We start from the raw sequence: 448,151 nt of genomic DNA on the forward strand, positions 1-448,151 counted from the left end.
CGCCCGGGAAGATCGCGGTGATCGTCCTGGCCGTCCTGCGACACGACCAGCGCCTGGCCGATATGGCCGGCGGAAACAACGTGTCCGAGTCCACCGTCCCTCACTGCGGGACTAGTTGATCGGACTGCTTGCCGTGCAGGCACCGCGCCTGGACCGTGCTCTGAAGAAGATCGCCAGGCAGGGCGGAGAGGTCGTCCTGATCGACAGCACCCTGATCCCCACCCAGCGCCGCATCGGAAAGGCCGACCGGTGCAACTACTCGGGTAAACACCGCACCCACGGGCTGCACATCCTCGCCCTGACCGACGAGAGAGGCCGCCTGGTCTGGATATCCGCCGCCCGGCCCGGCCGCACCCACGACAACACCGCCGCCCGCCACGGCCACGTCCTTGCCCACCTGCGCGCCGCCGGTCTCGGCGCTCTCGCGGACCTCGGTTTCCGCGGCCTGGACAACGACGTACGCGACCCCGTGATCGTCACGGGCTTCCATGCCAGCCGCACCCACAAGCTCGCCGCCGGTCAGAAGGACGCCAACCGAGTCCTCGCCGGCGGACGTGCGCCAGTCGGGCACGGCTTCGCCCACCTGAAGAACTGGCGAATCCTCGCCAAGCTCCGCATCGACCCCGCCCGCGCCACCCAGCTCCTGCGCGCCCTGCTCGTGCTGACGAACCTCGAAGTCAACCGCTGACGGAGATCGCACACAAAGTGCTGCCGTGCGTCGGGGTGATGGTCCTTCTGATCAGCGGGCTGCCGCTCTACCTTCGCTACTGTGATCAGGATCCCCGAGGTGGCGAAGCGGCTCGTGGTCGGCCGTGCCCTGCGCAGCAGTGAGCTGGGGCAGACACTGCTTCCCAAGCGTGTAGCCCTGCCGATCTTCGCCTCGGACCCCTTGTCGTCGGTTGCGTACGCGACGCAGGAGGTCCTGTTGGTGCTCACGCTGGGTGGGATGGCGTATGTGCATTTCACGCCGTGGATCGCGGCGGCGGTCGTCGCGCTGATGACGGTGGTGGTGCTGTCGTACCAGCAGGTCGTACGCGCCTACCCGAGCGGTGGGGGCTCGTACGAGGTCGTGTCCGCGAACCTCGGCGAGAACGCCGGTCTGGTGGTGGGGGCGGCCCTGCTGGTCGACTACGTCATGACGGTGGCGGTGTCGGTCGCGTCCGGCGTGGACAACATCATCTCTGCCGTCCCCCATCTTCACGCCCAGCGAGTGCCGATGGCCCTGGGCTTCGTGGCATTGCTCGCGGTGGTGAACCTGCGGGGAGTACGCGAGTCAGGACGGGCCTTCGCCACGCCGACGTACCTGTTCGTCAGCGGCGTCCTCATCATGATCGCCACCGGCCTCTTCCGGTACCTGGTCGCAGACGCGCCCGTCGCTGAGAGCGCCTCGTACGGCATCCGGCCGCAAGAGGGCGACGCGCAGCTGGCCGGTGTGGCGCTGGTACTGCTGGTCCTGCGGGCGTTCTCCAACGGCTGCACGGCGTTGACGGGCGTGGAGGCGATCTCCAACGGGGTTCCCGCCTTCCGGAAGCCGAAGTCGCACAACGCGGCGATCACCCTGGCCGCGATGGGCCTCATCGCCGTCACCATGTTCGTCGGTGTCACCACGCTCGCGATCGTGGCCAAGGTCCACATCGCCGATGACGCCTGCCGGCTGACCGGACTGGGCCAGGACTGTTCCGCCTACCAGCAGCGCACCGTCATTGCCCAGATCGCGGCCGCGGTCTTCGGCGGGGAGAGCAGCTTCGGCTTCTACTACATTCAGGCCGCCACCGCGCTGGTCCTGATCCTCGCCGCGAACACCGCGTTCAATGGTTTCCCACTGCTTTCGTCGATCCTCGCGCAGCGCCGCTACCTGCCCCGCCAGCTGCACAGCCGCGGCGACAGGCTCGCCTTCTCCAACGGCATCGTGGCGCTGGCCGTCACCGCCGGCCTGCTGCTGTGGGGGTTCGAGGCCAGCGTCACGGCCCTGATCCACCTCTACATCCTGGGTGTGTTCACCTCCTTCACGCTCTCCCAGACCGGCATGGTCCGGCACTGGAACCAGGCCCTGTCCACAGAGAGCGATCCCGCGCTGCGGCGACGCCACCGCGTCGCCAGAGCCATCAACGCGGTCGGCGCGGTGTTCACCGGCCTGGTCCTGGTGGTCGTCCTGTTCACGAAGTTCCTCGACGGCGCCTGGCTGGCCGTACTCGCCGCCGGCGTGCTGTGGCTGCTGATGCGCGCCATTCGCATGCGTTACGACCGCACCGCCGCCGAGCTGACCAGCACCGACCCTCACACCGACCTCACCCCGCCTTCCCGTGTCCTGGCGATCGTGCTGGTCTCCAACGTCCACAAGCCGACGCTCCGGGCCCTGGCCTACGCCCGGGCTTCCAAGCCCGACCGGCTGGAGGCGCTCACCGTCGCCGTCGATCACGACGAGACTCGCGCGCTGGAAGAACAGTGGCAGCGACTGGGCATCGATGTCCCCCTCAAGGTTCTGGACTCTCCCTACCGTGAGGTCACCCGGCCCGTCGTCGACTACGTACGCTCCCTCGGCCGCGAGAGCACGCGCGACATGGTCGGTGTCTACATTCCCGAGTACGTCGTCGGCCGCTGGTGGGAGAACCTGCTGCACAACCAGTCCGCGCTCCGGATCAAGGCGCGCCTGCGCTTTACTGCCGGAGTCATGGTGATCAGCGTGCCCTGGCAGCTCCTCTCCTCCGCGCGGGCCGACCACCACGGTGCACGTGCTCCGGGTTCCGTCCGCCGCGGCGAACCGCCGAGCTGACCGGGAGCCATCCCGAGGCCCGGAGGCCCATGCAACTCGCGGACTCCGCGGACCGTCGTTTCACTGATGCCAAAAGGGAGCGCGACCGGTGGACAGACCAGTGACGGTGGGCGTGGACAGCTCCCATGGCACTGGCACAGAGCGCGGGGGGACGCAGATCGGGGTCTATCAGGAATTAGGTGTGGTTCGTCTGTTTGGCCTACAGGTTCTCTTTTAGACTGTTCGGCCTATACCTGATTGGCGGTAAGGCGCCCGTCGAATAGAACGTCGAACTCGTTGAGGGCTGCTTTCCAGCGGTTGTTCCAGCGCTGTCGTCCGCGTCCCGTGGGATCGAGGGCAAGTGTGGCGAGGTAGAGCCGCTTGAGGGCCGCGGTCTCGTTCGGGAAATGTCCACAGGCTTGTGCCGCCCGCCGATAGCGCGCGTTCAGGCTCTCGATTGCGTTCGTCGTGTAGACGACCTGCCGAATCGCGGGCGGCAGCGAGAGGAATGGTACGAACTCGTTCCAGGACCGTTCCCAGATCCCGCTGATCGAGGGATAGCGGCTGTCCCACTTTTCTCCGAACTCGATCAGCCGACGCCGTGCCTGAGCCTCGTCGACCGCGGTGTAGACCGGTTTGAGATCGCGGGTGATCTCGGCCGTATCCCGCCTCGACGCGTATCGCATGCTGTTGCGGATGAGATGAACGACGCATGTCTGTACGACGGTTTGGGGCCAGATCGCACCCACGGCCTCGGGCAGTGCGGTCAGACCGTCACAGACGAGCATGAGGACGTCTTTCACACCGCGGTTGCGGATCTCTGTCAGCACGGTCTGCCAGTACTTGGCCCCTTCGCCGCCCTGCCCGGTCCACAGGCCGAGGATCTCCCGGTACCCGTCCGCGGTGACCGCGATCGCTACATATACCGGCCTGTTGGCGACCTGACCGTCCCGGATTCGCACATGGATCGCGTCGATGAACACCACCGGATAAACCGAATCGAGCGGACGAGTACGCCATTCCGCCATCGATTCCAGAGCCTTGTCCGTAATTGTGGAGACTGTTTCCTTCGACGTGGTCATCCCGTAGACCTCGGCGAGATGGGCCACGATCTCACCGGACGTCAGTCCTTTCCCGGTGAGCGAAAGGACCATCTCATCCAGAGCGCCGGTCCGCCTGGCGTATTTCGGCAGCAGCCCGGGACGGAAGGTCCCGAGCCTGTCACGCGGCACGTTCACCACCACCGGACCGACCTCGGTCATCACCTTCTTCGCCCGGTAACCATTGCGCATGTTGCCGCCCGAACGCGATCCTCGGCCGCCGGCCCGCGCCGATTCATCGGCCAGGTGCAAGTCCATCTCCGCCTCGAGCGCGGCCTGCATCAGATGCTGGGCGAGCTCCGGAAGAATCCCGCCCTCGCCCATCAGCCGCAGGCCGCCGGCAGCCGTCTTCTCCGCCGCAAGCGCGGCCAACTCCTCCAGCAGTTCGACCGACAGACCGTTCTCCGACACCGGCATCGACTTCACACCAGAACCCTCAGCAGCCTCATCAGCCCTGGCAAGCGACACACCGTCGACCAGCCCGATCGTGTGACCCGTCGTCGTACCCATCAGATGACTCCTTCGTGGAAGGAACCCACCTAATTCATGACACTCCCGCAGATCGCCTCGGGCGTGCCGTGCGAGGTGGGCGAGGGCGGACGCGCGTGCGGAGGTTGTCGTGATCTGCCCGCCGTCGTTCGGGCATTGCCAACATACGAGAGCAAGCCCGTCGGTCTGCGGGCGCAGTTCCACGGTCCAGGCGCGTGGTGTTGTCGGACTTGCTGGGCGCAGCCTCATAGGCGCGTGTTCCTCCTTGTCGCTTCCGCGCCGGTGCCGTTCTGTGGGTGGGGGCGGCCGTCTACCGTAGTGCAGACCTCTGCCCTCTGGCGGGTGTCGCCACCTGGGAAAAGGGCAGCGGTATGCACTGGCGGTGAAGGGGTCTGCACCGTCAGATGGATGGGTGACGATCTTGCCGCCCGATCCGGACCTCATTGCACTGCGGTTCGAACTCGCGCGCCTACGGGCCGCGCGCGGGTGGAGCTACGACGAGCTCGCTTCCCGCAGCGGCCTGGCCAGACGCACCGTCATCGAGATCGAGCAGGCCGCACCATCGGCACGCTGAGAACGTGGCACGCTCTCGACACCCCGCTCGACGAACTCTTCAGCACCCTGTGCCGCGGGCACGACCTGCCCGGTCCGGCACGGAATTGACTTCCAGCCTGGGCGTCTGTCGCAGATCACCCAAACGGCGAGGTCCCCTCGAACGCGCGATCAAGCGTTCGCACTCCAGTCGCACCGTATGAGGCTGACCGGGCGATCCGGCGGCACTGCTGCTATGGATCCGGCGTGTTGACTGGCAGGTTCACCCGCATGCACTCCACACCTCCTCCTCCGGCCCGGCGCCGGGAGGCCAATTCCCTAATCCATCGCGTGCGCCCTCGCCTGCGCGTGTCTTCCCGTGGTGTCAGTCAGCTATCGCGCCGAGGCCAGGGCGACCGATGCCGCAAGTGCGGCAACCGGATCGAGTGGTACCGCCTCAGCGCTCAGCAGCCTCTCCGACTTCATCCGCACGAACGCCCGGCCGCCAGGGGGCCCGCCGCGCGCCGCCGGCATGTCAGTTCCGGTGTCGCCTACCCGGGCGGAGGCGGAAGCAGTTGGTACCACCTGGCGCACATCATCGCCTGCCCCGCCCGAGACATGGCTCCGCTGGCGGAGCTGACTGGGCTGCGCCGGGCGCTCACCGTGAGCACTCTCCGTCCGGTCGACGCTGGCCACCGATCGGGTGCTTACCTCGGTGCCCGCAACGGACAGAGCTTGTGTCCGTTGCGGCGGAGGGGGTGATGGCGAGTTTGCGCAGGCCGGCCATGACTCGGACCAAGGTCAGCGTCCTGGCGCTCCGGGACAATCGGCGGCTTTCACCGGGCTGTTCGGTGGCTGGAGCATGGCATCAGTCTCCCCTGATGAAGAGGTACAGACTTTCGCGCCAGGCGTATCGAGCTGCGTCGAGGATGTCGATGACAACCGCTGGAAGTTCCCCTTCGAGTGCTTCGAGCTCCTCGATCAACCTCACGAGCTGATTCCTGTTGAACATGGTGTCTCCGTATTTCATGACACCACAGCGCACACTCTCTGGCGGGGCGGACTCGCAGATTCTCAAGAAGCTGTTGTTCACGTCATCACTGAAGTATCTCGTCTGCCGCCCCGATCGATCCAATACGTACATTCCAAGACTCATGAGGCCTCGCTCCGGTACACGTATATCCAGACTCGCCGGGCTCACTTGGGGTACATGGTTATCACTTGCCCGGTATGCACGTCTGCTACGACAGCAACGTCGGCCGTATCGGTTCCTCCATTGTTCGCGGATTTCACGCCTACATATTCAGAGAGGCCGCCGTTGGGATAATAGGTAGAATTTTTTTCATAGTACCCCGAACTGGCCGGCTGCCACTCGACACTGTCACCCTCAAGCGCCTTCAAAAGTATTCTTTGTAGACGACTCGGAGTGGTCCCGGCATAGAATGCCGACTTGTCGAGTGCAGGTTCCATCCCCGCCGGAACATCTACGTAGTGAATATTGTATATATCGGCCAGGGCTTTTTCGCTCAGCCGTGGAATCTCACGCATGGCAGTGGGCAAATGCACGCAGTTGGTGGTCACTGCTTCGGTGCAACGTACTGGCTCCGGTCCACTGAACAGGGCTGCCGTGCCGGCCTTGGTGCTTGCCGTGCACGTAAGGATTTGCCCCGCGACCTCACAGTTGAATTCGGTGGAGCCCACTCAAAGCCGCTGCCCTGGGGGGGGAGGGATGCGTACTCCATGGGTCCTCCCCGCCGACGCGGGGGTGTTCCGTCGCTGACAAGACGCTCGGCGCGATGACCGCGTCCTCCCCGCCGACGCGGGGGTGTTCCCGCCCCCCTCCACCCCGGCGAACCACTGCACTTTGTCCGGCCGGGCCCGTCGTCATCCGCGCACTCAACCCCGTGCCGGATCCATTCAGGTGAGCGGGGTGCAGAACCCTGTCACGGCACCCGTGCCGTCCACTCCGGGTCGCTGAACTTGGTCGCGGCCAGGTGCTCGGCGCGAGCCATCTCCTCGGGGGTGACCTGTCCGGTGGTCAGGCCATGTCGGGCGCGGAAGGAGGCGAGCATGCGGTCGATGACCGTCTCGCGGGGCAGGCCCGTCTGGCGGCGCAGCGGGTCCACCCGCTTCTTCGCACTGGCCGTGCCCTTGTCCGACATCTTCTCCTTCCCGATGCGCAGCACCTCCAGCATCTTGTCCGCGTCGATGTCATAGCTCATCGTCACGTGATGCAGCACCGCACCCGGCCCGCCGTCCGTGGCCACCATGCGCTTCTGCGCCGCCCCGCCGATCTTGCCGACCTCCGTCGCGATGTCGTTCAGCGGCTGGTACCACGCCTTGATCCCCATGTCACCCAGCGCCGCCAGCACCCACTCGTCCAGATACGCGTAGGACTCCGCGAACGACAAGCCCGACACCAGCGGGGCCGGGACCGAGAGGGAGTAGGTGACGGTGTTGCCCGGTTCGACGAACATGGCGCCACCGCCGGAGATGCGCCGGACGACCGTCACGCCGTGGTGTGCCGCGCCCTCGGGATCGACCTCGTTGCGCAGGGACTGGAAGCTGCCGATGATGACCGACGGCGCGGCCCACTCCCATACCCGCAGTGTGGGTGGGCGGTGTCCGGCGGCGACCTCGGCGGTGAGGACCTCGTCCAGGGCCATGTGCAGGGCGGGCGACTGGGGCTCCTCGCGGATGAGCTGCCACTCGTAGTCGGACCAGTCCGTGGCCCGCGCCAGGGCCCGGCGGACGGCGACCGCCACGCCCTCCGCCGTGAGGCCGTACATCACCGTGCCCTCGGGGAGTCCGCCCTTCACCCGGGCGGCGAGCCCGGCCGCGTCGGTTTCGGCGGGGGCACCCTCCAGTGCCGCGTCGATGGCGGGCAGGGCCTCGTCGGGTTCGAGAAAGAAGTCGCCCGCCACGCGTACGTTGCGCAGTACGCCGTCGATCACGTCCAGGTCGACGACCACCAGCTTTCCGCCGGGGATCTTGTACTCGCCGTGCATCGCGCCCGCCTCCGTGACTGTTGACTCCGAGAAGCACCAACGCCCACAGGGGCGTTTCGCTTCCCACCGGAGCGAACGGTGAGCGGACAGGGACGGGGATTCGTCCTTCTCGAGCCGATGCCGGCTCACGAGGCTCAGGAGGCTCACGAGGCGAGGGCCGCGGCGAGTTCGCGCGGCCGGGCCGCGAACGGGCTGTGGCTGCCCGGCAGGGTGTGCACGGTGAACGGGTTGCCGGGAAAGGCCCGGTCGGTTTCCGCGATCATCAGGTCCTGCGCGGCCGGTGCCAGCGCCCGGTCCTCGGCACAGCGCAGGAAAGTGCGTGGGATGCGGCCCCACCGCGCCTCGGTCAAAGCGACCGGAGTCGTCGGGATCGTCAGGGGCAGGTCGGGGCTCAGTGCGGACCGCCACCGGTCGAAGCGGTCCACAGGGGTGTCGTGGTAGTGGGTTTCCCGCAGTTCCTCGAGGTAGGCGGGATCCGGTGAGAGTGGATTGATCCGTACGGCGCCCAGGGACTCGGGGACGCCGAGGGGCAGGTTCCGGCCCAGCGCGGTGGCGTTCTCGGGTGAGCCCAGATAGTCGAAGAACCGCGGCCGCCCGCCCGGTACGAAGGCGGACAGGTAGACGATCCGGTCCACCAGCTCGGGCGCCCGCTCCGCGGCCAGAGACGCCGGACCGCCGCCCGCGCTGTGCGCGACGAGCACGACGGTGCGATGGTGACGCACCTGGCGCAGGACGCCCAGTACCGCCTCGGCGCAGTCCTCCATCGTCACGAGGACGAGCCGCGACCTCTCGGTCAGCAGGTCCGGCTGGCCGGGCAGCAGGTATCCGGTGGGCAGGGGGGCGTCGAAGCCGTGGCCCGGCAGGTCGACGGCCACGCTCGCGGCGCCCAGTCCGGCCAGCGCGCGCTGCGTCGCCGCCCACTGTCCGGAGCTGTGCCAGGCGCCGTGCACGAGAACGAAGACGGTGCCGGTCGGAGAGGTGTTCTTCATGGCTTCATTGCAGACGGAAGCACCGGCGTCATCCATTCTCAGATCTGGTAAGCGGCTTGGCGATATCTTTGAGGTATCGCCATGGTCGAGGGGCGGGAGGGGCGGCTCATGGAAGCGCGGCACCTGCGGTACGCGGTCGCTCTCGCCGAGCACGGGCACTTCGGCCGGGCTGCCGGCGAACTGGGCATCGCGCAGCCACCGTTGTCCAAACAGATCGCCGATCTGGAGCGTGAGGTCGGGGCCCGGCTGTTCGAACGCACACGTCAGGGGGTGTTCCCGACCGCCGCCGGCGAGGCGTTCCTCGCGCGGGCGCGCCGGGCGCTCGAGGAGATCGCGGCGGCCGAGGTCGACGCGGGCCGGGCGGCGCGCGGCGAGACGGGACGGCTGCGCCTCGGCTTCGTCGCCTCGGCACTGCTCGACCCGCTGCCTGGCGTCCTGAGCCGGTTCGGCCGGGAACGGCCCGACGTGCGACTGGAACTGCACGAGATGGCGACCAGCCGCAGCAGCCCCGCTCTCATCGCCGGGGAGCTGGACGTGGCCATCACCCTCGGCCCGCCACGGGGCGCCGGAGCCGAGCATCTCGTGTCCGTCCCGATCGGACGCGACCACGTGATCGCGGTGATGAGCACGGCACATCCGTACGCGGGTCAACCCTCGGTGAGCGTCGACCAGTTGCGGCGACAGCCGCTGATCGTGTCGGCCGGCGAGGACGAGCCCGCCGTGGTCGCCGGACTTCGTGCCCTGCTGGGCAGGGACTCCTCGGCTCTCGGCGGCGCGAGTGTCGCGAGGGACGTGCACACGATCATCGGCCTCGCCGCCTCCGGCGTGGGCGTCGGCCTGGGGCCGTCCCGCATGAGGGCGGTCCCGCGTCCCGGGGTGCGGTTCTGCGAAGTGACCCCGGGCACGCCCCTGCCCGATCTCGTGCTGTCCTTCGCGGCCCGCGACCACTCCCCGGTGCTGCGCGCCTTCCTCGACACCATCCGCGGGAACTGCCCCGAAGTCGGTACCGCACTCGACGACCGGCTCCGGTCCCGCACGTGATACAGGTGTGACCGGGCCCGGTCAGCCCGCGGGCGGGCCGGACGCGGTCCGCAGCACCTGCTCCAGCGGCGCCGCGGGGTGCCCGGTGAGGTCGGGGATCGCGGTGGTCACGGTGGCGAGGGAGCCGTCGGCGATCGCCGTGTAGGTGGACACCCAAGCGTCCAGTTGCCAGTCGGCCGCACCGAACGCCGCGCGCGAGGCGTACGCCTCCTCGATCGTCTCCGGGACGTAGGAGACGGGCCGGCCTCCGACGGCGGTGAGGATCCGGGCCACGTCGGTGAGGGTCAGCGCCTCCGGTCCGGTCAGTTCGTAGGTGCGGCCGGCCCACGGATGGCACCGTCCGCACCGACGAGAGCGGGCATGAAGTCGGCGTAGAGGTTGTCACGCAGAAACGTGAACGGGATGCCGGAGGCACGGATGTGCTGCTCGGTGTGCCAGTGGTCCCGGGCCAGGGTGAAGGTGGCCTCGGGCGCGGCGGCGTAGAAGGAGATGTACACCAGATGCGCCACACCCGCCTCGGCCGCCGCGTCGACGAACGTGCGGTGCGCGTGGAGGCGGTCGGGGGACTCGGCGGCGGAGACCATCAGGACGCGGTCGGTCTCGCGCAGGGCGCGTACGAGGGCCTCGTGGTCGTCGTAGGCGCCGGGTGCCGGCGTGGCACCGGCGAGTCGGGGAGCGCGGGCGGGGGTGCGGGCCAGGAGGGTCTGTTCGATGCCCGCGTCGGCCAGGCGGCGGGCGATGCGGCCGCCGAGGCGGCCGGTGGCCCCGGTGATCGCGTAGGTGGCATGGGCGGGGGCCATCGTCAGTCCTCCGTGGTGGGGTGCCGCTCCCCCGCCGTGCGAGGGCGGGGACGCGGAACGGTACGGGTCCAGTGTGACGGGCGATGACGATCCGTGCTTCTCGTCGCATGCGGCGCATTCAGCCGTGATGACGAGCAGGGCGCCTTCGATGCCGGCCGTGAGGACGGACAGCGCGCCGCCGATGTGATTCGTTCGGACAGTCAGCGCGCCTTCGATATCGGTTGTTCGGACGGGCAGCGCCTCCTCGGTCTGCCGGCAGCGCATCGACTGCCGGTCGGTGAGCCGCTGGTCGATGCCCGCGAGATCCATGACGGGCCTGCGGCCGGGTGTCACCTCACGCGGCCGGCGACGGGTGCTCGCGGAAGGTGCCCGGTGTCACGCCCGTGCGCAGTCGGAAGAACTTGGTGAAGTCGCCGGCGTCGGTGAACCCGAGCCGGTCGGCGACCTCCTTCGCGGTGAGGCCGCTGTGCCACAGCAGCCGCTTCGCCTCGAGAAGCACCCGGTCGTCGACGTACTGCTCGGCGGTGCGGCCCGTCGCTGCGAGCCTCGCGCGGGTCAGGGTGCGCGGGCTGTAACCCGAGTGCCGCCGCGTGGTCCTCCACGCGCCGGGTCACGGCATGGTCCCGCTCGACGGCCGCGTGGAAACGGGCGAACGTCCGCGATGCGGGCGCCGACCGGGTCACCGGTCCGCGTGCCTGCGCGAGCCTCACCACTGTTACGGACAGCAGCGCGCGCAGCACGTCGGCGTGGACCGACAGGGGCAGGGCGGCCATCACCCGGTACTCGTGGGCGAGATGGGCCAGCGCCGTGCGCGGACGCCGTGTGCTGATGCTCCTGTCGATCGTCAAGCAGCTGTGTGCACCGGATCGCCCTTCCCGCGCTGCTGCTTGCTTGACGCTGTTCTGTCGCCCGCCGCAGGTCGTGAGCGACAATGCCCGCACGAACGGTGAGGGAGGCAGCGTGGATCGGGATGCCACTGGCATGTGGTGGGAAGGGCTTGCTCGCCGGGTGGCTGTCGCCGTGCTGGCATCGGCCGTGCTCTCGCTCCTCGTCTCGGCTCTTCTCTTCGGTCTTCCCCACGGCTGGAAGACGGCCATGTCCTTGGCCGACATCACACTGCGCACGTCATGGATCGCCGGTTTCCTCGTCCCGGCCACCGTCGTCACGCACCTGGCAGTCCACGTCAGTCGCCGCAGGCTTCTGCACCCCCACGGTCGCTACCAGCCCCGGCCCTTCAAGAGGGGCGGTCAGCACCGCTGACCGGGGCCACCTCCAGCTTGCTGAACTCGTCAGCGATTCCCAGCGCTGAGGTCGGCGGCCATGCCCCAGAGCAGTCGGGCCGCGGCGAGCCAGTCCCGGTAGGCGCTGGCGAGCTCGTCGTCGCGGCGGAGCCCGCGTTCGAGGTCGGAGACGGCGGTCGGCCACAGTGAAGCGGTCGCTCGTGAGGCGGCTTCCCTGCCTGCCTGCCGTCCGGTCGGGAAGATCGTCGCCGCGCAGCAGGTGCTGTGGGACCTGATGGCTGAGTCCTGCACGCTCCCGTTGCGGGCCGCCGCCCACCTCGTCAGCGACGGCTGCTCCGACGACGGCTTCGACTACTTCCGTGGTTGGCCGATCGCACAGGGGCGTGAGGTCTTCGAGACCATGGTCGCCGATCCTGATGCGCTCGCAGGGCTGCCCCTCGTGCATGCCCCGGCCGCCGACGGCCTGGACCTGGAGGGCGGGGACGTACTCGGTGTCGCCTGGACCGCACACCTCATGGCGACCGGTGAGCAGTTCCCCGCCGGCGAGTTCACGTTCGATACCCGCAACTGGACCCTTCCTGGGACTTCGACTTCGACGACCGGGGAGAGGTGACTCGCCGCCTGCCCCGCCTGGCCGCTCTCCACCTGAGGCAGGTCGCCTGGTCGCTCACCGGCCGCCTGTGTCCGCAGCTCTCCCCCACCCGACTACTTGACGACGAGGCAGCGGGAGGTGTGTCAGCCGAAGTAGCCGTCGAAGGTCTTCTGGAACTGCCAGCTGGAGAACCGGTCCCAGTTGATCGACCATGTCATCAGGCCCCGCAGCGCCGGCCAGGTGCCGTGGGTGGTGTACGAGCCGCAGTCGGTCTTCTTGGTCAGGCAGTCCAGGGTCTTCGTGACCTCGGCCGGGGAGACGTAGCCGTTGCCCGCGTTCGTGGAGGCCGGCATGCCGATCGCGACCTGGTCGGGGCGCAGCGGCGGGAAGACGTTGTCCGGGTCGCCGGCCACCGGGAAGCCGGTGAGCAGCATGTCGGTCATGGCGATGTGGAAGTCGGCTCCGCCCATGGAGTGGTACTGGTTGTCCAGGCCCATGATCGGGCCCGAGTTGTAGTCCTGGACGTGCAGCAGGGTCAGGTCCTCGCGCAGGGCGTGGATGACCGGGAGGTAGGCGCCGCAGCGTGGATCCTGGCCGCCCCACTTGCCGGTGCCGTAGAACTGGTAGCCGTTCTGCACGAAGAACGTCTCCGGGGCCATCGTGAGGACGAACTTCGTCCCGTACTTCGCCTTCAGGGTCTTCAGGGCCGAGATGAGGTTCACGACCACGGGCGTGGTGGGGTGCTTGAAGTCGGTGTCGTCGGCGTTCAGCGACAGGGAGTGGCCCTCGAAGTCGACGTCCAGGCCGTCCAGGCCCCAGGTGTCGATGATCTTCGAGACGGAAGAGACGAAGGCGTCCCGGGCGGCCGTCGTGGTCAGCTGGACCTGGCCGTTCTGGCCGCCGATCGAGATCAGCACCTTCTTGCCGGCGGCCTGCTTGGCCTTGATCGCGGCCTTGAAGTCGGCGTCGCTCTCCGCGCCGGGGCACTCTCCCCCGCTCGAGCAGCGGTTGAAGCGGATGTCTCCGGAGGTGGCCGAGGTGGGCTCGCCGAAGGCCAGGTCGATGACGTCCCAGCTGTCGGGGACGTCGGCGAGCCGGGTGTAGCCGGCACCGTTGGCGAAGCCGGCGTGCAGATAGCCGACGAGGGCGTGGGCGGGCAGGTCGGACGGGCCGCCGCCGGTCCCGGCGCCGGTGGTGGCGGTGACGGCCGTGGACCTCGGTGACTCGCCGGCGGCGTTGGCCGCGGTCACCTGGAAGCTGTACGCGGTCGAGGCCGCGAGGCCGGACACGGTCGCCGAGGTGCCGGTCACGTTCTGGACCCGGGTCCCGTCGCGGTAGAGCGCGTAGCTCGTCGCGCCGGTCACCGCCGACCAGGACAGGCCGACGGAGGACGAGGTGACGGAAGTGGTCCTGAGGCCGGCCGGGGCGGCGGGCGGTTGCCCGGTGCCGCTGCCGCCGGGGCCGACGAGGGTGAGGTCGTCGGCCTGGTAGGCGCCGGTGCCGTACCAGCCGTGGGTGTAGAGGGTGACCTTGGTGGTGGTGGGGCCGGTGCGGAAGGTGGTGCTCAGTTTCTGCCAGTCGGGGGCGGACTGGGTCCAGGTGGAGACGTCGCTGGTGCCGGCGCCGTTCGCGCCGAGGTAGACGTAGGAACCGCGGACGTACCCGGACAGGGTGTACTGCGCGTCGGGCTGGACGGTCACCGTCTGGGCGCACTGGGCGTTGTCGTTGCCGGCCGGGGTGGCCCGCAGCGCGGAACGTCCGCCGTGCACCGGTGAGTCGACGGTCGTGCCGGCCGTGCAGGTCCATCCGGTCAGGCCGGACTCGAAGCCGCCGTTGACCGCGAGGTCCGCGTCGGCCGCGCCGGCGGGCGAGGAGAGCGCGGTGAGGGCGGGCACGGCGAGCAGGGTGGCCGTGAGCGCGGCGAGGACGGATCTGGGGCGTCGGGCGCGGTCCACAAGGGCCTCCGGCGGGTGGGGAGTTGGAGGGGCGCAGCGCTCACAACTTGGTCCAGACCAATGCCGTTGTCAAGATGTCCGGGAGCGGTCCGTGGCCGCTTTCGCGGTCCGCCCTCGGGGGTGGGCCGGTCACCGGGCCGGGGAGGCCCCCGGTCCGGTGGGCGGGGGACGGTGCGAGGTCGTGTGCAGGAGCCGGTCGAGGTGGCCCGGGCCCGAAGGGGGCACGACCCGGGGGGCGTCGCGGTAGCGGTGGGTCTCGGTCTGCCAGGCGTGGTAGCCGCTCATCCAGGCCGCCATGACGCGGACGTAGGCGGCGACCTCGGCCCGTTCCCCTTCGGTGAGGGCGAGTTGCGTGCCGACGGTGGGGACCTGTGCCGCGAGGCGGTCGAAGCGCCGCACGCGCCGGTCCACTTCGCCGCGTGCCGCGGTGAGGGCTTCCTCGCGGGTGAGGTGGCGGGCCCGTTCCAGGACGAGGACGAGGTTGTCCATGTCGCCGCGGGCCTCCTCCTTCTCCAGGGAATAGACGTCGTTGCACATCAGGGTGACGTCGATGGCGTCCCGGCGCATGAGGCGCAGCTCGGGACTGTGGAAGGCGGACGCGGGGACGGTGAGGCCGGCCGCGCGTTCCCCGAGGGAGAGGGGCAGGTCGGTGGCGGCGATGCCGCGCCGGACCTCGAGGTAGGTGTCGAGGTCCGCCGGGGTGCCGCGCAGGCGGCCCCGCGCCTCGTGGGCCTGCGCGGCGAAGTAGTACTCCCATTCGTGGGCGGTGCGGGCGGTCCAGGCCGGGTGGGCGCCCTCGGTGCCGCGGGCCCGGACGTCGGCGAACGCAGTGGTGCAGGCGTCGGCACCGGGCGGCGGCGGGGCGCCGTGCGCGATGTCGATCAGCACCTGGCAGACGTGGGCGGTCTCGGCGGGGTCGCGGCCGAGGGGGCCGTCGAACTGGTCGTCGAAGACGAAGAAGAAGCCCATCGCGTCCGCCAGCAGGTCCAGGGCCGGGCCCCGGGCGTGTGGGAAGCCGAGCGCGGCCAGGCGCGGCATGTCCCAGGATTCGTACCAGGCCAGTGACCGTTCACCGGCGGCCAGACCGGTGCGGCGAACCCAGTCCAGGTGGTGCCGGCGAGCCCCGTCGAGGTCGGGGCTGATCCGCGCGGCGGGGAGGTCGAAGGTCATGTCCTGGGGCACGGAACCCTGCCTGAGCCGCGGCGGGCGGTATGAGGTGGGCGGGAGCAGGTCGCGCGCGGGCGGGTGGGCGTCATGTGCGGGTGGGCGCGGGTGAGCGTCGTGCGCAGGCGGGCGCGCGTCATGCGCGGGCGGGTGGGCGTCATGCGCGGGCGGCCGGGGTCGTGAGGTCGAGGACGGGTGTCCCGGCCGCTCCGGCGCCCAGCCGGGCGAGGGAGAATCCCATGGACTCGCTGACGCTCGCCGGTGTGCGGAACGTCCCGGTGTCGCTGATCCGCGCGAAGCCGTCGCGAACCGCCTCCGGTGTGGGGTCGTGCGTCCACAGGACGCCTTCGGTGGCGCCCAGGAAGATCCGTGCGGTGCGGCGGCCGGCCGCGTGCAGGAGGTGGCCGGTGCAGGGGGCGCCGTCGTGGGCCAGCAGGGCCACCACCGGGGCGACGTGCCGAGCGGGGAACAGGTCGGTCAGCAGCGCGGTCGTCCGTGGGTCGTCCCGGACCGCCTCCAGGGACATGCGGGTCGCGGCGACGGGTACGACCGCGTTGACCTTGATGCCGTGGGCGGCGCCTTCCGCTGCCGCCGCGGTGGTCAGGCCGAGCACGGCGCCCTTGCCCGCGGCGTACGCGCTGAGCCCGGTGTCGCCGAACAGGGCGTCGGAGCAGGTGTTGACGATGCGCCCGTACCCGGCCGCGGTCATGTGCGGCCACACGGCCCGCAGCATGTGCAGTGTCCCGCCCGCGTGCGTGTCCAGCACCCGCCGGCACTCGTCGTCGGTGAGTTCGGTCAGTGGGCGCAGGATCGAGATGCCCGCGTTGTTGACCAGGGCGTCCAGCCGCCCGAACCGCTCCAGCGCGGCCGCGGTGAGGGCGTGCGCGCCGGCCGCGGTGGCCACGTCGTGCCCGTCCGCCAGCGCCTGCCCGCCCGCCACCCTGATCTCCTGCGCCACGGCCCGCGCGGGCGCGGGTGAGGTGCCGTGCCCGTCGGTCGCGCTCCCCACGTCATTGACCACGACCTGCGCGCCGCGCGCCGCGAGGAGCAGCGCGTACTCCCGGCCCAGTCCCCTGCCCGCGCCGGTCACCACGACCACGCGGCCGTCGAAACGGACCTCGTCAGCCCTCTCCTCCCGCCGTTCGTCCACCGGAACCACCAGCCCCACCCAGCCCTTCCGCGACGGCGCGCCGGGACGGCTTCCCCCGGACGACCGCCCACCCTGCCCCTGCCGCTCGCGCCCGGGCAGGGGGCGAACGGACCGGGTGGACGCACATGTGCGCACCCCGGGTGCTGTCGCGCGCCGCGGGCACCCTCGCGCGATCCGGCACGCGTCGCCCGTGGAAGCGGCCGCCGGGGGCGTTGCCACGTCCTCGCGCACGGCGCTGCCGACGCCGCGTCAGGACAGCGCATGTCCCGGCACCACACTCCGCGCCCCACGTGACGGGCGGCGGCGGTGAACGCCCGTCCTCCACCCGGTGGTCGGCGGTGCCGGGGTAGCGTTGCCCGCATGACCCTCCACACCACCGTTGAGCGCGCTCAACGCCTCAAGCAGCTGCACGCCCAGCACCAGCCGCTCGTGCTGCCGACCGTCTGGGACGTCTGGTCCGCGCGCACGGCAGTGGCCGCCGGATTCCCCGCGCTGACCATCGGCAGCCACCCGCTCGCCGACTCCCGCGGCGCGGAGGACCACGAGGGGCAGACCTTCGAGGAGGTCCTCGCCGCCGTCGCACCCATCATCGCGGCGGTCGACGTCCCGGTGTCGGTCGACCTGGAGGCCGGGTACGGGCAGAAGCCCGCCGACCTCGTCACCGGGCTCCTCGAGGTCGGCGGGGTGGGCCTCAACGTCGAGGACACCGTGCACTCCGAGGGCGGCCGGGTGCGCGGTACCCAGGAGCACGCCGCCTACATCGCCGGCCTGCGCGCGGCGGCCGACGACGCGGGGGTCCCGCTCTGGGTGAACGGGCGCACCGACCTGTTCCTGCACGCCCAGGACGCCTCCGGTGTCCTCGACGAGGCGATCGAGCGGCTCCGGAGCCTGGAACAGGCCGGCGCCGACAGCGTCTACCCGGTGGGCATCCAGGACGACGACGAGCTGCTCACCGCCGTGACCGGCGCGGTCGGCGTCCCCGTGAACTCCACGGCCCACCCCGTCAAGCACGACCTCGACCGCTTCCGCCGCCTCGGCGTCGGCCGGATCACCTACGGCCCGCTGCTGCAACTCGCCCTGACGGACAGCATGAAGGACATGCTCAGGTCCTGGACGTCCTGAGGGTTCGTAAGGCTCATCCACCGGCCGTGACGGTCGTCGCCCTCGAGACCGCCCGCATGCGCGTCCTTGGGCTGTCCCGTCACGGCCGGTGGGCGGTCGTCACGGCGGCGCCGTCCCACTGGGCGGCCAACTCGCCCAGCCGGAACGGCAGATGAGAGTACGATCATCGAAAAAGTGCGGTAGAGGATCATCCCGCGGACGACGGAGCCTGCCATGACGAGTGCCACCCCCCAGCCTCCCCGGATCGACACCAGCAAGGCTCATCCCGCACGGGTCTACGACTGGCTCCTCGGCGGCAAGGACAACTACCCCGTCGACGAGGCCGTGGGCAGCACGCTGCCGCCCGAGGCGCGGGACGGGGCGCGGCAGAACCGTGAGTTCATGCACCGCGCTGCCGCCTATCTCGCCGGGCAGGGCGTCGACCAGTTCCTCGACATCGGCACCGGCATCCCCACCGCGCCCAACCTGCACCAGATCGTGCAGCGGACGGTGCCCTCCGCCCGCATCGTCTACGCGGACAACGACCCGATCGTGCTGCGGCACGCCGAGGCCCTGCTCATCAGTGACCCCGCGGGTGCCACCGACTACATCCAGGCCGATGTGCGCGAACCGGAGCAGATAGTGCGGCACGCGCGCGGCGTCCTCGACTTCGACCGGCCGATCGCGCTCTCGGTGATCGCCCTGATGCACTTCATCAGCGACGAGCAGGACGCCCACGGCATCGTCCGCAGGCTGGTGGACGTGCTGCCCCCGGGCAGCTACCTGGTCCTCTCGCACGCCGGGATCGACGTGTATCCGGAGCTGGCCCAGCAGGTGGTCGACCAGTACGCGAAGGGGGGCATCCGCCTCGCCTTCCGTACCCGCGACGAGGTGGCCCGCTTCTTCGACGGACTCGAGATGGTCCCGCCGGGCCTGGTCACCGCCACCGAGTGGACCGGCTCCGCCACGCCTCCCGCGGACCCGGAGGGCAGCGGCATCTACGCGGGCGTGGCCCGCATCAGCTGACGGCACGGCGATCGGCGGGGGCACGCCGCTCCGGATGCGGGTCCGAGAGCCGCGTCGCGCGCCCGGCAGGCCCGCTCGCTCCCGTCCTGCGCAATGGTTCGGCCAGATTGATGGCCGATTGTCCTCTTGCCCCACGGTTCGCCCCTCTCCCCCGGGTAGCCCTACGACGTCCGCTCGGGCGAGCGCGGGTGGGGGGAGCCGGCCGTGGAGGCACAGAGGGGGCAGTGGGAGGGGACGGGCGGCCCGTGGCGCGCCCGCCGGCGGCGCGCGGTCGACACCCTGCGGGCGCAGGGCCGCTACGGCCCCGAACTCCGTGACGTGCTGCCCGCGTTCGCGACGCTGGTGGTCCTCGCCTGCGCGCTGGCGGGCGGGTTGGCGGTGCTGTACCGGGCGAACGGTGCCGCCGCGCCGGTGGCGATCGCGCTCGTGCTCGTCCTGGTACTTCTCATGCTGTTCCTCCACCGGCGCCCGCTCGCCCGCCGTCGGCGCGGTTACTACACCCCCGAGGAGCTCGCCGAGCTGGACATGGCCGGGCTCGTCAAGGCGGTGGCCCGGATGCTGCGCCGGGAGGGCTGGCGGGTACGGCGCCCCACCGAGCCGGACCTGCCCCGGCTGGTGGCGCGGGACGCCGGGGGCAGACTGCTCGAAGTGGCGTTCCGGCCCGTCGCCGAACCGCTGCCGGGTGAGGACCCCTTGTGCGCGGGGGCCGGCTCGCGCGCCCGGCAGCCGCTGCTGATGGTGGTGCACCGCGGCACCTTCAGCAGCCGGGACGCGCTGTGGGCGCGTCGGCGGGGCGGAGTGCGTCTCGTCGACGGGCCCGGGTTGAAGCGCTGGGCGGCGGGCACACCGCTGCGGGAACTGGACGGACCGGACGGGACGCCCTGAGTTCAGGGTTCCCGGCGGTGCCGGCCGCTCCACGTCGGCTCCACCTCACCCGCCACGGATGGCGGCATCCAACAGGCCGTCCCCCGCTCACCTCCTGTAACTGTTTGTGCATGATTGGTCATCAGAACTCTGACGCGGTCCTCCGGCACGAGCCCCGCCGTCGCGGACTCCGTACGGCGCTCACCCTCCTGACCACCGCCGCAGCCCTGTTCACCGCCCCCGCGGCGCTCGCGGCGAGCGCACCCGCCGGGCCGCGCGGTCCCGACTGGGACGCCATCGCCGCCTGCGAGTCCAGCGGCAACTGGCAGGCCAACACCGGCAACGGACACTACGGCGGGCTGCAGTTCAAGCAGTCGAGCTGGGTCGCGGCCGGCGGCCTCCAGTACGCCGCCCGCGCCGATCTGGCCACCCGCGCCGAACAGATCGCCGTGGCCGAGAAACTGGCGGCGCTGCAGGGCCTGTCGGCCTGGGCCTGTTCCTGAGCCACGCGCCGGGCACGCACCCTGGGCGCGTCGCGCACAGCGCGCGGGCCGGCACAGCATGCGGGCGGGCCGGCACAGCATGCGGGCGGGCCGACTCAGTGTGCGGGCGGGCCGACTCAGTGTGCGGGCGGGCCGTCCGCCACGGCGCCGGGATGCCCGATACCCGGCCGGTATCGTGGCTCGTCATGGACGTCCGTACGCTGCGTTACTTCGTGGCCGTGGCCGAGGAGCTGCACTTCGGCCGGGCCGCCGCGCGGCTGCGTATGACCCAGCCGCCGCTGAGCCGGGCGATCCGGCAGCTCGAGGGCGACCTCGGCTGTGCTCTGCTGCTCCGCTCCCCCGCCGGGGTGAGCCTGACACCGGCCGGGGCCGTGCTGTACGAGGAGGCGTGCGCGCTGCTCGCGAGGGCCGAGGGCATCCGGGCCCGAGTCGCGGCGGCCGCGGGCACCCCCGCGCTGACGGTGGGCATCCTGGCGGACAGCGTCGAGCAGATGGGCCCCCGGCTGGCCGAGGAGTACCGGAGGCGCCGTCCCGAGGTGCGCGTCCGCATCCGCGAGGCGGACCTGGCCGACCCGACGGCGGGCCTGCGTGCGGGCCGGGTCGACGTGGCGCTGACCCGGACGCCGTTCGACGACACCGGCGTGACCACCCATGTGCTGCGCTCCGACCCGGTCGGCGTCGTCCTGCGCACGGACGACCCCCTCGCCGGCCGTGACCGTCTGAGCCAGGCCGAGCTGGCCGGGCGCCGCTGGTTCCGGTTCCCCGACGGGACGGACCCGGTGTGGCGGGCCTACTGGACGGGCCCCGCGGGCGCCGGACTGTCCCCGGACGCCGGGCTCTCGGCCGTCACCGGGCGCCCGAACGGCGCCGAGGAAGGCCCGGTCGTCCGCACCGTCCACGAGTGCGTGCAGTCCGTGCTGTGGGACGGGGCCGTGGGGCTGGCGCCGCTCGGCCATTCCCTGCCCGAGGGGCTCGTCGCCGTTCCGCTGGACGGCATGGAGCCCAGCCGGCTGGTCCTCGCCTGGAACACCGGCCACGACACCCCGCTGATCCGCGCCTTCGTCCGCCTGACGACGGCCCTTTACCGGGAGGTGCCCGGCCGGGCCGCGGGTTCGCGTACGGAGTGAGGCCGCACGGCGGTCCGGGAGCGTCGCACACGGGCGGCCGCGCGAATCCTCGTGCTCAGCGGCCCCGGCTGCCGCCCGTCATCGACATCAGCAGCGCATGGGTCTCCTCGTCGGCGGCGACCATGAGCCCGCGGCCCCCCCTCGTCGAGCGGGGCGCCCTCGACGCCGGTGACGACGCAGCCGGCCGCCCGGCACAGGGCGATGCCGGCCGCGAAGTACACACTGCCGGACAGGTTCTCGCCGTCGGTGACGTACGCGGCGCCTCGCCGACCGCCCTCCTCGCCGAGCACCGCGTCCTCGGGGCGCACAAAACGGATGACGTCGAGGATCGCCCTCTCGGCCGCCACGTCGGCGTCGGTGGCGAAGCCCCCGCCGCCCTTGCCGATGCGCCGGAGCCTGCGGCCGTACCTCGCGGGGACCACGTCCGCGCCGGCCCGCGCACCGGCTGCCGCGACCGCGGCGTCGCCCTCACTCGTGTGGGGGTCGAACATGCGGTGCAGGCTCTCCACGCACCCACGCACCCACGCACCCGGACCCGGACCCGGACCCGCGAGATGGGATGCCGTGCCCGCGGCGGCCGTCCACCTGCTTGAATGCCACGGTGATCGAATTGGGGTTCTTCGCGGTGCTCGCGGCTCTCGCCGGGTGGTTGATGCGGCGCAGGGCGCGGCAGCGGTCGGAGGCCATGGCCGACGGGGAGCCCGCCGAGGTGCCGTGCATGCTCAAGTGGGCCGCCCTGGGCTCCCGTTGGAAGGTGGGCCGGCTGCTCCTCACAGGCACCGATCCGCTCCTGCGGACGTCCTTCCCGGGCAGGCGCGAGGTCGCGCTGCCGCGCGGCCTGCGGCGGACGGGGGTGCGGGCGCCCTCGGTGAGGGAGGGTCTCACCATCAACCCGAGGTCCCGGATCGTGGAGTGCGAATCCGCCGAGGGCGAGGTTCTCATCGCGGTCATGCCGGAGGATCTGGAGCATGTGACGGAGGCCGTGCGGGTGACATCCTCCTGATCCCGGTCCGTGGGAGGCGCCGCGGCGGAGCCCGGCTGCCGGGACGCCACCGTGAGGGTCCCGCCGTTCGCCGACATCGCCCCCACCACCCGCGGGCGCCTCAGCCGGGCGTGGTGTCCGGGCGGGCCGTGTGGGCGGGGTGGCCGTCGGTGCGGCGGGACTCCTTCATCTCCGCCTCGTAGAGGTGGTCCCTGCCCTCGGCGAGTTCCTCGCGGGCCGCTGCCTCCAGGGCCTTGAAGGGCTCGTAGTAGGTGGCGTTGTAGGCCTCGACGATCTGGAAGGTCCAGTGGCCTGGGATGACGTTGCGGCCGAGGATCTCCCGCCGCACCCGCTCGGCCCACTCCTCGTGCCCCGCCTCGCGCAACAGCTCGACCGCGCGGTCGAGTTCGAGGTCGGCGGTGCCGGTGAGCTGGTGCAGTGAGTACAGGTGGCCGCGGGCCCGTTCGGTGGTCTCCAGGGCCTTGGACAGGGCGCCCAGGGCCTCCACGGTGGTGTCGGTGACCCCGTCGGGGCGCCGGTGGGCCCGGTCTGGGCCGTCCTCGTGCGTGTGCGTGGCTGCCATGGTTCGCATAGTGCCCCCGGGGCGGCGGACACACGCGTCCGAGCCCGGCGGCGGGGCCGTTCGGGTGTCCCCGTGCGTGCCCGCGGGGCGCGGGGCATGCTCGCGCCCCGGGAGTTGAGCAAGTCTTTGCCGTTGGCCGATTCCCTGCGGGGGCGCCGCGCGGGGTGCGCCGCCGGGGGCCCTCCCCGGTGTCCCCGCAGGCTCTTCCGTATGCAAAGCGGGGCCGAAAGTGCGGGGTGCTCCGGGCCCCGAGCGGGGCGGTCGCGTTGACCGCGGCCGACACGTGTCACACGCTCGAAACACACCACATAGGTGCTTCATACAACTGGTTCGGCCAGTGGAGGTAACACATGTGCGGCATCACCGGCTGGGTCTCCTTCGACCGCGAGCTGCGCGCCGAGGACGCGTCGCTGCGCGCGATGACGGAGACGATGGCCTGCCGCGGCCCCGACGACCGGGGCGTCTGGGCCGAGGGGCCCGCGGCCCTCGGGCACCGCAGGCTCGCCATCATCGATCTGCCCGGCGGCCGGCAGCCCATGACCGCGGCGACCCCGGAGGGGACGGTGGCGCTGGTCTACTCCGGGGAGACGTACAACTTCACCGAGCTGCGTCGCGAACTCACCGGCCGGGGGCACCGGTTCACCACCGACTCCGACACCGAGGTCGTCCTGCGCGGATATCTCGAATGGGGCGACGCGCTCGCCGAGCGGCTGAACGGCATGTACGCCTTCGCCCTCTGGGACGGCCGCCGGCAGCGGCTCGTCATGGTCCGCGACCGCATGGGCATCAAGCCGTTCTACTACTCCCCCACCGCCGACGGCGTCCTGTTCGGCTCGGAGCCCAAAGCGATCCTCGCGAACCCCCTGGCCCCCCGCCGGGTCCGCCTCGACGGCCTGCGCGAGCTGTTCACCTTCGTCAAGACCCCCGGGCACGCCGTGTGGGACGGCCTCCGCGAGGTCGAGCCCGGCACGGTGGTCACCGTCGACCGCCAGGGAATCCGCACCCGCGTCTACTGGGAGCTGGAGACCCGGCCGCACACCGACGACCGGGACACCACGGTCGCCACCGTCCGCACGCTGCTCGACGACATCGTGCGCCGCCAGCTCGTCGCCGACGTGCCGCGCTGCACCCTGCTCTCAGGAGGGCTGGACTCCTCCGCGTTGACCGCCCTGGCCGCCCTGCAGCTCGGTGAACGGGGCGAGCGGGTGCGCAGCTTCGCCGTCGACTTCGCCGGTCAGGCCGACAACTTCGTCGCCGACGAACTGCGCGGTACTCCCGACGCTCCGTTCGTGCACGACGTGGCGCGCCTCGCGCGGACCGACCACCAGGACATCGTCCTGGACGCGCAGGCGCTCGCCGATCCGGAGGTGCGGGCGACGGTCGTGCGTGCCCGGGACCTGCCGATGGGCTTCGGCGACATGGACGCCTCGCTGTATCTGCTGTTCAAGGCGGTCCGCGGGCACTCCACGGTCGCGCTGTCCGGGGAGTCGGCGGACGAGGTGTTCGGCGGCTATCTGCAGTTCTTCGACGAGGAGGCGCGAAACGCGGAGGCCTTCCCCTGGCTCGTCCGGTTCGGCCGCCACTTCGGCGACGACACGGCCGTGCTGCGCCCGGAGCTGACCCGTTCCCTCGACCTGGAGGGGTACGTGGCCGACAGCTACCGCACCGCCGTCGCCGGGGTCCGCCGGCTCGACGGGGAGAGCGACGTCGAGTGGCGGATGCGGAGGATGAGCCATCTGCACCTGACCCGGTTCGTGCGGGCGCTGCTCGACCGGAAGGACCGGATGAGCATGGCGGTCGGGCTCGAAGTGCGGGTGCCGTTCTGCGACCACCGGCTGGTCGAGTACGTCTACAACGCGCCCTGGGCGCTGAAGTCCTTCGACGGCCGGGAGAAGACCCTGCTGCGGGAGGCGACCGCGGACGTCCTGCCGAAGTCGGTGTACGACAGGGTCAAGAGCCCGTACCCGTCCACCCAGGACCCCAAGTACGGTCTCGCCCTGCAGGACCACGCCAAGGAGCTGCTCTCCCGTCCTTCGCACCCGGTCTTCGACCTGGTGGACCGGGAGCGGCTGCGCCGGCTGGCCCACCGCGACACCCCGTCCGGCACACAGGCGGCCCGGCGCGGGCTGGAGAAGACGCTGGACCTGGCGGTGTGGATGGACATGTACTCCCCGGAGCTGGTGCTGGACGAGTGACCGATGAGTTCCGGGCGCGCGGCCGGTCTCCTTACCGAACGCCCGCGGTGGCACCGTGGCGTTCACCCCGCGCGGACCGGCCGCGCGGGCCCGGGAGCGAAGCCCGGTGACCGAGGGATGGGGAGGCGGGCTCATGGGCGCGCTGGAGGATCTGCTGTCGGAGTACATCGGCAAGGGCTGGGCGCCGGGGGCGGTGGCGCTGGTGGCCCGCGGCGAGGAGACGGAGGCCGCGACCGTCGGCACACGGGCGCTCGGGGGCTCCGATCCGATGACCCGGGACACGTTGTTCCGGATCGCCTCCCTCACGAAGCCCCTCACGGCCGCGGCGCTGATGGTCCTGGTCGACGACGGCAGGCTCTCCCTGGACGACCCGGTCGCGACCTGGCTGCCGGAGCTCGCGAAGCCGCGCGTCGTGAGGACTCCGCACAGCGAACCGGACGACACGGTCCCGGCCGCCCGGCCCATCACCGTGTTCCACCTGCTGGCCTCGCGGGCGGGATACGGCATGGCCGCCGACTTCTCGCTGCCGCAGGTGCGGGGGCTGTTCGGGCTGCAGGGCGGGAGCTGGGAGCCGGCGGGCTTCCCCTCCGCCGACACCTGGATGGCCCGGCTCGGGGAGTACCCGCTGCTGCACCATCCGGGTGACGCCTGGCTCTACAACACGTGCTCCGACATCCAAGGAGTGCTCGTCGCCCGGGTGGCCGGGCAGTCGCTGCCGGAGTTCCTGGCCGAACGCGTCCTCGCGCCGCTCGGCATGGCGGACACGGGGTTCTCCGTTCCGTCCGGCAGCCTCGGCAGGTTCGCCACCGCCTACGAGCCCGGTCCGGACGGCGGCCTCACCCAGACGGACGGGCCCGAGGGCGACTGGAGCCGGGAGCCGGGGTTCGCCTCCGGTGCGGGCGGCCTCGTCTCGACCGTGGACGACTGGCTGGCGTTCGCCCGGATGCTGCTGGCCGACGGTGCGGCGCCCGACGGGCGGCCGGTGCTCACGGCGTCCTCGGCGCGGCTGATGCGCACCGATCACACCACCGCCGAGCAGCGCGCCGCGAGCGAGCTGTTCCTTCAGGGGCAGGGCTGGGGCTTCGGCGGCTCGGTGGACCTCACGGAGCGCGACCCGTGGAACTCCCCCGGCCGTTACGGCTGGGTCGGCGGCACGGGCACCGCGGCCCATCTGGACCCCGCCACCGGCACGATCGCCGTCCTGATGACCCAGCGGGCCATGAGCGGCCCGGTCCCGGAGGGGATCATGCCGGACTTCTGGCGGTACGCCGCCCGGGCGTGAGGGACGGCGTGCGGTGCCCGTCCGCAGGGGACGGGGACGCGTCCGTGGGCCCGCCGGCCGGCCGGTCCCGCTCAGTCCCGGTGGTCGGCGGCGGCCACGACGCCGTAGGTGACGAGCCCGTAGACGACGTGCGGAACGATGTCCGAGAGCCAGTCCTTCGCCGACCACGTGCGGGGATCGCTGACCCCCGTGCGGGCGATCGGCAGGTCGCTCGCGGCCATGGCGAGGGCGCCGGTGACCGGGCCGCCGAGCCACAGGGGGACGCGGACGCCCGCGCGGTGGACGAGCGCGACGGCGGCACCCGCCGCGACGCCCACCGCGATACCCGACAGGGCGCCGAGGCCGGTGAGCCGGTTCTCGCGGAGGTCCCCGGTGCCGGGGACCGGGTGGCCGGTGTCCGCGGTGATCCTGTCCACCACGTCCTCGGGGACGCTGCTGGTCGGCCTGCCCCGCAGCGCCATGTCGGCGTAGGTGACGGCGTTGAGCGCGGTGGTACCGGCAGCTCCGGCTGCGCAGCCCCGCGCGAGGGTCTGGAACATGCCGCCCCGGGTTCCCCTCCCCCTCCGTCGAAACCGGCGGGCGGGCCCGGTGGCGCGGGCGGGGCGGAGCCGGCGGTCAGTACAGCACGTCGAGGGCGCCCGGCAGGACCCGGGCGGTGACGGGCAGGGTGGCCTCGACCTCGCCGTCCGCCCCGTAGGGGACGGGACGGTCGGCCTCGATGCGGATCTCCCGCCCGCGCAGGACGCGTACCTGGAGGCGGTTGACGTGGGCGCCGGTCCGCAGCTCCCGCATGAGGGCGAAGAAGAGCCGTCGCGGGGCGTGACTGATCATCACCACCTCCAGCAGCCCGTCGTCGACGCGGGCGTCGGGTGCGATGAGGCGGCCGGAGCCGTAGTACGGGGAGTTGGCGGCGACGACGGTGTAACCGTGGTGGGCGTGTTCCTCGCCGTCGACGGTGACGCGGTACCGGGCCGGCCGCCAGGTGGCGACGGCGCGCAGGCCCCCGGCGTAGTAGGAGGCGGCGCCGCGCAGCAGTGCCGTGTGGTTGGCGTGGCGGTTGGCCAGGGCGTCGACGCCGGCGTAGACGCTGCCCAGGACGACGGTGCGGTGGTGGACGGCGGACTCGATCTCGACGGTGTCGACGGGGCGGGGCGCGTGGTGGAGGAGGACCCGGGCGAGGGCGGCCGGGTCGGTGGGCAGGCCGAGGGCGCGGGCGAAGTCGTTGCCGCGTCCGGCGGGTATCAGCCCGAGGACGGTGCCGGTGCCGCTGAGGGCACCGCCGATGCCGCCCGCGATGCCGTCGCCGCCGACGGCGAGGACCACCCGGCCGCGTTCCCCGGCGCGCCTGGCGAGTTCCTGGGCGTGGGTCAGGCTGTCGCTGTACTCGGTCTCCAGTTCGGCGCCGGCCTCGCGCAGGGGGCGGGCCACCTTCAGCAGTGCCGCGGCCGCGGTGGAGCCGCCCGCCGTGGGGTTGACGACGGCCGTGAACCGTCGCGTCGGGTGTGACATCGGGGTGTCTCCTCAGTCGGCGGACGGGGTGCCGGGCCGGGCGGGGGCCGAGGCGGCGGGCCGGGCGGCCGAGGGGGCCCGAGGGGCCGAGGGGTCCGGCCGCGGGTCCTCGGGGAGCAGGACGCCGGGGTTGAGTATGCCCTCCGGGTCCAGGCGTCGTTTGACCGCGCGCAGCGCCTCGATCCCGAGCGGGCCCGCCTCGCGGAGGTATCCCTCCCGGTGGTCGGTACCGATGCCGTGGTGGTGGCTGATGGTGCCGCCCGCGGCCCAGATCGCCTCGCCGGCGGCCCGCTTGGCCGGCGCCCAGTGCGCCACCGGGTCCGTTCCCTGGGCCGAGACGACCGTGAAGTAGAGCGAGGCGCCGTTCTCGTACACGTGGGAGATGTGGCACATGACCAGGGGCGGGGTCCCGGCCTCGGTGAGCGTGGTGGTGAGCGCCTCGCGGACGGCGGCGTACAGACCGGGCAGCCGGGACCAGAACGCGGCGGTCTCCAGCGTCTCGGCGAACGCGCCCGCGTCGAGCAGGGAGTCGCGCAGGTAGGGGGCCGAGTAGCGGCCCTCGGCCCAGTGCGTGCCGGGTTCCTCGCCCAGGTACATGCCGCCGCAGTCGCGCAGGACGGCGGCGGCGCGCTCGCGGCGGTGGGCGGTGTCCTCCTCGGTGCCCTCGTATCCGGTGACGGCGAGGCAGCCCTCGCCCCGGAGGGCGTCCGGGGAGTCGAGCCGGCCGGGCCGGGCGAGGCCGACGAGGGTCTCCGTCTCGTCGGAGAGCCGCAGCACGGTGGGCCGGGGTCCGTCCTGCGCGAGTCGGCGCAGGGCGGTGGCGCCCCCCTCGAACGAATCGAACCGCCAGCCCTCGTACACGCGGCTGCGGGGGGCGGGGCGCACACGGACCGTCACGGAGGTGATCACGCCGAGGGCGCCCTCGGAGCCGAGGACGAGCTGGCGCAGGTCGGGGCCGGCGGCGGAGCGGGGGGCGCGGCCGGCTTCGAGCGTGCCCTCGGGGGTGGCGAGGGTGAGGCCCAGCACCATCTCGTCGAAGCGGCCGTACCCGGCGGAGGCCTGGCCGCTGGAGCGGGCCGCGGCGAAGCCGCCGAGGGTGGCCCACTCGTAGGACTGCGGGAAGTGGCCGAGGGTGAAGCCGTGCGCGGCGAGGAGTGCCTCCGCGTCCGGGGCGCGCAGACCGCTCTGCAGGGTGGCGGTGCGGGAGACGGGGTCGAGGGCGAGCAGCCGGTCCATGCGGCGCAGGTCCAGGGCGAGGAAGGGGCGGGCGCCCTCGGGGGCGAGGCCGCCGACGACGGAGGTGCCGCCGCCGAAGGGGACGCAGGCGAGGCCGTGGGCGGCGCAGGCCCGCAGGACGGCCAGCACCTCCTCGTGGCCGGCCGGGAGGACGACGGCGGCCGGGGCCCGGTCGGTCTCGCCGCGCCGGATGCGCAGCAGGTCGGGCGTGGACTTGCCGCGGGTGTGCCGGACGCGGGTCTCGGTGTCGGTGCGGACGTGGGCGGGCTCTCCGCCGACGGCGGCGACCAGGGCCGCGCGGGCGGCCGGTGTGAGCGGGGAGGCGGGGACGGCGAGGTCCTCGAGGGCGAGCGGCGGGTCGGTGCGCGGGGTGACGCCGAGCAGTTCGCGCAGCAGGTCGGTGACGGCTCGGGGCAGCGCCGCCGCCCGGGCCGGATCGCCCCAGCCGCTCCACAGCATGTCCATCGTGGGTGTCCTCACCGCTCGCTCGTCCTGTTGTGCTCTGCGTTCCGTGCGTGCTTTTCGTTCCGTCCGGGTGCGGTCCGTGAGGGCTTGTGCGCGGCCCGTACCGGGGAGTTACACTGTGACACATGACGCCTATTCGTCACAACAGTTCGGACGGCGACCCGATGCTGGATCCGGTGCTCGACGCGGTGCGCGACCGGGTGCTGGCCGTGGGGGTCCGGCGCACCACCCTCACCGATGTGGCCCGTCGTGCGGGGGTGTCGCGGATGACGCTGTACCGGCGCTGGCCCGATGTGCGGACCCTGGTCGGCGATCTGATGACCCGGGAATGGATCGCGGCGGCCACCGCGGCGATGCCGGCCCCCTCGGACGACCTCCCGGGGCGCGCCCGGATCGTCGAGTCGCTGGTGAACGGGGTCGGCGCCTTCCGGGCGCACCCCCTCTTCCGCAAGATCGTGGACGTGGATCCGGAACTGCTGCTGCCCTATGTGCTGGACCGGCGCGGAGCGAGTCAGGACGCCCTGCTCGACCTGCTCGCCACGGCCGTGCGGGCGGGGCACGCGGACGGCTCCGTGCGGCCCGGGCACGCCGAGCGGCAGGCGCGGACGCTGCTGCTGGTCGTGCAGTCGTTCACGCTGTCCCTGCGCACGATGACGGACGAGGACGACCCCGGGCTGAGCACCGCGGCCTTCACCGACGAGTTGCGCACCCTGCTGGAGAGGACCCTCGCGCCGTGACCGCCACCCCCTCCCCGACCGCCGCCACCTCCCTGTCCGCCGCCCGCCGCATCCGTGAACTGACCGCGACCGTGGGCGGCGGGGCCGTCGACGTCCTGGTCGTGGGCCTCGGCGCGACCGGCGCGGGCGTCGCCCTGGACGCCTCCTCCCGTGGGCTCTCGGTGGCCGCGATCGACGCCCACGACCTCGCCTTCGGCACCTCGCGCTGGAGCTCCAAGCTGATCCACGGCGGGCTGCGCTATCTCGCCGCCGGGCAGTTCGACGTGGCCCACGAGAGCGCGGTCGAGCGCGGGGTGCTGATGGAGCGGACCGCGCCCCACCTGGTGCGTGCCCAGCCGTTCGTGCTGCCGCTGACGCCGCTGGTCTCACGCGGTGGGGCCGCGCTGGCGTGGGCGGGCTTCCGCGCCGGTGACGCGCTGCGGATCGCGGCGCGCACCGCCCGCGCCACCCTGCCGGCCCCGCGCCGGCTGACCCCCGTCGAGACCCGCCGTCTGGCGCCCGCGCTGCGGGCCGCCGGACTGCGCGGCGGGCTGCTGTCCTGGGACGGCCGGCTCGTCGACGACGCCCGGCTGGTGACCGCCCTCGCCCGCACCGCGGCGGGCCGCGGGGCCCGGATACTCACCCGGGTGCGGGCGTTGGAGCTCGACGGCTCCGGCGCCCGGGTGCGGGACGAACTGACCGGTGAGGAGGGTGTGATCAGGGCCCGGGCGGTGGTCAACGCGGCGGGGGTGTGGGCCGGTGGTCTCGTCGAGGGCGTGCGCATCCGGCCCTCGCGCGGCACCCATCTCGTCCTGCGCGGGGACCTCCTCGGTCCGCTGCCGGCCGGTCTGCACATCCCGGTGCCCGGGGAGGGCAACCGGTTCGTGCTCGTGCTGCCGCAGGAGGACGGGCGGGTGTACGTGGGTCTCACCGACGAGCCCCTGGAGGGCACGGTCGTGCCGGACGTCCCCGAGGTGCCGGAGACCGACATCGGGTTCCTGCTGGACGTGGTGGGTACCGCGCTGGGGGTGCCGGTGCGGCGGGCGGACGTGGCGGGCGCCTTCGCCGGGCTGCGGCCGCTCCTCGACGGCGGGGCGGGCCCCGGGGGCGGCACGGCCGACCTCTCGCGGCGGCACGCGGTGCTCACCTCCTCGGAAGGGGTGGTCACGGTGGTCGGCGGCAAGCTGACGACGTACCGGCGGATGGCCCAGGACGCGGTCGACGCGGCGGTGGCCGGGGGGCGGGTCACGGCCGGCCCCTCGCGGACGACGGCGCTCCCGCTGGTGGGGGCGGGGCCGGCTCCGGCGGGTGTGCCGCGGCGGCTGATACGGCGCTACGGGACGGAGGCCGCGGCGGTGCACGCCCTGGGAGCGGCGGACCCGGGCCTGCGGGAGCCGGTCGTGGCGGGCTATCCCGTGACCAGGGCCGAGCTGTGGTGGGGGGTACGGCACGAGGGGGCGCTGGACGAGGCGGACCTGCTGGACCGGCGCTGCCGGCTCGGCCTCGTCGCCGGGGAGCGCGAGGCCGCGGTGGGGGCGGCACGGGAGGCGCTGGGCGGGGTGGGGTGAGCCCGCACACCGGGGCGCGGGGCCGTACCCGCGCACACGACCCCACCGCTCCCCGGCGGCGCACCTCCCGTCGCCCCGCCCCCGTTCGCCTCGGCGCGCGCGCCGTCCCCCCGCTGCTTACGATCCGAACGTGGCACACACTCTCGACGAACTGGTGGCGATGCAACGCGCCGCCGACCAGGCACGCAACCGTGTCGAGGAGCTGCGCGACTCCTTCGGCCCGCCCGCGCACCACACATGGACGGACGTGCAGACGGACACCTACGAGACCGCCTGGCGGGCCTGGCGGGACCTCGCCCGGGACGTGCAGGCCGCGGTGACCCGGTACGCCAAGGACGAGGAGAAGCCGCGCAACGCCGTCGAGGAGGAGGTCAGGCGCACCGCCCGGCATCCGCCTCCGGCTCCGTAGCCCCGCACGGCGGAGCCGTTCAGTAGAGCTTCTTCACCGCCGTCGCGGTCGTGGCCTCGAAGGCCGTCACCGGGGCATCGTCGAACGTGCCCATCTGCCCCCACTGCACGACCGTGACGGTGCTGCCGTCGCGGCCGACGGAGAAGAGGTTGACGTCGGAGGCGCCCCAGGAGGTCTCCGTGTGGACGCCGAACACGTCGGCGCCCCCTTCCACGTTCAGCCGCCCGTAGTACATGCTCCGCGCGGTGACGTCGGGGTTCTCCGCCTCGGCCTTGCGCGCGCAGCCGGCGAGGTCCTTGCGCAGCAGCGCGGCGAAGTCCTGCGCCCGCTGGACGCTGCGCTCCACGACGGTGGCCTGCAGGGCGCCGGTGTCGTACTCGGTCCAGAACCGGCGGTGGGAGGTGGTCGACGGCAGGGCCTCGCCCACGCAGAACGGCAGCGGGTCCGGCTGTCCGGCGGTCACCTCACCGGCGTACCAGTCCGAGGACGGGTGTGCGGGCAGCTCGCCCGGCTCCAGGAAGCGCGGAGTGCCGGTGCCGGAGTCGGAGCCGGCGGCGGCGCTCGCCGGGACGGCGCCCAGGGCGAGGGCGAGGACGGCCACGGGTGCGGCCAGGGCCGTGTGGAGGCGGCGGGCCCGCCCGGCCCGGCGGATGCGAGTGCTCATGAGTGTTTCCCCCTGGTGGTCGTGGTGCTGGTCGTGCGAGGCGTGCACCGCCTTCTGACGGTGCACGCCTGCTACGACCAGCGGGACGCCCGGTTCGTTGCCCTGTCTCGTCGAAAAACGGGCGGCCCGCCGCTCACCACGGCACCGGTGTGCCGTCCCAGGAGAAGAAACCGCCGGTCGGGCCGTCGTCCGCGAGCAGGGCGAGCCGCACCGCGCCCTCCGCGGCCTCCGCCGGGTCCCCGGCACTCGCCAGGGCCGCCCGGGGGTGCAGATCCGTCGCCCGCAGTCCGGGGGCCAGCGCGTTGACCTTGAAGCCCTCTTCCGCGAGGGCCTGCCCGTAGTACAGGGTCAGCGCGTTGAGCGCCGCCTTGCCGGAACGATAGGCCGCGCCCTGGCCCCGGAAGGCGGCGAACTCACGCTCCGGGTCCGCACCCCACGTCAACGAGCCGGTGCCGCTGGAGATGTTGACGATGCGGGGCGCCGGAGAGCGGCGCAGCGCGGGCAGGAAGGCGTTGGTGACGGCGAGTACGCCGAACAGGTTGGTCTCATAGGTGCGGCGCAGGCCGTCCACGGTGAGTTCGGTGGGCCTGCTGTCGTCGACGACGACACCGGCGTTGTTCACGAGGACGTCCAGTGTGCCGATCCGCGCCGCCGCGGCCGCGATGCCCTCGGCGTCGGTGACGTCCAGGACGAGGAGGCGGGCGCCGCCGCCGATCTCCTCGACCGCCTTCTCGCCCCGGCCGGCGTCCCGCGAGCCCACGTACACGGTGAAGCCCTCGGCGACCAGGAGGCGGGCGATCTCCTTGCCGATTCCCTTGTTGGCACCGGTGACCAGTGCTGTGCGATCGTTCATGGCATCGACGATTCCCCGACCGCGGGCGGCCCGCCAGGGACAACCTGTACCAGGCGGCCGGCCGCCGCAGGAGAGAGCATGCCGAGGCAGGAACTGGCCCGCTTTCTGCGGGACCGCCGCGAACGACTGCGTCCCGAGGACCTCGGGCTGGCCTCCGGGGGCGAGCCCCGCCGCACCCCCGGGCTGCGCCGGGAGGAGGTGGCCGAGCTGGCCCACATGTCCGTCGACTACTACGTCCGGCTCGAACAGGCCCGCGGGCCGCGCCCCTCGCCCCGGATCCTGGACGGACTGGCGGGGGCGCTGCGGCTGGCCCCGGCCGAGCGCAGTCACCTGTTCCGGCTCGCGGGGACGAGCCCGCCGCCGGGGACCCGCGCGAGGCGGCGGGTGCGTCCGTACGTGGCGGGGATGCTGCGCCGGCTGCCGGAGACGGCGGCGGTGGTCACCGACGCCTCCTACGACGTCGTCGCCTGCAACCCGCTGGCCCGCGTGCTGATCGGCGAGGATCTCGACGGGGAGAGCAATCTGGCCCGGCGCCGTTTCCTCGGCCGGGGCCGAAACCACTTCAGCACCGGCGCCGAGGAGTTCGGGCGGATCGCGGTGGCACGGCTGCGCCGGTCGGCGGACCGCTACCCCCGGGACGCGGCGCTGGCGGAGCTGCTGGCCGAACTGCACGCCGGGAGCGAGGAGTTCCGGCGGTTGTGGGAGGAGCGGCCGGTCCACGCGCCCGGGCACCGAACGAAGACCCTCGACCATCCGGAGGCGGGGCGGCTGCGCCTGAACTGCGACGTCCTGCTGGTGCCGGAGGAGGACCAGGAGGTGGTGCTGATCACGGCGGACGCCGGCTCGTCCACCGCGCGCTCCTTCCACCGGCTGGCTGCCCGCGTCGCGAGAACCACCGAGGACACCGATTCCGCGGGGCCGGTGGCCCGGCGCGGGACGTCCGGCGCGCCCGGCCTCCTCGGCGCCGGCTGACCCGGGCCGGGACGGGCCGGGACCGCCGGACCGGCGTTCAGGGGAGGTCGCCGTGCCAGTCGTAGCGGCGCGGATCCTCGGCGCGCGGGACGTACTGGGCGCGGCCGCCCGCGCCGAAGCGCCCTATCTCCGTGCGCAGCGCGACGCCGCCGCCCGGTGGGGAGGCGGGAGCGTCGGTGACGTCCAGGAGCAGGCCGTCCAGCGGGCCGCCCACCAGTTGTGCGTAGACGCGCCCGGGTCGCGGCCCTCCGTCCTCGGGGTCGGCGCCGTAGACCCTGCCGCGCATGAACTCCAGCTCATCCATACCGGGCAGCTTCGCATCCGCCACTGACAGTCACCCTCGGCCGCCCGCCGCCGCATGCACGGCCGACGGGCGGGAACCCGTGCGGGAAGGGCGCCGTACGCGGCGCCCGCCGAACGTCCCGCCACGAAAGGGGTTGCCCGTGACGTCCCGGGGGTCTTCGAGGTCATCGGCGCATTCGCGTCCCAGGTCGCAGGGCCGTGGCACGCCGCTCGGCACGCTCGAGCCCGGCACCCGGCAGGAGACGCAGTTGCGCCACCGTCTCGCCGACATCGCCTGGACGGCACTGTTCACCCTGCTCGTGCTGTGGTCCGTCTGGAGCGCGGTCGGCGCGGTGCGCGGCACGACGGCGTGGTCCTACTGCGCCGTGGCCTGCGCGCTGCTGGCGGTGACCGCCGTCCTGCGGGGGGCGGCACAGCGGCGCCGCAGCCGCTGACGGCCCCTCGACCACCGGGTGAGAGCCCTACCGGCCCACGGGCTCCAGCAGGTGCGGTCCGTTGTTGCGGACGTTGTTGACGGCGGTGGAGACCTCGCGGGCGTCGAGGTGGCCCCCGGCGGGCTGGGAGAGCAGCGCCCGCAGGGCCTCGGGGTCCTGGTGGGCGGGGTCGAGCCAGGCGTCGTAGTGCTCGGGGGTCAGGGCGAGCGGCATCCGGGGGTGGACGCGGCCGGCCGCGTCGGTCGCCTCGGTGGTGAGGATCGTGCAGGTCGTCAGCCAGGCGTCGGGGTCGTCCTCGTGGGCGACGGCGGGGTCGCGCCAGTACTCGTAGAGCCCGGCGAGCGCCATCACCCGGTCGTCCTCGGGATGGATGAAGTACGGCTGCTTGCGGGGCTTGCCGCCGCCCTCGGGAGTGATCTGCTGCCACTCGTAGAAGCCGTCGGCGGGCAGCAGGCAGCGGTGCCGCACGAAGGCGCGGCGGAAGGCCGGTTTCTCGTGGACGGTCTCCACGCGTGCGTTGATCATCCGTGCACCGATCTTGACGTCCTTCGCCCAGGAGGGCACGAGTCCCCAGCGCAGGGGGCGCAGTTGGCGTCGTACGGGCCCGGGGTCCTCCTCGCCCCCGGGACGCGGGGCGCGTTCCAGGACGGCCCAGACCCGGTCCGTCGGGGCGACGTTCCAGCTGGGGGCGAGCGTTTCCTCGGGGCGCACGTCGGTGACCTCGAAGAGTCGGGTCAGGTCCTCGGGACTCCTGGTGGAGGCGTAGCGGCCGCACATACCGCCACTCTGCCACGGCTGCCGCGGGTGGTGGGGCGGGTCGGCACGGGTCCGCCGGTTCCCGCTTCCGCGGGGCCGGGACGCACGTGGGCCCGGCCCCGCGGAAGCGGGAACCGGGCCGTGGGTGGCCGCCGGGGTGGTGCCCCGGCGGCTGGCCGGCTCAGCCGGTGGTGCGGCCTGCGCGGCCGTAGCGGCGCTCGAAGCGCTCGACGCGGCCGGCGGTGTCCACCACGCGCTGGGCGCCGGTGTAGAACGGGTGGCTCGCCGAGGAGATCTCGACGTCGACCAGCGGGTAGGTGTTCCCGTCCGTCCACTCGATCGTCTTCGACGTCCGGGCGGTGGAGGTGGTCAGGAACGCGGTGTCGGCGGCACGGTCGCGGAAGACGACCGGGCGGCTCTCGGGATGGATACCGGACCTCATGGTGTGTGCCTCCTCATGGCCGTACGGCGGGGCGGACGGCCGGTGGTGCGGTGCGGGACGCGGTGTTCGCCGGGCGCTCGGCCCTGGAGCGGCCCGCGTGCTCGCGAGTGCTAGCGCTCCTCGCGGAACAGGACGTGCTCCCCGGCCACGGCGTCGTACTTGCGCAGGACGAGCCGGTCGGGGTCGTTGCGGCGGTTCTTGCGGGTCACGTAGGTGACGCCCGTTCCCGCCGTGGACCTGAGCTTGACGACGGGGCGCAGGGTGCTGCGTGCCATGAGGGGCCTCCTTCCACCGACACCGCCCGGGATTGTCTCGGGCATGTCAGTCACATGGGGTCCAACACGGCACCCCCGCCGGGCATTCCCGCCGTACCCTGGCCCCGTGCATCTCTGTTTCGTCTGTACCGGGAACATCTGCCGCTCGCCCTCCGCCGCCCTCGTCCTCGCCGAACATCTGCGCCGGGCCGGGCTGGACGGGGCGGTCGAGGTCAGCAGTGCGGGGATCGAGCCCTGGCACGCCGGTGAGCCCATCGACGAGCGGTCCGGCGAGGTGCTGGCCCGGCACGGCTACCCGGTGGAGCACGTCGCCGCGCAGCTCGGTGCCGAGCACCTGGACGCCGACCTCTTCCTGGCGATGGACCGGGGCCACGAGAAGGCGCTGCGCCGCCTCGTCGCGGACCCCTCCCGCGTGCGGATGCTGCGCTCCTTCGCCCCGGACGCGAGCGGCGGCCTCGACGTGCCGGACCCGTACTACGGCGGGCCCGAGGGGTTCGAGGAGGTGCTGTCCCTGATCGAGGCGACGGTGCCGGGACTGCTCGCGCACGTGCGCGAGCGTCTCGACGCGGAGGCCGGGGCCGCCGACGGAACCGACACGGGTACGGGCCGCGGCCCGGGCGCCCGTCCCGGCGGCGCGTGACCGGCCGCCCCATGGCCGCACATGCCGCTCCCCCGTCCCCCGGCGGCCCCGACGAGACCCCCGAGGCGGTCGCCGCGCGGGTGACCGGGCGGTCCGTGACCGGCCGGCGGCGGCTGTCCGCGGGGGTCACGGAGGTCACGCTCGCCGCGGGCGGGTCGGTGATCGTCAAGCACGGTGAGGAGGCCCGCGCGGTGCGGGCCGAGGCGGCCGGGCTGCGCTGGCTGGCCGAGGCGGGCGCGGTCCCGGTGCCGGCCGTGCGCGGCGAGGAGGCGTACTGGCTGGTCACCGACCGGGTGTCCCCGGGCGAGCCCACAGCGGAGGCGGCCGAGCGCTTCGGCCGGGACCTGGCCGCCCTGCACGCGTCCGGGGCCGCCGCCTTCGGCGCGCCGCCGCCGGGCGGCCCGCGGGAGGCGTACATCGGGCGCGCCCCGATGCGCGACGTGCCCGGCGCGGAGTGGCCGCGCTGGTACGCCGAGCACCGGGTGCTGCCGTATCTGCGCCGCGCGGTCGACGAGGGCACCGTGGGGCCGGCCGAGGCGAGGCCTGTCGAGGAGGTGTGCGGGCGGCTGCCCGAGCTGGCCGGTCCCCCGGAGCCGCCCGCCCGGCTGCACGGCGACCTGTGGAACGGCAACGTGCTGTGGGGCGCCGACGGACGGGCCTGGCTGATCGACCCGGCCGCGCACGGCGGCCACCGGGAGACCGACCTGGCCATGCTCCGGTTGTTCGGCTGCCCCGGACTGGACCGGATCCTCGGCGCCTACCGGCAGGCGGCCCCGCTCGCCGAGGGGTGGCGCGACCGGATCGGCCTGCACCAGTTGTTCCCGCTCCTGGTGCACACGGTGCTGTTCGGGCGCGGCTACGCCGGGCAGGCCGTGGCGGCGGCCCGCTCGGCGCTGCGCGCCTGACCCGGGGTGGCCCGGACACCCCCGTGCCTCGGGGCTCCCCGGGCGCGGGTCACCGCGCCGCCATGCGCAGGGCGCCGTCCATCCGGATCGTCTCGCCGTTGAGGTAGTCGTGCTCGGCGACCATCGTGACCAGGCGGGCGTACTCCTCCGGGCGCGCGAGGCGCTGCGGGAAGGGGACGCTTCGGCCGAGCCCGGCGCGGACCTCCTCGCTGAAGCCCGCCATCATCGGGGTGTCCACGATGCCGGGCGCGATCGTGACGACGCGGATGCCGTACTGGGCGAGGTCCCGCGCCGCGGTGACCGTCATGCCCGCGACACCTGCCTTGGAGGCGGCGTAGGCGATCTGGCCGATCTGCCCCTCGTAGGCGGCGATCGAGGCCGTGTTGACGACGAGCCCCCGCTGCCCGTCCTCGTCGGGCTCCTGGGCGGCGAGGGCGGCCGCGGCCAGCCGCAGCACGTTGAAGGTGCCCACCAGGTTGACGTCGACGACCGTGCGGAAGAGGTCCAGGTCGTGCGGTCCCCTGCGGCCGACGAGCCGGGCGGAGGGCGCGATGCCGGCGCAGTTCACGGCGAGGCGCAGCATCGCCCCGTCGGCCTCGATCCGGTCGAGGGCGGCGCGCACCGGCGCCTCCTGGGTGACGTCGGCGGCGAGCAGGGTGACACCCTCGGGGAGGGCCCCGGCCTCCGCCACGGCCTTGTCGAGGTCGAGGCCGTAGACGGTGGCACCGCGGGCCGCGAGCGCGGCGGCGGTGGCGGCGCCGAGACCGGAGGCGGCACCGGTGACGAGGGCCGCGGTTCCTGCGAGCTTCATGAGGTCTTCCCACTCCTGAGGTGTGCGGACGCCCGGGGGCAGGCGGGCGTCCGGGGCGTAGGGGCGTCGGAGGTGTACGGGTGCCGGGGCGGCTGTCGCGGGATGGTCAGGCGGCCAGGCCGCGGCTGATGACCAGCCGCTGGATCTGGTTGGTGCCCTCGAAGATCTGCGTGATCTTGGCCTCCCGCATGTACCGCTCGACGGGGAAGTCGCGCGTGTAGCCGTATCCGCCGAGCACCTGGACGGCGTCGGTGGTGACCTTCATGGCGGCGTCGGTGGCGACCAGCTTGGCGACGCTCGCCTGTCGGCTGAAGGCGTGCCCCCGGTCCCGGCGGCGGGCCGCGTCGAGGTAGGTGGCGCGGGCCGAGTCGACGGCGGCGGTCATGTCGGCGAGCAGGAAGCCGAGGCCCTGGTGGTCGACGAGGCGACGGCCGAAGGTGGTGCGCTCGTTGGCGTAGTCGACGGCGACGGCGAGCGCGGCCTGGGCGAGGCCGGTGGCGCAGGCGGCGATGCCGAGCCGGCCGCAGTCCAGGGCGCTGAAGGCGATGGCCAGCCCCTGCCCCTCCGCGCCGATCAGCCGGTCCTTCTCGAGCAGGGCGCCGTCCCAGTGGGCGGCGGCGGTGGGCACGGCGTGCAGGCCCATCTTCCGCTCGGGCAGACCGAAGCTCAGTCCCTCGACGGCGCCGGGGGCGAGGAAGCAGGAGACGCCGTGCGGGCCGGGGGCGGTGCGGGCGAAGAGGGCGTAGAAGTCGGCCTTGCCGCCGTGGGTGATCCACGCCTTGGTGCCGGTGATCCGATAGCCCTCGGGGGTGGGCTCGGCCTTGCAGGTCAGGGCGGCCGCGTCGGAGCCGGCGCCGGGTTCGGAGAGGCTGTAGCCGCCGATCCGCTCGCCCGCCAGCATGGCGGGCAGCCAGCGCTCCTTCTGTTCCTCGGTGCCGTAGGCGTGCAGGGGGTGGCAGGCGAGGGTGTGGACGCTGGTGGCCACCGCGACGGACGCCCAGCGGGCGGCGAGTTCCTCCAGGACCTGGAGGTACACCTCGTAGGGCTGGCCTCCGCCGCCGTACTCCTCCGGGTAGACCAGGCCCAGCAGCCCGGCCTGGCCGAGGGTGGCGAACAGGCCCTCGGGATAGCTCTCGGCCCGCTCGTGCTCCTCGACGCGCGGGGCGAGTTCCTTGTCGGCGATCTCCCTGGTGAGGGCGATGAGGTCCGCGGCTTCGGGGGTGGGAAGCAGTCGGTCGACGTCCATGGCGACTCCTAGCGGTACTCCTGGTGGTACCAGAGTACCGCTTCACGTGTCGCCCGCCACTTCTCTTGGAATACTGGCCGGGTGATCGACACCTCGGCTGTGGACGGCCCCAGACCGACCGGGCGGGGCGCCGCGCGCCGCTCCGAGCTCTTCGACGAGCTGGTGGATCTCCTGGTGGCCGAGGGGTTCGCCCACTTCACGCTGGACGACCTGGCCGCCCGCCTGCACTGCTCCAAGCGCACCCTGTACGGCCTCGCCGGGAGCAAGGAGCAGCTCGTACGGACCGCCGTGGTGCACTTCTTCCGGCGGGCGACCGCCCACGTGGAGGGCGCGCTCGCGGCCGAGAGCGATCCCGCGCGCCGGCTCGCCGCCTATCTGGGCGCGGTCTCGGCGGAGCTGGCCCCGGCCTCGCCGCGCTTCTTCGACGACGTGGCCGCGTTCGAACCGGCTGCGGAGGTCTACGACCGCAATACGCGGGCCGCCGCGCAGCGCATACAGCAGCTCATCGACGAGGGCATGGCCTCGGGAGCCTTCCGCGAGGTCCACGTGGCGTTCGCCGCCGACGTGATCAGCTCGGTGATGGTGCGCATCCAGCGCCGCCAGGTGGCCGCCACCACCGGGCTGACCGACGCCCAGGCCTATGCCCACCTGGCGGAACTGCTGCTGCACGGCCTGGCCCGCTGAGCCGGACGGGGCGCTGCTCGCCCCCCGAGGGGAGGGAAGCCGGCGCCCGGTCTCCGGGGCCGGCAGCGCGGCGACCGCCGTCCCCGCCGGCCGGTGCCAGGTCGGGGCCCGGCGCGGTCGGGGGCCGGGGGTCAGGCCAGGGTGCCGCGCGACGCCGAGCGGATGGCGAGTTCGGCGGCCTCCAGGGTGACGACCGGGGAGGCGCCCTCGACCCCCGGCACGCAGACCACCGTGCCCTTCTCCAGGTCGCGCAGGGAGGCGTCGATCACCTCGCCCACGGGCATGCCGCCCTCCTCGTGCACCGCCTGTTCGCGCCCGGGCACCGGAGCCTCACCCCGCGAGAGGTGGAACTCGGTGGCCGTCAGGCCGGGGCACAGCACCTGGACGCGCAGCGGGGTGCCGCCGAGTTCCGCCGCGAGGGTGCGCGTGAAGGTGACCACGTATCCCTTGGAGCCGCCGTAGACCGCGCGTTCGGGCAGCGGACGCGGCGGCAGGGCGCCGGCGAAGGCGAGCTGGGAGGCGACGTTCACCACCGTGCCGCGGCCGTGCTCCAGCATGACCGGGACCGCCGCGCGGGTCAGCGCGGTCACGGCGAGGACGTTGACGTGCAGGACCTTGGCCATCAGGGCCGGTTCCAGCTCGGCGAAGGGGCCGTATCCGTTGATGCCCGCGTTGTTCAGCAGGAAGCCGACGTCCCCGCGCGCGACGCGTGCGGTCACCCGGGCCAGGCCGTCCGGCGAGGCGAGGTCGGCGACCAGGGGCTCGGCCTCGGTGCCGGTCTCCGCGCGAAGCCGGGCCGCCAGGTCCTCCAGGCGGTCGGCGCGCCGGGCCACCAGGACGGTGTCCCACCCGTCGGCGGCGAGGCGTTCGGCGTAGGCCGCGCCGATGCCGGAGGAGGCGCCCGTCACCAGTGCCGTACCGCGCCCCTCTTGCCCGCTCGTCCGTCCGTTCCCGCGTCCGTCCATCGGCTCGCCCTTCGCTGTGCCCGCTGACCGTGTGCTCGTGTGCTCGTCCCGGGTGTCCCCCTCGCCGCCGTGCCCCGCCCCGTGGCCCCGGGTCCCCTTCGTATCCCGGGTTCCTCCTCCGCCTCGGCCGACACTCCGGCCCCGGGACACCCGGCGCACGCACGGTCTCCGTGGCCCGCCGGGCGGTGCGGGTCAGCGGGCGGTGCGGGTCAGCGGGCGGTCCGGCCGAGGGCGTGCAGGTGTTCGAGTGCGTCGAGGACGACGGTGCGGCGGTGCCAGGACAGCCAGCGGCCCGCGGCGTCGCCGGTCTCCTGCAGCGCCCGGAGCTGGGCGTGGGTGAATCCGGCGAGCGGGCGGCTGTGGTGGGAGGAGGCGATGCCGAGGACCGAGCCGGCCCGGTTGACCAGGGGCACGCTGTGGCAGGCGCGGCTGCCGGCCTGGAGGATCGTCGCGCGGGACTCCTCGTCGAAGACGTCCGCGACGGCCACGTCCGGCACGGTCACCTGGCGGCGCTCCTCCGCGGCCTCGGAGCAGGAGGTGGTGTGCCCCTCGACGAAGGCGAAGAAGTCGGTGAACCGGCGGTTCAGCCCGGTGTGCTTCTCCATGCGCAGCACACCGCCCTCCACCAGTTGGACGTTGCCCATCCCGGCCTGTGTGACGTCCAGTACCCGGCGCAGCACCCCGGACAGGACGGCGCCGTGGCTGGAGCGGTCGGCGGGGGCCACTCGGACGCCCGGCAGCGGGGGCGGGCTGTAGCGGGCGCGGCCGGGGAACCAGGCGGTGGCGTCGTGGTCGGGGGCCGGGGTGCGCACGAGCGCGTCGGCGAGCGTGTGCAGCTTGATGTTGCTGCGCTGCGAGGCCTCCCGCAGCAGGGTGAACGCCGTGGCGGGGTCGGGCAGCCGGTAGCGCTCCATCAGGATGCCCTGGGCCAGGGTGATGCCGGGGTGGGCGTGCAGCCGGTTGCGCAGTTCGGTCGTGCGGCGCAGCAGTTCGGCGTTCTCCCGCCGGAGGGCCTCCAGGCCGGTCTCGCGTGCGGGGAGGGAATCCTCGGGAACAGCGGTGGTCTCGGCGTTCCGGCCGCCCATGTCGCGCAACGGTGGATACTCCGGTTCCTGGCTCATACGGGGGTGCTCCTGGGGTGAAACTCGGCAGGCGAGGACATGACCACGGGGCACCGCGCCCGGTGCGACCGGTCGCCCGGACACTCCGGGCATGCCTGCTTCCCAAGCACCTGCGGCGCACCTACCCCGGCTCGCGCTCCGCACTCCGCACGCTGCGCGCCCCTGCCCGCGGCACCGGGCGGCCACGAACGGCGGCGCCGCTCACCGCGGCGCACCGTCGGACTCCGCTCCGGTCGGCTCGTCGAGGTAGGAGATCAGGGCGGTGACCCGCTTGCCGACGGCCTCGCGGCGAATGCGGAGGTCCTCCGCCAGCGCGTGCACGATCTCCAGACCGTGCTGGCCCACCCGTCCGGGGTCCGCCGCCCTGGCCGTGGGCAGCGCCGGGTCGCTGTCCCAGACGGCCACCTCGACCATGTCGCCGACGATCCCCAGGCTCAGCACCACCGGTCCGGGCGCGTACTTCCTGGCGTTGGTGACCAGTTCGCTGACGACGAGCTGGGTGATGTCCAGCGCCCGTTGGGCGATCGGCAGCGCGTAGTCGGTGCGCGCCGAGGTGAGGAAGTCGGCGGCGAGCCGCCGGGCGTCCGCGATGGAGGCCGACGCACCGTCCAGAGCGGCGGAGGTCCGTGGGAGACCACCGCCCGACGCCGTGCCGTCCTCGTCGCCGGGTACCGCTTCCATACAGGCCGCCTTCGTTGCCCCCATCACGCGCTCGCACATACCCCCGAAACCCGGTGGACACGCCTGTGACACATCACACTGCCCCGCCGCCCGTGGCATAGCGGGTGACCATGGCGACGAGTTCGTTCTCCAGCCGGCCGGCCTCGACGGGGTCAGGGGCGGCGGTGAGCTGGTGGACGAGGAGTTCGACCGTGGCGACGATGAGCCGGGCCGCGACATGGGTGTCCCGCACGCGGGCGTCGGGGTGCCGGGTGAGGAGTTCCTCGACGTAGGCGACGCGCTCCCTCTCGTAGCGGGAGACCCGCTCCAGCACCTCCGAGGCCCGGGGTGCCTGCTCGGCCATCACCTGCAGCAGGTGCGGATCGTCCCGGTGGTTGTCGATCACGATGCGCACGTGGGCGCGGAAGATGCCCTCCAGGGTGCCGGGGAGGGTCTCCTCCCGCAGGCGTTCCAGCGCCTGGCGCCCCTCGTCGAGGTGGCGGGTCACGAGCTCCAGCAGGATCGCGTCCTTGTTCGGGTAGTACTGGTAGAGCGAGCCGATGGAGACGCGGGCCCGCTCGGCGATCCGGTTGGTGGTCCCGGCGGCGTAGCCCATCTCGCCGAAAACGTGAGCAGCGGCGTCGAGGATGCGCTGCCGGGTGAGCTCGGCCCGGGCCTGGCGGGGCTGTTTACGTGGGTGGATCCGGCGTCGGTCCGAGGTCACGGTACCTCCTGGGCGGGGCGTGGAACGCGAGTGGCGGACGACCTGAACAATTGCTCACAATAGTGCCATGACCTGCGGCGCAGCGGTCCTCCACGAGGATCCGCGCCGCCGTCGGCGGGTGGGCGGGGCGGTACGGCTCCGCCCACCCGCCGACGCCCGCTGTGGAAGGAGCCTCATGGCGCACACCCGCACCCGCCCCCGGCCGCTCTCGCCCGAGCAGGTCCTCGCCCTGGTCGGCGAGCCCGAGCCGATGGTCAAGAACAAGATCATCGACCACATCGACGAGCAGTACCACCGCTTCATCGCGCACTCGCCCTTCCTGACGATGGCGACGTCCGACGCGGCCGGCAACGCCGACTGCTCCCCGCGCGGCGACTACCCGGGCTTCGTGAAGGTCCTGGACGCGCACACGCTCGCCATCCCCGACCGGCCCGGCAACAGGATCGCCGACAGCTTCCGGAACCTCGCCGAGAACGACGGCATAGGGCTGCTGTTCCTCATCCCCGGCATGCGGGAGACCCTGCGGGTCAACGGCCGCGCCTATCCCACCGACGAGCCCGAGGTGCTCGCCCGGCTGCAGGCCGAGGGCCGCACGCCCCGGCTGGCGATCGTCGTGCGGGTGGAGCAGGCGTACGCGCACTGCGGGCGCGCGCTCGTCCGCTCCCGGCTGTGGGATCCGGCGAGCCGGGCCCTGGCGGAGGAGATGCCGACGCCCGGGGAGATGCTCACCGCCCAGCTCTCGCTCGACATCGACCCCCGGGTGATCGACGAGGGCCTCGAAGAGGCCTACCGGAAGCTGTACTGAGATGCCGCCGACCACGCCACCGACCGTGCCCCCGCTCCCTTCCCCGACCGACGGACAAGGCGGAACACCGATGCAGCGAACCCTCCTGGAGCGGGTGGAGCCGCTCGCCCGGGACGTCGTCTCCCTCGTCCTGCGCGGGGCCGAGGGCCCGCTCGCGCCCTGGGAGCCGGGGGCCCACGTCGACCTGCGGCTGCCGAACTGGCTGACCCGGCAGTACTCGCTGTGCGGGGACCCGGCGGACCGGGACACCTACCGCGTCGCGGTGCGGCACGAGCGGCTCAGCCGGGGCGGTTCGGAGTACGTCCACCGGTTCCTGCGCGCGGGCCGGCCCCTTGAGGTGTCGCTGCCCCGCAACAACTTCCCGCTGCTGCCCGCGCCGGAGTACCTGTTCCTGGCCGGGGGCATCGGCATCACCCCGCTGCTGCCGATGCTGCGGGCCGCCGTCGGGGCGGGGACGCCGTGCTCCCTGGTGTACGCGGGCGGGTCGGCCGCCTCCATGCCCTTCCTGGAGGAGGTGCGCTCCCTGGCCGGCGACCGGGTGGACATCCTCGCCACCGGGGAGCGTGGCCGGCCCGACCTGGCCCGCCACGCCGCCGCGCTCGGCCCGGACACCCTCGTCTACTGCTGCGGTCCCGCGCCGATGCTGCGCGCGGCCGAGGCAGTGTTCCCCGCCGGGCGGCTGCACGTGGAGCGCTTCCGCCCCGAGGCCCGCGGGTTCGCTCCCGACGCCCCGTTCGAGGTGGAGTGCGCCCGCTCAGGCGGCACGCTGCGGGTACCGGCGGACGAGTCGCTGCTCGACGTGCTCCGGCACGCGGGGCACGCGGTGCCCTCCAGCTGCCGCGAGGGTGTCTGCGGAAGCTGCGAGATCACCGTGCTCGACGGCGAACCCGAGCACCGCGACGAACTCGGCGCCCCCGCCGGGCGCATGTATCCATGTGTGTCCCGCGCGCTGTCCCCGCGGCTCGTCGTGGACCTGTGACCCACCGCCGCGGCTCGGCGGTCCCGCTCACCCGGCGGGCCCGGAGGCCGACCGGTCCAGCGAGGCCCGCAGTTGGTGGAGCCGGACCGCCAGGTGCAGGCGCAGCGCGGAGTCCGGGGAGCGCCAGTCCTCGCCGAGCAGCACACCGATCCGGTGCAGCCGCTTCAGCAGCGTGTTCATGTGCACGTGCAGCGCGTCGGCCGTCCGGCGCAGATTGCCGGACTGGGCGAAGTAGGCGGCGGTCGTGGCCACCAGGTCGGTGGCGCGCCGCCGGTCGTAGTCGAGGAGCACGCCGAGCTCGTCGGTGAGGAACCGGTCGAGGTCGTGGGCGCGTTGGGGGTCGAAGACGAGGGCGTACATCGCGTACTGGCGGGTCGTCGCCCCGCGGTCCTCCTCCCCCAGCGCGCGCATCACCTCCACGCACCGCTGGGCCAGCGAGAAGGAGCGGGAGCGTTCCTCCCCCGTGACCCGGTCGGCGACCAGCAGCAGGGGCGCCCCGAGGGCGCGGCGCAGCCCCTGGTGGAGGGCGCGGGCCGCCTCCTCGACGTCCTCGGCGCGCAGCAGCATCGTCGCCCGGCCGAGGTACTCCCCCGCGAGCCCCGACCACTCGGGCGAGACGGCGTTGAGGCGGCGCACCACGTCGCTCGCGGGTCTGCCGGGGCAGTCGGCGACGAGGAGGACGTCGAGGTGGTCCACGTCGACACCGCGGGCCAGTGCCCGCTCGCGGTGGGCCGGGTGCAGGGGGGCGCGGGCGAGCAGCTCGGTGAGCAGTTCGCCGCGCACGCGTTCCTCCGCCTCGACGCGGGCGTCGCGCATGAGGACCAGCAGGCCCATGATCTGGGCCGCGCGTTCCAGCATGCGGATGTCCGCCGGGTCCGGTGCGGCGCTCCGGGCCAGGGACAGCGAGCCGAGGTGGCTGCCGCCCGCGTGGACGGCAGCCACGCTGCGCACCACCCCGTCAGCGCCTCGCGCGGAGGCGCAGCGTCCGGTGCTGCGGGCCTCCTCCAGGAGTTCCCGGACGGGTTCCCGGTCCGGGTCGGCCGGCTGTCCCTCGGCGCACCGCACGGCGACGATCCGGTCGTCCCGGTCCAGGACGGTGACCGTGCCCCGCAGATGCTCGACGAGAAGTCGCGCGATGTCACCGGGTCCGCCGCCGGTCAGCACGACGTGGGTCAGTGCCTCGTGCACGGCGGCGGCCCGTTCCACGGAGGTGACCTGTTCCTCGATGGTGCGGTACGCCTCCCGCAGCCGGCGCAGGGAGACCCGGCTCTCCTCGTAGAGCCGGGCGTTGTCGAGGGCGATGGCGGCGTGGTCGGCGAAGGCGCTGAGGAGCGCCACCTCGTCCTTCTCGAAGGGGCGCTCGGTGCGGTCGGCGGCGAAGAGGACGCCGACGACCCTCTCGCCCACCAGGAGCGGCACGCCGAGCAGCGCGACGAGCCCCTCGTCGGGCACCAGGGAGTCGAACACGGGGCGGTGGCTGAGGACTTGGGCCTCGCGGTAGTTGCTCACCCAGAACGGGGCCCGTGACTCGATGACGCGGGCGCCGAGTCCGCCGCCCGGTGGCATCCACGCCGTGGAGAACTCGTGCGAGATGGTGCCGGCCGAGGCGCTCAGCTTGAGGTTGCCCTCCGCGTCCAGCAGGGAGAGGTAGGCGATGTCGCTGCCGATCAGCTCGTGGGCGTGCCGGACGATCGTGGCGAGCACCTCGCCCACCTCGCCGAGCGCTGCCAGTGAGCGGGCCGTGGCGTACAGGCTGCTCAGTTCGCGCTCGCGGCGCAGCCGGTAGGAGACGAGTTCACCGTGGTCCCGGGCGCCGTCCGCGCCCGCTTCGCTCTGCGCCATCTGTGTCCCTGTCGGTGTGCACGCGAGGAAGCGTGGTGGGCGGACCGGCCCGGGGTGGAGGAGGCTCACACCACGAGTCGGCGACAAGTGTACGTACGTTCCATCCTGCGGAGCCCTCGCCCGGCCCTACTCTCAGCCCACGCGGACGGTTGTGATGCGGGTCGCAGCCGCCCGTCGACAGCAGCGGCGCCCGGCGGCCGGCGGGCGAACGTCCCTCGCTCATCCCTTCCTCACCCCAGGGGGCACCCACCCATGACTTCCTCCGCTCACGCACACCTCCCCGACAGCGACAGCGACAACGACAGCGGCCCCGACCTCGACCGCGAAGGCGGCGCCGGCGCCGTCCCCGGCGCCGCGCCCCCATCCGTCGACGAGCGACGCGCCCACCGCAAACTGCTCGCCGCGGGCCTGCTGGGCAGTTCGATCGAGTGGTACGACTTCTTCCTCTACGGCACGGCGGCGGCGCTCGTCTTCCCGGACGTCTTCTTTCCGCACTCCTCCGCACTCACCGGCACCCTGCTGTCCTTCAGCACCTTCTGGGCCGGGTTCGTGGCCCGTCCGCTCGGCGGGCTCCTCGCCGGTCACTTCGGAGACAAGTACGGCCGCAAGCCCACCGTCGTGGTCTGTCTCGTCGGCATGGCGCTCGCCACGTTCCTGATCGGCTGCCTGCCGAGCGCCGGAGCCGTCGGTGTCCTCGCCCCGGTCCTGCTGGTCCTGCTGCGTTTCGCGCAGGGCATCGCGGCGGGCGGCCAGTGGGGCGGGATCGCGCTGCTCCTGACGGAGTCGGCGGGCCCCAAACGGCGCGGGTTCGCGGGCACGTTCGGCCAGACCAGCGTGCCGGTGGCGGTCATCATCTCCACCCTGATCTTCACCTCGGTCAGCGCCTCCATGTCGGAGCACGCCCTGATCGACTGGGGCTGGCGCATCCCGTTCCTGCTCAGCGCGGTGATGTTCCCGGTGGTGCTGTACATCCAGCGCAGGGTGGAGGACACCCCGGACTTCCGCAGGCTGCGGGAGAAGGCGGCGCGGAAGCAGGGGGAGGCCGTGGTGCGGGCGCCGCTGGCGGAGGCCGTGCGCCGCAACTGGCGCACCATCCTGCTCGCCTGCGGCACGCTGTCCGCCACCAACAGCCTGTTCTACGTCAGCATCACCGGCCTGCTCAGCTACGGCACCAAGACGCTGGACATGAACCGCAACTCCCTGCTGACGGCCACCCTGCTGAGCGCGGTCGTGATGACGGCGTTCCTGCCGTACACGGGGAAGCTGTCGGACCGCTACGGCCGGCGCACGCTGATCCTGATCGGCGGACTGGGCGTGGTGGCCTGGGCGTTCCCCTACTTCGCACTGGTGGGAACGGCCTCGGCACCGATGATCTTCATCGCGGTCGCGGTCGGCTTCGTCTTCCAGGGGCTGACCTACGGCCCGATGGCGGCCTACTTCGGTGAGCTGTTCGCGCCGAACGTCCGCTACTCCGGGGCCTCCCTGTCCTATCAGCTCTCCGCCATCGTCGTCAGCGGCAGCACCCCGGTCCTGATGACCTGGCTGATCGCGAAGACGGACAGCACGGTGCTGGTCGCGGCGTTCATCGCGCTGATGGGCGCGATCACCTTCGTCTGCGCCTGGTTCCTGCCGGAGACCAACACCGCGGAGGTGCGCCGGGATCCCGAGGCGCTCCCCGGGGCGCATCTGTACCGCTGACACACGGCCGGGCACCGGCGTCCTCGGTGTCCGGCCGGTTCCGAACGACTCCGAAAGACAGGAGACGGCACATATGTTCACCCCTGAACCCGGATTCCCGCTCGGTGACATCCCCGGGGAGTACGCGGCGGAGCGCCCGGAGGCGGTCGCGGTGCGGGCGGAGGACGAGGAGCTGACCTGGGACGGGCTGTACCGGGCGAGCAACGCGGTGGCGCGCGGCCTGAAGCGCTCCGGCGTCGGCCCCGGGCGGATCGTCCCGCTGATGCTCCCCAACGGCGTGGACGTCATCGTGGCGGCCTTCGCCTGCCTGAAGATCGGGGCCGTTCCGCAGCCGCTCTCGACCCGGCTCGCGCCGCCCGAGGAGCAGGCCGTCCTGGAACTGTCCGATCCGGTGGTGGTCCTCGGCCGGGAGGAGGGCACGCCGGTGGGCGACAGCCGGTCCCGGACCACCACCGTGGCCGCGTTGCGCCGGCTCGGCGGCTCGGAGGACGGGCTGCCGACGGTGGTCGGCCCCTCGTGGAAGGCGCCGACGTCCGGGGGCTCCACCGGGCGGCCGAAGATCATCCTCTCGGGTTCCTCGGGCACCTTCCACGCCTTCGACAGCGAGGCATGGGGCATCGGCGCCCGGCAGCGGGCGCTCATCACCGCGCCGGTCCACCACAACGCGCCGTTCTCCACGGCCATGACGGTCCTGTTCAACGGCGGCACGGTCACCCTGCTCGGAAGATTCGACGCGGAACGGGTGCTGGCGGAGGTGGAACGCCACGCGATCACCTGGATGTACCTGGTGCCGACGATGATGCGGCGCATCCTGGCCCTGCCCGGGGCGACACGTCGTCACTACGACCTGTCCTCGCTGGTGTCGGTGTGGCACTGCGCCGAACCCTGCCCGCCGGCGATCAAGCAGGCGTGGATCGACTGGCTCGGCGCGGAGCGGATCTTCGAGCTCTACGCCGGGACCGAGGCGCAGGCCGGGTGCACGATCTCCGGCCCCGAGTGGCTGGAGCACCGCGGCTCGGTGGGCCGCCCGACCTGGGGCGAGATCAAGATCGTGGCGCTGGACGGGACCCCGGTCACCGAGTCCGGCCGCAGCGGTGAGGTCTTCATGCGGGTCCCGCCGGGCAATCCGCCCGCCTTCCGCTACCTGGGCGCACAGGTGAAGGAGGTCGAGGGGTGGTCGACGCTCGGTGACATCGGCGAGTTCGACGCCGAGGGCTACCTGTATCTGCACGACCGGCGTTCGGACATGCTGCTGGTGGGCGGGGTGAACGTCTACCCCGCCGAGATCGAGGGCGCCCTCGCCGAGCACCCCGAGGTGCTCTCCAGCGCGGTGATCGGACTGCCGGACGCGGACCGCGGCAACCGGATCCACGCCATCGTCCAGGTGGAGGAGGGGTCCACGGCGACGGCCGAGGAGATCGGCTCGTTCCTGAGCGGCCGGCTCTCCCCGCACAAGCGGCCCCGGTCGATCGAGCTCGTCGACACTCCGCTGCGCAGCCCGGCGGGCAAGATCAGGCGCTCCGCCCTGCGCGCCGAACGGCTGGCGGGGGCCGAGGCGGCCTCCTGACGGAACCGTGCGGAGGGGCGGCGGCCGCCCTGCCGTCCCCCTCGCACGTTCCGGACGCTCGCCCCCGCCCGCGTCCCGGGGCCCTCTACGATGTCCGGGGCACGGACCGCGAGCGGGACCGCCCGGCCGTCCCCGCCGGGTCCGTCCGGACGAGGAGGCGAGGGTGCGGGCGAAGGGCACATGGCTGTTCGTGGGCGCCGTCGTCGCGGTGTGGATCGCGGTGGCGGGCCCCGGGTTCCCGCACGGTGACGCCTCCGCCGGGCCGAAGCCGGGGGCGACCGGCCGCGAGGCCGTGCCGAACCGGGTCATGACGTGGAATTTGTGCAACCCGTGCAAGAGCGGGGACGCCGACCTGGCGGCGGAGATCGCCGCCTCGGCACCCCAGGTCGTCGGTCTCCAGGAGTCGTGCACGGGCCAGGTGGAGCGGATCCGCACTCTTCTGAGGAACCGTCACGGCCTCGACTACCACGTCGAGTACGGGACCGTCCTGCACCGGTGGGGCCGCTGCGGAGGGGCGCCGTGGAAGCCGGGCGGCTACGGCGAGGCCATCCTCTCGGCGGCGCCGATGACCGACGCCGTCGCCGTGGAGTATCCCGACGGCGGGTCCGAGGACCGCGGATACATGGCGGTCACGACCACGGTGGGCGGGCGGGAGCTCAGGGTGTTCAACACGCATCTCGCCGAGCGTCGCCAGGAGTCGGTGCGGGCGAAGCAGGTGGACGTCCTCGCGAAGGTGGTCGCCCGCTACGACCGGGCGGTCGTCATGGGCGACTTCAACGCGGTGCCGTACGCCGCCGAACTCGACGCGATGTGGCCGCTGGTGAAGGATGCCGACCCGCGGTGCGGTCCCTCGGCCGGCGGCGCCTGCGAGCCCACCACCGACTGGCACAGCAGGTTCGACTACGTCTTCCTGCGCGGCGTCGGGGCGAGCGGCCACCGGGTCCGGGCAAGTACCCACTCCGACCACCACATGCTGTACGCCGACCTGACTCCCGCCGGGGGCGCCCAGCGGCGCCGATGAGCTCCCCCCGGCCGAACTCCCCCGCTGCCGGGGTGGGTTCGGCGGCGGGACGGAGCGGGGCTCACGTCACCAGCAGGCCGCCGTCCATGTGCAGGTCGTGCGCGTTGATGCCGCCGTTGTGCAGCAGGAACTCCGTGGCGTCGGCGATCTCGGCCATCGTGACGAGGCGCCCGATCGGCGTCCGGTCCGAGTGCGGCGGGTTCGGCACGTCCTTCCAGCGGGGGCTGTCGCCGATGAGGCCGGGGTGCAGGGCGTTGACGCGGTGCGGGGCGATCTCGACGGCGAGGGTCCTGACCAGGCCGGTGATGCCCGCGTTGAAGGTGGAGACGACCGTGGAGCCGGGGTAGGGCCGTTCCTTGGCCAGGCCCCCGAACAGGACGACCGAGGCGCCCGGGGTGAACCGTTCGCGCAGTACCCGGACGGTTTCGGCGTAGCCGACCAGCTTCATCGTCACCGCGGCCACGGCGTTGGTGACGTCGAAGCGCCGCAGGGTGTTGGCGGCCTGTCCGACGGCGGTGACGACGAGGTGGTCCACCTCCTGGACGCCGGCCAGTGCGGCCTCGATGGTCTCGGGCCGGGCGAGGTCGAGTGCGAGCCCACGGGCGCCGGGCCCGAGGTCGGCGGCGACGCTCTCGGCGCGGGCGCGGTCCGTGCTGGTGACGACGACGTCGTCACCCCGGTCGGCGAAGCGGCGGGCGAGCACACCGCCCAGGCCGCCGCTTCCGCCGACGACGACTGTGGTGGTCATGGCAGGGGTGTCCCTTCGGTCGTGCGCCTTGCGGGGCAGTTAATATCCAACTGGATATTAAGCGTACAGTGTGCGGTGGGCGCACCGCCCGAGGGACCGGCGGGCAGGCGGCGGAAGGAGCACTAGTGACCTGAGTCGGAGATTCGTCGGCAGTATGCGGCGACTTTGTCGAGGATCTCGTCGGCGGTCTTCGTCCAGACGAACGGTCTTGGGTGCTCGTTCCAGTCGGCGAGCCAGCCTCGGATGTCGCGTTCAAGGGCCTGAACCGAGCGGTGGACGCCGCGCTTGAGCTTCTTCTGCGTGAGTTCGGCGAACCACCGCTCGACCAGGTTCAGCCAGGACGCGCTGGTCGGCGTGAAGTGCAGGTGGAACCGCGGATGGGTCAGCAGCCACCGCTTGATGTCGGGTGTCTTGTGGGTCGCGTAGTTGTCGAGAATCAAGTGGACCTGGAGACCGGCAGGGACTTCCTTGTCGAGCTTGGTCAGGAATTTCTTGAACTCCGATGCCCGGTGGCGGCGGTGCAGGGAGCCGATGACCTTGCCGGTGGCGACCTCAAGTGCGGCGAAGAGGGTGGTGGTGCCCGCGCGGACGTAGTCGTGGCTGCGGCGTTCGGGAACGCCTGGCACCATCGGCAGAACCGGCTGGGACCGGTCCAGGGCCTGGATCTGCGACTTCTCGTCCACGCAGAGCACCAGGGCCTTCTCCGGCGGGTCGAGGTAGAGGCCGACGACGTCGCGGACCTTGTCGATGAACAACGGATCAGTGGAGAGCTTGAACGTCTGCGACCGGTGCGGCGCGAGAGCGAAAGCCCGCCAGATCCGCGAGATGGTCGACTGCGACATGCCCGTAGCCGCGGCCATCGATCTCGTCGACCAGTGAGTCGCGTTCTTCGGCGTCTCCTCGAGTGTCTTGACGATGACCCGTTCGACGTCCGCGTCCGTGATCTTCCTCGGGACGCCGGGCCTCGGGTCGTCGCACAAGCCGTCCAGGCCCCGTTCGAGGAAACGCCGCCGCCAGGTGCGGACCGTGTCCGGAGTGATCCGCAGCCGGCGCGACACCTCCATGATCGAGTGCCCCTCGGCGCACTCCAGCACGATCCGCGACCGCTGAGCCAGAGCCTGGGCCGTCGAACGACGACGCAGCCAGCCCTCCAGCACAGCCCGCTGGGCATCAGTGACGGACAACGGTGGAATCTTCGGACCCGGACGACTCATACTCAACCAACGACGAATCTCCGACTCAGGTCACTAGGGCCTGTCTGACAATTCCCGTCGTCCGGCCGAAGGGCGGGCCGCGCGTGGTCCGGTGCGTGCGATCGCAAGGCGCCGGAGCGCCCACGTGGCGGAGTCACGTGGGCGCTCCGGCAACGCCGCGAGCGTGCGTGCCAGACCACGCGCGGCAGGCGCGAATTGTCAGACAGACCCTAGGGTGAACGCATGCGGGAGTCGGTGTGAGTGAACGCGAGGGAGCCGCGGAGGCCACGGACGCCCCGCGCAGGCGGCGCAGGGATCCTGAGGGGCATCGGGCGGACATCCTGCGGGCGGCCCGGGAGACCTTCGCCGAACGCGGGTACGCCCGCACCACCTTGCGGGAGATCGCCCGCCGGGCCGGCGTCACCCATGGGCTGATCACCCGCCACTTCGCCTCCAAGGAGCGGTTGTTCCTCGCGGCGGTGCCGGGCAACCGCGACCTCGAACAGGTCACTCCGGGGCCTCCGGACACACTGCCGGACCGGATCGCCCGCGCCTTCGTGCAGCGGATGGAGACCGACGCGGTCAACGACCCCCTCGTCGCCCTGGTGCGCAGTGCCGCCTCGGACCAGGGAACCGCCGCCGAGCTGCTCTCGGCGATGCAGGAACGCAGCGTCGACGCCTACCGCGCGGTGCTGACGGCGGACGCCTCCCCGGGGCCCGGCGAGGCGCGGGACGACCTCGACGAACGGGTGGCGCTGGTGGGCGCGCAGCTGATCGGGATCACCGTCGGCCGGTACATCGCGCGCACCGAACCCCTCGCCTCCATGCCGCCCGAGCGGCTCGTCGCCCACCTCACCCGGGCCCTGCGGCACATCCTGTTCGACTGAGCGCGGCAGCACCGGGGGTCACGCCGGCGTCGGCCGCCCTTCGCCCCCGCGCGGGCCGGGGGCCGAGACCCCCACGGCCGCCGCCGCCCGTGCCACGGGCTCGAGGTGGGGGCCGAGCCACTCGCAGAGCAGGACGGTGGCGTCGTCCTGGAGGTGGCCCTCGTGGTGGTCGAGGACGGCGTTGACGAGCCGGCGCAGGGTCTCGGGGACGGGCAGGCCGTCGGCGTGGTGGCGCAGGAGGAAGTCGACGAAGCGCTCGAGGCCGAACTCGGGTCCGCCGCGGCGGCGGGCTTCGGTGATGCCGTCGGTGTGCAGGACGAGCCGGTCGCCGGGCTGCAACTGCTCGCGGCACACGGTGCTCGGCAGGCCCAGGTCGGTGCCCATGGGATGGGCGGGAGCGCAGGGCAGCGGGGTGACCCAGCGGTTCTCGCGGATCACGATCGGCGGGTGGTGGCCGCGGTTGACCCACTCCAGGACGCCGGTGCGGGTGTCGAGGACGGCCAGGATCCCGGTGACGTAGCGCTGCCGGTCGTACTGCTCGACGAGCGCCGCCTCGACGGCCTCCCCCGTCGCGACGAGGCCGGCCCCCTGGCGGCGGGCGTTGCGGCAGGCGCCCAGGGCGAGGGTGGCGCACAGTCCGGCGGCGGTGTCGTGGCCCATCGCGTCGAGGACCGTGAGGTGGACCAGCGGCCCGTCGACGGCGTACTCGAAGGCGTCGCCGCTGATGTCGTAGGCGGGCTCCATGGCGGCGGAGACGGCCACCCGGCCGTCGGCGTAGGTGCGCGGGGCCATCAGGGTCCACTGCATCTCCGCGGCCACGCTCATCGGCCCGGTACGCACCAGTCCGGCCAGGGTGTCGCTGGTGTCCCGTTTGCTGACGACGACGAGCGAGACGAGCCCGGCCAGGGCCTCCATGTCGGCCCGGGCCTCCGTGTCCTCGCGCGCGGAGGCGAGGTGCAGCACGCCGATGCGTTCGGTGCCGTCGAGCAGCGGGACCCACCACGCCGGCGTGCCCTCGGCGGCCGGTGCTGCGGGCAGGAGGTCGAGGTACTGGAAGGCCCGCCCGGCGACGGTCCCCCCGACCGGCAGCGTGTCCGGCACCCCCGGGGGCGGGGGCCCTTCGCCCGGGAGGAGGCGCAGGACGTTGTGCTGCAGGTCGGCGAGGTAGATCAGGATCTCGTCGAAACCGGCGGCCGCCGCGCACTCTGCGGTCTTGGCGGGCAGCAGTTCGACGGGCATCAGGTGGCTGGCGGCGAGGAGTTCCGTCAGCATCCTGTGTCCGTCCCGGCCGCGTTCCTCCATCAGCGTGCACCTCCGCGGTCCTCGCCGTCCCCTTTCGGGGCCGGGCGCTGCACCGGCGGTTCGGGCGCGCTCCGCCGCCTCGCACCGGCCCCTCCCGTCTACCCCGCATCGGCCGCTCGGTGCCTGCCGGGTGCGGATGCGGGGCCACCCGTACGGACGCATCCTGGACCGGTGAACCGTACCTACGCCTTCCGGGGTACCGGTGCCCCCACGACCCGCCGGACCGATCGTCGGACCCTCGCGCTGGCGGCGATGCTGTTCGCCGTCGCGATGACGTTCATCGACCAGACCATCGTCGCCGTCGCGGCCCCCGAGATCGACCGGGAGCTGGGCCTGTCCGCCTCCGGGATGCAGTGGGTGGTGAACGCCTACCTGCTGGCGCTCGCCGCGTTCTTCGCGATCGGCGGCCGGCTCGCGGACCTGCTCGGGGCGCGGCGCGTGCTCGTCGTCGGCACCCTGCTGTTCGTGGTGTCGTCGGTGCTGTGCGGGTGCGTTCCCACGGGGGGCGTCGCGCAGAGCTGGCTGATCGCCTTCCGGGTGACCCAGGGGGTGGGCGCGGCCCTGCTGTTCCCGGCGGCGCTGGCGGTGGTGGTCGCGGTGTTCCCGGTGGACCGCCGGGGCCGGGCGCTGGCGCTGTTCTTCGGGCTGTCCGGGGCGCTGACCGTGCTCGGGCCGGTGCTGGGCGGCTGGCTCACCTCGTGGACCTGGCGTGCCATCTTCTGGGTCAACGTGCCGGTGGCGGTCGTGGCGCTGGTGCTGACGTTCCTGGCCCGGCTGGAGGACCGTCCCCGTGCCGAGTCCCTCGACGTGCGCGGGGCCCTGCTGATCGTGGCCGGGATGGGTCTGAGCGTGCTCGGCTTCCAGCAGGCCGCGACCTGGGGCTGGGGCAGCGCGGCGACCTGGGGGTGCATCGCGGGCGGCGCGGCGCTGCTGGTGCTGTTCTGGCGGTACGAGCGCGGGGTGCGCCATCCGCTGATCAGGCTGCGGGTGTTCCGGGACCCGGCGTTCCGGGCGGACGCGCTGGTGCTGTTCTTCGCGATGCTCGCGTTCGTCCCGCTCTTCTTCTTCGCCTCGGTGTACGCGCAGGTGTGCCTGAGCGCCTCCCCCACCCAGGCGGCGCTGTTCCTGCTGTACTTCTTCGCGGGCTTCGCGCTCGCCTCCCAGTGGGGCGGGCACATCCTGGACAAGCGGGGTGCCCGGCCGGCGCTCAGACTCGGGACGGCGCTGGGTGCCGTGGGCTTCGCGCTGTGGGCCAACCGGCTGACGGACCTGTCGATGCACGACCAGTGGCCGTACGCCGCGATGGCGGGCGCCGGGATCGGGCTCCTGCTCGCCCCGGCCTCGACGGACGCCGTGAACCGGGCGATCGGTGCCTCGTACGGCGAGGTCACCGGTGTCACCCAGACCGTGCGCAACTACGCGGCCAGCGTGGGGCTGGCCGTGTTCGGCGCACTCCTCACCCGGGTCACGGCCGAGAACGTGGCCGGCACGCTGCGCTCGCGCGGGGTGCCGGCGGGCAGGGCGGACGGGGTGGCCCGGCAGGTCGCCGAGGCCGTCACGGGCAACGGGGACGAGCGGGTCCCGCAGGGCAGCGGGCAGGCGGCCTCGGCCGCGCGGGACGCGATGGCCGCCGTGCGGATGGACTTCGCCCAGGCCAACCAGTGGGTGTTCTACGGCATGGCCATCTGCCTCGGCCTGGCTCATCTGTGCGCCCTGCGCCATCCGGGCGACCGCGTGACGGCGCCGGCGGCGCAGTCCGCCCGGCCGAAGGCACCGGTGTCCTGAGCGGTCGCCGGCAGGGCGTGTCCGCCCCGTGGGCCAACGACGGCGCGCGGTCGTGGCGCGGGCGCGCGAGGATCGGTGGATGGGTGTGGGACTGGGACTCGTGCTGTCGGTGGTCTTCGCGCTGTGCGCGGCGTTCAGCAACGCGCTGGCCACCGTGCTGCAGCGGCGGGCCGCGCTGAGCGTGCCGCAGTCGCGGGGGTTCCGCCTCGGGCTGGTCGTCGACCTGCTGCACCGGCCGGTGTGGGTCGCCGGGATGCTCGCGGTGGTGGTGGCGGGGGTGGGGCAGGCGGCGGCGCTGGCCACCGGGCCGCTCTCCCTCGTCCAGCCGCTGTTCGTGCTGGAACTGCCGCTGGCCCTGCTGCTCGCCTCGCTCGCGGCGCGCACCCGGCTGCCGGGTGCCCTGTGGCTGGCCGTGGCGGCGGTGGTCGCCGGGCTGGGGGTGGCCCTCGCCGCCGCCGCGCCCTCGGGGCAGCGGGAGCACGTGTCCCCCGACCGGTGGATCCCGGCCCTGGTGGCCTGCGCGGGGCTCGCGCTGCTGCTGGTCGCGGTCGGGTTCAGGCGGCCGAACGGCAAGGCGAGGGCCGGCTGCCTGGGCGCGGCCACCGCGGTCTGCTACGCGCTGACCGCCGGTCTGATGAAGTCCGCGGTGGCGGTCCTGGCCTCCGACGGGCTCCTCGCCTTCCTCACCGAGTGGCAGACGTACGCGTTCGCGGCCACCGGGGTGTGCGCGGTGCTGCTGCTGGAGCACGCGATGCAGGGCGGCCCCCTGGTCGCCTCCCAGCCGGCGCTCACCCTCGGCGACGCGACGGTGAGCCTGCTGCTGGGGGTGGTGCTGTACCAGGAGCACGTCCGCACGGGCTGGTGGCTGCTGCCGCAGCTCCTGGGTGTGGGGCTGATCGTCGGGGGTGTCCTGGTGCTCGCCCGCCGGGGAACGGATCTGCGTCACGAGGCGCCGAAGGCACCGGAACGCGAGGCCCCGGCCGCCTGAGGAGCGGCGGGGGCGGGTGACCCGCCGCCCGCCCTCCCCGCCGCCCTTCCCGGTTCGCTCGGTCGCGTTCCGTCAGCGCGTCTGGCCGCGTTCGAAGTACGCGATCAGTTCCGGGTCCAGGTCCGGGACCTCGCGGGGTGTGCCGCCGTCCCGCAGGGACTCGGTGGCCCGCACCCCGGCGGCGACGGCCATCCGGGCGGCCACCGGCGAGGTGTCGGTGGCGCCGCCCTCGCGCACGAACCTGAGGAACTCCTCGATCAGCAGCGGGTCGGCGCCGCCGTGTTCCTCCTCGGTCCCGTCGGCGCCCTCCTCGGCGAGCGGCACGGCGTACTCGGCGTCCGCCTCGGCCCGGTAGGTGGAGCGGCGGGAGTTCCACACCCTGACCACCGCGCCCTCCTCGTCGCCGAAGTTCTCCAGCCGGCCCGCGTCGCCGATGACGGTGTAGTTGCGCCAGTAGTCGGGGGTGAAGTGGCACTGCTGGTAGGCGGCCAGTACCCCGTTGTCCAGACGCATGTTGAGCAGCGACACGTCCTCCACGTCGATGACCGGGTTGAGCCCGCGCTGGGTGTGCGGCGGCCAGTGCCCGTCGACGGTGTGCCAGTCGGCGTGCTTGGGCTCGCCGGGGGCCCTGCGGTGCGGGTTGTCCCCGTAGACCATCAGGTCGCCGAGGGCCTGGACGCGTCGCGCGTAGCCGCCCGCGAGCCAGTGCAGCACGTCGATGTCGTGGGCGGCCTTCTGCAGCAGCAGCCCGGTGGTGTGGCGCCGTTCCGCGTGCCAGTCCTTGAAGTACCAGTCGCCGCCGTACCCCACGAAGTGCCGCACCCATATGGTCTTGACCTCGCCGATCTCGCCGCGCGCGATGACGTCGCGCATCAGCCGGATCACCGGCATGTGCCGCATGTTGTGGCCGACGTACAGGCGGGTGCCGGTCTCGTAGGCCGTGCGCAGCAGGGCGTCGCAGCGCTCGACGGTGATGTCGAGGGGCTTCTCCACGAAGACCGGCTTGCCCGCCCTGAGCGCCTCGCCGGCGAGGTCGGCGTGGGTGTGGTCGGGGGTGAGGACGAGGACGGCGTCGACGTCGGGGGCGTGCAGCACGTCCCGGTGGTCCTCGGTCAGGCGCGCCCCGGGGAACGCGGTCGCCGCCTCCTCGCGGACGGTGCCGTCGGGGTCGGCGAGCGCGACGACCTCCGAGCCGTTGCCCGGCCGGTGCGCGAGGCGGGCGAGCGAGCCTCGAAGTCCGAATCCGAGGACACCGAGGCGGAGTTCGCGGGGGGCGTCGGTCATGACAATTGCGCCTTTCTGGTGGGTGGTGCGAGGTACGTGAGGGTCCTCGTGGTCGGGTGCGGGTGACCGGTCAGCTCACGGTGATCCGGTCGATGTCGGGCGCCCAGCCGTCGGGGCCGGCGAGGGTGACGGTGTTGTCCTCACCCGCGCGCAGATCCAGTCGCACCGCGAGGGTCGCGGTGGTGTCCCAGTCGGCGGTCGGGGCGAAGGTGAGGGTACGGGGTGTGCCCCCGCCCACCCGGACGGTGGCGGTACGGGACTCGCGGGTGGCGTAGTGCACGGTGACGGTACGGGTGCCGCCGCTGCCGCCGTCGACGTGGCGGAAGGTGAGGGTGGCGCCCTTGCCGACGTATCCCACCTTGGCCCCGCCGGAGCAGCCGCCGCAGCCGGTCACGACGGCCCCGCCGGTCAGGGTGTTGCCGGGGGCCTCGGCCTCGTGACTCGCCGGACCGGCGCTCCCGCCGGGGCCGACCGTCATCGCCCCGAGGTCGAGCCAGCCGTCGCCGTTCTGCCCGGCGTTGGCGAAGCGCAGCTTCTTGGCGCGGGGGCTCACCTTCTCCAGGGGGTTGTCCGCCTTCATCACGAGCCGGTAGCCGCCCCGGGCGACGCCGCCGAGGTCGACGGAGGTGTCGAAGTACCGCGGGCTGCCGAAGTCGAGGTAGGTGGGGTCGGAGCCCACTTTCCAGTCGGGGTAGGCCCTGATCCGGGTGGGCATGACCGTGCGCAGGTCCCAGGAGGTGTCCCAGTCCTCGACGAGGTCGCCGGAGGCGTTCTTCAGGCCGAGGCGGACCTTCCACGGGTAGTAGAAGGGTGCGACACCGGTGTTGGCGATCCGCACGCCGACCTTGGTGGTGCCCTGCGCGGTGTCGTGGAAGTAGGCCTGGGTGACGCCGAGGTCGTAGCCCATCAGCCGGACCGCGGCCGCCGCGCCGGGGTCGGTGGCCGGGTAGTCGGCGCTGTCCTCGTTCATCTTCCAGGTGGTGTGCTCCAGTTCGACGCACGCCTTCATGTCGTCCACGTCGCCGGAACCGCCGGGCCAGTGCGCGAAGGCGGTGGGCTGGATCTCGGGACGTACCTCACCGCCCATCGACGCGGTGGTCCAGCGGTTCTCCACCCCGTGCTCGACGGCTTTCTGCAACTGCGCCCACGGGGCGCCGCCCATCGACTCGGGCAGGGTGACGCCCTGTGCGGGTGAGCCCTCCCGGTAGCAGAAGGAGTCGTCGTGGTAGCCGACGGAGGGCCGGTCGTCGGCGGCGCCGCCCGCGGAGTCGGGATAGCGCAGCTCGATCTTCGTACGGGTGAAGGCCCTGTCGTAGGCGTCGACGATCTCGGCGGCGTGGGCGTCGGTGGGCATGTAGTCGGGATACGTGTCGCCGGAGGTGTCGGTGTCGTAGGGCCAGGTGTGCCATTCGCCCCACAGTCCGATCAGCCCCATGTGCACGAAGCCCAGGCGCGGATCGCCGTCGTAGCGGGCGCCGAAGGCGGCGATGAAGTCCTTGAGCGCGTCCCGCAGGTAGGGGCTGTCGTAGTCGGGGCTGGTGGTGTGCCAGTAGGCGTTGTCGCGGTTGTCCACGTGCCCGGCGAAGCAGGCGGGGATCGCGTTGGACGGATGGGCTCCGGCGTCCCCCGGATACTCGAGGTAGAACCGGACCGCGGCCTGGTTGCCGGCCGCCGCGATGGCGTCCAGTGACGCGTCCAGGGCGCTCCAGTCGAGGCGGCCGCAGTCGGAGGCGTCCTTCATCACCTCGGACAGGCCGAAGTAGGACCAGGTCAGCGAGTGCGGGAAGCCCGTGTTCTGGTCGCTCCCCGGCTGGTAGAAGCGGGCGAACCCCTTGAGCGGGTTGTCCAGCGGCGCGTCGGCGGCGGCCAGCGCGTGGACCGGGAGCGTGGGGTCGGGGTCCGGGCCCGGAGCCGGGCGGTCGGGGACTCCGCCCGTGGAGGCGGCGGCGCCGGGGGTGGCGTGGGCGCCGGCGCCGGGGGCCGCGTGGGCGCGGGGGCCGGGCAGCGCGGTGAGGGCCAGGGCGAGGGCGAGGGCGAGGGCGAGGGCCGCGGCGCAGAGAGCGGCCCACGGCTCTCCGCGGCGTCCGGGCCTGAACGTACGCATGGTCGACCTCCGGGGGTTCGGTCGCGAGGTGGGGGGTGGCCGGTGTGCCCCGGCCGTCGGTCCGGGTACGGGGCGGAGTCCGGTACGGGGCCGGCGCGGGGTCCGGCGGGTGTGACTGATTTTCGCTCAGTTATGCGCCACCATTGACAAAGTTTCGCTGTTGCTCATCAATATGTGGGCACAGCGCTCCACTGGCAAGAGGTGCGGCGCAGATCTTCTTCGGAGGCCTGACCATGGGCGCCAGCACGGCCATCGCGTCGCCCCGGCAGCGCGGCGGCAGCCGCACGGGCAAGGGCGCGAGCCCGGGGCGGCCCCGCAGGGCCCGGGACGACAGGAGGGCGGCCTGGCTGTTCCTCGCTCCGGCACTGGCGGGATTCGCGCTGTTCTACGCGTACCCGACCGCACGGGGCGTGTACTACTCGCTCACCGACTACAGCCTGCTCAACGACCCGCACTTCACCGGCACCGAGAACTACCGGCAGCTGATCGGCGACGACCAGTTCTGGAACGCGCTCAAGGTCACCGGGTACTACGTCGTGCTGAACATCGGCTCGCAGATGATCCTCGCCCTGGGGCTCGCGACCCTGATGCACCGGCTGACCCGCTCGGTGGCGCTGCGCGCGATGCTGCTCGTGCCCTGGCTGGTGCCCAACGTCACCGTGGGCCTGCTGTGGATGTGGATGCTCGACGCCAACCTCGGCCTCGTCAACCACCTCCTGGGCGCCTTCGGCGTGGGCCCCACCGGCTTCCTCACCTCACCGACCTGGGCGATGCCCACCGTCGCCGGCATCAACGCCTGGGCGTACACCGGCTACACGGCGCTGCTGCTCTACGCGGGCATGCTCCAGATCCCCCGACATCTCTACGAGAGCGCCTCCCTGGACGGCGCGGGCGAGTGGCGCATGTTCACCCGCATCACCCTGCCGCTGCTGCGCCCGGTCCTGGCACTGGTCCTGGTGGTCTCCCTGATCGGCTCGTTCCAGATCTTCGACACGATCGCCGTGACCACCAAGGGCGGCCCGGTCGGCGCCACCCGGGTCATCTACTTCTACATCTACGAACAGGCCTTCACGTACTTCCACATGGGGTACGCCTCCGCCGTCGCCGTGATCCTCGCGCTGCTCCTCGGTGTGCTGACCGCCGTGCAGATGCGGCTGCTGCGCGCGTCCCGCTCGGACCTGGCCTGAGGAGCGACCATGACTTCCACGCGCACGCGCACCGGCACCGGCACCGGCACCCGCACCCGCACCCGGCCGACGCCGGGCCGGATCCTGGCCTGGGCGCTGATGACCGTCGCGCTCGTGGCGACGCTCTTCCCGTTCTACTGGATGGTCCGCACCGCACTGACCCCCGCGGCCGATCTCTACTCCGACTCCACCGGCCCGCTCCCCCAGCACCCCACGATGATCAACTTCTGGCGGGTGCTCGGGCTGACCAGCCAGGAGGAGGCCAGGGCGGCCGGCGGGTCCGGGGCACAGGTCGACTTCCTGCGCTACCTGCTGAACTCGGTCGTCTACAGCGGTCTGATCGCCTTCCTCCAGACGCTGTTCTGCGCGATGGCCGGGTACGCCTTCGCCCGGCTGCGCTTCCCCGGCAGGGACGCGGTCTTCGGTGTGCTGATCGCCGCGCTGATGGTGCCGCCGATCTTCACCGTGCTGCCCAACTTCGTGCTCGTGAAGAACCTCGGCTGGCTGAACACCTTCGCCGGGATGGTCGCCCCGAGTGTGCTCATGACGCCGTTCGCGGTGTTCTTCCTGCGCCAGTTCTTCCTGTCCATCCCGCGCGAGGTGGAGGAGGCCGCCGTCCTCGACGGGGTCGGGGCCTGGGGCGTGTTCTGGCGGGTGGTGATGCCGATGAGCCGGGGTCCCCTGCTCACCATCGGGCTGACGACCGCGGTGTGGGCCTGGAAGGACTACCTGTGGCCGCTGCTGACCGGCCGTGAGGAGGAGACCCGCGTGCTGACCGTCGCGCTCGGCATCTTCCAGCAGCAGTCGCCCAACACCCAGCCGGACTGGACCGGTCTGATGGCCGGCTCCACCCTCTCCGTGCTCCCCGTCCTCGTGATCCTGATCCTTCTCGGCCGCCGTCTGGTCGAGTCCCTGAACTTCACCGGCATCAAGTGAGCCGTTCCTCCCGCCCCTTCGTCACCGCACGCCCGTTCGTCACCGCACGCTCCTTCGTCACCGCACGCTCCTGAGAGAGGCACCCCGACATGAGAATCCTTCACCGGCGCGCCGCCGCGGCACTGCTGTGCCTGGCCGCCACCTCGACCTTCGTCTCCTGCGGCAGCTCCGACGAGGGCTCCGGCGGCACCACGCTCGACTACTGGCTCTGGGACGACAAGCAGCTCCCCGCCTACCAGGAGTGCGCGGACGCGTTCCACAAGGCCAACCCGGACATCACCGTCAAGATCACCCAGACGGCGTGGGCCCAGTACTGGCAGAACCTCACCACCCAGCTCACCTCCGGCGACGCCCCGGACGTGTGGACCAACCAGAGCTCGTACTATCCGCAGTTCGCCACCAGCAACCAACTGCTGGACCTCCAGCCGCTGATCGAGCGGGACAAGGTGGACCTGTCCGCCTACCAGGACGGCCTCGCCGACGTGTGGGCGAAGGACGGCAAGCGCTACGGGCTGCCCAAGGACTGGGACACCATGGCGCTCGTCTACAACACCACGATGCTCGAGAAGCAGGGCCTGAAGAAGGCCGAACTGGACAAGCTGACGTGGAACCCCTCGGACGGCGGCACGCTGGAGCGGGCGATAGCCAGGTCCACCCTCGACACCAAGGGCCGCAACGGACTCGACCCGGACTTCGACAGGAAGCACATCAAGGTCTACGGGTTCCTGCCCGAGTGGGCCGACGGCTCGCAGGGGCAGAACGGCTGGGGCGACCTGGCCGCCGCCAACGGGTTCCGCTACCTCGACAAGAACCCCTGGGGCACCCACTACAAGTACGACGACCCGAAGCTCGCCGAGACCATCGCCTGGTTCAAGCACCTCATCGACAAGGGGTACGCGCCCCGCTTCGACAAGCAGTCCACGGTCGCCAACTCCGAGCTGCTCTCCGCGGGCAAGGGCGCGATCATGGTCACCGGCTCGTGGACCATCTCCACCTTCACCGACCCCAAGGTCAAGGAGAAGCTGGCCTTCGCGCCGCTGCCGGTCGGGCCCGCGGGACGCAAGAGCGCCATCAACGGGCTGGCCGACTCCGTCTGGGCCGGCACCAAGCACCAGGAGCAGTCCTGGAAATGGGTCAAGTACCTGGGCTCCGCCGACTGCCAGAACCGGGTGGCCGCGCACGCCGTGGTCTTCCCCGCGCTGAAGAGCGCGACCCGGAAGGCACTGGCCGCGCACGAGGCCAAGGGGCATGACGTCGGCGTGTTCACCGACGTCACGGCCGCCAAGGAGACCTTCCCGCTGCCCGTCACCGAGCACGGCACCGAGATCAACCCGCTGGTGCAGGACGCCGTCCAGTCCGTCGTCCTCGGACAGGCCACGCCGCAGAAGGCGCTCAAGGACGCCAACGACAAGGTCAACGCCCTCTTCAAGTAGCCGTCCGGTCCACCCGGCACCGCACTTCCCCACCGGTTCACGCAAGGAGATCCATGGCCCAGCTCCTCACCCTCGGCGCGCGCACCTTCGCCGTCGAACTGGAGGACGACGCCCCGCCGCAGGCCGTAGACGGCGGCCTGCTGCTGCCTCCCGGACGCGCCGCCGTCCTGCACGGGCTCGGCGACGCCCTCTTCTACCGGCACGGACACAATTCCTGGAGCCCCTGCGGCTGGCGCCGGCTCTCCGAGGCACCGCTGCGCATCGAGAGCGCCCAGCGGCGGCTGACGGCCGACGACACCACGTGGGACGACCCCTCCCGGCACCACTCCTCCGCCGTCGCGGCCCTCCAGGGCGCCGACGGGCAGGTGCTGCTGCTGGGCGCCCTCGGCCTGGACGTGCCCCGGCTCACCGCCGACCGCGACACCCTCGCGGGCTGGTACGAGGACGCCGCGGCACCCTGGTTCCTGGCCTACGGCACCGAGGAGGAGGTCTTCGCCGCCTACGCCCGCCACCTCGGCGACCGTCTGGGGCGCGGCACCCGGCGCGCGGGCAACGTGTGGTGCAGCTGGTACGCCTACTACGAGAACATCACCGAGGAACAGCTCACCAAGGACATCGACGCCCTGCGCGGCCTCCCCTTCGACGTCGTCCAGGTCGACGACGGCTGGGAGACGAGGGTGGGCGACTGGGAGGCCAACGACAAGTTCCCCTCCGGGATGCGTGACCTCGCGGAACGCATCCGGGGCGCGGGACTGCGTCCCGGGCTGTGGATCGCGCCCTTCATCGTGCTCCCCGACTCCCGCACCGCCCGCGAACACCCCGAACTGCTGCTGCGCGAGGAGGACGGCCGGCCCGCGGTGGCCGGCCACAACTGGGGCAGCCCCTACTGGGTCCTCGACCTGACCCTGCCCGCGGCCCAGGAGCACCTGCGGGGCCTCGTCCGCCGGCTCGTCGGGGAGTGGGGGTACACCTACCTCAAGCTGGACTTCCTCCAGGCCGGCACCACGCCCGGCCGGCACGCGCACCCCGCGGGCCGCGAGGAGGTCTACCGCACCGGGCTGCGGATCATCCGGGAGGAGGCGGGCCCCGACACGTACCTCCTGGCCAGCGGGGCGCCGCTGCTGCCCTCGCTCGGGCTGGCCGACGGGCTGCGCAGCGGTCCCGACGTGGCGCCGCTGTGGGAGCACTACGCCACCCGGGACCCCTCGGACGCGCTGGCGCGCAACGCCGTCGTCAACACCGTGCACCGGCTGTGGCAGTCCCCGCTGCTGGAGGTCGACCCGGACGTCGTGTACTTCCGCAGCCGGCTGAACCTCCTCACCGAGCGGCAGCAGGGACTGCTGCGCGACCTCGCGGACATCTGCGGGTTCCGGGCCGTGTCCGATCCCCCGTGCTGGCTGCGTCCCGAGGAACTGCAGGCCATGACACGGTACTTGCGGGCCCGCCCCGAGGTCCGCAGGACGGGCCGCTACCACTTCCTGCTCGACGGGCGGGAGGTGGACTTCACCCCGGTGGTGCACCCGGACGAGGAGCAGCGGTATCCCGTCGCCTGACATCGGCCGGAGGTCTCCTCCGGCCGTCCGGCGGAGTTAGTAAACTGCCTAGCATTATCCAGCGGTGAGTACCGCGGCCCACTGCAGGGAGCAGCACATGGCGACGACCGGCACCGATCCGGCCCGGATGCGCGAGATGAACCAGTTGACCATCGTGTGGGCGCTGCGCGGCAACCCGCCCTCGACGGTCACCGAACTCGCCGGCCGGACGGGGCTGTCCCGGCCCGCCGTGGACGTGCTGGTGCAGCAGTTGGTGGCGGAGGGCTGGGCCGAGGTCGAGGAGCCGGGGGCCAGCAGTACCGTCGGGCGGCCCGCCCGGCGGTACCGCTTCCGGGCCGGCGCCGGGCACGTGCTCGGCATCGACGTCGGGGTGCACAAGATCCTGGTCATGCTCAGCGACCTGGAGGGCAACCTCGTCCAGAGCCTGCGCCGGCCGGCCGATCCGGAGGCCGGTCCCGACGACCGCCTGGCCACGGTCGACCGGTGCGTCGACGAGGTGCTGCGCGAGGCGGGGATGACGGCGGCCGACATCTGGGCGGTCACCGTCGGCGTGACCGGGCCCGTCGACGCGAGCGGCCGCACGTCCCTGTTCACCCCTCTGCCGGGCTGGAACGCGGTCGATCCGGTGGCCCATCTCACCGAACGCTTCGGCTGCCCCGTCCAGGTCGAGAACGACTGCAAGCTGGCCGCGGTCGCCGAGCGCTGGAAGGGTGTGGCACAGGACGCGGACGACATCGTGTACGTCCTGGCCGGCATCCGCACCGGCGCCGGGCTGATCATCGACGGGACGCTGCGCCGTGGGCACGGCGGGGCCGCGGGCGAGATCGGCGCGCTGAAGGCCGTGCGCTGGCTGGACGCGCCGGGCCACCTCGCCGGCTGCCCCGGGGTGCCCGCGACGGCCGCGCAGGGCGAGGCCGCCGCCTGGGTGTTCCGCGCGGCCCGCGAGGGCGACCGGGCCGCGCGGACTGCCGTGCGGCGCTACGCGCGCGACCTCGCCGTCGGCGTGGCCGCGCTCACCCTCACCCTCGATCCGCAGGTCGTCGTCTACGGCGGGGGCTTCTCCCGGTCGGCGGACGTCGTGCTGCCGATGCTGCGGCAGGAACTGACCAAGCACTGCCTGCGCCTGCCGGAGCTGCGCGCCTCGACGCTGGGCGACGAGAGCGTGGCACTGGGCGCCCTGCGGCTCGCCCTCGACGAGATCGACGACCGGCTGCTCGGCGGCCGGCTCGCGGCCCCGGCCGCCCCGCGCGTGTAACGGGGCGGCGTCCCACTCCCCCGGCTCAGGCCAGGTCGAGCAGGAGCGACAGGGTCCGGTGGAGCAGGTCCCCGGGCTCCTCGTGGTCCGCGGGCAGGGACGGGGAGCGCCAGGCCACGAAGCCGTCGGGGCGGACCAGGACGGCGCCCTGGGGAGTGACTCCGTGGGCCTCGGCCCAGTCGTCCTCGGGCTCCAGGTCGGCTCCGGGTGCGGTGCCCAGGCGGTAGGCGCGCAGCGGGATCGACAGGACGGCGGCGACCTTCCGCGCGGCCTCGTGCCAGACGGGCGTGGTGGCGTCGCACAGCAGCACCGGTGTGCGCTCGTACAGGTCGAGCGTGGACAGCCGCTCGGCCCCGCGGCGCAGCCACAGGTGCGGGGCGCGGCTGCCCGGTTCGCCGTTCAGCCGCAGTCCCTCGGGGACGGCGGGACCGTCGGGCGCCGCTCCGAGGACGGCGCCGCGCGGGTAGCGGTGGCCGAGGACGACGTTGAGGATGCCGCCGGGGCGGCCGCCGCCGGCCGCCGGGGGCGGCGCGTCGTAGCCGGGGTGGCTGTGCTCGCCGGAGCGGTCGGCGGCGCGGGCGGCGGTGGCCTCGGCGACGGGGCGGCGTTCGGCGTCGTAGCTGTCCAGCAGCCCGGGACCGGCCCAGCCGTTGAGGACGGCGGCGAGTTTCCAGGCCAGGTTGTGCGCGTCCTGGATGCCGGTGTTGGAGCCGAAGGCGCCGGTGGGCGACATCTCGTGGGCGGAGTCCCCGGCCAGGAAGACCCGGCCGGAGGCGTAGGCGCGGGCGACCCGCTGGGCGGCGTGCCAGGGAGCACGGCCGGTGACCTGCACATCGAGGTCCGGGTCGCCGATGGCGCGGCGGATGTGCGCGGCGCAGCGCTCGTCGGTGAAGGACTCCAGGGTCTCGCCGCGCTCGGGGTGCCAGGGCGCGTGGAAGACCCACTGGGTGCGGTTGTCGACGGGCAGCAGCGCCCCGTCGGCCTCGGGGGAGGTCAGGTAGCAGACGATGAAGCGGCGGTCGCCGACGATCTCGGCGAGCTTCTGGGAGCGGAAGGTGACGCTCACGTTGTGGAAGAGGTCGCCCGGGCCCGACTGGGTGATGCCGAGGGAGTCCCGGATCGGGCTGCGGGGGCCGTCGGCGGCGATCAGGTACTCGGCGCGGACGGTGGTGTGCTCGCCGGTGTCCCGGCTCTTGACCAGCGCGGTCACCCCGTCCGCGTCCTGCTCGTAGGACATCAGCTCGGTGGCGAACCTGAGGTCGGCGCCGGGCAGCGCGCGGGCGTGCTCCAGCAGGACCGGCTCCAGGTCGTTCTGGCTGCACAGGCACCAGCCGCTGGGGCTGAACCGGGCCAGGCCGCCGCCGGGGTCGATCTCCCGGAACAGCCATTCGCCGGCCTCGCCGACGAGCGTGGGCGCCTGGAGGATGCCGTGGTTGCCCGCGAGGACGGAGGCCGCCTCGCGGATCGCCGGCTCCACACGGGCGGTCCGGAACAGTTCCATCGTGCGGACGTTGTTGCCGCGGCCCTTGGGGTGGGTGGAGGTGTGCTTGTGCTTCTCGACGAGGAGGTGCGGCACCCCCAGCCGGCCCAGGAAGACCGAGGCCGACAACCCGACCAGGGAGCCACCGACCACAAGGACCGGCACTTCGGTGTCAGCGCCTTTGCGCATGTCTGCCTTTCCTGTCGGGCGGCCGCGCGGGTGCGCGGCCGCCGTACGTGACGACACGACCCGCGGGGATCCCCGCGCCCGGCTCGGCCGCGACGATCCCCGCGCCCGGCTCTGCATCCATGCCCCGGCGGGGCGCTGCTCGTGGGGGATTCACTCGGTTGATCGTCCGGAATCGCGCGCGGGCGGCAGGCGGAACACGATCGGCACACAGCCCTCACAACCGCCCCTGCCGTGCGGCCGCCGACCGGTCGGGCACGGCCGCGGGGCGTGGCACCACCGCTGCCCCCGAAGAAAGGGTGTTCCTCCGATGACAGCCTCCCCCGCCGTCTCCACGGCTCCGAACCGGGTCAGCACGTCGGCCTTCGACGGCTCCCGGCTGCGGGTCGTGCTGATGCTCGACATCCACGACGGCGCCCAGCAGGAGTTCCTCGACGCCTACGAGCGCATGTGCGACGCGGTCGCGTCGGTCGAGGGGCACCTCAGCGACCAGCTCTGCCAGTCCATCGAGAACCCCTCCCAGTGGCTGATCACCAGCGAGTGGGAGAGCGCCCCGCCGTTCCTGGCCTGGGTCAACAGCGAGGAACACATCGAGACGGTGAAGCCGCTGCACAGCTGCGTGCGGGACACCCGCTCGATGCGCTACAGCGTGCTGCGCGAGACCACGCACGACGGCTCCGGCATCCGCGTGGAGACGCTGCAGGCCGCCCCGCGGGTCGGCGACGGCGTGGTGCGGCACGCGCTCACCTTCACAGTGAAGCCGGGCAGCGAGCCGGAGGTGGCCCGGCACCTGTCGGAGTACGCCTCCCCGAGCCCGCAGGTGGACGAGAAGACCCGGCTGCGCCGCACCTCCCTGTTCATGCACGGCAACCGGATCGTGCGGGCGGTGGAGGTCGAGGGCGACCTGATGGCGGCCCTGCGCCACGTGTCGCGCCAGCCGGAGGTGCGGGCGGTGGAGGAGGCCATCAATCCGTATCTGGAGCAGGAACGCGACATGAGCGATCCCCAGTCGGCACGGATCTTCTTCACCCGTGCCGCGCTGCCGGCCGTCCACCACGTCGCCGCCGGCCCCGAGGCCGACTCGGCGCACCGCGAGGGCCTGTTCCTGCCGGCCCGGCCGGGCTGCGGCATGCGGCTCGCCGAGGTGCTGGCGGAGCAGGACCAGCGGGCCGCCGAGGACCCGCGCAGCCCGGTGCTCGGCGTCGCCCTCTACCAGCGCGACGACATCGTCGTCCGCGTCGTGGACGTGGCCGGCGACCCGGACGCCGAGCCGGCTGCCGTGCTCGGGCTGGCCGAGCCCTCGGTCCGTGCGGAGGTGCTGCGGCTGCTGGACACCGCCGCGCTCGACGCGCCGCGGGACCTCGGCGACGACCGCGCCCTGGCCGGGCTGCTCGCCCGCGCCCGGATGCGGCCCCTGACCGACCGCACCTCCGAGCCCCGCTGACCAGGGCGTACGGACCCGCACCGATCCCTTTCGCGAGACCACGGAGCACCACATGAGCCAACAGCACGTCCGTATCGTCGACCTGAGCGAGACCCCGCACAACACCCGTCGGGGAGGTGACCTGCGTGCCATGCTCACCCCCACCGCGGTAGGCGCGACCAGCGGTTTCATGGGGCTGGCCACCGTCGCGCCGGGCGACAGGATCGGCGAGCACTACCACCCGTACTCCGAGGAGTTCGTGTACGTCGTCGCCGGGGAGCTGGAGGTGGACCTGGACGGCGAGCCGCACCCGCTGCGCCCGGACCAGGGCCTGATGATCCCGGCGTACATGCGCCACCGGTTCCGCAACGTGGGCCGGTCCGAGGCACGTCTGGTGTTCCACCTGGGCCCGCTGGCGCCGAGCCCCGAGCTGGGCCACGTGGACACCGAGGAGACCCCGGCCTCGGGAGCCGAAGGTGCCGGGGAGCACGAGCGGCCCGTGGGGGCGGCCTCATGAGCCGCCGGGTCGCGGTCACCGGCATAGGCGTCGTCGCCCCCGGCGGGATCGGGGTCCCGGCCTTCTGGGACCTGCTGTCGGCCGGGCGCACGGCCACTCGGGGCATCACCTTCTTCGACCCGAGCGGCCTGCGGTCCCGGATCGCCGCCGAGTGCGACTTCGACCCGGCCGCGCACGGTCTGGACCCGCGCACCGTCGAACGCAACGACCGCTACGTGCAGTTCGCGCTGGCGGCGGGCGCGGAGGCGGTGCGGGACGCGGGCCTGGACGGGCCGCCGGACGATCCGTGGCGCTTCGGCGTGAGCCTGGGCACCGCGGTGGGCGGCACCACCCGGCTGGAGCACGACTACGTGCTGGTCAGCGAGAAGGGTGCCCGCTGGGAGGTCGACCACCAGCGGGCCGAACCGCATCTGCACCGTGCCTTCGCGCCCAGCACGCTGGCCTCCGCGGTGGCCGAGGTGTTCGGGGCGCGGGGCCCGGTGCAGACCGTGTCGACGGGCTGCACCTCCGGCCTGGACGCGGTGGGCTACGCGGTCCAGGCGATAGCCGAGGGCAGGATGGACGCCTGCCTGGCAGGCGCCTCCGACTCGCCCATCTCCCCCATCACGATGGCCTGCTTCGACGCCATCAAGGCCACCTCCCCGAACAACGAGGACCCGGCGCACGCCTCCCGTCCCTTCGACGCCGACCGCGACGGCTTCGTGATGGGCGAGGGCTGCGCGGTGCTGGTCCTGGAGGAGCTGGAGTCGGCCAGGGCGCGCGGGGCGGAGGTGTACTGCGAGATCTCCGGATACGCCACCTACGGCAACGCCTACCACATGACGGGCCTGACCAAGGAGGGCCTGGAGATGTCGCGGGCCATCGACACCGCGATGGCCCAGGCCCGGCTGGCCCCGGAGGACATCGACTACGTCAACGCGCACGGCTCGGGCACCAAGCAGAACGACCGGCACGAGACCGCCGCGGTCAAGCGCTCCCTGGGCGCGCACGCGTACGCCACCCCGATGAGCTCCATCAAGTCGATGGTGGGCCACTCCCTGGGCGCGATCGGCTCGATCGAGGTCGCCGCCTGCGTGCTGGCCATGGCCCATCAGGTGGTGCCGCCCACCGCGAACTACACCACCCCGGACCCCGAGTGCGACCTGGACTACGTGCCGCGCGAGGCCCGCGAGCGGCGGCTGCGCGGGGTGCTGTCCGTCGGCAGCGGCTTCGGCGGTTTCCAGTCCGCGGTCGTACTGACCCGACCGACCGGGAGGACACCATGACAGCAGGCGAGAAGCGGCGCGCCGTCGTCACCGGCATCGGCGTCGTCGCGCCCACGGGCGTCGGTGTCGAGGCCTACTGGAAGGCGACGGCCGAGGGCGTCACCGCGCTCGGTCCCATCACCCGGGAGGGCTGCGGGCATTTCCCGATGCGGGTGGCCGGCGAGGTCCGCGGCTTCGACCCGCAGGCCATGGTCGAGGACACCTTCCTGGTGCAGACCGACCGGTTCAGCCACTTCGCGATGGCGGCAGCCCAGATGGCCCTGGCCGACGCCCGGCTGGGCCGCGGCGATCTCACCGACCCGTTCTCCGTGGGTGTGGTCACCGCGGCCGGCTCCGGCGGCGGCGAGTTCGGCCAGCGGGAGCTGCAGAAGCTGTGGGCCAACGGGCCCAAGCACGTGGGCCCGTACCAGTCGATCGCCTGGTTCTACGCGGCCAGCACCGGCCAGATCTCCATCCGCGGCGGCTTCAAGGGCCCCTGCGGGGTCGTCGCGAGCGACGAGGCGGGCGGTCTGGACGCGCTGGCGCACGGCGACCGGGAGGTGCGCCGGGGCACCGACACGCTGGTGGTCGGGGCGGCCGAGGCGCCGCTCGCCCCGTACTCGATGGCCTGCCAGCTCGGGTACGCCGAGCTGAGCCGGGAGAGCGAACCCGACCGCGCCTACCGGCCGTTCACGCCGTCCGCCTGTGGTTTCGTGCCCGCCGAGGGCGGTGCGGTGCTGCTCCTGGAGGAGGCGGGCACCGCCCGGGCGCGCGGCGCGGACCTGCGGGCGACGGTCGCCGGGCACGCGGCCACGTTCACCGGGGCCTCCCAGTGGGAGAAGTCCCGCGAGGGGCTCGCGCACGCCATCGAGGGCGCGCTCGCGCAGGCGGGCTGCCGCCCCGGAGACGTGGACGTGGTCTTCGCCGACGCGCTCGGCACCCCCGAGGCGGACCGGGCGGAGGCGCTGGCGCTGGCCGACGCCCTCGGCCCGCACGCCCGCCGGGTGCCGGTGACCGCGCCCAAGACGGGCACCGGACGGGCCTACTGCGGCTCGGCGGTGCTGGACGCGGCGGCGGCCGTGCTCGCCATGGAGCACGGTCTGGTGCCGCCCACCCCGAACGTCTTCGACGTCTGCCACGACCTGGACCTCGTCGCCGGCCGTGCCCGGCCGGCCGAGCTGCGCACCGCGCTGGTGCTCAGCCGCGGACTGATGGGGTCCAACTCGGCGCTCGTGCTGCGGCACGGCGCCACCGGTTCCGACGAGTGAAGGAGCGAGACAGCATGACCGAACAGACGACACTGAAGGTGACCGTGCGGGAGCTGGCGGCGCTGATGAAGCAGACCGCCGGCGTCGCCGTCGACCCCGCCGAGCTGGAGCGCGGCGTGGACTCCGGGTTCGACGCCTTCGGCCTGGACTCCCTGGGCCTGCTGGGCATCGTCGGCGAGCTGGAGAAGCGCTACGGGCTCGCGCTGCCGGAGGACGCCGAGAAGTGCAAGAGCCCGGCGGACTTCCTGAAGATGGTCAACGGCTCGCTCGCGGCGGGGGTGTGACATGGCGGGGCACACCGAGAACGAGGTGACGATCGCGGCGCCGTTCGACCTGGTCTGGGACATGACCAACGACCTGGCGAACTGGCCCGACCTGTTCAGCGAGTACGCGGCCGTGGAGATCATGGAGCGCGACGGCGACCGGACGCAGTTCCGGCTCACCATGCACCCCGACGAGAACGGCACGGTGTGGAGCTGGGTCTCCGAGCGCACCGTCGACCGGGCCGCGCGGACCGTGCGGGCCCGCCGGGTCGAGCCCGGCCCGTTCCGGTTCATGGACATCCGCTGGGAGTACGAGGAGACGCCGGACGGCACCCGCATGCACTGGACGCAGGACTTCGCGATGAAGCCCGAGGCGCCGGTGGACGACGCGGGGATGACCGCCCGGATCAACACCAACTCCCGGATCCAGCTCGACCTGATCCGTGAGCGCGTCGAGCGGGCCGCGCGCGAGCGGCAGCCCGCCGCGGTCCGGGCCGAGTGAGCCGGACGAGGAACCCGGAGAACGGGAGAGGAACCCTGTGCATCACACGATGATCGTCGCGAGGATGAAGCCGGGCGCGGCCCCGGACATCGCCAAGGTCTTCGCCGAGTCCGACCGGGGCGAACTGCCGCACCTGGTGGGCGTGAAGAGCCGCAGCCTGTTCCAGTTCGGTGACGTGTACCTGCACCTCATCGAGAGCGAGCAGGACCCGGGCCCGGCCATCGCCCGGCTCGCCGAGCACCCGGAGTTCCGGGGGATCAGCGAGCGCCTGGAGGCGTACGTCATGCCGTACGACCCCCAGACGTGGCGCGGCCCGAAGGACGCGATGGCCCAGCGGTTCTACCACTGGGACCGTGACGCCGAGCGGGACGGCGCGCCCGCCGCCACCGGACGCGGCTGACGCGCCGCGCCGCACGAAGCCGCCGGCCCCCGCCTTCGCAGAGGCGGGGGCCGGCGGCATGTCGGGTTCAGCCTCCCGGATCACTCCGGGACGCGGCACTCGAAGGCGTGCAGATAGGGGTTGATCCGGCGGACGGTGTCGATGACGAGGCCCGCCGCGTCCAGCCGCTCGCTGAGGCTGCGCTCGGTGTGCTTGGCGCCGCCCACGTTGAGCAGGAGCAGCAGGTCCATGGCGCTGGTGAAGGGCATGGACGGGGTGTCGTCGACGAGGTTCTCGATCGCCACCACGCGGGCGCCGGGGCGGGCCGCGGCGCGGATGTTGGCCAGGGCGCGGCGGGTGCTGTCGTCGTCCCACTCCAGGACGTTCTTGATGACGTACACGTCGGCGTGGACGGGGATGTCCTCGCGGCAGTCGCCGCCCACGGTGCGTGCCCGGCCGGAGAGCGCGCCGCCGGGAAGCAGCCGGGCGTCGGCGTGCTCCACCACCTTGGGCAGGTCCATGAGCACACCCCGGACGTCCGGGTACTTCTCCAGCAGGCTGGCCAGGACGTGGCCCTGGCCGCCGCCGATGTCGACGACCGACTCGGCGCCGGTGAGGTCGAGGGCGGCCGCCACGTCGCGCGCGGACTGCTCGCTGGAGCGGGTCATGGCGCGGTTGAAGACGGCGGCGGAGGCGGGCGCGTCCTCGTTGAGGTACTGGAAGAAGCCCTTTCCGTAGAGGCCCTCGACGACGTTGCCCCCGGTGCGGACGGCCTCGTCGAGCAGGGGCCACACCTCCCAGGTCCAGGGCTCGGTGCACCACAGGACGACGTCCTTGAGGCTGTGCTCCTCGTCCTCGCGCAGCAGCCGCGAGAGGTCGGTGTGGGCGAAGGTGCCGTCGACGCGTTCGGTGAAGACGCCCTGGCAGGCCAGGGCGCGCAGCAGCCGCCGCAGCGGTCCCGGCTCGGCCCCGACCGAGCGGGCCAGTTCCTCGGCGGTGGCGGGGGCGCTGCCGAGCGCGTCGGCCACGCCGAGCCGGGCGGCGGCGCGCAGGGCGGCCGAGCGGGCGGCGCCGAAGGCGAGGCCGCGCAGCAGCATGGGGGCGGGGGTCCCGGAGGCCGCCGTCTCCTCGCCGGTGGCCGCGGCGGGTGCCGGGGAACCGGTCTCGACGGTGGTCATCGGCGGCCTCCCGCCGGGGCGGCGGCGGGCAGGGTGCGGTTGCCGCACAGGGCGGCGGGCTCGGAGGTGCCGCAGGTGTTGCCCTGGAAGGTGTTGGTCTTGGCGGTGTCGCGGTCGGCGAGGTCGGCGGGGCCGTTGTCCTGGAGGGTGTTGTCCTGGATCGTGTTGTTCTCGTTGAGGGCGCCCACGAAGCTCTTGAACAGCACGATGCCGCCGGACATCGGGGTGGTGCCCTTGTTGTCCTCGACGGTGTTGCGGACGACGGTGACCTTCTCGGCGCCGGTGAGGACGATGCCGGCGCCCTGGATGGCGGGCAGTCGCGAGTTGGCGGCGCAGAACTTGTTGTTGTGGTGGACGTGGTTGAGGCGGACGGTGATGTCGCCGACGCGGGGCTTGTTCTCGTCGCCGACGACCATCACGCCGGCGCAGTTGGCGGTGATGTCGTTGGCCTCGACCCTCACCTCGCGCAGCCGGCGCACGGTGACTCCGATGCGGTTGTCGACGAGGTCGTTGCCGCGGACCAGGGTGCCGTCGGTGTCGGTGGCGCCGGCCTCGGTGTCCACGGTGTTGGCGAGGAAGATCCCGGCGTCGCCGTTGGCGCGGGCGGTGTTGTTGATGAGGCGGCCCTCGGTGGAGCGTTCCTGGGCGATGCCCCAGGTGCCGTTCTTCTCGGCCATCACGTGGTGCACGACCAGTTCGTCGGTCCGGCTGGCCCAGACACCGTTCTTCTTGAAGCCGCGTACCGTCAGGTTGCTGATGCGGACGCCCTTGAGCGGGTGGGCTGCGGTGCCCTCGACGCAGATGCCGTTGCCGGCGGCGGCGCAGGCGTCGGCCTTGCGCGCCTTGGTGGTCGCGGGGACCAGGACGGTGCGGTCGCCGGCGCCGCGCACGGTGACACCGGACTTCTTGACCTGGATGCTCTCCCGGTAGGTGCCGGGGCCGAGGTACACGGTGTCACCGGGCCGGGCGGCGTCGAGGGCCCGCTGGACGGACTCCCCCGCGTCCACTTTGAGGACGGTCCCGGCGGCGTGGGCCTGTGGCACCCAGGCGAGGCCGAGGACGGCGGAGGTGGCGGCGGACAGCGCGAGGACACGCAGTTGAGGTTTCGTCATACGAAGAAGTTATGGTCGTTATGACCCATTTCGCCATATAGACGCGCGTTCGTGTCACCCCTGCGTGCCCTGTTCGCTACATTCTGTTATATGCGCTGGTCGGGGCGTATGCCTACCGCTCGGGCCTACCGGTCCTCCGGGAGTGCCGTGTCGTCCTCGATGGTGTGCATCGCCGCCTCCTCGGCCCCCGCCGCGCCGGCGTCGATGCCCTCGTCCTCGGCGACCAGTTCCTTCGTGGTGTCGGTGTGGGCGCCCTGATCGGGGGCGACGAGACGGCCGGAGCGGGCGTCACCCGCCTCGGGGTCGACGGGCTCGCCGTCGGTGTCGGAGGCATCGCCGATGCCGTCACCGGGGGCGGCCTCGACGTCCGGGACCTCCTGGGACAGGCGCTCGTCGAGCGTCTCCCCCTCGTGCTGCTCGGCGGCGGTCGTGCCGGTCTTGGTCACGCCGAGGGGCTTCTCGGGGGGCGAGTAGCCCTCGTCGAGCGCGTCGTCGTACGTGCGTTCGCCGACGGCGTCCTGCATGTCCAGGGGTGCGGCGTCCTCCTGCTCCTCGTTGGTGCCGGTGGGCTGGTAGACGTCGTCTCCCATGCGGTCGGCGGCCATCGGGGCCCTCCTCTCCGGGGTGTTTCGTACGGTTCGCGCGGGTCGCTGTGACCCGTGTTTCCGTGATCGAGGACGGTAACCCTCCGGGGGCGGCGCGACCTCCCGCCACCCGGTCCCCGCACCCCGGACAGCACCCCCGGGGCCCCCTCGGGCCCGCGGTCAGGCGTTCGGATCGAAGGGCACCCCCGCGGGGAGCGCCTTCCGCAGGTGGGAGACGAAGCTGTCGTCCCGCAGGCCGAAGTGCGCACTGCCGAAGTCGGCCGCCACGAGCTTCTCGCGCAGCCCGGGCGGATAGCCGTTCCACCCGACGAGCGGCGGGTACTGCCAGGTGTGGCGGTGGTTCTCCGGCGGTTCGTCGTTGGCCGTGGCCGGGCGGAAGCAGTGGGTGCCGATGCCGTCCTTGTGGTAGACGACCTTCGGATGCGTGCCCTCCCAGCGCATCCGGTCGGCGGAGTGGATGTCGAAGTTCCCGTGCGCGGAGGTCGCCACGTACTTCGCCTCGCCCTCGTGCACCCACACCACCACGTGCTCCCAGTCGTGCCGGTGCCCGCCGAGTTCGATGCCGGGGAGTGCCTGGTCCTTCTCGAAGTAGCTGCCGTAGAGGATCGCGCACCAGCCGTTGTCGCACTTCTCGCGGGAGTACCCGTTGGTGTTCTCCAGGTCGGAGGCGTCCCGGCAGTTCCCGTTCAGGGCGCCGGTCGGCTTCAGGCCGGGATTGAGGGTGCCGTCGGGTCCGATGGCGGGGGTGGCGTAGCAGCCGTCGGTGTCGTAGTCGTAGGCCGGCTGGAAGGTCAGCTCCAGGGCGTCCGCGTTGGCGGGGAGCGCGGGTGGCGGGGCGGCGAAGGCGAGGCCGGAGGCCGCCACGACGAGCGTGACGGCGGCGCCGAGGGTGAGGCTTGCTCTGCGGATCCGGGTGCGCGAGCGGGTCTTCACGTGTCCTCCTGACAGCCACGGGCCACTGGGTGGCGGGGGCGACGACGAGGGTGCGGGGTGCACGGCATGGATTGACATGCCCAAGTCACCCTCCTCGTACGCGCGGAACGGGACACGGGGGCTTGGCGCCCACCCCTTTCCGGGAGTTGGTCCCGACTGACAGACTTCGGAGGTGTTCGACTACGACATGATCGTCATCGGATCCGGCCCCGGCGGGCAGAAGGCCGCGATCGCCGCGGCCAAGCTCGGCCGCACGGTCGCCGTGATCGACCGTCCCGACCGGCTCGGCGGGGTCTCCCTGCACACCGGCACCATCCCCTCCAAGACCCTCCGCGAGGCCGTCCTCTACCTCACCGGCCTCACCCAGCGCGATCTGTACGGCCAGAGCTACCGGCTCAAGGAGAACATCACCGTCACCGACCTCACCGCCCGCACCGAGCACGTCGTGGGCCGCGAAGTCGACGTCATCCGCAGCCAGTTGTCCCGCAACCACGTCGCCCTGCTGGCCGGCACCGCCCGGTTCGAGGACGAGCACACCCTCGTCCTGGAGGAACCCGAGGGCGAGGGGCGCACGCTCACCGCCGAGCACATCGTCATCGCCACCGGCACCCGCCCGGCCCGCCCCTCCACCGTCGAGTTCGACGGCAGGACGATCCTCGACTCCGACAACGTGCTGCACCTGGAACGGGTGCCGCGCTCCATGGTCATCGTCGGCGCCGGTGTGATCGGCATGGAGTACGCCTCCATGTTCGCCGCGCTCGGCAGCAAGGTCACCGTCGTCGAACAGCGGCCCGGGATGCTCGACTTCTGCGACGCGGAGGTCGTGGAGTCGCTCAAGTACCACCTGCGCGACCTCGCGGTCACCTTCCGCTTCGGGGAGACCGTCAGCGCGGTCGAACGGCACACCAACGGCACGCTCACGGTGCTGGCGAGCGGCAAGAAGATCCCGGCCGACGCGGTCATGTACTCCGCCGGCCGGCAGGGCCTGACCGACGGGCTGGCCCTGGAGAAGGCGGGGCTCGGCGCCGACAAGCGCGGCCGGATCGCCGTCGACGAGCACTACCGCACCTCGGTCCCGCACATCTACGCGGTCGGGGACGTGATCGGTTTCCCCGCACTCGCGGCGACCTCCATGGAGCAGGGCCGGGCGGCGGCGTACCACGCCTGCGGGGAACCGGTGCACCCGATGCACGACCTCCAGCCCATCGGTATCTACACGATCCCCGAGATCAGCTTCATCGGCCGCACCGAGGCCCAACTCACCGAGGAGTGCGTGCCCTTCGAGGTGGGGATGTCCCGCTACCGCGAACTGGCCCGCGGGCAGATCATCGGCGACTCGCACGGGATGCTGAAGCTGCTCGTCTCCCCGCAGGACCGCAAGCTGCTCGGGGTGCACTGCTTCGGCACCGGCGCGACCGAACTCATCCACATCGGGCAGACGGTGATGGGCTGCGGCGGCACGGTGGACTACCTCGTCGACGCGGTCTTCAACTATCCGACGCTCGCCGAGTCGTACAAGGTGGCCGCGCTGGACGCGACCAACCGGATACGCCAGATCGACCGTCTGGGCGGCTGAGGCCCACCGGCCCGAACGGCGCGGGCGGCCCGGGGCCCGGAAGTGGGTGCGGCCCGGCCGCCGCACCCACCGCCCGCCCCCCACTCCCCCACTCCCCCACTCCGGTCCGCTCCGCGCACGGGCCCGCCGGGCCGTCCGGACGCCGACGGGCGGCCGAGGGATGCCCTCCTCCCGACGTGAGACTCGCCACAGTGGGGTCCGTACCGCCCAATCCGCACAGCCCACCCCGGACCGTCCGAAAATGGTGCCCCGGCCCACGTCCCGAGGGTGCTCCGGGAACGCCTCGGAGGCCTCTCGGGTCCCCTCGGCACGAGTCCCGCCTCAACTGCCCCAATGGTTACAGAGGGTGAGGCAACCATTCACTCGTTCGATTCGTATATCCGGGTGGAAGCGGCGCGGGCCCTCGGTCACAGGGGGCATCCGGAGCACCACCGACCGCTTCTCCGGAGTTCTCGAGCGAGGAGAAACGATGCAGCTGTTCGCCCTCAACTATGCCGTCCCTGTGGAAGAGTTCGAGGTCAGCGCTCCGTACACCTACGACTCCGCACTGCAGTTGAACCTCCTGGCCAACGGCCGCATCGCCGCCCACGACGCGGCGCTGATGCGCGAACTCGGGGCGACCACCTCGACGGCCGGGTCCAAGACCCACTTCGACGACTGAACACGGGGCGCGACGATGACGGTGCTGATCCTCACCGGCGAGGAGGACGTGACGGCGGATCTGGTGGTGGCCCAGCTCCACGCCCTGGGAGCCCCGGTGGTCCGGCTCGACCCCGCCGACCTGCCCGGGGCGGTGTCCCTGTCCGGGGAGTACGTCCACGGCCGCTTCCGCGGCCATCTGTCCGCCGGGGGGCGGCTGGTGAGCATGGACGGGCTGAGATCCGTCTGGGTGCGCAGACCCGGCACGCCGGCGGCCCGGGCCGGCTGGCCCTCCGACTGGCTGAGCGAGGAGTCCGGGCAGGCCCTGTACGGCATGCTGCGCAGCGCCGACGTCCGCTGGATGAACCACCCCGACGCCGCCCGCCGCGCCCGCTACAAGCCCTGGCAGCTACGACTGGCCCAGCGCAGCGGACTTCCGGTGCCGGCCACCCTCATCACCACGTTCCCGCAGGCCGCCCGTGACTTCGCCGGACGGTACCCGGACCTGGTGGTCAAGCCCGTCTCGGGCACCCATCCGCAGCACCCGCCCCGCGCGGTCCCCACCAGCAGGGTCGCCCCGGGCACGGACTTCTCGGCGGTCGCCCACGGGCCGACGCTGCTGCAGCGCCGCGTCGCCAAGCGCGCCGACATCCGGCTGACCGCCGTCGGCGACCGGATCCTCGCCGCCCGCAAGGCGGTCTCCCCCGACGCCGGCCCCGACGAGGTCGACGTCCGCTTCGCCCGCTCCGACGCCCCCTGGAAGCCGGTGGAGGTGCCCCCGAGGGTCGCCGAGGCCGTGCGCGGCTATCTGCGGGAGGCGGAACTCGCCTACGGGGCCTTCGACTTCGCCGAGGACGCCGACGGCATCTGGTGGTTCCTCGAGTGCAACCAGTCGGGCCAGTTCGGCTTCGTCGAGGCGGAGACCGAGCAGCCGATCGCCCGCACGGTGGCCCGGTGGCTGGCCTGCGAGGACGGCGCCGAGCCGGACACCGGGGACGGCGGCAGCACCGTCCCCGCACCGCTCAGCGGCGGGAGGAGAGGTACGCCCGCACACCCGGCGCCTCGTGTGCGTCCTCCTCGTTCACCAGACCGCCCACCGCGTTCGCGTCCGGCTTGAGCACGTACGTCTTCAGGCTCGCCGGACGTGCCTCGTCGGAGAAGTCCTGCGGGGTGCCGAGCCCGGTGTCGAGGTGCTTCTGCGTCCGGTGCGCCGCCACCACGTCCGCTCGCTCCAGGCTTCCCCTCGCGCACGCCTTCTTCAGGTCCGCGCCCAGGAGCCGGGCGGCGTTGTAGCCGGAGAGCACGCCCGAGTCGACGACGGAGCCCGGGTACCTCTTCCCGTACGCCGCGACCATGCGCTGCACTCCCGGGATGTCGGCGCTGACCGCGGGGGCCGCGCTGACCACGTGCAGCATCCCCTCCAGCGCCTTGGCCGCGGGCGTCTTGAGCAGTTGGGGCGCGAAGCCCGGGGCGCTGCTGACGATCGGCACCTTCAGTCCGCGTGCGGCGGCCACCCCCGCGAGCGAGGCGGTCTGGGCGGGGCCCGCGCTGATCAGCACGGCCTTGACGCCTGCCTTGCGCAGCGCGGTGACCTGGGCGGACAGGTCGGTGTCGGTCGCCTTGATCTTCTGTCCGACCACCTTCATCCCGGCCCGCTCCGCCGCCCAGGTGGAACCCTGGAGGGCGTTGGCCCCGTAGTCGCCCTCGAAGTAGACGTGGCCGAGGGCGTCGCCCTTGCCGACCTTGCGCGTACGGAGGAGATGGTCGACGGCGGCGAGCATGTCGACGTCGTAGGTGGTGCCCACGACCTGCACGGAGTCCTTGCCGAGCAGGTCGGCCGACCAGGCCTGCGGGAAGGTGAGCATGTGGTCGCGGCCGAGGTCGTCGAGGAGGGCGGCCACCACCGGGGAGCCGACCACCTGCGGCAGCGCGACGACGTTCACGGAGAGGTCGGCGTAGGCGCCGACGGCCTTCTGCACGTCGTAGCCGTGGTCCTTGACGGTGATGCGGACCTTTCGGCCGCAGATGCCGCCGTCGGCGTTGGTCTCGTCGGCCCACATCTGCTGGGCCTGCACGATGCTCTTGCCGAGGGTGGCGTACGGGCCGGACAGGTCGGTCAGGGCGCCGAGCCGGATGACGGAGTCGCTGACGCCGGGTCCGGTGCGGACGCCGTCGGCGCCGTCGCCGCCGGACTGCCCGGCCGACTTGGAACTGCACGCGGCACCGGCCAGCAGGACGGTGGCCAGGGCCGCGACGAGGGCGGGGCGGAGGACGCGGCGCGGGAGGCGCGGGGTGTGCGGGGCGTTCACGAGGTGGGCTCCTTGGTTCGGGCGGCGGAGGACGGCGGCCTGGGGGCCGACGGGCCGGTGTCGGCGGGGGTGCGGCGGGAGCGGAGGCGGGTGGTGGCGCGGCGCAGGCGGGCCGCCGCTCCGTGCAGCCCGTCGGGGGCGCGGAGCAGGACCAGGACGACGGCGGCGCCGTAGAGGTAGCGGGCGGCCTCGGTGGGGCCGAGGCCGCCCTCGGTGGTGCCGGGGGCGGCGAGGAAGGGAAGGTGGTCGGCGTACCGGGCCATCAGCAGCGGCAGCGCGGTCACGAAGCAGGCGCCCGCGGTGGCGCCCGCCACCGAGCCGAGGCCGCCGATGACGATCATGGCGAGGTAGTCGACGGACAGCGCGAGCCCGAAGTAGTCGGGCACGACACGGCGGAAGGCGAGCGCGAGCAGCACTCCGGCGAGGCCCGCGTACATCGAGGAGACGACGAAGGCGGCCGAGCGGTGGCGGGCGACGGCCACGCCGAGCACCGACGCGGCCGTCTCGCTGTCGCGCAGGGCCACCAGGGCCCGGCCCGGACGGCCGCGCAGCAGGTTCCGCGCGGTGTACCAGGAGCCGGCGAACAGTGCGAGCCCCAGGTACCACAGCCGCTCCTCCGCCCCGAACGGCACACCGAGGACGAGGAGTTCGGGCTCCTGCGCGGTGAAGGCGAACCCGCCGAAGGCCATCGGCGGCACCGAACGGCCGTTGAAGCCGCCGGTGACGGTGCCGGCGGCGAGCAGCAGGTGATGGCCGAGGAAGACCAGCGCCAGGGTGGCGACGCCGAGGTAGATGCCGCGTACCCGGCCCGCCACGGGGCTGAACAGCAGCCCGGCGAGTCCGGCGAGCGCGACGGCGAGGACGAGGGCGAGCGGGGGCGGCAGCCCGGGGCCGGGCTCGCCGGCCAGCCAGACGTAGCCGTAGGCGCCGACGGCGATAAAGAAGGCGTGTCCCAGGGAGAGTTGGCCGGCCGTACCGGTGAGCAACGAGAGCCCGACGGCGCCGATGGCGGCCGCCGTGCAGAACAGTCCGAGGCGCAGCCAGAAGGCGTCCAGGTAGAAGGGGAGGGCGCACAGCAGCGCCGGTACGGCCAGGAGGAGGACGGTGCGGGCCGGCGGCCGGCGGAGGCCCGCCGTTCCGGTGGGTTCAGACACGGACGGCCCCCTTCGCGCCGAACAGCCCGGTGGGCCGCACGAGGAGGACGAGGACCATCACCGCGTACGGCGCCACGTCGGCGAAGCCCTCTCCCAGCACGTGCAGTTGCGTCTGGTAGCCGGCGACGAGGGCCTCGGTGAGCCCGATCAGGGCGCTGCCGGCGAGGGCGCCGCCCGGGGAGGCCATGCCGCCGAGGACGGCGGCGGGGAACGCCTTGAGCGCGATCTGCCCGGTGGTGCGCTCCAGGCCGGGTGCCGGGAAGGCGGCGAGGAAGACGGCGGCGAGCGCGGCGAGCGCCCCGGCCAGGCACCAGGCGAGGGTGCGGACGCGGGCGAGCCGGATGCCCATGAGGGCGGCCGCCTCGGTGTCCTCGGCGGCCGCCCGCAGCGACAGCCCCCAGGGGGTGAGCCGGAAGAGGGCGAACACCGCGCCGATGGCGACCGCCGACACCGCGAGGGCGGCGAGCCGGCTGTCCGCGACGGTGACCGGGCCGAGGGTGGTGACGGCGTCGCCCCAGGGGTCCCCGAGGGTGAGCAGGTCGCCGCCGATGCGCCGGGTCAGCTCGGTGGCGAGCAGGAGGTCGACGCCGAGGGTGGCGATGGTGCGCACATGAGCGGTGCCCGGTTCGGTGCCGTCCCCGCGCAGCAGCAGCCGGTCGACGGCGCCGGCCGTCAGCGCGGTCGCGAGGACGGCGGCGGCGAGGGCGCCCGCGAAACCGAGGGGGCCGTGCAGCACGGCGGTGAGGTAGCCGCCGAGCAGGAGCAGCGAGCCGTGGGCGAAGTTGAGGACGCCGGAGGCCCTGAAGACGATGACGAAGCCGAGGGCGACCAGGGCGTAGACGGCGCCGAGGGCGAGTCCGCCGAGCGCGAGGTCGAGCAGGTCGGTCATGCCGCGTCCTCCCCGGTGCCCTCGGCGCCGAGGTAGGCCCGGAGCACCTCGGGGTGGCGGCGGACCTCCTCGGGGGTCCCGTGGGCGAGGGGCCGGCCGAAGTCGAGGACGGTGACCTCGTCGGCGAGCCGCATCACCAGGGCCATGTCGTGCTCGACGAGCAGGACGGACAGGCCGAGCGTCTCCCGGACGCGTCGGACGACGTCGGCGGTGCGGGCCCGTTCGGCGGTGTTCATGCCGGCCACCGGTTCGTCCAGGAGCAGTACCCGGGGCTCCAGGCACAGGGCGCGGGCGAGTTCGACGCGTTTGCGGTCGCCGTAGGAGAGGTGGGCGACGGGGGCGTCGAAGTGGGGGCCGAGGCCGACCAGTTCGGCGAGTTCACGGGCCCGTTCCCGGTGGGCGCGCTCCTCGCGCAGGGCCGAGGGCAGGCGCAGCGCGGTGGCGGCGTATCCGGCGCGGGACAGGGCGTGCCGGCCGAGCATGAGGTTGTCGGCGACGGTGGTTCCGGTGGTGACGAGGTTCTGGAAGGTGCGGGCCAGGCCGAGGGCGGCGATGCGGTGCGGGGCGAGCCGGGTGAGGTCGGTGCCGCCGAGCAGGACCTGTCCGGCGTCCGGGCGGCACAGTCCCGACAGGACGTTGAAGCAGGTCGACTTCCCGGCGCCGTTGGGCCCGATGAGGGCGTGCACGGTGCCCGGCGCGACGGTGAGGGAGACCCCGTCGAGCGCCGTCAGCCCGGCGAAGCGCACGGTGACCTCGCGGATCCGCAGCGGCGGGGGTGGCCCCGGGTGGTGGGACGCGGCCGGTCCGCCGCGCTCGCGGGCGTTCACGCGGCCCCCCGTCCGCCGGACGGGTCCTCGGGGGTCCCGTCCGGGTCCTGGCCCAGGTAGAGGCGGCGCACGGCGTCGGTGCGGGCCAGTTCCCCGGCGGGTCCGGCGAGCCGGGTGCGGCCCACCTCCAGGACGTACGCGTGGTCGGCGAGGGCCAGCGCCAGTCCGGCGTTCTGCTCCACCAGCAGCACCGAGGTGCCCTGTTGGTGGATGGTGCGCACAAGGGCGGCGATGTGCTCGGCCATGCGCGGGGCGAGCCCGAGGGAGGGTTCGTCGAGCAGCAGCAGCCGGGGGTCGGCCATCAGGGCGCGGCCGAGGGCGAGCATCTGCTGCTCGCCGCCGGAGAGCAGGCCGGCGGGTTGTCCGCCGCGTTCGGCCAGCCGGGGGAAGAGGCCGAGGACGCGGTCGCGGGCCGCGCGCCGCGCGGCGGGGGTGCGGCGGCCGGGGCCGAGGGCGCCGGCGCGCAGGTTCTCCTCCACGGTGAGCCCGGCGAACACCCGCCGCCCTTCGGGTACGTGTACGACCCCGGCGCGGACGGCGGCGACCGGGTCGCGGCCGTCGAGGACGGTGCCGCCGTAGCGGATCCGGCCGCCGGTGACGGCGCCCCGGTGGTGGCGCAGCGTGCCCGAGAGGGCCCGCAGCAGGGTGGTCTTGCCGGCGCCGTTGGCGCCGAGCAGGGCGACGATGCCGTGCGCGGGAACGGTCAGGGAGACCGCGCGCAGCGCGGAGACGGTGCGGCCGTAGGTGACGTACAGGTCCTCGACGTGCAGGCTCGGCTCGGGTGGCGGCGGGGCGGGGGACGGCGGCTCGGGTGACGGCGGTGCGGGCATCGCGGCTCCTCGGGGCGGGGAGCGTTCACGACAGCACGGGCGGGCGGGGGCGCACAGGGCGGCGGCGGGGGTCGGGGCGGGGGTCCAGCGGGCGAGGGGCGCGGTTGTGCGCGGGCCCAGGGCACGCGGGGAGGGGTGCGGTACGCGCGGAGCCCCGCCCGGGGAGCGGGATCATCCGGCGTCGGACCGCAGGCGGTGCGCGGTGAGCGCCAGGCTGAGTTCGGCCGCGTCCGCCGGCCGCCCCAGCACCCGGCCCGTCAGCCGCTCGCACCTGCGCAGCCGGTTCAGCACCGTGTTGCGGTGGCAGAACAGCCGCTCCCCCACCCGCCGTGCGGAGCCCTCGCACGCGAACCACGCGGCGAGCGTGGCCAGCAGGACCTCCCGCTCCCCCGGCTCCACCGCCAGCAGTCCGCCGAGCACCCGCGCGACCAGCGCCGCCCCCAGTTCGGGACTGGCCAGCAGCAGGGCTTCCGGCAGGTGCTCGTCCAGCCGTACGTGTCCGCCTCCCGGCGGGCAGATGCCGAGTGCGAGGTCCGCCTGGGCGCGTGCCTCGCCCACCGCGGCGAGCCCCTCGGCCACCGCACCGATCCCGACCCGTGCCCCGGCGAGCGGTTCCGCACCCGGCCGGGGCAGTGCCTCGGCATCGCCCTCCGGCAGGAGGACGATGCCGTGGTCCGCCTCCGCGCCGGTCTGCCAGTGCACCCGGGCCCCGGCGGGCACGAGGGCGGCCCGCAGGGCGCCGTCCTCCCCCGTGCGGGGCCGCCCGGGCCCGGCCACGGCGAGGACGACGTACCGTCCGTCCTCCGGCAGCCCGAGCGCCCGCGCGGTCTCGGGCAGGTCGGCGATGCGGCTGGTGCCGTCGAGGAGTGCGGCGGCCAGCACCCGCTGCCGGTTCTCGCGCCGCCACAGCAGGTGCCGCTCGGCCTGCCGGTACGCCTCGGCGACGAGCGTGCAGTGCTCGTCGACGAAGTTCCAGACGTCGGCCGCCACGTGGATGAGCAGCCGGGTGTCCTCGGGCGCCGTCCGGGAGGTCTCCTCCACGAGGGCCTGCCAGACCAGGGACCCGCCGAGCCGGAAGGCGTGCAGCAGAGCGTCGAGGGGCAGCCCCTCCTCCGCCCGGACGGTGCCGATCCGCCAGGTGCAGCGCCGGGCGGCCTCGCGGGTGCCGCGCGGGTCGAGCAGGGAGGCGACGCTGTGACGCAGCGAGCGGTGCGCCTCCTGGCGGATGCCCTCGGGATCGCGTGCGAGGGCGGTCCGGTAGGCCGGCTCCTGCTCGCGCAGGGCGGCGAGCAGCCGCTCGGTGAGTTCGGGCAGGTCGTCGAGGAGGGTGCGGGCGGCCCGGTGCAGGACGCCGAGGGCGTCGGCGTCGATGAGGGAGCGCACGCGGGGGCCGCGCGGGGGCGGGGCGGCCGGCGAGGGCGGGCGCGGCGCCCCGCGTGGCCGTGCGTAGGGCATGGCGTGCGGCAGTGCGTGCTGCATGACGGTCCTCCCCCGGGCCGGGCTGTCGGGCAGTCCTGCCCCGAAGAATGACATACCGTCCGGTCGGTCCCCAGGGGTGTGCACACACGATTCCGGTACGGGCGCGGGAGAAGGGCGGCGGGGCCCGTCCCTCCCCGTCCGCCGGGTGCCGGCGCCGCGTCCGCTGGGCCCGTGCCCCGCGGACGGCCCACCGGGCTGTGCGCGCGCACAGCCTCCCGCGGCCGGGCCGGCCGGGGGTGGGGGTGTGTGGCGGGCGCCTCCCGTGGCACCCTCACGGCACGCGGGCGCGTGCCGTCGGTACGGGCGGGCCCGGCATGGGACATCGGCACGGACGTGGGACATCGGCACGAGGGAAGGCAGCGGCACAGCATGCGGATCGGACTGCTCGGCACCGGACCCTGGGCGCGCACGGCGCACGCGCCCGCACTCGCGGCACACCCGGAGGTGGAGTTCACCGGGGTGTGGGGGCGGCGCCCCGAGGCCGCCGGGGAGCTGGCCGCCCTGCACGGCACGCGGGCCTACGAGGACCTCGACGCGCTCCTCGCGGACGTGGACGCGGTGGCGGTGGCGCTGCCCCCGTCCGTACAGGCGGAGCTCGCGGCGCGGGCCGCGCGGGCGGGCCGTCATCTGCTGCTGGACAAGCCGGTGGCGACCACGGTCGCCGGGGCGCGGGCGCTCGCCGGGGCGGTGCGGGAGGCGGAGGTCGCCTCCGTGGTGTTCTTCACCACCCGCTTCCAGCCGGCGACCGAGGCGTGGATCGCCGAGCAGTCCGCGCGCGGCGGCTGGTTCACGGCCCGCGCGGAATGGCTCGGCGCGGTGTTCACCGGGGACAGCCCCTACGCGGCCTCACCGTGGCGGCGGGAGAAGGGGGCACTGTGGGACGTGGGCCCGCACGCCCTGTCGGTGCTGCTGCCGGTGCTCGGGGACGTGACCCGGGTGCGCGCGGCCGGACGGGGCCCCGGGGACACGGTGCACGGCGTGCTGGAGCACGCGGGGGGCGCGTCGAGCACGGTGACCCTGAGCCTGACGGCGCCGGTGGCGGCGGCCGGTGTCGGCGTGGAGTTCCGGGGCGAGTCGGGGGTGACCTCGCTGCCGGGTGCCACGGGAACGGTCGTGGAGGCGTTCGGGCGGGCGGTCGACACCCTGGTGGAGGCGGCCGGGGCGCCGCCCGCCGGACGGGGCGTCGCCTGCGACGCGGCTTTCGGCCTGCGGGTCACGGAGATCCTGGCGGAGCTCGAGGAGGTGCTGGGGGCGCGGGGATGAGGGCCGTGCGGGGCCCTCACCGCCGTCGCCCCCGAAGGCTCAGCGGGTGACCTCGTGGCGGGTGTCCGGGACGCAGTGGGTCATGGTGAGGCCCTCCACGTTCCGGGGCGGGTTCTTGCCCAGCTTGCCCAGGCGCTCGCGGTCCTCCTCCGTGAGGTTCTGGTTCGGCAGGGGCTCCAGGCCCAGGACGTCGTCGGGGGTGATGCCCAGGCCCTCGCCGACCCGCAGGCCGAGGTCGTTCTCGACCAGGAGGAAGTGCCAGACCATGCGCTCCTGCACCGGACGCTCGCACTGGGAGAGCTGGCCGACGAGGTTCTTCACCAGGTCCTCGCGCTCCCAGTCCTCCAGCAGCAGGTACCGCTGTCCCGCCTGGAGGTAGTCGTTGGTGCGCGGGATCCGCTTGCGGGTGAGCCGGCCGCGGATCTCCGGGCCCTGCTCGTCATGGGTGGGATAGTCCGCCTCGTGCAGACCGCCCATGACGGAGGGCTCGTAGTTGACGATCGGGTTCTGCCCGCCGCCGTCCACGTGGTACGTCATCCGGCCGTCGCGCTGGTTGGTGCGCACCTCCGCGTGCTTCGCCTGGTTGACGGGGAGCTGGAGGTAGTTGGGGCCGACCCGGTGGCGCTGGGTGTCGCTGTAGGAGAAGGTCCGCCCGACGAGCATCTTGTCGTCGGAGAAGTCCAGGCCGTCCACCAGGACCCCGGTGCCGAAGGAGATCTGCTCGTTCTCCGCGAAGAAGTTCTCCGGCATCCGGTCGAGCACCATCCGGCCCACCGCCCTGGGCGGGAAGTCCTGCTCGGGCCAGGTCTTGGTGTCGTCCAGCGGGTCGAAGTCCAGCTCCGGGTGGTCGTGGTCGTCCATCATCTGGACGAGCAGCTCCCATTCCGGGTACTCGCCGCGCTCGACGGCCTCGTAGAGGTCCTTCGTGGCGTGGCCGAGGGAGCCGGCCTGCACGTTGGCCGCGTCCTCGGCGGTCATGCTGCGCACGCCCTGTTTGGGCATCCAGTGGTACTTGACGAGGACCGAGCGGCCCTCCCTGTCGATCCACTTGTAGGTGTTGACGCCGAAGCCCTGCATGTGGCGGTAGTCGGCGGGGATGCCGCGCGGGCTGAACAGGTTGACCAGCATGTGCATGGACTCCGGGGTCTGCGACATGAAGTCGAAGATCCGCCGGGGCTGCTGCTCGAAGGTCACCGGGTCCGGCTTGAGGGCGTGGATGACGTCGGGGAACTTGATGGCGTCGCGGATGAAGAAGACGCCCAGGTTGTTGCCGACGAGGTCCCAGTTGCCGTCCTCGGTGTAGAACTTCACCGCGAAGCCGCGGGGGTCGCGGGCGGCCTCGGAGGAGTCCCGGCCGCCGATGACGGTGGAGAAGCGCACGGCGACCTCGGTCCGCCGGCCGCGCTCCTGGAAGAGCTTGGCGCGGGTGTGGCGTTCGATCGGTTCCTCGCCCCAGGCGCCGTACGCCTCGAAGTAGCCGTACGCCGTGACGCCGCGGGCGTGCACGACCCGCTCGGGGATGCGTTCCCGGTCGAAGTGGCTGACCTTCTCCAGGAACTGGTAGTTCTCCAGCGTCGCGGGGCCGCGGGCGCCCACCGTGCGCTGGTTCTGGTTGTCGTAAACGGGGTGGCCCTGGCGGTTGGTGAGTACCTTGCGGTCCGGCATGCGCGGGAACTCCTTCGGTCGGCACGGTGATCGAGGGCTCACGCCCCGTCCACCATCACTCCGCGCGCGCCCCGCGGCACGCGCAACGCGTCCGTACGCGCACGCGGGGCGGCGCGCACGCGAGGCGGAGCCCGTGGGAGCCGTGGGGCTCCGGTCGCCGCATGTGGCGGCGGCCGCCGGGTACTCGCCGCGCATGACGAACGAACGTGATTCCGACCGCGAGGACCCCGGGACCGCAGCCCGCTCCGCGGAGACCGCCGATGAGGAGCGCGCCGCGTCCCGTCCGTTCAGCTACCCCTACCCGGAGCGGCGCGCGGGCGTCCGCGCCACCCGGCACATCAGCCGCGAGGAGGCCGACGCGGACAGCGTCCCCGGTGTGCCCGGCGGCAGCAGCGGCACCGCCCCCGACCCCGAGGAGGGCCTGGACCCGTCCGACGCCGCGGACACCGTCGCCGGGGGCGAGCCGGAGCCCGGCGGGAGCACCGACCAGGAGCGGTGAGCCGCTGCGGGGCCCCAGCCCTAGTGAGGCGGGGCGGGCGCCCCCGCGGACCTGCCGTCGATCCTCCGCGGACCTGCCGTCGATCCTCCGCGGACCTGCCGTCGATCCTCCGCGGGCCCGCCTCAGGGACCGGGCCGCCCCGCCGCTGGAGCGCGGTCACGCCGCTCTCGCGTCCCCGCCGGCCAGGAACGGGCGCAACAGCGCGAGCAGGGCATGCGGCCGGTGCAGGGGGATGATGTGGCCGCAGTCTTCGATGACGTGTCCGGTCAGATCGTCGGTGATCGGGCGGAGCTGGCGTTCCAGCGCGGCACCGACGGGCCGGGCGCCCAGCGCCATCGTGGGCACCGTCAGGCGGCTGGTGGTGACCGCCTGCTCGATCTGTACCGCGCTCTCGGGCAGGGCCCGGTAGTACGAGAACGCGCGGCTCAATGCCTGGCGGCCGGTGTACGCGCGGACGAAGGCGTCCCGGAGGGCGGGGCGCACCCCGTCGCCGAGCGTGCCGGCGTTCAGGAACCAGTCGACGTAGGCGGCCTCGTGGCCCTCCAGCACGGTCTCGGCGAGGCCGGGCGCGGCGGAATGGAAGCCGAACCACCACGGTGGCCCGCCGGCGAGGAAGTCCTCGGCGCCGGGCAGCCTGCCCAGAAGGGCCTCCATGACGACCAGTCGCCGGACGAGACCGGGGCGGCGCAGGGCCAGGAGGACGGCCGGCGGGGTACCCGCGTCGATGCCCACCACCGCGGCCGAGGTCACGCCGAGCGTGGTGAGAAGCGCCGCGGCGTCCTCGGCCAGGGTGCCCGCGTCGTACCCGGATGCGGCCTGGCTGCTGGCGCCGAACCCGCGCAGGTCCGGCGCGATGACGCGGTAGCGGCCGGACAGGTCGGCCATGATGTCCGTCCACAGCTCCCAGGTGTGCGGGAAGCCGTGCAGCAGCAGGACGGCCGGGCCCGATCCTGCGAGGGCGACGTTCAGTTCGACACCGTTGACGGGGACGCGTCGCAGCTCGGGCATGGAGGGGCTCCAGGTGTGTGGTGTGTGAGGGTGACTACGTCACGGTAGGGAACTAACCTGGTCACTCCAAGACGGCACTTTTCCTTCAGGTGGTGAGCCCGGGGTGACCACGTCGAGGCCCGGCGAACCCCGCCGGCGGCCCGGTGAGCGGGGTGATCTGCTGGATCCGCGCTGCCCGACCCGCCAGTTGCTCGACCGCATCGGCACCAAATGGACGTCGATGGCGGTCAAGGTGCTGGCCGAGGAGGCTCCGGGCGAGCTCCGTTTCGCGGAACTGCGGCGCCGTGTCCCGGGCATCTCACAGAAGATGCTGTCCGTCACCCTGCAGAGCCTGGTCCGCGATGGCCTGGTCGCGCGCCGCGTGGAGCCCACCGTGCCGCCCGCCGTCCACTACCGGCTCACCGGGCTCGGCCTGTCCCTCGAAGGACCGCTGTCCGCCCTGCGGGTCTGGGCCGAGACGCACATGCCGGAGATCGACCGCAGCAACCAGCTCGCCGACGAGTCGCTCCTCGGCTAAGGGCTGTCCCGCAATCCCCGGCGGGCGTGCGACGACAGCTACGGCACCTCGCCGCGTTGTCGGAACGTCCGCATACATCCAGTATGCGGACGCCCCTCCGCCTTGCGATGCACCGCATCTGACGCCGCACGCTGATCCACCAGGCATTACGGGACAGCCCTTAGGGCCTCGATCGAATGAGCCGGCCACAGCCACTCGTCGATGTCCGCGACGGGGACGGTCGCCCCGTAGCGGACCGCCACCCGTCATACCGCCTGCCGGTCCCCCCGCTGCCCGGCGGTGCCGACGACCGACATGGCCTTCTGTCTCTGCTCCACGGCCAGGTGCGGCTCGGTGGTGAGCAGGGGCACTGGTGAACGGGCAGGTCCCGCAGGCGAACGGGGGATGGTCCGACGTCGTCAGGAGACCAGGGCGGTGCCCAGGCCCTCCGTCGCGAGGTAGGGGTTGAGCAAGGGGTGGCGGCTGCCCACCGCGACGTCCCGCCAGTAGAGCTGCAGCGCGTTGGTGGTGCGGAAGCCACTGGCACCGTGCAGGTCGAGCAGCCGCTCGACGGCGCCCCTGCAGTCCCTCGCGGCGCCCGTCAGACTCATCTGCAGGCGTGCGCGGTCGAGTTCGGCGAGGCCGGCCCGCGCGCTGTCGCGGGCGACGGCCAGCATGCTCTGCTCGGCCCGGTCCACAAGCCGCGCGGCGTCGGCGAGCCAGTGCCGTGCGCCGGGGGACTCGCCCATACTCGCGTAACCCGTCATGTATGGCTTACGAGGGGACTCGAACATCTCCTGGACCACGTCCAGCGCGCCCCGCGTCGCCCCGACCACCGGCGCCAGGACACACAGGGCGAAGAACAGCCGGTCCTGCGGTTGCGGCAGGGCGGCGGGGGCAGTCCGCCAAGTCGGCACCAGAAGGCCATCGGCGACCAGGCGCTGGCTTCCCGTGCCGCGCATACCGGCCATGTGCCAGTTCCGTTCGACGGCCAGGTCCGCGACCGGCACCGCCATGACGTGGTACGCGCCGTCGATCATCAGCGCGAGCTGTGTCCAGTCGGCGTCCTCGGAGCCGGATACGGACTCCCACCGGCCGGTGACCCGCACACCGTCCGCCTCGCGGACTCCCCGTGCCGTGGGAGCTCCGCTGCCGCAGACCAGCGCGTCGGGATCCTCGAAGTGCTCCTTCTGTATCGGTTCGCCGAAACTCTGGGCGAAGAGGGTCTTGGCGGTGGCGCACGTTCCAGCGACCCAGGCGGCGGACGGGCAGGCCCGGCCGATCTCCGCCAGCCGGACAGCGCAGGTCGTCGCGTCGGCGCCGGCGCCGCCGTACTGGACGGGCGTACGCAGGGCCAGTGCCCCACTGCGCCGCAGCGCTTCGACACTCGCCGCCGTCAAGCGGTCCTGCCGTTCGGTCTGCTCCGCTTGCTCGAGCAGTATCTGGTGGTACTCAAAGCCGGCCTTCGACTGAATCATCACCTCTCCGAGCCAACCAGCGGTCTCGCCGGTCGGCCATGGCCGCGTGATGCGGCGGCATACGAGTATGTGCGCGCGGGGCCGTTGTTAGCCTTGTTTCGTGGACATGGTGAGCGAGACGATCCGCAGTGTTCGGATCGGCCGTGCCTACGCCCGCCGCACCAGGGAGTCAGGAGCCTGGGGCATGCGGTACGACGCCTTCACCGGCAGCGGCTTCCATGTCGTACTGCACGGCCGCGGCTGGCTCATCACCGCGGACGAGCCGCCTCGCGCCCTCGGCCCGGGCGATGTCGTTCTCGTCCCGTCCGGTGTGCGGCACGGGCTCAGCCACGCTCCTCGCGCGCTCGACGACCTGCCTCCCGGCGACATGAGCGGGCAACCGCCGCCGGACGGTCCCGCCGACTTCGAGTTCCTGTGCGGGGTCTACCGCCTCGACCAGGGGCAGGTGCACGAGTATCTGCTCTCCCTGCCCGACGTCATCGTGACCACGCACGACGGCGGCGAACCCGAGCTGGCGTCGTTGGTCGGCCTGCTCGTCGCGGACCTGTCCGAGGCGGGTCCGGGCATGGAGGCGACCCGCTCGGCACTGCTGGATCTGTTGCTGGTGCACGTACTGCGCGGATGGCTGCGCACTCACCCCGGCCCCGACTGGCCTCTCGTCAGAGATTCGTCCGTGGTCGCGGCCCTGCGGCATATCCACGGTGAGCCGCACCGGGCCTGGACCGTGTCTCAGCTCAGCGCCGCCGTCGGTATGTCACGCACCGCGTTCACACGCCGTTTCACCGGGCTCCTGGGCAAACCGCCCCGCGCCTATCTGACCGGGGTGCGGCTGTCCCGGGGCGCCCAGCTGCTGCGGGAGACCGACGCGCCGCTGGCGGCCGTCGCACGCCAGATCGGGTACTCGACCGAATTCGCGTTCGGCACCGCCTTCCGCCGGGAGTACGGCGTCTCCCCCGGCCGTTTCCGGGACGGTGCGCGGTCCGGGCCCGTGGTCGCCGGGCCCGTGGTCGCCGGGCCCGTGGTCGCCGGGCCCGTGGTTCAGGACGGCCGTCACGCAGATGCCGGGACGGCGCCCGGGCCGCGGGGCGCCGCGGGGACGGCCCCCCGGGGCGGGCACGGGCGTTGAGCGCATCCCGTCCACCACCCGGAGGGAGCCCACCGCGCTCGGCATGACATGCTTTACGTGCGGATCTTGGTCGGCAACGGGAGGAAGTACGGCGGCGTGAGCGAAGCGGCACGACCGGTCCGGAACCGGGTCCTGGACCGTCTCTCGGCGTCCGATCCCGGGCTGCTGCGGCTGATGTCCGGACTGCGGACGGTGGCCTCGATCGGGCTCACCCTCGCCGTCCTCGCCCCGTTCGGGGCCTCGGTGCCGCACCTCGTGGGCGGCGCGATGACCGCGATGGTGTCCACCTTCGCCATCCGGGAGAAGGAGCGGCGGCCGCAGGCCGTCACCCTCGCGCTCGGCCTGCCCGTGGCGCTCCTCGCGGTCACCCTCGCCTCGCTGCTGCAGAAGTACGTCGTCGGCGGCGACCTGTTCTTCCTGCTGCTGATCTTCGCGGCGGTCTACAGCCGCAGGTTCGGGGACCGCGGGACGGCCCTCGGGCTCATCGGCTTCCAGATGTACTTCGTCTCCCTGTTCGTCGGCGCCACACCGGGCGCGCTGCCCGTGCTCTACGCGGCGCTGATCACCGGGTTCGCGTGCAGCGCCGTGGTGCGCTTCGGCGTCGTGCGGGACACCCCCGAGCAGGTGCTGCGGCGGCTGCGCGACGCCTTCCGGGCGCGCCTCGCCCAGTTGCTCTCCGCCCAGACGGACCTGCTCGACGCGGCCCCCGACGAACTGGACTCCGCCCTGGACGACGTACGGCGGCACACCGCCCGGCTGCACGAGAGCGCGATGCTCGTGCAGGGACGGCTGGAGCAGGGCACCGACGACAGCGCGGCCGCCACCCTCGTGCAGCGGCGCGTCGCCGAGGCGGAGATCGCCGCCGAACGGCTGGGCTTCCTCGTGCTCAGCGCGCGCAGCGCGGAACGCGCCGACACCCTCGCCCTGCACCTCCCGAACGCCCCCGCGCCCGCCCCCGGCGACCGGCTGCCGGCCCGGGACGACGTCACCCGGACCCTGCGCCGGGACCTGCGGGCGCTGCAGTTGCTGGTGGACAGGCCGGCCGCCGCGGCGGGCCACAGTTCCGTGGCGTACGTGCGCAACCGGCTGCTCGGCTACCGCGACGAGGACAACGTGCCGGCCGGTCCGCCCGCCGTGCAGGACGTCTTCCGGGGGATCGGCGAGGCCGCCAAGGCGGTGCTCGGTCTGCGGCTGGCGCTGGACGGTCCCCAGGACGAGTCCGACGACAGCGCCGCCACCACCCGCTCCCGTGAGGAACTGGACGCCGAGGACGCGGCCATCGCGGGTGCCGAGCGGGAGGCGGAGGAGGAGCCCCGGGGCTGGAAGCGGCCCACCACCCGGGCGGCCGTGCAGGTGTCGGTGGGCTCCGCGCTGGCCATCGTGGGCGGCGAGTTCCTCTCCAGCCAGCGCTGGTACTGGGCGGTGCTGACCTGCTGGGTCGTCTTCCTCAACACCGCGTCCACGGGCGAGATCCTGGTCAAGGGCTACCGGCGGGTGCTGGGCACGGTGTGCGGCGTGGTCGCCGGCGCCGGGCTGGCGGGACTGACCGGCAACCACACCTGGACCGCGTTCGCGCTGGTGCTGCTGCTCATCTTCGCGATGTTCTACACCGCGCCGCTGTCCTACGTGCTGCTGTCCTTCTTCGTCACCGCGATGCTGGGCATGCTGTACACCTTGCTGCACACCTACAGCCTGTCGGTGCTGGTGCTGCGCATCGAGGAGACGGCGCTCGGCGCGGTGTGCGGGATCGTCGCGGCGGCGCTGGTACTGCCGGTGCGCACCGACCAGCGCACCGACGAGCTGCTCGCCACCACGCTGATGCGGCTCGCCGACGTCAGCGAGGCCGCCGTCGAGCAGCTCAGCGGCGGTCCGGCGGTGGACCTGCTGGACCAGGCGCGGGACCTCGACAAGGCGCTGGACGACCTGCGGGCCTCGACGAAGCCGCTGACGCATCCGATCACCCCGCTGCGCGGGCGGCGGCAGACGGCCCGCTATCTGGTGGCGCTCCTGGAGACGTGCGCCTACCACGCGCGGTCGCTGGCGGCGACGGCGGAGCTGGTGCCGTACAGCCGGACGATCGCGGCGGATCCCCGGCTGAAGCTGGCGGGACGCCGTATCTCGCACAACATCGAGGTGCTGCTCGCCCAGGTCCGTGAGGAGCGGACGGAGGCCGCGGACGGCACCCGCAAGGAGATGGAGTCGGGGCCGAGCCTGGCCTCCCTGCTGGACCCGGGCGAGACCCGCAGTCCGCGCCCGGGCAGCGTCACCCACCGGGTGCTGAGGCATCTGCAGCGGCTCGACGAGGGCGTCATGGGTCTGGCCCGTCCCCTGGGCGTCACGGCCCCGGCGACGGAGCGCGCCGCACGGCGCTGACACCTCCGCGCCGGGCGGGGGCGGGGTGTCATTCGGGGCCCGGCTCCGCGGCGGCGGCGTAGCGTGCGGCCAGGCGGGCGCAGGCGGCGCGGAGTTCCGGCGGGCGCACGCGTGCGAGGGTGGTGTCGAAACGGCCCAGGGCGGCGGCCAGGGCGGTCCAGGACCAGGAGCCGGTGGTGAGCCGGCAGCGGTCGGGTCCGAGCTCCTCCACCAGCCCGTCGCCCGCGAAGGGGGCGACCTCGGCGGCCGGGCGGCCGAGGACGGCCTCGCCCCGGCAGGGCCAGTCGGGCGTGCCGCCGTCGGTGCCGCGCAGCCTGCCGGTGAGGAACGCGGAGACACTGCGTGCCGGGAGGGCCCGCGGGGCGAACCGCGGGCCGGTCGGTGTGCGCGGGCGAATGCGGTCGACGCGGAAGATCCGCCAGTCGGCGCGGTCGAGGTCCCAGGCCACGAGGTACCAGCGGCCGTGCCGGGTGGCCAGGTGGTGCGGTTCCACCCGGCGGGGGCCGCCCGCCGCCGTGTCCGGCCCGCCGGTGTGGTCGAAGCGGAGCTGCTCGCGCGCGTGCACCGCGCGGCTCAGCTCGACCACGACCCGGGGGTCGGGCGCCGCGCCGCCGGGCGCGGGAGCGGGCACGGCGACGGTGCCGCGCAGCAGCTCGATGCGGTGGCGCAGCCGGGACGGCAGGACCTGCCCGAGCGCGGTCAGGGCGCGGGCGGCGTCCTCGGCGACCGCCGTCCCGTCGGCGGCGGTGTGCAGGGCGACCGCCAGTGCGACGGCCTCGTCGTCCTCGAACAGCAGCGGCGGCACGCGGGTGCCCGCGCCGAGGCGGTAGCCGCCCGCCGGGCCCTTCACCGTCGTGACCGGATAGCCGAGCTCGCGCAGCCGCCCGATGTCGCGGCGGACCGTGCGCGGGGTGACGGCGAGCCGCTCGGCGAGTTCGCCGCCGGACCAGCCGGACGGGTCGCGGCGGGTCTGGAGCAGCGAGAGCAGGGCGAGCAGCCGTGCGGACGTCTTCTGCATGCATCCGATTCTGCGCGCGGTAGAGGACACGACCTGTCCGCTACCGCTGCGAGTGTTCCCTTCGAGCCCGGGGCCGCACGGTCCCGGGCACCGTCGAGGAAGGGAGCGGACCATGTCCGTCACCACGACCACCCATCTCAACTTCCGGGGCGCCGCGCGGGAGGCGCTGGAGCACTACGGGTCCGTCTTCGGCGGGCGCACCGTCGTCGTCACGTACAAGGACGCGGGCGCCGTCACGGACGAGGCCGAGGCCGACCGGGTGCTGTGGGGCGAGGTGGTGGGCGAGAACGGCTTCCACGTCATGGCCTACGACGTGCCCTCGCGGCTCCCCCACGAGCGGGGCGCCAACCCGTTCTTCGTGTCCGTGCGCGGGGACGACGGCGCCGAGATCACCGCCCTGTGGGAACGGCTCGCCGAGGACTCCGAGATCGTCCGCCCGCTGGAGCCCTCCGGCTGGGCGCCGCTGTACGGCATGCTGACCGACCGGTTCGGCGTGACGTGGGTCCTGGACGTGACCGCCCCGTACGCCGGCTGATCCCGCGCGTCGGAGCGGGTCCGGGCGGCGGCCCCACGGCGGCGGCCCCACGGCGGCGCCCGGGGCCCGCTCCGGCGAGCCCGCCCCGCCCGGACCCCGGGCCCGCTCCGGCGAGCACCCCGTCCCCGCCTCGGACCTGTCCCGGCGAGCACCCCGCCCGTGCCTCGGAGCCGTTCCGGCGAGCTCCGCCCCGACCCCGGCCCGTCGCACGGGCCCACGACACGGAGACCTCCATGACCACCGCCACCGTCCTCGACGCCACCGCGCTCAACCGCGCCACCCTCGCCCGCCAGCACCTGCTGGTCCGGGCGGACCTCTCGGTGACCGAGGCGGTGGCCCATCTGTGCGGGATGCAGGCGCAGGAACCGCAGGAGCCGTTCCTCGGCCTGTGGTCCCGGCTGGCCCGCTTCGAGCCCGGGGCGCTGAATGCCGCGCTCTCCGGCCGGGAGGTGGTGCGCACGCACCTGATGCGCCGCACCGTGCACCTGGTGACCGCCGAGGACGCGCTGGCCTGGCGCGCGCGTCACGACGCCATGCTGCGGCAGCGGGCGGTCGGCGCCTACCGGCGGGAGCTGGACGGCATCGACCTGGACGAACTCGCCGCCGCGGGCCGCGCCGTCATGTCCGACGGGCGGGCGCGCACCATGGCCGAACTCGTGGCCCGGGTGGAGGACCGCTGGCCCGGCCGGCCGCGCCGGGCGCTCGGGGAGCTGCTGGTCGCGGGCCTGGTGCCGATGGCGCAGTTGCCGCCGCGCGGCCTGTGGCGGAGCACGGCGGGCGTCCGCAATCTGCCGCTCGCCGCCTGGCTGGGGCGGGACGTCGAGCCGCTGCCCGCCGACGCCGCCGATCCCGTGGGGCAGCGGCTGGTCCGCCGCTATCTCGCCGCGTACGGGCCGGCCGCCACCGCCGACCTGCGCGCCTGGTGCGGGCTCGCCGGTCTGCCCGCCGCCGTCAAGGCCGTGCGCGGGGAGCTGGTGTCCTTCCGCGACACGCGCGGACGGGAACTCCTCGACCTGCCGGACGCCCCGCGCCCGGACCCGGACACCCCGGCGCCCGTGCGGTTCCTGCCCGCCTTCGACAACGCGGTCCTCGGCTACCGGGACCGCGGCCGGATCATCGACGAGGCCCATCTCGGGCTGTCCGTCGCGGGCCACCGCGTGGTCCTCGTCGACGGGCGGGTCTCGGCCACCTGGACCGTGCGCGGGGAGCGGCTGCGGGTGAGCCCGCTGCGCCCGCTGTCACCCGCGGAGCGGGAGGCCGTCCACGCGGAGAGCCGTGAGCTGGCCGCCTTCCTGGACGCGGAGGCCGAGGACGTCCCGGCCGGGTGAGACGGCCCCGTGGGACTCCTCGCCGTCCGGCGGCCGCCCCCGTGTCGATCCCGGGCGGCCGGGTACCTGCAACAGCACCGATCGCCGGAAAAGGGGGCAGCAGATGAGGCCGCACGCCGACGACGCCGTCGAGGACCGCGCCGGCGTTCCCGGGCTGAGGCTGGCCGCGCCGGGCGCGGCCGCCCTGGGTGGGGACATGGAGGGGACGGGAGCCGGGGCCGCAGGTGACACTGCGGAGAGCGCCCTGCCGCGCGACCGCAACCAGGCCATCCTGGAGGCGGCCAAACAGGTCGGCGCCATCCTCAAGCGCGAGGGGCACCCCTTCGCCCTGGCCGGAAGCGTCGCGGTCTACGCCCACGGGGGCACCGGAAACCTCCAGCACGACGTCGACTTCTGCATCCGCCCCGAGGACGCCGACGCGGTCGCGGGCACGCTGCGCGCGGCCGGCCTGAGCGTCTTCACCCCGCCGGAGGACTGGCTGCTGAAGGCGGGCTGCCTCGGCCAGCAGGTCGACCTGATCTTCGAGCTGGCCCACCGGCCCGTCGACGACGAGCTGCTCCGGCGGGCGCAGGAGCTGTCCGTGGACTCGGTGCGGATGCCGGTGCTCTCCCCGACCGATCTGCTGCGGGGCCTGCTCGCCTCCTTCTCCGAGCACCACTGCGACTTCGGGGCGGTGCTGCCGATCGCGCGCATCCTGCGCGAACGGGTCGACTGGGGGCTGCTGCGCCGGGAGTGCGGGCGGGAGCCGATGCCGGCCGCGTTCTTCTTCCTCCTGGAGCGCCTGGAGGTCGTCGCCCCGCCGCAGGCCGAACGATCCGGGGAGCAGTCATGAACCAGAGCCACTGGCCCGAGGACCCGCTGACGCCCGCGCGCGGTGCGGGCCGGGCACCCGTACCGTCCGGCGGGGACGCCGCCGGGGACGCGGGTCCCGCCGGGAACGTCGAGTACCGCGTCGCCCATCTGCGCGAGCGGCTCGCCGGGGAGGAACTCGGCGAGCTCGGCGCGCGGGTGGAGGTGCGCCCGGGTTCCGTGCTGGTCACCGGCACCGTCCCCTCCGCGCACTGCCGGGAGACGCTGCTGGCGACCGTCCGTGAGGAACTGGCGGGGATCGAGGGGATCGCGGTGCGCTGCGATGTCGTGGTCGCCGAGAACGCCGCCCCCGACCACGCGGAGGAGCTGTCGTGATCCGCGTCGCCGCCGTCGGGGACATCCACATGGGCTCCGACAGCCAGGGCCTGCTGCGGCCCGCGTTCGAGACCCTGCCCGAGTGCGCCGACCTGCTGCTTCTCGCCGGGGATCTGACCCGGCACGGCACGCCCGAGGAGATGCGGGTGGTGGCAAGGGAGGTGCGGGACCTGGCCGTGCCGGTGGTCGCCGTGCTCGGCAACCACGACCACCACGACGAACGGCCCGAGGAGGTGACCGCGATCCTGCGGGAGGCCGGGGTGCGGGTCCTCGAGGGCGAGTCGACGGTCGTGGAGTGCGCCGGGGTCCGGGTCGGCGTGGCCGGCACCAAGGGCTTCGGCGGCGGGTTCGTCGGCCGCAGCGCCGGGGAGTTCGGCGAGCCGCTGATGAAGGAGTTCGTCCGCGCCACCCGCCGCAGCGCCGACTCGCTGGGCGCGGCGCTGAAGGACCTGCACGGCCTGGGCTGCGACGTACGGGTGGCGCTCACGCACTACTCCCCCGTCGCCGACACCCTGGCCGGGGAGCCCCCGGAGATCCACCCCTTCCTCGGCAGCTATCTGCTGGCGGAGGCGATCGACACGGCCGGTGCCGATCTCGCCGTCCACGGCCACGCGCACCTGGGCACCGAGCACGGCATGACGACGGGCGGGATCCGGGTGCGCAACGTGGCGCAGCCGGTGATCCGCCGGGCGTTCAACGTGTACCGGCTGCACGCCCGGGAGGCGGGCACCGGCGAACCCGGGGCCGGCGCCGCCGCCTGACCCGGGGCGGCGGACGCGCGCCAGGGGATGCGCGCACGGGCCTGAGCGGCGCATTCTTGCTGTGTCACCCACGACGAGGAAGACCGATGCATGGGAGCGCCGAGCGCGAGGGCCGGGTGCCCGGGCCGCCGGGCACGGTGCTGACCGGCGCCGTGGCAGACGCCCTGCGCGCGGTCACCGGCCTCGCCGGCGGCGTCTATCTGCGCTCCGGCACACCCGGGGAACTGCGGCTCTCGGTGCTGGCCGGGCTGCCCGGCCAGCTGTTCCGGCCCTGGTGGCGGCTCACCGTGGACCGGCCCTTCCCCGCCGCGGACGCCTTCCGCACCCGCGCGCCGGTGGTGCTGGCCGACCCCGCCGAGACGATGCGGCGCTATCCGCAGCTCGCGGCCGGGCTGCCCTTCCGGTTCGGTTCCCTGTACGTGCCCGTCCTCGACGGCGAGCGCACCTACGGCGTGCTGACCGTGCTGCGGGCGGGAACCTCCCCTCTCGCCGAGGCCATGCCGGCCCGGGACCGGCTGGGGCCGATCGCGGACGCGCTGGGCGCGGCGCTGGGCGCGCTGGAGCGCGAGGGGGCGCGGGTGGTGTGGGACGGGGAGCCGCTGTGCGTCCGCCCGCCGGCGGCCGGTCGCCCGCCCCGCGGCCGGGCAGGACGCTTCACCTGGGACCCGGCGGCGGACGAACTGACCGTGGACGCCACCCTGCGGGCGCTGGCCGGACCGGGCGCCCGGGGCGGCCTGCGGTCGGCGCGGGACCTCGCCGAGGCACTGGCACCCGACGACGGGCACCTGGTGCTGGCCGCGCTGATGGAGGCGGCCTCCGGCCCGGTGCCACCGGGGCTGCTGCGACTGCGCTCCGCCGAGGGCGGGCGGCGGCTGCTGGAACTCCGGCCGCACGGGGAGTACCGGGGGGAGCCGCACGAACCGGCACACGGGGAATCCCGCGGGAAGTCCCGGGGGAATCCGCACGGATCGGCCCACGGGGAGTCCCGGGGTGAGCCGCACGTCCACGCGCCTCCGTGGGAGGGCCCGGCGGGACCCGGCGCCCCGGCCGGCTCCCTGATCCACGGGCTCGTCGTCGACCCGGAGCCGGGTCCGCCCGCGGACGGCGCGGCCGATCTGCTGCCCGACGGGGTGTTCGCCTTCGACCGCCTCGGCCTGCTCACCTACGTCAACCCCCGGGCCGCCCGCCTCCTCGGCCGGCCGAGGGAGACGCTGCTCGGGCGGCAGCTCTGGGAGGCCGTGCCCTGGCTGGACCGGCCGGTCTACGAGGACCACATCCGGGCCTCGCTGCTGTCCGAGGAGCCGGTGCACTTCCAGGTCAGCCGCCCCCGGCCGGACGCGCCCGGCCCCGTCGCCCGTGCCGAGGGGGGCCGGGCCGAGGGCGACTGGCTGACGCTGTCGCTGTACCCCGGGCCGGACCTCGTCACCTGCCGGATCGTTCCGCTGGGCCAGGTCGCCGAGACGGCGGAGGGAGCCCCGGCCGACGCGCCCGCCCCGGGGACCGTCCCCACGGTGGCGCCCACCGCCGGGCCGTCCGCCTCCGGCCTCCCCCCGGCGGTGGTCTCCACCGCCCCCCTGTACCGGCCCATCGTGCTGGCCATCGCCCTCACCGAGGCGCTGACGGCACGCCAGGTCTCGGAGGTGGTGATGCGGGAATTGCTGCCCGCCTTCGGCAGCGGACGGCTCGCGATCTACCTGCTGCACGAGGACCGGCACCTCTACCTCGCCTGGGAGCACGGCTTCCCCTCCGGCTTCCTGCGCCCCTTCGAGGGCGTGGCGCTGGACGCGCGGCTGCCGGGGGTGGAGACGCTCACCAGCGGCCGGCCGCTGTTCTTCGAGTCGATGCACAAGCTCGCCGCCCTCTATCCGGGGATTCCGCTGGACGCCACCGAGGGCGCCCGCGCGTTCCTGCCGCTGATCGCCTCCGGGCGCCCGGTCGGCTCCTGCATCCTCGGCTTCGACCGCGAACGCGGCTTCAGCGACGAGGAACGCACGGTCCTCACCGCGCTCGCCGGGCTGATCGCGCAGGCCCTGGAGCGGGCCCGGCGCTACGAGAGCGAGGCGGCCCTGGCCCGCGGACTCCAGGAGGCCCTGCTGCCGCACCGGTTGTCCGCCCATCCGCGGGTGGAGACGGCGGGCTGCTATCTGCCGGGCACCCAGGGCATGGACGTGGGCGGCGACTGGTACGACGTGGTCGACGCGGGCGAGGGCCTCGCGCTGGTCATCGGCGACGTCCAGGGGCACGGGGTGCAGGCCGCCGCGACGATGGGACAACTGCGCAGCGCGGTCCGCGCGTTCGCGCTCGGTGACCATCCGCCCGGTGAGGTGATGAGCAGCACCAACCGGCTGCTCATCGACCTCGACCCCGGACAGTTCGCCAGTTGCTGCTACATCAGGCTCGATCCGCTCACCGGCCTCGCCCGCGCCGCCCTCGCCGGCCACCCCCAGCCGCTGCTGCGCCACCCCGACGGCCGCACCGACGTCCTCGACCTGCCCGGCGGGGTGGTCCTCGGCGTGGCCCCCGAGGCCGAGTACCCGGTGACCGAACTCCGCCTGGAACCGGGGGCGGTGCTCGCCCTGTACACCGACGGACTGGTCGAACGGGCGGGGCACGACATCGACGAGGGCATCGGCGCACTGCGCACCGCCCTGACCCTGGCGGGCGGCCGCGGCGCCTCCGCGCAGCCGCCCTCGCTGCCCGGCGTGGCGGGTTTGCTCACCGACCGGGCCCGCCGGGCCGCCGACCGCCCCGACGACATCGCGCTGCTGCTGACCCGGCTCCGGCCGTACAGCTGAAGCGGCTTGTGCACACTCCGGTCGGCTTCTTACCGTCTTTTCGCCCTCAACCAGTTTCGGCCGTACACGGACAGGTCACCCGGACATGACCACCCGTCGCCACACAGGAGAGTGTCATGGACAACTGGCGAGACCGCGCCGCCTGCCGTACCGAGGATCCCGACCTGTTCTTCCCCGTCGGCACGACCGGCCCCGCACTGCTGCAGATCGAGGAGGCCAAGTCGATCTGCCGCGGCTGCCCCGTCCGCGAACAGTGCCTGGAATGGGCCCTGGAGACCGGCCAGGACATCGGCGTCTGGGGCGGCACCACCGAACTCGAACGCCGCGCCCTCAAACGCCGCCGCCGAGCGACCGCGAGCCGCCAGGGCGGCACGGGCTGAGACGACGGCTCCACGGGGACACCGCCGAATCTTCGCCCTCTGCGGGACCAACTCACCGCGCGGGAGCGGCAGTCGCCCGGCGCGCGAGGACGATCCCCCCGAGCGTGCTCTCCGCCGACGTCAGCGCTCTGTGTCGCTCGACGGTGAAACCGGATGCGTCGAGCCGGGCGATCACCCGGTCCGGCCGCCGCCGATGGACATGAACCTTCATCGGGTGCCCGCCGTAGCCCTCCGTCTTCAGCGTCGATCCCTCACCGACATGGAAGCTGAGCAGCAGCGGCGCCCCGGGGCGCAGTACTCGCCGAAAGTGCGCGAGGACCGTGTCCATCTCCTCGTCGGGTACGTGGATCAGCGAGTACCAGGCGATGAGGCCGGCCACCGAGGCATCGGGGAGGTCGAGTCGGGTCATGGAGCCGAGGTCGAACCGGACACCCGGGTGATCACGCCGTGCGACCTCCAGCATTCCGGGCGACAGATCGATCCCGAACGCGTCCAGGCCCAGGCCGCACAGGTGGGCGGTGACTCTGCCGGTCCCGCACCCCACGTCCGCCACGGGGCCTCCGCCCCGCCCGCGCACCAGATCGGCGAACAGCTCCAGAACAGCGCGCTCCTCCGGGTGCTCCGCCAGGAGGTGGCTGGTCAAGCGCGCGTAGTCGGCGGCCACGGTGTCGTAGGACGTCCGGGTGTCGTCCAGCCAGCCGCCGTTGTCCCGTCCCTGTTCCACGGCCCGACCCTACTCGGGCCCCGGGGGCTCGGGATCGGTCGTGGCGGCCCCGCTGGGCTCCCCCGCATGCCGGGTTCCGAGCTCCGCGTCATCCGTGCCTTCCTGTCCGCGTTCGCCCGACGCCGGGCCGCGCGTGTCCTCGAACCGCCCGGCGGGCTCGCCGTGTACGACGAGGCATTCCGGCATTCCCGGGCCGACAACCAGGTCGTCGTCGACGGGGCCGTCGCCCCGGAGGCGCTGCCCGGCCTCGCGGAGGAGGCGCTCGGGCGACCGCCGTACCGGCTGGTCTCCGTGCTCGACGACGACATCGGGACCGCGTGTGCGGGGCCGCTGGTGCGGGCCGGGTACGCCCGTTCCGTGCGGGCGGTCATGCGGCACGAGGGCCCGGTGCCGCCGGGCCGGTCCGCCGCCGAGGTGGAACTCGACGCGTTGCGTGTCCCGCTCGCCCGGCGGTGGCGGGGGTTCCTTCCCGGGGCCGACGAGGAGGGCGGGCGCCGGCTCGTCGACCGGCGGGAGGCGCGTCGGCGCGGGGCGGACGTCGTGCGTTTCCTCTCCGCCTCCACGGCGGACGGGGAGGTCGCCGCGTGGGGAGACCCGTACCTCGACCCGGCGACCGGTACCGCGCAGATCGAGGACCTGGTCACTTCCGAGGCCCACCTCGGGTGCGCTCACGGGGACGCCGTCCCGACGACGGCGCTGCGCCTGGCCACCGACGCGGGGCGGGGTACACGCTTCCTGATCGCCGACGCCTCGGACTGGCCCCGTGGGTGGTACGAGCGCCGGGGCTTCGCCGTGATCGGCCACACCCGCCGCTTCACGCGCGGCTGACCGGGCGGGTTCCGCGCCAGTGGAGGTGTCTCGTTCCCGCCCATCGGCCCGATACTGGGTCCGTACCGCACCTGAGACGAGGACGACCGAGCGATGGTTTTGCACATCAGTGCCACCAATCCGGAGCATCCGGGTCTGTTGCTGTCCCTGCCCTGGCAGTTGCCCTTGGAGGAGTGGCCCGAGGACGTGCTGGTGCCGTTGCCGCGGGGGATCTCGCGGCACGTGGTGCGGTACGCGCGGGCCGGGGACGAGGTCGTGGCCGTCAAGGAGCTCGCGGAGCGGCCCGCGGTGCGGGAGTTCGAGCTGCTGCGGGACCTGGACCGGCTCGGCATCCCGGCCGTGGACGCGCTCGCCGTCGTCACCGGCCGTACGGACGCGGCCGGCGGGTATCTGGAGCCGGTGCTGATCACCCGGCATCTGCGCGGCTCGATGCCGTACCGCTCGATGTTCGAGACGACGATGCGCCCGGCCACCATGCACCGGCTGATGGACGCGCTCGCCGTGCTCCTGGTGCGGCTGCACCTGGCCGGGTTCGCGTGGGGCGACTGCTCGCTGTCCAACACCCTGTTCCGGCGGGACGCGGGGGCCTACGCGGCGTACCTGGTGGACGCCGAGACCGGTGAGCTGCAACCGCGGCTGAGCGAGGGGCAGCGCGACTACGACCTCGATCTGGCCCGGGTCAACATCAGCGGGGAACTGCTCGACCTGGATGCCTCCGGGGCGCTGCACCCCTCGGTGGACCCGATCGAGTTCGGCACGGAGATATGCGACCGGTACGCCGGGCTGTGGCGGGAGCTGACCCGCACCTCGGTGTACCCGGCGGGCAAGTACCACTACATCGACCGGCGCATCCGGCGGCTGAACGACCTCGGCTTCGACGTGGCCGAGATGCAGATCGAGAGCTCGCCCACCGGTGACACGGTGACGTTCGTGCCGAAGGTCGTCGACGCCGGGCACCACCAGCGGCAGTTGCTGCGGCTGACCGGTCTGGACACCGAGGAGAACCAGGCCCGCCGGCTCCTGAACGACCTGGAGTCCTGGATGGCCACCCAGGAGGACCACACCCCCGGGGACCCTCCCCCAAGCTCTCGGCTCCGCTCGAGCAGGGGGTACCCCCATACGACCCGCCCCGAGGTCCTCGCGCACCGCTGGGTGCGGGACGTGTTCCGGCCCACCGTGCGGGCGGTGCCGGTGGAACTGCGCGGGGCGATGGACCCGGCCGAGCTGTACCACCAACTGCTGGAGCACCGCTGGTTCCTGTCGGAGCGGGCGCAGCACGACATCGGCCTGGACACGGCGGTCGAGGACTACGTCGCCCATGTGCTGCCCCGGGTCCGGGACGCGGTGCCGGACGCCGGGGCGGCAGGACCGGCCGCGGGCGCCGCCGGGACCCCCGCCGCCCGAGACACCCCCGCCGGCGGAGACACCCCCGCCGCTGGTGACACCGCGGCCGGACGGAGCGCGGCGGCCCCGGCCCGGCCGGCCTGAGGCCCGCCCCCGCTCAGGCGGGCGGGACGACCGCCACCGGGCAGGGCGCGTGGGCGATCAGCGCGTGGGCGACCGAGCCGACGCGCGGCCCGACGGCCAGCCGGCTGGCGCGCCGGCCGACCACCATGAGCTGCGCCCGGTCGGCGACCGACAGCAGCACCTGGCCCGCGCTGCCGATCTCCACGTGCTCGGTCACCGGCACGTCGGGGAACCGTTCGCGCCACGGCCGCAGTGCCTCCTCCAGCGCCTTGCGCTCGAAGGGCTCCATCCCGCCGGCCTCGTCGAGGAGCTGCATGGAGCCGGGGCTGTAGGCGAAGACCGGCGGCAGGCTCCAGGCGCGTACGACCCGCACGCCCGCGCCCCGGGCGGCGGCCGCCTCGAACGCGAACCGCAGGCTCGCGGCGCTGTCCTCGGGGCCGCCCTGCTGGCCCACGACGACCTCGCGGCCCGCCGCCTCCTGCGCGGGCCGGTCCTTTGAGCGGACCAGCACCACGGGGCGCGCGGCCTCGCCGAGCACCTGCTGGCCGATGGAGCCGAGCAGGAAGCCGAGGACGGCGCCGTGCCCGCGGGTGCCCAGCGCCAGCAGTTCGGACCGGGCGGCCTCGGCGACCAGCGCGTCGACCGCTCCGCCCTCCACCACCTCGGCGGTGACGTCGAGCCCGGGGTGCTCCCCGGTCACGGCCCGCTCGACCTCGGAGACCACCGCGCCGGCGCCCTTGGCCTGGGCCTGCTGGTCGTCGGCGGCGACGAAGTCGTACGTCTCCCAGCGCCATACGTGCACGATCCGCAGCGGCAGTCCGCGCCGGACGGCCTCGCGTGCCGCCCAGCGGGCCGCGGCCGTGCTCTCGGGCGATCCGTCCACTCCCACGGTGATCGGGCGGGTCATACGGCTGCCTCCCTGGGCCGCCGGCCTCGGCCGGCATCTGCTGTTGCTCGACTGCTGCTGAACTGCTGCTCGACTGCTGCTGGACGCGTCACCGGCCGATCCCGGCCGGCGCCCGCGCGGCCCGGCGGGAAACACCGGCCCCGGACGTCACGCTACCGGGGCCCTGCCCCCGCTGCCCGAGGCGAAACGGCCCCGTCGAACATACGATGGTCCCTGGGCCGGCACCCGACCGGCCCGGGGTGGGAGAGGCGATGGCACAGCCCGCAGCGCCGGCGCGGACCGTGATCCTTACCGTGGACGACGATCCGGGAGTCTCCCGCGCCGTCGCCCGGGACCTGCGGCGCCGCTACGGCGAATCGCACCGCGTGGTGCGCGCGGAGGACGGCGAGACGGCCCTGGACGCGCTGCGCGAGCTGAAGCTGCGCGGCGACCAGGTCGCGGTGATCCTCGCCGACTACCGGATGCCGCGGATGAACGGCATCGAGTTCCTGGAACGCGCGATGGACATCCACCCGGCGGCGCGGCGGGTGCTGCTGACCGCGTACGCGGACACCAACGCCGCCATCGACGCGATCAACGTGATCGACCTGGACCACTACCTGCTCAAGCCGTGGGACCCGCCCGAGGAGAAGCTGTACCCGGTCCTGGACGATCTGCTCGCCGCCTGGCGGGCCAGTGACCACCGGCCCGTGCCGGTGACGAAGGTGGTGGGCCACCGCTGGTCGGCGCGGTCCTCGGAGGTCCGGGAGTTCCTGGCCCGCAACCAGGTGCCCTACCGCTGGTACTCGGTGGACGAGCCGGAGGGCGGCCGGCTGCTGGAGGCGGCCGGGCAGGACGGGCGGCGGCTGCCCCTGGTGGTCACCCCGGAGGGCACCCCGCTGGTGGAGCCCGGGGACGCGGAGCTGGCCGGTCAGGTGGGCCTGGCGACGACGCCGACGGAGGAGTTCTACGACCTGGTCGTCATCGGCGGCGGCCCCGCCGGGCTCGGCGCCGCGGTGTACGGGGCCTCGGAGGGGCTGCGCACGCTGCTGGTGGAGCGGCAGGCCACCGGCGGCCAGGCCGGGCAGAGCTCCCGCATCGAGAACTACCTGGGCTTCCCCGACGGCGTGTCCGGCGCGCAGCTCACCGGGCGGGCCCGCCGGCAGGCGGCCAGGTTCGGCGCGGAGATCCTCACCGCCCGCGAGGTGGCGGGCCTGGAGGTCAACGGCGCCGCGCGCACCGTGCGGTTCTCCGACGGTTCGGCGGTCGCCGCGCACAGCGTGATCCTGGCGACGGGTGTGTCCTACCGGCAGCTCGACGCGCCGGGGCTCGCGGAACTGACCGGGTGCGGGGTGTTCTACGGCTCCGCGCTCACCCAGGCGCCGTCCTGCGCGAACCAGGACGTCTACGTCGTCGGCGGGGCCAATTCCGCCGGGCAGGCGGCGATGTACCTGGCCCGCAACTGCCGTTCGGTGACGCTGCTGGTGCGGGGCGAGTCGCTGACCGCGTCGATGTCGCACTACCTGATCCAGCAGATCGAGGCGACGCCGAACATCTCGGTGCGCACCCGCACGGTCGTGGAGGCGGCGCACGGCAGTGACCAGCTGGACAAGCTGTCGCTGCGCCACGTGGACTCGGGCGAGGACGAACTCGTGGACGCGCAGTGGCTGTTCGTGTTCATCGGCGCGGCCCCGCTGACCGGCTGGCTGGACGGCACGGTGCTGCGCGACCCGCACGGGTTCATCCTGGCCGGCCCCGACATGACCAGCGACGGCTCCCCGCCGCCCGGCTGGGAGCCGGTCCGGCCGCCGTACCACCTGGAGACGAGCGTGCCGGGCGTGTTCGTGGCGGGTGACGCGCGCGCCGCCTCGGCCAAGCGGGTCGCCTCCGCCGTGGGCGAGGGCGCGATGGCGGTCATGCTCGTCCACCGCTATCTGGAGCAGTCGTGAGTCCCCGGGACGCCGGGCGGAGGGAGCGGTCGTGAGCGGACAGCCGGAGCCGTGCGACTGGACGGAGCTGAGCTCGCTCTTCCTGTTCGAGAAGCTCACCGAGGAGCAGCTCACCCGGCTGTGCCGGGAGGGACGCGTGGAGCGGTTCGAGCCGGGCCCGGTGTACACCGAGGGCGACCCGGCGACCTGCTTCTACGTGCTCCTCGAGGGCACGGTGGTGCTCTCCCGCCGGGTCGGCGCGGACGACGTGGAGACCAACCGGACCTCGCAGCGCGGGGTGTACGCGGGCGCCTTCCAGGCGTACCTGGGCGACCGGGCACGGGCGGCCCGCTACAACGGCTCGCTGCGGGTCACCGAGCCCTCGCGCTTCTTCGTCCTGCCCGCGGACACGTTCGCCGAGGTGATGCGGGACTGGTTCCCGATGGCGGTGCACCTGCTGGAGGGGCTGTTCTTCGGGCAGGAGAACAGCCGGCAGATCATCAACCAGCGGGAGCGGCTGCTGGCGCTCGGCTCGCTGTCGGCGGGGCTGACGCACGAGCTGAACAACCCGGCGGCCGCCGCGGTGCGGGCCACCTCCGCGCTGCGCGAGCGGGTCGCCGGGATGCGGCACAAGCTGGGCGCGATCACCGCGGGGCGGTACTCGCGGGAGACCCTGGTGACGCTGGTCGACATCCAGGAGCGCACGGCCGAGCAGGTCGCCAAGGCCTCCCCGCTCTCCCCGCTGGAGGCCTCCGACCGGGAGGACGCGCTGTCCGACTGGCTGGACGAACACGGCATCGACGACGGCTGGCGGCTGGCCCCGGTGTTCGTGCAGGCGGGCCTGGACACCGACTGGCTGGACCAGGTGGCGGCGCTCGTCGACGAGGAGACCCTCGAGGGCGCGATCCGCTGGCTGAACTACACGGTCGAGACCGAGCTGCTGATGAACGAGATCGAGGACTCCACGACCCGGGTCTCCACCCTCGTCAACGCGGCCCGGCAGTACTCCCAGCTCGACCGGGCCCCGTTCCGCTCCGTCGACGTGCACGAGCTGCTGGACAGCACCCTGCTGATGCTGTCGAACAAGTTCGGCGAGGGGATCTCCCTGGTCAAGGAGTACGACCGCACGGTCCCGGAGGTCCCCGCCTACCCGGGCGAGCTGAACCAGGTGTGGACCAACCTGGTCGACAACGCGGTCGCGGCGATGGCCGCCACCGGCGGCACGCTGACCGTGCGGACGGCGCGGGACCACGACCGGGTGCTGGTGGAGTTCCGGGACACCGGTCCGGGCGTGCCGGCCGAGATCCGCGAGCGCATCTTCGAACCGTTCTTCACCACCAAACCGGTCGGCGAGGGCACCGGGCTCGGCCTGGACATCTCCTGGCGCATCGTGGTCCGCAAGCACCACGGCAGCCTGGACGTCGAGTCGGTCCCCGGGGACACCCGGTTCCAGGTCCGGCTGCCCCTGACCGCACCGGACTCCCAGGACCAGGAAGCGCAGGAGGAGGCGTCATGACCACGTCCGACAGTGACATGAGCGGAATCGACCCGGGTGTGCCGCCGAGCGGCGAGGGCTGTGTGGAGTGCGAGGAGGCCGGCGGGTGGTGGTTCCATCTGCGGCGCTGCGCCCAGTGCGGGCACGTCGGCTGCTGCGACTCCTCCCCCGCCCGGCACGCCACCGCGCACTACCGCGCCACCGGCCACCCGGTGATCACCAGTTACGAGCCTGGCGAGGAGTGGTTCTGGAACTACGCCACCGAGGAGCTGCGGCCGGCCGGCCCCGCCCTGGCGCCGCCCGGGAGCCATCCCGCGCAGCAGCCGACCCCGGGCCCGGCCGGCCGCGTCCCGGCCGACTGGCGGGACACCCTGGCCTGACCGCGACGCGAGGCGCGGGCGCCCGCGGGGGGAGCTACGACCTGCGCCGTTTTCCCCGGCCCCGGCGGGGAACCCGCCGCGCCATGGTGAAAATCGGCTACACGATGATGACCGAGCAGGCCGGTCCCCGCGCCCTCGTCGACCATGTCGCGCAGGCCGAGGGCGTCGGTTTCGACTTCTCCGTGACGTCGGACCACTACTTCCCCTGGCTGCGCGAGCAGGGCCACTCCCCCTACGCGTGGGCCGTCCTCGGCGCCGCCGCCCAGGCCACCTCGCGCATCCCGCTGATGACGTACGTGACCTGCCCGACCTTCCGCTACCACCCGGCGGTGGTGGCGCAGAAGGCGGCCACGCTGCAGCTCCTGTCCGAGGGGCGGTTCCGGCTCGGGCTCGGCGCGGGCGAGAACCTCAACGAGCACGTGGTCGGGGGTGGCTGGCCGGCGGCAGACGTCCGGCACGAGCGCCTGGAGGAGGCCGTCGGCATCATCCGCGACCTCTTCGGCGGCAAGCACGTCACCCGGCACGGCACCCACTTCGACGTGGAGTCCGCGAAGCTGTGGGACCTGCCCGACGAGCCCCCGCCGATCGGCATCGCCGTCTCCGGCGAGCAGTCCTGCAGGCTGGCCGGGCACCTCGCGGATCTCGTCATCGCCACCGAGCCCAAGAGCGAGCTGATCGAGGCCTTCGAGCGGCACGGCGGCACCGGCAAGCCCCGGGTGGGCCAGCTCCCGGTCTGCTACGACACCGACCGGGACGCGGCCGTGAAGCGGGCGCACGAGCAGTTCCGCTGGTTCGGCAGCGGCTGGAAGGTCAACGCCGAACTGCCGCACCCGGACTCCTTCTCGGCGGCGACCCAGTTCGTGACCGAGGAGGACGTGGCCGCGTCGATCCCGTGCGGCGACGATCCGGAGGCCTTCGTGGAGGCCGTCCGCCCGTACGCGGAGGCCGGCTTCACCGAGATCGCGCTGGTGCAGATCGGCGGTGACTCCCAGCCCGCGTTCCTGGACTGGTCGGCGAAGACGCTGCTGCCCGCGCTGCACGACGCCTTCGACTGACCGGCGGGGTCGGGTCGGTCAACACCGGGCCCGTGCAAGGAAGTTGGCGGGCACCGGCGATAATGCCGTCATGCCCGAGCACCTCCCGCCGCCGTCCTGCGCCCCGTACTCCCCGGGCCGGTCCGCCCGGTTGCCCGTCGTCATCGTCGGAGCCGGTCCGGCCGGGCTCGCCCTGGCCGGTGTCCTGCGGGGCGCCTCGGTGGACTGCGTCGTCCTGGAGGCGGAGAGCAGGCGGTTCATCGAGACCCGGCCGCGTGCCGGATTCCTGGAGGAGTGGGCGGTCCGGGCGCTGTGGCGGCGCGGGCTGGCCAGTCCGGGACTGCTGGAGGCGCAGCGCCAGAGCGAGTGCGAATTCCGCGTCGGCGGTGAGCGGTACCGCTTCGGCTACGCGGAGCTCTCCGGCCACCATCACGTGGTCCATCCGCAGCCCCTGCTGGTCACCGATCTGGTGCACCACTACGCCGACGTCCTCGGCGGCGACATCCGGTTCGGGGTGCGGGAGGTGGAACTCCACGGCATCGACACCGACACCCCGGCCGTGTCGTACACCGATCCCGGCAGCGGCGCCCGCGTCCGGCTGGAGTGCGAGGTGATCGCCGGATGCGACGGCGCCCGGGGCGTGAGCCGGGCCTCCCTCCCCGCCGAGTACCGGGAGCCCGCCCGGCTCGACTACGGCATCGGCTGGCTCGCCCTGCTCGCCGAGGCGCCCCCGTCCTCCGACTGCGTCGTCTTCGGCGTCCATCCGCGGGGGTTCGCCGCCCACATGGCGCGCGGCCCCGGGACGACCCGCTACTACCTTCAGTGCCCGCCGGGCGACGACCCGGAGAACTGGTCCCACGAGCGCGTCTGGTCGGAGCTGCGCCTGCGGCTCGAGGCGGCCGGCGCCGCACCGCTGACCGAGGGCAGGCTGGTCGAGAAGCGCGTCCTCGACCTGCACAACCAGGTCGCGCGGGCGGTGTCGTACGGCCGGCTCTACCTGGCGGGGGACGCCGCGCACCTGGTGGCGCCGATCGCCGCGAAGGGCATGAACCTCGCGCTTTTCGACGCGCTGGTGCTGGCCGACGCGCTGGTGGCCCACGTCCACCGGGGCGAGAGCGAAGGGCTGCGTGCCTACGCCGCCACGAGCCTGCGGCGGGTGTGGGAGTACCAGGAGTTCTCGGAGTGGTTCTGCGAGCTGCTGCACGGTCCGTCCTCGGGCGACCCGTTCCGGGCGGGAATGGCGGCCGCCCGGCTGGCCCGGTTGTTCGACTCGCCCGCGGCGGCGGCCTCGTTCGCGGAGGTGTACGTCGGCGCCGCCTCCGAGCGTCATCTCCCCGAGTTCTCCCCACTTCCGACTTCCGGTTGACTTTCGGTCACTTTGAACGCCTGCCGCCTCACTCTCCGTACCACCCTGGGACGCGGGTCTCCGGTGTGCGGTGAGGGATGGCGATGGGCCACGAGCGGGTCTCGGTACGAGAGTTGGTCGCCGGGCGGTACCGGGCGGGCGAGACCGTCCACCGCGAGGAGGGACGCCTCCTGCTGCGGGGCGAGGACACCGGGACCGGACGTGAGGTGCTCCTCGTCCGCTCCCGGCCGTCCGCGCACCCGCGCGCGGACACCCCGCCGCGCACGGCGGAGCGGGTGGTGCGCGAGACGGCCCGGATGGAGGACGCCTGCCCCGGCCGGATCGCCCACGTGCTGGACGTCGTCGAGGAGTACGGCGGGCACGGCGAGTACGGCGGCGGTGCCGAGGGAGGCGGCCCCCTGTGGACGGTGCTGCGGCCCGTCGAGGGCGTTCCCCTCGGGGAGCTGCTCGGCCGGGGCGCGCTGTCTCCCGCGCGCGCCGCCCACATCGGGCTCGCGCTCCTGGACGTGCTGCGGGCGGCGCACCGGCAGGGCATCGTCCACGGGGACCTGAGCCCCGGTCAGGTGTTCGTGGGCGCGGACGGCGGGGTGGTGCTGACCGGCTTCGGGCTCCTCGGCTCCGCACCCGGCCGCCGGGTCACGGCACCCGAGTACGCATCTCCCGAACAGGCGCACGGGGAGTGCGCGGGGACTCCGTCGGATCTGTGGTCGCTCGGGGCGCTGCTCTACGCGATGGCGGAGGGGCGGCCCCCGTTCCGTGACCGAGGTGAGGCGGCGGCGACACTGCGCGGGGTGGCACGGCTGCCGTTGCGGCCTCCCTCGCACGCCGGCCCCCTGGCCCCGGCCGTCACCGGGCTGCTGCGGCGCGATCCGCAGGAGCGGGTGCCGGAGGAGGCCGTCCGCAAGAGCCTGACCCGGCTGCTGCGCGTCTCCCCCGCGGCGGACGCGCACTTCGGCGAGGGGCCGGCGCCCGCCGAGGAGCTGCCCGGAGAGGGACCGCGGGCCGGCGGCGGGCGCCCTCTGCGGCTCGCGGTGCTGCTCGGGACGGCGCTGGCGGTGGCCGCGTGCTCGCTCGCCGTGTACGCCACCCGGGGCGGCTCCGGCGGCGAGGGCACCGTCGTCTCGCGCTCCGCGCCCACCGCCTCCCGCCCGGCGGCGGTCGTGCCGGGCGGGGCCGGGGAAACAGAGCGCACGTCCTCCACCGCCCCTTCCTCCCCGCCCGCCTCGTCCACCCCGTCGTCCCCGGCCACCACGGCCGCGCCGTCCTCCTCCCGGCCGCCGGCGGGCGCGGCCGAGCGCTTCGCACGGCAGCACGCGCCCGAGGGGTTCTCCCTCGACCTGCCGGCCGGCTGGCACCGGGTGTTCGAGGACCGGCGCACCGACGGCTCCTACCGCGTGGCCTTCGGCGCCCAGGGGGACCCGCGCACCCTGCTGGTCACGCACAGCCTGCGCCTCGAGGCGGACCCGGTGGCCGACTGGGCTGCCCTGGAACCGGCCCTGCGCCGCTCGTACCCCGGCTACCGGCGGCTCGGCGCGATCACGCCGGTGACGTACCGGGGCCTGCGGGGGGCCGACATGCGGTGGCTGGCGAGGGACGGCGGCGTCAGCACCCGCACCCTCGGCCGCGGCTTCCTCCTCGACGGCCGCTCCGGCTACTCGCTGCGCTGGACGGCACCGGCGGCCGCGTTCGACGAGGCCGTCAACAGGCGGGCCCTGGACCGCGTGCTGCGCACCTTCCGCTTCCCCGACGGCTGAGGAAACAGCGCGTGCACCGAATCACCCGTCTGGTTGAGCATCTCCGGCCCATCGCGGGTACTAGGGGTCTCTACCGCCTTTCGTCGCTGGAGCGCTTCATGATCTCGTCGGTGCACAAGACCCTGGTCATGGAACTCATGTCGGGCATGTCCGGCCGGTTCCCGGTGCTGACCCATCTGGAATACGACGCCACGGACCCCTTCGCCGTGACCGCGTCGTTCAGCCACGAGGGCCGGCTCCTCGCCCAATGGAGACTCGACCGGCAGATGCTGGCCGAGGGACTGCTCGGGCCGGTGGGTGAGGGGGACGTCCGGCTGCGCCCGCAGTCCACGGGGGTCTGGCACGAACTGCGCCTGGAACTCTTCGGCGACGCCCACCCCGACGGGGGGCGGCACCACGCGGTGATCCTCGCCTGGGCGCCGGCCGTGGCCTCGTTCCTGGAGGAGACCTACGAGGTGGTGGAGCTCGGCAGCGAGACGGTGGGCGTGGACGACTTCCTCGCCGAGGTCATCGGCAACGCCTGAACACCCGTCACGGAAGCCTGTGGGGAAGTCGATCGCCGCGCGGGCACCGCGCGTTGTCACGAAGGTGTGACGAACATTCGTGCGTCAAAGGTGGAGAGCCGGGTAGGCGGAGCGGTACACCCTTCCTTGGGGAGCTTTACGGCTCCGTTGTCAGTGCCGTCCGCCAGAATGGTGATCATGCTCCGAGTCGTCCGTGACCCACGCCCGCCGATCAGCCCCCGCGACACCGACGTCCTGCGTCTGATCGCGACGCAGCGCGCCCCCGTCATGCTCACCGTGTACGCGGACGGGCGACGACGGTACGGGTACTGGCGTGCCGTCACCGATGCCGCGGGGCGGGGCGGCTGCCAGGTGGCGCTGCCGACCGAGGAGTGCGAGGAGCTGCTCGCGGCGGGGCGGATAGCCCTGGGCGAGCCGGTGACCGACCGTTCCCGGACGGTCTACCCGGTGCGGGCCGTGGAGCGCCCCCGGCGGTACGCGGCGCCCGTAACCCCCTCCGTGCCGGTCGCCCCGAGGATTCCCGCGGTCGCCTCCGTGACGTCGCGCCGCACCGCGCTGACGGCCTGAGGGCACCCGGCCCGCCCGGGGAGGCCGACGCGCACGCGTGGCTCCCGGCGCCCCCGTCGGGGGCGCGGGAAACCGCACGCGTCCTGCCGGACCCCTACCAGCGGGCCTCGACCTGCGCCTTGATGCGCCGCTCGTACAGGTCGCCGATCGCCCGCAGTGTCTCCTCGGGCAGCTTCGGCAGGTGGCCCGCCGCCGCGTTCGCCCGTGCCTGGTCCGCCGAGCGGGCGCCGGGGATGACCGTCGTCACGCCGGGCTGCTGGATGATCCACGCCAGCGCCGTCTGCGCCGGGGTGAAGCCCTCGGGCGCCAGCGCCGCGAACTCCGCCGCCGCCTCCACGCCGGTGGCGAAGTCGACCCCGGCGAAGGTCTCGCCCTGGTCGAAGGCCTCGCCGTGCCGGTTGAACGTGCGGTGGTCGTTCTCGCCGAAGACGGTGTCCTTCGTGTACCGGCCCGACAGCAGCCCCGAGGCGAGGGGCACCCGGGCGATGATGCCGACGCCGGCCTCCCGGGCCGCCGGCAGCACCTCGTGCAGCGGCTTCATGCGGAACGGGTTGAGGATGATCTGCACGCTCGCCACGTTCGGGCGGGCGATCGCCGTCAGCGCCTCCGCGCAGGTCTCCACGCTCACGCCGTACGAGGCGACCCGCCCCTCCTCGACGAGGGTGTCCAGGGCGTCGAAGACCTCGTCGGAGGAGTAGACGGGAGTCGGCGGGCAGTGCAGCTGCACCAGGTCGATCCGGTCGACGCCGAGGTTGCGGCGGGAACGGTCGTTCCAGGCGCGGAAGTTGTCCAGTACGTAGTTCTCGGGGATCTGGTCCACCCGGCGGCCCATCTTGGTGGCCACCGTCACGTGCAGATCGGGCCGCCCCAGCAGGAACGCCGCGATCGTCTGCTCACTGCGGCCGTCGCCGTACACGTCGGCCGTGTCGAAGAAGGTCACGCCGGACTCGGCGGCCGCCTCCAGCACCTCGTGGGCGTCCTTCTCCTCGACGTCGCCCCAGTCGGCGCCGAGCTGCCATGTGCCCAGCCCCACGACCGACGCATGCTGACCCGACCTGCGGAATTCGCGCTCATCCATGGGCCCAGTCTCGCACTGGCCCTCGGCGGCCCCTCGCACCACCCTGCCGGAACGACGAGGCCGTCCGCCGGTTCACCCGGCGGACGGCATGCGCGGCGTCCCGTCCCTCACACCTTGCGCCAGCGGGCCATCGCGAACGAGAAGAGACCGAAGAGCACGAAGCCCGCGGCCACGCACACCAGCAGCCACGGCCCGGCCGGGGTGTGGGCGAAGGAGCGCAGGGTGTCGTCGAGCCCCTTGGCCTTGTCCGGCTCGTACTCGACGGCGGCCCGGACGGCGAAGACACCGGCGGCCGCGAAGACCAGCCCGCGGGCCGCCCCGCCACCGACACCGGTGATGTCCACCGCCTGCCGCGCGCGCCGGGACATCTGCCCGAGCTTCAGCTTGTCGTGGTACTTGCGCATCACCGCGCGCACCCCGATCCACACCCCCGCGGCCGCGATGCCGATCCCGGCCAGGCCCACGATCCACTGGCCGCCCGGCATCTGCAGCACCTTGGCCGTCATGTCCTTGGACTGCTTGTCGCTGTTCCCGCCGCCGCCTCCCCCGCGGGAGCCGGCCGCGAAGAGCAGCACCGAGGAGGCGACGAAGGCGTAGAACACGAAGCGGCCCGCCGAGGACAGCCGCTTGGTCGCTTTGCGGCCCTCGGGGCCGCCCGCGCCGAAGACCGCCTCGGACAGGCGCCACAGGGCCATGCCGACGAGGCCGACCGCCAGCGCCCACAGGACGACGGCGCCGAACGGCTTGCCGGATATCTCGGCGAGTGCACCGCCCCGGTCGGCCTGGCGGTGGCCGTCGCCGAAGGCGATCTGCAGGGCCAGTGCCCCGACGAGCAGATAGATCACTCCGCGTGCGCTCAGGCCGGCCCGTGCCGCGCCCTCCGTCGCCGCACCCCGCGCCTCGCGGCCGGTGCGGGGCCCTCCCCGGCTGGTCAACGTGCTGACATCCATCTCGACCTCCCGGGGTCCGGATGCCCCGGGTTCGGCGGGCGACACCCGAACGCCGCCCGCCGGCCGGCAAGAGGGGCGGAGGACTCCCGCCGGGCCGCTCGCGCCCTACGCGGCCCGGTTCTGCAGACGGAGTTCCAGTTCGATCTCCTGGTCCCCCGAGACGTGCCCCAGTTCCTCGACCGTGAAGGTCTCCTCCAGGGCCTCCCGCAGACGGGAGACCGCCTGCGGCTCGCCCTGGACCTCGGCCTTCACGGGACCCGAGAGCCGGGGCGGGCGGGGGGCGTCGGGGGTGCCGGCGGGGGCGGACGTGTCGAAGGTCCCCGTCCACATGGTGGGCCGGGAGCCCTCCGTGTCGTGCGGCGGGGCGTCGTCGGCGCCGCGGTCGGAATCGAAGTGCCGGCACAGCTCGGTGAACAGGTGTCCGGCGTCCGTGGCCGAGCAGTCGCTGAGGACCACCTGGACGTTCGGGGCGGACTGGGCGGGCGCGTTCACGGTCGTTCGTCTCCCTCGTGCTGGATGCCTTGGCTGTCTGCGGGGCTGTCGGGGCGGGCGCGGGGCCCGGGCGGTGGGTCCGAGGTGCTACTCGGTGGTGGGGGCGAACCCGTCGGCCCGCACGTGCGGCATGACCCGGCCGGCCACCCGGTAGCGGCCGTTGGGCACGTCCGCCGCGCGTGTGATGTGGACGGCGAGCGGCCCCGCCCACTCGTAGCCGTTGCGCGCGCCGTGGCGCGCCAGCCGGTCGGTGAGCAGCATGCCCACCCGGTCGCCGGCCCCGGCGAGCCGCTCGTGGACCTCGGGGTCCAGTTCGACGGCGTAGGCGTTGGGGGCCAGGATCCGGTTTCTGCCGCATCTGACCGCGTGGCGGTCGCACTCGCGCCGCAGGGCGTCGAGCAGTTCGACGGGGTCCTTGGGGAAGAGGTGCCCCAGCAGCCTGTTCTGGAAGCGTTCCAGGGCTCTCTCCCAGCCGGTCGGCCCGGTCGCGGGGGCCGAGTGGTCCCGGTCCGGCCTCTCCTCCCGGCCGCGCCGTCGCGGGAGTGCGCTCACCGCTCGCACCCCCGCCTACCGCTCGCCCTCGAAGTCCTCGGGACGCACCTCGGCGTCCTCCAGGGCCTCGCGCATGGTGCGGCCCTCGGCCGCCTCCCGCTCGTGGCGGCGGGTGGCCGCGTGCTTCTCCAGCACCTCGTCGGTGGTGTCGGTCTTCGGCCGGTTCTCCTCGGGGACCGTCATGGTCTGCAGCTCCTCGTCCTCGTGTCTCGCCCGGTTCTCGTTCGTTTTTCCTGCCTCGCTGCGGCGGGTTCCCTGATGACGGCGTTCGACGCCTGGTGCGCGCCGCCGGCCGTTCCCCGGCCCTGTCCGGCATGTGGGCGCAAGCTCCCTGGTCACAGCCTGCGGTGGACTATGTTGAGGGGCCCGTGGGACGGGACCCCGTGGGACAAGAGGAGGCGCACAGGTGCCATCGCCGCAGCAGGCTCGCGCTCAGGCGTCCGCGATCACTGCGGGCGGCACGGCACCGGCCCAGGACGCCTCTCCGACCTCGCGGCTGCGGGAGCTGTTCGAGGGCCCGGGGCTCTCGCCCGCGCACCGGCGGATCGCCCAGTACCTGATCGAGCACCTCACGGAGGCGGCCTTCCTCTCCATCACCGATCTCGCCGAGCGGGTCGGGGTGAGCCAGCCCTCGGTGACCCGGTTCGCGGGGGCGGTCGGTTTCAGCGGATATCCGGCGCTGCGCGAGCGGCTGCAGTCCCTCGCGCTCGGCTCCCTCGGCAACGGCGTCCCGAGCGCGCCCGCCGAGCAGCGCGGCAACGAGTTGCAGGCCGCGGTCGACGCCGAGATCGAGAACCTGGAGAATCTGCGCCGCGACCTCACGGACCCGGGCCGGGTGATCGAGGTCGGCCGGGCGCTGTCGCGCTCGGCGCCGCTGACCGTGCTGGGGCTGCGGATCTCCGTCTCGCTCGCGGAGTACTTCGCCTACGCCGCCCGGCGCATCCACCCCGACGTGCGACTGGTGACGCGGGGCGGCAGCGTCGCCTACGACGCCCTGCTGCAGTCGCGGGAGGCGGGCGGTACCTGGTTGCTGGCCTTCTCGCTGCCGCGGCACGCGCGCGAGACGCTCACGGCGCTGCGGGTGGCGCGCGGGGCGGGGCTGCGGGTGGCGCTGGTGACCGATCTGGCGCTCGGGCCGCTGGCGGAGGAGGCCGAGGAGGTCTTCGCCACCGGCACCGGCTCACGGCTGGTGTTCGACTCGTACGCCGCGCCGGGCATCGTGGCGGCGGCGCTGCTGCAGGCCATGACGGACGCCGATCCCGAGCGGACGCAGGCCCGGCTGGAGGAGTACGAGCGGATCGCGGAGGAGCACCACTTCTTCCTTCAGGACTGAGTTTCTTCTCCCAGGACTGAATTTTTTCATGTTCTTGCATAACCCCCGGTATATATAAATACTCCTCTGCATGGCCCTGACGACCTACTCGCCGATCAGCACCGACTGGCCGTGCCAAGTGAAGATCCCGGGCAGCTACGACTGGGAGCGCTCGGCGGTCAAGTGGCTGCGCGAGCTGGTCCCGGCCCGCTACGGCAGCTACCCCGCGCTCCTGCGGCATCCCGTACTGCTGGCCCGCCACGCGCAGATCCAGGTGCGGCACGAGATCCGGGTGGCGCGCACCGCGCTGCAGACGGCCCGGGCGGAACTGCCCGCGCTGGGCCTGCCGGAATCTGTGATCGAACACACGATCAAGCTGTACGCGGCCGAGGTGCTGCAGTTGCAGCACATCGCCCGCAGCGTCCGCGCGGTCAGCGAGGCGCTGGCCGACGCGTCCGGCGCCCCTCGCCAGGGCCGCACACCCGGGGAGATCCCGGGCTCAGGGCAGTGATCGGGACACCCCGTATATGACATGCTCGTCGCGTGACGAGCGATTCCGCGCTCCCCGAGAGGCCGAGCGCCGAACCCAGCGTGGTCGCCCTGGCGAAGACAGTGGCCGTGCAGCGGGCCGAACTGGACCGGCTGCGCACCGCCACGACCGCGGCGGCCGTACTCGAGCGTGCCAAGGGTGCGGTGATGGCTCTCACGGGGCGTTCCGCGGAGGCAGCGCACGAGGAACTGCTGCGCCGTGCCGAGGCCGCCGGACGCACCCTCGCCGAGGAGTGCCGGCTCACGCTCGACGGCACGGCCGGCGGCGCGTCCGTTCTCGCCGGGGCCGCCTCCGGCGCGTGCGCCGACCCGGCCGCGTCCGACACGGACGCGGGCTCCCTGCCCTCCCCCGCCGAGGGGACCGGCCTGGCGGACGCGGCCGAGGGCTCCGCACCGGCCGACCCCGCCGTCCTCGCGCGCATCGCCGAGTCCCTGGCCGGGGTGTCCGGCCCGCAGGAGATGGCCCGGAGCCTGCGCGCACACCTCGCCGAGGCCGTGGCGGCGGACGGCGTGCTGCTGTACGCCGGACTGCCCGCGGGCGGGCTGCGGCTCGCCGGGTACGCGGGCGTCGCCGACACCGTCGTCGCCCAGTGGCGGCACGTGCCACCACTGAGCGGCATCGCGGCCCTGGAGGCGATACGCAGGCGGCGGCCCTACTGGCTGGACGTTCCCGGGGAGGAGAAGAAGTCCTGGTCGCTGATCGGCGCCCCGGAGCACTGGCCCACCCGGGCCTGGCTGCCGGTCCTCACCGAGGGCGGGGCCACCGCCTCCCTGGGGATACTGCGCACCACGCAGGCCGCGTTCACCCCCGCCGCCAAGGCGCTGCTGCGGGCGACGGCCCGGCTGTGCGCCGAACGGCTCCGTGACTTCCTCACCGTGCCGGACCACACGGACGAGCGGCTACGGGACACCGTCCAGTCGGTTTTCGACGCGCTGCCCGGCTCCGCCGTCCTCCTGCTCCCCGTGTACTCGGCCTCGGGAGAGCTGGAGGACTTCCGCATCGAGGCGGCCGCCCCGCGCGCGGTGGACATCGCCGGCCGCCGCGGGCGTGCCCTGGTCGGGCTGCGCGTCCTGGCGTGCTACCCCACCCTCGCGAGTGAGCCGCTGTGGGAGGGGTACCGCCGGGCGCTCGACACCGGGGAGCCCTACGAGGGCGAGCCCTTCGTGTACCACGAGGTCGTCGCGGGCGCCCCGCAGAACTCGGCGTACTCGGTGCGGGCCGTCCGCTTCGGCAAGGCGCTCGTGGTCACCTGGATCCGGCACGACGCCTCGGACCGCGAGGAGCAGCGCCTGGCGGAGCTGCAGCGGCTGGGCAACCTCGGCTGGGCGGACTGGGACCTGGTGGGCGGCCGGGCCGTCTGGTCCCCGCAGGTGTACGCCATCCTCGCCCGCGACCCGGCGCGCGGCCCCCTCTCGCTCACCGAACTGCCGGAGCACATCGCGCCGGACGACGCGTCCACGGTGCGGCGGGCGGTGGACGAGCTGCTGTCGAAGGGCCGTCCGCTCGACATCCCGTTCCGCGTCGGGACGCTCCGGGGCACCCGGCACCTGCGGCTCGTCGCCGAGCCGGTGACGGACGCCGACGGCGTCCCGCTGGAGGTGCACGGTTTCCTTCAGGACCACACCGCCCAGCGCAGCGCCGAACTGGCCCTGGTGGAGAGCGAACGCGCGATGCTGACCCAGCACGGCGCGCTCCTGGCCGAGCGCACGCTCGCCGACCGGCTGCAGCACACCCTGCTCCCGCTGCCGCGGCAGTCGCTGGCCCTCGCCGGGCTGCGGGTCGACGTGGCGTACCGGCCGGCCCAGTCGGGCATCCACGTGGGCGGCGACTGGTTCAGTGCCATCGAACTGCCCGACGGTTCGGCCCTGTTCGTGGTCGGTGACGTCGCCGGGCACGGCATAGACGCGGTCGCCACGATGGCCCAGCTCCGCTTCACCGCGAAGGGCATGATCATCACCGGTTCGACGCTGACCGGCGCGCTGGCCCGGCTCAACGCGCTGCTGCTGCACACCCACGACTCCAACACCACGGCGACCCTGGTACTGGCGCGCTACGAACCGGGGCCGCGCCGGCTGACCTGGGCGCAGGCGGGGCATCTGCCGCCGCTGCTGCTGCGCGGGGGCGGCTCCCGGTACCTGGACCGGCCGAAGGGCGTGCTGCTCGGAGCGCGGCACGATCCGTCCTACACCGAGGCCGAGTTCCACCTGGAGCCCGGGGACCATCTGCTGTTCTACACCGACGGTCTGGTCGAGCGGCCCACGGAAGGGCTGGACGAGGGCCTCGACCGGCTCGCGAGGGCGGCCTCCTCCCTGCGCGCGGAGGGCCCGGGCCCGCTGCGACCCCTGCTGGACACGATGCTGGAGGGCGAACTGCGCGACGACGTCTGCGTGCTGGACGCCCATCTGCCGGTGGACTCCGGCTGACCCCTCCCGCTCTTTCGGTCCTTCCGGCCCGTCCGGGGCGCTAATCGGCGCCCGGCGGGGAAGGTTGCGGGGGAGCGGTCCGCACCGAGGGACCGCGGACCGACGGGGACCGGACATCGCGGGCACGCGGAGACGCGGGCACGCGGACACCCAGCAGCACAGGGAAGGCGCATGGATTCCAGCACGTGGACGCTGATCGTCGTGGTCGCGCTCGTCTGCGCGGCCGTTCTCGGTGCCGCCGTCGTGCTGCTGCTACGACTGGTGCGGACCCGTCGCGAGCTGCGGCGGGCAGGGCTGCCGACAGGGCCCCGCTGGGTGTTCTGGGGTGCCGTGGCCTATCTGGTCCTGCCGACCGACCTGCTGCCGGACCCGGTCTACCTGGACGACATCGGTGTGCTGCTGCTGGCCCTGCGGTCGATGAGCGCGCCGCTGCGGGCGGCGCGGCTCACCGGCCGGCTCCCGGGACGGGGCAAGGGGCGGGCCTCCGCCGACGGGGCGCCGCTCGGCCCGCCGGACGCCCCCGTGTGACACACCCGGGCACCGGCGCGCCCGTGCGGGGCGCACGGCTCAGAACGCGTAGCGGATCTCCAGCCAGGGCGCGTGCCGGGCGACGAGCGCGCGGACGGTGTCGACCGCCTCCCGTTTCACGCCGTTGCGGTACCGCACGTTGGTGTCACCGTTCTGGGAGCGCTTGGGCTGCTGGAGTCCGGGTGTCCACAGCAGGTCCTCGGCGCGCGGGTGCCAGCCGAGGTTGACCTCGTGCAGGGGCGCGTTGTGGGTGAGCATGATGACCTCGGCGCGGGCCTGCGCCTTGACCCGGGCGGGCAGGACGTCGTCCAGGTGCGTCAGCAGTTCCGCCCAGGCCTCGCGCCAGCCGGGCCGGATCACCACGGGCGAGAGGTTGAAGTGGACCTCGTACCCGGCGTCGAGGAAGTCACCGGCGGCGGCGATCCGCCGGGCGACCGGGCTGGTGCGCACGTCGAGCACCCGGGAGTCCTCCGCCGGCATCACCGAGAAACGGATCCGGGTCCGCCCGCGCGGGTCCAGGGCCAGCAGGTCGGGGTTGACGAACTTGGTGGCGAAGGATGCCTTGGCGGTGGGCCAGCGGCGGAAGGCGTGGACGAGGTCGGCGACGTTGTCGCAGACGAGGGCGTCGACCGCGCAGTCGCCGTTCTCCCCGATGTCGTACACCCACGCCTTGGGGTCGCACTGGTTCGGCTCCGTCTTGCGGCCCTGTGCCGCGACGTGCCGGCCGAGGTGGGCGAGGGTCCGCTCGATGTCGGTGAAGACGGTGATGGGGTTGGCGTAGCCCTTGCGGCGCGGCACGTAGCAGTAGGCGCAGGACATGGCGCAGCCGTTGGAGGGGCCGGGGGCGATCCAGTCGGCCGAGCGGCCGTTGGGCCGGGTCACGAGCTTGCGGCGGACGCCGAGGACGAGCGTCTCGCGCTTGACCCGCACCCACCGTTCGACGTTTCCCTCGTTGCCGTGCAGGTGCGGGATGCGCCAGTGCGAGTCGACCTCCGTCACCCGGGCCTCGGGAAAGCGGGCCAGGATCTGCCGGCCGCGCGGGGAGGCGGCCGCGGCGGGCTCGGCGTGGATCTCCCGGATCTCGAGCATGCGCCGGGCCTCCGGCGAGTCCCGGAACGGGGCGGCGCCCGCCGGGGCCGCCGGGGTCGCCGGCAGCTCGTCGAGGCCGAACAGGGCGTCGGGATCCCCGGCGGGCGGCCGGGGCGCGGGCTTGCTCATCGTCACGCTCCGGTGCCGGGTGGGGAGGGGCGGTGCGGGGGGCGGGATCGACATGTCGACTCAGCCGTCTCCAGGGTACGAGGGCCCCGTCCCCCACGGGGCTTGTGGCGCCTACGCTCTCCCCATGAAGCAGACGGAGATCATCCTGCGGGCCATCGGCGTGCTGACCGAGACGAACGCGCTGACACGCCGCATCGCCCAGGACCAGGACGCGGAGCTGGATCCGGCGGAGAGCCAGCTCGGCTCGCTGGTGACGGAGGTCTTCCCGACGGTCGAGGTTCCGGCGGACGCGGGACCGACGGAGGCGGGGCAGGCGGTCGCGGACGCGTACCTGCCGGCGGCCATCTCCCTGGTGGGGGCGTTCGCCTTCCTCTTCTCCGAGCTGGCGGACGTCCATGACGCGGGGCGGACCGACGTCACGACGGCGTCGTTGCTGCAGGACCTGGCACTGCGGCTGTCGCGGGCCACGGACGAATCGTAGGAGACCCGCGCCCTCTCGCGTTGGGCCTTTCGGGTGGTTTTCCGGCGCCGGGGCGTCCATTGGGGGCAATGGACGGCCCGGCGCCCGCAGAACGCACAGGAGGATGCGGATGTGGTGCCCGGGGTCCCTTCCCGGCGTGCCCGCGCAGGTCTCCCCGGCGTCCCACGAGAGCAAGCCTCCGATGACACACACCACAGAGACCGGGATGGTCACGACCGTCCCGGGTGAGTCCGCCGCCCCTCGCCCGCGTCCGGGCGCGCTGGTGGTGAAATGGCTCTCGACGACCGACCACAAGACCATCGGCTCCCTCTACCTGATCACGTCCTTCGCCTTCTTCCTGCTGGGCGGCGTGATGGCGCTGTTCATCCGCGTCGAGCTGGCCCGTCCCGGACTGCAGCTCCTGTCGAACGAGCAGTACAACGAGGCGTTCACGATGCACGGCACGGTGATGCTGCTGATGTTCGCGACGCCGCTCTTCGCCGGGTTCACCAACTGGATCATGCCGCTGCAGATCGGCGCGCCCGATGTGGCGTTCCCCCGGCTGAACATGCTGGCCTACTGGTTCTACCTGTTCGGTTCGCTCATCGCGGTCGGTGGTTTCCTGACCCCGGACGGTGCCGCCTCCTTCGGCTGGTTCGCCTACAGCCCGCTGAGCGACATGGTCCACTCGGCCGGGGCCGGACACGATCTGTGGATCATGGGGCTCGGGCTCTCCGGGTTCGGCACCATCCTCGGCGCGGTCAACTTCATCACCACCATCACCTGCATGCGCGCCCCCGGCATGACGATGTTCCGCCTGCCGATCTTCACCTGGAACGTGCTGCTCACGAGCGTGCTCGTGCTGCTGGCCTTCCCCGTGCTGGCCGCCGCGCTGCTCACCCTGGAGGTCGACCGCCGGTTCGGCGCGCACGTCTTCGAGGCGGCCAACGGCGGGGCACTGCTGTGGCAGCACCTGTTCTGGTTCTTCGGGCATCCCGAGGTGTACATCATCGCGCTGCCCTTCTTCGGCATCGTGACGGAGGTGATCCCGGTCTTCGCCCGCAAGCCGATCTTCGGTTACATGGGCCTGGTCGGCGCCACCATCTCGATCACCGGGCTCTCGGTCAGCGTGTGGGCGCACCACATGTTCGTCACCGGCGGGGTGCTGCTGCCGTTCTTCTCCTTCATGAGCTTCCTGATCGCGGTGCCGACCGGGGTGAAGTTCTTCAACTGGATCGGCACGATGTGGAAGGGCTCCCTCACCTTCGAGACGCCGATGCTGTGGGTGATCGGCTTCCTGGTCACCTTCCTCTTCGGCGGCCTGACGGGCGTTCTCCTCGCCTCTCCCCCGCTGGACTTCGAGGTGTCGGACTCCTACTTCGTCGTCGCCCACTTCCACTACGTCGTCTTCGGCACGGTCGTCTTCGCGATGTTCGCCGGATTCCACTTCTGGTGGCCGAAGTTCACCGGCAAGATGCTCGACGAGCGGCTCGGCAAGATCACCTTCTGGACGCTGTTCGTGGGCTTCCACACCACGTTCCTGATCCAGCACTGGCTGGGCGTCGAGGGCATGCCGCGCCGGTACGCCGACTACCTCGCGGCCGACGGCTTCACCTGGCTCAACACGATCTCCACCATCGGCTCCTTCCTGCTCGGGCTGTCGATGCTGCCCTTCCTCTACAACGTGTGGAAGACCGCCCACTACGGCAAGCCGGTCGGGGTCGACGACCCATGGGGTTACGGCCGTTCGCTGGAGTGGGCGACCTCCTGCCCGCCGCCGCGGCACAACTTCGAGTACCTGCCGCTGATCCGCTCCGAGTCCCCCGCCTTCGACCTGCACCACCGGGACATCGCCGTGCAGGAGATCGAGCCCGAGACCGGCCACCCCCGTGTCTGAACGGAACACGGAGGGGGACACGAGACCGGGGCCGACACGGGAGGACGGCCCCGGTCTCGTCAACCAGGTGGAGGGGTACCTGCTGTGGCAGGCGCGGGTGGCCGAGGCGGAGGACCGCGCCCGGGCCTTCGTCGCGGCCCTCGACTGGCTGACCGCCACGCAGCGGACCGAGGTCGAGAAGCGGTACACCGCGGACTGCCTGGCCCGGGCCCGGGGCGACCTGGAGCGCATCGCCCGGCGGATCACCGGCCTGCGCCAGGAGTACGAGGAGCGCTACCGCCTGCTGCGCGCGCGGTGCCTCGCCGCCTCGGTCGCGTGCACGGCCCTGGCCCTGGTCGCCGCCGTCCTGCTGCGCTGCCTGACCTGAGAGCGCGTCATCCCGGCGGGGAAGGACGGACAGGGCCGGCCCCGATGCGGATGGTGGGCCGGCCCCGTTCGCCGGGATCATTGTGACCTCGCGGTACGGGTCCGGGGCAAGGGGTGTGCGGTGACGCTCCCCTCGCTCCTTCCACACCCCGTGTGCGCCTCGCGCGCCCCGGGGTGGGCTTCAGTCCGCGCTCTCGATGCTCCCCTTGCGGTTGCGCCGGGTCAGCACGCGTTCGACGCGGGCCATCGGCGGGGAGGCGTGCCGGCGCAGCGCGGCACGCGCGGCGTTGGCGCCCGGGGCGCCGTGCACCCCGCCTCCCGGATGCGCGCTCGCCGAGGCCAGGTACAGCCTGCCGACCGGGGTCTCCGCGCGGCCCGAGCCGGGGATCGGACGGAAGAAGAGCTGCTGGTGCATGGCGGTGGTGCCGCCGTTGATGGCACCGTCCTGGAGGTTGGCGTTCATCGACTGCAGGGTGGGCGGGGCCAGGATCCGCCGGGCGCGGATCAGTGAACGGAACCCGGGGGCGAACCGCTCGACCTGCCGCTCCACGCGGTCGGCCATGAGTTGCTGCTCCTTCGCGTCCCAGGAGCCCGTCAGTCCCTCGTCGCCCGCGTCGCCCGCGATCAGGTGCGGCACGTGGGTATAGGCCCAGGCGGACTCGGTGCCCTCGGGCGAGCGCGGCGGGTCACTGGTCGTCATCTGGCCGAAGACGCAGAACGGCCGGTCGGGGACGAGCTTGCGGGCGATCTGGGCGGCGAACCGGGTCAGCTCGTCGACGCCGTCCGCGAGATGCACGGTGCCCGCGAGGGAGGCCGCCTCCTGCGCCCAGGGCACGGGCCCGTCCAGCGCCCAGTCGACCTTGAAGGTGGCGAAGTCCCACTGGAAGCGGCGCAGGTCGTCCATGAGCTGTGCGGGGAGGTGCTCGGGGTCCACCAGCCCGCCGTACAACGCGGGTGCCGGCACATCGGCGAGCACGGCGCGGTGGGCCGCCACCGTCTCCCCGCCGGCCGTCCGCACCGCGACCGCCCGGCCGCCGCGGACGACGATCCGCTCGACGCGCTCGCCGCAGCGCAGGCTGCCGCCGTGCGCCCGCAGTCTGCGCACCAGCGCCTCGGTGAGGGCGCCCGAGCCGCCGGAGGGCACCGGGAAGCCGTACGTCTGCCCGAGCATGGTCATCAGCCAGCCGAAGCCGCCGCTGCCCGCGGACTCGGGGGCGAGGTCGGCGTGCAGGGCGTTGCCCGCGAGCAGCAGCCGTCCGCCCTCTCCGCGGAACTCCTCCTCCCCCAGCCGCCGCACCGGCAGCACCAGGGAGCGAGCGAGCCGCAGTCCGCCCGCCGCGCGCAGCCGCAGCGCGAGCCTGGCGCCGGCGCGCACCGGCGGGAAGGGGGTGAACAGTGCGTCCAGCAGGTCGGCGCGGACGTGTTCCCACACCGAGTGCAGCGCGCGCCAGGACTCCCCGTCGCCCTCGGCGAAGGTGTCCAGGGAGGCGGCGGTGTCCTCGAGGTTCCGGCCAAGGACGGCGCACCTGCCGTCGCTGCGCGGGTGGGCGAGCACCCGGGGCGCGTGGGCCCAGCGCAGCCCGTACCGCTCCAGCTCCAGCGCCCGGACGGCGGGCGAGGCCGCGGCGAGCGGATAGAACGAGCTGAACAGGTCGTTGACGAAGTCGGGGTGCACGCCCCTGTCGTGGCGCACGGCGCCGCCGGGCTCGTCCTGTTCCTCCAGGACCTCCACGCTCCAGCCGGCGTCGGCGAGCAGATTGGCGGCGACCAGGCCGTTGGGGCCCGCGCCGATCACCACAGCGTCCGGCACGGCCGCCTCCCCGTCCCCGTCGCCGGGCTCGTTCCCGTACGGCTCATGACATCGCCGGCCTTGCGACGGGATGCCCGTCGATCGCGTCGCCGGTCTCCTCGCAGACCTTCGCCAGCCTGGCCAGCATCGCGCGGTGGCGGAGCTGGATGATCGGCTCGACGGCCGCGTTGTGCAGGGCGCTCCCGGCGCCCTGCAGGGGGTGCTCGTCCACGATCACCAGCGCGTGCTCGCCCCAGGAGCGCAGCTCGATGGCGATGCGGGCGGTGCCCAGCGGCCCCGCGTGCGCCTCGAGTTCGAGGACGCTGCCCTCGACGCACCGCCGCACGACGGTCTCGTTGGTGAAGGACAGCGGGCCGAGGCGGACCTCGTACTCGAGGGCGGCGCCCAGCTCGGGCCAGGTTCCGCGCACGGGGGTGGAGGACGCGGTCCCGACCACCCATTCGGCGTACCTGCTGCCGTCGGCGAGCACGGTCCAGACGTTCTCGGGGGCGGTTCTGATCAGCCGGTGGCGTACGGCCACGGACACCTCCGCGAGGCTCGGGTGTGCCGGTGGCACACGGTGGTCCGGGACCGGGTTCCCGCGCGGCCGCCCTTGAACCGTGCGCGGCGGGCGGCGGCCCGCGCGCTCACTCGGTGGCGGCGCGGTCGGCGCGGCCCCCGGCGCCCAGCGGCCCGGTGGGGCTCATGTCCTCCCGGGCGGCCGACCGGGGAAGTTGCCGTCGCGTGGCGCGGAGCACGACCGGTGGCACCGCCGCGCGCACCACCTGCACCGCGCGCAGCCACCTCGGTACGTACACGGCGGTGCGCCTGCGCTCGACGGCGTCGGCCAGGCGGACGGCGACCCGGGGCACCGGCGAGATCCGGTGGGCGGGCGGCGGCATCCGGCCGCGCAGTTCGTGCAGGGCGGCGTGCCGCTCACCGTCCCGGATCATGTCGGTGTCGGTCCAGCCGAGGTAGGCGATGCCCACCGCGACGCCGTGGTGGGCGAGTTCGGCGCGCAGGGAGTGGGTGAGGGCCTCGACGCCGGCCTTGGAGGAGCAGTAGGCGCTCATCATCGGGGCGGCGCCGATCGAGGCCAGTGAGCCGATCTGGAGGTGGTAGCCGGCCGTGCGCACCAGGTCCGGGAGGAACACGTGGGCGGTCTGGGCGCTGCCGGTGAGGTTGACGTCGATGATGCGCCGCCACTGGGCGGGGTCGCTGTCGAGGAAGGCTCCGGCCTCGGCGACGGCGGCGTTGGCGACGACGGCCGAGGGCGGGCCGAGGCGGCGCCGGATCTCCTCGGCCGCCGCCTCCAGGGACGTGAGGTCGGTGACGTCCGTCTCCCGGGCGAGGGCGGGGGTGGGCAGTTCGGCGGCCAGCCGCTCCAGTGCCGCGCCCTCGTGTCCGAGGAGTGCGAGGCGCGCGCCGCGGCGGGCGAGCTCGCGGGCGAGCTCCGCGCCGATGCCGCGAGCGGCGCCGGTCACCACGACCGTGCGGTCGATGAGTGGGCTGAGGGCCACGATGCCTCCCGGAGAACCGATGTCGTCGGCCCTCCGGGTGTCCGGGTACGGCTCGGGATAACCGGGGCGGGGGCGGGCGCGCTCGGTGGGCGGGGTGGGGAACGCACGCCTCTCCCCCGTTCCGGCGCCTCCCCCGGCCGGTTTCGGGCCGGCGTGGCGGTGCCCGTCTCAGGTGCGGCGTACGCCCCGCTGCGGCACCCCGGCCGCCGGCGCGGTGAAGCCGCCGGGGACCGGCGCGGCGGCACGGCCGGTGCCCCCCGGCGTCCCGTTCCCCGCCGGGGCGGGCCGCGGTGCGTCCGGCTGCCGGCGCCCTCCGGACGGGTCGGTGCCGGGTCCGGACGTCACGAGCGGCTCGGTCCCGGGGCGCGGGGAGGCCTGCGGCCGTGCCGCCCGCCCCGGCGCCACCGGCGGCTTCGCCGTGTCCCTGGGGGCCGCGCGGCCGACCACACGCGCGTGGGTCATCAGGGGGGCGCAGCGTTCGCACACCTCCGCCAGCGTCCAGACGCGTCCCACCGCGGGGTTGTGCCGCAGGACCAGCAGTACGGTGCCGCCGCACAGGACCTTCGTGCCCTGGTGGGCGGAGCACTGCTGCACCCGGCACTGGCAGGACGCGTCGCCGCGCACCGTGGCCGCCTTGGCGTGGGCGGCCGCGTGGGCCTCGGCGAACCGGCGCAGCGCGGCGACGTCCCGCGAGCGGGCCGGCATCCGGCAGGCGGCGCTGCAGACGACGGAGGCGGAACGGTCGCTGTGACCGGTGACCCGGACCGTCCAGATCCGTCCGGGACGGCGGGCTGCGGGAACCTCGGGATGTGCGAGTGCCACGGGCGGGATTCCTTCGTGAATGGGGGGCTGCTGCCGTGTGAGGGCGGCGCTCCGGTGCGGGCGCACAGATATCCCTACCCGCCCGGACGCCCGTTCCCGCCTCCCGACCCGCCGCGCTGTCGCCCGCCTCGCCCCGGAGGGTGAGCACCGCGTCCCACGGACCCCGCGCTTCACACCCGCAACGCGTCCTCGTGAGGCGATCCGGACCTTCCCCGGTGTTGCCCTCGCGGTCGTACTGTGACGTAATCGGATGACCCGCACGGGAGATCTTGGCGGTGCCGTGGCCGCGCCGGAAGGAGCGGCGGAGATGCGCGTACATCCGGACTCGTCAGGCGACGAGATGCCCGCGGCGCCGGGCGCGCTGCTCGACCTGCTGCGGGTCGCGGCCGTGGTCCTGGACGGTGAGGGGTGGATCGTCCTGTGGAGCCCGGAGGCCGAACGCCTCCTCGGGCACACGGCGGAGGAGGCCCTGGGGCAGCGCGCCGACCACTTCCTGGTGTCCTCCACGCAGCGGGACCACGGCCGTGAGCTGTTCGCGCAGGTCCGCGCGGGTGAGCACTGGGCGGGGGTGTTCCCGCTGCGTCACAAGGACGGCAGCGAGCGCCCGGTGGAGTTCCGCACCATGCGGCTGCACGACAGCCGGGGCGAGGTCCACATGCTGGGCCTGGCGACCGACGCCCGCACCGTGCGGAGGGTGGAGCGGGACCTGGCGCTGTCCCACATCCTCATCGCCCAGACGCCCGTCGGCATCGGCGTGTTCGACACCCGGCTGCGCTGGGTCGGCGTCAATCCGGCGCTCGAACGGATCAACGGGCTGCCGGAGTCGGCGGTGGTGGGCCGCAGGATCGGCGAGGTGCTGCCGGAGCTGGACTCACGGGTCATCGAGGAGCGGATGCGGCGCGTGCTGGAGACGGGCCGGCCGCTCCTGGACCAGCAGACGGTCGGGGCGACGGCGGCCGGTTCCGGGCAGCGGGCGTTCTCCGAGTCGTACCACCGCATCGAGGACGCGCGCGGGCGGGTGCTGGGGCTGGCCATGGCCATCATCGACGTCACCGAGCGCGAGAGGGCGGCGGCCGAGGTGGTGCGGGCGCGGGAGCAGCTCTCGGTGATCGCGGACGCGGGCGCGCGGATCGGCAGCACGCTGGACCTGTGGCAGACGGCGCGCGAGCTGGCCGACGTGACGGTGCCGCACCTCGCGGACCTGGCCGCCGTGGACCTGCTGGAGTCGGTGGTCGCGCACGGCATGGTCGCGCCCGTCATGGCGGACACCCACGTCGAGTTCCGGGCGCTGGCGGTCGCCTCCGGGTATCCCACCGACGCCATCCGGGCCGCCGACCCGGTCGGGCAGCTCGCCGTCTACAGTCCCTCGCGGCTGATCACCCAGTGCGTGCGGGAGGCGGAGCCGTGCCGGGTCGAGCACGTCGACGCGGCGACGATGCGGCGCATCGCCCGGGACACGCACGCCGCGAAGGTCCTGCGCGAGGCCGGGGTGCACAGCTATCTGGCGGTGCCGCTGCGGGCGCGGGGCGAGGTGCTGGGCACGCTCAGTCTGCTGCGGACGCGCAACGAGCGGCCCTTCGACGACAGCGACCAGGTCCTCGCCTGCGAACTCGCCACCCGCGCCGCGATGTGCATCGACAACGCGCGGCTGTACGGGCGGGAGCGGACCGCCGCGCTCACCCTGCAGCGCAGCCTGCTGCCGAGCGCGCCCGCCCGGCACGAGGGCCTCGACATCGCGGCGCGCTATCTGCCGGCGCTGAGCGAGGTCGGCGGCGACTGGTACGACGTGCTGCCGCTGGGGCCGGGCCGGACCGCGCTCGTGGTGGGCGACGTGATGGGCAAGGGGGTCCAGGCGGCGGCCATCATGGGGCAGTTGAGCACGGCCACCCGGGCGCTGGCCCGCCTGGACCTGCCGCCCGCGGAACTGCTCCGCCATCTCGACGACATCACGGACTCACTCGGCGACACCATCGCCACCTGTCTGTACGCGGTCTGCGACCTGCGCCGGGGCCGGTGCGTGCTGTCCAGCGCCGGCCATCTGCCGCCGGTGCTGCTGCGCCCCGACGGGGAGGCGGAGCTGGTCGAGGTGCCGCCGGGGGTGCCGCTCGGCGTCGGCGGCGCCGACTTCGGCACCGTGGAGGTCGACCTGACGCCGGGCACCCTGCTCGCGCTCTACACCGACGGGCTGGTCGAGAACCGGGGCGAGCCCATCGACGCGGGCCTGACGAACCTGACCCGGCTGCTGCGGGGCTCCCGGCTGCCCCTGGAGCGGATGGGGGACATGCTGCTGAGGACGCTGCGCCCCGAGCCGGACGACGACGTCGCCCTGGTGCTGGTGCGCACACGCGCGTGAGGGGCCCGGCACGACTCGGACCCCTCACCCCCGACCGATCCCCGACGGCGGCCTTTACAGGCCGGTCAGGGTCAGCCGGATCCCGGTGGGCGCGGTGTCCTGGATGTACGAGGCGAAGTCGGCGACGTCGTCGAAGGCGAAGCCGTACGCCTTGCCGTCCTCGGTGGCCGCGTGGACCGCCTTGGCGTAGTGGTTGGTCAGGTCGCCCCGGTAGAAGTCGGCCGCGCTCGTCGTCGGCTGGGCGGCGGTGCCGACCAGCGTCGAGCGGTTGAAGGCGGCGCCGAGGACGGCGGCCACCGGGCCGGTGGTGCCGTCGTTGGGGGCGGCCAGGGCTCCGTCGCAGAAGAGCACGTCGCGCGTGGAGGGCTTGGCGAAGGAGACGGAGGCGGGCCCGCCGAAGGTGAGCTGCTCACCGCGCACCCGGCCGGTGAAGGTGCCCGCGTTGGTGGTGACCTTCAGGTCCTTGCCGGTGTACAGGCTCCAGGCCTGGTCGATGTAGGGCGCGAAGTAGTCCTTGGCGAACAGGCCCGCGTCCAGGCCGTGGCCCGGGGCGATGATCCGGGTGTCGTCCACGACCAGCTTGGAGAACTCCTCGACCTGCTTGACGGCGGCGAACGCGGCGGCCCGCCCGCCGCTGCGCACGGTGCCGGTCGTCTGGTCCTTGTCGCCGGTGAGCCGGATGCTCATCGGGACGCTGAACATGTCGACCATGGTGGTGTTGCAGAACATGCCGGAGGCGTTGTAAGTGAACTCGGCGCAGTCGTGCAGCACCTTGTAGTTGGGGTCGGAGGTGACCCACCCGGCCGGGTACTGCAGGGCGGCGTTGCCGTTGCCGTCGGCGACCGCCTTGAACTTCAACTTCTCGCCGAGCGCGACGTAGATGCGGCCGGACATGTACGGCAGGGACAGCTTGGTCTCGCCGCCGCTCGCCAGCGAGAGGGCGTAGTCGGTGAAGCCGTCCGCGCCGTTGTCGGAGAGCGAGATGGGGGCGAGCGTGCCGTCCGGGGTGACGCGGACCTGCTTCCCGTCCTGGTTGCCGACGATGTAGACGTGCACGCTGGCGTTGGCGTACTCGCCGGTGTTGTTGACGATCGTCAGCGGCAGCGCGCCGCCCGCGGTGGTCTTCGCCTTGCCGTCGGCGGGCCCGGCCAGGGCGTACGGGGCAACGGCGGCGATGGCCGGGATGCCGACGGCGGCGCCGCCGAGACCGAACAGGACCTTGCGGCGGGTGAGGTTGCGCTGGTGACGGGGGCTCATGTGCGGTGCTCCTCGGTGCGGGTGGGGGTGGGGGGAGGTGCGTGGGGGTGCCTGCGGGGTGGGGACGGTGCCTCGGCCTGCGGCCGGTGGTGGGCCTTCTCGCCGGTCAGACGAGGGTCCACTTCTGGTTGGCGGTGCCGGAGCAGGTCCAGATCTGCAGCCGGGTGCCGTCGGCGGCGGAATTGCCCGTGGCGTCCAGGCACTTGTCGGAGCCCACGTTGGTGAGGTCCTTGGCGGAGGTGTACGTCCACTGCTGGGCCTTGGTGCCGTTGCAGGTGTAGAGCTGCACGGGGGTGCCGACGGCGGTGCCACCGCCGCGCACGTCCAGGCACTTGCCCAGGGCGCGGACGGTGCCGTCGCCGGCGAGGGTCCACTTCTGGGCGGCGACGCCGGTGCAGTCGTGGAGCTGGATGGGCGTCTCGTTCGCGGTGGAGGCGCCGGCCACGTCGACGCACATGCCGCCGATGCCCTTGAGCGCGCCGGTCCTCCCGGTCGTCCCGCCGCCGCTGCCGCCGGTGGTGGCGCTGTCGGAGGCGCTGACGTGGACGTAGTCGATCACCATGGTCTGCGGCAGGGAGGTGTTGCCGTCCGGGCTGCCCGGCCAGTCACCGCCGACCGCCAGGTTCAGGATCATGAAGAAGGGGTGGTCGTAGACCCACTTGTTGCCGTTCACGTCGGCCGGGGTGCGGGTCTCGTAGACCTTGCCGTCCACCGACCAGGCGATGCTGTCGGGCTTCCAGTCGACGGCGAAGGTGTGGAAGTCGTCGGCGAAGGCCTTGCCGTCGGGGAGGGTGTAGCCGGCGCCGATGCCGCCCGCGCCGGAGTAGCCGGGGCCGTGGAGGGTGCCGTGGACGGTGCCCGGCTCCTTGCCGACGTTCTCCATGATGTCGATCTCGCCGCTGCCCGGCCATCCGGCGCTGCCCAGGTCGTCGCCGAGCATCCAGAAGGCGGGCCAGATGCCCTGGCCGCGCGGGATCTTGATGCGGGCCTCGAAGTGGCCGTAGGCCTGGGTGAAGGACTTGGCCGTGTTGAGCCGGGCGGAGGTGTACTGGCAGGTGCCGTACCAGCACTGCAGACCGGAGTCGCTGTTCTTGCGGGCGGTGATGACGAGGTGGCCCTCGCCGTCCAGGGACGCGTTGGAGGTGCTGTTCGTGTAGTACTGCAGCTCGTGGTTGCCGTTGCCCGAACCGCCGTTCTCCAGCGTCCACTTGGAGGAGTCGGGTGCGGTCCCGGCGGCGCCGTCGAAGTCGTCGGACCAGGAGGCCGCGGCGGGGGCGGCCTCGGCCCTGTTGGCGCCGGAGGTGGTCGTCATGATGACGAGCGTGGTCACGAGGGCGGCCGCGGTCAGGACGAGGAGTCCTCCGAGCGACCATCGGCGTGCGCGATGAGCAGCCATGGCTGAACACACCTTGTCTTGTGGGGAGTCGGGGAGAGTCGGGGGTGGGACGAGTTGCGCGGGGGTCGGGAACATGGGGTGACTCGGTGCCGGGCGGCAGGCGGCCGGGGGAGCGCGGAACGCGCCCAGGAACTGAGAGCGCTCTCAGCTCGACCGGAAGCCGTCGGCGGGTTTCAGATGCTACGCACGACGGCTGCGGGGGCCAACCTCCTTGCACGGCAAGGAAAACGCGCTGACGTGCGGTTTTGGTGAACGAGGTGAGGAAGCGAGGATCGCTTAACCGGCCTTTAAGACGCGCTTAAGAAGATCCGTTCGGCTTTGCCCGCGAAGCCGGTTCCCTTCCTCGGCACCACCGCGGGTGCCCGGCGGCGAGGGCCGGAACGTCTGTCACCGCCGGGGCAGTTGGGCGGCCGCACTGTTCAGCAGCATGTCCAGGGCCGTCGGGTAGGCGCTGGTCACCATGCGCGTGGCCAGCAGTGGCGCGGCCTCCGCGATGCGCGGGTAGGTCTCGGCCGGCGCGTGCGCGTACGTCGAGCGCCACTTGCCCTCGTCCGCGCGCAGCGCCTCCTCGGGCAGCGCCAGGGAGGCCGCGTCCAGCGCGGCGAAGGCGAGGGTCTGGTCGATGAAGGCGTGGTAGATCCGCACCGTGTCCGGCAGCGGGAAGCCCGCGGTGCGCAGCAGGTCCAGGATCACCTCGTCGGCGGCCAGTTCGTTGGCCCGGCCGGTGACCCGGTTGGCGGTCAGCAGCGCCGCATGCGGGTGGGCGACGTAGGCGGCGTGGATGCGCAGGCCGATGTCGCGCAGGTCCGCCCGCCACTCCCCCGTCGGCCGCCGGCCGCTCAGGGCGTGCCCGATGAGCGCGTCGCCGATGGCGAGGGTCAGCTCGTCCATGCCGCGGAAGTAGCGGTAGAGGGTGCTGGGGTCGCAGTCGAGGGCGATCCCGAGCCGGCGGGCGCTGAGTCCGCCGCTGCCGTGCTCGCGCAGCAGACGCAGCGCGGTCTCGACGATCAGCCGCTCGGAGAGCACCGTGCCGCTCCTGGTGGGCCTGCGCCTGCGGCGCCGCTCCTCGGGAACCACCGGCTTCGCCATGCCCGACCCGCCCTCCGCCTCCCCGCCCCGCCCCGCTTCGGGGAAACCCGCCTCGCCGCGGCCTTATGCCAACACCATTGACCTTAGACCGTCCGGCGGCGTTGTATCGGCCGCACCCCGGGAACGGTTCGGGCCGGAGCGGACGGCCGGACCGGCCGGGCCGGAGAAGAGAGAGGGAGTCCCGTCATGCGTGTACTTCTCGTGGGGGCCGGCGGTGTGGGCACCGCGCTGACCCGGATCGCGGCCCGGCGCGCGTTCTTCGAGACGATGGTGGTGGCCGATCACGACCCCGCCCGGGCCGAGGCGGCCGTCGCCGCGCTCGACGGGGACGACCGCTTCCTGCCCGCCCGGGTGGACGCCGGCGACGAGGCGGCGGTGGCGGCACTGCTGGCCCGGCACCGCTGCGACATGCTCGTCAACGCCACGGACCCGCGCTTCGTGATGCCCCTTTTCCGTGCCGCGCGTGCCGCCGGAACCGGCTACCTCGACATGGCGATGTCCCTCTCCCGTCCGCACCCCGAGCGTCCGTACGAGGAGTGCGGGGTCAAGCTCGGCGACGAGCAGTTCGCGCAGGCCGAGGAGTGGGCCCGGGCGGGCGCCACGGCGCTGGTCGGCATGGGCGTCGAGCCGGGGCTCTCGGACGTGTTCGCCCGGTACGCCGCCGAGGAGCTCTTCGACGAGATCGAGGAGATCGGGGTCCGGGACGGCGCGAACCTCACCGTCGACGGCTACGACTTCGCGCCCTCGTTCAGCATCTGGACCACCATCGAGGAGTGCCTCAACCCGCCGGTGGTCTACGAGGCGGAGCGCGGCTGGTTCACCACGGCCCCGTTCAGCGAGCCGGAGGTGTTCGACTTCCCGGAGGGGATCGGCCCGGTGGAGTGCGTGAACGTCGAGCACGAGGAGGTGCTGCTCGTTCCGCGCTGGGTGGACGCGCGCCGGGTGACCTTCAAGTACGGCCTGGGCGAGGACTTCGTCCGGACGCTGAAGACGCTGCACGCGCTCGGCCTGGACCGCACCGATCCGGTGACCGTGCCGGGTGCCTCGGGTCCGGTGGCGGTCTCGCCCCGGGACGTGGTGGCCGCGTGCCTGCCGGACCCGGCGACGCTGGGCGGGCGGATGCGCGGCAAGACCTGCGCGGGCACCTGGGTGCGCGGCGTCAAGGACGGCGCGGCGCGGGAGGTGTACCTGTACCACGTGGTCGACAACGAGTGGTCGATGGCCGAGTACGGGTCCCAGGCGGTGGTGTGGCAGACGGCCGTGCAGCCGGTCGTCGCCCTGGAACTGCTCGCCACCGGCGCCTGGTCGGGGGCGGGTGTACTGGGCCCTGAGGCCTTTCCGGCCCGACCCTTCCTCGATCTGCTCACGGAGTACGGCTCGCCCTGGGGGCTGCGGGAGCAGTGAGTGCCGGCAGCCCGGCGGTCCGGCCCCACCTCGCGGCGTCGCGGAGCGTGGCCGCGAGGTGGCCGGACGGACAAGCGCCGACGGTCAGGCGTGCCGGTGCGAGCGGCGGTCGCCGGTGAAGAGTCGGTAGAGCACGAGCAGGATCAGCGAGCCGACGATGGCCGCGATCCACGTCGACAGGTCGAAGAAACCGTCGATCGAGTCCACGCCGAAGATGACCTTGCCGAGCCAGCCGCCCAGCAGACCACCGACGATGCCGATGAGCATCGTGACGATGATGCCGCCCGGGTCCTTGCCCGGAAGCAGGAGCTTGGCGATGGCGCCGGCCAGCAGACCGATCAGAATCCACGCGATGATGCCCACGGAGTCCTCCACTCTCGGGATGTGATGTACATGCCGTCGCATGTGCGTTCCTCATCCGTCTGCACCGAGAAGGCCGCCGCAAACCCACCGTTTGACAGACGCGCCGGTTTCCGCGTCCTCCGCGCCCCTCCGTGGGTCCTTCCGCTCCTCCGCCCGTTCGCGTCGTGCCGGCGCCGGGTTCCCGGGGCCCCGTCCCCCATGGGCCACGCGCGGGAACCCGGCGCCGGACTGCTCCGGAGGCCTTCCCCCACGGGGCCTGACCGGAGCCGGAGGGCGCCGCCCGGGTCACATGTGAAGCGTGCGGGCGAGCGCCGAGGCCGCGGTGGCGAGTTCCGGATCGTTCTCGGTGAGCAGCGGGGCGAGGAGGTGCCGGTCGGCCCGGACCGCGCGGCGGGCCTGACGCTCCCAGCCGACCCAGTCCTCGCCCTGGTGGAGCAGTTTCGGATAGGAGCGGGCCGTCAGCTCCCACTGGCGGGCCTCGGCGATGTTCCTGAGCAGGTCGACGACCCCGGCGCGGCAGGCGGCGTGCGGAAGCCGGGCGATCTCCCAGAGGAAGGGCACCGTGGGCGCGGTGGCCTGTTCCACGACGAAGCCGTACTGGCAGATCCGCTCGCGCAGTTCGGCCAGGGCGGTGCGGGCGACCGCCTCCTCGCCCCAGGCCAGCAGGTTCAGCAGGGACGGGACGGCCGCCGCGGAGCCCCGGGAGTCACGCATCCGGCCCCAGGGCACCCGCGAGAGGTTTCTCAGCGGTGCCGTGACGTCCGCCGCGGCCGGTGTCGCCGGCCGGTGCTCCGTTCCGGTCTGCTCGGTTGTAGCGGCACTCATGATGTCGGGCCCTTCCACGGCGCTCACGTCGGTTGTGCGGCGAAGCCGGCTGTACGCGCAGGTCGTGAGTCTGCGGTGCCCGCGGTCCCACTCCGCCACGACACGGCACTTGCCTGATGTCACGTCAGTTCACGCCGCCGGGGCGGGGGTTGACGCCGCTGCTATTATCCATGCCACAAGCGAGTCCGTGCAATTGCACGGGAAATTTCATGGAAGTTGGCCGGATGCGGACCCCGCCGCCCGGCCGGCGTCCGCCACGGGCCGGCGCCCGCGTGCGATCCACTGAACGACGGAACATCAGCAAGGAGACTGCGGTGCCCCACGTAGCCAATGGAGTGCAGGCAAGCTCATTGGACGCCCGGTGGATCAAGAGCCGGCACAGCAACGCGGAGGGCAACTGCGTCGAAGTGGCCGCCCTGACCGGCGGCGGCGTCGCGATGCGCAATTCCCGCGACCCCCACGGACCGGCACTGGTCTACACGTCGGCGGAGATCGCCGCCTTCCTGGCCGGCGCCAAGGACGGGGAGTTCGACCACCTGCTGTGAGACACCGCCCCGGGCCGGCAGGACGGCTCCCGGCGGAACGGGGCGACAAGGCACGGGGCGACAAGGCACGGGAGGACGCGGACGGCAACTCCCGGACCCGAGGGCTCACTTGGGAGAGCGCCGAAACGGAGCGGAGGTCTGCCACTTCCGGCGACCTCCGCTACCGGCACACCTCGGGATGCGATAATGCAGTCTCGTTCTCTGCCGGTCGACTGGGAGCCAGGATGTCCTCCACGCAGCACCGCGTCTCCCGCCTGGAGACGTATCTCGACCGGACCGAGCCCGCGCCGACCCTGCTGAAGATGCTGGTCGGCGTGCAGCTCGCCGGGTTCCGCGAGGACGCCGAACTCTCCCAGGAGCAGGCGGCGCGCGCCCTGGGGTTCAGCCCCGCCAAGCTCTCCCGCATCGAGGCCGGCAAGGGCCGCCGTCCTCCCGTCGAGGCGGACGTGCGCGCGCTGCTCGACCTGTACAAGGTCGACGAGTACGAGGCCTCGGTCCTGCTGAAGCTGCTCCGGCGCGCGGGCGAACCGGGCTGGTGGCAGCGGTACGACAAGCGGCTGATGCCCGAGTGGTTCGACCGGCTGGTCGGGCTCCAGGAGGCGGCCGCCGCCATCCGTACCTTCGAGATCCAGTACGTGCCGGGACTGCTGCAGACGCCCGCCTACACCCGCGCGATCGTCGAGCGCGGACTGCCGACCGCGTCGGCGACCGAGGTGGAGCGCCGGGTGGAGCTGCGGACGCGCCGCAAACGGCTGCTGGAGCGCCCGGACGCCCCGCAGTTCTGGGCGGTTCTCGACGAGTCCGTCGTGCTCCGCGTCCTGGGCAGCAGGGAGATCATGCGGGAGCAGTTGCTCCACCTGATCGACATGGCCGAGCGGCCCCATGTGACCGTGCAGATCATCCCGCTGGACGTGACCCGGGCCTCCGCGCCGGCCATCCCCGTGACGTACCTCCGCTTCGGCGGCTCACACCTGCCGGACGTCGTCTACCTCGAGCACATCAGGAGCGCCAACTACCTCGAGGACCGGGACGAGACGGAGGAGTACCGGCTGGCGCTGGACCGGCTGGCCGACGAGGCACTCGACCCCCGGGAGTCCCTGCGGCTGCTGCGCGAGACGGTCGCGAGCCGGTATCCAGCGTAGTAAGGGGGCCGGTCCCGCGCGGGACCGGCTCTCGCTCCGAAGGACCACGAAGGCCACGAAGGCCACGAAGGTTTCAGAGGCCGTATGAGCAGGCGGAACCCGGTCGGATCAGGGGACCCGGGCCACGCCGCCGAACTCGATCCACTCCTGTGTCTGCTGCCGGGGCGCCACCTCGGTGTCCGGCCGCCAGGTGGAGACCTCCACCAGACCGGGCGGGAGGATCTCCAGTCCCTCGAACAGCTCCGCCACGTCCTGCTCCCGGCGCACCCGGCCCCAGTTGCCCTGCGTGGTGGTGTCCATGAAGTCGGTGACGAAGTCCCGCACCTCGGGGTCCTCGCTGACCAGCTGGCACATGACCATCAGGCTGCCCGGCGCGAGCCGCTCCCGCACCCGCCGGACGAGGGCGAGCGGGCCGTCGGTCTCGCTGTCCGGTATGCAGTGCATGACCGAGACGAACAGCACACCGACCGGCTCGGAGAAGTCGATCAGCCGCTGGGTGTCCGGGTGGGAGAAGATCCCCTCGGTGTCCCTCATGTCCGCCTGGATCACGGCCGTGCGGTCGTTCTGGTCGAGCAGGGCCCGGCCGTGCACCAGCACCATCGGGTCGTTGTCGACGTACACCACCCGGGACTCCGGGTCGATGCTCTGGGCGACCTGGTGCACGTTGTCCTGGGTCGGCAGGCCGGACCCGTGGTCCAGGAACTGCCGGATGCCGTAGTCCTCGGCCAGTACCCGGACGACACGCTGCAGGAAGCGACGGTTGTTGATCGCCAGCACCCGTGTGCTCGGCACGACCCTGTCGAGTTCCTCGACCGCCGCGCGGTCGGCCGCGTAGTTGTCCTTGCCGCCGAGGTAGTAGTCGTACATTCGCGCGGCCGTGGGCACCGTCGCGTCGATCTCCCTGGACAACTCCCTACCAGGCTGCATTCGTTCCCCCATGATCCGTGCCGCGTCAGCCCTCAGCAGGATCAGACAGTACAGCCTCCCGAGCCGTCGTTCGACGGTTCCGCGAGGATCGGTTCCGGCCCGTGGCCCCGGCGTGCGCCCGGGGTGCGCCGGGGACGCGCGCGTAGGAGCGTAGGCGGGGGAAAGAGGAACCGCGCCGGCAGAGGGGAACGTCATGGACGGGCGTCTGGTGCCCGGCCTCGCGGGCCGGGAGGAGCGGGGCTGGCTGCGCGGCGCCCCGCCTCCCCGGTACGTGCGGCTGCTCCCGTACGCCCTGCTGCTGGGCATCGCCCTGCCGGGCCCGCTCAGCGGGCACGCGGTGGACATCGGCTTCCTGCTCGGCGCCGTCCCGCCGCTGGCCGTGCTCTCGTACGGGCCGCTGGCCACCGCCGCGCTCGGCGGGCTGGCCGTCCTGCTGCTGTACGTCCCGGCGGTGCGGGTGGACCATCCCGGCAACACGGACCTGCTGGCCATCTGCTTCATCGCCGTGCTCAGTGTCTTCGCCGCGCTGGTGCGCAGCCGCCGTGACGCCCAGCTCGTCACCGTGCGCACCGTCGCGGAGGCCGCCCAGTTCGCCGTGCTGCCGCCGCTGCCCGAGCGGGTCGGCCCGCTGGGCTGTGCGGGTCTGTACCGGGCGGCACAGCGGGAGGCGCTGGTCGGGGGTGACTTCTTCGACGTCCGGGACAGCCCGTACGGGATCCGGGCGGTGGTCGGCGACGTCCAGGGGCACGGGCTGTCGGCCGTCGGCACGGTGGTGTCGCTGCTGGGCGCGTTCCGCGAGGCGGTGCTCGACGAGCCCGACATGCGGGACGTCGTGGCCCGGCTGGACCGCCGCCTCGTGACCGACACGGCGGAGACCGAGCACGCCGAACTGTTCGCGACGGCGGTGCTCCTCGAGTTCTCGGCCGGGGCGCGCGAGGTGTCCGTGATGTGCTGCGGGCAGCCGCCCCCGCTGCTGCTGCGCGAGGGCGGGGCGGCCGAGCTGGACGTGCCGGAGGCGCCGCCGCTCGGTCTCGGGCTGGGCGAGGGGGCGCCGCAGCCCGAGCGGGTGCGGGTGCCGCTGCGCCGGGACGACCGGCTGTTCGTGGTCACCGACGGGGTGACCGAGGCACGCGACGCGGCGGGCCGCTTCTATCCGCTGCGGGAGCGGCTCGCGAGGCTGGCGGGGACGCGGGTGACCCCCACGGCGGCGGTCGCACGGGTGTGGGAGGACCTGGTGCGGTTCTCCACGCGGCTGGACGACGACGTGACGATGCTGGTGCTCACGCCCGAACCGCCCGAACCGCCGGAGATCGCTGAGGGACGACAAGCCCTGAGGGACGACAGGCCCTAAGGTCGGTGGATGGCGAAGTACTTCGACGTTCATCCCGACAACCCCCAGGCGCGCACCATCGGGCAGGTTGCCGACAGCATTCGTGACGGTGCGCTCGTGGTGTATCCGACGGACTCCTGTTTCGCTCTCGGGTGCCGGCTGGGCAGCCGGGACGGGATGGAGCGGATCAGGTCCATCCGACAGCTCGACAGCAGGCACCACTTCACCCTGGTGTGCCGGGACTTCGCGCAGCTCGGCCAGTTCGTGCGGGTCGACAACGACGTGTTCCGCGCGGTGAAGGCGTCCACCCCCGGCAGCTACACGTTCATCCTGCCCGCCACTCCCGAGGTGCCGCGCAAGCTTCTGCATCCGAAGAAGCGGACCGTCGGCGTGCGCATCCCCGACCACCGGGTCGTCCAGGCGCTCCTCGCCGAGCTGGGCGAGCCGCTGCTGTCCAGCACGCTGCTCCTGCCGGACGAGGAGGAGCCGATGACGGTCGGCTGGGAGATCAAGGAGCGGCTCGACCACGTCGTGGACGCCGTGATCGACTCCGGCGACTGCGGGACCGAGCCGACGACGGTCGTGGACTTCTCCAGCAGTGAGGCGGAGATCGTCCGCCGGGGCGCGGGGGACCCCTCCCGGTTCGAGTGAGGGCGGCCGGCGCCCGGGGTCGGGGGCCGGTGGGGCCCGCCGGGTGAACCGGCGCGTGCCCCACCGGCCCGCGTGCCCCGGGACCGTCCACGCGGGGCGTGGCGGAACGCGGACCGCGACGGCCGGGTGACGGTCGGCCGCGCGGCGCCGACGGCCACCGCGGTCCCGCGGCGCGGGCGATGGCCGTCGCCTCCCTGCCCACGGGAGGCGGTTCCTCGGGCGGCCGGTGCGCCGGGCGCGTGCGGCCGCCCACCCACCGTCCTGCACCGGGGGCCGGCGCACCAGACCCGATCCGGCCTGTGCGTCCGGCATTTTCCGCGGGCCGTGGCGCGCGCTCGCGCAGGTCACGGACGGGGGCCCGGCACATGCCGGAAGGCGGGGGGCCGCGAGCAGGAACATCGGGGGCGCCCGGCGGTGGCCGGTCCTGCCGTCCGGGGGCGTCGGGCCTGCCGGGTCGTGCGCGCCGGCGGGATCCCGCGGACGGCCCGCGCCCGGAGGCACAAGCGGAAGGGGCCGCCGTGGGCGGGCCGTGCGGGTCACACGCTGACGACCGTCAGTCTCGCATCCGCCGCCTTCCGTGTCGCGCCGGAGCGGGTCGGCCTCCGTCCGGCCCCTTCCCCGCCCGGGCCGAGTGCCCGGGCGGCCCGGGCCGAGGGGCACGCCGGGTGCCTCGCGGCCGCCGTCCGGCGGGTCGGCGTGCCGGAAGCGGGCGGTGGTTGCGAAGCGGTGGCGCCGGATCGCTCCCGAGATGCGAAAAGGGGGTGTTTGGCCGCAGAGTGGCAGGGCAAGCGGAATTTCGTGCTTCGGACCGGAGGCGCGCCAGCGGGAGCGGTACATCGGCTCTGCCGGACATCCGGTGAACCGAGCGGTCCGCCTCCCGCGGTCATCCCTGACAGCATCGTGGAGGAGCTGTTCCGCATGCTCACTGACACCCCCACAAGCCGTCCCGGCGCCCCCGCTCGTCCCACCACCCGTGGACCGCGAGCGCACGACGACGCGCCCGACACGGCTTCGGACTTCGCCCGGCTCGCCGCCCTGGAGGACGGCCCCGAGCGCGAGGCGCTGCGCGACGAGCTGGTGACGGCCTGGCTGCCCATGGCCCACCGGATCGCGGGCCGCTTCCGCGACCGCGGTGAATCGCTCGAGGACCTGCGCCAGGTCGCGGCACTGGGCCTGGTCAAGGCGATCGACCGGTACGACTGCGAGCGCGGCGCGTTCGAGAGCTACGCCGTGCCCACCATCACCGGCGAGATCAAGCGCCACTTCCGTGACCGCATGTGGGCCCTGCGGGTGCCCCGGCGGGTGCAGGAGCTGCGCAACAAGGTGCGCGTCGCCCGCCGTGAACTGATGCAGAGTCCCGGCTCCCCCGAGCCGTCCGCCGCCGACGTCGCCCGGCACACCGGGCTGACCGAGGAGGAGGTCGGCACCGGGATGGAGGCGCTGGAGAGCTTCAGCACCCTGTCGCTGGACGCGGCCATGTCCGCCGACGACGACGCCTACAGCCTGGCCGACACCCTCGGGGTGGCGGAGGCGAGCTACGACGTCGTCGTCGACCGCGAGGCCGCGAAGGAGGGGCTGCGGCGCCTGCCCGAGCGGGAGCGGGCCATCCTGTACATGCGGTTCTTCCAGGACATGACGCAGAACCGCATCGCGGACCGGCTCGGCATCTCGCAGATGCACGTCTCCCGGCTGATCAGCCGCAGTTGCGCGCGGGTGCGCGAGGAGGCCATCGGACGCGCCGGCGACCGCCGCGACCGCTCCGGGCGCCCGGACGCCGGGTGACCGCACGGCACGCGTCCCCATGGCGCCGCCGCCCCTGACGCTCCCCGCCCCGCGCACCCCGTTCCTGTTTCCGCGGCTTCACCCGTGTCCCGTTCCCCTCCCCCCTCCCGGTCCGCTCGGCCGCCGACGGACTCACCTCCGTGACCAAGGAGTGCACATGCTGATGCCCCACCCCGCGACGCTCCGCAAGCTCGTCGAGGAGTACCAGGCGCTGGCCGCCCTGGAGTCCGCCGAAGGCGTCACCAAGTCCGGTCAGCGGGCTCAGGACCTCGCGTACACCCTGTGCGTGTCGACCGGCACGCGTGACGTCCAGCAGGCCCTGGACTACGCGCGGCAGTACCTCGCCGCCGCCGGCGAGCAGGTGGTTCCGGCCGTCGTGCCGCTGCACGCGCGCCCCGCCGTGCGGCGGGAGACGGCACGGTCCCTGCGGGAGCCCGCCGAGGGTGTCGGTTTCTGACTCCGGTCACGGCGAAGGAGCGGCCCGTCGCGGGGCGAGCGGCGGCGGGCCCTCTCGTTACAGCCCCCGGCAGGCGGGCACCCGGGGGGCAGTCGGGGCGCGGCCCCCGCGGCCGGTCCCGAGTCCGTCCGGGCAGGAAGAGGAGACATCATGACGACGTCACAACCCGATCCGTCCCAGCCCTCCGGTCCGACCGGCGAGCGCGCCACTCCGGACGACCTGCTGCACGCCCGTTCCGACGCCGAGGTCTCCCCCGAGGACGTGGTGCTCGCCTCCGGGAAGGACCTCACCCCGGACAACCTGGAATGGGCCAGGCGCAAGCTCGCCGCGGAGGGTCCGGCCGCGCTGGACAAGCTCCTTCCCTGACGACCTCCGCGTCCCCGCGGTTCCCCGCGTTCCCCCGCCGGAGCGCGGGGAACTGACGCGAGCAACCGGCAACGAACGGGTACCTGTCCACTGGTACCGCTTGACTACCACCTGTCACACACGATTGGCTCCGGGCGAGCGAACGCCCGGAGGACCGGTTCACACCTCGTGAGGTCACCGGCGTCGCCGCCCCCTCAGGCTCGGCCGCACAGCGAGGTGCCGCACCACCATGAACACTCCCGCCCCGCCCCGTCGTTCTCCCGGGCCGGTACGCCGCGCCACCCTCGCCGCCCTCGCCGCCGGAGCGGCCGCCCTGCTCCTGGCGGCCTGCTCGGCCGGCCCGGACGCGGGGGTGGAGACCGACACGGCGGCCGGGACCGGCGGCGGGCGGACCCGGATCGCCCTGATCACGCACGGCGCGAAGGACGACGCCTTCTGGGAGCTGGTGCGCGCGGGCGCCGACGCCGCCGCCGCGAAGGACCGCGTCGACCTGACGTACGCCGGCGATCCGGACCCCGCCGCGCAGGCGGATCTGGTCCGGGACGCCGTACGGGACCGGGTGGACGGCATCGCGGTCACCCTGGCCAAGCCCGAGGCCATGCGCGCCGCGGTCGCCGAGGCGCGGTCGGCCAAGATCCCGGTGGTCGGCCTCAATTCCGGCATCGACGCCTGGCGGGCGGACGGTCTGCTGGAGTACTACGGCCAGGACGAGAGCGTCGCGGGCCGCTCCGTCGGCGACAAGCTGGACGCCCTCAAGGCCGAGCACGCCCTGTGCGTCATCCACGAGCAGGGCAACGTGGCGCTGGAGGCGCGCTGCGCCGGGGTGAAGAAGGCGTTCGAGGGACGCACGGACATCCTGTACGTGGACGGCACCGACCTCACGGCGATGACCGCCGTCCTCACCTCCCGGCTGCGCCAGGACCCGACGATCGACGAAGTCGTCACCAACGGCGCCCAGTTCGCCCTCGCCTCCGTCAAGGCCGCCAAGGCGGCGGGCAGTCACGCCCAGGTCTCCACGTTCGACCTGAACAAGAGCCTGGTGAAGGCGGTGGAGCGGGGAGAGGTGCGGTTCGCCGTCGACCAGCAGCCCTATCTGCAGGGCTATCTCGCCGTGGACGGGCTGTGGCTGTACCGCACCAACGGCAACATCAGCGGCGGCGGCACGGCCCCGGTGCTCACCGGGCCCGCCTTCGTGACCAAGCAGAACATCGCCTCGGTCGCCAAGTACGCGGCGGACGGCACCCGTTGACCCGGCGGTCCCGCGCGCGGCCGGCCTGCACCGCGACTCACGGTGCGTAGGAGCACCGGTACGGATAGCATCGGCGCACCCCGCCCGCGCGCGGGACGCCCGCGCCCACCCCCGCGCGCCCGTCCCCCGCCGCCCGCACCGCGCTGCCCGGCGGCCGCGACCCCGCACCGCCCTCGTTCCCGTCCGCTCCCGTTCCGCTCCGCTCCGTGTCCGCCCCCTGCTTCCCGCTGCTCCCCCTAGGACGACGATGTCTGCACGGACAGCCGCCCGACGCCGGCTCGGTTCCATACGTCTCTCGCTGATCCTGCTCGCCCTCGTGCCCAGCGTGACGCTCGCCGCGATCTGGGGCGTGACGACGACGCAGATGTTCGCCGAGGGGCTGCGGCTGCGGCACCAGACGGAACTCAGCCGGTCGACCGGGGCGATGGGCACCGACGCCACGCTGGCGCTGCAGCGGGAACGCGGCCTGTCCGCCGCCTGGCTGGCCTCCCCGCACGGCTCCCGCGCCGCCCTGGACGCCCAGCGCCGTACGACGGACGCGGCTCTGGCCAAGCTGCAGGGGCGCTCGGCGGCGGTCCGCAGCGCCCCCACGCGGATCTCGGAGCGGATGTACTCCGTCATCGCCTCGACCAAGAGCCTGGAGTACTACCGCGGTCAGGTGGACCGCCTCACCGACATCACCGCGGACCAGGTGCTCGACCAGTACACCTCGATCATCGACGACCAGATCCAGGCCTTCCAGGAGCTCTCCCAGGTCGACGACGGCGACCTCACCTCGCAGGCCGGCCCGCTGCTGGCGCTGGAGCACGCCGCGGAACTGGTCTCGCAGGAGGACGCGCAGCTCACCCTCGCCTGGCCCTCGGGCAGGCTGGACGACGCGGCGTGGACGGATTTCACGCAACTGGTCGGCGCGCAGCGGTGGGTGGTGCGCGACCAGGTCCTGCCCTCGCTGCGCGGGGACGCCAAGGCCCGCGCCGAACAGGTCATGCAGGGCCCGGACTGGGCGACCCTGCGGCACGTCGAGGACCAGGTGTTCCAGGCGGGGGTCACCGGCCGTACGGCGCACCGCGAGGTCCTGCTGCCGGACACCCACCAGCGGTGGGACGAGGCGCTGGACCGGCTGTCCGCCCAGTACGCCGACCTGATCCGGCAGCAGACCGCCCAACTGCTCGACCGCAGCGCGGACAAGGCCGACTCGCTGCTCGCCAAGGCGGGCTGGCTGAGCGCCGGCGGGCTGCTCGCCCTGCTGGTCTGCGTCGTCCTGTCCTGGCGCATCACCCGCTCGCTCTCCCGGCGACTGCGCGGGCTGCGCGAGGCCACCCTCAGCCTCGCGCAGCGGCGGCTGCCCGACGTGGTGGCCCGGCTGGACCGGGGCGAGAAGGTGGACGTCGACGAGGCCGCCCCGCCGCTGGACTACGGGCACGACGAACTCGGTCAGGTGGCACAGGCGTTCAACACCGCGCAGCGCACGGCCGTGCACACCGCGGTGGAACTCGCCGACACCCGGCGCGGCTTCCAGAAGGTCATCCTGGGCATCGCCCGGCAGAGCCAGAACCTGGTCAACCTCCAGCTCAGCAAGCTCGACGCGCTGGAGCGCGAGCACGAGGACCCCAAGGTGCTCGCCGGGCTGTACGCGCTGGACTCCAACGCCAGCCAGCTGCGCCGGTACGAGGAGAACCTCGTGATCATCAGCGGCGAGCAGCCGCGCCGGAGCTGGACCGAGCCGGTGGCCCTGATCGACATCCTGCGCAGCGCCGTCGGCGAGGTGGCCCAGTACCAGCGGGTGGAGGTGCTGGCCGACGAGGAGGTGTGGCTGGCGCCGCCCGCGGTGGCCGACGTGATCCATCTGCTCGCCGAGCTGATCGACAACGCGACCGCGTACTCGCCCGCGCCGAGCCCGGTGGGGGTGCGGGCGGCGACGGTCGCCAAGGGGCTGGCGATCGAGATCGAGGACCGCGGGCTCGGCATGTCCGAGGAGGAGTACGAGGCGTTCAACGCGCAGTTGGCCGAGGCGCCGCAGTTCGACGTGGTGGCGCTCGCCGACGACCTGCGGCTCGGCATGTTCGTCGTCGCCCGGCTCGCCGTCCGGCACGGGGTCGGCGTCACGCTGCGGTCCTCGCCGTACGGCGGGACGACGGCGATCGTGCTGGTACCGGAGGAGATCGTGGTGCGTGACAGGGGTGGGCCGCCGAAGGAGGCGTCCGCCGCCGACGCGGACACGGCGGCCCCCGGCGGCGCGGACACCGCGGCCGGGGAGACGGAGGACGGCGGCTTCGCGACCGCCCTCACCGGTCAGGAAGAGCGGTCGGCACAGACGCCTCCGGACAAAGGCCGTCCCGCCCCGCTGCCCCGGCGGGTACCGCAGACCAGTCTGGCCGCCGAACTGCTGGCCGACCCCCCGGAGGGGGACGGGACTCCCGCCGACGACGAGTTCAGCGCCGAGGAGGCGGCGGCCTCCCTCGCCGGCTTCCAGCGCGGCACCCGCGCGGCCCTCGCCGAGGGACCACCGGCCGGCGAGCCGCTCCACGAGGCGGACGGTGACGGGGCCGACGGTGACGGGGCGGTGGACGACCGCCCCCTCCCGGTCCGCGTCCCCGACGCCCGGGAGCCGGACGACGGGGAGAACGGTGAGGGGAAGGCCGCGTCCGGAGAACCGTAGATCCATCGCACCGCGGCGGCGCGGCACGACAGCACCGCGGCACCCGACCGTCCGGCCCCACCCGGCTCTGTATCCCTCCCCCCGCCCAGCCCTGCTCCTCCCGCCGAAACCGCTCATGAAGGACGAAGACATGACACGCCCCGCCCCCGCCACGCACAGCAAGCTCGACCAGTTGCTCACCTCCATGGTGGAGCGCGTCGCGGACGTCAACCACGCCGTCGTGCTCTCCGAGGACGGACTGGTGGTCAGCAAGTCCACCGCGTTCGTGCGCGACGACGCCGAGCGGCTCGCGGCCACCGCCTCCGGTCTGATGAGCCTGAGCCGGGGCGCCAGCATGGACTTCCGCGGCGGTCCGGTGCGCCAGGCGCTGATCGAGATGGCCCACAGCTACCTGATCATCACCGCCGCGGGACCCGGCGCCCATCTCGCCGTGCTCACGCACAAGGGCGCCGATGTGGGCGTGGTCGCGTACCAGATGAACATGCTGGTGAAGAAGATCGGCGAGCACCTCAGCGCGGCCCCGCGCAGCACCGCCGGCCCCGCGGCCGACAGCGGCGAGTGAGGTGAGCCAGGGCGACGCGGCGGGCCGTCTGGTACGGCCGTTCACGCTGACCGGCGGCCGTACCCGGCCCAGCCGCGCCGACTTCACCCTGATCACCACGGTGACGGCGGTGCACCCGCAGCCCGCGAGGGCGCCGCGGCCGCAGCCGGAGCACGCCCGGATACTGCGGCTGTGCGCCCGGCCCGTCGTGGTCGCGGAACTCGCCACCGCGCTGGACCTGCCCGTCAGCGTGGTCGCGATCCTGCTCTGCGATCTGCTGGAGGCGGGCCGGATCACCGTGCACCCGCCGCGTCCCGTCACCCGTACCCCGGACCTGGACCTGCTGCAGAAAGTGAGGGACGGCCTTGGCCGGCTCTGACCGCACCGCTCCCGTCGTCGCTCCGCCCGACACGGTCAAGATCCTCGTCGCCGGCGGTTTCGGCGTCGGAAAGACCACGATGGTCGGCTCGGTGAGCGAGATCGTGCCCCTGCGCACCGAGGAACTGCTGACCTCCGCGGGGCTGGGGGTCGACGACCTGGAGGGGATCGAGGAGAAACGTGTCACCACCGTCGCCCTGGACTTCGGGCGCATCACCATCAGCGAGGAGCTGGTCCTGTACCTGTTCGGCACGCCGGGACAGCAGCGCTTCTGGTTCATGTGGAACGACCTGGCCATCGGCGCGCTCGGGGCGGTGGTGCTCATCGACGTGCGCCGCCCCGACACGAGCTTCGCGGCGATCGACTTCTTCGAGCGTCGGCGCATCCCGTTCGTCGTCGGCGTGAACGGCTTCCACGGGAAGCACCCGTACGGGGCGGAGGAGGTGCGGGAGTCGCTGGCGCTGCCGAAGGACGTGCCGGTGCTGCTGTGCGACGCGCGGGAGCGGGGCTCCTGCCGGGACGTGCTGATCGCCCTGGTGGACCGGGTCATCGCGGAGTCCGCGCGGTCCGAGGCCGGGTAGCCCGCGCCGCGGAACGGGCCGCCCCGCGCTGCCGGGCCGCGCGACCGCCTCCCGCTACCGGGCGGCCCGGGAGCGCAGGCGGCGGAGCATGCGGGCGTCCTCGAAGCCCACCTCGCGGGCCGCCGACTCGGCCGTCACGCCCTGCCCGAGCAGGTGCTCGGCGCGTTCCAGGCGCAGGGTCTGCTGGTAGCGCAGCGGGGTGAGGCCGCCGGTGGCGCGGGTGAACAGGCGGGTCAGGGTGCGCTCGCTGACCCCGGCGCGGGAGGCGAGGGCCGCCAGCGGCAGCGGCTCGGCGAAGCGCGCGTCGATCAGGTCCTGCACCCGGTGCACGGTGTCGTCCAGGTGGGAGCGGTGCCGCAGCATCGCGCTCGCCTGCGGCTGGTCGCCGTTGCGGCGGGCGTGGACGACCATCGTGCGGGCGACCCGCGCGGCCAGGGCGGGGCCGTGCCGCAGGGCCACGAGGTGCAGGGCGAGGTCGATGCCGCTGGCGATGCCGGCGGAGGTGACCACCCGGTCGTCGGTGGTGAACAGCACGTCGCGGACCACGGTCGCCCTCGGGTGGCAGGCGGCCAGTTCGTCCTGGAGGTCGTGGTGGGTGGTGCAGCGCCGTCCGTCCAGCAGGCCGGCCCGGCCGAGGGCGTCCGCGCCGGCGCACACGCTCGCGACGGTGCCGCCGGCCGCGTGGTGGGCGCGCAGCCTGCGGAGCACGTCCTCGCCGGGTGCGGGACCTCCGCGCAGGGTGGGCGCCCGCCAGCCCGGCACCACCACCAGGTCCTCGGCGTCGAGCGCGGGCCACTCGGTCCCGGCGCTCAGCGGCAGCCCCTGGGCGCTGCGTACCGACGGCCGCTCGGCGACGTAATGGAGCGTGTAGGGCCGCCCGAGGTGCGCCGCGCTGTCGAAGACCTGGACGGGTCCGGCCAGGTCGAGGAGGTGGACCTCGGGCAGCAGGACGAAGACGACGCGGCTCACGCCGAGGATGCTGCCACGTCCGCGGCCAGCTCGGCCACGGTGGCGATACGGGCGAACCGGTCGCGCAGGACGGCCACGGTGCGCTCGGTGATCTCCTCGGCGGAGAGGTCGCCGATCGGGTTGGTGGCGCTGGCCTCGGGGACGAGGACCATGCGGTAGCCGAGGTCGCTGCCGAGCCGGGTGGTGGTCTCCACGCACTGCTCGACGCGGATGCCGCAGATCCACAGCTCCCCCACGCCCGCCTCGGTCAGCAGTTGCTGGAGGCTGGTGGTGGTGAAGGCGTTGTGGGAGGTCTTGCGCAGAACGGGTTCGCCCGGCCGGGGCCCGTCCAGCTCGGCCAGCAGCCGGACGTGTCCGGAGTCCGGGTCGAAGACGTCCCCGCTGCCGGGGGCGGTGTGCAGGATCCAGACGACGAGGTCGCCGGCCTCGCGGGCGAGGGCGACCAGCCGGTTGACCGGGCGGGCGATGTCCGGCTTGTCGATGCTCTCCCACAGGGGACGGGCGCGGAACGATTCCTGGACGTCGACGACGACGAGTGCTCGCTTCATTCACCGATTCTGACCTGCGGACGCGGGCGCGCGGCAGGCCCGATCCGGGCCCGCGCCGGAACGATCCGGTCACGGGCCCGGGGGTGGGATGGGTCGGGTCGGGGTCAGTGGCCGCTGATGGCGTGGGGCTCGTACGGCTGCTCCAGGCGCTCGAGATCCTTGTCCGTCAGTTCGACGTCGAGGGCGGCGACCGCGTCCTCGATGTGCGAGGCCTTGGTGGCGCCGACGATGGGCGCGGTCACGGTGGGCCGGTGCAGCAGCCAGGCCAGCGCGATCCGGGCCCGGGGCAGGCCGCGTTCGGCGGCGATCGCGGCGACGGCCTCGGCGATGCGGCGGTCACCCTCCCCGTACAGGGTCCGGCCGAAGTTGTCGGTGCGGCTGCGGGTGGTGTCCTCGTCCCAGTCGCGGGTGAGCCGGCCGCGGGCCAGCGGGCTCCACGGCAGGACACCGACGCCCTGGTCGGCGCAGAGCGGCAGCATCTCGCGCTCCTCCTCGCGGTAGAGGAGGTTGTAGTGGTTCTGCATGGACACGAACCGGGTCCAGCCGTTCAGCCGGGCCGTGTACTGGGCCTTGGAGAACTGCCAGGCGTACATCGAACTGGCCCCGATGTACCGGGCCTTGCCCGCCTTCACCACGTCGTGGAGGGCTTCCATGGTCTCCTCGACGGGGGTTTCCGCGTCGAAACGGTGGATCTGATAGAGGTCGACGTAGTCGGTGCCGAGGCGGCGCAGGCTGTGGTCGATCTCGGCCATGATCGCCTTGCGGGAGAGGCCGCCGCCGTTGGGGCCCTCGTGCATCCGGCCGTGCACCTTGGTGGCGAGGACGATCTCCTCGCGCCGCGCGTACTCCTTCAGGGCGCGGCCGACGATCTCCTCGCTGGTGCCGTCGGAGTAGACGTTGGCCGTGTCGAGGAAGTTGATCCCGGCCTCCAGTGCCTGGCGGATCAGCGGCCCGGCGGCGTCCTCGTCGAGGGTCCACTCGTGGTTGCCGCGCTCGGGCACGCCGAAACTCATGCAGCCCAGGCATATGCGGGACACCTCGAGACCCGTCGCGCCGAGCTTCGCGTACTGCATCGATCACTCCTGTTCGCCGTGCGTCCCGCCGGGGCGGGCGGTTGCTGGCCCTCTGAGGGGTTCCCTGAGGAATCCCCGAGGAATCCCCCGAATGATCCCCGAGGTGTGCCTGGGATAGGGTCACGGGCCGGAAGTCTGGGGGAAACCGGGGGAAAGTAGTGAACATGGCAGATGTGTCCCCCGGTGCACCGGGCGAGGAGGAAGGGCCGGCCCGCGCGGGCGCCGACCGGGGCGGCGGTGCGCCGTGGACGCGTGACCTGCTCGAACACCTGCGCCCCGCGGCGCGGGACCCCCGCCGGGTGGTGGACTGGCTCGGTGCGGCGGTGGGCGGGACGGCGGCGCTGGGCGACCACCGCGGCGGGCTGCTCGCCGGACGGCGGGCGCTGCCCGAGGAGCGGCTGGTGGCGGACCTCGCCGCGGGCCGCCTCGCCTCGGCGGCGGTGGACCACGAGGGGCAGTACGCCCGGCTGGTCGCGGTCGGGCGGCCGCCCTCGGCGCACGTGCTGACGGTCTGGCGCGACCGGCCGTTCGACCAGCGGGCGGCGGAGGTCGTGGCGGCCACGGCCTGGGTCCTCGACGTGTTGCTGGAGGAGCGCGAGCGCGAGGCCGAACGCCGCCGGCTGACCCGGGCGACCGCCGACCTCGGTCTCGCGGTGCTGCAACTGCTGATGGTCGGCGACACGGTCGCGGCCCGCCGGGTCGCCGCGGGCATGTGGCCGGGGCTGCTCGACGCGGACGGGCTGTGCGTCTACGTCCTGGAGGGGCCGGCCGGCGAACGGGAACGGCTGCGCCGGCGCTGCGCCGAGGTCACCGGGGGACGGGCGCTGATCGTGCGCTGCCCCGCCGAGGACCGGCACCTGATCATGGTGGCGCCGCACGCGTGGGGCGCCGAGGCGGCCGAGGACCTGCAGGAGGATCTGCGCGCGCTGGCCGACGGCACGGCCGGGGTGTTCCTCGGCGGCAGTGTCCGGCAGGAACTCGGTGAGTGCGCGCTCGCCTACGGGCAGGCCGTCAACGCCCTTCTCGTCGCCCGGTTCCGTCCGGAGGCGGCGGCGATGTACGCCGAGCGCACGCATCCGCAGCGGCTGATGCCGCCGGACGCCCTGTACTGCTGGGCGGACCGGCTGCTCCTGCCGCTCGGCACGCTCCCGCTGGCCACGCACGCGGAACTGCAGGCGACGACCCGGCTGGGCCTGGAGTTCACGGCGGTGAAGGCCGCCAAGGTGCTCGGCGTGAGCCGCAACACGGTACGGGCGCGGATGGAGCGCACCGGACAGCTCCTGGGCGCCGATCTCGGCGATCTGCGCACCCGTGCCGTGGTCCACCTCGCCCTCTCCGCGCTCGCCGACGGGGCGGGGCACACGGACGGCGGGCCGCGGGAGGGTCCGGGGCGTGGGACCGGGCCGGGTCTGGGGGAACTGCTGCGGGCACCGCATCTGGGCACCTGGGCGCGGGAACTGCTCGACCGGCTCGCGGAGGACTCCCGGGATCTGCGCGGCACTCTACGCGCGTGGATCTCGGCGGGGGCGAACGCCGAGCGGGCGGCCCAGGAGCTGGGGGTCCATGTGCAGACGGTGCGTGAGCACGTCCGGGCGGGCGAGCGGGCGCTGGAACGCCGGCTGCTGGCCGGCGGCAGTGACCTGTACGAGGTCGTCCTGGCGTACCTCGCGGCCCGGGAGCTGGAGGAACCGGAGCTCGGCTGAGCGGCGGACGGGACCGCCGGGAGGGACGAACCGGGGCATCCCGGATCGGACTGTGCACGGCTGAGTGCCGGGTCGGCGTGGCCGGGCATGCCTGCGATGGCCGAAAGGGCAGGAAGCCGCCTAGTTTGCTGGAACGTTCGTCTCCGGGGCGGCCGCGCGCGACCGGCACGGGGGTTCGGTCGCGCGAGGCGCCTCCGGAGACGTACGGGAGGGGGACGGGGGCCCCTCGCACCCCCGGGCGCACCAGGCCCGGGGGTGTTTCCCTTCGCACGGCGCTACGGCATGCGCGGTGTGCGCGTGTGCCCCTCGGTGACCGGGGCACCCGGACGCGGCTCGCAGATACTCGTGCCGCACGGAGGCGCCATGACCGACACCGTCGCATCCGACTACGACGCTCGGGAGCGGGTTCCCCTCGCCGGGTACGCCACCGTCGCCGGCGTCTTCTGCGCCTCCCTCACGGCGTTCACCCTCGTCGTCCGACGGCGCGGGGTGACCCTGCCCGAACGCGTGCCGCCGTGGGACCTGCTGCTGCTCGGCGCGGCCACGTACAAGACGTCGAGGCTGCTGACGAAGGACAAGATCACGAGCTTTCTGCGGGCGCCGTTCACCCGCCGCGAGGAGGACACCACCGCGGGAGAGGTGATGGACGAGCCCCGCGGCAGCGGGCTGCGGCTCGCGGTGGGGGATCTGCTCGCCTGCCCGTTCTGCGCGGGTGCCTGGACGGCCGGCGGGCTGATGGCGACGTACGCGGTGGCGCCGCGCGCCGCGCGGCTGGTGTGCGCGGGATTCGGGGCGATGACGCTGGCGGACTGGCTGCAGTACGCCTGGACGTGGACGCAGGAGAAGGCCGAGGGCTGACCGCCGCGCCCCGGGGTCCGGGGCGGACCGCCGCCCGGCCCCCGGGGCGCCTCGTCAGTCCTCGCCGAAGACGGCCCCGGCGATGTGCTCGGCGATCGCCATGGAGGCCGTCGCGGCCGGTGAGGGCGCGTTGCGCACGGCGGTGACCCGGCCCACCCGGTGGATGCGGAAGTCGTCCACGAGAGTGCCGTCGGGATCCAGTGCCTGGGCGCGGACGCCGGCCCCGCCGCGCACCACGTCACGGGCGCCGACGCCGGGCACGTAGTGGCCCGCGTCCCGCATGAAGGCGGTGCGGGACAGCGAACCGCGGTACTCCCGGACGCCGGTCCGCCAGTGCCGGGCCGCCATCCGCCAGGTGCCGGGGTAGCCGGCGAGCCCCGCGAGGTCCCGCGGGGAGATCGTGGAGCGCCGGTAGCCCTCCCTGGCCGTCGCCAGCACCGCGTTGGGGCCGACCTCCACGGAGCCGTCGACGCGCGGGGTGAAGTGCACGCCGAGGAACGGATACCGGGGGTCGGGCACCGGGTAGACGAGTCCGCGCACGAGGTGGGCCCGTTCGGGCCGCAGGAGCATGTACTCGCCCCGGAAGGGGACGATCCGCGGCGCGCCGGTGTCCCCCGCGAGCCGGGCGAGGGAGTCGGACTGCAGTCCGGCGCACAGCACCAGCCGGTCGACGCGGATCCGCTCGGCGCCCGAGCCCGCCTCGACGCCGCCGGGCACGCCGGTGAGCGAGGTGACGGGGAAGCCGAACCGCACCTGCCCTCCGGCGCTCTCGATGTCCCTGGCGAACTCCCCCGCGATCGCGCGGTAGTCGGTGATGGCGGTGCGCGGGGAGTGCAGTGCCGCGAGACCGCCGGCGTGCGGCTCGATCTCCCTGATCTCCTCCCTGGAGACCTCGCGCAGTTCGGGCACGTGGTTGTTCCTGGCCCGCGCGTAGAGGTCCGCCATGCGGCCCAGTTCGTCCGGGCGCACCGCGACGACGAGCTTGCCGATCTCCTTGTACGGCAGCGCGCGGTCCTGGCAGTACTCACGCAGCAGGGCCACGCCCCGCACGGTCAGGGCGGCCTTGAGACTGCCGGGCGCGTAGTAGATGCCGGCGTGCACCACCCCGGAGTTGTGGCCGGTCTGGTGGACGGCGACCCCGGACTCCTTCTCCAGGACGACCACCCTGGTGCCGGGACGGCTGAGGGCGATGTGGCGTCCGGTGGCCAGACCCACGATGCCGGCCCCGACGATGCCGATCGTCTCGTCGGCCATCGGCGTCCTCCTTCCTGCGGTGCTGCTCCCCCCGCCGGACGGACCGGCGCCGACGACGGCCGCCGCGGGGCGGGGGGAACAGTACGGGACGTGTTGTCCCTGCCTTCCTGCGCCGTCCGGGAGGCCGGGAACCCTCCTCCGGGCACTTCGGGGGCGGAGGACGCCCCTTCCCGGTCAGCCGGAACCGACGGGGGCCCTCTCGGCGGGCCGGGGGAAGACCGTGCCGTCGAAGATCCGCCGGGCGGTGCGGACGACGGCGGTGCGCCGGGCCACCGGGAGGGCGCCCTCGGTGCCCTCCCCCGTGGGCGTGACGACGTCCGTCTCGATGTCGAGGAAGCCCGTGGGGTGCTCGATGCGCAGGCGGTCCCCCTCGGGCAGCCGGGCCAGGTCATGGCCGACGGCGCCCTCGATGCGCAGCCCGGCGCCGACGCCGGCGGCGCCGAGCACGCCGATGGCGGTGTGGCAGCGCACCGGGATGAAGGTGCGGGTGCTCACCGTGCCGCCCTCGCGGGGCGGGGCGAGCAGCGACATCTTGGGCACGGTGGTGTGGGCGACGTCGCCGAGCCCCATCAGCCGGCCGGCCGTCAGGCGGATCTCCCGCAGCCGGTCGGCGAGGGCGGTGTCGGCCTCCAGCTGCTCCGGGGTCTCGTAGCCGGTGATCCCCAGGTCGGAGGCGGCGAGCAGCACCGTCGGCATGCCGTTGTCGACGCAGGTGACGTCGATCCCGGCGATCGTGTCCCGGACCCTGCCGGTGGGCAGCAGGGGACTGTCGCCCGGCGGGAACTCGATCACGACGGGCGCCGCGGTGCCGGGGACCCCGGAGATCGCGGCGTCGCCGGTGTGGTCGACGCGGCCGTCGGGGGTCGGGAAGGTCGCGGTGGCGAGGTCGCCGGTGTTGAGCATCCGGATGCGGACCGAGGTGTGCCCCTGCGACGCGGGGACGAGTCCGCGTTCGACGGCGAAGGGGCCCACTCCGGCGAGCAGGTTGCCGCAGTTCTGCCGGTCGGACACCTCGGGGGTGTCCACGCCGACCTGGAGGAACAGGTAGTCGACGTCGGCGTCCGGGTGCGTGGACGTGGAGACGAGGGCGACCTTGCTGGTCAGCGGGTGGGCGCCGCCGAGCCCGTCGATCTGCCGGGGGTCGGGGCTGCCCATGATCCGCAGCAGCAGGTCGTCGCGGGCGGCCGGGTCGGCGGGGAGGTCCCCGGCGAGGAAGTAGGCGCCCTTGGAGGTGCCGCCGCGCAGCAGGGTGCAGCGGACGGCCTCGTACCCGGTCATGCCCGCTCCCCCGAACGGAGGTACTCCTCGTGGGAGGTGTAGCGCACCCCGAGCCGCTCCAGCGTCTCGCGCAGGCCGTAGCGGTCCAGGCCGAGCTGCCCCTCCTGGAAGGCGGCGCGCGAGGCGGCCTCCTTGCGTTCGCGGGCCTCGGAGGCCTCGGCCGTGCGCCGGGCCTGTTCGCGCGGTACGCACACCACGCCGTCGTCGTCGGCGAGGATCACGTCGCCGGGGCGCACCATCTGGCCGCCGATGGCGACGGGGACGTTGACCGAGCCGCCGGTGGCCTTGACGGTGCCCTGGGGGCTGACGGCGGCGGCCCAGGCGGGGAAGCCCATGGCCCGCAGTTCGGCGGTGTCGCGGATGCCGGCGTTGGTGACCAGACCGCGCACCCCGCGCCGCTGCAGCGCGGTGGCGAACAGCTCGCCGAACATGCCGTCGGTGGAGGGCGAGGTGGTGGTGACGACCAGCAGGTCGCCCTCGCCGCACTGCTCGACCGCCGCGTGGATCATGAGGTTGTCGCCGGGCCAGGAGAGCACCGTCACGGCGGTGCCCGCGACCCGGGTGTCCTGCTGGATGGGGCGCAGCCCGGTGCCGAGCAGACCGGTGCGGCCCATCGCCTCGTGCACGGTGGCCACGCCGTACCCGGCGAGGGCCTGGACGTCCTGCGCCGACGCCCTGGGGGGGCCGGTGACGATCACTCCGCTCATGCCGCCTCCTCCGTGCCCCGGGTGCGGGCCGCCCCGGCGGGGGCGGTGGAAGGGGGTGCGGCGGGCGCCTTGCCCTCGGTCATGCTCGGTCTCCTTGGTGGACGGGTGGGTGCGCCCGCCCCGCGTGTCATTCGTGGCGGTAGGCCTCGATCACACTGCTGAGGTGGGCGCGGACGGCCGCGTCGGCCGCCTGGGGGTCCCTGGCCCGGATCGCCTCGACCATGGCCAGGTGCTCGTTCAGGGACTGCTGCGGACGTCCGGGGCGCAGCGCGAGCTGGAAGCGGTGCCGCACCAGTTGGGCGTTGAGCCGGTCCAGCAGTTCCACGGCCACCTGCTGGCCGGAGATCCGCAGGATGCGGCTGTGCAGTTCGGCGTTGAGCTCCGAGTAGGTCAGCGGCTCGCCGGCGGCGACGGCCTTGGTCATGGCCTCGCCGAGTTCGGCCAGCCCGGTGAGCTGCTCCTCACTTGCCATGACGGCCGCCTTGGCCGCGCACAGCCCTTCCAGGACCATCCGGCACTCGGTGATGGCGACGGCCTCCTCCACCGACACCACCCGTACCCGGGACCCTCGGTTGCGGATGCGTTCGACGAGTCCCTCCGAGGCCAGATCGATCAGTGCCGCCCGGATGCTGGCCCGGGTGATCCCGAACTCCTCGGCCAGTTCGTTCTCCACCAGCCGTTGGGCCGGAGCCATCTCACCGCGCAGGATCGCCTGCCGCAGCTTCGCCAGCGCGAGCTGTTTGGCCTGCTCCCCGGTGCCCGGCCGGGCCTCGTTCGGCATGTGCCCTCCCTGAATGAGTGCCTGTCGAACGTAAATCTATCCCGACAAGATTGTCAACAATTTTGTTTGCCAAACGGAACCACTCCCCCGCCCGATTGGGCGTGCGGGACGGAGGTGATCGGCCGAGAGTGGGGAGGCGGTCACGACGAAATCGTCACCGCACGCCCGGATGCCACATCGGGAACTTGAGCGGACACTGACACGGAACAAGACCATGGTTACCGGAGAAAGGCGGCGCCCCTATGGCACAGCGAATGTCCGGGCGGGGACTGGCGGGTGAACTGGCCGCGGAGTTCCTGGGCACCCTGATCCTCATTCTCTTCGGCTGCGGCGTGGTCGCGCAGGTCGTGGCCGCGGGGGTCGGCGATCACGACAGCATCGCCTGGGCGTGGGGCCTCGGCGTCACGCTGGGCGTCTACGTGGCCGCCCGGCTCAGCGGCGCACATCTCAATCCGGCCGTGACGGTGGGCCTCGCCTGCTTCAAGGGCTTCTCCTGGAGCAAGGTGGCCCCGTACATCGTGGCCCAGACGGTGGGTGCGTTCATCGCCGCGCTGCTCGTGCGGTGGAACTACACCGAGGTCCTCGCCAAGGCCGACCCCGGCCACACCCTCAAGACGCAGATCGTGTTCTCGACACTCCCCGGCAACGGCGAGTTCCCGGTGAGCGAGTGGGGAGCCCTGCGCGACCAGATCATCGGCACCGCCATCCTGCTGCTCCTGATCTTCGCGATCACCGACCTGCTGAACACTCCCCCGGGCGCCAACATGGCCCCGTTCATCATCGGTCTCGTGGTCGTGGCGATCGGCATGGCCTGGGGCACCGACGCCGGGTACGCCATCAACCCCGCCCGTGACCTCGGCCCCCGGCTGGCCAGCTACCTCACCGGCTACGGCTCCGCCTGGCGAGATCAGTACGGCAACCTCTACTTCTGGGTGCCCATCGTGGGGCCGCTGATCGGCGGCGTCCTGGGTGCCGCCCTCTACCGGTACCTGATCACACCGTTCCTGCGGACGGAATCGGAGAAACAGGAACCCGGCCGGATCCCGGCACCCGAGGAGTAGGACGCCCGGCGGGGCCGCGGCAGGCGGCCCCGCCCGCACCGTTCGGCGCGGCGGGCCCGGCCCCCGTGTCCCTCAGCGCGGCAGTTCCTCGCCCCGGACGATCTTCTCCGCGATCTCCCGCAGCTTGACGTTCAGGTCCTGGGAGGTCCGCTTCAGCACGGCGAACGCCTGGTCCTGCCCCAGGTCGAACCGCTCCCTGACGATGCCGATCGCCTGGCCGATCTCGTCCCGGGACCGCAGCGCCGTCTGGAGCTGGTCCTCGGTGCGGGCGTGCGCGAAGGCGACCGCGGCGTGCGAGGCCAGCAGCCAGCCCACGTGTTCGTCCTGCGGGCTGAAGGCGTTCGGCTCGAAGGAGTACACGTTCAGCGCGCCCAGGGTGTTGTGCCGGTCGAACAGCCGGAACCCCATGGCGCTGCGCAGCCCGAGTTCGACGGCGCGCGGCGCGTAGGCGGGCCAGGAGTCCCCCGCCTCGCGCAGGTCGGGGATGTGCTGCACGGAGCCCTCGAGGGTGACCACGTCGAAACAGGGCCCTTCCCGCAGCTCGCCCTGCGCGGCGTCGGAGGCGCGCACCACGTCGTCCGTGGCGGCGATCGTCCGCACGGTGCGGCGCCGCAGGGTGAGGATGCCGGCCGCGTCGCAGCCGTCGATGAGCGCGACCGCGTGGGCCGAGATGCGGTCGACGGTGTCCTGCACGGACTCCTGGGCCAACAGGTCGCGTGCCATCGCCGCGAGCCGGTCGGCGAGCACCGGCCAGCTGTCGTCCTCAACCCGCGGGGAATGCTCACCCACGCCATGACCTCCCTGCGACCGAGCCGGTGCGGCCACGGTACTGCACGCCGCCGAGGGCTCCGCCGACGTGGTGCGGGTCACACCACGACATTCCGCCATACCGGAACGTCCCCCAATGGTTTACCGTTCACCAATATGTGGCCCCCGGGCCACCACGAACGGCCCCGGCCGGTCTCCCCCGTCCAGCCGGGGCTCTTTTTCGTCCCGTTCCCGCGGGCGCCCGGTGCTCTGCGGTCCCCCGCGGGCGCCGGGTGCTCCCGAAGAGCCCGCCCGCGGCGCTCAGCCCTGGGTACGGCGCGCGCACTCCGTGACCACCGCGCCGAGGCTTCCCCGCTCCTCCAGCAGCCGCCGCTGCACGACCGCCCCGTTGCCCTCCCGCAGGACCGACTCCGCCGTCTCGCGCGCCCGCTCCGCGTCGCCCGCCTCCACGAGGGCCTCGTCCACGTGGTCCAGCAGCGCGCCGACCACCTCCGCGGCGGGCCGGGGCCGCATCGTCACCGGATCCAGCAGCTCGCCCCGCACACCCGAGCGCGCGGCCCGCCAGGCCGCCAGCCGCATCAGGCTCACGTCGTGCGGCATCGGCCCGACCCCCGCCGCCGCCTCCCGGGCCGCCGTCTCGACGAGCCCGCGCGCCAGGGTGGCCACCAGCACGGTGGTGGAGGCGTCCAGGCACACGTCGGTGACCCTCAGTTCGACCGTGGGGTAGGTCCGGGAGATCCGGGCGTCGAAGTAGACCATGCCCTCGTCCCGCAGCGCCCCCGTGGCGACCATGTCGCCGACCAGCCGGTGGTAGGCCTCGGCGGAGCCGAAGAGGGCGGTCGGACCGGCCATCGGCCAACGTGCCCACACCCGGCTGCGGTAACTGGCGTAACCGCTGTCATTGCCCTGCCAGAAGGGCGAGTTGGCGCTGAGTGCCGTCAGGACGGGCAGCCACGGACGGATGCGGTCGAGGACGGCCACCGCCTCCTCGTCGGAGTCGACCGACACATGGACGTGGCAGCCGCAGACGAGCTGCTCCCGGGGCAGCAGACCGAACTCCCGCGCCATCCACTCGTACCGGCTGTTCGTGGTGAGCTTCGGGGTGACCGGCAGCGGCGAGGTGGCGAGCGCGGCGGCCACCGCGCCGACGTCCCCGGCGTGCCGGGCCGCCTCCTTGCGGCAGCGCTGGATCTCGGCGCCGAGCGCGTGCATGTCGGACTGCGGACGAGTGGCGAACTCCAGCATCTGGGAGTGGAGTTCCTTCTCGAAGACGTCGTCCTCGCCGCCGTCCTGGGCGGCGCGTGCCAGCACCGCCGCGGCCAGCGCTCTCGGCTCGCCGCTGTCCGGATCCACCAGGAGGAGCTCCTCCTCCACGCCGACGGTACGCACGTCGCTTCTCCCTCCCTGTTCGGGTGCCCACGACGGCATGCGCCGACCGCACGGCTGTGCTACGCAGGTGCCCCGTCGCGGACCCCGGAAACCGGTCCCCCCGCACGCGCCGGAACGGCCCCGCGGGCCGCCCCGCCGTGCCGCGGGGGGACGCTTTGTTGCCGCCCGGGCGAGTGGGTTAGCCTTCCGCGGATTTCTCTGGATTTCTCATGAGGCGGATCGCCGGTGCGGCGGGGACCTCGGGAGGCGGGCGGGCGATCCCCGGCCGCACCCCGCTGCGTTCGTACGCCGTGACCGGTGACTCCCGGAGCGGGACGAGGGTGGGCATGAGCAGGGCGACGGACGAGGCCGGGAGCCGGGGCTCGGGCGATCAGGAGCTGCGCCGGCTCCTCGCCGGGCTGACGGCGGTCCGGGACGGCGACTTCGGCACCCGGCTGCCGGACGACGGCGGAGGGCTCCTCGGAGAGATCGCCACGGTCTTCAACGGGATGGTGGACCAGCTCTCGCTGTTCACCTCCGAGGTGACCCGGGTGGCCCGCGAGGTGGGCACCGAGGGCACCCTTGGCGGCCAGGCGGAGGTGCCGGGCGTCTCGGGCACGTGGGCGGACCTGACCGACTCCGTGAACGCGATGGCCGGCAACCTGACGACCCAGGTCCGCGACATCGCCCAGGTCGCCACGGCCGTCGCCAAGGGCGACCTCTCGCAGAAGATCGACGTGCCGGCCCGCGGGGAGATCCTGGAGCTGAAGGAGACCGTCAACACGATGGTCGACCAGCTCTCCGCCTTCGCCGACGAGGTCACCCGCGTCGCCCGCGAGGTCGGCAGCGAGGGCCGGCTCGGCGGGCAGGCGCAGGTGCCCGGCGTCGGCGGGGTGTGGCGGGATCTGACCGACTCCGTCAACCACATGGCCGGCAACCTCACCTCCCAGGTGCGCTCCATCGCCCAGGTGACGACGGCGGTGGCGCGCGGCGACCTCTCGCAGAAGATCACCGTCGACGCCCGGGGCGAGATCCTGGAGCTGAAGAACACCATCAACACGATGGTCGACCAGCTCTCCGCCTTCGCCGACGAGGTCACCCGCGTCGCCCGCGAGGTCGGCACCGACGGCCGGCTCGGCGGCCAGGCGGACGTGAAGGACGTCCGGGGCACCTGGCGGGACCTCACCGACTCGGTGAACTCCATGGCCGGCAACCTCACCGACCAGGTGCGTTCCATCGCCCAGGTCGCCACGGCCGTCGCCAAGGGCGACCTCTCCCAGAAGATCACCGTCGACGCCCGGGGCGAGATCCTGGCCCTGAAGGACACCATCAACACGATGGTCGACCAGCTCTCCGCCTTCGCCGACGAGGTCACCCGCGTCGCCCGCGAGGTCGGCACGGCCGGCAACCTCGGCGGCCAGGCGCAGGTCCGAGGCGTGTCGGGCACCTGGAAGGACCTCACCGACAACGTCAACGTGATGGCCTCGAACCTCACGGGCCAGGTCCGCTCCATCGCCCAGGTGGCCACCGCGGTCGCCAAGGGCGACCTCTCCCAGAAGATCACCGTCGAGGCCAAGGGCGAGGTCGCGGCGCTCGCCGACACCATCAACACGATGGTGGACACGCTGTCCGCCTTCGCCGGCGAGGTCACCCGGGTGGCCCGCGAGGTCGGCACCGAGGGGCGCCTCGGCGGGCAGGCGCTGGTGCCGAACGTGGCCGGCACCTGGAAGGACCTCACCGACAACGTCAACTCCATGGCGAACAACCTGACCGGCCAGGTCCGCAACATCGCCCTGGTGACCACCGCGGTGGCCCGCGGCGACCTGACCCAGAAGATCGACGTCGACGCCCGGGGCGAGATCCTCGAACTGAAGACGACGATCAACACGATGGTCGACCAGCTCTCCTCCTTCGCCGCCGAGGTCACCCGCGTCGCCCGCGAGGTCGGCAGCGAGGGCCGGCTCGGCGGCCAGGCCGAGGTGGAGGGCGTCTCGGGCACCTGGAAGCGGCTCACCGAGAACGTCAACGAGCTGGCGGGCAACCTCACCCGCCAGGTGCGGGCCATCGCCGAGGTGACCAGCGCGGTCGCCGAGGGCGACCTGACCCGGTCGATCACCGTGGACGCCTCCGGCGAGGTCGCCGACCTCAAGGACAACATCAACTCGATGGTCGGCTCCCTGCGCGAGACCACCAGGGCCAACCAGGAGCAGGACTGGCTCAAGACCAACCTGGCCCGGATCTCGGGCCTGATGCAGGGCCACCGCGACCTCGCCGTCGTCGCCGAGCTGATCATGGACGAGCTGACCCCGCTGGTCTCCGCCCAGTACGGCGCCTTCTACCTCGTGGAGGAGACGGTCCGCGGCACCGAGCTGCGGCTGATCGGCTCCTACGGCTACCCGGCCGAGGACGAGCGCCCCGAGCGCATCCCCCTCGGCCGCTCCCTGGTCGGGCAGGCCGCGCGCAACCGGCGCGCCATCACCGTCGAGGAACTGCCCGCCGGGTACGTGACGATCTCCTCCGGGCTCGGGCGGACCGCGCCCACCGCGCTGCGCGTCCTGCCGATCGTGGTGGAGGACCAGGTGCTGGGCGTCATCGAGCTGGCCTCGGTGACCCGGTTCACCCAGATCCACGAGGACTTCCTCGACCAGTTGATGGAGACCATCGGCGTCAACGTCAACACGATCGTCGCCAACGCCCGCACCGACGAACTGCTCCTGGAGTCGCAGCGGCTCACCGCCGAACTGCAGGCCCGTTCCGAGGAGTTGCAGGTCCAGCAGGACGAACTGCAGCGCTCCAACGCGGAGCTGGAGGAGAAGGCCACGCTGCTGGCCGAGCAGAACCGGGACATCGAGACGAAGAACCTGGAGATCGAGCAGGCCCGGCAGGAGCTGGAGACCCGCGCGCAGGAGCTCTCCCTCGCCTCGAGGTACAAGTCGGAGTTCCTGGCCAACATGAGCCACGAGCTGCGCACCCCGCTCAACAGCCTGCTGATCCTCGCCCAGTTGCTGGCGCAGAACCCCTCGCACAACCTGACGCCGAAGCAGGTGGAGTACGCCGGCATCATCCACTCCGCCGGTTCGGACCTGCTCCAGCTCATCAACGACATCCTCGACCTGTCCAAGGTCGAGGCGGGCAAGATGGACATCAGCCCCGAGCGGGTGCCGCTGCGCCGGCTGCTCGACTACGTCGAGGCCACGTTCCGCCCGATGACGAGCCAGAAGAGCCTGGAGTTCGCCGTCTCCACCGCGCCCGGCGTGCCGGTGGACCTGCTGACCGACGACTCCCGGCTGCGGCAGGTGCTGCGCAACCTGCTGTCCAACGCGGTGAAGTTCACCGAGCGGGGCCGCGTGGAGCTCCTCATCGAACCCGCGCAGGCCCACGACGTCCCGGCCTCCGTGCACCGCGAGGGCGCCGTGGTGGCCTTCCACGTCAAGGACACCGGCATCGGCATCGCCGCGCACCAGCTGGAGACCATCTTCGGGGCGTTCCAGCAGGCGGACGGCACCACCAGCCGCAAGTACGGCGGCACGGGCCTCGGTCTGTCCATCACCCGGGAGATCGCCCATCTGCTGGGCGGCGCGGTGACGGTGGAGAGCACCCCGGGGCAGGGCAGCACCTTCACCCTGTATCTGCCGGTCGCCCGGGCGGACTTCGAGGAGCCGAACCGGGGGCCGCAGCCGGCGGCGCTGCCGGCCGGCTCCGGCGAGGAGTCCTCCGGGGCACTGCCCGCCCCGGTCGTCGCCACGTCCCCGGCCGCGCGGCGCAGGCGCCGGCTGCTCATCCTGGAGGAGCGGCCGCGCGGGTTGCTGACGCTGGTCGCCGAGAGCACCGTCGCCAACCTCTCGCGCGGCCACGGCGGCGCCGACCCGCGCGAGGTCATCGACATCATCACCACCGTCGACGCCCAGGAGGCGGCGGGCGCGCTGGCCGCCGAGCCCTACCACTGCGTGGTGCTGGACCTCGGCATGGGCGAGGACCAGGCGGCCCGCTTCCTGGACGCGCTCGACGGCGACCCGGCCCCGGCGTCCGTCCCGGTACTGGTCCACAACGGGCGGCGGGTCGACGTCGAGCGGGACCCGGTGCTGCGCGGGCGCACCGAGAGCGGCGCGCTGGAGATCCTCTCCAGCCTCGACGAGCTGCGCGAGCGCATCGCCCTGCACCTGTCGGCCGAGGAGCCGGGCGAGGTGCTGCCCCTGGTGCGCACGGAGAAGCCGCAGCCGGCGGCGCCGGTGGTGGACGGCTCCTTCGCCGGCCGCACGGTCCTCGTGGTGGACGACGACGCCCGCAACCTCTTCGCCCTCAGCGGCATCCTGGAGCTGCACGGCTTCCAGGTGCTGCACGCGGAGAACGGACGCAAGGGCGTGGACACCCTGCTCGCCCACCCGGAGGTGTGCCTGGTCCTGATGGACGTGATGATGCCGGAGATGGACGGCTACGCGGCCACGGCGGAGATCCGCGGGCTGCCGCGCTACGCCGATCTGCCGATCATCGCGGTCACGGCGAAGGCGATGCCCGGCGACCGGGAGAAGAGCCTGCTGTCCGGCGCGAGCGACTACGTGACCAAGCCGGTCGACGCGGGCGAGCTGATCGCCCGCGTCCGCCGCTGGCTGACCGGCTGAGGACCGGGTCGGTGCCCGCACCGCCCCCTCCCGCCGCACGGACCCCTCCGACCAGCCAGCCGAGGAGCACGACCCAGTGACCACACCCCACCGGCCCGACCGGTCCCCGCAGGAGGACCCGCCCGAGGGGCGGTTCCCTCCGGACCGCACGCCCGCGCTCGGCACCGGGGGCACTCCCCCCGCCGACGTCGCCACGGCTGGGGCCGTCGTGCCGGGCGCCGTGTCCCGCGTCCCGGCAGCGGCCCCCGCACCGTCCCCGCACGACGGCGCCACTGCGGACGGCGTCTCGGACGTCGGGGCGGCCGACCCGGCGAGCGGCTCCGCGCCGCCCGACGCGGAGCTCGCCGGGGAGACCGGCGGGGAGACCGCGCGGACCGCGGTGGGGCGGCTCGCGGCGACCGTGCGACGGCTGCGGCAGGAGGTGTGGGCCGCGCAGGCCGCCGCCGACGGGCGGGCCCTGCTCGACCTGGCCCGCGGCATCCTGATCGAGCGGCTCGGCCTCGGCCCCGTCGAGGCCGCCCGGCATCTGACCGCCCTCGCCGAGCAGGCCGGGGTGGAGCCCCTGGAACTGGCCGTCGACGTCATCAACCAGGCGGCCCGCGACCGGCTCTCCGAGGTCGCCGCGGAGTTCCTCGCCGAGGCGACCGAGGGCGGCCCCGGCATCCGGGGCGGCTCCCGCACCGCCTCCTCCGCGGTGGTCCGGCTGCGCACGGCGGAGAGCGGGGCGCTGGCCGCCGCCGACGCCCAGGCCGTCGCCGACTCCTTGCTGCAGCACGCCCTCGCCCCGCTGGGCGCCTGCACGGTGGCCGTGTGGGCGGCCCGCTCCGACGGCTCCCTCGCGCTGGCCGGCAGCGCCGGCTTCTCCGCCGCGGAGGCCGAACGCTGGTGCTACGTCCCGCCCGGCGTCGCCACCGTCGCCCGGCGTGCGCTCACCGAACGCGGCACCCGCTGGTACGCCTCGCTCGACGAGGCGGGCGTGCCCACGATCGGGCACACCGAGTTCCCCCACGGCGGCCGGGTCGCCGTGCCCGCCGGCACCGGCGGGCGGATCCACGGCGTCCTGGAGATCGGCTGGGCCTCACCGCTCGCCCCGCAGCCCCCGCGGATCGTGCGCCAGGTCGAGGCGCTGGCCGAGCTGTGCGCGCACACCCTGGAGACCCACACCGCGCCGGCCGTCGCCCCCGGCGAGCCGCACACCCGGCCCGGCGTCTCCGAACTCGTGCACCTCGCCGAGGGCCTGCACGACCCGGCGCTCGTGCTGGTGCCCTGTTCCGACGAGGACGGCCACCTCCTCGACTTCCGCATCCACTACGTCAACTCCCGCTTCCTGGACCCGGCGGGCCGGCCGCGCGGCGCCGTGAACGGGGCCCTGCTCCTGGAGGCCTACCCGATGGCCGCGGGACAGAGCGAGCTGTTCCAGCAGATCGAGCGGGTGTACGCCACCGGGGAGCCCTTCCGCGCGCAGCGGATGACGCTGACCGCGCTGGTGGAGCAGGTGCCGCTGTCCGCGGTGGCCGACGTCCACGTCAGCCGGCACGGCAGCAGCCTGCTGTTCATCTGGCGGATCGAGGACGAGACGGCCCGGCTCGCCAGCCTGCTCCAGCACGCCCAGCGGCTCGGCCGGATCGGCGGCTTCGAGGAGAACCTCCTCACCGACGGCGTCACCTGGAACAGTCAGCTGTACGCCCTGTTCGGCCGCCCCTCCCACAGTCTCCCGGTCCGGCTGCAGGACCTGCCCGCGCACGCCCACCCCGACGACGCCGTCGCCCTCGGCCGCTTCCTGCGGACGCTGCTGCACCACCGGCGGCCCGCCTCGGTCGCCTTCCGGCTGCAGCGCCCGGACGGGGTGACCCGGCACATGCGGGTGGTGGCCGAGCCGGTGCTGGACACCCACGACGGGCTGCTCGCGGTGCGCGGGGCCTACCAGGACATCTCCGCCCAGCACTGGACGGAGGTCGCGCTGGCCGCCACCCGCGACCAGCTCGCCCACACCGAGCAGGAGTCCGCCGAACGCAACCGGCTGGCACTGCAGTTGCAGCACGCGATCATGCCGCCCGCGCAGGCGCCGTTGGAGATCCCCCAGTTGCAGCTCGCCGTGCGCTACCGGCCGGCCGAGACCGAGCAGCTGGTCGGCGGCGACTGGTACGACGCGGTGGTGCTGCCGTCCGGGAAGGTACTGCTGTGCGTCGGCGACGTGGCGGGGCACGGCATCGACGCGGCCACCAGCATGGTCGTGCTGCGCAACGCGCTGCGGGGCCTCGCGGTCACCGGGGCCGGGCCGGCGCAGATACTGTCCTGGCTGAACATGGTCGCCCACCATCTGACCGGTGCCGTCACCGCCACCGCCGTGTGCGCACTGTACGACCCCCTCACCCGCTCCCTGCGCTGGGCCAGGGCAGGACATCTGCCGCCCGTGCTCGTGCGCGACGCGGAGGCCACCGCGCTGCCGCTCGTGCGAGGACTGCTGCTCGGCGCGGTGGCGGAGACGACGTACGAGGAGGCCGAGGTGCGGCTGGCCCCGGACGACACGCTGCTGATGTACACCGACGGTCTGATCGAGCGCCGCGACCTGCCGGTGGAGGAGTCGCTGGCGCATCTGCTGACCACGGCCGGCACGCCCGCCTCAGCCCTGCCGCAGCAGTTGGACCGGCTCCTCACGTACAGCAGGTCGGACACCGACGACGACACCTGCATCGTGGGCATACGTGTGCTCTGACCTGCGACGGAAGCCGGTTCGTGCAGGGGCGCGGAAAAGCTGGTGTGAAGATCGGGAAGCGGGGTACTGAAGCGTGGCCCCTGCCAACCCCAGTGAATGAGGGTGAATGAGATGACCGCCGTGGCCGCCCACGCCGCAGCCCCCACGAGGACGTACACGACGACGGTTCCGGAGGTCCCGGACGCCATCGCCGACCCGCAGAGCGTCAGCCCCAAGGACGCCCGGGAGCTCTCCCGGCACTTCTTCGCCCGGCTCGCCACGCTGGAGGAGGGCACGCCGGAGTACCAGTACGTGCGGAACACGCTGATCGAGATGAACCTCTCGCTCGTCCGGTACGCGGCCTCGCGGTTCCGCAGCAGGGGTGCGGACGAGATGGAGGACATCGTCCAGGTCGGCACGATCGGTCTGATCAAGGCGATCGACCGCTTCGAGCTGACCCGCGAGGTGGAGTTCACCTCCTTCGCCGTGCCGTACATCGTGGGCGAGATCAAGCGGTTCTTCCGCGACACGAGCTGGGCCGTGCACGTGCCGCGCCGGCTCCAGGAGGCGCGGGTCGAACTGGCCCGCGCGACGGAGGAGCTGAGCCGGCGTACCGGCAGACAGCCGACGGTGCGGGAGCTGTCCGCGCTGATGTCCCTGCCGGAGGAGGAGGTCATCGAGGCCCGCAAGGCCTCGAACGCCTACCGCAGTTCCTCGCTGGACGCCTCGCTGAGCGGGGACGGCGGACTCGACGGCGAGAGCGCGCTCGCGGACTTCATCGGAGTGGAGGAGCGCGGCCTGGAGCTGATCGAGGACCTGCACTCCCTGGCCCCGCTGGTCGCCGGTCTCCCGGAGCGCGACCGCACGATCCTGCATCTGCGGTTCGTCGAGGAACTCACCCAGGCCCAGATCGGTGAACGGCTCGGCATCTCCCAGATGCATGTTTCCCGCCTCCTGAACCGCATCGTCACGGGTCTCAGGGAAGGCCTCCTGGGCTCCCGCTGACGGGTTCCGCCGTCCCGTCCCACTGAACGGAGCGGGCGGGCCTTACGCGGGCGGCCGGGGCACGACTGCCGCCCCGGCCGCCCGCGTGAGGCCCGCCCGTACGAGGTCCGTCCGCGTGAGGTGCGTCCGGCCTCCTCGCCGCGCGTCACGCGCCCTCAGTGCTTGAACACGTCCTTCGCCTTCTCCTTGGCCTGACGTGCGTCCCCCTTCGCCTGCTCGGCGCGGCCCTCCGCCTCCATCCGCTCGTTGCCGACGGCGCGGCCCGCGGCCTCCTTGAGCTTGCCCTTGGCCTGCTCGCCCTTGCTCTTCGCCTTCTGGTCGTCCGCCACGGCGGTCCCCTTTCTCCAGGATTCCCGTCGGTTATCCCTCGGGTTCACCTCGTCCGTTCCGGTCCGGTAGGTGACTGCCGTACCGGACCCTTGCCTTCCGCCTGACCGCTCCGGGCGGCCGCAAACGCCCTGCACGCCCTCCGGTTTTCGGGCGGAAGAACATGTTTCGTCCCACCGGGCGGTGAAACCCGGGACCGTCGGCCGCACTCGGCAGGCGGCCCGGCATGCCTCCTCTCCCGCCGGGTAGACGGGCGGTGCCCGCCGCGGCCGGACGAGCCGGGGCGAGACGTTGATCACTGCGAAGGGGCGTGTCCGCGACGCATCGGACCGCCGTCCCGGGGCAGGCGGGTTGTCGTAGGAAGTGCTTCGTGGAGGACGATGTGTCGACTGAACAAGCCCCCCTTTCCATCGACGTGGCTCTGCCCCGGGACGATGCCGCGCTGGTCACCGTGAAGGGATTCCTCGACGTCGACACGGCGACGGAGTTGCACCATCACCTGGCCAACCAGGTTCACCACGGCCGGCGCCATCTGCTGCTGGACCTGTCCGCCGTGCCGTTCATGGACTCCTCCGGCATCAACATCATTCTCAAGGCGTACAAGGAGACGCGGCAGGTCGAGGGCAGTGTGCGCCTGATCGACCCGGCTCCCGCCGTCCAGCGCATCCTGGATCTGACCGGGGTGAGCCTGACCGTCCCGTCCACCAAGACCGCCGAGGAGGCGCTCGACGCGCTGGACAAGGCGGCCCCCGGCGGTACGAGCGCCGCCGGCGACTGACGGACCTCCCGGACCGCTACCGCGTTTCTTTCGGCCTCCGCCGGCAGGAGGTCCGCTTCGCTCTGCCGTCGTGCGGCCGCGGAGGAGGAGCGCGAACATGACGGAGCCGGGCATCGGCGCCAATCACCGCCGGTGCCCGGCTCCTCCGGTGCGGACCGGGTGCGGCGGTGAGGTCCGTGACGGTGCGTGGCGGAACGTCCGGATGTGCGAGCCCGGACGGACCGGATTGGCATGAGTAACCTCGGACGCCGACGGGCAGCCGTCGCTGAGGAGGTGAGAGGCCTGTCATGAAGGGAAACCGGAAGCGGTGACACCGCAGGCGAGGACAGGTGGGATGGCAACCGGACCGCGTTCGAACGACAGGCTTTCCACAGACATGGTCGACAACCTCACCGCCACTTTCGAGGGCGCGCTGCACGACGTGACGGACGCACGCTTCGCCGCGGAGGACTTCCTGCGCGCGCTGGCGGACGTCTCCCCGCCGGCCAGCCCGGAGTGCTGGAACGACATCCTGCTGGTGGTCAACGAACTGGCGGCCAACGCCGTCCAGTACGCGCCGGGCCCCTTCGAGTTGCGGATGCGCCCGACCTTCGACGGCGTCCACGTCACGCTCCACGACACCAACCCGACCCCGCCGGCCCCCCGTCCCTTCCACCCGAACACGGGCGGCGGCGGCATCGGCTGGCACCTCGTGCACACCCTGTGCCACCAGGTGAGCGTGGTGCCCCAGGCGGACGGCAAGGGCAAGGACGTGCACGTCTTCCTGCCGTGGTGACCGTCGGCGCGGACGTCGTGAAGCGGCCGGACGTCGTGAAGGGGGCGGACGTCGTGAAGCGGCCGCCGCCACCGTGGTCACGGTGGCGGCGGCCGCTCGTTCGTGTGTGTGCCGGCGCTTCCGGCGTTCCCTACTCCGCGGACGCGACCGGCAGACTCCGGTAGTACGCGTCGACGCGGTTCAGGTATGCGGGTTCGAGGGTCTCGCTGTCCGTGCGGAACACGGGCGCGGCCTTCACCTCGTCCTTGGTGCAGGCCAGGCTCACCTTGCGGGCCTCGGTGTCGATGGCGGTGACCAGGCCGGCCGGTATGAGCATGCTCTTGCCGAACACCCACACGCCGGTGTCCACGATCAGGTGCCGCATGCCGTCCCGCTCCACCTGCCGGTCCACGTGCCCGATGGTCCCGTCGCTCGCGGCGACGGCGTATCCCGTGAGCACCTGTCCCTCCGCGTGGCCGCTGTCCGGTGCGTACGCCCATGGTCTGTCGATGGTCATCGCGCGTCCCCCTTCTCGTCCGCGTGCTGCGTGCTGCTTGTCGTGCCGGTTCTCGTGCGGTGTGTTCCGCGTGTGACCGCGCGGGCGGCTCGGTCAGGCCGCCAGCCGGGTCTCGCGGGCGAGGCGCGCGGTGCGCCGGGCGCAGCAGGCCTCGGCGAGTGCCGCGTCGGCGGCCTCGATCGCCTCGCGTATCCCCTTGGTGCCGGTCTCCGCGCACAGATGGCGGGTGACCTCCCGCAGGGTTCTTCGTAGTTCCTGGGTGTCCCGTTCGGCGAGTGCGATGCGCACGGTCGCGTAACGGGTGAGGAGTTCACGCAGGCGCGTGGGGGTGGGCGTCATCTCGGCAGGGCTCCTTTACGGCTGTCCTGCTCCTATCCCGTTTTGGGCCGCGCACACCCCGTTCGGGCGGCCCCGGGGACAACTCAGGGTCTTTTCAGGGCTGTTCAGGGTCGGTCCGGTGACCTCAGGGTCGTTCCGGCGACTCAGGAGGCGGTCCGGTGCCCGGCGGAGCGCGGGATCTCGATCTCCGCGGTGACCTCCTTGCCCCGGCCCCTCGCCCGTTCGGCGACGGTCATGGCGCGGCTGACCGCCTGCACGATCTCCAGACCGTGCCCGCCGATCCGGCCGCCGTTGCGCGGCTGGGTCACCGGGGTCTCGGCCGAGGTGTCCCAGACGGCGACACGCACGGCGTGGCCGCCGGGCGGCATCTCCACCTGCAGTCCGCAGGCGCCCGGCGCGTGCCGGAGGGCGTTGGTGACCAGCTCGCTCACGACGAGCTGGACGTCCTCGCGGGTGCGGTCCGGCAGGGGTGCGTGTCCGTCGTCGACCTCGTGCAGGAGGGCGAGGGCGGCCTCCCGGGCTTGGGCGGCGGTCACCGAACCGGCCTCCCAGGTGACGCGCCGCAGTCGTGCCGTACGCATGCCCGGACCGGTTCCTGTCGACAAGTGCTGCCTCAATGGAATGGCCATACGCTCATAAGCCTTACGCGTTAGGGTTTGTTCGCTTCTGTCCCGATCGTTCTCCTTGCGACTACCCTTCGCCCCGAGGACTATGAGAGCCGACTTCCCGTTCATGTGCCCGAATCGGGCGGTACCCCCACACGTGCACCCACCGTGTCCCCGGTGTCGCTCACCGAAAGGGATTTGGCTCCGGATCCGTGGCCAACGGTGGTCCGCGTCGGCTAGATTCGAGCCCCGCCGGTCCCCTGGTGATCGGCGCTGGCACAAGCAAGCACGTCGGGGGGCGGCGCATGCACAATTCCGGGCTCGCTCCATTGGACGCCCCCGTCATGACCGGTGGTCTCGCCGACACCGTCTTCGAGCTGGCCGAGCGCGATCCCGGTCGGCCGCAGCTCGCCCGTCGCGCGCCGGACGCCCCCGGCGGGTGGGTCCACGTCAGCGCGGCCGAGCTGCGCGAGCAGGTGGTCGACGTGGCGCGCGGACTGGTCGCCTGCGGGATCTCCCCGGGCAACCGCATCGCCATCATGGCCCGCACCCGGTACGAGTGGACGGTCCTGAGCTGCGCGCTGTGGGCCCTGGGCGCCGAGGTCGTGCCCCTCTACCCGACCTCCTCGCACGAGCAGGTCGAGTGGATCCTGCGGGACGCCGACTGCGTGGGCGTGGTGGTCGAGGACGAGCAGGGCATCATGACCGTCGGCTCGGTCTGCGCCCGGCTCCCCCGGCTGCGGCACGTGTGGCAGCTCGACGCGGGCGGCCTCGAGCAGCTGGTGGAACGCGGCCGCCCGGTGCCGACGGCGACGGTCGACTCGCTGCGCCGGATCGTGCTGCCCGACTCCACCGCCGTCGTCGCCTACACCTCCGGCACCAGCGGCCGGCCCCGGGGCTGCGCGCTCAGCCACCGCAGCCTGGCGAGCCCCTGCGACACCCTGCTGACGGGCTGGAGCGGCCTCGCGGCCCCGCCCGGGGAGCAGCCGGCCGTGCTGGTGTTCCTGCCCTTCTCCCACGTCTACGGGCTGATGATCCAGGGGCTGTGCCTGCGCGGCGGTTTCCTGATGGCCCACGAGCCCGATCTGCGCTCGGACACCCTCGCCGCCGCCCTCGTCTCCTTCCGCCCCACCTATCTGCACGGGGTGCCCTCGGTCTTCGAGCGGGTCTACAAGAGCTTCCTGACCTCCGCCGAGCGGGCCGGCCGGGGCGCACTGTTCGAGCGAGCGGCGCGCACCGCCCGGGACCACGCGGAGGCGATGGAGCGGCAGCGCCTCGGCACCGGTTCCGGTCCGGGACTCGAACTGCGGCTCCAGCACGCGCTGTACGAGAAGGGCGTCTACCGCAAGCTCCGGGAGTCGCTCGGCGGCCGGCTGTCCGGCGCGGTCTCCGGCGGCTCCTCCCTCAACCGCGAACTCGCCCTGTTCTTCGCGGGCATCGGCATCGTCGTGCACGACGGCTACGGGCTGACGGAGACCAGCGGCGGCGTCACGATGCAGCCGCTGGGCCGGGAGAAGTTCGGCACGGTGGGCAGACCGCTGCCCGGCGTCGACCTCCACGTGGCCCAGGACGGCGAGATCCTGGTCCGCGGACCCTCCCTGTTCCAGGGGTACATCGGTGACGAGGCCGGCACCGCGGAGGTGCTCCAGGAGGGCTGGCTGGCCACCGGCGACCTCGGCCGGCTGGACTCCGAGGGCTATCTGACCCTCACCGGCCGCAAGAAGGACATCATCGTCACCAGCGGCGGCAAGAGCGTGGCCCCGGCCGCCCTGGAGGAGCGGTTGCGCATGCATCCGCTGATCCACCAGGCCGTGGTGGTCGGCGACGACCGCCCCTGCGTGGGCGCGCTGATCACGCTGGACCCGGAGTACCTCCCCCACTGGCGCGCGGCGCTGGCCGGCCAGAGCGAGGGCCAGGGCCGCGAGGCGCGCGAGGAGAACGCGCTGCGGCAGGAGGTGACCCGGGCCGTCGCCGCGGCCAACAGCACGGTCTCGCGCTCGGAGTCCATCCGGGTCTTCCGCGTCCTCCCCGAGCCCTTCGACCAGGCGAACGGCCTCCTCACCCCGTCCCTGAAACTGCGCAGGGACGAGATCACCCGCCGCTACGCCGCCGAGATCGAGGCCATGTACCAGTCCACGCGTGAGTCCCCCGCGCGCCCGCGCGGCGCGGCCCCCGCCCTGGAAGCGGCGGCCGGCTGGGAGGAGTCGGAGGAGGACGTCTTCCGCCGGGTGCGCTGAGCCGGGCGTGCTGAGCCGGGCGTGCGGCCGCCGCCCCCGCGTCCCCTCGCGCGCGGAAGCGACGGCCGCCGGGCCGCACCCGTCAGTGACCGGGCCAGCCGTCCAGGTGCCGGTGGACGGTCACCCTGGGCCGCTCCTTGCCCTTGGGCGCGTGCGCCACGGCGTCCTTGAGCACCGTGTCCACCTCGGCGGCGAGCAGGTCCGCCTGTGACTTCACCTCGGTGGCGGGCGCGGTGGACCGGGTCAGTTCGTCCAGGCGCCGGTGGATGTCGGCGAGTTTGCGCCGCGCCTCGCCGTCCAGCCGGAAGGGGCGCGGGGTGGAGACCACGAACTGGTAGGCGCCGGCCAGGGTCTGGCAGCCGTCGCAGTGCTTGTTGACGGCGTCGCCCTTGTTGACCGCCTTGAGCCGGGTGTGCTCCCCGGCCATGGTGACGATCTGGAACGACAGCGCGACCGAGCGGCAGTGGTCGTCGACCGAGCAGCCGAGCCCCACGGCGTTCGCCTGGTTGCGTACGGTCGCGGCGTCCACCGTGCCGAACTGCCGCACGGTGAAGGAGTCGCGGACCTGGGTGTGGTGCACGAAGTCGGCCCGGCTGAACGTCTGGTCGGCGGCGACCGCGGTGTGCCGCGGCACACCGGTGGCGGCCTGCGCGGGCACGGCCGAGGCGATCCCCGCCGCCCCGGCGGCCAACAGGCCGATCCGCACGGCCCGTTGACCGAGTACGGAGCCGCTTCGGGGTTTGCGATGCTGATTCACGTGACTCTCCTGGTGTGCTCTGACTGATGGTGGAACACGGGGGCGGAGGGGCGGACGTGCCCGCTCCGGAGCACCGGATCCGCTTCACCCCGCCCGGGGGCGCGCCCTTCGCGGTGTCGGTCAGGACGCACCCGGCGTCGGTGAGACCGACTCCGCGCCCGGGCTGCTCTCCGCCCCGGAGGGCACCGCCGAAGGGGTCGCCGAGGACGCCGGCGGCGTCGGGCTCGACACCTGCGCCGGCCCGGTGGGCGGCGCCTCGCTCACGGCCGGCGGCGCGGAGTCCCGGCCGCCCGGCCGCCGCTTCTCCCGGGGCGGCCTCGACGCGCTCGCCCGCGGGCTGCGCGAGCCCCTCGGACGCGGCGAGCCGGAGGGCCGGACGGCCGCCGCGGACCCCCCTGCCCCGCCCGGCTCCGCGGGCACCGCCCCGGGGGACACCCCGCCGGCGGCCCCGCCGTCCGGCGTTCCCGGCACGTCCGCCTGCCGCGCCGGCGGCTTCGAGGTCGGCACCCCGGGCTGCAGGAGCGGCGCGATGGGCGGCTTCTTCGGGAGGGGTTCCGGGGTCATCCCGGACACCCACGCGTAGGAGAGCCCGCCGAGTCCGGCCAGCAGCACCACGCACAGCCCCCACCGCAGGCCGGGCCGCCCGGCCGTCATCCGCTTCCCGCCCCGCCACAGGCGTCCGCCCACCTTGACCGACAGGTAGACGACGCCGGCCATGGGGCACAGCAGCATGACGCAGCCGACGACGCCCATCAGTCCGGCGGCGAGCTCCCCGTGCGCGAAGGCGCCGCCGGTGCCGGTGATCTGCTCGGCCAGCGAGCGGAGCATGGTGGCGACGATCCGCGGCAGGTTCCACAGCGCGTAGCCGAGTTCGCCGAGGATCAGCGGCACCATGGTGAGCACCCACGTGGCCACGACCGCGCGGGCGGACCTCTTCAGCTCGGCCACCTCTGCGCGGGCCGCCCTCCCGCGCCGTCCGGGCACGAGCCCGAGCAGGATCGGTTTGATCTTGCCGTACAGATCGGGCACCCCGGCCAGGTCGCCGAGGATGTAGTACCCGTCGAGCCGCACGGCCGGCATGAGCTGTTCGAGGATCTCGAAGTGCCCGAGGTAGACGGCGGCGAGGAAGAAGGCCTGCCCGGTGGCGAAGTACGCGGCCGCCATGGCGAGCATGAACACCACGTTGAAGTAGATGCCGCCGAGGTCGGTGCGGAGCCGGCCGGCGCGGCCGATCCGGTAGACGTCGGTGACGTCCGTGTACATCGAGGGCCAGATCAGGAACAGCCCGCAGCCGATGCAGCCGGGCCGGGCGCCGCCGTAACGGCAGGCGGAGGCGTGCCCGAACTCGTGGAAGACGAGCGAGGCCACGGTGAGGACGAAGACGACCAGCAGCAGCACCGGCTGGTCGAGGACCTCCAGGACGGGGGTGATCGCGCCGAAGAACGCGAACAGCCACACGTCGAGGGCGGCCATGCCGGCCAGCACGGAGACCACCACCGCCGGACGGTGCAGCCAGGAGAGCGCGCGGGCGATGCCCGCGACCCGGCGCTCGTCGAAGATGACCCGGTGCCCCTTGAGCGCGAGCAGCAGGTCCGAACGGGGTGCGACGACCTCGTCCTCCTCCTGTCCCTCGGGAACCGTCACCCCGAGCGGGTCCAGCTTCTCCTCGATCAGATAGCGGACGTTGTCCGCGCTGAGCTCCCGCCCGAACCGGGCGCTGACCCGGTGGGCGATGGTCTCCGCGTCGCGGACGCCGTCGATCGAGGAGGCCACGAGGTACAGCAGCCGGGAGAGCTGCACGACCTGCCCGTCCCCCCGACGGGCGATGTACTTGGGTGCGGTGAACCCCGAGCCCTGGTACTCGCCGTGCAGCGCGAGCCCCGTGCTGAGCCGCGGCACTCCCGCGCCCTTCACGGTGACGACCGGCAGGGTGCCCGTGGCCGCCTGCTCGTAGGTCACGGGTATCCCCCCGGGCCCGGGCACCGGTCCGGTGTCCCGGGCCGCCGCCGCGTGGTCCCCCAGCAGCGTCATGTGCGTCTTCCTCCCCCCGGCGGCGGGCCGGACCTGCCCCCAGGTCCGGCCCGCCGGTGTCACCCTCGTAACGCGAGGGTCACTGGCCGATGTTGATCGACTGGGAGGCGGCCGACTGCGCCACCGACCAGTTCGAGTGGTCGTTGAGGGCGGCCGACTCGTTGTGCGCGTCGACGTTGGCGACGTGCTTGGTGATGTTCACCGTCTTGCCGAAGCTGAACTTGAGCCGGCCCAGCGCCTCGCGGCCGGGCAGCAGCTCCGCGGACTCGGCTTCCAGCTCGTGTGCGTCCATGCTCATGGCGTGTCCTTTCGTGGATACGGTCGTTGTGATGGTGTGACTGACCGGGTGCGCGGCCGGCGCCCCCGGCGTACCGCGGGTGACGAGACGTCGGAAGGTGGTACCGCCGCGGCGGGCGGAGATGAGGCGCCGCCGCGGCGGTACCGGGTGCCGTACGGCGAGCGGGGCGCCGGGACCGTACGGCACCGGCTCACTGGGCGATGTTGATGGACTGGGCGGCGCCCGAGTCCGCCACCGACCAGGCGCTGTGGTCGTTGAGCGCGGCGGAGGAGTTGTGGGCCCCGACGTTGGCGACGTGCTTGGTGACGTTCACCGTCTTGCCGAAGCTGAACTTCAGCCGGCCCAGCGCCTCGCGGCCGGGCAGCAGCTCCGCGGACTCGGCGTCGAGCTCACGAGGATCCATCATGGTCGATTCCCCCTCAGGGATCGTTGCGTGGTGCCGTCGGACGCGGTCAGGTCCCCCCGGATGCGCGTCCAACTAGGTCGGACGGGCTGTCCAACGAGATTGGACACTACGGGCGGGTGGGACGGTGACGCAAGCGGTTCGGGTGAACACCTTCCGGAAGCACCGAAGGTCGGCCCTAGAATGATCCGACGCGGAACGGTTCCGCCCGACGGCGAGCAGGAAGTGACCATCGGTGGCCAACGCACTGCAGCAGATCATCCGTGACCGGCTGGACCGCGAGGGCTGGTCGTACGGAGAGGTCGCCCGCCGCGGCGGTGTCCCCCGCTCCACCGTCCATCACCTGGCGACCGCCGAACACATGGCGCGCGTGCCCCAGCCGGCCACCCTCGAAGGGCTCGCCAAGGGGCTCGGACTGCCGCTGGACACCGTCCGCCGGGCCGCCGCCGAGGCCTGCGGCATCCATGTGTACGCGCCGGGCGCGGCCTCGGACGGCGAGGGCGCCGCCGGTACCGCCGCCTCCGACCCGGAGGTCGACGTCCTGATCGCCAGCGTGCAGCGGCTGTCCTCCGAGGACCGCCGCCATGTGGCGGCCCTCGTCGAGTCCCTGCTCAACCGCTCGCCCGACGAGGGGAAAGGCCGCTCCTGAGGAGGGCGGGTACGCCGGTCCGCCCGGCGCGCATACCGGAACCACCGCCCTCTCCCCGGTCACTTCACGGCAAACCGGCCACTCCCGCCCGAACACCCGGAAGCCGCGGCTAGTCTCTTCCCCTGCCTGGTGGCCGAGAGCCGTACGACCGGGCTTTCTGGGGGGAACCTTGCTCTTCGTACACGGCGGCCCCACCACCGCCATCGTCAAAGGGGCGACGGGAGAATCCGTGGTCCTGCTCTCCGGCGAACTGCCGTCCGACCTCACCGACGCCGCACTCGGCGAACTCCTCGACCTCGCGGCCGCCGTGCTCGGCGAGGAGGAACTGACGCTCTTCGCACGCTGCTTGCGCACCCTGCGGCGCGGCGAGGGCCCCACCCCGCAGCGCATCGAGATCAACGGCGCCGTGCTGACCGTCTACCGCGACTGACCGCCCGCCCCGGACCGGGCGGTCTGTCCCGCATCGCCGCCAACGGCCATGCTGGTCCCGGACGTTCGGCGATCACCGGGAGGTCGAAGGACATGACGGGGCGGACGCGGCGAGACATCGCGGTACGGCCGGCCGCGGGGCACACGGGGGCCGAGATCGAGGGCGTGGACCTCGCCGGGCCGCTCGAGGACGAGACGGTGGCACGGATCCGGGCGGCGCTGCTGCGCTGGAAGGTGCTCTTCTTCCGCGGGCAACGCCTCGACCACGCGGCCCACGTGGCGCTCGCCCGCCGCTTCGGCACGCCCGTGCGGCTCGGCCGGCGCGGCGGCGCCTCGCCGAAGGACGTGCCCGAGGTGGAGACCACGGCCGACCGCCTGGAGCTGGGCGGCCGGTTCGGCATGGAGCACGAGGAGTGGCTGCGGCGGCGCCGGCACTCCCTGCTGCGCGGCTGGCACTGCGACCACGGCGCCCGGATCGACCCGCCCGCCGCGACCATCCTGCGCGCCGAGACGGTGCCGCCGTACGGCGGGGACACCACCTGGTCGAACCTGGCGGCCGCGTACGCGGGACTGTCCGGGCCGGTACGGGAGTTCGTCGACGGACTGCGGGCCGAGCACCGGCTCGGCGTCGGCTACCAGCCGCGGCCCGGCGAGGACGCCTATCTGCGCCATCTGCTGGACCATCAGGTCGCCAGCGTGCACCCGCTGGTCCGGGTGCACCCCGAGAGCGGGGAGCGGCTGCTGTACGTCAACGGCTACTACGTCGAGCAGATCCGCGACCTCTCGCGGGCCGAGAGCGCGGCGCTCCTCGACATGCTGCTGGAGCAGGCGGTGCGGCCCGAGTACACCGTGCGGTTCCGCTGGGAGCCGGGCAGCGTGGCCTTCTGGGACAACCGGGCGACCATCCACCTCGCACCCGGCGACACCGCCCATCTCGGCCATCCACGGGTGATGCACCGGGTGATGCTGGAGGGGGAGGTGCCGGTGGGCGTCGACGGCCGGCCCTCGCAGGCGCTCACGGGCACGGAGCCGGGCCGCTGGTGAGCCGCCCCGCGCGGGGCCTCAGCCCTGGCCCCGTTCCGCCTCCCGGCGCAGGTAGTTGCTGACCTGACCGGCGAGGTCGGCCGCGCCGGCGTCGGCGCGCGCGGCGGCCGTCTCGGTCACGCCCGCGGGCAGGGTCAGGTCGGCCGACCACAGGTGCCGGTCGGTCCATTCCTCGTCCATCCGCACATGCACCTGGATGTCGACGCGGTGCAGCGAGGTGTCCGCGGCGGCCGCGTAGAGCACGGCGGTGGCCCGGCGCAGCGGGTAGACGTCGTACCCCTCGATGAACTGGGAGTTCCGCCAGTCCAGGAGGGCGCTCTCGCCGTCGGCGCCGGTGCGCACGTCGAGCTGGCCGTCCTCGAGGTGGACGCCGACCGGGGCCGGGCCGCGGTTCTCGACGGTCACCCGGAACCGGAAGTAGGTGAGCCCCTCGGCGGCCTCCTCGCGGCCCCGCGGGGGCTCCGCCTTCTCCAGGCCGTGGACGCGCACGCGCAGGCCGGCCCGGTCCTGGTCGTACTCCTGCCAGTCCCCGATGACATTGGGCTCGCGCACGTTTCACCTCTCCGTTTCCGCGCATGCTTCCTATCCGCGCGCGGAACAGGGTGTCAAATGCACGGAACCCGTCACGGCCTGCCCGTTTGCCCCGCTTGATCACCGATCAAGCCGTGCGCTGCCACGATCCCTCCCGGGCCGCACCGGGGGCCTCCCGCCCACGTGTCACACATCACGCCGGGTACGGCCGCCGGGGCTCCGGGCGCCGGGAAGAACTCCCCGCCGCCGGCACGGCGCTGGCACACTGCTCGGCATGCCGCCGCTCACTCCCGCCCGCGCCCTCCTCCTGCTCGTCAGCGGCCTGGTGTGCCTCACCACGGCGAGCGGCGCGCTGGTGGGCGCGCTGTTCGGCGGACCGGCCACCGCCCTCCTCGCGGCCGCCTGCGCGGGCGGCGCGGGGCTGGCCGGCTCCCTCTTCGCGCGGCGCCGGGCGCTCGCGCACTTCGCGGCGGCGCAGCGGCGGGTGGGGGCGCAGGGGTACGCCGAGGGGATCGCGCACGGGGTGCTCGCCCACGTCACCGCGTACGAGGCCGCGGTCTTCCCCTGTACGGGGCCGGGCGGGGTGACGTCCGAGGAGCGGGTGGCGCGGCGGACCGTCGCCTACCGGACGGCGGCGCTGGAGGAGGTGCCGCAGCCGGTGCGGGAGGCGGCGGCCGACGCGCTGGCCGTGCTCGACGAGGCGGACCGCGCGGCCGCCCGGGACGCCCTGGCGCGGCTGGCGACGCTGGTGCGGCAGGAGTACGCGCGGCCCTGAGGGGACCCGGGTCTCCCCCGCGGCGGACCCGTCCGGTCGTTGAGCGGCCGGCGCGTCCGGGACGTACCCCAGGGCATGCCGACCTTCCTGCCCGTCCGGCGCCCGTCCGAGGCCGCCCCTCCCCCGGCGCGGCCCGCCCGGGCGGCGACCGCCCCACTCCGCCGCCGGTGGGCCACGGTGGTGGCGGTGCTGCTCCTGCTGGCGCAGATGGCCGTCGGCATGGTCACCGGGGCCGCGCGGCAGACGCCCACCATCGACGAGCCCGTGTACGCCGGCACGGCGCTGGTCTACGTCCGTGAGCACAGTCTGCGCTTCAATCCCGAGCACCCTCCTCTGGGCAAACTGATCGTCGCGAGCGGTGAGGTGTTCGCCCGACCCCGGCTGGCGCCCGGTTTCCAGGGGGACCAGGGGGCCCTCGGGCGGCGGCTGCTGTACGAGTCGGGGAACGACGCATGGCGGGTGATGTTCTGGGCGCGGCTGCCGGTGATCGTGCTGACGCTGCTGTTCGGCCTGGTCGTGTTCGCCTTCGCGCGTGATCTCACCGGCCGCCTCGGCGGGCTGGCGGCGCTGGCGCTGTACGCCTTCTCGCCCGACCTGATCGCCCACGGGGCGCTCGCCACGCTGGATGTGCCGGCGGTCGGCTTCGTCCTGGTGTCGGTGTGGCTGGTGTGGCGGGCGCGGGCGCGTCCGCTGCCGTATCTGCCGCTCGCCGGGCTGGCCCTGGGCGCGGCGGCGGCGACGAAGATGAGCACGCTGCCCGCGATCCCGGTGGTGCTGGGCCTGGCGGCGTGGTCGTACGCCACGGCCAGAGGAACGGGGGACGGCGAACGGGCGTTCCGGGCCCGGCTGCGGCCGCTGCTGCGGGCGGCCGGTGCGGCCGCGGGGGTGGGGCTGGTCGCGGTGGCCGTCGTCTGGGCCGCCTATCTGGTGGTCGATCCCCGGCTGCGCTGGGCGGCGGCGGCCCACGGGGTGCCCGAGGTACACGGACCGCGCGGGCTGCTGGTGCGGGCGCTGCCGTTCCCGGAGCCGTACCGGGACGGGATGCGGCTGCAGTTCGGCTTCGAGAACAAGCCGTGGCAGGGCTTCCTGTTCGGGCACGTCTACACCGGCAACCGCTGGTACTACCTGCCGGCCGCGCTGCTGGTGAAGACCCCGCTCGGCATGCTCGCCCTCTGGGCGGCGGGCGCGGTGGCCCTGCTCGCGGCGGTCCGGGCGCGGGCCGCGGCGCCCTACGTCCTGCTGCCCCCGGCCGTGCTGCTGATGGTGGCGATGGACGGGGCGCGGAACTTCGGCACCCGGTACGCGCTCTTCATGCCGGTGTTCCTGGCCGTGGCCGCGGCCTGCGTGCTCGCCGTGCGGCGGCGCTGGGCGTACGGGGCGGTGGCGGTACTGGTCGGCCTCGTCGCCGTCAGCTCGCTGCGGACGTACCCGTACTACCTGCCGTACGCGAACGAGGCGTTCGGCGGTCCGGCGAAGACGCGGCTTCGGCTGCACGACGCGAACGTGGACTGGGGGCAGGACCTCGGCCGGCTGGCCGGCCGGCTGCGGGAGCGGTACCCGGGCGAGAAGGTGTGGCTGGTCTACAAGGGCAGCGGGGTGCCCTCCTGGTACGGCATCCACGCCGCCGATCCCCGGAAGGCGGACCCGAGGGAGGTGCGGGGGCTGCTGGTGGTGTCGGACTCCTCGATCGCCAAGGCGCGAGGGCGGCTGGCGCTGCTGCTGCGCGACAGCCGGGAGGTGGACGAGGTCGGGCACTCGATCACGATCTTCCGGCGGTGACCGTGGCGACGGGCCTCGCCCGGAGTACCCGGGGGCCTCGGCCGTTCGGGGGGTTCGGGCGCTCCGGGCGCGTGGCGGCGGGCGGAGATGTCGACAACTGTGCCGTGGACCTGCCGCTGATCGCCCCGATGCTCGCCACCCCCGGCTCCCTGCCGCCCGCCCGGCAGGACGCGCGGTGGGCGTACGAGACCAAGCAGGACGGCCAGCGTGTCGTGGTCTATCTGCCGGGCGACGGCCGGATCGAGCTGCGGGCCCGCTCGGGGCAGCTCGTCACCGGCGCCTATCCGGAGCTGTCCCCGCTCGGGGCGGCGCTCGGGGACACGCCCGCCGTGCTCGACGGGGAGGTCGTGGTCCTGGACGAACAGGGGCGCGGGGACTTCCAGTTGCTGCAGTCCCGGATGGGGCTGGCGCACGCTCCGGCGCTCGCCGCCCGGCGGGCGGCACGCACTCCCGCGCATCTGGTGCTCTTCGACGTCATGCACCTGGGCGGCGAGTCGTCGACGGGACTGCCCTACACGCGGCGGCGCGCCCGGCTGGAGGGACTCAGGCTCGCCGGTGCGCACTGGTCGACTCCGGCCGCGCTGGTGGGCCACGGGGAGCGGGCGCTGGCCGCGACCCGGGAGCGGGGCCTGGAGGGGCTCGTGTGCAAGCGGCTCGACTCCGTGTACGAGCCGGGGGTGCGGTCACGGGCCTGGATCAAGATCCGCAATCTGCGCGTGGTGGACGTGCTCGTGGGCGGATGGCTGCCCGGGCGGGGGCGGCTGACGGGGCTGCCCGGGGCGGTGCTGGTCGGGCAGTGGGACGCGGCGGGGCGGCTGCGGTACGTGGGCAGCGTGGGGACCGGGTGGAGCGGGGCGGAACGGCGGGAGCTGGCGGATCTGCTGGCCGCGGGAGCGTCGGAGGTGTGCCCCTTCGACCCGGCGCCGAAGGTCGCGGGGGCGCGCTGGGTGGTGCCGGGGGTGGTGGGTGAGGTGCGGTACGGGGAGCGGACGCGGGCGGGGATGCTGCGGCAGCCCGCGTGGCTGCGGCTGCGGCCCGACCTGACTCCGGAGGAGTCGGCGGCACGGCTGCCGTGAGGGCGTCCCCGTGCCCTTCGCGGGGCGCGGGGGGCCGCCCTCACACGTGGCCGAGGCCTCCGCTGCCGAAGGAGCCGCTGGACCCCGGGTCCCAGCGGCGGCGGTGCTGGTCCTCCGCGTGCCGCGTCGAGGCGCGGTGCATGTCGTGCGGGAGGAGGCGGTCCTCGCCCTCCTCGCAGTGGTGGACCTCGTCGGCCTCCCTCATCTCGCTCTCCTCACGGACGGCCCCGCCGTCCGGGAGATGCGGTTGTTCGTCCGGCTTCGGGGGTCCCGGTTCCCGGGTGCGCACCGTGATGCCGAAGGTGACGGCCCAGATCAGCAGGCCCGCGATGACGAGACCGCCGATGAAGGCGCCGACGAGGTTGAACGTGTGGCTCGATGCGGCCAGCAGCAGCATGGTGTCCGTACTCATACATTGACCGTACTCCGGTATAAATCGGAATTCGAGGGATGAACTCTCCTCGCTCCGGCCCCTCCCGGCGCCCGGACGGTCAGACGCGGTGGTTGCGCAGTGCCGGGGTCACCGCCGCGAGCACCAGCGTCGCCACGACGACGAGCAGACCGCCGCCCGCGACGGCCGCCCGGGGGCCGAAGAGGGAGCCGCCCGTGCCGTGCAGGACGTCGGCGAGGCGGGGTCCTCCCGCGACCACCACCGTGAAGACACCCTGCATGCGCCCGCGCATCTCGTCCGTGGCCGCCGAGAGCAGGATGGCGCCGCGGAAGACCATGGACACCATGTCGGCGACGCCGGCCGCGGCGAGGAAGGCCACCGCGACCCACAGGTTGCCGCTCAGCCCGAAGCCGGTGACGGCCACGCCCCAGGCGACGACCGCGACGATCACCATGAGGCCGTGCCGTCGGGCCCGGGAGAACGTGCCCGACGCCAGGCCGCCGAGCACCGCGCCGATGGGGATGGCCGCGAAGAGCAGCCCCAGCGCGAGGCCCTCGCCGTGACCGCCGTACGTCTCCGCGGCGAGTTGCGGGAAGAGGGCGCGGGGCATGCCGAACACCATGGCGATGATGTCGGCGAGGAACGACAGCAGCAGGACCTTGTGGAGCGAGATGTACCGGAAGCCCTCCGCTATCGCCCCCAGTCCGGCCCGTCCGGCGGCGGCCGCGGCGGCGGTCAGCGGGGGCAGCGCGGGGAGCCGCACGACCGCCCACACGGTGACGCACAGGGCGAGCGCGTCGATGAGGTAGAGCTCCGAGAGGCCGATGACGGGGATGAGCACGCCGGCCAGCAGCGGGCCGGCCACGAGGCCCGTCTGCATCACCGTGGAGCCCAGCGCGTTGGCCGCGGGGAGCTCGTCCTCGGGCACGAGACGGGCGATGGAGGCGTTGCGGGCCGGGGAGTTGAGGCCGAAGAAGGCCTGCTGGAGGGCGAGCAGCACCATCAGCACGGCCACCGAGTCGAGCCCGGTGACCGCCTGCGCCCAGAACAGCACGGAGGTGGCGGCGATCCCGGAGTTGGTGAGCAGCAGGAGCCTGCGGCGGTCCATGCTGTCGGCGATCGCGCCGCCCCACAGGGCGAAGACGATCAGCGGGAGCAGCCCGGCGAGGCTCGCGTAGCCGACCCAGGCGGAGGAGCCGGTGATGTCGTAGATCTGCTTGGGCACGGCCACCGCGGTGAGCTGGCTGCCGACCGCCGTGACGATCGTGGAGGACCACAGCCGGCGGAAGGCGGGGTGGCGCAGCGGCCGGGTGTCCATGGTGAAGCGGCGCCATCCCCGGCGGGCTCCGCCGGTGTCCGGCGAGGCGGGATCGGGGGGCCCGGGGTCCGGCGCGGGGTCCGGGGAGGTGGTGCCGGGGCGGGCGGTCCGCACGGGGGTGTCGTCGTTCGCCGGCTCTGCCGTACTGCTCTCGCTGGTGTCCACGGGATCCCTGGATGCTCGCTACATCTTTCTGGTCAGGGTTCACTATCGCTCATCCGCGCGAGCGCCCCGAGGGCCGGTGGCGATCGGGGCCGAGGTCACGCGCCGAGAAGGAGCAGGGTGCCCATCGTGAGCATGGTGGCGGCGACCAGGCCGTCGAGCACCCGCCAGGCCGAGGGCCGGGTCAGGAGACGGCCGAGCGGACGGGCCCCGAAGCCGAGGGCGGCGAACCAGCAGAGGCTGGCGAGAGCGGCGCCGAGCCCGAAGCTCCAACGCAGTTCGCCGCGGTGGGCGGCGACCGAGCCGAGCAGGAAGACGGTGTCGAGGTAGACGTGCGGGTTGAGCCAGGTCATCGCCAGGCAGGTGAGGATCGCGCGCCGCCGTGAGCGCTCCGGCGTGCCCTCCACCCGCATCGCGCCGGGGCGCAGCACCCGGCGGGCGGCCAGGGCCCCGTAGCCGAGCAGGAACAGCCCGCCGACCACGCCGATGGCGGTGAGGGCGCCCGGCCGGGCCACCACGACCGCGCCCATTCCCCCGACCCCCGCGGCGATGAGCACCGCGTCCGAGAGCGCGCAGATGCCGACCACGGTGAGGACCGCCTCCCGGCGGGCGCCCTGGCGCAGGACGAAGGCGTTCTGGGCGCCGATGGCGACGATGAGGGAGAGGCCGGTGCCGAATCCGGCGGCAGCGGCGGCGAGGGCCTGCGCGTGGTTCATGCACCAGACCGTAAGGAGGATCTGATCAGCAGTACAGCTAATGATTCTTAGGTAGCTTTAGCAGATATGAAGATGAGCGGAGCCGAGGTCCCGGACGGGCGCGGGCTGGCGGAACTCCCCCTCGACCAGGTGCGGACGCTCCTCGCGGTGGTGGACGAGGGCACGTTCGACGCGGCCGCCCATGTCCTGCACGTGACGCCCTCGGCGGTCAGCCAGCGGGTGAAGGCGCTGGAGCAGCGCACGGGCCGGGTGCTGCTCACGCGCACCCGGCCGGTACGGGCCACCGAGTCGGGCGAGGTGGTGGTGCGGTTCGCCCGGCAGCTCGCCCGGCTGGAGAGGGACGCGCGCGAGGAGCTGGGAATGTCCGCCGACGCGGAGCCGACCCGGGTGTCGATCGCGGTCAACGCGGACTCGCTCGCCACCTGGTTCCTGCCCGCGCTGGGGCGGGTGCCCGCGGAGCTGCGGCTGAGCTACGAGCTGCGCCGGGAGGACGAGAGCCACACCGCCACGCTGCTGCGGGAGGGGCGGGTGATGGCGGCGGTGACCTCCTCGCCGGACCCGGTGACGGGCTGTTCGGTCCGCGCGCTGGGGCGGATGCGGTACGTGGCGGCGGCCGCGCCGGAGTTCGCCGGGCGGTGGTTCGGCGGAACGCTGCCGGCCGGGCCCGGCGGGGACCGGGCCCGCGCGGAGGACTTCGCCCGCGCTCCCGTGGTGGTCTTCGACCGGCGGGACGACTTCCAGGACCTGTTCGTCCGGCGCCTGGGCGGCCGGGGCGCCGGCGCCTGGCGGCATCACGTACCCACCTCGGAGGGGTTCCTCGACTCGGTGGTCGCGGGCCTCGGCTGGGGCATGGTGCCGGTGGCGCAGGCCGGCGGACTGCTGCGGAGCGGGGCGCTGACGGAGCCGGCACCGGGGCGGCCGCTGGACGTGCCGCTGTACTGGCAGCAGTGGAAGCTCGACTCCCCCGCGCTGGCGGCCGTCGCACGGGCCGTGGTCGCGGGAGCGGAGGAGGTGCTGCGGGGCGAGGAGTGAGCGGGCGCGGCCAGGTGCCGCGGGAGGAGGAGTGAGCGGGCGCGGCCGAGGTCCTGCGGGGCAGGACGGCCGGATGCGGCGGGTCAAGGCGCCCGGTGCGCACGGAGGTTGGCGGAGGGGCGGGTTCCGGGCCACGATGCGCACATGAAGGGTGATCTCTTTTCCAGTGACCACGTCGTACAGCCCGCCGTCGCGCCCGGCATGAGTGTGGAGAACGCCAAGTGCCTGCGGTACGTGGTGAACGGCGACATGCTCGCCCGGCAGGGCGCCATGGTGGCCTACCGCGGCAATCTGCAGTTCGAGCGCAAGGGCCAGGGGGTGGGCGGCATGCTCAAGCGGGCGGTCACCGGAGAGGGGCTGCCGCTGATGACCGTGCGCGGGCAGGGGGAGGCCTGGTTCGCGCACGAGGCGCAGAACTGTTTCGTCGTCGAGGTCGAGCCGGGTGACCTGTTCACGGTGAACGGGCGCAACGTGCTCTGCTTCGACTCGACGCTGCGGTACGACATCAAGACCGTGAAGGGCTCGGGCATCGCCGGGGGCGGGCTGTTCAACAGCGTCTTCTCGGGGCACGGCCGGCTGGGGCTGGTGTGCCAGGGCGACCCGCTGGTCATCCCGGTCTCCTCGCAGCAGCCGGTGTTCGTGGACACCGACGCGGTGGTCGGCTGGAGTGCCCACCTGACGACCTCGCTGCACCGCTCGCAGTCCATGGGGTCGATGCTGCGCGGCGGCTCGGGCGAGGTCGTGCAACTGCGGCTGGACGGCGAGGGTTTCGTGGTGGTGCGCCCCAGCGAGCAGAAGCCGCAGCAGGAGCACTGACGGCCCGCCGCGGGGACGGGGGCCGCGCGCCGTCCGGACCGTCCGTTCCGCCGGGCCTTCCGGGGGTGGGCGGCGCGGTACCGCGCCACCCGCCCCCGATTCTGCACATACGTTCGAATCACGGGTACGCTGGAGACATGGCCACGCACCTCCAGGGCTCCCTGTTCGACCAGACCGACGATCTCCGGCTCGGCCCGCTGGACGGGCTGCGCCGTACCCGGCTGAACGCCGGCGCCTGGATCGATCTGCTGCCGGGCTGGCTCACCGGGGCCGACAGCCTGTTCGAACGCCTGGTCCTCGACGTCCCGTGGCGGGCCGAGCGGCGCCGGATGTACGACCGGTCCGTCGACGTACCCCGGCTGCTCCGCTTCTACGGGCCCGGGGACCCCCTCCCCCACCCGCTGCTCGACGAGGCCCGCCAGGCGCTCTCCGTGCACTACGCCGACGAGCTGGGCGAACCCTTCGTCACGGCGGGGCTCTGCTACTACCGGGACGGCCGGGACAGCGTCGCCTGGCACGGCGACCGGATCGGGCGGAGCGCCCACGAGGACACGATGATCGCCATCCTCTCCGTCGGCGCGCCCCGCGACCTCGCGCTGCGGCCGCGCGGCGGAGGGCAGGTCCTGCGCCGCCCGCTCGGGCACGGCGACCTGATCGTGATGGGCGGCTCCTGCCAACGGACCTGGGAGCACGCGGTCCCCAAGACCAACCGGGCGGCCGGTCCCCGCATCAGCGTCCAGTTCCGCACGCGCGGCGTGCGCTGAGCGGCCCGCGGGCCCTCCGGCTCAGCCCTCACCCAGTTGTGCCTGCACCGCCGGGGCGTAGCGGTCCACGATCTCCTCGACCTCCGTGGCCCGCACATGGGCGCCGCGCGCGATGCCGTAGATCACCCCGAGCCCGAGCAGCGTGCCCACGCTCAGCTCGGCGCGGAGCCCGGCGTCGGGGCCGGTCAGCCGGGCGGCGAGCCGGTCGACGACCTGGGAGCGGAAGTTGGCGCGCAGGATGTCGCCCTGTTCACCCTGGAGCGGGGCGAAGACGATGCGTAGCAGCGGGTCGGCCCCGCGTTCGGTCTGGCCGAGCAGCAGATGGCGCACCATGTGGCGGCCCAGTTCGGCGAGCGGCGCGTCCAGCAGGGCCCCGACATCGGCCTCGAAGGACATGACCTGCGAGAAGAGGGTGTCCTTGTTGCCGAAGTACTTCAGGATCAGCGGCGGGCTGACGCCGGCCCGGTCGGCGACCGCCTTGAGGGTGATGTCGGCGTGGGCGTGCCGGGCCAGCAGGTACCGGGCCGCCCGCAGGATCTCCGCCCGGGTGGTCCGGGCGTCCCGGCGCCCGGGCGGCGCCGACGGCTCGGCCGTCCGCGGTGTCGTCACCGGCGTCACGCTCCTTCCAGCGCCCCCTTCTCGGAGACCGTCTCCACCACCGCCCCGCCGGCGCCCTCGCGACGGCCGGCCGGTGAGCCGGGGATGGTGAGGGCGACGGCGCAGGCCACGAGGGCGACGGTACCCGCCATCGCGAAGGACAGCAGGTATCCGTGCAGTGTGGGCACCGGGGCACCGCCGGCCTCGCGGGTGTGGTGGACCAGGACGGCGGCGACGGCCGCGCTGCACGTGGCCTGCCCGATGGTGCGCATGAGGACGTTGACGCCGTTCGCGGACGCCGTCTGCCCGGCCGGTACCGCCCGCAGGATCAGCGTGGGCAGGGCCGAGTAGGCGAGGGTGGTGCCCAGGGACACCACGGCCGAGCCCAGAATGATCATCCACAGGTCGGTGCTGTCGGCGATCCGCAGGACGTAGCCGAGGACGATGACCCCGGCGCCCAGCGCGAGTGTCACCCGGGGGCCGCGTGCGGTGGAGATGCGGGCCGAGACCGGCGAGAACAACAGCATGATCACGCCGCTGGGCAGCAGGCACAGGCCACTGGCCACGATGGAGAGGCCGAGCCCGTACCCGGTGCTCTTCGGCGCCTGCACGAGCTGGGCGGTGACGAGCGAGTTGGCGTAGAAGCCGAACCCGACGAGGAGCGCGGTGACGTGCGGCAGCGCCACCCGCGGCCGGACGGCGAGCCGCAGGTCGACCAGCGGCCGCGCGGCCCGGCGCTGCTGGACCCACCACAGGCTCATCACCAGCACGGCGGCGGCGAACAGGCCGAGGACGCGCCGGCTCGTCCAGCCCCAGCTGCCGCCCTGCGAGACCCCGAGGAGCAGCGCCGCCAGGCCCGCGGCGAGGCCCAGGGCGCCGAGCACGTCGAAGCGGCCGGGTTCGCGCACCGGCGACTCCCGCACCGCCCACCAGGCCAGGGCGACGCCGCTCGCGCCCAGGGCGCTGGTCACCCAGAACATCACGTGCCAGTCGGCGTACTGCACGATCAGCGCGGTGAGCGGCAGGCCGAGCGCGGCGCCGATTCCGACGGTGGAGCTCATCAGCGCCACGGCCGATCCGGTGCGTTCCGGCGGCAGTTCGTCGCGCAGGATGCTGATCGACAGCGGGACGACGGCGGCGGCCGCGCCCTGCAGTGCCCGGGCCGCGATGAGGACGCCGATCGTGGAGGTCAGGGCGCACATCACGGAGCCGGCGGTCATCAGCGCCAGGGCGCCGAGGAGGACCCGCCGCTTGCCGTACATGTCGCCGGCGCGGCCCAGCACGGGGGTGAGGACCGCGCCGGACAGCAGGGTGGCGGTGACCGTCCAGGAGACGGCGCCCGGGGAGGCGCCGGTCAGCCGGGGCAGGTCGGGCAGCAGGGGCACGACGACGGTCTGCATGACCGCCATGAGGATGCCCCCGTAGGCCAGCGCCGGCACCGTCATCCGTTCCCGCAGGGCCCCCCGTCCGCCGGGCTCCGGGGGAATGCCGGGGCCGGTGGACGGGGCGGGTATCGGGGCCACGGGTGCTCCAGGGGGCCGGTGCGGCACGCGGCGGGCCGCACGGGATCAGGTGAATGGTTATTCACCTTACCGGGTGAATGGCCATTCACCTCCCCCGCCCTCCGGCCCGCTCAGCGCTGGGCGCGGGCCGTGTGCACGGTGCGGGCCAGTCGCGGGCCGAGCCAGCGCTTCAGTCGGCGCAGTGCCTCGACCTGTCCGGCGGCCCGGTCGAGGTGGTAGTAGAGCTGCGGCGGCACGTACGGGAGCAGCGGGGAGTGCCGTTGGCCCAGCAGGGCGAACATCCGCTCGGGCGGCAGGTCGATGTACCGCGTGAGGTTCTCGTACCACTGGGCGCTGTGCCGCGCGGCGCTCTGCACGTGCAGCAGTTCGCCCTGGCGCCGGCGCTCGTAGGCGGAGAGCGCGGCGCCCAGGGCGGCCGAATCCTCCTCGGCGCCGTACGCGCGCAGCGACTCGGCCAGGGCGCAGGCGTCCTCCAGGGCGAGGGTGGTGCCGGCGCCGATGGAGTAGTGGGTCGTGTGGGCGGCGTCGCCGAGCAGGACCGTGTTGCCGTGGTGCCAGGTGTGGTTGGTGAGGGTGCGGAAGGTCAGCCACTGGGCGGAGCCGTCGGGCTGGGCGCGGCCCATGAGCGGGTGGCCGTCGAGCACGTCGGCGAACAGCTTCTCCAGCACGGCGCGGCCGTCGGCCTCGTTCGCCCGGTCAAGGCCGAGCCCGGCCCAGGTCTCCGGGGCGCATTCGACGACGCAGGTGCTGCGGTCGGTGTCGTAGGCGTACCCGTAGCACCAGATCCAGCCGTGGTCGGTCTCGACGAAGGCGAAGGTGAAGGAGTCGAAGACCTTGGTGGTGCCGAGCCAGATGTAGCGGTTGCGGCCGTGGGTGAGGGTGCTGCCGTAGTGCTCGCGGTGGAGGGTGCGGACGGCGCTGTGGACGCCGTCCCCCGCGACGAGCAGGTCGGCCTCGGGGAACGGGCCGCCGGCGGGGATCTCGTCCTCGTAGGAGATCTTGACGCCGAGACCGGCGGCACGGTCGGCGAGGAGGTCGAGGAGGCGGTGGCGGCCGATGCCGAAGCCCTCGTCGCCGTGGTGGACGGTGGTGCGGCCGCGCACATGGGCGGTGCCGTCGCTCCAGCGGACGGAGTGGGCGCGCAGGCTGTCGGCGGACTCGGGGTCGTGGGCCCGGAGGCGGTCGAGGAGGGGGGACCAGTAGGTGACGCCCCAGCCGTAGGTGGAACCGGCGGGGTCGCGTTCGTGGACGGTGAGCTCGTGGGACGGGTCCTGGAGTTTCATCAGGATCGCGAAGTAGAGGTTCGCGGGGCCGCCGCCGATGCACGTGATCTTCACGCGGGTCCTTCGGGAGTTGCGGTACGGTTCCGATCGACCACGGAGCGTAGCAGCGCGAGAGCGCGCGCCCGCCTTTTGTCCGCGATGTTCGCCGGTGTTCACGGCGCTTCCGACGTTCCCGGTCGCCGCCCGCCCCCGGAAGGACGCACGGTGCCCCCGAGTCCCCGTGAGGGGCGCTCGGGGGCACCGAGGGGTTCAGGAGGCCGTGCGGCACTCCGGATGGCCCCAGCCCTGGTCGTTCTTGGCGATCTGCTCGCCCGCGTCGTAGGAGCGGCCGCACACGCAGCGGCCGGGGAACTTGGCCTTGATCGTGCGGGCGGCGCTCCCCCGGGAGGGGGCCGTCCGCTTGCGGGTGCCCGCCGTGCCCGCCGCCCGTGTCGCCGTGCGGGCCGCCGGGGCGGAGGAGGGCGCCGGCTCCGGCGAGCCCAGCTCGCTGCCGGCGGGTTCCTGCACGACGGCCGCCTGGCTCGCGGCCCGGTCTGCGAAGTCGTTGAGCCGGTCGCCGTCGACCTGGTGGGCGGGCACGTAGCGGAACTCGACCTCGCGGCCGACCAGCAGCGAGTCGATGCGCTGGACCAGTTCCTGGTTGGCGACCGGCTTGCCCGCCGCCGTCTTCCAGCCCTTGCGCTTCCAGCCCGGCAGCCACTTGGTGACCGCGTTCATCGCGTACTGGGAGTCCATCCTGATCTCCAGCGGGACCTCCGGGTCCACCGCCGACAACAGCCGCTCCAGCGCGGTCAGTTCGGCGACGTTGTTGGTCGCCTTCCCCAGCGGTCCGGCTTCCCAGCGGGCCGGGACCTCGGCGTCGTCGGCGACGACCCAGGCCCATCCGGCGGGCCCGGGATTTCCCTTCGACGCCCCGTCACAGGCGGCCACCACACGTTCCAGCATGTCCCCGATCATGCCACGCCCGGCAGGCCGTCCCGAACGGCCGGCCCGGTCCGGCGGGCGCCCGCTACGTCACGTCCACGAGCTTCGGCATGGGCCCCTCGCTCCGCGCCATGTCGATCACGGTGAACGCGGCGCCCTGGGGGTCGCTCAGCGCGGCGAACCGGCCGAACGGGGTGTCCATCGGACCGAAGCGCAGCACGCCTCCCCGGTCGGTGGCCCGCCGGACCGCGGCGTCGCAGTCGTCCACCCCGAAGTTCACGTTGATGTAGGAGGGGACCTCCGGCGGGAAGTCCTCGGTCATCCGCATCCGGCCGAGCACCGGGTCGCCGCCCTCGCGGTTGCGGAAGACCACGAAGTCGACCTCGCTGTCCGCCATCCGCTGCGCCCGGTAGGGGAAGACGGCGGTCAGGAAGGCGTCGGTCTTCTCCGGTTCGCGGGAGAAGACGTCGGCCCAGCAGTAGGCGCCGGGCCTGGCGGTGGCCTCGAAGCCCTCGTGGGTGCCGCCCTGCCAGACGCCGAAGACGGCTCCCGCGGGCTCGCGGGCCAGCGCCATGGTGCCGAAGTCGCCGACCCGCATCGGCTCCAGGAGCACCTCGCCGCCGTTCTCGCGGATCCGGCCCACCGTCGCGGCGGCGTCGGAGGAGGCCAGGTAGAGGCACCAGGCGGACTGCCCCTCCTGGCCCGGCATCGGCGGGACGACGGCGGCCACCGCCTTGCCGTCCGAGAACGCCTGTGTGTAGTTGCCGTACTCGCTGGACGTCTCACCGAACGTCCAGCCGAGCACGTCGCCGTAGAAGCTCTTGGCTCCCTCCAGCTCGCCGAACATCGCGTCCGCCCAGATGGGCGTGCCCTCTGCAGGTGCGGTCATCGTGATCGACCTTCCCAGTTCGTGCCGGACAGCTTCGTCCCCCGCTCCCCGTCCCCCCTTTCGCGTCTTCCCGCTTCACGCTAGTCAGGGTTGGTGCGGGCCGCCCCCCGAGCGGCCCGCACCGGTCCGTGCGGCCCCCGGCTACTCCCCCGCGTACGCCTTCTCCAGTGCCGCGATGTCGAGCTTGGACATAGAGAGCATCGCCCGCATGGCGCGGTCGCCCTTCTCCCGGTCGGCGCCGGTGCCGCCGTACATCTGCATCAGCCGCTTCGGCACGACCTGCCAGGAGACGCCGAACCGGTCCTTGAGCCAGCCGCAGGGGCCCGGCTGTCCGCCGCCCTCCGTGAGCCGGTTCCAGTAGTGGTCGACCTCCTCCTGGTCCTCGCACATGATCTGGAAGGAGATCGCCTCGTTGAAGGTGAACTCGGGTCCGCCGTTGAGCGCCACGAACTCCTGGCCGTTGGCCGTGAACTCCACGGTCATGACCGCGCCCGCCTCGCCGGGGGTGTCCTCGGGGTAGGTGAGCGTGCGGCCGAGCCGGGAGTCCTTGAACACCGACACGTAGTACTCGGCCGCCTCCTGGGCCTTGCCGTCGAACCACAGACATGTGATGAAGCCCTTGTCGGCCATCGGTCTCTCCTCGGTTCCGGCACCCTCCTCGGGTGCGCTCGTCTTCCGCCTCGCCCCCACCCGCCGTCGCTGTCGCCGTCGTCGCGTGGAGGACCGTCACCCCCTACGACCGATCCTGGTCCGGAAACTCATCGGTGGCCCGCCGGGCGGATCCGGCCGGAGGTCGGGCTCTGCCCGTGGCGAATCTGCCGAGGGCCGAGAAAGCGACTGCGAGGGCCCCGCGCGGCCGACAGTGAAGGCAGTGCCGGCAACGGCAGTGCACGCGAAGGACGCACGTCGAAGGACGCACGTCGGAGAACCCGCGGACCGGGCACGCGCACCGGTCGTCCCCAGGAGGAACCATGGCCCCACCCCTCACGCTCGCCCCCCGCGCCGCGGAGGGCGACACCCCGCCGAGCCGCTTCGACGACCAGCTCGCCGCGCAGCTCCTCAACCAGCGGATCGTCTTCCTCGGGACCCAGGTCGACGAGGTCTCCGCCAACCGGATCTGTGCGCAGCTCCTGCTGCTGTCCGCGGAGGACCCGCGCACCGACATCGGGCTGTACATCAACAGCCCGGGCGGCTCCGTCACGGCCGGGCTGGCCATCTACGACACCATGCGGCTGATCCCCAACGACGTCTCGACGCTGGTGATGGGCTTCGCGGCCAGCATGGGGCAGTTCCTGCTGACCGTCGGCGCGCCCGGCAAGCGGCTGGCGCTGCCGAACGCGCGGATCATGATGCACCAGCCCTCGGCCGGCATCGGCGGGACCACCGCGGACATCGAGATCCAGGCGGAGAACCTGGCGTTCACCAAGAAGGCCATCGAGCGGATCACCGCCGAGCACACCGGGCAGAGCGAGGAGACGATCTCCCGCGACGGTGACCGGGACCGCTGGTTCACCGCCGAGCAGGCCAGGGACTACGGAATCGTGGACCGGGTGGTGGAGTCGCTCGCCGACGTCCGCCCGGCCGCCTCGCGCCGACGGACGGGACTGTGACCATGGGTTCGTACACGGTGCCGTATGTCGTCGAGCGGACCGCGCAGGGCGAGCGGTCCTACGACGTCTTCAGCCGGCTGCTCAGCGAGCGCATCGTCTTCCTGGGCACGGAGATCGACGACGGGGTCGCCAACGTGGTGATCGCCCAGCTCCTGCACCTGGAGTCCGCCAACCCGGAGCAGGAGATCTCGATCTACCTCAACTCCCCCGGCGGCTCCTTCACCTCTCTCATGGCGATCTACGACACGATGACGTTCGTGCGGGCGCCGATCTCCACGTTCTGCGTCGGTCAGGCGGCCTCGACGGCCGCGGTGCTGCTGGCGGGCGGCGACCCGGGGCGGCGCTTCGTCCTCGAACACGCGCGGGTGCTGCTCGGGCAGCCGGCCGCGGGTGGGGCGCAGGGCACGGTCTCGGACCTCGCCCTGCGGGCCAAGGAGATGGTGCGGATCCGTGCCCAGGTGGAGGAGGTGCTCTCCCGGCACACCCCGCACGACGTGGCGACGCTGCGGGCGGACATGGACCGGGACAAGGTCTTCACCGCCGAGGAGGCCGTCGCCTACGGGCTGGCCGACGAGGTGCTCAGCCGCAGGCTCCTGCCCGTCTGACGCACGCCCGGGAGGACGCACGGCGCCGCCCCCGTCCGCATCCGCCTCGGACGGGGGCGGCGCCGTGCCTGCTCAGGCGGCCAGGCAGAGGCCGTCGTGCGAGGCGGTCGGGCCCGCGTTCCGGCCGGTGGGGCGGGGCCGGGAGTACCGCAGCAGTTCGTCCCGGGTCCGGGAGAGGAGGTCGCCGAGGCCGAGGCCGAGGGCCCGGGCGGCCGCCGCGAGGACCTCGGAGGAGGCCTCCTTGCGGCCGCGCTCCAGCTCGGACAGGTACGGCATCGAGATGCGGGCCGCCTCGGCCACGTCCTTGAGCGTGCGGTCCTGGGCGAGGCGCTCGCGCCGCAGCACCTCGCCGACGAGATCCCGCCACAGCGGCTCACGGACGGCGGGCGCCCCCGCCGGGTCCGGGGTGCGGGCCGGGGCGACGGGCCCGGAGACCCGGCGGAGGGGGACGACACGGACCTGACGGGAGGCGCGGGGCGCGTTGGGCTGCATCACCCCAGCCTAGGGACGCACCGCCGCGGGGGAAGACGGCGGCGTTCCGCCCTGCGAGAAGTCCCCGATGAGGAGGCCCGGGGCGGGCGGATCCAGCCGGATCGACCCGGATGGGACCTTTTCGACCCATGCTGCGTACAGTGGGCCGGGCAGGAGGGAACGCACGAGAAATTTTTTCGAAGTGGGTGACATGCAAGGCGGCAACCCGGGTAACTGCGGGACACGACGCTTTGGACACGCCCGATCAGAGCTGAAGAGTTGAGTTCCGTGGGAGAGGTAGTAATGGAAACCACCATGAGCCGGACGACGGTCGCCGAGAGCACGACCGGCACCGCTACTGGTGAGGACCCGCTGCCCACCGTCGTGGACCCGCGTACGGTGGCCCCCCGTGACGCACGGGAGCTGTCCCGCCAGTTCTTCCAGCGCCTCAGCGTGCTGGAGGAGGGCACGCACGAGTACCAGTACGCGCGCAACACGCTGATCGAGATGAACATGTCGCTCGTGCGGTTCGCGGCGGGGCGCTTCCGCAATCGCGGTGACGACATGGAGGACATCGTCCAGGTCGGCATGATCGGCCTGATCAAGGCGATCGACCGGTTCGAGATCTCCCGCGAGGTGGAGTTCACCTCCTTCGCGCTCCCCTACATCGTGGGCGAGATCAAGCGTTTCTTCCGCGACACCACGTGGGCGGTGCACGTGCCGCGCCGGCTCCAGGAGCTGCGCGTGGAGCTGGCCAAGGCGCGCGAGGAGCTGTCCAGCCGCCTGGACCGCGACCCGACGGTGGCCGAGCTGGCCACGCTGATGAACCTGCCCGAGAAGGACGTCGTCGAGGCGCAGATCGCGGCCAACGGCTACAACTCCTCCTCGCTGGACGCCGCCCTCTCCGGTGAGGACCAGGACGGCGAGGCCGTGCTGTCGGACTTCATCGGCGCGGAGGACGAGGCGATGGGCCTCGTCGAGGACTTCCACACGCTGGCCCCGCTGGTCGCCGAGCTCAGCGAGCGCGACCGCCGGATCATCCACATGCGCTTCGTCGAGGAGGCCACGCAGGCCGACATCGGCGCGCAGCTCGGCTGCTCGCAGATGCACGTCTCGCGGCTGATCAAGCGGATCATCGAGCAGCTCCGCACCGGCATGCTGGCCGACGTGGACCGGGTCGAGTCCACCCGCTGACGGCGTCCGCATCCCCCGGAACACTTCAACGGTGCCGGCCCCTCGCTTCGAGGAGGGGCCGGCACCGTTCGCGTTCCCGCCGTGCTCGGCGTTCCGAGCGCGGCCACCGTCGACCCCCGTCCGCCGGTGACCGGGCGATCCGGCCGTCTCAGTAGCTGTCGTAGGTGGGGGCGCCCGTGGGCCGGTAGACGCCGACGACGGTGCCGCCCTTCGTCGCCGTGACGGCGACCGGCTCCAGCGCGGTGGGGATCGCCCCGTCGGCGAAGAGCCGCTTGCCGGAGCCGAGGATCACCGGGTGGACGGTCAGCCGGTACTCGTCGACGAGGCCGTGGCGCATCAGGGTCTGGGCGAGGTCGCCGCTGCCGACGACGCTGATGTCGCCGCCCTCGGACGCCTTGAGCGCGCGTACGGCCTCGACGGTGTCGCCCCGGAGCAGCGTGGAGTTCTGCCAGTCGAGGGACGTCAGCGTCCGGGAGGCCACGTACTTGGGCATGTCGTTCATCCGGGCGGTGAACGGGTTGGCGGGGTCGGCGCCGGGCCAGTACGAGGCGAAGATGTCGTACGTCTTGCGGCCGAGCAGCATCGCCTCGAAGTCCTCGTACCAGCCGGCGACGGCCGCGCCGACCTCCTCGTCGTCGGTCGGCTTCTGCCAGCCCCCGTGTGCGAAGCCGCTCTCGGGGTCCTCGTCCGGGCCGCCGGGCGCCTGCATGACGCCGTCCAGGGTGAGGAAGGTGCAAACGATGATCCTGCGCATGGTGCGTTCCCTTCGTCGTGTGGAGGGGTGGACCGCACCGCCGCCGGAAACTCATCGGCGGAGCTCCGTCAGGTGCGCGGCAGCTTGACCACCGACACGAAGAACTCGTCGATCTGCCGCACGGCGGCGATGAACTGATTGAGGTCGACCGGCTTGGTGACGTAGGCGTTGGCGTGCAGCCGGTAGCTGCGCAGGATGTCCTCCTCGGCGGAGGAGGTGGTGAGGACCACCACGGGGATGTGCGCGAGTTCCTCGTCGGACTTGATCCGCTGGAGCACCTGCCGGCCGTCGTACTTGGGCAGGTTGAGGTCGAGCAGGATGAGGTCGGGGCGGGGGGCGTCGGCGTAGGAGCCGGACCGGTAGAGGAAGTCGAGGGCCTCCTGGCCGTCCCGGACCACGTGCAGCGTGTTGCTGATCTTGTTGTCCTCGAAGGCCTCGCGGGTCATCAGCTCGTCCCCGGGGTCGTCCTCGACGAGCAGGACCTGGATGGGCTCGACGGGTGCGGTCACGGAGGTGCTCCTTCGGTGCGTGTCGCCAGGTGCAGGACGGCCACGTCGTCCGCGAGGCCGCCGTACTCGACAGTACGGGATGCGACCTCCTCGACGAGGGCGTCCACGAGGGCCTGGCCGCGGAGTTCCGTGTGCGCGCGTGCCACCTCCAGCAGCCCGTCCTCGCCGAGCCGCCGGCCGGGGGCGACGACGCCCTCGAAGAGACCGTCGGTGAACACGGTCACCGCCTCGATGTCCGCGGCGGGGCGCACCGCCTCGGGCCAGTGGTCGTGCCCGGGGACCACTCCGAGCGCGGGGCCCGGGGCGGGTTCGTAGAGTTCCGTGCCGAGCCCGGTGCGGACCAGCAGTCCGGGGTGGCCCGCGCGGATGGTGTGCAGCCGGCCGCGGTCGGGGTCGAGCCGCAGCAGAGTCACGGTGGCGAAGAGGTACTCCTCGCCGCGTTCGGCGCGCAGGATCTCCTCCAGCAGCCGGACCAGCGCGAGGCCGACGCAGCCGGTGAGGACGGCGGCCCGCCAGGCCACGCGCAGGCACACCCCGAGGGCGGCCTCGGCGGCGCCGTGCCCGGAGACGTCGCCGATGACGGCGTGCAGGGTGCCGTCGGTGGTCTCCACGACGTCGAAGAAGTCCCCGCCCAGCAGCGCGTGGTCGCGGCCCGGGCGGTAGCGGGAGAAGACGCGCAGTCCTTGGGAGCGGAGCAGCGGGACGGGCAGCAGCCCGCGTTCCAGCCGGGCGTTCTCACGGGCCAGCAGCCGAGCCGCCTGGACCTCGGCGGCGGAGCGCTCGACCTGCTTGCGCTGGAGGGCGTAGCGGACGGCGCGGCCGAGGGCTTCCGGGTCGAGGCCGTCCTTGGCGAGGAAGTCCTGCGCGCCCGCGGCGACCGCGGCGAGCCCGGCCTCCTTCTCGGCGAGTCCGGTGAGCACCACGACGGCGGCGTCCGGCCGTTCCTCACGCACCTGCCGTACGGCGTCCAGGCCCTGTGTGTCCGGCAGGTGCAGGTCGAGCAGGACGCAGACGGAGGACGCGCCGGGCCGCGCGAGGAAGAGCCGGGCCTCGGCGAGGGTCTTGCGCCAGGTGACGTCCATCGACAGTCCGCTGTCGGTGAGTGTCTCGCGGACGAGCAGGGCGTCCCCGGCGTCGTCCTCGACCAGCAGCAGGGCGGCCGCGGGGTCCAGGACCCAGCCGGGATCCGCGGTGTCCACCCGCAACCCGCCGTGCGGCAGCGGACGTTCCGCCACGCTCACTCCCTCGGAAGGCCGACGTCCTGTGCCGACCTCTCGTGTCGATGGCGTGAGCATACTGGTCACATCGTCAGTTCAACGGTGCAGTGCGAGGACGGCTCTGACGCACTTCCCCACCGGAACGCGTTCCGCGGTCACGCGCTCGGCGACGGCGTGCACGATCTCCAGCCCGTGCCTGCCCACGCGTGCGGGGTCCCGGGGGAAGCGGCGGGGCAGGGCCTCGCTGCTGTCGTACACCGCGACGGTCACCTCGGTGTCGGTGCCCTCCAGTTCGAGGATGTACGGACCATGGCTGTGCCGGTCCGCGTTGGTGACGAGTTCGCTCACCACCAGGAGCAGATCGCCGACCGCCCGGGTGTCGACCGGTGCGCACCATTCGGAGCGGAGCTGTCGCAAGAACTGCTCCGCGAAGGACCTGGCCTCGGCGACGGAGCCCGGCTCTCCCGAATAGTGCGCGGCCCGTCGCAGCGGCTCGACGGGCATGTCGAAGTCAGTCGGTATCACCGCTCCGTCCGGATACTGGGTCATTCGGTTCTCTCTCGCGCCGGGCCGTTCGCGTGCGGCCCTCCCGCCTCCGCGGGCACCGCACGAGTGCTCGTACCCCGCGATCGTCCGAGCAGTCCCACCGAAATCGACGGGTGCAATCACGCCCCGGGGCGACCCGGCGGACGGGCCGCGCATCCCGGGGCCGGGGCGGGGCAGACGGACACTGACGCGTCCGGTCGGCGGGGCCGGACCGGGGTTGGGGAAGGTGCGCGATGGGCTGGTGGGTGTGGCTGGTCGTCGTGGTCGTGGCCGTGGCGGCGCTGTCGGGACTCGTCCTGTGGCTGCAGGCGAGCCGACGGTCCGGGACGGTCATCGCGGTGCGGCGCGGGGGCGGCAGGTGGGGTGCCCGATGAGCGCGCTGATGGAGGCGGCCCGGCTCTCCGGGCGTCCGGTGGTGACGCTGGACGGGGACGCGGTCGCGCAGGTGAAGGACACGGTCTTCGACGGCCCGGCCGGACGGGTCACGGGTTTCACCCTCAGCGGCCGTGGCCTGCTCGCGGGACCGCTGCGGCAGAGTCTGCCGTGGACGGCGGTGCACGCGCTGGGCCCGCACGCCGTGATGATCCGCGGCCGCGAGGTGCTCGCCGAGCCGGCCGCGGTGGTGGCGCGCAAGGAGGCGGCGCGAGGACGAGTGCTGGGCGCCCGGGTCCTCACGGACACCGGGGCGGAGGTCGGCGTGGTGCTGGACGTGGTGGTCGAGAGCGGGATCAGCGGCCGCGTCGCCGGCTTCCTGGTCTCCGCGCGCGACGCGGTGGTGCCGGGTTCCCGGCGGCGCCGGCGCAAGGTGTACCTGCCTCGCGGGGAGACCCTCGCGGTGTCCGGACGCGCCCTCGTGATCCCGGCCGCCGCGACCCGCTTCACCGCCGACGACCTGGCGGAGTTCGCGGACCAGGTGGCGGCCTACCGGCTGCGCGACGAGAAGGAGGTCCTGCCGTGATGCTGTACTCCCGGACGGTGGGACTGCCGGTGGTCACCCTCGGCGAGGCGGCCGAGCTGGGCACGGTCGCGGGGCTCGAGATGGACCTGGCACGGGGCCGGATCACCGGTGTGCGGGTCTCCGGGCGGGGCCGGCGGACGACGGTGCTGCCCTGGGAGGCCCTGCACGCACTGGGGGCCGACGCGGTGCTCGTGCGCTCGGCGGCCGGCGGCGAGACCCGCAAGGAGGCGGTACCGAAGGTCATGGGCCTGCGGGTGCTCTCGGAGGACGGGGAGGAGCGCGGGACGGCGACCGACCTCGCCTTCGACGCGGAGGACGGCCGTCTGGAGAAGCTGCTGACGGACCTGGGCGAGATTCCGGCCGGGTCGGTGCGGGGCTTCGGCGACTACGCGTGGGTGGTCGCCTCCACCTGAATCCCGGCGGCTCGGGCGGTGGGCGGGCCGCCTCGCTCCAGCACTCCCCCCGCACCGGGCTCCCTCTCTCCCGCGCCCCACCGCCCGGGGCTCGCTTTTCCCGACGCCCCCCACGGGCGACCGCTCTCCGGCGTTCCCCACCGGGCTCCCTCCCTCCCGCGCTCCTCCGCCGGGGCGCCCGCTTCCCCCGCCGGAGCGGCCGGCCCGCTGCCCCCGCGCTCCGCCGTCGGCGCGCGCCGGCCGCTCCGCGCACATAGCGTGAGATCGTGCGCACCCTCCGCGAGTGGCTGCACGCGCTCGCCGCCGTTCTCGCCACCTTCCTGACCATGCTCTGCACCGCCGCCCTCGGCCTCGCGGCGGCCGGCGCGACCGCTCTGCCCGCCGGGGCCTTCCCCCGCGTCGTCCTCGCCACCGTGGTGGCCGCGCTCGGCGGCACCGTCACGCTCGACGGCCACGCCGGGGACCTCGCCGGTTCCCGCGGCGACCTCACCGTGATGCCCCTGTCGGTCGCCCTCGCCGGCGCCCTCGTCCTGGCCGCCGCCTTCCGGCGCCACGCTCCGGGGACGCACCCCGGGGCGTACGCCGCCCGCATCCTCGTGCTCTGGCTCCCCGCCCTGCTCACGGTGTCCCTCACCGCCCACCACACCTTCACGGTCCCCCTCGGCGAGGGCACCCTCGGCGACCTGGGCGAGATCCTCGGCCTCTCCCCCGAGATCGGCTTCACCACGGACGTGCCGGTGACCGTGCTCCTCGGCCTGGTCTGGGCCGCCGGCGTCCTCGCCCTCACCGCGCTCGCCTCCCGCGCGCTGCCGCTGCCCCGGCCCCTGGTCGCCGCGCGGCCGGTGGCGTACGCCATGGTGGGGCTGCTGCTCGTGTGCCTCGCCGTCGGTGCGGTGATCGGGCTGGTGGTGGCCGCCACCCGCGGGCATCCGGCCAGGACACTCGCCGTCCTCCTGCTGGGACTGCCGAACGTGGTGTGGCCGGTCTTCACTCTCGGCCTCGGGGCGCGCTGGGACGGCAGGGTGGACGGGCCGTTCGGGCTGCCGATGCCGCGCCTCCTCGACGAGGTCCTGCGCACCCCCGAGGTCTCCACCCTGGACCTGGGCGCCCTGGCCCGGCACGACGGGCGGGTGTGGTGGCTGGTCGTGGTGGACGCCGTCCTGGTGCTGTCGGCCGGGTACGCGGCCGCGCTGCGCTCCCCCGTCCGGCTCCCCCTGTGGCGGCACGCGGTGCGCACGGGCCTCGCGCTGGCCGTGACGGTCCTCGCCGTCTGTGCCGTGTGCCGGATCTCCGCGCACTACGGACTGTCACTGATCGGCGTGGGCGACCTCGGCGGCGGGCTCTCCGGCGTGCTCTTCCTGCGCCCGCGCGTGTGGCCCGCGGTGGGTCTCGCACTGGCCTGGGGGCTGGCCGGGGGCCTGCTGGGCGGGCTCGCGGCCCGTCGGGTGCGGCCGTCCGTCGGCGGGCGCGGGCGCCGGGCCCCGTTCCTCCCGCACGGCGGCGGCAAGGGCTCCTGACCGTCGGGTCGGTGCGGGCCGGTGTACCGGCGCTCAGGCCGCCGGGGTGGACAGGGCGGAGGCGAAGCGCTGGATGCGCAGGGCGTCGACGGACTCGGCCATCAGCTCGTACTCGGTGGTGTCGTCGCTGGTGGCGATGCGGACGAGGCGCCCGGCGGCCAGCTCGTCGGCGGCCAGTTCCTGCTGGCCGTCGTCGCCGCACCAGCCGCGCAGCAGGGTGGGGACGTCGGGGACGGTCTCGCCGACGGGGGCGATGGCGTTGGGCGGATACAGGGCGCTGTCGGGCTGGGGATCGAGTCGTTCGGCGATCCATAACGCCCGGTCGCGCATCCACCACAGTGCCAGCGCCAGGGTCGGGGCGCGGTAGGTGCCGAGGGGCACACCGACCCGTCTGCCGCCGCAGATCCCGTAGGCGGTCACATGGCACAGGAATTCGTCGTGCACGTTCGTTCCCCCAGTGCGGCGCTCACTGCCGGGCCAGGCCCGTCGTTCCGACATTCGCTCGCTGTGCACCTGGGCGGGCCGACGGTGAAATGCCGCAGCGCGTTCCGATCGTCGCCGTATTGCCCTATGTTCGAGTATCGCCACTCCTGACTCACTGTCACCATGCGGTTTCGGCCAGTCTCTTGACCTGTTCCGCGGCGGGCATGGCCGAAACGCGGCGGGTGGCTTCGGTGCCACCCGCCGCGTGCGGAATTCACTCGGTTTCGAGGGGTTCGGTCAGCCCTTGACGATCTCGTCGATCCGGGCCAGCTCCTCCGCGTCGAAGTCCAGCGCGTGCGTGGCCGCCACACTGTCCTCGAGCTGCCGCGCGCTGCTCGCGCCGACCAGTGCGGAGGTGACCCGGCCGCCGCGCAGCACCCAGGCCAGCGCCATCTGCGCGAGGCTCTGGCCGCGGTCGCGGGCCAGGCCGTTCAGCGTGCGCAGCCGGTCCACGAGGTCCTCGGTGACCTTGTCGGCGGTCAGGAACGGGCTGTCGCTCGCGGCCCGCGAGTCCTCCGGGATGCCGTCGAGGTAGCGGCTGGTGAGCAGCCCCTGCTCCAGCGGGGAGTAGGCGATGGAGCCGGTGCCCAGCTCGTCCAGCGTGTCCAGCAGCCCCTCCTCCTCGGGGCGCCGGTCGAGCATCGAGTAGCGCGGCTGGTGGATGAGGAGCGGGGTGCCCAGCTCGCCGAGGATGCGGGCGGCCTCCCGGGTCTGCTCCGGGGAGTAGTTGGAGACTCCGACGTACAGCGCCTTGCCCTGCTGGACCGCGGAGTGCAGGGCGCCCATCGTCTCCTCCAGCGGAGTCTCCGGGTCGGGACGGTGCGAGTAGAAGATGTCGACGTACTCCAGGCCCATGCGCGTGAGGCTCTGGTCGAGCGAGGACAGCAGGTACTTGCGCGAGCCCCATTCGCCGTACGGGCCCGGCCACATGAGGTATCCGGCCTTGGTGGAGACGACCAGCTCGTCGCGGTAGGGCGTGAAGTCCGCCTTCAGGGCCTCGCCGAGCGCGGACTCGGCGGCGCCGGGCGGCGGGCCGTAGTTGTTGGCGAGGTCGAAGTGCGTGACGCCGAGGTCGAACGCGCGGCGCAGGATCTCCCGCTGGGTCTCCACGGGCCGGTCGGGGCCGAAGTTGTGCCACAGGCCGAGCGAGAGGGCGGGCAGCTTCAGGCCGCTGCGCCCGGTGCGGCGGTAGGGCATGGCCTCGTAGCGTGCGGGATCTGCCGTGTACACGTGCACTCCAGGAAGGCTGTTGCGAACAGGGTCCGGCGCGGGGTGGGCGCCGGCGCGCGTTCCACTCTCGTCGGCCGACGGCCAGCGGTCCAACAGAAGAATCGGATGAAACTCAGCGGTTAAGCTTCTCAATCATGGAACTTCGCCATCTGCGGCACTTCGTGGCCGTCGCCGAGGACCGGCATTTCACCCGCGCGGCCGAGCGGCTGATGGTGTCGCAGTCCGGTCTTTCCGCCTCCGTGCGCGCGCTGGAGCGGGAGCTCCGGGCTCCGCTGTTCGTGCGCACCACCCGCAGTGTGACGCTCACCGAGGCAGGGCGGGCCCTGTTCACCGAGGCCGTCCGCATCCTGGACCGGGTGCGGGCGGCCCAGGAGGCCGTGGCGGCGGTGCAGGGTGTGCTGCGCGGCACCCTGTGCGTGGGCACCGAGCAGTGCATCGCGGGGGTGCGGGTGGCACGGCTGCTCGCCGCGTTCCGGCGGCTCCATCCGCGGGTGGAGATCCGGCTGCGGCAGGCGGGGTCGGGGGCCCTCGCGGAGGAGGTCGCGGCGGGCGGGGTCGACCTGGCCTTCGCGGTACGCACGCCGGTGGCCGGGGACCAGCTCCGGTCGGTGCCGCTGACAACCGAGCCGATGACGGTGCTGTGCCATCCGGCGCACCGGCTGGCGCGCGGCGGGCCGGTGACGCCCGAGGACCTGGGCGGGGAGGAGTTCGTGGACTTCCACCCCGACTGGGGGCCCCGACGCACGACGGACGCGGTGTTCGCCGAGGCGGGCGTGCGGCGCACGGTGGCGCTGGAGGTGAGCGATGTGCACAGCCTGCTGGAGCTGGTCCAGGAAGGGCTGGGGGTGGCGGTGGTGCCGCGCCACTTCGGCGCGAAGCGGGAGGCGGCCGGGCTGGTCTCGCTGGATCTGAAGGGCGTGGGCGAGCGCGCGTACGAGACGGTGGCGCTGCTGCCTGCCGAGGCCGCGACGAGTCCGGCCGCGCGGGCGCTGATGGGCCTGCTGGAGACCGCCGGGAGCGACTGAGGGGGCGTCGGTGATCGCCCCGCGCACCCGGATCGGTCATGGTGGACGCATGCATGCGAAGGACATCCTCATCGACGCCTACGGCCGCATCCGGGAAGAGGTCCACGCCGCCGTCGACGGCCTCTCCCCGGACCTCCTCAACGCCCGGCCCGCCGAGGGCACCAACTCCGTCGCCTGGCTCGTCTGGCATCTCACCCGCGTCCAGGACGACCACGTCTGCGAGGTCGCCGAGCGCGAGCAGGCCTGGCTCTCCGAGGACTGGCACGAGCGGTTCGCCCTCGACCTCCCCCCGCGGGACATCGGCTACGGCCACACCCCGGCCAAAGTCGCCGCGGTCCGCGTCGACTCGGCCGAGCTGCTCACCGGGTACCACGACGCCGTCCACGAGCGGACCGTGGCGTTCCTGCGCGGCCTGGCCGCCCAGGACCTGGACCGGATCGTGGACGAACGCTGGGACCCGCCCGTCACACTGGGCGCGCGCCTGGTGAGCGTGGTCTCCGACGACCTCCAGCACGTCGGCCAGGCCGCCTACGTGCGAGGGCTGCTGGAGGCCACCGCGGGCTGACGGCCCGGCGCGGGAGGCATCAGAGCACGGCCGCGTACCCCGGCAGGACCACGTCCTCGATGAGGGCGCGGCGCTCGGCGTACGGCAGGAAGGCGCTCTCCAGCGCGTTCACCGTGACCGTGCGCAGGTCGGCGGCCGTCCAGCCGGCCTCCCGCACGAGGAGTTCCATCTCGCGGGTCATCGTCGTGCCCGAGACCAGCCGGTTGTCGGTGTTGAGGGTGACCCGGAAGCCGAGGTCGCGCAGAGCCGTGATCGGGTGCCCGGCGATCGAACCGGCCGCTCCGGTCTGGAGGTTGGAGGTCGGGCACATCTCCAGGGCGACCCGGCGGTCGCGGATCCAGGCCGCGAGTCTCCCGGGCCGGCCGTCCACGATGTCGTCCATGATCCGGACGCCGTGGCCGATCCGCTGGGCCCCGCACACCTGCAGCGCCTGGTGGATGCTGGGCAGGCCGTGGGCCTCCCCGGCGTGGATGGTGAACGGCATGTTCTCGCGGCGCAGATAGGCGAAGGCGTCGAGGTGGTCGGCGGGCGGGAAGCCGTCCTCGGCGCCCGCGATGTCGAAGCCGACGACGCCCGCGTCCCGGTACGCCACCGCCAGTTCGGCGACCTCGCGGCAGCGGTCGAACATGCGCATCCCGCACAGCAGGGTGCCCACCCGGACGGGGGTGCCCCCGGCCGCCGCCTTCGCCGCGCCGGCCGCGAGGCCCTCCTGCACGGTCTCCACGACCTCCGCGAGGCCCAGTCCCCCCTTCACCATCAGCTCCGGCGCGTAGCGCACCTCGGCGTGGACGACGCCGTCGGCGGCGAGGTCGAGGACGTACTCCTCGGCGGCGCGGAGCAGGCCCTCGCGGGTCTGCAGCACGGCGAGGGTGTGCTCGAAGGTGGCTATGTAGCGCACGAGGTCGCCGGAGCCCGCGGCCGCGCGGAACCAGTCGGCCAGGGCGGCCGGGTCGCCGGCGGGGAGGCGGTGGCCGACGGCCCCGGCCAGCTCGAGGAGGGTGGAGGGGCGCAGGGCGCCGTCGAGGTGGTCGTGCAGGACGGCCTTGGGGAGCCGGCGCAGGGTCTCGGTGTCGAGGGCGGGCGCGGGGACGCGGGTGGTGGGGGTGTCGGTGAGAGTGGTCATGCCGGTGTGCTCTGCCTGTTCCTCGTGTGCGGGGTGTCGGGGTGCGGGGTGTCGGGGGTGCGCTGGGGGCGTCGGGGGGTGGGGTGGTCAGGCCTCGGCCGCGGGCTGGAGGAGGTCCCAGCGGTTGCCGTACAGGTCCTGGAAGACGGCGACCGTGCCGTAGGGCTCGTGCCGGGGCTCCTCCAGGAAGGTCACTCCGGCCGCGCGCATCCGGGCGTGGGCGCCGGCGAAGTCGTCGGTGTGCAGGAAGAAGCCGACGCGGCCGCCGGTCTGGTCGCCGACGCGGTCGCGCTGCGGGTCGGTCCTGGCGCGGGCCAGCAGGAGTCCGGTGCCGCCGCCGGGCGCCCCGGCCGGTTCGAGGACGACCCAGCGGGAGCCGTCGGGGCGGGGCGTGTCCTCCACGAGCCGGAAGCCGAGGGCGTCGGTGTAGTGGCGGATCGCCTCGTCGTAGTCGGCGACGACGAGGGTGACCAGGGCGATGCGGTTCATGGGCCTTCCGAGGGGCGGGGCGGGTGGGGGCGGGGCAGCTGCGAAGGCCGGCATTATACGTAGCACGCCGGAGGTCGGCTCATAGGTTATACGTAACACCGACGGGGTGCGTGGCATCGTTGAAGATCACGCCGGAGTGTGCCGTGCCGCTCCGGCGCGCGCATCCCGTACGCACCGCCTCCCATTGGAGTTGAGCTCGTTGTCCGAAGTGCCGAAGTCCACCGGTGCCCCCGCCCACCAGAACGTGACCTTCCCGAGCGCCGGCACCACGGCCCACGGCTACCTGGCCCTGCCGCCGTCCGGACGGGGCCCCGGGGTCGTCGTCATCCAGGAGTGGTGGGGTCTGACAGACCACATCGCCGACGTCACCCGCCGGCTCGCCGCGGAGGGCTTCGTGGCCCTCGCCCCCGACCTGTACGGCGGCAATGTCGCCCACGACAGCGGGGAGGCCCTGCGGATGATGCGGGAGCTGCCGGTGGAGCGCGGGGTGGAGCTGCTCTCCGGGGCGGTGGACCACCTGCTGGGGCTGCCGGAGGTGACCTCGGAGACCGTCGGGTCCGTCGGGTTCTGCATGGGCGGCGGCTTCGTGCTGTACCAGGCGGCCTCGGACCCGCGGGTCGGCGCGGCGGTGCCGTTCTACGGCGTGATCCAGGGGGAGCTGCCGGACTTCTCGGGACTGCGGGCGCAGGTGCTCGGGCACTACGGCGAGCGGGACGAGAGCATCCCGCTCGAGCGCCTGGAGGAACTGAAGGAGGCGATCCGGCGGCAGGCGGGCGTCGAGGCGGACCTGCGGGTGTACCCCGCGGGACACGCGTTCTTCAACGACGGCCGGCCGGAGGCGTACGACGCGGAGGCGGCCGGGGCGGCGTGGGAGAGCACGGTGGCGTTCTTGCGAGGGCGGCTGGGGTAGCGAGCGGAGCCCCTGCCGGGGGGCGTGGGCGGGTGAGCGGTGCGATGGCGGGTGCGGGTGAGTGGGGGCCGGGCGCGCGGTTCCCCGCACCCCTGGGTGGGACGGGCGGGCGGGAGTGACAGGGTGCCGCCTGGTGTCCGCGCCGGGCGCCTCGGGGCTCGGGGATGCGGCGCGATGGCGGTGCCGGCGGGTGGGGGCCGGGCGCGCGGTTCCCCGCACCCCTGGGTGGGACGGGCGGGCGGGAGTGACAGGGTGCCGCCTGGTGTCCGCGCCGGGCGCCTCGGGGCTCGGGGATGCGGTGCGATGGCGGGTGTCGGCGGGTGGGGGCCGAGCGCGCGGTTCCCCTGTGCCCCTGGGTGGGGCGGGGGCGGCAAAGTGCCCCCCGGGAGTTCGTGGTCCCGGGGGCACTGAAGGTCAGGGATAGACGTACGTGTTCAGGGTGGTGACCGCGGCTGCCGGGTCGCCGAGGTCGTAGCGGTCCACGGCCAGGTACGTCGGCTTCTTGCGGGCGGCGGGCTGGCAGAAGCGGCGGGCGCGGTCGGCGAGTTTGGTGTTGTCGGTGCGGGCCGTGGAGGTGATCGTTGCGTCGCGGAAGTGGTTCATGACGAACAGGGGGCGGAAGCCGGGTTCGGTGCGGGGCAGCGGGAGCGTGGTGGTGGCGTCGTACCACCGGCTGTAGCAGGACCAGTCGGAGGAGCCGACGCCCGAGCCCATGGACCAGTAGTTCTCCACGGTCCACTCCCGCTGGTACATCACCCCGAAGCTGTCCCGGGTGAGTCCGGCGGACTCGTCGGCGGCGCGGCTGTGGTCGGTGAACAGCAGCAGCCGCTGGTCGGCGGCGATCAGGTCGGCCATGCGGGGCCAGCCGTTCTGCCGGACGCCCGTCCGGTCGGGCCGGTAGAGCACGTCGGACAGGCCGCGGACGCGGGCGAGTTCGGCGCGCAGGACGCCGGGGTCGACGTAGTCCTCCATGAAGACGGTGACGAACTGGTCGCGGTGGGCGGCGAGGTAGTCGACCATGCGCTGCAGGTCCACCCAGAGGGCGACCGGCCGGCTGACCAGGGTGCAGCTGTCGTGGCAGAGGATCGCGCCGTCGGGCGTCTGGTGCAGGTCAAGCATGAACCCCCGGACGCCGTCGGCGAGTTGCTGGTCGATGCCGCGGTTCTGGTTGGGCAGGAGGTTGACGAAGGGCGGGGCGAAGCCGCCGTCGACCCCGTTGGCGTAGGCGTTGTGGGCGGTGAGGAAGGTGACCTGGTCCAGGGTGCGCTGGTCGGCGGGCGGCATGGGGTGGGTCGGTGAGGCGACCGGGGTGAGGTACCAGGTGGCGAGGTCGCCGGGGGCGCCCACGGCGAGCGCGGCGGGGTGGGTGGCGCCGGCGGGCTTGGGGGTGACGGTGAGGTACCGCTCGGCGCCGGGGGCCTTCAGGGTGTAGCGGTCCTCGCCGGCCGGGGCGATCTCCCAGGCGGCGTCGGCGCTCCCGCAGGCGAGGGTTCTCGCCAGGTCGCCCGCGCGGCCGAGGCAACTGCCCGCGGTGTCGGTGTTCTCCAGTACGTACGAGGAGCCCTGGGCGCGCAGGGTCCACTGCTGGTGGTCCTCGTCGCCCCGGGGATCGTGCTGTTCGACGGCGCCGGAGGCGTCGGCGGCGGCGAGTCCGGTGATGGCGCTCTGGACGTAGTAGGTCCCGGCGGGCGGTACGGCTTCGGCGGGCAGGGAGGCGGCGGGCGCGGGGGCGGTGAGCAGCGCGGCCAGTGCGGCGGCGCCGGTGCTCGCGGCGAGTGCGAGGGTGCGGGGGGTCGGCATGGCAGAGCCCTTCGGCGGGGCGGTGCGTGACAGGACGAGTCGCTTACCTGAATCAGGTACATGACAGCACGCGGAAGGGGCGTCCGTCAGTGGTACGGACGCCCCTTCCCCCTGCCCCGTTCTCGCCGGCCCGGCCCGGGGCCGGCGTTCCTACTCGTCCTCCGCCGCCGGGACCACCACGAGGAACGCGTCCCGTTCGAGGTCCATCACCACGGTCGCCGCCTCGCCCTCGGCGCGGCGCTGCGCGGCGAACTCCTCCGCCGGCCACGATCCACGCGGGGCCCCTGCGGGGAAATACTCCAGCACCTTCGCGCTCATCGCGGATGCCACCTCCGATTCGACTTCCGTTTCGTGCCGTTCACCGTCGTTGTCATGCGCTTGCCCCGGTTCCGCCTGTACATGTGCGGCTCGCGAGGTCTTCGGCCGGCGGCGGCCGCGGCGCGGTGAGGGTGCCTCAGCCGGGGAAGCGGCCGGTGCTGCGCAGTTCCCAGCGGCGCTCCGCGTAGGCGAGGTCGTCGCGCCACAGCCGGCCGGAGGCGGCACGCATCAGGGGCCGTACGACGGGGGCGGCCCCGCGGGCGAGGGCGAAGCCGCGCCGTTCGGAGACGGCGACGACGGCCTCGACGACGGCGGTGCGCGGGCGGCCCCGGCCGTCCGTGCCGAGCGGCGTGGCGTGCGTCTCGACGACGGAGCCCCGCCCCTCCCCCTCGGTGATGCGCATGACGACGGTGCGGGGTCCTGGCGCGGTGAACTCGGCGCGGACCGGCACGACGAGCCGGCCCGTCACCTTGAACGCCACGTCCACGACCAGGGTGTCCTCGCCGTCCTCGCGCCCGGGGTCGGGCACGGAGACGACGGTGAGGTCGACGAACGAGTAGGGATGGAACCAGGCGCCGTGCCAGGGGTCGAGCCGGTTGGCGACGACGTCCTCCGGCTCGCAGGTGCCGAAGGCGACGTGCACGGCATCGAGGGCGCCCGCGGTCCCGGGGCGCGGCGGCACGAGCGGGGCGGGCAGCGGGTCCTCGCCGCCGGCCTCGTCCAGCCGCACCCAGACCAGGATGCCGTCGTCGTGCACCGGGTACGGCTGCCAGCCCGCCCGGGCGGTGCCGTCCAGGGCCAGCCCGTGCCAGCGGCACATGAGGGTGCCGCAGCGGACGGGGCCCTCGCGCAGGGGTGCGCCGAGGTGCGGGCAGATGCCGGGGCCGCCCACGAGGGTGCCCTCGGCATCGCGCCACAGGACCACCTCCTGTCCGGCGACGGTACGGGCGAGGGGGCGGTCGGCGGGGACGTCGCGGGAGGCGCCGACCACGAACCAGTTGCCGGCCGGACGGGCCAGCGCCCGCTTCGACAGGCCGGAGATCAGGGCGGGTCTGGCCTCCCGCCAGGTCGGCCGCTGGGCCGCCCAGGCCGGGGCGTGGCGGCGCAGCCGCAGGGGAAGCCGGGCGGACAGGTCGCTGCGGCGCGGACGGTTCCGGCCGCCCGGTGCGGAGGTCATACGGTCTCCCTCTCCTTCGGCTCTCGGGGCTCTCGGGATTCGTGGGGCTCCTGGAGCCGCGCGGCGTGCGGTGCGGTGCCGGGCACCGCGGGGCCGTGGGGCGCCGGGGTGCCGCCCCGGGCGGTGCGGCGGGCGTGCAGGCGGGCGCCGGTCACGCGGGCCAGGCCGTCGACGGCCACCGCGAGCCGGCGGCGCCGGGGCACGACCGCGCGCCGGTGCAGCACGGAGTGGCCGTCCTCGGCGACGGCGTCGAGGATGCCGCCGTAGAGCACGCAGGCGGTCCTGATGCAGGGCCGGGCCACGGGGTCGAGCAGGGCGAGTCCTGGCACAGCCTGCCGGTAGACGCCCCGGGTGAGGTTCTCGGCGGCGCGCAGCGCGGTGGTGATGCGGGGGTCGTGGCGGCCGGTGTCCCTGCTCCAGCGCAGCAGTTCGCGGTCGACCCCGTGGGCGGCCAGGAGGTCGGCGGGGAGGTAGATCCGGCCCCGGTCGAGGTCCTCGCCCACGTCGCGCAGGAAGTTGGTGAGCTGGAAGGCGAGGCCGAGCGCGGCGGCGTACGGTTCGGCCTCCTCGCGCGGGGCGACGGTGCCGAGGACGGGCACCATCTGCAGTCCGATGACCGCGGCGGAGCCGTGCATGTAGCCGCGCAGGTCCTCGTAGGTGGGGTAGTCGGTGACGGTCAGGTCGGCGCGCATGGACGCCATGAAGTCGATGAAGTGCCGGTGGTCGATGGCGTAGCGCTCGGCGGTGTCGGCGAGGGCCCGGACCACCGGCTCCTCGCTGTCGCCGTGGCGCAGCCCGTCCACCAGGCGCCGTTCGAGCCGGTCGAGGGCGACCGCGCTGCCCTCGGGGCCGGCGGTCTCCTCGGGCAGGTCGACGAGGTCGTCGGCCCAGCGGGCGAAGCCGTACAGCGCGTGCACGGCGGGCCTGCGCGCGGCGGGCAGCAGCCGGGTGGCGAGGAAGTACGTCCGTCCGTGCCGGGCGTTGAGCTGCCGGCAGGCGGTGTAGGCGGCGCGCAGCGCGGGGTCGGTGATGCCGGCCGCGTCCAGCTCCTGCCGGGTCACGGGGTGGTCCCCTGAGCGGCGGGGCGCGGACGCCGGCGGGCGGCGGGACGGCCCGCGCCGCGCGCGGGGGCGGGGCCCGTGATGCGCTCGGCGGCCAGGCGTCCGGAGACGAGGACCGTCGGGACGCCGACGCCGGGGGTCGTCCCGCAGCCGGCGAGGACCGCGTTGTCGGTGCCGCGGACCAGGTTGCGGGGGCGGAAGGGCCCCGTCTGGGCGAAGGTGTGCGCGGCGGAGAACGGGGTGCCGGCCGCGTGTCCGTCCGCCGTCCAGTCGGCCGGGGTGACCAGGCACTCCTCTTCGATGGCGGCGCCGAGCCCCTCCAGACCCCGGCGTTCGAGCGTGGTCAGGAGCCGGTCGCGGTAGCGCGGAGCGAGGTCGGTCCATTCGCCGGCCGAGGGGCCGATGTCGGTGTTGGGGCAGGGGGCGAGCACGTAGTGGACGTGCCGTCCGGCCGGCGCGAGCGCGGGGTCGGTGGCGGTGGGCCGGGTGATCAGCAGGGAGGGGTCGGACATCAGCTCTCCGGTGCGGGTGATCTGACGGAAGGTGCCCTCCCAGGCGTGGCCGAAGGAGAGGGTGTGGTGGCCGAGGTGGGGCCAGGTGCGGTCGGTCCCGGTGTGCAGGACGACGGCGGAGGGCGCGTGCCGCAGCCGTACGGGCCGCCGGGGAGCACGGCCGAGGAGCCGGTAGGTGACCGGCAGGTCGGGGGTGAGGACGACGGCGTCGCAGGCGATGCGGTCCCGGTCGGTGCGGACGGCGGTGACGCGGTCGCCGCTGCGCTCCAGGCCGGTGACGGTGTGTCCGTACCGCAGGTCGGCTCCGGCGTCGGCGGCGGCCTCCGCCATGGCGCGGGGCAGGGCGTGCATGCCGCCGCGCGGGAAGTACACCCCGGCGACGGTGTCCATGTAGGCGATGACGGCGTAGGCGGCGAGCGCCCGGGCGGGCGGGACGCCGGCGTACAGGGCCTGGAAGGAGAAGACGCGGCGCAGCCGTTCGTCGCTCAGGAAGGAGCCGATGCGGGCGTCGAGCCGGCCGAAGCCGCCGAGGGCGGCGAGCCGGGCGAGGTCGGGGTGCGCGAGTTGCAGCGGGGAGTCGAAGTTGGTGTCGATGAACCGCCCCATCTGGGCGTGGTAGAGCCGCTCCAGCCAGTGGCGCAGCCGCCGGTAGCCGGCCGCCTCGCCCGGTCCTGCGAAGCGTTCGACCTCGGCCTCCATCGCCTCCGGGTCGGTGTGCACGTCGAGCGCGCTGCCGTCGGCGAAGCGTGCGTGGTACGCGGGGTGGAGCGGGATCAGGTCGAGCCGCTCGCGCATGCTGTCGCCGACGGCGGCGAAGGCGGCCTCGGCGAGGTCGGGCATGGTCAGCACGGTGGGCCCGGTGTCGAAGCGGTATCCGCCGCGCTCCAGCCGTCCGGCGCGGCCGCCGGGTCCCTCCTCCCGCTCCACGAGCGTCACCCGGCGTCCGGCGCCGAGCAGGTGGAGCGCGGCGGACAGCCCGGCGAGTCCGGCGCCGACGACGACCACGTGGTCGGTCCGTCCCCGCACGGTGCGCACGGTGGCGCTCACCGGAGGGCTCCGGCGGCCGGGCCCGCGGAGGACGGGTGGGGCGGGCGGACCTCCAGGGGTGGGGGGCACGGTCGTGCCGTGGGACGGTCCGGGCCTTGGGTGCGCATCTGGGTTCCTTCCGCTGGGGGCGGAGGCGGGCTGGGGTCTGCAGGGGTTTCCGTGCGGGGGGCGGTCATGGATGCGTACGGTCCTCACGTTCCGCCGATCCGCCGAAGCGGGCCGGCCACCAGGCGCGCGGTCCCGCGTCGCGGACGAGCGCGGGGACCAGCAGGGAGCGCACGGCGAGCGTGTCCAGGAGTACGCCGAAGGCCACGATGAAGGCCACCTGGACGAGGAAGGCGAGCGGGATGACGCCGAGCGCGGCGAAGGTCGCGGCCAGCACCACACCGGCGGAGGTGATGACCCCGCCGGTCGCGACGAGGGCGCGCAGCACGCCCTGCCGTACGCCGAAGCGGAGGGTCTCCTCGCGGGCCCGGGACATCAGGAAGATGTTGTAGTCCACGCCGAGGGCCACCAGGAACACGAAGCCGTACAGCGGTACGGACGGGTCGGTGCCGGTGAAGCCGAAGACGTGCGTGAAGACCAGGGAGGACACGCCGAGCGTGGCGAGGAAGCTGAGCGCGACGGTGGCGACCAGCAGCACCGGCATCACCAGGGAGCGCAGCAGCCCCATGAGGATGACGAGGATGATGGCGAGGACCACCGGCACGATGAGGGTGCGGTCGTGCTCGGCGGTGCGCAGGGTGTCGTAGCGCTGGGCGGTGTAGCCGCCGACGAGCGCGTCCGCGTCCGGCACGGCGTGGACGGCCTCGCGGAGCCGGGCGACGGTGTTCTGGGCGGCCTCGCCGTCGGCGGGGCCCGCGAGCGTGGCGTCGATCCGCACCCGGCCGTCGACCTCCTGCGGTTTCCCGCCGGGCCGGCCCGAGTCGCTCACCCCGGCGGCCGAGTCGACGCCGCGGGTGTCGCGTGCGGCGGCGAGGACCTCCTCGTACCGGTCGGCCTCGGCGATGATCACGGCGGGGTTGCCGGAGCCGCCGGGGAAGTGCTGTCCGAGTGTCTGCTGGGCGGCGACGGAGGGCGCGTCGTTGACGAAGGTCTCGTCGAGCGGAACTCCCTTGGAGGAGAGGGTCGGTGCGAAGGCGGCGCAGGCGAGGAGCGCGACGAGGGTGAAGGCCCAGACCCGGCGCGGGGCCCGGTCCACCAGACGGGCGACCCGCGGCCACAGCCCTTGGCCGCCGACACCGCCCTCCTCCTGCCGGGAGTCCGGCCCGGAGTCCTGCCGGGAGTCCTGCCCGGAGTCCTGCCCGGTGTCGGATGCGGTGTCCTTGCCGGAGCCGTTCGCGGTTCCCCTCTCGCGGTGCGCCTTCGGCTTCGCGGGCCAGAAGGCGGCGCGGCCGAGGAGCGCGAGGACGGCGGGCAGGAAGGTCAGGGTGCTGAGCACGGCGCAGACGATGCCGACGGCGCCGACGGGGCCGAGCGCCCGGTTGTTCGTCAGATCGCTGAGCAGCAGGGCGAGCAGTCCGAGGGCGACGGTCGCGGCGCTGGCGGCGATCGTGCTCCAGGAGCGCCGCAGGGCGGCCCGCGCGGCGGCGAACCGGTCCTCGCGGGCGCCGAGTTCCTCCCGGAAGCGGGCGGTGAGCAGCAGCGCGTAGTCGGTGGCGGCGCCGATGACGAGGATGGAGAGGATGCCCTGCACCTGGCCGTCCACCCGGACCACCCCGTGGTCGGCGAGCACGTAGACGATCGCGCAGGCCACCCCGAGCGCGAACACCGCGCCGAGGATGATCAGCAGGGGCAGCAGCACGCTGCGGTAGACGAGCAGCAGGATGACGAGGACGGTGATCAGGGCGACGCCGAGCAGCAGCCCGTCGATGCCGGAGAAGGCGTCGGAGAGGTCGGCCTGGGTGGCGGCGGGTCCGGCGAGCCGGACCGTGGTGCCGGGGACCCGGTCGGCGGCCTCCCGCACCCGGTCCAGCGTCGGGGACAGGCTGTCGCCGAGGTCGGGCCGCAGCGGTACGACGCCCTGGAGTGCCTCCTTGTCGGAGGAGAGGACGGCGGGCGAGGTGCGTCCGGCCAGGCCCGGCGCGTCGGTGAGCGTGGCGAGGGCGCGGGTGGCCTCGCCACGCCGGGAGGCGACCGTGCCGCCGTCCTCGGCGGTCCACACGACGATCACGGGCAGCGACTCCCGCTGCTTGAACGCCTTCTGCTCCTCGATCACCTCGGTGGACTCGGCGCTGCGCGGCAGGAAGGCGGCCTGGTCGTTGGTGGCGACCTCGCCGAGCCGGCCGGCGAAGGGGCCGAGGATCCCACCGAGACAGAGCCAGACCAGGACGATCAGGAGGACGGGGACGAGACGGCGGGCGCGCCGCGCGGCGGGTGACATCGCTCTCCGGGCATTTCGGTGGGACGAGCCGTGGCCTGTCACGGCCTGCCGGGAACGGCTGGAGCGGACGGCGCACATCCGGCGGTTCCGGACGTTGTCTCTTCTGCCCCCTAGCCGCCCCCGGATGCGCGCGCGGCGGGGTGATGATCCGCGCCCGTCGGCGGCCGGTCCCCCCGGGCGACCGGTGAACGGCGCCGAGGGGCCGGTCCCGGAGTCCCGCGCCGACACCACGCGATCGGCCCAACCCCGCATCCGCCCGGTGCCGCGCGGCGGAAGGATGCGAGGGGTGGGACGGCTCCCCCGCCGGTACGGCGGGGGCTGCGAGACCCGCCGACGGAAGGAGCCGACGGGCATGAGCACGGCGAACGGCGGGGGCGCGGACGCGGGCGGGTCCGGCCCCCTCTGCCTGGTCACCGGCGCCACCGGGTACATCGGCGGCCGCCTGGTCCCCGAACTGCTCGCCGCGGGCTTCAGGGTGCGGGCCCTGGCGCGGTCACCCGGCCGGCTCCGCGACCATCCCTGGGCGGGCGAGGTGGAGGTGGTGAAGGGCGACGTCACCGACCCGGCCTCCCTCGGCGTGGCGATGGAGGGCGTGGACATCGCCTACTACCTCGTGCACGCGCTCACCACCGGCCCCGGCTTCGAGCGCACCGACCGGGAGGCGGCCCGCGTCTTCGGGGAGCGGGCACGCGCGGCGGACGTACGGCGGCTGGTGTACCTGGGTGGTCTCGCCCCCGCAGGGGTGCCCGAGCGGGAACTCTCGCCGCATCTGCGGTCCCGGGCCGAGGTGGGCCGGATCCTGCTCGACTCCGGGGTGCCCACGGCCGCGCTGCGCGCCGCGGTGATCATCGGCTCCGGTTCGGCCTCGTTCGAGATGCTGCGGTATCTGACCGAGCGGCTCCCGGTGATGGTCACGCCGAGCTGGGTGCACACCCGGGTCCAGCCGGTGGCGGTGCGGGACGTGCTGCGGGCGCTGATCGCCGCCGGGCGGATGCCGGCGGAGGTCAGCCGCACCTTCGACCTCGGCGGCCCCGAGGTGCTGACGTACCGGGAGATGATGCTGCGGTACGCGCGGATCGCCGGGCTGCCCCGCCGGCTGATCCTGCCGGTGCCGGTGCTCACTCCCGGGCTGTCCAGCCACTGGGTGGGGCTGGTGACCCCGGTGCCCGCGGGCATCGCGCGTCCGCTCACCGAGTCGCTGCGGCACGAGGTGGTGTGCCGGGAGCACGACATCGAACGGTATCTGCCGGAGGGGAGCCCGCTCCTCGGCTTCGACGAGGCGGTCCGGCTGGCCCTGCGCCGCATCCACCAGGCGCAGGTCGCCACCCGCTGGTCCTCCGCCTCGGTCCCCGGCGCGCCCAGCGATCCGCTGCCCACGGACCCCGGCTGGGCGGGCGGCAGCCTCTACACCGACCGCAGGGAACGCGTCGTGTCCGCCTCCCCCGAGGCGCTGTGGCGGGTGGTGGAGGGCATCGGCGGGGTGCACGGCTGGTACTCCGTCCCCCTCGCCTGGACCGTGCGGGGCCTGCTGGACCGGCTCGTCGGCGGGGTCGGGCTGCGCCGGGGCCGACGGGACGCCGCCCGGCTGCGGGTCGGCGAGTCGCTGGACTTCTGGCGGGTGGAGGAGCTGGAGCCGGGCCGGCTGCTGCGGCTGCGCGCGGAGATGCGGCTGCCGGGCCTGGCCTGGCTGGAGATGCGCGTCGACGCCGATGAGAGGGGCCGCACCCGCTACCGCCAGCGCGCCCTGTTCCATCCCCACGGGCTGCTGGGCCATCTGTACTGGTGGAGTGTCTCCCCCTTCCACGCACTGGTGTTCGGCGGCATGGCCCGCAACATCGCCCGCGCGGCTGCCCGCGCCACGCCCGACGGGCGCCACGGGCCGGGCCCGGCCGCAGGACGGGGCCGGCGGTACCGGCTCCCGGCCCTCACCCGCCGCTCCCGCCGCCCCCGCCCCCGCTGACGCCCCGCGCACCCGTCCCCCACCGAGGACGCGCGCACGCTTCCTTCCGGAGTCCCGTATGCACACCTCCGTCGTCCTGTTCACCGCCGACCTGCGGCTGCACGACCATCCGCCGCTGCGCGCGGCCCTGGACCGCACCTCCACCGTGGTGCCGCTGTTCGTGCGGGACCGCGCGGTGGACGCCGCCGGGTTCGCCGTACCCAACCGCCTCGCCTTCCTCGCCGACTGCCTGCGGGACCTGGACGCCGGGCTGCGCGAGCGCGGCGGCCGGCTGGTGGTGCGCTCGGGCGACCTGGTCGAGGAGGTGTGCCGGGTGGCCGCCGAGGCGGACGCGGGCGAGGTCCACATGGCCTCCGACGTGAGCGCCCACGCCCACCGGCGCGAGGACCGGCTGCGCACCGCGCTGGAGGCGGTGGGCAGACGGCTGGTGGTGCACGACACGGTCACCACGGTGCGGGCACCGGGCTCCGTCACGCCGGGCGGCCGGGACCACTTCGCCGTCTTCACCCCCTACTTCCGGCGCTGGTCGGAGCAGCGCACCCGGCCCGTCCTCGACGCCCCCCGCAGGGTGCCGGTGCCGGAGGGCATCGGCTCGGAGGAGCCGCCCGACCGCCGGGAGCTGTCCGGCCTGTCGCCGGGGCTCGCGCGCGGGGGCGAGCGGGAGGGGCGGGCGCGGCTCGCGGCCTGGCTGCGCGGCGGCAGCGGGGACGGCAAGGGCGCCGTGGACGTCGGGGACGGCAAGGGCGCCGGGGTCGTCGGGGACGGCAAGGGCGCCGGGGTCGTCGGGGATGTCGGGGAGTACGAGGACCGGCACGACGACCTCGCCGGTGACGCGACCTCCCGGCTCTCCCCGCACCTGCACTTCGGCACCCTCTCCCCCGTCGAGGTGGTGCGAGAGGCGGGCGGTCTCGGCGGTCCCGGTGCCGAGGCCTTCGTACGGCAGCTCGCCTGGCGGGACTTCCACCGGCAGGTGCTCGCGGCCCGGCCCGCCGCCGCGCACGAGGACTACCGCACCCGGCACGACCGGTGGCGCACCGAGAAGGCCGCGTGCGAGGAGGTTCAGGCGTGGCGGGAGGGCCGCACCGGCTACCCGGTCGTCGACGCGGCGATGCGCCAGCTGCGGCACGAGGGCTGGATGCACAACCGGGGCCGGCTGCTGACCGCGAGCTTCCTCGCCAAGACGCTGTACGTGGACTGGCGGGTCGGCGCCCGGCACTTCCTGGACCTGCTGGTCGACGGCGACCTGGCCAACAACCAGATGAACTGGCAGTGGGTGGCGGGGACGGGCACGGACAGCCGCCCCAACCGGGTGCTCAACCCGGTGGTGCAGGGCAGGCGGTTCGACCCCGAGGGGGCGTACGTGCGCCGTTGGGTGCCGGAACTGGCGGAGGTGCCGGGGGCCGGGGTGCACGAGCCGTGGAAGTTGCGGGGCGCTGCCCGGGAGGCGGCCCGCGGTTACGCCGAACGGGTCGTGGACCTCGCGGAGGGGCTGGAGCGGTTCCGCCGGGCGCGGTCCTGAGCCCGGGGGCGCGTGCCCGCCCGCCGAGCCGGGCACCGGGGCGCGCATCCGGAGCGCGTGGCCGCCCGGGGGCCTGCCCCGGTGCCGGGCCTCAGTGCCACACGCGCCGGGCGCGCAGGTCCTCCAGCACCTCGCGGGCGGCGCGGGCGCCGGAGGCCAGTGCGCCCTCCAGGGAGCCGGTGGCCCGGTGGTCGCCGCACACGTAGCGGCCGGGGGCCACCCGGGAGGTGCGGCTCAGCGGCTGGGGCGGCGGCATCGCGGGGAGCGCGTCGCGCACCGTGCGGGCGGTGAGCAGGTCCCAGCCCGCGGTGTCGCTCTCGTACACCTCCTCGAGGGCCGCGGTGACCGTCCTGCGCGCCTCGGGCGTGTCCTCGCCGAGCACGGAGGTGGCGATCAGGACGTGGCCGGGGGGCGCGTAGGTGGGCGCGACCTCGCTGACGACGCAGGTGTTGAGGAAGCGCATGTGGGTGTCGGTGAGCAGGGTGGGCTCGGCCAGCGGCGGGCGCGGGGCCACGTGGTAGTACGTCGTCACGATCCGCCCGGCGGGCACGTCGAGGCCCGGGAGCAGGGCCGAGGCCGGTCCCTTGCCGGTGGCGACGACCACGGCCCGGGCGGGCAGCACGTCGCCGTGGTTGGTCTGCACTCCCTCGTCGGTGAGCAGGGCGACGGCGGTGTCCAGCAGGACGCTGTCCGCGGGCAGCGCCTTCACGAGCGCCTCGGGTACGGCGCCGATGCCCTCGGCGGGCAGGCACAGCGTGCCGCGCAGCATGCTGCGCCAGACCAGGTGGAAGAACCGGGAGGAGGTCTCCAGCCGGTCCTCCAGGAAGATTCCGGAGAGGAAGGGCCTGAAGAACCGCTCCACGAACTCCTCGGAGAACCCGGCCGAGGCCAGCGCGGTGCGGGTGGTGCGGTCCTCGGCGCGTTCGATGCGGGACCGCGGGCCGAGCATGTCGCGGGCCGACAGGGTGCCGAGCGCGAGCAGGTCGCGGGGTCCCGCGAGCCGTCCGCGCAGCAGACCGGCCACGGAGCGGGGGTCCCGGCTCGGGTCGGTCAGGCGCAGCCTGCCCCGGTCGGTGTGCACGAGCACGCCGGGGGTGAAGGGCCGCAGCCGCAGGTCGCGCAGCCGCAGCCGTTGCTTGACCTGCGGGTAGGAGGTGTTGAAGACGTGGAAGCCGCGGTCGACGAGGAAGCCGTCGACGCGGTCGGTGCGCATCCGGCCGCCGACGTCGTCGGAGGCCTCCAGGACGCGGACGGAGCGGCCGGCGGCCGCGAGGTCCCGGGCGCAGGCCAGCCCGGCCGCACCGGCTCCCACCACCAGGACGTCCGTGGTCTTGGGGGTCGCGGACATGGGCGTCTCCTTCGGCTTCCGTGCGCACCGCACTCTCCGCGGCTCCGGGTGCCACGGATACGCCGCGCGAACCCCGGCGGCCGGGGGCAGTTCACCGGGCTCGGGACGGGCTCCCGGGCGTCCGGGGCCCGGCCGCGGCGACACGTGCCGCGACACTCACGGTGCACACACGGAGCAATCGGCGCGAGTCGATCATGTCTGGCTCCCAGAATGGCGGGCACGGGGACGGGTACCCCAGCCCGCGCACCGCCGCCGTACGAGGAGCCGACACCCATGACCGCACCCCCGGCCGCCGTCCAGGACAGCCCGGGCGAGGAGGAGCTGGCCCGCGGCCTCGCCGAGGGCGACGAGGCCTGCCTCGCGGCGGTGTACCACCGCTGGTCGGCGCTGGTGCACGCCCTCGCCGTGCGGTCGCTGGGCGATGCGCGGGAGGCGGAGGACGTCACCCAGCAGGTGTTCCTCGGCGTGTGGCGCGGGCGGCACGGCTACCGTCCCGAGCGCGGGGCGATGGCGGGGTGGATCGTCGGAATCGCCCGGCGGAAGATCGCCGACGCACTGTCCGCGCGGACCCGGCGGCTGGATCTGCTGACCTCCGTCGCCTCCGCCGGCGCGCCCCTCGCGGCGGGCCGTCACGCCGATGAACCCTCGGAGGCCGTCCTGGACCGGGTGCTGGTGGGGCACGCGCTCGCGGGGCTGCCGCCCGCGCAGCAGCGGGTGCTGCGGCTGGCGTTCTTCGAGGACCTGACGCAGACCCAGATCGCGGAGCGCACCGGCTGGCCGCTCGGCACGGTCAAGAGTCACGCCCGACGCGGCCTGCACCAGTTGCGGCGCGGTCTGCGGGACGGTCCTCGGGAGAGTCCGCGGGAGGAGGAGTCCCGCGTCCGAGGACGGTGACCGGGCGGCGCCGAGGGCGTGCGCGAGGGGCGTGCGAGGGGGTGCGCGCTTCGGGAGGGGGGCGCAGCGCATCCGGAGCCGGTGCCCGGACGGAATCACTGACGGCGGGCGGCGCGAGTGGCGGGCGAAGGAGGACTCCGGTGGACGAGGCGGACGTGGTGATCGTGGGGGCGGGGGCCGCCGGGCTCTCGCTCGCCCTCCTGCTGTCCGCCCCGTCCGCCGCGCCGGTCCGCCCCTCGGTGCTGCTGCTCGACGCGCCCCCCGGCCCGCTGCGCCCGCCGCCGCGCACCTGGTGCTACTGGGAGCGCGGCCCGGGCCCGTACGACAGCGCGGTCACCGCCTCCTGGCAGCGGCTGCGGGTGCACGGCCCCACGGGGCGGCCGACGGTCGGGGAGATCGCGCCGCTGCGCTACAAGATGCTGCGCTCGGACGCGTTCGAGGAGTTCGTGGACCGGCGGCTCGCCGGACGGCCCGCGGTGCGGCGGCGGGAGGTGGCGGTGGAGGAGGTGCGGAGCGTGCCCGGGGGCGCGGAGGTCCTCGGCACGGACGCCGGGGGCGCCCCCGTCTCCGTCCGCACCCGCTGGGTGTTCGACTCACGGCCGCCGGCCGCCCTGCCGGCCGCCCGGACGACCCTGTTGCAGCACTTCCGGGGCTGGTTCGTACGGACCGACCGTCCCGCGTTCGACCCGGGGGTGGTGGAGCTGATGGACTTCCGCGTGCCCCGCCCGGCGCACGGACTGGCCTTCGGATACGTGCTGCCGACCGGGCCGCACGAGGCCCTGGTGGAGTACACCGAGTTCTCCCGCGCGGTGCTGTCCCGAGAGGAGTACGAGGCGGCGTTGCGCGCGTACACGCAGGACGTCCTGCGGCTGGGGCCGTCGGAGGTGGTGGCGACGGAGTCCGGCGTCATCCCGATGACCGACGCGCCCTTCGCGCGCGCCACCGGCCAGTCCGTCTTCCGCGTCGGCGCCGCGGGCGGCGCCACCCGCCCGTCGACGGGGTACACCTTCGCGGCCGTGCAGCGGCAGAACCGCGCGATCGCGGCCGCCGTGCGCGCGGGCCGCCGCCCGCTGCCGCCGCCCGCGCACTCGGCCCGGTCGCGGGCGATGGACGCCGTGCTGCTGCGGGCGCTGGACACCGGGCGGGTGGACGGCGCGGAGTTCTTCAGCCGCCTGTTCGAGCGGGTGCCGGCCGCGCGGCTGCTCCGCTTCCTCGACGGCGGCACCGGCCTGTACGAGGACCTCGCCGTCGGCCTTCACGCCCCCGTCCGCCCGATGCTGCGCTCGGCGGCCGAGCTGCCCCGGGTGCCCCGCCGCCCGTTCCCCGCCGCCACCTCTCCTCGCAAACCCGACTGCCCCGACTGACCCGACTGCCCCGACTGCCTTGTCCAGGAGTTGCCCCATGACACTGTTGCGCGACGAGGCGCTGGCCGGCGCCTTCGACCGGGCCGCGCCCCGGTACGACACGCTGGTCGCCCTCAATCCGGGCTACCACGCCCACCTGCGCCGCTCCGCCCGCCGCCTCGGACTGCCCGGGGACGGCGCCGGGGCGCGGGTCCTCGACGTCGGCTGCGGCACCGGCGCCTCGACGGCGGCGCTGCGGGCCGTGCTGCCGCGCGCCGAGGTCACGGCGGCGGACGCCTCGGCGGGCATGCTGGCCCGCGCGGCCGGCAAGCCGTGGGCGGCGCCCGTCACCTTCGTGCACGCCAGTGCCGAACGGCTGGCCGAGGAAGGGGTGCGCGGCCCCTTCGACGCGGTGTTCGCGGCGTACCTGCTGCGCAACGTGGCCGACCCGGACGCCGTGCTCGCCGGCCTGCGCGGGCTGCTGGCACCGGGCGGGCGGCTCGTGGTGCACGAGTACGCGCTCAGCGGCCGGCGGGCGGACCGGCTGGTCTGGAACGCCGTGTGCCGGGGGTTCGTCGCCCCGCTCGGCAACGCCCTCGGCGACGGGGCCCTCTACCGCCATCTGTGGCGCAGCGTCGTCGACTTCGACACGGCGGGAGCGTTCGGACAGCGGCTCGCGCGGGCGGGCTTCCGGGACGTGCGGGTGCTGCCGCTGCCGGGCTGGCAGACGGGCATCACGTACACCTTCACCGGCAGGGTGCCCGCATGAGGCCCCCGGCGGGCGCCGTCTCCCCGGGACGCGGCCGGGACCGCCGGGCGGTCCGCATCGACCCGGCGCCGGGCCGCCCCCGCGTCAGCGGTGACGCCCCCTCGGTCGCGGTGGTCGGCGGCGGCATCGCGGGCCTCGCGGCGGCGACCGGGCTGGCCGAGCGGGGCGTGCGCGTCACGCTGTACGAGCGCGAGCCGGTGCTCGGCGGGCGGTTGGCGGGCGCTCCGGTGACGCTGGCGGACGGCAGCCGGGTCACCATGAGCCGCGGCTTCCACGCGTTCTTCCGTCAGTACTACAACCTGCGTGCCCTGTTGCGTCGGACGGACCCCGGGCTCGACATGCTCACCGGTCTCCCGGACTACCCCCTCGTGCACGCCGACGGCCTGCGCGACGGCTTCCGGCACGTGCCGCGCACCCCGCCGTGGAGCGCGCTGGGCTTCGCCGCGCTCAGCCCCTCCTTCCGCGGCCGCGACCTGCTGCGGATGCGGCCGCGGGCCGCGCTGCCCCTGCTGGACGTGCGGGTGCCGGAGGTGTACGAGCGGCTGGACGGGGTCAGCGCACGCGACTTCCTCGCCTCCGTCCGCTTCCCGCCGGCCGCGCATCACCTGGCGTTCGAGGTGTTCTCGCGCAGCTTCTTCGCGGACCCGGGCGAGCTGTCGGCGGCCGAGATGGTGCTGATGTTCCACATCTACTTCCTCGGCTCCAGCGAGGGCCTCCTCTTCGACGTCCCCCGCGAGCCGTTCCCCGCGGCCCTGTGGGATCCGCTGGCCCGCCACCTCGGTGACCTGGACGTGGACATCCGTACGGGGACGGCGGTGGAGGGCGTGGACCCGGAGCCGGACGGCGGGTGCGTGCTGCACGTGTCCGGCACTCCGCGGACGCGGTACGACGCGCTGGTCCTGGCGCTGGACACCGGCGGGCTGAAGGCGGTGGTCGAGGGCTCGCCGAAGCTGGCCACCGAGGAGTGGCGGGCGGGCGTCGCCCGGCTGCGGACCGCGCCGCCGTTCCTGGTCAGCCGCCTCTGGCTGGACCGGCCCGTGGCGGCGGAGCGGCCGGGGTTCCTCGGCACGAGCGGTTTCGGTTCGCTGGACAACGTCAGCGTGCTGGAGCGGTGGGAGGGCGAGGCGGCCCGCTGGTCGGCGCGCACCGGCGGCTCGGTGGTCGAACTGCACGCCTACGCGCTGGACGGGGCGACCGCCGAAGCCTCCGCCGGGGCCGGGCGGGAGCGTGAACAGCGGCGGCTGGTCGAGCAGTTGCACCAGGTGTATCCGGAGACGCGGGAGGCCGGGATCGTGGACGCGCGGCACGAGTGGCGCGCCGACTGCCCGCTGTTCCCCGTCGGCGGTTACGCGGGCCGGCCCACCGTGCGCACCCCCGACCCGACGGTGGTGCTCGCCGGTGACCTGGTGCGCACCCGCCTGCCGGTCGCCCTGATGGAACGCGCCGCGACCACCGGTTTCCTCGCCGCGGGCGCGCTGCTCGAACGCTGGGGCGTGCGCGGGCCGACGCTGTGGACGGTGCCGCGGCAGGGCCGTGGCGCGTTGCTGCGCGGGCTCGCCCGGCTGGGAGAACGCTGACGGCGCCCGTGCGCCGGGCCGCCGCCGCACGGCGGCCCGGCGCGCGCGGGGCCGGGGTCGTTCCGCAGGGGAGGCGCCGCCGAGCGGGCGCTCGTGCTGCGCCATTGGGGCGGGCTCGCGCGGCGTCAGGAGTGGGGCGCGTGCGGCGGGGCAGGCGCGAGTGGTCCGTCCAACGTCCCCGCGCACGGGAGATGCGGTGCCCGACACCCCCAAGGCCCCCGAGTCATCCCCACCCGTACCCACCCGAACCGCCCCACAACCCTCGCCCGCGCCGGCGAAGGCCGGCCCGGACGCCTCCTCCTCCCGGAGCCCGGCGGGCCCCCGGGGCCGCGACCCCTTCTTCGACAACGCGAAGTACCTCACCATCGTGCTGGTCGCCTGCGGTCACGCCTGGGAGCCCCTCACCTACGGCAGCCGGGCCGCCCACGCCCTGTACCTCGCCGTCTACGCGTTCCACATGCCCGCGTTCGCCCTGATCTCCGGCTACTTCTCGCGGAGCTTCGACATGGCGCCGGGCCGCCTCAAACGGCTGGTCACCGGCGTGGTCGTGCCCTACCTCGTCTTCGAGACGGCGTACACGCTCTTCTACCGGTGGGCGCGGGACGACCCAGGTTACCCGCTGAGCCTGCTGGACCCCTGGTACGTGATGTGGTTCCTGGTCGCGCTGTTCATCTGGCGGCTCACCACCCCGCTGTGGCTGATGCTGCGCCACCCGCTGCCCGTCGCCCTCGGCCTCGCGATCCTCGCCGCCTGCTCCCCCGACCTCGGGGGCGATCTGTCGATACAGCGCGTCCTCGGCTTCCTGCCGTACTTCGTCCTCGGCCTCACCCTGCGCCCGGCGCACTTCGCCCGGCTGCGCACCCGCCGGACGCGGCTCCTCGCGCTCCCCGTGGCCGCGGCGGCCCTGGCGGTGGCGTACCGGGTGGCCCCGACCTTCGACTCGGGCTGGCTGTACCACCGTGGCTCGGTCACCGGCCAGGGCGCCCCCGCGTGGGCGGGGCTGCTGAGCACGCCCGCGCTGTTCCTGCTCGCGCTGGTGCTGACGGCGTGTTTCCTCGCCTGGGTGCCGGGCCGCCGGATGTGGTTCACCACCCTGGGCGCGGGCACCATGTACGGCTATCTGCTGCACGGCTTCCTGATCAAGTCCTCGCGCTTCTGGGGCTGGTACGACCACCCCTGGCTGCACACCCCGGCCGGTGAGCTGGCGGTCACCGCGCTCGCCGTCGGCATGATCACCGCGCTGTGCTCGGCGCCGGTGCGGGCGGTCTTCCGGTACGTCGTCGAGCCCCGGATGGACTGGGCCTTCGTCGCCCGTCCGGCGGACACCGGCCGGGAGCGGCGGAGGAAGTCCACCGTCCCCGAACCGTCCCGGCCGACGCGCTGAACGCGCCGACCGTCCGCGCGCCCCACCGCGTCACCGGGCCGCCTCCGCACGGCCGTCCGGAGGCGGCCCGAGCCCGGCCCCCCTAGGGTGAGCCCCGGGGCGGGCACGGCTCGAACAGGGGGATCCCCGGCGCGCAGCCGGGCGTACCGGGAGGCCGCATGCTGCCGATGTACGGACGCCGGACGGCCGCCGCGACGGCGGTGGCGGCGACGGCCCTCGCGCTGCTGGGCACGGGCGGTGCTCCCCCCGCGCGGGCCGCCGGCCCGGCACCCGCCGCGTCGCACGCGTCCGCCCCCGTCCCCGATCTGTCGCGCTTCTACCGGCAGCGCGTCACCTGGTCGGCCTGCGCGGGCGAGGGCGAGGGCATGCCCGCCGATCTGCAGTGCGGCAAGGTCACCGTGCCCCTCGACTACGCCCGGCCCGGCGAGGGCACGCTGGAGCTGGCGATGGCCCGCTACCGCGCCTCGGGCCGGTCCCGGGGCTCGGTGCTGCTGAACTTCGGCGGCCCCGGAGGGCCGGGGGTCCCCCAGCTGGCCCTGGGTGGCAAGGAGTTCCTGGGACTGACCGACGGCTACGACGTGGTCACCTTCGACCCGCGCGGCGTCGGCCGCTCCTCCCCCGTGAGCTGCGGCGAGGGCACCGACCAGATGCTCGCGGCGACCGAGGACGGCGCCGTCGAACGGGACCCCCGGGCCGCGCTGGAGACACTGCGGGCGGCGGCGGCCCAGTGCGTGGCCCGCTCCGGCCCGGTGCTGCGCCACATCGGCACGGTCGACGCCGCCCGCGACCTGGACGTCATGCGGCAGGCACTGGGCGACGACCGGCTCAACTACCTCGGCTTCTCCTACGGCACCCGGCTCGGCGCGGTGTACGCGGCCCAGTTCCCGAAGAAGGTCGGTCGGATGGTGTTCGACGGTGTCGACACCCTCACCGAGTCGCTGGCCGAGCAGGGGGTGGTGAGCGCGGCGGGGCAGCAGCGGGCACTGGAGGACTTCCTCGCCTGGTGCGCGAAGGACGTGGCCTGTCCGTTCGGGCAGGACGCCCGCGCGGCCCGGGAGCAGATGGTGCGGCTCGTGCGCTCGCTGGACGAGGACCCGCTGCCGGCCGACTTCGGCGGCCGGTTCACCGGGCAGGACCTGGTGGCGGCCGTCGGGCAGGGGCTCTACAGCGAGCAGTACTGGCCGGCGCTGGAACAGGCGCTGGCCGATCTGACGCAGGGCGGCGACGCGGGGCGGCTCACGGGCTTCACCGGCGGCGGCGCGGTCGTCCCGCCCCGGACCGCCCGCCCCGGCACGCCGGCCACCCCCGCTGCGGCTCCCCGTGCCGCGGCTCCCCCGGCCGTGGAACCGCCCCGTCCCGGCCGGGTGCCGGGGTACGCGGACCTGACCGGCTCCGGCCGGGAGCAGGAGGACGCCCCCGGCAACCGGCCCTCCCCCGCCGCCGGGTCCGCCCGGGCCGACGGCGGGCTCGTGGACCCCGAGGACGTGCCCGCCGACAACCTCCCGGCCGCCCTCATGGCCGTCAACTGCGCCGACGACCCCGACCGGCGCACCGCCGCCCAGGTCCTCGGCGACCTCGGCCGGCTGCGCGCCCGGTACGAGGAGGCCTCGCCGGTCTTCGGCCGCTACCGGCTGGCCGAGGTGCTGATGTGCTACGGCCACCCGAGGGGCACCGACTTCGTGCGGGAGCGGGTGCGCGACGTGCCCGCGCCGAGGATGCTGCTGGTCGGGACCCGGGGCGATCCCGCGACCCCGTACCGCTGGACGGTGGAGACCGCCGAGCGGCTCGGCCCCTCCGCCGTGGTGCTGGACAACAGGGGCGAGGGGCACACCGGTTACGCCTCCTCCCCGTGCGTCCACCGCCGGGTGGACACCTTCCTGCTGTACGGCACCCTGCCCCCGGACGGCAGTTCCTGCGGACCGGAGCGGGACGGCTGACCTCCCCTTCCGCCGCCCGGGCGGCTTACGCTACGCCGAGGCCGGTGATCGTGAAGGGGCGTGCGGACGTGGGCGGACTGCTGGGTGTCGCGGTACTGGGGGCGGGTCACATGGGGGCCGACCACATCCGCCGTCTGGACCGGGTGACGGGCGGCGCGCGGGTGGCGGCCGTCGCCGATCCCGATCTCGCGCGGGCGGAGGCGGCCGTGGCCGGGATCGACGGCGCCTCGGCGCACGCCGAGGTGGCCGCGGCACTGGACGCGCCGGGCGTGGAGGCGGTGCTGATCGCCTCGCCGGGCCCCGCCCACGAGGCCGCGCTGCACGAGGCGTTCGCCCGCGGCCTGCCGGTGCTGTGCGAGAAGCCGCTGGTGCCGGACGCGGAGGGGGCGCTGCGGGTGGTCGAGGCGGAGGTCCGGTTCGGCCGGCGGCTGGTCCAGGTGGGGTTCATGCGCCGCTACGACGCGGAGTACCTGCGGCTGAAGTCCCTGCTGGACGAGGGCGCGCTGGGCCGCCCGCTGATGCTGCACTGCGTCCACCGCAACGTCTCCTCGCCGCCCGGTTTCACCTCGGCGATGCTGGTCGACAGCTCGGTCTCGCACGAGATCGACGCGGCCCGCTGGCTGCTCGGCCAGGAACCGGTCGCGGTGAGCGTGCTGCGGCCCGGCAGTACGGGACGGGCGCCCGAAGGGCTCCTCGATCCGCAGTTCGTGCTGCTGGAGACCGACGGCGGCGTCCTGGTCGACGTGGAGATCTTCGTCAACACCGGCTTCGGGTACCAGGTGCGGTGCGAGGCGGTCTGCGAGGGCGGCAGCGCCCGCATCGGCGAGGAGCACGGGATGACGGTGACGGCTCCGGGGCGGGAGTCGCGGGAGGTCCCGCAGGACTACCTCGTACGGTTCGCGGACGCCTACGACCGCGAGCTGCGGGCCTGGGTCGAGGCGTGCCGGGCGGGCCGGGTCACCGGTCCGAGCGCCTGGGACGGCTACGCCTCCTCGGCGACGGCGGAGGCGGGCGTCCGCGCGCAGCGCACCGGCACCCGCACCCCGGTGGACCTGGCCCCGCGCCCGGCGCTGTACGCCTGAGGCGGCCGAGTCGGGGGCGCCGGCCGCGCCCGCACGGCATGGCGCGGAACGCTGTGGCAGGGCGCGGGCGCGGCTCGCCACGGAGGACGCCGTCATATGCCGGAAGCATCCTCACGCCCATGTTGCCAAATCCCTTACAGCGTGCGACGCGCTGTGCGACAGTCGTAACGGTCCTTCTTCACCAGTCGGTCGCATTGTTCCCCCGGAGTACGCCATGCCGTCCCCTCCGCCTGCGGACCGCTCACCCGCGCAGCCGCCCCGCCGCGGCGCGGTCGACGCGCTGATCTCGCGGACCCGGAGGCTGCGCGGCGACATGGACGCCGTACGGCGCGAGGCACCCGTCGACGGCGCGGACCCCGAGGCCCGCTGGCAGCGCGCCCTGTGCGATCTGGCACTGCACCAACTCGCCGACGTGGACGCCCACTTGGCGCTGCTCCGGGACGGACCTCCGCCCCTGGGGGCCGAACGCGCCCCCGGGACGGGGCCCCCGGCGCCCGAACCGCGGGCTCCCGCGCAGCCGCCCGACGGCGGGCCCCTGCTCGGCAGGGTCGGCTCCGCCGAGTGGGATCTGCTGACCGACCGGGCGGCGTGGTCCGGCGAGCTGTACCGGATCCTGGGCCGCGACCCCGCCGCCTCCGCCCTCACCCTCGACGAACTCCCCTCCCTCGTGCACGAGGACGACCGCGCCCGGCTGACCGCGATGGTCACGGGCTGCCTCATCGACGCACGTCCCCTCGACGGGGAGTTCCGCGTCCTGCGCCCGGACGGCGAGGAGCGTCTCGTGCACATGATGGGCGAACCCGTGCTCGACGCCGAAGGCTCCACCGTCTCGATGTGGGCGGTGCTCCGGGACGTCGGCGAACTGCGCCGCCGGCGGCGGACCCTGCGCGAGACCCATGACTCGCTGCACCGGCGCCGAGGGCTCCCGGGGAGCGAGCACCGGGTCGCGGCCGAACTGCGGGAGGCCGTGCTGCCGCCCTGGCGCGGCCCCCTGCGCCTTCCGCGCCAGGGCCCCGGCGCCCTGGACCTGGCCGCCCGCTGTCTGCCCTCCCGCGCCGGGGCGCCGGTCGGCGGCGGCTGGTACGACGCACTCGAACTCCCTGACGGACAGACCCTGTTGAGCGTCGGGGAACTGACCGGGCACGGCGTCGCCGCCACCACGGGGGTGGCGATGCTGCTCGGCGCCGTCCGCGGCATGGCAGTGACCGGCGCCCCGCCGGACGAACTGCTCGGCCGGCTCAACCAGTTGCTCGACGCCGCCCTGGTGCCGCCCGCGCTGGGCGGCGCCCTCTGCTGCCGCTACCGGCCCGCCGCGCGCACCCTGAGCTGGGCGCGCGCGGGACACCCCGCCCCGCTGCTGTTCCGCGACGGGACGGGGCGCGCGCTCGCGGCACCGGACGGCGTCCTGCTCGGGGCGACCTCCGGTGCCTCCTACGGAGCGGCCGAGGAACCACTGCGCCCGGGTGACCTGCTGCTCCTGCACACCGGCGGGCTGGTTCCCCGGCACCCGGGCCCCGAGGGCACCCGCCGGCTGCTCGGGCTCGCCGAGCGGTTCGGCGCGGCCCGGGACGCGCAGAGTTGCCTACGGGCCGTCGTCGAGGAGTTCGGCGGGGCCGGGCGCCGCGACGACGCCTGCGTGCTGGTGGCCCGGGTCACCGGCTGACGTGTCCGCCGCGCGTGCGCGGGAGACCGCCTCAGACCCGGGACGGCATGGACCTCAGGCGCGGGCGGTGCTGCCACCTCCCCTGCGCTTCCAGCCCGGCGGCATGGCCAGCTCGATCTCCTCGCGCAGGCTGCGCACCTTCGGATAGCCGGAGTACCGGGCGGTGAGCCGGTACATCTCGCGCAGCCGGTCCCAGGTGCGGTGCGAGGAGTTCGACCCCATGGAGTTCAGGGCCAGCCGGGCGTAGCGGTCGGCCTGGTCCGGGTCGTCGGCGATGAAGCAGGCCGAGGCGAGCGAGATGTGGTCGAAGATCTTCGACCGCTCGCGCCCGCCCTCGCGCAGATGCAGCGCCTTCCTGGCGTGCTGCTGGGCGACGGCCGCCGCGCCCGGTTCGTGCTCGGCGAGGGTGCGGTAGGCCAGGGCCTGCATGCCGTGCAGGTCCGCCTCGTCGAAGAGCTGCATCCAGCTCGGCGGCGGCACGTCCCCCTTGTCGGAGACGAACAGTTCCTCGGCCTGCCCGAGGGTGCGCCGCATGGCCTGTCCCCGGCCCATCGAGGCCTGCGCCCAGGCCTCGATGGTGTGGAGCATGGCCCGGGTGCGCGGCAGCACCTCCTCCCCGGAGCCGGACTCGGCGAGCTTCATCAGGTCCAGGGCGTCGTCGGGACGGCCCAGGTGCACCATCTGGCGGGCGGCGCGGGACAGCGCCTCCCCGGCGCGGGGCCGGTCGCCGCTCTCCCTGGCGGCGTGGGCGGCGATGACGAAGTACTTCTGGGCCGTGGGTTCCAGCCCGACGTCGTGCGACATCCAGCCGGCCAGGACGGCCAGATTGGCGGCGACGCCCCACAGGCGCCGCTGCAGGGGATCGGGGTGCCGGTAGGAGAGCATGCCTCCCACCTCGTTGAGCTGGCCCACCACCGCCTTGCGTTGCAGCCCGCCCCCGCGGGCCGCGTCCCAGGCGCGGAACACCTCGACGGAGCGCTCCAGTTCCTCGATCTCCTGCGTCCCGACGGGGGCGGCCTCGTAGCGGTCGTACCCGGCGGGGTCGGCGTGCAGGGGATGGTCGAGATCGGGGGCGTCGGCCGAGAGGGCCGGATCGGTGTGCAGCCAGTCGTGCATGGCGCTGCTGAGTGCGGAGCCCGCGGCGAGCGCGGCGCCCGCGCCCACCAAGCCGCGTCGGTTGAGCATGAGGTCCATTCCCGTGAATTCGGTGAGGACCGCGGCGGTCTGCTCGGGCGCCCACGGCACTCCGTCGGGATGTTCCTCGTCCCCGCCGCCCTGCCGTTTCCCCGTACGCCCGCGCCGGACCAGACCGAGATCCTCGATGGTCACGACACGGCCGAGACGCTCGGTGAACAGGGCCGCCATCACCCGTGGCACGGGATCGCGCGGGATCTCTCCCATGTCGATCCAGCGCCGAACGCGGGAGGTGTCGGTCGCCAGCTGGGGGTGGCCCATGGCCGCCGCCTGCCGGTTGACCAGCCTCGCGAGTTCTCCCTTGGACCATCCGGTCAGGCCGAAGAGGTCCGCCAGACGGGTGTTGGGTCGTCCGCTCACGTCAAGCCCCCAGGTACTCGGCTGAGTTGACAGTAACCGCCTGTCAGTTGCTGCGGGACTATTCGCCAGGGTTCGCCAGGGTGCGCCAGATGGTGTGCCCGGGGCCATCGGGTGTCAGGTAGGAAAGCGCCACCCCGACCCGGTCGCCCAGGGGCATTCCCCAGGGTGCGCCGGGGCGACCGGGCCGGAGCGGCGCGGCAACTCACCGGCACACGAAGGGATCCGTGTTCACCCATGTACGCAGCATCGTCCTCCGTGTCCGCCCCGTCTCCGTCGCTGCGCACCCGCCGGCCGGGAGCAGGCGGCCCCTACCTCGACCCCGCGCGTCCCCAGACCCCGGTGCTCGGTGCCGGACGGTCCCGGCGCGTACCCGGGGCGGCCGGCGCGCCGCTCAGCGGGAGGCTCGACCTGTCCGGCCCGCAGGGTGCGCAGCTGCGCACGGCGATCGCCTCGGTGCACCGCATCTGTCCGGAGTTCACCCCGGTGCAGGTGCTGCGCCGCAGCGGCCGCTCGGTCCTGCTGGTGGGGACGACGGGCCGCACCACGGCCGTGGCCAAGTGTTTACTGGACCATTCGCCGATGTGGTCCGAACGGACCCGGCACGAAATAGCGGCGTACCGCGCGTTCGTCCGGCACCGCCCCCCGGTGCGGGTGCCTCGGCTGATCGCGGCGGACCCGGACAACTGCACGCTGGTGATCGAGCGGATGCCCGGGCGGGTCGCCGCGCTGCACCGGCATCCGGTGCAGGCCCCGCCGCGCGCGGACGTGCGGGCGGCGCTCGGCGCGATCTGCCGGCTGAACGCCTGGCGGCCGCCGGCGGGCACCTTCGACGCCCCGCTGGACTACGCGGAGCGCATCTCCCGCTTCCACGACCTCGGGCTCCTCACCGACCGGGACATGGGCGACCTGCAGAAGCTGCTGCACGGCATCGCGCACGCGGCGGGCCGCCAGGGCATGGGCCAGTTCTGCCACGGCGACGCGCTGCTGTCGAACGTCCTGCTCTCCCCGGCCGGCCCGGTCCTGGTGGACTGGGAGCACGCGGGCTGGTACCTGCCCGGGTACGACCTGGCCACGCTGTGGACCGTGCTCGGGGACGCCCCGATGGCGCGGCGGCAGATCAGCGGCATCGCGCAGTCGGCCGGCCCGGCCTCGCGCGACGCGTTCCTGGTCAACCTGATGCTGGTGCTGACCCGGGAGATCCGCACCTACGAGACGGCCGTCCAGCGCTCGATGCACGAGGGCGCCCCGGCGGCGCCGGGCACCACCCCGTCCGGCGAGGAACAGCGCCTCCTGCTCCGCCGCCTCCACGACGACTGTCAGCTCGCCCGCCGCGCGGTCCGCGCGGCGGTGGGCACCCGTTGACGCGAGGGGGACCCGCGCCGGACGGCCCTTCGGCCTCCCCGCCCCGGCGGGCGTCCCCCTCGCACGGCCGCCCGGATTCCTCCGTCCGGGTCATTGGTCCACTCCACTGACGCCCCGCAGGCCCGAGCACGTGCCGTTGACCGGCTGAAACCCGGTGCCCGGCACATGATTGACGGATCGTCGGAGAGCCGATAGCACTGACGCACGTTCGGCCCCGCACGCCCCATCGCGCTCGATCGCCCAGGAGGCCTGCCTTGCGAGGATCCCCCACCACCGGACACAGGCACAGAACCACCCGCAGGACGGCGGCCGGCGCCGCCGCGTCCGCCGCGCTGCTGCTCCCCCTGCTCGGCGCCGGCCAGGCGGCCGGGCAGAGCGATGCCCGCACCGGCGCGCCGGCCGGGCTGCAGCGCGCCTTCGCCGCCGCGGCGGCCGAGTACCACGTACCGGGGAGCGTCCTGCTGGGCGTCTCCTACCTGCAGTCCCGCTGGGACACCCACGCCGGCGCGCCCAGCGTCTCGGGCGGCTACGGTCCGATGCACCTGACGGACGCCCGCACCGCCCTCGCCCGGTCGAACACGCATCCGGAGCAGACCGCGAGCGCGCACCCGGAGCAGACGGCCGACGCCCGCGGCGACACCGCGCGCCCCGCACTCCACCCGGCCGTGAAGGCAACCGGCGTCCCGGCCGCCGCCGCGCTGCCGGCCCGGCTGCGGACGCTCGGCAGGGCCGCCGCGCTCACCGGGCTCCCCGCCGCCGCCCTGCGCCAGGACCCCGCCGCGAACGTCCGGGGAGGCGCCGCCCTGCTGGCCGCCGCGCAGCGGAAGCTGGGCGAGCCGCTCAGCGCGGACCCGGCCGACTGGTACGGGGCCGTCGCCACGTTCTCCGGCGCGGACGACAGGGCGACCGCCGCGGCGTACGCCGACGACGTCTACGACGTGATCCGCACCGGCGAGCGGCGCACCACGGACACCGGGGAGCGCGTCACCCTGACCGCGCGCCCCGGCCTGAAACCCGACACCGCGCCCCTGCGCCGCGCGGGCCTGCACAAGGGGCACGCCGCCGGCACCGAATGCCCGGACTCGGTGGCCTGCGAGTGGATCCCGGCTCCCTACGAGAAGTTCGGCAGCGACGACTACGGCAACCACGACCTGGGGAACCGTCCCGCCGGGCAGAGGATCGAGTACCTCGTCATCCACGACACCGAGGGCGCCTGGAACGGGGTCATCAACTCCGTGCAGGACCCGACCTACGTGTCGTGGAACTACACCCTGCGCTCCACCGACGGGCACGTCGCCCAGCACGTGAAGGCGAAGGACGTGGCCTGGCACGCCGGTAACTGGGACGTGAACTCACGGTCGATCGGCCTGGAGCACGAGGGCTTCCTCGCCGATCCGGACGCCTGGTTCACGGAGGCCATGTACCGCTCCTCGGCACGGCTGGTGAAGTACCTCGCCGACACGTACGACATCCCGCTGGACCGCCAACACCTGCTGGGTCACGACAACGTGCCCGGGCCCACCGCCTCCACGGTGCCCGGCATGCACACCGACCCGGGCCCGTACTGGGACTGGCGGCACTACTTCGACCTGCTGGGCGCGCCGCTGAAGAGCACGGCCGACGCGGACGGCGGTCTGGTGACGATCCTCCCCGACTACGCGGCCAACAGGCCCCCGTACACGGGCTGCGCCGACGGCGACCAGCCGTGCGCGGCGCACGGTTCCAGCGAGGTGCGGCTGTACACGGCACCGGACGAGAACGCGCCGCTGGTCAAGGACATCGGGCTGCGGCCCGGCGGGGGCGCCTCCACGATCGACGTGAACGACCTCGGCTCCCGGGTGTCCACCGGCCAGCAGTACGCGGTGGCCGGGCAGGACGGGGACTGGACGGCGATCTGGTACCTGGGCCAGAAGGCATGGTTCAGGAACCCGGCGGGACAGCCGACGGCCGTGCACGCGAAGGGGCTGGTGGTGACGCCGAAGGCCGGGGCCGCCGACATCCCCGTCTACGGCCGTGCCTACCCGGAGGCCTCCGCGTACCCGGCGGGCGTGCCCGCGCAGACGGTCTCGCCACTGCCCTACCGGATCCCGGCGGGCCAGAAGTACGTCGCCGGTGACACGATGCCGGGCCAGTACTACTACGCGGTGACCTTCGACGAGGCCTCGCACAAGGTCGTGACCGGCAAGGACATGTACTACGAGATCCAGTACGGCCACCGGGTCGGCTTCGTCCGCGCCGCCGACGTCCAGGTGCTTCCCTCGGCCTCGTAGCGAGGGACCCTCAGCGAGTGCGGGGGCCGGGTCCGCCGTCCGCGGATCCGGCCCCCGCCCGTGTCCCGTGCCCGCCGCGGCGGGTCAGCCCTGCTGGAACAGCTCCGCGGGGAGCGGCTTGAGCAGGGCGTAGAGGTCGTCGGTGATGGGGCGGTCCCAGGCGGCGATGGTCACCAGGACGTTGTCGCTGCGGTCGAACTGCACGCAGGAGATGCGGCTTTCGGACAGCTTGAGGCGACGCACCACCAGCAGGTTGTCGCCCTGCATCACCGGCACGTCCTCGGTGCCGACGACGGTGACCTCCTCGTCGTTCTCCAGGGCGAGGAGGAGCTGGGCCACCTCGAAGGGGATCTCCCCCTCCTCGACCTCGCGCGCCGGGGAACCCTCCGGGAGGTTGCCGATGATCATCGCGGGGCCCCGGCCGCCGAACAGGTCGTAGCGCAGGAACACGCCCTGGCAGCTCCCGTCGGGGGCGGGCAGCAGACCGGCACCGAGATTGCCCGGCCAGTCGCCCGGATCCATGGCCAGTACGTCGAATTCGGGCCCGGCGGGAGTGGCGCTGCGGCGGCGGAGGAAGGACATGCCGCCATGGTACGTGTCCGCGTCCGCGGCCGACCTGGGGCCGGGGATCGGGTCGGGTCAGGTCAGGTCAGGTCGAACTCGCCCTCCCGCGCGCCGGAGACGAAGGCGCCCCATTCCGCGGGGGTGAAGATCAGGGACGGGCTCTCGGGGCGGCCGCTGTTCCGCATCGCGATGAAGCCCTCGACGAAGGCGATCTGGACGTCCCCGCGCCCCTTGCTGCTCGAATGCCACTCGGCGTTGGTGAGATCGAGGTCGGGCTTGTCCCAGCCCGTGAGGGGCTGCTGCTGGATGGTGCTCTCGGCCACGGCCGTGCTCCTCCCGTTTCGTCGTCCGCGGTCAGCCTAGCGACCGGCTCCGGACACCGACAGGGCACGTGAGGGGGACGCTTGCGGTAATCCGGGCGGGCCGCGGCGCGAGGGCGGCGCCCGCGTGGACGCGTCCGGCGGGACAGGCGGTGGGCACGGCCTTTCAATGAAGTGGTCCGAGAAGTGGTCCGAGCCCTGGTCGCCCTGGAGGGCCACATGTCGTCCATGTCGCCCCCGCCCCGTGGCACGGGGGCCGCTCCGGGGGCGCTGCACCGCCTGGGCGAGTGGTGCGCCCGGCACTTCGTCCTCGTCATCGTGGCCTGGCTGCTCGCCCTGCCGGCCCTCGAGGCACTGCAGCACTCCTTCGGCGGGGAGTACTCGGACGATTTCGCCCTGCCGGGCACCCAGTCCCAGCAGGGCCTGGACGTGCTGAAGCGGCACGATCCGGCGGCCGGCGGCTACAGCAGCCAGATCGTGCTGCACGACGGGCGGAAGCCGCTCACCTCGCTGAGCGGGCAGATGTCGGACGCCGTCGGCTCCCTGGCGAGGCTGCCGCACGTGCTGTCGGTGCAGAACCCGCTGCCCCCGCCAGGGAAGAAGCAGCCCTCTTCCTCGCAGTCGGGAACCTCGCCGTCGGGGACTTCCGAGTCGGGCGGCGCGGGCCCGCTGTCGAAGGACGGCCGCACGGGGTACATCACCGTCCGGTTCGACGTGCAGCCCTCGACGCTCGGCGACGGGTATCTGCACGGCGTGGACGAGGCGGTGGGGCCGCTGCGCCAGGCGGGCGCGGAGGTCGAGTACGGCGGGCCGCTGGGCGAACTGGCGCGGCCGGCGCCGGACGACCGGATCAGTGAGCTGATCGGTTTCGCGGTGGCCGTCGTGGTGCTGCTGGTCGGCTTCGGCAGTGTCCTCGCCGCGGGCCTGCCGCTGCTGAGTGCCCTGGTGAGCGTGGTGGGCGGGCTGGCGTGCCTGGGACTGCTGGCCGCCGCGTTCACCTTCGCCACGGTCTCCCCCACCCTGGCCACGATGATCGGTCTCGGAGTCGGCATCGACTACGCGCTGTTCCTGCTCACCCGCCACCGTCAGCACCTCATGGACGGTGCGGACCCCGTGCGGGCGGCGGGGCGGGCGGCGGCCACGAGCGGCCGGGCCGTCCTCGTCTCCGGCTGCACGGTGATCGTCGCGCTGGCCGGGCTGTCCGTCTCCGGGGTGGCGTTCATCGCCCTGCTGGGCGTGGCCGCCGCCGTCACGGTGATCACGGCGGTGGCGGGCGCGCTCACCCTCGTCCCGGCGCTGCTCGGGCTGCTCGGCACGCGGATCGACCGGCTGCGGGTGCGCCGGCCGGTGGCGGAGACCGACGCGCGGCCGGGCGAGGCCGCGCACGGCACCTGGCACCGGTACGCGCTGCGGGTGGAGCGGCGGCCCTGGTGGTTCCTGGCCGGGGGCCTGCTCACGGTGGCCGTGCTGGCGATCCCGGTGTTCTCGATGCGGCTCGGGCACATCGGCGACGGCGCCGATCCGACCTCGTTCACCGACCGGCGGGCCTACGACCTGATGTCGGACGCGTTCGGGCCCGGCTCCAACGGTCCGCTGACGGTGGTCGTCGACCAGACGAAGGTGCCGGCCGACCAGCGCTCCGCGCTCGCCTCCCGCACCGGGCAGGAGCTGGCCGATGCCCCGGGCGCCGCCTCCGTCACCCCGCTGACGGCCACCTCGGACGGGGACGTGCTGGTGGGCACCGTCTACTCGAAGGCCTCGCCGCAGAGCTCCACCACCACCGACCTCGCCGACACGCTGGTGGACACCACGCTCCCGCACGCCGCCTCCGGAAGCGGCGCCAAGGGGTACGTCACCGGGACCACGGCCGCGCAGGTCGACTTCCGGGACCTCGTCGCCCAGCGGCTGCCCTGGATCATCGCCGTCGTCGTGGCGCTGGCCTTCCTGATCATCCTGATCGTCTTCCGCGGTCCGCTGGTCGCGCTCAAGGCGGCGGTGCTGAACGTGCTGTCGATCGGTGCCTCGTACGGGGTGGTGGTCGCCGTCTTCCAGTGGGGGTGGGGCGGGCCCGCGCTGGGGGTGTCGGGCACGGTGCCGATCGAGAGCTACGTGCCGATGATGATGTTCGCCATCATCTTCGGGCTCAGCATGGACTACGAGATCTTCCTGCTCTCCCGCGTGCACGAGGCGTGGCGGCGCACCGGCGACGCGAAGGGGGCGGTGGCCCACGCCCTGGAGATCACCGCGCGGGTGATCAGCTGCGCCGCGCTGATCATGGTCAGCGTGTTCGCCGCGTTCGTCATCAGCGACAACATCGTGGTGAAGATGCTGGGCCTGGGCCTCGCGGTGAGCGTGCTCATCGACGCGACCGTGGTACGGCTGCTGCTGGTCCCGGCGGTGATGACACTCCTGGGGCGGCACGCGTGGCGCACCCCGCGGTGGCTGGACCGCGTCCTGCCGCACATCGATCCCGAGGGGGAGCACGAGTAGGACGGCCGCGCCCTCCCGGAGCCACGCCCGCCCCGGGCCCCCACACACCCCGGACCCGAGCCCGCACCCGCACCCGCGCCGGCCGTCAGCCGGTCCTGTCGTCCGCCCCGGTCCGGAGCCGGGCGCGGACCCGGCGCAGCCATGCCTCGACGGGAGCCTCGTCCGGCTGCGCCGGGAGCACGGTGCGGGTCGCGGCGAAGGCGTCCTCGTAGTGGCGCAGCAGGGGCTCGGCGACGGCGGGGTCGGCGGCGACCCGTTCCCCGAAGCGGTGGTACTCCTCCGGGTCCTCCACGCGGAGGGTCAGCCGGCCGGTGGCGTACAGCTCGTGGCCCTGATGGCACAGGCGCTTGAGGTGGCGGGCGTGCTTCGCGGTGCGCCTGCGCTCCTCGGCCGAGGAGGCGCGCTCCCCTCGCGCCCGGAGCCGCCGGAATTGCTGGGTGGCGTAACCCAGGTAGGCCGCGCGGACGCGCGGGGCGGACAGCAGGCAGGCGCGCAGGCCGATGAGTTCCTCGCCCAGCTCGCTGCGCACCTCGTACAGGTCGTCCGGGAGCCAGACCAGTTCGAGGACGGTGGGATTGCCGGCGAGGGCGAGCCTGCACCACTTGGCCGCCTCGTGCAGGGTGCGGTCCGGGGCGGTGGTGACGTGGGACTCCTTCGGCCGGTGCAGGCCGTGGAGGTCCTCGGTGGGGGCCGCGAAGACGCCGAGACGGTCCACGTCGGAGCCCGCGTGGGCGAGTCCGTAGGCGGTGGAGCCGACGATGCCGGAGAGCAGGACATGGATGACGGACATGGGCGGGCCCTCCCTTCGCGGGAGTCCCCCGGGTGCGGAATCCCTGTGCCGGTGGGCCCATTGTGGTGAGGCGGGGGCGGCGCGGTCACCGCATTATTCGCGGGGCTCCCCCGTGAACCGCTCGCGCAGCTCCCGCTTGAGGATCTTTCCGCTGGCGTTGCGCGGCAGGCCGTCCACGAAGAGCACCCGCTTGGGCGCCTTGAAGGAGGCGAGGTGCTCCCGTGCGTGGGCGAGGAGTTCGGCCTCGGTGACCTCGCCGCGGGGCACGACGACCGCGGTGACTGCCTCGATCCAGCGTGCGTCGGGCAGCCCGATCACGGCGGCCTCGGCCACCGACTCGTGGGTGTAAAGGACGTCCTCGACCTGGCGGGAGGCGACCAGGACGCCCCCGGAGTTGATGACGTCCTTCACCCGGTCGACGACGGTGAAATAGCCGTGGGCGTCGCGTACGGCGAGGTCGCCGGAGTGGAACCAGCCGTCGCGGAAGGCCTCGGCGGTCTCCTCCGGCTTGTCCCAGTAGCCCTCGCACAGTTGCGGCGAGCGGTAGACGATCTCGCCGCGTTCGCCGTCGGGCACGTCCCGGCCCTCCTCGTCGACCACCTTCGCCTCGACGAACAGCACCGGGCGCCCGCAGGAGTCCATGCGGCCCTTGTGCTCCTCGGGGCCGAGAACCATCGCCAGCGGGCCGATCTCGCTCTGCCCGAAGCAGTTGTGGAAGGCGAGGTGCGGCAGCCGTTCCCTGAGCCGTTCGAGGACGGGCACCGGCATGATCGACGCCCCGTAGTAGGCCTTGCGCAGTCCGCCGAGGTCGCGGGTGGCGAAGTCGGGGCGGCCGGCCAGGCCGATCCACACGGTGGGCGGGGCGAAGAAGCTGTCCGCGCGGCCCGCTTCGATCAGGTCGAGGAGCAGGTCACCGTCGGGGGCGTCGAGCAGGATGTTCTCGGCGCCGACGGCCAGGTAGGGCAGCAGGAAGACGTGCGTCTGGGCCGAGTGGTAGAGCGGCAGCGCGTGCACGGGGCGGTCGCCGGCCTGGAGGTCGAGGGCGGTGATCGCGCTGAGGTACTCGTGCACCAGCGCGCGGTGGGTCATCATCGCGCCCTTGGGCAGCGCGGTGGTGCCGGAGGTGTAGAGGAGCTGCACGAGGTCCTCGGCGCGCGGCTCGGGACCGTCGTAGGGCTCGGCCGCCGCGAGCCGGGCGAGCAGGGAGTCACCGCCGTCGCCGTCCCCGCCGTCCCCGCCGCCCTCGGCGTTCTCGGCGTTCTCGGCGTTCTCGGCGTTCTCGCGCAGCGGCAGGACGCGCGTGCCCTCGGGCAGTCTGCCGGCGAGGTCCGGATCGGCGAGGACGAGGGAGCAGCCGGACTGGGTGACGAGGTGGGCGAGGTCCTCGCCGGCGAGGGCGTGGTTCATCGGTACGTGGACGAGTCCGGCGCGGGCGCAGGCGAGGAAGGCGATCAGATAGGCGTCGGAGTTGTGTCCGTAGGCGCCGACCCGGTCGCCGTGCCCGAGTCCGGTGTCGAGCAGCGCGCGGGCGCCCCGGCAGACCGCGTCGTCGAGGGCGGCGTAGGTCCAGTGCCGGTCCCCGTAGTGGAGGGCGACGCGTTCGGGGGTGCGGCGGGCGCTGCGCCGCAGCACCCCGTCGACGGTGGCACTCCGGCCGGCCGTGCTCCCCGGCCCCGCACCGCCGCCGCCCCGCTCCGCCGCCTTCGTCACTTCCGGCATGCCCTGTCCCTCCACCCGGTCCGCTCTGCCCGTGATCCTCATGTGCGGCGGTGACGGGGTCAAGCGTCCGGCCCGGCGGGGGCGTGCGGCGGGTTCCGGCAGGAGGGGGCGGACGTGGCGGGACGTGGCGGGAAGACGAGCGACCGAAGACCGGTTCCCGGCGAGGACGCTTCGTCCGGCACCACCCTTGTTACGCTCAACGCTCCCTTCCGCCACTGTAGTTGGGGGGCACCATGCGTATTCGTCACAGAGCGGTGGCCGTCGTGGCCGCCGTCCTGTTCGCCGCCGCGGGATCACTGCCCGCGACCGCCGGCACGGGGGCCGCACACCAGCGGGAGCGTCCTTCCGCCGGCCGGCTGTCGGCCGAGATCCGCTACACCGAGTACGGCATCCCGCACATCCTCGCCAAGGACTACGCGAGCCTCGGCTTCGGCGAGGGCTACGCCCAGGCCGCCGACCAGGTCTGCACGCTCGCCGACGGCTTCGTGACGCTGCGCGGGGAGCGCGCCCGCCACTTCGGCGCGGACGCGAAGCCCGACGGCTCGCTGTCCTCGGCCTCGACCAATCTCACCAGCGACCTCTACTTCCGCGGGGTGCGCGAAGCGCACACGGTGGAGAAACTGCTCGCCGAGCGCGCGCCGCTGGGCCCGAGCACGCAGGTGCGGGACCTGATGCGCGGCTGGGCCGCCGGGTACAACACCTGGCTGGCGCGGCACGAGATCACCGACCCCGCGTGCCGGGGCGCGCGCTGGGTGAAGCCGGTCACCTCCCTCGACGTGGCCGTGCGCGGCTACGCGGTGGCGGTGCTGGCCGGCGAGGGCCGCGCGGTCGACGCGCTGACGACCGCGACGCCGCCCACCGGCGGTACGGCGGACCGGAGTTCCGAGGCGGCGCCCGATCCGCGCGCGGCCGCCCGTGCCGCACGGGAGCTGTTCGCCCAGGACCGGGCGGACATGGGGTCCAACGCGGTCGCCTTCAGCGGGGCCACCACGGCGAACGGCCGGGGTCTGCTGCTCGGCAACCCGCACTACCCGTGGCAGGGGGGCCGCCGCTTCTGGCAGGCGCAGCTCACCGTGCCGGGCGAACTCGACGTGGCGGGCGGCTCGCTGCTCGGCCTGCCCATCACCTCGATCGGCTTCAACTCCCGCGTCGCCTGGAGCCACACCGTGGCCACCGGGGTCCCGGAGAACGTGTACCGGCTCGACCTCGATCCCTCCGATCCCACGGTCTACCTCGTGGACGGCCGGCGCGAGCGGATGACGAAGCGGACCGTGACCGTCGCCGTCAAGGACGGCCCGCCCGTCACCCGCACCCAGTGGTGGACGCGCTACGGCCCCGTCCTCACCTCCCTGGGCCCGCAGATCCCCTTGCCCTGGACGGCCACGACGGCGTACGCGCTGAACGATCCCAACGCGGCCAACCTCCGCTTCGCCGACACCTCCCTCGGGTTCGCGAAGGCGAGGAGCACCGCGGACGTCCGGCGCTCCCTGGAGCGGCACCAGGGGCTGCCGTGGGTCAACACCGTCGCCGCCGACTCCTCGGGGCACTCCCTGTTCACCCAGTCCCAGCTGCTGCCCCGGGTCACCGACGGCCTCGCGGCACGCTGCTCCACGCCGCTGGGCGCGGCCACCTATCCCGCCGCCGGGCTCGCCGTCCTCGACGGCTCCCGGCGCGCGTGCGCGCTCGGGCGTGACGAGGACGCCGTTCAGGCGGGGACCTTCGGGCCCTCCCGGATGCCGACGCTCGAGGACGCCCCGTACGTCGAGAACAGCAACGACAGCGCGTGGCTGACCAATGCCGACCGGCCGCTCACCGGCTACGAGCGGATCTTCGGCACGGTCGCCATGCCGTCCAGCCCGCGCACCCGGGGTGCCGTCCAGGACGTGTCCGCGCTGGCGGCCCGCGGCGGGCTGACCGTGCGGGACCTGCAGCGGCAGCAGTTCGCCGACCGTGTGCCGGTCGCCGACCTGGCCGCCGCCGACACCGCCCGGGCCTGTGCCGCGCTGCCCGGCGGCACGGCCACCGCCTCCGACGGGACGGCGGTGAAGGTGGGCGAGGCGTGCCGGGTACTCGCCGCCTGGGACCGCACGGTCGGCACCGGCAGCAGGGGCGCGCTGCTGTTCGACCGGTTCTGGCGGAAGCTGAGCGGCTCCGTACCGCAGGACCAGCTGTGGAAGGTTCCGTTCTCGGCGGCCGACCCCCTGCGCACGCCGCGCACGCTGAACACCGCCGTACCCGCCTTCGCCACCGCCCTCGCGGACGCGGTGCGGGAACTCGGCCGGGCCGGCATCGGCCTCGACGAGCCGCTGGGCGCCCACCAGTTCGTGGTGCGCAACGGCAAGCGCGTCCCGGTGCCGGGCGGCACCGAGGCGCTCGGGGTGTGGAACAAGGTCGATTCCCGGTGGGACGCCCCGGCCGGCGGCTACACGGAGGTCGTCACCGGGTCGAGCCATGTGCAGGCGGTCGGCTGGGACGGCGGCCGCTGTCCCGTCGCCCGGACGCTGCTGACGTACTCCCAGTCCTCGAACCCGAACTCGGCGCACTACGCCGACCAGACCCGCTTGTTCTCCCGGGGCGAGTGGGTGACGTTCCGCTTCTGCGAGCGGGACATCCGCTCCTCGCCCGCGCTGAGGGTGGTGCGGGTCAGGGGCTGAGGGGGCGAGGGGCGGGTCCGGTCCGCGGGTGCGGGCCGGGCCCACCCCTCTTCCGCGGGTCGGCGACGCGGCTTTGCGTGGAGGCGGCGAGGCGGCGAGGCGGCGGTCAGAGCAGGTCCTCCAGGACGGCGCGGGCCGCGTTGTGGCCGGGGACGCCGCTCACGCCGCCGCCGCGCACCGCGCCGGCCCCGCACAGCAGGACGTTCGGGTGCGCGGTCGCCACACCCCAGCGGCCGGGGCCCTCCTCCTCCGCGTAGGGCCAGGACAGCCCGCGGTGGAAGATGTGGCCGCCGGGCAACCGCAGGTCGCGTTCGAGGTCGAGCGGGGTGCGCGCCTCGATGCAGGGGCGCCCTTCGGCGTCGGTGGCCAGGCAGTCGCCCAGCGGTTCGGCGAGGTGGGCGTCCAGCTGGGCGAGGGTGGCCTCGAGCAGTGCCTCGCGGCGGGCGTCGTGGTCGGCGGTGAACAGCCGGGCCGGGGCGTGCAGGCCGAACAGGGTCAGCGTGTGGTGGCCCCGCTCGGCGAGTGCGGGGCCGAGGATGCTCGGGTCGGTGAGGGAGTGGCAGTAGATCTCCGAGGGCGGCGCGGTGGGCAGCGTCCCGGCGGCGGCCTGGGCGTGCGCGGTGGCGAGCTGTTCGTAGCCCTCTGCGATGTGGAAGGTGCCGGCGAAGGCCTCGCGGGGGTCGACGGCGGTGTCGCGCAGCCGGGGCAGCCGGGTGAGCAGCATGTTCACCTTGAGCTGGGCGCCCTCGGCGGGGGCGGGCGGGGTGTCGCCGGTGAGCCGGGCCAGTTCCTCGGGCGAGGCGTTGACCAGGACGTGCCGGGCGCTGACGGTGGCCTCGCCCTCGGCGCCCCGGTGGGTGACCTCGGCACAGCGGCCGTCGGTCTCGATGCGCACGGCCTCCCGCCCGGTGCGCAGGACGGCGCCCGCCTCCCGGGCCGCGGCCGCGAGGGCGTCGGTGAGCGCGCCCATGCCGCCCACGGGCACGTCCCAGGCGCCGGTGCCGCCGCCGATCACGTGGTAGAGGAAGCAGCGATTCTGGGCGAGCGAGGGGTCGTGGGCGTCGGCGAAGGTGCCGATGAGGGCGTCGGTGAGGACGACGCCGCGGACGGTGTCGTCGGCGAAGCGCTCCTCGACGGCGGTGCCGAGGGGCTCCTCGAACAGGACGCGCCACGCCGTCTCGTCGTCGATGCGGCGGCGCAGTTCCGCCCGTGTGGGCAGCGGTTCGGTGAGCGTGGGGAAGACCCGGCGGGCGACATGGCCGGTCATGCCGTAGAAGCGCTGCCAGGCCTCGTACTCGCGGTCGGAGCCGGTGAGGCGGGCGAAGGACTCGCGGGTGCGCCGCTCGCCGCCGCCGACCAGCAGCCCGGTGGGCCGGCCGGCGCGCGTGACGGGGGTGTACGAGGAGATCGTGCGGGGGCGCGTCCGAAAGCGCAGCCCCAGCTCCTGGACGATCTTCGGGGGCAGCAGGCTGACGAGGTAGGAGTAGCGGGAGAGCCGGGCGTCGACCCCGGCGAAGGGGCGGGTGGAGACGGCGGCGCCCCCGATGTGGTCCAGGCGTTCGAGGAGGAGCACGGACCGGCCGGCCCGGGCGAGGTAGGCGGCGGCTACCAGTCCGTTGTGGCCGCCGCCCACGATCACGGCGTCGTAGTGCTCGGCGGTGTGTCCCTGGGGCGCTGGCATGGTCCTTGGTAACACGCGGGGCGGGAGGGGGCCAGGGTGCGTGAGCGCGCTACGGCTCGAGGCGGCGCGGGTCGGGGCGGCTGCCGGGGCCGAGGCGGGCCGTGGCGCGCAGGATGTGCTTCGGCGGGAGCTGCCAGCGCACCCGGGCGGGCACGGTGCGCAAGGCGGCGCCGGTCAGCCGGAGCCGCCGGGTGACGGTGGCGGGCGGCGGGGCGGGGCGGCCGTAGAGGGCGTGGGCCCAGGGCGGCAGGGCGGCGTAGGCCAGGCGTGCCACGTGCGGCCAGAGCAGGGCGCGGGCCGGGAGGAGGAGGGGATGGACGCCGGGGCGGCGCAGGAAGTCGTCGATCTCACGGGCGTCGGCGCCGGCGGCGAGCGAGGGGCGTACCGAGGCGAAGTAGGCGGCGAGTTCGGCCCGGCTGCCGGGCACCCCGGCGGGGTCGAGGCCGACGAGCCGGGCGCTCTCGCGGTGCTCGGCGACGTAGCGGTCGGCGAGGGCGTCGCTGAGGGGGTAGCCGGAGCGGCACAGCACGTGCACGTAGGAGTCGATCTCGGCGCAGTGCACCCAGAGCAGCAGTTCGGGCTCGTCGATCCGGTAGGTCCGCCCGGTGTCCGGGTCGGTGGCACGGAGCGTGTCGTGGATGCGGCGGACGCGGGCGCCCGCGCGTTCGGCCGCCTCGGTGGTGCCGTAGGTCGTGGTGCCCACGAAGTCGGCGGTGCGCCGCAGCCGCCCCCAGGCGTCCTCGCGGAAGTCGGAGTTCTCGATGACGGCGCGGACGGCGCGGGGATGCAGGGCCTGGAGGTAGAGGGCGCGGATGCCGGCCACCCACATCATGGGGTCGCCGTGCGCCTGCCAGGTCACGGAGGCCGGGGTGAACAGGCCGGGGTCGCGGACACTCACGCCGGTGCCGTACCCGGTGGCCGTGCGGTCATGCCGGGCCCGGTCCCCCGGGCGTGGACCGGGGGCTCACGCCGTCACGCCAGCGTCGTCATGAAGTCCGTGCACGCCTGGGCGCACTCCCGGCAGACCTTCGCGGTGTCCTCCGCGCCCGGGTGCGCGTCGAAGACGTGGGCGCTCTCCAGGCACACCGCCCGGCACCACTCGACCTGGACGCGGAGCGCCGCCTCGTCCTGGCTGCCCTGTTCGGACAGGACGCGGCAGGTCGCGTCGCACACCTCGGCGCACATGATGCCCTTGCGCCGCACCGCCTCCTGGTCCGCCGGCCCGCCCGGGTCCACGAGACTCGCGCGCAGGGCGCAGGCGCGTGCGCACTCGGCGCACGTCTGGGCGCACCCGAAGCGGTCCTCCAGGAACCGGAAGAGCTCCTCCTGAGTCGTCGTCTGAGATGTCGTCGTAGTCACCCTGTGCGGGTAGCCGGGGCCCCCGGCCCCAAACCACCGCCGGGGCGGCGGAGCGGGTGCGCGGGCGTGCGTGTGGGGGGGGGGACGCGCACGCGAGGGCGCCCGGCCCGTCCTGTCGGACGCGGCCGGGCGCCCTCTCCCGCCGTCCTGGGTGCCGCCCCTCTCAGGTGCCGCCGGGGCCGCCGCTGCCGAAGCCGCCACTGCCGCCCTCGTTCCAACGGGGCCGCTTCTGCTCGGGGTTCGTGCTGGTCGAGGCGTTGCCGTGGCCGGGCATCTCGTGCGGGGTCAGGCGGTGCTCCTCGTCCTGGGGCATCTCGCTCGCTCGGCGCACCTGCTGCTCCTCCCGGACGGGGCCGCCCTCCGGCATCTTCGGCTGCTCCTCCGGCCGGGGCGGGGCCGGCGCGCGCCGGCGCGACCGGTAGCCCATCACGACCGCGCCGATCAGGAGCGCGACCACGACCACGCCCGCGACGAGCGGCCCGATGCCGACGGCGAAGTCGTTGGCCGCGGTGGTTACCGTCCATTCCATGCTCATGGACCCCGGGTACCCCGGGCGTCCGCGTCCAAGCAGGCGGCGGCCGGCCCCGCTACGTGCGGCGGACCCGTGTGTCACTTCCGTATCGGCCCCGGCGTTTCGGCCACGCCGGGGCACGGGGCGGGCGCCGTGCACCGGGGCCCCAGGGGCGGGCGCCGCACGGTGAGCGGGGCGCGGTCCGGCCGAAACCGTTGTTTTCGACCACGGGGCGCCCGTCGTTGACTCCTTGCCGCCGCCCTCCGGGCCCCGGCCCGCACCTTCTTCCGGCCCTCATCCGTCGACCGTGCAAGGAGACCGCCCGTGACCTCGACCGACGCGTCCGCCGCCGCATCCGATTCCGCGTCCTCCGCCGACCCCGCAGACCCCGCCGGCCCCGCCTCTTCCGCCGCCGTCCCGCCGCCCCCTCCCGCCGAGATGACCTACTCCGGGCAGTACGCCGTGAACCCGCTGGGAGAGGTGAGCTTCCGGGCCCTGTGCACCCAGCTTCCCGCCGTGCTGCGGCGCATCGCCGGCATGGCGTGGCGGACCGACCGCCGGGCGGTCCTGCTGCTCCTCGCCTGCCAGTTGGCCACCGGTCTGTCCGCCGCGGTGCTGCTGGCGGCGACGGCCCGGGCCATGCACCCGCTGCTCGGCGACGCCCCGGTCGGACAGCGGCTGCGCGAGGCGCTGCCGGCGCTCGTCGTGGTCGCGGCCGCGGGTGGCGTCACCCGCCTCTCGGCCGCGCTGGCCGAGTACGCCGAGCGGCGCATCACCCCGCGGCTGACCACCGCGACCGACACCGCGCTGGTGGAGGCGGTGTGCCGGGTCGAGGCGGCGGCGTACGCGGTGGACGGGTTCTCCGACCGCCAGGAGGCGGCCGAGATGGGCGTGACGCGCACCCACTTCATGGTCATGGACTCCCAGCGCTTCCTGTCCGCCCTGATCAGGATGGTCACGGCCGGGGGTGTGCTGTCCGTACTGAATCCGGTGATGCTGCCGCTGCTGCTGCTCGCCGTGGCGCCGGCCGGGATCGGGGCGGTGCTCGCCGCCCGGGTCGACTACGAGATCCACTACGCGAACGTGGCGGACCGCAACGTGCGCGGCATGACCCGCTGGTGGGCGACCACCCCGAAGTACGGCGACGAGGTCCGCGCCAACGGCATGACCGACTACCTCCTGTACTGGTACCGCGCCCTGTCCGACCGGGAGGACCGCCGTACGCTCGCGGCCGCCCCGCGCACCCTGCGGATCGCGCTGCTGTCCTCGCTGGCCGGCGGGGCCTTCCTCACGCTCACCTGGGGCGTGCTCGCCTGGCTGGCCGTGACCGGGCGGATCGCGCCCGCGCTGGCCGCGACGGCCGTCGTCGCGGTGCAGACGACGCTGGCGGCGCTGTCGCAGGTCGTCGTGAACGGTGCGGCGGTGTTCCACACGAGCCTGTACCTCGGCGACATGCAGGCCTTCTTCGACGACGCCGCCGCGCGCGCCCCCAAGCGCGGCGCGCGGGAGGTGCGGACGCCGGTGGAGGAGATCCGGCTCGAGGAGGTCGCCTACCGCTACCCGGGCAAGGACCGGGACGCGGTCGCCGGCGTCTCGCTGACGCTGCGCCGGGGCGAGATCCTCGCCGTGGTGGGGGTGAACGGCTCGGGCAAGAGCACCCTGACCCGGTTGATCACCGGCGTCTATCTCGCGAGCAAGGGGCGGGTCACCTGGAACGGCACCGATCTCGCCGAGACCGACCCGGCCTCCGTCTGGAGCAACACCGGCCTCGTCCCGCAGATCTTCGCGCAATGGCCGCTGCGGGCGCGGGAGAACGTCACCCTGGGCCAGCCGCGCGGCCACGACGACGGGGAGGTGTGGGAGGCCGTCGACGCGGTCGGGATGCGGGAGGCCGTCGAGGAGCTGCCCGCCGGTCTCGACACCCTCCTCGCCCGGGAGATCTTCGGCGGGGCGGAGCTGTCCGGCGGCCAGTGGCAGCGGCTGGCCTGCTCACGGGCGCTGTACCGGCGCCCGGCCCTGCTGATCCTGGACGAGCCGACCTCCCAGATGGACCCGCGGGGCGAGCACGGCATCTTCGAGCGGATCAAGGCGATCTCGGCCGACCGCATCACCATCGTCGTCACCCACCGTCTGGAGAACACCCGCATCGCCGACCACATCGTCCTCATGGAGCACGGCCGCATCACCGAGTCCGGCACGTACGACACGCTCGTCCACGCGGGCGGCACGTTCGCCGATCTGCTGCGGCTGTCGCAGGAGCGGTGACGCGGTTCCCGCAGGCCCGCTCGCCTCCGGCCCGCCCGTCTCCTCCGCCGTCACAGGTGACCTTCGCCGCTCCGGGGCAGATACTGCCGGTAGGAGCAGCCCCGGCCTCCCCGCCGGCCCGCCGGACCCTTCCGGCGGACCGGTGGGGGCGCCGGTCACCAGGACGCGGGCGGCGGGGCCGCCCGCCCGGCTCACCGGAGGTAGCGATGAAGATGCTGATCAATGTCCCGGAGACGGTGGTCGCGGACGCGCTGCGGGGCATGGCGGCCGCCCACCCCGAACTGGCCGTCGACGTGGAGAACCGGGTGATCGTGCGCCGGGACGCCCCGGTGGCGGGGAAGGTGGCCCTCGTGTCCGGCGGCGGCTCGGGGCACGAACCGCTGCACGGCGGCTTCGTCGGCCCGGGCATGCTGTCGGCGGCCTGCCCCGGCGAGGTGTTCACCTCGCCCGTCCCGGACCAGATGGTGCGGGCCGCGGCCGCCGTGAACAGCGGCGCCGGGGTGCTGTTCATCGTCAAGAACTACACCGGCGACGTCCTCAACTTCGACATGGCGGCCGAGCTCGCCGAGGACGAGGGCATATCGATGGCGAAGGTCCTCGTCAACGACGACGTCGCCGTGACCGACAGCCTGTACACCGCGGGTCGCCGGGGCACCGGCGCGACCCTGTTCGTGGAGAAGATCGCGGGCGCCGCCGCGGAGGAGGGGCAGCCCCTGGAGCGGGTGGAGGCGATCGCCCGGCAGGTCAACGACAGCGCGCGCAGCTTCGGCGTGGCCCTCTCCGCCTGCACCACGCCCGCCAAGGGCACCCCCACCTTCGACCTGCCCGCCGGCGAGCTGGAACTGGGCATCGGCATCCACGGCGAGCCCGGGCGCGAGCGGCGCGGCATGATGACCTCGCGGGAGATCGCGGACGTCGCGGTCGACGCCGTCCTGGAGGACCTGCGGCCGCGCAACCCGGTCCTCGTCCTGGTCAACGGCATGGGCGCGACTCCCCTGCTGGAGCTGTACGGCTTCAACGCGGAGGTGCAGCGGGTGCTCACCGAGCGCGGTGTGGCCGTGGCCCGCACGCTGGTGGGCAACTACGTCACCTCCCTCGACATGGCCGGCGCCTCGGTCACCCTGTGCCAGATCGACGAGGAGCTGCTGCGGCTGTGGGACGCGCCGGTGAGCACTCCGGGGCTGCGCTGGGGCAGGTAGGGCCGCTCCCCCGCCCGCCACTCCCCCGGCCGACCCAACGTCCGTACCACGCAAGGAGATCACGTGCTCGACGCCGACTTCTTCCGCCGCTGGATGGCGGTGACCGCCGCGTCCGTCGACCGCGAGGCCGAGCGGCTCACGGCCCTCGACTCGCCGATCGGCGACGCCGACCACGGCAGCAATCTGCAGCGCGGGTTCCGCGCCGTCGCGGCCGTCCTCGACAAGGAGGCGCCGGACACCCCCGGGGCCGTGCTGACACTGGCCGGACGGCAGCTCATCTCCACCGTCGGCGGCGCGTCCGGGCCGCTGTACGGCACGCTGCTGCGCCGCACCGGCAAGGCGCTCGGTGACGCCGCCGAGGTCTCCGAGGAGGAGTTCGCGCAGGCGCTGCGCACCGGGGTGGACGCGGTGCGCCAGCTCGGCGGGGCGGCGCCGGGCGACAAGACCATGATCGACGCGCTGGTGCCCGCCGTCGACGCGCTCGGCGAGTCCTTCGACGCGGCCGGGGCCGCCGCGGAGGAGGGCGCCGTCGGCACGACGCCGCTGCGGGCCCGCAAGGGCAGGGCGAGTTATCTGGGCGAGCGCAGCATCGGCCACCAGGACCCGGGCGCGACCTCCTCCGCCCTGCTGATCGGTGCGTTGAAGGAGGCCCGCGGTGAGTGAGGGAACCTCGGAACGTCTGGTCGGTGTCGTGCTCGTCTCGCACAGCGCGGAGGTCGCCGCCTCGGTGGCGGATCTGGCGAGGGGCCTGTCGGGGGGCGGGACGGTGCCGCCGGTCGCGGCGGCGGGCGGCGGGCCGGACGGCGGCCTCGGCACGCACGCGGAGCTGATCTCCGCGGCGGCGGCCTCGGTGGACCGGGGCGCGGGCGTCGCGGTGCTGGTGGACCTGGGCAGCGCGGTCCTCACCGTCAAGGCCCTGCTGGCGGAGGGCGACGAACTGCCGGAGGACACCCGTCTGGTCGACGCGCCGTTCGTGGAGGGCGCCATCGCGGCGGTGGTGACGGCGTCGACGGGGGCGGACCTGGGAGCGGTCGAGGCGGCGGCGAAGGAGGCGTACTCCTACCGCAAGGAGTGACCGGCGGGGGCCGCAGGCCCGCGTCGGCGGCTCCGCGGCCCTCTCCTCAGGGCTCCTCAGGGCTCCTTCAGCGCCGGTGGGGCGCGATCGCCGAGGGGGCGGTCGCGGGTGTCCTCCGCGCGCCCGCCTTCCGCAGGAACCGGCGGGCCAGTTCTTCCCCGCGTTCCGCCGCCGCCTCGTGGTCGTCGAGGGAGGTCACCGCGGAGTCGGGGAAGACGACGTACGTCACGTCGCCGTCCGTGCCGCCGTCGCGCGGGTCGGGGCGGATACCGAGGCCCTTGGCGGCGGCGTACGAGGCCTCGCCGATGATGTCGCGCGGGCCCGTGTCGCCGACGACCGCGTACTCCAGCCGGTCGCCGTGGATGACCGCGGCGACCGAACCGCCGCGGATCCCGTCCGCCCGGTGGTTCCAGATGCGGCTCGGCTCGGGCACCACGATGTAGGGCACCTTCTCGGCGTCCAGACGGTGCCCGTCCGCGCCCTGGAAGGCGGTGGACCGGGCGAAGTGCGGGTCCGTCCGCCGGTTGCAGTGGCGCCCGGGGCGGCCGTCGCAGTCGATGTCCATGTCGGCCTTCCAGAACACCGCGCCGTGCCGGCCGCAGACGGGGATGTCGGCGCGGCCGCCGGCGTCGCTGCGGTAGCGGCCGTGGGAGAGGGGGGTGCAGTGCCGTGTCTCGGCGAGCAGTTCGGCGGCGGCGACCCGCTCCCCGCGACGCCCGAGGGCGGGTCTCTCCCGGCTCCGCGCGGGCTCGCGGAAGGCCGGCCCGGACGGCCGCCGGAGCGCGCCGCCGCGCGGTGCGGGGGCGCCGCCCGGGGCGGCCTCGTGTTCCGAGGCCACGGGTGCCGCGGGCACCCGGGGACGGACGGCCGTGACCGGCCCGGCCGGATCGGGCCCGGCCGGGGCGAGGAGGGCGGCACTGGCCGCCACCAGCGACAAGGAGGTGGTGTAACGCACGGCTACGGACCCTCTCACGGCGGGCGGCCCCGATCACGCACCGCGCGGCGTTGCGCTCGGGGGTGCCTCTCGACGCGGCGGGCGGGGCGGCTCCGGCCGGGGCCGGTCACGGCCGGGGGCCGGGCCGCACCCGGCGACGGCCCCCGGCCGTCCGCGCCGGCGCGGGCTCAGCGACGACAGCGGTCCGCGCCGTGGGCATGAACTGCCGCCGCGGGCGGCGTAGTTCACACCCCGTGGACGTTCAGCATACGAAGCCCCGCGCGTCCGGCGCACACTCCCCCGCCCTCCGCACGCGACCGCGCGCACCGCCGGGGTCCGGCCGGGGGCCGGGGGTGCGCCGGGCGGCGGAAAGGTTCACCTGGCCGGGGGCCCACCGGATGCGGCCCGTCCGCGGGCGGTCCCACGATCGCTTCGTGAGGCGGCGCGAACGTTCCCCGATCCCGGCGGCGCAAGGGTGTGCCGCCGGCCGTGCCGCTGGAGGGCAGTCCCATGCGTAGATCTCCCATACCGGTTCGCGGCGGCCTTCTCGCGCTGGCCGCCGCTCTGCCACTGGCCGCCGCTCTGCCACTAGCTCTGGCCTCGCCCGTCGCGGCGGCGGGCATCTCGGTGAGCACGGCGGGCTCCACGGTGTCGGTGGCCACCACCGCCTGCACGCGGGTGGGCGGCAGCTTCGGCAACGCCTCGCTGCTCTCCCCGGGGCAGTCGAGCTTCGCCCAGGGGCGGCAGGTGGCGCTGTCCCAGGCGAACGGCACGCAGTCCGCGGCCTGGTCGAACGTGGGCCGCGGGACGTTCACGGTGGTCGTGGTGTGCGCCAACGGCTCGACCGCGGGCACCCAGCCGATCCTCGTCTCGCCCTCGGCCACCAGCAGACCCCCGGCCACCCCGGCGCCCTCCTCCCCCGCCGTGTCGCCCTCGCTGGGCGTCGCGGGCGGGGTCGGCGGCTCCGTGCACGACTACGGCACCCTCACCCTGGTGGCCGGCGGGGTCCTGGTGACGACCGGGGTGGGCGCCGCCGCGTGGTACCTGCGCCGCCGCGCCCGCCGCCCGCGCCACCTCTGACCCGGCCGGCGGGTCCCGCCCGTACCGGCGCTACTCGCCCCCCGGGCGGGACGCGTCCGGCAGCCGGCCGAACTCCTCCAGGGCGTGGGTGAGCCATCCCGTCCAGAAGGTCTCCAGGTCGATGCCCGCCCGCAGGATCAGATGGCGCAGCCGGTCCTGGGCGGCGTCCCGGTCCGGGCCGAAGTCCCGCGCCTCGATCTCCCGGTACTCCGCCAACTGCCGTTCGTGCAGGGTGAGATGGCGGCGCAGATCGTCCTCGATGCCGGCGGTGCCGACGACGGCCGCGGCGCGCAGCCGCAGCAGCAGCGTGTCGCGCAGCGGCTTGGGGTCCTGGGCCTCGGCGGTCCAGCGGGCCAGTTCGGCCCGGCCGGCGGGCAGCACCTCGTACGCCTTCTTCTGCCCGCGGGCCGGCTGCTCGGCCGGGAGCGCCCTGATGTGTCCCCGGGTCTCCAGCCTGCCCAGCTCGCGGTAGATCTGCTGGTGGGTCGCCGACCAGAAGTAGCCGATCGACATGTCGAAGCGGCGGGTCAGCTCCAGCCCGGAGGAGGGCCTTTCGAGCAGGGCGGTCAGGATCGCGTGCGGGAGTGACATGACGTCATCCTAGGAAGGGCGCGGCCGGGGACCGCTGCGGCTACAGGGCCGCCGCCAGCTCGGTGCCCTGCCGGATGGCGCGCTTGGCGTCCAGTTCGGCGGCCACGTCGGCCCCGCCGATGAGGTGTGCCGTGCGTCCGGCGGCGAGGAGGGCCTCGTACAGGTCCCGGCGCGGCTCCTGGCCGGTGCACAGGACGATCGTGTCCACCTCCAGGACGCGGTCGGCGCCGTCGACGCTCAGGTGCAGTCCGGCGTCGTCGATGCGCCGGTAGGTGACGCCCGGGACCATGGTGACGCCGCGCTGCCTGAGTTCGGTGCGGTGGATCCAGCCGGTGGTCTTTCCCAGTCCGGCGCCGACCTTGGTGGTCCTGCGCTGGAGCAGGTGCACCGTGCGCGGCGGCGTGGGCCGCCGCGGCGCGGTGAGGCCGCCGGGCGTGCGGTGCTCCGTGTCGACGCCCCAGTGGCGGAAGTAGGTGTCCGGGTCGCTGCTCGCTCCCTCGCCGCCGTCGGTGAGGAACTCGGCGACGTCGAAGCCGATGCCGCCGGCACCGAGGATCGCGACCCGCTCGCCGACCGGGGCGCCCTCGCGCAGGACGTCGAGGTAACCGAGGACGCTCGGGTGGTCGACGCCGGGCAGTTCGGGCACACGCGGGAGGACACCGGTGGCGAGGACGACCTCGTCGTACTCCGCGAGGTCCCCGGCCCCGGCGCGCGTGTTCAGCCGGACCTCCACGCCCCGCAGCCGGAGCTGGGTGCGGAAGTAGCGCAAGGTCTCGTCGAACTCCTGCTTGCCGGGCACCTTGCGGGCGACGTTGAGCTGGCCGCCGATCTCCCCCGCGGCCTCGTACAGCACGACCTCGTGGCCGCGTTCGGCGGCCGAGACCGCACAGGCGAGGCCGGCGGGTCCGGCGCCGACCACGGCGATCCGCCTGCGTCGCCGGGTGGGGGCGAGCACCAGCGCGGTCTCGTGGCAGGCGCGCGGGTTGACCAGGCAGGAGGTGATCTTCCCGCTGAAGGTGTGGTCGAGGCAGGCCTGGTTGCAGCCGATGCAGGTGTTGATGGTGTCGGGGGCGTCCGCGGCGGCCTTGGCGACGAAGTCGGGGTCGGCGAGGAAGGGCCGGGCCATCGACACCATGTCCGCGTGGCCCTCGGCGAGGACCCGCTCGGCCAGTTCGGGGGTGTTGATGCGGTTGGTGGTGACGAGCGGCACCGACACCTGGCCCATGAGCCGCCGGGTGACCCGGGTGAAGGCGCCGCGCGGCACGGAGGTGGCGATGGTGGGGATGCGCGCCTCGTGCCAGCCGATGCCGGTGTTCAGCAGCGTGGCCCCCGCGGCCTCGACCGCCTTGGCGAGGGTGACGACCTCCTCGGGGGAGGAACCGCCGGGCACGAGGTCGAGCATGGAGAGCCGGTAGACGAGGATGAAGTCCTCACCGACCGCCTCGCGCACCCGCCGGACGATCTCGACGGGGAAGCGCATCCGGTTCTCGTACGGGCCGCCCCAGCGGTCGGTGCGCCGGTTGGTGGGGGCCGCGAGGAACTCGTTGACGAGGTAGCCCTCGGAGCCCATGATCTCCACGCCGTCGTAGCCGGCCCGGCGGGCGAGCCGGGCGGCGCGGACGTAGTCCTCGATCGTCTCCTCCACCTCCGCGTCGGTGAGCTCGCGGGGCATGAAGGGGCTGATCGGGGCCTGGAGCGGGCTGGGGGCCACGAGGTCCTGGTGGTAGGCGTACCGGCCGAAGTGCAGGAGTTGCAGGGCGATGCGTCCGCCCTCGCGGTGCACCGCCTCGGTGATCACCCGGTGCTGCTCGGCCTCCGCCCCGGTGGTCAGCTTGGCGCCGCCCTCGTAGGGGCGACCCGCCTCGTTGGGGGCGATGCCGCCGGTCACGATGAGGCCGACGCCGCCGCGGGCCCGGGCCGCGTAGAACTCCGCCATGCGCGCGAAGCCGCCCTCCGCCTCCTCCAGGCCGACGTGCATGGAGCCCATCAGGACACGGTTGGGCAGCGTGACGAAGCCCAGGTCGAGGGGGCTCAGCAGGTGCGGGTAACGGCTCATCGGGACCCTCCGGACACACGTGTGGACGGATCCGTTGTAGACGAGGCGCACTCCATTGTGCAACTAGTTGCATAATGGAGTGGCGCAGAACTCATCGCCGGAGGCCGATCACCACCGTCGTCCCGTACTCCTCCTCGTGCGCGAGCCGGGCGTCGAGTCCGGCGCCGGTGAAGGCGGCCAGGGCCGCCGGGGCCTGCCGCTCGCTGGTCTCGACGAGCAGGGCGCCGCCGGGGGCCAGCCAGCGGGGCGACCCGGCGGCGACCCGGCGCAGCAGGTCGAGGCCGTCCGTGCCGCCGTCCAGGGCGGCCGGCGGCTCGTGCTCGCGGGCCTCGGCCGGCAGCAGGCGCACCTCGTCGCTGGGCACGTACGGGACGTTGGCGGTGAGGACGTCGATCCGTCCGCGCAGGGCGTCCGGGAGGGCCGCGTACAGATCGCCCTCGTGCACGTGCCCCTCGTAGGGGGCGAGGTTGCGGCGGGCGCAGCGCACGGCCACCGGGTCGATGTCGGCGGCGTGCAGCCGGGGCGCGGCCGGCGAGGCGGCGAGCGCCGCGCCGACCGCGCCGGAACCGCAGCACAGGTCGACGACGAGACCCGCGTCCGGAGTGAGGGCGAGGGCCTGGTCGACGAGGAACTCGGTGCGGCGCCGGGGGACGAACACGCCGGGCTCGACCGTGATCAGCAGGCCGTGGAACTCCGCCCGGCCGACGACGATCTCCAGCGGCTCGCCGGCGACCCGCCGGTCGACCATGGCGGTGATCTCGGACGCGGCACGGGCGGCGGTGAAAATCAACTCCGCCTCGTCCTCGGCGAATACGCAGCCGGCGGCGCGCAGCGCGGCCACGACGGAGGAACGCACGGGGGGTACGGAAGGTACGGGGGGCTGAGGGGGTACGGAGGGCACGGGGGAAGGCATGAGCCGAGGGGCCTTTCGGGAAGCGAGCCGAAGGCGCTCCCCCGACCGGCGGCTAGCGAAGCGGGCCGCGCGGGGACGAGAGCACCCGACCTGACACTGCGGTAATGGGTCTCACCTCCTCGTCCCGTTCCGGCGGGGCCGTCCTCACCGGAACGGTCACCCTAGCAGCAGAGCCCCGAGCGGCCGCGCGCCGTACGCTGGTTGTGCCACGCAACCGAAGGGAGCGCCGTGAGTGCGGCCGACCGTTCCGTCGAGACGATCCACCGCGAGATGACGGCCTTCGCCCGCCGGGCCAGGGCCTCGGCGGGACGGATGCACCCGGAGCTGTCCCTGGTCTCGTACACGCTGCTGGGGCATCTCGAGGACAGCGGAGGGTGCCGTGCGACGGATCTCGCCGCGCACTACGCGCTCGACAAGTCGACGGTGAGCCGGCAGGTGACGGCCCTGGAGCGGGCCGGGCTGATCGAGCGGCGGCTCGACCCGGAGGACCACCGGGTGCAGGTGGTGGACCTGACGGAGGCGGGGACGCGGATCCTCGCCGAGGTCACCGAGCGGCGGCGCCGGGCGATCCGGGAGCGGCTTGCCGACTGGCCCGAGGAGGACCTCGGCCGGTTCGCGGAGTACCTGGTCCGCTACAACGGCGGGACGCCGCCCGCGCGGCCGGACGGGCGCTGACGACCCTGACGGGTTCCCCTCTTCTCCGTCTCCTCGCGCGGACGGACCGGCCGGTTCCAGCGGGTGCGCCGACCCTCCGCCAGGGCGGAGAATTGGCTGTGCGGACCGTTCGCGAACGCCGTCGTCCGGGTGCGGTGACACCGACCGGGGCGAACCGGAGCGGCGAGGAGGTCGAGATGCGAACCCGGGTGCGCGGTTGGCGCTGGCGTCGCAATCCGCTGCGCCGCCGCTCGGACGTCTTCGAGGCGTGGGCGACCCTGGTGGTCGCCGTCCTGCTGTGCGTCGGCGTGCCCCTGGCCGGCGCGATGACCAGCGTGCGCGCGTACGAGCAGGCACGGGCGCAGGCCACCGTCCAGCGTGCCGAGCGGCACCAGGTCTCCGCCGTGCTGCTGGAGAACGCGCCCGCGGCCGTGACCTCCGCGGAGGGCGGGAAGCAGCCGCTGTACCGGGTGCGGATCCAGTGGACCGCCCCCGACACGGGCGCGACGCACACCGGGCGCGCCCTGGTTCCGGCCGGCACCCGCCAGGGCGACCGGGCCCAGGTGTGGCTGGACCGGCAGGATCGCGGCGTGGAGGCGCCGATGACCGACACGATGGTCTGGCAGCACACGCTGACCACCGGCATCTGGGCCACCGGCGGCGCCGCCACCGTGGTCCTTCTGGGCAAGGTCGTGATGCGCCGGGTGAGCGAGCGGCACCGCATGGCCGAATGGGAGCGCGAGTGGGAGCGCACGGAGCCGGAGTGGCGCAACCGGACCCGGTGAACGGCGTCCGTGCCCGGGCCCCACCGCCCCCGGAGCTGGGGGAACACCCTTTCTGCCCGGCCGGACCCACACGTACGGTGTGTCCACCAGCCGGCCGCCCGGGCCGGCACCGGCGCTGTGAAGGCGGTCCTCGATGGCCCTGTTCGACCTCCCCCTCGACGAGCTCCGCGACTACCGCAGTGAGTCCGTCGCGCCCGAGGACTTCGACGCGTTCTGGGCCCGGACCCTCACGGAGGCCCGCGCGCACGATCTGGACGCCCGCTTCGAGCCCGTCGAGACGCACCTGAGGACGGTCCGCGTGCACGACGTCACCTTCGCCGGTTACGGAGGCCACCCGGTCAAGGGCTGGCTGACGCTTCCGGCGGGGGCCGAGGCCCCGCTGCCGACCGTCGTGGAGTTCATCGGCTACGGGGGCGGGCGCGGCCTGCCCCACACCCACCTGCTGTGGGCCTCGGCCGGCTACGCCCACTTCGTGATGGACACCCGCGGCCAGGGCAGCGGTTGGGGCGGCGGCGGTGACACCCCGGACCCGGTGGGCTTCGGTCCCGCCTTTCCCGGCTTCATGACCCGCGGCATCGAGGACCCGGAGAACTACTACTACCGGCGGCTGTTCACCGACGCGGTCCGCGCCGTGGAGGCGGCCCGCGCCCACCCGCTCACCGACCCGGCCCGGACCGCCGCCGTCGGCATCAGCCAGGGCGGCGGCGTCACTCTCGCGGTGGGCGGCCTGGTGCCCGACCTCGCCGCGGTCGCCCCTGACGTGCCGTTCCTGTGCGACTTCCCGCGCGCGACGACCCTCACGGACCGCGACCCGTACCGGGAGATCGGCAGCTACCTCAAGACCCGCCGCGGCCGCACCGAGCAGGCGCTGCGCACCCTGTCGTACTTCGACGGCGTGCACTTCGCGGCCCGCGGCACCGCCCCGGCCCTGTTCTCCACGGCCCTGGAGGACCAGACCTGCCCGCCGTCCACGGTGTTCGCCGCGTTCAACGCGTGGGCCGGCGAGGACAAGTCCATGGAGGTGTACGACTTCAACGACCACGAGGGCGGCGGCCCCTACCAGCAGGCGGTCCAGCTCGCCTGGCTCCCCGCCCGCCTCTGAGTCCCCCGCGCGGGTGCCCTCAGAGGGCGGCCCGTGTGGCGAGGACCAGCCGGCCGCGCGGGCTGCCGTCCGGCCGCCGCCCGAACTCGGGCAGGGCGCGCAGTTCGGTCGCGAAGCCGGCGCCGTGCAGGGCGCGCAGCACGTCGCCGAGGCGGAACGTCCGGTAGTACATGACGAACGGCGGCCGCCACAGCGCGTTGCGCACCCGCATCGCCGTGTCGAAGCCGAGCAGCGCCCAGTACCAGGGCGAGGAGAAGGGCGGCGGGGCGCCGAGCGGGAAGGCGAACCGCCCGCCCGGCCGCAGCACCGAGTGGACCTGGGCGAACAGCGCCGGCAGTTCCCGGGGCAGGAAGTGCCCGAACGCGCCGAAGCTGACGGCCAGGTCGAAGACCGGCCCGAAGGGCAGCGCCCTGGCGTCCGCGCGCACCCAGTCGGCTCTCGGCCCGGGGGCCCCGGCCTCCCGGGCCGCCTCCCGCCGCCGGCCCTCCGCTAGCATCCCGGCGCTCAGGTCGACGCCGGTGACGCTCCGCGCGCACACCGCGCGCAGCACGTCCATGCCCGCCCCGGTACCGCAGCACAGGTCGAGGCCGCGTGCGAAAGGGCCCAGTCCGGTGAGCGCGCGGGTCGTCGCGTCGAGGACGGCGCCCGAGGTGCGGAACGGCGTGTGGTCGAACTTGGGCGCGAGGAGGTCGTATCCGTGCTCGACGGACGACAGCGCCTGGACGGCCAGTTCACGGAGGCCGGGACCCTCGGGAGAGAACATCGCCGTACAGCCTATGCGTTCTCGCCCGATGAACCCCGGCGACCGTCACACCTCGGCCGGGACGGGGAGCCCGGGGAGGCTCAGCCGGAAGCAGGCGCCGAGGGTCCGGGGGGCCAGGGTGAGGGTGCCTCCGTGGCGGGCGGCCACGTCGCGGGCGATGGCGAGACCGAGGCCGGTGCCGCCCTGGTCGCGGGAGCGGGCGTCGTCGAGCCGCACGAAGCGTTCGAAGACCCGCTCGGCGTCCTCGGGGGGCACGCCGGGCCCGTCGTCGTGCACCGTGACGACGACCTCGTCGTCCTCCTCCTTGCGGACGGTGACCCGGACGAGGTGTGCGGCGTGGCGGGCGGCGTTGTCCAGGAGGTTGCGCAGCAGCCGCTCGAGTTCCTCGCTGTTGCCGTGCACGTACGCGTGGCCCGTGGCCTCGCAGGTGAGGTCCAAGGTGCGCTCGCCGGGCGGGTACTCCTCGGTCAGTCGTGCGGCGAGGGCGGCCAGGTCGATGATCGCGGGGTCGGTTCGGGAGGCCCGCGTGTCGAGGCGGGCGAGGAGCAGCAGGTCCTCGGCGAGCTCCTGCAGGCGGCGGGTCTGCCGTGCGGCGGTGGTGGCCGTGGCGGGCCAGTCGGTGCGCTCGGGGTAGGCGAGAGCGACCTCCAGGCTGGCCAGCAGGGTGGTGAGGGGGCTGCGCAGTTCGTGGGAGGCGTCCGCGACGAAGCGGCGCTGCTGGGCGGCGGCGTCGTCGAGGCGCTGGAGGGTGCCGTTGAGGGTGGTGGCCAGGGCGGAGATCTCATGTCCCGTGGCGGGGAGGGTGATGCGTTCGCGGGGGTCGTTGGGGGTCACCGAGGCGGTGAGGACGCGGATGGCCTCGATGGGGCGCAGCGCGAGCCGGACGGTGAAGTAGGCGGCTGCGCCGATCAGTACGAGGCTGAAGAGCCCGGCCCGCAGCAGCAGGCCGTCGGTGGTGTCGGCGATCTCCTCGGCGGTGTCCGGCAGCAGCACCGTGTAGACCCGCAGCGTGGCGTCCGGGGCGACGCCCAGGGCGGCGGCCTTGTCCTTGCCCAGGCTGCCGGCCCAGACGTCGTCGTACAGGACCGTGTAGGTCTTGCCGGCCAGATGCTCGCCGTACGAGGGCCGGTAGTCACTGCGCTCCGGTATACGCAGGGGCCGCATCGCATGGCCCCATTCGCCACTCTCTTCGTCTTCCTCTTCGTCCTTCCCTTTGTCCTTGACGAGCGATTCCGGGGAGAAGCTCGCGGGCGGGGTGGGCAGCACGTGGCGGGCCTCGGGGTCGAAGTCCTCCATGCCTCCGCCGGAGGCGACGGCGGTGCGCCGGCCGGTCGCCACGATCTCGTAGGGCGCGGTGCTCCCGCGCCCGGGAACCGAACCGTTCCTCACCTGGTGGACGAGGGCGAAGAGATCCGTGCGCGTCTGGTTCTCGGCGATCCCCTCGCTCTCGCGGTAGATCTCCCGGTGCACCCACGCGCCGACGCCGACGAGGACGACGGCGGTGACCAGGGCGACCGCGAGGGCGGTGCGGGCGCGCACCGAGAGGGGCCACCAGCGGCGGCGCCGGGGTTCAGTCACGTTCACGGTCGTCCACCAATCGATAGCCGGTGCCTCGTACGGTCTGCAGGGACTGCCGCCGGAACGCGGTGTCCACCTTCTTGCGCAGGGAACTGACGCGCGCCTCCACGAGGTTGGGGTCCACCGCCTCGTCGGGCCAGGCGTGGTAGAGCAGGTCGCCCTTGGAGACCGCCTGGCCCGCCCGGCGGGCCAGCAGTTCGAGGACGGCGAACTCCCGGGGGGTGAGGTCCACCCGGGTCCCGGCCCGCCGGCACACCCGGCCGGCGACGTCCAGGGACAGGTCGCCCACCGCGAGGACGGGCGGGGCGACCGTGGCCGCGCGCCGGACCAGTGCCCGCAGCCGTGCCACGAGTACGAGATAGGAGAAGGGTTTGGCCAGGTAGTCGTCGGCCCCCGTGTCGAGGGCCTCCGCCTGGTCCCACTCCCCGTCCTTGGCGGTGAGCACCAGGATGGGAGTGGCGTTGCCCTCGCGGCGCAACTGGGCGCATACCTTGTAGCCGTTGAGGCCGGGGAGCATCAAGTCCAGGACGACGAGGGCGTATTCGCCGGTCCGGGCCATCCACAGTCCCTGCCGGCCGTCATGTGCGAGGTCGACGCTGTACCCCTCGGCGGTCAGCCCGGTCCGCAGGGTGTGGGCGAGGTCCACCTCGTCTTCGACCACGAGTATGCGCATGGCGAGCAGCGTGGCACAGCGCCGGCCCGCCTTCCTGACCACGCGATCAGGTCCGCGCTTCCTGATCTGCCGGTCAGGTCGGGTCAGCGATCGGTCAACGAGGTCCCGGCACGCTGTCGGCACTCGCCCGTCACCGTCGAAAGGCGCTGCCGCACATGTCCCTCGATGAACGTGCCCCCGTCGTGCTCGAGAGGGCCGCGCGTCGCGCGCCCGTCCCGCGGCGGTCGCCCCGCCCGGACCGGGCCCTCGTCCTCCTCGCCCCGCCGGCGCTGGCCCTCGTGCTGGGACTCTGGGGCATCCGCAGGCAGAACAGCATGTGGGGGGACGAGACCGTCACCTACCAGCTCGCGCGGCGCGACCTCGCGCAGATATGGCGCACGGCCGAGCACGTGGATCTGGTCCACGCCGTCTACTACAGCGTGATGCACGGGCTGTTCGGCCTCTTCGGCGAGGGCCTGCTGACGCTGCGGCTGCCCTCGGTGCTGGCGATGTGCGCGGCCGCGAGCGGGGTCGCGCTGCTGGGGCTGCGGCTCGCGGGGCCCCCCGCCGGGCTGTCGGCGGGGCTGGTGTTCACGCTCCTCCCCCAGGTGCAGAAGTACGCCCAGGAGGGTCGCTCCTACGCCCTGGTCTGCGCCCTGGTGAGCTGGGCGACCGTCGCCCTCCTGGCCGGCCTCGCGCACCGCGACCGGTGGCGGTGGGTGGTCTACGGCGCGACGATGCTGACGGCCTGTCTGCTGCACGAGTTCGCGGTGCTCGCCCTGGCCGCGCACGGTGCCACGCTGCTCCTTGCCCGGGTCCCCCGGCCGGTGCTGAGGGCGTGGTCCGTGTCCGCCGCGGCCGTGGTGACCGGGCTGCTCCCGCTGGTCCTCCTCAGCGCGGGCCAGTCGCAGCAGGTGGCGTGGATCAACGGGCCGGTGCGGATCCTGGACTTCCTGCCCCTGGCGGCCGCTGGTGTGGTGGGCGCGAAGGTGGTGCCCCTGCGGGCGCGGGGGCCCGTGCGGCTCGCCGCGCTGGCCGTGCCGCTGGTCGTGCTCCCCTGCCTGCTCCTGCTGCTCGCCTCCCTGGTCAAGCCGCTGTTCGTCGACCGGTACGTGCTCTACGGCAACATCGGCACCGCCCTGCTGCTCGGCGCCTGCCTGAGCCATCTGCACCGGCGGTGGTGGTCCTCCCGCACCCCGCGGACCACGGCCGTCGCCGTCCTCGCGGCGCTCGCCGTCCTGGCCGTCCTCGTCCCGGCGAGCCTCGCGCTGCGGACGCCGGAGAGCCGCAGCAACGACGTGACCGCCGTCGGCGCCGCCATACGGCACGAGGGCCGGCCCGGCGACGGGCTGCTGTACCTTCCCGCCCAGCGCAGGTCCTGGATCGGGGCCGACCCCGCGGACACCCGCGCCGTGACGGATCTGGCGCTGAAGCGGGACCCCGCCGCCTCGAACACCCTGAGCGGTGTCGAGTTCTCCGCCCGGGACGTGGCGGCGCGCATGCTGCGGTACGACCGGATCGTCGTGGTGCGCGACCCGGCGGGCGCCCGTCCGCCCGCCACCGCCCGGGAGCGGGCCAAGGCGCGCACCCTGCGGCTCCACTTCCACGTGCGGCGGAGCACCCTCGTCGACGGGGCGCGCGTCACCGTCTTCGTCCGGGACGGCGCCCCGTCCGCGAAGCCGGGTTCCTGATCCCCCGCCCCCGGCCGGGTCCACGCCGGACGCGCTCAGCCCCGGAGCGCCTCCAGTGTGGACTCGGTGTCCGCCTTCATCCAGTCGGTGACCTCGTCGAGCTTCGGTGCGTCCTTGTCGGAGCCGTACGAGGTGAAGTAGTTGCTGTAGGTCATCGTCCACGTCATCCAGCCGTCCCGTACGGCGAGGGTGGCGTAGCGTGAGCCGGTCGTGGAGTCACTGGAGGTGTCCTGGCTGACCAGGTACGCCTCGTCCCCGATGCCGTCGACGGTGTCCACGTCGTAGCCGTCGTGCAGGTCGTCGTAGTTCTTCCACAGGGCCCGGAACTCCGGCCCCGGGTCGGTCTCCTTGTGCAGGTCCATCTGGAGGGTGAGGTAGGCGTCCGCGAGGCTGGAGGTGGACTTCCGCAGGCTCAGGCTGCAGTAGCTGGTCTCCAGGGCGGAGTCCCGGAGCGACTGGTGCGAGGCGTTGTCGTCGCCCGGGTACGTGTCGTCGAAGGACGAATGGTCGGCCTTGCCGCAGAGGTTGGCCGCGGCGGTGTAACCGCCCAGGTCCGCCCCGTCCTTCCCGGCGTCCAGGGCGAAGACGGCGACGGCCCAGGCGGCGGAGGCGAGCACGGCGCCGGCGGCGGCCCACAGCACCGCCCGCCCCGCGCCGCTGCCACCGGGGGGCCGCCCCGTGGCTGCCGGGGGGTAGGGGCCGTAGGGTCCGGGCCCGGCGTAGGTGGGGCCGCCCGGGGGCGGATACGCGTACGCGCCGGGCGGTGCCGGTGACTGCTGCTCCGGCGGTTCCGGCGGCTGCGAGGGCTTCGGCGGCGTCGACATGACCTGACGATAGTGCCTGATGGATGGTCAAGTCCCCTTCTGTGCCGCATTGTTGCGGCCCGAGGCGGTGCGCGGGCGGCTGGCGCGGCGGGTTTCGGCCACGCGCCCCGGCCGCCCCGCGGCGGGGCGAGGATTCCCGTCCGTACCGGGCGAGGCTTGACGTGGGCAGGCCGGGTGCTTACTCTGCGAGCAGCACCCGTGTCACGCCCCGTCCGGGGCGCCGGTGCCGTCCTCACCCTCTTTCTCCACCGCTCGCCCGTCCTCGTGCGACCGGCCGGTGGCTTTCCACCCGGCATTCCGCCGACACGGCGGTTCCCCCTCGCGGAACCGCGCCCGGGATGTCCTTCTCGCCGCCCCGCGGAGACGTGCCCTCCGGCCCTCCCCTCGCGGCCCTCCTCCTCGCGTGCTTCCGCGTTCCGTTCCGAAAGGACCGCCTCCATGACGACCACCACCTCGACCCTCGAGCGCTCCGCCGCGACACGGCGGACCCCGGGCCGCTCCCCGGACCGCACGGCTCCCGGCCGCGCCTCCGGCGACTCCGCCGTGCGCACCGCCGCCGGCCTCCTCGACCTCGACCGGCACGGGAAGGGGCAGCTGCGCACCGGCGGGCTCCTGCCCACGCCCGCCGACACCGAGGTCCCGGCCGCGCTGGTCCGCCGGTACGGACTGCGCGCCGGCGACCACGTCGAGGGCGTCCTCGGCGACCGTCGCGCCCTGAGCGACGTCACCCGCGTCGGCGGCCGCACCCCCGCCGAGGCCCGTGACCGGCCGCACTTCCACGACCTCACCCCGCTGCACCCGCGGGAGCGGCTGCGCCTGGAACACCCGGCCGGCGGGATCTCCGGACGCCTGATCGACCTGCTCGCGCCGGTCGGCAAGGGGCAGCGCGGGCTGCTCGTCGCCCCGCCCAAGACCGGCAAGACCGTACTGCTGCAGCAGATCGCCGCGGCCGTGGCGGGCAACCACCCGGAGGCCCACCTCATGGTGCTGCTGCTCGACGAGCGACCCGAGGAGGTGACCGACATGCGGCGCTCGGTGCGGGGCGACGTGTACGCCTCCACTTTCGACCGCACGCCCAAGCAGCACATCGCACTCGCCGAACTCGTCGTGGAGCGCGCCAAACGGCTCGTCGAACAGGGCCGTGACGTGGTGATCCTGCTGGATTCGCTGACCCGGCTGTGCCGCGCCCACAACAACGCGGCGGGCGCCGGCGGCCGCACGCTCAGCGGCGGCGTCGACGCCTCGGCCCTGATCGGCCCGAAGCGGTTCTTCGGGGCCGCGCGGCTCGCCGAGGAGGGCGGCTCGCTCACCGTCCTGGCCACCGCCCTGGTGGAGACCGGCTCCCGCGCCGACGACTACTTCTTCGAGGAACTGAAGAGCACGGGCAACATGGAACTACGGCTCGACCGCACCCTGGCCGCCCGGCGTGTCTTCCCCGCCGTGGATCTCGCGGGCTCCGGCACCCGGCGCGAGGAACTCCTGCTGCCCCAGGAGGAGTTGAGCACCGTACGGGGCCTGCGGCGGGCCCTCGTGTCCCGCGAGGGGCAGGGCCAGGGGGCGGGTGGCTACGAGACGCTGCTGCAGCGGCTGCGCGCCACCCCGGACAACGCCGCGTTCCTGCACCAGGTGCGGCCGACGCTGCGGCAGGGCTGACGGCGCGACGCGCGAGGGCTGCGTCAACCGGGTGCCTGATCCGCCCGTTCGGACCGGCCCGACCGGCGCGGGCAGCCTCTCTTCCCGAGCGTAGCCGGTATGACCATCGGCTTCTCACACCGCATTGCCGCCTGTGGCGCCGCTCTCTGCGCGGTCGGCGCGCTGGCCCTCGCGCCGAGCCCGTCCGCCGCCGGGACGGACCCCTCCGCACCGGCCTCCGCCCCCGCGACGCCGGAGGCGCCCGGTCGGGGCACGGCGGCCGAGGGGGCCGGTACGCAGGTGCGGCCGGGGCCGGGGGCACCCGCGGTCCCGGAGGTCTCCGCGCTCTCCTGGCTGGTGGCCGACGCCGACAGCGGGGACGTGCTCGCCGCACACGACGCGCACCGCCCGCTGCCGCCCGCGAGCACCCTCAAGGCACTGTTCGCCCTCACCGTGCTCCCCGCCCTGCCCGCCGACGCCCGGCACACCGTCGACGAGACCGAACTGCGCGGCATCGGCCCGGGCAGCAGCCTCGTCGGCGTCGCCGAGGGACTCACCTACACCGTGGCCGACCTGTGGCGCGGGGTGTTCCTCAGCTCCGGCAACGACGCGGTGCACGTGCTGGCCGCGATGAACGGCGGTCTGGAGGCGACCACCCGCCGGATGCGGGACAAGGCGCGCGCACTCGGCGCCCGGGACACCCACGTCCTCTCGCCCGACGGCTACGACCGGCCCGGCCAGGTGTCCTCGGCCTACGACCTCGCCGTGTTCGGCCGCGCCGGACTCCACGACCCGGACTTCGCGCGGTACTGCGCCACACCCGAGGCGTACTTCCCCGGGTACGGGCAGCCGTACGGCATCCAGAACACCAACCGCCTGCTGACCGGGGCCGACGGGGTGGCCCCCTACCCGGGGCTGATCGGCGTCAAGAACGGCTACACCAGCGGCGCCGGCAACACGCTGATCGCCGCGGCACGGCGGGGCGGCCGCACCCTGGTCGTGACGGTGCTGCACCCCCGGTCAGGGGGCGGCCTCCAGGTGTACGAGGAGGCGCGGGCACTGCTGGACTGGGGGTTCGGGGCGGAGGGCCACGTGACGGCGGTGGGCTCCCTGGCACCCGCCCCTCACACGCCCGGGACACCCCCGGCACCGGCCTCCGCACCGGCGAAGGCGCGCCCCGGACCGCCCGCCCGGGCGCACGCGGCCGCCTCGTCCGACTCGCCGCTGGACGTGGCGCTGGTGTGCGGGGCGGCGCTGTCGGGGGCCGCGCTGCTCACCCTCGCGCTGCGTGCCGTCTCCCGTCGCCGGCACGGGTGACCACCCGGAGGGTGGCGGGGCGCGATCCCTGCCGGGTCATCCGGCGGCGCCGGGAGCCGGCAGCGGCGGCACCGCCGAGACGGCGCCCACCGGCCGTCCGCCGCCCAGCAGCACCGTTCCCGTGAACCCCTTGAGGGCGTCCCCGTCCACCCCGGCCCACTCCAGCGCGGCGGCGGCCACCGGAACCCTCGCCCGGTCGGCCCCGTCGGAGACCTTCAGCGCCACCGCGCGTCCGTCCGGGAGCGCGGCCACCTGCACTCCCTCGAAGCCGTCCTTGGCGAGCAGCCCCGGCACCGCCCGCATCAGGGCGGCGACGTCGCGCGTGCTCCCGGAGGCCGTCTCCGGGTGCTCCCGCATCGCGTCCGCGACGCGTGCCTCCGCCGTTCCGGCCGGGGCGGTGGTGAGCCGGGCCGCCGCCCGCGCCAGTCCCCGCAGGGAGACGGCGAACAGCGGCGCGCCGCAGCCGTCGACGCTGACCCGGGCGATCCGCTGCCCGGTCAGCTCCTCGGCGGTCGCGGCGATCGCCCGCTGCAGCGGGTGCCCGGGGTCGAGGTAGTCCTCCAGGGGCCACCCGTTCACCCGGCAGGTGTACAGCATCGCCGCGTGCTTGCCCGAGCAGTTCTGGGCGAGCCGGGAGGGGGCCCGTCCCGCCCGGATCCACGCCTCGCGCTCCTCCGCGCCGAAGGGCAGGTCGGGCACGTTGCGCAGGTCCCGCTCGGTGAGCCCGGCCTCCCCGAGGAGGCGGCGCACGCCGTCGAGGTGCTCCTCCTCCCCCGAGTGGCTCGCCGCGGCCAGCGACAGCAGCTCCCCGTCGAGCGGCAGTCCCGCCCGCACCATCGCGACCGCCTGCACGGGTTTGAGGGCCGAGCGCGGATAGAAGGCGGCCTCGGTGTCGCCGACGTCCAGCAGCACCTCGCCCTCGGCTCCGAGGACGAGGACCGATCCGTAGTGGACGCCCTCGACGAGCCCGCCGCGCACCACGTGGGCGACGGGGGCGTGGCGCGGCTCCCGGATCACGGGGGCGGCGGCCACGTCGGCGCGGGAGGCCGTGGAGGCGGCGCCGGGCTCGGGGTTCTGGTGCTGCTCGGTCACTGCTCCGGTCCGCCTTGCGTGGGGGTGTCCGTGCGCGCCGGGCGCACGATGTCGGTGAGGGTGGTCTCGACGCGGTCGAGGTGGTGGGACATGGCGCGCACCGCGTCCTGCTCGGAGCCCTCGCGCAGGGCCTCGACGAGTGCGCGGTGCTCCCGGTCGGAGTGCTCGCGCCGCCCGCCCAGGTCGTTGAGGAAGGCGGACTGGCGGGCCAGCGCGTCCCGGATCTCCTCGATCACCCGGCGGAAGACGGGGTTCTGGGCGGCCTCGGCCACGCAGAGGTGGAAGAGGGTGTCCATCGCCACCCACACGGTGGTGTCCGTCTCCCGTTCCATGCGGTCAAGGAGGTGGGTCAGCTTGTCCAGGTCGTCCGGGGTGCGGCGCAGTGCCGCGTAGCCGGCCACGGGGATCTCGACGTGCCGCCGTACCTCGAGCAGGTCACCGGCGGTGTACTCGCCGAAGGTGGGCTCGCGGGCGGCGTCGGCGACGACGTAGGTGCCCCGGCCGGTGCGGGAGACGGTCAGCCCCATGGTCTGCAGGGCGCGCAGGGCCTCGCGCAGGACGGGGCGGCTCACCTCCAGGGTGCGGCACAGTTCGGCCTCGGAGGGCAGCCGGTCGCCGATCGCGTACTCGCCGCGCTCTATCGCGCCGCGCAGGTGCGTGAGCACCGCTTCCAGGGCGCTGACGCGCCGCGGGCTCCCGGCGGCTGTCTGGCTGTCTGACAGGTTCACGAAACGATCCTGCGGCCGCCGAAACGTTTCTGTCAAGCGCGCCGAAAGCCCTCGGACCTGCCCCGTCCGCCCGGGTGGGACCGCGCCACCACGACCCCACCGGACGCGGGCCGTCAGCTGTCGAGCACGCCGGCGCCGAGCAGGCCCAGCAGGGCCACGCCCACCATGAGCCGGTAGACCACGAACGCGTTGAAGGAGTGCTTGGCGACGAACTTCAGCAGCCAGGCGATGGAGGCGTAGGCGACCACGAAGGACACGAGCGTCCCGGCGGCGAGCGGAGCGGCCCCCACACCGGCTCCGAGGGCGTCCTTCAGCTCGTACAGGCCGGCACCGGTGAGGGCGGGGATGCCGAGGAAGAAGGACAGGCGGGTGGCGGCGACGCGGTCCAGGTCCAGGACGAGGGCCGTGGACATCGTGGCGCCGGAGCGGGAGAAGCCGGGGAAGAGCAGCGCCAGGATCTGCGAACTGCCGACGAGCATCGCGTCCTTGAACGAGGTGTCGTCCTCGCCCCGCTTGTGCCGGCCCATCTGGTCGGCCGCCCACATGACCCCGCTGCCGACGATCAGCGAGCCCGCCACCACCCACAGGGAGGCCAGCGGCCCCTCGATCAGCGGCTTGGCGGCGAGACCCACGATCACGATCGGCACGGTCGCCGCGATCACCCACCAGGCGAACTTGTAGTCGTGGTGGTACCGCTCCTCGCGGTGGGCCAGGCCCCGGAACCAGGCGGAGACGATCCGCACGATGTCCTTGAAGAAGTAGACGAGCACCGCGGCGATGGCGCCGACCTGGATGACGGCGGAGAACCCGACGACGGCGTCGTTGTCGACGGGGATGCCCATCAGCCCCTCGGTGATCTTCAGATGGCCGGTGGAGGAGACGGGAAGGAACTCGGTCACCCCCTCGACGGCTCCGAGGACGACGGCCTGACCGACGCTGATGACGCTCATGGGATCCAGTTCTGCTCGCGGAAGAGGAGTGGTGCGGACACGTGAGGAACGCACGTGGACGTAAGGGCGGACGTAAGGACGGGCCACGGGCCGCGGCGGGAAGCCGGGCGAGGAGTACTGCCCACGGCGTGCCGGCGGCCGGCCTGCGTCGCTCCCGCGGCGGGTACGGTCCCACCGCACGCGGGAGCCGGTCCTTCCGCCACCGCGCGGCGTCCTCAGGGCCACAGGACTCCGGCGAGCGAGACCCCGGCGAAGGCGGCGCCGAGCCCGGTCGCCACGCTCGCCACCGCGTTGAGGGCCGCGTAGGTACGGGCGCCGTCCTGCGCCAGCCGCAGGGTCTCGTAGGAGAAGGTCGAATAGGTGGTCAGGGCCCCGCACAGGCCGGTGGCCAGCAGCAGTTGCAGCCGGGAGCCCGCCGCGCCCGCGGTCGCGGCGCCGGTGAGGAATCCGAGGATCAGGCACCCGATGACGTTGACCACGAAGGTGCCCCAGGGGAAGACCGAGTCGTGCCGGGACTGCACCGCCCGGTCGGTGAGAAAGCGCAGCGGGGCGCCGACCATGGCACCCGCGAGGACCAGCAGCCAGTTCACAAGCAGTTCTTACCTTCCGGATCCCGGTTCGCCCGGATGCCGTTCCGGGTCGCCCGGGGGCGCGGGGGTCCCCGGGGTCAGCACCTCGCATGCGTCGAGGACCGCGAGTCCGCCGGTGAGCAGTTCCTCGATACGGGGCAGGAAGGCCCGTACCCGGTCCTCGGCGTCCACGATCACGACGGCCACGGGGAGCTCCTCGCCGAGCGAGAGCAGCCGTGAGGTGTGGATCACCGAGGAGGCGCCGAATCCCTCGATGCCCCGGAACACGCTCGCGCCGGCGAGACCGGCGGCATGGGCGCGGTGCACGAGCTCCGCGTAGAGGGGCTTGTGGTGCCAGGTGTCGCTCTCGCCGAGGAACACGGTCAGGCGCAGGGCGCGGCGGGTGGGGACGGTCATCGGATCCTCCCGGTCGCGTGCAGCAGGCGGTGGGTCGTGGCGGCCGCGAGCCACACGGCGGCCAGGGCCGCGAGCAGGGTGGCCGCGAGGTAGGCGAGTCCGGTGCGGGGACGGCCGGCGTCGAGGAGCCTCTCGATGTCGACGGCGTAGGTCGAGAACGTGGTGAAGCCCCCGAGCACGCCGGTGCCGAAGAAGGGCCGCACCAGAGGGCGGGGGGCCCACACCTCGGCGAGGAGGGTCATGAAGACGCCGATCACGGCGCAGCCGAGGACGTTGACCCACAGGGTGGCCCAGGGGAAGCCGCCCACGGGTGTGGGCCACAGCAGGCCGGCGGCGTAGCGGGCGGTGGCGCCGATGCCGCCGCCGAGGGCGACCACCGCGACGGCGCGGCCCTGACCGCGCCATACGGGCGGGCGGCGGGCGGGGGTGAGGGCGGACGCGGTCGCCGGATCGTCGACGCGCTCGGGCTGCGGGACCGTCATGTGCTGCTGCTCCTACTCGCCGGGGCCCGGTCCGCCGGGCACGCTCGGGTGCAAGTAGGGACCGTTGGCGGCGACCCTGCCGCGGTTGGGGTACGGCGGGCCCCACCGCCGCGCCGCGCTCCGGGATCGCGGCCGGTCAAAAGGTTATCGCGCGGGGCGGGAGGCGGGCGACCGGCGGCGGGGTCCCCTGCCCCGGACGGCTACCACCCGGATTCGAACAGGTCGCGGGCCTCGGCGATGCGTGCCTCGTCGCGGTGGTAGCGCGTCCGCCCGCCGGAGCGCTCGGCGCGCAGCAGCCCCGCCGCGGTGAGGACGCCGAGATGGGCGCGGGCGAGCTCGGGGGCGATGCCCAGAAGCCGGGCGACGGCGGGGGCGGTGGCGCCCTCGTGGTCCGCCAGCAGATCCAGGATGCGGCGGCGGATCCCGCCCCCGCCCATGGGTGACTTCAGCACGGCGCCCCTTCCCGACGACCTCGCGGTGCCCACTGTCGCGCGGGGCGGGGGGCCGCGCGGAGGGCCTAATGGGCCGAAGTACGCACCGCGGCGGTACGGGGCCGAAAGCCCGGGCACGCGGGCACCGCCACGACGGGGACCGGTCAGTTTTCGAGAAGCCGACGGGCGCCCCGCCCGCCTAGCGTGGTTCTCACCGGGGCGGTACGGCCCCGGAGCACACGAGGGGCACGGGGACACCCCGAGCACCGTCGAGCACCACCGAAAGACCCGAGAAGCACCGAGAAACACTGACAAACACTGACAAACGCCGACCAACACTGAGAAACACCGAAGCCACACCGACTGACATCGAGAGATGAGGAGTGCCGCCATGACCGGTGGAGTGCGGACCGTCATTTACCCCGTCAAGGATCTCGGCCGCGCGAAGGCGCTGTTCCGGGCGCTGCTGGGGACGGAGCCCTATGCCGACGAGGCGTACTACGTCGGGTTCAAGGACGCCGGACAGGACATCGGGCTCGACCCCAACGGGCACGCCAGGGGGATGACCGGTCCCGTGCCCTACTGGCACGTCGACGACATCCGGGCCCGGCTGGCCGCGCTGCGGGAGGCCGGCGCCGAGGTGCTCCAGGACGTGCAGGACGTCGGCGGCGGGAAGCTGATCGCCTTCGTGAAGGACGCGGACGGCAACCTGCTGGGGCTGACCGAGGACCCGGCGAGCACCACGGCGAGTTAGTTGCACGCTCAACGAATGGCCGGATGCTGTTACCGTTCGGGTATGTCAGCGAAGACAGCCGCCTCCCCGCTCGAGGAGCGGTGGCGGGACATCCTGTCCGTGCACGCGCGCACGATGTGCGAGATCGACCGCGCCCTGCACCCGCACGGCCTGGGGGCCAGCGACTTCGAGGTGCTCGACCTGCTCGCCGCGCAGGCCTCGCGGGAGGACGGGCAGTGCCGGGTGCAGAGTCTGGTCGACCGCGTCCATCTCAGCCAGAGCGCTCTCTCCCGGCTCATCGGCCGGCTGGAGAAGGAGGGCCTGGTGAAGCGTTCCGTCTGCGAGCATGACCGGCGCGGCGTCTGGATCGCCCTGACCGAGAAGGGCCGCACTCTGCACGCCGATGTGCGGCCCCTGCAACGAGCGGTGCTCGAACGGATGCTGAACGGCTGACGTCAGAACCGGGCCAGTCGGCTGCGGACACCGTGCGAGTCGAGGGTCAGCCCGTGCGGTGAACTGGCGTCGATGGTGAGGGACAGCTCGTCGGCGGGCCACTGGGCGGCCAGCGCCCCGAGCGGGACCAGTCGGTAGCGGGTGACGGACGGCAGCAGTTCGGCCATCTCCCCTTCCGAGGTGAAGACCGGCACGGTCTGCCGCCCGCCCGACTGTTCCAGCACGGGCAGGGCGACGGTGCCCGGATCGGTGGCGTCCTCGTCGGTGGCGTCGTCCGGCACGGGGATCAGGACCTCGCTCCCGGCCAGCGTGTCCAGCGCGTCGGTGTCCTCGGCGTCCACCAGCAAGGTGGTGAGCGCGTCCCGGACGGCGGTGGTCGTGCGGGGGCTTTCGGGTGTGTCCATGGCAGATTCCCAGGTCGTGGCGGTCGGGCAGCCCGGAGTACGCACGGCCCGATCGGACGCCGGGGCGCCTACCCAGGCGCATCCGGACCATGCGCCTTCGGGCCAGGACATCACTCCGGGTCAGACGGCGGTGGTCCCGAACCAGGTCGGCTCCTCGGAGAGGGCCTGCTTGATGCGGAAGTGGTGGGCGTCCCGCAGCGGGGGCAGAGCGTCCAGCGCGAACCAGCCCACCGCGAGCGACTCCTCGTCGTTCACCCGGGCCTCGCCGCCCACGGCCCGGCAGCGGAAGGTGATGTCCATGAACTGGCAGACGTCACCGTTGGCGTAGGTGACCTCGCGGCTCGCGCCGACGGACACGACACGCTCGGCGACGCAGTGCACCGCCGTCTCCTCCTCCACCTCGCGCACGGCGCAGTCGGCGGGCTGCTCCCCGGGGTCCGGGATGCCGCCGATCAGCGCCCACTCGTGGTTGTCGGCGCGCTGCCCGAGCAGGATCCGGCCGGTGTCGTCCAGCACGACGGCGGTGACACCGGGGATCCACAGCAACTGGTGGCCCGCAGAGGCCCGGAGGGTGCTAATGAAGTCAGGGGTGGCCATGCCCCGACCCTAGGGGGTGTCCGGTGACCGTCCCTTGCCGGGGCCCGGCCGCCGTTCGCCCGTCACGCCTGGTCGGACGCCTGCCGCGTGGTGCCGACGTGAGTGGTGCCGACGTGAGTGGTGCCGGCGGGCGTGGTGCCGGCGGTGCGGCGGGCGCGGACCGCGCCGGACACCGCCCACCCGAGACCGCCGGCCGCGAGGAGCACCAGCGCCAGTTCCGGCAGGACGCCCAGCCGGGTCGCGGGCGTCTGCGAGGAACGCAGCGGCACCTTCTGCACCAGGGAGTCCGCGACGAACATGCCGGTCTTCTGGGTGATCCGGCCGTCGGGCATGATCACCGCGCTGACGCCGCTGGTCACCGGCACGGTGACGGTGCGGCTGTGCTCCACGGCGCGGACCCGGGACATCGCGAGCTGCTGGTAGGTCATCTCGCTGCGGTCGAAGGTGGCGTTGTTGCTGGGCACCGATATGAGCTGGGCACCGTCGGTGACGGTGGACCGGACGGTCCAGTCGAACGCCGCCTCGTAGCAGGTGACGAGGCCGACGCGGGCGTCCGCCATGGTGAAGACGCCCGGCTCGTGGCCCCGGCTGAAGTCCTGGCGCACCATCGACGTCCACGTCTCGTTGAGCGCGCCGATCATGCCGCGCAGCGGCAGGAACTCCCCGAAGGGCTGGATCTGCCGCTTGTCGTAGATGCCCCGCGGGCCCTTCCCGGGCTCCCAGAGGATCTGCTCGTTGTACAGCTTGCCCTCGCGCTCGACGACCGCGCCGACCGAGAGGGGCGCCTTGATCGCCTCGGCCGCGCCCTCGATGACGGCGTAGGCGTCGGCGTTGGTGTAGGGGTCGATGTCGGAGGAGTTCTCCGGCCACAGCACGAGGTCGGGCCGGGGCTTCCGGCCGGCCTCGACCTCGGCGGCCAGGCGACGGGTCTCGCGGGCGTGGTAGTCGAGGACGGCCCGGCGCTGGGAGTTGAAGTCGAGGCCGGCGCGCGGCACGTTGCCCTGGATGAGGGCGACCGTGGTGGTGCCGTCCTCCGCCTTGTCGCTGACCAGCGTGCGGGCGGCCGGCGCGCCGGCCACGGGGACGGCCACGCTCAGCAGGGCGAGGACGGCGGCCCCGCGCCGGAGGGCGCCGGTACGCCGGGCCTCGACCGCCAGGCGCACCGCCTCGCCGAGCCCGAAGCCGCACAGGACGACCGCGAAGCCGAGCACCGGGGTGCCGCCGGCCGCGGCGAGGGGCAGGAAGATCCCGTCGGCCTGACCGAAGGCGATCTTGCCCCAGGGGAAGCCGCCGAAGGGGACGCGCGCGCGGGCCGCCTCGCCGGCGATCCACAGGGCGGCCGCCCACACCGGCCAGGCGGGCAGCCGGGACACGGCGGTCATGCCCGCGCCGACCAGGGCGACGAAGGCCGCCTCGGCCACGACGAGCGCGAGCCACGGGCCGGGGCCGACCTCGACCCCGGTCCACACCAGGAGCGGCAGCAGGAACCCGAGGCCGAACACATAGCCGAGGCCGAGCCCGGACTTCCAGGTGCGACCGCGCAGCAGCAGCCCGAATCCGGCGAAGGCCGGGAGGGCCAGCCAGGACAGGGTGCGGGGCGGGAAGCTGACGTAGAGGAGCACTCCGCAGAGCGCCGCGAGGGCGGCAGGCAGGAGCCGGCGCAGCAGGCGGAGGGGGCGCGCGGCCGGCGTGGCCCTGGGGCCGAGCCGGTCGGGCCGGTCCACGGAGGTGGCGGTGGCGGTCACCTTGGGAGTCTACGGTGCGTGACCAGCGGGCCGACAGTTCGGTCCGGCCGCTCCCACCGCTCCCCCGGCACCGGCCGTCACCTCGGCTGGACCGTTTCTGCACAGCTCGTACACAAAACGGCCTCCGCCCGTTACGGTGTGCCCCAGCCCGGGACGGGGGACGCCCGCCGTGTCCGGCCGCCGCCAGGGGGCGGGGTACCGGCCGGGGGCGTCGGGCCGGGCACGACAGGGCGGGGGCGAGGCGTGGGCACCGCGGAGGACGGGGCACGGGCGGCGGGCCGGGCGGCCGGGGGGACGGCCGTCCGCGAGCGGCGCGGCAGCGCGGACGCGTGGGGGGTGACGGTCCTCGGCGCCTGCGCCGGGTGGGCGCTGCTCACGGCGGCCGGGCGGGACGCACGACCCGAGGGGGTGCTGCTCGCGGTCCTCGCGGTCGCCGCCGGGTACGCCACGGGCCGGATCGCCGGTGCCGTGCTGCCGGTGGCCGCGCCCGCCGTGGGCGCCCTGGCGGGGCTCTGGCTGGCGTTGGGTGTTCCCGACGCCACCGCCGGCCCCCGGCTCGACGCGCCGCTCGGTCACGCCGGTGCCACGGCCGCGCTGCTGGCGCTGTCGGCGGGCGCCGCCTGCTGTGCCGCCTGGGCGGCCTCGGCGCCGCTGCCCCGCCTCGCGCTGCGGCTCCTGGCCGCCGGTGCGGCCGTGGCCGCCGCCGTCCAGGGCTCGGTGGCCGGCTGCCTCGCGTGTGCCGGGGTGCTGCTCTGCTCGCTGGCCGCCGCGCGGATGCCACACCGCGGGTTGGCGCTCGCGGGTCCCGCGGCCGCGGTGGCGGCGGCCGCCGCACTGGCCTGGGCGGTGGCCGAGGACGCCCTGCCGGAGGGACTGGCCGCCTCGGCGGAGGGGCAGCTCGGCGCGTACCGGATCCTGTTGTGGCGGGACGCGGCGGGGCTGGCCGGCCATGACCTCCTGCTCGGCACGGGTCCCGGACGGTTCGGTGAGCTGAGCCCGACCGCCGCGGGCTCTCTGGCCTCCGACGGCCGGCCGCACTCGGCGGCCCTGCAGCAGGCGGCGGAGCAGGGCCTCGTCGGGGTGGCGCTGCTGGCGGCGGCGTGCGTCTGGGTGCTGTACGCGCTGTGGCGCTCACCGCGTGGGACCCCGGTGGTGCTCAGCGCGGGTGTGGCGCTGGCGGCGGTGGGTGTGCTGGCCTCGGCGGGCAACGCCCTGAGCTTCACGGCGGTCACCGTGGGGGTGGGGGCGCTGGCGGGCATGGCGACGGCCCGGCCGCTGGGCGGCGACGGAAGTGAGGGCGGCGCGGGAGGCGAGGGGGGCGAGGGCGCTCCGGGGCGCGAGGACCGGTGAGGGCCGGTCGCGGGCGGCGCGGTCCGCCGGACCGGTCGCGGGCGGTGCGGCCCGGCTCAGTTCGCCGGGTCCGCCACCGGCGGGTGCAGGCGGTCGCTGATGATGCGGACCGCGGCCTCCGCGTTGTCGACGGTGATGGTGAACACGTGCCCGTCCCACAGCCGCAGCACGAGCCCCTCGCCCCGCCGTACGACCACCGCGGTGCCCTTCTCGGGCCGCCAGCGGTAGCCCCAGCCGCCCCACTGGCGCGGGGTGACCCGGGGGGCGAACTCGGCGCCCGCCACATGGGACAGGGGGATGCGGCGGCGTGGCACACCGATGTGGCCGCACCGCACCTCGAGGCATTCCCCGTCGACCTTCACGGCGACGTGCACGAAGGCGAGGGTGCCGTAGAGGATGAGCAGCCCGGCGGCGATGCAGCCCACGACGGACATGGCGAGCGCGGCGACGCCGGATTCCCATGCCGAGTCGACGGCCAGCTCGATGCCGAGTGCGAGGCAGGCGGCGCCGGCGAGGGCCGCGAGCCACTGGACGCGGTTGGTGGCGCGTCCGGTCCAGATGTCCGGATGCCTGTGGTCACCGTGGGGGTGGTCCCTCATGTCCAAGAGGGTAGCCCGATTCCGCTCCGGGGGCAGTCGCTCGCACAGGGTCGCCCCGGGGACGGGCGCGCGGGAGGGCCTCAGCGTGCGGGGCTCACCGTGTCCAGCAGCCGGCCCTCCTCGTAGGAGGCGGCCTCCCGGGGCAGCGGGGCCTCGCGTCCGCTCAGGAGGACCGTGAGCGTGCCCCGCGTGGTGGCCTCCGGGTCCGGGAGGGCGCCGATGCGGCGCAGCGCCTGGGCGGCGACGGCGGTGGCGGAGCCGTGCAGGACGAGCGGGGAGCGGCCGGGTCCGCGCAGGGCCGCGCGGATGCGTTCGGCGACCAGTTCGTAGTGGGTGCAGCCCAGGACGACGGTCGTCACGTCCCCGGGCGTGCGCGCGGCGGCGTCGGCGATCGCGGCGTCGATCGCGGCCTCGTCCGCGTGCTGCACGGCCTCGGCGAGGCCGGGGCAGGCCACCTCGGCGACGTCCAGGCCGGCGGCGAACTCCTCGATGAGGCCGCGCTGGTAGGGGCTGCCGGTGGTGGCCGGGGTGGCCCAGATGGCGAAGGGTCCGCCGCCGGCGGCGGCCGGTTTGATCGCGGGCACGGTGCCGATGACCGGCAGCCCGGGTTCGAGGCGGGCCCGCAGCGTGGGCAGGGTGTGCACGGAAGCGGTGTTGCAGGCGACGATCAGGGCGTCGGGCCGGTGCGCGGCGGCGGCCTCGGCGACGGCCAGCGCGCGGACGGTGAGGTCCTCGGGGGTGCGCGGGCCCCAGGGCATGCCCTCGGGGTCGGAGGAGAGCACGAGATCGGCGTCGGGTCGCAGTCGGCGCACCGCGGCGGCGGCCGGGAGCAGTCCGATTCCTGAGTCCATGAGCGCGATCTTCACCCGGTCACCTTAGACGATCCCTTCCGTGGGGTCGCCGGTGTGGTGGCAGACTGCGGCGGGTGAGTGCCGCCGTGTGGATCGCCCTGACATCGCTCCTCGCCTGGCTCTGGCTGCTGCTCGGCCAGGGCTTCTTCTGGCGCACGGACGTCCGGCTGCCACCGGGCCGCGACCCGCGGGTGTGGCCCCCGGTGTGCGTGGTGGTGCCGGCCCGGGACGAGGCGGAGGTGCTTCCGCGGAGCCTTCCCTCGCTGCTGGCGCAGGAGTATCCGGGGCGGGCCGAGGTGTTCCTCGTCGACGACGGGAGCAGCGACGGCACCGGGGAGCTGGCCGCGGAGCTGTCCCGGCGGCACGGCGGGCTGCCGCTGACCGTGACCTCTCCCGGCGAGCCGCCCGCCGGGTGGACGGGCAAGCTGTGGGCGGTGCGGCACGGCATCGCTCTGGCCCGCACGCGGGGGCCCGCGTTCCTGCTGCTGACGGACGCCGACATCGCGCACGCCCCGGACAGCCTGCGTTCCCTGGTCGCGGCGGCCGAGGGCGGGGGCTACGACATGGTGTCCCAGATGGCGCGGCTGCGCGTGGAGAGTCTCTGGGAGCGGTTCGTCGTCCCGGCCTTCGTCTACTTCTTCGCGCAGCTCTATCCCTTCCGGTGGATCGCCGTGCGGGGCGGGCGCACGGCCGCGGCGGCCGGCGGCTGTGTCCTGCTGCGCGCGGAGACGGCCGAGCGGGCGCGCGTCCCGGACGCGATCCGGCAGGCGGTCATCGACGACGTGGCGCTGGCGCGGGCGGTGAAGGGCGGCGGCGGGCACATCTGGCTGGGGCTGGCCGACCGGGTCGACAGCGTCCGCCCCTATCCGCGGCTGCACGACCTGTGGCACATGGTCGCCCGCAGCGCCTACGCGCAGCTCCGGCACAACCCGCTGCTGCTGCTCGGCACCGTCCTGGGGCTGGCCCTGGTGTACCTGGTGCCGCCGGTGGCCTTCCTCGCCGGCCTCGCCGCCGGGGCCTGGGCGGCGGCGGTGGCCGGGGGTCTCGCGTGGCTGGTGATGGCGGCGACGTTCGTGCCGATGCTGCGCTACTACCGCCTGCGGGGGTGGCTCGCTCCCCTGCTGCCCTTCACCGCGTTCCTGTACCTGCTGATGACCGTGGACTCCGCGGTGCGGCACTACCGGGGGCGCGGTGCCGCCTGGAAGGGCCGGACCTACGCCCGGCCGGACGCGGCCCTCGAGGAGAGCTGAATCCGAGGAGGGCCGGACCCCCGCTCGCGGGACGTCACTTGCGGCCGGGGGTCCAGTTCATGCCCCAGCCGTAGATCCGGTCGACGGTGCGCTGCGGGCTGACCCCGCGGTCGGGGACCAGGTAGCGCGCCTCGCGCTGGACGACGAGGTCGCCGCCGGTGTTGGTGATCAGGGCGAGCGCGCACACGGTCGAGGGGACGGTGCACTCGTCGAGGGAGAAGTCGACGGGCGCGCCGTGCTGCGGCCACAGGGTGACGGTGGCGTGCAGGTCGGCGAAGGAGCGGGCGCCCTCGTAGATGGTCACGAAGACGAGGATGCGGCGGAAGTCCTGCCGGCGGTCGAGGTTGATGGTGAGGTTCTCACCGCTCTCGACGGCGCCCGTGCGGTCGTCGCCGTCGAGGAGGATGTACGGCGGCCTGTCCAGCGCGCCGAAGGCGTTGCCGAGCGCCTGGACGACTCCCTTGCGGCCGTCGGACAGTTCGAACAGCGCGCACAGGTCCAGGTCGAGGTCGCGGTGGTGGGCGACGGCCCGGCCCCGCTTGCTGCCCCAGCCGGAGAACTGCTTGCGCACCTCCCAGTTGAGGTTGACGCGCATGCTGCCGGAGGTGCCGCCCTGCTTGGCGAGGGAGACGGAGGGGGCCTCCTTGGTCAGCGTGACCTTGCTGAGACGGACGGGGGCGGGGGCAGGGGGCGCGGGCGGCGGGGGCGGTGCCGCCGGGGAGGCACCCACGGGCGGCGGCAGCGGCACCGGGGCGCCGGTGGGCGGGGGCGCGGTGACGGGCGCGGCCGGCCAGTCGACGCGGGAGGCGGGGGCCGGGGGCGCGGTGGGCGCCGGGGCGGGGGCCGCCGGCCGTTGCGGCTCGTCCACGGTGATGCCGAAGTCGGTGGCCAGTCCTTCCAGTCCGCTGTCGTACCCCTGTCCGACGGCGCGGAACTTCCAGGCCCCCTGACGGCGGTAGAACTCCCCGAGGACGAAGGCGGTCTCGACACTCGCGACGGCGTCGAAGCGCGCCACCTCCTCGCCGCTGCGCGTGTCCAGCACGCGGATGTTCAGGCCCGGCACCTGCCCGAAGGTGCCGCCGTCCGCCGAGGCCGCCAGGACGATGCGGTCGATCGCGCTCTCCACCCGCGGCAGGTCGACGAGGAGCGAGTCGGTCACCTCGCCGCCGGTGGTCCGCCTGCCCTCGTGGCGCACGGCTCCGGAGGCGTGCGCGGGCTGGTTGTAGAAGACGAAGTCCGCGTCTGTGCGCACCTTGCCCGCCACCAGCAGGAGTGCCGAGGCGTCCGCGTCCGGAACCCCTGGACCGGAGTGCCGGCCCAGTTCGACGCGCAGCGCCGCCGTCGGCACCGGAACGTTCGCCCCCTTGAGCATGGACATCCTGCTCCCCCTCACCCTCGTCTCGCCCTCGTCGGCCTCGGCCCGCCCGGCGGCGGATCCACCGGAAGGTTTCCAGCCAAATCTACGGCGCCGCCTCCCGGGAATCCCCGTGCGCCACTTTCCCGGGAAAAGGGCGCGGGACCGGCGGTCACCAGCCCCGGAGCTCGGGCTATAGCGCATCAGGGTGCCAGTTGCCGCCCTTTTTTGACGAGTTCGCTCGGATTGGGGATCCGACGTCACCAGCCGACACGGAAAACAACCCTCTTATCGGTCTCCCCAACCAGCACATCGTGGGCTTAACTTATGTGCCATGACCTCCCCCCGCTCCACCTATGGCGGCGGTTACTACTCCGCGTCGCCTTTCCCGGACACTCCGATCTACGACTCGCTCGTGGCCGAGCGGGGCACCCCGCAGATCGCCCCGATCCGGGTCCCCTCGGCCTACGAGCCGAACAACAACCTCCCCGCCCTGCCCTCGGCACTCCCCGCCCTGCCGTCGGGTCCGTCGTACCAGGGCCCCGCCTACGGCTACCCGCAGACACCGCAGCCCACACCCCTGCAGCAGGCGGCGCCCGCCGCCTACATTCCGCAGCAGGCGGGTCCCCGCGGTTACCCGGGTCCCCAGGCGCCGCAGCCGCCCCGACCGATGATGGGCGGCACGGGATACGAGGCGATGCGCCCCGCCGCCCCGCGCCCGGCCCCGACGCCGTACCAGGACCCGTACCAGAACGGGCAGCAGTATCGGGGCTACTGAGCACACCGGCGCCACGCTGCCGGGTCCCGGAGCACCGCCGGGTCCCGACGGATGCCGGGAGCGGCACGGCTGTCCGGGCCGTGACGCTCCCACCGGGGTCCCGTGTCGGGCGGCTGCTGACACGATGACCCCATGCCGAAACCAGCGCTGCACTCACTCCACATCCACCCGGTCAAAGCGCTGCGGGCCCAGACGCTGCCCGCGGCCGTGGTCGAGCCTTGGGGGCTGGCCGGGGACCGGCGCTGGGCGGTGATCGACGACACCGGCAAGGTCCTCACCCAGCGTGAGGAACCGCGTCTGGCGACTGCCGCCGCCGAGGCCCTGCCCGGCGGCGGCGTCGTGCTGTCCGCGCCCGGCCGGGAACCGCTCACGGTGGCGCCGCCGGAGCCCGGCGTCACCACGGCGGTGCGGATCTTCGGGCAGAAGGTGGAGCTGGTGTCCGCCGGGGGCGAGGCGCGGGACTGGCTCGGGGAGTTCCTGGGCCGCGAGGTCTTCCTGGCCCATCTCGACGACCCCGCCGTGCGCCGGCCCATCGACGATCCGCCGTACACCTCCCCCGGCGAGACGGTCACCCTCGCCGACCGCTACCCCCTGCTGCTCACCACGCTCGCCTCGCTGGACTCCCTCAACGCGCTGATCGCGCGGGGCGACGATGCGGTGGAGGGCCCGCTGCCGATGAACAGGTTCCGTCCCTCGGTCGTCGTCTCGGGCACCGGGCCCTGGGCCGAGGACGACTGGAACCGGCTCGCGATCGGCGAGGTCGTCCTGCGTGTCGCGAAGGGGTGCGGACGCTGCGTGGTGACCACCACGGACCAGGCCACCGGGGTCCGCGGCAGGGAACCCCTGCGCACCCTCGCGGCCCATCGCCGCCTCGACGGCAAGCTGGTCTTCGGCCAGAACCTCGTCCCGCTGACCACGGGGACGATCCGGGTGGGCGATCCCGTCGAGGTGCTGGACTGAAGAATGTCCGGACCGAGGGTGTCACGTGTCCGTACGACCACGCGCGACCGGCCTCGCTCCGGCCCGTGTGAGCACAGCCTTCCGCGACGCCCCTTCAGTCGGCGCTCGCCCCGTCCGCCCTCGCCCCGTCCGCCCGCACCGGCAGGCACATGCCGAGCAGGTGGTCGACGGCTGCCTTGAACTCGTCCAGCGGGGTGCCGCGGTCGTCCGAGAGGTGGCGGATCAGACCGGGACCGAAGGGGGCGAGCAGCAGGTGCGCCAGGACGGCCTCGTCCGCCTCGGGCCGAGTCCGGTGCAGCAGCATGGACACGTGCGCGTGCCAGGCCACGTAGGCGGCGCTGCGATAGAGGGCCATGGGTGACGCGGTCTCGGCGGCGAGCATGACGGTCCGGTGTGCGGCGATGTGGTCGGTGAGCGCGTACAGGAAGGCGCGCAGCCGGTCGGCCGGCGGCGCTCCCGGGCCGAGCGGGGCGGGCCCGTCGAGGAAAGCCTCCTGAAACTGCTGCTCGCGATGGTCGAGCAGCGCCAGCAGCAGCGTCGCCACGTCTCCGAAGCGCCGGTAGACCGTCCCCACTCCCATGCCGGCGGCCGCCGCCACCGCGTTCATCGTGACGGCCTCGGGCCCCTGCTCGGCCAGCAGGCGCGAGGCCGCGTCGAGGATCCTGCGGCGATTGCGCGCCGCATCCGCGCGCTCGACAGGCGCCTGCCCGAGGACGGTCAGTTCGACGCGGCCGGGGCCGCTCGCTTCTCCCATGATGCCGAGGCTATCCGGAGACCCTTGCTAAGCGGATAGGAATCCGTTTAACTTGCCGCGGCACATCCGGATAGTTATCCGGATGGCTGGTCCGGAGCGCGCGGCCCCCTGCGCGGCGCCCAGTGAAGGAGCACAGCCCATGTCCGACATCCAGTTCGGCCTCGACACGTTCGGCGACGTGCCGGAGGACGGGACCGGCGCTCTCGTCACGCAGGCCGCCGCCGTACGGCAACTCGTCGAGGAAGCCGTGCTCGCCGACGCGACGGGCGTCGACGTCTTCGCCCTCGGCGAGCACCACCGCCCCGAGTACGCGGTCGCGTCCCCGGAGACGGTGCTGGCCGGGATCGCGACCCGTACCTCGCGCATCCGGCTGTCCTCCGCCGTCACCGTGCTCAGTTCCGACGACCCGGTGCGCGTGTTCCAGCGCTTCAGCACGCTGGACGCGTTGTCCTCGGGCCGGGCCGAAGTCATCCTGGGCCGCGGCTCGTTCACCGAGTCGTTCCCGCTCTTCGGCTACGACCTGAGCGACTACGAGGTGCTGTTCGAGGAGAAGCTGGACCTGTTCGTCAAGCTGCTGGACGAGCGGCCGGTGACCTGGAGCGGCAGCGTGCGCGCCCCGCTGAACGACGCCGAGGTCTTTCCCCGGACCGAGTCGGGCCGGCTGACGGCATGGGTGGGGGTCGGCGGCTCACCGCAGTCCGTCGTCCGCACCGCCGGTCACGGCCTGCCCCTCATGCTGGCGATCATCGGCGGGCCCGCCGAACGCTTCACGGGTCTCGTCGACCTCTACCGACGGGCCATCGAACGCCTCGGCACCACCGCGCACCCGGTCGGCATGCACTCGCCGGGCTTCGTCGCCGACACCGACGAGGAGGCGCGGGAGGTGTACTGGCCCCGCTACCGCGAGCAGATCGACCGGATCGGCGCGCTGCGCGGCTGGCCGCCCGCCACCCGTCGGAGGTTCGAGACGGAGTGCCGGGAGGGCTCCCTCTACGTCGGCTCGCCCGAAACCGTCGCCCGGCGTGTCGCCGAAGCGGTCCGGGCGCTGGACGTCGGCCGGTTCGACCTCCTGTACACCGCCGGATCGCTGCCGGCCGGCGCCCGGCTGCGCGCGGTCGAGTTGTACGGCACCAAGGTCGTTCCCATGGTGCGGGACCTCCTCGCGGACTGACGTCCGCCACACGTCCGGGGGCGCGGGTCCGGGGCCTTTAGGCCGTCGTCGCCGCCCCCGTGCGCCGAAGCCCGTGGCGCCTCACACGTCACGTCACCCACTGCGCAGGGAGAACCATGTTCACCGAGCGGATCACCGAATCCACCGCCCCTGAGGGGGCCGCCCCTGAGGGGGACTTCACGCGCCCCGTGCCGCGGCGGCGTCGCGGACGCGCGGCGGCCGTCACGCTGGCCGCGTTACTGGGGGCGGGCCTGCCGGCCGTCCCGGCGGCGGCCGCGCCGGCCATTGGGGACACGGTCGCCCCAGCGGCGGACAGGGTCTCGCCCGCTGCCCACACGCCCCGGCCGAAGCCGTATCCCACGGTGCTCGGCCTGCCGAACGGCTTCTCCCCGGAGGGCATCGCCCTCACCGGAGGGGCGGCCTACACCGGCTCGCTGGTCGACGGTTCGATCCAGCGCGTCGACCTGAGGACGGGCGTCGCCAGGCAGTTCGCCCCGTCGCCGGGTCCGGGCCGGATCGCGGTGGGTATGGACACCGACCGCTTCGGCCGGCTGTGGGTGGCCGGTGGCGGCGCCGGCTTCTGGCCTGGCGTGAGAACCACGTACCGGGTCTACGACACCAGGACGGGCGCGAAGCTGGTGGACGTCGAACCGGCCGGCGCCGTCTACCTCAACGACGTGATCGTGACCCGGGACGCGGCCTGGTTCACGGACACCTTCAGTTCGGTCCTGGTCCGGGTGCCGATCGGGGACGACGGCTCGATCGGCCGGCCGCGGACGGTGGCGCTGGGCGGCGAATGGACCGCCGGCGAGGGGCTCAACGGCAACGGCATCGCCGCGACGCCCGACGGCAGGTCCCTGATCGTCGGGCACACGAGCGGGGCCCTCTACCTCGTACCGGCCGGGGCACACGACAGGGCGCGGGCCCGCCGGATCTCCCTGAGCGGGGACGAGGCCGCGCTCGCCGCGGGTGCCGACGGGCTGGTCCTCGACGGGCGGACCCTGTACGTGGTCGGGCCCACGGGCGTGGTCGACATCAGGCTGTCGCCCTCGCTGACCGCCGGACGGGTCCTGGGGGTGACCGAGGTGCCCGGCGCCGCGTGGCCGACCACGGCCGCGGCCTTCGGCGACCGCCTGTACGTGGTCGACGCCAACTTCGGCGAGGACCTGGTCAACGTCGGCAACCCGGACGCCACCTTCCGGATCGTCGCCGTTCCTCGCCCGTGAGGCCCACCACGGGAGTGCCGGTGGCCGCCCGACCGGGTGGGCCGCCGGGCCCCGCGAGGAGAGGGAGGGGAAGACGCCCCCGCGGGGAACCCCCGCCGGGTCCACGATCGTTGGGACCCGTGAGACATTTCTGAAGATCCGTGGAGCGGGGCGGCGTGACGTCGCTCTCCCTTCTCCGCGCCCGGGAGCTTCCGGCCCGCGCGCGGAGTTGTCACGGGGCGGAAGGGGGTGGGGCGGTGCGGGCGATGCGCGGACTCTGGCGCTGGCGGGGCAATCCCCTGCGTCGCACGACCGATCTGGTCGAGGCATGGGCGGCACTGGCCGCCCTCGTGCTGATCCTCGTCGCGGCGCCGCTGATCGGCGCGGCGGTGGGCGCCACCGCGCAGGACGCCCTGCAGCGGACGGTGCGGGAGCAGCGGCACGCCCGCCACGAGGTGGTCGCCACGGTGGTCCGAAGACTCGACCACCACCGTCTGGACCCCGATCCTGAGACCGCCACCGCCCGGGACGCGCGCAGCCACGTGCTGGCGAACTGGAGGGGCCCGGACGGCACGGCCCGGCACGGCGCCGTCCTGACCGGGCTCGAACAACCGCGCCCCGGGAAGCACTTCACCGTGTGGACCGACGCCCACGGGCGTCTGGTGCCCCGTCCGCTGGACTCGGTCACCGCCACCACTCACGCCGTTCTCGCGGGCTTCGGTTCGACCGCCGCGGTGGCCGGACTCGTCGAGGGCGGCAGGCGGTTGCTGGTGTGGCGCCTGGTCCGCCGGCGGTACGCGCGGCTGGACCGGGCGTGGGAGAAGGCCGGTCCTGACTGGGGCCGCACCGGCACCGGCGCCTGACGGCCCCCGGCTCCGGTCCGCCCACCCGCTCCGCGCACGCTACGGTGGACCGGCCGAACTCTTCGGCAACGACCCGCGTACGACGAGGTGGGGGCACGGCAACACCATGGCACAGGGCACGGTCCAGGTGACGCACACCGGTACATCGAGGTGGCGGCGCCGCACGGGTGAGTACGCCTCCCTCGCCGCCGCGCTGGAGGCCGCGAGTGACGGCGACGTCCTCACCGTCGCCCCGGGCACCTATCGGGAGAACCTCGTCGTCCAGCGGGCGGTGACGCTGCGCGGGCCGGAGGGATCGCCCGGTTCCGTGCGCATCGCCCCCGTGGACGGGGTGCCGTTGACCGTGCGTGCCTCCGCGGTCGTACAGGACCTGCACGTGGAGGGCCAGGACGCCTCCGCGCCGGCCGTCCTGGTGGAGGAGGGCACCCCCGAGCTCACCGATCTGCGGATCATGACGCGTTCCTCGGCCGGGATCGAGGTGCGGGCCGAGGCCCGCCCCACCGTCCGGCGCTGCACGGTGGACAACCCGGCCGGTGTCGGGATCGCCGTGGTCGACGGCGGGGGCGGGGTGTTCGAGGACTGCGAGGTGGTCGCTGCGGGCCAGTCCGGGGTCGCCGTCCGCGGGGGCGCGCGGCCCCGGCTGGAGCGCTGCCGGGTGCATCACACCTCGGGCGCCGGGCTCTCGGTCACCGGTGACAACTCCTCCCTGGAGGGGTTCGGTTGCGAGGTGTACGAGGTCAAGGGCTCGGGTGTGCAGGTGACCGGGCGAGGGACGGCGTACCTGACCGACTGCGACGTGCACCGCACCACCGCGGACGGCGTGACCCTGGACACGGACGCGGTGCTGACCCTCGCCGACTGCCGCATCCACGACGTGCCGGAGAACGCGGTCGACCTCCGTTCGCGCGCGGTGCTCACCCTGACCCGCACCACGGTGCGCCAGTTCGGGCGCAACGGACTGTCGGTCTGGGACCCGGGCACCCGCGTGGACGCCAACCAGTGCGAGATCTTCGACTCCACCGGCGACTACCCGGCGGTGTGGATCAGCGACGGCGCCACCGTCGTCCTGGAGTCCTGCCGGGTGCACGACGTGCCGGACGCGCTGTTCGTGCTGGACCGGGGCTCGCGCGCCGACGTGGTCGACAGCGACCTGGCGCAGGTGCGCAACACCGCGGTCTCGGTGAGCGACGGCGCGACCGCGCAGTTGGACGACTGCCGGATCAAGGACGCGGCGACGGGCGCCTGGTTCCGCGACCACGGCAGCGGCGGCACCCTGAGCGGCTGCACGGTCGACGGCGTGCAGACCGGCGTGATCGTCACCAAGGGCGCCGACCCCACCGTCGAGCGCTGCACCATCACCTCCCCGGCGGAGGCCGGCTTCTACGTCTCGGCGGGCGGCCGCGGCAGCTTCCACAACTGCCGGGTCACCGACAGCGGCGGCTACGGCTTCCACGTCATCGACGGCTGCCGTACGACGCTGCGCAAGTGCCGTACGGAGCGGTGCGCGCGCGGGGGGTACGAGTTCGCGGACGGCGGGCCGGACGCGGCGGGCGGCGGTGGCGCGCTCGTCGAGGACTGCACCAGCGACGAGAGCACGAGCCTGCGCCCTCCCGTCCGGGAGACGGCCGTGGAGACCGTGCCGGCACCCGCGGCCGGGCTGCTCGGGTCCATCCCCGGTCAGCGGACCACGGAGCAGGAGGGCCTGGTGGCGGTGCCCGAACCGGCGGCCCCGGCCCGCAGTCCGGAGGCGGTACTGGGCGAACTGGACGCGCTGGTGGGGCTGGAGAGCGTCAAGCGCGAGGTGCGGGCCCTCACCGACATGATCGAGGTGGGCCGGCGCCGCCGCGAGGCGGGCCTGAAGGCGGCCTCCGTACGGCGCCACCTGGTCTTCACCGGCTCCCCCGGCACCGGCAAGACGACGGTGGCCCGGCTGTACGGGGAGATCCTTCATTCGCTCGGCGTGCTGGAGAAGGGGCATCTGGTCGAGGTGTCCCGGGTCGACCTGGTGGGCGAGCACATCGGGTCCACGGCGATCCGCACCCAGGAGGCCTTCGACCGGGCGCGCGGCGGTGTGCTGTTCATCGACGAGGCGTACGCGCTGTCCCCGGAGGACTCCGGCCGCGACTTCGGCCGCGAGGCGATCGACACGCTGGTGAAGCTGATGGAGGACCACCGGGAGGCGGTGGTGGTGATCGTCGCCGGCTACACGGCCGAGATGGAACGCTTCCTGACGGTGAACCCGGGGGTCGCCTCCCGCTTCTCGCGGACGATCACCTTCGGCGACTACGGCCCCGAGGAACTGCTGCGGATCGTGGAGCAGCAGGCGGAGGAGCAGGAGTACCGGCTGGCCGAGGGGGCGTCCGAGGCGCTGCTGAAGTACTTCGCGGCGATACCGAAGGGTCCCGCCTTCGGCAACGGGCGCACGGCGCGGCAGACGTTCGAGGCGATGGTGGAGCGCCACGCGGGCCGCGTCGCCCAGTTCACCGCCCCGAGCACCGACGACCTGACGCTGCTCTACCCGGACGACCTGCCGGAACTCCCGGGCGCCTGAGGCGGGTCGTCCCCCTCCTCGACGGGTCCCCTCCTCAGGGCGCTCGGGGTCTTCCCGACGGGGCGGGGGCCCTCCTCGATCGGGCGTGGGCCCGGCACTTCGGGGCGCAGCCGGGCCAGCAGCAACCGGCGTTCCTCGGCGAACGCCGGGTCCGCCTGGTAGTCGCTGTGCCCCAGGATCGGGGCGGGCAGCGGGTGCAGCGCGGTGCGGCCGTAGGCGAGCGGGTCCTTGAGCGGGGCGCGGTCGACCTCGGGGCCGCAGTCGCCGGGCAGCCGGACCGGTCCGCCGATGGGGTCGGTGAGCCGGTAGAGGTTGCGCCAGCAGTCGACCTCGCGGTGCAGGGCGCTGAGGGCGGCGGGTCCGAAGTGCGCCGGGAACCAGCGCCCGTACAGCCGTTCCAGGGGCGAGCCGTAGGTCAGCAGGGCCACCCGGCGGCGTGCGGAGGGCTCCAGCTGCCAGGCCGCGGCGGCGGCGAGCACACTGCCCTGGGAATGCCCCGAGAGCACCAGCCGGCCGCCGGTGGCGCGGGTCCACGTCGCCATGCGCCAGGTCAGGTCGGGGACGGCGCGCTCCGCGTAGCAGGGCGGGGCGAAGGGGTGCGCGGCGCGCGGCCAGAAGGTGCCCACGTCCCACAGGATGCCGATGGTGCGGCGGGCGGAGGGGTCCTTGTAGGCGCGCCGGCCCCAGGTCACGAACAGCAGGAAGCCGACCCCTATCAGCCAGGAGCCGCAGGCCTGGGTGGTGTCGGCGGCGCCCTGGAGGGCGGCGGGGGCGCCTTCTGCGGCGTCGCCGGGCACCTCCTCGGTGAGCTCCGCGCCGAGGAGGGAGGCGGCGCCGAGCAGCAGCGTGGCGACAGCCACGATGCCGAGGACGCGGGGCGCCAGGTCGGTGAGGCCGGCCATCGCCCTGGCCGTGGCGATACGGCGGGTGCGGGCGGCGTCGGCGGGTTCGGCGGGGTGCTCGCGCTCGACCTCGGCCGCCTCCGCGCGGCGCACCCTGAGCGTGCGGCGGGCCAGCAGGGCGACGACCACGAGCAGCAGCAGGAGCAGCGGCGGGATGACGGAGGCCTGCCAGGTCAGCAGGACGGGCGGTCCTGGGAGGGTGCGGGGGGTGCCGTCGAGCCAGTCGGAGACGCGCTGGGCGACACCGCCGGACATCACCCCGCCGAGCGCGCAGGCGAGCATGGCGACGGCGGGCCCGGCCAGCCCGCGCAGCGCGGCGCGCGGGTGGGGGCGCGTGCGGTGCAGGACGTGGGCGACCACGGCGAGCGCGACCACGAGCAGGCACTGCGTGAGGGTCAGGGCGCCGAACACCCGGTCGCCCGGCAGTCGTCCGGCCGAGCGCCACTCGGGGCGCGAGGAGCAGGCGTACACCAGGGAGAGCGCGAGCAGGACCAGGGAGCCCACGGGCAGCCGGCGCACCAGGGCGCGGTCGAGTTCGTGGTCGAGGCGGTTCTCGGTGCGGCCGCGGCGGCAGACCACCCACACCACGACGAGCGCCCCGGCCACGTACGCGAGCGTGAACAGCGGGGCGAGGGCGTCGAGGAGGGCGGGTCCGCCGGGGCGGCGGTCCTCGCGGGCGGCGGCGGTGCCGACGGCGGCGGCGACGGTGAGGAAGGCGGCGGCGGTGTGCGCGGCGCGCAGCCGGGCCACGAGCCGGCGCCCGTACCAGAAGCCGGGGCGGCCGAGCGCGCTGTGGTAGGTCTCCCCGCCTTCTCCGTCGGTCCCCGTGCCCTCGCCGTCGGTCCCCGTGCCCTCGCCGTCGCTCCCCGGCGGTGGCGGCTGGGACTCGTAGGCGCTCCAGGTGCGGTGGGAGAGGTACCAGAGCAGTCCGGTGAGGGCACTCGGCACGAGCGCGGCCAGCGCGAGCCGGCGGCCCGGCTCGCTCCACCAGCCGTCCCCGGATCCGGAGGGCGACAGGAAGCCGAGCCAGGTGTGCCGTTCGGCGCAGGCGGGGGTGCCCGCGCACTGCCAGGCGGCGAGGTCGAGGGCGACCTCGCAGGCGGCGGCGACCAGCAGGACGGTGAGGCTGAGTCCGGCGAGCCGCACCAGGAGCCCGTACAGGCGTACGGTGCGCGGGCGCCGGCCCTCGCTGGTGGGCCGCATCCAGTGGGCCAGGTTGACCACCATGAACGGCAGGAGCAGCAGCCACAGGGCGCGCGAGCCGTTGCCGGAGGTGAGGTTGCACCAGACGTAGGCCTCGGGCACCGGTGCCTCGCCGTGCTCGGCGGCGGGCCGTTCCTCGGCGTCGACGTCGTCGATGCGGCGGAACACGGCGGCCGTGTCGTCGCCGGTGACCCGGACCGTGCGCGGATCGTCCAGCATCTCCTCGGGAGTGGTGCCGCCGACCCCGTGGACCAGGAGTTCCAGGGTGTTCTGTGCCGCTGTGTCTTTCACCGTTACGCACTTCCCCCGCGCGCGGTGCGCGCCTGTGACCGGCCTCTGCCTTCATGTCATGTGCAGGCACAGGATTGCCGTTGTGGGGCGCGGTCACACCTGTGGGGCCGGATTGTCCTCAGGACGCGTGACGCGCGGGGGTGGGAATCCGGTGCGCGGGCGGTGGCGCGGATGCCGGGGGGCCGTGCGAGGATGGGGCGTCCTTCGCCACCGCCGCCCTCGGTACGCGCCGGTCGGAGCCGGTGCGGACGCCGTGCGGCGGGTGGGTGCGGGGGCGCCGGTCGGAGTCGGGACGAGGAAAGGATCCGCAGGGGACGTGAGCGAGAATCAGAACCTGCTCGCGGAGCAGCGCCGCACCCTGATCCTCGACGAGGTACGCCGCCGCGGCGGCGTCCGGGTCAACGAGCTGACGCGCAAGCTCGGTGTCTCCGACATGACGGTCCGCCGGGACCTCGACGCGCTGGCCCGCCAGGGTGTGCTGGAGAAGGTGCACGGCGGCGCGGTGCCGGTGGTCGAGGCGAGCACGCACGAGCCCGGCTTCGAGGCCAAGTCGGGCCTGGAGCTGACCGCCAAGGAGGACATCGCGCGGGCGGCGGCCGAACTGGTCGCGCCGGGCACCGCGATCGCCCTCTCGGGCGGCACGACGACCTACGCGCTGGCGCATCATCTGCTGGACGTCCCTGACCTCACCGTCGTCACCAACTCGGTGCGCGTGGCCGACGTCTTCCACTCCTCGCAGCGCGCCCTGGGCCGTCGGCAGGGAGCGGCCACGGTGGTGCTGACCGGCGGGGTGCGCACCCCCTCGGACTCCCTGGTGGGCCCGGTCGCCGACCAGGCCATCGCGGCGCTGCACTTCGACATGCTGTTCCTCGGGGTCCACGGGATATCCGCGGAGGCGGGCCTGTCCACGCCCAACCTGGCCGAGGCGGAGACCAACCGGCGGCTGGTGCAGTCCGCGCGACGTGTGGTGGTGATCGCCGACCACACCAAGTGGGGCACGGTGGGCCTGAGTTCCTTCGCCACGCTGGAGCAGGTGGACACGCTGGTGACCGACTCGGGATTGCCGGGCGAGGCCCGGGCGGAGATCGCGGAGCACCTCGACCGGCTGGTGGTCGCCGGGGAACCGGAGGACCGGGAGACACCCGGGGAGGCGCCGGGGACGGCGGAGGAATCGGGCTGAGGCACGGGGCGGAGCGGGCATTCCCCGCGCCCCCGCGCTCCTGGTGCGCCCCGCTCGGTCCGGGCGCGGCCCGCTCAGTCAGGCCACGCCCCCGTGCGCAGCAGGACGTCGATCGCGGCCGCGTGGGGGGCGATGTCCATTCCCTCCTTCGCGAGCCAGGCGTCGGAGTAGTACTTGTCCAGATAGCGCTCCCCCGGGTCGCACAGCAGGGTGACCACGCTCCCCCGGCGCCCCTCGGCCACCATCTCCGCGACGATCCTCAGCGCGCTCCACAGCCCGGTGCCCGTGGAGCCGCCCGCCTTGCGGCCCGTGAGGCGGTCCAGGGCGCGCACGGCGGCGACGGCGGCCGCGTCCGGCACCTTCATCATGCGGTCGACGGCGTGCGGCACGAAGCTGGGCTCCATGCGCGGCCGGCCGATCCCCTCGATGCGTGAGCCCCGTTCGCAGACGACGTCCGGGTCGCCGGTCGTCCAGCCCTCGAAGAAACAGGAGTTCTCCGGGTCGGCGACGCAGACGCGGGTGTCGTACTGCATGTAGTGGACGTACCGGGCGATGGTCGCGGAGGTGCCGCCGGTGCCGGCCGTGGCGACGACCCACGCGGGTTCGGGGAACCGCTCCCGTTCGAGCTGGCGGAAGACGGACTCGGCGATGTTGTTGTTGCCGCGCCAGTCCGTGGCCCGTTCCGCGTAGGTGAACTGGTCCATGTAGTGGCCGCCGGTCTCCGCCGCGAGGCGGGCGGACTCCTCGTACATCGTGCGCGAGTCGTCGACGTAGTGGCACCGTCCGCCGTGGAACTCGATCAGGCGGATCTTCTCGGCGCTCGTGGTCCGCGGCATGACCGCGATGAACGGCACGCCGATCAGCTTGGCGAAGTACGCCTCCGAGACGGCCGTGGAACCGCTGGAGGCCTCGATCACCGGGCGGTCGGGCCGGATCCAGCCGTTGCACAGGCCGTAGAGGAAGAGCGAGCGGGCCAGGCGGTGCTTGAGGCTGCCGGTGGGATGCGTCGACTCGTCCTTGAGGTACAGGTCGACGCCCCAGTGCTCGGGCAGCGGGAACAGCAGGAGGTGGGTGTCGGCCGAGCGGTTGGCGTCCGCCTGGACCTTGCGGACGGCTTCCTTGAGCCAGCGCCGGTAGGGCACGTCGGTGCGGTCGACGTCGAGGGTGGCGCCGGGGTGGTCGGTGGGGGTGGTGCTCACGCCGGGACTCCTTACGCGGTGCGCCGAGGCTGCCTCCGTGCGCCCGGACGTCTCGATGATAGACAGCTTGCGCACGCTTCTCACCTGCATAAACACCTCTTTGGGAGGCTCAAAGGGCGGCCTGGGGGCCGGGGCGGGCACAGCGGGGGCGCGTGCGCGTGTGTGCGCCCGGCGGCGCGCGGTGCACCCCTGATGCGCACTGGTGCTCGGGGCCGTGCGCGGGCAGACTGCACGGCGCGGGACCGTTCGGCCGCCCGCGCCGGCCGGGCCGTACGACCGGGCCGGGTCCCGGACAGCTGTGCGACCGCGCCCGCGCGGGACCACCACGGAGGACCACCCAGGCGCACGAGGGGGCGGAACACCATGCCTGAACCGGAGTTCACGGCCAGAGGCGTGCGGATCGGCAAGGGTCTGCGGTCCCTGACCAGGGCGGGGCAGATCCGGATCAGTGAGGGCCGGGTGCGGCTGCTCACCAGCTACGGCAGCGAGATCGACAGTGCGCCGGTACAGGCGGTGCGCGCGTCCACTCCGCGGTTCGGTGCCGGGGACCGGGCCCGCGCGGATCTGGGCGGGACGCGGTACTCGCTGACCCTCGGCGAGAGCGATCCCGACCCGGGGACGCCGGGGACGCCCTCGGCGCGGCGGTTCGTCGAGGCGGTCCGCAGGGCCGCCGGCCGCGGCCGCTGAGCGGCGCGGGCATCGCGAGGTCGCGAGTTGCGCTTCCGAACCCCGTGCGTCACGCTGGTCGCACGTCACTCTGGGTTTACCGGCGATCACGCTGAAGAACCAGCCCGCCGGCCACGACAAGCGGGCGGCCGAGGTACACAGCCGCCCCGAGCCAGGCGGCACGGGTACCTGCCGCCCCGACCAGCGGACGGCCGTCGTACGCGGCCGTCACCCCCACAGCGGTCGCCGGACGTGGACCGCGCAGCACCAGGCGGCGTATTACACGCGGCCACCACGCAGGATCCGTTCTCGTCTTCTTCCGGACCTCAATTCGGGGAGTCGCAGCCGTGATCAGCCAGCGAAGCAGGCACTGCACGGTGGAGCTCCAAGCCCTGCCGTCGCGGATCGGCCAGGTCCGCAGAATCGTATCGGCGCAATTGCGCTACTGGCATCTGGACGCCCTCATCGACCGGGCCTCGCTCGGCGTGACCGAGTTGCTCACCAACGTGCACCGGCATGCCGAGCCCGACAAGACGTGCACCGTGGAGATCGAGCTGCTGCTCGACCGTCTGACGGTCTCGGTGCACGACCACGACCCCCGGCTGCCCGCCGTCTGCGAGGCGGAGCCCGGCTCCACCTGCGGGCGCGGGCTGGCGATGGTCGCCGAACTCAGCGAGAGCTGGGGCGTGCGGCCGGACGGGGAGGAGGGGAAGGTGGTCTGGTTCGAACTGTCGGCGTGCGTGCCGGTGGTCTCGATGGCCGACCTCGCCTCCACGGACACGAAGGACCTCTCCGCGAGGGGGAGCGTCCCCGGGCACCTGGTGGAACGGACGGTGGTCCGTTCGGCGGCGGTGCCGGGGTGACGGCGGCACGCGCCGCCGGGGCGGTGCGCGTGCGCACGCCCCCGGCGGGAGCGTGACGGGCGCGCCGGCCGAACACCGGCGGCGGTGGCCTCGCCCTCATGCGGCGGAGCCGTGAACCGGCACGGCACCCGTGCCCCCGACGGGGCCCGGGTGCCGGTCGCCCTCATGCCGCCGGGGGTTTGCCGACGGCGCCGAAGTGCTCCTCCAGGACGGAGGCGCGACGCCAGTACTCGTCCTCGTCGATCTCGCCGGAGGCGAACCGGCGGCCGAGGACCGCGAGGGGGGAGTCGCCCCTCGGCCGCCCGGGGTCCGCGGAGCGCCACGGCGGGCCGCCGCGCCGGCCGGTGCGGCGCAGCAGCGTCACGCCGGCGACCACGACCGCCGCCCAGATCAGCGGGAAGAACAGGATCCACGGGCCGGGCCCGCCGTCCCAGTGCGCCAGGGTCTGCATCTCGGGTCATCTCCTCGGTGGGTGTGCCGTTGTGCGATGCCCTCAGAGTCGCCCCCGCACGGGGTCCGCGTCGTCGTACGGCCGGCGGCGCCGTGCCTACCGCGCGGGGAGTACGCGACGGCCGGGTTCGCTGCTTCCTTTTCCCTCCTGGACTTCTGTAACTACTGGTATGTACGGTCACCGCATGAGTACGCGGGAGAGACTCGTCGAGTCCGCGCGCGACCTGTTGTGGGAGCGCGGTTACGTGGGCACCAGCCCCAAGGCGATCCTGGAGCGCGCGGGCGCCGGCCAGGGCAGCATGTACCACCACTTCACGGGCAAGTCCGATCTGGCGCTGGCCGCGATCACCCGTACCGCCGAGGAGATACGCGCGGCCGCGGCCGCCGTCCTGCACGGCCCCGGCACGCCGTACGCGCGCGTGACCGCGTATCTGCGGCGCGAGCGCGACGTCCTGCGCGGCTGCCCGGTCGGACGGCTGACCATGGACCCGGAGGTGATCGCGAGCGAGGAGCTGCGCGCCCCCGTCGACGAGACGCTGGACTGGCTGCGCGCGGAGCTCGCCGCCCTCGTCGAAGAGGGCAAGGAGCAGGGCGAGTTCGCCTCCTCGCTGGACGCCGAGGAGGTGGCGGCGGCGATCGTGGCGACGGTCCAGGGCGGCTACGTCCTCGCCCGCGCCTCGGGCTCCCCCGCCGCCTTCGACACCGGGGTGCGCGGACTGCTCTCCCTGCTGCGGCCCGCCGACCGGGGAGACACGTGATGCAGGCGATGCAGTACGAGGTCACCCTGCCCGCCGACTACGACATGGGGATCGTCCGCGCCCGGGTCGCCCGCCTCGGGCACGCGCTCGACGACTGGGAGGGGCTCGGCCTCAAGGCGTACCTCGTGCGCGAGCGCGGGGTGGACGGCTCCCCGGTCAACCAGTACGCCCCGTTCTACCTGTGGCACGAGGCGCGCGGCATGAACGCCTTCCTGTACGGGGGCCCGTTCCAGGGCCTCGTCGACGACTTCGGGCGTCCTTCGGTCCGCCAGTGGACGGGGCTGTGGTACGAGGAGAGCGCGGTCGTCGGCGCCGAGGCGCGGTACGCGGTGCGGCACCGCGCACCGGTGCCCGCGGGAAGGGCGCTCGCCGAGGTGGCGCAGGAGGCGATGCACGAGGCGGGGCTGCTGGTGGCGCTGGACGGCGCGGTCTGCGCGGCCGTGGCCGTCGACTCCCGGCACTGGGAGGTGGTGCGGTTCTCGCTGTGGGAGCACGGGACGCCGGAGACGGACGGCGACGTCTACCAGGTGCTGCGGCTGTCCGCGCCGGGACGGGACCGGCTGCCGCGCGGACGGCAGTGGTGAGGCCGAGGGGGCCCGGCATCGGGTCCGGCGCCGCGGGCGGGGACTTCGGCGGCACGGCGGCGGCCGGGTCGTCGGGGGCTTCTCGCCCGGGCGGGGATCGCGCGCGGCCGGGTCGCGCCCGCGGTGCCTGAGGCCTCTCGTCCGCCGGTCGGCGCCGGCACTCGCTCGTCCGCCGGTCGATGCCGGAGGTCACTGTTCCTACCGCCGGTGCCCGAGTCCGCTCGTCCGCCCGCCGGTGTCAGACGCCCGCGAGTGCCGTCAGCGGGTCGTCCAGGACCGGCTGCCAGGCCAGCTCGGCCGCCCCGACCAGGCTGTTGTGGTCCAGGGTGCACGGCAGGATGGGGACACCGCCGCTGCGCCCCCACAGGCTGCGGTCGGCGACGACGGCGCTCAGCCGGTCGGGATCGGTGTCCAGCAGGGTGCGGTGCAGACCGCCGAGGATAATGCGGTCCGGGTTGAGGATGTTGACCAGCCCGGCGAGTCCCAGGCCGAGCCGGTCGATCAGCGCCTCGGTGGCGGCGCGCACGGCCGGGTCCTCGGCGTGGTGGGCGCGGATCAGGTCGTTCGCCTGCTGCAGCAGGGACAGTTCGGGTCCGGGGTCGCGGCCCGCGGCGGTGAGGAGGGCCAGCGGATCGGCCTCGACATCGAGGCAGCCGCGGCTTCCGCAGTGGCAGGGACGTCCCTCGGGGTTGACGGTGAGGTGCCCCACCTCCAGGGCGAGGCCCGAACTCCCGGTGTGCAGCCGCCCGTCGAGCACCAGGGCGCCGCCCACGCCGCGGTGTCCGGTGGCCACGCAGAGCAGGTGGCGGGCGCCCCGTCCGGCGCCGTGCCGGTGTTCGGCGAGGGCGGCGAGGTTGACGTCGTTGGCGGCGAAGGCGGGACCCTCGATGCCGGCCGCGCGCACGCGTTCCGCGAAGATCTCCCGCACGGGGGAGCCGGCCGGCCAGTCCACGTGCATCGGGTTGAGCGCGAGCCCCTCCGGTTCGGCCACGGCGGCCGGGACGGCGAGACCGGCCCCCACGCAGCGCAGGCCGGTCGCGCGGAGCAGGTCGGCGCCCGCCTCGACGACGGAGCCGAGCACCTTCGCCGGATCGGCCTCGACGGTCTCGCAGCCGGGGGCCGTGGCCACGATGCGGCCGCCGAGGCCGACGAGGGCGGCGCGGTACCCGTCGGCGTGGACCTGGGCGGCCAGGACGACGGGGCCGTCCTCGGCGACCTCCAGACGGTGCGAGGGGCGGCCCTGGGAGCCGGCGGCGGCACCGGGGTGGGCGTCGACACGGATCAGGCCCAGCGCCTCCAGCTCGGCGGCGACCGCGCCGGCGGTCGCGCGCGTGACGCCGAGGGCGGTGGTCAGGACGGCACGGGTGGGGGCACGGCCGGTGTGCACGAGTTCGAGCGCGGGACCGAGGGCACCGCGGCCCCGGTCCAGGCGTGCCCGGGTGTTCCCTTCCCCCGTCGCGCGCGGGGCCGCATTGCCGCTCATGAGGGCGAGTCTCCCATGATCCGCGGGTGCCGACGGCGCCCCGGGGCGCTCCCCGGCCGCTCCGATAGCCTGGGCACGCGATGAACGACCCCATGACCACCCCCCAGGGCACCTATCACCTCACCCGCTTCCCCGAGGACCCCCGCGACCGGCTGCGCGCCTGGGACGCCGCCGACGCGTACCTGCTCCGCCATCTCGCGGCGGCCGGCGTCCTCGAGGAGGCCGGGGGCGACTCCGAGGGTGCCGGGGTCGCCTCGCGCACCGCGTTTCCCGCCGTGGTCGTCCTCGGCGACCGGTGGGGAGCGCTCACCACCGCGCTCGCCCCGCACCGCCCCACGCAGGTCACCGACTCCTTCCTCGCCCGGCAGGCCACCCTCGCCAATCTCGCGCGGGCCGGCGTCGACCCGGCGGCCGTGCGCCTGCTCACCACCCAGGACCCGCCCCCGGACACGATCGACGTCCTCCTCGTCCGCGTGCCCAAGAGCCTCGCGCTGCTGGAGGACCAACTGCACCGACTGGCCCCGGCCGTGCGCCCGGACACCCTCGTCCTCGGCTCGGGCATGGTGAAGGAGATCCACACCTCGACGCTGCGGACCTTCGAACGGATCCTCGGCCCGACCCGCACCTCCCTCGCCGAGCAGAAGGCCCGGCTGATCCACTGCGCCCCCGAGGCGCACGCCTCCCGCGGGCGCAGCCCCTGGCCGTACCGCTACGCGCTCCCGGACGGCATCGGCGTGCTGTCGGGGCGGCCGGTCACCAACCACGCGGGCGTCTTCTGCGCGGACCGGCTCGACATCGGCACCCGCTTCTTCCTGCGTCACCTCCCCCGGGCCCGCGCCGGGCAGCGTGTGGTGGACCTGGGCTGCGGCAACGGGATCGTGGGTACCGCGGTGGCCCTCGCCGAACCCGGCGCCGACGTGCTGTTCGTGGACGAGTCCTACCAGGCGGTGGCCTCGGCCGAGGAGACGTACCGGGAGAACACCGCGGGCGCGGACCGCGCAGGCGGGGCGGAGTTCCTGGTCGGCGACGGTCTCGCGGAACTCGCCCCGGGCGGGGTCGACCTCGTGCTGAACAACCCGCCGTTCCACTCGCACCAGGCCACCACCGACGCCACCGCCCGGCGCATGTTCACGCAGGCCCGCCGTGCCCTGCGGCCGGGCGGGGAGCTCTGGGTGGTCGGCAACCGCCACCTGGGCCACCACCTCACCCTGCGCCGCCTGTTCGGGAACAGCGAACTGGTCGCGAGCGACCCGAAGTTCGTGGTCCTGAGGGCCGTGAAGAAGTGACCGCGCGCGGTGGACGGGCGCCGCTCCGGCGGTGACCGCCCGCCCGATGATGCCGCACGGCTCCTTGCCCCGCTGTCGACAGCGCTTCTAGTCTGATTTTGTGCCGCAAATAAACAAAGCCCGCTCGCACACCGTCGTGCCGGGCCGCACCACCGACCTCGTCCGCCTCCGCATCACACTGACCACCTTCTTCGCCCTCGACGGCTTCGTCTTCGCCGGCTGGGTCGTACGCATCCCCGCCATCAAGGCGCAGACCGGCGCCTCCAACAGCGCCCTGGGGCTGGCGCTGCTCGGGGTCTCGGCCGGGGCCGTCGTCACGATGACGCTCACCGGCCGCCTCTGCCGCAGGTTCGGCAGCCACCCGATGACCGTCGTCTGCGCGGTTCTGCTCTCCCTCAGTATCGCCCTGCCGCCCCTCACCCACTCGGTCTGGGCGCTGGGCGCGGTGCTGTGCGTCTTCGGCGCGGCGTACGGCGGGATCAACGTCGCCTTCAACAGCGCGGCCGTGGACCTGGTGGCCGCGCTGCGGCGGCCGATCATGCCCACCTTCCACGCGGCCTTCAGCCTGGGCGGAATGGTCGGGGCCGGACTCGGCGGCCTGGTCGCGGGGTCGCTGACGCCGACGTGGCACCTGTCCGGTCTCACCGTGATCGGTCTGATCGTGACCGCCGTGACGGGTCGGGTGCTGCTGCGTCTGGACCCGCCCGCGGCCCCGGAGCCGGTGCCGGAGGAACAAGGGGGCCCGCCCCGCTCGCAGCCGCGCACCCGCGCGCTGGTGGTCACCTTCGGGCTGATCGCCCTGTGCACCGCCTACGGCGAGGGGGCCATGGCCGACTGGGGCGCGCTCCATCTGGAGCAGGACCTCGACGCCGCCCCGGGCGTCGCGGCGGTGGGGTACTCCTGCTTCGCCCTCGCCATGACCGCCGGCCGGTTGACCGGAACGGTCCTGCTGGAACGGCTGGGCCGGACCCGGACCCTGGTGGCCGGGGGCGCGACGGCCGCGGGCGGCATGCTGCTCGGTTCCCTCGCCCCCTCCGTCTGGGCCGCCCTGCTCGGCTTCGCCGTCACCGGGCTCGGGCTCGCCAACATCTTCCCCACCGCGGTGGAACGCGCCGGTGCGCTCGGGGGGCCCGGCGGCGTCGCCACCGCGTCCACGCTCGGCTACGGCGGCATGCTGCTCGGGCCGCCCGCGATCGGCTTCATGGCGGAGTGGGCCTCCCTGCCCACCGCGCTCACCAGCGTCGCCGCGCTGGCCGCGGTCGCCGCCCTCATCGCCTTCCTCACCCGCCGCGCGGCCCGGTCCTGACCCCGGGGCCGAACCTCCCGCGAAGCCCCCGACGCCCGTGCGCGGGCCCCCTCCCCGTCGAAACCCCTGCCGCGGATGCCCGGACGTCGGCCAGACTGCGCCCATGGACACCGCTCCCCTGGACACTGCCTCCTTCCTCGAGACGCTCGACCACGAGGGCCGGCTGCTCGGCGGCATCGCCGAGGAGACCGGCCCCGGGGCCGAGGTGCCGACCTGCCCCGGCTGGCGGATGCGCGACCTGCTGGGACACACCGGCGCGATCCACCGCTGGGCCCGCGCCTTCCTCGCCGAGGGCCACACCTCGGCCCGGCCCCAGGAGGAGGCCCCGGATCTGGACGGGGAGGCCCTCCTCGCCTGGTACCGCGAGGGCCACCGCCGGCTCCTCGACACGCTCGCCTCCGCCCCTGCCGACCTGCGGTGCTGGACGTTCCTGCCCGGCGCCGGCGCCCCGGTCGCCTTCTGGGCGCGGCGCCAGGCGCACGAGACGGCCGTGCACCGTATCGACGCCGAGGCCGCGCGGGGCGCCGACCCGGCCGCCCTCGCCGTGGACCCCGCCCGCGGGTTCGCGCCCGGGTTCGCCGCCGACGGCGTCGACGAGTTGCTGCGCGGCTTCCACGCCCGGCCCCGGAGCCGGGTACGGACGGCGGAGCCCCGCGTCCTGCGCGTACGCGCCACCGACGTCCCGGACGCCGTGTGGACCGTACGGCTCTCGCCCGAGCCCCCCGCCGCCGAGCGGGGTGCCACCGCCGAGGCCGACTGCGAGCTGGCCGGGCCCGCCGCCGTCCTGTACCTCGCCCTGTGGAACCGCGCCCCGGTCCCCTCCGTCACCGGCGACACCGCGCTCGCCGGCCTCTGGCGGACGGCCTCGGCCGTCGGCTGAGGCGGTCCGGCCCGGCGCGGCGCGGTCCGGCCCGGCGCGGTCCGGCCCGGCGCGGTCCGGCCCGGCCCGGCGCGGGCCCGGACGGTTCCCCTCACCCCAGCCATCCCGGCCGTACCAACCCCGACTCGTAGGCCAGCACGACGAGTTGTGCGCGGTCGCGGGCGCCCAGTTTGACCATCGTGCGGCTGACGTGGGTCTTGGCGGTCAGCGGGCTGACGACGAGGCGGCGCGCGATCTCCTCGTTGGACAGCCCCAGTCCGACCAGGGCCATCACCTCCCTCTCCCGCTCGGTGAGCCGGGCGAGCGAGGCGGCCGCCGCGGGTTCCTTGGAGCGCGCGGCGAACTCCGCGATCAGCCGCCGGGTCACCCCGGGCGAGAGCAGCGCGTCCCCCTCGACCACCGCCCGCACCGCGCGCAGCAGTTCGGCCGGCTCGGTGTCCTTGACGAGGAAGCCGGAGGCGCCGGAGCGGATCGCCTCGAAGACGTACTCGTCGAGTTCGAAGGTGGTCAGCATGATCACCTTGACTCCGGCCAGCCGTTCGTCCCCGGTGATGCGGCGGGTGGCGGCGAGACCGTCGAGCACCGGCATCCGGATGTCCATCAGGACGACGTCGGGGCCGAGGGCGCGCACCGCCCCCAGTGCCTCCTCCCCGTCGGCTGCCTCGCCCGCCACCTCGATGTCCGGCTGGGCGTCGAGCAGGGCCTTGAACCCCGCCCTGACCAGCGACTGGTCGTCGGCGAGCAGTACGCGGATCACCGTTCCTCCTCGGGTGGGCCGTGGGACGCCCGGGGTTCACGGGTGCCCTCGGCCGGAGGTGCGCGCAGGGGCAGGACGGCGAGCACCCGGAAGCCGCCGTCCACCCGCCGGCCCGCCTCGATCGTGCCGCCGAGAGCCGCCGCCCGCTCGCGCATGCCGGCCAGGCCGTTGCCGCTGCCACCGGCGTCGGCACCGGTCGCGGGGCCGTCGTCGTCGATCCGCAGCCGCAGGACGCCCCCGCCGGAGGAGATCCGGATCCGCGCCTGTCGCGACCCGGAGTGCCGTACGACGTTGGTGAGCGCCTCCTGGACGATGCGGAAGGCGGCCAGGTCCGCGCCCGGCGGCAGCTTCGGCGGGGTGCCCTCGACCTCGACGGTCAGCCCGGCGTCGGCGGCCTGCGCGACCAGTTCGGGCAGGCGGTCCAGGCCCGGTGCCGGCGCCCGGGGCGCCTCGCCCGGCGTGCGCAGTCCCTCGAGCACCTGCCGCACCTCCCCGAGGGCTTCCTTGCTGGCCGACTTGATGGTGGTGAGCGCGGTGCGGGCCTGCTCGGGATCGGAGTCGAGCAGTGCCAGACCCACGCCCGCCTGCACGTTGATCACGGAGATGCTGTGCGCGAGGACGTCGTGGAGTTCCCGGGCCATCCGCAGCCGCTCCTCGTCGGCTCGGCGCCGGGCGGCCTGGGCCCGTTCCGCCCGTTCGCGGGCCCACTGCTCCCGCCGTACGCCCGCGAGTTCGCTGACCGCCACGACCGTCGCCACCCAGGCGGCCACCACGGCCTCCTGTCCCCAGGGGGCGGCGGAGTCGCCCGAGGGCGGCAGCAGGCGGTACAGCCAGTGGGCCAGCACGACGTGCCCCGCCCACAGCATCGCCGCCGCGGCCCAGGCCGCCCGTCTGTGCCCGCTCACCACGGCGCCGAAGCAGGCGAGGGCGACCGTGAGGAACACCGGTCCGTAGGGATATCCGGCCCCGAGGTAGACCATGACCACCGCGGCCGTGGTGAAGACGACGGCCACCGGGTGGCGCCGGCGCCACAGCAGCGCCGCGCAGGCGAGCAGGAGCAGCACCAGCGCGAAGGGGTCGAGCGCCGCGCGTGCGCCGCCCCGCTGTCCCTGGGCGGCGGCATGGGTGCCGACCAGCACGAGGGCGGTCAGGAGCACGGTGGAGGGCCACGGCAGCCGGTGCCCGGCGGGCGCGGACGGCTCGCCGACGCCGGCGTGCCCCCCGGCAGCGCTCCTGGCGCCGGGTCCGCCGCCGCTCCCCACGTCCTCGTCCTGGCCGTGCCACCAGGGCGGCCCGGGCCGGGGCGCGGGCCACCACGCCGGGGCCCGCACGCGTCGCTCCTTCATGCCCGTCACGCTAGACGGCACCGGGTACGCGCCGCGTCACCCTCGCGGGGCGATCATCGGTACTCCCCCGGTAGTACGGGTATGACAGGGGCGGCGAACAGAAGGGCGCCGGGCGGCCGCCTACCGGTCGAAGGCCGTCAGCGCCCGCTGGGCCAGCGGGTGGCTGCGGATCAGTTCGCCCAGCGTCGTGGCGCCGCGGGTGATGTCGGTGAACGCCTTCCACGCCGGGCGGAAGCCGGTGAGCGCCGCGTGGAACAGTCCCGGACGGCGCTCGAAGGCCTTCAGCATCCGCCTGCCGACGCTCATCTCCACGCCCAGCCCCGCCTTGATGGCGAAGGCGTAGTTGAGGGCCTGCCGGCGGGCGTCCACCGCGTCGTGCGCCTCGGAGATCCGCACCGCCCACTCCCCCGCGAGCCGTCCGGAGCGCAGGGCGAAGGAGATGCCCTCGCGGGTCCACGGTTCCAGGAGCCCCGCCGCGTCCCCGCACACCAGCACCCGTCCGCGGGTCAGCGGCGAGTCCTCGGCGCGGCAGCGGGTCAGGTGGCCGGAGGAGACGCTGGGTTCGAAGCCGGACAGGCCGAGCCGGGCGACGAAGTCCTCCAGGTACCGCTTGGTCGCGGCGCCCTCGCCGCGCGCGGAGATCACGCCGACGGTGAGCGTGTCCCCCTTGGGGAAGACCCAGCCGTAACTGCCGGGCATGGGGCCCCAGTCGATGAGTACCCGGCCCTTCCAGTCCTCGGCGACCGTCTCGGGCACGGGGATCTCCGACTCGAGGCCGAGGTCGACCTGGTCCAGCTTGACCCCGACGTGGGCTCCTATGCGGCTGGCGCTGCCGTCGGCGCCGACGACCGCGCGGGCCAGCACCGTCTCGCCGCCCTGGAGGACGACGGCGACCGTGCGCCGGTCGGGTACGGCCGCGCCGTGCTGTTCGACCCGGACGACGGTGGCGCCGGTGCGCAGTTCCGCGCCCGCCTTCTGCGCGTGTTCGACCAACTGCTGATCGAATTCGGGCCGGTTGATGAGACCGAAGAGCATCTGCCGGGAGCGGCGGGTGCGGGTGAAGCGGCCGTTGTTCGAGAAGGTGACCGCGTGCACCTTGTCCTTGAACGGCAGGTCGAAGCCGGGGGGCAGGGTGTCCCGCGAGGGTCCGATGATGCCGCCGCCGCACGTCTTGTAACGGGGCAGGTCCGCCTTCTCCAGCAGCAGCACGCTGCGTCCCGCGACCGCCGCGGCGTAGGCCGCCGAGGCCCCGGCGGGCCCCGCACCCACCACGACCACGTCCCACACCCGTTGCGTGCCTTCCGCCGAAGAGTTCTCGCTGCTCACGATGGTCTACTGCTCCCGATCAAGCCGCCTGCCGCACCTGTCCCACGCATCCTACGGTGGCCGCGGGCGCGGGCCGTTGTGGGAGGATCGACAGCGTGCGCGCGGCGCGCATCCGTAAGAGTCCACGCACCGCACGATCACAGGCAAAAAGACAGTCTCGAAAGTTGAACGTCGCACCCACAAGGAGCGTGCCCATGCCGTCGAATTCGGTCGCCGAGACCGTTGCCTCGCTGCTGCCCAGGGCGAGGGAGGAGCTCACCGAACTGGTGGCCTTCCGCTCGGTGGCGGACTTCGAGCAGTTCCCGAAGAGCGAGAGCGAGGCCGCGGCACGCTGGATCAGCGAGGCGCTGCGCACCGAGGGCTTCCAGGACGTGGCCGTGCTCGACACCCCCGACGGCACGCAGTCGGTGTACGGCTTCCTGCCGGGCCCCGAAGGCGCCCGCACCGTCCTGCTGTACGCGCACTACGACGTGCAGCCGCCGCTGGACGAGGCGGCGTGGAGCACGCCGCCGTTCACGCTGACCGAGCGCGGGGGCCGCTGGTACGGGCGGGGCGCGGCGGACTGCAAGGGCGGCGTGATCATGCACCTGCTGGCACTGCGGGCCCTGAAGGCGAACGGCGGCGTGCCGGTCAACGTCAAGGTGATCGTGGAGGGTTCGGAGGAACAGGGCACGGGCGGTCTGGAGCGGTATGCCGAGGAGCACCCGGAGCTGCTCGCCGCCGACGCCGTCGTGATCGGCGACTCGGGGAACTTCCGGGTCGGCCTGCCCACCGTGACGACGACGCTGCGGGGCATGACCATGCTGCGCATCGGGGTCGACACCCTGGAGGGCAATCTGCACTCCGGCCAGTTCGGCGGCGCGGCCCCGGACGCCCTCGCCGCTCTCATCCGGGTGCTGGACTCGCTGCGCGGCGAGGACGGCTCCACGACGGTCGACGGTCTGGACGGCGGAGCCACCTGGGAGGGACTCCAGTACGAGGAGGCCCAGTTCCGCAAGGACGCCAAGGTCCTCGACGGCGTCGGGCTGATCGGCTCGGGCACGGTCGCCGACCGCATCTGGGCGCGTCCGGCGGTCACGGTCCTCGGCATCGACTGCCCGCCCGTGGTGGGTGCCACCCCGTCGGTCCAGGCGAGCGCCCGCGCGCTGGTCAGCCTGCGGGTGCCGCCGGGTGTGGACGCCGTGGAGGCGACCAAGCTGCTGCAGACCCACCTGGAGAACCGCACGCCGTGGGGTGCCCGGGTGACGGTGGAACAGATCGGCCAGGGCCAGGCGTTCCGCGCCGACACCCGCAGCCCGGCGTACGCGGCGATGGCGGAGGCGATGGCCGAGGCCTACCCGGGCGAGGAGATGCAGCAGGCGGGACAGGGCGGCTCCATCCCGCTGTGCAACACGCTCGCCTCGCTGTACCCGGAGGCGGAGATCCTGCTGATCGGCCTGAGCGAGCCGGAGGCGCAGATCCACGCGGTCGACGAGAGCGTCTCGCCCGAGGAACTGGAGCGGCTGTCGGTCGCCGAGGCGCTGTTCCTGCGCGCGTACGCGGCGAACTGACCGAGGACGTCGTTCGCGCCGTCGGACCCCGGCGCGTGCGGTGGCGGCCGCCGTACGCGCGTCCGCGGGGCTCTCGGCGCCCGAGCCGGAGGAAATGCCGTACCCGTGTGGCGCGCAGCCTGCCGGGGTGCCCCGCCGTCAGCCCACCGGCGTGCCCGCCTCCAGATAGAGAACCGTGTCCCGCTCGCGGGCGCGCAGGGCCCAGCGCAGGCGGGCGTAACGCACCGGCGGCAGAAGGTCGGCGGCCTCGTCCTCGGTGACGAAACGCCATGCGCGCAGTTCCGGGCCGGGCAGCAGCAGCCGGCCCCGCTCGCCTAGGTCGAGACGGCCGCCGTCGAAGAGCAGCCGCAGACCGCCGTACCCGGGCGGGTCGGGCCGCTCCCAGTCGGCGAGGAGCAGCCGGGGCACGCCGGTGAGCCGTATCCCCGTCTCCTCGGCGACCTCGCGCACCCCCGCCCGGGCCGGGGCCTCCCCCGGCTCGACGACGCCGCCGGGGAACTCCCAGCCGGGCTTGTAGGTGGGGTCGACGAGCAGCACCCTGTCCTGTTCGTCGAAGAGGAGGACGCCCGCGGCGAGCGTCTCGGCGGTCGGTTCGGGGGTCTGCACGATGTCGCGCACCGGTACGTCCCCGGTGCGCACCCCCTCGGCGATCCGCAGGGCGGCCTCGCGGGGCGTGAGGGAGCTGGTGTCGACGGTGTGGGCGTCGGCGGTGAGCCAGGAGGCGAGGGCGGCCCGGTAGGGCTCGATGTGGTCCAGCGCCCACTGGGTGACGCGCATCTCGCCGTCGGGAAGGTCCGGCGGGATCTCCCGCCCGGCTATTCGCTCGCGCAAAATCGTTTCGGCCGGGGCGAGCAGCACATGGCGCACCGGAATGCGCCGGGAGGCGAGGCCGCCGAAGATCTCGTCGCGGTACTCCTGGCGCAGCAGGGTCATCGGCACGACGAGGACGCCGCCCAGTTCGGCGAGCATCGCGGCGGCGGTGTCCACCACGAGCCGGCGCCAGATCGGCAGGTCCTGGAAGTCACCGACCTCGGCGAGGTGTTTGGGCGGCAGCAGGTGCGTGAGCGCGCCCCCGATGACCTCGGGGTCGAAGAGCGTGCTGTTCGGGATCAGGTCGATCAGTTCGCGTGCGGTCGTGGACTTGCCCGCACCGAACGCGCCGTTGACCCAGACGATCACGTTTCCCCCTCTTCTGTTCGGCCCCCTGAGGCTTGCCCGCTCCACCCTGCCACGGAAACCAGCACCGCCACGGAAACCGGCCCCCGGCGGGATGCTCCTCCATGGCCCGCCCCGCGCCCCGCGCGCACGACGGCGCCGGTGCCCGGGTGGGGCACCGGCGCCATGCCGCGGGGGCGGTGGATCAGCCGCGGTCCTCGGGGGCGTCTTCGGCCGGGCTCAGGCTGTCGTGACTCAGAGTGGTGTGGTCGACGGCGCTGAGGGTGTCGTCCATGGTGAGGCCGCCGAGGAGGCCCTGGTCGGCGGAGTGCGAGGGCGAGATCGCCGCGACGACGAACCCGGTGGCCAGGGAGGCGATGGCGAGCATGCTGCGCTTCTTCATGCCCGTCTCAACTGCGCGGGGCGCCGAAGGTCACGCCGAGAGGTGATCGACCGAACCGTGTCGGCACGCTTCCGACACAGTCGCACACGGTCTACCGTGATCGCACAGGTTCGCATTGACGCGAACATGCAAACCACGTCACCCCATCGCATCCCCGTGTCCCCCGCGCCCGACGCCGCCTCGAGGCGCCGTCGGGCCACCTCATCCCCCACCGCACCCGGCAAGGACGGAGCGAACATCACGATGCGTCACCTGTCCGGTACCACTGCCCGATCCCGTACGGCTCGATCCCGTGCGACCCGAGTCCGCAGGAGAGGAGCCGTGGGCCTGCCGGTCGTGGGCATGCTGCTCGGCGCGGCCGTCCTGACGGCACCACCGGCCACCGCCGCCCCCATGGTCTCGTCCGCACCACCCGCCGCGGCCACCACTGCCGCACCCGTCTCACCCGCCGCACCCGCCGCCGGCGGGCTTGCCGCGACCCCGCCCATGGGCTTCAACAACTGGAACTCGACGCACTGCCGGGCCGAGTTCGACGAGAAGATGGTCGAGGGGATCGCCGACATCTTCGTCGAGAAGGGCCTGAGGGACGCCGGATACCAGTACGTCAACCTCGACGACTGCTGGGCCCTGCCCGCCCGCGACGCGGACGGGCACCTCGTGCCCGATCCGGCGCGCTTCCCGCACGGCATCAAGGCGGTCGCCGACTACGTGCACGCCAAGGGCCTCAAGCTCGGCATCTACACGAGCGCGGGCACCAAGACCTGCAACAGCGCCGGTTTCCCGGGCGCCCTGGGGCACGAGTACAGCGACGCCCGGCAGTTCGCCGACTGGGGCGTGGACTATCTCAAGTACGACAACTGCAATAACCAGGGGGTGGACGCGAAGCAGCGGTACACCACCATGCGCGACGCGCTGCGGGCCACCGGCCGCCCGATCGTCTACAGCATCTGCGAGTGGGGCGAGAACAGGCCCTGGGAGTGGGCGGCGGACCTCGGCCAACTCTGGCGCACCACCGGGGACATCGACGACAGCTGGGGCTCGATGCTGTCGATCCTCAAGAAGAACCTGCCCCTCGCCCCGTACGCCGGGCCCGGGCACTGGAACGACCCGGACATGCTGGAGGTCGGCAACGGGGGCATGACGGACACCGAGTACCGCACCCACTTCTCGATGTGGTCGGTCATGGCGGCGCCGCTGCTCATCGGTGCGGACCTGCGCACCGCCTCCGACGCCACCTTCGGCATCCTCGGCAACAAGGAGGTTCTCGCCGTCGACCAGGACCCGCTCGGCAGGCAGGGCACGGTCGTCTCCTCCGAGGGCGGGCGCTGGGTCGTCGCCAAGGAGATGAAGGACGGCAGCAGGGCGGTGGCACTGTTCAACGAGAGCGGCGGCGCACAGCGCGTCGCGACGACCGCCGCCGCCGTCGGGCTGCCCCGGGCCGCCGGTTACACGGTGCGGGACCTGTGGCGGCACGAGACCCGGAACAGCGCGGGCACGCTCGCGGCGACGGTGCCCGCGCACGGCACGGTGCTCCTGCGCGTCGCGGCCGACGGGCGCTGGGCGCAGTACCCGCCCGCCGCCGAACTCGGCCTGGAGGGCTCCACGCTGACGCGGGCGGGTGGCACGGCCGACCTCACGTCGGTCCTCGGCGGCCTCGGCCGCACACCCGCCCTGGACGCCTCCGTGTCGCTCGACGCACCCGAGGGCTGGACGGTGCGGGCGCAGTCACCGACGCGGACGGCCGTACTGAGGAACGGTCACCCGCTGCGCACCTCCTGGCGGGTGAGCGTGCCCGAGGGGGCGGCGACGGGGGCGTACGACCTCACGGTGCGCGCGGCCTACCGGTCGCCGACGGGGGCGCGGGTGCGGACGGCGGTCCCGGTGAGGGCGACCGTGGCCGTGCCGCCGCCGGCGGGCACCTCGTCCCTGGGGGACCTGCCGTGGCTGTCCACGGTGAACGGGTACGGGCCCGTCGAACGCGACACCAGCAACGGCGAGGACGCGGCGGGCGACGGGCACCCGCTCACGATCGGCGGGGTGGTGTACGGGACCGGGCTCGGCGTGCACGCCGAGAGCGCGGTGGAGTTCTACGCCGCGAAGCGCTGCGAGCGGATCACGGCGGAGGTCGGCGTGGACGACGAGAAGGGGGACCGGGGCTCGGTGACGTTCGCCGTCCTGGCGGACGGCAAGGAGGTCGCCTCGACGGGGACGATGACCAACGCGATGCCGGCGCGGTCGCTCTCGGCCGATGTGAGCGGGGCGGAGGTCGTCCGGCTGGTCGTGGGCGACGCGGGGGACGGCGTCGACTCCGACCACGCCGACTGGGCGGAGGCCCGGCTGCACTGCTGACCCGGGGCCGGTCCGGGCCTCGCACGGGGCCCTACGGGGCCGTGGGCGCACGGGTCCCCCTGCTCCCGTCCTCCGGTCCCCCCGCCCCATGGTCCCCCCGTCCTACGGTCCCCCGGCAAGCCCGTTCCGCACGAGGGCCCACGAGGGCCGGAGGGACCGCACGAGGGCCGGAGGGACCGCACGGGGGCCGGAGGGACCGCACGGGGGCGGGGGGACCCGCACGGGGCCCGGGGATCCGTATGAGCGCCGAGGATCCGCACAAGGCCCGGGGACCCGCATGAGGCCCGAGGACCCGCATGCGGGGTCAGGGGAACCCGCACGACACGGCGATCCGGCCGGCGAGAGGGCCGGGGCCCGCACGGGCCCGGGGCAACCTCACTGGGCCGGAGGGACCCGCACGGGGACCGGAGGACCCCGCGCGACACGGCGCTCCGCCCGGCCGAGAGGGCCGGGGTTCCGTTCGGGGCCGGGGCCCCATGACGGCCGGGCCCCCGCGCCCGGTCCGGACGGCGGGCCGGCTACACGCCCGCCACCGTCTCCCTCTCCACGCCCGTCAGGGCCGCGGCCGCCGCGCCCACCAGGCCCGCGTCGGTGCCCATCCGGGCCGGCACCACCTCCAGGCCCTGTACGAACGACAGCGTCGCGTAGTCCGTCAGTGCCCTTCGCAGGGGAGCGAACAACACCTCGCCCGCCTTCGCCACGCCCCCGCCGATCACCGCGATGTCGATCTCGACGAGGGTCGCCGTCGCCGCGATCCCCGCGGCCAGCGCCTGCGCCGCCCGTTCGAAGGAGGCGGCCGCCACCGGGTCCCCCGCCACCGCCGCCGCGGCCACCGCCGCGGCCGAGGCGTCGCCGTCCGGCCCCGGCCGCCAGCCCCGCTCCACCGCGCGCCGCGCGATGTTCGGTCCGCTCGCGATGCGCTCCACGCACCCGCGCGCCCCGCACGGACACGCGTCACCGTCGAGGTCGACGCTGATGTGCCCGATGTGCCCGGCGTTCCCGGTCGGCCCGGGGTGCAGGCGTCCGCCGAGCACCAGTCCGCCGCCGACGCCCGTGGAGACCACCATGCACAGCGCGTTGTCGTGGCCGCGCGCCGCGCCCTGCCAGTGCTCGGCGGCCGTGATGGCGACCCCGTCGCCGATCAGGGAGACCGGCAGCCCTCCGGTCGCCGCCCGGACCCGCTCGACCAGCGGGTAGCCGCGCCAGCCCGGCACGTTGACGGGGCTGACCGTGCCCGCGGAGGCGTCCACGGGACCCGCGCTGCCGATGCCCACGGCCCGCGCCTCGCCCCACCGCGGCGAGGCGGTCAGCTCGCCGAGGACCTGTGCGACGGCCCCCATCACGGTGTCGCCGTCCTCCTGCGCGGGCGTGGCCACCTGTGCGCGCAGCAGTATCCGGCCATGGCCGTCCACCAGCGCACCTGCGATCTTGGTGCCTCCGATGTCGAGCGCGGCCACGAGGTCGGTGTGCATCAGTGTGTGGTCTCCCCAGTGTTCGTATCGGCGGGAAAGCGCAGGCCGGAGATTGCGGTGGACAGTCTCTCCCGCATCTGACAACGTTGTCCAGGCTCTATGCTCGACGCCACATCCTCATACAACCCCATGGACCGACGCATCCCGGGTGCGAACAGGAACCGTGCCGGAGCCCGTGGACGACAGGACAGGACAGCGCATCGTGCCCGAGACCGCCCGCCGAGGAGACCGCATCGCGGCCAGCCGCTACGGCAACCGCCCGACCATGAAGGACGTCGCGGCGCGTGCCGGAGTCGGTCTGAAGACCGTTTCACGCGTAGTCAACGGCGAGCCCGGGGTGACCCCGGACACCGAACGGCGCGTCCAGGAGGCCATCGACGCGCTGGGCTTCCGGCGCAACGACAGCGCCCGGGTGCTGCGCAAGGGCCGTACGGCGAGCATCGGACTCGTCCTGGAGGACTTGGCCGACCCGTTCTACGGTCCGCTCAGCCGCGCGGTGGAGGAGGTGGCACGGGCCCACGGCGCGCTGCTGATCAACGGCTCCAGCGCGGAGGACCCGGAGCGCGAACAGGAACTGGTGCTCGCGCTGTGCGCGCGGCGCGTGGACGGACTCGTCGTGATCCCCGCCGGGGACGACCACCGCTACCTGGAGCCGGAGCTGAAGGCGGGCGTGGCCACGGTGTTCGTGGACCGCCCGGCCGGCCGCATCGACGCCGACGTCGTCCTCTCCGACAGCTTCGGAGGGGCCCGCGACGGCGTCGCACACCTCATCGCCCACGGCCATCGCCGGATCGGCTTCATCGGCGACATGCCCCGCATCCACACCGCCGCCGAACGTCTGCGCGGTTACCGGGCGGCCATGGAGGACGCCGGGATAGCGGTCGCGGACACGTGGATGTCGCTCGGCGTCACCGACCCGGAGCGGGTGCGGCGGGCCGCCGAGGAGATGCTGGCCGGGCCCTCCCCGGTGACGGCGATCTTCGCGGGCAACAACCGCGTCACCGTGACCGTCGTCCGGGTCCTCGCGGAGACCGGCCGCCCGGTCGCCCTGGTCGGCTTCGACGACTTCGAGCTCGCCGACCTGCTCCGGCCGGGCGTCACCGTCGTCGCCCAGGACGCCGCCGCGCTGGGCCGCACGGCCGCCGAACGCCTCTTCCGGCAACTCGACGGCGGCCCTCTCGGCCCGGAACGGATCGACCTGCCGACCCGGCTGATCCAGCGCGGTTCCGGCGAACTGCCCCCGGCACCCTGAGCCTCCCGGGCCGCGATGCGTCGGACCGCGCAGGTCTCGCGCGGGGGCGCACCCCGGCGTACGCGCGGACACTCCGGCTCGCACCGTCGCCACGCGCCCCGTCATGCTCCAAGTCGCTCCGCCGTGGGGCCGGTCGCCGCGTCATGCCCCACGTCGCTCCACGCCGGGCCGGTCACTCCGTCGTGGGAGAGTGCCACGCATGCTGCAAGCCCGTCTGAACGGAACGCGCCGCCCCGAGGAGAGTCCCTGGGTGCCCGTGGGCGCCGGGGAGTTGGCGGCCGAGGCGCGCCGGGCCGTCGACGCGGGAGCGGCCGACATCCATCTGCACCCGCGCGACCACCGCGGGGCGGAAACCCTCGATCCCGTGGCCGTCCAGGACGTGCTGCAGGCCGCGCGCGAGGCCGTCGGCCCGAATGTCCCCGTCGGGGTGACGACCGGGGAGTGGATCGAGCCCGACCCCGCCCGTCGTGCGCGCCTGATCGGCTCCTGGACGACCCTGCCCGACCACGCCTCGGTCAACTGGCACGAGGACGGCGCCGATCTCGTCGCCCACGCCCTGCTGGAGCGCGGTGTCGGCATCGAGGCCGGGCTGTTCTCCGGCACCCGGGGGCCGGACGCCTATCTGTCCTCCCCGTTCGCCGGCCTGGCCCTGCGCCTGCTGGCCGAGGTCATCGGCGCACCCGCCGGGCGGGCCGCGGCGGAGGCCCGCGCCATGGCCGGACGGCTGACGTCGGCGACCTCGGCCCCCGTGCTGCTGCACGGCGAGGAGGACACCGCCTGGACCGTGCTGGAGACGGCCGCGGAGCTCGGGCTCGACGCCCGCATCGGCATCGAGGACTCACTCACCCTGCCGAACGGTGCTCCCGCCGAGGGCAACGCCCCCCTGGTGACGGCGGCCCGGCAGATCCTGCGTCGAGGCCGCGGGCGCCTCGCCCCCTGAGGCACCGGGCCGGGCCGGGTGCGGGCCGCGGGTCCGGGCCGCGCCCCGCTCCCGGCCACCCGCTCACCTCGCATCGTCGGATCACGGGATCTCGGCGAGCGCGGGGCGCGACAAGCCGAATCAGGCGGATGCCTGGGGCCGACGGACGCGGAGAGGTGGCCGGTTCGCACGGTTGTGGCCGAGAACGCATGGGTTCCGTTTGTGACTCGCGTCACTCCGCGAGCGTTGGCGCACCTGTCGCGCACCCCCTCCCGGGTGCCGACGCCGCAGCTCAAGGAGGACTCCGCACCCTGCCCCCTGTTGACGGCCAGCGACTGTTGAAATTCCTACAGTCACATCGCAGGTCGCATGCATGCGCGAACCGGGCGCGGGGCCGATTGAGTGACCGTCACCGGCGCACGCCGGGTCACCGACATCCCTCAACGAAGAGGACCCATGCACGAAGACGTCCACCGGGCCGACGAGGGCCCCGGTTCCGCCACGCAGGCGCCACTCCCCCTGCCGCTGGACTTCGAGGCGCACTACCTGATGAACCAGGAGGCGTGGCACTCCTACGCGCTGTACCGGCTCGGCATCAACGACGCCGCCGAACGCGCGGTGCACCGCGCCTTCCTGGAGGTGCTGCTGAACTGGGAGGCGCTGCTCAGCGAGGCGAACCTCCCCCAGCAGACGTGGAGCATCCTGCGGCGGGTGGTCGGCGACGAGGCGCTGAGCACGGCCCGCGAGGGGATCGGCGCGATGCCGAGCAGCATCGGCCTCTACCCGGCCCTGCTGAAGCTGCCGCAGCGTCAGCTCGACGTGATCATCCTGCGGTACGTCCTGCACTACAGCAGCCGGAAGACCGGCTGGTACCTCGGCATCACCGCGAGCACCGTGGACCACCACTGCCGCAAGGCGCGCGAACGCCTGGCGCCCGTCTACCACAACCAGCGCGGGCCGAAGCCGGGGACGCCGGCGGAACAGAGGGAGGGAAACCGGTGACACCCCCGTGGAACAATCGTCCGGCCGACGCCGACGCGGTCTGGACCGAGCGGCTCCGCGAGGCGGATCCGGGCGTCCGTGAGGCACGTCGTCCCTTCGACGCCGGTGAGGGACTGCGCCGGCTGGCCGCCGGCGCCGGGTTGGTCCCGCTCGCGCCGGCCCCGCGGCCGGCCCTCGCCCGTGCCCGCCGCAGGCTCGACGTGATCTCCCGCTGGATCGTCACCGAGGCCGGTGCTGCCGGACACGTCGGGGAACTCGCCGCGCTGATAGGCGACGACGGCACCGGCGAGCCCGCTCCGGACGACTTCACCGAGTGGCTGCCCGTCGACGTCCACGGTGTCCACGTCTTCGCCTGCGTCCTGCACCTCGCGGGCCACCCGGAGAGCGCGGTGTTCTGGTGGCAGCTCGCCGCCGGCGCCGAGCACACCGGCGCCGCCTACTGCCTGCACCTGCATCACCTCAGCCAGGGCGAGACCCGCGAAGCGGCCTTCTGGAAGCGGCAGATGAGCGCCCTGCGCGATCGCGATGCCCAGGACTGGTTCGACGGACCGCCGAACGACTACACCCGTGACCTGGTCAACGCCGTCGAGTCCTTCACCGCCTACTGCACGCGGCACCGCTCGCCGGGCCCCCTCCCCGTTCGCCACCTGCAGGAACGGTACGAGGCGATGGCCGACCGGCACGGTGAGGACGGCCTGGTCTGCCGACCCGACAGCCGGCTGCCCGACCGCATCCAGCACCTCACCGCACCCCACTGACCCCGTCGGCGGGCAGCCGGAGGGAAGGGAAGCTCTCCGGCCGCCCGCCGGCCCCGGGCAGTACCCGTCCACACGAGAAAGCGCCGCCATGAACGAGCCCCGACCCGATGCTCCCGCGCCACGCGGCCCCGGCCGCCTCACCCGGGCCTCCGCCTGGCTCCGCCGACGCCGCGACACCCTCCTCCTCAGCGCCGTCCGAGGCGCCGCCTACGGTGCCGGCGCCGGCACCGTCGGTCTCGTCTTCTGGTGGATCCGCCGAGGCGCCTGAGCCACGCGGCCGGCGATCGGCGCTCAGGTCGGCGGGCGGAACGGTGCCGGACGGCCCCTGACGGCGAGCAGCGCCGCCACCGTCACGCCGAGCCCTGCGGCCGCGAGCAGCTGCACCCTGTAGTCGACGGTGGTGACCAATGCCGTTCCCGCGAGGAGGGCGAGCCCGGTCGGCGCGAAGACCAGCGTGTTCGCGGTCGCAGCCACCCGTCCGAGCAGGTCCTCCGGTGTCTCCTTCTGCACCGTGGTCAGCGCGCCGATGAGCGGCCAGGGCAGGCCCAGGCCGATGAGCAGGCTGCCCAGCACGACCACGGGAAGGAGGCCGGTGCCGCGGGCCAGCGCCCCCAGGGCGAACAGCGTGAGTCCGAGCGCCGACAGGAGGTGGACCGGGAGGCGGCGCAGGAACGCCCCGGCGGTCAGGCCGCCGACGACCGAGCCGAGCCCCTGCACGGAGGTGAGCACGCCGGCGAAGGCCGCGGGTCGCCGCAGTCCGGTGTCGAGCAGGGCGTAGGTCGCCGTGCTGCTGAGCCCCGAGGCCACCATGGCGCAGCCGCCCGCGACGACCAGAGGCCGCAGCGTCGGGTGCCGCCACAGGTGGCGGACGCCTTCGACGGTCTCGGCGGCCCAACTGCCCCGTGGCCGGCGTACGGGCGCCGTTTCGCGCGTGCGGATCAGCCAGAACGCCGCCGCGGCCAGCAGGAAGGACAGGGCGTTCAGCAGGGCGACGGCCGGGCCGCCGAGGAGGGTGAAGAGACCGGCGCCGAGCAACGGGCCGAGCAGACTGGTGCTCTCGACCGCGCTCCGGACCAGGCCGTTGAAATCGCCGCGCAGTTCACCCGGAACGGCGGAGGCGATCAGCGCGGTCTCGGCGGCGTCCGTGAGCACCGTTCCGGCGCCGACCAGGGTCAGCACGGTGAAGAGCAGCCACACGTCTCCCGGGGAGCGGACCGCGGCCGGTGCCGTCATGACGACGGCCAGCACGAGACTCGTGGCGATCAGGAGGGTCCTGCGGCGCGTGCGGTCGGCGAGGTTGCCGAGGAGGGGTCCCGCGAGGACCGGCGCCCAGGCGCAGAAACCCACCAGAGCGGCCAGACCGTCCGAGCCGGTGAGTTCCTTCACCCAGACCCCGGAGGCGAGAAGCATGGCCGAGTCCCCGAAGCCGGAGACGATCACTCCCGTCAGATAGACACGAGCATTGCGGTCCCTCAGCACCGTGAACAGCCCCACGGACATGCCCACCCCCTGGCCCGGTCGTCCCCGAGGGGGGACCCTACCCCCAACGAACTGGTTGGTGGTAGGCCGGCAGGGTGCGGGCATGCGCTTTACTGACTGCTGTGACCGACGCGGACCCCGCCCTGAGGGCACTCGCCCACCCGCTGCGCCTGCGCATGCTCACGCTCATGTGGCCCGGCCCCATGTCCGCCGCCGAACTCGCCCGTGAGCTGGACGTCTCACATGCCCTGGCCAGTCGGCACCTGCGTACTCTCGCCGCCGTGGGCCTCGTGGAACTGGCCGAGGAACGCACCCGCCGCGGAGGCCGCGAGCGCCGCTACCGCACCGTCCACGGCTCCCCGCTCTCCGATCGTCACGACGGGGCCCGGATGCTGGCGGCGGCCCTCTCCCACACCCTCCAGGAACGCGCCGCGCGCCGGAACCCGGACGGCAGGGGGGTGACGGTCGACGCGGAACTGTGGGTGGCACCGGAGGCGTGGGACACGGCCGCGCGGCGCCTGGCCGAGATCGCGGCCGACCTCCATGACGCCGCCCGGCCGCCACACACGCCCGGAACCGTGCCCGTGGGCGTGAGCCTGATGGCGTTCCCCCTGCGGGAGGCGCCGCCCGGCAGCGGGCCGGCGTCATAGGTCGACCGGATGACGGCCACCGCACCGCAGGAGGCGTTGCTGCAGGCTTCCCATGCCGAGCACCCGGCGGTGACCGCGGAGGCGTTCGGGGCGGGGCGTGCTCCCGACGGCAGGTCGAGCTACGAGATCCTGGGCGACCGGGTGGCGGCCGCCGGGCGGGTGCTGGACCTAGGCTGCGGCGACGGCCGTCTGCTGGAACTGCTCGCCCGGCGGGCGGCTCGCGGGGGTGGACCTGTCCGCGCACTCCCTGACACTGGCACGACGCCGGACGGGCAGGTGCCCTGCGTCTTCACCGTCCACCTGGTGACGACGCGACTGCGGTGGCCGCCATCGCCGACACCGGACACCGGTGACCACCCACCGACGCGCAGAGGCCCCCGCCGCCGTCCTGGGGACGGTGGCGGGGGCCTCGGGCATGCGGCGGAGGGCGTGGGGCCCGCCGGGCGGGTCAGCCCTTGCGCGCCTTGATCTCCTCCGTGAGCTGCGGGACGACGGCGAAGAGGTCGCCGACGACGCCGTAGTCGACCAGGTCGAAGATCGGGGCCTCGGCGTCCTTGTTGACGGCGACGATCGTCTTCGAGGTCTGCATGCCGGCCCGGTGCTGGATCGCCCCGGAGATGCCGTTGGCGATGTACAGCTGCGGCGAGACGGACTTGCCGGTCTGGCCGACCTGGTTGGAGTGCGGGTACCACCCGGCGTCGACTGCGGCACGCGAGGCGCCGACGGCCGCGCCGAGGGAGTCGGCGAGCCCCTCGATGAGCGAGAAGTTCTCCGCGCCGTTCACGCCACGGCCGCCGGAGACGACGATCGCGGCCTCGGTGAGCTCCGGGCGCCCGGTCGACTCACGTGCGGTGCGCGAGGTGACCTTCGTGCCGGTGGCCTGCTCCGAGAAGGTCACCGAGAGGGTCTCGACGGTCCCGGCGGCCGGGGCGGCCTCCACGGCGGCCGAGTTCGGCTTGACGGTGATGACCGGGGTGCCCTTGGAGACGCGGGACTTGGTGGTGTAGGAGGCGGCGAACACCGACTGGGTGGCCACCGGGCCCTCCCCGCCGGCCTCCAGGTCGACGGCGTCGGTGATGACGCCCGAGCCCAGGCGCAGCGCGAGGCGGGCCGCGATCTCCTTGCCCTCGGTGGAGGAGGGCACCAGGACGGCGGCCGGGGACACGGCGGCGACGGCGGCCTGGAGGGCGTCGACCTTGGGGACGACGAGGTAATCGGCGTACTCGGCGGCCTCGTCGGTGAGGACCTTGACCGCGCCGTGCTCGGCGAGCGCGGAGGCGGTGTCACCGGCGCCGTTGCCCAGCGCGACGGCGACCGGCTCGCCGATGCGGCGGGCCAGGGTCAGCAGCTCCAGGGTCGGCTTGCGGACGGCGCCGTCCACGTGATCGACGTAGACGAGAACTTCAGCCATGGGAACGGATCTCCTTGCGGAATTGCGAAGTCTGCGGGGCGGTGAGGAGGCGTCCTCAGATGAACTTCTGGCTCGCGAGGTACTCGGCGAGCTGCTTGCCGCCCTCGCCCTCGTCCGTGACGATCTTTCCGGCGGTGCGGGCGGGACGCTCGGCCGCCGACTCGACGACGGTGTACGCGCCGTCCAGGCCGACCTCCTCGGCCTCGATGCCGAGGTCGGACAGGTCCCAGGACTCCACCGGCTTCTTCTTGGCCGCCATGATGCCCTTGAAGGAGGGGTAACGGGCCTCGCCGGACTGGTCGGTGACCGACACGACGGCGGGCAGGGAGGCCTGGAGCTGTTCGGAGGCGGTGTCGCCGTCACGGCGTCCGGTGACCACACCGTCCTCGACGGAGACCTCGGAGAGCAGGGTCACCTGCGGCACGCCGAGCCGCTCGGCGACGAGCGCGGGCACGATGCCCATGGTGCCGTCGGTGGAGGCCATGCCGGAGACCACGAGGTCGTAGCCGGCCTTCTCGATGGCCTTGGCGAGCACCAGGGAGGTTCCGATCGCGTCGGTGCCGTGCAGGTCGTCGTCCTCGACGTGGATGCCCTTGTCGGCGCCCATGGACAGCGCCTTGCGCAGGGCGTCCTTGGCGTCCTCGGGGCCGACGGTGAGAACGGTGACCTCGGCGTCGTCGGCGTCGTCGGCGATCTGCAGCGCCTGCTCGACGGCGTATTCGTCGAGCTCGGAGAGCAGACCGTCCACGTCGTCCCGGTCGACGGTCAGGTCATCGGCGAAGTGCCGGTCGCCGGTGGCGTCGGGCACGTACTTCACAGTGACAACGATCCTCAAGCTCACGCCGGCTCTCCTACTGCATCGTCATTTCCGGTCTGCCTTCTTCCAGGCAGCATAGGCGCCCGGAGCGGCCGATCCCGGTCGGGACGAACCGCGTCCCGAACGAAATATTACTCGTCAGTACATCGAGAATGTGCCCGCTGAGCAAGCGCTTTGAACTGTGACCTGAACAACGCCGCTCAAGCGGCGCAGGAGGCCCCGGACCGGGGGTGGTTCAGTCCCGCAGGCCCGTGAAACGGCCCTGGTGGTGGACGAGGGGGAGGCCCTCGACCGAGGAGTCCCCCACGGCGGCCTCGGCCACGACGATGCGGTGGTCCCCCGCCGGGATCAGTGTCACCACCCGGCACACCAGCCAGGCCAGGACGCCGTCCAGGACCGGCACTCCCTCGGGCCCCTCGTGCCACCCGGTGGGCGCGCCGAAGCGGTCGGCTCCGCTGCGGGCGAAGGTGCCGGCCAGCTCCCGCTGGTGCTCGCCGAGTATGTGCACGCCCACATGCCCGGCCTCGGCGACGGTCGGCCAGCTCGAGGATCCGGTGCTGATGCCGAACGAGACGAGCGGCGGCTCGGCGGAGACGGAGGTGAGTGAGGTGGCGGTGAAGCCGACCGGCCCCGCGCCGCCCCGCGCGGTGACGACGGCGACCCCGGCCGCGTGCCGCCGGAAGACGGACCGGAGCAGATCGGGGGAGCCGGGCCGGGCGGTGCCGAGGGCGGACCGGGCCGTCACGGAGGAGGGGGTGGGGGTCGTCAAGGAATCGTCCTTCTGGGAGGCGGGGCGCACGGGTCCGTGACCGGTCAACAGCCCGGACAACGCGTGCTGCTCAGGCCCCGGGCGGCGCGGGAGGGTCCGCGTCCGGCGGGAAGGAGATCCGTCGACATGCTGTCAGGCTGACGAAAGGGGGCGCGCGCAGTCAAGTACGCCCCTGCCGCCCGCGACCGCCCCGAACGGCATCCCGTCACCCGACCGCCTCGCCGAGCGCCGCGATCACGTCCACCCGACGCGGCTGCCCCGCGGCCCGCCGTACGACACGTCCGGAGGCGTCGAGGACGAGAACGGTGGGCGTCGACTCCACCTCCAGGTCCCGTACGAGGTCGAGGTGCTTCTCGGCGTCGATCTCGACGTGGACCACGCCCGGCACCATCCCGGCGACCTCGTCGAGGACCCTCCGGGTGGCCCGGCAGGGTGCGCAGAACGCGGTGGAGAACTGCACGAGCGTGGCCCGCTCCCCCAACTCCCGCCCCAGCCGGTCCGCGTCCAGCCGTCTCCCGCCGTTCTGCCCGTGCACCCGGTCCTCCCGTCTCCGCCGTTCCCTCGCCCGACGGCTCCCCGCCGCCCTGTGGGCAACCACCGACGGGCCGTCCGGATTCCCCGCGGGCACCGGCGTCCCGTCGTGGTCTCGCCGCCCCTTCCGTACATAGATATGCCGATGTGTCGACACACCGATCCGGTCACGTGACGAGAATCTCGCCGCGCGCGGGCACCAGGGCTGGTTCCCCGCCCGTTCTTGGGGCACGATCTGCGAGAGCCGCAAACCTACGGCTGCGTAACTTAGTGCCGGGAGTCCCTTCCCCGGCAGAGCAGGAAGGGGCCACCCCGTCCCATGGCAGAGTTGGTCTACCGCCCCGTCATCGGTTTCGCCCGCACGCTGTTCAAGGCGTGGGACCTGAAGATCGACTGCCAGGGCTCGGAGAACATCCCGCGGACGGGTGGGGCTGTACTGGTGAGCAATCACATCAGCTACCTGGACTTCGTCTTCGCCGGTCTGGCCGCCCGTCCGCAGAAGCGCCTCGTCCGGTTCATGGCGAAGGACTCGGTGTTCCGGCACAAGATCTCCGGCCCGCTGATGCGGGGAATGCGGCACATCCCCGTCGACCGCGAGCAGGGCGAGGCCGCCTACGAGCACGCCCTGAACTCCCTGCGCTCCGGCGAGGTGGTCGGGATCTTCCCCGAGGCCACGATCTCGCAGTCGTTCACGCTGAAGGGCTTCAAGACCGGCGCGGCCCGGCTGGCACAGGACGCGGGGGTGCCGCTCGTCCCGGTGGCGCTGTGGGGCACGCAGCGGCTGTGGACCAAGGGCCAACCGCGCAACTTCAAGCGCAGCCACATCCCCATCACCATCCGGGTCGGCGAGGCCGTCGAGGCCGCGCGCGACCAGTACGCCGGGGTGCTCACCCGACGGCTGCGCGAGCGCGTCCAGGAGCTCCTGGAGGCCGCCCAGCGCGCCTACCCGGTGCGCCCCAAGGGCCCCGAGGACACCTGGTGGGTACCCGCGCACCTGGGCGGCACCGCGCCGACGCAGGAGGCGCTGCGCGCCGCCGAGGCCCGCTGAGCGGCCGAGGGTTCCACGCCGCCCGCGCCCCTCAGAGGGCGTCGGGCAGGCTCCGCCACAGCCGGGCCCGGTCGGGGGCGCCGCGCAGCGCGGCCAGGACCGCCGGGTGCGGTGCCGCGTACAGCAGGGGATGGTCCTCCTCGCCGGCCGAGGGGTCCGGGACCCAGGCGAGCCGCTCGCCGTCCAGTGAGAACCGGGCGTCCACTCCGGGCTTGTTGCCGCGCGGGTCCTGCCGGTGCCAGGCACCGTGGAAGCGGACCGCGACCAGCCCGTGCACGGCGTGTCCGCCCCCCTCGGAGACGAGACGCTGGTAGCACAGCGCGGTCGGGATGTCCTCCGCGCGCAGCAGCGCGGCCAGGGCGTGTGCCTTGGCGTAGCAGATGCCGGTGCGCCGTTCCAGGACGTCGGAGGCGCGCCAGGTGACGCGCGGGTCCCCGGAGTCCGCCGAGTGGGGAATGGTGTCGCGCACGAACTCGTAGGCGGCCTGCGCATAGGCATACGAGTCCGCTACCTCCCCCGCGAGTCGCGCCGCCGTCCGCCGCACCTGCGGGTGGTCATGGTCGATGACCTCGTCGGCGGCGAGATACGCGGAGAGATCAGGGTTTTCCTGGATGAGCTGCATGCCCCGGGAGCATAGGAAAGCGATCACTCCCGAGTCAATGACTTTACGAGTGACCGCATACCTATGCAGAATATTCGAGGTGGTGGCTACCGTGCCATCTCCTCCTTCACCGCGGCGACGAACGCGTCGACGTCGTCCGCCGTGGTGTCGAAGGAGCACATCCAGCGCACGTCACCGGCCGACTCGTCCCAGAAGTAGAACCGGAAGCGCTGCTGCAGCCGCTCGGTCACCTCGTGCGGGAGCCGCGCGAAGACCGCGTTGGCCTGCACGGGATGAAGGATCTCCACCCCGTGCACCGCGCGGACGCCCTCGGCGAGGCGCTGGGCCATCTCGTTGGAGTGCCGGGCGTTGCGCAGCCACAGGTCCTTCGCGAGCAGCGCCTCCAACTGCACCGATATGAAGCGCATCTTGGAGGCGAGCTGCATCGACAGCTTGCGCAGGTGCTTCATGTGTCGCACGGCGTCCCGGTTGATGACGACGACCGCCTCGCCGAACAGCGCGCCGTTCTTCGTCCCGCCGAGCGAGAGCAGGTCGACGCCGACGGCGTTGGTGAACGTCCGCATGGGGACGTCCAGCGAGGCGGCGGCGTTCGCCAGGCGGGAGCCGTCCACGTGGACCACCATGCCGCGGGCGTGGGCGTGCGCGCAGATCGCCCGGATCTCCTCGGGCGTGTAGAGCGTGCCGAGTTCGGTGCTCTGGGTCAGCGAGACGACCTGCGGCATCGCCCGGTGCTCGTCGTCCCAGCCGTAGGCCTGCCGGTCGATCAGCTCGGGGGTGAGCTTGCCGTCCGGGGTGGGCACGGTGAGCAGCTTCAGCCCGCCGACCCGCTCGGGTGCCCCGCCCTCGTCGACGTTGATGTGCGCGCTCTCGGCGCAGATCACCGCGCCCCAGCGGTCGGTGACCGCCTGGAGCGCGACGACGTTGGCGCCGGTGCCGTTGAAGACCGGGAAGGCCTCGGCCGTGGGACCGAAATGGCCGCGGATCACGTGTTGCAGGTGCTCGGTGTAGTCGTCCTCGCCGTACGACACCTGGTGCCCGCCGTTGGCCACGGCCAGCGCGGCGAGCACCTCCGGGTGAACCCCGGCGTAGTTGTCGCTGGCGAAGCCGCGCACCTCCGGATCGTGACGGCGGCGCGCGTCGGTCCTCGGAGGGTTCACGGCATCGGCGCGGGCGGGGGGTACGGCATCGGTCCGGGAAGGGATCACGGCTTCTCGGTCAGCCACAGACGGTTTCCGTTCACTTCGGCGGCGGACTTCTGCCAGATGCCGGCGATGGCCTCGGCCAGGTCCTCGACGTCCGTGAAGCCCGCGAACTTCGCGTTGGGCCGGTCGGCGCGCATGGCCTCGTGCACCAACGCCTTGACCACCAGGATTCCAGCCGCCGAGGTCGGCCCGTCCGGGCCCCCCGCCTTGCTGAAGTAGTCGGCCATGGCCAGCGTCCACGCCTCGGCGGCGGCCTTGGCGGCGGCGTAGGCGGCGTTGCCGGCGGTGGGCCGGGTGGCGCCGGCGGCGCTGATCAGGACGTAGCGGCCGCGGTCGCTGCGCTGGAGTGCCTCGTGGAAGGCGAGGGAGGTGTGCTGGACGGTGCGCACCAGCAGCAGCTCCAGGAAGTCCCAGTCGTCGAGGCTGGTCTTGGTGAAGGTCTCGCTGCCCCGCCAGCCGCCGACGAGGTGGACGAGTCCGTCGACCCGGCCGAAGTCCTTCTCGATGTGCGCGGCCCACTCGTGCGTGGACTGCAGGTCGAGCAGGTCGACGGTGTCGCCGGTGACGGTGGCGCCGCCGCTGGCGAAGCTCGCCGCGTCGACGGCCTCCGCGAGCCGTTCGGGATCGTTGTCCGAGGCGACGACGGTCGCGCCCGCGCCCGCCAGTCGCAGCAGTGTCGCCCGGCCGGCGGCGCCGCCCGCGCCCGCCACCGCGATCACCGCACCGCTGAGAGCTCCATTGGCCCCGTTCCCCATGATCTTCGCCTCCTGAGCAGTGGTGGTGCGGTCGCTCACGCGGCGATCCGCTCGGCGGTGTCCGCCGTGATGCCCTTGGTCGAGGCAATCACGTTCTTCAGCTTCTTGGACAGCGCCTCATAGAACATGCTCAGCGGAAACTCGTCCGGCAGCACGTCGTCGACGAGCTTGCGCGGCGGCAGGCTCAGGTCCAGCGCCTCGGGGCCCCGCGCCCACTTCGAACCCGGGTGCGGGGAGAGGTAGGTGGAGACCAGCTCGTAGCCGGCGAACCAGTGCACGAGCTTGGGGCGGTCTATGCCGTCCCGGTAGAGCTTCTCGATCTCGGCGCACAGGTCGTTGGTGACCTGCGGGGCGCGCTCCCAGTCGATGGACAGCTTGTTGTCGGTCCAGCGGACGACGTCGTGCTTGTGCAGGTAGGCGAAGAGGAGCTGGCCGCCGAGGCCGTCGTAGTTGCGCACCCGCGCGCCGGTGACCGGGAAGCGGAACATGCGGTCGAACAGCACCGCGTACTGCACGTCGCGCGCCTGCGGGACGCCGTCGGCCTGCAGCTTCACGGCCTCGCGGAAGGCCGTGAGGTCGCAGCGCAGCTCCTCCAGGCCGTACATCCAGAAGGGCTGGCGCTGCTTGATCATGAACGGGTCGAAGGGCAGGTCGCCGTGGCTGTGGGTGCGGTCGTGGACCATGTCCCACAGGACGAACGCCTCCTCGCAGCGCTTCTGGTCGTGGACCATGGCGGCGATGTCCTCGGGCAGCTCCATGCCCAGCAGGTCGACGGCCGCGGCGGTGACGCGGCGGAAGCGGGCGGCCTCGCGGTCGCAGAAGATGCCACCCCAGGAGAAACGTTCCGGCGCCTCGCGCACGGCGATCGTCTCCGGAAAGAGGACGGCCGAGTTGGTGTCGTAGCCGGCCGTGAAGTCCTCGAAGGTGATGCCACAGAACAGCGGATTGTCGTACCGGGTGCGCTCCAGCTCGGCCAGCCAGTCGGGCCAGACCATGCGCAGCACGACCGCCTCCAGGTTGCGGTCCGGGTTGCCGTTCTGCGTGTACATCGGGAAGACGACCAGGTGCTGCAGGCCGTCGCGGCGGTCGGCGGCGGGGCGGAAGGCCAGCAGCGAGTCGAGGAAGTCGGGCACCTCGAAACCGCCCTCGGCCCAGCGGTCGAGGTCCTCCACCAGCGCCCGGTGGTACGCGGTGTCGTGCGGGAGCAGGGGGGACAGCTCGCGCACGGCCTCGGTGACGCGACGGACGGCGGCGCGGGCCTCGGCGAGGGAGGGGGCGCCCTCGGCCTCGAAGTCGATCGACCCGTCCTTGGACTGCCATGGCCGGATCTGCTCCACGGCATCCTTGAGCACGGGCCAGGCAGGGTGGTCCACCACCTTGTCCTGCGGAGGAACTACCCCCTCCGAACCCACTGGCACAAGAATTTCCGTCATGACCCATCCTTCACGGGAGAAGCTTTGGCACGAACCGTGGAGACACCGTAAGCCCCGGCGGTTTCTCCCAGCAAGGGCACCCGCGGCAAATCGTGCGGCGCAACCCCCGCCTCAACCGTCGTTTTTCCCGTCTGCGGTCTTTCAAACGACTACTTCGGCACATGTGGCCGCCGTGTGAGGGAACCGCGCGGCCCCTCGCCCCGCCTCCTCCCAGGAGGTCGACCGGACGACGGGATCCGGCCACCGCGGGTTCCCGGGTACCGTGGGCGCCTCCCGGCGACCGCGAGGGGACGCGGCCACCCGGGAGTGAGGCCGGTCGGGCGTGCTTCACGGCCCGCTACGACCAGGTGCTTCCGTTTCGCCGTGTCCGACCGGGTTCACCGCGGGTGCGGGCCGTTAGGCTGCGCCCTGCCGCGTGGGTACGAAGACGCTGTGCGCGGCAGCCGAGCCGCCGTCGACGGAAGCGAGATGGACCTTGAACTTCCTCACCATCGGTCACCGCGGAGTCATGGGCATCGAGCCCGAGAACACCCTCCGGTCCTTCGTCGCCGCCGAGCGCGCGGGCCTCGACCTGATCGAACTGGATCTGCATCTGAGCAAGGACGGAGCCCTCGTCGTCATGCACGACGCCGAGGTGGACCGGACGACGGACGGTGCGGGACCCATCGCCGAGAAGACCCTCGCCGAGCTGCGGGCGCTCGACGCCGGGCGGGGCGAGCGCGTGCCGACCTTCGAGGAGGTGCTGGACGCGGTGCGGTCTCCGCTCCAGGCCGAGATCAAGGACGTCGCCGCGGCCCGCGCGCTGGCCGACGTGATGCACCGGCGGGACCTGGTGGCACGTGTGGAGGTGATCTCCTTCCACGACGAGGCGCTCGCCGAGATCGCCCGGCTGGTCCCTGGTGTGCGCACCGCGCTGGTCGCCAGCCGCTACGGCCTGGACGTGGTGGAGCGCGCCACGGCCGTCGGCGCCACGACGCTCGTGCTCAACATCCGCAGGCTGACCCTGGAGGTCGTGGAGCACGCGCGCAAGGCCGACCTGCGGATCATCGGCTGGGTGGTGAACACCCAGGACCACCTGCGTCTCGTGCGCGCCCTGGAGCTGGACGGCGCGACGACCGACTACCCCGAGATCAAGCGCACCGGCCGGTTCACCGCCTGACCGGCACGCGGACGCCGTCCTACGGCCGCGCCGCCGGGACGCCCTCGGCGGCCCCCTCGGAGGCGTCCCCACCCAGCGGCTTGACCAGCAGCTCGAAGCGCAGGTCGTCCCGCAGCGGTATGCCGAAGCGCTCGTCGCCGTACGGGAAGGCACTGGTCCGGCCCGTGCGGCGGTAGCCGCGGCGCTCGTACCAGGCGATCAGGTCCTCGCGCACGGAGATCACCGTCATCTGCATCTCGGTGACTCCCCAGCTCTCCCGCGCCGCCCGCTCCGCCTCGGCCAGCACCGCCCGGCCGAGGCCGCCGCCCTGCAGCCCCGGACGGACCGCGAACATGCCGAAGTAGGCGCTCTCCCCGCGGTGCTCCAGGTGGCAGCAGGCGACGAGGACACCCTCCCGCTCCGCGAGGAGCAGCCGGCTGTCGGGCGCCTCGATGACCTCCAGCACGCCCTCTGCGTCGGTCCGCTGCCCGTCGAGGATGTCCGCCTCCGTCGTCCAGCCCGTCCGGCTGGCCTCGCCGCGGTACGCCGACTCCACGAGCACGACGAGCGCCTCGACGTCGGCGTCGGTGGCGTCGCGGTAGGTCAGCGGGGAGGCGGAGGCGGCGGTGGCGGCGGTCTCCATGAGGTGGCTCCGATCTGTCGCACGGCACGGCAGGGAAGAGACTAACCGCCGGGTCCGACAGGTCCTAGGCTGCTCGGACATGGTGCATGTACTGAGCAGCCGTGTCCTGCTGCGGCCCACGGACCCCGAGCGTTCCCGCACGTTCTACGGCGAGCTGCTGGGGCTCCCGGTGTACCGCGAGTTCGGCACGGGTCCCGAACGCGGCACCGTCTACTTCCTCGGCGGCGGCCACCTGGAGGTGTCCGGCCGCTCCGAGACCCCCCTCACGCCCGCCGTGCGGCTGTGGCTCCAGGTCGCGGACGCCGCGGCCGCCCACGAGGAGCTGGTGGCCAAGGGGGTCGCGGTCCTGCGGCCGCCGGTGAGGGAGCCCTGGGGGCTCGTCGAGATGTGGATCGAGGACCCGGACGGCGTCCGGATCGTGCTCGTGGAGGTCCCGGCCGATCATCCGATGCGGTACCGGCCGGGCATCTGAACCGATCCGGCGCCGTGGTCCCGGCGGGGCCGCGGGCGGTCAGCCGCGCGGGCCGCCGAGGCGGCCCTCGAGCTGGATCAGCAGTTCGCCGAGGATGCCCGCGAGTTCGTCCTGCCGTGCCTCGTCGAGACCGGAGAGGGCGGCGCTCTCGTAGGCGAGCTGTTCGGGCAGGAGGGAGTCGACCAGCTCGCGTCCGGCGTCGGTGAGGCGGACGTGGGCGACCCGGCGGTCCCGGTCGTCCCCGCGCCGCTCGACCAGACCGCGCTCGCCCAGGTGTTTGAGCCGCTTGGTGACGGCGGCCCCCGAGGAGAAGGTCTCCCGGGCCAGCTCGCCGGGGGTCAGCTCGTGGTCGGTGCGCCGCAGGGTGCCGAGGACGTCGAACTCGGGCTTGGTGAGACCCGCGTGCCGCAGCGGGGCGTCCTCCGCCTGCTGGAGGAGGGCGGCGCAGCGGTTGACGCGGCCGATGATCTCCATGGGGCGGGTGTCGATGTCGGGCCGTACCGTCCGCCACTGCCGCACGACGGCGGCGACCGTGTCGTGCGCGGCGGCGCGGGCGCTGCCGCGCGGGGGGCCGGAGTCGGCGGCCGTCCGGTCCCCCGGGACTTCCCCGCCGTCCGCCGTGTGTGCCGCGCCCGTCGTTCTCGCCGCCGTCATGCCCGTGTGTCCTCCGAGGTGTGCGGGGTCCGCGATGTGTGCGACACCTGGCGTCGCACCGTCGCGGCGAGCGTACGGTGTGCCGCGCGCTCGGCCTCGAGCACCCGCTCCTCGGGCAGCGCGCGCTGCCACCATTCGCCGGCCGCGGCGTCGGCGGCGGCGCGCAGCTCGACGACGGCTGCGGCCAGCGCGCGCCGTGCGGACTCCAGCGCGCCCGGCACGGGGCGCTCGGCGGCCACCGTGCGCGCCGCGTGCTCCCGGGCGCGCTCGACCGTGCCGAGCGCCCTCTCGACCCGGTCGCCGGCCCGCCGGTTGGTGACGGCGACCGCCGCGAGGAAGCCGACCAGCGCGCCCACCAGCGTGTCGAGCATCCGGTCCGCCATCAGCTCGCCGGGGTGCTGCAGCCGCGCGAACTCGGTGACGAGCAGCGCCATCGGGGTCACGCAGACGGTGCCGAGCCAGTAGTTGCGGCCGATGAACGCCTCGGCGGTGAAGTTGAAGGCCAGGCAGCACAGCACGAGGACCACCGGGGCGAGGTGGGCCAGCGGGGCGACCGCCGCGAAGAGCAGGACGCCGAGGACGTTGCCGACGACCCGCTGGACGGCGCGGCTCCAGGTGAGCGTGAGGTTGACCTGGTACAGGGAGGCGGCGGTGACCAGGGCCCAGTACGGGCGCCCGACGCCGAGCGCGAGCGCGGCGGCACCGGCGAGGGCGCAGCCCAGTGCCGTGCGCAGTGCGAGGGGGGCGAGGTGGCCCAGTCCCTCGCGCAGCGGCCGCGCGGGGGCGTCGTGTGCGGCCTTCGCCTCGATGTCGGCGCCGAGGAGTTCCTCGGCCGCCTCCCCAAGCCCCTCGGCCTCGGGGACGGGTCCGTTGCCGCGCAGGGCGAGGGCCCAGGTCCGCAGCCGGTCGGGGTCGGTGTCGGCGGGCGCGGCGAGCGCGACCTCCGCGCGGACCAGGAGCCGCCGCAGGGCGAGGCGCGTGAGGGTCGGGCGGGTGGGCGGCAGGAGGGACTGCCAGGCGGCCTGGACGGCGGCCGCGGCCGCGGCGCGCGCCCGGCCCGCGCCCTCGCCCGTGCCGCCCGTCGCGGCGTACGCGGCGGCCGCCCGCAGCGCCTGGGCGGTCGTACGGCGCTCGGGTCCGTGCGGCCGGAGGAGTCCGGGGGCCATGCCGACGATCCACGCCCAGGCACCGGCGAGGGCGGTCAGCCCGAGGTGTCCGGGGACCTGCCCGAGGGACTGGGGCGCGAACAGGGCTGCCGAGGAGATGAAGGTGAGGATGACGTGACCGGGCGGGCCGACGCGGGTCGCGTCGCACACCGTCTTCTGCACGGCGGCGAGCAGCGCGCCGACGAGCACCAGGACGAGGGCGTCGCTCGTGAGCGAGGCCGCCACCAGGGCGACGGCGAGCCCGGCGAGCATGCCGGCCGCCACCAGGGCGAGGACGCGGGCCCGCGCGGCGTACGGGCGGCTGTGCGCGTAGAGGGCGCACAGGCCGCCCGCCATCGTGTACATCGCGAGGTCGAGGCGGCCGAGGGCGAGCAGCGCGAAATTGGGCGGCGCGACGGCGGCGACGACGCTCAGTGCCGGTTTGAACCAGATCTCGGAGGGGCCGCCCAGACGCAGGACGGCGAGGAACGGGAACCGGCGGACCCGGATCGCGGCGAACCTGGCGGGCCGCGAGGGCTCGCACTCCCCGGAGGGCCGGGACGGCCTTGCGGGCCGCGAGGACCTTGAGAACTTCGAGGACTTGGCGTGGGCACCGGGCATGCAAAAAGATTAACATGTGTTTTACTCGTGAATGATTATCCGGCTCGCGCCCCTTGGGAGGCGCGGCGTGAGGCGTACGCTCCCCCGGCTACCCCTTTGCGCCCTTTTGCGCGTCCTCCCGCCGGGGCATGCCCTGACCGACTGTGAGGACCGGCCGCAATCACCGGCTGTTCGGCCGCCGTCCCCCCGCGGGACGCGGCACCGACGATCGGGGGGTACGGGTGCACGGATCGGCTTCGCCCGGGTGGCTGCTCTTCGCGCTGTGCGCGGTGACCGGGGCCTACTGCCTGCTGCGCACGCGCAGCGCCGTCGAGGAGCAGCGCCGGACGGCGGGCGCCGAGGCGCTGATGGGATTCGGGATGGCGGCCATGGCCGTACCGGCCGCGGTCATGGCACCGCCGCACTGGGCCTGGGGCGCGTGGGCGGCGGTGTTCGGCGCGGCGACGGTCCGTGCGGGATGGGCGGCCCGGTCCGGCGGGCACCATCTGCACCACCTCGTCGGTACGGGCGCCATGGTCTACATGGCGGCCGTCATGTCGCTCGCCCCCTCCGCCTCGGGTCATCACGGGCACGGGGCGGCCGCGGGGCCGCCGGCCGTGACGGGGCTGCTCGCGCTGTACTTCGCCGGGTACGTGCTGTGGTCGGGCGCCCGGCTGGTGCCGGCCGCGGCGGCCCTCGGGGGCGACACGCGGGGGGCTGTGCCGTGGCGGGACCGGGTCGAGCTGGCGCACGCGTGCCGGCTGTCCATGGCGATGGGCATGCTCGCGATGCTGCTGATGAGGTGAGAGCGCCCGGCAGGCGCCGAGCGGGCCGCGTGCCCCGCCTCGCGCGCTTTCACACCGGGGCGGCCGCTCCCGGGCCGTGGCGTGCGTCACTTTGCGCTGACGGCGCGTATCCCGGGACACCGCCCGGCTCATACTCTTCACCCATGATGGTTCCCGCGGCACTGCTGCTGCTCGGCGCCTTGACCGCCGTCGTCGCCCCACGGCTGCTCGCCCGGGCCGACTGGCCGGACCGGGAACCCGTGGTCGCCCTGTGGGTCTGGCAGTGCGTCGTGGCGGCCGTCCTCGTGTGCTGCGTCCTGTCGATGACCCTGAGCGCGGCCGGCGCCTGGGAAGCCGTCCGCGGACACGTCTTCGCCCCGGCTCCGCACTCCGTCGTCAACGCCTACGCGCTGGGCCCGGGCGGCGGGTGGGCCGCCGCGACGGCGGTGACGCTGGCCTGCGGCGGGCTGTGGAGCGGGGCCATGCTGGTGCGGGAGATCCTCCGGGCCCGCGCCCACCGCCGGCGCAGCCGGAAGGAACTCCTCGTCCGCGCGCCGCTGCTGCCCGGCGAGGAGCCGGGTTCGGACCGTCTTGTGATCATCGAGGGCGAGCGCCCCGACGCCTGGTGGCTGCCGGGGGCCGCGCCGCAGCTCGCCCTCACCACCGCCGCCCTGCGCCGGCTCAGGGGAAAGCAGCTCGACGCGGTGCTGGCCCACGAGCAGGGGCACGCGCAGGCCCGGCACGACTGGCTGCTGCACTGTTCGGACGCGCTGGCCAACGGTTTCCCGCAGGTGCCGGTGTTCGCCGCGTTCCGGGACGAGATGCACCGACTGGTCGAACTGGCCGCCGACGACATGGCCTCCCGCCGCTTCGGCCGTCTCACCACCGCCCTGGCCCTGGTCGGGCTCAACGAGGACCGGGGTCTCTTCGGCCCCTGTCCCACCCCGCAGGCGCACGTCCCGCAGCGGGTCAACCGGCTGCTCACGCCCCCCGACCGGCTCAGGCCGGTCCACCGGCTGCGCCTGACCGCGGTGGCGGCCCTGGTACCCGTGGTCCCCGTCCTGGTGGCGTTCGTCCCGGGACTGCGGGCACTGGGATAGACGGGCGGCCGCCCGGCCACCGCACCCGGTGTGGTTTCCGGCCCCGCCGGCCGGAGAGGAGCCGAGCATGCACCCGCCGCACGCCGACGCACCACCAAAAGCCCCGACGTCCCCCGGGGCCGGCGCCCGGCGCGGCGCGGCCCTGTGCGCCGCCCTCGCCGCCCTCGCCGCGCTGCTGACCGCGCTGGTCGCCTCCTCCTGGGGTCCGCTCCTCTCCGCCGACGCCGGGCTCGCCCGCGCCGCGCACCGGGGAGCCGTCGGGCACGCCGGGCTCACCCACGCGTGCCGGATCCTCACGGACTGGGTCTGGGACCCGGTGACCATGCGGCTGCTGTGCGCGGCCGCCGTGGTGTGGCTGGTGTGGCGCCGCTGCGACCGGCCGCTCGCGCTGTGGGTGGCGGTCACGTGCGCGCTGGGCACCCTGCTGCAGCAGGCGCTCAAGGCCCTGGTCGGCCGCCCGCGTCCGGTGTGGCCCGACCCCGTCGACTCGGCCCACTACGCCGCCTACCCCTCCGGTCACGCGCTGACGGCGACGGTGGTGTGCGGGCTGCTGCTGTGGCTGCTGCGCCGGTACGGCGCCGGACGCGTGCTGTGGCGCTCGGCGGTGGCCGCCGCCCTCGTGTCGGTCACGGGGGTGGGGCTGACCCGGATCTGGCTCGGGGTGCACTGGCCCTCGGACGTCCTCGGCGGCTGGCTGCTCGGTCTCCTGCTGGTCGCCCTGGCCGTGGTGACGTACGAGCGCCGGTACGGCGGCACGCCCGCCCGGCCGCCGGCGCGGCGGCCCTGACCGGTACGGCCTCTCACTCCAGGTAGTTCTCGACCTGCGAGACCGGGCTCACCCTGGCCTCGTCGGGGTTCTCGCCGAACTCGGTCTTCGCCCGGCGCCGGCGCAGCAGATCCCAGCACTGGTCCAGTTCCCGCTCGATGTCGCCGAGCCGCCGGTGTTCGGTGTCGTTGTCGATCCGGCCGGACGTAAGGGCCTCGCGCAGGGCGCGCTCCTCGTCCACCATGGCCGTGATCCTGCCGAGGATCTGCTGCTCGTCCATGTCCGTACGCCTCCCAAGGGGCTCCCGCCCCACTCTAGGGAGGCTCGCTCCGCACGGCGACACCTGCGTACACCCGCGGGGGACGCGGCGCTCCCGACCTGGGCCGCAAGCCCCGCACGCCTGTCTCGGGTGATCCCCCGCGTCACCCGAGACAGACGGCAGCCCCGACGAACCAGCGCCGACCGGGTCCGGGGTGCGCTGAGTATAGTTGGCTGGCAGCCAGTCAACGCAGGAGTTACAGAATGTCGCCGCGCAGCGCCTCGGTCAACGAAGAATTGCGGCGACGTTCCCGGGAGCGGCTACTGCAGGCCACCGTCGAACTCGTCGGGGAACGCGGTTACGAGGCGACGACGCTGGCCGACATCGCGGATCGCGCCGGCTCGGCCCGGGGACTGGTGTCGTACTACTTCCCCGGCAAGCGGCAGCTGCTGCAGTCGGCGGTGCACCGGCTGATGCACCGCACGCTGGAGGAGGGCCTGGAGCGCGCGCCGTCGACCGAGGACGGGCACGAGCGCATGGCGCGGGCGATCGACGCGATCCTCGGTCTGACGCGCGACCATCCCGTCCTCATGCGGGAGCACATGGCCGGAATACTGCAGGCCGAGGGTTTCGTGCGCTGTCCCGAACAGCAGCGGCTGGCGGAACTGCTGCGCGAGACGGTGGTCCGCAGCGGTTCGGACCGTCCCGAGCGGGACTACCCCATGCTGCGGGCCCTGCTGATGGGTGCGGTGTACGCCGCCCTCGTGCCGGGGGCCCCGATGCCGCTGCCGGTGCTGCGCGCGGAACTGTTCGGCCGCTACGGCCTCGCGTGGGAGCAGGGGGCGCCACCCGAGGGCGACGAGTCCTCGGGGGCGCAGGGGGCGCGCGCCGGCGATCTGTCGCGCTTCTTCGCCACCGACCGCCGGGACGACGCGCACGCGGAGCGAGTGGCACGGCAGGGGGCCGGGCGGCCCGCGCCGGAGGACGCCCGAGAGGGCACGCGGCTCGAGCCGTGAGCGCCCGAGGGCCACTGTCAGTGGTCGGGTGCAGACTGACCCGTGTCTGGAACGACGAGGTTTCGGAGGTGGTCGGCATGTCCGACGTCCTGCTCACCGTGGGCACCCGCAAGGGCCTGTTCATCGGACGCCGACGGGGTGGCGTCTGGGAGTTCGACGAGCGGCCGTACTTCAACGCGCAGGCGGTCTACTCCGTCGCGATCGACACCCGCGGGCCGGCGCCCCGGCTGCTCGTGGGAGGGGACAGCGCGCACTGGGGCCCCTCGGTCTTCCACTCCGACGACCTCGGGCGCACCTGGACGGAACCGGCGAAGCCCGCCGTGCGGTTCCCCCAGGACACGGGGGCCTCGCTGGAGCGGGTCTGGCAACTGCACCCGGCCGCCGCGGAGCCCGACGTGGTGTACGCGGGCACGGAACCGGCCGCCCTGTACCGCTCGGAGGACAGGGGCGAGAGCTTCTCCCTGGTCCGCCCGCTGTGGGAGCACCCGACGCGGGACAGATGGGTGCCGGGCGGCGGCGGAGAGGGCCTGCACACGGTGCTCACCGACCGGCGCGACGCCGGCGCGGTGACGGTCGCGGTCTCCACCGCGGGCGTGTTCCGCACCCGGGACGGCGGCGCGCACTGGGAGCCGTCCAACTCCGGTGTCTCGGCGGTCTTCCTGCCCGACCCCGACCCCGAGTTCGGGCAGTGCGTGCACAAGGTCGCCCGGGACGCGGCCGAGCCCGACCGCCTCTACCTGCAGAACCACTGGGGCGTGTACCGCAGTGACGACAACGGGGCGCACTGGACGGACATCGGCGAGGGTCTTCCGTCCACGTTCGGGTTCGCGGTGGCCGCGCATCCGCACCGCGGGGACACCGCGTACGTCTTCCCGATCAACGCCGACGCCGACCGGGTTCCGGCGGACCACCGGTGCCGGGTCTTCCGCACGGCCGACGCGGGCGCCACCTGGGAGCCGCTGAGCGCGGGGCTGCCCCAAGAGGACCACTACGGGACGGTGCTGCGCGACGCGCTGTGCACGGACGACGCCGATCCGGCGGGCGTCTACTTCGGCAACCGCAACGGCGAGGTGTACGCCTCGGCGGACGAGGGCGACAGCTGGCGGCTGCTCGCCTCGCACCTGCCGGACGTGCTGTGTGTCCGGGCGGCGGTGACCGGGTGAGCGGCTCCGCGCCGCCGGTGGTCGACGCCGCCCGGACGACGGCCCGTTCGGCGGCAGAACGGCCGGTTCCGGTCACCGGCCGGCCATCGGTTGATCGTCACGGTGGCTCCGGCAGTAGGGTGACGGCCGTGGCACCACGACCGTTGCACGAAATCGTCGAACCGGGCTGGGCGAAGGCCCTCGACCCCGTGGCCGGGAGGATCGCCGAGATGGGCGACTTCCTGCGCGCGGAGATCGCCGCCGGACGGACCTACCTGCCGGCGGGGCCGAACGTCCTGCGGGCCTTCCAGCAGCCCTTCGACGAGGTGAGGGTCCTGATCGTCGGACAGGACCCGTACCCGACGCCGGGGCACGCGGTGGGGCTCTCGTTCTCCGTCGCACCCGAGGTGCGGCCGCTGCCGGGCAGCCTGCTCAACATCTTCCGCGAGCTGCACACCGATCTGGGGCTCCCTCAGCCCTCCGACGGCGATCTGACGCCGTGGACGCGGCAGGGAGTGCTGCTGCTCAACAGGGCGCTGACCACGGCCCCGCGCAAACCGGGCGCGCACCGGGGCAAGGGCTGGGAGGAGGTCACCGAGCAGGCCATCCGCGCCCTCGTCGCGCGCGGCAGGCCGCTCGTGTCGATCCTGTGGGGCCGCGACGCCCGCAACCTGCGTCCGCTGCTCGGCGATCTGCCGTCCGTGGAGTCCGCGCACCCCTCCCCGATGTCGGCCGACCGGGGCTTCTTCGGCTCGCGTCCGTTCAGCCGCGCGAACGACCTGCTGGCCCGTCAGGGCGCGACCCCGGTGGACTGGCGCCTCCCGTGACCGTACCCGGCGGCGGGGCGGTGGTGGTCGGGGTGGACTCGGGCGGGTCCGGCATCCGCGTGGCGGTGGCACGGGCCGACGGCGGCACGGTGGCCGAACCCTTCGTCTCGCGGGAGCCGGTGCGCACCGGGGACCGCGGCATCGAGGCCCGGCATCTGCTGGAGCAGCTCGTGCCGGCGGTGCGGCGCCTGCTGGCCGAGGCGGGGGCCGGCGCGCCGGCCGCCCTGGCCCTCGGCGCGGCCGGCATGGCGACGCTCGGCGACGACCTGCGGGCCGAGCTGCCGGCCGCCCTCGCACGGGAGCTGGGGATCTCCCGGCTCGCGCTGGCCGCCGACGCCGTCACCGCCTACACGGGTGCGCTGGGCTTCCGGCGCGGCGCGGTCCTCGCGGCGGGCACCGGACTGATCGCCCTCGGCACGGATCTGTCCGGCTGGCGCCGGGCGGACGGCTGGGGGCACCTGCTCGGTGACTGCGGGAGCGGGGCGTGGATCGGCCGGGCCGGGCTGGAGGCCGCGCTGCGGGCCCACGACGGCCGACCCGGCGGTTCGGCCGCGCTGCTGCGGCGGGCCGAGGAGGTCTTCGGGCCGGTCGCCGAGTTGCCGGGACGGATCTACCCGCGGGCGGACCGTGCCGCCGTCCTCGCCTCCTTCGCACCCGAGGTGGCCGGCTGCGCCGGGGGCGACCCGGTCGCGGCCGAGGTGCTGCGGGCCGCCGCGAGGCACCTCGCGGAGTCGGCGGCGGCCGTCTGCCCGCCCTCCGGGCAGCCCCGCCTGGCCGTCACCGGCGGCCTGCTGAAGCTGGGCGAGGCCTTCACCGCCCCGCTGGCACAGGAGCTGACGCGCTGCCTGCCGCACGCGCGAAGGACGACCGCCGAGGGCGATCCGCTGCACGGCGCGGTACGCCTCGCGGGCGCCCTCGCCGCCGGGCCCCTCCCCCTCCCGCAGGACCCCCGCCTGCTCCGGGTCACGGTCGGGAGCGGGACCCTGCCCGGCACGGCCGGAAACCGGCCATCGGCGCCCCCATAGACCCCGGCCACGCCCTCGGCACGCATTTTCGGCCACCCGAAGGGATGACCCCTCCCGGAGCGGGTTCCCTCCTCGGAGGGACGGCCCGCCGCTCCCCCGGCAGCTCCGACAATCGTCCGCCGACATGGTCCAACCGTGTCGATCGTCTCGAATTCGTACGTACCTCATCAGACAAATCCGGACGGATACCGCTCACCTGCACCCTCCCCGAACAGGGGAGCCCAGGAAGCCAGTAGCATGCGGCGCCATGAGCTCCCCCACTGGGCCCGCGAATGGCCTGCCTGTACGAATGCCGCGTCCGCGTCAGCCCGGGCGGCACCGCCGCCCGGAGCCCCTCGCGGTTCCCGAGGGTTCGCCCGCGCTCGTCCTCGCGGTGCCGGGCACGCCCAGCGCCGCGATGCGCAGCCTCGCCGAAGAGGTGGTGAGCATCGCACGGTCCGAGCTGCCCGGCCTCGATGCCCGCATCGCGTACGTGGACGGGGACGACTCCGAGTTCCCCGCGCTGGGGCACGTCCTGGCCCGTGGGGCCGAGGAGCGCACCGCCCGCTACGAGCAGGCCCGTGCCGCCGGCAACGACGTCAAGGAGCCCGACGGCCCGGTGGGTGTCGTCGTGCCGCTGTTGGCCGGTCCGGACAACGCGCTGCTGCGCCGGATCCGCCAGGCCGTCATGGAGAGCCGGATCGCCGCGGAGCTGACCGACGTCCTCGGCCCGCACCCGCTGCTCGCCGAGGCGCTGCACGTCCGGCTGTCCGAGGCCGGTCTGGCCCGCGCCGACCGCGCCCGCCTGTTCACCGTGGCGACCGCCGCCGACGGCATCGTCCTGGCCGCCGTGGGCGGCGACGAGGCGGTGCAGGCGGCCGGGATCACCGGCATGCTGCTCGCCGCGCGACTCGCCGTGCCGGTGATGGCGGCGGCCCTGGACGAGGAGGGTTCGATCTCGGCCGTGGCGGAGGAGCTGCGGGCGGCCGGCTCGCAGCAGCTCGCGCTCGCCCCGTACCTGATCGGCCCCGAACTCGACGAGGGCCTGCTGGAAGCCGCCGCGAAGGAGGCCGACTGCGCCACGGCCGAGCCGCTGGGCGCCTACCCGGCGATCGGCAAGCTGGTGCTCGCCAAGTACACGACGGCGCTCGGCATCGCCCAGCCGCAGCCCCAGGGCACGCCGGTGCGCTGATCCCCGGGACGTCGGCGGGACTCCGTCCGGCACGCAACGCGAAAAGGGCCCGCTCCCCTCGGGGAGGCGGGCCCTTCGGCCTGTCCCGGCGCATCCGGGGCTTTCCGGCGCGCGGCCGTGTGCCGGGAGGCGCCCTGAGCGAGCCGCCGGCTCAGCCGAACACGACGCAGGAGGCCGCGGGCGCCTCCAGCGAGCCGCTCGCGCGCGGCAGCCCGGAGGCCGGGTCGACGGCGAACCCGGCGACGTTGCCGGAGTGCTCGTTGGCCACGTAGAGGAAGCGGCCCGACAGGGCGAGGTCGCGGGGCCAGGCGCCGCCGCAGGGCACGGTCGCCAGGAGCCGCAGGGTCTCGCCCCCGGCCTCGACGGCGAGGACGGACACCACGTCCTCGCCGCGGGTCGCGGTCCACACGAACCGGCCGTCGGGCGAGACCACGATCCCCGACGGGTAGGCGTCCCCCTCGGGTGCGCCGGTCAGCACGGAGCTCTCGCCGAGCGGCTTGAGCGCGCCGGTCCCGGCGTCCCAGCGGCAGACGGTCACCGTGGGCGAGAGCTCGTTGACGACGTAGGCGTACTCGCCGCCGGGGTGGAACGTGAGGTGGCGGGGCCCGGAGCCGGGCCGCAGCGCGTACTCGCCGCGCAGGGTCGGCACCCCGGCCTCCAGGGTGCAGACGCGGACGGAGTCGGTTCCGAGGTCGACGCTCACCAGCCACCGGCCGGAGGGGTCCGGCAGCACCTGGTGGGCGTGCGGGCCCTGCTGCCGTTTGGGGTCGGGCCCCGAACCGGTGTGCCGGAGTACGCCGGAGGCGGCGCCCGCGAGGGTGCCGTCGGCGCGCAGCGGGACGGCCGTGACGCTCCCGGAGCCGTAGTTGGCGGTCAGGACGTGCCCGGCGTGGACGCTGAGGTGGGTGGGGCCCTTGCCGCCGACGGGGACGGGGGCGCCGAGGCGCTCGGGGGTGTCGCCGGTGACGCGGAAGGCGGCGACGGCACCGTCGGAGGTCTCGCTGACGGCGTAGAGCAGTCCGTCCTTCGGCGACAGCGCGAGGAAGGAGGGGTCGGGCACCTCGTCGCAGGCGCCGAGGGGGGTGAGGGCGCCGCTGTCCTCGTCGACGGCCGCGCACAGGACGCCCAGGCCGCCCTCCGCCGTGTACGACCCGATGTACGCCCGCCGCCGTCCGCCCTCGCCGCTCGCGCCCACGTCGTCCCCTCTCGCCCGTGTGTGGTCCTCGGGGCGACGGTAGCAGCGGGTCTAGACCAGAGAGGGTCGGCGGCGCCGGACGGGATTCAGGCGCGGGCCCGGCGCAGCGCGGCGGGGGCCGTCAGCGGGGCGGACAGGGCGGTCAGGGCGCGTTCCAGGCCGTGCAGGTGGGCCAGGGCGGCCTCGGCGGCCGGGTGGTGGCCGGGGGCCGCCACCGGGGTCGCGGCGGGGCGGTCGGGGACGGCACCGACGAGTGCCTCCACCGCCGTCTCCACGCGGGCGCACGCGGCGGTCAGCCGGGCGTCGTGGGAGGCGTCGGGGTGGGCGGCGAGGGCCGCGAGGCCGCGGGTCTCACGGAGGCAGTCGTCCAGCAGGGCCAGGATCGTCCGCGCCCGCGCGCCGCGTGCCCGCAGCGGGTTGAGCGGGTGGACCAGGGGCGCGAGCGCCGTCCGTACGCGCCCCAGGATCGCCTCGAGCTCCGCCGCGCACGGCGCGGGGTCGGCCCCGGCGTCGCCGGCGAGGCGGCGGGACGCGGCGGCCGTGCAGGCGTGCACGGCGTGCAGCGCCCGGCGCACCCAGTGGTCGGTCACGGCGTGCGTCGTGACCGGCAGCACCAGTGCGACGGCGAGCGCCGCGCCGAGCGCGCCCACGCCCGTCTCGGCCAGCCGCAGGCCGAGCAGCCCGGGGTGCAGGACGCCGAGAAGCCCGTAGAGCAGGCCCGCCATGACCGTCACGAAGAACATCATCCAGCTGTACGACAGGGGTGCCGAGTAGAAGATCCCGAAGACGCACACCGCGACGAGGGCCGCCGTGGGCGCCGGAGACCCGTGCACGGGTACGGCGACCAGCAGTCCGGCGAGCAGCCCGGTCACCGTGCCGAACACCCGCCGGAAGCCGCGGACCAGGGTCTCGCCGCGGGAGGCGGTGTTGACGAAGATCCACCAGGCGGCGCCGACCGCCCAGTACCAGCGCTCCGGCGAGAGCAGTTCCCCGGCCGCCGTCGCGAAGGCGCAGGCGGCGGTCACCTGGAGGGCCTGACGGGTGGTGTGCCGGGCGAGCCCGCGTCCGGCCGGCGGGGCGAGCGCGGCGGGCGGGGCCGTGCGCCGCTCCACGCACCACGCTCCGAACCGCACCGCGGCGGCGGCGCCGAGCGACAGCAGCACGGCGGCGGTGAGCTGCGGCAGGGCACCGGGGACGGCGTGCAGGAACTGCGCGGTGAAGAACATCATGAACGCGAAGACGCCGAGGGCGTGGCCGCGCGGCCCGAAGCGGCGGGCGTACCCCCCGGCGAGCACGACGGCGAGCCAGGCGGCGTCGCGGAGCGGCGGGGCCCCGTGCAGGGCCGAGGCGAGCGCGAGCACCGGCAGGCCGGCGAGCGGGAGCAGCGCGGTGGTGACCGCCTGGCCGCGCACGGTCGGGTCGGCGACGGTGAACAGTGCGAGCAGCGCGGCCAGTCCGCCCGTGATCGAGGCGGTCAGCGGCAGTCCCGCGATCGCGCAGAGGGCCACGGCGAGGCCGATGCCGAGCACCGCCCGCAGGGAGATCCGCAGCCGGGTCAGGCCCGGGTCGGCGGCCGTGAGCGTGCGCGTGAGCGTCTTCATCGTCGTGTCACCCCCGGAGGTCCGGGGCCGCCCGCGTACGTGCGCGGGCGGCCCCGGGAAGACATGGAAAGGCGCCGCGGGCGCGGATCCGGCCTCGTTGCCGTCCTGCGCTGCGCGGCGCCATTGATGAGCTCAAGGTAAACAAGGGGGTGGCCGTGGCTCAACAGGCGCCGCTTCGACTGGGCCGTTGGTACAGTCGGCGACGCTCGACGCCACCGACCGGAGGGCCAACGGACCATGCCCGTGGACCAGCTCGACACCCGCATCCTGCGCCTGCTCCTCGAACAGCCGCGCACCAGCGTGCGGGAGTACGCCCGGGTCCTCGGGATCGCGCGCGGCACCCTGCAGGCGCGCCTGGACCGGCTGGAGCGGGACGGGGTGATCACGGGCACGGCACCGTCCCTCTCCCCCGCCGCGCTGGGCCATCCCGTGCTGGCGTTCGTGCACGTGGAGGTGACCCAGGGGCGGCTGGACGAGGTGGGCGACGCGCTGGCGGAGGTCCCGGAGATCGTCGAGGCGTTCTCGACGACGGGCGGCGGCGATCTGCTGACCCGCGTGGTCGCCCGGGACAACGCGCACCTGGAGGACCTCGTGCAGACGTTGATCAGCATCCCCGGGGTGGTCCGCACCCGGACGGAGGTGGCCCTGCGGGAACGGGTGCGGTACCGGTTGCTGCCCCTGGTGGCCGCGGTGGGTCGGGCGGCGGGCCCCACGCCCGGCCAAGGTGCGGGTGGCGGGGGGCCGACGGGTCCGGGTGCGGGTGCGGGTGGCGGGGGGCCGACGGGTCCGGATGTGGGTGGTGCGGGGCCGGGCGGCGGCCGGGGCTGACGGCGGCGGGCCGGGCCGGCGACGACCGTACGCCGCTCGGGCCCGGCCGAGGCGCGCGGGGTGCCGAACAGCGGCGGTCCTGCCGCCGCCGTCAGCCGCCCACGGGCCGAGAAGCATCGCCGCACCCCCGGCGCTGGACCGAGAAGCCTCGCCGCCCGTCCCGGCACTGGGCCGAGCGGCCCGGCCGCCGCTCCGGGCACGGGCCGAAGGGCGCGGGGCCGCGTGTCGCGGGCGCGGCCGAGTGGCGGCGGCCCCGCGGATGCCGGCGCCGTCCGGCCCACCGGCTCGGGACCCGGCCATCGGCTCGGGACCCGGCCACCGGCTCGGGACCCGGCCACCGGCTCGGGACCCGGCCATCGGCTTCCGCCACGCGGCGCGCCGTCCTCGGCCGTCGGCCGGAGGCGCGCCGCACGGCGGACCCGTCAGCTCAGCGCTTCGGCGACCGCCGCGGCCGCCTTGGCGACCAGGGGGTTCTCCGTCGGGCCCGCCGGGTCGAGCTTGGTCGACAGGATCGCCAGGACCAACGGCGGGCGCGCGGGGGGCCAGACGACGCCGACGTCGTTGGCGACGCCGTAGCTGGAACCGCCGCCGGTCTTGTCGGCCAGGATCCAGTCCTTCGGCAGGCCCGCGCGGAAACGCTCGGTGTTGGTGGTGTTGGCGACCAGCCAGCCGGTCAGCCGCTCCCGGTCGGCCTCGGGCAGCGCCCGGCCGAGGAGAAGGCGCCCGTAGGTCCGGCCGATGGCCTGCGGGGTGGTGAGGTCGGTCTTCCGCCACGGTTCCGCCGAGTTGAGGTCCGGCTCCCAGCGGTCGAGGCGGGTCGTGTCGTCGCCGAGCGAACGGCAGAAGCGGGTGATGCCGCTCGGTCCGCCCAGTTCGCTCAGCAGCAGGTTGCCGGCGCAGTTGTCGCTCTCGGAGACCGCGGCGGCGCACAGTTCGCCGACGGTCAGGCCGCCCGCGACGTTCTCCGGCAGTCCGGTGACGGGGGCGTACCCGGAGTCGTCCGCCTGCTTCTGCGTGTAGTGCACCCGCTTGGCGAGGAACTCGCCGTCGCGGTCCAGGTCGCGCAGGACCGCGCCGGCGGCGAGGGCCTTGAAGACCGAGCAGAGCGGGAAGGTCTCGTCCGCGCGGTACCGCACGGTCCGGCCGGTCGCCGTGTCGTGGGCGTAGACACCGAGGCGGGCGGCGTACTCCTTCTCCAGCGCCCGGAACCGCCGGGCGAGCCCGGCGGTTCCGGTGGAGGAGGCGGCTCGGGCCGACGCGGTGGGCAGGGCGGCGGCGAGGGCCGCCCCCGCGCCGAGGGCCAGCGCGGTGCGGCGGCCGGGGCGGGGGGTGAGGTGGGTCGGGCGTGGCAAAACGGTGCTCTCCTGTTCCTGCCGCCCTGAGCGGCAGTCGACGTCCGTGATGACTCAGGTGATCAGTTCCGTGATCACTTCTGTGATCATTTGCATGGACGTCCCACAGGGCCGCACAGTTCCCCGCGCCCTCCCCTCACGCCGCCTCGGCGGTCCTCCCTTCGTGCACCGGGTCCCCCTCCCGGTCCCTGTCCCGGTGGATCGGTACTCCCGAGCCGGTGAGCGGCAGACCGCTGCCGCCCCGCCGCGCCGCGACGATCTCGGCGGCGATGGACAGCGCCGTCTCCTCCGGGGTGCGGGCGCCCAGGTCCAGGCCGATCGGGGACCGCAGCCGTGCCAACCGCGCCTCGGTGACGCCGGCCTCGCGCAGCCGGCGCTCGCGGTCGGCGTGCGTGCGGCGCGAGCCCATGGCGCCGATGAACGCGGCCGGCCGGCTCAGTGCCTCCACGAGCAGCGGCACGTCGAACTTGGCGTCGTGGGTGAGCACGCACAGCACGGTGCGGGCGTCCGTCCCGGTGCTCCGCAGATAGCGGTGCGGCCAGTCCACGACGACCTCGTCGGCCTCCGGGAAGCGGGCCCGGGTGGCGAATACGGGGCGGGCGTCGCACACGGTGACGTGGTGGCCGAGGAACTTGCCGGCCCGGACCAGGGCCGCCGCGAAGTCGATCGCCCCGAAGACGATCATCCGGGGCGGCGGCACGCTCGACTCGACCAGCAGGGTGAGTCCGCCCGGGCAGTGACTGCCGTCCTCGGCGACCTCGACCGTGCCGGTGCGGCCCGCGTCCAGCAGGGCCCGGGCCTGGTCCGCCGCCGTGCGGTCGAGGTCCGGGTGGCCGCCCAGTCCGCCCCGGTACGCCCCCTCGGAGTCCACGTGCAGGACCTGGCCGAGGAGTTCGGCCGGCCCCCGTACGACCCGGGCCAGAGCGGCCGGGGTCCCGGAGGCGGCCGCGGCCAGCGCTGTGCGCAGGGCGTCCCGCGCGGGGGCGTCGGCGCCGACCGGGGTGACCATGATGTCGAGCACCCCGCCGCAGGTCAGGCCCACGGCGAAGGCGTCCTCGTCGCTGTAGCCGAACCGCTGGACGACGGTGCCGCCCTCGGCCAGCGCCTCCTGGCAGAGTGCGTAGACGGCGCCCTCGACGCAGCCGCCGGAGACGGAGCCGATGACCGTGCCCTCGCGGTCGACGGCGAGGGCGGCTCCGGGGCCGCGCGGCGCGCTGCCGCCGACGGAGACCACGGTGGCCACCGCGAACTCCCGGCCCTCCGCGAGCCACTCGTGCAGTTCCTCGGCGAGGTCAAGCATGCGTCGCTCCCGTTTCCCGCGCCATCAGGACCCGGTCCGGGCGGATGGGCAGGTGCCGGTGGCGGACGCCGGTGGCGTGCCGGACGGCGTTGGCGATGGCCGCCGCGGCGCCCACGACGCCGACCTCGCCGACCCCCTTGATGCCGACCGGGTCGTCGGGGTCGTGGTCCTCGACCCAGTCGGCCTCGACGAGCGGCACGTCGGCGTGCGTGGCGACGTGGTAGCCGGCGAGATCGCCCCCGTACAGGCCGCCGCTGGCCCGGTCCCGTACCGCCTCCTCGTGCAGGGCCATGGAGATGCCCCAGATCATGCCGCCGACGAGCTGGTTGCGGGCGGTGAGCGGGTTGACGATCCGGCCGGCCGCGAAGATGCCGAGCATGCGGCGCACCCGGACCTCGCCGGTGGCGGTGTCAACGGCGACCTCGGCGAACTGCGCGCCGTAGGAGTGGCGTTCCGTCTGGGCGAGCCGGCGGACCGCATCGGTGGTGTCCGAGCGCACGGTGATCCCCTCGGGCGGGATGGTGGCGCCGAGCGCGAGCCGCTCGCGCAGTTCCTCGGCGGCCGCGTCGACCGCCCAGGCCCAGGAGCGGGTGCCCATCGAGCCGCCGGCGAACATCGCGGGACCGAAGTCGCTGTCGCCGATGTGCACCCGCACCCGGTCCACCGGCACGCGGAGGGCGTCGGCGGCGACCAGGGTGAGCGCGGTGCGGGCGCCGGTGCCGATGTCGGCCGCGGAGATCCGCACGGTGAAGCTGCCGTCCGCTTCCGCCGTCGCCAGCGCCGTGGAGGGACCGGCTCCCGCGTGGAAGGAGGCGCCGGCCACTCCGGTGCCGAGCAGCCAGCGGCCCTCGCGGCGCACGCCGGGGCGCGGGTCGCGGTCGGCCCAGCCGAAGCGGCGGGCGCCCTCGTGGAAGCAGGCGAGCAGGTTGCGGGCGCCGAACGGCTGCCCGGAGACCGGGGAGCGCTCGGGTTCGTTGCGCACCCGCAGTTCGATCGGGTCGAGGCCGCACTTCTCGGCCAGTTCGTCGAGTGCCGACTCCAGCGCGAAGGACCCGGGGGCCTCGCCGGGCGCCCGCATGAACGTGGGGGTCGGCACGTCGAGGGGGACGACGAGGTTGGCCGTGTGGTGGGCGGGGGCGTCGACCATGACGCGAGGCACGCCGGCACTCGGCTCGACGAAGGTGTGCACGGTGGAGGTCTGGCTGACGGAGCGGTGCTCCAGCGCGCGCAGCCGCCCCTCGGCGTCGGCGCCCAGCCGCACCCGCTGCGAGGTGGGGCTGCGGTAGCCGGTGAGCGGGAACATCTGGCGGCGGGTCAGGACCACGCGCACCGGACGCTGCAGGACGGTGGCGGCCATGACCGCGGCGACCTGGTGGACGCGCACGCCCTTGCTGCCGAAGCCGCCGCCGATGTGCTCCGAGCGCACCCGGACCGCGCTCGGTTCGAGGGAGAACATCTGGGCGAGGTCGCTCTGCACCCAGGTGGTGCTCTGGTTGGAGTCGACGATCTCGAGCCGGCCGCCGTCCCAGCGGGCGGCCGCGGCATGCGGCTCCATCATGCTGTGGTGCTCTTCGGGCGTGGTGTAGTGGGCGTCCACGACGTGTGCGGAGGCGGCGAGTTCGGCCTCGAGGTCGCCCTTCTCGACCACGCCCGGCGCGAAGCCGTCCACCGGGTACGCCTCGGGGCGGTCACCACGGAAGTCGACGTCGTGCGGCTCCTCCTCGTAGTGCACGAGGAGCGACTCGGCGGCCTCGCGGGCCTGTTCGGAGGTCTCGGCGACGACGAGGGCGACCGGCCAGCCGAGGTGGGCCACCCGGTCGTTCTGGAAGAGGGTCGTGGTCGGGTCCGGCGGGCCGATCACCCCCTGGAAGTGGGTCTCCAGCCGCGGCGCGTTGCCGTGGTGGAGCACGGCGCGCACGCCGGGCATGGCGAGAACGGGCCCGTCCTCGACGGAGATGATCCGGCCGCGGGCGACGGTGGAGAGCACCAGCCAGCCGTGGGCGAGGTCGGCGAAGGGGATCTCGCCTGCGTAGCGGGCGGCGCCGGTGACCTTCTCGACGCCCTCCACCCGGGTGTGCGCGGTGCCGACGACACCCTTCGGTGTCGTGCGGCCGGTCGTGGCGGTGGTCATCGGGCGGCCTCCTCGGCGAGTTCGGTGAGTACGGCCACCACGAGGTTGCGCATCAGCGTCACCTTGTAGGCGTTGTCGCGCAGCGGCCGGGCGGCGGCCAGTTCGGCGTCCGCGGCGGCGGCGAAGTTCTCCGCCTCGGCCGGTGCCCCGGTGAGCGCGCGTTCGGCGGCGCGGGCCCGCCAGGGGCGGGAGGCGACGGCGCCGAAGGCGAGCCGCACCTCGCGCACGACCCCGTCGGAGACGTCGAGCGCGGCGGCGACGGAGCCGATGGCGAAGGCGTACGAGGCGCGTTCGCGCACCTTGCGGTAGCGGGAGCGGGCGGCGACCGGTGCGGGCGGCACGGTGACGCCGGTGATGAGGGCGCCCGGTGGCAGGGCGGTCTCGCGGTGCGGGGTGTCGTCGACGGGCAGGTAGAAGTCGGCGAGCGGCAGCTCACCGGGACCGTCGGCGGTCTCGTAGGTGACGACGGCGTCGAGCGCGGTCAGCGCCACGCCCATGTCCGAGGGGTGCGTGGCGACGCAGTGCTCGGAGGCGCCCAGGATGGCGTGGTTGTGGTGCTCGCCCTCGAGGGCGGGGCAGCCGGTGCCGGGCTCCCGCTTGTTGCAGGGCTTGGTCACGTCGGCGAAGTAGCCGCAGCGGGTGCGCTGGAGCAGGTTGCCGCCGACGGTGGCCATGTTGCGGAGCTGCCCGGAGGCACCGGCCAGCACGGCCTGGGTGAGCAGCGGGTAGCGGCGGCGGACCTCGGGGTGGGCGGCGAGGTCGCTGTTGGTGACGGTGGCGCCGATGCGCAGACCGCCCTCCGGCGTCGACTCGATGGCGCCCAGGGGGAGTTGACGCACGTCGACGAGGCGTCCGGGGCGTTCCACACCGGACTTCATCAGGTCGACGAGGTTGGTGCCGCCGCCGAGGAAGCGGGCGTCGGGGTCGGCCCCGAGGAGGGCGACGGCGCCGGAGACGTCCTCGGCGCGCTGGTAGGCGAACTCCTTCATGCCGCCGCCTCCGCGTCCGCCGTGCGGCCGGTGTCGCCGGAGCCGAGGGGCTCGGTGCCGGCCGGTTCGGTCCGCCGCTGCCCGGCGGTGGTGTCGGCCGCGCGGGAGACGGCCTGGACGATGGAGACGTAGGCGGAGCAGCGGCACAGGTTGCCGCTCATCCGCTCCCGGATCTCCTCGGCGCTGAGCGGTGGTGGCCCGGCCTCGGGGCGTACGTCGCCGGTGACGGCGCTCGGCCAGCCGGCCGCGTGCTCCTCGATCACCGCGACCGCCGAGCAGATCTGCCCGGGGGTGCAGTAGCCGCACTGGTAGCCGTCGAGGTCGAGGAAGGCCTGCTGCACGGGGTGCAGCTCATCGCCGCGGGCGAGCCCTTCGACGGTGGTGATCTCACGTCCCTCCGCCGCCACGGCGAGATTGAGACAGGACACCTCGCGGCGTCCGTCGATCAGGACGGTGCAGGCACCGCACTGTCCGTGGTCGCAGCCTTTCTTGCTGCCGGTGAGGTCGAGCCGCTCACGCAGGGCGTCGAGCAGGGTGGTGCGGTGGTCGACGGTCAGCGGGTAATTCTGGCCATTGATCTTCAGGGTGATGGCGCTGGACGTCGTGGGTGCCATGGTCAGCTTCTTTCGTGTACGCGAAACACGTCGGCAAGGGGCACAGGGGGTGAGGAAGGCGCAGGGAGGGAGGAATACTTGTCGCAGGACGACATCGGGTCGGGACGCGTCGGGGCGGGCGCGGTGTGCCGGACATGGGGCCCGACATGGCGCGAAATCGCCGCCCACCGGTAGCATGGGCCAACCGGACAGCTGTCCGGTAACGGGGAAGCTACCGGACAGCTGTCCGCTTAGCAAGGGCTGCCCCCCACAACGCACCCGAGGGGGAGGACGAATGGGACAGCGGAAGGACGCTCCCCTGCGCTCGGACGCGCAGCGCAACCGCGAGCGCATCCTGGAGGTGGCGATCGTCGAATTGACCCGCCGCGCGGATGTGCCGCTCAGTCTCATCGCCCGCGAGGCGGGTGTCGGACAGGGCACCTTCTACCGCAACTTCCCCAACCGCGAGTCCCTCGTCCTGGAGATCTACCGCCACGAGATGCAGCAGGTCGCGGACGACGCGCCCCGCCTGCTGGCGGAACGGGAACCGGACCGGGCGCTGCGCGAGTGGATGGACGGGGTCGCCCGGTTCGCGAGGACCAAGGCCGGTCTGGCCGAGGCGATACGCCTGGCCACCAGCGGTCCCGGCAGCCCCGCGCGGCCGGCCCCCACCCCGATGATGGCCGCCGCCGACCTGCTGCTCCGCGCCTGCCAGAAGGCGGGAACCGTCCGCACCGACGTCGACAGCGACGACTTCATGCTCGCCGTCTCCGGGCTGTGGACCTCCCCGCCCGACGACGCCTGGGAGACGCGCACGACCCGGCTGCTGGACCTGGTGATGGACGGACTGCGCGCACGGGCACCAGGGCCGAAAGCGCCCTGACGGCCCCGGGCCGGACCCAGGGCGGACGCCCCCCTCCGGCCCCCGGGCGGCGGTGGGGCCGCGGGACGGTACGAATCCGGCCGACCGGGGGAACCGTCAAACTTTCACTCCTCGTTTTCTTGAATCCGTCGTCTTTACGGCTGTAGGTTCGCCGCCATGACCGCATCCCGGCCAGAGACGACCGCGGAGGAACTGCGCGGCGTGGGCCTTCGCGTGACGGCCGCCCGGGTCGCGCTGCTGGACGCCGTGCGCGAGGGCGACCACCTCGGCGTCGAGGCCCTGGCGACCGGAGTGCGCGCACGCGTGGGCCACATCTCGCTCCAGGCGGTCTACGAGGCCCTGCACGCGCTCACCGCGGCGGGACTCGTCCGCCGGCTCGAACCACCGGGCAGCCCCGCGCTGTTCGAGGGGCGGGTCGGTGACAACCACCACCATCTCGTGTGCCGGTCCTGCGGGGTCGTGGCCGACGTGGACTGCGCCGTCGGCCACGCGCCCTGCCTGACCGCCTCCGACGACCACGGCTTCGCGGTCGACGAGGCCGAGGTCCTCTACTGGGGCCTGTGCCCCCGCTGTTCCACCGCTCGCACCGCCCACAGTTCTGCACAGTGATTCCCCCAGTTCGGAAGGATTTACATGTCTGAGAACCACGACGCGATCGTCACGGACCCGAAGACGGAGGGCGAGAGCGGCGGTTGCCCGGTCGCGCACACGCGCGCCCCGCATCCGACCCAGGGAGGTGGCAACCGCCAGTGGTGGCCCGAGCGCCTGAACCTGAAGGTGCTCGCCAAGAACCCCGCCGTGGCGAACCCGATGGGCGAGGAGTTCGACTACGCCGAGGCGTTCCAGGGCCTCGACCTGCCCGCCGTGAAGCGGGACATCGCCGAGGTGCTGACCACCTCGCAGGACTGGTGGCCCGCCGACTTCGGCCACTACGGCCCGCTCATCGTCCGCATGGCCTGGCACAGCGCCGGCACCTACCGGATCAGTGACGGCCGCGGCGGCGCCGGCTCCGGCCAGCAGCGCTTCGCCCCGCTCAACAGCTGGCCGGACAACGCCAACCTCGACAAGGCCCGCCGTCTGCTGTGGCCGGTGAAGAAGAAGTACGGCAAGGCCCTGTCGTGGGCGGACCTGCTGGTCCTCTCCGGCAACGTGGCCCTGGAGTCGATGGGCTTCACCCCCTTCGGCTTCGCCGGCGGCCGCGAGGACGTGTGGGAGCCCGAGGAGGACGTGTACTGGGGTCCCGAGACCACCTGGCTCGGCGACGAGCGCTACACCGGTGACCGCGACCTGGAGAGCCCGCTCGGCGCCGTCCAGATGGGCCTCATCTACGTCAACCCCGAGGGTCCCAACGGCAACCCGGACCCGATCGCCTCGGCCCGCGACATCCGCGAGACCTTCCGCCGGATGGCGATGAACGACGAGGAGACCGTCGCCCTGATCGCGGGTGGCCACACCTTCGGCAAGACCCACGGCGCCGGCCCCGCCGACAACGTGGGCCCGGACCCGGAGGCGGCCGGCCTGGAGGAGATGGGTCTCGGCTGGCGCAACGCCCACGGTTCGGGCAAGGGCGGCGACGCGATCACCAGCGGTCTCGAGGTGACCTGGACCAACACCCCGACGACCTGGGACAACAGTTTCTTCGAGATCCTCTTCGGCTACGAGTGGGAGCTGTTCAAGAGCCCCGCCGGGGCCAACCAGTGGCGGCCGAAGGACAACGCCGGGGCCGGCACCGTCCCCGACGCCCACGACCCCTCCAAGACCCACCAGCCGACGATGCTGACCACCGACCTGGCGCTGCGCTTCGACCCGGTCTACGGCCCGATCTCGCGCCGCTTCCTGGAGAACCCGGACGAGTTCGCCGACGCCTTCGCGCGGGCCTGGTACAAGCTGACGCACCGTGACATGGGCCCGAAGTCGCTGTACCTCGGCCCGGAGGTGCCCGCCGAGACGCTGCTGTGGCAGGACCCGCTGCCCGAGCGCACCCACGAGCTGATCGACGCCGCCGACATCGCCGCCCTCAAGGAGCGCGTCCTCGGCTCGGAGCTGTCGGTGGCCGAGCTGGTCTCCACCGCCTGGGCCTCGGCGTCCACCTTCCGCGGCAGCGACAAGCGCGGCGGCGCCGACGGCGCCCGCATCCGCCTGGAGCCGCAGCGCGGCTGGGAGGTCAACGACCCGGACCGGCTCGCGTCCGTGCTGCGCGTCCTGGAGGGCATCCAGGAGTCCTTCAACTCCGCGCAGACCGGCGGCAAGCGGGTCTCGCTGGCCGACCTGATCGTGCTCGGCGGCACCGCGGCCGTGGAGCGCGCGGCCAAGGAGGGCGGCTTCGAGATCGAGCTGCCGTTCGCCCCGGGCCGGGTGGACGCCTCGCAGGAGCAGACGGACACCGAGTCCTTCGCGGCCCTCGAGCCGACCGCCGACGGCTTCCGCAACTACTACGGCAAGGGCAACCGGCTCCCGGCCGAATACCTCCTCATCGACCAAGCCAACCTGCTCACCCTGAGCGCCCCGGAGATGACCGTCCTGGTCGGCGGCCTGCGCGTGCTGGGCGCGGGCCACCAGCAGTCGCAGCTCGGCGCGCTCACCACCACCCCCGGCGCGCTGACCAACGACTTCTTCGTCAACCTGCTCGACATGGGCACGGCGTGGAAGTCGACCTCCGCGGACCAGACCACCTTCGAGGGCCGTGACGCGGCCACCGGCGAGCTCAAGTGGACCGGCAGCCGCGCGGACCTGGTCTTCGGGTCCAACTCCGAGCTGCGCGCCCTCGCGGAGGTCTACGCGAGCGACGACGCCAAGGAGAAGTTCGTGCGCGACTTCGCCGCGGCCTGGACCAAGGTCATGAACCTCGACCGGTTCGACCTGGCCTGATCCCGGTGTGCGGGCCGGCCGGTGCACGTCGCCGGCCGGCCCGTCGCACACTCGGGCCCGGGTGTTCAGCCGACGCGTTCCCAGCCCCGCCGCGGCGGGCGGTTGCCGAGCCGGTCGTCACGGCTGCGGTAGACGATGTAGGGGCGGGTGAGGTAGCCGAGGGGGGCGGTGAGCATGTGGACGAGGCGGGTGAAGGGCCAGAAGGCGAACAGGATCAGCGCGCTGATCGCGTGCAGCTGGAACAGCAGCGGCACTCCGGTCATCAGGTTCGCGTCGGGCTCGCCGTAGGAGAGCGCCCGGAACCAGGGGGAAATGGTGGTCCGGTAGTTGTAGCCCCCGCCCACGATGTTGGCGACGACCGTCGCGGACAGGCCGAGCGCGATGGTCACGGTGAGCGAGACGTACATCGCCTTGTCGTTGCGGGTGGTGGCGGAGAACACCGGGCCGACCGTGCGCCGCCGGTAGATCAGCAGGGCGAGGCCGCCCAGCGTGCACACCCCGGCGATCGTGCCGAGGACGACGGCCCCCACGTGGTACGTGTGCTCGCTGATGCCGGCCGCGTCGGTCCAGCTCTCCGGGATCAGCAGCCCGCCGATGTGGCCGAGCAGCACCACGAGGATGCCGAAGTGGAACAGCGGGCTGCCGATGCGCAGCAGCCGGTTCTCGTACAGCTGCGAGGAGCGGGTGGTCCAGCCGAACTTGTCGTAGCGGTAGCGCCAGATGTGGCCCAGGACGAAGAAGGCCAGGCTGATGTAGGGCAGGATCACCCACAGGAAGACGCCGCCCGGACCTGCCTCGGCGGCGGTGGCCGGGTGTGCCGCGGCGAGGGCGTGCGGGTGTGCGATCATCGCGGGCCTCCTGCGGGGTCGGGCATGAACTGCGGGGGCGTGTACGGAGCGAGTCCGACCTGTTCCCCCGGAGGTCCCTCGGCGGCGAGCCGCGCGACGGCTTCCTCCTCGTCGCCCTTGAGCGGTGGCAGCGTGGCGGAGACGGACTGCAGCAGGTGCGCCCAGGGTGAGTCCTCCGCGCGCAGGGCGAGGCGCAGGAGTTCGAGTCCGGCGCGGTGCTCGGTGAGCAGCCGGTGTCCGGCGGACGGGTCGAGGCCCGCGAACTCCAGGACGACGGCGAGGTGGTCGGGGAGTTCGTCCTCGACCGGACGCAGTCCGGCGGCGCCGTAGGCCTGCTTGAGCCGGAGCAGGGCGATCCCGCGCTTGCGGGTGTCTCCGTGGGCGTAGTAGGTGAGGTAGGGGCAGCAGCGCTTGCGGTGGTCGAAGGTGGCGACGTAGGCGACGGCCAGGTCGTCGGCCGGGGTGCGCTCGGCGTGCCCGGTGAAGGCGAGCAGGGGGTCGCGGACAGGGGCGGGCAGGGCGGGCGCGGCGCGGCGGGCCAGGGCCAGGTGCCCGGCGAAGTCCTCGTCGGGGTAGCCGAGCAGCAGGGACTGCACCTGCCAGGCGTAGGAGTGCCAGGGCTCGGGCCGGCCCGCCGGCCGCAGTGTCGCCCTCATGTTCTTCTTCGTGGTCTTCACGGCTTCGGCTCGACCTCCCCGTCGCTGTCCCCGCTCGTGCCGTCGCCCGGCTCCGCCGGTGGGAACAGACCCGGCGGTGAGCCCTTGCCGTCCCAGTTGAGGAGGTTGACGCGGGTGCCCTTGCCGGCGGGTGCGGCGGGGGTGTCGGAGGTCTGCCGGTCGCGCAGGGCGCGGTAGTTCTCCACGGCGAGGGGTGCCGCGCCCCCGGAGGTCTCGCCGAAGGGTCCGGAGCCTCCCATGCCGGGGCCGCCCTCGTAGTCGAGGCTGCACTCGGTGGCCAGCTCCTCCAGGGAGTGGGCCTGTTCGGCGTGCGCGGGCGGGATGACGTACCGCTCGTCGTACTTGGCGAGTGCCAGCAGGCGGTACATGTCGTACATCTGCTCCTCGCCCATGCCGACCCGCTCGGGGATGGTGGGATCCGGTTCGCGGCCGAGGTTGATGTCGCGCATGTAGGCGCGCATGGCGGCCAGCCGACGCAGCACCGCGTCGACCGGGGTCGGGTCCCCGGCGGTGAACAACTGGGCGAGGTACTCGACGGGGATGCGCAGGGCGTCGACGGCGGCGAAGAGGTTGCGGTGGTCCTCGGCGTCCTGGCCGGTCTCGCGCACGGCGTCGACGACCGGGGAGAGCGGGGGCACGTACCAGACCATCGGCATGGTGCGGTACTCCGGGTGCAGCGGCAGGGCCACCTTGAACGTGTTGATCAGGGCGTGCACCGGGGAGCGCCGGGCGGCCTCGATCCAGTCGCGCGGAATGCCGTCCCGTTCGGCGGCGGCGACCACGTCCGGGTCGTTCGGGTCGAGCAGGACGGAACGCTGGGCCTCGTAGAGGTCGGTGTCCTCGGGGGTGGTGGCGGCTTCCAGGACCCGGTCGGCGTCGTAGAGGACGAGCCCGATGTAGCGCAGCCGGCCGACACACGTCTCGGAGCAGACGGTGGGCAGGCCGACCTCGACGCGAGGGAAGCAGAAGGTGCACTTCTCGGCCTTGCCGGTGCGGTGGTTGAAGTAGACCTTCTTGTACGGGCACCCCGTGACGCACATCCGCCAGCCCCGGCAGCGGTCCTGGTCGACGAGGACGATGCCGTCCTCCTCGCGCTTGTAGATCGCGCCGGAGGGACAGGAGGCCGCGCAGGAGGGGTTGAGGCAGTGCTCGCAGATGCGCGGCAGATAGAACATGAACGTCTCTTCGAACTCCAGCTTGATCTTCTCGGAGATCTCGCCGAGGACGACGTCCTGCTCACCGTGCTCCGCCGAACCGCCCAGGTCGTCGTCCCAGTTGGCCGACCACTTGATGCTCATGTCCTTGCCGGTGATCAGCGACTTGGGACGGGCGACGGGGGTGTGCTCCTGCAGCGGGGCGTTGGTGAGCGTCTCGTAGTCGTAGGTCCAGGGCTGGTAGTAGTCGTCCAGGGAGGGCAGGACGGGGTTGGAGAAGATGGTGATCAGCTTCTTGAACCGGCCGCCGGCCTTGAGCGAGAGCCGGCCGCGCTTGTTCAGCTCCCAGCCGCCGCGCCACCGCTCCTGGTCCTCGTAGCGGCGCGGGTAGCCCTGGCCGGGGCGGGTCTCGACGTTGTTGAACCACACGTACTCGACGCCGGTGCGGTTGGTCCATGCCTGTTTGCAGGTGACCGAGCAGGTGTGGCAGCCGATGCACTTGTCGAGGTTCATGACCATCGCCATCTGGGCCATCACGCGCCCGATGGGGGCTTTGTCGCCGGACATCAGTACTCCACCTCCTGGTCGGTGCGGCGCCGGATGACGGTGACCTCGTCGCGCTGGTTGCCGGTCGGGCCGAGGTAGTTGAAGGCGTAGGAGAGCTGGGCGTAGCCGCCGATGAGGTGGCTCGGTTTGATCAGCAGCCGGGTGAGGGAGTTGTGGATGCCGCCGCGGCGGCCGGTGGTCTCGGTGCGGGGCACGTCGATCAGCCGGTCCTGTGCGTGGTACATGTACACGGTGCCCTCGGGCATCCGGTGCGAGACGATGGCGCGGGCGGCCACGACGCCGTTGCGGTTGACCGCCTCGATCCAGTCGTTGTCGCGCACCCCGACCTTGGCCGCGTCCTGGGTGCTCATCCAGATGGTGGGGCCGCCCCGGGACAGCGACAGCATGAACAGGTTGTCCTGGTACTCGGAGTGGATGGACCACTTGTTGTGCGGGGTGAGGTAGCGCACGGTGACGCCGAGCTCGCCGGTCTCCCCGATCCGTGGTTCGCCGAACAGTGCGTGCATGTTCAGCGGTGGCCGGTAGACGGGGAGTTGCTCGCCGAGGGCGGCCATCCAGTCGTGGTCGAGGTAGAAGTGCTGGCGGCCGGTGAGGGTGTGCCAGGGCTTGCCGCGTTCGACGTTGACGGTGAACGGGGAGTAGCGGCGTCCGCCGGTCTCCGAACCGGACCACTCGGGGCTGGTGATGACGGGTACGGGCGCCGCCTGGGTGTCGGCGAAGGTGATCCGCTTGCCCTCGTGCTCGGCGGCCAGGTCGGCGAGCCGGGTCCCGGTACGGGCCTCCAGCGTGTGGAAGCCCTGGGTGGCGAGGTGTCCGTTGGTGGTGCCGGACAGGGCGAGGATGGTCTCGCAGGCGTGCACGTCGCGGGCGAGCGCGGGCCTGCCGGCCGCGGCTCCCCCGCGGACGGTGCCGTTCTTGTGCCGCAGGTACTCCAGTTCGCTGTCGAGCTTGTAGGTGATGCCCTTGGTGGTGGCGCCGAGGGTGTCGAGCAGCGGGCCGAGGGCGGTCATCCTGTCGGCGACGGCCGCGTAGTCGCGCTCGACGGTGAGGAGTTTCGGCATGGTCCGGCCGGGCTCGGGCTCGCACTCGCCGGCTTTCCAGTCCCGCACCCTGCCGTGCGGGTTGGCCAGCTCGTCCGGGGTGTCGTGCAGCAGCGGGGCGGCGACGACGTCCTTGCGGACCCCGAGGTGGGTGGCGGCGAGCGTGCTGAACGCGCGGGCCAGGGTCACGAAGGCGTCCCAGTCGGTGCGGGTCTGCCACGGCGGCGCGATCGCCGGGTTGAAGGCGTGCACGAAGGGGTGCATGTCGGTACTGGAGAGGTCGTGCTTCTCGTACCAGGTGGCGGCGGGCAGCACCACGTCGGAGAAGACGGTGGTGCTGGTCATGCGGAAGTCGAGGGTGAGCAGCAGGTCGAGCTTGCCGGTCGGCGCCTCCTCCCGCCACACCACGTCCCGGGGGCGGGCCTCGGGCGGTGCCTCGGCGGCGCGCACGGAGTGGTCGGTGCCGAGGAGGTGCTTGAGGAAGTACTCGTTGCCCTTCGCGGAGGAGCCGAGCAGGTTGGCCCGCCAGACGGTCAGTACGCGCGGGAAGTTCTCCGGGGCGTCGGGGTCCTCGCCCGCGAACCCCAGGCGTCCGGAGGTGAGTTCGTCCACGATGTGCTCGGCGACGGGGCGTCCGGCGGCCTCCGCCTCGTCGGCGAGGTCGAGCGGGTTGCGGTCGAAGGTCGGGTAGGAGGGCATCCAGCCCATGCGGGCGGAGGCGGCGATGACGTCCGCGGTGCTCAGCCCGGCGAACGGACCGCCGGGCGCGGCCCCGGACGGCCCGTCGGCTCCGGCCGCCGCATCCCCGTCGGCCGCGACTCCGTCCGGTCCGTCGGTCGCGGTTCCGTCCCGTCCGTCGTGACCGGCCGGCTCCTCGGTCCCGGCCGGCCTCCCGGTCCGTCCCTCCGTCCCGGCCGCGGCCAGCGCGTCCGCGGAGAACGGGTCGTAGCGGAACTGGTCGCCGTGCAGGTACCAGTACGCCGTCTGGATCATCTGCCGGGCCGGGCGGTTCCAGTCGGAGGCGGTGGCCAGCGCGGAGTACCCGGTGAGCGGGCGGACCTTCTCCTGCCCGACGTAGTGGGCCCAACCGCCGCCGTTGACACCCTGGCAGCCGGTGAGGGTGGTCAGGGTGAGGAAGGCCCGGTAGATGGTGTCGGAGTGGAACCAGTGGTTGGTCCCGGCACCCATGACGATCATCGAACGGCCGCGGGACTCCTCGGCGTTGGCCGCGAACTCCCGGGCGATGCGGGCCGCCCGCTCCGCGTCCACCCCGGTGATCGCGGACTGCCAGGCGGGAGTGTACGGCTCGTCGGCGTCCTCGTACGACGTGGGCCAGCGGCCGGGCAGTCCCGGGCGGCCCACCCCGTACTGGGCGAGCAGCAGGTCGAACACCGTCGTCACCGGGCGGCCGGCGATCCGACGCACCGGGACCCCGCGCCGCAGCAGTCCGGCGCCGCCGTCCGGGGCGTCGAAGCGGGGCAGCCGGACGGTGACCGGTGCCTCGTCGCCGCCCTCGGCCGACAGCAGCGGGTCGATGTCGCCCAGCTCGAGGTTCCACTTCCCGGCGCCGCCCTCGCCGAACCGGTCGCCCAGCGTGCCGTTGGGCACGACGGGACGGCCCTCGGCGTCGAGCAGCACCGTGCGGAACTCGGGGTGTTCGGCCTCGGCGTGGGCGCCGCCGAGGTCGGCGGCGGTGAGGAACTTCCCCGGCGCGTACGTGCCCGGCTCGCCCGCCACCTCGTCCAGGGCGACGAGGAAAGGCAGGTCGGTGAAGCGCTTGACGTACTCCTCGAAGTACGGCGTGCGACGGTCGACGAAGAACTCCTTGAGCACGACGTGCCCCATGGCCATGGCCAGGGCCCCGTCGGTGCCCGGCTGGGCGGGCAGCCACTCGTCGGCGAACTTCACGTTGTCCGCGTAGTCCGGGGAGACGGCGACGACCTTCTGGCCGCGGTAACGGGCCTCGACCATCCAGTGGGCGTCGGGGGTGCGGGTCACCGGCAGGTTGGAGCCCCACATGATCAGGTAGCCGGCGTCCCACCAGTCCCCGGATTCGGGCACGTCCGTCTGGTCGCCGAAGACCTGCGGGGAGGCCACCGGCAGATCGGCGTACCAGTCGTAGAAGGACAGCATCACGCCGCCGAGCAGCGAGTAGAAACGGGCGCCGGCCGCGTGCGAGACCATCGACATCGCGGGGATCGGCGAGAAGCCGGCCAGCCGGTCGGGGCCGTACTCCTTGATGGTGTGCACGTGCGCGGCCGCCACCATCTCCACCGCCTCGTCCCAACTCGCCCGCACCAGACCGCCCTTGCCGCGGGCCGCCTTGTAGGTCCGGGACCGTTCGGGATCGGAGACGATGTCGGCCCAGGCCGCGACCGGGTCGCCCAGCCGGGCCTTGGCCTCCCGGTACATGGCCAGCAGTACGCCGCGGACGTACGGGTAGCGCACCCGGGTGGGCGAGTAGGTGTACCAGGAGAACGCGGCGCCGCGCGGGCAGCCGCGCGGCTCGTACTCGGGACTGTCGGGGCCGACCGAGGGGTAGTCGGTCTGCTGGGCCTCCCAGGTGATGATGCCGTCCTTGACGTACACCTTCCACGAGCAGGAGCCGGTGCAGTTCACGCCGTGCGTGGAGCGCACCACCTTGTCGTGCGACCAGCGGTCCCGGTAGAAGTCGTCCGCCCGCCGGCCACCCTTCTTCCGCAGGGTGCGCAGGTCCTTGGAGACCTCCGCCCGGGTGAAGTACCGGCGGGAGCGGACCAGCGCGTCCGTCAGTTCGCCGTCCAGTCCGGGTGGTGCCGCTCCGCCGCCCCGTTCCGGCACCGGATCACTCTTCGTGCCCACCGCGCCGCTCCCTCCCGGGTTTCGCCCGAGGTTGCTCGCTCGCCGTACTCGTCCCTTGCCGCACTCCTGTGGGGTTCTTCCCCTGGCTTACCGCATCTCGCGCGATCGACACATGCGGAGCCAGGATTCCCTCGCACGCACGTCCGTGCCGCCCGGCGCGGGGGCGCACCGGGCGGCACGGGGTGAGGTCGGCGGGAAGGACCCGGCGGGCCGGTCAGGGCGACGGCTCGGGCACCGCCGCGCCCACCCGGGCGCGTACCGCCTCCACGGCCTCCCACTGTTCGGTGCTCAGGAAGGCCAGGGCGGCGGGGAAGACACCGTCCTGCTCCTTGAGGATGTGCGCGCGCAGCACGGTCAGGGCCTCGAGGAGCCGTCCGGGCCAGGTGGGATCGGCGGGGACGCCGGACTCGGCCTCGGCGAGCACCGCCTCGATCGCGCGGTGCTCCTCCTCCAACGCGGCGATCTTCTCGGGGAAGTCGTCGGCCAGGGCGGGGAACAGGCCGTGTTCCTCCACCTGGGTGTGCGGGGCGAGGACGGCGGCGATCTGGCGGGCCAGCTCGGCCGTCCGGGTGAGGTCACCGTCCCGGTGGGCACCCCGCACCAGGCCGATCATGTCCACCACCGTGTCGTGCTCGCGGGTGAGCCGGCCGATCGACTCCACCTCCTGGCAGCCGCAGTACTCGCACATGGCTCGCGCCCTCCTCGTCCGTCTTGTCGGTGCTCGTGCGTTCCGTGCCTTGTTCTCGTCCGCCGGCCGCGGCCGGTTCAGTGCGGTTTCGGGACCCGCGTGGTGCGGCGGGTGACGGCGGTGCGCACCCCGGTGCCGGTGAAGAGCAGGGCCGCCGCGGCGACCAGGCCCAGCAGGAGCAGTCCGAGCGCGTACGACCCGTAGGCGCCGTAGAGCGAGCCCATCACCAGCGGCGGCAGGAAGCCGCCCAGGCCGCCCGCGGCGCCGACGATCCCGGTGACCGAGCCGACCTGGTCGCCCGGTGCCAGCAGGGCGACCAGGGCGAAGACCGCGCCGCTGCCCGCGCCGAGCGCGGCGGCCATGGCGAGGAAGGCCAACGTGCCGGTCGGGGCCAGCGAGGGGGTGAACGACTGGACGAGCGCTCCGGCGAAGACCACGCCGAGCGACACGGTGAGCACCCGCACCGGGCCGATGCGGTCGGACAGCCAGCCGCCCACCGGACGCATCGCCACCGCCAGCAGCACGAAGCCGGCCATCCGGTTCGCCGCGTCGGCCTGGCCGAGGCCGTAGCCGGTCTTCAGATAGGTGGGCAGGTAGACCGAGAAGGCGACGTATCCGCCGAAGGCCACCGCGTACAGGGCCGAGGCCTGCCAGGTCAGGGGCAGGGCGCAGACCGCGGCGAGCCGGCGGCCGAGCGGCTCGCTCGGAACGGTCCGCCCGGGGGCGTCCCGCAGCAGCAGGGCGGCCAGTACCGCGTACGCGGCGAGGACGACGGCGGTGAGCAGGAAGGGATTGGCCATGCCGTGCGCGTCGACCAGCTTGACCGTGGTGAGCGCGCTGATCGCGGTGCCGCCCATGCCCATGCCGAAGACTCCGATGGCCAGACCGCGCCGCTCGGGCGGGAACCAGGCGTTGACGAAGGGCACCCCGACGGCGAACGCGGTGCCGCCGATGCCGAGGAAAAATCCTCCGGCCAGCAGGGCGGGGAGCGAGGAGTGGCCGGCCAGGCCCAGGTAGAGCACCGGCACGATGGTCGCCGCCGAGACGAGCGGGAACATCACTCGGCCGCCGAAGCGGTCGGTGAGGGCACCGACCGGGATCCGGCCCAGCGAGCCGACGACGACCGGCACGGCCACCAGCAGCGACTGCTGGAAGGAGGACAGCTCCAGGCTGTCCTTCAGGCGCGGGCCGAGCGGGCTGAGCAGCGCCCAGGCCCAGAAGTTCACGGCGAAGCCCACGGTGGCCAGGCCCAGCATCAGCCACGCACGCCCGGACACGGGCGCGGGACCCGGTGCCGGGCGGTCCTTCATCGCCCTCGACGGCTGCTGCATGCCCGTTTCCCTTCACTCACGCGGGTAGTCACGTCCCCGGGGTGCCCGGGCCGCGGGGCCCTCACGCACCAACCGGTGCCCCATCCCACTGTCGGAGGTGGGAGGCCCGCGGGCGGAGGGCCGAAGGGCCCCTGCTCACGGGCGGTCCGGCCCCCTCGGCGGGACCGGACGGACCGTCTCGCCGGGCCGGCGGGCCCGGCCGGCGAATGAGGGCCGACCGGCCCTTACGCACGGGACCGGGCGCGGCAAGCATGGAGGGATGTTGCAGAACGACGTCTTTCGCACGATGGACCGGCAGGAGTGCCTGCGGCTGCTCGCCGAGGTGCCGGTCGGCCGGATCGTGTACACCCGGCACGCCCTCCCCGCGGTGCTCCCGGTGAACTTCGTCCTCGACGGGGACTCCTCGGTGCTGCTGCGCACCTCGGCGGGGTCGGACCTGCTCCGTGCGGTCGACGGTGTCGTGGTGGCCTTCGAGGCGGACAGCTTCGACGCGGTGAGCCACTCCGGCTGGAGCGTCGTCGTCACCGGGCCGGCCTCGGCGGTGACCGATCCGGCGGAGCACGAACGCCTGCTGCGCACCGGGCCGCAGTCCTGGATGCCGATCCAGGAGGACGTCTTCATCCGCATCGAGGCCGCGATGGTCACCGGGCGGGAGCTGACGGACCTGCGCGGCGCGGTCTGAGCGGCCGGCCGCTCCGGCCCGCCCCCGCGCGCGCACCCGAACCCGCGCCCCGCCCCGCCATGCGCACGCCCCGTTCCCGGAACTCTTCCCCGGGAACGGGGCCTCGTCGTGCGCCACGGGAGTCGTGCGCGAGTGACGTCGTGCGCTACGGGAGCGGTGCGCCGTCGTCGCCGGTGGCGTCGTGCCCCTGCCTCCCGCGGGCGGCTCCGGCGCCGGCCGGGCGGGCGGCGGCGCGCGGGGTGCGGCCGCCGTCCGGTCCGTAGCCGAAGCGGATCAGCAGGTGCGGGGCGCAACGCTGCCGGGCTCCCCTCATGGCCGCCCTCAGGTCCGGCCACTCCATCGCCTGGTGCAGTATCGAGGTGCGCACGCCGTGCCGGGTCGCCACCAGCAACGCGCGCTCCAGGGCCTGCCCCGCGCGCAGCCAGTCCTCGCGCCGGTCGTGCGGGGTCCACAACAACGCCACCTGAGCGTGCCGTTCGAAGCGGAGGGCGGGCAGGCGCAGGGCGGGCAGCGGGCCGGTGAAGTCCCGCATCGGCATCCGGGAGGACACGTCCCGGGGGCCGAGGGAGGTGAGTGGGATGCCGTACGGGGCGGCCGCGCCCGGGGCAGTGATCCAGGTGCGGGCCTCGGCGGCACGGGCGGGGTCGGCAGCGTTGCGGTCCTCGGCGACGGCGGTCAGGCCGAGCAGTCGCCGGGTGCCGGCGAAGTCGGGCATGTCCAGATGCGCGCCCTCGGCGCGGGCCGCCGCGGCCATCTCCGCGACGATGTGCTCGGGCACGGGCCGCCCGGTGAACGGCAGCCTGCTGGTGTGCCGCCGGGCGACGGCGTCGTAGAGCTGCCGGTACTCGGGCCGCGCGTCCGGCGCGGCCACGCCGAGCCCCACGGTGGCGAGCAGGTCGGGGTCGGTGGGGTCGGGCAGCAGCCGTACGAGAGGCTCCCACCCGAAGTGCGCGGCGGCGACGCGGAGGTTGAAGACGGCGGCGCCGACGGAGAGGTGCTGCGCGCGCCGCCGGGGATCGGTGTGCGGCAGGAACCGCTCGCGGTCCACGCGGACGTGGAGCACACGGGTGCCGGCGTCCATGCCGAAGCGCCAGGGCTGCGTGTTGTGGATCGACGGCGCGGCGACGGCGCAGTACAGCAACCGCTCCAGGAGGGCCGCGTCGACCTCGGGCATCCGCATGTCGGTTCCTCCGTGTGTTCCGGTACCACCACGTTCACGGTGCGCCACCGTGCTCTTCGCGGGGGAGGGCACAGCGGTCCTTTCACGGGGCCGGAGGTCCCGCCGGGCGGGAGGGCCGGCGGGGGCCGGGGGCCGGGGGGCCGGGGGGCCGGGGGGAGAGGTGCTGTCGCTCACGTCGCCGGGAGGGCCGTCGCCAGGAGGACCACCCCCAGCGACCCCACCAGCGACGCCACCGCCAGCGCCCGCGCCAGTTCGGGGCGGCCCTTCGCGTGGGCCCAGCCGTGCATCGCCGCGGCCAGCACGACCACCCCGAACAGCCCCAGTTTCGCCGCGAGCACCCGCCCGTACCCCGGCTCCCCCAGCGACGCCCAGGTCACCCCCTTGTGCCAGGCGATCGCCCAGCCCGTCCCCAACTGCACCGGCAGGAACACCGCCCCCGTCAGCATCCCGAAGCGCCGCCCCGCCCGCGCGGCGAACCGGTCGCGGTCCTCGGCGGCCAACAGCCGCCGGGCCAACGGCAGCACCACCAACGACAGCGCCACCTGGCCGCCCACCCACACCACCGCCCCGGTGACGTGCAGGAACCGCACGACCTGCCAGAGCCCGACGGCACCCCCGCCCATCACCGCACCTCCACCACGCCGCGCGCCCCGGCCTCCGCGTGCCGCATGTCGTGGTCGACGAAGGGGTAATGCCCGGCCGCCGCGAACTCCGTCTCCACGAAACCGCCCTGCGCGACGGCCAGATCGAGCACCTGGGACCCGCCGGAACCACCGTCGCCGTCCCCTGGACGCAGCAGGTACGCGCCCTCCTTGTACAGGGTGTCGAAGACGGTCCCGACCACGTGGAAGGCGACCCCGTCGCTCGGCCCCGCCGCCACCACCCAGAAGCGCACCCGCTCCCCCGCCCGTGCCCGCAACGGCGCCTTCGCGTACTGCGCCGCCACTCCGTTGAACACCCAAGCGTCCGGCGTGTCCGCCCGCATCCTCGCGACCTGCGCCGCGCTGCCCGGCGTGCCCAGGTACAGCTCGGAGGAGACCATCACGTACTCCCGGTCGACCTCGTCCAGCCCCGGCGGGTCGACGATCACGGCGCCGTACATGCCGTTGCCGATGTGCTGGAGCATCGGCGCGGTGCTGCAGTGGTACAGCCATGCGCCGGCCCGCTCGGCCCGGAAGCGGTAGACGAGCCGCTCCCCCGGTTCGAGCGTGCGCATGGGCTTGTCGGGGGAGAGCGCGCCGGCGTGGAAGTCGACACCGTGGCCCATGGTGGTGTCGTCGTTGACGAGGGTGACCTCGAAGACGTCGCCGACCTTTCCGCGCAGGGTGGGCCCGGGCGCGGTTCCGCCGAAGGTCCACATCCGCTGCCGCACCCCCGGCGCCACCTCCACGGTGCGCTGCCGGACGTGCAGGCCGATCCTGTGCACCGTCGCACCGGCCGCCGGGGCGAGGGCGGCGTCACGGGAGTGCCAGCCGGCGGAGAAGTCCGCGGACAGGTCGGGCCCGGAGCCCTCCGAGGCGGTCGCGGAGTGGCCGTCGTGGCCCTCCGCGCCTTGGGCGGCGGTCCGCCCCCCGCCGTCCGCCGTCCCGGTGGCCGCGATGTCGAGCGTCATTCCGGCGGCCCGGTGCCCCGGCACGGTGCACCATCCCTTGCGGTCGCCGGTGAGCGTGCCGAGGTCGAGGGTGCGGGTCTGGCCGTCGGAGAGCAGCGAGGTGGTGGGGCCGTCCTCGATCCTCAGATCGTGCCGCTGCGCGTCGCGGTTGGTGACCTTCAGACGCAGCGCGGTGCCCCGCGGGACCTCGATCCGGCTCGGGCTGACGCGCATGTCGTGCAGGGAGACCGCCACCGTGCGGGTGCCGGTGGCGGCGCCGCCCGTTCCCGCGCCGGACGCCGTCGTCGTACCGCCGCCGGCGCCGCCACCCGCCACGAGGACGGCGAGGGCCGTGGCGACGGCTGCCGCCGCGGTGCCGATGAGCACGGGCGCCCGCGGGGTCACCACGGCCCCCGCCCGCCGGCCCAACACCGTGACGACCAGCCCGAGGAAGGCCACCGCGGCGCCCGCGGCCAGGACGACCCCCAGCGTGGCGGCGGGCCCGGGCAGGGGCAGTACGAGCAGTGCGACGGCCAGATTCAGCGCGGCCAACCGGGCCTGCCAGGCCCGCTCCAGCACCGCCCGCGATCCGGCCCGCGCCTTCGGGCCGACGGCCGTCACGACCGGCAGGAGATACGTCAGCGCGCCGATCAGCACCTGCGCGACGAACCCGAGCAGGAACAGCGGGACCAGGGACTCGACGCCGTCCTGCGCGGCGGCCGGGGAGCGGGTGGCGAACAGCACGAGGTCGTGGACGACTCCGGCGGTCAGCCATCCGGCGGACGCCGCCAGTGACCAGGCGGCGGCCACGGAGACGGCCTTGCGTCCCCGCCGAACCGTGGCCGCCCACAGCCGTACGGCGACGGCGACACCGGCGGCGTAGGCGGCGAGTCCGGCAACCGTCGCCGCGCGCCATGCGACCGCCGCGCCCGGGCCCGGGAGGACCGCCGGGCCCGCGAGGCCGGTCACGGCGACCGTCAGGCCGCCCCCGGTGAGGGCCAGTACCCGGCGCGCCGTCGGGGTGGTGCGCGCGTGCATCCGGACGCCGAGCACGGTGGGCCAGAGCATGAACAGGGTGCCGAGGACGGGCAGTCCGATCCAGCCGAGCAGGGTGACGTGGACGTGCGCGAGCCGCAGTGCGGTGTGCCCGGCCGCGCCCGCGCTCCCGGTGGCCAGCGTCCCGCCGGCGACCACTCCGGCGGCGAGGGCGACCGCGGCGGCCCGGTAGTAGGCGACGACCGGCGCCAGCCTGCCGCCCAGCGCGCCCCGACCGAGGCGCACCAGCACCACGAGGTGCGCGGTGACGGCGACGGCCAGTGCCGCGCAGGCCGCCGCGATCAGCGCGGGCGGGCCGGCCCACACCGCAAGGAGCACCCCGGCCACGGACACGTTCACCCCCGCGAGGCGTGCGGTGCTCCAGCGCCGGTCGGGGACCGGGGCATGCAGCATCGCGACGGCGAAGTGCTCGCTCCACACCACGATCGCCGTGGTGGCGGCGCCGAGCAGGAGCAGATGGACCGCCAGCCAGCGGGCCACCGGGAGGGTGTCCGGCGCGGCGGCGGCGAGCAGTGCCAGGCCCGCCCAGCCCGCGACGAGAAGGTGCGCCCGCACCTGCCGGGACCGCATGTCCTGCCGCGCGGCCCGGCCGGAACGGCCGGCGGACCCGCCGGACCCGCCGGGCCCGCCGTCGCCCGGGGGCCCGGCGGGCTGCTGGAGCAGCGGGAGCCGCCGGCGTCCGTCCGGCCGGGGGGTGTGCTCGGCCCCGCTCACGACGTCTCCCGTCCCTCTCGCGGCCGGCCACCGTGTCCGGGTGCCTCCTCCGCTCCCGGCCCCGGCGCGGGCGGGCGCCCGGGTCCGGACAGCAGCGCGGCCAGTTCCTCCTGGTGGGGGAAGGAGTGGGGGACGTATCCGCACCACGGCTCCTCGGCGTACGGGTCGCCGGTCACGCCGTAGGCGCGGGAGCGGGAGCCGCCGCAGACCCGGCGGAACTCGCAGGCGCCGCACCGGCCGCCGAGCCGGTCGGGGTCCCGCAGGCCGGTGAACAGCGCGGAGGTGCGGTAGATCTCGGTCAGTGGCCGTTCCCGCACGCTGCCGGCGCCGAGCGGCAGGAAGCCGCTGGGGTGCACGGTCCCGGTGTGCGAGACGAAGACGAAGCCGCGGCCCGCGTTGACGTCGAGCGGCGGGCGGCGGGCCCGGCGTCCTCCGCCGGACAGGCCCAACTCGGCCGTCCGCGCGCGCAGTTCCCGGTACAGGGTGCCGAGTCCGAGTGCCTTCTCATGGTCCTCGCCGCGTGCGGCGAGGATGCGCCGCTGCAGGGCGACGCGGCGGAAGTGGTGGGCCTCGGTGGTCTTGGCGGGCACGGTCAGGCCGACGTCGTACACGAAGTTGAGGACGTCCTCGGTCTCGGCGGGCGTCAGCGCGCCGAGTGCCGCGCCACGTCCGGTCGGCACCAGGAAGAAGGCGCTCCACAGCATGGCCCCGTGGTCGTGCACGAGGCGGACGACATCGGGCAGGTCGTGCAGGTTGTGCCGGGTGACGGTGGTGTTGATCTGCACCTTCATGCCGAGCGCGCGGGCGGCGTCCCAGGCGTCGAGGGTCCAGCGGTAGACACCGGGCACGCCCCGGAAACCGTCGTGCAGTGCGGGGGTGGAGCCGTCCAGGCTGAGCGAGAGCCCGACCGCGCCGGCCTCGTGCACGGCCCGCAGCCGTGCGGCGGTGAGCGTCGGTGTGCCGGAGGGGGAGACCGCGACGCGGACGCCCACCTCCTGGCCGTACGCGATCAGTTCGAGCAGGTCGGAACGCTGGAAGGGGTCACCGCCGGTGATCACGAACAGGGGGGCCGGGCGGCCGAAGTCGGCGATCCCCCGCATCAGTTCCTTGGCGGCCCCGGTGTTCAGCTCCCGCGGATCGCGGTCCGGGACGGCCTCGGCGCGGCAGTGCGCGCAGGCCAGCGGACAGGCCCGGGTGGACTCCCAGATCACGAGGAAGGGCCGCTCCCCCACGTCCTGCCGCTGCCGGCGCACGGCCGGTCCGCCGCCGGCCGTCGGTACCACCGCGCTCACCGTCGTCCCCTCGGGGTGCGTCCGGGACCGTGCCCACGTATGTGTCCGGCCGCCCGGGTGTCAGGGCAGACGTGGCCGGCGGCCGGACGGTGACCGAGGCGGAGACACGGGCGCGACGGCCGTCGGACGGACCCCGGCCAGGGACGGGGGATGGAGCCGGGCCACCTCTGCGTGCGGTCGTACATGCGCTGCCTCCGGTTCGGTCGGTGTCAGCCTGCACCGCGCGGGGCCCGCGTCGGGTCCGCCGAGGGGCCCTGCTTGCAGGGCCGTTGGTCCCGGGAGTGGTGGGCCGAACAGGGCCTTTGGACATCCGGCCGGGGGCGTTCGGCCCAAGGTCACGGCCCTGTGCGCCCGCATAGGTTTCCGGCCATGGAGAACGACGAGAAGGCACGGCGGCGGCCACCGCACACCGTCCGGGACTGGCCGCTGGCCGGCCGCCGGCTGCTCACCCGCGACGAGGTCTCCGCCGACGGGCGCGCCGTGTTCGGCGAGAACGACGGCAAGTGGGAGGGGTTCTACCGGGACCGCTGGGCCCACGACAAGGTGGTGCGGTCCACGCACGGCGTGAACTGCACCGGCTCCTGTTCCTGGATGGTGTACGTCAAGGACGGCATCATCACCTGGGAGCACCAGGCCACGGACTACCCGTCGATCGGCGCGGACTGCCCCGAGTACGAGCCGCGCGGCTGCCCGCGCGGGGCGTCGTTCTCCTGGTACACGTACTCCCCCAGCCGGGTCCGCTACCCGTATGTGCGCGGCACGCTGCTGAAGCTGTGGCGCGAGGCGCGCCGGCGCCTCGGCGATCCGGTGGCGGCCTGGGCGGAGATCACCGGCGACCCGGCGAAGGCGCGGGCGTACAAGCGGGCCCGCGGCAAGGGCGGCCTGGTGCGCGCCGACTGGGACGAGGTGTCCGAGCTGGTGGCCGCCGCGCATGTGCACACCATCAAGTCGTACGGCCCGGACCGCGTCGCCGGGTTCTCGCCGATCCCGGCGATGTCGATGGCGTCGTTCGCGGCCGGTTCCCGCTTCATGTCGCTGATCGGCGGCACGCTGCTGTCGTTCTACGACTGGTACGCCGACCTCCCCGTGGCCTCGCCGCAGGTGTTCGGCGACCAGACGGACGTGCCGGAGTCGGCGGACTGGTGGAACGCGGGATACCTGGTGATGTGGGGATCGAACATCCCCGTCACCCGCACGCCCGACGCGCACTTCCTCACCGAGACCCGCTACAACGGCACCAAGGTCGTCGCCGTCTCCCCCGACTACGCGGACAACGTGAAGTTCGCCGACGAGTGGCTGTCCCCGCACCCGGGAACCGACGGGGCGCTGGCGATGGCCATGGGGCATGTGATCCTGCGCGAGTTCCTGGTCGACCGCGAGGTGCCGTACTTCCGGGACTATCTGCGCTCGTTCACCGATGCCCCGTTCCTCATCACCCTGCGCGAGAGCGCCCACGGGCTCGTGCCCGACGGGTTCCTGACCGCCGCCGCCCTGGGCGGCGAGGCCGCGACGCAGGAGAACGCGCACTCCAGGACGGTCCTGCTGGACTCGGCCACCGGGGAGCCCGTCGTGCCGAACGGCTCGCTCGGCCACCGCTGGGCCAAGGAGGAGCAGGGCCGCTGGAACCTCGATCTGGGCGACGTCGTCCCGGAGCTGAGCCTGCTGGAGCGGGCCGAGGAGCACGTCGAGGTGGCGCTCCCCCGGTTCGACGAGGGCGCCACCGAGGGCGGCTCGGTGATGGTGCGCGGGGTACCCGCCCGGCGGCTGGGCGGGCGCCTGGTCACCACCGTGTTCGACCTGATGCTCGCCCAGTACGGGGTGTCCCGGCCCGGTCTGCCGGGCGACTGGCCGACCTCGTACGAGGACGCGAGCCGGCCGTACACGCCGGCCTGGCAGGAGACGATCACCTCGGTGCCGGCCGAGCAGGCGGCCCGGATCGGCCGGGAGTTCGCCCGCAACGCCGAGCGCACCCAGGGCCGTTCGATGATCGCGATGGGCGCGGGCACCAACCACTGGTTCCACTCCGACACCATCTACCGCGCCTTCTTGGCGCTGACCACGATGACCGGCTGCCAGGGCGTCAACGGCGGCGGCTGGGCGCACTACGTGGGCCAGGAGAAGGTCCGCCCGCTGACCGGCTTCCAGCACCTGGCGTTCGCCTTCGACTGGCAGCGGCCCACCCGGCACATGGCGGGCACCTCGTACTGGTACCTCAACACCGACCAGTGGCGCTACGAGGCGTTCGGGCCCGAGGAGCTGGCCTCGCCGCTGGGTGAGGGCCGGTTCAAGGGCAAGGCGTTCGCGGACTGTCTCGCGCAGGCCGTGCGGCTCGGCTGGACCCCGGGCCACCCCGGTTTCGGCCGCAACCCGCTCGACCTGGCCGACGAGGCGGCGGCAGCGGGCCGGCCGGTCGCCGAGCATGTCGTGGACGAACTCAAGGCGGGCCGACTGAAGTTCGCCGCGGAGGATCCGGACGACCCGGCCAACTTCCCCCGGGTGCTGACGGTGTGGCGGGCCAATCTGCTGGGCTCGTCCGGCAAGGGCAACGAGTACTTCCTGCGCCATCTGCTGGGCGCCGACGCGGCGGTCCGTTCGGCCGAGACCCCGCCCGGAGAGCGCCCCGAGGAGGTGGTGTGGCACGAGGAGGCGCCCGAGGGCAAGCTGGACCTGCTGGTCACCATGGACTTCCGGATGACCTCCACCGGTCTGCTCTCCGACGTGGTGCTGCCGGCCGCGACCTGGTACGAGAAGGACGACCTGTCCAGCACGGACATGCACCCCTTCGTGCACGCCTTCACCCCGGCCATCGCCCCGCCCTGGCAGTCCCGCACCGACTACGACACGTTCCTCACCCTCGCCGACCGGTTCAGCGAGCTGGCCGCGAAGCACCTGGGTACCCGTACCGACGTCCTCGCCGTGCCCCTCACCCATGACACCCCGGACGAACTCGCCCAGCCGGGCGGGGTGGTGCGCGACTGGCGCAAGGGCGAGTGCGAGCCCGTGCCCGGGCGGACCATGCCGAAGCTGGTCGTGGTCGAGCGGGACTACCCGGCCGTCGGACAGAAGATGCGCGCCGTCGGCCCGCTGCTGGACACGCTCGGCACCACCACCAAGGGCGTCACCGTCCATCCGGACCGCGAGATCGAGGAGTTGCGGCACCGCTGCGGCACGGTGCGCGAGGGGGTCGGGGCCGGCCGGCCCTCGCTGGCCACCGCGAGCGACATGTGCGAGGCGATCCTCGCCCTGTCCGGCACCACCAACGGGCGCCTGGCGACCGAGGGTTTCCGGGAGCTGGAGCGGCAGACCGGCAGCGAGGGCCTGGTGGAGCTGGCGGCCGAGCGCGAGGCGGAGCGGATCACGTTCGGCGACACCCGCACCCAGCCGCGCGCGGTGATGACGTCCTACGAGTGGTCCGGCTCGGAGACCGGCGGGCGCCGCTACTCGCCGTTCGTCATCAACGTCGAGCACCGAAAGCCCTGGCACACCCTCACCGGCCGGCAGCACTTCTTCGTCCAGCACGACTGGATGGCCGAGGTCGGCGAGCAACTACCGGTCTACCGGCCTCCGTTGAACGCGATCCGGCATTACGGGAACGAGCACCTGGGCGAGGACGGCCGGGCGGAGGTCACGGTCCGCTATCTGACCCCGCACTCCAAGTGGTCCATCCACTCCAACTACCAGGACAACAAGTACATGCTCGACCTGTCCCGCGGCGGACCGGTGATCTGGATGTCGCGCGAGGACGCCGAGCGGATCGGCGTCAAGGACAACGAGTGGATAGAGGCGTACAACCGCAACGGCGTCGTGGCCGCCCGCGCGGTGGTCACCCACCGGATGCCCGAGGGCACGGTGTACATGTACCACGCCCAGGACCGCAACGTGAACGTACCGAAGACCGAGGTCAGCGGCAGGCGCGGCGGCATGCACAACTCGCTGACCCGGCTGCTGGTCAAGCCGACCCATCTGGCGGGCGGCTACGCCCAGTTCACCTACGCCTTCAACTACTACGGGCCCACCGGCAACCAGCGGGACGAGGTCACCGTCATCCGCCGCCGCAGCCAGCAAGTGGAGTACTGACGTGCGCGTGATGGCTCAGATCGCCATGGTGATGAACCTCGACAAGTGCATCGGGTGTCACACCTGTTCGGTCACCTGCAAGCAGACGTGGACCAACCGGACCGGTGTGGAGTACGCCTGGTTCAACAACGTGGAGACCAAGCCGGGCGTCGGCTACCCGCGCCGCTACGAGGACCAGGATCAGTGGAAGGGCGGCTGGAGGCTGGACCGCAAGGGGCGGCTGGTGCTGCGCTCGGGCGGCCGGGTCAAGCGGCTGCTGTCGCTGTTCTCCAACCCGGACCTGCCGGCCCTGGAGGACTACTACGAGCCGGTGACGTACGACTACGACAACCTGATCAGCGCCCCCGCCGGACCGGACATGCCGGTCGCCCGCCCCCGCTCGGTCCTCACCGGCCGGCCCACCTCGATCACCTGGGGCGCCAACTGGGAGGACGGTCTCGGCGGGGCCCCCGAGCACGCGGGCGGCGACCCGAACCTGAGCGGGGAGTGGGCCGAGAAGGTGAAGTTCGAGTTCGAGCAGACCTTCCTGTTCCACCTGCCCCGGCTGTGCGAGCACTGCCTCAACCCGGCCTGTGTCTCGGCCTGTCCGTCCGGCGCGATGTACAAGCGGGTGGAGGACGGCATCGTCCTGGTCGACCAGGACCGCTGCCGGGGCTGGCGGATGTGCGTGACGGCGTGCCCGTACAAGAAGGTGTACGTCAACCACGCCACCGGCAAGGCGGAGAAGTGCACGTTCTGCTTCCCGCGCATCGAGGCGGGCCAGCCCACGGTCTGCTCGGAGACGTGCGTGGGCCGGCTGCGCTACCTGGGGCTGCTGCTGTACGACGCCGACAAGGTGGGCGAGGCCGCGGCGACCCCGGACGAGAAGGACCTGTTGGACGCCCAGCGGAACGTGTTCCTTGACCCGTCCGACCCGGAGGTGATCGCCGCGGCCCGCGCCGCCGGCATCCCCGAGGACTGGCTGGACGCGGCCCGCCGCTCCCCGGTGTACGCGCTGGTGTCGAAGTACAAGGTGGCGCTGCCGCTGCACCCGGAGTACCGCACCCTGCCGATGGTCTGGTACGTGCCGCCGCTCTCCCCCGTCCTGGACGCGGTCACCTCGGCGGGCGGCAACCAGGACGACCCCGACCACGTGTTCGCCGCCGTCACCCGGCTGCGCATCCCGCTGGAGTACCTGGCGGAGCTGTTCAGCGCCGGGGACGTGGACGTGGTGGGCGGGGTGCTGATGAAGCTGACCGCGCTCCGCTCGTACATGCGGGAGCGGACGCTCGGCGGGGACGACGTGGCCGAGGAGGAGGCCGCGCTGGACGCGGTGGGGCTGACCGCCGGGGAGGCGGAGGACCTGCACCGGCTGCTGGCGGTGGCCAAGTACCAGGACCGGTACGTCGTCCCGGCCGCGCACAAGGAGGACGCGGCCGCGCTGACCGCGATGGAGAACCGCTGCCCGGTGGAGTCCTCCGGCGAACCCGCCTCCGCACGCAAGGTCATGCTCGGTATCCCCACCCTGCGCCGCACCTCACCCGAAGGACACGCATGAGCCCTCTGCTCTCCCCCGGTGCCGGCCACCGGGAGGAATCCCCCTCGGTCCCCGCCCTCGTCCGTACCCGGCTGCGGGCGGCCGTACGGCGGCCCGCCCGGCTCACGCCCGCGCAGGCGCGGGAGCGGTCGCTGGTGCTGCGGCTGGTGTCGCTGCTGCTGCAGTACCCGGACGCGGAGCTCGCCGCCGCCCGGGAGGACGTGGCCACCTGCGTCGCCGGCCTGCCGCCGTCGGAGGCCGCCGCCGAACTGGCCGCATTCACCGGCTGGTTCGCACACGCCGAGCCCGAGACGCTGGAGCGGACCTACGTCGAGACCTTCGACCTGCGCCGCAGGAGCAGTCTCTACCTCACCTACTACCTGCACGGCGACACCCGCCGCCGGGGCATGGCCCTGCTCACCCTGGCGCAGCGCTACCGGGCCGCCGGCTGGCAGGTCGACGGCGGCGAACTGCCCGACCACCTGCCCGTGGTGCTGGAGTTCGCCGCGCTCTCCGGGCCGGGCGCGGGCGAGGCACCGCTGCGCCAGCACCGGCGCGGCCTCGAACTGATCCACCGGGCGCTGGCCGACGCGGACTCGCCCTACCGGCACGTCCTCGCCGCGCTGCTCGCCCTGCTGCCGCCGGCCACCGAGGCGGACCTCGCGGCGGTGGCGGAACTGGCCGCGCAGGGGCCGCCGAACGAGGACGTCGGGATGGACCCGTACGCGGGCGGCGCGTTCGCCCCGCCGGGGACCTTCGCGCCACCGGGAGCCTTCGCCCCTCCCGGGACCTTCGTTCCCCCCGAGCCGGCCCGCCCCACCCTCGTGTCGCCGACCCCGGCCTCCGATGCCTCCCTCTCCTCGCCCGTGGACGGTCCTCGATGAACGCCTCAGGAACCGACCTGCTGCTGTGGGTCGCCCTTCCCTACATCTGCCTGGCCGTGTTCGTCGTCGGCCACGTCTGGCGCTACCGGCAGGACCAGTTCGGCTGGACCTCACGCACCAGTCAGCTCCTGGAGCACCGCTGGCTGCGCTGGGGCAGTCCGCTGTTCCACCTCGGCGCGTTCATGGTGATCGGCGGGCACGTGGTCGGGCTCGCGGTGCCCGCCTCCTGGACGGAGGCCGCCGGGATCAGCGAGCACATGTACCACACCGGCGCCGTGTGGGCGGGTTCGGTCGCGGGCATCGCCATGGTCGCCGGGCTGGGCATGCTGTGCGCCCGCCGGCTGCTCACCCGGCGGATCCGGCTCGGCACCGACCGCAGTGACAAGATCCTCTTCCCCCTGCTGTCCGCCGCCGTGCTGCTCGGCATCTCCGCCACGGCCACGCACAACGTGTTCGGCGGCGGCTACGACTACCGGGAGACCGTCTCGGTGTGGTTCCGCGGCGTCTTCGTCCTCCAGCCGCGGCCGGAGGCGATGTCCGGGGCACCGCTGCTCTTCCAGCTGCACGCGGTGACCGCCTGCCTGCTCTTCGCCGTCTGGCCCTTCACCCGGCTCGTGCACGTGTGGAGCGCCCCGGTGGGTTACCTCGTCCGCCCGTACCTGGTCTACCGGCGCCGGGCCACGACGACGGCGCCGGGCACCAGGCGCCCCGGCTCGCGCCGGCCGGACACACGGCGCGCGGCATGAGCACGGCGGCACGACAGCGGCCCCGGGGACGGCGGACGGGGACGCTGATGGTCCTCACCGGCGTCATCGGCTGGCTCGCGGCCTTCCAGCTCGCGGTCGAGCACGGGCGGGTGCTCAAGGACCCGAGCCATCAGGCGTCGTGCGACATCAGTCCGGTGGTGGGCTGCGGCAGCGTCACGACCGGCGCGCAGGGCAATGTGTTCGGCTTCCCCAACATGCTGCTGGGCCTGGGCGCCTTCGCCGCCGTCGCCGCGCTGGGCGTGGCCGTGCTGGGCGGTGCCCGGCTGCACCGCCGGGTCTGGCTCGGGCTGAACGCGGGGGCGCTGGCGGGTGTGGTGTTCGTGCACTGGCTGATCTACCAGTCGTTCTACGTACTCGGCAGGATCTGCCCGTACTGCGCCGTCGTCTGGGTGGTGACCATCGCGCTGTTCTGGTACGTCACGCTGCGCAACCTGCGGTCCGGGGTGCTCCCCGTCCCGGCCGCCGGGCGGGGGCTGCTGGACCTGCTGCTCGACACGCACTGGATGCTGCCGGCCGCCTGGTACGGCCTGATCGCCGTCCTCGCCCTCACCCGGTTCTGGTCCTACTGGAGCAGCCTGCTCTGACGAACCACCCCGACCGGCCCTGAGGGAGGGGCCGGTCGGACCTGGCGCCGCGGCCTCTGCGGGCGGACCCTTGAGGAAGGGAAGCCACCGCCGGAACGGGGCCCCACCGGCCCCGCCCCTCGCCCCTTTTCCCCACGTCCCGCATGCTTTCCGTGATCGAAAGGAGCCGGTGCGATGACCTCCACCACCACTCTGGCCGCGGCCCTGCCGGCCGAATACCGCGAACGGCTGTCGGCCCTCGCCCGTGACGTCTCCTTCGACGTCGGCGCCCGGCTGTTCGAGGAAGGGCTGCGCGCCGACCGGTTCTGGATCATCCGGACCGGAACCGTCGCCCTCGACATGCACGTGCCCGGCCGTCGCGCCGCCGTCATCGAGTCCCTCGGCCACGGCGAACTGGTCGGCTGCTCCTGGCACTTCGGGCCGCACGTCTGGCAGCTCGGCGCCGAGGCGACGAGCCCGGTGCGGGCGCAGGAGTTCGACGCCGAGGCGGTACGGGCGCTGTGCGCCGACGACCCGGAATTCGGCCGGGCGGTCGCCTGCTGGGTCGGCCAGGTGGTCGCCCACCGGTTGCACGCGACCCGCGTCCGGCTCCTGGACCTCTACGCCCCGTACGGCAGCGGAACCCGGTAGGCACCGCTCCGCCGGGCGGTCCTCGCACCGGTGCACGTATTTTCTCCAAGAGGTGCATGTAATAATTGCCGTCGAACCGCTGAGGCAGGCCGCAGCGGTCGCAGCGAGAAAGGCAGGCACCATGGCGCCGTCCTCCGAGATCTACATCGAGTCGACCGAGACCGATCCGGCCGTCCGGGCGCAGAGCGCCCTCCACCACACGCAACAGAGGCTCCAGGGCCGGCTCGCCACGCTGACCGAGGTCGAGCCCGAGGCCGCGGAGGCCGGTGAGTCGGTCCGGGCCGCTCTGACCGAGTTCTGCGCGGGCGAGCTGCGGCGTTATCTGAGCGCCGCCGACCGGACCCTGTACGCGACGGCGTCCGGCGCCGCCGAGACCCGGCTGCTCGTCCGCGGGCTGCGCACCACCGGCGGCATGCTCGACCGTGACGTCGACCGGTTGTCGACGGCCGGGGACGCCGCCTCGGCCACCACGCTCGCCCGGGCGATCGAGGCGGTGCTGCGGGCGCACCTGGCGGTGGAGCGGAACGTGCTGCTGCCCGCCCTCGCCGGTCTGCCCGGTGCCGATCTGCCCGCGCTGGTCGGGGATCTGGACACCCTCCTGGCCGGCGGCACCCTGGAGGACCCGGCGGTCGTCGACGTCCGGGAGATCCCGCACGGCCGACGCCACCCGCGGATCTTCGCCCGGTTCGCGCGGCTGGCCCCCGGGGAGTCCTTCACCCTGGTCAACAACCACGACCCCAAGCCGCTGCGGCGGGAGTTCCAGGCCGCCCATCCCGACGCCTTCACCTGGGAGTACGTGGAGTCCGGCCCCGAGCGGTGGCAGATCCGCATCGGCCGGGAGGCGGGCGCGGACGCCTGAACCGGCCCCGTACGGACGTCTGAACCGGCACCGTCGTCCCTCGTACGGCCAAGCCGCGGACGAAGGCACATGCCGAGGACCCCCGGCAGACCTTCCTGGGGTCGAGGGGGCGCCGCCTGCGCCGTGGGCGCCCGCGCCGCCGTCGTCAGTGCCCGCGCGGCACCGTCGTCAGCGTCCCGCCCCGCTCACCGGCGCCTGCCACTCCAGCCGTGTCCCGCCGTCCTCCGGGGTGCTCCGCTCCAGGCCGCCGCCGAGTTCCCGGGCCCTGGCCGCCATGTTGGCGAGGCCGCTGCGGCGCCCGCCCTCCGGGATGCCCACGCCGTTGTCGGTCACGGTGAGGCGGACGGTCCTGCCGTCGGTCTCCAGCGTGACCTCGGCACGGTCGGCGTGCGCGTGCCGCGCGATGTTGGTCAGCGACTCGGAGAGCACCGCGACCACGTGGTCGGCGGTCTCGCGGGGCACATGCGTGTCGAGCAGCCCCTCCATGCGCACGCTCGGCGCGAACCCCATGACCCGGGTGGCCTCCCCGACCGCCCGCACCGCGCGGGCCCGCAGCCCGGGCGCCGCCTCGTCGTCACGCGCGCGCAGGCCGAAGATCGTGGACCGGATGATCTTGATGGTCTCGTCGAGGTCGTCCACGGCCCGCAGGACGCGCTCCTTGGCGCCCTCGTGGTCGACGAGACGCCCCGCGCTCTGCAGGGTCATGCCGGTGGCGAACAACCGCTGGATGGCGAGGTCGTGCAGGTCACGGGCGATCCGGTCGCGGTCCTCCAGGACGGCGATCTGTTCCGCGTCCGCGCGCCGCTCGGCGAGCTCCATGGCGAGGGCGGCCTGCGCGGCGAAGCTCTTCAGGGGCTCGACCTCCTTGCCGGTGAACCCGGCGGCCCCCGCCTCCCGGGCCAGCAGCACCACCCCGCGCACGCGTTCGCCCGCGCCGATGGGCACCGCGAGGGCCGGCCCGAGGCCCGCGAACCGCGGCGGCCCGGCCGTGACCCGGTCGTCATGGCCCACGTCTTCGCTGGTCACCGGCATGCCGCCGGCGAAGGCGCGGCCCGTGAGGGTGCCGTCCACCGGCAGCACCAGCCCGCGGTGCGCCTCCGCCTGCCGGCCGATGGCCAGCTCGACGGTGAGGGTGTCGGTGTTCCTGACCGGGGTGGACATCACGGCGAGCGCCGAATCGGTGATCTCCCGCGCGCGTTCCGCGATCAGGCCGAGGACCTCCGCCTGATCGGATCCGGACATCAGCCCATGGGTGATCTCCGCGCTCGCCCGCAGCCACCGCTCCCGCAGCCGCGACTCCTCGTACAGCCGGGCGTTGTCGATCGCCACGCCCGCCGCCACGGCCAGCGTGGACAGGACCGACTCGTCCTCCTCGTCGAACTCCAGCCCGCCGCGCTTCTCGGTGAGGTAGAGGTTGCCGAAGACCTGGTCCCGGACGCGGATCGGGACGCCGAGGAAGCTGTTCATCGGCGGATGGTGGGCGGGGAAGCCGTACGAGGCGGGGTGTGCGGAGAGCTTGGCCAGGCGCAGCGGCTCCGGGTGCCGGATCAGCTCGCCGAGGATGCCGTGCCCCTCCGGGTAGTGGCCGATGCGGGCGATCTGCTCCTCGTCCACGCCCACGGTGTGGAAGGCCGAGAGCCGCGTGCCGTCGGGGCCGATGACACCCAGGGCCGCGTACTCGGCGTCGACGAGGGTCGCCGCGGCGTCGACGATGCCGTGCAGCACGTGTTCCAGGTCGAGTTCCCGGCCGACGGCCAGGACGGCCTCCAGCAGGCTGTGCACCCGGTCCCGGGTGCCGCGGGCCGCGTCCAGGCGGGCCTGGAGCTCCTCCAGCAGTTCGTCCAGCCGCAGTTGCGGCAGCCGTACGGCCGCCCCGGCCGGTTCCCCCGGCTTCCCCGACGCCCTGGAGCCTTTCACGACGATCCTCCAAGCCCCACGCCATTTCCCCCGTCCGCCACACGCCACACTAGCGGCCCCGGACGGCACGGGCGCGGGCCGCCCCGCTTCGCGGGAGCGGGGGCGGGAACGGGGGCAATGGCGTCAGCGGCCGTCGCCGCGTGCGCGGTCCTGGGCCTGGGTGGCGATGACGGCGGCCTGGATGCGGCGCTCCACCCCGAGCTTGGCGAGCAGCCGGGAGATGTGGTTCTTCACGGTCTTCTCGGCGAGGTAGAGGCGCTGTCCGATCTGCCGGTTGGTCAGCCCCTCGCCGATCAGGGCGAGGATCTCGCGCTCGCGGTCGGTCAGGCCGGGCAGCGCCTCGGGCTCCTCCTCCTTGGCCTGTCCCCCGCGCAGCCGCGCCATCAGCCGGGTGGTGGCGCTGGGGTCGAGCAGCGACTGGCCGCGGGCCACGGTGCGCACGGCCGAGACCAGGTCGGAGCCCTTGATCTGTTTGAGCACGTAGCCGGAGGCACCCGCCATGATCGAGTCCAGCAGGGCCTCCTCGTCGTCGAAGGAGGTGAGCATCAGGCAGGCGAGGTCGGGCAGGCGTGAGCGCAGTTCGCGGCAGACGCTCACCCCGTCGCCGTCGGGCAGCCGGACGTCGAGGACCGCCACGTCCGGGCGCAGCGCGGGCACCCGCACGAGGGCCTGTTCGGCGTTCGCGGCCTCGCCGACCACCTCGATGTCGTCCTCGTCGTTCAGCAGGTCGTGCACTCCGCGGCGCACCACCTCGTGGTCGTCGAGGAGGAAGACCCGGATCGGGTGCTCGGTCCCGGCCTGCTCACGGTCCGCCATCGGTCGCTCCTTCTCGCGCGGGGTACGGCTGCACGGTCCATCCTTGCCCGGCACCGGACCCCGGGGCCAGGGCCGACCGGCCCTTGCGGGCGCGACGACGTGGCGGGCCGGGCCCGGTCCGCCACGTCAGGCGGAGGTGTCGCCGGGTCCCTCCAGGCGCGCTATCGTCCCTTCGCTCCAGGCCCGGATGGCGGCCGCCTGCTCCGGGGTGAGCGGGGCGAAGAAGTGTCGGCGGAGGGTTCCGGCGTGCCCGGTGAGCGCTTCGCGCACGGCCCCGCGCCCTTCCTCGGTCAGCGTGATCCCGGTACGGCGCCCGTGGGCCCCGCTCTCGCTCCGTGTGACGAACCCGCGCTTCTCCATGCGGGTGAGCTGGTGCGAGACGCGGCTCTTGTCCCAGCGCAGCGACGCCGCGATCTCACCGACGCGCAGCTCGCCGGCGTCCGCACGCCACAGGGTCATCAGCACGCTGAACTCGGCCTTGGAGATGCCGGAGTCGCGCTGGAGCGCCGTGTCGATCTCCTGGGCGAGGAGGCGCTGCGCATGCGTCCAGGCGCCCCAGAGTTCCCACTCCTCGGGGCCCAGGTCGCCGGTCTGCGTCATACGGGGATCCTACCCGGGACGGCAGCAGAAGTTGACGTGTCAACTCACGCGCCCTTACAGTTGACGCATCAACTCTCAGAGAGGGGCCGTCCGATGAGCAGGACCAGGACATTGGTGCGTGGCGGCATGCTGGTCGGCACGGATCCGGCCCTCGGCGCCCTCTTCCGGGGCGACCTGCTCGTCGAGGAGGGCCGCATCGTGGCGGTCGCCGCGCGCCTGGACGCGCCCGGCGCGGAGGTCGTGGACGCGCGCGGCAGGATCGTGGCACCCGGCTTCGTCGACACCCACCGCCACACCTGGCAGACCGCCTTCCGCGGCGTCGGCACCGACTGGACGTTCCGCGCGTACGGCGCCACCGTGCACGGCCGGATCCGGCCGCACTACCGTCCGGACGACGTGTACCTCGGCAACCTGCTGGGCCGGCTCGAAGCCCTGAACTCGGGCGTCACGACCCTGCTCGACTGGTTCCACTGTGCCGACCGCCCGGAGAACGCCGACGCCGCGGTCCAGGCCCTGCGCGACGCGCCCGGCCACTCGGTGTTCTGTTACGGCGCGGGCGTCGCCGACGAGCCGATCGCCGACGAGGTCCGGCGCATGCGGGCACGACTCCCGGACGACGGGATGGTGTTGGGACTGCGTGCCCCGCAGCGGACCCCGATGGACACCGTCGCCGCCGACGTCGCCCTGGCACGGGAACTCGGGCTGCGGGTGAGCGTCCATGTGCACGCGGCCGCGAGCCCGCCCGGCGGCGACCGGCCCGTCGCGGAGATGCGGGCGCGGGGGCTGCTCGACGACCGCACGACCCTCGTGCACGGCAACGGCCTCTCCGACGAGGAGATCGCGATGCTGGCCGGCACGGGCTGCTCGGTGTCCGTCAGTCCCGACGTCGAACTGCGGATGGGCCTCGGACGCCCCGAGACCGGCCGCATGCTGGCCGCCGGGATCCGCCCCTCCCTGTCCGTCGACACCTGTCTGACCGCCGGCGGCGACATGTTCGCCACCATGCGCACGGCGTTCTCCGTCGAGCGCGGTACGGGCGGCGGTCTCACGGCACAGGACGTCCTGGAGTTCGCCACGATGGACGGCGCCCGCACCCTGGGTCGCGGCTCCCGGACGGGCGTCCTCGCCCCCGGCATGGACGCCGACTTCCTCCTCCTGGACGCCGAGGACCTCACGGTGTTCCCGGTCACCGACCCCGTCGGCACGCTCGTCTCCGCCGGGCATCCCGGCCTGGTGGACAGCGTGTTCGTCGCCGGACGGCCGGTCAAGCGGCACGGTCGGCTGCTCGGCGTGGACCTGCCGGCGCTGCGCGCCCGGGTGCTGGCGTCCCGCGCCCGCATCGCCGAGGCCGCGGGCGTACCGCTGCACGGTCCCTGGGCCGCGGGTGACGGGCGCGCCGGTGCGTTGACAGAAGCGGGGGGCGAACCGGACGGTTGATCCCCCGCGGCCGCGCGCCGGCGCCGGCCCCACGCCAGGAAGGCACCTCGATGACCAGCGTCACCAGTCCCGCTCCGGCCCCGGTCGCCCAGGCGGTCCTCGACGATCTGCGGGCCCGGCTCCACGCCTACCGGCGGGTCCCGCTCCCGCCCGGTCTCGGCTGGGAGCGCGGGGTCGACGGCGGCTACCTGGCCGAGTTGATCGACCACTGGGCCGGCGCCTACGACTGGCGGGAGCACGAGAACCGGATCCGGAGCCTGCCGTGGGCGCTCACGGGCGCCGGTGGCACACCCGTCCGGACGGTGCACCGGCGTGCGGCGGAGCCGGGCGCCACCGCCGTGCTCCTGCTGCACGGCTGGCCCGACTCGATCCTGCGGTTCGAGAAGGTGCTGCCCCTCCTGTCCGACCTGCACCTGGTCGTCCCGGCGCTGCCCGGCTTCCCGTTCGCGGCGCCGGTCGACCGGCGCGGTCTGTCCTCGGCCGCCATGGCGGAGGCGGTCGCCGGGGCGATGGCGGAGTTGGGCCACGACCGGTACGTCGTCTCGGCCGGCGACGTGGGGTGCGACGTCGCCGAGGCGCTCGCCGCCGCGCACCCCGACCGCGTCGCGGCCCTGCATCTGACGGACGTGTCCCAGTACCGGTTCCTGGTGGACACCCCGCGGGACCTGTCCGCCACGGAGCGGGCCTACGTGCGGCACGGCCACGAGTGGCAGGCGGCCGAGGGCGGTTACATGCACGAGCAGTCGACGAAGCCGCACACGCTGGCGGTCGGCCTGGGCGACTCCCCGGCGGGTCTGGCCGCGTGGATCCTCGAGAAGCTGCGCGCGTGGACGGACTGCGAGGGCGCCGTCGAGAACGTGTTCACCCGGGACGAGGTGCTCACCTGGATCACCGCCTACTGGGTCAGTGGCGCCATCGGCACCTCTTTCACGCCGTACGCGGAGAGCGGCGCCAAGCCGGCCGGGCGGATCGAGGTGCCGACCGCCTTCACCGTCTTCCCGAAGGACCTCGTCAACGCCCCGCGCGCGTTCGCGGCCCGCTTCTTCGACGTCCGTTCCTGGGTCGAGCACTCCACCGGTGGCCACTTCGCGGCGTGGGAGTGCCCGTCGGAGTACGCGGCGGGCGTACGGACGGCGGTGGGACTGGCCGGGTGACGACCGGGGGGCGGCATCCCGCCCCGTCGGCTCCGCCTCACCCCTTGACCCCGGCCCCCGCACTCCCTAGGGTCCTCCCACCTCCCGAGGTACATCGATTAACCAATCGTTAACCGCTTGGTTGGAGACCCCGCTGTGCGCTCCTCGCTGACCCGGCGCGACCTGCTCGCCGCCGGTACCGGGCTGGCTGCGGCCGCCGCCCTGCCCGCCCTGTCCGGCTGTTCGGCGCTGGCCGCGGCGGACTCCGATCCCGACACCCTCGTCGTCCACACCCAGCTCGGCACCACCGCTCCGGGCTCGCCCACCTATCTGGCGGCCGTCGACCGCTTCCAGAAGGAGAACCCCGGGCTGAAGGTCAAGAACCTCGTCAACGGCGACGACCTCGGCCAGGTCTACGAGACCTCCCGGCTGGCCCGCAAGGAAGCCGACGTGGTGATGGTCAACCTCTACGACAAGACCCTGGCCTGGACGGACGTCGACGCCACCGTCGACGTCCTGCCCCACCTGGAGGACTGGGGGCTCCGCGAGCGCGTCCTGCCCGCCGCGCTCTCCGCGTGGACGGACGACAGGGGCAGGCTGCGGGCCTTCCCGTACTTCGCCACGAACTGGCCCGTCGCCTACAACCGCGCCCTGCTCGACCGCGCGGGCGTCGACGAGATCCCCACCACCGGTGACGCCCTCATCGCCGCGGCCCGCAAGCTCCGCGCCAAGGGCATCGCGCCCGTCACCGTCGGCGGCAACGACTGGACCGGCCAGAAGCTCCTGGCGCAGATCATCCAGACCTTCCTGTCCCCGGAGGAGGCCCGGCACGCCTACTCCACCGGCGACTTCGGCAGCCGGGGCGCCCGCGAGGGCATCGAGTACTTCACCACCCTGCGCGACGCCGGCGTCTTCGCCGACAAGGCCCAGGGGCTGACCTCCGACAGCATGACCACGCAGTACAACACCCGGTCTGCGGCGATCGAGTCGGCGATGTCCTCCGCGCTGGCGAAGGTGCCGCCGGAGGTGGCCCGGCACACCGAGGTGGGCGGTTGGCCGCTGGCCGAGGGAGCGGCCCACGCGCGCCCCACCGTCATCCGCGCCTTCACCCTCATCGGGTTCTGGATCAGCCCCAACGGCGTCCGCAAGATCGGCCACGTCGAGAAGTTCCTGCGCTTCATGTACCGGCCCGACACCGTCTCCCGGTTCATCACCGAGAGCGGCCGCGACATGGCCCTGCGCACGGACACCGTCAGCACGGACTTCCCGCTCGTGGCGGCCGCCCAGCGGCTCGGCTCCGAGGTGAGCGAGGTCCTGCTGCCCGATGTGTACGTGCCGCCCGCCGCCACCCAGCCGCTCATCACGGCGACCAGCACCTCCTTCACCCGGGGCACCGGTGCGGCGAAGGTCCGCGCCGCCCTCGAGTCCGCGTACCGGTCCGCATGACCCGCCGGCCACGCCCCTCCTCGCCGACCCGCCCTCCGGGAGCCACCGCATGACGACGCTGACGACGACACCGGACGGCACGGCCTCCCGCCGCCCCGCCCCTCCCTCCTCCCGCTCCTCCGCCTCGCGCGCGCGAGGGCAGGGCGGCACCGTCCTCGCCGTTCCGGCACTGGCCTGGTACCTGCTCTTCATGGTCGGGCCGCTGCTCGCCATCTTCGTGATCGCGGCACTGCACTGGCCGGGGATGCTGCAGCCGGTGTCCTTCGCGGGCCTGGACAACGCGCGCACGGTCCTGGACGACCCGGTCTTCTGGGACGCGGTGGAGAACACCGCGATCCAACTGGCCGTCGCGCTGCCGCTGATGATCGTGTGCGCCTACATGCTGGGCTACTACGTGGCCCAGCGGCCTCCCGGCCACCGGGTGCTGCGCTATCTGCTGTTCATCCCGGGCCTGATCTCCACACCGGCGAAGGCCATGGTGTTCTACGCGGCGCTGTCCCCGGACGGCCTGGTCAACGGGGCGCTGGAGAGCGTCGGTCTGGGCTCGCTCACCGACGCCTGGCTGGCCTCGCCCTCCACCGCGCTGGCCTGCCTGATCGCCCTCGACGTGTGGGGCGGCATCGGCTTCACCGCCGTCCTGTTCGCGGCCCGGCTCGGCAGCGTGCCGGAGGAGCTGGGCGAGGCCGCCCAGCTCGACGGGGCGGGGCACTGGCGGACCATGTGGACGGTCCACTTCCCCGTGATCCGCGAGTACGTCGGCGTGGTGACCATGCTGCAGTTCCTGTGGACCCTGTTCGGCTCCGCGCAGCATGTCCTGCTGCTCACCCAGGGCGGCCCCGGCACCTCGTCCACGACACTGTCGTTCCTCGTCTACCAGAAGGCCTTCATCGCCGCGGACCTCGGCTACAGCCAGGCCGTCGGCGTCTTCCTCTTCCTCGTCGGGCTCGCCGGGCTGCTGACGATCCGCCGCGTCTTCCGCCAGACCTACTGATAGGAGCGAGAACGATGAAGCTCGGCAAACGCTGGCTGCCGGCCCACATCCTGGTGTGGGCGTACGCGGTGCTGCTCCTGGTCCCGCTCTACTACTTCCTCGCCTCGGCGTTCAAGTCGAACGACGACATCTTCGCGCACCCCTTCGCCCCGCCCTCCTCCCTGGGCCTCGGCAACTTCCGCACCGCCTTCGACAACGGCGACCTGGGGCTCGCGGTCGTCAACTCGGCGCTGGTGACGGTGTTCTCGCTGGTGCTCACCCTGCTCCTCGCGATCCCCGCCTCCTTCGCGCTCGCCCGGACGAGGGGACGGCTGGCGGGGCTCATCGAGAAGGTCTTCTCCCTGGGCTTCCTGATCCCCACCTTCGCCGCCCTGTTCCCCACCTTCCTCCTCGCGGCGGCCACCGGGCTGTTCCACACCCGGACCTTCATGGTGCTGTTCCTTCCGGCCACCGCGCTGCCGCTGTCGGTGGTGATCCTGGTGCAGTTCATGCGGACCATCCCCGCCGAGATGGAGGAGGCCGCCCGGCTCGACGGGGCCTCGACGTTCGCGGTGCTGCGGCATGTGTACACGCCGATGTGCCTCCCGGGCATCGCCACTGTCCTGCTGCTGAACTTCCTCACCTTCTGGAACGAGTACCTGTACTCCCTCGTGATCATCGGGCCGGACCCGGCGCAGCGCACCGTGCAGGTGGCGCTGCCCACGCTGAAGTCGATCACCGGCACCGACTACGGGGTGCTCACGGCGGGAACCGTCCTGACCCTCGTGCCCGTGTGGGTGGTCTACACGGTCCTGCAGAAGCGCATGCAGCAGGCCCTGGTCAGCGGCGCGGTGAAGATGTGAGCGCGCCCACCGGACGGGCGGGCCGCCGCCCCACGATCAAGGCGGTCGCGGCGGCCGCCGGGGTCTCCACCGCCGCCGTCTCCCAGGCCTTCAACCACAAGGGCCGGCTCTCCGAGGCGACCCGCCGCCGCATCCTCGACGCGGCGCTGCAGCTCGGCTGGTCCCCCAGCGCCCCGGCCGCCGCCCTGCGCAACGCCCGGACCCGCAGCCTCGCCCTGGTGGTGCGCCGCCCCACCGACGTGCTCGGCTCCGACCCCCACTTCAGCGAGCTGATCACCGGCATAGAGGGCGAGCTCGCACCGCGCGGCTACGGCCTGCTGCTGCACCTGGTCACCGGCCCGCCCGAGGAACACGCGCTGTACGAACGGCTCGCCGCCGAGGGCCGGGTGGACGGCGCCGTCCTCACCGACGCCCGCGAGGACGACACCCGGCCCGCCCTGCTGGCCCGCCTCGGCCTGCCCGCGGTGCTCCTCGGCTCGCCGGACGGCACGGCCGTCGTGCCCCGGATCGGCCTCGGCGACCAGGGCGCCGGGGTCACCGAGGCCGTGCGGCACCTGCTGGAGCTGGGCCACCGGCGCATCGCCTACGTCGCCGGGCCGCCGGAGCTGCAGCACACCCGGGTGCGCCGGGCCGCCTTCGAGAACGCCCTGCGCGAGGCCGGGCTGCGCCCGTTCGCGGTGCTGCACACCGACTTCAGCGAGCGGCGGGCGGTCGGTGCCACTGAGGCCCTCCTCGACGCCGCCGAACGGCCCACCGCGCTCGTGTACGCCAACGACTCCATGGCCGTCTGCGGCATCGGCACCGCCCAGCGCGCCGGGCTGCGCGTCCCCCGCGACGTGTCCGTCCTCGGCTACGACAACCTGCCGCTGGGGAGCTGGCTCCACCCCCGCCTCACCACCGTCGACCAGCAGGTGCAGCGGGTCGGCGCGGCCGCCGCGCGCATGCTGCTCGCGCTGTGCGGCGAGGACGTCGAGGAGCCCACCCTCACCGGGCGGCCCCGCCTCGTCGTCCGCGAGTCCACCGGGCCGGCCCCCGGCTGATCCCGCCACCACCACCGCACCACCCGTTCCCGATCACCCGAGAAGGACCATGCGACGCCACAGCGCCCAGCTCACCCATCAGCCCGACGTCCTGCCCTGGCTCGGCGCCAACTTCTGGTCACGCACCGGCGGTCCGCTGATGTGGCGCAACTACGACCCGGAGACCGTCCGCGAGGAACTGCGGGTCCTGCGTGAGCACGGGCTGACGATGACCCGGTCCTTCTTCTACTGGCCCGACTTCCACCCCGAGCCGCACCGGATCGACGAGGAACTGTGCGCCCGCTTCGAGGACTTCCTCGACGCCCACCGGGAGACGGGCATGGGCACCGTGCCCACGTTCATCGTCGGGCACATGTCCGGAGAGAACTGGGACCCCGCCTGGCGGGGCGGGCGGGACCTGTACGAGGACGTGTGGATGGTGGGCCGGCAGGCCTGGTTCGTCGGCCGCATGGCCCGCCGCTTCAAGGACCATCCGGCGGTCACGGGCTGGCTGATCACCAACGAGATGCCGGGCTACGGGCGGATATACCAGGTGGACCCCCCGTCCTCGGACATGGTCACCGCCTGGGCGCAGGCCATGTGCAACGCGGTGCGGGCGAGCGGCGCCACGCAGCCGGTGTCGCTGGGCGACGGGGCCTGGGGCATCGAGGTGACCGGCCGCGACAACGGGTTCTCACTGCGGGAGACCGCCGAGTACGTCGACTTCGTGGGCCCGCACGTCTACCGCTCGGACACCGACCGGCCGCGCCAGCACTACCGCGCCGCCTTCGAGTGCGAACTGGCCGCGGTCACCGGACAGCCGGTCGTCCTGGAGGAGTTCGGCCTGTCCACGGACACCGTCTCGGCGGCCAACGCGGGCGTCTTCTACCGCCAGACCCTCCACAATTCGCTGCTCGGCGGGGCGACCGGCTGGATCGCCTGGAACAACACCGACTACGACGAGCTGTGGGACCAGTCCCCCTACGACCACCACCCCTTCGAGATGCACTTCGGCATCACCGACTCCACCGGCGCCCCGAAGGAGCCGCTGCGCGAACTGGCCGCGTTCGCGCGGGTGCTGAAGGATGTCGACTTCGCCCGCTGCGCCCGCGCCGACGCCGGCGCCGCCCTGGTGGTGCCCGCCTTCCTCGAACGCGGCTACCCCTACAGCCGGCCCGCCGACCGGCCGCTCATCTTCACCTCTCTGCACCAGGGGTACGTCACCGCGCGCGCCGCCGACCTGCCCGTGGCCCTCACCCGCGAGGCCGACGGGATGCCCGGCGAGGCCTCGCTCTACCTGCTGCCGGCCACCCGGCAGCTCACCACCCGCACCCGCCGCGAACTGGCCCGCCGGGCCGAGGCGGGCGCCACCGTGTACCTGTCGTTCTGCTCCGGCGAGCACCCGGCCACGCGGGGCCCCTGGTTCGACGACCTCGACGGACTGTTCGGCGTGGAACTGCGCCTGTCCTACGGCGTGGCCGAGCCGATCGGGGACGACGTCCTGGAGATGACGTTCACCGAGGACTTCGGAGGGCTGCGGGCGGGCGAGGTGCTGCGCTTCCCGGTCGCCGGGAACGAGGACAGCCGCGCCTACCTGCCCGTGGAGCCGCGCGAGGGCCGCGTGGTGGCCGTGGACGCGCACGGCCGGCCCGCGCTGCTCGTGCGCGAGACCGGCGCGGGGCGCACCGTCCTGGCCACGTACCCGCTGGAGCACATGGCGGCCCGCACCCCGCACGTGAACCCGGACGCCACCCACCGCCTCTACGCGGCGCTGGCACGGGTCGCGGGTGTGCGGCGGCCCGTCACGGTCCCCGACCCGCACGTCTCGGCGGACGTCCTGGTCCACGCCGACGGGCGGCGCTTCGTGTGGCTGGTCAGCCAGAGCCCGGAGCCGCTGGTGGTGCGCCCGGACGCCGAGGGCACGCTGCACGCCCTGGACGGCGGCGCCCCGGTCGAGGACGTGCCGCTCGAGGCGTACGGCGTCGCGGTGCTGGAGCTGCGGCCGGAGCGGGGACCGGTGCAGGAGTCGGAGCCGGAGTCGGAGTTGGAGCCGGAGCGGGAGTCGGAGTCGGGACGGGAATCGCGATGAGCCTCCCCCGCTACCGCGACCCGGCCGCCCCGGTGCCGGAGCGCGTCCGTGACCTGCTGGGCCGCATGACCCTGCGGGAGAAGGTCGGCCAGCTCAACCAGCGCATGTACGGCTGGGACGCCTACACGCGGGCCGGCGGGGGCCCTCGCCTCACCGACGCCTTCCGCGCCGAGGTCGCCGCCTTCGACGGCATGGGCGCGCTGTACGGGCTGCAGCGGGCGGACGCCTGGTCGGGCGTCGGCTTCGCGGACGGCCTCGACGCCCGGGACGGGGCACGGACGGCGGAGGCGGTCCAGCGGTACCTCGTGGAGCACACCCGGCTCGGCATCCCCGCCCTCCTGGTGGAGGAGATGCCGCACGGTCACCAGGCCCTGGACGGCACGGTGCTCCCGGTGAACCTCGCGGCCGGCGCCACCTGGGACCCGGGCCTGTACGCGGACGCGGTGGCCGGGGCGGCCGCCGAACTGCGGGCGCGCGGCGCGCACCTCGCCCTGGTGTCGGCCCTCGACCTGGTGCGCGATCCGCGCTGGGGCCGCAGCGAGGAGTGCTTCGGCGAGGACCCGTACCTCGCCGCGCGGATGACCGAGGCGCTGGTCGAAGGAGCGGGACGGGCGGGCGTGGCCGTGGTCCTCAAGCACTTCGCCGGGCAGGGTGCCTCGGTCGGCGGGCGCAACAGCGCGGCGACGGAGCTGGGGCTCCGCGAGCTGCACGAGGTGCACCTCGCGGCGGCCCGGGCCGGGGTGGCCGCGGGGGCGGCCGGGGTCATGGCCGCCTACAACGAGTTCGAGGGCCTGCCCTGTGTCGCCAACCGGTATCTGCTGACCGACCTGCTCCGCGGGGAGTGGGGCTTCGAGGGTGTCGTCATGGCGGACGGCACGGCGGTGGACCGGCTGGTGCGGATGACCGGCGATCCGGTGGCGGCCGGGGCGCTGGCCCTGGAAGCCGGCTGCGATCTGAGCCTGTGGGACGTGGGGTTCACACGGCTGGACGAGGCGTCGGAGCGCGGCCTGGTGTCCGAGGAGGCGCTGGACGCGGCGGTGGCCCGCGTCCTCACGCTCAAGTTCCGCCTGGGTCTGTTCGAGACGCCCGTGCCCCCGCCCGTACCCGCGGCCGGCCGTCTTCCGGACCCGGCCGAGCTGGGCGAACGTCTCGCGGCCGCCTCGGTGACGCTGCTCTCCCACGAGGGCGGTGTCCTCCCGCTGTCCCGGACTCCCGGAGCGGCGCGGCGGATCGCGGTCCTCGGCCCGAACGCCGACTCCCTGGAGCGGCAGATCGGCGACTACACGGCACCGCAGCGGCCCGGCACCGGCATCACCGTCCTGGACGGCATCCGCGCGGCGGCCCCGCCCGGCACCGAGGTGGTGCACGCGCGCGGCTGCGCGCTGGTCGGGGACGACCTCTCCGGTCTGCCCGCGGCGCTCGCGGCGGCGGCCTCCTGCGACGTGGCCGTGCTGGTGCTGGGCGGCTCCAGCGCCCGCTCCGGGGACACCGCCTTCGAGGCCAACGGGGCCGCCGTGACCGGCACGGGCACGCCCACCGGCATGACCTGCGGGGAGGGCGTCGACCTGGCGGACCTCGCGCTGCCGGCCGGGCAACGGGCCCTGTGGGAGGCGGTGTCGGCGAGCGGCACCCCGGTCGTCGTGGTCCTGGTGCAGGGCCGCCCGCACGCCCTGCCCGAGGTGCCGGCGGCCGCGGCCTCGGCGGTGCTGAGCGCCTGGTACCCGGGGCCGCGGGGCGGACGTGCCGTGGCGGACGTCCTGTTCGGCATCGCCGAGCCCCGCGGGCGCCTCCCGGTCTCCGTGCCGCGCTCCGCCGCCCAGCTGCCCGTGTTCTACAACGGCAAGGACCACCGCTACCGGGGCTACGTCGACCAGAGCGCCCTGCCCCGTCATGCCTTCGGCCACGGTCTGTCGTACACGAGCGTCGAGTACGGCCCGCCGCGCCTGTCGGCCGCCACGGTCGACGCCGCCGCACCCCGGCTGACGTGCCGGGTCACCGTGCGCAACACGGGCTCCCGCCCGGCCCACGAGACGGTCCAGCTCTACGTCCGCCGGCTGACCGGCGGCACGTCCTGGCCCCGCGTGCGGGAACTGCGCGGTTTCGCCCGGCTGGACCTCGCCCCGGGCACGGAGGCGGAGGCGGTGTTCACGGTCGGACACGAGACGCTGGCCTCGGTCGACCGCGCACTCCGCCTCACCGTCGAACCCGGCGAGATCGCTCTTGAAACGGGCCCGGCCTCCGACCGCACCCGGGAGGCACGGCTGCGGATCACGGCCGCGGCCGGGTGAACGGCACCGGGGCCCGGGGCGGCTACCGCCGTCGCGCCGGCGCGAGCGTCCTTCCCTCCTTCGTCCCCGGGCCGTGGGCGAGGACGACCTGCGGGGCCGTGTCCGCGGCGGGCACGCGTTCGGCCCGGAGCGCCAGTACGCACGAGACGAACAGGAGCACGGCGAGCAGGACCGACACCGCGGTGAGCGCACGGGTCGACCCGTACGCCTCGGCGAGGGTGGCGAAGACGCCGCCGACGACCGCGACCGACAGGGCGGCACTGATCTGCAGTGTCGCGTTGACCAGACCGCTGGCCAGGCCGGCGAAGGCGCGCGGGACGCGGGTGACCGTGAGGCGGATCAGCGAGGGCAGGGCGAGCCCCTGGCCGAAGCCGATCACCGCCAGGGGTGCGGCCTCCCACGCCGTCCGCGCGGACACGAGGAGGAGCCCGGCGAGGACGAGGAAACCGAGGGTCTCCAGACCCAGGCCGAGGGCGGCGATCCGGCGCGGCACGAACCGCATGAGGTGCGGCACCGTCAGTGGTCCGACCAGGAAGCCGATGCCCAGTGGCAGGATGTCCCAGCTCGCCTGGAGCGGGGTCCGGCCGAGGGCCTGCTCGTGTGCGGAGAAGACGAGGAAGAACGCGGCGATCGAGTAGAACAGGGCGACCGCCACCAGGGCCGTCCGCATCCCCGGGGCGGTGACTGCCGTGGGGGGCATCAAGGGCGTGACGCCTCGACCGCGCGGCCGGTCGTCCTCGAGGGCGGACTGGCGCCGCCAGAACCGGTGGAGCAGGCCGGCCGCGACCGCGAACGGCGCGACGCACCACCAGGGCCGGCCCAGGTCCTGCCCCACGAGGAGCGGAACGACGAGCCCGGCGAGACCGGCGAACAGCAGCAGGGCGCCGCCCCAGTCGAGTCTCTCCGCGCCCCGGGTGTGCGGATCGCGCAGGAAGAGGCTGCCCACCAGGGCCAGGGCCGCCACGGGCAGGTTGATGAGGAAGATCGCCCGCCAGCCCAGACCCCAGACGTCGGCGGTGACGAGGAGTCCGCCCAGGGACTGGCCGATGACCGCGGCCAGTCCGACGGTCGCGCCGTGGAGGCCGAGGGCGGCCGTCTGGTCCCGGCCGTCGAGACTCGCACGGATGAGGGCCAGCGACTGCGGGGCCATCAGGGCGGCGGCGAGCCCCTGCAGGACGCGCCCGAGGACGAGCAACGAGGGCTCGCCGGCCCAGCCGCACAGCAGTGAGGCGAGGCTGAACCCGACGAGACCGGCGAGGAAGACCCGCCGCCGCCCGAACAGGTCGCCGAGGCGGCCGCCCAGAGTGAGCGTCACGGCGTAGGTGGCGGCGTAACTCGCCACGATCAGCCGGCCCAGTGTGTCCCCGCCGCCGAGGTCGTCCTGGATCGACGGAATGGCGAGGTTGACGATGAAGAAGTCCAGCGGCGGCAGCAGTGTGCCGAGCAGGAGCGTGCCGACGCCCAGCCAGGTCCGGGCCGGCGTACGTGAGGTCGTGGTGGTGTCCGAGGTCATCGCGAGACCCTGTTCAGTAGGTGAAGGAGACACCGCGGAGCCTGCTCGGGGTGAGGTCGGTGTAGCGGACGATGTCGTTCATCACTTCCTCGCTCTCCGGCGAGTTGAACGCGTCCCTGGCGGCCTGCCGGTCGCGGAACTCGTTCACCGCGACGGCCACGAGGTCCCCCTCTCCCGCCGGGTACACGGCGGTGCTGGACACCAGGCCGTGGCGCGCCCAGGCCCCGCGCACCAGCGGGAGGTGCACGGACTCGAAGTAGTCGCGGTCGAAGCGGAAGTCCCCGGAGTTCGACCGGTAGAGCACGAAGACGGTTTCCATGGGTGTGCCTTTCTCGGTTCTCTTCGGTGCGGCCGCGCGTCCGTACGGGGCCGCGGAGGGAGTCAGGGCCGGGCGGGCAGGCCGCCCACGAAGTCGAGCAGGAGGGCCTGGAAGGCTTCGGGCCGTTCCAGCGGGGCGAGGTGTCCGGCGCCCGGGAGGACGGCGACCCCGCCGGCCCCCAACTCCTCGCTCAGGGCCGCTCCGCCCTCGAAGAAGTCGGGCATGTCGAGTTCCCCGACGCCGACCAGCGCGGGGACGGTGAGGGCGCGCAGGGCGCCCGCGTCCTCGCCGAGCGGGTCCGCCGCGACGTCCGGCTCGCCGTACGTGAGGCGGGCGACCAGTTGCTCGCGCATCATGACGGTGGCGTGTGCGCGTACGTCGTCCGAGGCCTTCGGCGACGTCCAGGCGTCGAGACCGGCCCGCACGGCGCCCTCGATGTCGCCGGCTTCCAGTGCGGCCCGTTCCCTGTCCCACGCGGCCCGCAGGCGCGCGGACGGCGGCAGGTCGTGCGGGCGGTAGCCGACGGCCACCAGGCCCTCGACCCGCCGGGGTCGCGTGACGGCGATCTGGAGCGCCACCAGGGCGCCGAGCGAGTTGCCGGCCAGGGTGAACCGGTCGACACCGAGGTGGTCGAGGGTGTCCAGGACGTCGGTCCAGGGGGTCACCCCGTCGTGGCGACCACCGGCCGCCTCGCCGTGACCGGGGAGATCCACGGCGATGGCCCGGACGCCGGCCCCGGCGAGCGGGGGGAGGTGTGCCCGCCACATCCTGCGGTCGACGGGCCGGGCGTGCAGGAGGACGAGCGGCCTGCCCCGGCCGGCTTCGTCGAACGGAAGTATCACGGTCGTTCGGCCCTTTCGGGAACGGTGGGTGGTACCGGAGCGGTCCGGTGATCGATGGGGGGGCGCAGGCACCTCGTGCCCGCCTCCCGCACTTCACGCTAGGCGCCGCGGGGCGCCGGGGCGTGGGTGCGCTGCACCCACCCGTCGCCGGCCGGCGGTCGGGAAAACCGCGGGTCGGAGGGGTGGCAGGGCATGGGGTGACGATCGGTGTTATTTACATGCCCATGACAATCAAGGCTCCGAAGGGGCCACCTGGGCGCGGCCCACTCCCCCTGCGGCCTCCACCGGGCATGCCCGTGCCCCCGCCGCCCCGGGAGGCGTTCACGAGCGGGCGTCGCCCGTCTCCGAAGCCATGTCCTGGCGGGCGCCCCCGGACGCGGCGGCCGCCTGATCGGCCAGCCGGCGCAGCAGGACCAGGCCGTCGTGGCTGGTGCTGCCGGGTTCCGCGCTGTAGACGGACAGATGCTGGCCGGGGGCGGCGGCGACCGCGAACGTCTCGAAGTGCAGCCGCAGTTCCCCGACCCCGGGGTGCACGAAGTGCTTCTTCTCGCGGGTCCGTGGACGCACCCCGTAGCGGGCCCAGAGGTTCGCGAACGCCGGGCTGTGCAGGGCCAGTTCGCCCGCGATCCGCTCGATGCGCCCGTCCGCGGGGAACTGGGAGGAGGACGCCCGCAGGTTGTCCACCGCGCACCGCGCCACGGTGTCCCAGTCGCTGTAGAAGGACCGCGCGTACGGGTCCAGGAAGATCATGCGGAGCAGGTTGTCGAACCGGGCGAACCCGCGGTAGAGCTCCCGCGCCATCGCGTTCGCGCCCAGGACATCCTGCGCCGCGCCGACCAGGAACGCCGGTACGTCCGGCATGCCGTCCATCAGCCGCAGCAGTTCGGGGGCGACGGTCCGCGTGGGCGCCGCCCGCTCGCCGAGCACCGGCAGGCCGAGCCGGAACAGGTGCTCGGCGGCGGCGTCGTCCAGCCGCAGCGCGGAGGCGATCGACCGCAGCACCTGGTCGGACGGGCGCCGTTCCCTGCCCTGCTCCAAGCGGATGTAGTAGTCCGTGCTCACCCCAGCCAGCAGCGCCACCTCGTCGCGCCGGAGCCCCGGGACCCGACGCGGGCCGTCCTCGGGCAGGCCCGCGTCCTGCGGCCGGACCAGTGCCCTTCGGGCTCGCAGATAGTCACCCAGCTTGTTCTCACTGTCCACGAACCCGACGGTAACGCGGGCCGGCCTCCGGCGCGTGGGTGCGCTGCACCCACCCCGGCGACCGCCCCGGCCACCGCCCCGCCCGAACCGGCGCTCCCCCGTCCCGGGACCCCGGTGTCAGGGGGTCGGGGTCCAGCGCTGCGCCGCCGAACCGTTGCACTCGTAGATCTGCAGCTGGGTCCCGTCCTCGGTGGTGCTCCCCGGATCGTCCAGGCACCGTCCGGACTGCGGGTTGACCAGCGAGGAGTCGGGGCCCGTGACCCAGCGCTGCGCTCCGGTGCCGTTGCACGTCCAGAGCTGGACCTTGGTCCTGTCGGCGGTGCCGCCGCCGCTCACGTCGAGGCAGCGGTCCAGTGCCTTCAGCGTGCCGCCCGCGCCGGGGGCGTACGTCCACCGCTGGGCGCCCGTGCCGTTGCAGGTGTAGAGCTGCACGGGGGTGCCGTCGGCGGTGCCGGACCGGCGCACGTCGGCGCACTTGCCCGCGATGCCCGAGCGGAACGTCACCGTGGCGGTCTGGCCGCCGACCCGCAGAGCGGACTGGACGAGGTTCGCCGCCCCCCTCATTCCCGCCTCGTCGGGGTGGTAGGTGACACGGCCCGGGGCCGGGCGGTACGACTCCACCCAGGGGCTCGCCGAGCACGCGTCGTGCCCGCGGCTCGCGGCGGCCAGATCGACCAGGGTCGCGCCCGTCGCGGTCGCCGCGGCCGCGGTGGCCTCGGCCAGCCGCGAGGCGATGCCTCGCTCGAACGCCGCCTGGTCCTCGGTCAGCGGCACGTTCGCGCACACTCCCGAAGCCGGCAGGAGGGTGAAGTAGGTGACCAGGTAGACGTGTGCCTGGGGTGCCGCGGCGCGGACGGCCTCGACGACGTCGCCGATCCGCCCGGCCAGCGCCGGGAAGGTCCGGTCGATCGCCTCGCGGTCCACCGTGCCGCAGTCGGTGCCACCGCCGGTCCGGCAGGAGTACGCGTTGATGCTGCCCAGGTAGTCGACATCGTTGCCGCCGATCGTGACGGTGACCGCTCGGGCCGCCGAGGTCACGGCCCGCACCTGCGGCGGCTGCCCTGACTGGCCGGCCGTGAGGACGTTCGCGGTGGTCGCGCCGCTGCACGAGACGTCCGTGAGGTTCGCGCCGATGTCGCGGGCCACGAGGCTCGGGTAGTCGAGGGCCGACCGGGAGCATGCCGCGGCACCGGCACCGTCCTGTACCGGCGGAATTCCGGGCCCGGCCGCGAAGGAGCTGCCGATGGCGACGTAGTCGAGACCCGGGGCGAGGGCCGCGAGCGCCGACTCCCCCCGCGCCTGGGCGGTTCCCGATGCCGACGACGCCCGCACGCCCCCTTGGGCCGATGCCGTCGGTGCCGTGACGGCGACGAGTGCCGCGCACGCCGCCACCATGCCGACGAGAGCGCGCACCGGCTTCGGTGCGCTCCTGTGTCTCCTCGTGTACAAACCCGCCACCGACTTCCTCACAGTGAGTTAGGAGCCGGCGTGACACGGGCACGGGCACGGGACCGCGCCTGACCGGACCTGAATGGTCCGGACCTTAGCGGGCGCCGTATCCCCGGCCAAGACCGCGAACCGGCCTGCCGCCAGGGCCGAGGGCCGCCGCTTCCGCCCCCTCGTCCATCCCCGATCATGGGGCGATGACGTCGACGTACCACGAGGGACCCGCCCCGCGCATCAGCCTGGACAAGATGCGGGACCGGGCCCCCGACCTGGTCAGCCTGTACGAGACCGCCGAGTCCAGCGTGCGCGGGCACGGTCTGGAGGACGTGCGTGCCGCGGTGTACCTGGTGCTGGACCGTTCCGGTTCCATGCGGCCCTACTACCGGGACGGCACCATGCAGCACCTGGCCGAACGGGTCCTCTCGCTGTCCGCCCACCTCGACGACGACGGCACCGTGCCGGTGGTGTTCTTCTCCACCGACGTCGACGGGTGCACGGACCTGACACTGGGCCGGCACCGCGGCCACATCGACAAACTGCACGAGAACCTCGGGCACATGGGGCGCACCAACTACCACTGCGCCATGGACGCGGTCATCGACCACTACCTGGAGAGCGGCAGCGACGCTCCCGCGCTGGTGGTCTTCCAGACCGACGGCGGCCCCACCAGCAGGCAGGCCGCCGAACGCTATCTCTGCAAGGCCGCCCGGCTCCCCCTGTTCTGGCAGTTCATCGGCTTCGGCGATCCCGAGGACAACGAGTTCTCCTTCCTGCGCAGGCTGGACACCCTGGCCGTCCCCGAGCGGCGGGTCGTCGACAACGCGGGCTTCTTCCACGCCGGACGCACCCCGCGGGACCTCCCCGACCACCGCCTCTACGATCTGCTCCTCCAGGAGTTCCCCGACTGGCTGTCCGCGGCCGGTACCGCGGGCATCCTGCGCTGACCCGGCGGGCGCGTCGCCGGGAAGCGGCATCGGGCGGGCCCCGGACCGGGCCGCGCGAGGCCGGGTGATTCGGCCAAGCTCCGCTGAGGCACCGGCGGATGCTCCGCCACGGGGTCCGCCTCCCGGCGCAAGCCGCCGTCCGCCTCCGGCCCGGACTCCGGTACGGCGCCCGGGAGCCGCCCCAGGAGCGCGGACGCGGACGGCGCCGAGGACGCGTCCGCCCCGCGTCCCGCGCGGGAGACGGCTCCCTTCGGGGCGCCCCGCGCACGTCCCGCCGCCCCGGAACCCACCGCAATCCAGCCGGAAACGGACTTCCCCGCTCCGCACGATCGGCCGGATGTCGTCGGCGTGCTCATGACGGGAGCCGGACGGGAACCACGCTCCGCGCACGGGCGTTGACAGGGGTTGCGGGCTGGGGCGAGGGGAGTGGCACTGTGACTCAAGTGAAGACGCGGGATCCTCGACGGCTGCTGCTGGTCGAGGACGACCGGGAGCTGGCCGACATGCTCTCCGGCACACTGCGCGACGAGGGGTACGCGGTCGATGTCGCGACCGACGGTCAACGGGGTCTGCATCTGGGCCTCTCCCGGGAGTACGACGTGCTCGTCGTCGACCGGCGCCTCCCGGCGCTCGACGGCCTCGACCTGCTGGGCCGGCTCAGATCCCGCGCGGTCCGCACGCCGGTGCTGATGCTGACCGGGATGGGAGCGGTCAACGACCGCATCGACGGGCTGGACGCCGGAGCCGACGACTACCTCGTCAAACCGTTCGACCTCGACGAACTGAGCGCCCGGCTGCGGGCCCTGTGCCGGCGGGCGCACGACACCGCCGACGTCCTCAGCATCGGCTCGGGCCGGCTGTTCGTCGGCCGCCGGGAGGTGGAGCTCGCCGACGGCGAGCAGGTCCCCCTCGCCGCCCGGGAGTTCGCCCTGCTCTGGGTGCTCGCCTCGCACCCCGATGCCGTGCTCTCGCGGGCGCAGCTTCGCCGGCTGGTGTTCCAGGAGGCGCCGGCCTCGTCCATCGTCGACACGTACGTCTACTACCTGCGCCGCAAACTGGGCCGCAAGGTTGTGCGCACGGTCCGCGGCGCCGGTTACCGGCTGGGGGCGCTGTGAAGTCGTCCTCGCCCGCCGAGTGGGCGGCGGTGCGGCGGGCGCGGTTACGGATCGCCGTGATCACGGGGGCGATCATCACCCTGCTGGTCACGGTCGTCGGCGGGGTCGCGCACACGGTGATGGTGCGTGCGCAGAACGACCAGGTGTGGCGGGAGGTGCGTTACAGCGCCGAGTACGGCGACCTGACCAGCCCGCCGGTGTGCACCTGGCTGTACGCGCCCGGCGTCACCCCGCTGGCCAACGCCCCGAAGGGGTTCCCGCTGCGTGCCGACGTGGACCGGGTGCGCGGGGACCACGAGAACCTGGACCGCACCGTACGGCGGGACGACACGGTCTATCTGGTCAGCACCCGGTACCGGACGGACGGCAGGGTCGTACAGGCGGTCTTCGACATGCGCTTCCAGCTGGCGGACCGCGACCACCTGTGGTTCGCGCTCGGCGTCGCGGAGCTGGTGGGGCTGCTCGCCGCGGTCGTGACCGGCGCGGTCCTCGGACGGCGGGCGGTGGCCCCGCTGGTGGAGGCCCTGACCCGGCAGGAACGGTTCGTCACGGACGCCAGTCACGAACTGCGCACCCCGATCACCCAGGTGTACACGCGGGCCCAAGTACTTGCGCGGCAGGCCGCCGCCCAGGAGATGCCGGACCCGCACCGCGCCGGGCTGGCCCGGCTGGCCGACTCGGCCGGCCGGCTCGGGGAGGTGCTCGACGACCTGCTGCGGTCCGCGCGGCTCTCGGCCGATCCCGAGCGGCCCTCGGAGCGCCGCCCGGTCGACCTGGTGGCGCTGGCCCGGTCGGTGGTCGCCGAGGAGGCGGAGCGGGCGGGGGCCCGCCACCTCACCGTCGTCGTGGACGGTCCCCCGCACCCGCTGGTCGTCGAGGGAGTGGAGTCCGCGCTGCGGCGTGCCGTCGGGGAGTTGCTGTCCAACGCGATCAGCCACACCCCCGCCGGGGGGCGGATCGAGGTGGCCCTGTCCCGCGCCGAGGGCACGGTGGGGCTGGCCGTCTCGGACACCGGGCCCGGCCTCGACCCCACCGCGGTGGACCAGTTGTTCCAGCGGTTCCACCGCGGCAGCTCCGACGGCGCGCGCTACGGTCTCGGGCTCGCGCTGCTGCGCGAGGTGGTCACCCGTCACCGGGGTACGGTCGCCGCCTCCGGCCGTCCCGGGCACGGCGCCCGGTTCACCATCCGGCTGCCGGAGTACGCGTCCACCGCCCTGCGGCCTGCGCGTCCGCTCCTCACGGTCCCCACGTGGCGAGCAGTCGGGCCGCGGCGCGGACGTCCGCGTCCAGCGGGCGGTCCGGTGCGACCGGGGGGATCTCCGCGATGAGGGCGTCGAGGAGGTCCGCGCTCGCGGGCGCGGTGGGGCGGCGGGCGCCGACGTGGGCCGCCTGGCGCAGACCGAGGGCGAGGGAGCCGCACAGCAGCCCGAGCAGTTCCGCCATGTCGTAGGAGCGCAGGGCGGCCTGGGTGCCGAAGGGGACGACGTCCTGGTTGTGCAGGTTCGTCGGCAGGCTCTGCATGCTCGCCGGTGTCGCGTTGCGGCGGATCTCCGCGAGGAACGCGGTACTGGCGAGCTGCACGCCCTGGAGTCCGTGCTGCTGACCGGGCACCGTGGCGAGCATCGGCGGCAGTCCCTCGTTGCGCGCCGGGTCGGTCAGCAGGTCGAGCTGGCGTTCGGCGAGGTTGCCGAGCTGGGCGGTGACGGAGGCGAGCAGGTCGGCCGCGAACGCGGCGGGCTGCCCGAAGAAGTTCCCGCCGTGCACCACCTTGCCCTCCGCCGTCCCGTCGTCGGCGGAGCCGGGGAACAGCAGCGGGTTGTCGCTGATGCCGCCGAGGTCGGCGGTGACCACGCCGTCGACGTACCCCAGCGCGTCCTCGGCGGCGCCGAGCAGTTGGGGGGCGCAGCGGATGCTGTACGGCTCCTGCAGGGGGCGGGTGCCGGAGGGGACGACGCCGTCGAGGGCGGCCCGCATCCGCGCGCCGACGTGGACGGCCCCGGGGTGGCCGTAGGCGCGCAGCAGGTCGGCGTCGAGGAAGCCGGGGTCGCAGCCGAGGAGGTCGGCCAGCAGACAGGTGAGGGCCTGCAGGGAGCGGTGGGAGGCACGGACGGCGTCGCGGGCCAGGGCGGTGGCGGCGGTGGTGACGGAGGTGCCGTTGACCAGGGCGAGCGCGTCGCGCCCGTTGAGGGCGAGCGGGCGCAGCCCGGCGGCGTCCAGCGCCTCCTGGGCCGGCATGCGGCGCCCGTCCAGGTAGGCGTGTCCCCGGCCGCGCAGTGCCTGGGTGGCGTAGGCGAGCGGGATGAGGTCGCCGCTCGCCCCGACGGAGCCGTAGCGGGGGACGGCGGGCGAGAAGGTCGTGGCGAACATCGCGGCGAGCCGCTCGACGACCTCGGTGGAGACCCCGGAGACGCCCTGGGCGAGGGACCAGGTGCGCAGCAGGAGGGCGGCGCGGCAGATCTCGTGCGGCAGGTCCGGCCCCTGGCCGGCCCCGAGGTGGGCCAGGGTGTTGTCGCACTGGTCGGCCTCGTCGGCGCGCCCGGCGTAGCCGACGAGGGCGCCGAATCCCGTGGTGGCTCCGTAGATCGCGGGGCCCTCGCCCTCGCCGTGCCGCAGTCCGTGCAGGAAGCGGCGGCCGCGGTCGAGGCGCGCCCGGGCCTCCTCGTCCACGAGGACGGTGAGCGGGGCGGCCGCGCGGCGCAGGTCGGCGGAGTCCGGGGGGCCGGTGAGGGAGAGTGTGTCCGTGGTGGTGAGCACGTGACGAAACGTAGGCGGTGAATCTCAAAGCGTTCTGAGATCCACTGGCTAGCTTCCGGGGCATGACCCATGACTACCTGATCATCGGCGCGGGCCCCGCCGGGCTGCAGCTCGCCGCCCTGCTGGAGCGGGACGGAGCCGACTACGTCGTCCTGGAGCGCGGCAGTGGTCCGGGTACGTTCTTCACGCGGTTCCCCCGGCACCGCTACCTGATCTCGAACAACAAGGTGCACACGGGGTACGAGGACCCGGAGCTTCGGCTGCGGATGGACTGGAACTCCCTGCTGAGCGACGATCCGGAGCTGGTGTTCACCCGCTACAGCCCCCGCTACTTCCCGCCGGCCGACGACCTGGTGCGCTATCTGCGGGACTTCGCCTCCCGCACCGGGGTGCGCGTGCGGTACGACACCCCCGTCGAGAAGGTCACCCGCGAGGACGGCGGCTTCACGGTCACCGACGGTTCCGGCACGGTGTGGCGGGCCCGGCACCTGGTGGTCGCCACCGGGATGCCGGTGCCGAACCTGCCGTCGATCCCGGGCGTCGAGCTCGCCGAGCGGTACGACACCATCGACACCGATCCGGAGACCTTCACCGACCAGCGGGTCCTGATCATCGGCCGGGGCAATTCCGCCTTCGAGACGGCCGAGAACCTGATGGAGAACGCGGCCGTCATCCACATGGTCGGCTCGGGCTCGCTGAAGATGGCCTGGCGGACGCACTACGTGGGGCATCTGCGGGCGGTCTACAACAACTTCCTGGACAGCTACCAGCTCAAGTCGCAGAACGCCCTCCTGGACGGCCGGGTCCTCTCCATCGAGAAGGGGCCGGACGGCTACCGCGTGCGGGTCGCCTTCGAGCGGGTCGACGAGGTGGTCAAGGAACTCCGCTACGACCGGGTGATCGTCGCCACCGGCTTCCGCTTCGACCGCTCCGTCTTCGACGACACGTGCGCGCCGGACACGATGGTCGACGGCCGCTTCCCGGCGCTGACGCCGCTCGGCGAGTCGGTCAACGTGCCCGGCCTCTACTTCGCGGGGACGCTGATGCAGGGCCGCGACTTCGGGAAGGCCACGACCGGCTTCATCCACGGCTTCCGCTACACGGTGCGCGCGCTGCACCGTGGGCTGCGGCAGCGCCACGACGGCGTGCCCTGGCCGACGACGGTCCTCGGGGAGGCCACCGAGCGGGCCGTCGACGCGGTGATCACCCGCGTCAACCGGTCCTCCGCGCTGTGGCAGCAGTTCGCCGTCCTCGGCGACCTGCTGCTCCTCGGCCCCGGGGGCACGCTGCGCTACGCCGAGGAGGTGCCCGTCGCCCATGTGCCGGGTGCCGTGGGCGCCGGGGACTTCGGCGAGGTCGACGCCTACGCGGTGATCACCCTGGAGTACGGGGAGGACCACGACCGGGTGGACCCCTTCGACGTCTCCGCGGGCCGCAAGTCCCAGCAGGACGCGTCGGGTCTGGACGGCCGCTATCTGCATCCGGTCGTCCGCTGGTACCGGGACGGCGAGTTCGTCGCCGACCACCACCTCACCGAGAACCTGGAGAACGAGTGGGACAGCGAGGAGTACCACCGCGCCCCGCTGGCGGCCTTCCTCACCGCGCACCGGAACGCCCCCGCCCCGGTGGCGCCGTGACGCTGCGCGAACTGCACGAGCGGGCCCGCAAGACGCTGGACCCGGTCGTCTACGACTACGTGGCGGGCGGCGCGGGCGAGGAACGCGTCCTGGCCGCCAACGAGCGGGCCTTCGACGACTACGCGCTGCTGCCCAGGGTGCTGCGCGGCAGCGCGGTGCGGGACACCGCCGTCGACCTGCCGGGCGCCCCGCGCACGGCGCCGGTGTTCGTCGCGCCCACCGCCTTCCACCGGCTGGTCCACCCGGACGGGGAGCTGGCCACGGCCCGGGCCGCCGCGGCCGAGGGTGCCGTCCTGGTGACGGGGACGGCGGCGACGACCGCGGTGCGCGAGGTCGTCGCCGCGGCCCGGGAGGCGGCACCGGACCCCGCCGTGTGGTTCCAGCTCTACCCGCACCCCCGCGGCGAGGTGACCGCGGCCCTCGTCCGGCGCGCCGAGGACGCCGGCTGCACGGCCCTGGTCCTCACCGTCGACTCCCCGGTGTTCGGACGGCACGCCCGGGACCTGCGCAACGGGTTCACCGACCTGCCGCCCGGATACGCCGCGGAGAACATGCGCGACCTGCCCGGCGCCCCGCCGGGCGGCCTGCTCGACATCCCCATGTCGCCGGAGGCCGGCTGGGCGCACCTCGCGGAGCTGGTGCGCGGCACCGCGCTGCCCGTACTGGTCAAGGGGGTGCTGCACCCGGACGACGCGCGGCAGGCCGTCGAGCACGGCGCGGCCGGGATCATCGTGTCGAACCACGGCGGCCGCCAGAGCGACGCGGTCCCGGCGGCCGTGGACTGCCTGCCCGCGCTCGTCGACGCGGTCGCGGGCCGGGTGCCGGTGCTGCTCGACGGCGGGGTGCGCCGGGGCAGCGACGTGGCGGTCGCGCTGGCCCTCGGCGCACGCGCCGTCGGCCTCGGGCGCCCCGTGGTGTGGGGTCTGGCCGCCGAGGGAGAGGCGGGGGTGCGCCGGGTGCTGGCCACGCTGCGGGACGAGTACGACCACACGCTCGCGCTGTGCGGCGGGCGCCGGAACGCCGATCTGACGGCCGACATGGTCGTGGCGAAGGGCGGGGCCCGGTGAGCGCCGGGACAGAGGCCTGGTGGCTGCCCCGGGCCGTGGTGGCGCTGCGCGTACGCATCTTCGAGAAGGTCAACGGCGACCGGGTGGTCACCCTGCCCAACGCCACCCACGGCCCCGAGGTGTTCGAGCGGGTGTACGCCCACCCGGCCGCGAACGGGCGGAGCGCGGGGGCGGGACTCTCCGACCTGTTCTGGTACTGGCTGGCGCCGGGCCCGGAGGTGCACCAGGAGCACCTGGAGCCCGGCGAACGCTACGAGGACGTGGCCGCGACGACCCGGCGCATCGTCGCCGGAAGCTCCGAGGAGCTGTCGGCGGCGGCCTCCCGCGCGCTCGCCGGCGTGCTGGACGACCTGCCGAAGGGACGTGTGAGCCTGGTCCGGCTCCGGGACCTGGTGATGCCCGCATGGGCCGGATTCGCCTACGAACTGGTGTTCAAGGAGCCGTGCCCGCCCCGCGCCAGGGAGCTGATCACCGCGCACGCCGAGGACGTCATCACCGCCCTGAAGTGCACCGGCCTGCGCCACCCGAGGCGCCGGGCCCGGTTGACGGAATACCTTCGCCAGCGGGTCGCGGCCGGCGACGTGCCGCACCGCCTCCCCGCCTCCCTGTCCCTGCCGGAGCAGGTCCACTACCTGCAGGGCACCTTCTTCAACACGGCCGTCGTGCAGCTCTCCGAGGCGACCGCGCACGTCCTGCTCGCCCTCGCCCACCACCCCCGGGTGCAGGAGCGCGTGGCGGCGGACCCCGGCGACGACCGGTACCTGACGCAGGTCCTCGACGAGACGATGCGGCGCCACCCGCTGTTCGGCATCGCCCACCGCATCACCACCGACGAGATACCCCTCGACGAGAAGACGGTGCTCCCGGCCGGCAGCGTGGTCTGCTTCAGCTACCCCGACTACCACGCCACCGGATACGAGCGGCCCGAGGAGTTCGACCCCGACCGCTGGAACGGTCTGGCCGCCAAGGACGCCCACCACATCCCCTACGGCGTGGCGAGGAACCGGCCCTGCCCGGCCTGGCGGCTCTCCCCGCTCGTGCTGCGCGCGGCGGTCACCGAGGTGCTCGCCCGGTTCCGCCTCGACTCCACGGCCTCGCACACCCGCTCCATCCCGCACCGGGCGCCCTGTCTGCTGATCCCCCGCGACCTCGCCCCCGAGCCCCGCCGGCTGCACGCGCTGCGGCGCTTCGTCCGGGCCCGGGACGCGGTGGAGGACGTCACCCGGGGCGTGCGCCAGCTGGTGCTCGGCACGGTCATGGTGCTGCACGCCCGCCGACTGCGCCTGGCCGCACGGTACTTCGAGGAGCGGCCCGCCGGCGGCTGCCCCGTCGCCCACGCACGAGGAGGAGAGGGATGACACCCGCGGAGCCGACCGCCCTGATCCCCCGGCCCCTGATGTTCTGGACCGGTGTCGCCCTGACCTGCGCCGGAGTGGGCCAGCACGTGTGGATGTTCGTGGACTCGGCGTCCATGGACTACCACATGGCCATGATGGGCACCTCCTGGACGATGTGGGCCGCGATGGTCGCCATCGTCGTGGGCGTGCTGATCTCCGGGTTCTCCGTGGTGCAGCCCCCCGGCACCGGCCCGGCGGCCGCTCCCTCGCCGGCCGTGACCTCCGAGGCGGACCGGCGCCGCCTCATCGGGGTGCTGAGCTTCGCGCTGATGGTGGACCAGATGAAGCCCGCCACGCTGGCCTTCATCCAGCCCGGCATGCGCACCGAGTTCCACCTCAGTGCCTCCGGGATCGCGTGGCTGCCCACGGTGGCGCTCAGCGGCACGGTGGTGGGCTCGCTGCTCGGCGGTCGCGCCGCGGACCGCATCGGGCGCCGGGCCACGATCCTCATCGCCTCCCTGCTGTTCCTCGGCACCACGGTGTGCGGTGCCATGCCGACCTTCGGCGGCGTCCTCGTGATGTGCGCGCTGATGGGGATGGCGGCCGGCGGCATGCTGCCCGTCGTCTACGCGCTGATGACGGAGAGTCTGCCGCCCGGCCGGCGCGCCGCCGTCATGGTGCTCCAGGCGGGGCTCACCACCACCGGCGGCTACATGGCGGCCGCCGGGCTGGCCGCGGTGCTCATCCCGCTCACCGGGTGGCGGATCGCCTGGTTCGCCCAGCTCCCGCTGGTGCTGATCCTGATCGGCCTGAACCGGTGGATACCGGAGTCGGCCGCCTTCACCGCCCAGCGGGCGCGGACCCGGCGCGTGCCCGCCTCGACCCTCTTCAAGCACTCCCACCGGGTGAAGACACTGGTGGTCAGCGGCTACGCGCTCGCCTGGGGCCTCGTCTACTGGGGCTTCATCACCTTCCTGCCCAGCCAGTTGGAGTCCTCGCACCACCACGGCATGTCCGCGGCCACGCTGCTGTTCCTCTCCTCGCTGCTGTCGATCCCCACCTGCGTGGTGGCCGCGTGGCTGTACATGCGCTGGTCGGCGAAGGGCACCATGGTCGCCTACGCGGCCCTGACGGTCGCCGCCCTGCTCGTCCTGTCCCTCGTAGGGGTGGACGGCGGCCGGCCCGTGCTGCTGACGGCCGTGATGCTGCTGTTCGCCGGGACCGCCGGGGTCATCGCGCTCATCGGCCCCTACACGGCCGAGATCTACCCCCTGGCCATCCGGGGGACCGCGGGCGGCTGGGCGGCGGCGGTCGGGAAGTCCGGTGGCGCCTTCGGTCCCCCGCTCGTCGCGCTGATCCTCTCCCTGCCGGGCGGCATGCGCACCGCCGCGGTCCTCATCGCGCTCCCGATGGCCCTGGCCGGAACGGCCGTCGCCCTGCGCGGCAGCGACCCCCGGGCCCACGCCGCGGGGGCCGGCGACCCCACCTCCGAACTGGACGCCGAACTCGACGCCCTGATGCACGACGCGGCCGCCCCCGCGAAGGAGACGGCCGCACCGCGCACCCCCGAGGCGGAGGGCGCTCCGGGAGGCGACCCGGATCCGGCCCGCTAGGGTCTTTCGTCCGGATCAGGCCGACCGGCGGGCGGTGCGCCCGCCGGACCCCGCGACGCCGGGATGATCCGAACGCGAGACGCTAACCTCCCGCCGCGAGCCGCCGCTTGTCGGGTTTCCCGGCGGCGGTGAGCGGCACCTCGTCGATGAGCGTCAGCCGGGTCGGCGCGCAGGCCCCGCCCAGCTCGGCCGTGACCAGCGCACGCAGTTCCCCGAGGTCCGGGGCGCGCCCGGCGGCGGGCACCACGAAGGCGTGGACCGCCTCACCGGTGCTGTCGTCGGGCACGGCCACGACGTACGCCTCGGCCACCGAGGGATGGCCCGCGAGGAGCCGTTCGACGGGCCCGGCGTAGTACACGTTGGCGTTCACGATGATCACGTCACGGACGCGCCCCGTGAGCCACAGCCGCCCCGAGGCGTCGAGCCGGCCGAGGTCACGGGTGCGCACCCACCCGCCGGTGAACACCTCGGCGCTGAGGGCGGGTTCCCGCCAGTAGCCGCAGCCCTGGGCCGGGGTGCGGACGAACAGTTCGCCGTCCGTGCCGGGCGGGACCGGGAGGCCCGAGGGGTCGCGGATCTCCAGGTCGACGGGCGGCACGCCGAGCGAGCCCGCGGGCTCCTCGGGCGTGGCCATGGAGATCATGCCGGTCTCGGTCTGCCCGTAGCCGTGGAAGACGACCGGACCGAGCACCTCGGCGGCCTCCCGCAGCCGCCCGGGCTCCAGCGGCGAGCCGGACACCATCAGGGCCCGCAGGCTGCCGAGGTCCACCGGCGAGGCCCGCTGCGCCGCCACGAGTTTCGTCAGCCGGGCGACGGTGATGACACTCGCCGTCGCCCGGTACCGCACCAGGGCGTCGGGCAGGACCGGCGGGTCGGCGGTGACGAGGGTGCCGCCGGCGGCGAGCGCCAGCAGCCCGTACTCCATCATCACCTGGCTGGCCAGGGTGCCGAACACCAGGAAGCGGTCCATGCGCCCGGCGAGTGCGCGGACGGCCGGAGGCCAGGCCTCCGGGCGGTGCGCCCAGCCCGCGGTCATCGCCGCGTAGGTCTGGGCGCACGCCTTGGGGACGCCGGTGCTGCCGCTGGTGTGCAGCAGCCGGGCGACGTCCCCGGGCCGGGCCCGCACCCGCGGCCGGACGCCGTCGTCGGGCGCCGACAGCAGCTCGTCGAGCGCGAGGACGAGCCCGGCCCCGTGGTTCCCGGGGGTCCCGTGGTTCCCGGGGGTCCCGGGGCCCTCGGGCCGGTCGGTGACCCGGACCGCGACGTCGCGCAGCAGATGCTCCCGCTGCGCCTCCGTCAGGCCCGGCCGCACCCCGACGACACGGGCTCCGAGGACATGGGTGGCGAGGATCGCGGCGAAGGCGCCGGGGCCGACCCCCAGGAGCATGGCGACGCCGTCTCCGGGCCCGACCCCGTGCTTGCCGAGGCCGCCCACCGCGCGCCGCACCATGCCGAGGAGCCGGGCGCCCGAGACCTCCTCGCCGGCGTGCTCGAACACTGTGCGGTCGCCCGCCGCGTCGAGGAGGTCCAGTACGGGGCCGGGGAACTGCTCAGCCAAGGCTCTCCCTCACGAAGGCGATCAGTGGCTGCCGGTGGATCGCCGGCAGGTTCCACTCGTTCTCCAGGTTCTCCGCCAGGTGATGGGTCCCGGCGAGCTCGCCGTCCCGGTAGTGGCGGACGACGGGATGGAGATACGTGGAGTCCATGGCGTGCTCGACGTCGTTCTCGAGGACGCGTGGGACGCCCACGTCGAAGGGGTCGGCCTGGTCGTGGTCGAGCCCGTACTCCAGGTCGACGACGAAGCGGTGCGGGGCGGGCCCGAGGGAGCCGTCGGCGACGTGGTCGAGCGGCACCTCCTCCTGGTACACGACCCGGTCCCCGTCCACGCCGACCACGTCACCGAGGAAGGCGAACTGCTGCCACAGCCCCGAGGAGCGGTTGACCCGGGCGATGAGGGCGTCGGCGATCGCCTCCGGTGTCGCCTCCAGTTCCCGGGCCGGCCAGGGGGTGTCCAGGTGGCGGGCGCTCAGGATGCGGTGCAGGGCGCGGGTCGCGTAGCGGAAGCCGTGGATGAAGCCGTTGGTGGACTTCTTGAAGTCCCGCTGCTGCATCAGCGTTCCGGCGAAGTACAGGTCCGGCACGTCGACCGACTCGAAGGCCGAGGTCTGCTCCGGGAAGCGGTCCTTGATGACGAGGGAGGGACGGCAGTCCTCGTCGAAGACGGAGGCGTCGAAGCGGAAGCCGGTGCACGCGATGATCCGGTCGTAGTGCAGCTCGCGCAGCGGTTCCGTGGTCCGGGCGTAGCGGAGCATGACGCGGAAGCCGCCGCCGTCGGCCTTCTCGATGCTCTCCACGGTGCCGTCGAGGACCGCGTTCTGGGACTTGAGCTGGTAGGTGTCGAGGAAGTTGTTGTTCACCGCGCGCAGATGCCCGAGGTAGTGGGTCTTCCAGGCGAGCTTGACGGAGTGCGGTCCGGCGACGTGGATGACCGCGGCCTTCTCGATGAGGCCGTCGGCGGTCTCGAACGCGGAGTTCCCCTTGCCGATGACGAGCACCCGCTGGTTGGTGAAGGACGCGGGGTCGGTGTCGAAGGTGTCGTACCGTTCGGCGAGGTCGAAGCCGGGGATGTCCGGCTCGTAGAGGCGGGAGATGCCGGTGGCCATGACGAGCCGCCGGCCCTGCCAGGTCCGGCCCTCGCCGTCGTGCACGGTGAAGACGCCGTCGGCGCGGGAGACGCGGACCACCTCCGTCCCGTACTCGACGCGTACTCCGGTGCGCTCCGCGAAGTCGGCCAGATAGCGCACGAGGTCGTCCGCGGGCGGGAAGTAGCGCTCGGTGTACCGGGTGAACAGCAGGTCCGGGTCGTCGCTGAGCAGCGAGTTCCAGTCCATGCGCAGCTTGAGCTCGGGGTCGGTGAATCCCGTGTTCACCTTGTTGGTCGATATCAGTTGCCGATGGCGGGGATACCGGGTGAAGAACGTCCCCGGCCCGCTCCCCCTCTCCAGGACGAGGTAGTCGCGCCCGTCGCGTTCCAGCAGTGAGGCGAGTTGAAGTCCGGCCGGTCCGGCCCCGACGATGAGATAGTCGCGCACCATGGGCCGGACGCTAACGAGGCGAACTCAGAGCCCTTTGAGATTCGAGGACGCACCGGGGAACCTCCGCCGTCGTCCTCCCCTCCCCCAGGCCCCTGCCGGGGCCCCTGCCCCGGGCCTCCCTCCGGTTGCGCGGGCTCCTCGGCGTCTGGAAGCCTTCGCCGTAGGAGGCCGCGGACTCGGCCGCCCCGCCGCGCGCCGCGCGCGGGAGAGCGTGCGTTGGGGACGCGGCCGGCGGTACGGGCCCCGTCACCGCGTCGGGTGTCGGTGGGAACGGCCTCGCGGCGATCGCGTCGTGCACGGGCCGGCGGCGGCCGGAACGAGGACGGGAACGGCGGCCGCTCCGGCACCGCGCGGTTCGAGCAGGTGTTCGCTACTGTGGCCCGTCGGCCATGAAATGCTCCTGCCGGGGTAGCTGACCTGCGTTTCGGAGCGAGGAGAGACATGAACGACACCACCGATGCCGACTCGGGGGACATGCCCGGGGACCGGGCACGGCACGGTGTGCCTCTCGACGGAGCGCTGGAGAGGCTGGGGACCGCCGCCCTCGTCCTGGACCAGGGCGGACTCGTCGTCGCGGCCAACGAGGAGGCCCGCGGCCTGCTGGACCGGGGCCTGGAGGATCTCCTCGGGCAGGACTTCCACGACATGCTGCACCGGGACGAGAACGGCAATCCGGTGCCCCGTCTGCGCTGCCCGATGCGGAACGCGGTCCTCAGGAAGGACACCCGGCACGGCGACGCCGAATGGTTCGCCCGCGGGGACGGGACCCTGTTCCAGTCGTGCTGGCTGGTCACGCCCTACGCCTCGGACGAGAACACGGCGGGCGCCCTCGTCCTGCTCTACGAGTCGCCGCAGCCGGACGAGCCGCAGCCCGGCGAGGACGAGCGCTCCGGGGGACTGACGGAGCTGGACCGCCTCGCCCTGCTCGCCGAGACCACCACGCAGCTCACCTCGACCCTGGACGTGGACGAGGCTTTGCACCGGCTGGCGGCCCTGACCATCCCCCGTCTGGCGGACTGGGCGGTCGTCGACCTGCTCATGGAGCGCGACGAGGTGCGCCGGGCCCTGGTCGTGGAGCACAAGGGAGGAATCCTGGTCGAACGGGACGACCTGCAGGGCCCCATGCCTCCCGTGACGGCGGACTCCCCCATGCCGCTCTCGCGTGCGCTGCGCGGCACCGCCTCCTCCCTCGCCGGTCCCTCGACCTACCAGGGCCCGCCCGACTCGGGCCTCGCGGTCGAACAGCAGCGGTTGTTCACCGCGACGGGCATGCACTCCGCCGCCATCGCGCCCATCAGGGGTCTGCGCGACGTCCTCGGCGCCCTCACCCTGGGCCGCGCGCCGCACCGTGATCCGTTCACCCTCGCCGACCTGCCGCTGCTGGAGGACCTCACCCGCCGCACCGGGCTCGCCCTGGACAACGCGCGCCTGTACCAGCGCCAGCGCAAGGTCGCCGAGACCATGCAGCGCCACCTGCTCCCCCAGCTCCCCACCGTACGCGGGCTGGAGATGACCGCGCGGTATCTGCCCTCCCCGGACGCCTCGTCCGTGGGCGGTGACTGGTACGACGCCTTCACGCTCAGCGACGATTCCCACGCACTGGTCATCGGCGACGTCGTGGGCCACGACCTCGACGCCGCGGCCGGCATGGCCCAGGTCCGCAACATGCTGCGCGCCTTCGTCTGGTCCCGGCCGACGGCCGCGCCCAGCGCCGTCGTCACACAGCTCGACGAGGCCGTGATGCACATAGCCGAGGTGCCCATGGTGACCATGATCCTCGGCAGGCTGACCCTCGGTGACGACGGGCTGTGGCATCTGCACTGGACGAACGCCGGCCATCCGCCGCCCCTGCTCGTCACCCACGACGGTCAGGTCCAGTACCTCAACGACGCCCACGGCATGCTGCTGGGAACCGAGGTCGACAGACCCCGCCCCCACGCCGTCACCGTCCTGCCGCCCCGGTCCACGCTGCTCTTCTACACCGACGGCCTGGTCGAATCACCGCATCGCCCCATCGACCACGGGCTCAGCCGCCTCTGCCGTCACGCGGCCTCGCTGGCCCACCGCAACCTGGACTCGCTCTGCGACGCCCTGCTGGAGCGGGTGCGCCCCGACGACAACGACGACGACGTCGCCATGCTCGCCCTGCGCACCCCCTTCAGCACGAAGACCTGAGGTTCCGGGGGCGGCTGTCGCCGACCGCTCAGAGCTGGTACGCCCACAGTTCGTAGACACCGACCGCGTTGTAGCGGCACTCGTGCGGCAGCGCGGTGCCGCCCGACCCGCCGTGCGAGTCCGTCCACGCCTGCTCGCACGCGGCCTTGGAGTTGTACCAGTGGCCGGTGTAGACGTACCCCGAGGCCGAGGCGGGGCCGGCGGTCGCGGTGAGGAGGCCGAACCCGAGCAGGGCGGCCAGAACGAGCTTCTTCACGGTCGACTTCCCATCCGTCGTGTGCTGTTCCCGGCTTCATGCGGCGCCGTTGCGTTGATCATGAACCGTCCTTCCCGGCGGCAGCAAGGCACTCGGCCCGGATCCAGAAGGAACGGCCGGAATCGGCACCACAAAGCGGTCAGATCCCTCCCGTCAGGAGGCGCCCTGCGGGAGCGGTGAGGGCCGGAGCCGCTCGGGGGCCGGCCTCGGCAGCGGACTGGCGCCCTCGGGGCGCAGCCCGTCGACGACGATGGCCAGGTAGCGCCTCCACAGGTCCGAGCCGGGCTCCGACAGCGCCCCGACGGTGTGCACGGTGGCGCAGGTCAGCAGCAGGACGTCGGCCCCGGTGACATCGGGCCGTACCAGACCGTCCCGGCGCGCCCGGTCCACCAGGACCCCGGCGCTCGCGAGCAGTCGATCGTGGATCTCGGCGACGACGGGGTCGCACTCGCTGACCGCCCGCAGGAACGTGAGGCCCTGATGCTGCAGGATCTCGGCGGTCGCGGACAGGAATTCCCGTAGTGCCGCACCGGAGTCGGGCGCGTCCGCGAGGCTCCGGGCGACGGCGACGAGCCGGGCGAGGCGGTCGCCGGCCACGGCGGCGACCAGCGCGTCCTTGGTGGCGAAGTGGCGGAAGACCGTGCCCTTCGCCACGCCCGCCCGGTGGGCTATGTCGGCGATCGAGACGTCGAGGCCCCGCTCCGCGAACTCCGCCTCGGCCGCCGCCAGCAGCAGGGCGCGATTGCGGACGGCGTCGACACGGGCCGGACGTGCTGCGGTAGGCATGCCGGAATCCTAGCAAGTTGACCGCCCGGTCATTTTCTACTTAGGGTCATATCCTGACCTCGCGGTCATCTTTCGTCCCGCCTCGTCACCCGACAGGATCGAGTGGATCTGCCATGCGAATAGACGGAGCGACCGCTCTCGTCACCGGCGCGAACCGAGGGTTCGGCCGCCACCTGACCGAAGAGCTGTTGCGGCGCGGCGCCAAGGTCTACGCGACCGCCCGCCGCCCGGAAATCGTCGACATCCCGGGCGCCGAGGTGCTGTCGCTCGACATCACCGACGAAGACTCCATGGAGGCCGCGCGCCGAACCGCCGGCGACGTCGACCTCCTGGTCAACAACGCCGCCTCCACCGAGGTGGCGAGCCTGACGACCGGTGACCGCGCCGCCGTCGAGCGAATGATCGGCACCCACTTCTTCGGCACCCTCGACATGATCCGAACCTTCGCCCCCGTCCTGGCCAGGAACGGCGGCGGTGCCGTCCTCAATGTCCTGTCGCTGACCGCGTGGACGGCCGTCGAGGCGAATACGGCACTGTCCGCCGCCAAGTCCGCGCAATGGGGCCTGACCAACGGTGTGCGACTGGAGCTGGCGGGCCAGGGGACCCTGGTCACCGCGCTCGTCGCCGGGCTCATCGGCACCGCGACACTGCGCGAGGCCATGGAGGAGACCGGGCTGACGTTCTCCGCCGAGGTGATGAACGATCCGGCCGGTCTCGCCCGTCTCGCGCTCGACGGCGTCGAGGCAGGAGAGACCGAGATCCTCGACGGTCTCAGCGCCGAGGCCAAGGCCACCCTCGCCGGCCCCCCGCGCGCCTTCGACCTGGCTGCCGTGGCGGCCAGGTGACAGTCCGGTACCGGCGCCGTCCGGAGGCGGCGGCCGCGCCTGCGGACGGCGCACGCACTCCCCTCGCGCGACGCCCGCGCACCGACGGAAAGGACCGGCAATGCCCGAGCTGCACATCGAAGGACACACGATCCACTACGAGGAGCACGGCGAGGCGGGAGCGCCGCTGCTCGTACTGGCGCACGGACTCTACGGCGAGGCCGCGGGACTGGCGCCGCTCGCACAGCGCCTCGCGGGGCGCTTCTGGGTGATCGCGCCCGACGCCCTCGGACACGGCCTCTCCTCGCATCCGGCGGAGTTCGGCATCGAGGACCAGGGGCGGGTCCTGACCGGGCTCATCGCTGCCCTCGGCCGTCCGAAGGCAGCGATCCTCGGCATCTCGATGGGCTCCTACCTCGCCGCCCAGGCGGCGATCCTGGAGCCGGCGCGGGTCTCCGCGCTGGTGCTCGTCGTCCCGAAGGCGCACGGCCGGACCTCTTCCGTGGCCGCCTACGCGGCCCGGAAGGGCTTCGACCTGGCGACGGCCACGCCGGAGGAGACGACCGCCCTCCTGGAGGAGGTGCTGTGGTCCCCGCACACCTCGCAGGCGCGACGCGAGGAGATCCTGACCGCCCAGCTCGCGGCCCAACGGATCGTCCTGACCCCCGGGGAACGGGCTGCGATCGACCGCTCGCTCCACGGCTTCGACCTCCGGCCCGCACTCGCGGCGATCACCGCGCCGACCCTCGTCGTCTCGGGCCGCGCCGACGGCCTGAATCCGCCGGAGGCCGGCCTGGAGGTCGCCCGCGGTATCCCCGGCGCCCGTTTCGAGGTCTACGAGCACTCCGGGCACCAGCTGGCCTCGGAGGAGACCGACCGGCTGGTGAAGGACGTCGAGGCCTTCCTCCTGGACCGGTAGCGGACGGCGCGTCCCCCGCGGGCGGCGACGGCGACGACGACGCGGCAACGGCACGGCCCCGCTCAGCCCAGGAAGCTGAGCCGCACCTGACGTTCGGCGTTGTCGCGGTTCGTGTCCACCAGGCACACCGATTGCCACGTGCCGAGCTGGAGGGCGCCGTTCACGACCGGGAGGGTGGCGTGCGGCGGGACGAGGGCCGGGAGGACGTGGTCGCGGCCGTGGCCGGGGCTGCCGTGACGGTGCTGCCAGCGGTCGTCGGCGGGCAGCAGGGTGTGCAGGGCCGCGAGCAGGTCCTCGTCGCTGCCGGCGCCGGTCTCGATGATCGCGACGCCCGCGGTGGCGTGCGGGACGAAGACGTTCAGCAGGCCGTCGCGGCCCGCCGCGGCCTCGCGCAGGAAGGCCTCGCAGTCGCGGGTGAGGTCGACGACCCTCTCCGAGCTGCCGGAGGACACGTTCAGGACACGGGTGGTGAAGGCTTCGGACATGCCCCCATCCTCACCCGGGTGCGCGTTTCCACACCCCCCGGCTCGCCCGCCGCGCGGGGCCGGGAAGACCCGCGCGTGCGCCGGGGTTGGGAGGAACATGAACGACAGTGGGGTGCGTGAGGTCGACGTCGTCGTCATCGGTGCCGGGCAGGCGGGGCTGTCCGCCGCGTACCATCTGCGGCGCACCGGCTTCGCGCCGGGGAGCGGCTTCGTGGTCCTGGACCACGCCCCGCGCCCGGGTGGCGCCTGGCAGTTCCGCTGGCCCTCGCTGACGTACGGCAAGGTGCACGGAATGCACGCGCTGCCGGGCATGGAGCTGAGGGACGCGGACCCCGAGCGCCCCTCCTCCGAGGTGATCGCCGCCTATTTCGCCGCCTACGAGAGCGCCTTCGACCTGCGGGTGCGGCGTCCGGTGGACGTCCTCGCCGTGCGGGAGGACGCGGGCGGCCGGCTGCGGGTGGAGTCCTCCGCCGGTGTCTGGTCGGCGCGGGCGCTGATCAACGCGACGGGCACCTGGGACCGGCCGTTCTGGCCGCGCTACCCGGGCCAGGAGACCTTCCGCGGGCGGCAGTTGCACACCGCCCAGTACCCCGGCCCCGAGGAGTTCGCCGGGCAGCGGGTGATCGTGGTGGGCGGGGGCGCCTCCGGGACCCAGCACCTGATGGAGATCGCCCCGTACGCCGCCGCGACCACCTGGGTCACCCGGCGTCCGCCGGTCTTCCGCGACGTTCCGTTCACCGAGGAGCTGGGGCGCGCCGCCGTGGCCCTCGTCGACGAGCGGGTGCGCCGGGGGCTGCCGCCGCGGAGTGTCGTCTCGGTGACCGGGCTGCCGCTGAACGACGCGATCCGGCAGGCGCTCGCCGAGGGCGTCCTGGACCGCCGGACGATGTTCGACCGGATCACGGAGACCGGCGTGGAGTGGGAGGACGGGCAGCGGGTGGACGCCGACGTCATCCTGTGGGCCACCGGTTTCCGGGCCGCGATCGGGCATCTCGCCCCGCTGCGGCTGCGCGAGCCGGGCGGCGGCATCCGCGTCGAGGGCACCCGCGCGGCGGCCGACCCCCGTGTGCACCTCGTCGGCTACGGTCCCTCGGCCAGCACCATCGGGGCCAACCGGGCCGGCCGGGCCGCGGTACGGGACATCCGCCGCCTGCTGGCCGCGGAACCGGCGGCGGCCGCCTGAGCCGCCGCCCGCCACGCGACGGTACGCGGCGGCGGCCTCATCGCGGTGCGGCGGAGGAGGGCGTGCGGCTCTCGCGGCGGAGGTCGAGTGCGGCCACGTTGCGCCGGTGTTCCTCGTAGGTGGCGCTGAAGCGGGTGTCCCCCGGCCCGACGGTGACGAAGTACAGCCAGTTTCCGGGCGTCGGATGCAGCGCCGCGCGCAGCGCGTCCTCGCCGGGGTTGGAGATCGGGGTCGGTGGCAGGCCCATCCGCCGGTAGGTGTTGTAGGGGCTGTCGAGCTTCGTGTCGGCCGTGGAGAGCACCGGCGAGAAGCGGTGCAGCGCGTAATCGAGGGTCGAGTCCATCTGCAGCGGCATGCCGCGCCGCAGCCTGTTGACCACGACGCGGGCCACCTTGCCCATGTCCGCCTCCCGGTCGGCCTCCGCCTGCACGATGCTCGCGAGGGTGACCGTGCGGTAGACGCTCGCCGTACCGGACCGGGCCCCGGCGGTGGTCCCTCCGCCGTCGAACCTCTTCCTCGCGGTGTCGACCATCGACCGCAGCAGGGACTGCGGGGTCGTCTTCCCGTCGATCGGGTACGTGGCCGGGAACAGGTAGCCCTCAGGAGTGCCGTGGGCCTCGGCGGGGAGCTTCAGCTCCGCCTTCGGCAGGGACTTCGCGGTGGTGCCAGCGGGCAGTGCGAGGGCCTTGTCGACGGCCTCGTAGACCTGGCCGGCCCGCCGCCCCTCGGGGATCACGAGGCGCCGCGGCCGGTGTTCCCCGTCCCCGGCGCCGAGGGTCAGCAGCGGTACCGCCACGGCGGCCACCGCGAGAACGGCTCCGGTCGCCACGAGGGCGGCACGGCCGCGAGGGGTCAGGCGGACCGTGCTCCTCGCGTTCCTTCGCGGGCTGTGCGTCTGCATGCGGGCACCGTAACCCGCATACCGTCATAAGCCTGGCATATCTTCATCCCGTCGGCTCCAGTTGGGCGTCCCGGTTGACGAGCGCGGCGTATCTGCCACCGAGGGCCAGCAACTCCTCGTGCGTCCCGCGTTCCACCGTGCGCCCGGAGTCCAGGACGACGATCTGGTCGGCGCCGCGAATGGTCGAGAGCCGGTGGGCGATGGTCAGCGTGGTGCGGTTGGCCGACAGCGCGTCGATGGCCTCCTGCACGGCACGCTCGGTGCGGTTGTCGAGGGCGCTGGTCGCCTCGTCGAGGATGAGTACGGGCGGATCGCGGAGGATGGTGCGAGCGATGGCGAGGCGCTGCTTCTCCCCGCCCGAGAACCGGTGGCCGCGCTCGCCCACCACCGTGTCGTAGCCGTCGGGCAGGGACACGATGTGCTCGTGGATCTGCGCCGCCCCTGCCGCCGCGTACAGTTCCTCGTCGGTGGCGTCGGGCTTGGCGAATCTGAGGTTCTCGGCGACCGAGGCGTGGAACAGGTACGTCTCCTGGGAGACGACCCCGACCGCGCGGGCGAGCGTGTCGAAGTCCAGCTCGCGCACGTCTGTGCCGTCGAGGGTGACCCGGCCGCCGGTCACGTCGTACAGCCTGGGCACCAGGTGGCTGAGCGTGGACTTGCCGGAGCCGGTGGGGCCGACGACGGCGAGACTTCCGCCGGCCGGGATCGTGAGGTCGATGTCCCGCAGGATGGGGCCGCTCTTGTCGTCGTAGGCGAAGGCGACCTTCTCGAAGCGGATCTCACCCTCGACCTTGTCGAGGTGGACGGGGTTCTCCCGCTCGGTGATGTCGATGGGGAGGTCGAGGTACTCGAAGATGCGCTGGAACAGCGCCAGCGAGGTCTGGATCTGCACCCCGGTGGCCAGCAGGCTGACGGTCGGCCGGAACAGGCCCTGCTGCAGGGAGACGAAGGCGACCAGCGTGCCCAGGGAGATCGACGGGCCGCCGACCTGGAGGGCGATGCCCGCGACCCAGTAGATGAAGGCGGGCATGGCGGCCATGACGACGCTGATGACGGCCATGCGCCAGCGTCCGGCCATGTTCGAGCGGACCTCGAGGTCGACGAGGCTCTCGGACTCCTTGGCGAAGGACTGGGTGAGGGAGTCGGCGCGGCCCATGGTGCGGCCGAGCAGGATGCCGCTGACGGAGAGCGACTCGGTGACCGTCGCGGCCATGACGGCCATCTGCTTCTGGCGCTGGGTCGCGATCTTCTTGCGCTCCCTGCCCACCCGGCGGCTGATCCAGACGAAGACCGGCAGCAGGAGCAGCGAGGCCACGGTGAGCCGCCAGTCGAGGGCGATCATGGCGATCACGGTGGCGACGACGCTGGTGACGTTGGACACCAGGGAGGTCGCGGTGGAGGTGACGGTCGCCTGCATGCCGCCGATGTCGTTGGCGATGCGGGACTGCACCTCGCCGGTGCGGGTGCGGGTGAAGAACGCGAGGGACATGCGCTGCAGCCGGCCGTAGACCTGGGTGCGCAGGTCGTGCATGACGCGCTGGCCGACCGTCGTGGAGATCAGGGTCTGCAGGACGCCGAAGACGCTGGTGACGACGGCGCTGAGGATCATGCCGAGCGCCAGCAGGCTCAGCAGTCCGGTGCGGCCCTGCGGAATCGCGACGTCGAGGATCTCCCTGAGCAGGAAGGGGGTCGCGACGCCGACCAGGGAGGAGGCGCCGACCAGGAGGCCGACGACCGCGAGCCGGCCGCGGTAAGGCCTGAAGAGTCCGAGGATGCGGCGCACCTGCCGGGGCTGGTCGGTCGAGGTGCCGGGGGGCGGGGTCCAGGTGATGTCGGGGCGGGGCATGGCTCCTACGGGTGGTGAGACGTCGATGACGGACGGAGCATAGCTCACTGTTACCTATACTCACAATGAACTGTGTCCTGATATTGTTCCGTCATGACCACGTCCGGCCCCGCCGACCACGACCCGTCCCCGCACCCCGGGGACCCGTCCGACCGTTCCGATGCCGAGGGGCTGCTAGCCGAGCAGCTGATGCGGCTCACCCGCCGGGTGCACCGCATCCAGAAGCATCATCTGCAGGAGCGCAACCTGGACGTCACCCCCGCCCAGTCCCGACTGCTGCGCACTCTGGCGCACTACGGGGAGCCGCCGCGCATGGCGGACCTCGCCGCCCGGCTCGAGGTCGTTCCCCGGGCGGTGACGACGCTGGTCGACGGGTTGGAGGCGAGCGGCAAGGTGCGCCGGGTGCCCGATCCCACGAATCGCCGGGTCACCCGGATCGAACTCACGGACGACGGGCTCGCCTCGCTGCGGGAACTGCACGCGGCGCGGCGGTCGGCGGTGGAGGAGATCCTCGCGCCCCTGTCGGGCGATCAGCGCACGGCGCTCGAGGACCTGTTGGACGCGCTGGTGGACGGACGGCGCGGCGGCGGCGCGCGCACCGCGCCACCGCCGGGCACGCCCGCTAGGCCTTCAGATCCGCCTTGTCCCCCATGACCACCACCGGGTGCTGCGCGGGGTCGAGCGTGCGCAGCAGGTACTCCATCCCGGACTTGGAGAGGCTGACGCACGCGGAGGTCCCGCTGCCGTGGTCCATGTGCAGCCAGATGCTGCCGCCCTTGGACTGCCCCTCGGGCCGGGTCGGCTCGTTCGGCGAGGTGCCCTTGACCCGGTTGTAGTCGATCGCGATGACGTAGTCGAAGTCGTGCCAGTGCGACTTCGACCAGTAGTGCGGCGCCTGGAAGGACGCGGACCGGGTGTAGGGCAGCTTGGCACCGGGGTCCGCGAGGACGCCGCCCGCGTCACTGAGCGTGAACACGCCCACGGGGCTGCGGTTGTCGCCCTCGTGGTGGTCGGTGGTCCAGCCCTTCTTGCCGTTGTGCCCCTGCCAGACGCGGGTGCGGTCCCAGGTGGAGCCGTGCTTGGTGTACAGGGCGATCGTGGAACCGGTGGCGTTCCGGCCCTCGCCGTAGACCGCCACGACCTGGCGGGAGGCCGCGGGGATCTGACCGCGCAACCGGTCACCGACCTCCGGGATCGCCTTCAGACCGGTCGTTCTCGCCTTGGCCTGACCGGTGCGGACGGCGGACACGCCGTCGGTCTTCTGGTTCCCGCCGCCGTCCGAACCACCGCACGCCGCCAGGGACATCAGCAGGACACCGCAGGCCGCAGCCGCGGTCCCGGCGCGTACCGCATCCTTCACACCGCCTATTCGCATGCGGTCCATCGTCCCACCCTTTCCGCGACGAGCACGCACACCCCCGCGTTCACGGGCGGGTTGGGACAAGAGGGGGACACGACGGGGACCCCACGAGGACGCGGCGGGACCCAACGGGCCCCCTTCGAGGACGTGACGGGGCGCGGCAGGGGATCCGACGGAGATCCGAGGGACCGCACGGACGCCCCGCGGGTGCGGAAAACCGTTTGCCTCCGCGTGCTCCGCGCGGCGAACCTGGCACGGTTTGCTGTGCATCCGCCCGCCGGCTCTCCCTCGTCCCGTGGACCGGGACGTACCGGCGCCGCGACCGCACCCCGAACACCATTCGCCCCGCCCGCCCGAGCACACCCGAACCGCTGGGACGCCATGCAGATCCAAGACCTTCCCTATTCCGATCCGGGCGTGCCGGACGCACGTTCGGGTCCCCGCTTCCTCTGGTGGCTCTTCCGCAATCAGCTCGGCGGACAGTGGCGCAGCCTTCTGTGGGGCCTGCTGCACTTCCTCTCCGTCTCCAGTCTGTCCTTCTGCATCGGCCTGGCCGTCCAGGCCGTCGTCGACCGTTCGGGAACCCGGCTGGCCTGGACGGGCGGGCTGCTGGCGCTGTGCGGCGCGAGCATCGCCCTGGGCGACACGATGCTGCACCGCACCGCGGTGACCAACTGGATCACCGCGGCCGCCCGTGTCCAGCAGTTGCTGGCCCGCAAGGCCGCCCTGGTCGGCGCGGCGCTGACCAGGCGGGTGGCGGCCGGAGAGATCGTCTCGGTGTCCACCGGTGACGTCGAGAAGATCGGCTGGCTGGTCGAGTCCGTGTCCCGGTTCACCGCCGCGGCGGCGACCGTCGTCGCGGTGTGCGTGGCCCTCCTCGTCTACCAGCCGGCGCTCGGGGTGATCGTCGCGCTCGGCGTGCCCGTGCTGGCGCTCGCCGTGCTGCCGCTGCTGCCGCGCGCCACCCGGCGCGCCGATGTCCAGCGCGAGAAGGCGGGTCGCGCCACCGAGCTGGCCTCCGACACGGTCGCCGGGTTGCGGGTGCTGCGCGGCATCGGCGGTGAGGCGCTCTTCCTGGACCGCTACCGCAAGGCCTCCCAGGAGGTGCGCAGGGCTGCGGTGCACAACGCCCGCATGTGGTCCCTGATCTCCGCCATTCAGGTGCTGCTGCCCGGTCTGCTGCTCATCGGGGTGGTCTGGCGGGGCGTGGTCCTGGCACGGGAGGGGCGGATCGACGTCGGCGAGCTGGTGACGGTGTACAGCTCGGTGCTGCTGCTGACGTACCCGCTGCAGCACTTCGAGGAGTTCGCGATGGCGTACTCCTTCTCACGGCCCTCCGCGCAGCGGGCGGCGCGGGTGCTGTCGCTGGAGCGTGCCACCGACGCCGAGGGGGCGGGCGGGGCCGCGGTGCCCTCCGGCGACCTGTACGACCCCGTGACCGGGCTGCTCGCACCGGCCGGCCGGCTGACCGCCGTGGTCTGCGGCGACCCGGACGCGGCGGGTCTGCTGGCGGAGCGGCTGGGCGGACACCCCGCGGAGAAGGGCGCCTCGGTGCTCCTGGGCGGCGTGGCACTGGACGAGTTGCCGCTCGACGTCGCCCGCACCGCCGTCCTGGTGCAGGACAAGGACCCGGTGCTGCTCTCGGGCACCCTGCGCGAACTGCTCGACGTGCCCGCCTCCGGGCGGGTGGGCGGCGAGGAGGCGCTCGACGCCGCCCAGTGCGGTGACGTGCTGGACGCACTGGCGCAGGCCTCGGCCACCGCGCGGGAGCCCCTGGAGACACGTATCACCGAGCGCGGGCGTTCCCTCTCGGGCGGCCAGCGCCAGCGACTGGCCCTGGCCCGGTCGCTGCTCACCGACCCGGAGGTGCTGGTGCTGGACGAGCCGACCTCGGCCGTCGACGCGCACACCGAGGCCCGGGTCGCCAAGGGGCTGCGCGCGCTGCGGGCGGGCCGTACCACCGTCGTGTTCACCTCCTCCCCACTGCTGCTGGACCACGCGGACCGGGTGGTCCTGGTGCACCGGGGCGAGGTCGCGGCGGTCGGTGTGCACCGCGAGCTGGTGCACACCGATGCCCGGTACCGGGGGGTCGTGACCCGTGAGACCGACGAGGAGGCCGCGTCCGCCGCGGCGGACGCGGGTGTCGTGCCTCCAGGGGCGGACGGCGTACGGGAAGAGATCGAGGAGAACGCATGATCGGCGTGGCGCCCCCGGCGTACGACCCGGCAGCCCCCACGACGGCGCACACCCTGCCCGTCGGGGCCCCGGCCACCGTCCGCGCGTACGTCGGGGAACTGTTCCGGCGGCACCGCCGGGCCTTCCTCCTCCTGATCATGGTGAACACGGTCGCGGTGGTCGCGTCCATGGTGGGCCCGTATCTGCTGGGCGGGCTGGTCGAGCGGGTGTCCGAGCACGGGGACGAACTTCACCTGCGGCGCACCCTCGCACTGTTCGTGGTGGCGCTGCTCGTCCAGGCCGTCTTCGTGCGGCAGCTCCGTCTGCGGGGGGCCGTGCTCGGCGAGCGGATGCTCGCGGATCTGCGCGAGGACTTCCTGGTGCGGTCGGTCGGACTGCCGCCCGGGGTCCTGGAACGGGCCGGTACCGGTGATCTGCTCTCCCGGATCACCACCGACATCGACCGGCTGGCCAACGCGATGCGCGAGGCGGTGCCCCAGCTCGCCATCGGCGTGGTGTGGGCAGCTCTGCTGATCGGCGGCCTCGTCGTGACCGCGCCGCCGCTCGCGCCGGCCGTGCTGCTCGCCGTGCCCCTGCTGGTGGTCGGCTGCCGCTGGTACTTCCGGCGGGCACCGTCCGCCTATCGCTCCGAGGCCGCGGGCTACGCCGCCGTCGCCGCGGCGCTCGCCGAGACGGTGGACGCGGGCCGCACCGTCGAGGCGCACCGCCTCGGCGGGCGCCGTGTCGAGCTGTCGGAACTGCGCGTGCGGCAGTGGACCGCGTGGGAGCGGTACACGCTCTGGCTGCGCTCGGTGCTGTTCCCGGTCGTCAACCTCACGCACACCACCGTCCTCTGCTCGGTGCTGATGGTCGGCGGCGTCCTCGCGCTCAACGGCTGGATCGACGTCGGGCAGCTCACCACGGGCGCCCTCATCGCCCAGATGCTGGTCGAGCCGGTGGGGCTGATCCTGCGCTGGTACGACGAACTGCAGGTGGCCCAGGTTTCCCTGGCCCGCCTGGTCGGTGTCCGCGACATCGAGCCGGACGCGGGCGACGGTGCGCTGACGCCCGCGGGCCGCGACATCCGTGCCGACCAGGTGCGATTCGGCTACCGGGAGGGCGTAGACGTCCTGCACCAGGTCTCGCTGTCGGTGGCGCCGGGGACCCGGGTCGCGCTGGTCGGGCCCTCCGGTGCGGGGAAGTCGACCCTGGGCCGACTGCTCGCCGGGATCTACGCCCCGCGGGAGGGGGCGATCACCCTCGGCGGCGCCGAGCTGTCCCGGATGCCCGCCGAGCGGGTCCGCTCGCATGTCGCGCTCGTCAACCAGGAGCATCACGTCTTCGTGGGCTCCCTGCGCGACAACCTGCTGCTCGCGCGCACCGACGCGCGGGACGCGGAACTGTGGGCGGCCCTGGGCGCGGTCGACGCGGACGCCTGGGCGCGGGCACTGGCCGAGGGACTGGACACCGAGGTGGGTTCCGGTGGATTCGCCCTCACTCCCGCCCAGGCCCAGCAGATCGCCCTGGCCCGGCTGGTCCTCGCCGATCCGCACACCCTGGTCCTGGACGAGGCGACCTCGCTGCTCGACCCGCGTGCCGCCCGCCACCTGGAGCGTTCGCTCGCCCGGGTGCTGGAGGGCCGCACCGTCGTCGCCATCGCCCACCGGCTGCACACGGCGCACGACGCGGACGTCATCGCCGTGGTCGAGAACGGCCGCATCAGCGAACTCGGCAGCCACGACGACCTGGTGGCCGCGAACGGCGCGTACGCGGCCCTGTGGCGTTCCTGGCACGGCTGACCGGGGAGGCCGTGTCATGCCCGTGTCCAGGGCGGCCCGCAGCGCGTACGGGCGGGCCCCCCGCGTACGGGCGGAAATGCCGTCTGCGCGCGGGCGTGCGTCGGCGGGCCCGCATGCGGCTCCGTCCGCCTCCCGCCGGACCGGCCGTTTGCGTCGGGTCGAGAGGGGGTGGAACGCTGGAGGTGTCACCGGCCGGGGGCGCGGTCGCAGCCCATGGGGCTCACGGCGTCCCGGCCCGTGCCGGGTACGTGCGCTCCCTCGGCCGCACCGGGCGGCCCGGGTGTGCGTCCCCTCGCCTTGGAGGTACTCGTGGCCAGCGCCGACGGATGGGGGGACGACGTCTACCAGCCCGACGGATCCGAGATCCAGGAGGACTCGGGGCTCCTCGATGTCGAGGACACTCTGGAGACCGACGGAGTGGACGATCCGCTGGACCGGGGCTGGTCGCCTCCGGAACGGCCCTGGGCGGTGGAGCATCCGGGGGTGACCGCGGCGGAGCGAGCCCGGGGTGAGTCGCTGGACCAGCGGCTGGCGGAGGAGCTGCCCGACCCGGCGCCGGTGGACGGCGACGGCATCGGGGACGCTTCGGACACGGACGGCGAGCCGGTCGACGGTGAGGTGGGCACGTCCCGTTCCGGCCGTCTGGTGGCCCCGGACGAGGGCGTGCACGAGGACGAGGAGAGCGGGCTGATCGCGCGGGACGTCGGCATCGACGGTGCCGCGGCCTCGGCCGAGGAGGCGGCGGTGCACGTCGTGGACGAGGACACCCTGCTGTAGGCGTGAGGGCGGGCAGGGGCCGGCCGGGGCCGAGAGCTCGGACGGGCGGGGGTTCAGATGTAGTTGAGTGCCGCCGCGCCGCCGACCCCGCCGAGCACCATGAACGCCGGCATGAGCACCTTCAGCTCCACCCAGCTTCCCGCCCTGAAGCGCATCGCCTTCGGCGGGCCGATCGGGTACCAGCGCTTGCGGCCCACCGGTATCGGCCACAGGACCGGGCAGCCCGAGACCGTCAGCGCGTCCCCGATGTCGTGCACCAGAGCGCCGAGCACGATCGGCAGACCGAGCCACAGGTATTCCTGCCCCGGCGCGGTGAACAGCCACTCCGAGCCGTTGCCCGGCTTGTCCAGGATGCCGGCGAGGATCCAGGCGCTCGTCGCGGCCAGCAGCCACACCAGGACGTCGCTGCTGGACCCGCGCGCCGCCCGCCACAGCAGGCCCTCGATGGCCAGCACCATGTGCACGAAGAGGATGGCCAGCACCGCCCAGCGGCCGCCGGTGATGGCGAGGAGGGAGGTGCCGCCGCCGATCAGCACGGCCCACAGCCAGGTGTGCGTCAGCGTCCGGTGACCGCCCGAGCGCCGGGGGTCGCCCGGCTTCCGCGTGTTCTTGTAGACGGTGTACGACAGCTTGTCCACGATCTCGCACAGCCAGCGGGACACCGGGCCGAAGGCCCTGGAGATGGTGGCCGCCTTGTGGTCGAGATCGGGGGCCAGCGCGGCACCCGCGCAGATCAGGGCTCCGACCAGCAGCACCGGCCAGGGCATCGGGTGTCCGGCCGCGGCCGTCGCCGCTCCGACGCCGAGCCAGGCCGCCGCTCCCGACAGTGAGTGCGCTGGTCCCATCATGACCGTGTCCCGTCCCATTCCTCGTGCGTCGTCGCCCAGTTGTGCGCGTGTGCCGATCCCGTCCCGGCGCCACAGCGTAGCGTTCGCGATCTTCGGGCCCGCAGTCGATTCCCCCTCCGGTGCCCAGGGCAGGCAAGATGGGAGGGTGACCCTTATCGATCAGCTCCCGCGGACCCCCGACCCCGACGCCCTGTACGAAGCCTTCGAGTCGTGGGTCGGGGAGCGAGGTCTGACCCTCTACCCGCACCAGGAGGAGGCGCTGATCGAGGTGGTCTCCGGGGCGAACGTGATCGTCTCCACCCCCACGGGTTCGGGCAAGAGCATGATCGCCGCCGCCGCGCACTTCGCGGCGCTCGCCCGGGACGAGGTCACGTTCTACACCGCGCCGATCAAGGCGCTGGTCTCGGAGAAGTTCTTCGAGTTGTGCAAGGTCTTCGGCACCGAGAACGTCGGCATGCTCACCGGTGACGCCTCCGTCAACGCCGACGCCCCCGTCATCTGCTGTACGGCCGAGGTGCTGGCGTCCATCGCCCTGCGCGACGGGCGGCAGGCCGATGTCGGCCAGGTCGTGATGGACGAGTTCCACTTCTACGCTGAGGGGGACCGCGGCTGGGCCTGGCAGATCCCGATCCTGGAACTGCCCCAGGCCCAGTTCGTCCTCATGTCGGCGACACTCGGTGACGTCTCCTTCTTCGAGAGCGACCTCACCCGCCGCACCGGCCGCCCCACCGCGGTGGTCCGCTCGGCGACCCGCCCGGTGCCGCTCTCGTACGAGTACCGCTACACCCCGCTCACGGAGACCCTCACCGAACTGCTCGCCGAGCGGCAGGCGCCGGTGTACATCGTGCACTTCACCCAGGCACAGGCCGTGGAGCGGGCGCAGGCGCTGATGAGCATCAACATGTGCACCCGGGAGGAGAAGGAGCAGATCGCGGAGCTGATCGGCAGCTTCCGCTTCACCACCAAGTTCGGCCGGAATCTCTCCCGTTACGTGCGCCACGGCATCGGGGTGCATCACGCCGGCATGCTGCCCAAGTACCGGCGACTCGTGGAGAAGCTCGCGCAGGCCGGTCTGCTCAAGGTCATCTGCGGCACCGACACGCTCGGCGTGGGCGTCAACGTGCCCATCCGCACCGTGTTGTTCACCGCGCTGACGAAGTACGACGGGAACCGGGTGCGCACCCTGCGCGCGCGGGAGTTCCACCAGATCGCGGGCCGCGCGGGGCGGGCGGGCTACGACACGGCCGGCTTCGTCGTCGCCCAGGCTCCCGAGCACGTGATCGAGAACGAGAAGGCGCTCGCCAAGGCCGGTGACGACCCGAAGAAGCGCCGCAAGGTCGTACGCAAGAAGGCACCCGAGGGCTTCGTCAGCTGGACCGAGAACACCTTCGAGAAGCTGATCGACTCGCAGCCGGAGCCGCTCACCTCCCGTTTCCGGGTGACGCACACGATGCTCCTCTCGGTGATCGCCCGCCCCGGCAACGCCTTCGAGGCCATGCGGCACCTGCTGGAGGACAACCACGAGCCGCGCAGGCAGCAGCTTCGGCACATCCGGCGGGCCATCGCCATCTACCGGTCCCTGCTGGACGGCGGGATCGTGGAGAAACTCGACGAGCCGGATTCCACCGGCCGCGTCGTGCGCCTCACCGTCGACCTGCAGCAGGACTTCGCGCTCAACCAGCCGCTGTCGACCTTCGCGCTGGCCGCGTTCGAACTGCTCGACCCCGAGTCGCCGTCCTACGCACTCGACATGGTCTCCGTCGTGGAGTCCACCCTGGACGACCCCCGTCAGATCCTCGCCGCCCAGCAGAACAAGGCGCGCGGAGAGGCCGTGGCGGCGATGAAGGCGGACGGCGTCGAGTACGAGGAGCGGATGGAACGGCTCCAGGACGTGACGTACCCCAAGCCGCTGGAGGAACTGCTCTTCCACGCGTACCACACCTACCGCAAGAGCCACCCGTGGGTCGGCGACCACCCGCTGTCGCCGAAGTCCGTCATCCGTGACATGTACGAACGCGCGCTGTCCTTCACCGAGTTCGTGTCCCTGTACGAGCTCGCCCGCACCGAGGGCATCGTGCTGCGTTACCTGGCCAGCGCCTACAAGGCCCTCGACCACACCGTCCCCGACGACCTGAAGTCCGAGGACCTCGAGGATCTGATCGCCTGGCTGGGCGAGATGGTCCGCCAGGTCGACTCCAGTCTGCTGGACGAGTGGGAACAGCTCGCCAACCCCGGGGAGATGACCGCCGAGCAGGCCCAGGAGAAGGCCGACCAGGTCAAGCCGGTCACCGCCAACGCCCGCGCCTTCCGGGTGCTGGTGCGCAACGCCATGTTCCGCCGGGTCGAGCTGGCCGCGCTGGACCATGTCGAGGAACTCGGCGAGCTGGACGGGGCGGCCGGCTGGGACGCGGACGCCTGGGGCGAGGCGATGGACAAGTACTGGGACGAGTACGAGGAGCTCGGTACCGGCCCCGACGCCCGCGGTCCCCGGCTGCTGATGATCGAGGAGGACCCGGGCGCCGGGCTGTGGCGGGTCCGCCAGACCTTCGCGGATCCCAACGGCGACCACGACTGGGGCATCAGCGCCGAGGTCGATCTGACGGCCTCGGACGCCGAGGGCCGCGCCGTCATCCGGGTCACCGGCGTCGGCCAGCTGTGAACCGGGAAAGGCGCTGTCCGTGAGTACGAGTCCGGCCGAGAGGCTCGTCGACCTGCTCGATCTCGAGCGGATCGAGGTCAACATCTTCCGTGGCCGCAGCCCGCACGAGTCCTTGCAGCGGGTCTTCGGCGGCCAGGTGGCCGGCCAGGCGCTCGTCGCCGCGGGCCGGACCACCGACGGCGAGCGCCCGGTGCACTCGCTGCACGCGTACTTCCTGCGCCCGGGCATCCCGGGCGTGCCCATCGTGTACCAGGTCGAACGGGTGCGTGACGGCAGGTCCTTCACGACCCGGCGGGTCACGGCCGTGCAGCAGGGCCGCACGATCTTCACCTTGACCGCCTCCTTCCACAAGTTGGAACAGGGTGGGTTCGAGCACCAGCTGCCTCCGGCGCGCGAGGTGCCGGACCCCGAGTCGCTGCCGACGGTGTCGCAGGAGGTACGGGAGCACCTCGGCTCGGTTCCGGAGACGCTGGAACGGATGGCCAGACGGCAGCCGTTCGACATCCGCTACGTGGAGCGGCTGCGCTGGACGCCCGAGGAGGTCGAGAAGGCCGAACCGCGCAGCGCAGTGTGGATGCGGGCCGTCGGACCGCTGGGTGAAGACCCCCTCGTGCACACCTGTGCGCTGACCTACGCGAGCGACATGACGCTGCTGGACGCCGTGCGCCTGCCCGTCGAGCCACTGTGGGGACCGCGCGGCTTCGACATGGCCTCCTTGGACCACGCGATGTGGTTCCACCGTCCCTTCCGTGCGGACGAGTGGTTCCTCTACGACCAGGAATCGCCGATCGCGGTGGGGGGCCGGGGGCTGGCCCGCGGGCGCATCTACGACCGCCAGGGGCGGATGCTGGTGTCTGTGGTCCAGGAGGGGTTGTTCAGGGCGCTGTAGAGGAGACCCCCGCGGCCCTGTGCCTTCCTCGGGGTGCCGGCCCGCAGGGGCGGGTTCGGCCGCGGCCGAGCCATCGCAGCAGCCGTCGCCGTCGAGCCGGATCCGGCGCCGGGGCGGCCGGGTGCAGCCCGCGCCGGGTCCTCGGGGCCGCCCCGGGTGGCTGTACGGGAGACAGCGACGGGGTGGGACGCGGGGCGGGCCGGTGTCGTCGCGCCGCGGCGACTTCCTGCTCGAGGCAGGCCCGGAGCCAGTCGATCTCGTCCGGATCCTCGGCCGTCATCACGTCCGCGGTGATCCGCGCGGCCGGTGAGTCCGGCAGAAGGGCAGCGGGCCGGTCGGGCCGGTGGCGGTCGAGGTGCGCCCGCTCGTAGGGGTCGGGCACCAGCTCCGCGACGAGGTGGGGATCGAGCAGGGAGGCCATCGCGCCCGCCCTCGCCCATGGGTCCTCGGTCCGGCGCAGCAGGAACCGCAGATGCCTCCCGCGCCA

At 73.7% G+C, this 448,151-nt stretch carries 414 protein-coding genes and 4 pseudogenes (2 of these 418 cut by a window edge); 218 read left to right on the plus strand and 200 right to left on the minus strand.

The window, feature by feature from the left end; translation table 11 throughout:
* The 3 genes from OHB09_RS33270 to OHB09_RS02045 all read left to right on the plus strand — a co-directional run.
* Positions 1-119: the final stretch of a transposase gene (locus OHB09_RS33270; protein WP_406307717.1), read on the plus strand. 253 nt of this gene lie to the left of the window's left edge; only the last 119 of its 372 coding nucleotides appear in the window; the start codon falls outside the window, past its left edge; it ends in the stop codon at positions 117-119.
* Positions 120-133: 14 nt separating this feature from the next.
* Positions 134-688, plus strand: a complete 555-nt coding sequence (locus OHB09_RS02040) for a transposase family protein (protein WP_328921522.1) — start codon at positions 134-136, stop codon at positions 686-688.
* A gap of 81 nt (positions 689-769) precedes the next feature.
* Complete coding sequence (locus OHB09_RS02045) at positions 770-2,773, plus strand: APC family permease (protein WP_328921523.1); 2,004 nt, start codon at positions 770-772, stop codon at positions 2,771-2,773.
* Between the two features lie 227 nt (positions 2,774-3,000).
* Here the strand turns inward: OHB09_RS02045 and OHB09_RS02050 are convergent, their stop codons facing one another.
* Positions 3,001-4,269 carry an IS256 family transposase gene (locus tag OHB09_RS02050; protein WP_406308416.1) on the minus strand — a complete coding sequence of 423 codons (1,269 nt, stop codon included), beginning with the start codon at positions 4,267-4,269 and terminating at the stop codon, positions 3,001-3,003.
* A 484-nt stretch (positions 4,270-4,753) separates the two neighbouring features.
* On the opposite strand from OHB09_RS02050, the pseudogene OHB09_RS02055 reads away from it, so the two are divergent.
* Positions 4,754-5,004 (plus strand): annotated as a pseudogene (locus OHB09_RS02055) (helix-turn-helix transcriptional regulator).
* 159 nt (positions 5,005-5,163) lie between these two features.
* Positions 5,164-5,634, plus strand: a complete 471-nt coding sequence (locus OHB09_RS33275) for a DUF6083 domain-containing protein (protein ID WP_374111824.1) — start codon at positions 5,164-5,166, stop codon at positions 5,632-5,634.
* 106 nt (positions 5,635-5,740) lie between these two features.
* On the opposite strand, the gene OHB09_RS02060 is transcribed toward OHB09_RS33275, so the two are convergent.
* From OHB09_RS02060 to OHB09_RS02075, 4 genes are all read right to left on the minus strand, one after another.
* Positions 5,741-5,965 (minus strand): hypothetical protein, encoded by a 225-nt coding sequence (locus OHB09_RS02060; RefSeq protein WP_167795932.1) that lies wholly within the window; start codon positions 5,963-5,965, stop codon positions 5,741-5,743.
* 104 nt (positions 5,966-6,069) lie between these two features.
* Positions 6,070-6,453 carry an NADPH-dependent FMN reductase family protein gene (locus tag OHB09_RS02065; protein WP_328921525.1) on the minus strand — a complete coding sequence of 128 codons (384 nt, stop codon included), beginning with the start codon at positions 6,451-6,453 and terminating at the stop codon, positions 6,070-6,072.
* 362 nt (positions 6,454-6,815) lie between these two features.
* Entirely contained in the window at positions 6,816-7,880 is a 1,065-nt protein-coding gene (locus tag OHB09_RS02070; protein WP_328921526.1) for a lipoate--protein ligase family protein, read from the minus strand.
* Between the two features lie 143 nt (positions 7,881-8,023).
* On the minus strand, positions 8,024-8,869 hold the full coding sequence (locus OHB09_RS02075; protein WP_328921527.1) for an alpha/beta hydrolase: 846 nt from the start codon (positions 8,867-8,869) through the stop codon (positions 8,024-8,026).
* Between the two features lie 108 nt (positions 8,870-8,977).
* Between OHB09_RS02075 and OHB09_RS02080 the strand changes: the two genes are divergently transcribed.
* Positions 8,978-9,910 (plus strand): LysR family transcriptional regulator, encoded by a 933-nt coding sequence (locus tag OHB09_RS02080; RefSeq protein ID WP_191853849.1) that lies wholly within the window; start codon positions 8,978-8,980, stop codon positions 9,908-9,910.
* Positions 9,911-9,931: 21 nt separating this feature from the next.
* On the opposite strand, the pseudogene OHB09_RS33280 reads toward OHB09_RS02080, so the two are convergent.
* Positions 9,932-10,710 (minus strand): annotated as a pseudogene (locus OHB09_RS33280) (NAD(P)H-binding protein).
* A 334-nt stretch (positions 10,711-11,044) separates the two neighbouring features.
* On the minus strand, positions 11,045-11,269 hold the full coding sequence (locus tag OHB09_RS02095; protein ID WP_318295399.1) for a helix-turn-helix domain-containing protein: 225 nt from the start codon (positions 11,267-11,269) through the stop codon (positions 11,045-11,047).
* Between the two features lie 263 nt (positions 11,270-11,532).
* Here OHB09_RS02095 and OHB09_RS02100 point away from each other — a divergent pair, with 263 nt between their 5' ends.
* The gene (locus OHB09_RS02100) at positions 11,533-11,970 is read left to right on the plus strand and encodes a hypothetical protein (protein ID WP_318295396.1); all 438 of its coding nucleotides are present in this window, start codon (positions 11,533-11,535) and stop codon (positions 11,968-11,970) included.
* Between the two features lie 29 nt (positions 11,971-11,999).
* Here OHB09_RS02100 and OHB09_RS02105 read toward each other — a convergent pair whose 3' ends face one another.
* The gene (locus tag OHB09_RS02105; RefSeq protein WP_318295395.1) at positions 12,000-12,242 is read right to left on the minus strand and encodes a hypothetical protein; all 243 of its coding nucleotides are present in this window, start codon (positions 12,240-12,242) and stop codon (positions 12,000-12,002) included.
* Between OHB09_RS02105 and OHB09_RS02110 the strand changes: the two genes are divergently transcribed.
* Positions 12,166-12,564 carry a DUF4240 domain-containing protein gene (locus OHB09_RS02110; RefSeq protein ID WP_319352200.1) on the plus strand — a complete coding sequence of 133 codons (399 nt, stop codon included), beginning with the start codon at positions 12,166-12,168 and terminating at the stop codon, positions 12,562-12,564. The genes OHB09_RS02105 and OHB09_RS02110 overlap by 77 nt on opposite strands.
* 122 nt (positions 12,565-12,686) lie before the next feature.
* On the opposite strand, the gene OHB09_RS02115 is transcribed toward OHB09_RS02110, so the two are convergent.
* The 3 genes from OHB09_RS02115 to OHB09_RS02125 form a co-directional block, all read right to left on the minus strand.
* Positions 12,687-14,498, minus strand: a complete 1,812-nt coding sequence (locus tag OHB09_RS02115; protein ID WP_191892049.1) for a chitinase — start codon at positions 14,496-14,498, stop codon at positions 12,687-12,689.
* 129 nt (positions 14,499-14,627) lie between these two features.
* The gene (locus OHB09_RS02120) at positions 14,628-15,668 is read right to left on the minus strand and encodes a terpene synthase family protein (RefSeq protein WP_328921530.1); all 1,041 of its coding nucleotides are present in this window, start codon (positions 15,666-15,668) and stop codon (positions 14,628-14,630) included.
* A gap of 151 nt (positions 15,669-15,819) precedes the next feature.
* On the minus strand, positions 15,820-16,830 hold the full coding sequence (locus OHB09_RS02125) for an SDR family NAD(P)-dependent oxidoreductase (protein WP_319118142.1): 1,011 nt from the start codon (positions 16,828-16,830) through the stop codon (positions 15,820-15,822).
* Between the two features lie 342 nt (positions 16,831-17,172).
* Between OHB09_RS02125 and OHB09_RS02130 the strand changes: the two genes are divergently transcribed.
* The 5 genes from OHB09_RS02130 to OHB09_RS02150 all read left to right on the plus strand — a co-directional run bounded on the left by OHB09_RS02130 (position 17,173) and on the right by OHB09_RS02150 (position 21,433).
* Positions 17,173-17,934 (plus strand): isocitrate lyase/PEP mutase family protein, encoded by a 762-nt coding sequence (locus OHB09_RS02130; RefSeq protein ID WP_191853852.1) that lies wholly within the window; start codon positions 17,173-17,175, stop codon positions 17,932-17,934.
* Between the two features lie 213 nt (positions 17,935-18,147).
* Positions 18,148-18,939 (plus strand): SAM-dependent methyltransferase, encoded by a 792-nt coding sequence (locus OHB09_RS02135; RefSeq protein ID WP_006140502.1) that lies wholly within the window; start codon positions 18,148-18,150, stop codon positions 18,937-18,939.
* A gap of 204 nt (positions 18,940-19,143) precedes the next feature.
* Positions 19,144-19,824 carry a hypothetical protein gene (locus OHB09_RS02140; RefSeq protein WP_006140501.1) on the plus strand — a complete coding sequence of 227 codons (681 nt, stop codon included), beginning with the start codon at positions 19,144-19,146 and terminating at the stop codon, positions 19,822-19,824.
* A gap of 110 nt (positions 19,825-19,934) precedes the next feature.
* On the plus strand, positions 19,935-20,306 hold the full coding sequence (locus tag OHB09_RS02145) for a transglycosylase family protein (RefSeq protein ID WP_093590583.1): 372 nt from the start codon (positions 19,935-19,937) through the stop codon (positions 20,304-20,306).
* Positions 20,307-20,491: 185 nt separating this feature from the next.
* On the plus strand, positions 20,492-21,433 hold the full coding sequence (locus OHB09_RS02150; RefSeq protein WP_191853853.1) for a LysR family transcriptional regulator: 942 nt from the start codon (positions 20,492-20,494) through the stop codon (positions 21,431-21,433).
* Positions 21,434-21,488: 55 nt separating this feature from the next.
* On the opposite strand, the pseudogene OHB09_RS02155 reads toward OHB09_RS02150, so the two are convergent.
* Positions 21,489-21,924 (minus strand): annotated as a pseudogene (locus OHB09_RS02155) (hypothetical protein).
* 110 nt (positions 21,925-22,034) lie between these two features.
* On the opposite strand from OHB09_RS02155, the gene OHB09_RS02160 reads away from it, so the two are divergent.
* The gene (locus OHB09_RS02160; protein ID WP_319118152.1) at positions 22,035-22,436 is read left to right on the plus strand and encodes a hypothetical protein; all 402 of its coding nucleotides are present in this window, start codon (positions 22,035-22,037) and stop codon (positions 22,434-22,436) included.
* 100 nt (positions 22,437-22,536) lie between these two features.
* Here OHB09_RS02160 and OHB09_RS02165 read toward each other — a convergent pair whose 3' ends face one another.
* Entirely contained in the window at positions 22,537-22,998 is a 462-nt protein-coding gene (locus OHB09_RS02165) for a hypothetical protein (protein ID WP_006140496.1), read from the minus strand.
* Positions 22,999-23,348: 350 nt separating this feature from the next.
* Between OHB09_RS02165 and asnB the strand changes: the two genes are divergently transcribed.
* A complete protein-coding gene (asnB, locus tag OHB09_RS02170) occupies positions 23,349-25,193 on the plus strand; it encodes an asparagine synthase (glutamine-hydrolyzing) (RefSeq protein WP_328921531.1) in 1,845 nt (614 codons plus the stop codon).
* A 133-nt stretch (positions 25,194-25,326) separates the two neighbouring features.
* Positions 25,327-26,475 (plus strand): serine hydrolase domain-containing protein, encoded by a 1,149-nt coding sequence (locus OHB09_RS02175; RefSeq protein WP_328921532.1) that lies wholly within the window; start codon positions 25,327-25,329, stop codon positions 26,473-26,475.
* A 71-nt stretch (positions 26,476-26,546) separates the two neighbouring features.
* Here OHB09_RS02175 and OHB09_RS02180 read toward each other — a convergent pair whose 3' ends face one another.
* The 3 genes from OHB09_RS02180 to OHB09_RS02190 form a co-directional block, all read right to left on the minus strand.
* The gene (locus OHB09_RS02180; RefSeq protein ID WP_093590577.1) at positions 26,547-27,014 is read right to left on the minus strand and encodes a hypothetical protein; all 468 of its coding nucleotides are present in this window, start codon (positions 27,012-27,014) and stop codon (positions 26,547-26,549) included.
* A 76-nt stretch (positions 27,015-27,090) separates the two neighbouring features.
* Positions 27,091-27,984, minus strand: a complete 894-nt coding sequence (locus OHB09_RS02185) for a YegS/Rv2252/BmrU family lipid kinase (RefSeq protein ID WP_006140492.1) — start codon at positions 27,982-27,984, stop codon at positions 27,091-27,093.
* Between the two features lie 12 nt (positions 27,985-27,996).
* Positions 27,997-29,685 carry an FAD-binding oxidoreductase gene (locus tag OHB09_RS02190; protein WP_191853869.1) on the minus strand — a complete coding sequence of 563 codons (1,689 nt, stop codon included), beginning with the start codon at positions 29,683-29,685 and terminating at the stop codon, positions 27,997-27,999.
* A 125-nt stretch (positions 29,686-29,810) separates the two neighbouring features.
* On the opposite strand from OHB09_RS02190, the gene OHB09_RS02195 reads away from it, so the two are divergent.
* The 3 genes from OHB09_RS02195 (at position 29,811) to OHB09_RS02205 (ending at position 32,378) form a co-directional block, all read left to right on the plus strand.
* The gene (locus OHB09_RS02195) at positions 29,811-30,422 is read left to right on the plus strand and encodes a TetR/AcrR family transcriptional regulator (protein WP_040895303.1); all 612 of its coding nucleotides are present in this window, start codon (positions 29,811-29,813) and stop codon (positions 30,420-30,422) included.
* Positions 30,419-31,969, plus strand: coding sequence for a glycerol-3-phosphate dehydrogenase/oxidase (locus OHB09_RS02200; protein WP_328921533.1), 1,551 nt, complete (start codon positions 30,419-30,421; stop codon positions 31,967-31,969). Before OHB09_RS02195 ends, OHB09_RS02200 begins: the two co-directional genes overlap by 4 nt.
* Positions 31,970-32,099: 130 nt before the next feature.
* Positions 32,100-32,378 (plus strand): hypothetical protein, encoded by a 279-nt coding sequence (locus OHB09_RS02205; protein WP_006140488.1) that lies wholly within the window; start codon positions 32,100-32,102, stop codon positions 32,376-32,378.
* Between the two features lie 19 nt (positions 32,379-32,397).
* Here OHB09_RS02205 and OHB09_RS02210 read toward each other — a convergent pair whose 3' ends face one another.
* Entirely contained in the window at positions 32,398-33,042 is a 645-nt protein-coding gene (locus OHB09_RS02210) for a hypothetical protein (protein ID WP_319118161.1), read from the minus strand.
* A 133-nt stretch (positions 33,043-33,175) separates the two neighbouring features.
* Entirely contained in the window at positions 33,176-33,895 is a 720-nt protein-coding gene (locus OHB09_RS02215; RefSeq protein WP_006140486.1) for an SDR family oxidoreductase, read from the minus strand.
* 78 nt (positions 33,896-33,973) lie between these two features.
* Here OHB09_RS02215 and OHB09_RS02220 point away from each other — a divergent pair, with 78 nt between their 5' ends.
* Positions 33,974-34,867: a helix-turn-helix transcriptional regulator gene (locus OHB09_RS02220; protein ID WP_328919364.1), complete on the plus strand. Its 894-nt coding sequence runs from the start codon at positions 33,974-33,976 to the stop codon at positions 34,865-34,867.
* A gap of 37 nt (positions 34,868-34,904) precedes the next feature.
* On the opposite strand, the gene OHB09_RS02225 is transcribed toward OHB09_RS02220, so the two are convergent.
* The gene (locus tag OHB09_RS02225; protein WP_006140484.1) at positions 34,905-35,171 is read right to left on the minus strand and encodes a hypothetical protein; all 267 of its coding nucleotides are present in this window, start codon (positions 35,169-35,171) and stop codon (positions 34,905-34,907) included.
* A 247-nt stretch (positions 35,172-35,418) separates the two neighbouring features.
* Between OHB09_RS02225 and OHB09_RS02230 the strand changes: the two genes are divergently transcribed.
* Entirely contained in the window at positions 35,419-35,604 is a 186-nt protein-coding gene (locus OHB09_RS02230) for a hypothetical protein (protein ID WP_328921534.1), read from the plus strand.
* A gap of 27 nt (positions 35,605-35,631) precedes the next feature.
* Here OHB09_RS02230 and OHB09_RS02235 read toward each other — a convergent pair whose 3' ends face one another.
* From OHB09_RS02235 to rpmG, 3 genes are all read right to left on the minus strand, one after another.
* Positions 35,632-36,381 carry an SOS response-associated peptidase gene (locus OHB09_RS02235; protein ID WP_328730072.1) on the minus strand — a complete coding sequence of 250 codons (750 nt, stop codon included), beginning with the start codon at positions 36,379-36,381 and terminating at the stop codon, positions 35,632-35,634.
* A gap of 160 nt (positions 36,382-36,541) precedes the next feature.
* Positions 36,542-36,802, minus strand: coding sequence for a type B 50S ribosomal protein L31 (locus OHB09_RS02240; RefSeq protein ID WP_006140481.1), 261 nt, complete (start codon positions 36,800-36,802; stop codon positions 36,542-36,544).
* 110 nt (positions 36,803-36,912) lie between these two features.
* A complete protein-coding gene (gene rpmG, locus OHB09_RS02245; RefSeq protein WP_006140480.1) occupies positions 36,913-37,077 on the minus strand; it encodes a 50S ribosomal protein L33 in 165 nt (54 codons plus the stop codon).
* A 106-nt stretch (positions 37,078-37,183) separates the two neighbouring features.
* Here rpmG and OHB09_RS02250 point away from each other — a divergent pair, with 106 nt between their 5' ends.
* Positions 37,184-37,717 (plus strand): low molecular weight protein-tyrosine-phosphatase, encoded by a 534-nt coding sequence (locus OHB09_RS02250; protein WP_006140479.1) that lies wholly within the window; start codon positions 37,184-37,186, stop codon positions 37,715-37,717.
* A gap of 11 nt (positions 37,718-37,728) precedes the next feature.
* The gene (locus OHB09_RS02255) at positions 37,729-38,622 is read left to right on the plus strand and encodes a fructosamine kinase family protein (RefSeq protein ID WP_328730070.1); all 894 of its coding nucleotides are present in this window, start codon (positions 37,729-37,731) and stop codon (positions 38,620-38,622) included.
* Positions 38,623-38,671: 49 nt separating this feature from the next.
* Here OHB09_RS02255 and OHB09_RS02260 read toward each other — a convergent pair whose 3' ends face one another.
* Complete coding sequence (locus tag OHB09_RS02260) at positions 38,672-39,433, minus strand: SDR family NAD(P)-dependent oxidoreductase (RefSeq protein WP_328730069.1); 762 nt, start codon at positions 39,431-39,433, stop codon at positions 38,672-38,674.
* A gap of 106 nt (positions 39,434-39,539) precedes the next feature.
* Positions 39,540-40,679: an acyl-CoA dehydrogenase family protein gene (locus tag OHB09_RS02265; protein WP_328921535.1), complete on the minus strand. Its 1,140-nt coding sequence runs from the start codon at positions 40,677-40,679 to the stop codon at positions 39,540-39,542.
* Positions 40,680-40,760: 81 nt separating this feature from the next.
* Here OHB09_RS02265 and OHB09_RS02270 point away from each other — a divergent pair, with 81 nt between their 5' ends.
* Entirely contained in the window at positions 40,761-41,363 is a 603-nt protein-coding gene (locus OHB09_RS02270) for a TetR/AcrR family transcriptional regulator (protein WP_006140475.1), read from the plus strand.
* A gap of 131 nt (positions 41,364-41,494) precedes the next feature.
* Here OHB09_RS02270 and OHB09_RS02275 read toward each other — a convergent pair whose 3' ends face one another.
* The 4 genes from OHB09_RS02275 to OHB09_RS02290 form a co-directional block, all read right to left on the minus strand.
* The gene (locus OHB09_RS02275) at positions 41,495-42,328 is read right to left on the minus strand and encodes an SDR family NAD(P)-dependent oxidoreductase (protein WP_234527210.1); all 834 of its coding nucleotides are present in this window, start codon (positions 42,326-42,328) and stop codon (positions 41,495-41,497) included.
* A 209-nt stretch (positions 42,329-42,537) separates the two neighbouring features.
* Complete coding sequence (locus tag OHB09_RS02280; RefSeq protein WP_093590550.1) at positions 42,538-43,449, minus strand: ANTAR domain-containing protein; 912 nt, start codon at positions 43,447-43,449, stop codon at positions 42,538-42,540.
* A 201-nt stretch (positions 43,450-43,650) separates the two neighbouring features.
* Complete coding sequence (locus OHB09_RS02285) at positions 43,651-44,130, minus strand: ATP-binding protein (RefSeq protein WP_234527209.1); 480 nt, start codon at positions 44,128-44,130, stop codon at positions 43,651-43,653.
* A gap of 73 nt (positions 44,131-44,203) precedes the next feature.
* On the minus strand, positions 44,204-44,833 hold the full coding sequence (locus OHB09_RS02290) for a TetR/AcrR family transcriptional regulator (RefSeq protein ID WP_234527208.1): 630 nt from the start codon (positions 44,831-44,833) through the stop codon (positions 44,204-44,206).
* 175 nt (positions 44,834-45,008) lie between these two features.
* On the opposite strand from OHB09_RS02290, the gene OHB09_RS02295 reads away from it, so the two are divergent.
* Positions 45,009-45,638, plus strand: a complete 630-nt coding sequence (locus OHB09_RS02295; RefSeq protein ID WP_167795105.1) for an MSMEG_1061 family FMN-dependent PPOX-type flavoprotein — start codon at positions 45,009-45,011, stop codon at positions 45,636-45,638.
* Between the two features lie 70 nt (positions 45,639-45,708).
* Positions 45,709-46,617 carry a PDR/VanB family oxidoreductase gene (locus OHB09_RS02300; RefSeq protein ID WP_234527207.1) on the plus strand — a complete coding sequence of 303 codons (909 nt, stop codon included), beginning with the start codon at positions 45,709-45,711 and terminating at the stop codon, positions 46,615-46,617.
* Between the two features lie 27 nt (positions 46,618-46,644).
* Here OHB09_RS02300 and OHB09_RS02305 read toward each other — a convergent pair whose 3' ends face one another.
* Positions 46,645-48,459 carry a helix-turn-helix domain-containing protein gene (locus OHB09_RS02305; RefSeq protein WP_006140468.1) on the minus strand — a complete coding sequence of 605 codons (1,815 nt, stop codon included), beginning with the start codon at positions 48,457-48,459 and terminating at the stop codon, positions 46,645-46,647.
* Between the two features lie 252 nt (positions 48,460-48,711).
* Here OHB09_RS02305 and OHB09_RS02310 point away from each other — a divergent pair, with 252 nt between their 5' ends.
* From OHB09_RS02310 to OHB09_RS02320, 3 genes are all read left to right on the plus strand, one after another.
* Positions 48,712-50,157 carry an MFS transporter gene (locus tag OHB09_RS02310; protein ID WP_328730065.1) on the plus strand — a complete coding sequence of 482 codons (1,446 nt, stop codon included), beginning with the start codon at positions 48,712-48,714 and terminating at the stop codon, positions 50,155-50,157.
* A gap of 73 nt (positions 50,158-50,230) precedes the next feature.
* Positions 50,231-51,724: an AMP-binding protein gene (locus tag OHB09_RS02315; protein WP_191890287.1), complete on the plus strand. Its 1,494-nt coding sequence runs from the start codon at positions 50,231-50,233 to the stop codon at positions 51,722-51,724.
* 163 nt (positions 51,725-51,887) lie between these two features.
* Positions 51,888-52,745 (plus strand): endonuclease/exonuclease/phosphatase family protein, encoded by an 858-nt coding sequence (locus OHB09_RS02320; RefSeq protein ID WP_006140465.1) that lies wholly within the window; start codon positions 51,888-51,890, stop codon positions 52,743-52,745.
* Between the two features lie 61 nt (positions 52,746-52,806).
* Here the strand turns inward: OHB09_RS02320 and OHB09_RS02325 are convergent, their stop codons facing one another.
* Entirely contained in the window at positions 52,807-53,493 is a 687-nt protein-coding gene (locus tag OHB09_RS02325; protein WP_006140464.1) for an SDR family oxidoreductase, read from the minus strand.
* Between the two features lie 122 nt (positions 53,494-53,615).
* Positions 53,616-54,707: an IS630 family transposase gene (locus OHB09_RS02330; RefSeq protein WP_191892432.1), complete on the minus strand. Its 1,092-nt coding sequence runs from the start codon at positions 54,705-54,707 to the stop codon at positions 53,616-53,618.
* Positions 54,708-54,943: 236 nt separating this feature from the next.
* Between OHB09_RS02330 and OHB09_RS02335 the strand changes: the two genes are divergently transcribed.
* Positions 54,944-55,573 (plus strand): TetR/AcrR family transcriptional regulator, encoded by a 630-nt coding sequence (locus OHB09_RS02335; protein ID WP_093590541.1) that lies wholly within the window; start codon positions 54,944-54,946, stop codon positions 55,571-55,573.
* Positions 55,574-55,591: 18 nt separating this feature from the next.
* Here OHB09_RS02335 and OHB09_RS02340 read toward each other — a convergent pair whose 3' ends face one another.
* The gene (locus OHB09_RS02340; RefSeq protein WP_006140462.1) at positions 55,592-56,875 is read right to left on the minus strand and encodes a PP2C family protein-serine/threonine phosphatase; all 1,284 of its coding nucleotides are present in this window, start codon (positions 56,873-56,875) and stop codon (positions 55,592-55,594) included.
* Positions 56,876-57,127: 252 nt separating this feature from the next.
* Here OHB09_RS02340 and OHB09_RS02345 point away from each other — a divergent pair, with 252 nt between their 5' ends.
* Complete coding sequence (locus OHB09_RS02345; RefSeq protein WP_234528229.1) at positions 57,128-58,660, plus strand: MFS transporter; 1,533 nt, start codon at positions 57,128-57,130, stop codon at positions 58,658-58,660.
* Between the two features lie 79 nt (positions 58,661-58,739).
* Positions 58,740-59,648, plus strand: a complete 909-nt coding sequence (locus tag OHB09_RS02350) for a DMT family transporter (RefSeq protein WP_267972853.1) — start codon at positions 58,740-58,742, stop codon at positions 59,646-59,648.
* 72 nt (positions 59,649-59,720) lie between these two features.
* Here OHB09_RS02350 and OHB09_RS02355 read toward each other — a convergent pair whose 3' ends face one another.
* Both OHB09_RS02355 and OHB09_RS02360 read right to left on the minus strand, forming a co-directional pair.
* Positions 59,721-60,932, minus strand: a complete 1,212-nt coding sequence (locus tag OHB09_RS02355; RefSeq protein WP_328730057.1) for a Gfo/Idh/MocA family protein — start codon at positions 60,930-60,932, stop codon at positions 59,721-59,723.
* Positions 60,933-61,002: 70 nt separating this feature from the next.
* Positions 61,003-63,036, minus strand: coding sequence for a carbohydrate-binding protein (locus tag OHB09_RS02360; RefSeq protein WP_328921536.1), 2,034 nt, complete (start codon positions 63,034-63,036; stop codon positions 61,003-61,005).
* 233 nt (positions 63,037-63,269) lie between these two features.
* On the opposite strand from OHB09_RS02360, the gene OHB09_RS02365 reads away from it, so the two are divergent.
* From OHB09_RS02365 to OHB09_RS02385, 5 genes are all read left to right on the plus strand, one after another.
* On the plus strand, positions 63,270-64,223 hold the full coding sequence (locus OHB09_RS02365) for a carbohydrate ABC transporter permease (protein ID WP_006140457.1): 954 nt from the start codon (positions 63,270-63,272) through the stop codon (positions 64,221-64,223).
* Positions 64,224-64,232: 9 nt separating this feature from the next.
* Positions 64,233-65,159 carry a carbohydrate ABC transporter permease gene (locus OHB09_RS02370; RefSeq protein ID WP_191890292.1) on the plus strand — a complete coding sequence of 309 codons (927 nt, stop codon included), beginning with the start codon at positions 64,233-64,235 and terminating at the stop codon, positions 65,157-65,159.
* Positions 65,160-65,248: 89 nt separating this feature from the next.
* Positions 65,249-66,592: an ABC transporter substrate-binding protein gene (locus OHB09_RS02375; protein WP_006140455.1), complete on the plus strand. Its 1,344-nt coding sequence runs from the start codon at positions 65,249-65,251 to the stop codon at positions 66,590-66,592.
* Positions 66,593-66,645: 53 nt separating this feature from the next.
* Positions 66,646-68,145, plus strand: a complete 1,500-nt coding sequence (locus OHB09_RS02380) for a glycoside hydrolase family 36 protein (protein ID WP_328921537.1) — start codon at positions 66,646-66,648, stop codon at positions 68,143-68,145.
* Between the two features lie 97 nt (positions 68,146-68,242).
* The gene (locus tag OHB09_RS02385; protein WP_006140453.1) at positions 68,243-69,400 is read left to right on the plus strand and encodes an ROK family transcriptional regulator; all 1,158 of its coding nucleotides are present in this window, start codon (positions 68,243-68,245) and stop codon (positions 69,398-69,400) included.
* Positions 69,401-69,425: 25 nt separating this feature from the next.
* On the opposite strand, the gene OHB09_RS02390 is transcribed toward OHB09_RS02385, so the two are convergent.
* Positions 69,426-71,069 carry an FAD-dependent oxidoreductase gene (locus OHB09_RS02390; RefSeq protein ID WP_328921538.1) on the minus strand — a complete coding sequence of 548 codons (1,644 nt, stop codon included), beginning with the start codon at positions 71,067-71,069 and terminating at the stop codon, positions 69,426-69,428.
* A 307-nt stretch (positions 71,070-71,376) separates the two neighbouring features.
* Here OHB09_RS02390 and OHB09_RS02395 point away from each other — a divergent pair, with 307 nt between their 5' ends.
* Genes OHB09_RS02395 through OHB09_RS02425 form a run of 7 tightly spaced genes read left to right on the plus strand, consistent with a single transcriptional unit; the run spans position 71,377 to position 76,683 of the window.
* A complete protein-coding gene (locus tag OHB09_RS02395; protein WP_006140451.1) occupies positions 71,377-72,510 on the plus strand; it encodes a SchA/CurD-like domain-containing protein in 1,134 nt (377 codons plus the stop codon).
* Positions 72,511-72,562: 52 nt separating this feature from the next.
* Entirely contained in the window at positions 72,563-73,006 is a 444-nt protein-coding gene (locus OHB09_RS02400) for a cupin domain-containing protein (protein ID WP_006140450.1), read from the plus strand.
* Positions 73,003-74,271, plus strand: coding sequence for a beta-ketoacyl-[acyl-carrier-protein] synthase family protein (locus tag OHB09_RS02405; protein ID WP_006140449.1), 1,269 nt, complete (start codon positions 73,003-73,005; stop codon positions 74,269-74,271). The genes OHB09_RS02400 and OHB09_RS02405 overlap by 4 nt, the downstream gene beginning before the upstream one ends.
* On the plus strand, positions 74,268-75,518 hold the full coding sequence (locus tag OHB09_RS02410; RefSeq protein WP_093590517.1) for a beta-ketoacyl synthase N-terminal-like domain-containing protein: 1,251 nt from the start codon (positions 74,268-74,270) through the stop codon (positions 75,516-75,518). The genes OHB09_RS02405 and OHB09_RS02410 overlap by 4 nt, the downstream gene beginning before the upstream one ends.
* A 14-nt stretch (positions 75,519-75,532) precedes the next feature.
* On the plus strand, positions 75,533-75,802 hold the full coding sequence (locus OHB09_RS02415) for an acyl carrier protein (RefSeq protein WP_006140447.1): 270 nt from the start codon (positions 75,533-75,535) through the stop codon (positions 75,800-75,802).
* Position 75,803: 1 nt separating this feature from the next.
* Positions 75,804-76,283, plus strand: coding sequence for an SRPBCC family protein (locus OHB09_RS02420; RefSeq protein WP_328921539.1), 480 nt, complete (start codon positions 75,804-75,806; stop codon positions 76,281-76,283).
* Positions 76,284-76,320: 37 nt separating this feature from the next.
* Positions 76,321-76,683 carry a TcmI family type II polyketide cyclase gene (locus tag OHB09_RS02425; protein ID WP_167795742.1) on the plus strand — a complete coding sequence of 121 codons (363 nt, stop codon included), beginning with the start codon at positions 76,321-76,323 and terminating at the stop codon, positions 76,681-76,683.
* An 80-nt stretch (positions 76,684-76,763) separates the two neighbouring features.
* On the opposite strand, the gene OHB09_RS02430 is transcribed toward OHB09_RS02425, so the two are convergent.
* From OHB09_RS02430 to OHB09_RS02445, 4 genes are all read right to left on the minus strand, one after another.
* The gene (locus OHB09_RS02430; protein ID WP_328921540.1) at positions 76,764-77,840 is read right to left on the minus strand and encodes a methyltransferase; all 1,077 of its coding nucleotides are present in this window, start codon (positions 77,838-77,840) and stop codon (positions 76,764-76,766) included.
* The gene (locus OHB09_RS02435; protein ID WP_191854628.1) at positions 77,837-78,952 is read right to left on the minus strand and encodes a right-handed parallel beta-helix repeat-containing protein; all 1,116 of its coding nucleotides are present in this window, start codon (positions 78,950-78,952) and stop codon (positions 77,837-77,839) included. Before OHB09_RS02435 ends, OHB09_RS02430 begins: the two co-directional genes overlap by 4 nt.
* A 125-nt stretch (positions 78,953-79,077) precedes the next feature.
* On the minus strand, positions 79,078-79,557 hold the full coding sequence (locus tag OHB09_RS02440; RefSeq protein ID WP_319118199.1) for a DUF5709 domain-containing protein: 480 nt from the start codon (positions 79,555-79,557) through the stop codon (positions 79,078-79,080).
* 159 nt (positions 79,558-79,716) lie between these two features.
* On the minus strand, positions 79,717-80,490 hold the full coding sequence (locus OHB09_RS02445) for an NPP1 family protein (RefSeq protein WP_319351515.1): 774 nt from the start codon (positions 80,488-80,490) through the stop codon (positions 79,717-79,719).
* 172 nt (positions 80,491-80,662) lie between these two features.
* Here OHB09_RS02445 and sthA point away from each other — a divergent pair, with 172 nt between their 5' ends.
* From sthA to tgmB, 3 genes are all read left to right on the plus strand, one after another.
* A complete protein-coding gene (sthA, locus tag OHB09_RS02450; protein ID WP_006140440.1) occupies positions 80,663-82,066 on the plus strand; it encodes a Si-specific NAD(P)(+) transhydrogenase in 1,404 nt (467 codons plus the stop codon).
* A 469-nt stretch (positions 82,067-82,535) separates the two neighbouring features.
* Positions 82,536-82,727, plus strand: coding sequence for a putative ATP-grasp-modified RiPP (gene tgmA, locus OHB09_RS02455; protein ID WP_006140439.1), 192 nt, complete (start codon positions 82,536-82,538; stop codon positions 82,725-82,727).
* A gap of 15 nt (positions 82,728-82,742) precedes the next feature.
* Positions 82,743-83,822 (plus strand): ATP-grasp ribosomal peptide maturase, encoded by a 1,080-nt coding sequence (tgmB, locus tag OHB09_RS02460; RefSeq protein ID WP_328921541.1) that lies wholly within the window; start codon positions 82,743-82,745, stop codon positions 83,820-83,822.
* On the opposite strand, the gene OHB09_RS02465 is transcribed toward tgmB, so the two are convergent.
* The 6 genes from OHB09_RS02465 to OHB09_RS02490 all read right to left on the minus strand — a co-directional run bounded on the left by OHB09_RS02465 (position 83,728) and on the right by OHB09_RS02490 (position 90,193).
* Complete coding sequence (locus OHB09_RS02465; RefSeq protein ID WP_328921542.1) at positions 83,728-85,014, minus strand: ABC transporter substrate-binding protein; 1,287 nt, start codon at positions 85,012-85,014, stop codon at positions 83,728-83,730. The genes tgmB and OHB09_RS02465 overlap by 95 nt on opposite strands.
* The gene (locus tag OHB09_RS02470; protein ID WP_371788800.1) at positions 85,011-86,168 is read right to left on the minus strand and encodes a branched-chain amino acid ABC transporter permease; all 1,158 of its coding nucleotides are present in this window, start codon (positions 86,166-86,168) and stop codon (positions 85,011-85,013) included. The genes OHB09_RS02465 and OHB09_RS02470 overlap by 4 nt, the downstream gene beginning before the upstream one ends.
* Entirely contained in the window at positions 86,161-87,057 is an 897-nt protein-coding gene (locus OHB09_RS02475; RefSeq protein WP_006140436.1) for a branched-chain amino acid ABC transporter permease, read from the minus strand. Before OHB09_RS02475 ends, OHB09_RS02470 begins: the two co-directional genes overlap by 8 nt.
* Entirely contained in the window at positions 87,054-87,884 is an 831-nt protein-coding gene (locus OHB09_RS02480) for an ABC transporter ATP-binding protein (protein WP_191854633.1), read from the minus strand. Before OHB09_RS02480 ends, OHB09_RS02475 begins: the two co-directional genes overlap by 4 nt.
* Positions 87,881-88,714, minus strand: a complete 834-nt coding sequence (locus tag OHB09_RS02485) for an ABC transporter ATP-binding protein (RefSeq protein ID WP_319118206.1) — start codon at positions 88,712-88,714, stop codon at positions 87,881-87,883. The genes OHB09_RS02480 and OHB09_RS02485 overlap by 4 nt, the downstream gene beginning before the upstream one ends.
* A 171-nt stretch (positions 88,715-88,885) precedes the next feature.
* Positions 88,886-90,193, minus strand: a complete 1,308-nt coding sequence (locus OHB09_RS02490) for a PucR family transcriptional regulator (RefSeq protein ID WP_234551929.1) — start codon at positions 90,191-90,193, stop codon at positions 88,886-88,888.
* A 369-nt stretch (positions 90,194-90,562) separates the two neighbouring features.
* Between OHB09_RS02490 and OHB09_RS02495 the strand changes: the two genes are divergently transcribed.
* Positions 90,563-91,456, plus strand: a complete 894-nt coding sequence (locus OHB09_RS02495) for a Gfo/Idh/MocA family protein (RefSeq protein ID WP_006140432.1) — start codon at positions 90,563-90,565, stop codon at positions 91,454-91,456.
* 39 nt (positions 91,457-91,495) lie between these two features.
* Here the strand turns inward: OHB09_RS02495 and OHB09_RS02500 are convergent, their stop codons facing one another.
* The gene (locus tag OHB09_RS02500) at positions 91,496-93,121 is read right to left on the minus strand and encodes a catalase (RefSeq protein WP_191854635.1); all 1,626 of its coding nucleotides are present in this window, start codon (positions 93,119-93,121) and stop codon (positions 91,496-91,498) included.
* A 193-nt stretch (positions 93,122-93,314) separates the two neighbouring features.
* Between OHB09_RS02500 and OHB09_RS02505 the strand changes: the two genes are divergently transcribed.
* Positions 93,315-93,620: a hypothetical protein gene (locus OHB09_RS02505; RefSeq protein ID WP_328921543.1), complete on the plus strand. Its 306-nt coding sequence runs from the start codon at positions 93,315-93,317 to the stop codon at positions 93,618-93,620.
* A gap of 156 nt (positions 93,621-93,776) precedes the next feature.
* Here the strand turns inward: OHB09_RS02505 and OHB09_RS02510 are convergent, their stop codons facing one another.
* Entirely contained in the window at positions 93,777-94,628 is an 852-nt protein-coding gene (locus OHB09_RS02510) for an alpha/beta fold hydrolase (RefSeq protein WP_328921544.1), read from the minus strand.
* 103 nt (positions 94,629-94,731) lie between these two features.
* Between OHB09_RS02510 and OHB09_RS02515 the strand changes: the two genes are divergently transcribed.
* Positions 94,732-95,145 carry a winged helix-turn-helix transcriptional regulator gene (locus tag OHB09_RS02515; RefSeq protein WP_328921545.1) on the plus strand — a complete coding sequence of 138 codons (414 nt, stop codon included), beginning with the start codon at positions 94,732-94,734 and terminating at the stop codon, positions 95,143-95,145.
* Between the two features lie 398 nt (positions 95,146-95,543).
* Here the strand turns inward: OHB09_RS02515 and OHB09_RS02520 are convergent, their stop codons facing one another.
* Positions 95,544-96,602, minus strand: coding sequence for an acyl-CoA dehydrogenase family protein (locus tag OHB09_RS02520; protein WP_234528231.1), 1,059 nt, complete (start codon positions 96,600-96,602; stop codon positions 95,544-95,546).
* 106 nt (positions 96,603-96,708) lie between these two features.
* Between OHB09_RS02520 and OHB09_RS02525 the strand changes: the two genes are divergently transcribed.
* Positions 96,709-97,728: an AraC family transcriptional regulator gene (locus OHB09_RS02525; RefSeq protein WP_328922981.1), complete on the plus strand. Its 1,020-nt coding sequence runs from the start codon at positions 96,709-96,711 to the stop codon at positions 97,726-97,728.
* Between the two features lie 48 nt (positions 97,729-97,776).
* Complete coding sequence (locus OHB09_RS02530; RefSeq protein WP_213088753.1) at positions 97,777-100,101, plus strand: FUSC family protein; 2,325 nt, start codon at positions 97,777-97,779, stop codon at positions 100,099-100,101.
* A 28-nt stretch (positions 100,102-100,129) separates the two neighbouring features.
* Here the strand turns inward: OHB09_RS02530 and OHB09_RS02535 are convergent, their stop codons facing one another.
* Positions 100,130-101,119, minus strand: coding sequence for a helix-turn-helix transcriptional regulator (locus OHB09_RS02535; RefSeq protein WP_328921546.1), 990 nt, complete (start codon positions 101,117-101,119; stop codon positions 100,130-100,132).
* A 112-nt stretch (positions 101,120-101,231) separates the two neighbouring features.
* On the opposite strand from OHB09_RS02535, the gene OHB09_RS02540 reads away from it, so the two are divergent.
* From OHB09_RS02540 to OHB09_RS02570, 7 genes are all read left to right on the plus strand, one after another.
* Positions 101,232-101,654: a VOC family protein gene (locus OHB09_RS02540; RefSeq protein ID WP_167792654.1), complete on the plus strand. Its 423-nt coding sequence runs from the start codon at positions 101,232-101,234 to the stop codon at positions 101,652-101,654.
* A gap of 233 nt (positions 101,655-101,887) precedes the next feature.
* A complete protein-coding gene (locus OHB09_RS02545; RefSeq protein WP_328921547.1) occupies positions 101,888-102,982 on the plus strand; it encodes a winged helix DNA-binding domain-containing protein in 1,095 nt (364 codons plus the stop codon).
* A 103-nt stretch (positions 102,983-103,085) separates the two neighbouring features.
* Positions 103,086-103,814 (plus strand): nucleotidyltransferase family protein, encoded by a 729-nt coding sequence (locus OHB09_RS02550; protein ID WP_191854641.1) that lies wholly within the window; start codon positions 103,086-103,088, stop codon positions 103,812-103,814.
* Entirely contained in the window at positions 103,811-104,167 is a 357-nt protein-coding gene (locus OHB09_RS02555; RefSeq protein ID WP_234528693.1) for a BON domain-containing protein, read from the plus strand. Before OHB09_RS02550 ends, OHB09_RS02555 begins: the two co-directional genes overlap by 4 nt.
* Positions 104,164-104,928 (plus strand): metallophosphoesterase family protein, encoded by a 765-nt coding sequence (locus OHB09_RS02560; protein ID WP_319118220.1) that lies wholly within the window; start codon positions 104,164-104,166, stop codon positions 104,926-104,928. The genes OHB09_RS02555 and OHB09_RS02560 overlap by 4 nt, the downstream gene beginning before the upstream one ends.
* An 86-nt stretch (positions 104,929-105,014) precedes the next feature.
* Positions 105,015-107,723, plus strand: a complete 2,709-nt coding sequence (locus OHB09_RS02565) for a SpoIIE family protein phosphatase (protein WP_328921548.1) — start codon at positions 105,015-105,017, stop codon at positions 107,721-107,723.
* A 116-nt stretch (positions 107,724-107,839) separates the two neighbouring features.
* A complete protein-coding gene (locus tag OHB09_RS02570) occupies positions 107,840-108,103 on the plus strand; it encodes a WhiB family transcriptional regulator (protein WP_006140417.1) in 264 nt (87 codons plus the stop codon).
* Between the two features lie 52 nt (positions 108,104-108,155).
* On the opposite strand, the gene OHB09_RS02575 is transcribed toward OHB09_RS02570, so the two are convergent.
* Positions 108,156-108,827 carry a class I SAM-dependent DNA methyltransferase gene (locus OHB09_RS02575; protein ID WP_191890308.1) on the minus strand — a complete coding sequence of 224 codons (672 nt, stop codon included), beginning with the start codon at positions 108,825-108,827 and terminating at the stop codon, positions 108,156-108,158.
* A gap of 66 nt (positions 108,828-108,893) precedes the next feature.
* Here OHB09_RS02575 and OHB09_RS02580 point away from each other — a divergent pair, with 66 nt between their 5' ends.
* The gene (locus OHB09_RS02580; RefSeq protein ID WP_191890309.1) at positions 108,894-109,655 is read left to right on the plus strand and encodes a GNAT family N-acetyltransferase; all 762 of its coding nucleotides are present in this window, start codon (positions 108,894-108,896) and stop codon (positions 109,653-109,655) included.
* 93 nt (positions 109,656-109,748) lie between these two features.
* The gene (locus tag OHB09_RS02585) at positions 109,749-111,143 is read left to right on the plus strand and encodes a DUF4032 domain-containing protein (RefSeq protein ID WP_328921549.1); all 1,395 of its coding nucleotides are present in this window, start codon (positions 109,749-109,751) and stop codon (positions 111,141-111,143) included.
* 13 nt (positions 111,144-111,156) lie between these two features.
* Here OHB09_RS02585 and OHB09_RS02590 read toward each other — a convergent pair whose 3' ends face one another.
* Positions 111,157-112,029 (minus strand): universal stress protein, encoded by an 873-nt coding sequence (locus OHB09_RS02590; RefSeq protein WP_191890311.1) that lies wholly within the window; start codon positions 112,027-112,029, stop codon positions 111,157-111,159.
* 251 nt (positions 112,030-112,280) lie between these two features.
* On the opposite strand from OHB09_RS02590, the gene OHB09_RS02595 reads away from it, so the two are divergent.
* The 8 genes from OHB09_RS02595 to OHB09_RS02630 all read left to right on the plus strand — a co-directional run bounded on the left by OHB09_RS02595 (position 112,281) and on the right by OHB09_RS02630 (position 121,056).
* A complete protein-coding gene (locus OHB09_RS02595; protein ID WP_191890312.1) occupies positions 112,281-113,957 on the plus strand; it encodes an FAD-dependent oxidoreductase in 1,677 nt (558 codons plus the stop codon).
* 31 nt (positions 113,958-113,988) lie between these two features.
* The gene (locus tag OHB09_RS02600) at positions 113,989-115,452 is read left to right on the plus strand and encodes an ATP-binding protein (protein ID WP_006140410.1); all 1,464 of its coding nucleotides are present in this window, start codon (positions 113,989-113,991) and stop codon (positions 115,450-115,452) included.
* The gene (locus tag OHB09_RS02605) at positions 115,449-115,811 is read left to right on the plus strand and encodes a UBP-type zinc finger domain-containing protein (protein WP_328921550.1); all 363 of its coding nucleotides are present in this window, start codon (positions 115,449-115,451) and stop codon (positions 115,809-115,811) included. The genes OHB09_RS02600 and OHB09_RS02605 overlap by 4 nt, the downstream gene beginning before the upstream one ends.
* Before the next feature lie 83 nt (positions 115,812-115,894).
* On the plus strand, positions 115,895-116,866 hold the full coding sequence (locus OHB09_RS02610) for an LLM class F420-dependent oxidoreductase (protein ID WP_093590449.1): 972 nt from the start codon (positions 115,895-115,897) through the stop codon (positions 116,864-116,866).
* A 70-nt stretch (positions 116,867-116,936) separates the two neighbouring features.
* On the plus strand, positions 116,937-118,211 hold the full coding sequence (locus tag OHB09_RS02615; RefSeq protein ID WP_006140407.1) for a 4-hydroxybenzoate 3-monooxygenase: 1,275 nt from the start codon (positions 116,937-116,939) through the stop codon (positions 118,209-118,211).
* 83 nt (positions 118,212-118,294) lie between these two features.
* Positions 118,295-119,965 carry a serine/threonine protein kinase gene (locus OHB09_RS02620; RefSeq protein WP_328921551.1) on the plus strand — a complete coding sequence of 557 codons (1,671 nt, stop codon included), beginning with the start codon at positions 118,295-118,297 and terminating at the stop codon, positions 119,963-119,965.
* Between the two features lie 98 nt (positions 119,966-120,063).
* Positions 120,064-120,489, plus strand: coding sequence for an SsgA family sporulation/cell division regulator (locus OHB09_RS02625; RefSeq protein ID WP_006140405.1), 426 nt, complete (start codon positions 120,064-120,066; stop codon positions 120,487-120,489).
* A gap of 177 nt (positions 120,490-120,666) precedes the next feature.
* Positions 120,667-121,056, plus strand: a complete 390-nt coding sequence (locus OHB09_RS02630; protein ID WP_139062972.1) for a hypothetical protein — start codon at positions 120,667-120,669, stop codon at positions 121,054-121,056.
* A 94-nt stretch (positions 121,057-121,150) separates the two neighbouring features.
* Here the strand turns inward: OHB09_RS02630 and OHB09_RS02635 are convergent, their stop codons facing one another.
* The 5 genes from OHB09_RS02635 to OHB09_RS02655 form a co-directional block, all read right to left on the minus strand.
* Entirely contained in the window at positions 121,151-122,134 is a 984-nt protein-coding gene (locus OHB09_RS02635) for an aldo/keto reductase (RefSeq protein ID WP_319118238.1), read from the minus strand.
* A 107-nt stretch (positions 122,135-122,241) separates the two neighbouring features.
* Positions 122,242-123,084 carry a DUF1206 domain-containing protein gene (locus OHB09_RS02640; RefSeq protein WP_006140402.1) on the minus strand — a complete coding sequence of 281 codons (843 nt, stop codon included), beginning with the start codon at positions 123,082-123,084 and terminating at the stop codon, positions 122,242-122,244.
* A gap of 105 nt (positions 123,085-123,189) precedes the next feature.
* Complete coding sequence (locus OHB09_RS02645) at positions 123,190-123,576, minus strand: hypothetical protein (RefSeq protein ID WP_191854647.1); 387 nt, start codon at positions 123,574-123,576, stop codon at positions 123,190-123,192.
* 87 nt (positions 123,577-123,663) lie between these two features.
* On the minus strand, positions 123,664-124,128 hold the full coding sequence (locus OHB09_RS02650; RefSeq protein WP_328921552.1) for a DUF3662 domain-containing protein: 465 nt from the start codon (positions 124,126-124,128) through the stop codon (positions 123,664-123,666).
* 15 nt (positions 124,129-124,143) lie between these two features.
* Positions 124,144-124,311 carry a hypothetical protein gene (locus OHB09_RS02655; protein ID WP_006140399.1) on the minus strand — a complete coding sequence of 56 codons (168 nt, stop codon included), beginning with the start codon at positions 124,309-124,311 and terminating at the stop codon, positions 124,144-124,146.
* Between the two features lie 223 nt (positions 124,312-124,534).
* Between OHB09_RS02655 and OHB09_RS02660 the strand changes: the two genes are divergently transcribed.
* The 4 genes from OHB09_RS02660 to OHB09_RS02675 all read left to right on the plus strand — a co-directional run bounded on the left by OHB09_RS02660 (position 124,535) and on the right by OHB09_RS02675 (position 128,941).
* Positions 124,535-125,461: a MurR/RpiR family transcriptional regulator gene (locus OHB09_RS02660; protein ID WP_006140398.1), complete on the plus strand. Its 927-nt coding sequence runs from the start codon at positions 124,535-124,537 to the stop codon at positions 125,459-125,461.
* A gap of 70 nt (positions 125,462-125,531) precedes the next feature.
* Entirely contained in the window at positions 125,532-125,951 is a 420-nt protein-coding gene (locus OHB09_RS02665) for a hypothetical protein (RefSeq protein ID WP_328921553.1), read from the plus strand.
* 32 nt (positions 125,952-125,983) lie between these two features.
* Positions 125,984-128,413, plus strand: coding sequence for a SpoIIE family protein phosphatase (locus tag OHB09_RS02670; protein ID WP_328730035.1), 2,430 nt, complete (start codon positions 125,984-125,986; stop codon positions 128,411-128,413).
* Between the two features lie 171 nt (positions 128,414-128,584).
* The gene (locus OHB09_RS02675) at positions 128,585-128,941 is read left to right on the plus strand and encodes a YkvA family protein (RefSeq protein ID WP_191890314.1); all 357 of its coding nucleotides are present in this window, start codon (positions 128,585-128,587) and stop codon (positions 128,939-128,941) included.
* 39 nt (positions 128,942-128,980) lie between these two features.
* On the opposite strand, the gene OHB09_RS02680 is transcribed toward OHB09_RS02675, so the two are convergent.
* Positions 128,981-130,159 (minus strand): spore photoproduct lyase family protein, encoded by a 1,179-nt coding sequence (locus OHB09_RS02680; RefSeq protein ID WP_191854648.1) that lies wholly within the window; start codon positions 130,157-130,159, stop codon positions 128,981-128,983.
* Positions 130,160-130,283: 124 nt separating this feature from the next.
* Here OHB09_RS02680 and OHB09_RS02685 point away from each other — a divergent pair, with 124 nt between their 5' ends.
* The 3 genes from OHB09_RS02685 (at position 130,284) to OHB09_RS02695 (ending at position 132,883) form a co-directional block, all read left to right on the plus strand.
* Positions 130,284-130,640: a hypothetical protein gene (locus OHB09_RS02685; RefSeq protein ID WP_040895288.1), complete on the plus strand. Its 357-nt coding sequence runs from the start codon at positions 130,284-130,286 to the stop codon at positions 130,638-130,640.
* 181 nt (positions 130,641-130,821) lie between these two features.
* Positions 130,822-132,516 (plus strand): aa3-type cytochrome oxidase subunit I, encoded by a 1,695-nt coding sequence (gene ctaD / locus OHB09_RS02690; protein WP_438935818.1) that lies wholly within the window; start codon positions 130,822-130,824, stop codon positions 132,514-132,516.
* A complete protein-coding gene (locus tag OHB09_RS02695; protein WP_006140392.1) occupies positions 132,509-132,883 on the plus strand; it encodes a hypothetical protein in 375 nt (124 codons plus the stop codon). Before ctaD ends, OHB09_RS02695 begins: the two co-directional genes overlap by 8 nt.
* A gap of 180 nt (positions 132,884-133,063) precedes the next feature.
* Here the strand turns inward: OHB09_RS02695 and OHB09_RS02700 are convergent, their stop codons facing one another.
* From OHB09_RS02700 to OHB09_RS02715, 4 genes are all read right to left on the minus strand, one after another.
* A complete protein-coding gene (locus OHB09_RS02700) occupies positions 133,064-134,692 on the minus strand; it encodes a phytoene desaturase family protein (RefSeq protein WP_328921554.1) in 1,629 nt (542 codons plus the stop codon).
* A gap of 43 nt (positions 134,693-134,735) precedes the next feature.
* Positions 134,736-135,212, minus strand: coding sequence for an SRPBCC family protein (locus tag OHB09_RS02705; protein ID WP_006140390.1), 477 nt, complete (start codon positions 135,210-135,212; stop codon positions 134,736-134,738).
* Between the two features lie 106 nt (positions 135,213-135,318).
* A complete protein-coding gene (locus OHB09_RS02710) occupies positions 135,319-136,191 on the minus strand; it encodes an SDR family oxidoreductase (RefSeq protein WP_328921555.1) in 873 nt (290 codons plus the stop codon).
* A gap of 168 nt (positions 136,192-136,359) precedes the next feature.
* Positions 136,360-137,013 (minus strand): hypothetical protein, encoded by a 654-nt coding sequence (locus OHB09_RS02715; protein ID WP_328921556.1) that lies wholly within the window; start codon positions 137,011-137,013, stop codon positions 136,360-136,362.
* 307 nt (positions 137,014-137,320) lie between these two features.
* Between OHB09_RS02715 and OHB09_RS02720 the strand changes: the two genes are divergently transcribed.
* Positions 137,321-139,366: a SpoIIE family protein phosphatase gene (locus tag OHB09_RS02720; RefSeq protein ID WP_328921557.1), complete on the plus strand. Its 2,046-nt coding sequence runs from the start codon at positions 137,321-137,323 to the stop codon at positions 139,364-139,366.
* Positions 139,367-139,420: 54 nt separating this feature from the next.
* On the opposite strand, the gene OHB09_RS02725 is transcribed toward OHB09_RS02720, so the two are convergent.
* From OHB09_RS02725 to OHB09_RS02735, 3 genes are all read right to left on the minus strand, one after another.
* The gene (locus OHB09_RS02725; protein WP_328921558.1) at positions 139,421-140,623 is read right to left on the minus strand and encodes a beta-1,3-glucanase family protein; all 1,203 of its coding nucleotides are present in this window, start codon (positions 140,621-140,623) and stop codon (positions 139,421-139,423) included.
* A gap of 106 nt (positions 140,624-140,729) precedes the next feature.
* Positions 140,730-142,019, minus strand: coding sequence for a family 16 glycosylhydrolase (locus OHB09_RS02730; RefSeq protein ID WP_328921559.1), 1,290 nt, complete (start codon positions 142,017-142,019; stop codon positions 140,730-140,732).
* A gap of 387 nt (positions 142,020-142,406) precedes the next feature.
* Entirely contained in the window at positions 142,407-143,108 is a 702-nt protein-coding gene (locus OHB09_RS02735) for a TetR/AcrR family transcriptional regulator (protein WP_191854654.1), read from the minus strand.
* A gap of 186 nt (positions 143,109-143,294) precedes the next feature.
* Between OHB09_RS02735 and OHB09_RS02740 the strand changes: the two genes are divergently transcribed.
* On the plus strand, positions 143,295-144,512 hold the full coding sequence (locus tag OHB09_RS02740; RefSeq protein ID WP_191854655.1) for a saccharopine dehydrogenase family protein: 1,218 nt from the start codon (positions 143,295-143,297) through the stop codon (positions 144,510-144,512).
* 84 nt (positions 144,513-144,596) lie between these two features.
* Here OHB09_RS02740 and OHB09_RS02745 read toward each other — a convergent pair whose 3' ends face one another.
* On the minus strand, positions 144,597-144,875 hold the full coding sequence (locus OHB09_RS02745) for a GlsB/YeaQ/YmgE family stress response membrane protein (RefSeq protein ID WP_040895330.1): 279 nt from the start codon (positions 144,873-144,875) through the stop codon (positions 144,597-144,599).
* Positions 144,876-145,160: 285 nt separating this feature from the next.
* Positions 145,161-145,700: a hypothetical protein gene (locus OHB09_RS02750; RefSeq protein WP_191854656.1), complete on the minus strand. Its 540-nt coding sequence runs from the start codon at positions 145,698-145,700 to the stop codon at positions 145,161-145,163.
* A gap of 314 nt (positions 145,701-146,014) precedes the next feature.
* Between OHB09_RS02750 and OHB09_RS02755 the strand changes: the two genes are divergently transcribed.
* Both OHB09_RS02755 and OHB09_RS02760 read left to right on the plus strand, forming a co-directional pair.
* Positions 146,015-146,245, plus strand: a complete 231-nt coding sequence (locus OHB09_RS02755; RefSeq protein WP_006140380.1) for a DUF397 domain-containing protein — start codon at positions 146,015-146,017, stop codon at positions 146,243-146,245.
* 224 nt (positions 146,246-146,469) lie between these two features.
* Positions 146,470-147,387, plus strand: a complete 918-nt coding sequence (locus tag OHB09_RS02760; RefSeq protein ID WP_006140379.1) for a helix-turn-helix domain-containing protein — start codon at positions 146,470-146,472, stop codon at positions 147,385-147,387.
* A gap of 108 nt (positions 147,388-147,495) precedes the next feature.
* On the opposite strand, the gene OHB09_RS02765 is transcribed toward OHB09_RS02760, so the two are convergent.
* Positions 147,496-148,314 (minus strand): SAM-dependent methyltransferase, encoded by an 819-nt coding sequence (locus OHB09_RS02765; protein WP_167795272.1) that lies wholly within the window; start codon positions 148,312-148,314, stop codon positions 147,496-147,498.
* Positions 148,315-148,507: 193 nt separating this feature from the next.
* Between OHB09_RS02765 and OHB09_RS02770 the strand changes: the two genes are divergently transcribed.
* The 10 genes from OHB09_RS02770 to OHB09_RS02815 all read left to right on the plus strand — a co-directional run bounded on the left by OHB09_RS02770 (position 148,508) and on the right by OHB09_RS02815 (position 158,308).
* Complete coding sequence (locus OHB09_RS02770; protein ID WP_093590410.1) at positions 148,508-149,665, plus strand: PP2C family protein-serine/threonine phosphatase; 1,158 nt, start codon at positions 148,508-148,510, stop codon at positions 149,663-149,665.
* 9 nt (positions 149,666-149,674) lie between these two features.
* Positions 149,675-150,295 (plus strand): L-threonylcarbamoyladenylate synthase, encoded by a 621-nt coding sequence (locus OHB09_RS02775; RefSeq protein WP_328921560.1) that lies wholly within the window; start codon positions 149,675-149,677, stop codon positions 150,293-150,295.
* Between the two features lie 918 nt (positions 150,296-151,213).
* Entirely contained in the window at positions 151,214-152,077 is an 864-nt protein-coding gene (locus OHB09_RS02780; RefSeq protein ID WP_040895328.1) for a SigB/SigF/SigG family RNA polymerase sigma factor, read from the plus strand.
* A gap of 157 nt (positions 152,078-152,234) precedes the next feature.
* On the plus strand, positions 152,235-152,534 hold the full coding sequence (locus OHB09_RS02785; RefSeq protein WP_006140374.1) for a DUF5133 domain-containing protein: 300 nt from the start codon (positions 152,235-152,237) through the stop codon (positions 152,532-152,534).
* A gap of 150 nt (positions 152,535-152,684) precedes the next feature.
* Positions 152,685-152,900, plus strand: coding sequence for a hypothetical protein (locus OHB09_RS02790; protein WP_006140373.1), 216 nt, complete (start codon positions 152,685-152,687; stop codon positions 152,898-152,900).
* 229 nt (positions 152,901-153,129) lie between these two features.
* Complete coding sequence (locus OHB09_RS02795; RefSeq protein WP_191854658.1) at positions 153,130-154,149, plus strand: substrate-binding domain-containing protein; 1,020 nt, start codon at positions 153,130-153,132, stop codon at positions 154,147-154,149.
* Between the two features lie 247 nt (positions 154,150-154,396).
* Entirely contained in the window at positions 154,397-156,808 is a 2,412-nt protein-coding gene (locus tag OHB09_RS02800; RefSeq protein ID WP_328921561.1) for a sensor histidine kinase, read from the plus strand.
* A gap of 130 nt (positions 156,809-156,938) precedes the next feature.
* Positions 156,939-157,370, plus strand: coding sequence for a roadblock/LC7 domain-containing protein (locus OHB09_RS02805; RefSeq protein WP_040895286.1), 432 nt, complete (start codon positions 156,939-156,941; stop codon positions 157,368-157,370).
* 1 nt (position 157,371) lies between these two features.
* Entirely contained in the window at positions 157,372-157,728 is a 357-nt protein-coding gene (locus OHB09_RS02810) for a DUF742 domain-containing protein (protein ID WP_006140368.1), read from the plus strand.
* Positions 157,715-158,308, plus strand: coding sequence for a GTP-binding protein (locus OHB09_RS02815; protein ID WP_006140367.1), 594 nt, complete (start codon positions 157,715-157,717; stop codon positions 158,306-158,308). The genes OHB09_RS02810 and OHB09_RS02815 overlap by 14 nt, the downstream gene beginning before the upstream one ends.
* 54 nt (positions 158,309-158,362) lie before the next feature.
* On the opposite strand, the gene OHB09_RS02820 is transcribed toward OHB09_RS02815, so the two are convergent.
* The 3 genes from OHB09_RS02820 to OHB09_RS02830 all read right to left on the minus strand — a co-directional run bounded on the left by OHB09_RS02820 (position 158,363) and on the right by OHB09_RS02830 (position 160,898).
* Positions 158,363-159,277, minus strand: coding sequence for a GlxA family transcriptional regulator (locus OHB09_RS02820; protein WP_328921562.1), 915 nt, complete (start codon positions 159,275-159,277; stop codon positions 158,363-158,365).
* The gene (locus OHB09_RS02825; RefSeq protein ID WP_006140365.1) at positions 159,274-159,825 is read right to left on the minus strand and encodes a cysteine hydrolase family protein; all 552 of its coding nucleotides are present in this window, start codon (positions 159,823-159,825) and stop codon (positions 159,274-159,276) included. Before OHB09_RS02825 ends, OHB09_RS02820 begins: the two co-directional genes overlap by 4 nt.
* A gap of 104 nt (positions 159,826-159,929) precedes the next feature.
* Positions 159,930-160,898, minus strand: a complete 969-nt coding sequence (locus tag OHB09_RS02830; RefSeq protein WP_006140364.1) for an aldo/keto reductase — start codon at positions 160,896-160,898, stop codon at positions 159,930-159,932.
* A 164-nt stretch (positions 160,899-161,062) separates the two neighbouring features.
* On the opposite strand from OHB09_RS02830, the gene OHB09_RS02835 reads away from it, so the two are divergent.
* A complete protein-coding gene (locus OHB09_RS02835) occupies positions 161,063-162,601 on the plus strand; it encodes a helix-turn-helix domain-containing protein (RefSeq protein WP_328921563.1) in 1,539 nt (512 codons plus the stop codon).
* A 363-nt stretch (positions 162,602-162,964) separates the two neighbouring features.
* Positions 162,965-163,459 carry a DUF1360 domain-containing protein gene (locus OHB09_RS02840; protein WP_006140362.1) on the plus strand — a complete coding sequence of 165 codons (495 nt, stop codon included), beginning with the start codon at positions 162,965-162,967 and terminating at the stop codon, positions 163,457-163,459.
* A gap of 54 nt (positions 163,460-163,513) precedes the next feature.
* Here OHB09_RS02840 and lhgO read toward each other — a convergent pair whose 3' ends face one another.
* The 4 genes from lhgO to OHB09_RS02860 all read right to left on the minus strand — a co-directional run bounded on the left by lhgO (position 163,514) and on the right by OHB09_RS02860 (position 167,479).
* Positions 163,514-164,713, minus strand: a complete 1,200-nt coding sequence (lhgO, locus tag OHB09_RS02845; RefSeq protein ID WP_006140361.1) for an L-2-hydroxyglutarate oxidase — start codon at positions 164,711-164,713, stop codon at positions 163,514-163,516.
* 174 nt (positions 164,714-164,887) lie between these two features.
* Positions 164,888-165,991 carry a 4-oxalomesaconate tautomerase gene (locus OHB09_RS02850; RefSeq protein WP_093590395.1) on the minus strand — a complete coding sequence of 368 codons (1,104 nt, stop codon included), beginning with the start codon at positions 165,989-165,991 and terminating at the stop codon, positions 164,888-164,890.
* Positions 165,988-166,698: a 4-carboxy-4-hydroxy-2-oxoadipate aldolase/oxaloacetate decarboxylase gene (locus OHB09_RS02855; protein WP_006140359.1), complete on the minus strand. Its 711-nt coding sequence runs from the start codon at positions 166,696-166,698 to the stop codon at positions 165,988-165,990. Before OHB09_RS02855 ends, OHB09_RS02850 begins: the two co-directional genes overlap by 4 nt.
* A gap of 127 nt (positions 166,699-166,825) precedes the next feature.
* The gene (locus OHB09_RS02860) at positions 166,826-167,479 is read right to left on the minus strand and encodes a GntR family transcriptional regulator (RefSeq protein ID WP_328921564.1); all 654 of its coding nucleotides are present in this window, start codon (positions 167,477-167,479) and stop codon (positions 166,826-166,828) included.
* Between the two features lie 242 nt (positions 167,480-167,721).
* Between OHB09_RS02860 and OHB09_RS02865 the strand changes: the two genes are divergently transcribed.
* Entirely contained in the window at positions 167,722-168,540 is an 819-nt protein-coding gene (locus OHB09_RS02865) for an MIP/aquaporin family protein (RefSeq protein ID WP_167794794.1), read from the plus strand.
* Positions 168,541-168,612: 72 nt separating this feature from the next.
* On the opposite strand, the gene OHB09_RS02870 is transcribed toward OHB09_RS02865, so the two are convergent.
* A complete protein-coding gene (locus tag OHB09_RS02870; RefSeq protein ID WP_093590389.1) occupies positions 168,613-169,329 on the minus strand; it encodes a GAF and ANTAR domain-containing protein in 717 nt (238 codons plus the stop codon).
* A 279-nt stretch (positions 169,330-169,608) separates the two neighbouring features.
* On the minus strand, positions 169,609-170,697 hold the full coding sequence (locus OHB09_RS02875) for a glutamate--cysteine ligase (protein ID WP_167794795.1): 1,089 nt from the start codon (positions 170,695-170,697) through the stop codon (positions 169,609-169,611).
* 326 nt (positions 170,698-171,023) lie between these two features.
* On the opposite strand from OHB09_RS02875, the gene OHB09_RS02880 reads away from it, so the two are divergent.
* The 3 genes from OHB09_RS02880 (at position 171,024) to OHB09_RS02890 (ending at position 178,995) form a co-directional block, all read left to right on the plus strand.
* The gene (locus OHB09_RS02880) at positions 171,024-175,295 is read left to right on the plus strand and encodes a HAMP domain-containing protein (protein WP_328921565.1); all 4,272 of its coding nucleotides are present in this window, start codon (positions 171,024-171,026) and stop codon (positions 175,293-175,295) included.
* Between the two features lie 208 nt (positions 175,296-175,503).
* Positions 175,504-178,011 carry a SpoIIE family protein phosphatase gene (locus OHB09_RS02885; protein WP_374192365.1) on the plus strand — a complete coding sequence of 836 codons (2,508 nt, stop codon included), beginning with the start codon at positions 175,504-175,506 and terminating at the stop codon, positions 178,009-178,011.
* A gap of 111 nt (positions 178,012-178,122) precedes the next feature.
* Complete coding sequence (locus OHB09_RS02890; protein ID WP_078630925.1) at positions 178,123-178,995, plus strand: RNA polymerase sigma factor SigF; 873 nt, start codon at positions 178,123-178,125, stop codon at positions 178,993-178,995.
* A 155-nt stretch (positions 178,996-179,150) separates the two neighbouring features.
* Here the strand turns inward: OHB09_RS02890 and OHB09_RS02895 are convergent, their stop codons facing one another.
* Positions 179,151-179,324 carry a CsbD family protein gene (locus OHB09_RS02895; protein ID WP_006140351.1) on the minus strand — a complete coding sequence of 58 codons (174 nt, stop codon included), beginning with the start codon at positions 179,322-179,324 and terminating at the stop codon, positions 179,151-179,153.
* Between the two features lie 380 nt (positions 179,325-179,704).
* Here OHB09_RS02895 and OHB09_RS02900 point away from each other — a divergent pair, with 380 nt between their 5' ends.
* Together OHB09_RS02900 and OHB09_RS02905 are read left to right on the plus strand one after the other, a co-directional pair.
* Positions 179,705-180,100 (plus strand): STAS domain-containing protein, encoded by a 396-nt coding sequence (locus OHB09_RS02900; protein WP_191854666.1) that lies wholly within the window; start codon positions 179,705-179,707, stop codon positions 180,098-180,100.
* A gap of 334 nt (positions 180,101-180,434) precedes the next feature.
* Entirely contained in the window at positions 180,435-180,875 is a 441-nt protein-coding gene (locus OHB09_RS02905; RefSeq protein WP_191854667.1) for an ATP-binding protein, read from the plus strand.
* 130 nt (positions 180,876-181,005) lie between these two features.
* On the opposite strand, the gene OHB09_RS02910 is transcribed toward OHB09_RS02905, so the two are convergent.
* The 3 genes from OHB09_RS02910 to OHB09_RS02920 all read right to left on the minus strand — a co-directional run bounded on the left by OHB09_RS02910 (position 181,006) and on the right by OHB09_RS02920 (position 182,291).
* Positions 181,006-181,371, minus strand: a complete 366-nt coding sequence (locus tag OHB09_RS02910) for a hypothetical protein (RefSeq protein WP_040895283.1) — start codon at positions 181,369-181,371, stop codon at positions 181,006-181,008.
* A 93-nt stretch (positions 181,372-181,464) separates the two neighbouring features.
* Positions 181,465-181,710 carry a DUF5133 domain-containing protein gene (locus OHB09_RS02915; protein ID WP_167795965.1) on the minus strand — a complete coding sequence of 82 codons (246 nt, stop codon included), beginning with the start codon at positions 181,708-181,710 and terminating at the stop codon, positions 181,465-181,467.
* Positions 181,711-181,853: 143 nt separating this feature from the next.
* Positions 181,854-182,291 carry an ATP-binding protein gene (locus OHB09_RS02920; RefSeq protein WP_328921566.1) on the minus strand — a complete coding sequence of 146 codons (438 nt, stop codon included), beginning with the start codon at positions 182,289-182,291 and terminating at the stop codon, positions 181,854-181,856.
* A gap of 329 nt (positions 182,292-182,620) precedes the next feature.
* Here OHB09_RS02920 and OHB09_RS02925 point away from each other — a divergent pair, with 329 nt between their 5' ends.
* A complete protein-coding gene (locus OHB09_RS02925; protein ID WP_401123510.1) occupies positions 182,621-184,552 on the plus strand; it encodes an AMP-dependent synthetase/ligase in 1,932 nt (643 codons plus the stop codon).
* Positions 184,553-184,634: 82 nt separating this feature from the next.
* On the opposite strand, the gene OHB09_RS02930 is transcribed toward OHB09_RS02925, so the two are convergent.
* The 4 genes from OHB09_RS02930 to OHB09_RS02945 form a co-directional block, all read right to left on the minus strand.
* On the minus strand, positions 184,635-185,309 hold the full coding sequence (locus tag OHB09_RS02930) for a hypothetical protein (protein WP_006140344.1): 675 nt from the start codon (positions 185,307-185,309) through the stop codon (positions 184,635-184,637).
* A 120-nt stretch (positions 185,310-185,429) separates the two neighbouring features.
* On the minus strand, positions 185,430-187,340 hold the full coding sequence (locus OHB09_RS02935) for a zinc metalloprotease (RefSeq protein WP_328921568.1): 1,911 nt from the start codon (positions 187,338-187,340) through the stop codon (positions 185,430-185,432).
* A 79-nt stretch (positions 187,341-187,419) separates the two neighbouring features.
* Positions 187,420-187,638 carry a hypothetical protein gene (locus OHB09_RS02940; protein WP_006140342.1) on the minus strand — a complete coding sequence of 73 codons (219 nt, stop codon included), beginning with the start codon at positions 187,636-187,638 and terminating at the stop codon, positions 187,420-187,422.
* Between the two features lie 190 nt (positions 187,639-187,828).
* Positions 187,829-188,044: a hypothetical protein gene (locus OHB09_RS02945; protein ID WP_040895279.1), complete on the minus strand. Its 216-nt coding sequence runs from the start codon at positions 188,042-188,044 to the stop codon at positions 187,829-187,831.
* A gap of 232 nt (positions 188,045-188,276) precedes the next feature.
* Here OHB09_RS02945 and OHB09_RS02950 point away from each other — a divergent pair, with 232 nt between their 5' ends.
* The 3 genes from OHB09_RS02950 to OHB09_RS02960 all read left to right on the plus strand — a co-directional run bounded on the left by OHB09_RS02950 (position 188,277) and on the right by OHB09_RS02960 (position 190,163).
* Positions 188,277-188,690 carry a helix-turn-helix domain-containing protein gene (locus tag OHB09_RS02950; protein WP_328921569.1) on the plus strand — a complete coding sequence of 138 codons (414 nt, stop codon included), beginning with the start codon at positions 188,277-188,279 and terminating at the stop codon, positions 188,688-188,690.
* 169 nt (positions 188,691-188,859) lie between these two features.
* Positions 188,860-189,120 (plus strand): hypothetical protein, encoded by a 261-nt coding sequence (locus tag OHB09_RS02955; RefSeq protein ID WP_050811188.1) that lies wholly within the window; start codon positions 188,860-188,862, stop codon positions 189,118-189,120.
* A 92-nt stretch (positions 189,121-189,212) separates the two neighbouring features.
* Positions 189,213-190,163, plus strand: a complete 951-nt coding sequence (locus tag OHB09_RS02960; RefSeq protein WP_006140338.1) for a TauD/TfdA dioxygenase family protein — start codon at positions 189,213-189,215, stop codon at positions 190,161-190,163.
* An 18-nt stretch (positions 190,164-190,181) separates the two neighbouring features.
* Here the strand turns inward: OHB09_RS02960 and OHB09_RS02965 are convergent, their stop codons facing one another.
* Positions 190,182-190,715, minus strand: coding sequence for a hypothetical protein (locus OHB09_RS02965; RefSeq protein ID WP_093590362.1), 534 nt, complete (start codon positions 190,713-190,715; stop codon positions 190,182-190,184).
* Positions 190,716-190,968: 253 nt separating this feature from the next.
* Here OHB09_RS02965 and OHB09_RS02970 point away from each other — a divergent pair, with 253 nt between their 5' ends.
* The 3 genes from OHB09_RS02970 (at position 190,969) to OHB09_RS02980 (ending at position 194,324) form a co-directional block, all read left to right on the plus strand.
* Complete coding sequence (locus tag OHB09_RS02970) at positions 190,969-191,469, plus strand: hypothetical protein (protein WP_093590359.1); 501 nt, start codon at positions 190,969-190,971, stop codon at positions 191,467-191,469.
* A 75-nt stretch (positions 191,470-191,544) separates the two neighbouring features.
* The gene (locus OHB09_RS02975; protein ID WP_407077304.1) at positions 191,545-193,248 is read left to right on the plus strand and encodes a phospholipid carrier-dependent glycosyltransferase; all 1,704 of its coding nucleotides are present in this window, start codon (positions 191,545-191,547) and stop codon (positions 193,246-193,248) included.
* Positions 193,249-193,352: 104 nt separating this feature from the next.
* The gene (locus OHB09_RS02980; RefSeq protein WP_006140334.1) at positions 193,353-194,324 is read left to right on the plus strand and encodes an ATP-dependent DNA ligase; all 972 of its coding nucleotides are present in this window, start codon (positions 193,353-193,355) and stop codon (positions 194,322-194,324) included.
* A gap of 40 nt (positions 194,325-194,364) precedes the next feature.
* Here the strand turns inward: OHB09_RS02980 and OHB09_RS02985 are convergent, their stop codons facing one another.
* The 3 genes from OHB09_RS02985 to OHB09_RS02995 form a co-directional block, all read right to left on the minus strand.
* Entirely contained in the window at positions 194,365-194,736 is a 372-nt protein-coding gene (locus OHB09_RS02985) for a DUF6479 family protein (protein ID WP_006140333.1), read from the minus strand.
* Between the two features lie 79 nt (positions 194,737-194,815).
* Entirely contained in the window at positions 194,816-196,198 is a 1,383-nt protein-coding gene (locus OHB09_RS02990) for an MFS transporter (protein ID WP_006140332.1), read from the minus strand.
* A gap of 95 nt (positions 196,199-196,293) precedes the next feature.
* Positions 196,294-196,911: a LysE/ArgO family amino acid transporter gene (locus OHB09_RS02995; RefSeq protein WP_006140331.1), complete on the minus strand. Its 618-nt coding sequence runs from the start codon at positions 196,909-196,911 to the stop codon at positions 196,294-196,296.
* A 66-nt stretch (positions 196,912-196,977) separates the two neighbouring features.
* On the opposite strand from OHB09_RS02995, the gene OHB09_RS03000 reads away from it, so the two are divergent.
* The 3 genes from OHB09_RS03000 to OHB09_RS03010 all read left to right on the plus strand — a co-directional run bounded on the left by OHB09_RS03000 (position 196,978) and on the right by OHB09_RS03010 (position 199,523).
* Positions 196,978-197,943: a LysR family transcriptional regulator ArgP gene (locus OHB09_RS03000; protein WP_328921570.1), complete on the plus strand. Its 966-nt coding sequence runs from the start codon at positions 196,978-196,980 to the stop codon at positions 197,941-197,943.
* A 144-nt stretch (positions 197,944-198,087) separates the two neighbouring features.
* Entirely contained in the window at positions 198,088-198,759 is a 672-nt protein-coding gene (locus tag OHB09_RS03005) for an AIM24 family protein (protein ID WP_006140329.1), read from the plus strand.
* 137 nt (positions 198,760-198,896) lie between these two features.
* A complete protein-coding gene (locus OHB09_RS03010; protein ID WP_319118638.1) occupies positions 198,897-199,523 on the plus strand; it encodes an alpha-ketoglutarate-dependent dioxygenase AlkB in 627 nt (208 codons plus the stop codon).
* 21 nt (positions 199,524-199,544) lie between these two features.
* Here the strand turns inward: OHB09_RS03010 and OHB09_RS03015 are convergent, their stop codons facing one another.
* From OHB09_RS03015 to OHB09_RS03040, 6 genes are all read right to left on the minus strand, one after another.
* Positions 199,545-200,141, minus strand: a complete 597-nt coding sequence (locus OHB09_RS03015; protein ID WP_191891756.1) for a TetR/AcrR family transcriptional regulator — start codon at positions 200,139-200,141, stop codon at positions 199,545-199,547.
* The gene (locus tag OHB09_RS03020) at positions 200,138-201,565 is read right to left on the minus strand and encodes an MFS transporter (RefSeq protein WP_328922983.1); all 1,428 of its coding nucleotides are present in this window, start codon (positions 201,563-201,565) and stop codon (positions 200,138-200,140) included. Before OHB09_RS03020 ends, OHB09_RS03015 begins: the two co-directional genes overlap by 4 nt.
* Before the next feature lie 188 nt (positions 201,566-201,753).
* On the minus strand, positions 201,754-202,980 hold the full coding sequence (locus tag OHB09_RS03025) for an FAD-dependent monooxygenase (RefSeq protein WP_328921571.1): 1,227 nt from the start codon (positions 202,978-202,980) through the stop codon (positions 201,754-201,756).
* Between the two features lie 195 nt (positions 202,981-203,175).
* Positions 203,176-203,883, minus strand: a complete 708-nt coding sequence (locus OHB09_RS03030) for a ribonuclease H family protein (RefSeq protein WP_234527792.1) — start codon at positions 203,881-203,883, stop codon at positions 203,176-203,178.
* Between the two features lie 52 nt (positions 203,884-203,935).
* Complete coding sequence (locus OHB09_RS03035) at positions 203,936-204,739, minus strand: VOC family protein (RefSeq protein WP_167794603.1); 804 nt, start codon at positions 204,737-204,739, stop codon at positions 203,936-203,938.
* Positions 204,740-204,880: 141 nt separating this feature from the next.
* Complete coding sequence (locus OHB09_RS03040) at positions 204,881-205,369, minus strand: VOC family protein (protein WP_006140322.1); 489 nt, start codon at positions 205,367-205,369, stop codon at positions 204,881-204,883.
* Between the two features lie 341 nt (positions 205,370-205,710).
* Here OHB09_RS03040 and OHB09_RS03045 point away from each other — a divergent pair, with 341 nt between their 5' ends.
* Positions 205,711-206,349 (plus strand): ATP-dependent Clp protease proteolytic subunit, encoded by a 639-nt coding sequence (locus OHB09_RS03045; protein WP_006140321.1) that lies wholly within the window; start codon positions 205,711-205,713, stop codon positions 206,347-206,349.
* Positions 206,350-206,351: 2 nt separating this feature from the next.
* The gene (locus OHB09_RS03050) at positions 206,352-206,954 is read left to right on the plus strand and encodes a ClpP family protease (protein ID WP_040895277.1); all 603 of its coding nucleotides are present in this window, start codon (positions 206,352-206,354) and stop codon (positions 206,952-206,954) included.
* A 72-nt stretch (positions 206,955-207,026) separates the two neighbouring features.
* On the opposite strand, the gene OHB09_RS03055 is transcribed toward OHB09_RS03050, so the two are convergent.
* The gene (locus OHB09_RS03055) at positions 207,027-207,446 is read right to left on the minus strand and encodes a helix-turn-helix domain-containing protein (protein ID WP_191891754.1); all 420 of its coding nucleotides are present in this window, start codon (positions 207,444-207,446) and stop codon (positions 207,027-207,029) included.
* Positions 207,447-207,728: 282 nt separating this feature from the next.
* Between OHB09_RS03055 and OHB09_RS03060 the strand changes: the two genes are divergently transcribed.
* The gene (locus OHB09_RS03060) at positions 207,729-208,619 is read left to right on the plus strand and encodes an RNA polymerase sigma factor SigF (protein ID WP_040895275.1); all 891 of its coding nucleotides are present in this window, start codon (positions 207,729-207,731) and stop codon (positions 208,617-208,619) included.
* A 148-nt stretch (positions 208,620-208,767) separates the two neighbouring features.
* On the opposite strand, the gene OHB09_RS03065 is transcribed toward OHB09_RS03060, so the two are convergent.
* From OHB09_RS03065 to OHB09_RS03080, 4 genes are all read right to left on the minus strand, one after another.
* On the minus strand, positions 208,768-209,373 hold the full coding sequence (locus OHB09_RS03065) for a dihydrofolate reductase family protein (RefSeq protein WP_006140317.1): 606 nt from the start codon (positions 209,371-209,373) through the stop codon (positions 208,768-208,770).
* 68 nt (positions 209,374-209,441) lie between these two features.
* The gene (locus OHB09_RS03070; protein ID WP_006140316.1) at positions 209,442-209,882 is read right to left on the minus strand and encodes a response regulator; all 441 of its coding nucleotides are present in this window, start codon (positions 209,880-209,882) and stop codon (positions 209,442-209,444) included.
* Positions 209,879-211,117, minus strand: a complete 1,239-nt coding sequence (locus OHB09_RS03075; RefSeq protein WP_167794600.1) for a PP2C family protein-serine/threonine phosphatase — start codon at positions 211,115-211,117, stop codon at positions 209,879-209,881. Before OHB09_RS03075 ends, OHB09_RS03070 begins: the two co-directional genes overlap by 4 nt.
* Before the next feature lie 78 nt (positions 211,118-211,195).
* The gene (locus OHB09_RS03080; RefSeq protein WP_167794599.1) at positions 211,196-211,648 is read right to left on the minus strand and encodes an ATP-binding protein; all 453 of its coding nucleotides are present in this window, start codon (positions 211,646-211,648) and stop codon (positions 211,196-211,198) included.
* 230 nt (positions 211,649-211,878) lie between these two features.
* Here OHB09_RS03080 and OHB09_RS03085 point away from each other — a divergent pair, with 230 nt between their 5' ends.
* From OHB09_RS03085 to OHB09_RS03100, 4 genes are all read left to right on the plus strand, one after another.
* Positions 211,879-212,019 carry a hypothetical protein gene (locus OHB09_RS03085; RefSeq protein WP_167794598.1) on the plus strand — a complete coding sequence of 47 codons (141 nt, stop codon included), beginning with the start codon at positions 211,879-211,881 and terminating at the stop codon, positions 212,017-212,019.
* Positions 212,016-212,603, plus strand: a complete 588-nt coding sequence (locus tag OHB09_RS03090) for a PRC-barrel domain-containing protein (protein WP_191891751.1) — start codon at positions 212,016-212,018, stop codon at positions 212,601-212,603. The genes OHB09_RS03085 and OHB09_RS03090 overlap by 4 nt, the downstream gene beginning before the upstream one ends.
* Positions 212,603-213,016, plus strand: coding sequence for a PRC-barrel domain-containing protein (locus tag OHB09_RS03095; protein ID WP_259297182.1), 414 nt, complete (start codon positions 212,603-212,605; stop codon positions 213,014-213,016). The genes OHB09_RS03090 and OHB09_RS03095 overlap by 1 nt, the downstream gene beginning before the upstream one ends.
* Positions 213,017-213,282: 266 nt before the next feature.
* Positions 213,283-214,533, plus strand: a complete 1,251-nt coding sequence (locus OHB09_RS03100) for a streptophobe family protein (protein ID WP_328921572.1) — start codon at positions 213,283-213,285, stop codon at positions 214,531-214,533.
* 33 nt (positions 214,534-214,566) lie between these two features.
* On the opposite strand, the gene OHB09_RS03105 is transcribed toward OHB09_RS03100, so the two are convergent.
* Positions 214,567-214,977: a hypothetical protein gene (locus OHB09_RS03105; RefSeq protein WP_006140311.1), complete on the minus strand. Its 411-nt coding sequence runs from the start codon at positions 214,975-214,977 to the stop codon at positions 214,567-214,569.
* 276 nt (positions 214,978-215,253) lie between these two features.
* Positions 215,254-216,246: an L-glyceraldehyde 3-phosphate reductase gene (mgrA, locus tag OHB09_RS03110; RefSeq protein ID WP_006140309.1), complete on the minus strand. Its 993-nt coding sequence runs from the start codon at positions 216,244-216,246 to the stop codon at positions 215,254-215,256.
* A gap of 134 nt (positions 216,247-216,380) precedes the next feature.
* On the opposite strand from mgrA, the gene OHB09_RS03115 reads away from it, so the two are divergent.
* Complete coding sequence (locus OHB09_RS03115) at positions 216,381-217,271, plus strand: LysR family transcriptional regulator (RefSeq protein WP_006140308.1); 891 nt, start codon at positions 216,381-216,383, stop codon at positions 217,269-217,271.
* Positions 217,272-217,320: 49 nt separating this feature from the next.
* Positions 217,321-217,836, plus strand: coding sequence for a mycothiol transferase (locus OHB09_RS03120; protein ID WP_040895272.1), 516 nt, complete (start codon positions 217,321-217,323; stop codon positions 217,834-217,836).
* A gap of 19 nt (positions 217,837-217,855) precedes the next feature.
* Here the strand turns inward: OHB09_RS03120 and OHB09_RS03125 are convergent, their stop codons facing one another.
* Positions 217,856-218,959 (minus strand): adenosine deaminase, encoded by a 1,104-nt coding sequence (locus tag OHB09_RS03125; protein WP_328921573.1) that lies wholly within the window; start codon positions 218,957-218,959, stop codon positions 217,856-217,858.
* A gap of 87 nt (positions 218,960-219,046) precedes the next feature.
* On the minus strand, positions 219,047-219,448 hold the full coding sequence (locus OHB09_RS03130; protein WP_191891747.1) for a VOC family protein: 402 nt from the start codon (positions 219,446-219,448) through the stop codon (positions 219,047-219,049).
* Positions 219,449-219,647: 199 nt separating this feature from the next.
* On the opposite strand from OHB09_RS03130, the gene OHB09_RS03135 reads away from it, so the two are divergent.
* Positions 219,648-220,358 carry a dienelactone hydrolase family protein gene (locus OHB09_RS03135; RefSeq protein WP_328921574.1) on the plus strand — a complete coding sequence of 237 codons (711 nt, stop codon included), beginning with the start codon at positions 219,648-219,650 and terminating at the stop codon, positions 220,356-220,358.
* A 414-nt stretch (positions 220,359-220,772) separates the two neighbouring features.
* On the opposite strand, the gene OHB09_RS03140 is transcribed toward OHB09_RS03135, so the two are convergent.
* The 6 genes from OHB09_RS03140 to OHB09_RS03165 all read right to left on the minus strand — a co-directional run bounded on the left by OHB09_RS03140 (position 220,773) and on the right by OHB09_RS03165 (position 228,656).
* Positions 220,773-222,158 carry a phospholipase gene (locus OHB09_RS03140; protein WP_328921575.1) on the minus strand — a complete coding sequence of 462 codons (1,386 nt, stop codon included), beginning with the start codon at positions 222,156-222,158 and terminating at the stop codon, positions 220,773-220,775.
* Positions 222,159-222,308: 150 nt separating this feature from the next.
* Positions 222,309-222,476 (minus strand): hypothetical protein, encoded by a 168-nt coding sequence (locus OHB09_RS03145; RefSeq protein WP_006144577.1) that lies wholly within the window; start codon positions 222,474-222,476, stop codon positions 222,309-222,311.
* A gap of 136 nt (positions 222,477-222,612) precedes the next feature.
* Complete coding sequence (locus OHB09_RS03150; protein ID WP_006144574.1) at positions 222,613-223,653, minus strand: DUF5914 domain-containing protein; 1,041 nt, start codon at positions 223,651-223,653, stop codon at positions 222,613-222,615.
* Positions 223,650-224,714, minus strand: coding sequence for a phytoene/squalene synthase family protein (locus OHB09_RS03155; RefSeq protein WP_006144573.1), 1,065 nt, complete (start codon positions 224,712-224,714; stop codon positions 223,650-223,652). Before OHB09_RS03155 ends, OHB09_RS03150 begins: the two co-directional genes overlap by 4 nt.
* Positions 224,711-226,273: a phytoene desaturase gene (locus OHB09_RS03160; protein ID WP_407077305.1), complete on the minus strand. Its 1,563-nt coding sequence runs from the start codon at positions 226,271-226,273 to the stop codon at positions 224,711-224,713. The genes OHB09_RS03155 and OHB09_RS03160 overlap by 4 nt, the downstream gene beginning before the upstream one ends.
* A 172-nt stretch (positions 226,274-226,445) precedes the next feature.
* Positions 226,446-228,656: an MMPL family transporter gene (locus OHB09_RS03165; protein ID WP_328921576.1), complete on the minus strand. Its 2,211-nt coding sequence runs from the start codon at positions 228,654-228,656 to the stop codon at positions 226,446-226,448.
* A 352-nt stretch (positions 228,657-229,008) separates the two neighbouring features.
* On the opposite strand from OHB09_RS03165, the gene OHB09_RS03170 reads away from it, so the two are divergent.
* Entirely contained in the window at positions 229,009-230,616 is a 1,608-nt protein-coding gene (locus tag OHB09_RS03170) for an SDR family oxidoreductase (RefSeq protein ID WP_328921577.1), read from the plus strand.
* A 58-nt stretch (positions 230,617-230,674) separates the two neighbouring features.
* On the plus strand, positions 230,675-232,135 hold the full coding sequence (locus tag OHB09_RS03175; protein ID WP_328921578.1) for a cryptochrome/photolyase family protein: 1,461 nt from the start codon (positions 230,675-230,677) through the stop codon (positions 232,133-232,135).
* A gap of 91 nt (positions 232,136-232,226) precedes the next feature.
* Here the strand turns inward: OHB09_RS03175 and OHB09_RS03180 are convergent, their stop codons facing one another.
* Entirely contained in the window at positions 232,227-233,483 is a 1,257-nt protein-coding gene (locus tag OHB09_RS03180) for an NAD(P)/FAD-dependent oxidoreductase (protein WP_234526482.1), read from the minus strand.
* Positions 233,484-233,756: 273 nt separating this feature from the next.
* On the opposite strand from OHB09_RS03180, the gene OHB09_RS03185 reads away from it, so the two are divergent.
* The 8 genes from OHB09_RS03185 (at position 233,757) to OHB09_RS03220 (ending at position 244,132) form a co-directional block, all read left to right on the plus strand.
* Complete coding sequence (locus tag OHB09_RS03185) at positions 233,757-234,377, plus strand: sigma-70 family RNA polymerase sigma factor (RefSeq protein WP_328921579.1); 621 nt, start codon at positions 233,757-233,759, stop codon at positions 234,375-234,377.
* 140 nt (positions 234,378-234,517) lie between these two features.
* Positions 234,518-235,741 carry a lycopene cyclase family protein gene (locus OHB09_RS03190; protein WP_319349828.1) on the plus strand — a complete coding sequence of 408 codons (1,224 nt, stop codon included), beginning with the start codon at positions 234,518-234,520 and terminating at the stop codon, positions 235,739-235,741.
* Positions 235,742-235,778: 37 nt separating this feature from the next.
* A complete protein-coding gene (locus tag OHB09_RS03195) occupies positions 235,779-236,489 on the plus strand; it encodes a class I SAM-dependent methyltransferase (RefSeq protein WP_167795847.1) in 711 nt (236 codons plus the stop codon).
* The gene (locus OHB09_RS03200; protein ID WP_234526490.1) at positions 236,486-238,066 is read left to right on the plus strand and encodes an NAD(P)/FAD-dependent oxidoreductase; all 1,581 of its coding nucleotides are present in this window, start codon (positions 236,486-236,488) and stop codon (positions 238,064-238,066) included. The genes OHB09_RS03195 and OHB09_RS03200 overlap by 4 nt, the downstream gene beginning before the upstream one ends.
* 196 nt (positions 238,067-238,262) lie before the next feature.
* Complete coding sequence (locus OHB09_RS03205; protein WP_328921580.1) at positions 238,263-239,450, plus strand: acyltransferase family protein; 1,188 nt, start codon at positions 238,263-238,265, stop codon at positions 239,448-239,450.
* A 158-nt stretch (positions 239,451-239,608) separates the two neighbouring features.
* Positions 239,609-241,387 (plus strand): alpha/beta hydrolase, encoded by a 1,779-nt coding sequence (locus OHB09_RS03210; protein ID WP_328921581.1) that lies wholly within the window; start codon positions 239,609-239,611, stop codon positions 241,385-241,387.
* Between the two features lie 68 nt (positions 241,388-241,455).
* The gene (locus OHB09_RS03215) at positions 241,456-242,469 is read left to right on the plus strand and encodes a Gfo/Idh/MocA family protein (RefSeq protein WP_328922984.1); all 1,014 of its coding nucleotides are present in this window, start codon (positions 241,456-241,458) and stop codon (positions 242,467-242,469) included.
* Between the two features lie 214 nt (positions 242,470-242,683).
* On the plus strand, positions 242,684-244,132 hold the full coding sequence (locus tag OHB09_RS03220) for a PP2C family protein-serine/threonine phosphatase (RefSeq protein WP_328921582.1): 1,449 nt from the start codon (positions 242,684-242,686) through the stop codon (positions 244,130-244,132).
* 54 nt (positions 244,133-244,186) lie between these two features.
* Here the strand turns inward: OHB09_RS03220 and OHB09_RS03225 are convergent, their stop codons facing one another.
* Positions 244,187-245,686 (minus strand): DNA-binding protein NsdB, encoded by a 1,500-nt coding sequence (locus OHB09_RS03225; protein WP_191854698.1) that lies wholly within the window; start codon positions 245,684-245,686, stop codon positions 244,187-244,189.
* A 234-nt stretch (positions 245,687-245,920) separates the two neighbouring features.
* On the opposite strand from OHB09_RS03225, the gene OHB09_RS03230 reads away from it, so the two are divergent.
* Positions 245,921-247,048: an aminoglycoside phosphotransferase family protein gene (locus OHB09_RS03230; protein WP_191854699.1), complete on the plus strand. Its 1,128-nt coding sequence runs from the start codon at positions 245,921-245,923 to the stop codon at positions 247,046-247,048.
* Between the two features lie 254 nt (positions 247,049-247,302).
* Positions 247,303-249,318, plus strand: coding sequence for an N-acetylmuramoyl-L-alanine amidase (locus OHB09_RS03235; protein WP_191854700.1), 2,016 nt, complete (start codon positions 247,303-247,305; stop codon positions 249,316-249,318).
* An 84-nt stretch (positions 249,319-249,402) separates the two neighbouring features.
* Here OHB09_RS03235 and OHB09_RS03240 read toward each other — a convergent pair whose 3' ends face one another.
* Positions 249,403-249,900 carry a hypothetical protein gene (locus OHB09_RS03240; RefSeq protein ID WP_006144549.1) on the minus strand — a complete coding sequence of 166 codons (498 nt, stop codon included), beginning with the start codon at positions 249,898-249,900 and terminating at the stop codon, positions 249,403-249,405.
* Positions 249,901-249,962: 62 nt separating this feature from the next.
* Entirely contained in the window at positions 249,963-250,205 is a 243-nt protein-coding gene (locus OHB09_RS03245; RefSeq protein WP_006144548.1) for a DUF397 domain-containing protein, read from the minus strand.
* 216 nt (positions 250,206-250,421) lie between these two features.
* On the opposite strand from OHB09_RS03245, the gene OHB09_RS03250 reads away from it, so the two are divergent.
* Positions 250,422-252,692 carry an MMPL family transporter gene (locus OHB09_RS03250; protein WP_328922985.1) on the plus strand — a complete coding sequence of 757 codons (2,271 nt, stop codon included), beginning with the start codon at positions 250,422-250,424 and terminating at the stop codon, positions 252,690-252,692.
* Positions 252,693-252,777: 85 nt separating this feature from the next.
* Here the strand turns inward: OHB09_RS03250 and OHB09_RS03255 are convergent, their stop codons facing one another.
* Both OHB09_RS03255 and OHB09_RS03260 read right to left on the minus strand, forming a co-directional pair.
* Positions 252,778-253,482, minus strand: coding sequence for a nucleotidyltransferase domain-containing protein (locus OHB09_RS03255; protein WP_191854702.1), 705 nt, complete (start codon positions 253,480-253,482; stop codon positions 252,778-252,780).
* A gap of 93 nt (positions 253,483-253,575) precedes the next feature.
* Complete coding sequence (locus tag OHB09_RS03260) at positions 253,576-255,201, minus strand: acyl-CoA synthetase (RefSeq protein WP_191854703.1); 1,626 nt, start codon at positions 255,199-255,201, stop codon at positions 253,576-253,578.
* 233 nt (positions 255,202-255,434) lie between these two features.
* On the opposite strand from OHB09_RS03260, the gene OHB09_RS03265 reads away from it, so the two are divergent.
* Entirely contained in the window at positions 255,435-257,855 is a 2,421-nt protein-coding gene (locus tag OHB09_RS03265; RefSeq protein WP_319118654.1) for a penicillin acylase family protein, read from the plus strand.
* 106 nt (positions 257,856-257,961) lie between these two features.
* Here OHB09_RS03265 and OHB09_RS03270 read toward each other — a convergent pair whose 3' ends face one another.
* The 4 genes from OHB09_RS03270 to OHB09_RS03285 all read right to left on the minus strand — a co-directional run bounded on the left by OHB09_RS03270 (position 257,962) and on the right by OHB09_RS03285 (position 261,424).
* A complete protein-coding gene (locus OHB09_RS03270) occupies positions 257,962-259,536 on the minus strand; it encodes a phytoene desaturase family protein (RefSeq protein WP_328921583.1) in 1,575 nt (524 codons plus the stop codon).
* Positions 259,537-259,585: 49 nt separating this feature from the next.
* Positions 259,586-260,434: an oxygenase MpaB family protein gene (locus tag OHB09_RS03275; RefSeq protein ID WP_093590805.1), complete on the minus strand. Its 849-nt coding sequence runs from the start codon at positions 260,432-260,434 to the stop codon at positions 259,586-259,588.
* A gap of 74 nt (positions 260,435-260,508) precedes the next feature.
* A complete protein-coding gene (locus OHB09_RS03280) occupies positions 260,509-260,895 on the minus strand; it encodes a hypothetical protein (protein ID WP_006144537.1) in 387 nt (128 codons plus the stop codon).
* Between the two features lie 163 nt (positions 260,896-261,058).
* Positions 261,059-261,424 (minus strand): DUF6479 family protein, encoded by a 366-nt coding sequence (locus OHB09_RS03285; RefSeq protein ID WP_006144536.1) that lies wholly within the window; start codon positions 261,422-261,424, stop codon positions 261,059-261,061.
* 420 nt (positions 261,425-261,844) lie between these two features.
* On the opposite strand from OHB09_RS03285, the gene OHB09_RS03290 reads away from it, so the two are divergent.
* From OHB09_RS03290 to OHB09_RS03305, 4 genes are all read left to right on the plus strand, one after another.
* Positions 261,845-263,671, plus strand: a complete 1,827-nt coding sequence (locus OHB09_RS03290; protein WP_234526509.1) for an ATP-binding cassette domain-containing protein — start codon at positions 261,845-261,847, stop codon at positions 263,669-263,671.
* 206 nt (positions 263,672-263,877) lie between these two features.
* Positions 263,878-264,870: a dihydroxyacetone kinase subunit DhaK gene (gene dhaK, locus OHB09_RS03295; RefSeq protein WP_006144532.1), complete on the plus strand. Its 993-nt coding sequence runs from the start codon at positions 263,878-263,880 to the stop codon at positions 264,868-264,870.
* Positions 264,871-264,933: 63 nt separating this feature from the next.
* Positions 264,934-265,533 (plus strand): dihydroxyacetone kinase subunit DhaL, encoded by a 600-nt coding sequence (gene dhaL / locus OHB09_RS03300; RefSeq protein WP_191854706.1) that lies wholly within the window; start codon positions 264,934-264,936, stop codon positions 265,531-265,533.
* Positions 265,526-265,945: a PTS-dependent dihydroxyacetone kinase phosphotransferase subunit DhaM gene (locus OHB09_RS03305; protein WP_006144530.1), complete on the plus strand. Its 420-nt coding sequence runs from the start codon at positions 265,526-265,528 to the stop codon at positions 265,943-265,945. Before dhaL ends, OHB09_RS03305 begins: the two co-directional genes overlap by 8 nt.
* A gap of 67 nt (positions 265,946-266,012) precedes the next feature.
* On the opposite strand, the gene OHB09_RS03310 is transcribed toward OHB09_RS03305, so the two are convergent.
* Positions 266,013-266,900, minus strand: coding sequence for a glycoside hydrolase family 75 protein (locus OHB09_RS03310; RefSeq protein WP_328921584.1), 888 nt, complete (start codon positions 266,898-266,900; stop codon positions 266,013-266,015).
* Positions 266,901-267,389: 489 nt separating this feature from the next.
* Between OHB09_RS03310 and OHB09_RS03315 the strand changes: the two genes are divergently transcribed.
* Positions 267,390-267,959 (plus strand): hypothetical protein, encoded by a 570-nt coding sequence (locus tag OHB09_RS03315; RefSeq protein ID WP_319349836.1) that lies wholly within the window; start codon positions 267,390-267,392, stop codon positions 267,957-267,959.
* 30 nt (positions 267,960-267,989) lie between these two features.
* On the opposite strand, the gene OHB09_RS03320 is transcribed toward OHB09_RS03315, so the two are convergent.
* From OHB09_RS03320 to OHB09_RS03330, 3 genes are all read right to left on the minus strand, one after another.
* Complete coding sequence (locus tag OHB09_RS03320) at positions 267,990-268,550, minus strand: PadR family transcriptional regulator (RefSeq protein WP_191854708.1); 561 nt, start codon at positions 268,548-268,550, stop codon at positions 267,990-267,992.
* A gap of 40 nt (positions 268,551-268,590) precedes the next feature.
* Entirely contained in the window at positions 268,591-270,606 is a 2,016-nt protein-coding gene (locus tag OHB09_RS03325; protein WP_006144526.1) for an NADPH-dependent 2,4-dienoyl-CoA reductase, read from the minus strand.
* Positions 270,607-270,697: 91 nt separating this feature from the next.
* Positions 270,698-271,519 (minus strand): putative protein N(5)-glutamine methyltransferase, encoded by an 822-nt coding sequence (locus OHB09_RS03330; protein ID WP_407077306.1) that lies wholly within the window; start codon positions 271,517-271,519, stop codon positions 270,698-270,700.
* Positions 271,520-271,747: 228 nt separating this feature from the next.
* Here OHB09_RS03330 and OHB09_RS03335 point away from each other — a divergent pair, with 228 nt between their 5' ends.
* From OHB09_RS03335 to OHB09_RS03345, 3 genes are all read left to right on the plus strand, one after another.
* Complete coding sequence (locus tag OHB09_RS03335) at positions 271,748-272,194, plus strand: MarR family winged helix-turn-helix transcriptional regulator (RefSeq protein ID WP_006144523.1); 447 nt, start codon at positions 271,748-271,750, stop codon at positions 272,192-272,194.
* Between the two features lie 176 nt (positions 272,195-272,370).
* On the plus strand, positions 272,371-272,958 hold the full coding sequence (locus OHB09_RS03340; protein ID WP_093590799.1) for an Rv1733c family protein: 588 nt from the start codon (positions 272,371-272,373) through the stop codon (positions 272,956-272,958).
* Between the two features lie 133 nt (positions 272,959-273,091).
* Positions 273,092-274,060 carry an acetylxylan esterase gene (locus OHB09_RS03345; protein WP_191854711.1) on the plus strand — a complete coding sequence of 323 codons (969 nt, stop codon included), beginning with the start codon at positions 273,092-273,094 and terminating at the stop codon, positions 274,058-274,060.
* A gap of 19 nt (positions 274,061-274,079) precedes the next feature.
* On the opposite strand, the gene OHB09_RS03350 is transcribed toward OHB09_RS03345, so the two are convergent.
* From OHB09_RS03350 to OHB09_RS03360, 3 genes are read right to left on the minus strand one after another with little or no spacing between them, the layout of a single operon-like run.
* A complete protein-coding gene (locus OHB09_RS03350; protein ID WP_328921586.1) occupies positions 274,080-274,823 on the minus strand; it encodes a class I SAM-dependent methyltransferase in 744 nt (247 codons plus the stop codon).
* A gap of 45 nt (positions 274,824-274,868) precedes the next feature.
* Complete coding sequence (locus OHB09_RS03355) at positions 274,869-276,407, minus strand: ATP-binding protein (RefSeq protein ID WP_328921587.1); 1,539 nt, start codon at positions 276,405-276,407, stop codon at positions 274,869-274,871.
* Entirely contained in the window at positions 276,394-277,074 is a 681-nt protein-coding gene (locus OHB09_RS03360; protein ID WP_040897451.1) for a response regulator transcription factor, read from the minus strand. The genes OHB09_RS03355 and OHB09_RS03360 overlap by 14 nt, the downstream gene beginning before the upstream one ends.
* Before the next feature lie 155 nt (positions 277,075-277,229).
* Between OHB09_RS03360 and OHB09_RS03365 the strand changes: the two genes are divergently transcribed.
* Complete coding sequence (locus OHB09_RS03365; RefSeq protein WP_328921588.1) at positions 277,230-278,744, plus strand: glycosyltransferase family 39 protein; 1,515 nt, start codon at positions 277,230-277,232, stop codon at positions 278,742-278,744.
* 35 nt (positions 278,745-278,779) lie between these two features.
* On the opposite strand, the gene OHB09_RS03370 is transcribed toward OHB09_RS03365, so the two are convergent.
* A complete protein-coding gene (locus OHB09_RS03370) occupies positions 278,780-279,568 on the minus strand; it encodes a hypothetical protein (RefSeq protein ID WP_328921589.1) in 789 nt (262 codons plus the stop codon).
* Positions 279,569-280,006: 438 nt separating this feature from the next.
* Here OHB09_RS03370 and rho point away from each other — a divergent pair, with 438 nt between their 5' ends.
* A complete protein-coding gene (gene rho, locus OHB09_RS03375) occupies positions 280,007-281,221 on the plus strand; it encodes a transcription termination factor Rho (RefSeq protein ID WP_328921590.1) in 1,215 nt (404 codons plus the stop codon).
* A 99-nt stretch (positions 281,222-281,320) separates the two neighbouring features.
* A complete protein-coding gene (locus OHB09_RS03380; protein ID WP_006144514.1) occupies positions 281,321-282,517 on the plus strand; it encodes a D-alanyl-D-alanine carboxypeptidase family protein in 1,197 nt (398 codons plus the stop codon).
* Between the two features lie 36 nt (positions 282,518-282,553).
* On the opposite strand, the gene OHB09_RS03385 is transcribed toward OHB09_RS03380, so the two are convergent.
* From OHB09_RS03385 to OHB09_RS03415, 7 genes are all read right to left on the minus strand, one after another.
* Entirely contained in the window at positions 282,554-283,549 is a 996-nt protein-coding gene (locus tag OHB09_RS03385; RefSeq protein ID WP_234528135.1) for an asparaginase, read from the minus strand.
* Between the two features lie 56 nt (positions 283,550-283,605).
* The gene (locus tag OHB09_RS03390) at positions 283,606-284,283 is read right to left on the minus strand and encodes a FadR/GntR family transcriptional regulator (RefSeq protein WP_040897440.1); all 678 of its coding nucleotides are present in this window, start codon (positions 284,281-284,283) and stop codon (positions 283,606-283,608) included.
* A 167-nt stretch (positions 284,284-284,450) separates the two neighbouring features.
* The gene (locus tag OHB09_RS03395) at positions 284,451-285,287 is read right to left on the minus strand and encodes an undecaprenyl-diphosphate phosphatase (protein WP_319118661.1); all 837 of its coding nucleotides are present in this window, start codon (positions 285,285-285,287) and stop codon (positions 284,451-284,453) included.
* A 215-nt stretch (positions 285,288-285,502) separates the two neighbouring features.
* Positions 285,503-285,877, minus strand: a complete 375-nt coding sequence (gene crcB / locus OHB09_RS03400) for a fluoride efflux transporter CrcB (RefSeq protein ID WP_167794971.1) — start codon at positions 285,875-285,877, stop codon at positions 285,503-285,505.
* Positions 285,878-285,886: 9 nt separating this feature from the next.
* On the minus strand, positions 285,887-286,273 hold the full coding sequence (locus tag OHB09_RS03405; protein ID WP_006144508.1) for a DUF190 domain-containing protein: 387 nt from the start codon (positions 286,271-286,273) through the stop codon (positions 285,887-285,889).
* A complete protein-coding gene (gene crcB, locus OHB09_RS03410) occupies positions 286,270-286,755 on the minus strand; it encodes a fluoride efflux transporter CrcB (RefSeq protein WP_191891226.1) in 486 nt (161 codons plus the stop codon). The genes OHB09_RS03405 and crcB (OHB09_RS03410) overlap by 4 nt, the downstream gene beginning before the upstream one ends.
* Before the next feature lie 200 nt (positions 286,756-286,955).
* Positions 286,956-287,207, minus strand: a complete 252-nt coding sequence (locus OHB09_RS03415; RefSeq protein ID WP_006144505.1) for an ArsR/SmtB family transcription factor — start codon at positions 287,205-287,207, stop codon at positions 286,956-286,958.
* Positions 287,208-287,577: 370 nt separating this feature from the next.
* Between OHB09_RS03415 and OHB09_RS03420 the strand changes: the two genes are divergently transcribed.
* Both OHB09_RS03420 and OHB09_RS03425 read left to right on the plus strand, forming a co-directional pair.
* Positions 287,578-287,940, plus strand: a complete 363-nt coding sequence (locus OHB09_RS03420) for a VOC family protein (protein ID WP_006144504.1) — start codon at positions 287,578-287,580, stop codon at positions 287,938-287,940.
* Positions 287,941-287,982: 42 nt separating this feature from the next.
* A complete protein-coding gene (locus OHB09_RS03425) occupies positions 287,983-288,372 on the plus strand; it encodes a MarR family winged helix-turn-helix transcriptional regulator (protein ID WP_006144499.1) in 390 nt (129 codons plus the stop codon).
* Between the two features lie 2 nt (positions 288,373-288,374).
* Here OHB09_RS03425 and OHB09_RS03430 read toward each other — a convergent pair whose 3' ends face one another.
* The 3 genes from OHB09_RS03430 to lnt form a co-directional block, all read right to left on the minus strand.
* The gene (locus OHB09_RS03430; protein ID WP_234528132.1) at positions 288,375-288,776 is read right to left on the minus strand and encodes an SseB family protein; all 402 of its coding nucleotides are present in this window, start codon (positions 288,774-288,776) and stop codon (positions 288,375-288,377) included.
* A gap of 120 nt (positions 288,777-288,896) precedes the next feature.
* Positions 288,897-289,373: an NUDIX hydrolase gene (locus tag OHB09_RS03435; protein WP_191854719.1), complete on the minus strand. Its 477-nt coding sequence runs from the start codon at positions 289,371-289,373 to the stop codon at positions 288,897-288,899.
* 62 nt (positions 289,374-289,435) lie between these two features.
* Positions 289,436-291,118, minus strand: a complete 1,683-nt coding sequence (gene lnt / locus OHB09_RS03440; RefSeq protein ID WP_328921591.1) for an apolipoprotein N-acyltransferase — start codon at positions 291,116-291,118, stop codon at positions 289,436-289,438.
* 243 nt (positions 291,119-291,361) lie between these two features.
* Between lnt and OHB09_RS03445 the strand changes: the two genes are divergently transcribed.
* Positions 291,362-292,468: an O-antigen ligase family protein gene (locus tag OHB09_RS03445; RefSeq protein ID WP_328921592.1), complete on the plus strand. Its 1,107-nt coding sequence runs from the start codon at positions 291,362-291,364 to the stop codon at positions 292,466-292,468.
* A 56-nt stretch (positions 292,469-292,524) separates the two neighbouring features.
* On the opposite strand, the gene OHB09_RS03450 is transcribed toward OHB09_RS03445, so the two are convergent.
* Positions 292,525-293,067, minus strand: a complete 543-nt coding sequence (locus tag OHB09_RS03450) for a hypothetical protein (RefSeq protein WP_040897289.1) — start codon at positions 293,065-293,067, stop codon at positions 292,525-292,527.
* An 80-nt stretch (positions 293,068-293,147) separates the two neighbouring features.
* On the minus strand, positions 293,148-293,933 hold the full coding sequence (locus OHB09_RS03455) for a glutamate racemase (RefSeq protein WP_006144491.1): 786 nt from the start codon (positions 293,931-293,933) through the stop codon (positions 293,148-293,150).
* Positions 293,934-293,992: 59 nt separating this feature from the next.
* Between OHB09_RS03455 and OHB09_RS03460 the strand changes: the two genes are divergently transcribed.
* Positions 293,993-295,168 carry a glycosyltransferase gene (locus tag OHB09_RS03460; RefSeq protein ID WP_040897287.1) on the plus strand — a complete coding sequence of 392 codons (1,176 nt, stop codon included), beginning with the start codon at positions 293,993-293,995 and terminating at the stop codon, positions 295,166-295,168.
* A gap of 34 nt (positions 295,169-295,202) precedes the next feature.
* Here the strand turns inward: OHB09_RS03460 and OHB09_RS03465 are convergent, their stop codons facing one another.
* Positions 295,203-296,546 (minus strand): TerD family protein, encoded by a 1,344-nt coding sequence (locus OHB09_RS03465; RefSeq protein WP_167795665.1) that lies wholly within the window; start codon positions 296,544-296,546, stop codon positions 295,203-295,205.
* Positions 296,547-296,856: 310 nt separating this feature from the next.
* Between OHB09_RS03465 and OHB09_RS03470 the strand changes: the two genes are divergently transcribed.
* Together OHB09_RS03470 and OHB09_RS03475 are read left to right on the plus strand one after the other, a co-directional pair.
* Positions 296,857-297,300, plus strand: a complete 444-nt coding sequence (locus OHB09_RS03470) for a DUF6643 family protein (protein WP_093590232.1) — start codon at positions 296,857-296,859, stop codon at positions 297,298-297,300.
* Between the two features lie 132 nt (positions 297,301-297,432).
* Entirely contained in the window at positions 297,433-298,260 is an 828-nt protein-coding gene (locus OHB09_RS03475; RefSeq protein ID WP_328921593.1) for an MOSC domain-containing protein, read from the plus strand.
* Positions 298,261-298,354: 94 nt separating this feature from the next.
* Here the strand turns inward: OHB09_RS03475 and OHB09_RS03480 are convergent, their stop codons facing one another.
* Complete coding sequence (locus OHB09_RS03480) at positions 298,355-299,014, minus strand: TetR/AcrR family transcriptional regulator (RefSeq protein ID WP_328921594.1); 660 nt, start codon at positions 299,012-299,014, stop codon at positions 298,355-298,357.
* A gap of 139 nt (positions 299,015-299,153) precedes the next feature.
* Between OHB09_RS03480 and OHB09_RS03485 the strand changes: the two genes are divergently transcribed.
* From OHB09_RS03485 to OHB09_RS03500, 4 genes are all read left to right on the plus strand, one after another.
* Entirely contained in the window at positions 299,154-300,185 is a 1,032-nt protein-coding gene (locus tag OHB09_RS03485) for an LLM class flavin-dependent oxidoreductase (RefSeq protein ID WP_328921595.1), read from the plus strand.
* Between the two features lie 116 nt (positions 300,186-300,301).
* Positions 300,302-301,411: an NHL repeat-containing protein gene (locus tag OHB09_RS03490; RefSeq protein ID WP_191854725.1), complete on the plus strand. Its 1,110-nt coding sequence runs from the start codon at positions 300,302-300,304 to the stop codon at positions 301,409-301,411.
* A gap of 236 nt (positions 301,412-301,647) precedes the next feature.
* Positions 301,648-302,253, plus strand: coding sequence for an Rv1733c family protein (locus tag OHB09_RS03495; protein WP_176944939.1), 606 nt, complete (start codon positions 301,648-301,650; stop codon positions 302,251-302,253).
* Between the two features lie 106 nt (positions 302,254-302,359).
* Entirely contained in the window at positions 302,360-304,804 is a 2,445-nt protein-coding gene (locus OHB09_RS03500) for a right-handed parallel beta-helix repeat-containing protein (protein WP_328921596.1), read from the plus strand.
* Here OHB09_RS03500 and OHB09_RS03505 read toward each other — a convergent pair.
* Positions 304,768-307,200 (minus strand): hypothetical protein, encoded by a 2,433-nt coding sequence (locus OHB09_RS03505; RefSeq protein WP_407077307.1) that lies wholly within the window; start codon positions 307,198-307,200, stop codon positions 304,768-304,770. The genes OHB09_RS03500 and OHB09_RS03505 overlap by 37 nt on opposite strands.
* Positions 307,201-307,516: 316 nt before the next feature.
* Here OHB09_RS03505 and OHB09_RS03510 point away from each other — a divergent pair, with 316 nt between their 5' ends.
* Positions 307,517-308,380 carry a DeoR/GlpR family DNA-binding transcription regulator gene (locus OHB09_RS03510; RefSeq protein ID WP_006144477.1) on the plus strand — a complete coding sequence of 288 codons (864 nt, stop codon included), beginning with the start codon at positions 307,517-307,519 and terminating at the stop codon, positions 308,378-308,380.
* A 74-nt stretch (positions 308,381-308,454) separates the two neighbouring features.
* Here the strand turns inward: OHB09_RS03510 and OHB09_RS03515 are convergent, their stop codons facing one another.
* A complete protein-coding gene (locus OHB09_RS03515) occupies positions 308,455-309,579 on the minus strand; it encodes an L-cysteine desulfhydrase Cds1 (RefSeq protein ID WP_006144476.1) in 1,125 nt (374 codons plus the stop codon).
* A 363-nt stretch (positions 309,580-309,942) separates the two neighbouring features.
* Here OHB09_RS03515 and OHB09_RS03520 point away from each other — a divergent pair, with 363 nt between their 5' ends.
* Positions 309,943-310,266 (plus strand): hypothetical protein, encoded by a 324-nt coding sequence (locus tag OHB09_RS03520; RefSeq protein ID WP_040897283.1) that lies wholly within the window; start codon positions 309,943-309,945, stop codon positions 310,264-310,266.
* A 326-nt stretch (positions 310,267-310,592) separates the two neighbouring features.
* Positions 310,593-311,108 carry an ATP-binding protein gene (locus OHB09_RS03525; RefSeq protein ID WP_006144473.1) on the plus strand — a complete coding sequence of 172 codons (516 nt, stop codon included), beginning with the start codon at positions 310,593-310,595 and terminating at the stop codon, positions 311,106-311,108.
* A gap of 163 nt (positions 311,109-311,271) precedes the next feature.
* On the opposite strand, the gene OHB09_RS03530 is transcribed toward OHB09_RS03525, so the two are convergent.
* Entirely contained in the window at positions 311,272-311,559 is a 288-nt protein-coding gene (locus OHB09_RS03530; protein ID WP_006144472.1) for an SHOCT domain-containing protein, read from the minus strand.
* A gap of 184 nt (positions 311,560-311,743) precedes the next feature.
* Here OHB09_RS03530 and OHB09_RS03535 point away from each other — a divergent pair, with 184 nt between their 5' ends.
* Positions 311,744-312,316, plus strand: a complete 573-nt coding sequence (locus tag OHB09_RS03535; protein WP_328921597.1) for a TetR/AcrR family transcriptional regulator — start codon at positions 311,744-311,746, stop codon at positions 312,314-312,316.
* Positions 312,316-312,900, plus strand: coding sequence for a DUF4865 family protein (locus tag OHB09_RS03540; protein ID WP_191854730.1), 585 nt, complete (start codon positions 312,316-312,318; stop codon positions 312,898-312,900). The genes OHB09_RS03535 and OHB09_RS03540 overlap by 1 nt, the downstream gene beginning before the upstream one ends.
* Before the next feature lie 238 nt (positions 312,901-313,138).
* Here OHB09_RS03540 and OHB09_RS03545 read toward each other — a convergent pair whose 3' ends face one another.
* Positions 313,139-314,383 carry an ROK family protein gene (locus OHB09_RS03545; protein ID WP_040897280.1) on the minus strand — a complete coding sequence of 415 codons (1,245 nt, stop codon included), beginning with the start codon at positions 314,381-314,383 and terminating at the stop codon, positions 313,139-313,141.
* A gap of 92 nt (positions 314,384-314,475) precedes the next feature.
* Between OHB09_RS03545 and OHB09_RS03550 the strand changes: the two genes are divergently transcribed.
* From OHB09_RS03550 to OHB09_RS03560, 3 genes are all read left to right on the plus strand, one after another.
* The gene (locus OHB09_RS03550; protein ID WP_328921598.1) at positions 314,476-315,669 is read left to right on the plus strand and encodes a methyltransferase; all 1,194 of its coding nucleotides are present in this window, start codon (positions 314,476-314,478) and stop codon (positions 315,667-315,669) included.
* A 136-nt stretch (positions 315,670-315,805) separates the two neighbouring features.
* Complete coding sequence (locus OHB09_RS03555) at positions 315,806-316,975, plus strand: MFS transporter (protein ID WP_328922987.1); 1,170 nt, start codon at positions 315,806-315,808, stop codon at positions 316,973-316,975.
* Between the two features lie 103 nt (positions 316,976-317,078).
* Positions 317,079-317,855, plus strand: a complete 777-nt coding sequence (locus OHB09_RS03560) for a maleylpyruvate isomerase family mycothiol-dependent enzyme (protein ID WP_328729962.1) — start codon at positions 317,079-317,081, stop codon at positions 317,853-317,855.
* 91 nt (positions 317,856-317,946) lie between these two features.
* Here OHB09_RS03560 and OHB09_RS03565 read toward each other — a convergent pair whose 3' ends face one another.
* The 3 genes from OHB09_RS03565 to OHB09_RS03575 all read right to left on the minus strand — a co-directional run bounded on the left by OHB09_RS03565 (position 317,947) and on the right by OHB09_RS03575 (position 321,284).
* The gene (locus OHB09_RS03565; RefSeq protein WP_093590207.1) at positions 317,947-318,612 is read right to left on the minus strand and encodes a response regulator transcription factor; all 666 of its coding nucleotides are present in this window, start codon (positions 318,610-318,612) and stop codon (positions 317,947-317,949) included.
* Positions 318,609-319,958, minus strand: coding sequence for a sensor histidine kinase (locus OHB09_RS03570; RefSeq protein ID WP_328921599.1), 1,350 nt, complete (start codon positions 319,956-319,958; stop codon positions 318,609-318,611). The genes OHB09_RS03565 and OHB09_RS03570 overlap by 4 nt, the downstream gene beginning before the upstream one ends.
* 120 nt (positions 319,959-320,078) lie before the next feature.
* The gene (locus tag OHB09_RS03575) at positions 320,079-321,284 is read right to left on the minus strand and encodes a geranylgeranyl reductase family protein (protein ID WP_040897423.1); all 1,206 of its coding nucleotides are present in this window, start codon (positions 321,282-321,284) and stop codon (positions 320,079-320,081) included.
* Positions 321,285-321,478: 194 nt separating this feature from the next.
* Between OHB09_RS03575 and OHB09_RS03580 the strand changes: the two genes are divergently transcribed.
* Entirely contained in the window at positions 321,479-322,834 is a 1,356-nt protein-coding gene (locus tag OHB09_RS03580; RefSeq protein ID WP_234527382.1) for a dipeptidase, read from the plus strand.
* A gap of 138 nt (positions 322,835-322,972) precedes the next feature.
* Here the strand turns inward: OHB09_RS03580 and OHB09_RS03585 are convergent, their stop codons facing one another.
* Both OHB09_RS03585 and OHB09_RS03590 read right to left on the minus strand, forming a co-directional pair.
* Positions 322,973-324,013, minus strand: coding sequence for an NUDIX hydrolase (locus OHB09_RS03585; RefSeq protein ID WP_006144454.1), 1,041 nt, complete (start codon positions 324,011-324,013; stop codon positions 322,973-322,975).
* Positions 324,014-324,194: 181 nt separating this feature from the next.
* Positions 324,195-324,392, minus strand: a complete 198-nt coding sequence (locus OHB09_RS03590; RefSeq protein ID WP_234527383.1) for a hypothetical protein — start codon at positions 324,390-324,392, stop codon at positions 324,195-324,197.
* A 342-nt stretch (positions 324,393-324,734) separates the two neighbouring features.
* Here OHB09_RS03590 and OHB09_RS03595 point away from each other — a divergent pair, with 342 nt between their 5' ends.
* Positions 324,735-326,741, plus strand: a complete 2,007-nt coding sequence (locus tag OHB09_RS03595; protein WP_407077356.1) for an NPCBM/NEW2 domain-containing protein — start codon at positions 324,735-324,737, stop codon at positions 326,739-326,741.
* A gap of 518 nt (positions 326,742-327,259) precedes the next feature.
* Here OHB09_RS03595 and OHB09_RS03600 read toward each other — a convergent pair.
* Positions 327,260-328,213: an ROK family protein gene (locus OHB09_RS03600; RefSeq protein WP_006144451.1), complete on the minus strand. Its 954-nt coding sequence runs from the start codon at positions 328,211-328,213 to the stop codon at positions 327,260-327,262.
* Between the two features lie 202 nt (positions 328,214-328,415).
* Between OHB09_RS03600 and OHB09_RS03605 the strand changes: the two genes are divergently transcribed.
* The 5 genes from OHB09_RS03605 (at position 328,416) to OHB09_RS03625 (ending at position 332,412) form a co-directional block, all read left to right on the plus strand.
* Positions 328,416-329,465, plus strand: coding sequence for a LacI family DNA-binding transcriptional regulator (locus OHB09_RS03605; protein ID WP_040897419.1), 1,050 nt, complete (start codon positions 328,416-328,418; stop codon positions 329,463-329,465).
* A 199-nt stretch (positions 329,466-329,664) separates the two neighbouring features.
* The gene (locus OHB09_RS03610; RefSeq protein ID WP_328921600.1) at positions 329,665-330,405 is read left to right on the plus strand and encodes a 3-keto-5-aminohexanoate cleavage protein; all 741 of its coding nucleotides are present in this window, start codon (positions 329,665-329,667) and stop codon (positions 330,403-330,405) included.
* A gap of 435 nt (positions 330,406-330,840) precedes the next feature.
* Entirely contained in the window at positions 330,841-331,386 is a 546-nt protein-coding gene (locus OHB09_RS03615; protein WP_093590192.1) for a sigma-70 family RNA polymerase sigma factor, read from the plus strand.
* Entirely contained in the window at positions 331,383-332,144 is a 762-nt protein-coding gene (locus tag OHB09_RS03620) for a hypothetical protein (protein WP_093590189.1), read from the plus strand. The genes OHB09_RS03615 and OHB09_RS03620 overlap by 4 nt, the downstream gene beginning before the upstream one ends.
* 88 nt (positions 332,145-332,232) lie before the next feature.
* Positions 332,233-332,412 (plus strand): hypothetical protein, encoded by a 180-nt coding sequence (locus OHB09_RS03625; RefSeq protein ID WP_006144442.1) that lies wholly within the window; start codon positions 332,233-332,235, stop codon positions 332,410-332,412.
* A gap of 23 nt (positions 332,413-332,435) precedes the next feature.
* On the opposite strand, the gene OHB09_RS03630 is transcribed toward OHB09_RS03625, so the two are convergent.
* The gene (locus tag OHB09_RS03630) at positions 332,436-333,644 is read right to left on the minus strand and encodes an MFS transporter (RefSeq protein ID WP_328729957.1); all 1,209 of its coding nucleotides are present in this window, start codon (positions 333,642-333,644) and stop codon (positions 332,436-332,438) included.
* Positions 333,645-333,745: 101 nt separating this feature from the next.
* On the opposite strand from OHB09_RS03630, the gene OHB09_RS03635 reads away from it, so the two are divergent.
* Together OHB09_RS03635 and OHB09_RS03640 are read left to right on the plus strand one after the other, a co-directional pair.
* Positions 333,746-334,273 (plus strand): ArsR/SmtB family transcription factor, encoded by a 528-nt coding sequence (locus OHB09_RS03635; protein ID WP_093590186.1) that lies wholly within the window; start codon positions 333,746-333,748, stop codon positions 334,271-334,273.
* A gap of 9 nt (positions 334,274-334,282) precedes the next feature.
* On the plus strand, positions 334,283-334,741 hold the full coding sequence (locus OHB09_RS03640) for a methionine biosynthesis protein MetW (RefSeq protein ID WP_328729955.1): 459 nt from the start codon (positions 334,283-334,285) through the stop codon (positions 334,739-334,741).
* On the opposite strand, the gene OHB09_RS03645 is transcribed toward OHB09_RS03640, so the two are convergent.
* The 4 genes from OHB09_RS03645 to OHB09_RS03660 all read right to left on the minus strand — a co-directional run bounded on the left by OHB09_RS03645 (position 334,722) and on the right by OHB09_RS03660 (position 337,868).
* Positions 334,722-335,684, minus strand: a complete 963-nt coding sequence (locus tag OHB09_RS03645; RefSeq protein WP_319349864.1) for an electron transfer flavoprotein subunit alpha/FixB family protein — start codon at positions 335,682-335,684, stop codon at positions 334,722-334,724. The two genes, OHB09_RS03640 and OHB09_RS03645, sit on opposite strands and share 20 nt — an antisense overlap.
* Before the next feature lie 55 nt (positions 335,685-335,739).
* On the minus strand, positions 335,740-336,525 hold the full coding sequence (locus tag OHB09_RS03650) for an electron transfer flavoprotein subunit beta/FixA family protein (RefSeq protein WP_093590183.1): 786 nt from the start codon (positions 336,523-336,525) through the stop codon (positions 335,740-335,742).
* Between the two features lie 211 nt (positions 336,526-336,736).
* Positions 336,737-337,246, minus strand: coding sequence for a flavin reductase family protein (locus OHB09_RS03655; RefSeq protein WP_093590772.1), 510 nt, complete (start codon positions 337,244-337,246; stop codon positions 336,737-336,739).
* Between the two features lie 229 nt (positions 337,247-337,475).
* Positions 337,476-337,868 (minus strand): TlpA family protein disulfide reductase, encoded by a 393-nt coding sequence (locus OHB09_RS03660; RefSeq protein WP_309486361.1) that lies wholly within the window; start codon positions 337,866-337,868, stop codon positions 337,476-337,478.
* A 252-nt stretch (positions 337,869-338,120) separates the two neighbouring features.
* Here OHB09_RS03660 and OHB09_RS03665 point away from each other — a divergent pair, with 252 nt between their 5' ends.
* Entirely contained in the window at positions 338,121-338,849 is a 729-nt protein-coding gene (locus OHB09_RS03665) for a lysophospholipid acyltransferase family protein (RefSeq protein WP_040897269.1), read from the plus strand.
* Positions 338,850-338,880: 31 nt separating this feature from the next.
* On the opposite strand, the gene OHB09_RS03670 is transcribed toward OHB09_RS03665, so the two are convergent.
* The 4 genes from OHB09_RS03670 to OHB09_RS03685 all read right to left on the minus strand — a co-directional run bounded on the left by OHB09_RS03670 (position 338,881) and on the right by OHB09_RS03685 (position 342,861).
* Positions 338,881-339,471: a transglutaminase-like domain-containing protein gene (locus tag OHB09_RS03670; RefSeq protein ID WP_093590177.1), complete on the minus strand. Its 591-nt coding sequence runs from the start codon at positions 339,469-339,471 to the stop codon at positions 338,881-338,883.
* An 86-nt stretch (positions 339,472-339,557) separates the two neighbouring features.
* The gene (locus OHB09_RS03675) at positions 339,558-340,628 is read right to left on the minus strand and encodes a threonine aldolase family protein (protein ID WP_167794527.1); all 1,071 of its coding nucleotides are present in this window, start codon (positions 340,626-340,628) and stop codon (positions 339,558-339,560) included.
* 44 nt (positions 340,629-340,672) lie between these two features.
* Positions 340,673-341,428 (minus strand): SDR family oxidoreductase, encoded by a 756-nt coding sequence (locus OHB09_RS03680; RefSeq protein ID WP_191852735.1) that lies wholly within the window; start codon positions 341,426-341,428, stop codon positions 340,673-340,675.
* A gap of 35 nt (positions 341,429-341,463) precedes the next feature.
* Positions 341,464-342,861: a DUF6421 family protein gene (locus OHB09_RS03685; RefSeq protein WP_006144426.1), complete on the minus strand. Its 1,398-nt coding sequence runs from the start codon at positions 342,859-342,861 to the stop codon at positions 341,464-341,466.
* Positions 342,862-343,336: 475 nt separating this feature from the next.
* On the opposite strand from OHB09_RS03685, the gene OHB09_RS03690 reads away from it, so the two are divergent.
* A complete protein-coding gene (locus tag OHB09_RS03690) occupies positions 343,337-344,020 on the plus strand; it encodes a glycerophosphodiester phosphodiesterase (RefSeq protein WP_006144424.1) in 684 nt (227 codons plus the stop codon).
* Positions 344,021-344,039: 19 nt separating this feature from the next.
* Here OHB09_RS03690 and OHB09_RS03695 read toward each other — a convergent pair whose 3' ends face one another.
* Positions 344,040-344,642: a GNAT family N-acetyltransferase gene (locus OHB09_RS03695; RefSeq protein WP_006144423.1), complete on the minus strand. Its 603-nt coding sequence runs from the start codon at positions 344,640-344,642 to the stop codon at positions 344,040-344,042.
* Positions 344,643-344,721: 79 nt separating this feature from the next.
* On the opposite strand from OHB09_RS03695, the gene OHB09_RS03700 reads away from it, so the two are divergent.
* On the plus strand, positions 344,722-345,114 hold the full coding sequence (locus tag OHB09_RS03700; RefSeq protein WP_167793682.1) for a VOC family protein: 393 nt from the start codon (positions 344,722-344,724) through the stop codon (positions 345,112-345,114).
* A 39-nt stretch (positions 345,115-345,153) separates the two neighbouring features.
* On the opposite strand, the gene OHB09_RS03705 is transcribed toward OHB09_RS03700, so the two are convergent.
* Together OHB09_RS03705 and OHB09_RS03710 are read right to left on the minus strand one after the other, a co-directional pair.
* Positions 345,154-345,768 carry a MarR family winged helix-turn-helix transcriptional regulator gene (locus OHB09_RS03705; RefSeq protein ID WP_093590174.1) on the minus strand — a complete coding sequence of 205 codons (615 nt, stop codon included), beginning with the start codon at positions 345,766-345,768 and terminating at the stop codon, positions 345,154-345,156.
* Positions 345,765-347,534, minus strand: coding sequence for an FUSC family protein (locus tag OHB09_RS03710; protein ID WP_328921601.1), 1,770 nt, complete (start codon positions 347,532-347,534; stop codon positions 345,765-345,767). Before OHB09_RS03710 ends, OHB09_RS03705 begins: the two co-directional genes overlap by 4 nt.
* Positions 347,535-347,755: 221 nt before the next feature.
* Here OHB09_RS03710 and OHB09_RS03715 point away from each other — a divergent pair, with 221 nt between their 5' ends.
* The 3 genes from OHB09_RS03715 (at position 347,756) to OHB09_RS03725 (ending at position 350,185) form a co-directional block, all read left to right on the plus strand.
* Positions 347,756-348,319, plus strand: a complete 564-nt coding sequence (locus tag OHB09_RS03715; protein ID WP_191852591.1) for a DUF5134 domain-containing protein — start codon at positions 347,756-347,758, stop codon at positions 348,317-348,319.
* Between the two features lie 143 nt (positions 348,320-348,462).
* Entirely contained in the window at positions 348,463-349,398 is a 936-nt protein-coding gene (locus OHB09_RS03720; protein ID WP_040897267.1) for a M56 family metallopeptidase, read from the plus strand.
* Positions 349,399-349,465: 67 nt separating this feature from the next.
* The gene (locus OHB09_RS03725) at positions 349,466-350,185 is read left to right on the plus strand and encodes a phosphatase PAP2 family protein (RefSeq protein ID WP_191852592.1); all 720 of its coding nucleotides are present in this window, start codon (positions 349,466-349,468) and stop codon (positions 350,183-350,185) included.
* Positions 350,186-350,198: 13 nt separating this feature from the next.
* Here OHB09_RS03725 and OHB09_RS03730 read toward each other — a convergent pair whose 3' ends face one another.
* On the minus strand, positions 350,199-350,444 hold the full coding sequence (locus OHB09_RS03730) for a DUF2630 family protein (RefSeq protein ID WP_006144414.1): 246 nt from the start codon (positions 350,442-350,444) through the stop codon (positions 350,199-350,201).
* A gap of 242 nt (positions 350,445-350,686) precedes the next feature.
* Between OHB09_RS03730 and OHB09_RS03735 the strand changes: the two genes are divergently transcribed.
* From OHB09_RS03735 to OHB09_RS03755, 5 genes are all read left to right on the plus strand, one after another.
* Positions 350,687-351,439 carry a TetR/AcrR family transcriptional regulator gene (locus tag OHB09_RS03735; protein ID WP_006144413.1) on the plus strand — a complete coding sequence of 251 codons (753 nt, stop codon included), beginning with the start codon at positions 350,687-350,689 and terminating at the stop codon, positions 351,437-351,439.
* Between the two features lie 77 nt (positions 351,440-351,516).
* Positions 351,517-352,602 (plus strand): WD40/YVTN/BNR-like repeat-containing protein, encoded by a 1,086-nt coding sequence (locus tag OHB09_RS03740; protein ID WP_191852593.1) that lies wholly within the window; start codon positions 351,517-351,519, stop codon positions 352,600-352,602.
* A 128-nt stretch (positions 352,603-352,730) separates the two neighbouring features.
* Positions 352,731-353,408, plus strand: coding sequence for a uracil-DNA glycosylase (locus OHB09_RS03745; protein ID WP_040897407.1), 678 nt, complete (start codon positions 352,731-352,733; stop codon positions 353,406-353,408).
* Positions 353,405-354,433, plus strand: coding sequence for an N-acetylglucosamine kinase (locus tag OHB09_RS03750; RefSeq protein ID WP_328919330.1), 1,029 nt, complete (start codon positions 353,405-353,407; stop codon positions 354,431-354,433). The genes OHB09_RS03745 and OHB09_RS03750 overlap by 4 nt, the downstream gene beginning before the upstream one ends.
* Positions 354,434-354,680: 247 nt before the next feature.
* On the plus strand, positions 354,681-355,604 hold the full coding sequence (locus tag OHB09_RS03755) for a sirohydrochlorin chelatase (protein WP_086011045.1): 924 nt from the start codon (positions 354,681-354,683) through the stop codon (positions 355,602-355,604).
* A 151-nt stretch (positions 355,605-355,755) separates the two neighbouring features.
* On the opposite strand, the gene OHB09_RS03760 is transcribed toward OHB09_RS03755, so the two are convergent.
* Together OHB09_RS03760 and OHB09_RS03765 are read right to left on the minus strand one after the other, a co-directional pair.
* The gene (locus OHB09_RS03760) at positions 355,756-356,799 is read right to left on the minus strand and encodes a lactonase family protein (RefSeq protein WP_328729946.1); all 1,044 of its coding nucleotides are present in this window, start codon (positions 356,797-356,799) and stop codon (positions 355,756-355,758) included.
* 86 nt (positions 356,800-356,885) lie between these two features.
* Positions 356,886-358,400: an FUSC family protein gene (locus OHB09_RS03765; RefSeq protein WP_328921602.1), complete on the minus strand. Its 1,515-nt coding sequence runs from the start codon at positions 358,398-358,400 to the stop codon at positions 356,886-356,888.
* 237 nt (positions 358,401-358,637) lie between these two features.
* Here OHB09_RS03765 and OHB09_RS03770 point away from each other — a divergent pair.
* Positions 358,638-359,108: pseudogene (locus OHB09_RS03770) on the plus strand (Lrp/AsnC family transcriptional regulator); the annotation flags it as partial.
* Between the two features lie 542 nt (positions 359,109-359,650).
* On the opposite strand, the gene bla reads toward OHB09_RS03770, so the two are convergent.
* From bla to OHB09_RS03795, 5 genes are all read right to left on the minus strand, one after another.
* On the minus strand, positions 359,651-360,580 hold the full coding sequence (gene bla / locus OHB09_RS03775) for a class A beta-lactamase (protein WP_093590150.1): 930 nt from the start codon (positions 360,578-360,580) through the stop codon (positions 359,651-359,653).
* Between the two features lie 136 nt (positions 360,581-360,716).
* Positions 360,717-361,880 (minus strand): XdhC family protein, encoded by a 1,164-nt coding sequence (locus OHB09_RS03780; protein ID WP_319349881.1) that lies wholly within the window; start codon positions 361,878-361,880, stop codon positions 360,717-360,719.
* Entirely contained in the window at positions 361,873-364,011 is a 2,139-nt protein-coding gene (locus OHB09_RS03785; protein ID WP_328921603.1) for a xanthine dehydrogenase family protein molybdopterin-binding subunit, read from the minus strand. The genes OHB09_RS03780 and OHB09_RS03785 overlap by 8 nt, the downstream gene beginning before the upstream one ends.
* The gene (locus OHB09_RS03790) at positions 364,008-365,000 is read right to left on the minus strand and encodes an FAD binding domain-containing protein (RefSeq protein WP_328921604.1); all 993 of its coding nucleotides are present in this window, start codon (positions 364,998-365,000) and stop codon (positions 364,008-364,010) included. The genes OHB09_RS03785 and OHB09_RS03790 overlap by 4 nt, the downstream gene beginning before the upstream one ends.
* Entirely contained in the window at positions 364,997-365,614 is a 618-nt protein-coding gene (locus tag OHB09_RS03795) for a (2Fe-2S)-binding protein (protein ID WP_006144401.1), read from the minus strand. Before OHB09_RS03795 ends, OHB09_RS03790 begins: the two co-directional genes overlap by 4 nt.
* Positions 365,615-365,888: 274 nt before the next feature.
* On the opposite strand from OHB09_RS03795, the gene OHB09_RS03800 reads away from it, so the two are divergent.
* From OHB09_RS03800 to katG, 3 genes are all read left to right on the plus strand, one after another.
* Entirely contained in the window at positions 365,889-366,476 is a 588-nt protein-coding gene (locus tag OHB09_RS03800; protein WP_006144399.1) for a TetR/AcrR family transcriptional regulator, read from the plus strand.
* 156 nt (positions 366,477-366,632) lie between these two features.
* Entirely contained in the window at positions 366,633-367,085 is a 453-nt protein-coding gene (locus OHB09_RS03805; RefSeq protein ID WP_328921605.1) for a Fur family transcriptional regulator, read from the plus strand.
* A gap of 24 nt (positions 367,086-367,109) precedes the next feature.
* A complete protein-coding gene (gene katG, locus OHB09_RS03810) occupies positions 367,110-369,344 on the plus strand; it encodes a catalase/peroxidase HPI (RefSeq protein ID WP_328921606.1) in 2,235 nt (744 codons plus the stop codon).
* Positions 369,345-369,409: 65 nt separating this feature from the next.
* Here katG and narI (OHB09_RS03815) read toward each other — a convergent pair whose 3' ends face one another.
* The 6 genes from narI (OHB09_RS03815) to OHB09_RS03840 all read right to left on the minus strand — a co-directional run bounded on the left by narI (OHB09_RS03815) (position 369,410) and on the right by OHB09_RS03840 (position 378,490).
* Positions 369,410-370,192, minus strand: coding sequence for a respiratory nitrate reductase subunit gamma (narI, locus tag OHB09_RS03815; protein ID WP_006144391.1), 783 nt, complete (start codon positions 370,190-370,192; stop codon positions 369,410-369,412).
* Positions 370,189-370,869: a nitrate reductase molybdenum cofactor assembly chaperone gene (gene narJ / locus OHB09_RS03820; protein ID WP_234528147.1), complete on the minus strand. Its 681-nt coding sequence runs from the start codon at positions 370,867-370,869 to the stop codon at positions 370,189-370,191. Before narJ (OHB09_RS03820) ends, narI (OHB09_RS03815) begins: the two co-directional genes overlap by 4 nt.
* The gene (gene narH / locus OHB09_RS03825; RefSeq protein WP_328921607.1) at positions 370,866-372,590 is read right to left on the minus strand and encodes a nitrate reductase subunit beta; all 1,725 of its coding nucleotides are present in this window, start codon (positions 372,588-372,590) and stop codon (positions 370,866-370,868) included. The genes narJ (OHB09_RS03820) and narH (OHB09_RS03825) overlap by 4 nt, the downstream gene beginning before the upstream one ends.
* Positions 372,590-376,471 carry a nitrate reductase subunit alpha gene (locus OHB09_RS03830; protein WP_191852604.1) on the minus strand — a complete coding sequence of 1,294 codons (3,882 nt, stop codon included), beginning with the start codon at positions 376,469-376,471 and terminating at the stop codon, positions 372,590-372,592. The genes narH (OHB09_RS03825) and OHB09_RS03830 overlap by 1 nt, the downstream gene beginning before the upstream one ends.
* A 214-nt stretch (positions 376,472-376,685) precedes the next feature.
* Positions 376,686-377,159: a hemerythrin domain-containing protein gene (locus OHB09_RS03835; RefSeq protein ID WP_006144385.1), complete on the minus strand. Its 474-nt coding sequence runs from the start codon at positions 377,157-377,159 to the stop codon at positions 376,686-376,688.
* A 77-nt stretch (positions 377,160-377,236) separates the two neighbouring features.
* Positions 377,237-378,490, minus strand: a complete 1,254-nt coding sequence (locus tag OHB09_RS03840; protein WP_240964131.1) for an MFS transporter — start codon at positions 378,488-378,490, stop codon at positions 377,237-377,239.
* 259 nt (positions 378,491-378,749) lie between these two features.
* Here OHB09_RS03840 and OHB09_RS03845 point away from each other — a divergent pair, with 259 nt between their 5' ends.
* Positions 378,750-379,172 carry a pyridoxamine 5'-phosphate oxidase family protein gene (locus OHB09_RS03845; RefSeq protein WP_040897264.1) on the plus strand — a complete coding sequence of 141 codons (423 nt, stop codon included), beginning with the start codon at positions 378,750-378,752 and terminating at the stop codon, positions 379,170-379,172.
* 145 nt (positions 379,173-379,317) lie between these two features.
* Here OHB09_RS03845 and OHB09_RS03850 read toward each other — a convergent pair whose 3' ends face one another.
* The 4 genes from OHB09_RS03850 to OHB09_RS03865 all read right to left on the minus strand — a co-directional run bounded on the left by OHB09_RS03850 (position 379,318) and on the right by OHB09_RS03865 (position 385,005).
* Complete coding sequence (locus OHB09_RS03850) at positions 379,318-380,352, minus strand: Acg family FMN-binding oxidoreductase (RefSeq protein WP_167794532.1); 1,035 nt, start codon at positions 380,350-380,352, stop codon at positions 379,318-379,320.
* Positions 380,353-380,522: 170 nt separating this feature from the next.
* Complete coding sequence (locus OHB09_RS03855; RefSeq protein ID WP_191852607.1) at positions 380,523-380,975, minus strand: hypothetical protein; 453 nt, start codon at positions 380,973-380,975, stop codon at positions 380,523-380,525.
* Positions 380,975-383,713 carry a multicopper oxidase domain-containing protein gene (locus OHB09_RS03860; RefSeq protein WP_328921608.1) on the minus strand — a complete coding sequence of 913 codons (2,739 nt, stop codon included), beginning with the start codon at positions 383,711-383,713 and terminating at the stop codon, positions 380,975-380,977. Before OHB09_RS03860 ends, OHB09_RS03855 begins: the two co-directional genes overlap by 1 nt.
* Entirely contained in the window at positions 383,710-385,005 is a 1,296-nt protein-coding gene (locus tag OHB09_RS03865; RefSeq protein ID WP_328921609.1) for a TIGR04053 family radical SAM/SPASM domain-containing protein, read from the minus strand. Before OHB09_RS03865 ends, OHB09_RS03860 begins: the two co-directional genes overlap by 4 nt.
* A 369-nt stretch (positions 385,006-385,374) precedes the next feature.
* Between OHB09_RS03865 and OHB09_RS03870 the strand changes: the two genes are divergently transcribed.
* The 7 genes from OHB09_RS03870 (at position 385,375) to OHB09_RS03900 (ending at position 394,322) form a co-directional block, all read left to right on the plus strand.
* Positions 385,375-389,082 (plus strand): nitrate reductase subunit alpha, encoded by a 3,708-nt coding sequence (locus OHB09_RS03870; RefSeq protein ID WP_328921610.1) that lies wholly within the window; start codon positions 385,375-385,377, stop codon positions 389,080-389,082.
* Between the two features lies 1 nt (position 389,083).
* Positions 389,084-390,619, plus strand: a complete 1,536-nt coding sequence (gene narH, locus OHB09_RS03875) for a nitrate reductase subunit beta (RefSeq protein ID WP_328921611.1) — start codon at positions 389,084-389,086, stop codon at positions 390,617-390,619.
* Positions 390,616-391,482, plus strand: coding sequence for a nitrate reductase molybdenum cofactor assembly chaperone (gene narJ / locus OHB09_RS03880; protein WP_319119241.1), 867 nt, complete (start codon positions 390,616-390,618; stop codon positions 391,480-391,482). The genes narH (OHB09_RS03875) and narJ (OHB09_RS03880) overlap by 4 nt, the downstream gene beginning before the upstream one ends.
* Entirely contained in the window at positions 391,479-392,228 is a 750-nt protein-coding gene (gene narI / locus OHB09_RS03885) for a respiratory nitrate reductase subunit gamma (RefSeq protein ID WP_006144369.1), read from the plus strand. Before narJ (OHB09_RS03880) ends, narI (OHB09_RS03885) begins: the two co-directional genes overlap by 4 nt.
* Positions 392,225-392,833: a vitamin K epoxide reductase family protein gene (locus OHB09_RS03890; RefSeq protein ID WP_328729934.1), complete on the plus strand. Its 609-nt coding sequence runs from the start codon at positions 392,225-392,227 to the stop codon at positions 392,831-392,833. The genes narI (OHB09_RS03885) and OHB09_RS03890 overlap by 4 nt, the downstream gene beginning before the upstream one ends.
* Positions 392,834-393,007: 174 nt before the next feature.
* The gene (locus OHB09_RS03895) at positions 393,008-393,463 is read left to right on the plus strand and encodes a Crp/Fnr family transcriptional regulator (RefSeq protein WP_006144365.1); all 456 of its coding nucleotides are present in this window, start codon (positions 393,008-393,010) and stop codon (positions 393,461-393,463) included.
* Positions 393,464-393,584: 121 nt separating this feature from the next.
* Positions 393,585-394,322, plus strand: coding sequence for a DUF2249 domain-containing protein (locus tag OHB09_RS03900; protein WP_328921612.1), 738 nt, complete (start codon positions 393,585-393,587; stop codon positions 394,320-394,322).
* Between the two features lie 168 nt (positions 394,323-394,490).
* Here OHB09_RS03900 and OHB09_RS03905 read toward each other — a convergent pair whose 3' ends face one another.
* The 3 genes from OHB09_RS03905 to OHB09_RS03915 all read right to left on the minus strand — a co-directional run bounded on the left by OHB09_RS03905 (position 394,491) and on the right by OHB09_RS03915 (position 397,655).
* Positions 394,491-396,239 (minus strand): sensor histidine kinase, encoded by a 1,749-nt coding sequence (locus OHB09_RS03905; RefSeq protein ID WP_328921613.1) that lies wholly within the window; start codon positions 396,237-396,239, stop codon positions 394,491-394,493.
* A gap of 123 nt (positions 396,240-396,362) precedes the next feature.
* A complete protein-coding gene (locus OHB09_RS03910; RefSeq protein ID WP_006144361.1) occupies positions 396,363-397,055 on the minus strand; it encodes a response regulator in 693 nt (230 codons plus the stop codon).
* Positions 397,056-397,181: 126 nt separating this feature from the next.
* Positions 397,182-397,655 carry a MarR family winged helix-turn-helix transcriptional regulator gene (locus tag OHB09_RS03915; RefSeq protein ID WP_006144359.1) on the minus strand — a complete coding sequence of 158 codons (474 nt, stop codon included), beginning with the start codon at positions 397,653-397,655 and terminating at the stop codon, positions 397,182-397,184.
* A gap of 93 nt (positions 397,656-397,748) precedes the next feature.
* Here OHB09_RS03915 and OHB09_RS03920 point away from each other — a divergent pair, with 93 nt between their 5' ends.
* The 8 genes from OHB09_RS03920 to OHB09_RS03955 all read left to right on the plus strand — a co-directional run bounded on the left by OHB09_RS03920 (position 397,749) and on the right by OHB09_RS03955 (position 408,900).
* Entirely contained in the window at positions 397,749-399,092 is a 1,344-nt protein-coding gene (locus OHB09_RS03920; RefSeq protein ID WP_167796267.1) for an amidohydrolase family protein, read from the plus strand.
* Between the two features lie 50 nt (positions 399,093-399,142).
* Positions 399,143-400,246: an epoxide hydrolase family protein gene (locus OHB09_RS03925; RefSeq protein WP_328921614.1), complete on the plus strand. Its 1,104-nt coding sequence runs from the start codon at positions 399,143-399,145 to the stop codon at positions 400,244-400,246.
* A 135-nt stretch (positions 400,247-400,381) separates the two neighbouring features.
* Positions 400,382-401,671 carry an ABC transporter substrate-binding protein gene (locus OHB09_RS03930; protein WP_319119234.1) on the plus strand — a complete coding sequence of 430 codons (1,290 nt, stop codon included), beginning with the start codon at positions 400,382-400,384 and terminating at the stop codon, positions 401,669-401,671.
* 49 nt (positions 401,672-401,720) lie between these two features.
* Positions 401,721-402,662, plus strand: a complete 942-nt coding sequence (locus OHB09_RS03935; RefSeq protein WP_328921615.1) for a carbohydrate ABC transporter permease — start codon at positions 401,721-401,723, stop codon at positions 402,660-402,662.
* Positions 402,663-402,676: 14 nt separating this feature from the next.
* Complete coding sequence (locus OHB09_RS03940) at positions 402,677-403,504, plus strand: carbohydrate ABC transporter permease (RefSeq protein WP_093590110.1); 828 nt, start codon at positions 402,677-402,679, stop codon at positions 403,502-403,504.
* Complete coding sequence (locus tag OHB09_RS03945) at positions 403,501-404,544, plus strand: LacI family DNA-binding transcriptional regulator (protein WP_319349909.1); 1,044 nt, start codon at positions 403,501-403,503, stop codon at positions 404,542-404,544. Before OHB09_RS03940 ends, OHB09_RS03945 begins: the two co-directional genes overlap by 4 nt.
* A gap of 49 nt (positions 404,545-404,593) precedes the next feature.
* Positions 404,594-406,612, plus strand: a complete 2,019-nt coding sequence (locus OHB09_RS03950; RefSeq protein WP_191852618.1) for a glycoside hydrolase 5 family protein — start codon at positions 404,594-404,596, stop codon at positions 406,610-406,612.
* Complete coding sequence (locus OHB09_RS03955) at positions 406,609-408,900, plus strand: glycoside hydrolase family 3 N-terminal domain-containing protein (RefSeq protein ID WP_328921616.1); 2,292 nt, start codon at positions 406,609-406,611, stop codon at positions 408,898-408,900. Before OHB09_RS03950 ends, OHB09_RS03955 begins: the two co-directional genes overlap by 4 nt.
* A gap of 22 nt (positions 408,901-408,922) precedes the next feature.
* Here the strand turns inward: OHB09_RS03955 and OHB09_RS03960 are convergent, their stop codons facing one another.
* The 5 genes from OHB09_RS03960 to OHB09_RS03980 all read right to left on the minus strand — a co-directional run bounded on the left by OHB09_RS03960 (position 408,923) and on the right by OHB09_RS03980 (position 414,187).
* Complete coding sequence (locus OHB09_RS03960) at positions 408,923-410,413, minus strand: MFS transporter (RefSeq protein ID WP_234525091.1); 1,491 nt, start codon at positions 410,411-410,413, stop codon at positions 408,923-408,925.
* Positions 410,414-410,426: 13 nt separating this feature from the next.
* Positions 410,427-410,732 (minus strand): EthD family reductase, encoded by a 306-nt coding sequence (locus tag OHB09_RS03965; protein WP_234525093.1) that lies wholly within the window; start codon positions 410,730-410,732, stop codon positions 410,427-410,429.
* A 62-nt stretch (positions 410,733-410,794) separates the two neighbouring features.
* Positions 410,795-411,574, minus strand: a complete 780-nt coding sequence (locus OHB09_RS03970; RefSeq protein ID WP_191852621.1) for an alpha/beta fold hydrolase — start codon at positions 411,572-411,574, stop codon at positions 410,795-410,797.
* Between the two features lie 321 nt (positions 411,575-411,895).
* Entirely contained in the window at positions 411,896-412,774 is an 879-nt protein-coding gene (locus OHB09_RS03975) for a helix-turn-helix domain-containing protein (protein WP_191852622.1), read from the minus strand.
* A gap of 117 nt (positions 412,775-412,891) precedes the next feature.
* Positions 412,892-414,187, minus strand: coding sequence for a ricin-type beta-trefoil lectin domain protein (locus tag OHB09_RS03980; protein WP_328921617.1), 1,296 nt, complete (start codon positions 414,185-414,187; stop codon positions 412,892-412,894).
* Between the two features lie 230 nt (positions 414,188-414,417).
* Between OHB09_RS03980 and OHB09_RS03985 the strand changes: the two genes are divergently transcribed.
* The 3 genes from OHB09_RS03985 (at position 414,418) to OHB09_RS03995 (ending at position 417,607) form a co-directional block, all read left to right on the plus strand.
* The gene (locus OHB09_RS03985; RefSeq protein WP_006144338.1) at positions 414,418-415,164 is read left to right on the plus strand and encodes a vWA domain-containing protein; all 747 of its coding nucleotides are present in this window, start codon (positions 414,418-414,420) and stop codon (positions 415,162-415,164) included.
* Positions 415,165-415,607: 443 nt separating this feature from the next.
* On the plus strand, positions 415,608-416,279 hold the full coding sequence (locus tag OHB09_RS03990; RefSeq protein WP_006144336.1) for a response regulator transcription factor: 672 nt from the start codon (positions 415,608-415,610) through the stop codon (positions 416,277-416,279).
* The gene (locus OHB09_RS03995; RefSeq protein ID WP_318295056.1) at positions 416,276-417,607 is read left to right on the plus strand and encodes a sensor histidine kinase; all 1,332 of its coding nucleotides are present in this window, start codon (positions 416,276-416,278) and stop codon (positions 417,605-417,607) included. Before OHB09_RS03990 ends, OHB09_RS03995 begins: the two co-directional genes overlap by 4 nt.
* On the opposite strand, the gene OHB09_RS04000 is transcribed toward OHB09_RS03995, so the two are convergent.
* A complete protein-coding gene (locus tag OHB09_RS04000; RefSeq protein WP_191852624.1) occupies positions 417,516-419,033 on the minus strand; it encodes an aromatic amino acid ammonia-lyase in 1,518 nt (505 codons plus the stop codon). The genes OHB09_RS03995 and OHB09_RS04000 overlap by 92 nt on opposite strands.
* Positions 419,034-419,095: 62 nt before the next feature.
* Between OHB09_RS04000 and OHB09_RS04005 the strand changes: the two genes are divergently transcribed.
* From OHB09_RS04005 to OHB09_RS04020, 4 genes are read left to right on the plus strand one after another with little or no spacing between them, the layout of a single operon-like run.
* On the plus strand, positions 419,096-420,670 hold the full coding sequence (locus tag OHB09_RS04005; protein ID WP_191889646.1) for an NAD(P)-binding domain-containing protein: 1,575 nt from the start codon (positions 419,096-419,098) through the stop codon (positions 420,668-420,670).
* Positions 420,667-421,737 (plus strand): alpha-hydroxy acid oxidase, encoded by a 1,071-nt coding sequence (locus OHB09_RS04010; protein ID WP_191889645.1) that lies wholly within the window; start codon positions 420,667-420,669, stop codon positions 421,735-421,737. The genes OHB09_RS04005 and OHB09_RS04010 overlap by 4 nt, the downstream gene beginning before the upstream one ends.
* Positions 421,734-423,095, plus strand: coding sequence for a cytochrome P450 (locus OHB09_RS04015; RefSeq protein WP_328921618.1), 1,362 nt, complete (start codon positions 421,734-421,736; stop codon positions 423,093-423,095). Before OHB09_RS04010 ends, OHB09_RS04015 begins: the two co-directional genes overlap by 4 nt.
* A complete protein-coding gene (locus tag OHB09_RS04020; RefSeq protein ID WP_328729920.1) occupies positions 423,092-424,687 on the plus strand; it encodes an MFS transporter in 1,596 nt (531 codons plus the stop codon). Before OHB09_RS04015 ends, OHB09_RS04020 begins: the two co-directional genes overlap by 4 nt.
* Positions 424,688-424,769: 82 nt before the next feature.
* On the opposite strand, the gene OHB09_RS04025 is transcribed toward OHB09_RS04020, so the two are convergent.
* Positions 424,770-426,245 (minus strand): class I adenylate-forming enzyme family protein, encoded by a 1,476-nt coding sequence (locus OHB09_RS04025; protein WP_328921619.1) that lies wholly within the window; start codon positions 426,243-426,245, stop codon positions 424,770-424,772.
* Positions 426,238-427,782 (minus strand): NAD(P)-binding domain-containing protein, encoded by a 1,545-nt coding sequence (locus OHB09_RS04030; RefSeq protein WP_006144325.1) that lies wholly within the window; start codon positions 427,780-427,782, stop codon positions 426,238-426,240. The genes OHB09_RS04025 and OHB09_RS04030 overlap by 8 nt, the downstream gene beginning before the upstream one ends.
* A gap of 441 nt (positions 427,783-428,223) precedes the next feature.
* Here OHB09_RS04030 and OHB09_RS04035 point away from each other — a divergent pair, with 441 nt between their 5' ends.
* Entirely contained in the window at positions 428,224-429,957 is a 1,734-nt protein-coding gene (locus OHB09_RS04035) for a SpoIIE family protein phosphatase (protein WP_328921620.1), read from the plus strand.
* A 28-nt stretch (positions 429,958-429,985) separates the two neighbouring features.
* Here the strand turns inward: OHB09_RS04035 and OHB09_RS04040 are convergent, their stop codons facing one another.
* A complete protein-coding gene (locus OHB09_RS04040; RefSeq protein ID WP_006144323.1) occupies positions 429,986-430,213 on the minus strand; it encodes a hypothetical protein in 228 nt (75 codons plus the stop codon).
* 153 nt (positions 430,214-430,366) lie between these two features.
* Positions 430,367-430,999: a TetR/AcrR family transcriptional regulator gene (locus OHB09_RS04045; RefSeq protein ID WP_006144322.1), complete on the minus strand. Its 633-nt coding sequence runs from the start codon at positions 430,997-430,999 to the stop codon at positions 430,367-430,369.
* A gap of 113 nt (positions 431,000-431,112) precedes the next feature.
* Here OHB09_RS04045 and OHB09_RS04050 point away from each other — a divergent pair, with 113 nt between their 5' ends.
* Together OHB09_RS04050 and OHB09_RS04055 are read left to right on the plus strand one after the other, a co-directional pair.
* The gene (locus OHB09_RS04050) at positions 431,113-431,844 is read left to right on the plus strand and encodes an SDR family NAD(P)-dependent oxidoreductase (protein ID WP_328921621.1); all 732 of its coding nucleotides are present in this window, start codon (positions 431,113-431,115) and stop codon (positions 431,842-431,844) included.
* A gap of 100 nt (positions 431,845-431,944) precedes the next feature.
* On the plus strand, positions 431,945-432,742 hold the full coding sequence (locus OHB09_RS04055; protein WP_328921622.1) for an alpha/beta fold hydrolase: 798 nt from the start codon (positions 431,945-431,947) through the stop codon (positions 432,740-432,742).
* Positions 432,743-432,804: 62 nt separating this feature from the next.
* On the opposite strand, the gene OHB09_RS04060 is transcribed toward OHB09_RS04055, so the two are convergent.
* The gene (locus OHB09_RS04060; RefSeq protein ID WP_006144319.1) at positions 432,805-433,227 is read right to left on the minus strand and encodes a secondary thiamine-phosphate synthase enzyme YjbQ; all 423 of its coding nucleotides are present in this window, start codon (positions 433,225-433,227) and stop codon (positions 432,805-432,807) included.
* 97 nt (positions 433,228-433,324) lie between these two features.
* Between OHB09_RS04060 and OHB09_RS04065 the strand changes: the two genes are divergently transcribed.
* Positions 433,325-434,410, plus strand: coding sequence for an NAD(P)-binding domain-containing protein (locus tag OHB09_RS04065; RefSeq protein WP_328921623.1), 1,086 nt, complete (start codon positions 433,325-433,327; stop codon positions 434,408-434,410).
* Between the two features lie 37 nt (positions 434,411-434,447).
* Here OHB09_RS04065 and mltG read toward each other — a convergent pair whose 3' ends face one another.
* On the minus strand, positions 434,448-435,311 hold the full coding sequence (gene mltG, locus OHB09_RS04070) for an endolytic transglycosylase MltG (protein ID WP_191852634.1): 864 nt from the start codon (positions 435,309-435,311) through the stop codon (positions 434,448-434,450).
* Positions 435,312-435,354: 43 nt separating this feature from the next.
* Positions 435,355-437,157, minus strand: a complete 1,803-nt coding sequence (locus OHB09_RS04075) for an ABC transporter ATP-binding protein (protein WP_006144316.1) — start codon at positions 437,155-437,157, stop codon at positions 435,355-435,357.
* A gap of 189 nt (positions 437,158-437,346) precedes the next feature.
* Here OHB09_RS04075 and OHB09_RS04080 point away from each other — a divergent pair, with 189 nt between their 5' ends.
* Positions 437,347-437,811, plus strand: a complete 465-nt coding sequence (locus tag OHB09_RS04080) for a MarR family winged helix-turn-helix transcriptional regulator (RefSeq protein ID WP_234525187.1) — start codon at positions 437,347-437,349, stop codon at positions 437,809-437,811.
* On the opposite strand, the gene OHB09_RS04085 is transcribed toward OHB09_RS04080, so the two are convergent.
* Positions 437,780-438,532, minus strand: coding sequence for a hypothetical protein (locus OHB09_RS04085; RefSeq protein WP_176944923.1), 753 nt, complete (start codon positions 438,530-438,532; stop codon positions 437,780-437,782). The two genes, OHB09_RS04080 and OHB09_RS04085, sit on opposite strands and share 32 nt — an antisense overlap.
* A gap of 366 nt (positions 438,533-438,898) precedes the next feature.
* On the opposite strand from OHB09_RS04085, the gene OHB09_RS04090 reads away from it, so the two are divergent.
* The 3 genes from OHB09_RS04090 (at position 438,899) to OHB09_RS04100 (ending at position 443,268) form a co-directional block, all read left to right on the plus strand.
* Positions 438,899-440,713, plus strand: coding sequence for an ABC transporter transmembrane domain-containing protein (locus OHB09_RS04090; protein ID WP_191852636.1), 1,815 nt, complete (start codon positions 438,899-438,901; stop codon positions 440,711-440,713).
* Positions 440,710-442,491 carry an ABC transporter ATP-binding protein gene (locus tag OHB09_RS04095; protein WP_234525106.1) on the plus strand — a complete coding sequence of 594 codons (1,782 nt, stop codon included), beginning with the start codon at positions 440,710-440,712 and terminating at the stop codon, positions 442,489-442,491. Before OHB09_RS04090 ends, OHB09_RS04095 begins: the two co-directional genes overlap by 4 nt.
* Positions 442,492-442,800: 309 nt before the next feature.
* A complete protein-coding gene (locus tag OHB09_RS04100; protein ID WP_328921624.1) occupies positions 442,801-443,268 on the plus strand; it encodes a DUF5709 domain-containing protein in 468 nt (155 codons plus the stop codon).
* A 53-nt stretch (positions 443,269-443,321) separates the two neighbouring features.
* Here OHB09_RS04100 and OHB09_RS04105 read toward each other — a convergent pair whose 3' ends face one another.
* Positions 443,322-444,116 (minus strand): metal-dependent hydrolase, encoded by a 795-nt coding sequence (locus OHB09_RS04105; protein ID WP_191889633.1) that lies wholly within the window; start codon positions 444,114-444,116, stop codon positions 443,322-443,324.
* A gap of 145 nt (positions 444,117-444,261) precedes the next feature.
* On the opposite strand from OHB09_RS04105, the gene OHB09_RS04110 reads away from it, so the two are divergent.
* Both OHB09_RS04110 and OHB09_RS04115 read left to right on the plus strand, forming a co-directional pair.
* The gene (locus OHB09_RS04110) at positions 444,262-446,775 is read left to right on the plus strand and encodes a DEAD/DEAH box helicase (RefSeq protein WP_006144304.1); all 2,514 of its coding nucleotides are present in this window, start codon (positions 444,262-444,264) and stop codon (positions 446,773-446,775) included.
* A 19-nt stretch (positions 446,776-446,794) separates the two neighbouring features.
* Entirely contained in the window at positions 446,795-447,664 is an 870-nt protein-coding gene (locus OHB09_RS04115) for an acyl-CoA thioesterase (RefSeq protein ID WP_040897251.1), read from the plus strand.
* Here OHB09_RS04115 and OHB09_RS04120 read toward each other — a convergent pair.
* Positions 447,651-448,151 carry the end of a DUF6397 family protein gene (locus OHB09_RS04120; RefSeq protein ID WP_319349931.1) on the minus strand. The gene runs 537 nt beyond the window's last position, so the window shows 501 of its 1,038 coding nt (coding positions 538-1,038); the start codon falls outside the window, past its right edge; it ends in the stop codon at positions 447,651-447,653. The genes OHB09_RS04115 and OHB09_RS04120 overlap by 14 nt on opposite strands.

Source organism: Streptomyces griseoaurantiacus (assembly GCF_036189845.1).
GTDB classification, from domain to species: domain Bacteria; phylum Actinomycetota; class Actinomycetes; order Streptomycetales; family Streptomycetaceae; genus Streptomyces; species Streptomyces griseoaurantiacus.

What these genes read in the sequence shown, in the direction of transcription:
- OHB09_RS02610 (WP_093590449.1), top strand. Translation starts at nt 115,895, where the DNA reads ATGGTGAAAATCGGCTACACGATGATGACCGAGCAGGCCGGTCCCCGC.
- OHB09_RS03435 (WP_191854719.1), bottom strand. Translation starts at nt 289,373, where the DNA reads ATGGCCACCCCTGACTTCATTAGCACCCTCCGGGCCTCTGCGGGCCAC.
- OHB09_RS02530 (WP_213088753.1), top strand. Translation starts at nt 97,777, where the DNA reads ATGCTTTACGTGCGGATCTTGGTCGGCAACGGGAGGAAGTACGGCGGC.
- OHB09_RS02735 (WP_191854654.1), bottom strand. Translation starts at nt 143,108, where the DNA reads ATGGCGAAGCCGGTGGTTCCCGAGGAGCGGCGCCGCAGGCGCAGGCCC.
- OHB09_RS03700 (WP_167793682.1), top strand. Translation starts at nt 344,722, where the DNA reads ATGGTGCATGTACTGAGCAGCCGTGTCCTGCTGCGGCCCACGGACCCC.
- rho (WP_328921590.1), top strand. Translation starts at nt 280,007, where the DNA reads ATGACGACCACCACCTCGACCCTCGAGCGCTCCGCCGCGACACGGCGG.
- OHB09_RS03055 (WP_191891754.1), bottom strand. Translation starts at nt 207,446, where the DNA reads ATGCAGCCCAACGCGCCCCGCGCCTCCCGTCAGGTCCGTGTCGTCCCC.
- OHB09_RS03045 (WP_006140321.1), top strand. Translation starts at nt 205,711, where the DNA reads ATGGCCCCACCCCTCACGCTCGCCCCCCGCGCCGCGGAGGGCGACACC.
- OHB09_RS03470 (WP_093590232.1), top strand. Translation starts at nt 296,857, where the DNA reads ATGACCTCCCCCCGCTCCACCTATGGCGGCGGTTACTACTCCGCGTCG.
- OHB09_RS02985 (WP_006140333.1), bottom strand. Translation starts at nt 194,736, where the DNA reads ATGAGTACGGACACCATGCTGCTGCTGGCCGCATCGAGCCACACGTTC.
- OHB09_RS02070 (WP_328921526.1), bottom strand. Translation starts at nt 7,880, where the DNA reads ATGCACGGCGAGTACAAGATCCCCGGCGGAAAGCTGGTGGTCGTCGAC.
- OHB09_RS03570 (WP_328921599.1), bottom strand. Translation starts at nt 319,958, where the DNA reads ATGAAGGAGCGACGCGTGCGGGCCCCGGCGTGGTGGCCCGCGCCCCGG.
- OHB09_RS03870 (WP_328921610.1), top strand. Translation starts at nt 385,375, where the DNA reads ATGGAGAACGACGAGAAGGCACGGCGGCGGCCACCGCACACCGTCCGG.
- OHB09_RS02805 (WP_040895286.1), top strand. Translation starts at nt 156,939, where the DNA reads ATGACACGCCCCGCCCCCGCCACGCACAGCAAGCTCGACCAGTTGCTC.
- OHB09_RS02830 (WP_006140364.1), bottom strand. Translation starts at nt 160,898, where the DNA reads ATGCAGTACGCGAAGCTCGGCGCGACGGGTCTCGAGGTGTCCCGCATA.
- dhaK (WP_006144532.1), top strand. Translation starts at nt 263,878, where the DNA reads ATGAAGATGCTGATCAATGTCCCGGAGACGGTGGTCGCGGACGCGCTG.
- OHB09_RS02430 (WP_328921540.1), bottom strand. Translation starts at nt 77,840, where the DNA reads ATGACCACCGTCGAGACCGGTTCCCCGGCACCCGCCGCGGCCACCGGC.
- OHB09_RS03320 (WP_191854708.1), bottom strand. Translation starts at nt 268,550, where the DNA reads ATGTCACTCCCGCACGCGATCCTGACCGCCCTGCTCGAAAGGCCCTCC.
- OHB09_RS03950 (WP_191852618.1), top strand. Translation starts at nt 404,594, where the DNA reads ATGCGACGCCACAGCGCCCAGCTCACCCATCAGCCCGACGTCCTGCCC.
- OHB09_RS04085 (WP_176944923.1), bottom strand. Translation starts at nt 438,532, where the DNA reads ATGCGAATAGGCGGTGTGAAGGATGCGGTACGCGCCGGGACCGCGGCT.
- OHB09_RS03900 (WP_328921612.1), top strand. Translation starts at nt 393,585, where the DNA reads ATGGCGCCGTCCTCCGAGATCTACATCGAGTCGACCGAGACCGATCCG.
- OHB09_RS04060 (WP_006144319.1), bottom strand. Translation starts at nt 433,227, where the DNA reads ATGTCCGAAGCCTTCACCACCCGTGTCCTGAACGTGTCCTCCGGCAGC.
- OHB09_RS02350 (WP_267972853.1), top strand. Translation starts at nt 58,740, where the DNA reads ATGGGTGTGGGACTGGGACTCGTGCTGTCGGTGGTCTTCGCGCTGTGC.
- OHB09_RS03610 (WP_328921600.1), top strand. Translation starts at nt 329,665, where the DNA reads ATGCTGCAAGCCCGTCTGAACGGAACGCGCCGCCCCGAGGAGAGTCCC.
- OHB09_RS03010 (WP_319118638.1), top strand. Translation starts at nt 198,897, where the DNA reads ATGGCCACGCACCTCCAGGGCTCCCTGTTCGACCAGACCGACGATCTC.
- OHB09_RS03480 (WP_328921594.1), bottom strand. Translation starts at nt 299,014, where the DNA reads ATGGGAGAAGCGAGCGGCCCCGGCCGCGTCGAACTGACCGTCCTCGGG.
- OHB09_RS04095 (WP_234525106.1), top strand. Translation starts at nt 440,710, where the DNA reads ATGATCGGCGTGGCGCCCCCGGCGTACGACCCGGCAGCCCCCACGACG.
- OHB09_RS02400 (WP_006140450.1), top strand. Translation starts at nt 72,563, where the DNA reads ATGAGCCAACAGCACGTCCGTATCGTCGACCTGAGCGAGACCCCGCAC.
- OHB09_RS02765 (WP_167795272.1), bottom strand. Translation starts at nt 148,314, where the DNA reads ATGCAGCCTGGTAGGGAGTTGTCCAGGGAGATCGACGCGACGGTGCCC.
- OHB09_RS02935 (WP_328921568.1), bottom strand. Translation starts at nt 187,340, where the DNA reads ATGACGCTGCTGGGGGACCACGCGGCGGCGGCCCGGGACACCGGACCG.
- OHB09_RS03050 (WP_040895277.1), top strand. Translation starts at nt 206,352, where the DNA reads ATGGGTTCGTACACGGTGCCGTATGTCGTCGAGCGGACCGCGCAGGGC.
- OHB09_RS03890 (WP_328729934.1), top strand. Translation starts at nt 392,225, where the DNA reads ATGAGCACGGCGGCACGACAGCGGCCCCGGGGACGGCGGACGGGGACG.
- OHB09_RS03345 (WP_191854711.1), top strand. Translation starts at nt 273,092, where the DNA reads ATGGCCCTGTTCGACCTCCCCCTCGACGAGCTCCGCGACTACCGCAGT.
- OHB09_RS02855 (WP_006140359.1), bottom strand. Translation starts at nt 166,698, where the DNA reads ATGAGCGGAGTGATCGTCACCGGCCCCCCCAGGGCGTCGGCGCAGGAC.
- OHB09_RS02175 (WP_328921532.1), top strand. Translation starts at nt 25,327, where the DNA reads ATGGGCGCGCTGGAGGATCTGCTGTCGGAGTACATCGGCAAGGGCTGG.
- OHB09_RS02725 (WP_328921558.1), bottom strand. Translation starts at nt 140,623, where the DNA reads ATGAGCCCCCGTCACCAGCGCAACCTCACCCGCCGCAAGGTCCTGTTC.
- OHB09_RS03255 (WP_191854702.1), bottom strand. Translation starts at nt 253,482, where the DNA reads ATGTCCGTCATCCATGTCCTGCTCTCCGGCATCGTCGGCTCCACCGCC.
- OHB09_RS03500 (WP_328921596.1), top strand. Translation starts at nt 302,360, where the DNA reads ATGGCACAGGGCACGGTCCAGGTGACGCACACCGGTACATCGAGGTGG.
- OHB09_RS03600 (WP_006144451.1), bottom strand. Translation starts at nt 328,213, where the DNA reads ATGCACACCGACCTCGTGGCCGCGCTCGACATCGGAGGCACCAAGATC.
- OHB09_RS03315 (WP_319349836.1), top strand. Translation starts at nt 267,390, where the DNA reads ATGCGTAGATCTCCCATACCGGTTCGCGGCGGCCTTCTCGCGCTGGCC.
- OHB09_RS02490 (WP_234551929.1), bottom strand. Translation starts at nt 90,193, where the DNA reads ATGCAGCACGCACTGCCGCACGCCATGCCCTACGCACGGCCACGCGGG.
- OHB09_RS03085 (WP_167794598.1), top strand. Translation starts at nt 211,879, where the DNA reads ATGGGCTGGTGGGTGTGGCTGGTCGTCGTGGTCGTGGCCGTGGCGGCG.
- OHB09_RS02655 (WP_006140399.1), bottom strand. Translation starts at nt 124,311, where the DNA reads ATGACGGTCCCCGAGGAGAACCGGCCGAAGACCGACACCACCGACGAG.
- OHB09_RS04065 (WP_328921623.1), top strand. Translation starts at nt 433,325, where the DNA reads ATGAACGACAGTGGGGTGCGTGAGGTCGACGTCGTCGTCATCGGTGCC.
- OHB09_RS02920 (WP_328921566.1), bottom strand. Translation starts at nt 182,291, where the DNA reads ATGCGTACGGCACGACTGCGGCGCGTCACCTGGGAGGCCGGTTCGGTG.
- OHB09_RS04035 (WP_328921620.1), top strand. Translation starts at nt 428,224, where the DNA reads ATGAACGACACCACCGATGCCGACTCGGGGGACATGCCCGGGGACCGG.
- OHB09_RS02345 (WP_234528229.1), top strand. Translation starts at nt 57,128, where the DNA reads ATGCTGTTCGCCGTCGCGATGACGTTCATCGACCAGACCATCGTCGCC.
- OHB09_RS02145 (WP_093590583.1), top strand. Translation starts at nt 19,935, where the DNA reads ATGATTGGTCATCAGAACTCTGACGCGGTCCTCCGGCACGAGCCCCGC.
- OHB09_RS03955 (WP_328921616.1), top strand. Translation starts at nt 406,609, where the DNA reads ATGAGCCTCCCCCGCTACCGCGACCCGGCCGCCCCGGTGCCGGAGCGC.
- OHB09_RS03540 (WP_191854730.1), top strand. Translation starts at nt 312,316, where the DNA reads ATGCAGGCGATGCAGTACGAGGTCACCCTGCCCGCCGACTACGACATG.
- OHB09_RS03000 (WP_328921570.1), top strand. Translation starts at nt 196,978, where the DNA reads ATGAAGATGAGCGGAGCCGAGGTCCCGGACGGGCGCGGGCTGGCGGAA.
- OHB09_RS03175 (WP_328921578.1), top strand. Translation starts at nt 230,675, where the DNA reads ATGCACACCTCCGTCGTCCTGTTCACCGCCGACCTGCGGCTGCACGAC.
- OHB09_RS03580 (WP_234527382.1), top strand. Translation starts at nt 321,479, where the DNA reads ATGCCGTCGAATTCGGTCGCCGAGACCGTTGCCTCGCTGCTGCCCAGG.
- OHB09_RS03475 (WP_328921593.1), top strand. Translation starts at nt 297,433, where the DNA reads ATGCCGAAACCAGCGCTGCACTCACTCCACATCCACCCGGTCAAAGCG.
- OHB09_RS02925 (WP_401123510.1), top strand. Translation starts at nt 182,621, where the DNA reads ATGCACAATTCCGGGCTCGCTCCATTGGACGCCCCCGTCATGACCGGT.
- OHB09_RS02510 (WP_328921544.1), bottom strand. Translation starts at nt 94,628, where the DNA reads ATGCCCGAGCTGCGACGCGTCCCCGTCAACGGTGTCGAACTGAACGTC.
- OHB09_RS02915 (WP_167795965.1), bottom strand. Translation starts at nt 181,710, where the DNA reads ATGACGCCCACCCCCACGCGCCTGCGTGAACTCCTCACCCGTTACGCG.
- OHB09_RS02305 (WP_006140468.1), bottom strand. Translation starts at nt 48,459, where the DNA reads ATGGCGCAGAGCGAAGCGGGCGCGGACGGCGCCCGGGACCACGGTGAA.
- OHB09_RS02255 (WP_328730070.1), top strand. Translation starts at nt 37,729, where the DNA reads ATGGCCGCACATGCCGCTCCCCCGTCCCCCGGCGGCCCCGACGAGACC.
- OHB09_RS02800 (WP_328921561.1), top strand. Translation starts at nt 154,397, where the DNA reads ATGTCTGCACGGACAGCCGCCCGACGCCGGCTCGGTTCCATACGTCTC.
- OHB09_RS02880 (WP_328921565.1), top strand. Translation starts at nt 171,024, where the DNA reads ATGAGCAGGGCGACGGACGAGGCCGGGAGCCGGGGCTCGGGCGATCAG.
- OHB09_RS02210 (WP_319118161.1), bottom strand. Translation starts at nt 33,042, where the DNA reads ATGAGCACTCGCATCCGCCGGGCCGGGCGGGCCCGCCGCCTCCACACG.
- OHB09_RS02375 (WP_006140455.1), top strand. Translation starts at nt 65,249, where the DNA reads ATGAGAATCCTTCACCGGCGCGCCGCCGCGGCACTGCTGTGCCTGGCC.
- OHB09_RS04020 (WP_328729920.1), top strand. Translation starts at nt 423,092, where the DNA reads ATGACACCCGCGGAGCCGACCGCCCTGATCCCCCGGCCCCTGATGTTC.
- OHB09_RS02240 (WP_006140481.1), bottom strand. Translation starts at nt 36,802, where the DNA reads ATGAGGTCCGGTATCCATCCCGAGAGCCGCCCGGTCGTCTTCCGCGAC.
- OHB09_RS03845 (WP_040897264.1), top strand. Translation starts at nt 378,750, where the DNA reads ATGTTGCAGAACGACGTCTTTCGCACGATGGACCGGCAGGAGTGCCTG.
- OHB09_RS02960 (WP_006140338.1), top strand. Translation starts at nt 189,213, where the DNA reads ATGACGGGGCGGACGCGGCGAGACATCGCGGTACGGCCGGCCGCGGGG.
- OHB09_RS02395 (WP_006140451.1), top strand. Translation starts at nt 71,377, where the DNA reads ATGACAGCCTCCCCCGCCGTCTCCACGGCTCCGAACCGGGTCAGCACG.
- OHB09_RS03350 (WP_328921586.1), bottom strand. Translation starts at nt 274,823, where the DNA reads ATGTTCTCTCCCGAGGGTCCCGGCCTCCGTGAACTGGCCGTCCAGGCG.
- OHB09_RS03290 (WP_234526509.1), top strand. Translation starts at nt 261,845, where the DNA reads ATGACCTACTCCGGGCAGTACGCCGTGAACCCGCTGGGAGAGGTGAGC.
- OHB09_RS03170 (WP_328921577.1), top strand. Translation starts at nt 229,009, where the DNA reads ATGAGCACGGCGAACGGCGGGGGCGCGGACGCGGGCGGGTCCGGCCCC.
- OHB09_RS02310 (WP_328730065.1), top strand. Translation starts at nt 48,712, where the DNA reads ATGACTTCCTCCGCTCACGCACACCTCCCCGACAGCGACAGCGACAAC.
- OHB09_RS02620 (WP_328921551.1), top strand. Translation starts at nt 118,295, where the DNA reads ATGGGCCACGAGCGGGTCTCGGTACGAGAGTTGGTCGCCGGGCGGTAC.
- OHB09_RS03140 (WP_328921575.1), bottom strand. Translation starts at nt 222,158, where the DNA reads ATGCCGACCCCCCGCACCCTCGCACTCGCCGCGAGCACCGGCGCCGCC.
- OHB09_RS02475 (WP_006140436.1), bottom strand. Translation starts at nt 87,057, where the DNA reads ATGACCGACCTGCTCGACCTCGCGCTCGGCGGACTCGCCCTCGGCGCC.
- OHB09_RS03430 (WP_234528132.1), bottom strand. Translation starts at nt 288,776, where the DNA reads ATGGACACACCCGAAAGCCCCCGCACGACCACCGCCGTCCGGGACGCG.
- OHB09_RS03535 (WP_328921597.1), top strand. Translation starts at nt 311,744, where the DNA reads ATGAGTACGCGGGAGAGACTCGTCGAGTCCGCGCGCGACCTGTTGTGG.
- lhgO (WP_006140361.1), bottom strand. Translation starts at nt 164,713, where the DNA reads ATGGCCGACGAGACGATCGGCATCGTCGGGGCCGGCATCGTGGGTCTG.
- OHB09_RS02590 (WP_191890311.1), bottom strand. Translation starts at nt 112,029, where the DNA reads ATGACCCGCCCGATCACCGTGGGAGTGGACGGATCGCCCGAGAGCACG.
- OHB09_RS03180 (WP_234526482.1), bottom strand. Translation starts at nt 233,483, where the DNA reads ATGTCCGCGACCCCCAAGACCACGGACGTCCTGGTGGTGGGAGCCGGT.
- OHB09_RS03060 (WP_040895275.1), top strand. Translation starts at nt 207,729, where the DNA reads ATGGAAACCACCATGAGCCGGACGACGGTCGCCGAGAGCACGACCGGC.
- OHB09_RS03710 (WP_328921601.1), bottom strand. Translation starts at nt 347,534, where the DNA reads ATGCCCGGTGCCCACGCCAAGTCCTCGAAGTTCTCAAGGTCCTCGCGG.
- OHB09_RS02300 (WP_234527207.1), top strand. Translation starts at nt 45,709, where the DNA reads ATGCAGCGAACCCTCCTGGAGCGGGTGGAGCCGCTCGCCCGGGACGTC.
- OHB09_RS03590 (WP_234527383.1), bottom strand. Translation starts at nt 324,392, where the DNA reads ATGAAGAAGCGCAGCATGCTCGCCATCGCCTCCCTGGCCACCGGGTTC.
- OHB09_RS03685 (WP_006144426.1), bottom strand. Translation starts at nt 342,861, where the DNA reads ATGACGGAAATTCTTGTGCCAGTGGGTTCGGAGGGGGTAGTTCCTCCG.
- OHB09_RS04090 (WP_191852636.1), top strand. Translation starts at nt 438,899, where the DNA reads ATGCAGATCCAAGACCTTCCCTATTCCGATCCGGGCGTGCCGGACGCA.
- tgmA (WP_006140439.1), top strand. Translation starts at nt 82,536, where the DNA reads ATGCAGCTGTTCGCCCTCAACTATGCCGTCCCTGTGGAAGAGTTCGAG.
- OHB09_RS03645 (WP_319349864.1), bottom strand. Translation starts at nt 335,684, where the DNA reads ATGGCTGAAGTTCTCGTCTACGTCGATCACGTGGACGGCGCCGTCCGC.
- OHB09_RS02190 (WP_191853869.1), bottom strand. Translation starts at nt 29,685, where the DNA reads ATGGACATGCTGTGGAGCGGCTGGGGCGATCCGGCCCGGGCGGCGGCG.
- OHB09_RS03090 (WP_191891751.1), top strand. Translation starts at nt 212,016, where the DNA reads ATGAGCGCGCTGATGGAGGCGGCCCGGCTCTCCGGGCGTCCGGTGGTG.
- OHB09_RS03150 (WP_006144574.1), bottom strand. Translation starts at nt 223,653, where the DNA reads ATGACCTCCGCACCGGGCGGCCGGAACCGTCCGCGCCGCAGCGACCTG.
- OHB09_RS03560 (WP_328729962.1), top strand. Translation starts at nt 317,079, where the DNA reads ATGGACACCGCTCCCCTGGACACTGCCTCCTTCCTCGAGACGCTCGAC.
- OHB09_RS02410 (WP_093590517.1), top strand. Translation starts at nt 74,268, where the DNA reads ATGACAGCAGGCGAGAAGCGGCGCGCCGTCGTCACCGGCATCGGCGTC.
- OHB09_RS02720 (WP_328921557.1), top strand. Translation starts at nt 137,321, where the DNA reads ATGCGCGTACATCCGGACTCGTCAGGCGACGAGATGCCCGCGGCGCCG.
- OHB09_RS02865 (WP_167794794.1), top strand. Translation starts at nt 167,722, where the DNA reads ATGGCACAGCGAATGTCCGGGCGGGGACTGGCGGGTGAACTGGCCGCG.
- OHB09_RS02905 (WP_191854667.1), top strand. Translation starts at nt 180,435, where the DNA reads ATGGCAACCGGACCGCGTTCGAACGACAGGCTTTCCACAGACATGGTC.
- OHB09_RS02775 (WP_328921560.1), top strand. Translation starts at nt 149,675, where the DNA reads ATGGCGAAGTACTTCGACGTTCATCCCGACAACCCCCAGGCGCGCACC.
- OHB09_RS03260 (WP_191854703.1), bottom strand. Translation starts at nt 255,201, where the DNA reads ATGCCGGAAGTGACGAAGGCGGCGGAGCGGGGCGGCGGCGGTGCGGGG.
- OHB09_RS03130 (WP_191891747.1), bottom strand. Translation starts at nt 219,448, where the DNA reads ATGAACCGCATCGCCCTGGTCACCCTCGTCGTCGCCGACTACGACGAG.
- OHB09_RS03695 (WP_006144423.1), bottom strand. Translation starts at nt 344,642, where the DNA reads ATGGAGACCGCCGCCACCGCCGCCTCCGCCTCCCCGCTGACCTACCGC.
- OHB09_RS03420 (WP_006144504.1), top strand. Translation starts at nt 287,578, where the DNA reads ATGACCGGTGGAGTGCGGACCGTCATTTACCCCGTCAAGGATCTCGGC.
- OHB09_RS02325 (WP_006140464.1), bottom strand. Translation starts at nt 53,493, where the DNA reads ATGACCACCACAGTCGTCGTCGGCGGAAGCGGCGGCCTGGGCGGTGTG.
- OHB09_RS02760 (WP_006140379.1), top strand. Translation starts at nt 146,470, where the DNA reads ATGTCCTCCACGCAGCACCGCGTCTCCCGCCTGGAGACGTATCTCGAC.
- OHB09_RS02080 (WP_191853849.1), top strand. Translation starts at nt 8,978, where the DNA reads ATGGAAGCGCGGCACCTGCGGTACGCGGTCGCTCTCGCCGAGCACGGG.
- OHB09_RS03230 (WP_191854699.1), top strand. Translation starts at nt 245,921, where the DNA reads ATGTACGCAGCATCGTCCTCCGTGTCCGCCCCGTCTCCGTCGCTGCGC.
- OHB09_RS03800 (WP_006144399.1), top strand. Translation starts at nt 365,889, where the DNA reads ATGGGACAGCGGAAGGACGCTCCCCTGCGCTCGGACGCGCAGCGCAAC.
- OHB09_RS02995 (WP_006140331.1), bottom strand. Translation starts at nt 196,911, where the DNA reads ATGAACCACGCGCAGGCCCTCGCCGCCGCTGCCGCCGGATTCGGCACC.
- OHB09_RS02485 (WP_319118206.1), bottom strand. Translation starts at nt 88,714, where the DNA reads ATGCCCGCACCGCCGTCACCCGAGCCGCCGTCCCCCGCCCCGCCGCCA.
- OHB09_RS02850 (WP_093590395.1), bottom strand. Translation starts at nt 165,991, where the DNA reads ATGACCGGGTACGAGGCCGTCCGCTGCACCCTGCTGCGCGGCGGCACC.
- OHB09_RS02785 (WP_006140374.1), top strand. Translation starts at nt 152,235, where the DNA reads ATGCTGATGCCCCACCCCGCGACGCTCCGCAAGCTCGTCGAGGAGTAC.
- OHB09_RS03165 (WP_328921576.1), bottom strand. Translation starts at nt 228,656, where the DNA reads ATGTCACCCGCCGCGCGGCGCGCCCGCCGTCTCGTCCCCGTCCTCCTG.
- ctaD (WP_438935818.1), top strand. Translation starts at nt 130,822, where the DNA reads ATGACACACACCACAGAGACCGGGATGGTCACGACCGTCCCGGGTGAG.
- OHB09_RS33275 (WP_374111824.1), top strand. Translation starts at nt 5,164, where the DNA reads ATGCACTCCACACCTCCTCCTCCGGCCCGGCGCCGGGAGGCCAATTCC.
- OHB09_RS03095 (WP_259297182.1), top strand. Translation starts at nt 212,603, where the DNA reads ATGCTGTACTCCCGGACGGTGGGACTGCCGGTGGTCACCCTCGGCGAG.
- OHB09_RS02195 (WP_040895303.1), top strand. Translation starts at nt 29,811, where the DNA reads ATGACGCCTATTCGTCACAACAGTTCGGACGGCGACCCGATGCTGGAT.
- OHB09_RS02795 (WP_191854658.1), top strand. Translation starts at nt 153,130, where the DNA reads ATGAACACTCCCGCCCCGCCCCGTCGTTCTCCCGGGCCGGTACGCCGC.
- OHB09_RS02975 (WP_407077304.1), top strand. Translation starts at nt 191,545, where the DNA reads ATGCCGACCTTCCTGCCCGTCCGGCGCCCGTCCGAGGCCGCCCCTCCC.
- OHB09_RS03840 (WP_240964131.1), bottom strand. Translation starts at nt 378,490, where the DNA reads ATGCAGCAGCCGTCGAGGGCGATGAAGGACCGCCCGGCACCGGGTCCC.
- OHB09_RS03450 (WP_040897289.1), bottom strand. Translation starts at nt 293,067, where the DNA reads ATGAGGGACCACCCCCACGGTGACCACAGGCATCCGGACATCTGGACC.
- OHB09_RS03080 (WP_167794599.1), bottom strand. Translation starts at nt 211,648, where the DNA reads ATGACCCAGTATCCGGACGGAGCGGTGATACCGACTGACTTCGACATG.
- OHB09_RS02120 (WP_328921530.1), bottom strand. Translation starts at nt 15,668, where the DNA reads ATGACCTTCGACCTCCCCGCCGCGCGGATCAGCCCCGACCTCGACGGG.
- OHB09_RS03360 (WP_040897451.1), bottom strand. Translation starts at nt 277,074, where the DNA reads ATGCGCATACTCGTGGTCGAAGACGAGGTGGACCTCGCCCACACCCTG.
- OHB09_RS02380 (WP_328921537.1), top strand. Translation starts at nt 66,646, where the DNA reads ATGGCCCAGCTCCTCACCCTCGGCGCGCGCACCTTCGCCGTCGAACTG.
- OHB09_RS02415 (WP_006140447.1), top strand. Translation starts at nt 75,533, where the DNA reads ATGACCGAACAGACGACACTGAAGGTGACCGTGCGGGAGCTGGCGGCG.
- OHB09_RS04080 (WP_234525187.1), top strand. Translation starts at nt 437,347, where the DNA reads ATGCGGCTCACCCGCCGGGTGCACCGCATCCAGAAGCATCATCTGCAG.
- OHB09_RS04055 (WP_328921622.1), top strand. Translation starts at nt 431,945, where the DNA reads ATGCCCGAGCTGCACATCGAAGGACACACGATCCACTACGAGGAGCAC.
- OHB09_RS03145 (WP_006144577.1), bottom strand. Translation starts at nt 222,476, where the DNA reads ATGAGCGCGAAGGTGCTGGAGTATTTCCCCGCAGGGGCCCCGCGTGGA.
- OHB09_RS03785 (WP_328921603.1), bottom strand. Translation starts at nt 364,011, where the DNA reads ATGACCACCGCCACGACCGGCCGCACGACACCGAAGGGTGTCGTCGGC.
- narI (WP_006144369.1), top strand. Translation starts at nt 391,479, where the DNA reads ATGAACGCCTCAGGAACCGACCTGCTGCTGTGGGTCGCCCTTCCCTAC.
- narH (WP_328921607.1), bottom strand. Translation starts at nt 372,590, where the DNA reads ATGTCCGGCGACAAAGCCCCCATCGGGCGCGTGATGGCCCAGATGGCG.
- OHB09_RS02440 (WP_319118199.1), bottom strand. Translation starts at nt 79,557, where the DNA reads ATGGCCGCCGACCGCATGGGAGACGACGTCTACCAGCCCACCGGCACC.
- OHB09_RS03795 (WP_006144401.1), bottom strand. Translation starts at nt 365,614, where the DNA reads ATGGCACCCACGACGTCCAGCGCCATCACCCTGAAGATCAATGGCCAG.
- OHB09_RS03490 (WP_191854725.1), top strand. Translation starts at nt 300,302, where the DNA reads ATGTTCACCGAGCGGATCACCGAATCCACCGCCCCTGAGGGGGCCGCC.
- OHB09_RS04045 (WP_006144322.1), bottom strand. Translation starts at nt 430,999, where the DNA reads ATGCCTACCGCAGCACGTCCGGCCCGTGTCGACGCCGTCCGCAATCGC.
- OHB09_RS02525 (WP_328922981.1), top strand. Translation starts at nt 96,709, where the DNA reads ATGGTGAGCGAGACGATCCGCAGTGTTCGGATCGGCCGTGCCTACGCC.
- OHB09_RS03705 (WP_093590174.1), bottom strand. Translation starts at nt 345,768, where the DNA reads ATGACGGCGGCGAGAACGACGGGCGCGGCACACACGGCGGACGGCGGG.
- OHB09_RS02535 (WP_328921546.1), bottom strand. Translation starts at nt 101,119, where the DNA reads ATGCAGAAGACGTCCGCACGGCTGCTCGCCCTGCTCTCGCTGCTCCAG.
- OHB09_RS03940 (WP_093590110.1), top strand. Translation starts at nt 402,677, where the DNA reads ATGAAGCTCGGCAAACGCTGGCTGCCGGCCCACATCCTGGTGTGGGCG.
- OHB09_RS03030 (WP_234527792.1), bottom strand. Translation starts at nt 203,883, where the DNA reads ATGATCGGGGACATGCTGGAACGTGTGGTGGCCGCCTGTGACGGGGCG.
- OHB09_RS02835 (WP_328921563.1), top strand. Translation starts at nt 161,063, where the DNA reads ATGGCAGATGTGTCCCCCGGTGCACCGGGCGAGGAGGAAGGGCCGGCC.
- OHB09_RS02505 (WP_328921543.1), top strand. Translation starts at nt 93,315, where the DNA reads ATGACGAACGAACGTGATTCCGACCGCGAGGACCCCGGGACCGCAGCC.
- OHB09_RS04050 (WP_328921621.1), top strand. Translation starts at nt 431,113, where the DNA reads ATGCGAATAGACGGAGCGACCGCTCTCGTCACCGGCGCGAACCGAGGG.
- OHB09_RS02260 (WP_328730069.1), bottom strand. Translation starts at nt 39,433, where the DNA reads ATGAAGCTCGCAGGAACCGCGGCCCTCGTCACCGGTGCCGCCTCCGGT.
- OHB09_RS03805 (WP_328921605.1), top strand. Translation starts at nt 366,633, where the DNA reads ATGACCGCATCCCGGCCAGAGACGACCGCGGAGGAACTGCGCGGCGTG.
- OHB09_RS02630 (WP_139062972.1), top strand. Translation starts at nt 120,667, where the DNA reads ATGCTCCGAGTCGTCCGTGACCCACGCCCGCCGATCAGCCCCCGCGAC.
- OHB09_RS02550 (WP_191854641.1), top strand. Translation starts at nt 103,086, where the DNA reads ATGAGGCCGCACGCCGACGACGCCGTCGAGGACCGCGCCGGCGTTCCC.
- OHB09_RS02275 (WP_234527210.1), bottom strand. Translation starts at nt 42,328, where the DNA reads ATGGACGGACGCGGGAACGGACGGACGAGCGGGCAAGAGGGGCGCGGT.
- OHB09_RS02825 (WP_006140365.1), bottom strand. Translation starts at nt 159,825, where the DNA reads ATGAAGCGAGCACTCGTCGTCGTCGACGTCCAGGAATCGTTCCGCGCC.
- OHB09_RS02750 (WP_191854656.1), bottom strand. Translation starts at nt 145,700, where the DNA reads ATGAGTGCCGCTACAACCGAGCAGACCGGAACGGAGCACCGGCCGGCG.
- OHB09_RS03670 (WP_093590177.1), bottom strand. Translation starts at nt 339,471, where the DNA reads ATGCAGCTCATCCAGGAAAACCCTGATCTCTCCGCGTATCTCGCCGCC.
- OHB09_RS03325 (WP_006144526.1), bottom strand. Translation starts at nt 270,606, where the DNA reads ATGAGCCGTTACCCGCACCTGCTGAGCCCCCTCGACCTGGGCTTCGTC.
- OHB09_RS04105 (WP_191889633.1), bottom strand. Translation starts at nt 444,116, where the DNA reads ATGATGGGACCAGCGCACTCACTGTCGGGAGCGGCGGCCTGGCTCGGC.
- OHB09_RS03595 (WP_407077356.1), top strand. Translation starts at nt 324,735, where the DNA reads ATGCTGCTCGGCGCGGCCGTCCTGACGGCACCACCGGCCACCGCCGCC.
- OHB09_RS03330 (WP_407077306.1), bottom strand. Translation starts at nt 271,519, where the DNA reads ATGCCTTCCCCCGTGCCCTCCGTACCCCCTCAGCCCCCCGTACCTTCC.
- OHB09_RS02890 (WP_078630925.1), top strand. Translation starts at nt 178,123, where the DNA reads ATGACCGCCGTGGCCGCCCACGCCGCAGCCCCCACGAGGACGTACACG.
- narI (WP_006144391.1), bottom strand. Translation starts at nt 370,192, where the DNA reads ATGATCGCACACCCGCACGCCCTCGCCGCGGCACACCCGGCCACCGCC.
- OHB09_RS03680 (WP_191852735.1), bottom strand. Translation starts at nt 341,428, where the DNA reads ATGGGGAACGGGGCCAATGGAGCTCTCAGCGGTGCGGTGATCGCGGTG.
- OHB09_RS03240 (WP_006144549.1), bottom strand. Translation starts at nt 249,900, where the DNA reads ATGTCCTTCCTCCGCCGCCGCAGCGCCACTCCCGCCGGGCCCGAATTC.
- OHB09_RS02740 (WP_191854655.1), top strand. Translation starts at nt 143,295, where the DNA reads ATGCGTGTACTTCTCGTGGGGGCCGGCGGTGTGGGCACCGCGCTGACC.
- crcB (WP_191891226.1), bottom strand. Translation starts at nt 286,755, where the DNA reads ATGACGGTCCCGCAGCCCGAGCGCGTCGACGATCCGGCGACCGCGTCC.
- OHB09_RS03735 (WP_006144413.1), top strand. Translation starts at nt 350,687, where the DNA reads ATGTCGCCGCGCAGCGCCTCGGTCAACGAAGAATTGCGGCGACGTTCC.
- OHB09_RS02420 (WP_328921539.1), top strand. Translation starts at nt 75,804, where the DNA reads ATGGCGGGGCACACCGAGAACGAGGTGACGATCGCGGCGCCGTTCGAC.
- katG (WP_328921606.1), top strand. Translation starts at nt 367,110, where the DNA reads ATGTCTGAGAACCACGACGCGATCGTCACGGACCCGAAGACGGAGGGC.
- OHB09_RS04005 (WP_191889646.1), top strand. Translation starts at nt 419,096, where the DNA reads ATGACCCATGACTACCTGATCATCGGCGCGGGCCCCGCCGGGCTGCAG.
- OHB09_RS02675 (WP_191890314.1), top strand. Translation starts at nt 128,585, where the DNA reads ATGGATTCCAGCACGTGGACGCTGATCGTCGTGGTCGCGCTCGTCTGC.
- OHB09_RS02840 (WP_006140362.1), top strand. Translation starts at nt 162,965, where the DNA reads ATGACCGACACCGTCGCATCCGACTACGACGCTCGGGAGCGGGTTCCC.
- OHB09_RS02565 (WP_328921548.1), top strand. Translation starts at nt 105,015, where the DNA reads ATGCATGGGAGCGCCGAGCGCGAGGGCCGGGTGCCCGGGCCGCCGGGC.
- OHB09_RS02365 (WP_006140457.1), top strand. Translation starts at nt 63,270, where the DNA reads ATGGGCGCCAGCACGGCCATCGCGTCGCCCCGGCAGCGCGGCGGCAGC.
- OHB09_RS02615 (WP_006140407.1), top strand. Translation starts at nt 116,937, where the DNA reads ATGCCCGAGCACCTCCCGCCGCCGTCCTGCGCCCCGTACTCCCCGGGC.
- OHB09_RS02555 (WP_234528693.1), top strand. Translation starts at nt 103,811, where the DNA reads ATGAACCAGAGCCACTGGCCCGAGGACCCGCTGACGCCCGCGCGCGGT.
- asnB (WP_328921531.1), top strand. Translation starts at nt 23,349, where the DNA reads ATGTGCGGCATCACCGGCTGGGTCTCCTTCGACCGCGAGCTGCGCGCC.
- OHB09_RS03630 (WP_328729957.1), bottom strand. Translation starts at nt 333,644, where the DNA reads ATGTCCGTGGGGCTGTTCACGGTGCTGAGGGACCGCAATGCTCGTGTC.
- OHB09_RS03005 (WP_006140329.1), top strand. Translation starts at nt 198,088, where the DNA reads ATGAAGGGTGATCTCTTTTCCAGTGACCACGTCGTACAGCCCGCCGTC.
- OHB09_RS03915 (WP_006144359.1), bottom strand. Translation starts at nt 397,655, where the DNA reads ATGACGCAGACCGGCGACCTGGGCCCCGAGGAGTGGGAACTCTGGGGC.
- OHB09_RS02385 (WP_006140453.1), top strand. Translation starts at nt 68,243, where the DNA reads ATGGCGACGACCGGCACCGATCCGGCCCGGATGCGCGAGATGAACCAG.
- OHB09_RS02150 (WP_191853853.1), top strand. Translation starts at nt 20,492, where the DNA reads ATGGACGTCCGTACGCTGCGTTACTTCGTGGCCGTGGCCGAGGAGCTG.
- OHB09_RS02640 (WP_006140402.1), bottom strand. Translation starts at nt 123,084, where the DNA reads ATGGATGTCAGCACGTTGACCAGCCGGGGAGGGCCCCGCACCGGCCGC.
- tgmB (WP_328921541.1), top strand. Translation starts at nt 82,743, where the DNA reads ATGACGGTGCTGATCCTCACCGGCGAGGAGGACGTGACGGCGGATCTG.
- OHB09_RS03965 (WP_234525093.1), bottom strand. Translation starts at nt 410,732, where the DNA reads ATGGAAACCGTCTTCGTGCTCTACCGGTCGAACTCCGGGGACTTCCGC.
- OHB09_RS03640 (WP_328729955.1), top strand. Translation starts at nt 334,283, where the DNA reads ATGACGGCCACCGCACCGCAGGAGGCGTTGCTGCAGGCTTCCCATGCC.
- OHB09_RS03855 (WP_191852607.1), bottom strand. Translation starts at nt 380,975, where the DNA reads ATGGGCGGGGGTGCCGTCGGGCTCTGGCAGGTCGTGCGGTTCCTGCAC.
- OHB09_RS02680 (WP_191854648.1), bottom strand. Translation starts at nt 130,159, where the DNA reads ATGAGCAAGCCCGCGCCCCGGCCGCCCGCCGGGGATCCCGACGCCCTG.
- OHB09_RS03740 (WP_191852593.1), top strand. Translation starts at nt 351,517, where the DNA reads ATGTCCGACGTCCTGCTCACCGTGGGCACCCGCAAGGGCCTGTTCATC.
- OHB09_RS03790 (WP_328921604.1), bottom strand. Translation starts at nt 365,000, where the DNA reads ATGAAGGAGTTCGCCTACCAGCGCGCCGAGGACGTCTCCGGCGCCGTC.
- OHB09_RS03340 (WP_093590799.1), top strand. Translation starts at nt 272,371, where the DNA reads ATGCGAACCCGGGTGCGCGGTTGGCGCTGGCGTCGCAATCCGCTGCGC.
- OHB09_RS03920 (WP_167796267.1), top strand. Translation starts at nt 397,749, where the DNA reads ATGAGCAGGACCAGGACATTGGTGCGTGGCGGCATGCTGGTCGGCACG.
- OHB09_RS02220 (WP_328919364.1), top strand. Translation starts at nt 33,974, where the DNA reads ATGCCGAGGCAGGAACTGGCCCGCTTTCTGCGGGACCGCCGCGAACGA.
- OHB09_RS03370 (WP_328921589.1), bottom strand. Translation starts at nt 279,568, where the DNA reads ATGTCGACGCCGCCGAAGCCCTCGCAGCCGCCGGAACCGCCGGAGCAG.
- OHB09_RS02135 (WP_006140502.1), top strand. Translation starts at nt 18,148, where the DNA reads ATGACGAGTGCCACCCCCCAGCCTCCCCGGATCGACACCAGCAAGGCT.
- OHB09_RS03895 (WP_006144365.1), top strand. Translation starts at nt 393,008, where the DNA reads ATGACCTCCACCACCACTCTGGCCGCGGCCCTGCCGGCCGAATACCGC.
- OHB09_RS03550 (WP_328921598.1), top strand. Translation starts at nt 314,476, where the DNA reads ATGACCACCCCCCAGGGCACCTATCACCTCACCCGCTTCCCCGAGGAC.
- OHB09_RS02265 (WP_328921535.1), bottom strand. Translation starts at nt 40,679, where the DNA reads ATGGACGTCGACCGACTGCTTCCCACCCCCGAAGCCGCGGACCTCATC.
- OHB09_RS03200 (WP_234526490.1), top strand. Translation starts at nt 236,486, where the DNA reads ATGAGGCCCCCGGCGGGCGCCGTCTCCCCGGGACGCGGCCGGGACCGC.
- OHB09_RS02390 (WP_328921538.1), bottom strand. Translation starts at nt 71,069, where the DNA reads ATGCGCAAAGGCGCTGACACCGAAGTGCCGGTCCTTGTGGTCGGTGGC.
- OHB09_RS02940 (WP_006140342.1), bottom strand. Translation starts at nt 187,638, where the DNA reads ATGAGCATGGACGCACACGAGCTGGAAGCCGAGTCCGCGGAGCTGCTG.
- OHB09_RS02295 (WP_167795105.1), top strand. Translation starts at nt 45,009, where the DNA reads ATGGCGCACACCCGCACCCGCCCCCGGCCGCTCTCGCCCGAGCAGGTC.
- OHB09_RS03020 (WP_328922983.1), bottom strand. Translation starts at nt 201,565, where the DNA reads ATGACGGTGCCGGCGCTGGCCTACGGGGGCATCCTCATGGCGGTCATG.
- OHB09_RS02585 (WP_328921549.1), top strand. Translation starts at nt 109,749, where the DNA reads ATGGTTTTGCACATCAGTGCCACCAATCCGGAGCATCCGGGTCTGTTG.
- OHB09_RS03910 (WP_006144361.1), bottom strand. Translation starts at nt 397,055, where the DNA reads ATGGCGGACCGTGAGCAGGCCGGGACCGAGCACCCGATCCGGGTCTTC.
- OHB09_RS03720 (WP_040897267.1), top strand. Translation starts at nt 348,463, where the DNA reads ATGATGGTTCCCGCGGCACTGCTGCTGCTCGGCGCCTTGACCGCCGTC.
- OHB09_RS02665 (WP_328921553.1), top strand. Translation starts at nt 125,532, where the DNA reads ATGGCCCTGACGACCTACTCGCCGATCAGCACCGACTGGCCGTGCCAA.
- OHB09_RS03250 (WP_328922985.1), top strand. Translation starts at nt 250,422, where the DNA reads ATGTCGTCCATGTCGCCCCCGCCCCGTGGCACGGGGGCCGCTCCGGGG.
- OHB09_RS03285 (WP_006144536.1), bottom strand. Translation starts at nt 261,424, where the DNA reads ATGGAATGGACGGTAACCACCGCGGCCAACGACTTCGCCGTCGGCATC.
- OHB09_RS02625 (WP_006140405.1), top strand. Translation starts at nt 120,064, where the DNA reads ATGATCTCGTCGGTGCACAAGACCCTGGTCATGGAACTCATGTCGGGC.
- OHB09_RS03065 (WP_006140317.1), bottom strand. Translation starts at nt 209,373, where the DNA reads ATGCGCAGGATCATCGTTTGCACCTTCCTCACCCTGGACGGCGTCATG.
- OHB09_RS02970 (WP_093590359.1), top strand. Translation starts at nt 190,969, where the DNA reads ATGCCGCCGCTCACTCCCGCCCGCGCCCTCCTCCTGCTCGTCAGCGGC.
- OHB09_RS02185 (WP_006140492.1), bottom strand. Translation starts at nt 27,984, where the DNA reads ATGTCACACCCGACGCGACGGTTCACGGCCGTCGTCAACCCCACGGCG.
- OHB09_RS03530 (WP_006144472.1), bottom strand. Translation starts at nt 311,559, where the DNA reads ATGCAGACCCTGGCGCACTGGGACGGCGGGCCCGGCCCGTGGATCCTG.
- mltG (WP_191852634.1), bottom strand. Translation starts at nt 435,311, where the DNA reads ATGCAGACGCACAGCCCGCGAAGGAACGCGAGGAGCACGGTCCGCCTG.
- OHB09_RS03425 (WP_006144499.1), top strand. Translation starts at nt 287,983, where the DNA reads ATGTCAGCGAAGACAGCCGCCTCCCCGCTCGAGGAGCGGTGGCGGGAC.
- OHB09_RS02075 (WP_328921527.1), bottom strand. Translation starts at nt 8,869, where the DNA reads ATGAAGAACACCTCTCCGACCGGCACCGTCTTCGTTCTCGTGCACGGC.
- OHB09_RS03755 (WP_086011045.1), top strand. Translation starts at nt 354,681, where the DNA reads ATGAGCTCCCCCACTGGGCCCGCGAATGGCCTGCCTGTACGAATGCCG.
- OHB09_RS03765 (WP_328921602.1), bottom strand. Translation starts at nt 358,400, where the DNA reads ATGAAGACGCTCACGCGCACGCTCACGGCCGCCGACCCGGGCCTGACC.
- OHB09_RS02500 (WP_191854635.1), bottom strand. Translation starts at nt 93,121, where the DNA reads ATGCCGGACCGCAAGGTACTCACCAACCGCCAGGGCCACCCCGTTTAC.
- OHB09_RS03125 (WP_328921573.1), bottom strand. Translation starts at nt 218,959, where the DNA reads ATGACCACTCTCACCGACACCCCCACCACCCGCGTCCCCGCGCCCGCC.
- OHB09_RS02910 (WP_040895283.1), bottom strand. Translation starts at nt 181,371, where the DNA reads ATGACCATCGACAGACCATGGGCGTACGCACCGGACAGCGGCCACGCG.
- narJ (WP_319119241.1), top strand. Translation starts at nt 390,616, where the DNA reads ATGAGCCCTCTGCTCTCCCCCGGTGCCGGCCACCGGGAGGAATCCCCC.
- OHB09_RS02520 (WP_234528231.1), bottom strand. Translation starts at nt 96,602, where the DNA reads ATGATTCAGTCGAAGGCCGGCTTTGAGTACCACCAGATACTGCTCGAG.
- OHB09_RS02685 (WP_040895288.1), top strand. Translation starts at nt 130,284, where the DNA reads ATGAAGCAGACGGAGATCATCCTGCGGGCCATCGGCGTGCTGACCGAG.
- OHB09_RS02945 (WP_040895279.1), bottom strand. Translation starts at nt 188,044, where the DNA reads ATGATGGATCCTCGTGAGCTCGACGCCGAGTCCGCGGAGCTGCTGCCC.
- OHB09_RS03465 (WP_167795665.1), bottom strand. Translation starts at nt 296,546, where the DNA reads ATGTCCATGCTCAAGGGGGCGAACGTTCCGGTGCCGACGGCGGCGCTG.
- OHB09_RS03035 (WP_167794603.1), bottom strand. Translation starts at nt 204,739, where the DNA reads ATGACCGCACCTGCAGAGGGCACGCCCATCTGGGCGGACGCGATGTTC.
- OHB09_RS03270 (WP_328921583.1), bottom strand. Translation starts at nt 259,536, where the DNA reads ATGCCAGCGCCCCAGGGACACACCGCCGAGCACTACGACGCCGTGATC.
- OHB09_RS02435 (WP_191854628.1), bottom strand. Translation starts at nt 78,952, where the DNA reads ATGACGAAACCTCAACTGCGTGTCCTCGCGCTGTCCGCCGCCACCTCC.
- OHB09_RS03925 (WP_328921614.1), top strand. Translation starts at nt 399,143, where the DNA reads ATGACCAGCGTCACCAGTCCCGCTCCGGCCCCGGTCGCCCAGGCGGTC.
- OHB09_RS02605 (WP_328921550.1), top strand. Translation starts at nt 115,449, where the DNA reads ATGACCACGTCCGACAGTGACATGAGCGGAATCGACCCGGGTGTGCCG.
- OHB09_RS03520 (WP_040897283.1), top strand. Translation starts at nt 309,943, where the DNA reads ATGCCTGAACCGGAGTTCACGGCCAGAGGCGTGCGGATCGGCAAGGGT.
- OHB09_RS02790 (WP_006140373.1), top strand. Translation starts at nt 152,685, where the DNA reads ATGACGACGTCACAACCCGATCCGTCCCAGCCCTCCGGTCCGACCGGC.
- OHB09_RS02315 (WP_191890287.1), top strand. Translation starts at nt 50,231, where the DNA reads ATGTTCACCCCTGAACCCGGATTCCCGCTCGGTGACATCCCCGGGGAG.
- OHB09_RS02780 (WP_040895328.1), top strand. Translation starts at nt 151,214, where the DNA reads ATGCTCACTGACACCCCCACAAGCCGTCCCGGCGCCCCCGCTCGTCCC.
- OHB09_RS02355 (WP_328730057.1), bottom strand. Translation starts at nt 60,932, where the DNA reads ATGACCGACGCCCCCCGCGAACTCCGCCTCGGTGTCCTCGGATTCGGA.
- OHB09_RS03380 (WP_006144514.1), top strand. Translation starts at nt 281,321, where the DNA reads ATGACCATCGGCTTCTCACACCGCATTGCCGCCTGTGGCGCCGCTCTC.
- OHB09_RS03725 (WP_191852592.1), top strand. Translation starts at nt 349,466, where the DNA reads ATGCACCCGCCGCACGCCGACGCACCACCAAAAGCCCCGACGTCCCCC.
- OHB09_RS03780 (WP_319349881.1), bottom strand. Translation starts at nt 361,880, where the DNA reads ATGCTTGACCTCGCCGAGGAACTGCACGAGTGGCTCGCGGAGGGCCGG.
- OHB09_RS02770 (WP_093590410.1), top strand. Translation starts at nt 148,508, where the DNA reads ATGGACGGGCGTCTGGTGCCCGGCCTCGCGGGCCGGGAGGAGCGGGGC.
- OHB09_RS03365 (WP_328921588.1), top strand. Translation starts at nt 277,230, where the DNA reads ATGTCCCTCGATGAACGTGCCCCCGTCGTGCTCGAGAGGGCCGCGCGT.
- OHB09_RS03835 (WP_006144385.1), bottom strand. Translation starts at nt 377,159, where the DNA reads ATGTGCGAGTACTGCGGCTGCCAGGAGGTGGAGTCGATCGGCCGGCTC.
- OHB09_RS02050 (WP_406308416.1), bottom strand. Translation starts at nt 4,269, where the DNA reads ATGCCGGTGTCGGAGAACGGTCTGTCGGTCGAACTGCTGGAGGAGTTG.
- OHB09_RS02595 (WP_191890312.1), top strand. Translation starts at nt 112,281, where the DNA reads ATGGCACAGCCCGCAGCGCCGGCGCGGACCGTGATCCTTACCGTGGAC.
- OHB09_RS02180 (WP_093590577.1), bottom strand. Translation starts at nt 27,014, where the DNA reads ATGTTCCAGACCCTCGCGCGGGGCTGCGCAGCCGGAGCTGCCGGTACC.
- OHB09_RS03220 (WP_328921582.1), top strand. Translation starts at nt 242,684, where the DNA reads ATGCCGTCCCCTCCGCCTGCGGACCGCTCACCCGCGCAGCCGCCCCGC.
- OHB09_RS03405 (WP_006144508.1), bottom strand. Translation starts at nt 286,273, where the DNA reads ATGACCGTCCCCACCCGCCGCGCCCTGCGCCTGACCGTGTTCCTCGGC.
- OHB09_RS02215 (WP_006140486.1), bottom strand. Translation starts at nt 33,895, where the DNA reads ATGAACGATCGCACAGCACTGGTCACCGGTGCCAACAAGGGAATCGGC.
- OHB09_RS03935 (WP_328921615.1), top strand. Translation starts at nt 401,721, where the DNA reads ATGACGACGCTGACGACGACACCGGACGGCACGGCCTCCCGCCGCCCC.
- OHB09_RS03195 (WP_167795847.1), top strand. Translation starts at nt 235,779, where the DNA reads ATGACACTGTTGCGCGACGAGGCGCTGGCCGGCGCCTTCGACCGGGCC.
- OHB09_RS02285 (WP_234527209.1), bottom strand. Translation starts at nt 44,130, where the DNA reads ATGGAAGCGGTACCCGGCGACGAGGACGGCACGGCGTCGGGCGGTGGT.
- OHB09_RS03665 (WP_040897269.1), top strand. Translation starts at nt 338,121, where the DNA reads ATGGCAGAGTTGGTCTACCGCCCCGTCATCGGTTTCGCCCGCACGCTG.
- OHB09_RS04030 (WP_006144325.1), bottom strand. Translation starts at nt 427,782, where the DNA reads ATGGTGCGCGACTATCTCATCGTCGGGGCCGGACCGGCCGGACTTCAA.
- OHB09_RS03625 (WP_006144442.1), top strand. Translation starts at nt 332,233, where the DNA reads ATGAACGAGCCCCGACCCGATGCTCCCGCGCCACGCGGCCCCGGCCGC.
- OHB09_RS02225 (WP_006140484.1), bottom strand. Translation starts at nt 35,171, where the DNA reads ATGGATGAGCTGGAGTTCATGCGCGGCAGGGTCTACGGCGCCGACCCC.
- OHB09_RS02165 (WP_006140496.1), bottom strand. Translation starts at nt 22,998, where the DNA reads ATGGCAGCCACGCACACGCACGAGGACGGCCCAGACCGGGCCCACCGG.
- OHB09_RS03545 (WP_040897280.1), bottom strand. Translation starts at nt 314,383, where the DNA reads ATGAGCGGCAATGCGGCCCCGCGCGCGACGGGGGAAGGGAACACCCGG.
- OHB09_RS03960 (WP_234525091.1), bottom strand. Translation starts at nt 410,413, where the DNA reads ATGACCTCGGACACCACCACGACCTCACGTACGCCGGCCCGGACCTGG.
- OHB09_RS02405 (WP_006140449.1), top strand. Translation starts at nt 73,003, where the DNA reads ATGAGCCGCCGGGTCGCGGTCACCGGCATAGGCGTCGTCGCCCCCGGC.
- OHB09_RS02860 (WP_328921564.1), bottom strand. Translation starts at nt 167,479, where the DNA reads ATGCCGAACGAGGCCCGGCCGGGCACCGGGGAGCAGGCCAAACAGCTC.
- OHB09_RS02570 (WP_006140417.1), top strand. Translation starts at nt 107,840, where the DNA reads ATGGACAACTGGCGAGACCGCGCCGCCTGCCGTACCGAGGATCCCGAC.
- OHB09_RS03265 (WP_319118654.1), top strand. Translation starts at nt 255,435, where the DNA reads ATGCGTATTCGTCACAGAGCGGTGGCCGTCGTGGCCGCCGTCCTGTTC.
- OHB09_RS03185 (WP_328921579.1), top strand. Translation starts at nt 233,757, where the DNA reads ATGACCGCACCCCCGGCCGCCGTCCAGGACAGCCCGGGCGAGGAGGAG.
- OHB09_RS02370 (WP_191890292.1), top strand. Translation starts at nt 64,233, where the DNA reads ATGACTTCCACGCGCACGCGCACCGGCACCGGCACCGGCACCCGCACC.
- OHB09_RS03850 (WP_167794532.1), bottom strand. Translation starts at nt 380,352, where the DNA reads ATGCGGATGCCCGAGGTCGACGCGGCCCTCCTGGAGCGGTTGCTGTAC.
- OHB09_RS02235 (WP_328730072.1), bottom strand. Translation starts at nt 36,381, where the DNA reads ATGTGCGGCCGCTACGCCTCCACCAGGAGTCCCGAGGACCTGACCCGA.
- OHB09_RS02540 (WP_167792654.1), top strand. Translation starts at nt 101,232, where the DNA reads ATGTCCGTCACCACGACCACCCATCTCAACTTCCGGGGCGCCGCGCGG.
- OHB09_RS02635 (WP_319118238.1), bottom strand. Translation starts at nt 122,134, where the DNA reads ATGGATGAGCGCGAATTCCGCAGGTCGGGTCAGCATGCGTCGGTCGTG.
- OHB09_RS03615 (WP_093590192.1), top strand. Translation starts at nt 330,841, where the DNA reads ATGCACGAAGACGTCCACCGGGCCGACGAGGGCCCCGGTTCCGCCACG.
- OHB09_RS02330 (WP_191892432.1), bottom strand. Translation starts at nt 54,707, where the DNA reads ATGAGTCGTCCGGGTCCGAAGATTCCACCGTTGTCCGTCACTGATGCC.
- OHB09_RS04075 (WP_006144316.1), bottom strand. Translation starts at nt 437,157, where the DNA reads ATGCCCCGCCCCGACATCACCTGGACCCCGCCCCCCGGCACCTCGACC.
- OHB09_RS03985 (WP_006144338.1), top strand. Translation starts at nt 414,418, where the DNA reads ATGACGTCGACGTACCACGAGGGACCCGCCCCGCGCATCAGCCTGGAC.
- OHB09_RS03115 (WP_006140308.1), top strand. Translation starts at nt 216,381, where the DNA reads ATGGAACTTCGCCATCTGCGGCACTTCGTGGCCGTCGCCGAGGACCGG.
- OHB09_RS02280 (WP_093590550.1), bottom strand. Translation starts at nt 43,449, where the DNA reads ATGAGCCAGGAACCGGAGTATCCACCGTTGCGCGACATGGGCGGCCGG.
- OHB09_RS02580 (WP_191890309.1), top strand. Translation starts at nt 108,894, where the DNA reads ATGCCGGGTTCCGAGCTCCGCGTCATCCGTGCCTTCCTGTCCGCGTTC.
- OHB09_RS02360 (WP_328921536.1), bottom strand. Translation starts at nt 63,036, where the DNA reads ATGCGTACGTTCAGGCCCGGACGCCGCGGAGAGCCGTGGGCCGCTCTC.
- OHB09_RS03485 (WP_328921595.1), top strand. Translation starts at nt 299,154, where the DNA reads ATGTCCGACATCCAGTTCGGCCTCGACACGTTCGGCGACGTGCCGGAG.
- OHB09_RS03040 (WP_006140322.1), bottom strand. Translation starts at nt 205,369, where the DNA reads ATGGCCGACAAGGGCTTCATCACATGTCTGTGGTTCGACGGCAAGGCC.
- OHB09_RS02545 (WP_328921547.1), top strand. Translation starts at nt 101,888, where the DNA reads ATGACCACCGCCACCGTCCTCGACGCCACCGCGCTCAACCGCGCCACC.
- OHB09_RS02340 (WP_006140462.1), bottom strand. Translation starts at nt 56,875, where the DNA reads ATGGAGGAACGCGGCCGGGACGGACACAGGATGCTGACGGAACTCCTC.
- OHB09_RS02495 (WP_006140432.1), top strand. Translation starts at nt 90,563, where the DNA reads ATGCGGATCGGACTGCTCGGCACCGGACCCTGGGCGCGCACGGCGCAC.
- OHB09_RS03730 (WP_006144414.1), bottom strand. Translation starts at nt 350,444, where the DNA reads ATGGACGAGCAGCAGATCCTCGGCAGGATCACGGCCATGGTGGACGAG.
- OHB09_RS03120 (WP_040895272.1), top strand. Translation starts at nt 217,321, where the DNA reads ATGCATGCGAAGGACATCCTCATCGACGCCTACGGCCGCATCCGGGAA.
- OHB09_RS03210 (WP_328921581.1), top strand. Translation starts at nt 239,609, where the DNA reads ATGCTGCCGATGTACGGACGCCGGACGGCCGCCGCGACGGCGGTGGCG.
- OHB09_RS02730 (WP_328921559.1), bottom strand. Translation starts at nt 142,019, where the DNA reads ATGGCTGCTCATCGCGCACGCCGATGGTCGCTCGGAGGACTCCTCGTC.
- rpmG (WP_006140480.1), bottom strand. Translation starts at nt 37,077, where the DNA reads ATGGCACGCAGCACCCTGCGCCCCGTCGTCAAGCTCAGGTCCACGGCG.
- OHB09_RS03395 (WP_319118661.1), bottom strand. Translation starts at nt 285,287, where the DNA reads ATGAGCGTCATCAGCGTCGGTCAGGCCGTCGTCCTCGGAGCCGTCGAG.
- OHB09_RS02130 (WP_191853852.1), top strand. Translation starts at nt 17,173, where the DNA reads ATGACCCTCCACACCACCGTTGAGCGCGCTCAACGCCTCAAGCAGCTG.